Consider the following 457,979-nt stretch of genomic DNA (forward strand, 5'->3'; position numbering starts at 1 on the left):
ACGAACGGCTCGAGCTCGCCGGCGTCGAGGTACACCTCGGCGTCGAACACCGCGTCGTCGTCGGTCTTCAGGCTGTTCCAATAGGCGAGTGCGGCGTCCCAGTCCTCACCCTTCGGCGCGTGTTCGCGGCCCTTGAGGTAGGCGTAGGTCGTCTCATCCGGCGCCACCATGCCGGCGCGGGCGCCCGCCTCGATCGACATGTTGCAGATCGTCATCCGGCCCTCCATGGAGAGGGCTTCGATGGCGCTGCCACGGTATTCGATGATGTAGCCCTGGCCGCCGCCGGTGCCGATCTTGGCGATGATCGCGAGGATGATGTCCTTGGCCGTGACGCCGGGACGCAGCTGGCCGTCGACGGTGATGCCCATGGTCTTGAACGGCTTGAGCGGCAGCGTCTGGGTGGCGAGCACGTGCTCGACCTCGCTCGTGCCGATGCCGAACGCGATCGCGCCGAACGCGCCGTGCGTGGAGGTGTGGCTGTCCCCGCACACCACGGTGATGCCCGGCTGGGTCAGTCCCAGTTGCGGGCCGATGATGTGCACGATGCCCTGGTTCTTGTCGCCGAGGGAGTGCAGCCGGATGCCGAATTCCTTGGCGTTCTCCCGCAGCGTTTCAATTTGGATGCGGCTGGTGTCATCCGCGATCCGCTTGTCGATGTTGATCGTGGGGGTGTTGTGGTCTTCGGTGGCGATGGTGAGGTCGGGGCGGCGCACCTGGCGTCCGGCGAGCCGCAGGCCCTCGAACGCCTGCGGGCTGGTCACCTCATGGAGCAGATGCAGGTCGATGAAAAGGAGGTCGGGCGATCCATCGGTGCCCTTGACGACGACATGGTCGTCCCAAACCTTTTCCGCCAGCGTCTTACCCATGGCTATACCCTTCCCTGCCGGTGAAGCCTTCGAAAGCGGGCCCGTAGTTCTCAGCCGCGCGTGTCGCCATTCTACGTTGCGGCGGTGGGGACGGCTCTCAGAATTCGGCGGCCGTGTCACCTCGCCGCGCCTCGAAACGTGCGCGGATCAGGCTCGCGACGGTGGCGAGGGCCATGGTGCCCAGGATGACGAACAGGGAGGTCAACGTTCCGATTTCGGGTGCCCAGTCGATCGGCTGGCCGTTGTTGATGAACGGGAGTTCGTTGACGTGCATCGCATGCAGCACGAGTTTCACGCCGATGAACGCGAGGATGATGGCCACTCCGTGTTTGAGGTAGTGCAGTCGTTGCAGCAGACCGCCCAGGAGGAAGTAGAGCTGGCGCAGCCCCATCAACGCGAAAATGTTGGCGGTGAACACGATGAAGGGACTCTCGGTGATTCCGAAGATCGCCGGAATGGAGTCCAGGGCGAACAGCAGGTCGGTGGAACCGATCGCCAGGAACACGATGAGCATCGGGGTGAACACCCGGCGACCATCGACGACAGTGCGCAGCTTGCTGCCCTCGAACGTGTTGCTCAGCCTGACTCGACGGCGGATACTGCGGATGAAGAAGTTGTCCTCGCTCGCCCCCTCCTCCGGCTCGCCGGCGAACACCTGCCGGTACGCGGTGACCAGCAGGAACGCGCCGAACAGGTAGAAGATCCAGCTGAAGTTCTGGATCAGTTGCGCCCCGAGGAGGATGAAGACGCCGCGCAGCACCAGAGCGATGACGATACCGATCATCAGCACTTCCTGTTGCAGCTTCGCCGGCACCGAGAACCGGGCCATGATGATGACGAAAACGAACAGGTTGTCGATGCTGAGGCTGTATTCGGTGAGCCAGCCGGCGACGAACTGGCTGGCGTGTTCCGCATCCCCGATCACGAGCATCAGCACGGCGAAGACCAACGCCAGCCCGACGTAAAAGCCCACCCAGACGGCACACTCCCTGAGGCTGGGCACGTGCGGGCGGCGGATGACGAGCAACAGGTCCGCGGTCAGAATCAGCAGCAGGACGACCATCGAGCCGATTTCGAACCAGAACGGGAGAGCGAGGTGCATGGGAGCCTTTCAGGCGGAATCGGCGGGCGCGCGTGGAACCCGAAAGTCTCTCCCGCGGCGGCTCTGCTGGCCGTCGCCGTCGCATCCGGGGCACCGATGCTGCTGCCCGTCCTGACGGATGCGATGTGATGGGATACTCCCCTTCGCTTGCGCAATGTTACAGGATGAGAGCATGAGCGAATCGTGGACAGTAGTCGATGCCTATCTGAACGGTGTGCTGATCCCGGATGACCCTTCCGGGCAGTCCGCACTTGAGGCGAACGCCGCAGCCGGTTTGCCGGCAATCGACGTCACACCCACTCAGGGCAAGCTGTTGCAGCTGCTGGTACGGATCGGCGGCGCCCGTCGGGTGCTGGAGATCGGCACGCTCGGCGGTTACAGCACACTGTGGATTAGCCGGGGCCTGGGCGACGGTGGCCTGGTCACCTCCTTGGAAGTCAACGCGAAGCACGCCCGTGTGGCCCGCGCCAACCTGGACGCCGCCGGGGTCGGCGATCGGGTGACCATCCGCATCGGTCCGGCGTTGGAGAGCCTGGCGCGGCTGGTCGATGAGGGCGAGGAGCCGTTCGACTTCGTCTTCATCGACGCCGACAAGCGCAATAACGCCCGCTATCTTCGGTGGGCGCTGAAGCTGACTCGCTCCGGCAGCGTGATCGTCTGCGACAACGTCATCCGCGGCGGCGATGTCGCCGATCCGGATGTCACCGACCCGGATGTTGAGGGCACCCGGGAGTTCCTCGAGGCGGTCGGCTCCGAACCGCGCCTGGATGCGACGGCGTTGCAGACCGTCGGGGCGAAGGGCTGGGACGGCTTCGCGCTGGCCGTGGTGCGTTAGTCGCGTACGCAACCGAGGGAATACGGGCGACACGCCGGCTTTCTGGCCGGTTTTGCCGGTCGTGTCGCATTCCACCCTCGATGGTGTACCGCAACCACGACCAGCCTGGCTGCCGCCAGACGGCTCCATGCGAAAAGCCCGGTTGCCAACGAACGTTGGTAACCGGGCTAGCGTGACCCCAACCGGATTCGAACCGGTGTTACCGCCGTGAGAGGGCGGCGTACTAGGCCACTATACGATGGGGCCGTGAGTGGACAACTCATCGAGTATGCCACACCGCGGCGGGGCTCACCAAACGGCGCGGCTTCGGTGCTGGCGCCAACACGCGCAGCGCACCGGGAACGACCTCGACCTCGACCGGCAATGCCGACACTCGCTCGCCGTCGGCGTAGGCCACGACACCAGCCGCCTCGATGAGGATGCGACTGGCCCGGTGGATCGACACTCTGGGGTCGGTGACGTGGGTGCCCGCGAACACGCGGGGGAAGATTCGCAGGAACGCGATGCGGGACATCGGCTGCACCACGAACACGTCGAGCAGGCCGTCGTCCAGCCGCGCTTCCGGCGTGATCAGCATGCCGCCGCCGAACGAGGTGTTGTTCGCGACGGCCACCAGCAGCGCGTCCGTCACGGTGTCGACGCCGTCGAGCACAAGCCGGTAGCGGATCGGCTTCAGCACGGCGAGCTCGAGCAACAGTGCGAGGTTGTAGCGGCTACGGCCGCGCGGCCAGCGCATCCGGTTGGCGCGTTCGTTGACGATGGCGTCGAAACCCGCCGACAGCACCCCGGCGAACCACATGCGCTCCTTACCTTCCCGCACCACGGTGGCGGCATCGACCACCCGCGGTGGACGGCGGATCGCCTCGAGCAACGCGGCGACTGCTGCCGCGGGATCGCGGAGCGGGATGCCGAGGCCCCTGGCCATGTCGTTGCCGGAGCCGGACGGGACGATGCCCAGCGGAATCCCGGTGCCGGCCAGCGCATTGGCGGCAAGGCCCACCATGCCGTCTCCGCCGACCACGACCAGGGCATCCGGCTTCGGGATGATCGCCGCTTCGACAGCCGCGACGAGGTGTAGGTAGTCCGGCTCGGTCAGCGCGACGACGTCGTGGCCGGCTGCGCGCAGTTCCGCGATGACCATCGGCCCCACGGTGCGGCTCTTGCCGAAACACGCCTCGGGATTGACGGCGACGACAATGTGCAGCGTCTCCGTCGTCGTCATGACTCGATTATCCCGGTATTACGGCGCCCTCTTTCCCCCGCGCGCTATCCCGTCCCATCCCGCCCATCCCGTTTCAAGGAAAAACCGACACGTTCGGGCCTGGCCATCGGGGAATCCGGGGGTTGAGGACAGTAACTCCGTGAAATGGGATGGGCTGGGATGCGGGCGGATGCTCAACGAATGCCGAGCTTGACCCTCCGCAGCAGCTGCGCGTTGAGCGCCACCACGATCGTCGACAGCGACATCAGCACCGCGCCGACGGCGGGTGAGAGCAGGATGCCGGCCCCGGATGCGACGCCCGCCGCCAGCGGGATCGCGACCGCGTTGTAACCGGTCGCCCAGAACAGGTTCTGCTGCATCTTGCGGTAGGTGGCGCCCGATAGCGTGATGGCGTCGGCGACGCCGCGCGGGTCGTCCGACGCAAGGACGATGCCCGCCGACTCGATCGCCACATCCGTGCCCGCACCGATGGCGATGCCGAGGTCGGCCCCGGCCAGTGCCGGCGCGTCGTTCACGCCGTCGCCCACCATGGCCACCCGCGCGCCCTTCTGCTGCAGCCCGGCCACGACAGCGCCCTTGTCACCGGGGAGCACTTCGGCGAACACCTCGTCCAGCCCGAGCTGTGAGGCGACCCAGCTGCCCACCTCGTGGCTGTCGCCGGTGAGCATCGCCACCCGAATGCCGCGCCGCTTCAGGTTGTCGACCGCTTCTTTGGATTCGTCACGGATGACATCCGCCAGCGCGATGACGCCCAGCACGGTGTCCGCCTCGAGCAGGAACACGGTGGTTTTGCCCTCGGCAGCCTCCCGGCGCACCGCGTGCACCAGCTCGACATCGAGTCTGAGAGCGCGCTCGGTCACGACCCGCTGGCTGGCGACGGTGTACCTGCGACCGTCCACCTCCGCCTCCACGCCGCGGCCGGTGAGGGAGGTGAACTGGGTCGCACGCGCCACCGCGATGCCTCTGGATGCCGCCTCGCCGACGATCGCTTGAGCCAGCGGATGTTCCGAACTGGCCTCCACCGCTGCCGCGAGCGCGAGCACTTCGTCGGCGTCACGACCCTCGGCTGCGACGACATCCGACACGCCGAGGCGTCCGCGGGTGAGCGTGCCGGTCTTGTCGAACAGAACGACATCGACCCGGCGGGCCTCCTCCAGCGCGACCCGGCTGCGGATGAGCAGGCCGTGGCGCGCCGCGAGAGCGGTCGAGATCTGGGCCACGAGCGGGATGGCGAGACCGAGTGCGTGCGGGCAGGCGATGATAAGCACCGTCACGACGCGTTCGAGCACGAAGCCGGGATCATCCGGTCGGATCAGCCACCACGCGGCCAGCGTGAGTGCTGCCGCGGCCAGTGCCACGTAGAACAGCCACGCGGCCGCCCGATCGGCGAGGATCTGCGCCCCGGACTTGCTGGCCTGCGCTTCCGCAACCAGGCGCATGATTCCGGCGAGCGCGGTCTCGTCGCCGATCTTCGTCACTCGCACGGTCAGCGCACCGCTGCCGTTGATGCTGCCGCCGATGACGGTGGCCCCGCCAGACTTGGCCACTAGGGAGGACTCCCCGGTGAGCAACGCCTCATTCACCTCGGATTCGCCGTCGACGACTTCGCCGTCCACGGGTACGCTGGCTCCCGGCTTCACGAGCACGAGGTCGCCGACCGAGAGTGCGGACACCGCCACGGTCATGGTGTGGTCGCCGTGCAGTAGCTCGGCCTCATCCGGCAGCAGCTTGGCGAGCTCGCCCAGTGCATCCTGCGCGCCCATGATGGCGGACATTTCGATCCAGTGGCCGAGCAGCATGATGGTGATGAGGCTGGCCAGCTCCCACCAGAAGTCCATACCCTTGAGACCCAGGGTGACGGCGGCGCTGTAGCCGAACGCGACGACGATGGCGAGCGAGATCAGGGTCATCATCCCCGGCTGCTTGGCCCGCAGTTCCTGGATGCCGCCCTTCAGGAACACCGTGCCGCCGTAGAAGAAGATCGCAAGCCCGAACACCGCCGGAAGGTATTCACTGCCCGGGAACCGCGGTCCGCCGAGACCCAGGATGTCTTGCAGACCGTGCGAGAAGACCAGGGTGGGGATGGTGAGCAGAAGACTCAGCCAGAACTTACGCTTGAACGCGGCGGGGTCGTGGGCGGAATGGTCGTGCCCGGCGTGCTCGTGCCCGTGATCGTGCTCGGCGTGCTCGTGCTCGGCGTGCTCGTGCTCGGCGTGCTCGTGCGCGGCGGGGTCGTCTGGGGGCGCTTCCTCGGTAGCGCGGGCGTCGGTGTGCTCATGAGCCATGTGATCCATCCCCCCAATGTACCCCCAGGGGGTATGTTGAGACAAGCCTCCCGTCGTAGGCTCGCACCATGAAGATCACAAAGCACGAACACGCCTGTCTTCAGGTCGAGAGCGCTGGCAACACGCTGGTCATCGACCCTGGATCGATGACCACCGCGTTAGTCGGGTTGAAGAACGTGGTTGCCGTGGTGATCACCCATCAGCACGCCGACCACTGGACTCCCGAGCAACTTCATCGCATCTTGGAAGACAACAGTGCAGCGGTGATTTTCGGCCCTCCCGGCGTCGCAGCGGAGGCATCCGGATTCGACGTGACGGTGGTGAAGGACGGCGATGTGATCGATGTCGGCCCGTTCACGCTCCGGTTCTTCGGCGAAAAGCACGCGGTGATCCATTCCTCGATCCCGGTTGTCGACAATGTCGGCGTGCTGGTGAACGGTCAGTTGTACTATGCGGGCGACTCGTTCACCATCCCGGAGGGTGTCGCCGTCGACACGGTGGCAGTGCCAGCCGGCGCACCCTGGATGAAGATCGGCGAGGCGATGGACTACCTGCTTGCGCTGAAACCGCATCGCAGCTTCCCCACCCACGAGATGGTGCTTTCCGTGGCGGGCAAGGGACTGTCGAATCAGCGGCTGAAAGAAGTCACCGAGGTGAACGGCGGCGAGTACTTCCCGCTCGAGCCAAATGAGTCCCTCGACCTGTAGGCGATTTAGCCCGCGGTGTAACCTCCGTCGACGACGACCTCTGATCCGGTCATGAACGAGGACTCATCGCTGGCCAGGAACGCAATGACGTTCGCGACTTCTTCTGGTTCTCCGAGTCGGCCCATCGGGGTAGTGCTCGTCAGATAGTCACGGTCCGTGTCTCCGAGGATCGGCGTGTTGATGTAGCCGGGGTGAACGGAGTTCGCCCGCACGCCCTTCTTCGCCCAGCCGAGCGCGGTGTTCTTGGTGAGGATGCGCACGGCACCCTTCGCTGCCGCGTAGCTCGGGCCGCCGAGCCCGCCGACCAGGCCGTACATCGAGCTGATGTTCACCACCGACCCGTTGCCGGATGCTTGCAACGCTTCGCTGGCCGCCTTCATCCCGAGAAACGCGCTGGTCTGTGTGACGGCGATGACGTTGTCCCAACTGGCCAGCGAGGTCTCCTCGATCGGCAAAGTATCGCCAATTCCAGCGTTGTTGACCAGGGTCGTCAAACCGCCGTAGGTCTTGACGGCCTCGGCGACCGCGTTGTTCCAGTCGTTTTCGTTAGTGACGTCGAGGTGGATGTACGTTGCCGTGCCACCGCCGTCAACAATCTCCTGTACGACGGCCCGGCCGGTGTCGTCCTGAATGTCGGCAATCACCACATTGGCGCCACCGGCTGCCAGAAGCTTCGAGGCTGCCTTCCCAATTCCGCTTGCGCCTCCGGTGATGAGTGCAGTTTTTCCTGTGAAACGAGCCATTTTGGGTTCCTCTTTTACTCTCTGCGTTTTTACTCTCTGCGTTGTGCTTTCTTCACGATCCGAATGAATCGATTATCTATGCAAACGCATTGAAATGTGAAGGTATTCCCAACGCGACATCATGGGATGTCGCTCGGTCATGTGGAGAAGCGGGCACCGCCGAGAAGCGATCGGCTCGGCCTCGATGAGAATCAACGGTGAGCGACAGAACACGCTCAACCGCCGCGGACCATCCGAGACCTCCGTGGTGCGCACTGCCGCGTAAGGATCGCAACGCCTTCTCCAGTAATTTGCGGGGCTATACTCGCGCTTGTCGAGGTCGGCCATCGCTGACCGGGTGCTCGAAAAATGGGCACCAAGCCGAGCCACACGGTCGCCGCGAGACATATATACGGAATTTGTCCCGTCACTGTCTTGAAAGGCTTCTGCATGCCCACTGTTTCCGCTCACGTCGCCATCACCCTCGCTCGCCACGTCAACCATGTCTTCGGCGTGATTGGGAACGGCAACGCCTACTTCCTAGACGCGCTCGAACGCGAGACATCCGCCTCCTACACCGCAGTCAGGCACGAGGGCGGCGCAGTCGTCGCGGCCGACGCTTTCCACCGGGCCGGCGGGGGCCTCGCCGCGGCGACCGCCACCTACGGTGCGGGCTTCACCAACACCCTCACGGCCCTCGCCGAGGCCGTCCAGGCGCGGGTGCCCCTGGTGCTGGTTGTCGGCCACGAGCCGACATCAGGACCCCGACCCTGGGACGTCGACCAGATCGCCCTCGCCTCGGCGGTCGGCGCGCGCACATACACAGTCGGACGAGCGGATGCAGCGGCGACAACCGTCATCGCCATCGAGCATGCCCTCTCCTACCGGGTGCCCACGGTTCTCGCGATCCCCTACGACCTAGCTTCCCTCGACGCCGGCACCGTACCGTTTGTCCCCGAGCCGCAGGTAGGCATGCCTCTCACGGCGACCGGCGCTTCCGCCACGAGCGCCGTGAGCGAGGCAGCGGCTGCACTTGCAGGCGCCGACCGGCCGTTCCTGCTAGCCGGGCGGGGCGCTTGGCTATCCGGGGCGGGTGAGGCGCTGGGCGCCCTCGCCGAGGCCGCCGGCGCCATCACCGCGTCAACTGCTCTCGGCCGCGCCATCTTTCCCGATGCCCGCTACGATCTCGGCGTAACCGGCGGGTTCGGCGCTGAGGCCGCCATGGCACTCATCCACGAGGCCGATGTCGCGGTGGTGTTTGGCGCATCGCTGAACCAGTTCACGATGCGCTTCGGCGACCTTTTCTCCCCCGGCACACGCGTGATCCAGGTCGATGTCGCGCCAATGGCGACCCATGCCCATGTCGGTGGCTACATCCGCGGCGATGTCGCCGCCGTGGCCCACGCCCTCGTCGCCGAACTCGACGCTCGAGGGGCAACATCGAGCGGATGGCGCGAGTCGCTGGATCTCTCCACGATCCGCGATCGCGACCAGGGCAAGCCCCTTGCAGACGACGGCCGCCTCGACCCACGCTCGGCGGCGGGACGCATCGGCGAACTGCTGCCGCCCGACCGCGTGGTCGTCTCCGATGGCGGCCACTTCATCGGCTGGGCGAACATGTACTGGCCGGTCGCGTCGCCCGATCGCATGATGATGATCGGCACCGCATTCCAGTCGATCGGCCTCGGCTTTCCCAGTGTCGCGGGGGCAGCTATGGCAAAGCCCGAGGCAACGATAGTGCTGACCACCGGTGACGGCGGCGGCCTCATGGCGCTGGCCGACCTAGAGACAGCGGTGCGGGTCGCGGGCGGACGCGGGCTCGCCGTGGTCTGGAACGACGCTGGCTATAGCGCCGAGGTCACCTTGTACGGACTGAAAGGCCTCGCTGACGGGCCAATGCGCATTCCCGAGGTGAATTTCGCGGCGCTCGCCACTTCCGTCGGTGCCGAAGGTGTCATCGTGCGGGAGCTTGCCGACTTAGATGCGCTCGCCGAGTGGGCTAACCGTCCCGCCGCCGAACGTCCGTTCCTGCTGCTGGATCTGCGCGTCTCGGAAAGCGTCATCGCACCGTATCAGCACGAGATCATCCGCGTGAATAGCTGACGCCGGAACGGGCGTCGGCGAGTACCCTCCGGGATAGCCGCTTCACTCGACGCGCTCGTCGACGAGGAGCCTGCTCGTGGCACTGTGGGATCAGTTCGCCGGTTTGGGTCGCTCGCGCGGCGCCTGATCGACACGACCAATCAGCGATCTGCGGGCATATGGCGGGTGATATCCGATGGAGGGGCGCGCCGCGCATCGCTCGCTCCTCAATCGGATGGCAGGACTACAGGAACGGTGCGGATGCTGCGCGGCCCGTCCGACGTGGCTTGATTCGAAACGACATCGTCGCGGCTGTAACCTCCGAGTTTCTCGACCGCGAAGTCAAGCAGGGCGACGGCGCGCGATGTGAGGATCATGTCCTCGGGCCAGATCGCCACGACATGGGCGGACGTTGCGGGTGGGTCGAGAGGTCGAACAGCGATCGGCCGACCCTCGATGCTCACCGGCAGCACGTTGGGCCGCGACATGAGCAGCCCGTAGCCAGCACCGCGACCCACGAGCGCCTCGACGAGAATCACCTGAGTGACCCGAGCGTCAATCCTCGGCTTGAGGCCCCGCGCGGCGAATGCCTCGACTGTGTATGTGAGGATGTTCGGCAAATCGTAGTGGATGAGTGGCTCGTCGGCGAGATCGGCAAGGTCCACCGTGCCGCTAGCGGCAAGCGGATGGTCCGGATGCAAGTGCGCTTCAAGCTGGGCCGCGTAAATTTCGCGGCGCTGGTAGCCCTCGGGCAGGAACATATCGTATACGAAGACAACATCAAGGCGACCTGCCTGAAGTGCTGGGAATAAGTCTTCGTTGGTGCCAACCATGGTCTCGAGGTCCACTCCGGCGTGTCTCTGTGAGAAGCCTTCGAGCAGCTCCGGCACAACGCTCGACGCAAAGCTCGCAAAGCAGCCGAACCTCACGGGGCCCCGCAACTCCTCTCCCGCGCGAGCGTCCAGGACGAGCTCACGGGTGTCCGCAATGATTCGTCGGGCCCGCCGTGCAAAATGTTGGCCTGCTGGAGTCAGTGCCAGACCCCGTGCCTTGCGACGAACGCACAGCTGTTCTCCGACAGTTTTCTCGAGCCCCGTGACTGCCTGAGACAGCGCCGATTCAGAGATGTACAGGTGTGCCGCCGCTGCACTGAGCGTTGTGAAATCTGGCAGGGCAGCGAACAGTTCGAGTTGCCTCAGGCTCACATCAGCCATGCTTCACCTCAGTGTCTACAAAGCCTACTTAAGAAACACAGAACTACATTGGAGTACTTCTGAACTTTACCTTAAACATGGCCCACCTCATGATGGAAGCCAAGACCCGCGCTCGTGACAAGGACAACGTTGACCTCGACAGCCGCTAACCGCACCATCCCATCGCACAATCACCACCCAACAGTGTCGGGTTGCACGGGCGACTCTCATCGGCACCACGATCGAGTGGCACGACTTTCTTCCTCGCGGCCGCTCTCGTTGACCCGGCCGCGACGCTGTGCTTGGGTGACCCCCGCGGCACCCCGCTCGGCGCGGAACACCCGGCCGAGCAGGCAATTGACGCCAGGGTGTCCGGCTCAGGGAGCCTCCGCAGGGACATCACAGCGAACCGTTAGTGCAAGTGCTGCGCAAGATAGAAGGAGGAGCGATGGTAGATAAATCCACCAGGATAGCGGTCATCGGCGGGGGGATGGGCGGGCTCATGGCCGCGATTGCGCTGACGAGAATCGCCGGTGTCCAGGTCACGGTGTTTGAGCAGGCAAGAGTGCTGGGCGACGTGGGCGCGGGCGTCACTGTCGCCCCGAACGGCGCGCGCGTTCTCGACAAGCTCGGCATCCTCGAACCGGTCAAGCGCACAGGCGCGACCCCGGACGGACACGGCGTCTATCAGGACGCCATGGGCAATCTCGTGGCCGAAGCAGCGTGGGAAGACTCAGCGAAGCAGTATCAAAATATCGGCATGTACAGGCCCGACCTGGTCAACGTCCTTGCTTCGGAGGTCGCGGCCGACACGATCCGCCTTGGCCATCGGCTCACGTCGATTCACCCGCTGGATAAGGGGGTCCGGGTGGAATTCGAGAACGGCGTACAGGACAAGTTCGATGCGGTGGTGGGCGCAGACGGCATCCACTCGGTGGTGCGTGATTCGTTGATGCAACCCCCGGACCCGATCTACTCCGGATTCGTTGCATATCGTGGAGTACTCGACGCGACGCTCCTCCCCAAAGACTGGCCCATGATCAGTCAGGTATGGATGGGCGAGGGAAAGCACTTCATGTGCTACCCACTTCAGCAGCGCAAGCTGTTCAACTACATCGGCTTCGTACCGAGCGACAGACCGCTCAAGGAATCCTGGTCAGCTCCGGGGGACAAAAACGAACTCGCCGCCGAGTTTGAGGGTGAAAAGTGGGCACCGGAGCTACGCCATTTCATCCAACTCATCGACAAGACCTTCTGGTGGGGCCTCTACGACCACGAGCCCCTCACCAACTGGTCGCGAGGGCATGTGACGTTGCTCGGCGACGCAGCACACACCATGCTTCCGCACGCAGGCCAGGGTGTGAACCAGGCAATCGAAGACAGCATTACCCTTGCCTTCTTTCTCAGGGAGACCGAAGCCGTCGACGACATCGCGGAAGCCTTCAAACGCTATACCGCCGTTCGCATGCAACGCACGGCAATTCTGCAGAACAGCTCCCGCAGAAGCGGCTCCCAGTTCGACGCACAGAATGAATTCGAGGACATCAGGAAGCGTGATGCTGACTTGCGCGCAGGACGCGATTTCCGCCGAAGTGTGCTCTTCGATTTCGACGCGGTGGCAACCGCCGAACGGGCACTCAAACGATTCAGGAGGATCTAGTTCACATGACATCGATCAGCATCATTGGCTCCGGCAAGATGGGCTCGGCAATTGCCGAAGTATCGGCGCGAGCCGGAGCGAGTATCCAAATCATCAGGCGCAGGGCGGGGGCTGGCTCGTCCCCGGAGCGTTCGGATGCGAAGTATGGCGTGGTCGGCGATGAGCTTACAGGCGACATCGTTGTCCTAGCAGTTCCATATGCGGCGTACCCGGACCTACTCGACCACTATCGGGATCGACTCAGCGGCAAGGTCATCATCGACATCAGCAACCCCATCGATTTCACCACATACGATGAACTTCTGGTCCCGGCAGACTCCTCCGCCGCAGTCGAACTCGCCAAGCGCCTCCCTGTAGGCGCGACCGTCCTGAAGGCGTTCAACGTCAATCTCGGTGACACGCTCAGCTCCGGCACCAATGGCACAACGCGCACGACGGTTCTGTTCGCCGGAGACGATCCAGAAGCGAAAATCGCACTCACCGCCCTCATCGAGGCGGCAGGACTCCGGGCGGTCGACGCTGGCCCTCTTTCACGGGCGAGGGAGCTTGAGTCACTGGGCTTTCTTCAGATCATATTGGCAGCGATTGGGAAGACGCGCTATGAGTCAGGATTCGCTTTGCTGCCGTGAGCGCCAGCAGCTGTATCTCGGTGATCGGCATCGGAGGGGCTGTCTCGGGACTACAACTATCCAGCGAAGGATGAACTGAAGAACCAGATTTGGGAATTCATCGAAGCGAAGAAGGAGGTCCGCAACTCGTTAATCTCCATGGCATAGCGCACGACGAAGAAGTCCAATGTTGATCACTAAGTAAAAGAGGAACAGTTCATGAGAAAACGAGCCAGGCTCGGTGCGTTGTCGATCGCACTTGGGGCGTCTTTAGTGTTGGCAGCGTGTAGCGCGCAGGCAACATCACCAGGAAGTTCACCCGGAACGTCGTCCGGCAATGACCACTCGGAAATCACCATCGGCGTGATGACCTCACTCACCGGCGGATACAGCGTGCTCGGCGGCTTCGTCAAGAACACGATCGCCCTATTCGCCGAGCAGGCCAACGCTGCGGGCGGCATTGACGGACACAAGGTCAACGTGGAATACGTCGATGACCACACCGATCCAACCCAGGCGGTGACGGCGCTGCGCACCTTGCTGGCGAAGAAGCCGGTTGCCATTGTCGGCCCGATTCTGAGTTCGTCGTGCGGCGCCATCTTGGACGCCGTCGACCAGGCCAAGATCCCGATGATCACCACGTGCGCGACCGACTCCCAGGTCGAGCCGATCCACAAGTACACCTTCATGGCTACCCTGCCCACCCCTGGAATGGCCGAAGCACTGACGGACTATTTTAAGAGCATCAATAAGGAAAAGGTCGGGCTGCTTTATGACTCGGCTGACTTCGGTCAGTCTGGCTTCAAGGCGCTGAAGAAGCTAGGCACGGCAAACATCGTCGAGAGCGCGTCGTACCAAACGTCGTCCACGACTTTCCTGCCCCAGTTGACCAGCATCACGAAGAGTGATGCCGATGCCTTCGTCGTCTGGGGAGCCGGCCCGCCACTCGTGACGATTGCGAAGGAGTACTCGCAGCTCGGCTCGGATGTTCCCATCGCCTTCCCCGGATCGGCAGCAACACCGCTGTTCCTCGGTCCGGCCGGTGCGGCCGCGAACGGAGCGGTGATGGATTCGAGCATTGCAAACGTGATCGATCAGGTTCCGGACACCAACCCGAGCAAGGCCATCGTTCAAAAATTGGCGAAAGACTATAAGGCCAAGTACAAGTCGGATATGTCGCAGTTCACGGCTGATTCGTGTGGTGCCTGGTCGGTCATTGCCAACGGGATCAAGCTCGGTGGCACGGATCCGGTCAAGATCCGCGATGCTATCGAAAGCAACCCGACGGTCGGTTGCCATGGTACTTACAAGTACTCGGCCACGGACCATCGTGGGCTCACCGCGGCGGACGTCTGGGTTGTCACCGATCAGGACGGCAAACTGACGGCGACCGATTACAGCATCAACAAGGCGAAGTAGCGCCTGTGTCCAGCGATCAAGGCACGGAGCGTCGCACCTCGGTACTGAGGATTGAAGGTCTGACCCGGTCGTTCGCCGGTGTCGTCGCAGTGGACGGAGTCTCACTCGAGGTCACGGCGGGCAGCCTGGTTGGGATCCTGGGACCCAACGGTGCCGGAAAGTCGACGCTGTTTCATCTGATCGCTGGACATCTGCGTCCGGACGGAGGTCGGGTTTTCATCGGAAATCGCGATGTGACCCGCCTCCGTCCGTATCAACGCGCCGCCCTGGGAGTCGGTCTGGTCTTCCAGAAGCCGCGCCTGTTCGAGGGGATGACCGTCTTGCAGAACGTCATGGCAGGACGGTATCTGAAAGGCAATGCTGGGATGTTCGCATCCGCGTTGCGGTTGCCCCTGCATCTCCGTGACGAGGCGAACGCCGAGCGGGCGAGCCGGGAACAGCTCGCGAGGTTCGGCGTCGCCGACCATTACACCGATGATATTGTCGACGGCTTGCCGTTCGGGGTGCAGCGCCGGGTTGCCGTCGCCCAGGCGTTGGGGGTTGCCAGCAGTGTTCTGCTCCTCGACGAGCCCGCCGCCGGCCTGACGGGCAGCGAACGGGGCGAACTTGCCGGGTCGATTGCGGCGCTGAAGACTGAGGGAATGTCTGTTCTTCTGATCGAACATGATGTACGGTTCGTGGCGAGCATTGCGGACTCTCTGCTGGTGCTCGATCGCGGGTGTGTCATCGCCAAAGGCCCGGTGAGCGATGTTCTCGCAGACCCCAAGGTCATCGAGGCTTATAGCGGAGTCGGTGTCTGATGCTGAACGTCGAGAATGTTGTGGTTCGGTACGGGGCGCTGGAGGCGCTCCATGGTGTCAGCATCGATGTACCCTCAGGGGAGTTTGTGGCAATTCTCGGCAGAAACGGCGCGGGGAAGAGCTCGCTCGTCGGTGCCATCTCGGGGATGTTGCCATTGTCCGCCGGCTCGGTGCGCCACGACGGGGAAAGGATCGACGGCCGCGGTCCGACCCACGTGGTGCGCGACGGCATCGCAGTGGTCCCCGAGGGTCGCCAGCTTTTCGGCACGCTCACCGTGTCGGACAATCTGCGGCTCGGCGCCTATGGGAAGACGGCCCTTGGCCTGGGCGGCTTCGTGCGCTCCTTGCTCCCGAAGCAACCCGCGGTCGAGGCTTCCGTCATCCGAGTCTTGGACCTGCTTCCGGAGTTGAAGGAACTGCTCGCACGGGAAGCGGGAACGTTGTCCGGCGGCCAGCAGCAGATGGTTGCGGTCGGGCGGGCGCTGATGGCGGATCCGAGCGTGTTGCTGGTCGACGAACTCTCCCTTGGACTGGCACCGATAGTTGTACACCGACTCTTGGAACACTTGGAGTCGCTGAATGAGAAAGGGATGAGCATCGTACTCATTGAGCAAAACATCACCTTGGCCCTGCGCGCCTCGAGGACCGCTTACGTGCTTGAGGGCGGTGTCGTACGGTTCTACGGTCCGAGCGCGGAGTTGGCCCGTGACGGCAAAGTCCTGACCGCCTATCTCGGCGTCGAGGCAGCCGCATGATCAGCGGCCTGTTGCAATCGCTCTTCACCGGGCTGGCGCTCGGCGCACTGTATTCCATCGTCGGAATCGGCTTCGTGATCATCTATCGCGTCACGGGAGTTGCAAATCTGACTCAAGGCGCACTGGTCGCACTCGGGGCCTACGTCATGTCCAGCGTGACCGGAATCCTGCCGTGGGGAGCGGCCATCCTGGTCAGCTTACTGGTCACGGCCGTCGCGGCCGCTCTCGTCGGATTCGTGGTGCTGACGGGCCGTGCCTTGGGACACCACGCGCCTCTGATCATGACACTCGGGCTGGCGATCGCGTTCCAAGGCGTCTTCATTTTGCTCTGGGGCGACCTCCCGGTTTCGTACCCGCCGCTGATGTCCAAGGCGTTCAAGGTGGGCGGTGCCTTTGTGTTGCCTCAGCAGCTTCTCCTGCTTGGCGTTGTCCTGGTCTTGTTCATCCTTCTGCAATTGTTTTTCTCGAAGTCGTATCTCGGGAAGGCGCTCACGGCGGCATCCCTGAACCCGCACGCCGCACAACTCGTCGGAGTGGAACTCCTCAAGATGGGCACGATCGCATTCGCCGTCTCCGGCGCGGTCGCGGGCCTGGCGGGAGCGATATTCGGCGCGTTGGTACCGATGACGCCCGAAGCTCACATTGCGATCGCGATACCCGGGTTCGCAGCCGCGGTCATCGGCAACATGCATTCGCCCATCGGCGCCATGATCGGTGGACTCCTGCTCGGGCAGGTGACGAGTGCCGTTGCCGTTTTCGGGCTTCCGGAATACCAGCAGGTGGCTGCGCTCGGGGTCCTTATCCTCGTGCTACTTGTGAGAGCTGCGCTCGTGCGACGCGGAGGTGAACTCGCGTGAGCGATTCGAAGATGAAAATCGATCGTCGACGCGTCGAACTGTGGCGCGGCCCATTAGCCGTTCTCGTGATTATCGTCGTGGGCCCGCTCATTCTGCCGGAGGGACTGATCGGCGTCGGAGCCCTGTGCGCGCTCTACGTCATCGCGGGCGTCGGCCTTCAACAGATGATGGGCTACACCGCGCAGGTTTCGTTCGGTCAGGGCGCATTTTGGGCGATCGGCGCGTACGGGGTGGGCATTCTGACCGTCAAGGTGCATCTGCCGGTTGTGCCCGCGATCATCATCGGCGTACTCATCACCGGCTTCGTGGCGTTCGCGATCGGCTGGCCGCTCACTCAGCTGCGCGGACACTACCTGGCTGTAGCTACTCTGGCGCTGGCGATGATCGTAGCGGACCTCGCCAACAACCTCATCGATTTCACCGGAGGAAGCACCGGTCTTCCGGGTGTCCCCGCGCTCACCTGGTTCGGCGAGCCTCTTATCGGGACCTCGTTCTACGTGGTCTGTTGGGCGATCGCTCTAGTCGTATTGGTCGTGGCGTCGAATCTCTCGACGAGCCGGACCGGCCGGGCATTCCGCGCGGTGGGTCGCGACGACAGCGGAAGCCAGGCGCTGGGCATCCCATCGGCCGCCTACCGACTTCGGTCATTCATCTTCGCGGCGATGCTCGCCGGCGGCGGCGGAGCGCTGTATGCCACCTATCTCGGCTTCCTCTCCCCTGACGCGTTCAGCGTTCAGCTCTCGGTGCTCCTCCTCATCATCGTCGTCGTCGGTGGCCTGGCCTCACCGTACGGGGCGTTGCTCGGAGCGGTCGTGGTGACCGCATTGAGTCAATGGCTCAACGCCGTAGCAAGCGATCCGGCGGTACCGGTTGGCGTCGGCTCTGCCCTGGACCCCCTCTTGTACGGCGGTGCCGTGTTTCTCATTCTGCGGTTTCTACCCAACGGCCTGCAGCCGTTGTTGCGGCAGGTCACCGGCGCAGTAACGACGGGAGTGAGACGCCTACTGGGGCGGGGTACCGGACCCGACAATCACCATGACGGGAAGAGCGACGTCGGCTCCGTCGCCGAAGCCATCGTGGCCGAGGCCGACGCACCCGCGAGCATCGCGAAGGAGTGACCACGAAATGACACCCAGCCCGAGCACCAGCGACGCCAGGAACGCGGAGGACGTCATCCGGTTCCACACGAGCGGGGCCGGCGCGGTCGAGTTCGTGACGCTCGAGTCCACGCCAAGACCAAACCGCCGTCACGTCGGCCGGTTCCCTGGCAACACGGGACGGACTAAATGGACGTCGTAACGCAGCTGACCGAGGCCCTGCCCGGAAAGGTCGAGACCGCTCCGGCCACCCTCGAGCACTACCGCCGAGACCGATCGGGCCATGTCGCGGACGGGCTACCACTGGCCCTCGTCCGGGCAGCTTCCATTGACGACGTGCGAATCACCTGCCGCATCGCGTCGGCGACGGGAACACCGATCGTCAGTCGCGGTGCGGGGACGGGGCTCGCCGGCGGCGGAATTGCCGGGGCCGGAGAAATCATCCTCTCCACGGAAGGTATGACGCGCATCCTGGAAATCTCGCCAGCAAACCAATACGCGGTCGTGGAACCGGGAATACTCAATGGGGACCTGAACCGGGAACTCCGACAGCACGGACTGTGGTGGCCGCCGGATCCCGCGAGTAAGGACATCTCCACGGTCGGCGGGAATATCGCGATGAATGCCGGCGGCCTACTGTGCGCAAAGTACGGCGTGACACGGGAAGCCGTATTGGCGCTCAAAGTCGTCCTCGCCGACGGCCGCTTGATCTCGGTCGGCCACAAGTCGGTCAAGGGTGTGACCGGTTACGATCTGTGTGCGCTGATGATCGGCTCCGAGGGTACGCTCGGCGTGATCGTGGAATGCACGCTCAAGCTACGCCCGGTCGTGACGGGAACCGTGGTGACCATCGGCGCGTTCTTCGACTCGGTCGATCTCGCCGCAACGGCTGCGGCCCGTATCACGGCCGCCGGCCTGCAGCCGGCCATCATGGAAATCCTTGACCAGAGGACGCTCGACTGCGTCAGCCGATTCACCGGCAACGACCTGATCAGCAGGGGGAATTCCTACTTCCTCGTGCAATGCGATGGACACGCATCGGCCCAGGAGTCGAGCGCCGTCCTGGGCATCATCACCGACGCGGGAGGGACCGCTGAGGAGACGACGGACCCAATCGAGTCCGAGCGCCTGGTCGACGTGCGGCGGCAGGGGTTCCCGGCGTTGGAGGCGATGGGAACCATGCTGGTTGAGGATGTCGCAGTGCCGCGCGACCGAATGTCGGCCGTCTTCCGGAAGATCACCGAACTCGAGGGCAAGTACGCGATCACGATTCCCACCGCGTGCCATGCGGGGGACGGCAACCTCCATCCGTGTTTCGTGTTCCACGGCGATACCGTCCCGGAGGAGGTGTGGCACGCTGCCGAGGAGCTGTTTACGTTCGTACTCACGCTCGGCGGCACGCTATCTGGCGAACACGGTATCGGCGTGTTGAAGAGACGCTGGCTGCGGGATGAGCTCGGTGACGACCAACTCGAAATTCAGAAGCAGATCAAGGCCGTGTTCGACCCGCAAAACATCCTGAATCCCGGCAAAGTCTTCGACCCCGCGATGCCGGTCGCGAACGGCGTGGTCGACGCGACCGTCGGTGGGCTGAGGCGAGAACAAACCTTGTCGAGGCACGCACGGTTGTGAGAAGGCCGGTGCTTAGTCGAGGAAGGCCAGCGCCGCCTGTTTGAAGGATCGGGCACTCAGCGTGTTCACGTGGTTTCGGCCCGGGATGGACACGAATTGGGCGCCCAACACGGCGGCCAGGATCGCCGCGCCCCCGGCAGCGGTGTCGGCCTCACCGGCCACCACGAGAGCGCGCTGCGCCGGCGGGGTCGTCCTGAGGCCATGACCGCTCAGTCCTTCGACGCAGGAGAGCAGGGCCGCGGCATCGGCACCCGGCAAGGACATCGCACCGCTGAGAAGTCTCATCGCCAGCGGATCATCCACGGGCGTCCCGTCCTGGAGGAATGATCGAATGGAATCCACGTTCCAGCTCTGGAACAACTCCTCCGTGCCGATCCCGCCCAGTACCAGACGCGCCACGCGCTCGGGAGCCGACCGCGCGATGTCCAGTGCGATCCGGCTTCCCAGCGAATAGCCCACGACGTCGACGGTCGACAGGCCAACCATGTCCATGACGGCGACGACGTCGGCAGCCATGAGCTCCAGTGAGTAGGCGGCCGGTTCAGCGGGTTTGCCACTCATCCCATGGCCGCGGAGGTCCAACGTAAGAACGCCGCTCTGGGCCTCGGTCAGGGCGCGCACCCAGCCCGTGTCGACCCACGTCACCTGAGCATTGGAGCCGAATCCGTGCACCAGGACCACAGGACGAGGCCCGGCCGACCACTGAAAACGGATCGCGACGCCATCGGGACCGCTCGTATCCGGCATCGTCAGTCTTCTGGCGGCCGCAGGCGGACGCGATGCGCGGACTCTTTCTGAACCGGCACCGTGCCGACAATACCGGCTTGGTCATCATCGAATTCCAGCGTGATGAGCGGCTCGCCGACGTTCACGTGCCCGCCTGCCTCGGCATGAAACCGGGCCACCGTACCGGACTGGGGTGAGGGCAGCTCGACCGCGGACTTCGTGGTCTCGACCTCGACGAGCGCGTCGCCGCGTTCGACTTGATCGCCAACCGACACCAACCACTCCAACACGGTGGCGTCCAGAAGACCCTCGCCCAGGTCCGGCAGAATCAGTGTTATTTCAGCCACGTCGATACTCCAATACGCGTTGAACGGCCGTTAAGATCCGGTTGACGCTTGGTAAATACTGGTCTTCCAACGCTCCGGACGGGTAGGGCACGTCGTACCCGGCGACTCGTTGCACGGGCGCGCGCAACGAGTCGAAGCAGCGCTCGGTGATGATCGTGCTCACCTCGCCGCCGAGGCCACCGCTGAGTGGTGCCTCGTGCACGACTACGGCCCGTTTCGTACGGCTCACGGACTCCTCGAGGCCGGCCGCGTCGATCGGTTTCAACCAGCGCAGGTCGAGAACTTCGATCTCGACGCCGTCCTCCTCGGCGAGCTCGGCCGCCCGCAAACACTTCGCGACCATGGCCCCCCATCCGATGAGGGTGACGTGCTTGCCCGAGCGCACTACTCGGGACGTGCCGATGGGCAGATAATCGGAAATCGGCACGCCGGGTTCGAACGCGGCCTTGTTCCAATAGCGCGCCTTCGGCTCCATGAAAATAACCGGATCCGGATCCGCGATGCTCTGTCGGAGCAACTGGTACGCCTCGTTGGGAGTCGAGGGAGACACGACCTTCAGCCCGGGGACATGGGCCAGCAGCGATTCCAGGCTCTCACCATGGAATTCCGGCGCCCGGATGCCGCCGAAACTCGGCAGGCGCACCGTGATCGGCATGGGTGCGGCGCCGCGCGAGCGATAATTCATGCGTGCCATCTGAGTGATGATCTGGTTTATCGCCGGGTAGGCGAATCCGTCGAATTGGATTTCCGGGATGGGCCGGTATCCGTGCAGAGCGAGGCCGACCGCCATGCCGATGATGCTCGCCTCCGCCAATTGGGAGTCAAATACCCGCTCGATGCCGAACTTCGCTTGCAGGCCATCGGTCACGCGGAACACGCCGCCGAGTTTCGCGACGTCCTCCCCGAAGACGAGCGTGCGGTCGTCCTCGGCGAGCGCATGCTCCAACGCGAGATTCAGGGCGACCTGCATGCTCACGTCCGTCGATGGAGTCGTCGACACGGTGCTGTCCGACTCAGTCACGGGTACTCTCCTGCCACGCGTGCTTCTGCTCCTGCAGTACCGGCGTCGAATTCGCGAACACGAAATCGAACAGCTCCTCGCCCGGTCGACCGGTGAGCGCCACGAGGCCCGCACGGACGGTGTCGGCGGCACGCGCTGCTTCGGCTGCGGCGGCCGCGAAGAACTGCTCGTCGGCGATCCCCTCGGCGCTCAGCCGTTCGGCGAAGCCCGTGATCGGATCGCTGGCCAGCCACTTCTGTTCGTCATCGAGCGAACGATACCGGCCAGGGTCATCGGACGTCGAGTGTGGCCCGGCCCGATAGGTCATCGCCTCGATAACGGTCGGCCCGTCCCCGGCTCGGGCCCGATCCAGTGCCTCGCGGGTGGCTTGAAGCACGGCGACGACATCATTGCCATCGATCCGTACGCCCTCGATGCCGTATCCGGCGGCGCGTGCCGCGACAGAACCGCCGGCGATCTGGCGTTCGGCGGCAAGGGAAATCGCCCAGCCGTTGTTCTGGCAGAAGAACACGACGGGCAGCTTGTCGATTCCGGCGAGGTTCATCGCCTCGTGCACTTCGCCCTCCGAGCTCGCGCCGTCGCCAAAGTAACTGACGGCCACGCCACCGTCGCCCGAGAGCTGTGCGCCTTTGGCCCATCCCACGGAGTGCAGCACCGAGCCTGCCACCACCGCATTGATCGACCCGAAGCGCGAAGCCACCGGATTGTAGAGACCACCGTGCCAGATCCCGAGGTAGCTGGCCAGGTAGCCGACTAAGTCGACTCCCATCGCCACGGCGACCCCAAGTTCACGATATGTGGGAAAAGCGAAGTCTCGGGTCAGGTCGAGCGCGACGCCACTGCCGATCTGCGCCGCTTCTTGGCCCCGCAGCGGCGAATAAGCCAAGATGAGGCCCTCGCGCTGCATCGCGATTCCGCTCATGTCGATCTGCCGCGTGATGAGCATCTTCGTATAGAGATCTTTGAGCAGATCCGTGGACAGTCCTGCATCTCCGTCAAGCCGTGCCGACGCCTTTGTAGACAAACTTCTTACTCCTCACGCTCAGCTCCGAGGACCCGACCCCGGGGAGGTCATCACACCGGCAGAAGCCGGCCTTGCCACCATGTTCCGGCGAAATCGCGTTGCTCATGGGCTGTTCGGGAAGCGCGTCGGCTCACCCTCAGCGGCATCAATGTCCGGGACATCGCGGCTTGAAACGTGCTGAAGCTGTCCATTTCGGGCGTGGCCACTCCGGGGAGCGCACGCGCCGTGTCCGGCTGGCTCATCATGAAATATCGCCTCGCTTCGACCGTCACGTCAGCGTGAATCGGTCCATTGTTGGCGACTGTAGCAGACACACAACGGCGAAGCGAAACGTGCCGAGCTTACCTCACGGCGGAAGTCCCTCCCCCAACCCACCGCAATCAGGCATCCTCGCCGTCGGCGCCGCTCAACTCGTAACCACTGGTCGGAGACGGCGAACATGTCGTCAGGTCGGTGATGCGCTGCACCCTCTACCTTGACCAATCCCGAGGCGTGCTCGCCGTCCGGTGTCGAACGATCTGGACGATATACGATTTCGTATGTTATGGTTCAGAAAGACGGATTCGACAGCAAGGGGCGATAATGACCGCGGATATCTGGCGCGATGCGGCCTTGGCGCCGACGAAAATCATCGCGGTCCACATCAATTACCCATCTCGCGCGGCGCAGCGCGGCCGCACGCCCGCGTTGCCGTCGTACTTCCTCAAGCCGACGACGTCTGTGGCAGCCAGTGGCTCGAGCGTGGAGCGGCCGGCCGGGTGCGAACTGTTGGCGTTCGAAGGCGAGATCGCGCTGGTCATCGGCACGCGCGTCCGTCGCGTGAGTCTCGAGGATGCCTGGGATGCTGTCAGGTTCGTCACTGCCGCGAACGACTTCGGCGTGTATGACCTGCGCTACGCCGATAAGGGTTCGAACCTGCGCTCCAAGGGTGCCGACGGGTTCACACCGGTGGGGCCGATGTTGCTGCCTGCCGACGGGCTCGACCCCGCCGCGCTGCGCATCCGTACCTGGGTCAACGGCGAACTCGTACAGGAGGACACCACTGCCACACTGCTGTTCCCGTTCGCGCAACTGGTGGCAGACCTTTCCCAACTGATCACCCTGGAGGAAGGCGACATCATCCTCACCGGCACGCCGGCGGGTGCCTCGGTGGTGCAACCCGGGGATGTCGTCGAGGTCGAAGTCGACGGCGCCGGGCAAATGACAGGGAAACTGACAAGCACGATCACGCAGGGCACCGTGCCGCTGACCGGGGTGGGCGCGCTGCCGAAGGCTGACGATCAACAGCGGGCAGACGCGTACGGGACGGATCTCGACAAGCTCGATCAGCGCGGACGGTTCGCGCTCACCGACGAGCTCAAGCGAAAGATCAACAGCGTGGGCACCGCCACCCTGAGTTCCCAGCTGCGCAAGCACGGGCTGAACAACGTGAGCATCGACGGACTGACCTCCACGAAGCCGGGGATGCGTCTGGTCGGGTTGGCCCGCACGCTGCGTTTCGTGCCGAACCGGGAAGACCTTTTCGCCGCCCACGGCGGCGGCTACAACGCGCAGAAGCAGGCGTTCGACGCTCTGAATCCCGACGACGTGCTGGTCATGGACTGTCGCCAGGATCCCGGCGCCGGCACCCTCGGTGACGTCCTCGGCTTACGCGCGCAGGTGCGCGGCGCCGCGGGCATTGTCACCGATGGCGGGTTGCGCGATGTGGCGGCGGTCACGGCACTGGACATTCCCACCTACTTCGGCGGAGCGCATCCAGCGGTCTTGGGCCGCAAGCACGTGCCGTGGGACATCGACCAGACGGTCGCGTGCGGCGGGGCCACGGTGCAACCGGGTGATGTGATCGTCGGCGACGACGACGGCCTGCTGGTCATCCCGCCGTCGATGATCGAGGAGATCGTGGATGCCGCCATCGAGCAGGAACGCCAGGAAACCTTTATCGCACAGCAGGTCGGTCGCGGTGAAAAGGTGGATGGCCTCTACCCGATGAACGAGGCGTGGAAACAGAAGTACCAGGAGTGGGACGGGCAATGACCGACACCGCAACCCTCAGCAAGTCTCAACTGGCCTATCAATTTGTGAAGGCCAGGATCTCCGACGGCACCTACACTCCCGGTTACCGCTTGGTTCTCGGGCAGATCGCGGCCGAACTGGGCGTCAGCGTCGTGCCGGTGCGCGAAGCCATCCGCCGGTTGGAAGCCGAAGGTCTCGTCACCTTCGAGCGCAACGTGGGCGCCCAGGTCGCGATGCTCGACCCACGTGAGTACGAAATCACCATGCAGACCCTCAGCCTGGTCGAGGGTTTCGCCACCGCGGTCTCGCTCCCCTTCACGACGGCGACGGCGCTGCAGCGTGCCCGCGACCTCAACGACGAGATGGCGCAGAGCCTGCGGCACTTCGACCCCGCCGCCTTCACCCGGCTCAATCTTGAGTTCCACAGCGTGCTGTTCGAGAACTGCCCCAACCCGCACATCCTCGACCTCGTGCATCGAGGCTGGGCGCGGCTGCGGGTGCTGCGCGCCTCGACATTCAGCTTCGTTCCCGGCCGCGCGCAGGAGTCCGTGGCCGAGCACGCCACGATTCTGCGACTCATCGAGGACCATGCCGGCCCGCTCGAGGTGGAGTTGGCCGCCAGGAACCACCGGCTGGCCACGTTGAACGCATTCCTGGCGCACCAGGCCGGAAACGGTCATCAAGGTGACGCGGCGTGAGCAGAACAGGAGCCGCCCCTTCGAGACAGGCGCTAGAGCGCCTTCCTCAGGGAACGAACGCCCTCCGGCCCCTGAGGAGCCAGCGAGAGCGCCTTCCTCAGGGAACGAACGCCCTCCGGCCCCTGAGGAGCGAGCCGCTAGGCGAGCGTCTCGAAGGGCCCGCAGGCAACTGCCACTACAGCGCTACAGAAGGAGCACCCCATGAGATTTCGCAGTGACCCGCACCAGATCCGTGGCTCCATCGCCGCCCTGATGACCCCATTCGCTGCCGATGGGTCGGTGGACCACGAGAGCCTCACCAACCTGGTGAACTGGCAGCTCGCATCGGGCAGCCACGGCATCTCGATCGGCGGATCGACCGGGGAGCCCAGCTCCCAATCGATCGACGAACGCGCCGACGCCATCCGCACCGTCGCGGCCGCGGTGGGCGACCGGGTGCCGTTTCTGCCCGGGACCGGAACCACGAAGCTGGACGAGACGCTGGAGCTGACCGCGGCGGCTCGGGATGCCGGCGTCGACGCGGCCCTGATCATCACCCCGTACTATGCCCGGCCGACGCAGCAGGCCCTGTACGTCTGGTACAAGACCGTCGCTGACGAGTTCCCGGACCTGCCGATCGTGGCCTACAACGTGCCTAGCCGCACCGCGGTGGACATCGCCCCGGAGACGGTCGCCCGCCTGTTCCGGGACGTCGACAACTTCATCGGCGTCAAAGAGACCACCAAGGACTTCGAGCACTTCTCCCGCGTGCTGCACCTGTGCGGCAAGGACCTGATGGTTTGGTCCGGCATCGAGTTGTTGTGCCTGCCGCTGCTCGCTCTCGGCGGCGCGGGATTCGTGTCCGCGACGGCGAATATCGCGCCCGCCGCCAGCGCCCAGATGTTCGAGGCGTGGGAAGCCGGTGACCTTGAGCGGGCCCGCGAACTGCACTACGGCCTGCATCCACTGGTCGATCTGTTGTTCGTGGAGACGAACCCGGCACCGGGCAAGTGGGTGCTCGAGCAGCGCGGGCTGATCGCATCCGGGCACGTGAGGCCGCCGCTCATCTCGCCGACGGATGCCGGGCTTGTGAAGATCAAGAAGCTGATGGCCGAGGGCGAGCGGTATCTCACCCCGGCCGACGGATTCACTGTAGGAGGCAACTGATGCACTACATCCCCGAAGGGCTCCCGGAGAAGATCCAGCACTTCATCGGCGGCGCGTTCGTTGACAGCGTCGACGGAACCACGTTCGACGTGCTCGACCCGGTGTCCAACACCACCTACGTCACGGCGGCCGCCGGCAAGCAGGCCGACATCGACCGCGCCGTCGCCGCGGCGACCGACGCGTTCCGCAGCGGCCCGTGGCCGCGCATGAAGGCGCGCGCCCGCGCCCGCATCCTGAACAAAATCGCCGACCTGGTCGAGGAGCGCGATTCTCGGCTAGCCGAGCTGGAGACCTTCGACACAGGCCTGCCGATCACCCAGGCGCTCGGACAGGCACAGCGCGCCGCCGAGAACTTCCGCTTCTTCGCCGACCTCATCGTCGCGCAGGCCGACGACGCCTACAAGGTGCCCGGCGTGCAGGTCAACTACGTGAACCGCAAGCCGGTCGGCGTCGCCGGACTGATTACCCCGTGGAACACCCCGTTCATGCTGGAAAGTTGGAAGCTCGCCCCCGCGCTGGCCTCCGGATGCACGGTGGTGCTGAAACCGGCAGAGTTCACCCCGCTGTCGGCAAGCCTGTGGCCGGAGATCTTCCGCAAAGCCGGCGTGCCCGACGGCGTGTTCAACCTGGTCAACGGACTGGGCGAGGAGGCCGGAGACGCGCTGGTCAAACACCCAGGAGTGCCGCTGATCTCTTTCACCGGGGAGACCACGACCGGGCAGCTCATTTTCCGGAACGCCGCCGAGAAACTCAAGGGTCTGTCGATGGAGCTCGGCGGCAAATCGCCGGCGATCGTGTTCGCCGACGCCGACCTGGAGGCCGCCCTCGACTCGACCCTGTTCGGCGTGTTCTCCCTCAACGGCGAACGCTGCACCGCCGGCAGCCGCATCCTGGTGGAGCGCAGCATCTACGACGACTTCGTCACCCGCTACGCCGCCCGGGCGAAGAACATCGTGGTCGGTGATCCGCACGACCCAAAAACCGAGGTCGGCGCTTTGGTGCATCCGGAGCACTACGCGAAGGTGATGTCCTACGTCGAGCTGGGCAAATCCGAGGGCCGCCTGGTCGCCGGCGGCGGGCGGCCGGCGCAGCTGCCCGACGGCAACTACGTGCAGCCAACCGTGTTCGCCGATGTGACACCGGATGCCCGGATCTTCCAGGAGGAAATCTTCGGCCCGGTGGTGTGCATCACCCCATTCGACACCGAATCCGAAGCGTTGCAGCTGGCCAACGCGGTGAAGTACGGCCTGGCCGCATACCTGTGGACCAGCGACCTGCGCCGCGCGCACACCTTCGCGCAGAACATCGAGGCCGGCATGGTCTGGCTCAACTCGCACAACGTGCGAGACCTACGCACCCCGTTCGGCGGGGTGAAGGCCTCCGGACTCGGCCACGAGGGTGGCTACCGCTCGATCGACTTCTACACCGAACAACAGGCCGTGCACATCACCCTCGGCGACATCCACACCGCCCGATTCGGCAGCACGTCGGCTCCGCATGAAGCCCCGCACGTTACCGCGAACCCCTGACAGCAGGCCCAGCCACAACCGTTCCCGTTTCGGCTAACTGTTCCCGCCCGGCCGGGCACACTTAGCCGGTACGGGAACTAATAGGAAGGCACCAACATGACCACCCCGCCCGACATCATCCGCTCCGCCTACGCGGAGTACATCGTCACCGACCTGGCCGCGTCTCGCGCCTTCTACGTCGACGTGCTGGGCCTCGTCGTCAGCTACGAGGACGAGAACGCGCTGTACCTGCGGGCGTTCGAGGAATACCTGCACCACTCGATCATCCTGCGCAAGGGCCCCGTCGCCGCCCTGGCGGCACTGGCCTACCGGGTGCGCTCCCAGCAGGAGGTCGAGGTCGCCGCCGAGTACTTCCGCGAGCTGGGGTGTCGCGTGGAACGCCGCGCCGCCGGCGCCACCCGCGGCATCGGCGAGGCGGTGCGCGTCGTGGACCCACTCGGATTCCCGGTCGAGTTCTTCTACGAGGCCGAACATGTCGAACGCTTCACCCGCAGGTACGACGTGCAGGGCGCCGGCGCGATCTCCCGACTCGACCATTTCAACGTGATGACGCCCGACGTGCCACTCGCGCAAAAATACTATGAAGGGCTCGGCTTCCGGGCGTCCGAGGACATCCGCGACGAGGCTCAGACCGTGTACGCGTCCTGGCTGTTCCGCAAGGCCACCGTGCACGACATCGCGCTCACCGGAGCGGACGGCCCGCGGATGCACCACACCGCGTTCTCCACGCACGAACGCTCCCAGATCCTGCACATCTGCGACCACCTCGGCGCCATCCGGCAGTCCGACCGGATCGAACGCGGACCCGGCAGGCACGGCGTCTCCAACGCGTTCTATCTCTACCTGCGCGACCCCGATGGACACCGGATCGAGATCTACACGCATGACTACTACACCGGCGACCCGGACAACCCCATCGTCACCTGGGACGTACACGACAACCAGCGCCGCGACTGGTGGGGCAACCCGGTCGTCCCCAGCTGGTATGCCGAGGCCTCGCTCGTGCTGGACCTGGACGGGCAGCCACAACCGATAGTGGAACGCACCGACACCGAGGAGGCCGCGATCACGATCGGCGCCGACGGGTTCTCCTACACCCGGCCAGAGGAAGCCGGGTTCAAACTCGGCAGCCAGGTGTGAACGCGAACTAATGGTTCGACACGTCAGCGCCGCACTTGAAGCTACCGGCGGATGATCGCGCCAAGCCCCACCCTCGCATCTGCAACCACGGCTCAAGCGAACCGGTGTACCCGAACTACCTCGATTATTCCGAAACGGCACTCCCTACTGCGGACAAATTCGTTCACCTAGTCGGGCGTGCATCAGCAAAAGCTGCACCACGACCGGCCGAGCCTTGATTCGTTAGTCAGGCCCGGGCACGTTGCCTGCTCGCCGTTCTACTTCGTGCCAGTCACAGTGTTCAGATTCGCAATGACGTTGGTGGCGAACTACATACCAGAAAATCCGACGAACGGATTGTGACACTGGCGGACTGGGCGCTCGAGGTTCTAAACGCCGGGCGCTGAAACCGGCCAAAAACGATCTGCTTTCCCAAACGGGAAAAGGCACCCCGCTGAGGTTTAGCCCCATCCAGAGCACTCGCCAGACGAGTCTTACTTCGCCGGAAACTCGGGCCCTGACAAAGAAATACCCCTGGATTCCCGGGGCTAGTTCATTCGTAGAACATACTCACAAGCTGGGGTACCAGGATTCGAACCTAGAACAAAAGAGAGCCACCTGGCTCTCCCGAGCGAGGCACCGAATCGGCCGAATTCCCTGTAATCTCAGGGATCTCACGGCATCGAGTCTAACGCCGACTACCGACAACTACCCAGCGATTCGGGCTGATTCGTGCCTCTCAGGAGGGTTCCTGGTCACCAATCTGGTCACCGGACTTCTACGAGGTCGCGCTGTCAGAATCGGGCGAACTAGAGTAGCGCAAGGAGCGGGCGGTCGATCTCGCTATACCTGAGATCGACCGCCCTCGCCTGTTCCCGGTGCTACTTGCCGTTCTCCGTCACGCTGGTGTTCGGGTGGCGGGCGGCCGCAGGTCCCGAGATGTAGCGACCGGAGATTGCGGACCGGTGGTGGGCGCCACTGAATGCGTTGCTTCCGGATTCGGTGATGCTCGTCTTCGGGTGACGAGCGGCCGCGGCATTCGAGATGTACCGGCCGGAGATTGCAGAGCGATGAGCCATTCCGGCTCCTTCCTCATCAGTGTTCCCTTCGACATCATCGGAGGGCGTCGCCGTGTTTCGGCGGGCATCAGGGGTCTTGACGAGCGAGAGCTTGGGCTGCGGGTCGTCGATGCTCGCGAGCTGGCGGATGCGCTTTGGTGCCAGATGGAGTTCGGCAGCGATGTCCACGAGGCTGATGCCGACAGTATCAAGAAGCTCAATTGCGTTCTTGAGTAGTTCTGGCTGCCGTCGTAGTCGCGGATCGGCTGCGCACGGCGGGGCAGGCTGTTGAGTGTGATGTATCCGCGACGATACGTCGATTCGGAGACGAGATCCAGTTCGCGCAGCCTGTAAAGGAGTGAATGGACAGACACCCCCCACCACTGGCTCAGCTCCTCCAGCTTGTTGACGTTCATGCGCCTGGGCAGCTGGCTATTGATGACATCGCGCGGCGTAAGGAACTCAGCCGCGAACTCGTTAGCTTGACGCTCCATCTGACTATCGGCACCCTGCCTGCCGTGATGGAGTCTTCCCGGAACCGTAAGGCCCGAAGTAGAAGAAGTTCACCGGCTTCAGCGGGCGATGTCTGCACCGGATGCCGGGTCAAAGACGGGGGCCGCGCAGCCGAAGGTACTGAAGCATCGCCGCCGAACCGCCTTACGCTTTCGAGCCTGAGGGCTTGTTGCCGGCGCGCGCGTCGATGACAACGATGGATTTCTCGCCGCGGAGGTCCAGCTCCTTCAGCACCGCATCGACCTTCGCCACGTCCGCCTCCGTGTAGCAGACGATCATCTTCACCGAGGTGCGCGTGCCGTTCGCCTTCTCGTAAACCTCGACCTGGTTCTGGAGGTTCCGCTTCAATTGGCTGTTACTGGCGAGCTTGATCTCGATCAGCGACTTGTCGACGGCCCCCTTGCTTACCTTGAAGTCCACGGGACCACGCCCGTTGTTGACCTCGCGGTTCACATCGAACTCGCTGCCGAAGAAGATGAGGCCGAAGAAGAGCTGGACCTCCTTCTCCGTGGCGAGGGGGCGTTCCTGGCCGGGCTTGTTGAGGAGCCGATAGCCGTCCTGATTCTCGACGTACTGCTTGAAGCCGTTCGCGCGAGCCAGCGCCTCGTCGTAACTGTTGACCGGCGTCAGGTACAGCGAGGTGTTGGCGCGGATGTCTTCGACGACTTTCTGCACCATCTGCACGAGGATCTCGAAGACCTCCTGCCGCCGTCTCGCGCTGAGGCCGACCGCCTGCTCCCCGGTGTCCTCCTTCTGACGGATGTAGTAGTCGATGACCTCGGGGAACTGGAGGATCGCGGCAGCCGCCAGATCGGAGTACTCCTTCTTCGTCGGGTTCTCACTCAGCTTCTTGAAGAGGTAGTTGTCGACCTGCGCGCGAAGCTGATCATCCTCGATTGCATCGGGGATGCTACTGAACTCACGCACCAGGTCGGAGCGACTGATCCAGGTGTCGTCCTTGGTGAGCATGTCGGCTGGGGTAAGGAGAACGTAGTCCCCGCGGAGCGCGGGCAGTTCGTACTGGCGCGATTCCCAGGTCTCGGTCTCGTAGTTGAAGACCGCGCGGGCGACAGAGAACGCGTCGCGCCGGTCGGGGGACAGATGGGCCTGCGCGAACGCCTGGGTGTACTCCAGCAGATAGCCCTTGATGAGGTTCGTGGTGAAGTCGCTGATGTTGTCGCGCCCGACACCCTCCTTGATGAGCGCGAGCTTCTCCAGGTGGGCACCTTTGGTGATCGACTCCGACCCAAACCCTTTCAGGATCGAGCCGAGGGAGCTGTGGAGCGCGCGGGCGAAATCCTTGCCGAGTCCGCTCCCCGAGTTGCCGAGGACGGTGAACCCGAGCCAGTTCTGCTTCACCTCCTGGAACATGTACCAGGACTTGATGAGTCCCGGGTCGAGATCGGGAGTAGCCCGGTCACGGAGGAAGACGAGGTAGCGGATCATTCCGTCGTGGAGATCACGGTACTCCTGCTTCTTGCTGTTGAAGAGCAGGAAGGGGTCGACGAAGAGCGGCAGATCGGAGACGAGGCTGACATCGAACGCGCCGTAGTCCTCCAGCACCTTCGGCGATACCCGGAAGTGCTGAGAGAAATACAGCTCGATGACCATCGTCGCTACGCCCCCACGAGCTGGAGCAGCGAATCGTAGCTGTCGACGACGTCGTACTTCACGCCGTCGTTCGCGGTCGTGCCGTTGAGCGAGGCGAAGAACTTGCGGGCGCACTCAATCTTGGCGTTCTCGACGCCCTTGAGCTGGAGGGTCGACATCGAGCCCTTCGTCTCGGCGACGAAATAGACGTGCTTGATCTGCGTAACGTCGTCGCGGAAAGCGATGGCCCAGTCGGGGTTGTAGTCGCCGACCGGAGTCGGGATGAAGAACCCGCGCGGCAACTTTGAGTAGACGACGACCTCGTCGCTAACATCGAGCTTCTCGACGAACGACCGCTCAATTTTGGAGTCAGTAACGACGTACTCGTAGACGCTCTTCTTCAGCTTGTCGCCCGCCTTCGACAGGTCTTGCGCGGTCTGGTTCTCGGTGAAGATCGAGGAGTCGTATCGGTTATCGAGCGGGTCATAGCTCAGGTGCTCGACGATGACGGTGGCCTTCTGCTCGTTGATGAGCCGGGCGGCCTCGGTGATGAACTGCTCGGGATTTTGCTTGAACTTCGCGAACGTGCCCGGGTTGATGCCGGTGAGGATCGCGGCGCAAGTGCGGCGGGTGAGCTGTGTCTTCTCAGCAATTTCTCCGAGCAGGTCGTACTTGACGGTCGATCCCGCCGAAACGGCCGAGTGCTCGACCTTGGTCTCGGAGACCTTGAAGCCGGTGCCGGCTTCAAGCTGCTCGACTTCGAGGCCGACAACCTGCTTGCCTGCCTCGACTAGGTACTGCATGACGGTGACGTTCAGGGACGTGTCAAGCGCTCGGATGCAGTTGGCGATGAGTTCGGCGGAGTCGAACTCAACCTGGTACACGGCCTTGTGGTTGATGCGGCCCCACAGTTCCTGGAACTCGCGCCTCTTGAAGTTCGCCTCGTTAAACGGGATCTTCTTCGGCTTGCGGCCGTTGGTCGGCTTGGGCACGTCGAGGTAGAGCGCGTCGACCAGGGGCCATACGAAGTCGATAACCGACTTGAGCACGACGGCGGTCGGCGCGGCGAGCGTGCCGTCGGCGCGGGCAGCCATGTACTCCTGTGTGACCAGACCGTCGTCGTCGATGTAGTTGTTGCGGATGAGGTGGTTGTACAGCGCCTGAGCGACCGCCTTCTCTATAGCGCTCGTCGACCCGTCGCCGAGCGTGATGTGCTTGCCGACGAAGTAGTCGACGTTCGCCTTGCGCGGCCGGGCCGTCAGCGACTCGATGATCTCCTTTTGGAGGGCCGCGACGAACTCCGTGTACGACTCGTCGGTCACGACGGTCAGCTCGTTGATGTCGTGCACGGTGACGGGGTTATCCATCCGCTCGCCGTGCTGGTCGACCGACAGGCGCAGGCCGCGCCCGATCTCCTGTCGCCGTGTGGTGGTGTTGTCGCTCTTCTTGAGCATGCCCATCACGAAGACGTTCGGGTTGTCCCAGCCCTCGCGCAGGGCCGAGTGCGACCAGATGAACCGAACGGGTTCCTCGAAGGAGAGCAGCCGCTCCTTGTCCTTGAGGATCAGGTCGTAGGCGTCGACGTCATCCGACTGGCCTGCGAAGTCACCGCGCGCGGCGATCTTACCGTCGATCGACCGGCCGGTCTTCTTGTCAATCGAGAAGTACCCCTCGTGGGTCGAGCGCACCGGGATCGCCTCGACGTGCCTGCGGTATCGCTCCGCGGCCTCGTCGAGGTCAAGCTGGCTGAGGTAGTCGGCGAGCACCGCCTCGTACTCCTCCTCGAACACCCGGGCGTACTCGCCGAGAGCGTCCTCGCGGTCGTAGTCACGGTACTTGGCGACCTCGTCGATGAAGAACAGCGACAGGGTCTTGATTCCCTGCGCGAACAGCTCACGCTCCTTGTCGAGGTGGGCGCGGATGACCTCGCGAATCTGGATGCGCCGCTTCTGGTCCTCGGCCACGTCCTCGGTAACTTCACCGGCGCCGATGATGTCGCCGTTACTCAGCTCGATGATGTCCCGGTTCGCATCGACATCACGGATGAACAGGCCCCTGTACGCCTCGATTCCACCCGAAATATCGTGCAGGTTCATGCCCTGCGACAGGCGCTTGACCTGCCGCTTGATGCCCTGGGCCGTCTGCACCTCCAGCTCGACCCTGGCCTTCGGGAAGTCCGCGCCCTTGCCGACCTCCAGCGCGTCCACGTACAGGTAAGCGGTGCTGCCGGCCAGGTGCTTGACCGTGATGCCGCGCACCGCGATCTTCTTTACCAGCTTCTGGTTATAGGCGTCCACCGCGTCCAGCCGGTGCACCATGGTCCGCTTGATCTTGTGGGTTGCCGAGTACCGCAGCGCGAACAGGGAGTTGAAGCGGGCGAGCGCCTCAAGCGACTTTGACGGCTTCTTCGCGTCGCCCTCGATCTTCTGCGGCTCGTCGATGATGAGGATGGGGCGGTTCGCCGCAATCACGTCGATCGGCTTGCGGGACTGAAAGTCGTCGAGCACCTCGTAGATGCGACGGGCGTCCTTGCCTGTGGCGTTGAACGCCTGAACATTGATGATCATCACCTGCACGCCTGCGTCAGACGAGAACCGCTCGATCTCATGCAGCCGCGATGAGTTGTAGACGAACGTGCGTGGTTTCGTGCCGTAAAGCTGCTGGAAGTGCTCGGCGGTGATGTCGAACGATTTCTTCACACCCTCGCGGATCGCAACCGACGGCACAACCACGATGTACTTCGACCAGCCGTACCGCTTGTGCAGCTCCATGATCGTCTTGATGTAGACGTAGGTCTTGCCCGTACCGGTCTCCATCTCGATATCGAGGTTCAACGGTGCCGCGGACTTCTTGACCGGGTCCTTGAGGTCCTTCGACAGCTCCAGCCCCCGCGCTTGCTGCACGCCGTGCACGCTCGTCAGGAGCTGCGGTGGCGTCAACGCAATCTCGGCGTTGCGCAGGCCCGCGTCATCCAACAGGGTCGGTGCCGCATACTTTCCGGGATCGACGCGGTACTTCACCCCGTCGGCGTACGGCTGCCCAGTGAACACGTCGACCACGGCATCGACGGCCTCGGTCTGGTACTGCTGGACCTTGAACTGGAGCTTCATTGGATCAGATCGCCCTTACCTCTGTCTCGGGTGACACCTCGCGGAAAATCTGGTCGGCGTTGATCCGCGCGGCGTCACTGGCGAAGCCAGAATCTAGAAAAACGGCGCGAAGCGGATGCCGTCCGGCCATCTCCTGCACGACTGCCTCAGTGACCTCATCCGCAAAGCACGCGATCAAGGCGGCTTCGGCCACCGCTAGCACGCGACGCCCGGCAATCTCCTCCACCGTGATGCGCTCCGAAAGGTCGAGTCCCCAGTCGAGGAGCACCTGGAACAGCAGATCCTCGTCTTTGCGGTCAGGCTTCACACTCTCGATCACACCGGCAAGCGCAGACTGAACAGTCCTGTCAGGTGAGGTGGTGACGTCAACCATGTTTGTGGTATCGACCAGTAGAGATCGAAACCCAAGATCCATCGACGGGTCTTCCGCAGTCAGTTGAGAGGACTGCTCTTCCTCGATGCGGCCAGCGGCGAGAGCGACCCGACGGCGCGCAATGTCGGCGATCGATCTGTAGCCCGCCTTGTACGCTTCGGACGACTCCTCCGTCGGCTCCGCGATCTGAACAAGTACAAACCGTCGCTTGCCGCCATCGATGGCGTTCTGCGCAAGCACAGCGTGACCTGTGCTTCCTGAGCCTGCAAAGAAGTCAAGCACGATGTCGTCGGCCGATGTCACCTGTTCAATGAGCATCTGGAGCAAGGCGACAGGCTTCGGGAAGTCGAACACCTTGTCACCGAAGAGGTCACGCACTTCCCGAGTCCCCGCATAGTTGTAGCCAACCTCGTCGGCCAGCACCCACGTCGAGAGCCCAGTTACGCTGGATTGAAGCTCACGGAGGAACTTCTTTTCCCGCGGGCGTCCAGTCGGTGACGACGGCCAAAGGATGCGTTCCTCCGCAATCAGACGGTCCGTCGTCTCTTTCGCCTTGGCCCATCCCCTGCTCGGGCTAGGCGGGTAGCTGATTCCGGTTTCGGGGTTCACCAACGGGTAGTGAAGGTTGGGGCGCGCGCTCGGGTCGGCGAGCCCGGTCAGGTTCTCGCTTGTCCATGGGCCGCGGGGGTCGCCATCCGGATTCCGGTACTTCGACTCATCGATGCCACGCCCCTTTACCCGCGCCTCTTCGGTTCGCCCATACAGGAGCACGTACTCGTGGTCGGTCGATACGCGGCTGAAGTTGCGGCTATCCGCGGTCGGTCGCCGTCGCCACGTGAGCGTGCCGAGGAAGGCACCGACACCCAGCACCTCGTCGCACAACGCGCGAAGTCGCACGACCTCGTGATCATCGATCGAAACCGCGAGGATTCCATTGGACGTGAGGAGATTCTTCGCCAGCTTCAAGCGCGGGTACATCATGCTTAGCCAGTCGGAGTGGAAGCGGCCGTTTGCCTCCGAGTTGGCGACGAGGCGCTCACCGCTCTCGGCCTGCTGTCCTGAGCGCTCAAGGTAGATCGTCGTCGACTCGGCGAAGTCGTCGTCGTAGACGAAGTCGTTGCCCGTATTGTAGGGCGGGTCGATGTAGATGAGCTTGACCTTGCCGAGGTACGACTCCTGTAGCAGCTTGAGCGCCTCCAGGTTGTCACCCTCGATGAAGAGGTTCTTCGTCGTATCGAAGTCAACCGACTCCTCACGCATCGGACGCAGCGTCTTCGCTATCGGCGCGTTCGCCGCGAAGGCCGCGGCGCGCTTGCCTGGCCAGTCGAGCTGGTACCGCTCCTGCGGGCCCTCGACGACATGGTCGCAGAGTTCTTGGCGGAGCAGATCGAAGTCAATGGCGAGGGTCACATTGCCCTCGGCATCCCTCGACTCCGTGACGACCTGCGGAAACAACTCGGCGATCCGCTCGATGTTTCGAGCCGTCAGGTCGGGCGAGTGCAGTGCGCGCTTCTCCATTACGCACCACCGCCCAGAACAGCGAGGTCATACGGTCTTGACCTCCGTGCCCGGCGATAGCTCGCGGAAGAGCTGCTCGGCGTTGATACGATCCGCGTCCGTCTTGAAGGCCGAGTCGCGGAATACGGCGCGCAGCGGCTGACGCTTCGCGATCTCGGTGACCACATCAGCGAACACCTCCTCGCTGAAGCACGCGATGAGCGCGTCGTCGGCGACGCGGAAGTACATGGTGGGCGGCGCCGTCTCTCTCTCTCTCTCTCTCTCTACCTCTCGTTGGATGGGCAGGCTCAGGTCGAGGCCCCAGGCGAGGAGCACCTGGAAGAGCAGGTCTTCGTCTGTGCGGTCAGGCTTCACACTGTTGATCATGCCGTCCAACTCTCCTTGGCGCAGCTCGTCGACTGCCGCACTGACCTCGGCCATATTTGTCGTGTCGACACGCAAGGCACGGAAGCCGAAGTCACCACCGAGGGTTTCACCCGCACGCCGGATTCGGTCTCGCGCTAGATCAGCGATAGACCTGAAGCCACCTTCACTCGCAACGCTTTCGGCGGGCACGGGCTCGGCAACTTGGACCATGATGAAGCGCCGCTCGCTGCCGGTCGTTGAGTTGAGGTGGAGCACGGCATGAGCCGTAGACGCCGATCCTGCGAAAAAGTCCATTACCGTGTCGGAAGCGCCGGTCAGATAGTCGACCAGCCGCGCGATGTCCTTGAAGTTCTTCGGGTTGTCGAAGACCTTGCCGTTCATCAGCGCCTCGAAATCAAGGGCAGCCGTCTGGGCATAGCTGTAGTGGACGGAACTCATGACCAGCCCCTCGCTCTCGAAGAGGTACCGAATTGGTCGCGGCATCGTGGTCTCGTCGACGCCAAAGACAATGTGCCCGTCCGCGGCGAGCTCATCGAATCGAGCTTTGGTCGGGTACCTCCACCCACCTGGGGGCATCTTGCATGGCCTGCCAGTCGTCGGATGAAATACTTCGTACTTTGGTCCGCCACCACCGGGCCAAGCGATGTCGCCATCGTCGCGGAACGGCCCTCGGAGGCCGACCTTAGAGAATCGGCCCAGCTTGCGGCGTTCGTCGTCCTTCGGGAACGCAGCCGTCCACTTCCGCCATTCTGCCTGAGTCGTCGCCCAGTCCTCGCCGTTGCGATTCACCGCCGCGGCGAAAAACTCCCGGGCCTCTGTAATTCCCGCCTGCGGCTCGCGCAGGCGCGTGCCGCGCTCAGTCAGGATCGTCTTGTCGCGTGCGTAGACGAGCATGTACTCGTGCCCGACAGAGAAGAACCGCGCGTCGTTCTTGCGGTTGCGATCCCACACGAGCACCGCGAGCTTGTTTGAAGCCCCCATCACCTCGTCGAGCAGTAGCTCTATCGCCGAGAACTCGGCGTCGTCGATGCTGACGACGATGTAGCCGTCTTGCGTGAGAAGCGACTTCGCTAGCTTCAGCCGTGGGTAGATCATGTCGAGCCAGTCGGAATGGAACCTGCCGTTAGAGTCGGGGTTGGAGCGGAGCCGCTCACCGGCGTCGTTAACCTGTCCGGACCGCACGAGATGCTCGCCCGCTCCTTCGGAGTAGTCGTCTGGATAGACAAACCCGTCGTTGCCCGTGTTGTACGGCGGGTCGATATAGATGAGCTTGACTTTGCCGAGGTACGACTCCTGGAGCAGCTTCAAGGCGTCGAGGTTGTCGCCCTCGATGAAGAGGTTCTTGGTCGTGTCGAAGTCAACCGACTCCTCCCGCACCGGGCGCAGCGTCTTCGCAATGGGCGCGTTGGCGGCGAACGCGGCAGCCCGCTTGCCCGGCCAGTCGAGCTGGTACCGCTCCTGCGGCCCCTCGACCACATGATCCGCAAGTTCCTGGCGGAGCGCGTCGAAGTCGAGCGCGCGGACGGGGTTGCCGTCGGCGTCGAGGGTCTCGGTGACGACCGTGGGGAACAACTCGACGATGGCGTCGATGTTGCGCTGGGTAAGATCCGGCGAGTGCAGCTTGAGCTTGTCCACGGTCATCCCTTGTTGCTCGGTGCGGGTTCGGTCAGCTCGGTGAGCACTGCCGTACGTTCCTTGAGCTGCCTGCGGAGTTCGAATTTGCGGTTGAGCTGCGGTTCAGTGCGCAGCTTCTTCTCCAGCACGGCAATCTCGCGCTGGAGTTTTCGTGCCCGGTCCAGTCTTTCGGTCGCCTCCGAAACTGTCTCCCCGGCGCGCGTGCCCCCTGGCAAAAAAGCACTAAGGATCGCCTCGTAGAGACCTGACAGGTCAAGCGCAGTAGGCAGCGGACGGCGCGGGGCGTCGGCGGGCAGCCAGCCGGTGGTGATGTACGCGCCGACCGTCGGGGCTTTCCCGTGCAGCGACTTGTGGGTGGCGACGGCGCGCACCCGATCGCCGCTGGCGACCTCGAAGATGATTGGGTAGTGCACCGACTTGTCGATGGCGGTGAGCACGTCGTCTGAGACATCCGCGCCCTTCGTCTCGACGGTGAAGACCTGAATCTCGGGCACCGCTGCGCTGGCGCGCAGGCGGACGGTGTCGTCGGCGAGCTTGTAGGCCCAGGTGATGCGCTGGATGTCGCTCGTGAACTTCTCACGCAGGGCGGTGCGCACGTTGCCATGCTCGTAGAACTTCGACTTCGGCACGGTGCGGCCGAACGCGGCAGCCGAAGGCCAACGGAAGAGGACAGGGGTGGTTTCGACAGGCTCAGCCAACGGGAGGCGCTCAGGCATCTGTCGGCTTCTCGACGATGGCGAGGAAGGCGATCAGCTCGAAGTCGTCGAGCCCGGCGATGGTCTGCACGAGGGCGGTGGTGTGGCCCGGGCTGAAGAGGCTGTCGACGTCGCGCTCCTCGGTGACGTCGATCATGGAGCGGATCGCCTCGGTGAGCAGGTGGCTGTACTGGCCCATGTCGGCGCCGTCCCGGGTGACGGCATTGAAGACGCGGCACACCTCCCAGGCGGGCTCGTCGCGGTTGCGGCAGCCGGCACGGATCAGGTCGAGCAGGTGCTTGACCTCTGTGTGATCAGCGATCACCTGGTCCTCATCGTCGAGGTATACGAGGTAGTACGGGTGCAGGCGGTTGCCACTGTTGAGGTGCTCGTCGGCGTTGATGTTGCGCAGCACGAACAGTGCACCGGGTTTCAGTCCCTTGTCACGGTCGGCGGGCACGACGGCGTGCAGGCCCTTGGGGGTGCCTGCAAGGTCGCCGTATTCCTTGATGTAGCCAAGCAGGTCCATGCGGAAGTCGTTCAGTCCCAGGTCGGTGATCGATACGCCGGTACGGACGTCTTCGAGTTCGATGACCTCGTCCTGAAGCTTGCGGAGCTGTTCCTTGCGAAACGCGGCGTCACTGGCACCCGGGTCGAGGATGTTGTCGTCGCCGGTGCCGCCGAGATTAGCGGCGACCATGCGGTTCTCGACACGCTCCTTGAGGTTGATGTATTCGTCGAGGGAGATATCGGGCCAGAAGTTCACCAGCTGGATACGTTCGTTGGTCGAGCCGATGCGGTCGATGCGGCCGAAGCGCTGAATGATGCGGACCGGGTTCCAGTGGATGTCGTAGTTGACCAAGAAGTCGCAGTCCTGGAGGTTCTGGCCCTCACTGATGCAGTCGGTGCCGATCAGAAGGTCGATCTCCGAGGACTCCTTCGGCATGACGAGGTGTCGTTGCTTCGAACGCGGCGAAAACAGGGTGAGTGTCTGTTGGAAGCTGTAACCCTTGCCGACCGTCGTGGACGGGTTGCCCTGGCCGGTGACGAGCGCGCTGTCGTAGCCACGCCGTTTCAGTGCTGGGGCGAGGTTCTTGTAGAGATAGTCAGCGGTGTCAGCAAAGGCGGAGAAGATCAGCACCTTGCGGTTCCCGGGATTCAGTGGTTGCTGGAGCTTGCCCTCGATCAGGTCGCGCAACGCGCCGAGTTTGGAGTCATGCTCGGGAGTGATGCCACTGATCGACGCCAGGAGCTGCTGGATGACCTTGCCGTCGTTGACGAGGTCACGGTTCCAGGACTCTAAATCCATGTCTGCCAGGTCGATCTGCACTTTCCGGCCGACCGTACCGCGGGTGGGGAACTCGAAGTCGTCATCGTCGGCATCGAGGTCGGAGAACGCGGAGACGTCAGCGATGTTCGCCGCGTGGTCATCCACGGCCTCGATTGCCTCGGCGACCGTGTCCTCCAGCCGGTTCAAGGTGAGCCGGAACGCCTCGATGCTGCTCTCCAGCCGCTTGAGTAGGTTCACGGTCATGAGCTTGCGGATGCCCTGCTCGCGGCTGGCGGCACCGAGATTGGCATTTGAACCGCCCATGTAGTTCTGGCCGGCCGATGTGCCGTAGAGATCTTCGTACCTCTGCCGTCGGCTTGGGAATACGTACGCCAGCGGGGTGTAGACAGCGAGGGTGAGGAGCTGGAGTTGTTCGAAGATCTCGTTAAACGTCGGCGCGTCAGCAAGGTCAGTCAGTGGCGGGCGTAGCGAGGTGGGCTTGAGCCGCTCGGGGAACGCGCCGATGTCGGCGGTGTCGTAAAACGCCTGTATATGTTTGCGGCTGCGGGCTATGGTGACGGCGTCGAGCAGCTCGAAGAAGTCGAAGTCCAACCGGGCGAGGATTGCATCGGTCGTGCGATCCTCTGGCGGCAGGTCGGACCACTCATTGAACGTGCGTTGAGCCTGCCGGAATGCCTCCTCGACAGTGGTCGAGATGTTCAGCTTTGCGGAAAGCTGTGCTGAGTCGCCCTCATAGGCCAGGGCAAGTTGATTGCGCAAATCATTGAAACGGTTGTTCACCGGCGTCGCCGATAGCATGAGTACTTTGGTCTTCACGCCCTCGCGGATCACCTTTCGCATCAGGCGCTGGTAGCGGGTCTCGCGTTCCTGGACGTAGTCGGCGTTGCGGAAGTTGTGCGACTCGTCGACCACCACCAGGTCGTAGTTGCCCCAATTGATCAAGTCCAGGCGTTTGCCCAGTGACTCGCCGCCGTCCCGCGACAGGTCGGTGTGGGCGAGCACGTCGTAATTGAAGCGGTCCTTGGCGAAGACGTTCGTCGTGTAGTTGCTGTTGTAGTTCGTCCAGTTGTCCGCGAGCTTCTTCGGCGCGAGCACGAGCACAGTCTTGTTGCGCAGCTCGTAGTACTTAATGACCGCCAGCGCCGTGAATGTCTTCCCCAGGCCCACGCTGTCGGCGAGGATGCAGCCACTGTAGGTCTCGAGTTTGTTGATGATGCCGGTCGCGGCATCCTCCTGAAAGTTGTAGAGCGCCTTCCAGACTTCGGTGTCCTGGTACCCAGTCAGGTCGTTCGGTAAGACGTCCTCGTTGATGTCCTCGAGGAACTCGCTGAACAGGTTGTAGAGGATCAGGAAGTACACCCGCTGCGGCGAGTTCTCCGCGTACGCACTCGCGATGTGCTCGCGCACTGCCTCGGTCACGTCGTCGAGTTGGTTGGTGTTGTGCCAGATCTGGTCGAACAGCTGGATGTACTGCTGCGTGAACGGCGAGTCGTCGATCTTGTGGACCATGTTCGACACCGCAGGCCCTCGCTCATAGCCAAGGTCTGCCGTCGTGAATCCCTGGAGCGGGGCGTAGGCGACAGTGTCATCGACGACGGCGAACGACTGCATCGGTGCGCCGGTGTGGTTCGAGCGGAATGTGACCTTCTGCCGCACCCACTCCGCGCACTCGCGCGCGATCGCGCGCTGGGTCAGTTTGTTGCGCAGGCGGATCTCGAACTCGGTGCCGTACAGCGCGGCATCCCGATTCTTGTCGCTCGGGATAAAGAACTGCCGCTTCTCCGGCGCAGGCTTATCGGTCGCCTTGGCCGTCGTGAACGACGGCGCGGTGAAGACGAACTCCAGCTCCTTAATCGACTGCAACTCACGCTTCAGTGCCTCGAACGCAAAGATGGAGAACGTGCTCGCCGCGATGCGCAGCTTTGAGCCGGGCTTGATCGACGCCTTCAGATCGTCACCGAGGAACTCGTTGAGGTTGTCAATAATGCGCATTCGTCAGCTCACTCGGATATTCCCGCTGACGAAGTCCCGCCACCGCGCACCCACTCATCCACTTCGGAGACCTGGAACTTCCAGAGACGCCCCACCTTGTGCGCCGGCATGTGCTTGTCCGCGATCCAGACGTAGACCGTCTCCTTCGTGATGCCGAGATGCGCAGCGATGTCCTCGGCAGACAGCCAGGGCTCACTCACAAGAGCACCGCTTTGAGGGATTCAGCCGAGATCATAACTCAGATCCTATCGACAGGAGGCCAGTCTTTATCGGTTTCTCCCGGTTTACTGTCGTTCGGCTCTACTCCTGCGCCGGGGTCACTGCCTACGTCAGAGCCCCAGCGACTGCCCGTCACGGTACGGGGAGTGCCCTCGGTCCCGTTCATGCAGCGGAGCGTCGAGCTGTGCGGCGCGCGCTCCCGCTGCTTTGCGCGTTTCCTCGGCGGTGAGGCGCTGGGTCTCGGCGTGTGCTGCTCGCTCTCGGACGACTTGCGCGGCTTCCCGGGGCGAAAGTCCGTCAAGCTGTGCGAGATATCTGCGGTCTTGGGCGGTCTGCTTGCGGAGCTTCTCGACGCGAGCAGAGACCACGCTCGGCTGGCGGGCCCCGATGACACGCTGATACAGCGCCATGTACTCTCGCGTCTGGCGCGCTGAGATCATCTCGGCGTCCGCGTGGGCGCGCTTTGCCGCCTCGCGCGTGTCGGCCACCTCGGGCATCGCATCCGCCGCGCGCCGAGCGACGACCTCCGCCCAAGCGGACAGGCCGGCCTCGCTGTCCGGGAGGCTCTCCCAGCGCTCCCGTATCGCCTGCTCGGTCTCGGCACGGTGGGCATCGGCTTCTTTCGCGATTTGGGCGGCGGAGCGCTTGCGGAACCTGCCCACGGATGCCTGGGCTCGGTGCGCCGCGTACGCCTCTTCCTGCATGGCAATGAATGCGGCACCGTCCGCGGTCGCCTTCTGCACCCGCGGGGCAACAGACTCAGCGAGGAGCTCGGCGGCGCGCGCATCGGCGGCAGCTACCAGTTCGTTCTGCTGCTCGCGCTCGGCCTCGTGCCGCTCGAACTGGTCGTGCAGCCTGGTGAACGCCGATACCCAGTGGTCCCTTTCGCGTTCGCCTTCCTCGATCCGCTTGGTAATCCGCTCGCGTTCGGTGTTCACGATGGACATCGGGCCGTCGGCGACGAGTCCTGTGATGGCTTCGCGTGCGCGTTCGGTCGCATCGGCTAGGCCACGGTCGGCGCGGTCGCGGGCCAGCGCGTCGGTGAACTGCTGCTTCGCGTCGCTGAGGTCGGCGGCGACGATGTGAAGGGTGTTCCGCTCCCGTCCGCGGGTCATGCCGACGTAGACGCCTGCCGCGTCGAGCGCGCCGCTGAGCACCGTGTGCGACACGTCGAGCGTCGCGCCCTGGACTCCGTAGGCGGTGACTGCGTAGGACAGGTGCGCGTCTTCCGCCACGTACTCCGCGGGCAGGGTCACGGTGTGCTGCCGCTTTCGACCGTTGACTGTCTCGACGACACTTAGCGCGCCGTCGCTGGCTACGTGCTGGACGGTCCAAGTCTGGCGGTTCGCGATGCCGAGCGTGCTCTCGTTGCGGCGGGTCTGGATCACGTCCCCGGCACCGATAGGAAGCCCGTCGCTGCCGAACACTGTGCGAGCGTCATCGACATCGCCGCGGTCGACGCGCTCGGCGCGGATGCGCTCATTCAGTTGCCGTACCTCGTCGTTCGTCGCCGCGGTGATCGCATCCTCAGCGGTCGTGGTCTTCGCGACGGCCTCCTGCACGGCCTCGTCGGTGTCGTGCAGTTCGATCAGGCCGAGCGCGTTGAAGCGGTCGAAGATGATGCCCGGGTTGCGGCCGTACCGCAGCTCAAGAGTGAGCGCCGCGTAGGCGCCGTCGGCGAACCGATGCAGGCTCGTCATGTCCACAACGGTCGGGGTGAGGCGAGTGGCGATGTCGAGCACGCCGCCGCGCCCGACCGCGGGGAGCTGCGCACGGTCGCCGATGAGCGCGACCGTGGCCCCGGCCTCGTCCACAACCTGCAACAGCGCGAGAGCGGAGTCTTGGTCGAGCATCCCGGCTTCATCGACCACGATCCGCTCACCTCGTGCGAGTTTCGCTTCCTTCGTGGGGCCGCGGTAGATGCCGCCGGTCTCGGGGTCAACGTCGCCGGTGCGCAGGCGCGTCCAGACGCCGTCCGTGTTCCACCGGAAACCGTACTTGTACACGAGCGAAGCCACGGAGTCAGCGGGGACGCCGAGGTCCCGGGCGGCGACGTCAGCGCCCTTCTTCGTCGGCGTCACCACCCGCATCGACCGGCCATCCTCCGCAGCGGCTTTGATCGCCGTCTTGAGCATCGTGGTCTTGCCCGACCCGGCGGCACCTTCCACTACGACGACCGGGTTGCGAGATGCGACGACGGCGACCGCACGCTCCTGGTCATCATCGAGTCCGGCGCGCGCTGGGAGGCGATGCACGTCGGGGCTGCGCCGGTCGGACTTCTCGGTGCGTGCGGTGAGCAGGTCGCGCAATTCCGTCTCTGCTGCAAGGACGTGTAGCGACGTGAGGTGTGCGACGTGCTCGGGTGCGGGTGAGCTGGGCGAGAGCACGGAGAAGCAATCCTCCGTTGCGAGTTGCACGGCCAGTTGCACGAACTCCCGCAACTCCACCGGTTCGGCCTGCACGCAGTGCTCCGTCGTGATTCGGGTGACGTGCTCCCGCAGCGTATGCACCGTCCACGTCGATGCGCCTGCGGCGCACCGGTCGAGCGCACGTGATGCAACCTCCTCGATATGCAGCTCGTCCAGTGTGACCGGTACCGCACGCCGTGCGCGTGGCACGTCCGGGGTGTAACCGGCGGCTTCGAGTTCGGCGCGCCACCCGGCTTCGCTGCCGAGCACGGTGGGCTTCTTCCTCGACCGCTCGTGTTCCCACGCCTTCGCCTTCAGTCGCGAGCGCACGACCGGGCCGGGCTCTTCGCCCGGATGCGCGGCTTCCCATTCGGCCTCGAACCGGGCGAGGTTGCGTTCGACCTGCGCACCGCGCTTCGACATGACGGCGTTGTACGGCTCCAGCTCAGCAACCTCCCCGGTTACGGGGTCGAGCGTCAGGCCGTGCGCGTCGAGCACCTGCGCGAGTTGCGGGTGCGCGGCGATGACTGCGGTGCCGAGCGCGCGGATGGCGCCCTGCTGCTTGAACATCGCCGCGGTGTCCAGACCCCGCCATTTCCCGCCGGCGTAGACGCGGGTGCCGATCTGGAAGTGGATATGCCGGTGGGGATCGCCTGCACGGCTCGTCTTGTGCGCCACAGCGAGGGTCTGCAACTGCTGCACCGGGACCACCTCCCGCGCATTCCGCGGCCCGACCCGCGTCACCGAGTGCTGCGCAAGCCACCGACGAATCTCCGCGGCGGCGTCCTGCTGCGCCGCGTCGAGCGCGTCGGAGACCTCGACATGCAGCGCAGCAGCGATGGAAAGGGATTTCGGCGCGTTGATGACCATCTCTGCAAACCTCGGTGAGCTCCGCATGCGCTCACCCGCGCCGCGGGGCGTTCCCATCGAGGTGCCCGTGATCGGGTCGATCCAGTCCACCCAGGCCGCATACTCCTCGGGGTCGAGCGTCCGGGTGTCCAGAACTTCGCCGTGGTCATCGGTGACGGTGAACGCCGCAAGCGCCGTTCCAGCTTCGAGGTAGTACTCGTCCGCGGTCGACCGATCCGACTCCAGGTAACGACGCGCGGCCGTACCGGTACCGCGGAACAGGATAACGCCGCCTTTCACCCCGGGCCTCCTCATGAGTCGTCTCATGAGGAAGGTGCGCACACCCCACCAGCGGTGGCATACGTCCATTGATGTAGTGAGGTGAGCGGTGTACTGCGTTGATGGAACACGCTGCGTGGCGCTCGTTGAGGGCACGACGCAGCGTGCCCTTCGGCCGGATTGTGCTTGACAGTATCTGGTTGTGTCGAGCACAATAGAGAGATGGTGGACATCGGCATCGAGTGGGACGACCACGCTGTCGCGCACATGTTGGCATCCCACGGCGTCACGGTCACCGAGGCAGAGGAGGCACTCACCGACCTCGAACGCATTGCGCAGATTCCCGACCCAGCCAGCAGATCAGGCAACTCTGATCGCTACATCGGCTGGAGCACGAGCCGCAACGAGCTCCTCGTCGTCATCGTGGTCCACGACGGCGACATTCTCTACGGCGGAAACGCCTGGCCCGCCAACGCCAAGGCCCAACGCATCTACAACGAGAGAAAGGACACCTGATGAACAGCAAGATTCCCGCCCAAGTCAAGGCGGCGCTCGATGCCGAGATCGCTGCCGACACCGACGACGAAGCAGGCCAGGCGTATCGCGACGGCCTGCCCGAATCTGCGGAGTGGGTCAAGCCGGCTCGCGCCGGTCGCCCGTCACTTTCCGGCGGCTCCACGCGCTCGCCACAGATCGGCGTGCGCCTGCCCAGCGACCTCAAACAGCGCCTGGAGGAGCGCGCCGCCCACGAAGGTGTACGCGAGTCGGACGTGGTGCGCGAGGCACTCGAAGCGTTCCTGTCGGCGTGAGAACCTGCCAGCAACAGCACTTCAACGGCCACCGACTACGGTGGTGCCAACTGTGGCCCCACCGTCGGACCAGGGATTTTCTTGCGACACCGAGATATCAGGATCGATGACGGTGGTGCCGAAACCATCACCGGCAACCGGCATGGTTTCTGTTCAGCGGCGTGTCAGCTCCCCAGGATCGCATCGAGAATGTCGGCGGTGACGGCATCGACCTGTTCAGCGGTGATGACGTAGCTGTTGCGGGTGACCATCTCGTTCGCATGGCCGAGCAACCGCGATGCGATCGTGAGCCCCGCGACGCGCTCCACGAGGGTCGCGGTGGTGCGACGGTAGATGTGCGTCGAGTACTCGTCCACCTCCACACCGAGCCGAACAAGCGCATCACGGTTGTCGCCAATAAAGGAGCGCAGCAGCCGCTCGTAGTTGGACACGCTCATCGGCCTGCCGGTCTTCGTCGGAAACAACAGCGCCTCCGGCCCGCTCGCCGCCCGTGCGAGCCGTCGCCGCACTGCGTCCGCGGCAAGTGCAGGGAGGGCGACGCGGCGGCGCTGGCGAGTGCGCTTGGGCGCGTCCTTCCGTCGGATGCCCTGCGTCTTATTCTGGATGATGGTGCCGTTGATGAGGATCGTCGGTGGCGCAGTGGTCATGTCGACATCGCAGCGGCGCAGCCCGATGCACTCGCCCACGCGGGCGGACGTGCCGAGCATGATGTCCATGCCGTCCACGAGGGCACGCCAGTTCGGGCGCGGCCCCATGCCCTCCGTTTCGCGCCAGCGAGTCATGAGGCCGCGGGTCGCCTGGATCTGTTCCGGGCTGAGCATCGCGGTCTTCTTCTCCGGTGTCGGCAGCCGCGAGACGTCGCGCACAGGGTTGGTCGGGATCGCGTCATCGCGTACAGCGAACCCGCAGATCAGCGACAGCACCGACCGGGCCTTTCGCGCCGCGGAGAGGCCGCGCTCAGCCAGGAGGTTCTGAATGATCCGGTCGCACCGCCCGACCGTGAGCGCCTCCAGCTTCACGCCGCCGCAGACGGGCACGAGGGTCAGGCGAACGGTGCCTTCGTAGTTCTCGTACGTCGACCACGACAGCATTCCGTTCTGCGCGCGCAGCTTCACCGTCGGCAGCCAGGCCGCCGCGGCCTCGGCGGTGGTCGAGGAGCCGGTCACGATGGACTTCGTGTGCGTTGTCAGCGCCTTCGCCCGCGACAGCAACTCCTCGCGGGCGCTCACCTCGGTAGCGCCCTCGGCGCGGAGCTGCACCAGCTCGCCGGCATCGCTGCGCATCCGGGCACGTGCCCGCCACTTTCCGTTCGCGAGCTGCGTCACCTGCACCTGGCCGACCTCGCCCGCGGCGATCTTCGGCCTAGCCATGACGCTGCTCCCGCGCCCACGCGAGCACGTCATCCCCGTCGTACTTGACGTGCCTGCCGAGCTTCAGCCACGGCGGTCCGCACTTCGTCAGCCGCCATCCCTCCAGCGTGCGCTCGGGCACGCCCAGCAGGACAGCGACCTCGGCCTGGGTGAGGAACGCGGGCTCGACCTCGACGTGTGCATGAGCTTCCATGCTGGACAGGTGCGTAGCGTGTGCCAGCGCGAACCTGCGGGGACGAGTGCGTACCTCATCAGCGGAGACGACTGCGAAGTGTGCCCGTAGGGGGTTTCTGGTCACCAATCTGGTCACTAGACGCCAAATCGGGCTACTCGGGAGAACGAGGAGGGAGCCGAACTTGCTAGGGAACTCTAGCGATTCATGGCTGGGGTACCAGGATTCGAACCTAGAACAAAAGAATCAGAATCTTCCGTGTTGCCAGTTACACCATACCCCACCGAACCAGGCAGAAACCGGGCCGACAAACCACTCTAACGTACGTGCTGAGGCTCACCCAAATGCGCGGCCCGGCGCAGCGCACCCCGGATGCTCAGCGGCGCGGCACACCGATCATGTCGCGGTTGATCGTGGCCGCCACTCGCGCGCCCATGCCCGCGGCAACGATGAGCTGCTGTGGCCCCGGCGCCGTGCAGTCACCCGCCGCGTACAGGTTGGTCACGTTGGTGCGGCCATCGGCATCCGTGATCAGCAGTCCCCATCCGTCGACCGCCAGCGCCAACGCTGCCGCGAATTCCACTTGTGCGTGCCAGTGGGGTCTCACAAAACCGCCATCGATCGGGATGGTGACGCCGTCCGCGAGCAGCACGCCGGTCACGGTCAACCCTTCACCGACCACATCCGCGACCTGGCGGCGCTCCACGCGCACACCGTGCTCGCCGAGTAGCGCCTCCTGGGCAGGGCCGACTACCCTCGCACCGTTAGTGAACACCGTGAGGTCGGAGCTCCACTGGGCGATCTGGAGCGCGCGGGACGCCAGATCCGCGGTCTCCCCGATGAGAGCGAGCCGTCGATCGTTCTGCTCGTAGCCGTCGCACTCGATGCAGCTGAAGACACCTATGCCGTAGAAGTTGCTCATGCCCGGCAAGTCGGGCAGGGACTCGCTGAGTCCGGTGGCGATCAGCACGCTGTCCGCGGTGACGGCGCGATCCGGGTGACCGTTGAAGCCGGTCGCCTCGACCCTGAACGTTGTCTCTACACGGCTGACGCGTTGCACCACCGCAAGCTGATGCTGCGCGCCGGGGTAGGCCAGTAGTTCTTCGAGGCCGAGCCGCCGCAGTTCGTGGGGTGTGATTCCGTCCCGGGTGAGAAAACCATGCGCGAGGAGCGTGGCCGAGTTCCTCGGACGGTTGCTGTCCAGCACGAGCACACGCCGCCTGGCCCGCACGAGATTCAGCGCGGCGGAAAGTCCCGCCGGCCCCGCTCCGATGACGACACAGTCGTAGTGCTGCTGCGGGTCCCCGGCCGGCGTCACTGCGTCAGTCTCGCCGACAATCGTTCGATGCGCGCGATGGAACTTGTCTTGCCGAGGATCTCCATGGATTCGAACAGCGGAGGACTGACGCGCCGACCGGCGATCGCCGTGCGCAGCGGTCCGAACGCCTTGCGCGGTTTCAGCCCAAGCCCGTCGACGAGCACCGTGTTCAATGTCGAGTGGATGACGTCATACGTCCAGTCGTCCACGGATGTCAGTGCCGTCGCCGCCGCATCCAGCACGGCCACGGAGTCGGGCGTGAGTTCGGCCAGTACCGCGTCCTCGTAGTCGAGCGCGTCATCGGCGGTGAACAGGAACTCCAGCAGACCGCGCGCCTGGCCGAGCAGCTGCATCCGCTCCTGCACCAGCGGGGCGGCCGCATCCAGGATCGCTCGTTCGGCATTGGTCATCGGATCGGAGATCACGCCGTCGAGGTACGGGATCAGCCGCTGTGTGAACTCGGCCAGCGGCAGCATCCGGATGTGGTCGCCGTTGATGGACTCGGCCTTCTTGAGATCGAAGCGGGCCGGGTTCGGATTGACGTCGGTCACGTCGAACGCGGCGACCATCTCGTCGATGCTGAACACGTCGCGGTCGTGGGTGAGCGACCAGCCGAGCAGCGCCAGGTAGTTGATCAGGCCCTCGGGGATGAAACCGCGTTCGCGGTGATGGAACAGGCTCGAAGACGGATCACGCTTGGAGAGCTTCTTGTTGCCCTCACCCATCACATAGGGCAGGTGGCCGAAGCGCGGGATGGCCTTCGCGATGCCGATCTCGATCAGCGCGTGATACAAAGCGATTTGACGCGGGGTGCTGGAGAGCAGATCCTCGCCGCGCAGCACGTGGGTGACGCCCATCAGCGCGTCGTCGACCGGATTGACGAACGTGTAGAGCGGGATGCCGTTGGGCCGTACGACGACGAAGTCGACGAAACTGCCCGCGGGAAAGGTGATCTCGCCGCGCACGAGGTCCTCGAAGCTGAGGTCGGTGTCCGGAACGCGAAGTCGCAGTGCCGGCATCCGCCCTTCTGCGCGGTAGGCGGCGCGCTGCTCGTCGGTGAGGTCGCGTTCAAAGTTGTCGTAGCCCTGCTTGGGGTCGCGGCCGTTGGCGCGGTTGCGTGCCTCCATCTCCTCGGCGGTGACGAAGCTTTCGTAGAGCCGGCCGGATGCGCGGAGCTTTTCGATGACCTCGGCATAGATGTCCGCGCGCTGCGACTGCCGGTAGGGGCCGTGCGGTCCGCCGACGCCCTCGCCTTCGTCCCAGTCGATGTTGAGCCAGGCCAGCCCGTCGAGCAGCTGGAGGTAGCTCTCCTCGCTGTCGCGCGCCGCATCCGTGTCCTCGATGCGGAAGATGAGTTTGCCGCCGGTATGCCGAGCGTAGGCCCAGTTGAACAGGGCGGTGCGGATGAGGCCGACGTGTGGAGTACCGGTCGGGGACGGGCAGAAGCGCAGTCGAATATCGGAACCGGACGCGGTGGTGAAGGAGGCAGACATTGATTCCGATTCTACCGAGAGCCGCTCTCCTGCCGTCGGCCGCCTAATGCGCCCGTTCGTCACCATTGCGGCCGGGCGCCCGGCGGCATTCGTAACGGGCGGGCTCAGAAGGGCGTCTAGCGCCCGAGCGCCCGCCTCGTGCGACCCTGGGCCCGCCAGAGCAGCCAGATGCCGACGACGACGTTGACCAGAATCGTGAGCAGGAACATCCCGCGCATCCCAGGGAATCCTCCGGTTTGAAGATCGAGGGTGAGTGCGGTGATGAGGCCCGTCAGCGCCACCGCCGCGAACGGAGTGAGAGTCGCGACCCACTTTTCCCAGGCGCGCCAGCTCTTCGACAACCAGACCAGTGCGATGCCGACGATCCAGCCGATAATCGGAATGACCACACCGCCGAATGCGACCAGAAGGGCGGCCAGAACCACGTACCAGCGCGCATCACCGGATGCCGGCGGGGCGGGTTACGAGATCTCCGGCGCCGTCGCGTCGGCGGTACCTGGCACCGCGGCCTCCGCGCGCGCCTCCGCCGCGATGAACGCCGGATCGCCGAGCGCCTCGATCCGCGCCGCGGCATCCGGTGCCGAAAGCCCTCGGAGCTCCTCGGCGACCCCGGCGACGATATCGCGTCGGACATCATCCGACACGGCCGCGAGCGCCGCATCGAGTTGGGCCAGATACGCGCGCACCACTTGCGGCGAGGTTGAACTATCCATCGTCGTCCTCTGTGATCATGTCGGAAACCGTGCTCGTGAACGGCCCCCACTGCTGCCGGAAGCTGTTCAGGTGGTCGTTCCCGGCATCCGTGACCCGGTAGTACTTGCGGGATGGGCCGGCATCCGACGCCTGGTCGTAGCTGGAGACGAGGCCGCGGGCACGGAGTCGGCTCAGTACCGGATAAAGCGTGCCGATGCTGGCGATCATCCCGCGCGTCTGGAGTGCGTCGGAGAGCGCCCAGCCGTACATCGGCTCGTGGGAGAGCAGACCGAGCACGCAATACTCGACCACTCCCTTGCGCAATTGCGCACCGACATCCCCTGTCATGCATTGCACACTAGCTTGCTTGACAAGCTAGTGCAATCAAAATGCCTAGAGGTTCACGGCGACAAGCGCGAGCACCGCGATGAGCACCCAGGACAGCAGCCCGACCCCGAGCGCCCTGCCGCCGGTACGGACTAGCGTGCCGAAGCGCACCGCCGTGCCGAGGCCGAACAGGGCTGCCGCGAGCAGGACGGCCTGCGTAGCATCCGCGCCGGCGAGGGCCGCCGGCGGTAGCGGAACTAAGGAGCGCAGCAGCACGGATACGAGGAAGCCGGCGACGAACAGCGGCACGATGGGCGGTCGTGCTACCGCATCCAGCCCGACCGCGCCGAGCCGATCACGACGGCGCAGCACCATGCCGGCGCCGGCAACCATGGGAGCGAGCATCAGCACGCGGGTGAGCTTCACGACGACGGCGATCGCGAGCGCGGCCGAGCCGGCAGTCTGCGCCGTCGCCACGACCTGGCCGACGTCGTGCACGCTCGCCCCGACCCAGTGTCCGAACTGGATGCCGGTGAGTCCGAGTGGTGCCTGCAACAGCGGCAGCACGCCGATGGCCAGGGTGCCGCAGAGGGTGACCAGCGCGACCGGGGTCGCCTGCTCCTCCCGGCTGCTGCGCGTCACCGATCCCATCGCCCCGATCGCCGAGGCGCCGCAAATCGAGAATCCGGTCGCCACGAGCAGCGCCTGCGTGCTCGGCAGCCGGAAGAGCCGGCCCAGCCAGTACGTGCCCGCGAACGTCACCAGCACGATCCCAACGATCATGAGGATCGCCAGCACTCCCAGGTGGCCGATGTCAATGACACTCAGCTTGAGCCCCAGCAGCACAATCCCGGCACGCATCAGTGTTTTGGCGGCGAAGCGCAGACCCGGCGCCAATGGGCCATCGAGCCAGAATCGGATCGCCGGCAGCTGCGCCACGAGAATGCCGAGGCCCACGGATGCGGTCAGCACCGGAACCGCCGGCAGCGCGGCATGCAACGCCCAAGCAATCCCGACGGCGAGGACAGCAGCACCCAGACCCGGCAGGACCGGACTGGCGGCTACGGATAGGCGAGGTGCGGTGACGCGGCGCGGCGCGGTGTTGTGGCCGAGTGCTCTGTTTCGGTGGGATGCGGTATTGCGGCGGGGTGCGGGCACCGGACGAGACTACCCGAGGTGTCGCCGCCTGCGGCATCCTCGTCACACCGCATCCTGATCCCGTTTCACGGAGTTTCTGTCCTGGACCGCCATCCTGGCCGAAGCACAGGCACCGGAATGTCAGTTACTCCTTGAAACGGGTTCGCACGGCCCGAGTGGGCGTGGGTTGCGGGAGCCGGTGGTGGGAGCGGGTGGCGACGAAGCAGGGCTAGTCGCGGTTGCGGGCGGGGTTGCTGAGGGTACCGATGCCAGTGATGGTGACGTCCACGGTCTGACCGTCAGTGAATCCGCCAAGCCCCGCCGGCGTGCCGGTGAGAATGACGTCCCCCGGCAGCAGCGTCCACACATCGGAGGCGAACTCGATGATCTCCGGAATGCCGTGCAACATCTGGCCGGTGTTGCCCTGGCGACGCGGCTCCCCGTCCACGAAGGTCTGGATCTCCAGGTCACTCGTGTCCAGCTCGGTCTCGATCACCGGGCCGAGCGGACAGAACGTGTCATAGCCCTTGGCCCTGGCCCACTGACCGTCGGCGAACTGCTCGTCGCGCGCCGACACGTCGTTGCCGATCGTGTAACCGAAGATGTAGTCGGTGGCATCCGCTGCCTTCACCCGTTTGGCGATCCTGCCGATCACCACCGCGAGTTCACCCTCGTGCACGATGCGCCCGGACACCGGCGGCAGTTGAATCGTCTCGCCAGGGCCGATGACCGAGGTGTTCGGTTTGAGGAAGATGAGCGGGGTGTCCGGGCCGTTCGGAGCGAGCTCCGCCTTGTGCTCGGCATAGTTCATCCCGACGCAGACGATCTTGGATCGGGGAATGACCGGAGCGAGCAGCTTGACCGACGCGAGCGGGATGCGCTCTCCGGTCGTGTCGAAGCCGCTGAACAGCGGGTCCCCGACCAGGACGACTAGGTCCTCCTCGTCGACGATCCCAAACCTGGGGTCGCCACCATCCTGATTGAACCGGGCAATCTTCACGTAGGTGAGCCTATCCGTCCAGGCGGGTCAACCAGCCGTGCCGGTCTTCGGCGCGCCCAGATTGGATGTCGGTGAGCTCCTTGCGCAGTTCCATGGTCAGCGGTCCCGCCGCGGCATCGGCCGAGCCGGCTTCGAAGCCCTCACCCTTGAGCAGCGCGATTGGGGTGACCACTGCGGCGGTTCCGCAGGCGAAGATCTCGGCGATATCACCGGATGCGACGCCATCACGCCATTCGTCGATGCTGACGCGGCGCTCCTCGACGGTGTGCCCCTTGTCCCGAGCAAGCCTGAGCACCGAGTCGCGCGTGATGCCCTCCAGGATGCTGTCAGACGCCGGCGTGACCAAGGTGCCGTTCTTGTAGACCAGCACCACGTTCATCCCACCGAGTTCCTCGATGTACTTGCCCTCCGCCGCGTCGAGGAACAACACCTGGTCACAGCCTTGTTCATAGGCTTCGGCCTGCGGCAGCAGCGAAGCCGCGTAGTTGCCGCCGGTCTTCGCCGAGCCGGTGCCACCCTTGGCCGCGCGGGAGTATTTCGTCGACAACCAGATCGACACCGGGGCCACACCGTGCGAGAAGTACGCTCCGGCCGGGCTCGCGATGACAAAGAAGCTGACCTGGTGGGCCGAACGCACGCCGAGGAACGCCTCGGTGGAGATCATGAACGGACGCAGGTAGAGGCTGGTCTCGGGCGCAGACGGCACCCATGAACCATCCACGGCGATGATTTGCCGCAACGACTCGATGAAGTGCTCAACCGGCAGCGGCGGCAACGCCAACCTGGTGGCCGATCGCTGCATACGACGGGCGTTGGCCTCGGGCCGGAACGTCCAGATGGAACCGTCCTCGTGGCGGTATGCCTTCAGGCCCTCGAAGATCTCCTGTGCATAGTGCAGCACCGAGGTGGCGGGGTCCAATTGCAGTGGGCCGTAGGGACGCACCGTCGCGTCGTGCCAGCCGCCGCCCACCGTCCAGGTGATTTCCACCATGTGATCGGTGAAATGAACGCCGAATCCAGGGTTCGCCAGAATCGTCTCCCGCTCGGCGTCGGCCATCGCCGTGGTGGAAGTGGTCACGTCGAAGTCGAGAAGGCCGTCGAGTGTTGCGTGGGTGCCCATGGGAGAGTCCTCCGTTGTCGCGTCTGTCATCTATTGCTCGCTGAGATCAATTGTCGCCTGGGTTTCATTGTTGCAGCGTTCTGCACCACAGCGTTCATTGTCACAGCGTTCATTGTCACAGCGTTCGCAGTGCAGCCACCAGATCGTCACCGATCTGGGTGGTGGAGCGTGCCGCGGTACCGCGGTGCGCGAGGTCGTTCGTGACGACCTGCGTGACCTTGGCCGCAGCATCCGGAAAGCCCAGGTGGTCGAGCAGAAGCGCGACCGACAGCACGGCGGCGGTCGGGTCGGCGATGTGCTTCCCTGCGATGTCCGGCGCCGAGCCGTGCACCGGCTCGAACATGCTCGGGAAGGCGCCGTCGGGGTTGATGTTCCCGGATGCGGCGAGGCCGATTCCGCCGCTGATCGCGGCAGCGAGGTCGGTCAGTATGTCGCCGAACAGGTTGTCGGTGACCACGACGTCGAACCGGCTCGGGTTCGTGACCATGAAGATCGTCGCGGCGTCCACGTGCAGGTAGTCCACGGCGATGTCGGGATATTCCGCCGAGACCGCGTCGACGGTGCGCTGCCAGAGCGACCCGGCATTGACCAGCACGTTGGTCTTGTGCACGAGGGTGAGCTTCTTCGCCGGCCTGGATGCCGCGAGCCGGAAGGCGAATCGCACGACCCGTTCCACCCCATATGCCGTGTTGACGGAGACCTCCGTAGCGATCTCGTTCGGCGTGCCCGTGCGCAGGCTGCCACCGTTGCCGACATACATCCCCTCGGTGCCTTCGCGCACCACGACAAAATCGACGTCGCCGGGATCAGACAATGGCGAGGCGACACCCGGGAACAACGTGGTCGGCCGCAGGTTCACGTAGTGGTCGAAGCCAAAGCGCAGCTTGAGCAGCAAGCCCCGCTCGATGCTCACACCCTTGAGCCGTTCATCGCGCGGGTCGCCGCCGACCGCGCCGAGCAGGATGGCGTCGTGCTGCTTGATCGCCTGCAGGTCGCCGTCGGTGAGAACCTCCCCGGTAGCCAGATAGTGCGTGGCGCCGAACGGGAATTCGGTGGTTTCGAGGTCAGTGTCCTCCGGAATCACGGCGGTGAGCACCTTGAGTGCTTCCGCGATCACTTCCGGCCCGATTCCGTCGCCAGCGATGACGGCGAGCTTGATGTTACGGGTCACGGAACTCCTCAGACAAACCGGCAAATACGTGCTTTCAGCGTACCGTTTGCTGGGAACTTGCCAAAAAGCTTGCAATTTCCTGAACGCCGCCTACGGTGGGCCAGGACCGAAAGGACGACAACACCATGGGTATCGGAAGCGGTATTTTGCTTTTTGTTATTGGCGCGATCCTGACGTTTGCTTTGAATTTTCGAGTGGACTGGATCGACCTGGACCTGGTCGGCTACATCCTGATGATCGCCGGAGTCGTGATTTTCATCGTTTCGATGGTCTTCCTGTTCCGCCGCCGTTCGATGTCTTCGACGACGCACACCGCGGTGGACCCGGAGCGCCGGGAGCGGATCACTGAACGGAACACCACCGACGAGACGCTGTAACGTGACGGGCGGCGCGCGGCCGACTACTCCGTGATGTCGATCTCGCGGATCAAATCCGCGTCGATCTTCGCGCGCACTGATTCGAGCAGACCCTCCGGGGCGGGCGAGTCGATGGTCAAAACACTGAGCGCCTGACCGCCCGCCTCGCGACGGCTCACCTGCATGCCGGCGATGTTGATGCCGGCGTCGCCGAATTCCTTGCCGAAGATGGCCACAATGCCGGGGCGGTCGGTGTACACCATCACGATCAGATGGTGATTGACCGGAACCTCGACGTCATAGCCGTTGATTTCCACGATCTTCTCGATCTGCCTGGTCCCGGTGAGGGTGCCAGACACCGAGACCTGCGTGCCGTCGCTGAGGCCGCCCCGGATGGTGAGCAGATTGCGGTATTCGTCGCTGACGGCATCCTTGATCAGTCGCACCGGGATGCCACGTTGCGCTGCGATAAGCGGTGCGTTGACGTACGACACGGCCTCGCTGACGATGTTCGTGAACACGCCCTTGAGCGCGGCAAGTTCCAGCACGCTCACATCGAATTCGGCGATCTCGCCGCGCACCTCGACGTCGACGCTGGTGAGCGGGCCGTCTGCCAGGCCGCTGAACACCTGACCGAGCTTCTCCATGAGCGGGATCCCGGGCCGCACGGTGGTGTTGATCACGCCACCGGCCACGTTCACCGCATCCGGCACCAGTTCGCCGTCCAGGGCCAGCCGCACCGACCGGGCCACAGACACGCCGGCTTTTTCCTGCGCCTCGGCTGTGGAGGCGCCCAGGTGCGGCGTGAGACTGATGTTGTCCAGGCCGAGGAGCGGCGAATCCGTGGGCGGCTCGCTGACGAAGACATCCAGAGCCGCGCCGGCGATGCGCTGGGAGGACAGCGCCTGGAAGAGGGCATCCTCGTCGATGATTCCGCCGCGGCTGCAGTTGACGATGCGCAACGAAGGCTTGGCCAGCGCGAATTCGTCGGCACCGATCATCCCGATCGTCTCCGGCGTCTTCGGGATGTGGATGGTGATGAAATCGGACTGCTCCATCACTTCGCTCAGGCTGGCCAGTTGCACGCCGAGTTGTTGGGCTCGCATCGGGGTGACGTACGGGTCGAAGGCGATCAGCTTGACGTCGAAGCCGGCCAGCCGCTGGGCGACGAGGGTACCGATCCGGCCGAGGCCAACGATGCCGACCGTCTTGTCGAACAGTTCGGTGCCGGTGAACTTCGACCGCTTCCACTCCCCCGCCTTGGCGGAGTGGTTCGCATCCGGAATGTGCCGGGCCAGCGAGAGCAGGTGGCCAATGGCCAGTTCCGCCGCCGACACGATGTTGGAGGTCGGGGCGTTCACGACCATGACCCCCGCCGTGGTGGCCGACTTGACGTCGACATTGTCGAGGCCCACTCCGGCACGCGCGATGACCTTGAGTTTCTTACCGACGGCGATCGCCTCGGCGTCGAGCTTGGTGGCGGAGCGAATCAGGATGGCGCTGGCATCCGTCAGCGCGTCGAGGAGGGCGGGTCGATCGGTACCGTCGAGGTGCCGGATGTCGAAGTCGGGTCCGAGCGCGTCGACCGTCGCCGGGGAGAGTTCTTCTGCAATCAGCACGATCGGTTTCGCCACGAATCGAATCCTTCGTCAAAGGGGAATGGGATCGCCGCGACGCACGTGGGCGCGACACCAAGCCACTTTAGTCCAGAGCGGGCCCGCGCCTGACCGTATGACGCACGGCGTCGGGTGACCCGGTGCTGCTCAGCCGGCGAGCAGGCCGGCGAGAGTGCTCAGACTCAGGGTTGCCGCAGCCACGGTGGCCAAGCCGGCGAGGAACACGAGCGCCCTGCCGAGCAGCGGCAGGCGGCGGCCGAGCCACCAGGCCAGCGCGTAAACCACGGGCGGCAGCACCAGGCTCGCAATCAACGCGACCCAGGGCACGGCCACCGGTGCCAGGCCGACCGACAGTGCGTTCGCGTTGAACGCGGCGATCTGCGAGGTGACCCCCACGGTGTCGGACACGGCCTCGAATAGGTCGTATCCGTAAAGCACGGCGAACAGCGCGGCCACAGCGACTGCCTGCCACAGCCGCGGCGCAGATGTTGCGGTCGTCGTCGACATCGTCACCTCCCCACCACCATCGGCCACGGCACCAGCACGACCATGCCGACCAGCAGCCACAACACCCGCGTCAGTGGCCGACGCCCGCGGGTCAACAGCAGCACGGCGCCGAACCACAGCGCCGGAGCCACAATCGCGAGAAACTCACCGAACTGGTACATGACCTCCGGGATCAGCCCGGCCAAGGTCAGCGTGTTCCGGAGCACCGCTCCGAACCAACCGATCGTGTAAAGCAGGTACACCCCGGCGAACACGCCATAGCCGACGAGCAGCAGCGAACCGGTGCCCGCCGCGGGTCCCGGACGCCGCGCGACGGCCGGCGGTGAGTCCGGAGCGTCCACGTGGGTGGGGTCGGTCTCCGCGCCCCAGCTCAGCGCCTCGGCATCCGGATCGTCGTCCATGGTCTCCTTGAGAACTCGGCGCGCCAGGAACCCGCTCGTCGCGCCCGGAGTTTCGGGTGCGGCGAGCCGGGTTGCTGGTGCAGCGAACGGCTAGCGGGCGACTTCGCCGTCCACGTAGTCGTCGTCGTCGGCCTTGTTCCAGGCGAACAGCTTGCGCAGCTCACGGCCGGTGGCCTCGATCGGATGCTGCTCGCCCTTCTTACGCAACGCGAAGAACTCCGGGGCGCCGGCATCCTGGTCGGCGATGAACCGCTTGGCGAAGGTGCCGTCCTGGATATCGGCCAGCACCGCCTTCATGTTCTCCTTCACGTGCGGGTCGATGACGCGCGGTCCGGAGACGTAGTCGCCGTACTCGGCCGTGTCGGAGACGCTCCAGCGCTGCTTGGCGATGCCGCCCTCGTTGATCAGGTCGACGATGAGCTTGAGCTCGTGCAGTACCTCGAAGTAGGCGATCTGCGGCTGGTAACCAGCCTCGGTGAGTGTTTCGAAGCCGTACTGGATGAGCTGTGACACTCCGCCGCACAGCACGCTCTGCTCGCCGAACAGGTCGGTCTCGGTTTCCTCGGTGAAGGTGGTCTTGATCGCGCCGGCGCGCAGCCCGCCGATGCCCTTGGCGTAGGACCAGGCCAGCGGCCAGGCGCCTCCGGTGGCATCCTCTTCCACGGCGACGATGACCGGTACGCCGCGGCCGGCCTCGAACTCGCGGCGCACGATGTGTCCGGGTCCCTTCGGGGCGACCATGATCACGTCGACGCCCTCCGGCGCGGTGATGTAGCCGAACCGGATGTTGAAGCCGTGTCCGAACAGGATGGCGTTGCCCTTGGACAGGTGCGGCTGAATGTCCTCGGCATACAGGTGGCGCTGCACCTGGTCAGGAGCCAGGATCACGATGACATCGGCCCACTCGGTGGCCTCCGCCGACGACAACACGGTGAAGCCGGCCTCCTCGGCCTTCGCCTTCGACTTTGACCCCTCCTTGAGCCCGATGCGCACCTCGACGCCGGAGTCGCGCAGGTTTTGCGCGTGCGCGTGACCCTGCGATCCGTAGCCGATGACGGCGACCTTCTTGCCTTGGATGATCGCCAGATCGGCGTCGTTGTCGTAGAAAATCTCGGTCACTGTGGTTCTCCTTGATATCCGGTCCCTGAGGCTCTCGAAGGGACGGTTGCTGAATCGTACAGTCCCTTCGAGAGCCTCGGGGACCGTAAGGTGTTAGCCCTTGGACACGCGCTCGGTGATGCTCTTGCCGCCGCGCCCGATGGCGAGAAGCCCGGACTGGGCGATCTCCTTGATGCCGTACGGTTCGAGCACCCGCAGCAGCGCGTGCGTCTTGGCGCTGTCTCCGGTGACTTCGATCACGAGGGCATCGGAGGCGACATCCACCACCCTGGCGCGGAACAGGTTCGCCGCCTCCAGGATGGGACTGCGGGTGGTGTTGTCCACGCGCACCTTCACCAGCAGGTGCTCACGCTCGACGGTTTGCGACGGGTCGAGTTCGACGATCTTGATCACATTGACGAGCTTGTTCAGCTGCTTGGTGACTTGCTCGAGCGGACCTTCCTCCACATCCACCACCACGGTGATGCGGGACAGCCCGGGAATCTCGCTCTTGCCGACCGCGAGAGACTCGATGTTGAAACCGCGCCGGGCGAACAGCCCGGCGACCCGGGTGAGCAGGCCTGGTTTGTCTTCGACGATCAACGACAACACGTGCGGCACGGTCTACTCCTCATCCCACTCAGGGGCTCTGTCTCTGGCGTATTGCACGCTGGAGTTGCCCACACCTTGCGGGACCATCGGCCACACCATCGCGTCGCGGCTCACGACGAAGTCGATGACGACGGGTCGGTCGTTGGTGGAATTCGCCAGTTCGATCGCGGCATCCACTTCCTCTTTCTTGGTGACCCGGATGCCGAGCGCGCCGTACGCGTCGGCAAGCTTGACGAAATCGGGGATCATCGGTGTTTCGGTGTCGGGGTTCAGGTCGGTGAACGAATGCCGCCCGTCGTAGAACAGGGTCTGCCACTGCCGCACCATGCCGAGCGATGAGTTGTTGATGATCGCGACTTTGATCGGGATGTTGTTGATCGTGCAGGTGGCCAGTTCCTGGTTCGTCATCTGGAAGCATCCGTCGCCGTCGATCGCCCACACCGTGCGGTCCGGGTTGGCGACCTTGGCGCCCATCGCCGCCGGGACGCCGTAGCCCATCGTGCCGGCACCGCCCGAGTTCAGCCACGCGTTGGGCCGTTCGTACTTGATGAACTGGGCCGCCCACATCTGGTGCTGCCCGACTCCGGCGGCGTACACGCCCTCGGGGCCGGTGATCGCGCCGATCCGCTCGATGACGTACTGCGGGGACAGTGTGCCATCTTCCGGTTCGTCGTAGCCGAGTGGGTACCGGGTCCTCAAGTCGTTGAGCCGCACCCACCAATCGGAATAGTCGGGCTTCTGATGCTTTGTCGCATCCGCGAAGGCAACGGTTAAGTCGGCGATGACATCTTTGGCATCGCCAACGATCGGCACATCGGCCAGGCGGATCTTCGAGATCTCCGCCGGATCGATGTCAACATGCACGACCTTGGCGTCGGGGGCGAACAGGTTCGCCTTACCGGTGACACGGTCGTCGAACCGGGCGCCCAACGAGATGAGCAGGTCGGATTCCTGAAGGGCGAGCACCGCAGGCACAGCGCCGTGCATGCCGGGCATGCCCAGGTGCTGCTGGTGCGAGTCGGGGAACGCGCCGCGGGCCATCAGCGTGGTCACCACTGGCACACCGGTCAGTTCGGCCAGGGCGAGCAGCTCCGCGGATGCCTCGGCGCGGATCACGCCGCCGCCCACGTAGAAGATCGGTCGCTTGGCCTCGGCCAGCAGCCGTGCCGCTGCCTGGATCTGCTTGCCGTGCGCCTTGGTCACCGGCCGGTAACCGGGAAGGTCCAGTTTGGGCGGCCAGATGAAGGGTGCGCTCTTCTGCTGTGCATCCTTGGTGATGTCGACGACCACAGGGCCGGGGCGTCCGGTGGTGGCGATGTGCACCGCCGCCGCGATCGTGCCTGGCACGTCCTCGGGGCGGGTGACCAAGAACGAGTGCTTGGTGATCGGCATCGAAATGCCGACGATGTCGACTTCCTGGAACGCGTCCGTGCCCATCGACGTGGAGAACACCTGACCGGTGATCGCCAGGAGCGGCACCGAGTCCATATGCGCGTCGGCGATGGCCGTGACGAGGTTGGTGGCGCCAGGTCCGGACGTGGCGATGCACACGCCGAGCTTGCCGGTGGAGGACGCGTAGCCCTCGGCGGCGTGGCCGGCGCCCTGTTCGTGCCGCACCAGGATGTGCCGGATGGCGGTCGAGGACATCAGCTCGTCATAGAACGGCATGATCGCCCCACCGGGCAGGCCGAACACATCCTTGACCCCGAGCAACTCGAGCGAACGAAGAATGGCACCCGACCCGGTGAGTACCTCTGCCTTTGCAGAGTTGCCCGGCTTGGACGGCGCCTTGGCGGTGGGGACGGGTGAGGAGTGCATGGAATCTACGATCCTTGAGTTGACCTGAACGAATGGAACACTGTTCGCGGCGTCATCCGGTGATCGCGCCCTCCGCTGCGGAGTGCACGAGCTTGGAATACTTTGCGAGCACGCCACGGGTATAGCGCGGGGGAAGCGGCGCCCAGCCTTCGCGGCGGGCAGCGAGCTCAGCCGGGTCGACCAGTAGGTCGAGCGAGCGAGCAGCGATATCGACCCGTATCAGATCACCATCGCGCACGAAGGCGATCGGACCTGCGTCCACCGCTTCGGGTGCTATGTGGCCGATGCACAGGCCGGTTGTGCCGCCTGAGAATCGTCCGTCCGTCAAGAGTAGTACATCCTTGCCGAGGCCCGCTCCCTTGATGGCCGCGGTGATGGCGAGCATCTCGCGCATTCCCGGTCCTCCCTTGGGCCCCTCGTAACGGATGACGATGACGTCGCCCTTCTGGATGGCGCCTTCGGTGAGCGCATCCATCGCCGCCCGCTCGCGTTCGAACACGCGCGCAGGGCCTTCGAAGGAGGTGGCGTCGAATCCGGCCGTCTTCACAACGGCACCCTCCGGCGCGATACTGCCGTGCAGGATCGAGATGCCGCCGTGGGCGTGGATCGGGTTGTCGAAGTGGCGCACCACTTCGCCGTCGGGGGCAGGCGGGTTGATCGCCTCGAGGTTCTCCGCGACGGTCTTGCCGGTGACGGTGAGGCAGTCGCCGTGCAGCAGTCCGGCATCCAGCAGCGCCTTCATCACGACCGGCACTCCGCCGTGACGGTCGACGTCGTTCATGACGTACTTGCCGAACGGTTTGAGGTCGCCGAGGTGCGGCACCTTGTCGGCGATGCGGTTGAAGTCAGCCAGCTCCAAGTCGACGTCGGCTTCGTGGGCGATGGCCAGCAGATGCAGCACCGAGTTGGTGGATCCGCCGTACGCCATCACCACCGAGATCGCGTTCTCGAACGCGTCTTTGGTCATGATGTCGCGCGCGGTGATGCCCAAGCGCAGCAGGTTCACGACCGCTTCGCCCGAGCGGTGCGCGAAGTAGTCGCGACGGCGGTCGGCGCTGGGCGGAGCGGCCGATCCCGGCATGCTCATCCCGAGCGCTTCGGCGACGCTGGCCATGGTGTTCGCGGTGTACATGCCGCCGCAGGCACCTTCCCCGGGGGCGATGGCACGCTCGATGCAGTCCAGGTCGTCCAGGGTCATGGTGCCGGCTTTGCAGGCGCCGACCGCCTCGTAAGCGTCGATGATGGTGACGTTCTTCTCGGTGCCGTCGCTGAGCTTGACCCAGCCGGGAGCAATCGATCCGGCGTAGAGGAAGACGGATGCGAGGTCCAGCCGCGCGGCGGCCATCAACATCCCGGGCAGGGATTTGTCGCAACCGGCCAGGAGCACGGAACCGTCCAGCCGCTCGGCCATCATGACGGTCTCCACCGAGTCGGCGATCACCTCGCGGCTGACCAGCGAGAAGTGCATGCCTTCGTGACCCATGGCGATGCCGTCTGAGACGGAGACCGTGCCGAACTGCAGCGGATAACCGCCACCGGAGTGCACCCCCTCCTTCGCCGCCTGCGCGAGCCTGGCCAGAGACAGGTTGCAGGGCGTGATCTCGTTCCAGGAACTGGCGATGCCGATTTGTGGCTTGTCCCAGTCCTCATCGCCCATCCCGACAGCGCGGAGCATGCCCCGGGAAGCAGATTTTTCGATGCCGTCTGTAACGTCGCGACTCCGCGGCTTGATGTCTGGTGCAGTCATGGAACGAGTCTAGGACTTCCGGCGAAGTCGACTTCTCTCGTCGGCGAGCACGCCGAGGAGAGTCGCGAACTGCTCGCAGTCGCGCACCCGGAACGGTGCGATGGTCGACCCGGCACCCACCTTCACACCGACGTCGCCGGAACCCAGCACCGCGAACGCGTCTTCGTCGGTGACATCGTCACCGGCGTAGAACGTCGCCGTCGCGCCGGTGAGCTGCCGCAACCGCCCGATCGCGTGCCCCTTGGTGGCGGACCGTACCGAGAACTCGAGCACGTCTTTGCCGTCGCGCACGGTGAGGCCTGCGAAGCCGGCGGCGGCCTGTCTGGCTCGGCTCTGCGCCTCACCGGCGACATCGGGGGTGGCCAGCCTGGTGTGCACCGCGACGCCCGCGGGCTTGCGTTCCAGCCACACCTGCGGGCAACTGGTCGCGATCGTGGCCAGAACCTCGGTCAATTCGGCGAGGCGGGCTCGCTCGGATTCGTCGAGTTCCGGCCCGGAAGGATCGTCGCCTCCCAGTTCAACCTCGTTGCCGTGCGACCCGACCAGCAGTGTCCCGGCCGGCGGATCGGCCACCGCGCGAAGGCTCGCCAGCGCCCTGCCCGAGATGTAGGCGACACGTGTACCGTCTGCGTTCAACAGCCGGGCGGCGGCGGCCGCGGACTGTGGCAGCGCTCTGGCATCCTGGGGCCGATCCACGATCGGTGCCAGAGTGCCGTCGAAATCGAGCGCGACGAGCAGTCGTGACGTGCTCGCGAGCCGGTGCACCGCGGCCACGATGTCTTCCGGCAGCCCCACGGAATCCGTCACTGCCCGCCCTGGGAATTGAAGGTTGTGCGGTTCAACACCTTGCGATCTTCGAGTTCCCGGAGGAACAGCGACGACCATTTCGTCACGTCGTTCTCCATCACTCGTCTTCTCAGCGAACGCATCCGCGCGGCGCGTTCTCGCTTCGGCATGCTGATCGCCCGCAGGATGGTGTTCTTGAGTCCGTCGATATCGTGCGGGTTGATCAGCAGCGCCTTCGTCAGTTCGTCGGAGGCACCGGTGAATTCGCTGAGGACCAGTACCCCGTCTTCGTCGAATCTGGTCGCCGCATACTCCTTCGCGACAAGGTTCATGCCGTCGCGTAACGCGGTCACGAGCATGACGTCGGCCGCGAGGTACAGCGCCACCATCTCTTCCCGCGGGTAGTTGTGGTGGTGGTAGCTGACGGCGGTGTGGCTGATCGACGAGAACTCGCCGTTCAGCCGCCCCACGGTCAGTTCGACCTCGTCGCGCAGTTCCCGGTAGGTGCGAACACGTTCCCGGCTCGGGCTGGCCACTTGCACGAGCGTCACGTCCTCCACGGAGACCGTGCCGTCGGCGAGCATTTCGCCGAAGGCCTGCAGCCGATGGCCGATTCCCTTGGTGTAGTCCAGCCGATCGACTCCGAGCATGATGGTTGCCGGGTTGCCGAGCTCTTCGCGGATCTGTCTGGCCCGCTCCTGCACCTCGGGTCGCCGGGCCATCGTCTCGTAGCTTCGCGAATCGATGGAAATAGGGTACTTTTTGGCCACTACCGTCCGGAACGGCTTACCCCGCCGGATCGGCGCGTACACGCGCACCCCGGGCGACTCGTCCACGAGCGGCACCTCGATGAGGGGGTTTCGGGTGGCGTACCCCTTCAGCCGTCTGACGGCGCGGGAGAAATTGCTGGCATCCGCGGTGCGCTGGAAGCCGATGACATCGGCGCCGAGTAGCCCCTCGATGATCTGGGTGCGCCACGGCAGCTGGGAGTAGATACCGTATGGCGGGAACGGGATGTGGTTGAAGAACCCGATGGTCAGATCCGGGCGCAACTCGCGCAGCATCGTCGGCACCAGCTGAAGCTGGTAGTCGTGCACCCAGACCAGGGCGCCTTCGGCGCTCGATTCCGCAGCGGCCGCGGCGAAACGGCGGTTCACGGTGACGTAGGTCTCCCACCACTCGCGACGGTAAACCGGCGGGGCGATCACGTCGTGGTACAACGGCCACAGGGTCTCGTTGGAGAACCCTTCGTAGTACGCCTCGACCTCGTCCTGACTCAGCGGGACCGGTACCACCCAGACACCGTTGCTGTCGAACGGCTCGAAGGTGAGGTCGGCGACCCCGGCCCACCCGATCCACGCCCCATCGTGGGCCTGCATCACGGGTTTGAGGGCGGTCACCAAACCCCCAGGTGATTGCTGCCAATACGCCGCGTCATCCGACTCCACGACCCGGTCGACGGGAAGGCGATTGGAGACGACGACGAAGGTGTAGTCGCCGAACTTCTCGGATTTCGTACCCGTCTCGCCACCGCCTCTGTCGTGGTCGGTGTCGCACACCGCTGCCAGGAAAGCCGTGCCCAGGCTACCAGCCGCTCCTGTACGGCTAACATTGCGCGCATGCTCACTACCCGGCTTTACCGCGATGGGGTCATGGACGGGTCGGATGTCCCGTTCGCTGAGATCTCCGATCGATTGGCCGACGAATCGGTGTGTCTTTGGATCGACATCACCTCGCCGACGCAGGAGTTGCTCGCCGAGTTGGAAGAGGAGCTGGGTCTCCACCACCTCGCCGTCGAAGACGCGTTGCACCATCATCAGCGGCCCAAACTCGACCGGTACGACACCCACCTTTTCCTGGCGACCTACGCTGTGCAGCTGGACGAGAGGACGGGGCGGCTGCATTCCACGGAGGTCACGGCCTTCATCACGCCTCGTGCTCTGGTGACGGTGCATCCACCCGAGTTCGACATCGGCAAGGTGGTGCACCGCTTTGATGCCGACGAAGACCTGGCGAAACATGGAGTGGCGTTCTTGTTGTGGGGGCTCTTGGACGTCATCGTCGACGGGCACTTCGACACCGTGCAGCAGTTGGACGGCGCCATCGAAAGTTTGGAAGACGCCCTCTTCGATGACCGCCCGCGGGACAAGGAGGTGCAGCGCCGATCGTTTGAAATCCGCAAATCGCTCGTACTGCTGCGTCGCCTGGTCCTGCCGATGCGCGAGGTGATCAACACCGTGCTGCGGCGTGACGTCGGATCGTTCGACGCCGCGATGTCGCCATACTTCCAAGACGTCTATGACCATGTGCTGCGCGTGACCGAATGGACGGAGTCTCTCCGCGACCTGGTCTCGACCATCCTCGACACGAATCTGGGCATCCAGGGCAACCGGATGAACCTGGTGATGAAGAAGGTCACCAGTTGGGCCGCGATCATCGCCGTCCCCACCGCAGTGACTGGTTTCTACGGGCAGAACCTGCCGTACCCGGGCGCGGACACGCTGTGGGGATTTTGGTTCTCCACGGCCTTGATGGTCGTGCTGTCGATCGGGCTGTACGCCAGTTTCAAGGCCAGAGATTGGCTTTAGTCCGCCGTTCTCAGGCACGGTGCCTAGAATCGGACAAATGATTCGCATCGGCATGAGCACGTCTTGCGTGTACCCGCAACCCACAGAGCACACGTTTCGTCTGGCCAAACTTGCAGGATACGACGGTGTCGAAATCATGGTTACCAACGATGACGGCACGCGCGATCCGGATGCGTTGCTCGAGTTGTCGAAGCGGTATGACCTGCCGATTCTGTCCATTCACGCTCCGGTGCTCCTGCTGACGCAGTTCGTCTGGGGCCGCGATCCGCGGGTGAAGCTGGAGAAGTCAGCGGAACTAGCCAGCGCGGTCGGTGCGCACACGGTGGTCGTGCATCCGCCGTTTCGCTGGCAGGCACAGTACGCCCGCGACTTTCTGCGCATCGTCAGGGAAACCGCCACGGCGTCCGGAATCGACATCGCCGTCGAGAACATGTTTCCGTGGAAGGTGGGCGGACGGAACCTCAAGGCCTACTCCCCCGGCTCGGATCCCACGCAGATGGACTGCGATTCGATGACGCTCGACTTTTCGCACGCGTCCCTGGCCGGGCGGGATTCCTTGGAGCTCGCGATGGCGATGGGACCGCATCTGCGGCACGTGCACCTGTGCGACGGTTCCGGTTCGATGGACGAGGGGAAAGTCTTCGACGAGCATCTCCTCCCGGGCCGCGGAAACGAGCCGGTCGGCGAGGTGCTCGAGTACCTGGCGGCCCGCCACTGGGATGGCACGATCGTGGCCGAAGTGAACACCCGGAAGGCGAAAACCGAGCAGGAGCGGCTGGAGTTGCTGAGTGAGACGCTCGCCTTCGCGCACGGCAAGCTGGGCACCGCCACCAAACGGGATGTCGCCCGGTACACCGGGGCAGAATTCCCCGGGATGTTCCGGAGAGCGTCGCGGCGCGCACTGACTGCGCTCAGGCCCAGCCTGCGCTGATGCTTTTCGGCCAGGTGGCGTACGTGGTCGAGGGCGGATTGCGACACCCCGAGTAAGACGGGCCAAAAAATGCGGCGTGTCACCCGTTGGCCCTCGGTTACGTACGGGAACGTGCCCGAGCCGGTCGAGAACCCAGCCCGGCTCTAGGCCGGACTGGAGATGCTCGGCAGCACTCCGAGTAGTGGAGCACGTCGGCGCTTGACCACGATCCAGGACAACAGCCCGCTGACGGCGCCGAACGCCACGAGCGCCGCAGCTGCTGCCAGCACAGGCGCGGCCGAACCACCCGCAACGATCTCTTGCATCCCGGACACACCGTAGGTGAGAGGCAGCAGCGGGCTGATCCATTGGAACGGTGCCGACAACACCTGCAACGGATACAACCCACCGGTCGAGGTCACTTGCACGGCGAGCATGAGAATCGACACGACGAGTCCCGCTTTGCCGAACGCAGTACAGAGCAGGTGGTGGAACGCCGTGAACGCGAGCGCGGTGATCACCGCGAAAGGCAGCGTGGCCCCCACCGCGGACCAGGGCACCCCAACGGCGGTGTGAAGCAAAGCGACCAACAGTACTGCCTGCGCCAGAGCGACGGCCGCCGCTCGAGCCAGACCCGACCCGACCAGACGCCCATTGGCGGCGGTGGAAATCATCGCCTGCCGAGTCAGCGGACGTAGCACGAGGAAGACCGCGAGCGCCCCGACCCAGAGTCCGAGCGGAACGAAGAAGATCGCTGCCACCTGACCGATGTTGCTGACCTCGTGATCACGTACAACGGTGAGCCCCACCGGGTTCGCTGCGACCTTGGCGCTGGCGGCGGCCGTGTCGGCATTGCCGGAAGGCACCTTCTCGGCACCCGATTGCAGCCCTGCTGCAAGGTCCCCGACGCCTGCGGCCAGCTGACTGGCCCCTGACGAAGCAGTGGCGGCGCCCGAGCTGACCCCGGCGAGGCCGCCGGCGATCGAATGAGCTCCCGATCGCAGCCCTGCCGAGCCGGCCGACAGCTTCGCCGCACCGGAAGCGCTTTGCGCGATGGCGCCCTGGATGCCGCTCACGGCCTGGGCGGTTTGCTGGCGGAGGGTCGCGCCGCCGGCATTGACCAGGTCCAGCCCACCGACAAGGCCCTGGACCGCTTGGCTGACCGCGGCTATTGCTGCGTCGTCGCCTGGGTGCGCCTGCAGATTGGCAAGGGCACCGCGGATTGCCGGACCCTGCTGCGCGAGTCGTGACACGCCGTTGGTGAAGTCAGCCACCCCACCGCTCACACCGCTCAACCCTGCCGCGCCGCCGTGCAACCTGGCCAGCCCACCGCTGATCGAGTCGACGCCTCGCGTGTAGCTGTCCACTCCGCCGGCAAACGAGACTGCACCGCTTTGAGCGGATCCGATACCGCCGGAGAGCGCGGACAGCCCGCCGCTGAGGGACGCCGCCGCATCTGCGAGGGTCCCGGCGCCCGTCGCCGCGGTACCAAGGGAACCACCGAGCTCGCTGACCCCGGAGGTGATTCCGGATACATACCGTTCTGTGATGGTTTTACCGAAAGTGGCCACCATGCCCGAACCGACCGATTGCGCGACGACTCCGGTGAGATAGCTCTGCGCGTCGTCGGTGCGGATGGACAGGTCCGCCCGCCGTGGAGCGTCGGAGGACAACGACAGGATCGACTTCGAGAAGTCCCTCGGGATCGTCAAGACCGCGTCGACCTTACCGCTGCGGAGCGCGTCCCGGGCGTCGTCTGCGTTGCTCACGCTCCAGCTGAATCCGGAGCCCGCCTTGGTCAGTTCGGTGACCAGCTGTCGGCCGGCGAACACCGGCGTCTTCGTTCCGTCTGGGGCGTTCTGGTAGATCAACTGGTCCTGGTTGACGACGGCGGCGGGAATGGCATCTAGCGCGTCATCGCCGTGGGGCAGGGCACCGACGAACAGGCCGGCGAAGGCCATCGGAACCAGGATCACCGCGGCCACAGCGATGCGGCGCCAGGCTGTGCGCCGTTTCGCCGTGGCAGATGGGGATGTGCTCACGAGAGAGCTCCTTCCAAGTTGCTCGAATACGGCGATCGGGCCGTCTCATCGCCGTCGGCGACAAGGTTGACGACGACCACCGGCCGTTCGCCGTCCACGCCGTCCGGGGCAGCGTTCGTGGCGACGACAACGGTGATGTTCGCCGGCGCGAGACGGCTCACCGCACCGAGGAACGCGGCTTCCTCGCCGTCCGCGCCTGGTCCGTCCTGCTCGAGCATCAGAACGGCGGGTCCCTCGGCAATCCCGACGGCGGCCAGTGTCACGGCACGGTCGAGTGATCGGAGATGAGCGACCTCGGTGCTCGCATCCAGCACTCTCGCGTCGCCGGCGCCGCTGTGCGCCAGAGCGTCGTTCAGTCGCGAGACCCAGCGTCGCACGACGGCCCGTCTGGCGGAGACCCGATGCCACGGCACGGTGATCTGCAGTCGAGCGTCGAACATCTCGCCGACGGTCAGAGCGGAACTGACACTGTTGGCGCCGCTGGTTTGCGCCACGGCGACGATTCTGGCGACGCGCTCGGATTCCGACGGCAACGGATGCCCGCCGACCTGCGCGCGGCCGGCGATCGGAAGCAGTCTGCCCGCGAGCGTCCAGATGAACGCCCGGCGGTCGGCTCGGCGGCCGGTGACGAGCACCAGCGCGCCGGCGGGAATGTCCACGCTGATCGGAGCGGTGCGGTTCCCATCGCTGCCGACCACGAGGTTCTCCGCGCTGATGACGGATGTTGCCCGCTCCTGCGACCAGAGCACCGCCGCCCGGTGGTTGCGGAGATCTTCGCCCTCGATGTCCATGTTCGGAAGCATCCGGCCCAGCCAGCGCGGCATCCACCAGGCGGTACGTCCCAGCAGGGTCATGACGGCGGGGACGAGTGTCATCCGCACCAGGAACGCGTCGAACGCGATCCCGACGGCCAGTCCGAGGGCGATCGGTTTGATGGTTCCGGAGCCCTCCGGGACGAACGCGAAGAAGACGAAGAACATGATGAGCGCCGCCGCGGTCACCACGCGTGAGCCGTTCGCGAACCCGCGACTGACCGCGCGGCGGGCGTCGTGGGTCTTCACGAATTCCTCCCGCATCCCGGACACCAGGAACACCTCGTAATCCATCGCCAGGCCGAACAGCACGGCCATCAGCAGGATCGGCATGAAGCTGAGGATGGGGCCCGGATTCTCCACCCCCACAATGTCGGCCAGGAATCCCCACTGGAAGATCGCCACCACGACGCCGAACGAGGCGACCACCGACAGCAGGAATCCGAGTGCCGCCTTCACCGGCACCAGCACCGATCGGAACACCATCATGAGCAGCAGGATCGACAAGCCGACGACGATGAGGCCGAATGGCGCGAGTGCGGCGGTCAACCGGTTGGAGATGTCGATGCCCACGGCCGTTGCGCCGGTCACCCAGATCGGCGTGCCGTAAGTGCGCTTGATGTCCGGGGCAAGCTCACGGATGGAATTCACCAGCGACTTGGTCTCGATGGCGTTCGGGGCGCTCGAGGGAATCACCTGGATGATCGCGGTGTCCAGCCCCGGGTCGGGCAGTCCCTGGCTGACATAGCTGACATCATCCAGTGCTCGCAGTCTGTCGCCGATGCCGTCCAAGTCCTGTTGGATGTCGGTGGTCTGGGTGATGTCCACCGCGATCACGAGCGGACCGTTGTAGCCGGCACCGAAGCCCTCGGAGACGAGATCGTAGGCCTCCCGTTGGGTCGACCCGGAGGGTTCGGATCCACCGTCGGGCAGGTTGAGATCAAGACTGAGTGCGGGGATGGCGAGGGTGCCGAGGAGGGCAACGACCGCCAGGACAGCGATGATCGGTCGTTTCATGACGCCGGTGACCCAGCGCAGGCCCATGCTGGGTGTGCCTCCTTCGGCGTGGGCGATGGCGCGTCGGTGGGCCCGGGATCCGGGTTTCGGAGTGAGCCTGGTTCCGGCCAGGCCGAGCAGTGCCGGCAGCAGCGTAGTGGCCACCCCGATCGCCACCAGGACCGCGAACGCGGCGCCGACGCCCATCACGCTGAGGAACGGAATGCCTACCACGAGCAGACCGAGCAGGGCGATGATCACGGTGACGCCGGCGAACACTACAGCGCTTCCGGCCGTGCCTACGGCGATCGCGGCCGACTCTTGGGGCTGTTCGCCCTGGGCCAGTTGGGTCCGGTGCCGGGACAGGATGAACAGGGCGTAGTCGATGCCGACTGCCAGGCCGATCATCAGTGCCAGCAGCGGCGCGGTGCTCGACACCGTCGTGAACGCGGCGACGGAGGTGATGCCGCCCATCACGACCCCGACGCCGATGAGGGCGGACAGCAGCGGCAATCCGGCCGGAAGCAGCGCACCGAACGTGATGAGCAACACGATGCCGGCGAAGAGCACTCCGAAAATCTCGGTCGGTGTGATGCCGAAGGTGTGGTCTTGGAAAACCTGTCCGCCGTATTCGACCCGCAGCCCGGCATCCTCACCGATCGATGCGGTGTCCTTCAAGGCGGTGAGCATCCGTGGGGTCACCTCGGTGGACGGCCCGTCGAACTGAACTCGGGTGATCGCCATGTTCCCGGCGGACGTGATGGCCTTGCCCGCGTACTGCGAGAACGGGGTGACCACCGAGTCGACACCGTCGATTTTCTCGATGGAGGCCGCCATCCGGGTGATCGCGTCGGTGTATTTCTGGTCGTTGACCGTGGCGCCATCGGGGGCGACGGCGACCACTTCGGCGCTCGCGCCGGCGACCTGCGGGAAAACGGCATCGAGCCGGTCGAGGGCGTTCTGGGACTCCGTGCCGGGAATGGCGAAGGATTCCTGCAGCTGCCCGCCGAGCGCGACGCTGCCGCCGAGGATGCCGCAGAGCAGCAAGATCCACACGCCGATGACCTTCCAGGCGTTGCGAAACGAGAAACGTCCAAGGCGATAGAGCAGGGTGGCCACGGGAATGCCCTTCAGCGAGGTGGGTCAGCGGGTGGCGGGCACGGGCTGCGGCGAAACGTCGACCGGGGCGAGGAGCTCCGTGACAATGTTGATGAGAGCGGCTCTGGTCTCATCGACGGGTGAGGGTTCGATCTCGAACGTCTGGCTCGCCACGAGCATGTACGCGGCTCCCCCCAGCGCGACGCCGAAGCGCATCCGGTCTTCGGTGGAGGTTGTGGTGGTCGAGAAGTACCGGGCGAGTCGGCGCACCAGCTCGTTCGCGCGCTCGAAGACCGGGACGTCGACGAGTGACGGACCCTGGTTGATGAACATGTGCACTTCCAGGCGGTGTTCGAGCAGAAAATCGACGAAGTGCACGATGAATTCTCGACGCCGGGCGCCGGTCAGCGGACCGGTTTCGACCGCGCTGAGGATGTCGTCCATCGCATCCACAGCGGGGCCGACGGCGGCTCCCAGCAACACTTCTTTCGAGGCGAAGTGGTAGAGCACGCTGGATTTCGACAGTCCGGCGATGTCGGCGATACGGTGCAGCGAGGTACCGACGTAGCCTGCTGTGGCGAATTCCGTCAGGGCGATGGCGCGCAGGTCCTCGGCACTTGTCGACATGGCATCGATCATATCTGACCGATCGGTCAGAACTGGCCGATCGGTCAGTTTGTCAGCAAACTGACAGAATGGCACGACTGCCCAGTCGGAGTAGCCTGAACGGCACCAACCTGCGGAGGGAAAAATGCGAAAGTTTATCTTCAGCGGCACTGTGCTCAGCGCCGTTGTCGGCGGATGGAGCACGCTCCAGGCGACCCGCAAGGGACCCCGCGATTGGCGGACCGTCCTGATGTGGATCAGCTGGGGGCTCACCGTCGCCGTTGCCGTGGGCACCGTCAAGAAGAACGCAGAGACCCGCGAGTTGGAGCAATAACCCGGCGTCGAGCACGAGGCGGCAGAGTGCGTGAAATTTCGGCCGGGAGCCGCGCGGCGGCGACAATAGGGTATGGCCGAATCAAAAACCGACACCCGTAACACAAACCGCTCCACCACCCCGGTGTCCGAGACATTCAAGAAATACATCTCAGAAGACTGGGCGCCGCGCAGCGATGCCGTGCCGGAGCCGCGCGCATCAGCGGCGTTCGCGGCCCATCGTCGTCGGGAGCTCGGCGCGCTTTACCCGGGCAAGCGCATCGTGATCCCCGCCGGAGCCGCCAAGGTGCGCTCGAACGACACCGAGTACCCCTACCGCGCCCACTCCGGGTTCGCCCACCTCACCGGGTGGGGTTCGGACTGCGAACCTGGCGCCGTGCTCGTGATGGAGCCGGTGTCCGGTGGGGAACACGCGGCGACCGTGTACTTCCGCGAACGTGCGGACCGCAGCTCCGATGAGTTTTACGCGAATCCCGCCATCGGCGAGTTCTGGATCGGACCGCGCCCGTCTCTGGCCCAGGTGGCCGGAGACCTCGACATCCAGACCCGCGGCATCGCTGAATTCGACGCGGTGATCGATTCCGCGGATGCGAACACGCTTCTCGTGCGCGACGCGGACCGGGACATCACCGACCGCATCGACGGCGCCCGGTTGTTGTCCGCCGATTCGGCGGGAGTGAACCCCGACCAGGACCTGCAGTTGGCCCGGGATCTTTCCGAGTTGCGGCTGGTCAAGGATTCCTACGAGGTGGACCAGTTGCGTCTGGCTGTCGCGGCGACCAAGCAGGGGTTCGATGATGTGATCGCGGATCTGCCGACCGTGGTGGCGCACGCGAAGGGCGAGCGACTGGTCGAAGGCACTTTCAACCGCCGTGCCCGGGCAGAGGGCAACACCGTTGGCTACGATACGATCGCCGCGTCAGGGGAACACGCCTGCATCCTGCACTGGACCCGCAACGACGGTCCGGTCCGCGAGGGCGACTTGATTCTGCTCGACGCCGGGATCGAACTGGACAGCTACTACACCGCTGACATCACCCGCACCCTGCCGGTGAGCGGCACCTTCTCACCCACGCAGCGGCAGGTGTACGAGGCGGTGCGCGAGGCGGCGGACGCCGCGTTCGCGATCGTGAGGCCGGGCATCCGGTTTCGGGAGATCCACGCCGCGGCGATGGAGATCATCGCACACAAGACGGCGCAGTGGGGCATGCTTCCCGTGTCGGCAGAAGAGTCGATGAAGCCGGAGAACCAGTTCCATCGCCGCTACATGGTGCACGGCACGAGCCACCACCTGGGACTGGACGTGCACGACTGCGCGCAGGCCAGGCGCGACATGTACCTGGACGGCGTGCTTGAGGCGGGCATGGTGTTCACGATCGAGCCGGGACTGTATTTCCAGCCCGACGACCTCACCGTGCCCGAGGCGTTCCGCGGTATCGGCGTGCGCATCGAAGACAACATTCTCGTGACGACGGATGGCGCGGAGAACCTCTCCATCGGCATCCCACGCACTGCGGAAGATGTGGAGTCCTGGTTGGCTCGCTAGCCTCTGAACGCACTCGCCCCCGGTGGTCGAGCCCCGTCGAGACCCCGGTCACCTTCTGGGATCTCGACAAGTTCGATCACCGGGGGCCTACGGGACACGCAGACGCTTGTCTACTCCGCCAGCGGCCGCGAAAGCACCTCTTGTGCACGTATGGTCAGCGACGAGTCCACGATGATCTCATACCGGCCGGCGATCACCTGGTGGATCGACGTGAAGTCGCGGCGACGACGACCCATCGTGTAGGCGACGATCTGGAACAACATCCCGAAGCCCGCCCCGATGATCGCGGCGGCCCCCACGTACACGATCGCGTTGGGGGTCGACGAGAACATGAACATGAGCAGGCCGAAGAACAGGCCGATCCAGGCACCGCTTGCCGCGCCGCCGAGAGCCGCGCGGCCGTAAGTGAGCTTGCCGGTGACCCGCTCAACGGTCTTGAGATCGCTGCCGACGATCGACACCTGCTTGACCGGGAACTCCGCTTTCGCGAGCTTGTCCACCACCGCTTGCGCGTCGAGATAGGTATCGTAAGTGCCCAGCACGTCCCCGGTCGGCAGGGTCGGAAACACCTGACCACGCCGCCGAAAAGGGCTTTGATTGCTCACCGCGTTATTCTCCCATGCCCAGACTAGGGTTGTACCGTGAGCGCCACCAGAGTCTTCGCCGCCCGGCTGGCCGGGTGTTCCGTTTTCGACCCCGCCGGCGACAAGGTCGGCCGGGTCCGCGACGTTCTCGTCGTCTACCGGCGCAAGAACTCCCCCCGGGTGGTCGGGCTGGTTGTCGAGGTCCCTGGTCGGCGTCGGGTGTTTGTCTCGATCGGCCGCGTAACGAGCATCGGCTCGGGCCAGATCATCACCACGGGCCTGATCAATCTGCGCCGATTCGAGCAGCGCGGCGGCGAGGTGCGCATCATCGCCGAGATTCTCGGCCGCAAGGTTGCCCTGGTCGACGGCAGCGGCACCGCGACCATCGAAGACGTCGCCCTGGAGCAGGGGTCGACAGGAGAATGGGCGGTGACCGACCTGTTCGTGCGACGCCCGAAGTCGAGCCCGTCGCCGTTCGCCAAGGGCCATACGTTGTTCGTGCACTGGGGCGACGTGCGGGAGAACGCAGCGAAGGGCGAGGCGCAGTCCGCAAGCCAACTGCTGGCCACCTACGAAGACCTCCTGCCCGCCGACCTGGCCAACACTCTCCTCGACCTGCCCGAGCCCCGGATGCTGGAAGTGGCGGAGGAACTGTCCGACGAGCGGCTGGCCGACGTGCTCGAGGAGATGCCGGAAAGCGAGCAGGTGGGCATCATCAACCACCTGGGCGACGCGCGCGCGGCCGACGTGCTCGATCAGATGCAGCCGGATGACGCGGCCGATCTCATTGCGCAACTGCCGGATGACCGCGGTGAGGCGCTGCTGACCCTGATGCAGCCCGAGGAAGCCGACGACGTGCGGATGCTGCTGCTCTACGCGCCGGACACCGCCGGCGGTCTGATGACCACCGACCCGATCATCGTGTCGGCCGACGCGACGGTGGCCGAAGGCCTCGCCCTGATCCGCCGCTACGACCTGGCCCCCGCGCTCGGCGCCGCCGTGTGCGTCACCTTGCCGCCGTACGAGCCGCCCACCGGACGGTTCCTCGGCATGGCGCACTTCCAGCGGATGCTGCGCTACCCGCCCATGGAGCGACTCGGTACGCTGGTCGACCAGAAGCTCGAACCGGTGCAGGCCAGCGCCTCCGCTGCCGAAGTGGCCCGCATCCTGGCCGCATACGACCTCGTGTCCGTGCCCGTGGTCGACACCAACCACCGACTGGTCGGGGTGGTGACAATTGACGATGTCCTCGACTATCTACTGCCGGATGACTGGCGAAGTCACGACGAAGACGAACCGGCGAATCTGGTTCGCGCCGACACCAGCCCGCTGACCATAGCCGAAGCAACAGGAAGGAGGAACGTCAATGGCCCGTCGCACTGAAGTCAGGCTCGATTCGCCCAAGGGGCTGCGCACCTCTTTCGTTCCCCGCTTCGGGGAACCCAGTGACCGGTTCGGTCGCTTCACCGAAGGCGTCGCGCGCGCGATGGGCACGCCGTGGTTCCTGTTGTTCCTCACGGTGTTCTGTGCGCTCTGGCTCACCTACAACGTGTTGGCCCCCGGGCCGTGGCGGTTCGACTCCGCCGCCAACGGATTCACCGCCCTCACCCTGATGCTGTCGTTGCAGGCGTCCTACGCCGCGCCGCTCATCCTGCTCGCCCAAAACCGACAGGACGACCGGGACCGCGTGCAGATCGAACAGGACCGGCAGCGTTCGGAGCGTAATCTCGCCGACACCGAGTTCCTCGCCCGCGAGGTGGTCGCTCTGCGCGTTGCCGTGCGGGAGCTGGCGAGCCGCGACTTCATCCGAGCGGAGCTGAGAGCCTTGCTTGAGGAACTCGACAGGGATGAGGAGTCTGTGACGGAGTGATCCCGTCCCGCCCGCATCGATGAACCCACCGCACGAAGTGATCCCGCCCGGACTGGAGGGTCTCGAAGCCGATGTCTGGCGTGCGCTGAGCCAGGTCGTGGACCCCGAGATCCGCAAGCCGATCACCGGCCTGGACATGGTCAACGAGATCACGGTGACGGACGCCGGCGCAGCCACCGTGGGCGTCAAACTGACGATCGTCGGATGCCCGGCCTCGCGCAAGATCGAAACCGACGTCACCGCGGCCGTGGCGGCAGTGCCGGGCATCAGCTCGGTCACGGTGGACATCGCGGTGATGTCCCGTGCCGAACGCACCGCACTGACCGAGAAACTGCACGGCACGAAGCGGGGCACCCAATTCGGGCCGGACTCCCCCACCACGATCTACGCGATCACCAGCGGCAAGGGAGGCGTGGGCAAGTCGACGATCACCGCCAATCTCGCGGTCGCGCTGGCCGAGAAGGGTCTCGCGGTCGGCATCCTCGACGCGGACGTGTTCGGCTTCTCCATCCCCGGCATCCTAGGGCTGGTGCATGACGGCGTCGCCGCGAAACCGACGCGCGTCGGGGACATGATTCTGCCGCCGATCAGTTACGAGGTCAAGGTCATTTCGATCGGCATGTTCCTCGGTCCGTCGACCGGTTCAGGGAGCGGCGCCGCGGTCGCCTGGCGTGGGCCCATGCTGCACCGCACCATCTCGCAGTTCCTCACCGATGTCTACTTCGGCGAACTGGACATTCTGCTGCTCGACCTGCCGCCCGGAACCGGCGATATCGCGATCTCGGTCGGCCAGTTGCTACCGCACGCTCAGGTGATCGTCGTGACGACACCGCAGCCCGCTGCGGCCGATGTGGCCGAGCGCAGTGGAATCGTCGCCAGGCAGACCGGCCAGAGCGTGCTCGGCGTGGTGGAGAATATGGCCGGTCTCGTGCAGGCGGACGGAAGCGTGCTCGACCTGTTCGGCTCTGGCGGCGGGGCCGCGGCGGCGGAACGGCTCGGCGTTCCGGTCCTCGCGTCTGTGCCGCTCAGCGTGGCTCTGCGGGTGGGCGGGGATGCCGGGGCGCCGGTGGTGCTCACACAACCCGAGGACCCGGCATCGGTCGCCATCCGCGCGTTAGCGGACCGGCTCGCGACCCGCTAGCGGCGGGTGGGGACGCGACGGTAACCGTCGCGTCCGGCGACGGTGACGGTCCCAACGACCGAAGCGATAAGAACGATGAAAAGGCCGAGTGCCATGGTGCCTTGCTCCTTGCTGTCTCCTCCATTGCACCCGAGTTAACCAATAAGCACAATCGAATGTTTCTACACCAATCGTGTAGCTTTACTACATGGACGTGCGACGGTTGGAACTGCTGCGCGAGCTCGCAGAGCGCGGCAGTATCACCGCGGTTGCGCGGGCGACCTCCCGCACCGCATCCGCGGTCTCGCAACAGCTCAAACTGCTCGAACGGGAGGCAGGAACCCCGCTGACCGAGCGGTCCGGGCGCGGGGTCGTGCTCACCGTCGCGGGCCGGATGCTCGCCCAGACGGCGACGGACGTGGCAGTGGCGTTGGAGCGCGCCTCGGCGGTGTGGACGGAATTCACGCACGCACCCAGCGGCGAAGTCACGCTGGCGACCTTCCCCACCGCGGGGCAGATGTTCCTCCCCGGGTTGCTGACCGCTGTTGCCGCGATCCCTGGACTCGAGTTGGTGTGCACCGACCGCGACCCGGCGATGCTGGAATTCGCCGACCTCACCTCGGACTTCGATGTGGTGCTCGCGTACACGCTGGAAGGCCCGCGGAGCTGGAGCAAGCGGGCGCTCACCGCGGTGCCGCTGATGAGTGAACCACTGGACATTGCGTTGTCGCCGCACCACCGGCTGGCCGGCAAGACGAAACTCACCGCAGCGGACGTGGTTGACGAGGAATGGATCGGCGTTCCCGTGGGGTTTCCGTTCGACCGGGTCATGCTGGAGATCGAAAGTCTCACCGGGCGGCCCGCGAACGTGATTCAGCGCTTCAGCGACACCCGAGTCACCGAGGCGCTGGTCGCATCCGGCCACGGTCTCGCGCTGGTCCCCCGCTACACGGCTCACGGGGTGGGCGAGCGCCTGCTCGAGCTTCGTCCGCTGGTGGGAGTGCGAGCGGTGCGGGACATCGTCGCTCTCGTGCGTCCCGACCGCGCCGAGCGGCCGTCGGTGCGGGCGGTACTCACGGCGCTGCGCCGGCAGGCGGCCCTGGTCGCCGAGCGGCACGCCGAGAGTTTCCGTTCCGGCTGACTGTGCCTGTTGCGCCGGGCACACTTAGCCGGAACGGACACAATTGCTTAGGTTGCCTCGCTGTCGAAGGGCGCAGTCTGCCCGGCATCCTTCAGTTTGCGCAGCGCCGCCGAGGCGGACTCCGCCGCCTCGCGCTCCACGGCCTTGGGAAATGCCGGCCCGTCGTCGTCGTCCAGCAGTGCCTCACGGATGATCCGCCGTGGGTCGTACTGGCGCGGGTCGAGTTTCTTCCAATCGACCTCGTCGAAATCCGGGCCCATTTCCTCGCGCATCCGGCCCTTGGCATCCTCGGCCATCCGGCGCAGCGACTTCACGAAGCGCGCGAACTGGGCTGTGTAGTGCGGAAGACGCTCTGGCCCAAGCAGAAACACCGCGATCACGGCAATCACGAGAAGCTTGTCGAAGGTCAACCCGAACATCAGTTCAGACTAACCGTTGCAGCGCGCCACGGCGTCCTGTGCCGGCATCTCGCCTACGCTGGAGACGAGGAGACAGCGTGACATACAAGCAATTGAACTGGAAGTTCGCGGAAGAGTTCGTCGCCGAGCGGCCGGACATCGCGGGCGTTCGGCAGCACGCCCTCGAACTGGGAGTGGAAGCGATCTCCCCGGCGATGGGAGCACAGGTCGCGGTGCTCGCCGCGGCGACCGGCGCGTCGAACATCATCGAGATCGGTACCGGCCTCGGTGTGAGCGGGCTGTGGTTGTTCAGCGGTGCCCCGCACGCCATGCTCACCTCGATCGACACCGAGAACGATTATCAATCCAGCGCCCGACGTGCGTTCCTCACGGCGGGAATTCCGGCGAACCGAGTACGGTTGATCGCCGGACGCGCCCAGGATGTTCTGCCCAGGATGAACGAGCAGTCCTACGATCTCGTGCTCGTGGATGCCGACCCCGGGTCGGTCCTGGAATACGTCGAACACGGCATCCGGCTGGTCCGTCCCGGCGGCACCGTGCTGGTCGCACACGCGCTGTGGCGAGGGCGGGTAGCCGACCCCGCGCACCGAGACGACACGGTGGCGGTGTTTCGAACGCTCCTGGGCGAGATCGCGGACTCCGACGCCGTGATCAGTGCACTGTCCCCGGTGGGCGACGGACTGCTTCAGATCACCCGAGTGGCAGAGTGATCGATCGTTTCCAGGTCGTGCCTGCGGCCTACGTCATATTTCGCCGCAACTCCAAGGTGCTCCTGCAACTGCGCAAGAACACCGGCTACCGAGACGGACACTGGGCCGCGGGAGCCGCTGGACACGTCGAAGCCGATGAGTCGGTACTGGCGGCCGCCTGCCGTGAGGCGGCCGAAGAATTGGGCGTCGTCATCGCACCGGGCAATCTGACGCCGCTGACGACGATGCACCGCAGCCACGGCAATCATCAGCCGATCGACGAGCGTGTGGACTTTTTCTTCCAATGCACGACGTGGCAGGGCGAGCCGCGCTTGATGGAGTCGTCGAAGTCGGCGGCGCTCACCTGGTTCGATCTCCAGGCGCTACCCAACCCGGTCGTCCCGCACGAACTCGTCGTGTACGAATTGTTGCGAGACGGCACCGTCCCGCCGATTCTGACCTTCGGCTTCTAGAAGGCACCTTTCGGGTGCGTCCCTGGCGAGGCGCCTACTTCGTCGCCGCCGCTGCGACAACTCCGGCAAGAGCGTCGTGAAGTTCCTTCGCCTCGGCATCGTTGACCGAAACCACCAGACGACCGCCACCTTCCAGCGGCACGCGTACGATAATCAGGCGACCCTCCTTTACAGCCTCCATTGGGCCGTCACCGGTCCTCGGTTTCATGGCTGCCATGAGTAGTCCCCTTTCGTTGTCCTTCATCTATTATCCCGCATTTTTTCTGCTCTCGGGAATACCGACCGTTCCGTGCGATGTGGGTGAACCGCTAAGAAGTGCGTCACGCGCGCCGCAGACCCTAGTCGTTGCCTGACTTTTTGGCCGCGGATGACACTGGGAGCGCGGCAATAAAAAAGACCACAATTAAGAGCTCGCGCGAGGAGTCCTCGACTGGGATTAGGCGCTGAGCCAGGCCCGCAGCCCCCGTTCGCACCGCGTGATCTGCTCGATGTCGACGCGCTCGTCGTCGGCGTGGGCTTTGAGTGGGTCTCCAGGTCCGTAATTGACGGCCGGGATGCCGAGGGCCGCAAAGCGAGCGACATCCGTCCAACCGTATTTCGGGTTCGCCGTGCCGCCGACCGCCGCGACGAACTGCCTGGCGAGCGGCGCATCCAGTCCCGGTCGTGCGCCCTCGGCCACGTCGACCACGGTCGTCTCGAACCCGTCGAATACCTCGCGCACGTGGGCGATGGCCTCCTGTGCCGACCGGCTCGGGGCAAAACGATAGTTCACGTGGACGACGCACTGGTCGGGGATGACGTTGCCTGCGACGCCGCCGGAGATACGCACGGCGTTGAGTCCTTCTCGGTACACCAGGCCGTCCACCTCGACCTGCCGCGGCACATAGCCGGCCAGCGCGGTGAGGATCGGCGCCGCGGCGTGGATGGCATTGCGGCCCACCCAGGCCCGTGCGGAGTGCGCCCGCAGCCCGCGCGTCTGCACGTCGACGCGGAGGGTGCCGTTGCAACCACCCTCGACCTGGGAGTTGGTGGGCTCCCCGAGGATCGCAAAATCGCCGGTGAGCAGCTCGGGGCGGCTGGCCGCGATCCGCCCGAGCCCGTTGAGGTCAGAGGAAACCTCTTCATGGTCGTACCAGATCCAGGTGAGGTCCACCACCGGCGAGACCAATTCCGCGGCGAGCTTGAGCTGGACGGCGACCCCCGCCTTCATGTCGACGGTGCCGCGCCCCCACAGCCAATCCCGTCCGTCGTCGGTCTCGCGGCGCGTTGGCAGATTGCCGTTCACCGGCACGGTGTCCAGGTGCCCGGCGATGACCACGCGCTGCGGGCGGCCGAGCATGGTTCGGGCGACGATCGTGTCGCCGTCGCGCACCACGTTCAGGTGGTCGAGTTCGGACAGGGCCGTCTCAACGGCATCCGCCAGCGCCGTCTCATTGCCGGACACCGACTCGATGTCGCACAGTGCCCTGGTGAGCTCGACCGAGGATTCGGACAGGTCGAGGGCGCTCATCCGGTCAGCCTATCCGCACCGCGTGCCCGATCACGCGGTGCGCGCCGATAACCTGGACAGATGACGAACGCGTGGGGCTATGGGCTGGCAACGGTGGCGGGCAACGGTACCGTTTTGGACACCTGGTTCCCCTCCCCGGCGCTGGGCGCGATACCGCACGGCCGTGACCGGAACATCGCCCCGTCCGAGCTGGAAGCCATGCTCGGCGCCGATCCGCGTCGGAACGTGACCATCGACTTCGTCACCGTGGCGGTCGACACGGACGCGGCCCCGGTCTCGACCTCGGATGTCTACTTCAGGCTGCACCTGCTCAGCCACCTGCTGATGCGGCCGAATACGGTGAACCTGGACGGGATCTTCTCCCTGCTGCCGACCGTGGTGTGGACCAACGCCGGCCCGGTGCATCCGGAGGACTTCGCGAGGCTGCGGCGTCCTCTGCAACGGCAGGGCATCGCCGCCTATGGAGTGGACAAGTTCCCGCGTCTGCTCGACTACGTAAGCCCCGCGGGGGTGCGCATCGCGGATGCTGCACGGGTGCGGCTGGGCGCGCATCTCGCTCCAGGCACCACGGTCATGCACGAGGGTTTCGTGAACTTCAACGCGGGCACCCTCGGCGCCTCGATGGTCGAAGGGCGGATCTCGCAGGGCGTGGTGATCGGCAACGGCACCGACATCGGCGGCGGCGCCTCTATCATGGGCACGCTCAGCGGCGGCGGAACCCAGCGCATTGAGGTCGGGGAACGCGCGCTGCTCGGGGCAAACTCAGGCATCGGCATCTCGATCGGCGACGACACCGTGGTGGAGGCGGGCCTCTACGTGACCGCGGGCACCAAGGTGGTGCTGATCGACCCGACGGCAGATTCCGCCGAGGCCGGATCCGGCCGGCCCCAGCCAAGCCGGCCCACACCAGGCCAGCCCAGGGTCGTCAAGGCCGCCGAGTTGTCCGGGCTCGCCAACCTGTTGTTCCGCCGCAACTCGGTCACGGGAGCAGTCGAGGTGCTCCCGCGTTCCGGTGCCGGCATCGAGCTGAACGCTGCGCTGCACGCCTGACCCGCCGCCACCGATACCTTTTCGGACAAGGCGGCCCGCCGCGGCGGGCTCACTCGTCCGAAAAGGTATCGCTCGCGGGGTGGTGCCTAGCGCGGGAAGGTGCGCTCCGGGAAACCCGTATACAACTGCTGGGGACGACCGATCTTCATCGCCGGGTCCGCGTTCATCTCGCGCCAGTGCGCGATCCAGCCCGGCAGCCGGCCGATCGCGAACAGCACGGTGAACATCCGGGTCGGGAAGCCCATCGCCTTGTAGATGACTCCGGTGTAGAAGTCCACGTTCGGGTAGAGCTTGCGTTCGATGAAATAGTCGTCGGCGAGGGCGACGGATTCGAGCTCCTTCGCGATCTCCAACAGGTCGTCCTTCACTCCGAGTGCCTGGAGTACCTCGTCGGCGCTCTCCTTCACGAGGCGGGCGCGTGGGTCGAAGTTCTTGTAGACGCGATGCCCGAAGCCCATCAGCCGGACGCCCTGCTCCTTGTTCTTGACTCGCTCCACGTATTTCTCGACGCTCTGACCGGACTGCTTGATCTCGCCGAGCATGGTCAGCACCGCCTCGTTCGCGCCGCCGTGCAACGGCCCATAAAGCGCGTTGATCCCCGCGGAAATGGAGGCGAACATGTTGGCCTCGGTCGAGCCGACCAGGCGCACCGTTGAGGTGGACGCGTTCTGCTCGTGGTCTTCGTGCAGGATGAGCAGCCGCTCCAGCGCCCGGCTCAGCACCGGATTCACTTCGTACGGCTCGGCCATCGTGCCGAAGTTCAGCTTCAAGAAATTGTCGACGAAACTCAGGCTGTTGTCGGGGTACAGGAACGCCTGGCCGAGGCTCTTCTTGTGCGCGTACGCGGCGATGATCGGCAGTTTGGCCAGAAGCCGGATCGTGGACAGCTCAATCTGCTCCGGGTCGTGCACGCTGAGCGAGTCTTCGTAGAACGTCGACAGCGCCGACACGGCGCTGGAGAGGATCGGCATCGGATGCGCGTTGCTCGGAAGCGCGTCGAAGAACCGGCGCAGATCCTCGTGCAGCAGCGTGTGCCGCCGCACGCGCTCCTCGAAACCCTGGAGCTCGGCCGGGGTGGGCAGCTCGCCATAGATCAGAAGCCAGGCCACCTCGAGGTACGTGGACTTCGCCGCGAGGTCCTCGATTGCGTAGCCCCGATAGCGCAGGATGCCGGCGTCACCGTCGATGTAGGTGATCGCGCTGCGAGTCGGCGCGGTGTTGACGAACCCGTAATCCAGTGACGTGTATCCGGTCGCGTGTCTCAGCGATGAGATATTGATGCCCGAAGGACCATCCACACTTTGTTCGATCGGTAACTCGGTGCTTCCACCGGGATAGAGCAGAGTCGCCTTCTGGGCGTCGTGGTTGGCAGCATCGTTCACCCCTACAGCCTAATTGGCGCGGGGGTCGACCGTGACATCTGCCAAAACATCGCGACTTTTGTTGGCAAGTGTGCCCAATCGGCGGGTGGCCACGCCGATTCGCTCATCAGATGCGGTGAGTGCGACGCGCACGTGGCGAGAATTTTCCTCACCGTAGAAGGTCCCGGGCACGACGAGGATACCCAGCTCGGCCATGGCTGCCACGGTGTCCCAAGCGTCCTCGCCCCGGGTCGCCCACAGGTACAGTCCGGCTTCACTTTGGTCGATGCGGAAACCCGCCGCCTGCAGTGCCGGCGCCAGAAGCGCCCGCCGGCGCCGGTAGATCTCCTTTTGGGCGGCCACGTGATCGTCGTCCGACAGTGCCGCCACCATCGCCGCCTGCACTGGCGCCGGTGGGATCAATCCGAGGTTCCGTCGCACGCCGAGGATTTCGGCGATCAGTTCGTCTCCTCCGGCGACGATCCCGGCGCGGTAGCCCGCGAGGTTGGACTGCTTGCTCAGGGAGTAAACGGCGAGCACACCCCGACGGTCGGTTCCGGTGACCCGATCGTCGAGGATCGACACGGTGGAGTCGGCCTCCCAGGCCAGTTCGGCGTAGCACTCGTCGCTCACGATGACGGCTCCCAGCTCGCGGGCCCGCTCCACCGCCACGCGGAGTTGATCGATTCCCAGCACCCGTCCGTCGGGATTGCCAGGACTGTTGAGCCAGACCAGTGCGGTGTTCGGCGGCCAGTGGGCCGGATCATCGCCGGTGTGCACCGACGCCCCGGCGAGCGCGGCACCGACCGCGTAGGTGGGGTAGGCCAGTTCGGGCTGCACCACGACATCTCCCGGGCCCAGTCCCAGCCACAGCGCGAGCCCGGCGATCAGTTCCTTGGAACCGATGGTCGGCATCACCTCCGCCGCCGTCAGCCCGGGAACGCCGCGACGCCGCTGGAACCAGTCGACGATCGCCGCGCACAGCTGCGCGCTGCCCGCCGTCTGCGGATACGCGTGTGCATCCGCGGCGGCCGTCAGCGCATCACGGATGACCACCGGCGTCGGATCGATCGGCGAGCCGACGGACAGGTCGACGATTCCGTCAGGATGCGCCCGGGCGCGCACCGCGAAGGCGGACAGCGAATCCCAGGGAAAGCTCGGAAGTCCAAGCCCCGCCCGGGAACCCCGGTCAGTGCGCGCCGACAGGGTCAGACTCCTGCTGTTTGCGGCGGCAACACGGCCACGATCGGGTGGTCCTTGTGGATGATGCCCAGCTTCGATGCACCACCGGGCGATCCAAGGTCATCGAAGAACTCGACGTTGGCCTTGTAGTAGTCGGCCCACTGCGATGGAAGGTCGTCTTCGTAGTAGATCGCCTCGACCGGGCATACCGGCTCGCACGCGCCGCAGTCCACGCACTCGTCGGGGTGGATGTACAGCATCCGGTCGCCCTCGTAGATGCAATCCACCGGGCACTCATCGACACAGGCTCGGTCTTTCACATCGACACACGGAAGCGCGATGACGTAGGTCACGGTGGAGAATTCCCTTCGGATGCTGCTGCAGTCCCCACATTACCGTTGGATGCCTGCGTCGGGGCCGAAAAGCTCCTGCGCCAGGCGCCGGTGCGGACGGCCCGCGGCCAGCCCAGCACGATGAGCGCGATGATGGGCGCCCCGAAGCTCCAGCCGAAGCCCACCGGGTTCCCCGGCACGAGCACGGAACCGCCCGTCGACATCAGGGAGAGCAGCCCCACCGACGTCAGCACACCGAGCGCGGCCAACGACGGCAGCAGCCGGTTGCCGAAAACCAATCGGAGCCCCGCGAGCAACGCGGCGACCAGAACCAGCCCCGCGATGACTCCGGCCGGCACCTGTACACCCCACACCGGAACGGCCGCCTGATGGTTCACCGTGGCGAGCGCACCGACGGCGGCGCCGGTCACCAGAGCGAGGAGGCAACCCGCGATCTTCCCGCCGAGCCGCTGCTCCTCCCATACGCCGGGCACCGCGGCATCCGGAAAGACTCTGAAGTACCGTTCTTGCGAGGCGATCGGCAGACTGGGCCCGCTGGACAGCGCGTATCGGTCTCCCGCAACGGTGACCTGGCTCAGGTAGGCGCGAAGTGCCTCCGTCTTGCGCCCGGTTTGAGCTGACACGTCGACGGCGAGCCCGCCCCGATGGTGCGCGGTGGGCGGCTCGATCGCGTAAAACGGAACATCCATGGCCTCGGCGGCCCGCCGCGCGGCCTGGTGGGCGCGGACGTGATCGGGATGGCCGTAGCCGCCGGTGGCATCGTAGCTCACGACCACGTCGATGTCGGCTTGGACAATCACCGCGGCGATGTCCGCCACCACCTCGTCCAGTGCTGCCGCGCACAGCGTTCCCGCGCCGATGGTCTCCAACGCGACGGCACCATGCTCGCCCCACCTCATTCCGGAGTCCAGATACCGTCGCGGATCGCGATTTGCCCATCGGGCCGACGGATCACCGAGGAAACGATGGTCACTCACGCCGAGGATGTGCATGGCACGGTTCAGTTCCTCGGTACGGAACCGGGCCAGTTCGTCTCCGGAGCCTTCGAGGTGCTTGAACTCGTCGAGGATGACCTCTCCCAGTTCCCCGCGGGTACAGGTGAGCACCGTCACCACCGAACCGAGGTCGACGAGCTTGGCGATGGTGCCGCCGGTCGTGATCGTCTCGTCATCCGGGTGCGCATGGACGAACAGCACCCGCTGCGGCCGCTGGGAAAGTTGTTCCTGCACACTGGACAGACTAAGCGGCCAACGGTAACATTCTGAATGTAAGGGTAGCCTTACCAACTCCATTCTGCTTCCCCCCCGATTGGCTCCCGTGATCGCAAACCTCCTCATCGGCCTGCGCGAAGGTCTTGAGGCAGCACTCGTGATCGGCATCCTGGTCGCCTACGTGGTGAAAATTCGGCGTCGGGACGTACTGGGGCGGATCTGGCTCGGCGTCGGCCTCGCGGCGGTGATCTCCCTGGCCATCGGCGGCGTGCTGACCTTCGGTGCCTATGGCCTCAGCTTCCGCGCGCAGGAGCTCGTCGGCGGCAGCCTGTCCATCTTCGCGGCGGGCTTCGTCACCTGGATGATCTTCTGGATGCTGCAGACCTCCCGCACCCTCAGCCGACAGTTGCGCGGCGACATCGACCGCAACCTCGACGGCGCGGGCTGGGGGCTCGTCTTCGTCGCCTTCCTGGCAGTGGGTCGCGAGGGGATCGAGACCGCAGTGTTCATCTGGGCGGCCGTGCAAGCCACCGGGACATCCACCCTGCCGGTGCTCGGTGCCACGATCGGCATCGCCGCCGCGATCGTGCTCGGCTGGCTCATCTACCGAGGAATCGTGAGAATCGACCTCGGCAAATTCTTCGCCTACACCGGGATGTTCCTCATCGTCGTAGCCGGCGGCGTGCTGGCCTACGGCGTGCATGATCTGCAGGAGGCCGGCTTCCTGCCCGGCCTCCACGATCTGGCATTCAATGTCAGTGCCGCCGTGCCCCCGGACAGCTGGTACGGCACCGTGCTCAAGGGCACCGTCAACTTCTCCCCGGCGACCACCTGGCTTCAAGCCGTGGTGTGGGTCTGCTACGTCGTCCCGGTCACCGCCGTCTTCGTCTCCATCCTGCGCCGCCACAAGCCGGCTGCCGCAATCGAACCACCGGCGCCGGCGACGGCCGCGCCCGCCTCGGGAGCGACCAACCTCATCACCGGGAGAACACAATAATGCACACAGCACGCCGAGCCGTTTTCATCATGGCGGCTGGTGCGATGGTGGCTGTCGCGATGACGGGTTGTGTGCCGAACAATGTCGCTGACCCCGCAGAGGCGACAACCCTCACCGTGGACAGCAGTGCGGACGCCTGCGCCGTCTCCGGCGATACTGCGCCGAGCGGCACCGTGGTGTTCGCGGTGACCAACAGCGGCGACGCGGTCACCGAGTTCTACCTGCTCGCATCCGACGGGCAGCGCGTCGTGGGCGAGGTCGAGGACATCGGCCCGGGAACCACACGCAACCTCACCGTGCACGCGCAGCCCGGCGACTACTTCACAGTGTGCAAACCGGGCATGACCGGCGAGGGCATCGACCGCTCGCCGTTCACGGTGACCGACTAGGAGTCTGGCCGAGCGCTACGCGTTCTGCTTCTTGACCCGCGAGTTGGACCGCGCCCGAGAACTTGCATCCAATTCCACCTTGCGGATCCGGATGCGCTCCGGCGTCACCTCGACGCACTCATCCTCGCGGGCGAACTCCAGGCACTCCTCCAGCGTGAGTTGGCGCGGGGGTGTCATCCGCTCGAACTCGTCGCTGACCGACTGGCGCATGTTGGTGAGCTTTTTCTCCTTGGTGATGTTCACGTCCATGTCCTCGTTGCGCGAGTTCTCACCGATCACCATGCCTTCGTACACCTCTTGCGTCGGCTCGACGAAGAAGCTCATCCGCTCCTGCAGGGCCACGATGGCGAATGGGGTGACCACTCCGGAGCGGTCGGCGACGATAGACCCGTTGTTGCGGGTGACGATGTTCCCGGCCCATTCGTCGTATCCGTGGGAGATGGCGTTGGCGATTCCGGTGCCGCGGGTGATGGTGAGGAACTCGGTGCGGAAACCGATGAGTCCGCGCGCCGGGACGATGAACTCCATGCGCACCCAGCCGGTGCCATGGTTCGACATGCCGTCCATGCGACCCTTGCGCGCCGCCAGCAGTTGCGTCACCGCACCCAGATACTCTTCTGGCACGTCCACGGTAAGCCGCTCGTAGGGCTCGTGGGTCTTGCCGTTCACCTGTTTGGTGACCACCTGGGGTTTGCCGACGGTGAGCTCGTAACCCTCGCGACGCATCTGCTCGACCAGGATGGCCAGGGCGAGTTCTCCGCGACCCTGGATCTCCCAGGCATCCGGACGCCCGATGTCCACAAGTTTAATCGAGACGTTGCCGACGAGCTCCCGGTCGAGGCGGTCCTTGACCATGCGGGCGGTGAGTTTGTGCCCCTTGACCTTGCCGATCAACGGCGAGGTGTTGGTGCCGATCGTCATCGAGATCGCGGGGTCGTCGACCTTGATGATCGGCAGCGGGCGCACGTCATCGGGGTCGGCGAGTGTCTCACCGATGGTGATGTCGTCGATGCCGGCCACGGCGACGATGTCGCCGGGTCCGGCGGACTCGGTCGGGTACCGGTCTAGCGCACGGGTCTTCAGCAGCTCGGTGATCCGCACGTTCGTGACGCTGCCGTCGTGCCGCACCCAGGCCACGGTCTGGCCCTTGTGGATGGTGCCGTTGAACACTCTCAGCAGCGCAAGGCGGCCCAGGAACGGCGACGCGTCGAGGTTGGTGACGTGCGCCTGCAACGGATGCTCATCATCGTAGCGCGGCGCCGGGATGTGCGTGAGGATCGACTCGAACAGCGGCTCGAGGTCCGCATTGTCGGGAAGCGTTCCGTTCTCGGGCTTGTTGAGGCTCGCAGCGCCGTTGCGGCCGGATGCGTAGACCACCGGCACGTCGAGGATCTTGTCCAGGTCGAGGTCGGGCACGTCGTCGGCGAGGTCGCCGGCCAGCCCGAGCAGCAGGTCCTGGGACTCGGACACCACATCGTCGATGCGCGCGTCCGGGCGGTCGGTTTTGTTCACCAGCAGGATGACGGGGAGTTTGGCTTCCAGCGCCTTCCGCAGCACGAACCGGGTCTGCGGCAGCGGACCCTCGCTCGCATCGACCAGGAGTACGACGCCGTCGACCATGGACAGGCCGCGTTCGACCTCGCCTCCGAAGTCGGCGTGACCGGGCGTGTCGATCACGTTGATGGTGATCGGCCCGTCGGTGGCGTGGATGCCGCGGTAGGTGACCGCGGTGTTCTTGGCCAGGATCGTGATGCCTTTTTCGCGCTCGAGGTCGTTCGAGTCCATGGCACGGTCTTCGAGGTGTGCGTGTTCGGCGAACGAGTTGGTCTGCCGGAGCATCGCGTCGACGAGGGTCGTCTTGCCGTGGTCGACGTGGGCGACGATCGCCACATTGCGCAAATCGTTGCGGCTGGCAATAGCCATACGAATGGGTTCCTTGACTGCTGGGCGCTGCACCCGCCGGACTCGCTGCCCGAGAAACCAGGCAGGGCGGCAGCGGTCAAACGCTGATGTGATGGTGTGGATGGAGGCGAGCAGCATCTGTGGCTCTAGTGCCCCGAAGGGACATTCTACCGTGAATTCGGGGTCGTCCATTTCCATGCGTTCCAGAGGATGCCGGCGGCCCGCGCGGACGGGGTCAGGCCGTTGACGCCACCGCCGGTGGCGACCAGTTGCGGGAACTGATAGAGCGGCACACCGTAGGCGTCGCGGAACAGCTGCTCGTCGATGGCTTGTCGCAATTCGGCCTGCCGCGCCGGGTCGGCGGCGACGCCCAGTTCCGCCAGCAGCGCATCCGTCTTCTGGCTTGAGTAAAAGTTGTAATTCCGGGCGCCATCGGTGCCGAACACCGCCGCGGCACCACCGGTGGCCGAGTTGGACTCACTCCAGGCGAACAGTGCGGCATCGTAGGCACCCGCCGTGCCCAGCAGGTTTGCCCAGTCCGGGCTTGAGCAGTCGCTGACGACGAAACCGGCCCGCTGGGCATGGGCTTGCAACAAAGTGAATTCCTGCTTGCGACGTGGGTTGCCGCTGTCGAACAGCACGCACACGGAAGGATGTTCCACCGCGGCCTGCGCGAGAAGTCGCTGCGCTCCGACGACGTCGACGTCGTCGAACGCGTCGGAACCGTTGGCTGCCACGCTGGCCGAGTACTGCGCCGCGCCGGGCAGGAACAGCCAGGAGGAGCGCAGCGGCGCGTGAGGGTGCACTGGTGCCACGAGTTCCCGGAGAATCTCTCGACGCGGTACGACTTTGAGGAACGCTTCCCGCACCATGGGGTTATCGAAGCTTCCACTGCGGCTGCGGGCGAACTGCAGATCCACGTGTTCGTAGTCGTCGGCGAAGCCGGCCACCACGCGGGCACCCGGAATGGCGTGCAACGCCGCAGCGAGGTCCGCGCTGCCCGCCGCGGCGACGACGTCCACGGCGCGCTCGCGCAGTGCCTGGGCCTGACTCAGGGGGTCGGTGATGAACCGCACCGTGATCTTCTCGATGTGCGGCTTGTGGTGTCCGGCGTACTTCGGGTTGGCGGTCAGGGTGACGTGGTCACCGTCGCTGAAGTCGGTGACCGTGTACGGCCCCGTACTCAGCAGCTGATCCGTGCGGACCGGTGTGACGCCGCCGGGCTGCTCGGAAAGGTTGAATCCCGAGTTCCAGAACCGCGAGATGGCCGCGAGATCGTGAGTGGTGCGGTGCTGGATCGCCGTGATGAGCGCCGATTTGGCCGTGCTGGCATCCTTCGCCGCCAGCGCGTGCTCCGCCACGATGTGTGCGGGAAGACCCACCTCAAGCAAGAGCTGCCAGTCCGGAACGTAATTGTCGTACCTGAGAGTGATCGAGCGGGCGTCGTCGCTGACCTGGGGGATGGTGCTGACCTGGCTCAGGCCGGCGCTGGTTGCGCCGTCGAAGAAGACCACGTCTCTCGGGAAGTCCGCCGTGAACCGCCCGGTGCCGGCGTCGACGTACGGTGCCGGGTCGAAGTCCGGGGTGTTCAGCGCGCCGGAATTCGCGGCCCACGCGAGCAGCAGGTCGGCGGCATCCACCTTCGCACCGTCCGACCACCTCACCCCGTCGCGGATCGTGTAGCGCACGGTGAACGGATGCGTGGACAGTACGCGGTAGCTGCCGAACGAGCTGTCCGGCACCAGCGTGCCGTGCTCATCGTACGAGTTGAACGAGGATGCGGTGGCTTCCCGGATGGCGGTGTTCCCGGGTGAGTGGCCGTAGGACGTGGCGTCGTTATAGGAAAAGAACGGTGTGCCGGTGGCCACGACCACGGCGCTGTTCCGCTCGATGGTGTCCGTCTCGCCCCAGGGCCCCGTGCAGGCCGAGATCGCGAGCACGGGCACCAGCAGCAACGCCAGGGTCAGCGCCGCTCGGGCGGCACTGGGGCGCTTCGGCGGCGAGCCCGGGTTGGATGGACGCAGTTTAGACGCCGAGCGCAAGTCCGGCGCCGGGAATCGCGTTGAGCAAGTCCCTGGTGTAGTCCTGTTGCGGGTTGTCGAAGACGTCGTCGACGGTGGAGGCCTCCACGACACGACCGTGCTGCATAACGCAGACATGATCGGCGATCATCCGCACCACCGCGAGGTCGTGGGTGATGAACAGGTAGGTGAGCCCCATCTCCGATTGCAACTCGGCCAGCAGCGCGAGGATCTGACCCTGAACCAGCACGTCGAGCGCGGAAACCGCCTCATCGAGGATGACGATCTCCGGTTTGAGCGCGAGCGCCCTGGCCACCGCGACCCGCTGGCGCTGCCCTCCGGAGAGTTCTCCGGGGTACCGCGTGGCCAGGCTCGTTGGCAGCGCCACCTGGTCGAGAAGTTCGCTCACGCGCGCGCGCCGCGAGGCGGTGTCCCCCACCTTGTGCACCATCAACGGCTCCGCGATGGTGTTGCCGATGTTGCGCAGCGGGTCGAGCGAACCGTACGGGTCTTGGAACACCGGCTGCATCTTGCGACGCAGTGCCAGCAGCTTGCGACCCTTGAGCGGCGCGGTGTCGACGCCGTCGATGGTGATCTGCCCGCTCGTGACGTCTTCCAGTCGCAGCAACAGTTTGGCCACGGTGGATTTGCCGGAACCCGACTCACCGACCAGCGCCATGGTCGTGCCGCGCTCGATCGAGAAGGACACGTCGTCGACGGCCTTGAACTGTCGAGCGTCGCCCTTGACGCCGCGGATCTTGAACACCTTGGTCAGCGACTCAACCACGATCGCGTTGTCGTGAACCCCGGAGGCGGCCTGCTTCGCCGCACGATCCTCGGCGGCGTGTACCAGGTCCACGTCCGCCGCCGCCGCGGGTGCGGTGTAGTCGAGGTCGATGAGGCTCTTGCTCGAGGACTGAATCCGCCGGGACGCGAGGCTGGGTGCTGCGGCGACCAGGCGCTGCGAATACGGATGCTGCGGGTTCTCCAGGATTTCCCGGGACGGGCCGGACTCGACAACCTTGCCGTGGTACATCACCACGAGTTGCTCCGCGCGCTCTGCGGCGAGGCCGAGGTCATGCGTGATGAACAGCAGTGCGGTGCCCAGGTCGCGAGTCATGCTCTCGAGATGGTCGAGGATGACGCGCTGCACCGTCACATCCAGCGCCGAAGTCGGCTCGTCGGCGATGAGCAGCTTCGGGCGGGAGGAGAGCGCCATACCGATGAGCACCCGCTGCCGCATGCCGCCGGAGAACTGGTGCGGGAACTGGCGCAAGCGCTTGTCGGCGTCGGCGAGCCCGGCCTCCTTGAGTACCTGGATGGCGTGTTTCTTGACGTCCTTGCCGGTCGCGATCCCGTTGGCGCGGATCGTCTCCTCGACCTGGAAGCCTATGCTCCACACCGGGTTCAGGTTGGACATCGGGTCTTGCGGGACGAATCCGATCAGGCGCCCGCGTACCTCTTCCATCTGCTTCTCGTTTAGCTTGGACAGGTCCCTGCCCTCGAAGAGCACTTCGCCGCCGGTGATCTTCCCGGTGCCGGGAAGCAGGTTGATGATCGAGTGGGCGGTGGTGGACTTGCCCGATCCGGATTCACCGACGATGGCGACGGTGTGGCCGGGCATCAGGGTGAGGTCCACGCCTTGCAGGGCAGGAACCGAGCCGTGCTGGGTTTGGAACGCTACCTCGAGTCCTTTGATCTCGAGGAGCGGTCCGCCGGTGAGTCGATCGGGCGCGGGGAGGACCTGGGTCATCGCTGTGCCCTCGCCTTCGGGTCGAGCGCATCTCGCAGGACCTCGCCGAGCGAGACAAACGCGAACACGGTGATGGACAGGGCGATCGAGGGGTAGATCAGTGTCTGGGGGGCCGTTCGAAGGTCGACCTGGGCATGGTTGATGTCGTTGCCCCACGACATGATGTCACTACCCATGCCGACGCCGAGGAAGGACAAGCTCGCCTCGGCGACGATCGCGCCGGCGAGGGACAGTGTGGTGACCACAATCACCGGGGCGATCGAGTTCGGCAACACGTGCTTGAGCATGATCTTGAACCGCGACATCCCGAGCGCCGTGGACGCCATGACGAAGTCGGCGCTCTTGACCCGGAAGATCTCCGATCTCAGAACGCGGGCGGTTCCGGGCCAAGCAAACGCACCGATCGCCAGGGAGATGCTCCACACGCTGCGGTATTGAGACAGCACCGACATCACGACGACGGCGGCCAGGATGTAGGGGATCGAGAAGAAGATGTCGCCGACCCGGGAGAGCACCGAGTCGATCCAACCGCCGTAGAAGCCGGAGAATGCACCGAAGACAACGCCGAAGAAGGTGGTCATCACGATCACGATGACACCGACGCTGAGCGAGGTCGAAGTGCCGTGGATGATGCGCGAGTAGACGTCGCAGCCCAGTTTGGTGAAGCCGAGCGGATGTCCGGCGGTGGGCCCGGCGTTGCTGTTCGACAGGAAGCACTGATTGTTCGGTGGCACCTGGGTGAACAGGCCGGGGAACAGCGCGACCACGGTGATCAGCACAATCAACGCCGAGGAGATCCAGAAGACCGGACGGCGGCGCAGGTCACGCCAGGCGTCGAGCCACAGGTTGCTGCGCTCCTCGTCGACATTGACCGCGTCGATGGCACCGACCAGGGGCGCCCGTTCCACCGAGGCGACGAAGTGGGTCTGGGTGAGCCGGCCGCCCGTGGCCAGCTCGTCGCTGAAGTTACTTGACATAGCGGATCCTTGGGTCGAGCAGGCCGTAGAACAGGTCCACTATGAGATTGACGGCGAGGTAGAGCAGCACCATGATGGTCACGAACGAGACCACCGTGGGATTCTCGCCTCGGAGAATGGCCTGGAACAGGGTATTACCCACGCCAGGCACATTGAAGATACCTTCCGTGATGGTGGCACCCACCAGCAGCACGCCGAAATCCACGGCCAGGTACGTGACGACCGGTATCAGCGAGTTTCGCAGGATGTGCACCGGGATGATCCGCTTGCGGCTCAGGCCCTTGCTGTAGGCGGTACGGACAAAGTCCATTCCGGAGGTCTCGATCACCGATTCCCGGGTCAGTCGCATGATCTGGGCGAAGCTGGCCGAGGCCAGCACCAGCCCCGGCAGTATCAAGTCCTGGATCGGGGCGCCGACGCCCACTGTCGTCCTGGCCCAGCCCAGCCAGATTCCGAACACGTACTGGGCGACGAACGCGATCACGAAGATCGGCAGTGAAATCAGGATCAGGCCGACCGCCAGTGAGTTCGCGTCGAAGAGCTTGCCCTTCCGCAATCCCGCGACCAGCCCGACGAGGATGCCGAAGAATGCCTGGAAGACGACCGCGATGATCGCCAGCCGTGCCGTCACCGGGAAGGTGCGGGCGAGCACCTGAGAGATGGGCTCACCCGAGAAGGACATGCCGAAATCACCACGGAAGATGCCGCCGATGTAAATGAAGTACTGCACGATGAACGGCTGGTCAAGGTGGTACTGGGCGCGCAGCGCCTCCACCAGTGCCGGGTTAGGAGTCCGCTCTCCGAACATCCCGATGATCGGGTCACCGGGCATCACGAAGGTCATGTAGTAGATAAGCAGCGTGGTGCCGAAGAACACCGGCACGGCTTGAAGGAACCGTCGGAAGATATAACCGGCCATGGGGCTACATTGCCTTCGGAACGGGAGATCTGTACATAGGAAAGTGCGACCTATCTGTGTTGGAGCGAAACCCTCGTGGGGCCAGCACCGAGATTACACGCGCGCAAGGGGTAAAAGGCACCGCGCTCGCAGAGTCATGCCAAGGGCGACGACGCGTGCGTCGCCGCCCCTGGCAGTAACCGGCTACTACTACTAGTCCTTCTTGGTGATCTCGTAGTACAGCGGCACGGAGTTCCAGCCGAAGTGCACGTTCTGCACATCAGGGCCGAAGCCACCGGTCACGTTCGAGTACCACAGCGGGATCGCCGGCAGGTCCTTCAGCAGGATCTCCTGAGCCTGCTGGAAGTCCTTGTTCGCGGCATCCAGATCGGTTTCCGTCGAGCCCTTCTTCAAGAGCGCGTCGAAGTCCGGGTTGGAGTAGTCACCATCGTTGGATCCGGCGTTGGTGCCATACAACGGCCCGAGGAAGTTGAACAACCCCGGGTAGTCAGCCTGCCAACCGGTGCGGAACGCGGTCTGGATCGTGCGGTTCGTGATCAGAGTACGAGCCTCCTTGAACGTCGGGTACGGCGCACCCGACGCGTCGATGCCCAGTACGTTCTTGATGCTGTTCGTCACAGCGTCGACCCAGCCTTGGTGGCCGCCGTCGGCGTTGTAGGCGATCTGGAACTTACCGGTCCACGGGGAGATCTTGTCGGCCTGAGCCCACAGATCCTTCGCCTTCTTCTCGTTGAACTTGAGAACGTCGGCACCCTTGAGCTTGTTCGACCAGCCGTCGATGACCGGCGAGGTGAAGTCAGACGCCGGCGTACGAGTGTCCTGGAAGATCACCTTGGTGATCTCCGGGCGGTTGATCGCCATCGACAGAGCCTGGCGACGCAGTGTGCCTTCCTCTCCACTGAAGTGCGGAAGACGGGACGGGATGGTGAAGGACTGGAAAATCGCGGCCGGCTGGTTCACAGCGCGGTCACCGAGGTCCTTCTTGTAGGTCCCGAACGCGCTGTCCGGAATGGCATCCAGCACGTCAAGGTTGTTCCCGAGCAGATCGGAGTAGGCCGCGCCCTGGTTCGCGTAGAACGTGATCGTCAGTCCACCGTTGTGGGCCTTGCGTCCGCCGTCGTAACCGGGGTTCACCTTGAGGTCGATCTTCACGTTGTGCTGCCACGCCGTCGGGCTGGCGAACATGTACGGTCCGTTGCCGATCGGGTTTTGACCGAACGCCTCGAGGTCCTTCCATGCCGACTCCGGCAGCGGGAAGAACGCCGAGTAGCCAAGACGCAGCGGGAAGTCCGCCAGCGCCGAGGTCAGCGTCACCGTGAACGTGTTGTCGTCGACGACCTTCAGGCCGGTGAGGTCGGTGTCCGCGTCGTAGCTGAATCCTTCGATGTCCTCGAAGAAGTAGCTGGACAGCTGCTTGTTGCTCGCCAGAGCACCGTACTTCCAGGCCTTGACGAAGCTGTCCGCCGTGACGGGCTCACCATCGGTGAACTTCTGGCCAGGCTTGATCTTGATCGTGTAGGTCTTGTTGTCGCTGGTCTTGATCGACTCGGCAACGTCGTTGTGCGGAGCACCCTTCTCGTCGTAGTAGACGAGTCCCGCGAACATCGCGTCGAGGATCTTACCGCCGCCGGTTTCGTTGGTGTTGGTCGGGATCAGCGGGTTCTGCGGCTCGGAGCCGTTGGTCGTGATGACGGCCGTGGACGACGCTGAACTCGATGCCTTCGGGGCCGGCGCGGACGGTCCGCATCCCGTCAATATCATCGCGGTCGCGAGGCCGATGCCCGCGGCCGCTAAGGCGGTCCGATTGATCTTCAATTTTCCTCCTGGTGCAATGGCGTAACGGCTCGGAGCTTATGGCACCGTCCGTGTGGTGTATTAAAGAACCCTAAACACACAGGTTCCCCTCAGCCAAAATGGTAAACGTAAACGGTACCTAGTTGTGATCCACACGCCAGATCTTGCAGTTTTCCTACAAATTATTGCGCCGCCGGCCTGGGATGCGCACTAATCCAGCTATCCCGAGAGTTGATCGCTATTGTCCTTTTGGACGGCGAACGCTCGTCAGGGCTCGTCAGGGCTCGCCGGGGCTTGTCGGTTGCTCGTTCCTGCCGCTCCGGGGTCACGGTACGATCGAGCCGTGCCAGCCGAGCTCTCGCCCGTACCGCAGGATAAGGCGGCACCGCACCGCCGCATCCGGGTTGAGATCCTGCTGGTGCTCGGCCTGTCCCTCGGCGCTTCTGCGGTGTACTCCGTCGTCGCGATTCTGGCGAGGCTTACCCAGAAGACCCCGCTGTCGTCGCAGACTGCCACCCTGAACAACTCGCTCAGCAACCGGCCGGGGTTCGACCTGACCTATCAGTTGCTGTCGGTCTTGTTCGATCTGGTTCCGGTCGCCCTCGCCGCCTTTCTGCTGTGGCGGGTGACCCGGCCGCACCTGAGCAGGCTTGGCATTGACGGCAGTCGGCCGTGGCGGGATGCGCTCGCCGGGCTGGCTCTCGCCGTGGTCATCGGCGTTCCGGGACTTGCGCTCTATCTGCTGGGGCATGCGATCGGCATCACCGTGCGGGTGCAGCCGAACGCGTTAGACACCTACTGGTGGACGATTCCGGTGCTGCTACTGTCGGCGCTGCGTGCCGGCGTCGTGGAGGAAGTCCTCGTCGTCGGATACCTGTTCGCGCGCCTGGGGGACCTGGGCTGGAGGAAGTGGCCGATCATCCTCACCAGCGCCGTGCTGCGGGGCTCGTACCATCTCTACCAGGGGTTCGGATCGTTCGTCGGCAATGTCGCCATGGGCGTGCTGTTCGGTTGGCTGTACACCAAGTACGGGCGGGTGCTGCCGCTGGTGGTGGCTCACTTCCTGCTGGATGCGGTGAGCTTCGTCGGCTACCAGTGGGCTGTCGCTGCCCTGCCCGCCCTCTTTGCCTGACCCCTCCCCTCTCCGTCCCGTTTCCTGTCTCTGCCCCGTTTCCTGTCTCTGCCCCGTTTCCTGTCTCTGCCCCGTTTCAAGGAAAAACTGTCACCGACCGGCCTGGTGATGCCGGAATCTGGGGCCCGGAGACAGAAACTCCGTGAAACGGGACTAGGGCAGGCTACTGGAAGGCCTCCGGCGGCGGGCAGGCGCACACCAGGTGGCGGTCACCGTAGGCGTTGTCGATGCGGCGGACCGGAGGCCAGTACTTGTCCACTAGCAGCGAGCGCACCGGGTAGGCGGCAACCTCCCGGCTGTACGGATGCTGCCACTCCCCCTGGATCAGGCTCCGGGCGGTGTGCGGTGCGCCGTGCAGCGGATTGTCGTCGACCGGCCACTGCCCCGCCGCGACGGCATCCGCTTCGGCCTTGATGGCGACCATAGCTTCGACGAACCTGTCGAGCTCGGCGAGGTCCTCGCTCTCGGTCGGTTCTACCATGAGCGTGCCTGCGACGGGGAAACTCATCGTCGGCGCGTGGAAGCCGTAATCGATGAGGCGCTTGGCCACGTCGTCCACGCTTATCCCGGTCGCCTCGGTGAGCGGCCGCAGATCCAGGATGCACTCGTGCGCGACCAGTCCGTTCTTGCCGGCGTAGAGCACCGGGTAGCTGTCCCGCAGCCGCACGGCGAGGTAGTTCGCCGCCAGCACCGCCGCGCCGGTGGCCTGCTTCAGCCCCTCGGCACCCATCATCCGGATATACGCCCAACTGATCGGCAGAATGCCTGGGCTGCCGAACGGGGCCGCCGAGACCGCCCGGCCCCAGACCGGCGAGCGCTGATCCAGCGGATGGCCTGGCAGGTACGGGGCCAGGTGCGCCTTGGCGGCAACCGGGCCGACGCCCGGCCCGCCGCCGCCGTGCGGGATGCAGAACGTCTTGTGCAGGTTCAGGTGCGAGACGTCGCCGCCGAAATCCCCGAACCGGGCGAAGCCGAGCAGCGCGTTGAGATTGGCGCCGTCCACGTAGACCTGCCCACCCGCGGCGTGCACCTCGCGGCAGATCTCGGCCACATCCTGCTCGTACACCCCGTGCGTCGACGGGTAGGTGATCATCAGCGCAGCGAGGTCGGATGCGTGCTCCGCAATCCTCGCCCGCAGATCGCCCAGGTCCACGTTGCCGTGCTCGTCACACGCGACCACGACCACCCTCAGGCCGGCCAGCACCGCCGAGGCGGCGTTAGTGCCGTGCGCGCTGGAGGGGATGAGGCAGACGCGACGTTGCTCCTGGCCGTTGGCGCGATGGTAACCGCGGATCGCGAGCAATCCGGACAGTTCGCCTTGGCTACCGGCGTTGGGCTGCAGGCTCACCGCGTCGTATCCGGTCACCTCGGCCAGCCACCCCTCGAGCTGGCCGATCATCGCCAGGTATCCCTCGACATCCGCCTTCGGTGCGAACGGATGGATGTCCGCGAATTCCGGCCAACTGACGGCTTCCATTTCGGCAGCCGCGTTGAGCTTCATGGTGCAGGACCCCAGCGGGATCATCCCCCGGTCGAGGGCGTAGTCCTTGTCGGCAAGGTACCTGAGGTAGCGCATCATCGCGGTCTCGGAGTGGTGCGTGCTGAACACCGGATGCGTGAGATACGCGCTCTTGCGTAGCAAGCCGGCGGGGATCCAGCCGTCGATGTCGGTGCGCGCCACGGCCGCACCATCGAGCAATTCCCGCTCGGCGCCGAGCACCCTGGCGATCACGAGCAGATCGCCGTCGTCGATCGTCTCATCGACGGACAGCTGTACCGTGTTCTGGTCCACCTTGCGGATCAGGAAGCCGGCATCATAGGCATCCTCGACCAGGGCGTCGGCGCTGCGGTCGGTGTGCAGTGTGAGGGTGTCGAAGTAGTTGCCGTGCACGACGGTGTGACCGCCGTCGGTGGCGGCTTCGGCGAGAAACCTGGCGCGGCGCGTGACGGCCTCGGCGATGTCGCGCAAGCCCTGTGCGCCGTGATACACCGCGTACATCCCGGCCATCACGGCCAACAGCACCTGCGCGGTGCAAATGTTGCTGGTTGCCTTCTCGCGGCGGATGTGCTGCTCGCGCACCTGCAACGCGAGGCGGTACGCGGGGTGCCCGTCGGCGTCTTGGGAGACGCCCACCAGCCGACCGGGCAACTGGCGCTCCAGCCCCTTCCGTACGGCCATGTAGCCGGCGTGCGGACCGCCGAAGCCCATCGGAACGCCGAAGCGCTGCGTGGTGCCCACGGCGACATCGGCGCCCAGTTCCCCGGGGGAGGTGAGCAGTGTGAGGGCGAGCAGGTCGGCCGCCACCACCGTGAGTGCTCCGGATGCCTTCGCCTGCCGGATGACGCTCGTGGGGTCCCACACCCGGCCGGAGGCGCCTGGATACTGCACGAAGACGCCGAAGCAGGCATCGGGCAGCTGCCGGCCGTCGTTCGAGGACGCGGGGAGGAACGGCAGCTCGACTAGTTCGATGCCCACGGCGGCGGCCCGGTTCGCGAGCACGGCCTTGGTCTGTGGCAGGGTATCGGCGTCCACGACGAAGACGTTGGAGTCGGACTTGGAGGCGCGCCGGGCCAGCAGCATGCCTTCGACCACAGCGGTGCTTTCGTCGAGCATCGAGGAGTTGGCCGTGTCGAGGCCGGTGAGGTCGGCGACCATGGTCTGGAAGTTGATCAACGCTTCCAGCCGGCCCTGGGAGATTTCCGGCTGATAAGGCGTGTACGCGGTGTACCAGCTCGGGTTCTCCAGCACATTGCGTTTGATCACGGCCGGGGTGATGGTGCCGTAGTAGCCCAGTCCGATCATCGACCGGTTCACCCGGTTGCGGGCTGCGAAACCGCGCAGTTCGGCCAGCGTGTCGCGTTCGCTGGCCGCCGGAGGCAGGGTGCCAGACCGGGCGCCGGCCGGCCGCTGCTGGATCGAGTCGGGTACCGCTGCGGCGACCAGTTCCTCCACGCTGCGATAGCCCAGCGTGTCGAGCATCGCCCGCTGCGCCGCAGCGTCCGTTCCGATGTGACGACTTTCGAACGGACGGACGACGCCGATGGAGTCGACCATCACTCCCCTACCAACGCGGTGTAGCCGTCGTAGGTGAGGAAGGTCGGGCCGCCCAGGTCCGCCGGCCGGGAGGCGGTGATCTTCACCATCCACCCCTCACCGAACGGATCGGTGTTGATCAACTCCGGGGCGGCCGCTACCGCGTCGTTCGTCTCGGCCACGGTGCCGTCCACTGGGGAGAAGAGCTCGCCGACCGACTTCGTCGACTCGATCTCGCCGATCACCGCGCCGGCGCTCACACTCGTGCCGACGGCAGGGAGCTCGACGAACACGACGTCGCCGAGCTTCTCCGCGGCGTAGTCGGTGATGCCCACGGTGGCGGTGTCGCCGTCGATCTGAAGCCACTCGTGCTCCGGCGTGTACCTGAATTGTGTCTTGTCAGCCATTACTTGGCCTCTCGTGTATAGAAGGGAAGGGGAACGATCTGGGCGGGAATCCTGGTTCCCCGCACGTCGAGGCACAGCGCAGTTCCAGTCCCTGCCAGTGGAGAGTCGACGTACGCCATGGCGATCGGATGTCCGAGGGTCGGCGACAGGGCGCCGCTGGTGATGGTGCCAACCTCGTGCGCCTGGCTCTGGGCTCCGTCGAACACGGCGTATCCGGCTCGTCCGGCGCGCTTGCCTTCCGCGGCCAGGCCGACTAGAACGCGCGCGCCTGCGGCGGGGCCGGATTCGACGGCGGCGCGCCCCACGAAGTCGCCGGGTTTGTTCAGGGCAACCACGCGGCCAAGCCCGGCCTGGATCGGGAAGGTGTCCTCATTGAGTTCGTGGCCGTACAGCGGCATCCCGGCTTCCAGTCTCAGGGTGTCCCGGCTGGCGAGGCCTGCGGGCATGAGCTCGGTGCCGCCGGCCTCGGTGAGAGCGTGCCAGAGCTGCTGCGCGGCATCCGCTCGGACATACAGTTCGAAGCCGTCTTCGCCGGTGTAGCCGGTGCGGGCCACCAGCAGCGGCAGATCCCGGAACACCGCGTCGGTGCTGTGGTAATACCGCAGGTCAGCCAGCGGCACGCCGTACCGAGTGATGTCGGTTGCCGTCTCGACGACGGCCCGGGCCTTGGGTCCCTGCACGGCGATCAGCGCGTAGTCGTCGCTGCTGTCGGTGACGGTGACGTCGAATCCGGCGGCGCGTTCCGACAGCGCTGCGGCAGCCGCAAACCGGTTGCCGGCGTTGGCGACCACGAGAAAGGATCGCTCCGCCAGCCGGTAGACCACGACATCGTCGATGATGCCGCCGGTGTGGGCGAGCAGCAGACTGTATTTCGCCTGGTGGTTCGCGATGGTGGAGAGTCTGCCGGCAAGTGTGTAGTCGAGGAAGGCCGGCGCATCCGCGCCCTCGACCCGGATCTCGGCCATATGCGACAAGTCGAAAATACCGGCGCTGGTGCGCACCGCGTGGTGCTCGGCGAGGTCGCTTGTGTAGCGCACCGGCATTTGCCACCCGGCGAAGTCCGTGAAGCTGGCACCGGCAGCCTCGTGGATGGCATGCAGCGGTGAAAACCTCTGCGTGGGGACGGGTTCGGGCATGAGTTCTCCTGGCATGGGTCGCAAACAGAACTCCCCCTCTGTCATGAGCCTGAGAGCTTCATCGACCGTGGCCGATTTGCACCGTGGGCGGAACCGGACCGGTCCGAATTGAGCCCGATGATTTCGGCGAGCTCAATCCGAATCGCTTCGCGATTCGCTTTTCAGAGTGGCCAATTCGATGCGGTACGGAAGACCTGAGAGATTGGCGGGGAGGCTTGCTCCTTCGGTGTTCACCAGCGTGGGTGAACTCTCCCGCATCGTGTTGTGGCCCGATATTCGATTATCTGGCCAGTTTAGCTCCCGGTGGAGACGGAGTCTCCCCGCTTGACCGAACCCGTCCGGTGATCGAGCCGGAAACCTAGCGGGCCTGGTCGCTCTCGGCGCGCTGCCGCCACAGGTCGAGCGTGCCGTCCTCGATAGCGACCTTCGCAGCATCGACCTCCGCCGGAGTCACCAGCCCTTCAGCCACTGCGCCGTCGATGTCGGATGTCGAGAGCAGGATCGCTGCGGCGAGCACGTTCTTTGCCGTGACGTCCTCGGGCAGGGGGCCGCTCAAAATCGCCGATTCGGGACTGGCCGGCACGCTGGCGCAACCGGTCATTCCACCGCACACCAGCACACAGGCTAGTAAAGCGGCGGCGAGTCCCTTACTGTTACGCCACCGCCTCATCGACCAGAGTTCCCCTGACCGCCACCGCGGTTCGCTCGCGCGTTGTCGGCCTTCGCGTTGTGCTTATTGCCGTGCCCGCGCTCATTGGACTTCTGCTTCGTGCCGTCCGCGGACTCGGTACTGTCCGTTTGGCTGTCGCCACTGTCCGCCTCGTCGCCGGACTGGCTCTGGTCACTGGTCTGCCCGTCGTCACCGGTTTGACGCTCGAGCAGGTCCGCCGCCTTCGCGAGGCGCGCCTCGGCACGGGCACCCTGCTCCTGCAACTTCTGCAACGCGCTGTCTTGCTCTTCTTGCGGAAGCGCGGAGATGTCGCCGAGCTTTGCGGCCTGCCGTGCCTGCCACGCCTTGACGTGGTTCACCTGCATGTCGTACCGGAACTGATGTGCGCAGTCGTTCGCTCCGCCGGTCGCCGCCTCGCGGCACTGGACGAAGTCGGCCTTGATCTCATCGAACGCCGCGTGCCACTCCGCCGCGATGTCCTGCCACTGTCCGGTCTGGTCTTCGAGTTCGTCGTCCAGCACGCCGTCCGCCTCGTCGTCGGTGACCGCATCCGGATCGTCGATGTCGGACTGCGCGGTGTCCTGCACCTCGACCGAGATGAGTCCGGCGGCCACGGCGTCGTGGATGGCGCTGTTCAGCGCGTCGGCAAGACTGGCATCCTGCACCTCGACGCCGAGCCGGTCGAGCGCGGTGCTGGTGATCCAGGAGGCGACGTCGTCCTCGGTCGCAGCCTGGGCGGATGTCGCACCAAGCCCGACCATCCCCATCACGACGGCCGCAACGACGGCGGCACCCCCGAGTTTGCTGACGAATTTCATGTTTCCCCCAAACATGTCGTAATCGCTCAAGTTATACCGGCAATACGGCGCCGAACGCAAGAAAAACTTCCCGACAGCACAGCACCCGGCCTGCCACGCCCGCTAGCTCAATCGGAATTGCATCGCGATCCGCCTTTCCCAGCGGCCGATTCGAAGCAATCGATGACGCACCGTCACACGACGAGCGGCACCGGATGTACCTCGTCCGCCGGGTGCCCAGTGCGCTCGTGGATGCGCTTGACCGCCTCCGCGGACGGGGCTTCGGACAGGCAGAACACCATCCCGGATTCCGGGTCCGCCCAGGCCGTCTTGAAGTCAACGCCCTCCTCGTCCTGGATGGCGAGGTCCGCGTCGTGAGCCGCCCGCAAATCCTCGGCGGTGATACCTGCCATATGGTGGTGAACATCCATGAACTCGGGCATGATGGCGACCTCTCTAATTGGGTGCGGTAACGCTACTCGTGGGCACCACGGAGGTCAAGGGCTCGCGGTCGCGACCTGTTCCTACCGATTAAATGATCGATTCGGGTCTGGTCGACACACCTGGTCAAGTCAACTGGCTAGGCTCGACCAAAGGGTGACGGAGCCGGACCGGAGTGAAGTGTGAAACGCGCGTGGCACTGGTTTCATCACACGCGACGGGTGAGGATGAAGCCCTTCGACGAGTCGGCGCTCCCCACACCAAAGCCGCCCTCCGTCGCCGAAGCGACCTCGGACGGCCTGATGCTGGCCGAACACGCCGGACGGATGGCACTCAAAAACATCATCATCGTCGGGGCGTTGAGCGGATCGGGCTCGTACGACGCAGCCCAGTACCTTGACGCGGCAGCCGGCGTCCTGGAAGAGTTGGCGGACGAATTCGAGCAGGACGGCGAGCGGGTCGCCCGAGCGCTCCACTCGATCGAGTACCGCTCCGGCCGCGCCGTCCGGGCGCATGACTACCGGTTGGCCGACACCAAGAACCTGCGGGTGCGCCGTGCCGTTTTGGGATCTCTCGTCGACAGCCTGCGTGGGCTCCGTGACGACCGCGCCTACCTGGTGAACCTCGTTGAGAGCGCCCGCAAAGACGCGTGGGCCGACGTCTCACGGGAGGTGCAGGATGGCCTCGACCGCTCGGCCATCGTGGTGGATTCCTTCTACACGCGTGCCCGGCCAGGACGGATGCGACTTCTCGCCGCCGACCTGGACAGGCTGGCCGCGCAGAGGGATCGGGACGGCGAGCCGGGCGAGGCAGCTCGTCACCCTGAATCCCCAGCGCAGGCGTAGGTTCTGGAGCTATGGATGTCATCGCGCCCACATCGCTGGGTCCGGGGCGCCTCGTGCTGGATCCGGCGGACGCACCGGTAGCGGTGCTCTGGTCGGGCCACGGTGCCGGCGGCGGCATCGAGGCCAGGGACTTGACCGCGCTGGCCGCTCGGCTGCCGGGCCTTGGAATCACGGTCATCCGCCACGAACAGCCCTGGCGGGCCGCCGGACGGCGGGTTGCTCCCCGGCCGGCGGCGTTGGATGTGGCATGGCTGGACACCCTTTCTCAGGTTCGGGAACTGGCCGGCCAGCTGCCGCTCGTGGTAGGCGGCCGGAGCGCCGGTGCGCGCGTGGCCTGCCGAACCGCCGCGGCCACCGGAGCGGCCGCCGTCGTCTGCCTCGCCTTTCCGCTGCACCCGCCGAATAATCCGGCGCGATCGCGCTTGGCTGAGTTGCTGCTGCCTCGGGTGCCGACGCTGGTGTTGCAGGGTGAGCGAGACAGCTTCGGCACCGCGGCCGAGCTCACGGCCGAGCTCGCGCAGTACGTCCCCGGCACCGGACGCATCCGGGTGGTCGCGGTGCCCGACGCGGACCATGGGATGAAGGTTCGCGCTTCCTCAGCCCTCGGCTCCGACGGGGTGGCGGCGCTGCTGGCGTCATCCGTCGGTGACTTCATCCACGGGGTTGCGCTTGCCGGCTGATCCGGGCGCCGTGATCGGTGACGACTTCCGTCGACCAGAGTCACTCGCCACATCCGTCGACGGCTGACCAGCACGCCCTGTCCGTCGGGATCGCGCGGGGTTATGGTGAGCCCGTGAGCCCGGCGACGAGCAAGGCAGAGGTGCTGGAGATCGACGGCCGCGAGGTGCGAATCTCCCACCCCGACAAGGTGGTGTTCCCCGAGCCGGGCATCACGAAGCTTGAGCTGGTGCGGTACTACCTGGCCGTGGCAGACGGTGCGCTTCACGGGGTCGCGGGACGGCCGATGGTGCTGAAGCGGTTCGTGAAGGGCATCGGGGCCGAAGCGTTCTTCCAGAAACGCGCCCCGGATAATCGGCCGGAGTGGCTGGAGACCGCCACGCTCAGATACGCGTCGGGCAACTCGGCCGAAGAGGTCGTCGTCCGGGATGCCGCTGCCCTGGCCTGGGTGGTGAACCTCGGCTGCATCGACCTCAACCCGCATCCAGTCCGGGCCGAGGACCTGGACCATCCGGACGAGCTGCGGGTGGACCTCGACCCGATGCCGGGCGCCGACTGGCAGCAGATCGTCGACGTCGCGATGATCGCGCGCGACGTGCTGACCGATCACGGCCTGGTCGGTTGGCCGAAGACGTCTGGCTCCCGCGGCATCCACATCTACGCCAGGATTCAGCCGCGGTGGGACTACCGGGACGTGCGGCTCGCCGCCGAGACCCTCGCTCGGGAGGTCGAACGGAGAGCGCCCGGCATCGCCACCGCCAAATGGTGGAAAGAGGAACGCGGCGAGAGCGTGTTCGTCGACTTCAACCAGAACGCGAAAGACCGCACCGTCGCATCCGCCTACTCGGTGCGCCCGCTTCCGGATGCGCGCGTGTCGACGCCACTGAACTGGGCCGAGGTGCCGAGGTCCCGGCCGGAGGAGTTCACCGTGCGGTCGGTGCTCGAGCGGTTCGCCGAGCGTGGTGACCCGGCATCCGGTATCGATGACTCCGCAGGCAGCCTGGACCACCTGCTTGCCCTCGCCGAAGAGCTGGGGCCCGCCGAGAAACCGCCGAAGGCGTCGTCGGATGGCTCGGGGCGGCGCGCGTCGAGGATGCCGCTGATCGAGATCGCCCGGGCGAAGACGAAGTCTGAGGCGCTCGCGGGTCTGGAGCGCTGGAAGGAGAAGCATCCGGGGGTCGTGACGCTACTCGAGCCGGCCGACGTCTTAGTCGACGGGATGCGCGGCTCCAGCTCGCTCTGGTATCGCATCCGCGTGAACCTCCAGCACGTGCCCGAGAAGGAACGACCGAAGCAGGCGGAACTGGAGGTCGACTACGACCCATGGGCGGGGAAGAACCGGCCCGGGGCGTGAGCCCTGGGAATCGGTGCGTCGCCGTCACCGGCTGATGGCGGCCTCCTCATCGATCCGGCCGAGCTTGTCGGGATTCGCGATCGAAAAGATGCGCGTGATCCGTCCGCCGTCGATGGCCACGCCCAGGACCGCGAGCACTCGCCCGCCCATTTCCATCCGGATCCCCGGTTCCCCGTTGACCCTCGTCGCGACTGCGGCGACCGCGCCGCGCGTCTTCGCCATTCCGCCCAACACGTAGCGCGCCACTTTGTCGGCGCCCACGATCGGCCGCCGCGCTGCGCCCTGAACCTTCCCCCCGCCGTCGCCGACCGAGACCACGTCGGGCGCGAGCACATCCATGAGACCCTGAAGATCGCCGGTATTCATCGCCGCTACCAAACGGCCAACCACTTCCTCGAACTCGGAGCGAACGACGCGCACCCTGGGGCGGCGGGCCCAGACGTGGCGCTTCGCTCGATGGGCGATCTGCCGGACCGCCGCCGGGGTCTTATCAACGGCATCCGCGATCTCGTCGTATGGCACGTCGAAGACCTCGCGCAGCACGAAGACCGCGCGCTCGTCGGGCCCGAGTGTCTCCAGCACGGTGAGCATCGCGATGGAGAGACTCTCCGCGAGTTCGACGTCGTCCGCCACGTCGGGACTTATCAGCAGCGGTTCTGGAAGCCACTCGCCCACGTACTCCTCGCGGCGCCGGGCCACGGTGCGCAGCTGGTTGAGCGCCTGCCGAGTCACGAGGCGCACCAAGTACGCCCGCGGCTCGCGGATGTCGGACACGTCCACCGCCGCCCACCGGATCCAGGACTCCTGCAGCACGTCCTCGGCGTCCGCCGCTGAGCCCAGGAGCTCATACGCGACGGTGAACAGCAGCCCCCGGTGGACTACGAACGGATCCTCGTCGGCGCGCGCGAGACTACCCATGCCGGGAGCCTATGCCGCGCTGGAGGCGGCTGAGGGAACGGCAAGCGGGGGAAGGCCACAGGCATCCGCGAACTGCTCCGAGTGGATGCCGAGCGCTATGTTCATGCGCGCCGACATGTTGATGAACCCCACGCGTGCGGCGAGTTCGACCAGCGCCGCCGGGCCGAGTTCGGCCAGGAGCGCATCCGACAGCTCGTCGGTTACGGTGGGCGGTGTCTGGCTGGCGGCCTCCGCGTACTCCATGACCTTGCGCTCGGTAGCGGTGAAGACGGCGGAGTCTCGCCAGCGCGGTACCTCGCGGACCTTCGCCTCGTCGAGCCCATGATTGTGCGCCATGAAGTAGTTGAGATCGAGGCAGAAGCTGCAGCCGACCGTGGCGGCCGCAGCCATAGTTGCATACGACGCAAGGTTCTGGTCGAGTTCGCGCCAACTTTCGACCTTGCCGCCAATACCCATGGAGTCCTTCATGACAGCCTTGTGGTGCCACAGCACACCGACGGACTTGGGTACAAAGCCCAACTTCTTGCGGGCAGCGAATTTCACGAGCGCGCCGTACGCGCCGTTGATCTCGGTCAGGGGGATGCGGGTCTGAATGGTCAATGTCTTCTCCAATGTCGTCGACGAATCGTGTTCCTAGAGATGAGACACCGACCGACATCCGCCTGTGACATCCGCGAGGGCAATTCGATACGGCCACACCATCCTGTGATACTGCCCAAACCCCTTGACGCATGCCCGAGCCGGAGTATTTTGACCGCATGTTCAGTCGCATCGTCGCACGTACACTGTCCGCCACCGCGTTGGGTGCGCTCTTGCTGGCTACAGGAACACCCACCGCCCTTGCCGCACCGCAGGCGCCACCCGGCCACTTCCAGGATGTGATCGCGCTGCCCGACGCGTTCCAACCCGAGGGAATCGCGATCGGCCCCGGTGGCACCGGGTACGTCGGCTCACTGGTCGACGGAGACGTCTACGTGTTCGACGTGCGCACCGGCGAACAGATCACCACCCTTCAAGGCCCCGGCACGCCGTCGGTCGGTCTGAAGATCGACAACCGGGGCCGGCTGTTCATCGCGGGCGGGCCCACCGGCCAGGCGCGGGTCGTGGATGCCGCCACGGGTGCCCTGATCCAGAGTTACACCCTCACAACGGAGCCGTCGTTCATCAACGACGTCGTTCTCACACACGACGCCGCATGGTTCACGGACAGCTCGCAGGCCCAGCTCTACAAGCTTCCCCTCGGACCGGGCGGCGCCCTCCCCGACCCGGATGCAATCGAGGTCCTCCCGCTGACCGGCGACTGGGTGCAGCAGCCCGGCATCAACGCCAACGGCATCGCGGAAACACCGAATCATCAGGCGCTGCTGGTGATCCAGTCATCCACCGGCATCCTGTTCCGCGTCGATCCGGCGACCGGCGTCGCTACGACCGTCGACCTGGGCGGCGTGGTGCTCACCAACGGCGACGGTCTGCTCGTCGTCGGCCGCACACTGTATGTGGTGCAAAACCTGTCGAACACGGTCGCCGTCATCCGGCTCAATGCCGCAGGGACCAGTGGCGAACTCGTCGATCAGCGGACGGATGCGGACTTCCAGGTGCCAACGACCATAGCGAGGTTCGGCAACGCGCTCTACCTCCCGAACGCGCGGTTCGACACTCCGCCGACGCCCGACACTGAATACTCGGTGGTGCGCATCGAGCGGTGATTCACCGCCTGCTGGGTAGCGGCGGGCCGTGACTCGGGCTCAGGGCGTTACGACGGCAATACACCCGATTGCCGATGTCATTCGTAGTGGTAACGGGACTGTGCGATCAGCACCGAGTCTTCTGTCACCTTGTAGATGAGTCGGTGTTCGTCGGTGATCCGGCGAGACCAGAATCCGTGGAAGCCATGCTTCAACGCTTCGGGTTTGCCGATGCCATCGTTGCCGTTCCGCTGTATATCGGTGATCAGCGCGTTGATGCGCTTTAGAATCTTGCGATCTTGCATCTGCCAGTAGAGATAGTCTTCCCAGGCGTGTTCATCCCAAACAAGCTTCATTCGACAAGCTCGCGCTCAACTCCCTGGCCAGCCTCGAGCCGTTCGATGGATGCGAGCAGGCGCCGCGCGTTCGCCGGATTGCGGAGCAGGTAAGCAGTCTCCTTAAGAGACTCGTAATCATCGAGGGCGACAATCACCACTGAATCCTTGCCCGCACGTGTAATCACGACCTCTTCGCGGTCGTCGAGCACCGCGTCGAGCGTTGCCGCATAGTTCGCCCGGGATTCTGAGTATGACAGGGTGCGCATGTCGTCTCCTAAGTACAGGATATTGTACGTTAGGTCGATTCTGGACTCAAGGGCCGTGGGTGCCCAACGCCGTAGGCCAATAACGTTAGACGTTGAAGCGGAACTCGACGACGTCGCCGTCGCGCATCACGTAGTCCTTGCCCTCGATGCGGGCCTTGCCCTTGGCCCTGGCCTCGTGGATGGAGCCGGTGGCGACCAGGTCGTCGAAGGAGATCACCTCGGCCTTGATGAAGCCCTTCTCGAAGTCGGTGTGGATGACCCCGGCCGCCTGAGGGGCCTTCCAGCCTTTGTGGATGGTCCAGGCGCGCGATTCCTTGGGGCCGGCGGTGAGGTAAGTCTGCAGGCCGAGCGTGTCGAAGCCGATCCGGGCCAGCTGGTCGAGGCCGCTCTCGGCCTGCCCGGTGGAGGCCAGCAGCTCGGCGGCATCCTCGTCAGAGAGGTCGATCAGCTCTGACTCGAGCTTGGCGTCCAGGAAGATGGCCTTGGCCGGGGCCACCAGCGCGGCGAGCGCATCCCGGCGCGCCTGGTCACCGAGCACCGCCTCGTCCACGTTGAACACGTAGATGAACGGCTTGACGGTGAGCAGGCCGAGTTCCCGGATCGGCTCAAGGTCGATCGTCGAGGCGGACAGCGGCTTTCCGTCGTTCAGCCAGGTTGCGGCCTCCTGCGCGGTCTTCAGCACCTCGGGCGCGGTGCGCCGGGTGCGCACCTCCTTCTCATAGCGTTCGATCGCTTTCTCGAGGGTCTGCAGGTCGGCGAGGATCAGTTCGGTGTTGATCGTCTCCAGGTCATCGGCCGGGTCAACCGTCCCGGTGACGTGCACCACATCCGGGTCCGCAAAACCGCGGGAGACCACGGCGATGGCATCGGCCTCGCGGATATTGGCGAGGAACTTGTTGCCGAGACCCTCCCCGACCGAGGCGCCCTTGACGATGCCGGCGATGTCGACGAAGGACACCGGCGCGGGCAGGATGCGCTCGGAGTCGAAAAGCTCCGCGAGCACCTTCAGGCGGGCATCCGGCAGGTTGACGATGCCGATGTTGGGCTCGATCGTCGCGAACGGGTAGTTCGCCGCGAGCACCTGATTCTTGGTGAGGGCGTTGAACAGGGTCGACTTGCCCACGTTGGGAAGTCCGACGATTGCGATAGTGAGAGCCACGAGGGTCCATCGTACCGGGCTGCTTCGCCAGGGTCGCGGGGCGTCGCTACCGGGTCGGGTCGGATGCGCGTGAGACGATCGGCCCATGAGCCTGAACTTCACCGCGATCGACTTCGAAACTGCCAACTCGAACAGCGCGTCCGCGTGCTCGGTCGGGCTGGTCAAGGTGCGCGGCGGCGTCGTGGTGGACGAGGCCGGTTGGTTGATCCGACCGCCGGCCGGGTACGACTCGTTCAACGAGTGGAACACGCGCATCCACGGGATTATGGCGCCGGATGTCGAGGGGGCGCTGCTGTGGAGCGAGCAGCTTCCCGATCTGGTCGCCTTCGCCGACGGCGACGCGCTGGTGGCCCACAACGCCGGCTTCGACATGGGCGTGATCGCCGCCGCCTGCGCCGCTTCCTACGTCGACTGCCCGGCGTTCAGCTACCTCTGCAGCCTGCGCGTGGCCCGGAAGACCTACAACCTCGACTCCTATCGGCTACCGGTGGCGGCGATGGCCGCCGGATTCGAGGACTTCCACCACCACGACGCCCTGGACGACTCCCGGGCCTGCGCGGCGATCATGGTGCACGCCGCGGGACGCGCCGGCGTCGACTCGCTCGAGGAGCTCGGGAGCATCCTGGGCATCCCGTTGGGCGCGATCGGGGCCACCTCGGCGAGCGCCACTTTGTCATCGGCGCGCCCGCTCGAACAGGCGCGCCGGTAACAAAGTGGCGCCGCCAACCGCCTGACTGGGATCCCGGGCACTACGAGACCCAGCACGCCGGGCCGACGAGGCAGCAATGTCGGTGCCGCCTGCGACACTGGACGCATGGATCCTCTTGTTGCTCTACTCATCGGTCTCGCGGTAGGAATCGGGCTCGGCGCCGTCATCGGTGTGCTCAAGGCGAGGTCGCGCGTTGGCATGCCGGTGGGCGAGAATCCCGAGGTGCTACAGGCCCGGCACGAGGCCGCCATGAGCGAACTGCGCGCGCAGGAGCAGGAGGCGCGGACGGCGCTGTCCGCCGAGTTCGCCTCGGCGCAGGCGACCGCGCAGGCGCTGCGTGAGCAGGTGTCCGGGCTGCAGGAACAGCACCGGGAGCTGCTGGAGCGGCAGCGCGCCGAACAGGCGGCGCGCACCGAGCGGGAGCGCGCCGAAAGCAAGGTGTTGCAGTTGCTGACCCCGGTGCAGGAGAGCCTCCGAACGATGCAGCACAAGGTGACCGAGCTCGAAACGCAGCGCAGCCGCCAACACGGCGAGTTGAGCCAGCAACTCAGGTCGGCGACCGAATCCGAGGAGCGTCTGCGCCAGACGGCCGAGACGCTCGCGGCGGCGCTGAAAAGCAACAGCACTCGCGGCGTGTGGGGCGAAACCCAACTGCGCAACGTGGTGCAAGCCGCCGGACTCATCGAGCGGGTGGACTTCGATGTGCAGTCCAATATCAGCTCGGATGCCGGAGCCGGCCGGCCAGACATGGTCGTGCATCTGCCGGGCGGCAAGAACATCGCCGTGGACGCCAAGGTGCCGTTCAACGCGTACCTGGAGGCCAGTCAGATCCTCGTGACGGCCGTCGGCGAGGAAGGCGCGAAACGCGAGCACCTGCTCAAGCAGCACGTGAAGGCCTTGCGCGCACACATCGACACGCTGGCGAGCAAGACCTATTGGGAGGGCCTGGACGCTTCCCCCGAATTGGTCATCGCGTTCATCCCGAGTGAGTCGCTGGTCTCCAGCGCGCTCGAGGCGGACCCGTCGATCATGGACTATGCGTTCGGCAAGCGCGTGGCGCTGGCCTCGCCGGTCACTTTGTGGTCGGTGCTGAAGACGGTGGCATTCAGTTGGCAGCAAAACGTGCTGACCGAGGATGCCAAGATGCTGTTCGACCTGAGCCGGGAACTGTACGGCCGGCTTTCGAAGCTGTCGGACCACGTGGAGAAGCTGGGTCGTTCGATCGAGAGGAGCGTCAAGGACTACAACGCCTTCGTGGGCTCGTTGGAGCGTCAGGTACTGCCAAGCGCGCGCAAACTCAGTGCGCTGGACGAGTCGAAGGTGCTCGGTACGCTCTCCGGGATTGAAGAGTCGCCGCGCGAGTTGACCGCGTTCGAGCTGACCACCACGCCGGCACAGCAGGAACTAGACCCGGTGGGCGCAGGAGTTTCCCGCAGCAACGGCTGACAGCCGCGGGTGAGCTCAGGGCCGGGTGACGCTACCGGCGTGGTGACAGGAGCGGCTTAGAGCCATTTCGAGATTTGGTGCTCGGCCCGCACGCGCCGGATCGTGCCGGAACGGGAGCGCAGGATGATGCTTTCGGTGCGGATGATCGGGCCCTTACGCTGCACGCCCTCCACCAACCCGCCGTCGGTGACACCGGTTGCCACGAAGAAGGTGTTGTCTCCGCTGACCATGTCGTCGGCGTCCATCACCCGATCGAGGTCGAGCCCGGCATCCGCGCCCCGCTGCCGCTCCTCGTCGTTGCGCGGTGCCAACCGTGCCTGCATGAAGCCACCGAGTGCCTTGATTGCGCAGGCGGTCGTGATGCCCTCGGGGCTGCCACCGGTGCCGGCACACATGTCGATCCGGCTTTCGTACCGCGCGGCGTTGATGCCGCCGGCCACATCGCCGTCCAGCATGAGGCGGGTACCGGCGCCGGCCGCGCGGATGTCGTCGATCAGCTGGGCGTGCCGGGGCCGGTCGAGCACCGCCACGGTGATTTCGCCCACTTCTTTGTGCTTGGCCTTCGCGAGCGCCCGGATGTTCTCACCGATCGGTTTGCGCAGGTCGAGCACGCCGACACCTTCCGGGCCGGCAACGATTTTGTCCATATAGAAGACGGACGACGCGTCGAGCATGCTGCCGCGGTCGGAGACGGCGATCACCGACAGCGCGTTCTGCCGTCCCGCCGCGGTAAGCGAGGTGCCGTCGATCGGGTCGACCGCGATGTCGCAGGCCGGACCCTTGCCGGTACCGACGCGCTCACCGTTGAACAGCATCGGTGCGTGGTCTTTCTCACCCTCGCCGATAACGACGACACCGTCGAAATCCACGGTCCCGAGGAACTTGCGCATGGCATCCACTGCGGCACCGTCGGCCGCATTCTTGTCGCCGCGGCCGATAAACGGCCAGGCTCGAATCGCGGCCGCTTCCGTCGCACGGACCAGTTCCATGGCGAGGTTGCGATCGGGGTTGAGGACCGGGCCAGAGGCATCATTGTTCACTCTTCAACCCTACTGAGCGCCCACTGCGGACGTTTGTCACCGTCGGACGAAAGATCAGGGATTCTTAAGGCTTCGCGCGTTTTAACATCGGGAGGGAGAGCACCATCCCGAATCAATAGACTCGTGAAGTGAGGGCCCCGCACTCCGGGAGCCTCACCGTGTGAACCCCGCTGTGAAGGAGACACCAATGCCTGTTGCAACCCCCGATCAATACGCCGAAATGCTCGACGCCGCCAAGGCGGGCGGTTTCGCGTACCCCGCCTTCAACGTGTCGTCGTCCCAGACGGTCAACGCCGCCCTGCAGGGCCTGTCCGAGGTGGGCTCGGACGGCATTCTGCAGATCTCGACCGGCGGTGCGGACTACTTCGCCGGCCAGTCGGTGAAGGCACGCGCATCCGGGGCCCTCGCCTTCGCCGCGTTCGCCACCGAAGTCGCGAAGAACTATCCGATCAAGGTGGCCCTGCACACCGACCATTGCCCGGCGAATGCGCTAGACGGATTCGTGATGCCGCTCATCGAGGCATCCGAGGCCGAGGTGAAGGCCGGGCGCAATCCGATCTTCCAGTCCCACATGTGGGACGGATCCGCCGTGCCGCTGGCCGAGAACGTGCGCATCGCCTCCGAGCTGCTGCCCAAGATGAAGGCGATCCACGCCATCCTGGAGGTGGAGATCGGCGTGGTCGGCGGCGAGGAGGACGGCGTCAGCAACGAGGCCGGTGAGCACCTTTACACGACCCTGGACGACGCGGTGGCGATGGTGGAGGCGCTGGGCTTGGGCGAGAACGGTCGCTACATCACCGCGCTCACTTTCGGCAACGTGCACGGAGTGTACAAGCCCGGCAACGTGAAACTCCGTCCCGGGCTGCTCGGTGACATCCAGAAGGGTCTGGCCAGCCGGTACGGCACTGCGGATAAGCCACTCGACCTGGTCTTCCACGGCGGATCCGGTTCGTCGGATGCCGAGATCGCCGAAGCCGTGGCCAATGGCGTGATCAAGATGAACGTGGACACCGACCTGCAGTACGCCTTCACCCGGTCGATCGCGGGCTACATGTTCAAGAACTACGACGGCGTGCTGAAGGTGGACGGCGAGGTGGGCATCAAGAAGCAGTACGACCCGCGCGCGTGGGGCAAAGTTGCTGAGACCGACATGTCCAAGCGGGTCATCCTCGCGGCCCAGCAGCTGGGCTCGGCCGGCAAGTCGATCGGCTAACTGCCGTTCATCGCGGGTGAGAGGATGGCATCCGCCAGGACGGCGGACAGGTTCCTGCTGTGCGCCGCGGTGAGGTGCGACCTGTCGGCGAGTACCGGGGTGTCCCACACGAATGACGGGCAGCGGCCTTGGGGCCCACAAAACCACGACGCCGTGTCGACATAGTCCACGGGAAGTCCCGTCGCCGCCGCTCGCTCGGCCTTCTCTGTCAACTCGTCTTCCGGCGGACGCAACAGCAAGCACGCATCTGGTGTGCTTCGCAGGATAGCGCAAGTGTCGAATCCCTTGCCGGTGGGCGGGCTCTGCAACACCACGACTCGCTCGCTGGCCTCTGCTATCAACGCCAGTGACCTGTGCATACCGGTCTCCCACTCCGTTTCTGACGCAGCGCCCTTGGCACCGCTCACCAGACGAGTGATAGTGGACGCAGCATCCGAGGCCACGACAACTGCTGGGTGCAGGCTCTGGATATACGACAGCGCCCAATGCCGGAACCTAGAGCATTCCGGCACTGCGGAACCATCGCCTAAGTAGGTCTCCACGTCCGCGACCGGGCATTCTGCCATTGTCAGCACGACCACGCGATAGCCCCGCGGTTCAAGCGCTTTGCGTATTCCCGGAACCCAGCTGATGGCGACCGAGTCCCCCAGCACAACGGCTAACTTCTGCGCGGAAGGGCTCCCGTAATCGCAGCGCTTGGCGTTGGCAACCGGATTCGCGAGCGCTCCGGTTGAGTGCCCCAAACAGCCGTCACTCACCCACGCCGGAGCCTTGTCGTCGGCGCCGATGGTATCGATAGATGGCGTGAGTTTCGGCCATGCCTTCATCATCAACGCAGCGTCGATGCCTTTCCAGAGAGCACGGAGGGCAGGGCTCTGACCAGTGCGATACACCCGCCCCTGAGCGACGGCAACCGAAGTACGAGGAGCAATGTTGACGACGAGGACCGAGCAGCCGACAATACACAAGACCGCGAGTGCCGGCCTCACGATACGAACCTGATGGCGCGTTCGCCGGATCGGATTCTCCACCAGATGAAAAGTGGTGACGGCTAATGCTGCTGTCACGACGAGTGCAGCGGCTTGATAGCGTCGCGGCGTGCTGGCGAGAAAGAGACCGACAATGACGAAAGACGGCAGATGCCATAAGTACAGCGAATACGAGATATCTCCTACATAGTTGGCCGCGCGATTGGTGAGCAGCCAGGGCTGCGGTCGGCGTCTATCGACGCCGGCAGCAATGATCGCCGCAGTTCCGGCGATGGGCGCCAGGGCGAACGGGCCTGGAAATGGTGTTTCCGAGTTGATGAGCAGCGCGCTTGCCGCAATGACGCCGAGTCCGCCCCAGGCGAGGAACGGGCGAAATGCCTCCGACATCGCTGAAACACGAGGAGCAGAGATCGCCAGGAGAGCCCCGCTCGCCAGTTCCCAGATCCGCGAGAATGTTGAGAAATACGCCACAGTCGGATACACGGAGGTCTCCCAAACGGCAAACCCGAAGGACGCGATTCCGATGACGGCGATTGCCACTGCCGCCCTGCGGCGGTGCCGGGGCACGGCGATCGCGAGGGTCAACAGCAGGATGAGCGGCCAAACGAAATAGAACTGCTCCTCGATCGAGAGCGACCAGTAATGCTGGAGCGGGGAAACCGCATCACCGGCGTGCATGTAGTCAGTGCCGGTGATGATGAATCGCCAGTTAGCACCGAAGAGAGTCGCCCAAACGCCGTCGGTGAACAGCGCCGCCGATCGTGACCTGGTGAAGACGACAAACCCGACGGCGAGCGTTGTTACGGTAACAGCGAGCGCTGCCGGCAGGATGCGCCTGACTCGGCGCCGGTAAAACTCGGCCAATGAGATTGTGCCGGTGCGTTCGTGTTCGCGTAGAAGCAGCCCGGTGATGAGGTATCCGCTGATCACGAAGAAGACATCGACACCGATGAATCCGCCACTCGGCCAGCCGAGGAAGTGGTTCGCTATGACCAGCAGTACGGCTACGGCTCGAAGCCCCTGAATGTCCCGACGATGATTTTGCACATCGCGGAATCATAATCACCTATAGGGACTCGCGGCAGCCCCAGATTTGAGCCGGTGTTATGAGCCCATTTTGTCCAGATAAGTCATGAAAGCAGGGTCGGAGACCACGGCCACGGTCATGATGACCGCGATCGTGATGAACAGCAGCGTGGCCCCGACCAGCGGCAGCCACCACGATATCCGGTGCTTGCGGATCAACAAGGTACTCACGGCTGCGGTCGCGAGCCAGACCACGACACTGACCGCGATCGCGACGAGACCCAGTGACGAGGCCAGCGCACCGGACGTGTAGGTCCCGTAGCCGAGCTGGTCGTAGACACTCTGGATGGTCGTGCCCAGGTTCGCGTAACTGCCGATGCTCATGGCGATGTTGACGAGTCCCAAAGCGAGCAAGGTGACGGTGACGATCAGGTTGGTCTGTTCCCGTCGATGCGCAACGTCGTCAGAGCGTACGTTCCGGAGAGCCGGTGCCGGATGCCCGGTCGCCGGTGGCGTCAGCTGCTGCGGGATGCCGGGCGAGGCGGGTGCCGCTGCGGGCAGACCCATCGCTTCGGCTTGCGCTTGAGGGGTCGCGTACTCGCCGTACCGGGGACGCGGTCGTTGTTCGGTCATGCTGTCTCGGCTATGCTGCCCACGCGCCAATTGTAGGCTGAGGGATTCCACGGAACCTGGAAAGGACCACCATGACGATCGCGGATGCCCCGCCTACGGTGGACGCTCCGTGGCCGGTCGCGCTGCTGTCCTCGAAGATCAAGGGTTGGATCGACCGTCTGGGTTCGGTGTGGACCGAGGGTGAAATCACCCAGTGGGGCGTCTCCGGTGGGAACGTGTACGGCAAGCTCAAAGACCTCAGCGTCGATGCCACCGTGGGATTCACCATCTGGTCGTCGGTGCGCGGCAGACTCCCGAGCGACTTGCGGCAGGGCGACCGTGTTGTGGCGCTGGTCAAGCCCAACTACTGGGTCAAGGGCGGCACCCTCACCATGCAGGTCTTCGAGATGCGTCACGTCGGTCTCGGCGACCTCCTGGAACGGCTGGAGCGGTTGCGCACGAAGCTGGCGGCCGAGGGTCTGTTCGATCTGGCGCGCAAGAAGCGGATCCCATTTTTGCCGAGGTGCATCGGACTGGTCACCGGCAAGGATTCCGATGCCGAGAAGGACGTGCTGCGCAACGCGCAGTTGCGCTGGCCGGCGGTGAAATTCCGGATCGCGTACGCCGCCGTGCAGGGCGACCGGGCGGCCGGCGAGGTGACCGCCGCCCTGAAGCGGTTGGACGCGGACCCCGAGGTCGACGTGATCGTCGTGGCGCGCGGCGGCGGCGACTTCCAAAACCTGATGGTGTTCAGCGATGAGGGGCTGGTCCGGGCCGCCGCCGCATGCACCACCCCGATCATCAGTGCGATCGGCCACGAAGCCGACCGCCCACTGCTCGACGACGTGGCGGACCTGCGGGCATCCACCCCCACCGACGCCGCAAAACGCGTAGTGCCGGATGTCGCCGAGGAACTCAACCGGGTTCAGCAGGCACGCGCACGGCTGACGATGAGAGTCACCCGCCTCATCGGCATCGAAATCGACAAACTCCAACAGTTGCGCACCCGGCCGGTGCTCGCCTCCCCGGACTGGTTGGTCGATTCCAGGGCCGAGGAGCTCTCGCGCTACGTGGGGCGGGGGGCCGAACTGATGGACGTGCTCATCGATAAGTCGGTGGCACGGGTGAGGGACTTGCGCGCGCAGTTGCGGGCGCTGTCGCCACAGCGCACCCTCGACCGCGGATACGCCATCGCGCACCTGCCCGGCGGTGCGCTGGTGCGGGACTCGAAGGATGCGCCGGCGGGCACACCTCTCCTCCTCACGCTCGCCCGCGGTGCGCTGTCCACCACCGTGGACCGGGAAGAGGTCGGTCAAAACCCGCGCCGATAGAATGGCATCGTGGAGACGACATCGACAGACAGCGCTGCCAGGAACTCCGATGTGACTAATACCGACTCGACGAACACCGGTCCGACAAACACCGCGGCGCCGAACGACGAGGCGCTTGCGAACGGCGGTCTCAGTTACGAGCAGGCTCGCGACGAACTGGTCCGGGTCGTGTCCGAGCTGGAGCAGGGCACCGCGACGCTAGAGGACTCCATCGCCCTCTGGGAGCGTGGCGAGGCCCTGGCGCAGCGCTGCGAGCAGTGGTTGATCGGCGCAAAGGCCAGACTGGACGCCGCACGCTTGGATGCCGCGCAGCGTGATTCACAACAGAGGGACTCTCAACAGCGCGATTCTCAACAGCGGGACTCGCAGCAACGCACCGCGGGCAACTGAACGGCATGACTTCGGACCACGACCAGACGACCTCCGCGACCGACCAACACATCGTCGCGGAACTCGGCCGTGCGGAAACCGCGGAGGAAACCGCGCAGCGTAAGGCGGATGCCACACAGAAGCGCCGGTCGCGCCAGACCGCCACGAACTTGCTGCTGTCGCTGGCCGCCTGTCTCGCCGTCGTTTTCGCGGTGATCCTCGTCGCCGTGCGTCCCACCGCTCCGAACCTCCCCGAGGTGGACTACCTCGCCGTCGCGCGACAGGCTCAGTCGGGCATCGCCGCGCCGCTCGCCGCGCCGCACCTGGACGGTGGCTGGTCGGCCAACTCCGCGCAACTGAACTCCGAAAGCAGCGACGGGGTCGTGTCGTGGTATGTCGGCTTCCTCACTCCGGGCGATCAATTCATCGGTCTGAGACAGGGCATCCAGGGCGGCGACAGTTGGATCGCGAATCAGCTCTCCGGCAGCCGCGCGACCGGCACCACCGTCATCGCTGCGGTGCCCTGGAAGGTGTACGACCGGCGCGACGCGCGCGATCCTGGGAACCTCGCCTACGCGATGTCGACCACGCGTGGGTCCAGCGCATACGTACTGTTCGGCACCGCGAAAACCTCCGAATTCCACACGCTGGCGACCGCGCTAGCAAAGCAGTTTGAAACGACAGGAAAGGCATCACAGTGAGCACGTCCGCACTTCAGGGAACCGCCAGCCAGCCCGCCACCGAGGCGGGTGCCACCATGACGCTCACGCCGGCGCAGGCGTGGGAAGAGATGCGCGCCGGCAACGAGCGGTTCACGGCGGGAGTCCCCGAGCATCCGCACCAGGACGTGGAACGGCGCAGCGAACTGGCCGACGATCAGGCACCCCACGTGGTGCTGCTGGGCTGCAGCGACTCCCGGCTGTCGTCGGAAATCATCTTCGACAAGGGCCTCGGCGATCTGTTCGTCGTCCGCAACGCGGGTCATATCGTGTCCGACTCTGTCATCGGCTCGCTGGAATACGCGGTGGAGATCCTGCACGTTCCGCTGGTCGTCGTGCTCGGTCACGACACCTGTGGCGCGGTGCGGGCCGCGATCGACAGCCTCGGTTCCGAGTCGGCCACCCTGCCGCCGCACATTGCCAGCCTCATCGAACCGATCATCCCCGCCGCACGCAGGGTCAAGGATCAGCATCCACAGCTGGCTGAGCCGGATGCCGCGGAGGTCGGTCGCGAGCACGTGCGGGACACCGTGGCGGCTCTTGTGCGGGGTTCGGAGATCATCAGCGCCGCGATCGCCGCGGGTACGCTGGCCATTGTGGGCGCCAACTACCGGCTCCGCGAAGGCAACGTCGTTCCGCACACCGTCGTCGGGACCGTGTGACCCCGCCATCTTCCCCAGTTCACGAGTAACAGAAAGAGTCAACGCTGTGACCAACTCCCCGGAATTCCGCATCGAGCACGACACCATGGGCGAGGTGCGCGTGCCCGCCGCGGCGCTGTACGGCGCCCAAACCCAACGTGCGGTCGATAACTTCCCGATTTCCGGAGCCGGCCTTGAGCCAGCACAGATCGTGGCACTGGCCAGGATCAAGCGGGCCGCAGCGACGGTGAACGGCCGACTGGGCATCATCGACGCCACGATCGCCGACGCGATCGTGGCGGCGGCCGACGAGATCATCGACGGCCAGCACCTGGACCAGTTCCCGATCGACGTCTACCAAACCGGCAGCGGCACCTCGTCAAACATGAACATGAACGAGGTCCTCGCGACGCGGGCCACCGCCATCTCCGGCTCCCCCGTGCACCCCAACGATCACGTGAACGCGTCCCAGTCCTCGAACGACGTCTTTCCGACCTCGGTGCACGTCGCCGTCACGGGGGCCCTGCTGCACGACCTCATCCCGGCGCTGGAGCGCCTGGGCGACTCCCTGGCCGCCAAGGCGGACGAGTGGAAGACCGTGGTGAAATCGGGCCGCACGCACTTGATGGATGCGACCCCGGTGACTCTGGGCCAAGAGTTCGGCGGATTCGCGCGGCAGATGCGACTGGGCGTCGACCGGATCACCTCCGCCCTGCCGCGGGTCGCCGAAGTACCCCTCGGCGGCACCGCCACCGGCACCGGCATCAACACGCCACTCGGATTCCCGCAGAAGGTCATCGCGCTGCTCGCGGAGGACACCGGGTTGCCACTGACCGAGGCGTTAGATCATTTCGAAGCGCAGGGCGCCCGGGACGGCCTCGTCGAGGCATCCGGAGCGTTGCGTGTCATCGCCGTCAGCCTCACCAAGATCTGCAACGACGTGCGCTGGATGGGGTCAGGGCCCAACACCGGGCTCGGCGAGATCCACCTCCCCGACCTGCAGCCCGGCTCCTCGATCATGCCGGGCAAGGTCAACCCGGTCGTCCCTGAGGCGGTGCTCATGGTCTGCTCGCGGGTGATCGGCAACGACGCGACCATCGCCTGGTCTGGGGCATCCGGTGCGTTCGAGCTGAACGTGGCCATCCCGGTGATGGGCACCGCGCTGCTGGAGTCCATCAGGCTGTTGTCCACCTCCACCCGGCTGCTGGCGGACACCACCATCGACGGCATCGTCGCAAATGTGGAGCGCGCCCGCGCTCTGGCGGAATCGTCACCGTCCATCGTCACCCCGCTCAACCGGGTAATCGGCTACGAGGCAGCAGCGAAGGTAGTCAAGAACGCCATTGCGAAGAGCATCACTATCCGCGAGTCAGTCATCGACCTCGGGTTCGTGGAGCGCGGCGAAGTCACAACTGCGCAACTGGACACCGCACTCGATGTGCTCAGTATGACCCACCCCGGCTAAGCCGCGCTGTTCACCCCGTCGCGACCTGAACGCGCCTCACCGGCGCACCGTCGAGCTGGTGCACCTCCCGCGACCCGAGCGCGTCAGAGAGTTGCAACGGAACGAGCACCGAGGTTCCGGCGCGCTCGGCCGGTGTGGGATCGCAGTCGCGCACGTGCACGACGTTCGACCCGTCGGACGGGTTCGCCTGCCCGTAGAAGACACCCACCGTGACGACGTCCCCCTCCTCGTGCACCACGACCCGCTGCGGGAAGCATCGCCGGTCCCCGTTCACCTGAACGACCAGGTCAGCGGTGTCCAACGCCACCAGGCCAGGCGCCGGCGGAACCCCCACCAGACCGTTCGCTTCGACGGCGTCTTTCTGCCTGAACTCGGGCAGCGCGAACAGATAACTGGGCTGGCGCCGGATGCCGTCCACCGCCTGATAGCCGAGCAGCGGCTGATCGACCAGTCCGACGGGAGCCTCGTCCAGGGGCATGATGACCCGGTTGACCACCACAGGGGAAGGTGCTCCCCACATCCGCTGCACCGCGGTGTGCGGCTTCCCGGCGGTGGCGTCCCCGGTCGTCGGTTGGATGACGGCGATCCCCGTCGCGACGACGGCGACGATGCCGATCAACGCCACCAGCCGGTAGAGACCGAAGACCGCCGCGCTGGGCTCGTTGCGATAGGCGTCGCGGTAACTCCACCCGATCACGGTCCTCCACAGCAGCCGCGGTGCGAGAAGCGCACACACCAGCAGGGCGAGGAGGGTCGCCGCGACGATGAGGAGGAAGTTCACTACTCGACCCTAGACGCTCGCCGCTGAGGGCGAGCCGTCACGACATATCGCCCGACTCCAACATTTCCGTCACGAGCGCGGCGATCGCACTGCGTTCCGAACGCATCAGCGTGATGTGGCCGAACAGCTGGTGCCCCTTCAGCCTCTCGATGACGGCCGCAACACCGTCGTGGCGGCCCACTCGCAGGTTGTCGCGTTGTGCGACATCGTGCGTGAGCACCACGCGCGAGTTCTGCCCGATCCGGCTGAGCACCGTCAGCAGCACGTTGCGCTCCAACGACTGCGCCTCATCGACGATCACGAACGCGTCGTGCAGCGAACGGCCGCGGATGTGCGTCAACGGGAGCACCTCCAGCAGGCCGCGCTCCACGACCTCGTCGAGCACGTTCTGGGACACGACGGAACCGAGGGTGTCGAACACCGCCTGAGCCCACGGATTCATCTTTTCCGCGGCATCCCCTGGCAGGTATCCGAGTTCCTGCCCGCCCACGGCGTACAGCGGACGGAACACCATGATCTTGCGGTGTTGCTGTTTCTCGAGCACCGCTTCCAGGCCCGCGCAGAGTGCCAACGCCGACTTGCCGGTGCCGGCGCGCCCGCCGAGCGACACGATTCCGATCTCGGGGTCGAGCAACAGATCGATGGCCAGCCGCTGCTCGGCCGACCGGCCGTGCATACCGAAGATCTCCCGGTCGCCGCGCACGAGACGCATCTGCCCGCGGCTGGTGACCCGACCGAGCGCCGAGCCACGCTCCGAGTGCACGACGAGCCCCGTGTTGACTGGCAAATCGCCGAGCAGCCGGCTGCTGAGTTCTTCGGAGTCGTACAGGGCCGACATCTGTTCGGCAGAAAGGTCGATCTCGGCGACGCCGGTCCAGCCGGAATCGACGGCTTGCTCGGCTCGGTACTCCTCCGCGGCAAGACCGACAGAGGCCGCTTTCACCCGCAACGGCAGGTCCTTGGACACCACGGTGACCGCGAGGCCGTCATTGGCAAGATTCAGCGCCACCGCAAGGATGCGCGAGTCGTTGTCGCCCAACTGCAGCCCGGACGGCAGCACCGATTGGCCGGAATGGTTCAGTTCGACGCGCAGCGACCCGCCATGGCCGATGGCGATCGGGTAGTCGAGCCTGCCGTGCTTCATCCGCAACTCATCGAGGTTGCGCAACGCTTGCCTGGCGAAGTAGCCAATCTCCGGGTCGTTGCGTTTCGCCTCCAGTTCGCTGACCACGACCACGGGAAGAACGATGTCGTGTTCGGCGAAGCGGAAGATGGCACCGGGATCCGACAGCAGCACTGATGTGTCGAGAACGTAGGTGAGTTCGGCTTGCTGGTGGTGGGGTGTGCCGAATGGTGCGGCGTCGGTCTGAGGGGTCACGGTAGTCGGGGCCACGATGGTCTCCATCCGCGGATGCTCAGCATCCGGTTCCTTCTCACGAAGACGACCGTTGTCATCCGCGAAACGCTACTGATGTGGCCGCTTCGATCAGGCACCCTGCCCGATAACACAGACGCTACGACCCCGCCACAGAACCGGCAACCTCCGACACGCCAAGGCGGCCAAACTCAGATCTTGACCGCCGCGGCGTAGCCGGCGAAGCTGGCCCTCAGCATCTGGAAAGTCTCCTCGTCGGTGGTGACGTGAGCGCTGAGCCGCACGGTGCCCTGCCTGGTTGTGGCGCTGACGCCGTGATTGAACAGGGACGCGGTGAGCACGGTGAGCTGGTCGGCGGCCGGTTCGAGCACGACGATCCCGGCCCGCTCCGTGTCACTCCTCGGGGAGGAGACAGGGATGCCGAACTCATCCGCGATGGCCAGCAGCCGTTCGGTCTTGTCCCGCACCGAACTGGCGATCTGCTCCACCCCAACGCCGTAGATCTCCTCGAGAGCCGTGGCGAACCTCGCCTGCGCCATCGGGCTGGGATTGCTGATGCTGAATGCGGCGGCGCCGTGGCTCGGCGCGATCACCTCATCAAGCGGCAGGTCCTCGTCGGTCGCGTTGAAGCCGGAGAACACCGGAGTCAAGCGTTCCACTGCCCTGTCGCTCAGCGCCAAGAACCCGGTTCCCCACCCGGCGCGTGCCCACTTCTGCCCTCCGGATGCCACAACATCCGCCACCTGGTACGGTGCGTCCACCACGGAGAAGCCCTGGATCGCATCCACGATCAGAAGGCGATCGCCGATGACTTGCCGGATGCCGTCGAGGTCGGCGAGGTAGCCGGTGCGGAAGTCCACCAGGCTGACCGCGACCGCGGCGGTGGATGAGGTGATCTGATCGCGGACGGTGCCGGGCGTTACACGGCCGTAGTCGGTCTGCAGCCACACCGGGCTCAGCACACCGAGCGACTGGGAGGCCCGCACCGCGGCGAAGGTGGTACTGGGGAACTCGGCCGGCGAGAGAGCAACACCGCCGGTGATTCCGAACATCGCGTGCATCAGCCCGGTGCTGGTGTTGGGTTGGAACACCACCTGGTCAGGCCGGAATCCGGTGAGAGCGGACACGGCGTCGCGCACCCGTTGGTCCTGGTCGAGCAGGGTGTCCAAGCTGCCGAACCGTGCTCGGCGTAGCATCTCGGCCTGCGCCTGCTCCTCCTCGAGTACCGCGCGGCCGAGCGGGCCGACGCTGGCGAAGTTCAGGTAACCCGGATCCTCGTCGAACCCTGCCGCGAATTCCTCAATCGTGGTCACTGTCTTAACTCCCATACCGGCGCTGGCGCCGCGCGTAGTCACGCAGGGCGCGGAGAAAGTCCACTTCGCGCAGGTCGGGTCCCAGCGCCTCGACGAAGTAGAACTCGCTGTGGGCGCTCTGCCACAGCATGAAGTCGCTGAGCCGTTGCTCGCCCGAGGTGCGGATCACCAGATCCGGGTCGGGCTGGCCACCGGTGTAGAGATGGCTGGCGATCAGTTCCGGGGTCAACCGGTCAGCCAGGTCATCGAGGGTACCGCCTTCGCTGTCCAGCTCGCGTACGATGCTGCGCATCGCATCCGCGATCTCGCGTCGACCGCCGTAGCCAACCGCGAAATTGATGTGCAGACCGGTGTTGTCCTTGGTGCGGGCCTGCGCGGCCGCAAGAACCGCCACCAGCTCGTCGGGGAGGCCGTCCAGCGAGCCGACGTGCTGCACCCGCCAGTTGCGGAAGTGGGAGACATCTTCCGCAAGGTCTGCGATGATCTGGAACAGCTCATGCAACTCGCGTGGCGTGCGTCCGCTGAGGTTGTCTGTCGACAACAGGTACAGCGTCGTCACCCTGATCCCGAGGTCGTCGCACCAGATCAGGAATTCGCGGAACTTGGCGGCGCCCGCACGATGCCCGGATGCCGCAGTTTCGAAGGCGCGCGCCTTAGCCCAGCGTCGGTTGCCGTCGAGGATCATCGCCACGTGCTTCGGCAGATCCTGGCTCGCGAGCCACCGTCGAATCCGGCTCTGGTACAGCCCGTAGAGGATACCTTGCCCCAGTGGGACTTCCCGCTCTCGCACAGGCCTACGCTAGTCCCTCGCGGGCGGCCGCATTTGCACCGGGGCGCAGTTGGCGGCCCTAAGCTGATCTGGTGGCAGGTGAATCGGAGGACGACACGGGCCCGTCGGACGATGATGCGGAGCCGGTGAATCTACCGCTTCTCGACGCCGCGATCGCCGAGACGGAGGCCAGACCGACCTGGCGGGGCTGGATTCACGCGGCGACGTTTCCGGTGGCGGTGGTGCTCGGAATCGTGCTCATCGTCTCCGCGGTCACGCCCGCGGCGAGGGTCTCTTCGCTGGTGTTCGTGCTGTCGTCGCTGCTGTTGTTCGGCATCTCGGCCCTGTACCACCGGTTTGACTGGAAGCCGGGCACGAAGCGCCTTTTGAAACGCATCGACCACGCCAACATCTTCCTGCTGATCGCCGGGTCTTACACACCGATCACCGTGCTCGCCCTGCCGCACGACAAGGCGGTCCTGCTGCTGTGGTTGGTGTGGGTCGGGGCCGGCCTGGGGATCGCGTTCAACGTCTTCTGGATCGGCGCTCCGCGCTGGTTGTACGTGCCGCTGTACCTTCTGCTCGGCTACGCGTCGCTCGCGTTCATCGTCGACTTCTTCACGGCTAATGCCGCCATGATGACGCTCATCCTGGTCGGCGGTATCTTCTACACGATTGGGGCGGTGATCTACGCGCTGAAGCGACCGAATCCATTCCCTGGCCGATTCGGATTTCACGAGATCTTCCACGCGCTCACCCTGCTCGCGTTCCTGTGCCATTGGAGCGCGATCTTCCTGGTGGCGACGGTTCCGCCGGTGCTGGGTTAGGAGTCCCTGGGCTCTTCGCCGTTGGCGAGATGCTCGGCCTCGTCCGCGAGCCGTTCCGCTTCGAGTTTCTCGCGGATCTCCCCGCGGTAGCGTGCCCGGCGCACCCGCCTGGTCAGGTCGAACATCAGCAGGATGGTCGCGCCGGCGACCAGGAACGTGGCGAGGAACCCCACCCAGGTCGGGGTGACCGTGTTGGGGTCGAAATCCGGCTTGGGCGTCGCGAGCCACAGGTAATGCAGGACCGTCATCATTCCCCCTCGTGGCTGTCGGCAATCCCGGCGAAGAGATCGGTTTCCGGCACGGTCGATGCCACCGACGACTGCACCAATTGGAAATCCTCCCACGGCCATGCTTGCCGCTGCAGCTCGTTGGGCCAGAAGAAGAAGCTGCTGTCGGGTGCCACCTGGCTGGCGTGAGCCCGCAACGCGTCGTCGCGGCGCTCGAAGAAGTCGCCGCTGGGCACCTGGGTGGTGGCCAGGTAGGGACGTTCTTGCATCCACCGGCGGATCTTCGTCAAGTCGTCGAGCAGGGCGGAGTCCGGGTCGTGAGCCAGGAGCGCCGCGTGCATCGCGTTCATGCGCTTGGAGTTCATGATGCGGTCGTAGTACACCTTCGAAATCTGCCATGGCGCGCCGGCATCCGGGTACTGCAGCGGATCCGCGGCGGCCTCGAACGCGAGCATCGAGACCTCGTGCGCACGGATGTGGTCCGGATGCGGGTAGCCGCCGTTCTCGTCGTAGGTGATGAGCACCTGGGGTCGGAAGTCACGGATCAGTTTCACCAGCGGAGCGGCGGATATTTCCAGGGAAATCGCAGCGAAGCAACCGGCTGGGAGGCTCTCTCCCTCCGCGGGCATCCCGGAGTCCACATAGCCCAGCCAGCGGTGCTCGAACCCGATGATCGACTGGGCGTTGGCCATCTCGAGTCGACGCAGACCCGCCATGTCCCGCTGGGCCATCGCGCTGCCCTGCAACGCCTCGTTGAGGATGTCGCCGCGCTCACCGCCGGTGCAACTGACGACGACTACCTCGGCCCCGCGATCGACGTAGTAGGCGTACGTGGCGGCGCCCTTGCTCGACTCGTCGTCGGGATGGGCGTGGACCGCGAGCAGACGCTGTGTCACCGAACTCCTAGGGAAAAGCCAATAGCCTTGTCTCAAGAGTAATCGACAGCCGAGGATGAGGAACCGTGACCAACCCTGCCCTCGATGCACGCTACGGTCGCCGGAAGCCGCTGCCGCGCGGCGCCCGCTGGGCCGTCATCGGAGCCGTCGGCGCGCTGGTGCTCGCACTAGGGATCTGGCTCGTGGCGGGAAGCCTGGGCGGTTCAGCCCTGGAAACCAACGACCTCGGCCACCGGGTCATCGACCAGTACAGTGTCACCATCAACTTCGAACTCTCGGTGCCACCGGGGTCGGCCACCAGTTGCGCGCTTCAGGCCCAGAACGAACAACACGGGATCATCGGCTGGAAAATCGTCGACATCCCTGCCTCGGACCGCTTCACCCGATCGTTCACGCAGACCGTGCGCACGGCGGAGCGCGCGTTCACAGGCTTGATATACCGCTGCTGGCTCACGTAAGCTGGGGGGAATCGCATAAGAGACCGGCCCCTCGGCCGGTCTCATTTGTTTTGTTGCCGAACGCCCGGTCCGGCAGAGGTAAGGAGTGCACGATGACCGATATCGCTAACGCCAGCAACGTCACCTGGCTGACGCAGGAGGCCTTCGACCGGCTGACGGCCGAACTCGAAACGCTGAGCACTCAGGGTCGCGTCGAGATCGCCAAGAAGATCGAACTGGCGCGAGAAGAAGGCGACCTCAAGGAAAACGGCGGCTACCATGCCGCGAAAGAGGAGCAGGGCAAGATCGAGGCCCGGATCCGCCAACTCACGACTCTGCTGCGTACGGCCACCGTCGGTGATGCCCCCGCCGATGACGGCATCGTGGAGCCCGGCATGCTCGTCACGGCCAACATCGCCGGCGACAAGAGCATCTTCCTCGTCGGCAACCGGGAGATCGCCGGCGACAGCGATCTCAACGTCTACAGCGAGCAGAGCCCGCTCGGCATGGCGATCATCGGCCACAAGCAAGGCGAGACGGTGCGCTACACCGCGCCGACCGGCAAGGAGATCACGGTGAAGATCGTCAAAGTGGAGATCTTCGAGCCCTGATCCCCCGGGGCCGGGTCAGCTCACCCGCGGGTCGTAACCGTCCTCCCGCAACCGGTCCAACACCCGTTGGACGTGTTCCGGTCCACGCGTTTCCAGGCTCAACTCGAGTTCCACTTCGCTGATCAGCGCGCCGCGGCCGTGGCGCGTGTGCAGAACCTCGACGACGTTCGCGTTGACCTCCGAGATGAGGTTCGAGACTCGGGCGAGCTGTCCCGGACGATCCGGCAGCAGGAGCTTCAACTTGAGGTAGCGGTCCGAGGCGGCCAGGCCGAGCGCGATCACCCGTTCCATCACCAGCGGGTCGATGTTCCCGCCGCTGAGTACCGCGACGGTCGGGCCGGTGCTGGTCACCTGTCCGGTCAGAATCGCCGCGACCGCCACGGCCCCGGCCGGCTCGACGACAAGTTTGGCGCGCTCCATCAGCATCAGCAGCGCCCTGGCGATGTCATCGTCGCTGACCGTGACGACCTCGTCGACCAGGTCCCGGATAATTTGGAAGTTCAATTCCCCGGGCTTGCTCACCGCAATGCCGTCGGCGATGGTGGGCGAGATGGTGATCTCGGTCGGTTCGCCGTTTCTCAGCGAGACCGGATACGGCGCGGAGTTCTCCGCCTGCACGCCGATCACCCGGAAGGTGCGGGAGTCCCGAGTGCCCAGAAGTTTCAGCGCGCTGGCGATGCCGGAGATCAGCCCTCCCCCGCCGATCGGGACGATCACGCTCTCAAGATCTGGGACCTGGTCGAGAATCTCCAACCCCAGTGTTCCCTGGCCCGCGATGATGTCGACGTGGTCGAACGGCGGGATGAGCACCGCGCCGGTCTCCCTGGCGAACTCCGCAGCCGCCCGCAGCGGTTCGTCGACGGTGTGCCCGCGCAGCACGACGTCGGCGCCGTAACGCCGGGTGGCCTGGAGCTTGGGCAGAGCAACCCCGACAGGCATGAAAATGGTCGCCGCGATCCCCAACTCCCGGGCAGCCAGGGCCACCCCCTGGGCATGATTCCCGGCCGAGGCGGCGACCACGCCGCGGGCACGCTCGGCCGCTGACAGCTTCGCCATCCGGTTGTACGCGCCACGCACCTTATAGGATCCGGTGCGCTGCAGGTTCTCGCACTTGAGGTACACCGGGACCCCGAGGATCTCCGCGAGGAACCGTGAACTCTCCATCGGAGTGACGGAGGCGATTCCGGACACCACCTCCCGTGCCGCTTCAATGTCCGCCAGTGTAGGACCGACAAGGACACGTTCAGGCATCTACTGCCCCGTTCTTCCCGAAGGAATCGACGCTCAACGCACCGGGATCGGCGCGCCATCTTCCACTGGCGATAAACCGGATCATGACGTTCAAGACCGCCACGACGGGCACCGCGAACAGTGCGCCGGGGATGCCCGCCAGGAAGCTGCCTGCCGCAACTGCGAACACAACGGCGACCGGATGCACCTTGACGGCGCTTCCCATCACCAGCGGCTGCAGAACGTGTCCCTCGATCTGCTGGACCAGAAGCACGATGGCCAGCATGATCAAGGCGATCACCACGTCTTTGTAGATCAGCGCCACGAACACCGCGAGTGCTCCGGTGGCCACCGCACCGACGATGGGAATGAAGGATCCGAGGAACACCAGGGCGGCGATGGGAATAGCCAGCGGCAGGCCCAGAACGAGTGCGCCGACTCCGATTCCGATGGCGTCGATCGCGGCGACGAAGATCTGCACCCTGACGAACGACGTGAGTGTCGCCCAGCCGACCCGGCCGGACTTGTCAACGGCAACGCGGGCGCGTTTCGGGAACAGCCTCACCGTCCACTCCCACATGCCGCGACCGTCGATGAGGATGAACAGGGTCGTGAACAACGTGAGCAGCAGACCGGCCAGGAAGTGCCCGGCACTGGAACCCACCGACAACGCACCGCTCACCCAGACTTGGCTGTCCTGCTGCACGGAGTTCCAGACTTGGTCGGCGTACTGAGTGATCTGGGAATCAGTCAGATGCAGCGGCGACTCGAGCAGGAACTGCTTAAACTGCTCCCACGCCTGAACGCTCTGCACCTGCAGGTCCGGGAACCCGGCGCGCACCTGGGCGACGACGAGAAAGACCAACGCCGAGACCACGCCGATCAGCCCGAGTTCGGCGAGCGTCACGGCCAGCCACTTGGGCCACCGATGACGCCGCAGGAACTGCACGAACGGCACGAGCAGTGCCGCGAGCAGCGTGGACACGAGCAACGGGATGACGATCAGCCGGAGCTGGATGACGATGTAGATCAGCACGGCCAGCACCGCCAGGATCAACAGCAGCCGCCAGGACCACGCCGCGGCGATCCGGACGCCCTGCGGGACCGCTACGTCGTTCGCGGGCACGGCGGAGGATGCCGGGGGTGTGCGCTTGCGAAAGATCACCAGGCTAGTTTACGAGGAAGCATCCTGGGTCCCAGCTTCGCGGGCCGCTGTCCGGGCGGGCCGATAGGGTCAGTTCTGATGAGAGAGACAGTGTCGCCGGCGACGGCTCGACGAATTGCGCTGGCGGCGCAGGGTTTCGGCCGCAAGCCCGTCACCGCTGTCGGGACGCGCCAGTTGAATCTGCTGATCGAGCGGCTGGGACTGTTGCAGCTTGACTCGGTGAACGTGTTCGAGCGCAGCCACTACCTTCCGGCGCTCGCCCGGCTGGGCCCGTACGACAAGACGACGCTGGATGCCCTCGCGTTCCCCAGGAAGGGCCGGTACTTGGAGTACTGGGCGCATGAGGCTGCGATCATTCCCGTGGAGACTTGGCCGTTGTTGCGGTGGCGGATGGAGCGCTTCCGGCAGCGCTCGGCCGACGATCACACGGCATGGTCCCATGCGAACGGTCCCATGATCGCCTGGCTCAAGGCTGAGTTGGCCGACAAGGGCCCGCTGCCTGCCAGCGCAGTCGAACACGATGCCAATAAGCGGTCCGGTCCGTGGTGGGGCTGGTCGGACGTGAAGAGAGGGCTGGAAGTGCTGTTCCGTTGGGGTGAGCTGGTCAGCGCGGGTCGGCAGCGCTTCGAGCGCACCTACGCGCTGCCGGAGCAGATCTTGCCCTCGGAGCTGCTGGCGCGCGAGGTGTCCGAGCAGGAGTCTTTCAAACAGCTGCTCGCGCACGCCGCTCGGGCGCACGGAATCGGCACGGCATCCGACTTGGGCGACTATTTCCGGCTGAAGAGCAAAGACGTCATACCGGCGTTGCGGGCGCTCGAAGACGAGGGGCTGATTTCGCCGGTCACGGTTCCGGGCTGGAACCGTCCGGCGTGGCTGCACCGGGATGCGCGGATCCCGCGGCGGATCGACGCGACCGCGCTGTTGTCCCCGTTCGACCCGATTGTGTGGGATCGCCCGCGGGCGCAGCGGATGTTCGGATTCCACTACCGCATCGAGATCTACACGCCCAAGCCGAAGAGGGTGTTCGGATACTACGTGCTGCCGCTCCTGGTGGACGACGCGCTGGTCGGGCGGGTGGATCTCAAGAGCGACCGGCAGAACGGGGTGCTGCGGGTGCAGGCGGCGTGGCAGGAGCCGGATGCGCCGCAGCACACGGCGGCGCGGCTCGCGCCGTTGCTGCGGAGCACCGCGCAGTGGCAGGGTCTCGACTCGGTCGAGGTGATGAACAGGGGGAACCTGGCCGCGGCGGTGGCGGCGGAGTTGGGTCAGCGGGCGGTTACCCCCGCCGACTGATAGCCTTCCGGACGACATCGCCCGCCGCGGCGGGCACGCTCGACCGGAAACCTATCGCTGGGCGGGTTAGAACGTGCGACCGATCTTCTCCAGCCGGGCAATCCGATCCGGAATGGGCGGGTGCGTGCTGAACAGGCGGCTCATGAACCCGGGGTTCATCGGGTCGGAGATCCACAGGTGCGCCATGGTGGAGTTCTGCCGGCGCATCGGCTGCCCGTACTCGGCGAGCTTCTCCAGCGCGGTCGCGAGCGCGGGCGCGTTGCGTGTGGTCATGGCGCTGGTGGCATCCGCGAGATATTCGCGCTGCCGGGACACCGCAGCCTGCACCGCCGCCGCCACCAGGGGCGCGACGATCATCGCCGCAAGACCGAAGACGAGCACGATCGGATTGCCGCCGCCGTTGTTGCGGTTCCGGCCCCCGCCGTACAACCCGATGCGCAGGAACATGTCGGCGATGAACCCGACAGCCACCACGAGTCCGAAGACGATCATGGTGACGCGGATGTCGTAGTTCTGCACATGGCCCATCTCGTGGGCCATGACCGCCTCGAGCTCCTGGTCGTCCATGATGTCCAGCAGGCCAGTCGTGACGGCGACGCTTGCCGTCTTCGGATCCCGGCCCGTGGCGAACGCGTTCGGTGCCGGGTCGTCCACGATGTAGATCTTCGGTGTCGGCAACCCCGTCGTGATGGCGAGGTTCTCCACGATCCGGTAGACCCGCGGGTTATCTGACTTGCGGATTTCGTGGCCGCCGGCCATCGATACCGCAAGTGAGCTGGCCGCGAAGTACTGGATGACGGCATAGATCGTGGCGATCACCAGCACGGTGATCGTGATCGACAAGTCGTTGTACACCCACCCTGCGAGCAATCCGAGCGCGCCGATGACCAGGAGGAACAACAGGATGATGAAGACCGTGTTGCGCTTGTTGCGCGCAATGGCGGAGTACATGGAAGCGGTTCAGTTAGAACTGCACGCGGGGCGGCTCGGCGACGGCGGCCGAGTCGGGGACCTCGAAGAAGTCGCGCTCGGTGAAGCCCAGCGATCGCACGAATAGCGTGTTGGGGAACACTCGGATCTTCGTGTTGAGCTCGCGCACACCGCCGTTGTAGAAGCGTCGCGAGGCCTGAATTTTGTCTTCGGTATCGACCAACTCGCCCTGCAGCTGCAGGAAGTTCTGGCTGGCCTGCAGTTGCGGGTATGCCTCGGCGACGGCGAAGATGCTCTTCAAGGCGGCTTGCATGTGCCCCTCGGCAACTCCCGCTTCTGCCGGCCCTTGCGCGGACAGGGTCTCCGCGCGCGCACGAGTGACGCTTTCGAAGACGCCCTTCTCATGTGCGGCGTAGCCCTTGACCGATTCGATCAGGTTGGGGATCAGGTCAGCACGGCGTTTGAGTTGGACGGTGATGTCGCTCCAGGCCTCGTCGACTCGCACGTTGAATCGCACGAGCCCGTTGTACGTGGACCACAGATAGACGCCGAGAATCACAACGATCAGGACGATGATGCCTATGACGATAAGTGAATCCACTGCTGAGAGCTCCTCTGTGCGTTCCCCGTGCGTTCGTACCGTGCACCTCGGGTTGGATGCCGGCGCCACGGCCGCATTTCGAGATAACTATAGCCAAGCAAACTGACACTTCTCTGCTCTCTCACCAACCTCGAAGCCTGCCGGACGAACGCCCGGTCTAGGCTGGGGCCGTGAGCGAGGCAATTCGGCCGACCACCCGGCCGCGCGGCCGGCCGCACGCGGCCCGCGGAGCGCAGACCAAAGCTGACATCGTGCGGGCCGCGACGGAGGAGTTCGCCGAACGCGGTTATGAGGCCGCGTCGCTGCGCGCCATCGCCCACCGCGCCGGCGTTGACCCGGCACTGGTGCACTACTACTTCGACGACAAGGCGGATCTCTTCACCGCGCAACTGGAGACCCCGTTCCGCCCGGACAAACTGGTGGCCGAGGTGCTGGCTGGTCCGCGTGAGGAATTCGGCCACAACGTGGTGAGCCACCTGCTCGCAGCGCTAAGCACTCCCGCCGCGCAGCGCCGTGCCGCGAGCATCCTGCGAAACGTCGTCGGAAACCGCCTGGTCGGCGGTATCGTCAAAGAATTCCTGGTCCGCGAGGTGTTCTTGAAGATCGCTCGCGAACTGCACACCGATGACGCCGACCTGCGAGCGGCGCTGGCCGCCTCCCAGGTGCTGGGGCTCGTGATCACGCGGTACGTACTCAAGGTGGAACCGATCGCCTCGGCGCCGCCGGCCGAGATCGTGGCACGCGTCGGCCCGGTCATCCAGTGGCACCTTCTCGGTTACGGCAACGGGTCGGCGACCGGACCGGTTGCCGACGAACAAGGCTCTTGACAGGGTTCCTGTGCGAGTAAAGAATTCACTACATGATGAATTCCGATCCGGTGATCGTGATCGACAGCCTGCGCATCCGTCGGGATAAGCGCGAGGTGCTCCACGGCATCGACGTCGCCGTGACCCGGGGCGCGGTGGTCGGCCTACTCGGGCCCAGCGGATGCGGCAAAACCACCCTGATGCGCACCATCGTCGGCACGCAGAAGATCGACGCCGGCATCGTGACGGTGCTGGGCAAACCGGCAGGTCACCCGAGCCTGCGCCGCCGCATCGGCTACGACACCCAAGAAGCCAGCGTCTACGACGACCTCACCGTGCGGCAGAACTTCGCCTACTTCCGATCGATCCTCGGGGTGCCGCGCAGCGAAATCGACCGGGTTGCCCAGGCCACCGACCTCACCGGTCAACTGAACCAACTGGTCGCGTCCTTGTCCGGCGGGCAGCGCAGCCGAGTCTCGCTCGCCGTCGCGCTCCTCGGCTCCCCCGAACTGCTCGTGCTCGACGAACCCACGGTGGGCCTCGACCCCGTGCTGCGGGTGCAACTGTGGAATCTGTTCCGAGACCTGGCCGCGGCCGGCAGCACGCTGCTGGTCTCCAGTCATGTGATGGACGAGGCCACCCGGTGCGATCGGCTGCTCCTGATGCGCGACGGCGAGCTGCTCGCCGACACCACGCCGACCGGATTGCTTGAGGAGACCGAAACTAGAGACGCCGAGTCGGCGTTCCTCGCCCTCATCGCCCGGCATCCGAAGCACAAGGCGGCCTGATGAACGCCTCGCGGACCCTCGCCACCGCCGGCCGGGTGCTCACCCAGATCCGCCACGACCCGCGCACCGTTGGACTGCTGCTCGTGGTGCCGAGCCTGCTCATCGGGTTGATTGCCTGGCTGTTCGCCGACACTCCGGTGTTCGAGCTGATCGGACCGGCGATCCTGGCCCTGTTCCCGTTCATCATCATGTTCCTGATCACCAGCATCTCGACGTTGCGGGAGCGTCGCAGCGGCACCCTGGAGCGGCTGCTGACGATGCCGCTCAGCAAGTTCGACTACATCCTCGGCTACACCCTCGCCTTCGGGCTGCTGGCCATCGCGCAGGCGGCTGTTGCGGTCGCCTTCGCGGTGTGGGTGTGCGGGCTCACGATCGAGGGGTCGATCTGGATGCTGCTGGCGATCGCGCTGCTGGATGCCGTGCTCGGCACGACGCTGGGGCTGCTGGCGAGCGCCTTCGCGCGCACTGAGTTCCAGGTGGTGCAGTTCATGCCCGCTGTGATTTTCCCGCAGATCTTGCTCGGCGGCATCTTCCTGCCGCGCGACCAGCTGCCGGATGTGTTGCGCCAGATCTCGGACTGGCTGCCGCTCTCGCACGCGATCGACGCGCTGAACGCGGTGGCGGCCGACTCGCACGATGCCGAGTGGATCGGCCGCGAGTTGATCATCATCGGCGCGTTCGCGCTCGGCAGTATCATCGTGGGCGCACTCACCCTGCGCCGGCAGACGCCCTAGGCAGGGCTCGACGACCGGGGACCACCGGGGATGGGGGCCACCGGACCCACGGGTTACCGCGAACGCAGCAGCGATTGCAACCAGCGGTACGACGCCTTGGGCGTGCGGTCCTGGGTGTGTTCGTCGACGTGCACGATGCCGAACCGCTGGGTGAAGCCCGCCGCCCACTCCCAGTTGTCCAGCAGCGACCAGACGAAGTAGCCGCGCACGTCCACGCCGTCGGCGCCGCCGAACGCCGCGGCCAGGTGGTCGGCGAGGTACGCCGCGCGTCTCGGGTCATCGATGGAGCCGTCGTCTGCGACGGTGTCCGGAAAACTGGCGCCACCCTCGGTGATGTACACCGGCGGGAGGTCGTCCCCGTACCGTTCTGCCAGTTGCCGCAGCGTCACGGTGAGATACTCGGGGGCGATCGGCCAGCCGAAGCCCGTCCTGGCGAACTCCGGCCAGTCCACCAGTGAGAACGGCAGTTCCTTCATCGCGTCGGAGCGGCCGTCCGGGGTAGCGGAACTGGTCGGGGCACCGGCCCGGATGTGGGTGGGCAGGTAGTAGTTGAGCCCATAGAAATCCAGCGGGCGCGACATGACCTCCAGGTCGCTGGGTTCCACGGATTCAAGGAACGCGAACTTGTCGCGAATCTGGCCGGGCAGTTGATCCGGCAACTCCGGGTACCGCCCGAGCAGCACCGGATCGGCGTACATCCGGTTATGCAGCACGTCGAACAGGTCTGCATACATCGCATCCGCGGTCTTGTCCGAGGCCGGCTCAACGGGCGAGTGCACGTTGACGATCCCGATGCCGCCGGCCACGCCGGCCGCCCGCAACGCCTCCACCGCCAGACCGTGTCCGAGCAACTGGTGGTGGGCCGCCGGCAGCGCGTCGAACAGCAAGGTGGCCCCCGGCGCGTGCAGGCCCAGGGCATACCCGTTCAGCGTCACCGTGGCCGGTTCGTTGATGGTCGCCCAGCTGTCGACCCGGTCGCCGAACGCCTCCCCGGCCAGGTAGGCGTAGTCGGCCAGCCGGTACGCGGTGTCGCGGTTCAGCCAGCCGCCGGCATGCTGCAGTGGCTCGGGAGTGTCCCAGTGGTACAGCGTCGCCATCGGCCGGATGCCGGCGGCCAGAAGTTCGTCGAGCAACTGGTCGTAAAACGCCACCCCGGCGCGGTGGGCCGGCCCCTTGCCCTCCGGCTGCAGCCGGGTCCACGCGAGCGAGAACCGGTAGGCGTCCACACCGAGGTCCCGCAGCAGGGCCACATCTTCGCGGACTCGGTGGAAGTGGTCGGCCGCGACCGCGGCGGCCGAACCGTCCAGGATGCGTCCCGGCTGCGCCATGAACACGTCCCAATTCGATGCGCCCCGGCCACCCTCCCGCACGGCCCCCTCGATCTGGAAGGCCGAGGTCGCCACGCCCATCGTGAATCCAGCCGGCATCCGCCGCGCCAGGGCCGGTACATCGCGCCATTGGTCTGTCATGGTCCGAGCACCCTTTCGAGGTAACGGTTGGCGAACACGCGGTCCGGATCGAGCCGGTCGCGCACCGCGAGGAAGTCGTCGAATCGCGGATACGATTCGCGGAGGAACACCGCCTGCTGGAAGTGAATCTTGCCCCAGTGCGGACGGCCGCCGTGGTCTCGCATGATCGCCTCGACGGCTCTGAAGTACTGATGGTAGTCCTCGCGGAAGTAGCGGTGCACCGCGATGTACCCGGTGTCCCGGCCGTACGCCGTCGACAGCCACAGGTCGTCGGCGGCCGCCACCCGCACCTCGATCGGAAACGAGATCCGCCACTGCAAACGCTCGATGAGGGCGCGCACCGCCCGCAGCGCGTCGGGTACCGCCTGGCGCGGCAAGGCGTACTCCATCTCCCGGAAGCGCACGCTCCTACGGGTGGTGAACACGGCAGCGGAGGTATCCGTGAACTGCCGATGCCCGGTCAACCGGGTGGCCAGACGGTTGATCGCCGGCGTGGCCGCGGGTGCCAGTGTGCCGATGCCGCAGGCGAGCGACAACGCGGCGTTGGACACCAGCACGTCGTCTACCCAGCGCCGCACCTTCGGCAGCGGAGCGGCCGGCTCGCCGGCATCCAGTCTGGAGTTCGTCTTGGTGAGCGCAGTGTCGGTGTGCGGGAACCAGTAGAACTCGAAATGGTCAACGCCGCGGGCTGTCTCCTCAAAGTTCTCGAGGACCGCCTCCACCGGTTCCGGCCGCTCCAGCGCGTGCAGCAGAAACGCCGGCACACAGGCGATGGTGAGGTCGACGATCACGCCCAGGGCTCCGACTCCGAGTTTCACAGCGGGGAGCAAGTCGGGATGCTCAGTCTCGCTCACCGTCAGCACGGTGCCCTCCGCCGTCACGAGGGTGGCGGACACGATCTGGGCGGCCAGGCCCCGGAACGCCGAGCCGGTGCCGTGGGTGCCGGTGGCTGTGGCACCGCTGATCGTCTGCGCGTCGATGTCGCCGAGGTTTTCCATCGCCAGCTGGTGCGGTTGCAGCAGGGCGGGAATCTGCCGCAGCGTGGTGCCCGCGGCCAGGGTGGCCGTCATCGCGGCCCGGTCGACGGCGAGCAAGCCGGTCAGTGCCGTAAGGTCGAGCTGGATGCCCGTTGCCAGCGCGATGCCGGAGAAGCTGTGGCCGGCGCCGATCGGTTTCACCCGGAGCCCACGATCGCGGGCATAGCGCACGACCGCGATGACCTCCTCGACGCTGGTCGGCCGGGCCACCAGTTCCGGATGCACGCCCGCGCTGCGCCCCCAGTTCTGCCAGAGGCGACCCCGGTGAACCAGCGACGGAACGCCGGCGGTCACAGGAACACGCGGCCCTCGCCGCGATAGGTGGGGAGCGTGTCGACGATCCGGTTCCCGTCGATGACGGCGAATTGCGCCAGGTGCTCGCTCAGCTCCCCGGCCTTGGTGTGCCGGAACCAGACTCGGTCACCCACCCGAAGCGCTCGCGCTCCGCGGCCGCGAACCGGGGTCTGCACCTCACCGGCCCCCTCGCGGGGTATCAACGAGAGGTGTTGCGGCCACACCGGCTGCGGGAGCCGATCGGGGGCGGGCGAACCGGAAGCGACCCAGCCGCCACCGAGCAACGTTGCCATGTCCGGTGTCGGTTTGCGCACCACGCCGAGCGCGAACGCCGCGGCCGGCGCGGGCCGGAACCGGGAGTATCCGTCGAACAAGTGCGGCCCGAACAGCCCGCTGCCGGCCGCGATCTCGGTCACGGCCGGCTCGGCGCTGGTGGATTCCAGCGATCCGGTTCCGCCGCCGTTGACGAACTCGAGGTCGGCGATCTGGCGCACCGCGGCCACGGCGGCGGCACGTCGCCCGGCGAGTTCCCTGACCGACTTCCGTTGCATCCAGCGCATGGTGGCGCCGCGCAAGGCGTGGCCGGCCGGTCGGTCCAACACGCCGGCGATCTGGCCCTCGTAGGCCATCAATCCGACCAGGGTGAATCCGGGCCTGGCCGCGATCTGCTGTGCGAGCGCCGCCGCCTCTGCCACGCTGTGCACCGGCGACCGCCAGGTTCCGACGTGCCCGAGAAACCGGGAGTTCCAGGACGCGTCCAGCTCCAGGCATACCCGAATCCTCTCGCGCGCGCCCGGCGCGGTGACCGCGTCCACGATGTCGAGCTGGTCCAGCGAATCCACCATCAGCGTCACCCGGGAGGCGAGTGCCGGGTCGGCGGCCAGGGTTGCCAGGCTGCGGCGGTCGGTGGTCGGGTAGCCGACGACGACATCCGGAATGCCCTCGCGGTGATCGAAATCGCGCGCCAGCCACAGCGCCTCGGCGAGGGTGAACGCCAGCACGCCGCGAAACCCCGGCAGGGCCAGCACCGCGTCGATCACGCCGCGCACCCGCACCGACTTGCTGGCCACCCGGATGGTGGTGCCGGAGGCCCGTTGCAACATCGAGTAGGCGTTGTGGGCGAGGGCGGGCAGGCTGAGCACGCCAAACGGTGGCTCGAGTTCGGCGGTGGCGGTCTGAAGCGCCGGCCAATAGTCGCTCGGGTTTTGCCACGGGGTGTGCGACGAACGGGTCAGTTCCAGCACCATCAGCGCACCGATCTGATCGGGATGACGGTGAGCGCGCCGGCGATGGCGGCGGCCGCGGCCAGCAGGAACAGGCCGGTGAAGCCGCCGAAGGCGACGACGAGCAGCGCGCCGAGCAGCGGTGCGATGGCCTGTGGCACGGCGGTGGCGATGTTCATGATGCCGAGGTCCTTGCCGCGGTCCTCTGCGGCTGGCAGCACCTGGGTGGCCAGCGCCTGGTCGACCGAGAGAAAGCATCCGTAGCCCAGGCCGAGAACGCCCGCGGCCACCATCGCGACGACGAGGCTCGGCGCGATGGCCAGCATCAGCGCGGCGAGCGCCTGCAGCGCCGCGGCCACGAACACGAACACCTTGCGTCGGCTCAGCTTGTCGCTGAGTCTTCCGAGCAGCAGCGAGGCGAGGATCACGAACACCATGTAAATCAGGGTGAGCACGATCAGGCTCGTCTCGGCGGCATCCTCACCCAGTCCGAGCCCGAACCACAGGAAGTACAGCAGCATGGTCGTGCCGAACGCGTTACCGAAGTTCACCAGGATGCGGCTGAGCAGCGTCCAGCCGAAGTCCGGATACCGGCGGGGGCTGATCCACAATCCCTGAATCAAGACGGAAAAGCTGAGCGGCGTGCGGGCCTCGCGGGGCAGCACCGCGTCGGGGACCGCGAGCACGAACGGCAGCACCAGCACCAGCAGGAGTATCGCCATCACGGCGTAACCAAGGAATTGGCCGAGCGAGAGCGCCATCACCAGTACGAGCCCGAGAATGGTGCCGATGGCTTGCGGTGCGGAAATCCAACCGGAGACGTAGCCCCGCTGGCCAACCGGCACCTGGTCGGAGATCACGGCGGTCAGCGCGGCGGTGAGCATGCAGAACCCGGTCAGCGCGAGCGCCCAGCACAGCGCAATGCCGAAGATGCTTTCCTGGGCGCCGAGCGACAGCAGGGCGGCGGCGAAAACCAGGGCACCGCCCGCAATCCAGGGCCGTCGTCGGCCGAATCGGGACGTGGTGCGGTCGGACAGTGCGCCGGTGAGCGGGTATGCCACCAGCGCGCACAGTCCTGCGATGCCGGAGACGATGCCAAAGGCCAGGACGTTGTCCAGCCAGGACGTTGCGCGCAGTCGCGCCTCGATCTGAGCCGGCAGCAGCAGTTGTACCGGGGTCAGCTGCGCCATCCAGATGCCGAGCCACGCGGTCACGAAGAGGCCGATCCAGCGCCCGGAACCCGCCTGGTGGGCTCGGAGAACGGTGCGGGCGCCTGCTGCAGTGCCGTCACGCGCTGCGCCGCATCGTCGCCGCGATGGCGGGTTCGGCGAACGCTGCGAGCGCGTCGGCGGCGGCGTCCATGGCACGGCCGGCCGCCGCATCATCCCGATCCGCGAGCCAGCCGAGGGTGAGGCCGTCGGTGAACGTGACCACGAGCCTGGCGAGGTCATCCACCGGCCTGGTCCAGCGCACGCCGGTTCGCTCGGCGCCGAGCTTGAGGAGTTCCACGGCCGCGTCGCGGTAACTGCGGTACTGGGCGGCGGGCAGGTCGTCCAGTCCGACGGTGCGCAGTGCATAGTGCAGAAGCTCGAACATGGCCTGTTCCCGGGACGGATCGGCGACGACCAAGTCAAAATATGCCTGCAGCGCGCTGCGGACGGTGGCGCGGATGTCGCCGCCGTCTCTCACAGCATCCGATGCGACACGTCGCTCCTGGTCGACGACGACGCCGACGAGGTCCCGGAGCATGGCGTCGCGGGACTGGAAGACGTAGTGGAAGCTGCCGAGCGGCATTCCGGCTTCGGCGACAATCGCCCGAGTGGTCGCACCACGGACGCCCGCGCGGCTGATCACGCGCAGCGCAGCGTCAACGAGTGCGCGTCGACGCTGATCGGGTCGCAAACGAGTCATCGTGGCCTCCCTGCGCAGATGCGTACCGCCACGATCGGATCTCCACCATGTTGGTCAATCGTCCAAGTTTCTCGATGAGAAATGATCTCGCGCGTCACCGGGCTCGTCAAGGCGCCGCGCCCTCGCGGAGTTGACATCGAGTCATCCACCACGCTAAATGGAGGTACGGTGCAGCCCTTGGAACCGAACGACCGCCACGGTTCGTCTCGCCATCGCGTGACGAACCGTCTGGCGCGTCCGGATCGGCGCCTGTCGGTGCTGGCCGTTCTCGGCGTACTGGCGTCCGTGGGGCTGGTGGGGGTTTTCGACCCCACCGTCGGGACGGCCGTGGCGGAGGACGCGCCGATCGCTCCGGTTGCGTTCGGCATTACCGAGCCGCACGACGGCGCATTCCTCGGCAGTAACGCACCGTTCGAGATCCGCGGGACCAAGCCAGCCGGAAGCGGCGTCACGGTGAGCGGCGCCACCACTTGCGCGGTCGCTGCCAACGACCAGACGGTCTGGCAATGCACCGCGCCGGGATTGCCGAACGGCGCCGGAGCGAACATCGTCGCCACGCAGATCACGGATCAGCCGCTGAACGCCCCGGCGGGCACGGACGACTCGGCGTCCGGTCCCCAGGCTCCCAGCAGCAGCCCCCGCCCCACTGCCGTCGTCGAGGTGGCGATCACTGTCGACGTGCTCGGAGCGCCGGCACTGAACGGCCCAGCGGCATTGCTCACCAGCGGCATCGTGTCGGGTACTGCGATGCCCGGCGCCGGCGTGGTGACGAGCGTGTCCGGCTCGTCCGATCCCGGATGCGTGTCCAAGGCTCTGGACAGCGGCTATTGGTCGTGTTCGCTGGCGGTACCCTCCGGCACCTATCACGTCTCGGCGCGGCAGTCCAAGATCGGCATCGGCCAGCCCGGCGACCTCTCCGAGCCGTCCGGCGCCAAGACGGTCACGGTGGACAAGGTGGCGCCGCCCGCCCCCGTGGTCACCGCTCCGCGCGCCCGCACCCGTGTCGCGAAGCAGCCGGCCAGGTATGCCGGTACCGGCGAAACCCACGGCTGGGTAGACGTGTATGTCGACGGGCGGATCGTGTGCTCCGCCTCGGTCGTCGCCGGATCCTGGAGTTGCTCGGCAGCGGGCATCCGGTCGGGCACGCACTACGTGCAGGCGATCCAACGTGATTTGGCGGGCAACTACAGCCCACCAAGCCAGAAACTGCGGGTGTTCTATGGACCTCGAGCCGCTGCGGTGCCCCCGGTGGTCGTGCCGCCGGCACCGTCGCACAGCGCGTCCCCGTTCCCGACTCCCCCGGTGACTCCTGCGCCCGTTCCCATCACGCCTTTGCCCACCCTTCCCGATCCGGGGACGCCGCCGGCCGCCGGTTCGAATTGGGGCGCTCCGACAAGTTTCGGCGTCTCGCTGTCTACGCCGGCCGAATTGCTCGGCGGGAGCAACTGGCCTCTCGTCCCGCTGGCCGTGGCGTTGTTCATCGCGCTGATTGCGGTTCCGCTTCGGTTGCTGGCGACCGCGTCCCGCGGACGGATCCCGTTGCGTCCGCAGCTCTTCGGTCGCAATCGTCCTGCTCTCACCGAGGTGCGGGGGCGTTGGAGCCCCTCTCTCAGCGGGGCGTTGTCAGTTGCTGCCGCGGCGGGTCTGGTCGTGCTCGCGACCGGCGTCGGTGCCGACGTGCGTTACCTGCGGCTGACGGCAGCCGTCGTGCTCGCTCTGTCCGTACTCAACCTTGTCGGTGTCGCCGTGGCAACCCGCGCCACCTCCCGGTTACAACGGCTGACCGGTCAGGTCAGGTTCCTTCCGTTGCTGCTGATGGTGGCCGCGCTGGTGGCCGTCGTGTCACGGATGGCGGGATTCGAACCACCGTTGGTCGCCGGGGTGGTCATCGGTATGACCTTCGGTTCGCCTCTGGCGGCCCGGGCGCGGGCCATGGTCAACTTAGCGGAATTGGCCACGATCGCAGCCCTGTCGGTCACCGCCTGGGTCGCACACGGTGCGCTCGGGACGGTCACCGGATTCTGGGGCTCCTTCGCCAGCGAAGCCTTGGCGGCTCTGTGCCTGAGCGGAGCGGGTTCGCTGGTCGTCCTGAGCCTGCCGATCGGACGGTTCCCCGGGCGGGCCATCCTAGAATGGTCCACCCCGGCGTGGATCGCCACGATCGCCGGCAGCACCGCGTTGGCCTCCGGTGTCGCCCTCGGGGACGGCTTAGCGAACTTCCCGGCGATGAGTTGGCTATTGGCGGCGGCGGCGTTCGCCGCGATGAGTGTCGCAACCTGGGCATGGTTCCGTTTCGTCGAGGTCTCCGAGTAGCGGATGCTGCGGTCGATCAACCGGGAGGCCCCGGCAACCGGTCACAACCACGATGACGGAGCCGGTTGAGTAGACGAGCGCCAGCGCAACTGGTCAGCCGGTTGAATAGGCGAGCGCCAGCGCGACTGGTCAGCCGGTTGAGTAGGCGAGCGCCAGCGCGACTGGTCAGCCGGTTGAGTAGGCGAGCGCCAGCGCGACTGGTCAGCCGGTTGAGTAGGCGAGCGCCAGCGCGAGCCGTATCGAAACCGTGCCCGTACCGTGCTTCGATGCCAGCAGCCCCGCACGCGTGATGCCCCGCTCGACCCACGTACCCCCGGTGGGGTTCGAACCCACACTGGAACGATTTTAAGTCGTTTGCCTCTGCCGATTGGGCTACGGGGGCGTGGCCGTGCCCAGCCTACTTCCTGCTCCTACTGTTCGTTTTTCGCGTAGCCCTCCGCCAGGTATGCGAGTCTGCGCAGCGTCTCGGAATTGCGCGCGTGAGTGCCGGTCTCACGCACCGGACCGGGAATGAACCGCGCCGGACCTGAGACGATGTCTTCAATCATCCCGACGTTGCTCATGCCGCCGCGCTCCCGCACGTCGATCGTGACGTGAGCTTCCCCGATCGGCCAGCCGCGTGCCTTCATCATGGCGTGGCGCGGCGGGTCCCACTCGAGCATCGATGTGGTGTCGTTCAAAAGCATGGGCCAGACGCCGAACGAGTGGTGGATCGCGGTTCCCGGCTGCGGCCACCCCTCGTCCACGTCGCGCATTCGGGAGGCGCCGACGACCCAGCTCGGATACACCCAACCGTTGGCCAGAACCTCGAACACGTGCCGGGGATCGCACTGAATCACGCGATAGTTGACCGCCATGACGCCACCTTCCGTTGCGCTAGTCCGCGAGGTCAGGTGCCTGCCTGATCCCGTATTCGGTGCGAAGAGCGCTCAACGCGGCTTGCCACCCGCACAGGCCGTGCACGCCCGGTCCGGGTGGGGTCGACGATGAGCATAAATACACGCCGTGCAACGGAGTGTGCCACGGATCGCTGGAAAGAACAGGCCTGGCCAGAAGTTGCCGCATGGAGACCCGGCCGGCGGCGATGTCGCCACCCACGTAGTTGGGGTTCTCCTGCTCGACCTCGATGGCGGTGCGACTGGAAACGGCCAGGATCGTGTCGCGGAACCCTGGGGCATACCGTTCCAGTTGCCGGATTACTGTGTCGGATTGGTCGATCGTCGATCCACGCGGCACGTGAGTGTACGTCCAGAGAACGTGCTTGCCTTCCGGTGCCCGGGTTGGATCCAGAATGGTCGGCTGGGACACCAGCACATACGGATGCTCAGCATGTCTGCCGCGCGCGACCGTGTTTTCGGCGCGGGCCAGCTGGGCCCGCGTGCCGCCGACGTGCAGCGTTCCGGCGGAACATAGTTCGCGATGTTGCCACGGCACCGGGTCGGACAGTGCGAAGTCCACCTTCGCCACCGCGTTCCCGTAGCGGAACCCGCGCAGTTTTCGGGAGTAACCAGAGGGCAGGCGATCGCCGGCGAGCTGCAGCAGTGCCCGCGGTGTCAGATCGAGCATGACCAGACGCGCCTGTGGCAGGTCGTCGAGATCGGTGACGTCGACCCCGGTGCGGATTTCGCCCCCGTGGGCGATGATGTCGTCGGCGAGAGCTTTGACGATGGCGGCGCTTCCGCCGACCGGGATCGGCCAGCCCACCGTGTGGGCGTAGGTTGCTAGGACCAGTCCCGCGCCAGCCGTCGACAGGCTCGGCATCCCGCGGATGGTGTGGGCGAAGACACCGGTGAGCAACGCCGGGGCGGTTTCCTGCGCGAATCGGAGATTCCAGGCGGCGCTGCCCTGCTCGAGGGCTCGCAATCCGAACCGGCCGGCCGTGACCGGATCCCTCGGGACACGCAGCAGCTGGTTTCCGGTGAAGTCCGCCAGGCCGCGGCTGTGCTTCACGAGCGGTTTGAACAGTCGCCGCCAGGCCGGACCGTCGGCACCGAGGTTTTCGACGGTGCGGTCCAGGCTGCGGTAGGCGATTCCGGCGCCACCGCCGGGAAGCGGATGTCCGTAGGAGATCTCAGGGGTGACCAGTTCGATCCTTCCGTCAAGACGGAACCGCTGGAAGAACTCCGAGGCCAGCGCCATCGGGTGGACCGCCGAGCAGACGTCGTGCAGAAACCCGGGGAGGGTCAGCTCCTGGGTGCGGGCACCCCCGCCGATCATGTCGGCGCGCTCCAGCACGAGAACGGCCAGTCCGGCCCTAGCCAGGGTGACGGCGGCCGCCAACCCGTTCGGGCCGGATCCGACGACTACGGCATCGGGCGTGTTCACCCTCCGCTCCGCACCCGCATACCGCCGACGCTAGGCCACGCGGGCGGTACCGGCAAGTGCGATGGTCAGACCTTGGGCCGGGCGGCGAACTCCGCGAAGATCGCACGAGGCTCTTCGATGCGCTTCAGTGAGACGATGTCGCGGCGCAACAGCAAGTTGAGGAACCAGTTGCCGAACACGCGGGTCTTCCGTTCCCACATGGGCATGGCTAGTCCGTGGTAACCACGGTGCATCGTCCAGGCGATGACGCCCTTGATGGCCAGCCGCTTGGACTGGAAGACACCTTCGTACAGGCCGATGCCGGCGACCGCGCCCTGGTTCTTGTGGAAGTACTCCACCGGGGCGTCTCCGCGCAGCTGTGCGACGACGTTCTTGGCCATCAGCTTGCCTTGCCGAACGGCGTGCTGGGCGTTGGGCACGCAGAATCCGCCGACCCCGCCGCCGGTGAGGTCTGGAACGGCGCTCACGTCACCGGCGCCCCAGGCATCCGCCACCACGCCGTTGTCATCGATCACGCGCAGGTCCGCACCAACACGCAGGCGCCCGCGTTCGTCGCGCGGCAGGTCGGTGTTGCGCAGCACGGGGTTAGCCATGACGCCGGCGGTCCAGATGATGAGGTCGGAGTCGAAGGACTCCCCGGTGGACATCTCGACGTGACCATCGACGGCCGAGGTGAGCTGCGTTTCCAGGTGCACTTCTGCGCCCCGCTGGGCGAGGTTCTTGAGCACCCAGTGGCTGGTTTCGAGGGTAACCTCCGGCATGATCCGACCCATCGCCTCGATGAGGTGGAAATGGGTGTCGTCGAAGGTGAGTGTCGGATAGTACTTCAGTAGCGAACTGGCGAAGCTGCGCAGTTCCCCGAAGATCTCGATGCCGGCGAATCCGCCGCCGATGACCGTGAAGGTGAGCAGTCGGTCGCGCTCGGGACCGGCGGGAAGGTTCGCCGCCTCCTCGAAATTCGTGAGCAGCTTGTCGCGTACCGCGACGGCCTCTTCGATGTTCTTCATTCCGATGGCCTCGTCGGCCACGCCGGGGATCGGGAAGGTGCGGGACACCGATCCGGCGGTCACGATGACGACGTCGTACGACAGCTCCCACGGTTCGCCCACCTGGGGCGCGATGGTCGCGGTCTTGTTGGCGTGATCGATCGCGGTGACCTTGGCGGTGATCACCGTGGTGGACTTCAGGTGTCTTCGGAGCGATACCACGGCGTGCCGAGGTTCGATGGATCCGGCTGCCACCTCCGGAAGGAACGGCTGGTAGGTCATGTAGGGCAGCGGGTCGACGACCGTGACGTCTGCCTCACCGACACGGAGTCGCTTTTCGAGCTTCAGAGCAGTGTAGAAACCGGCGTATCCGCCACCGACGATCAGGATTTTTGGCACTGACTCAATCTACTACCTGCCTCGGGGGTGCCTGGTTCGGCGGTAGAATACGCGGATCAGCAACGCGAGAAGCGTGCCGAATACCGCGAAGACGAGAAGCGGGATCCCGGTGTCGCGCAATGATGCGACGGTCGGCAGGATGGTGCCGAGCGGATTGGTGGCTTTCGCCGACGGGACCGGGGACGGTGTGGTGCGTGGCGGCGGAACTTCGGCCCTCGGGGAGGGCGGCGGGGTGGATGGCGCGCGCCGATAGACGCGGATCCACTCCTTGAGGTCGCCCATAGGGTTCGCGGTGACTGGGTTGACCCGAGCGGTCACCGCCGCGGCCGCGTCGATCAGCCCGTACCCGTAGATCGGGCTGGGCAGTTGGCCGCCGACCGGGTTGGCGGTGGCGATGATGCGGTTGATCACGTTCGCGGCATCCAGGTGAGGGTAGGCGGAACGCACCAGCGCCACCAGTCCGGAGACGATGGGGGTGGCACCGCTGGTGCCCGCCCAGTTGTAATAGCCGCCACCGGGCGCCGCCCCGACGAGGTCTTCGCTCGGCGCCGCGACCGAGATGGTGATGCCCTGTGAGGAGGCGTCGAAGCTGGCCTTGCCGTTCTGGTCGACTCCGGCCACGGTGAGCACTCCGGGCATGGTGGCCGGCGCGCCCACCTCTGTGGTGCCGCTACCGCGGTTGCCGGCGGCGGCCACGATCACGACGTCGTGGTTCATGGCGTAGAGGAACGCGTCGTCCCAGCTTTCTGGCCATTCCAGCGTGTTGCGGGTCAGTGACATGTTGATGACGTCGGCGCCGTGGTCCACCGACCAGCGCACCGCATCCGCGATCTGGGCATCCGATCCCTCGGTGCCGACGCCGAAACCGACCGACACGGACAGCAGCCGGGCGGAGGGGGCGACCCCGATGATCCCGGAGTCGCCGTCGTGCCCTTGTCCGGCAATGAGGGAGGCGACCATCGTGCCGTGCTCCTTGTTGGCACCCACCGGCCGCTGACCGTTGGCGGCCCCCAAACCGGAGATGTCGGTTCCGCCGACGACGCTGCCGACAAGATCCGGGTGGCTGCTGTCGATGCCCGTGTCGATCACAGCGACGGTCACGCCGGCGCCCTTGGTGGTGAGCCAGGCCTGGGAGAATCCGTACGAGGCCAGCCAGTATTCGCGGTCACGAATGAGGTCGCCGGCGGACGCCGACTGCGTCGCCACGAGCGCCGATGCGAGAATGCCGAGCGCGGCGACCGCGGCGAGGACTCGTCTCACTGCGTTCGCTCCGCCTCTGGAGCGCACTCGCAGACATTGATTGACCAGGTGGTTTCGGCCAGCGCCAGATCACCGATCGGGTTGACGCCGGGCCCGGCGGCCAGGGAGTGGCCCGCCAGGGCATGCAGGCACTTCACCCTGGTCGGCATGCCGCCGGCGGAAATGCCCTCGATCTCGGGGACCGCTTCGATGCTGGCACGGTCGGCCAGGTAGGCGGCGTGGGCCTGCGCGTAGCGAGCCCGAAGGGCAGGGTCGTCGGCGAGCTGCGCCTGCCAGCCGGCCATCGCCCCGGCCGCTTCGAGGGTCGACATGGCCGCGACGGCCGACGGCAGGCTCAGGTAGTACAGCGTGGGGAACGGTGTGCCGTCCCGAAGTCTGGGACTGGTGACCAGCACTGCGGGCGCGCCGCAGGCGCATCGCGCGGCGATGCCGAGAACCCCGCGGGCCGGACGCCCGAGTTGCCGCGTCGCCACCCGAAGGTCCTCTTCGCTGGGCGCCCCGAATTGCGGTGTCCGTGCCGGGGGTGTCACTGTGACCCACCGAGCACCGGCGCGACGATCTGGTTCGGCGTGGCATCCGTCAGTCCGGCGGTCAAGACCGAGGACAGCAGGGCTTGCACCCAGTCGACCCGCGTGGTCTGGATGCTGGAGCTGATCGGCAGACCCTCCTTGGTGGTGGCGGTTGCCCCGTCGTCCATCACGAGATAGCTGTACTCGCCCGGGTACACATAGTTGAGCCGTTCGCGGGCCTGCGCCTCGATGTAGCTGGGGTCCTCCCAGCGCGCGTGCTCACCTTTCAGATCGGCAACGCCCTGCTTTTGTGCCGCCACGTTGGCTTCCAGCTGCGCCAGTTGTGTGCGCTGTTCGACCAGGGTGCGCAGCGACGGCGCGAGGATCACGACCATGAGCACCACGACGCACAGCGCGGCGATGGTGAACCCGGACAAGCGGATACTGCGCAGCCACCGCGCCGCGGGTCCTTCCGGCTGGGGCAGCCGGACGGGTACGCGGGTGGTGCGGGGCCGCCTGGTCATGGATCGAGCCTACGTTGCCTCTGCCGGTGACCGTGGCACCGAAACCCGGCGGATGCGCTCAGAGGCGAAACCGCGGGAAGGCGCTGCGTCCGGCGTAGGTCGCGGCGTCGCCGAGCTCCTCTTCGATGCGCAACAGCTGGTTGTATTTCGCGACCCGCTCCGATCGCGCCGGCGCGCCGGTCTTGATCTGCCCGGCATCCGTCGCCACTGCGAGGTCCGCGATGGTGGTGTCTTCGGTCTCGCCGGAGCGGTGCGAGATCACCGCGGTGTAGCCGCTGCGCTGCGCCAGGGCGACGGCATCGAAGGTCTCGGTGAGCGTACCGATCTGGTTGACCTTGACCAGGATGGAGTTGCCGGTGTGCCGGGAGATGCCATCGGCAAGGCGCTTCGGGTTGGTGACGAACAGGTCGTCCCCGACGATCTGCACCTTGTCGCCGAGTTCGGCGGTGAGGTGCGCCCAGCCCTCCCAGTCGTCTTCCTGCAGCGGGTCTTCCATGGTGACCAGTGGATACTCTGCCACCAGGCCGGCGTAGTACTCGGTCAGCTTCTCGGCGGAGATCTTGCCCCCTTCGAAGGAATACGACCCACCGTTGAAGAACTCACTTGCGGCCGCGTCGATGCCGAGCGCGACGTCGGTGCCTGGGGTGAAGCCGGCCGCGGTGATCGCCTCGACGAGCAGGTCGAGGGCGGCCCGGTTGCTGCTGAGGTCCGGCGCGAATCCGCCCTCGTCGCCGAGGCCGGTGTTCAGACCCTTGCCGTGCAGCAGGGTTTTGAGCGCGTGGTAGGTCTCCACTCCCCAGCGCAGCCCTTCGCTGAAGCTGGCAGCGCCGATGGGCAGGATCATGAACTCCTGGATGTCGACGTTGTTGTCGGCGTGCGCGCCCCCGTTGATCACGTTGAGCATCGGCACCGGGAGGGTGTGCGCGTTCGGACCGCCCAGGTACCGGAACAGCGGCAGGTCGGCCGAGTCGGCGGCAGCCTTGGCGGCGGCCAGGGACGCACCGAGGATGGCGTTGGCACCCAGGCGCTTCTTGTTGTCCGTGCCGTCCAGTTCGATCATGGTCTGATCAATGAGCCGCTGATCGGCAGCGTCGAAGCCCTCGATGGCCGGGCCGATCTCGTCGATGACCGCATCCACGGCCTTCAGCACGCCCTTGCCCTGGTAGCGGTCCTTGTCGCCGTCGCGCAACTCGTAGGCCTCGAAGGCTCCGGTCGACGCGCCGGAGGGTACCGCCGCACGGGAAACAATGCCGTCATCGAGCAGCAGCTCGACCTCGACTGTCGGGTTTCCCCGGGAGTCCAGAATTTCGCGGGCGCTTACTGCTTCGATCAATGCCACGGTTCTCCTAGTGGGTTGAATGCCGATAATCCGCTCGTCATCCTACTCGGCGGGCACTGGCCGGGACGCTGGTGCGCGGTAGGCTCGCCTCCGGCGCACGGCACGCTGCCGAGCCTCGAGGAGCGGAAGAATGTTTCAGCGTTACGTCGCGATCGGCGACAGCTTCACCGAAGGCGTCGGCGACGACCTGCCGGACGGGCAGGTGCGCGGCTGGGCCGATCTCGTCGCAGTCGGATTGGCCCAGGCCTCCGCAGCGCCGGTGTCGTATGCGAATCTGGCCATCCGGGGCAAGCTCCTGGGGCCGATCGTTCGGGAGCAACTGGATCCCGCGCTCGCGCTGAAACCGGATCTGCTCACCGTGTCCGGTGGCGGCAACGACCTGATGCGCCCGCGCGTGGAGATCGGCTACATCATCGATCTGCTACAGCAGGTCGTCGATCGGGCACAGCGGCGCGGTGCGCATGTGGTGCTGGTCAGCGGCGGCAATCCGTCGCGGCACCTGCCGATGGGCGCGCTCATGCAGCGCCGCGGCGACGCACTGGCGACCCAGTGGTACTCGGCGTTCACGAGGGACGACATCACCCTGGTGGACAACTGGAGCGACGCGGAGCTGATGCAGGCGCGGTTCTGGTCACGGGACAAGTTGCATTTGAATGCCCTTGGACACACCAAGGTCGCCACACGGGTGCTCGGTGCGCTCGGCGTCCCGGCGCCGCAGGAGTGGGCGGATGCCGCCGGCCGCGCGCCCGGCGCCCAGCGGGTGCAGGGCACCGTGGCCTACTACCGGGAATTCGTGTTGCCCTGGATCGGCCGCCGACTGACCGGCCGCTCCTCCGGCGACGGCCGGCCACCGAAGCGCCCGGAGTTGGAGCCGGTCGAGCGCCCCTGAGATTTCAGGACTTACGGAGGGTGAGGATCTGTTCCGCGCGGCCGAACGGACCGGTGAGATCGTGCAGCACCGTGGAGGTGAGGCCGATCCCCTCGGCACCGAAGCTCACCGAGTTCTGCAGGCCCAGCCACTCTCCGCGCGGTTCGCGGTACAGGTGGATCTGCAGGTCGACGTTGGGGAACAGGTAGCTGCCTGCCCCCGGGCGCACCCGCGTCGCGACGCCGTTGCTGGTGTCGATGAGTCCGATCAGCCGCACGAACGCGGGCGAGCTGACCGAGTCGACCAGCGGATGTTCGGTGCGGATCCAGGCCCGGCCGAGGCCCGGGCGGTGGCCGTCGATCACGCGTACCTCGACCGATTGGATGTAGCCGCCGGGCCAGTCATCCAGGGACACCGGCCCGGACGCCTCCTGAGGACCGGGCATCGGCGCATCCTCGACGGCCGCGACCGCACTGGTGTCGGAGCGTTGCAGGCGCCAGGCTGTCGCCCGCACCGCGGTGCGGCCACCGGCGACCAGTTCGGCCTGGATCAGTTCGATGGTGCGGCCGGGTCTGAGCATCGACGTGACGACGGTGAACTCGCCGTCGGGGATCAGGCCGAGGATGTCGAAGCTGAGCCTGGCCATCCGCAACTCTGGCCGGGGCTGAAACAATTCCAGGCAGTGCGCGAGGATGCCGGAAACCGGCGCCATGTGCTGCTCATGCGGGTTCCAGGCGCCCTGGGTGTGCACCGTGGAGGCGTACCGGTTATCGCCGAGCCAGCGATAGTACGGCTCGATGGCGGGCCGGGTCACTTCAGGTTCCGAAACTCGAGGTCCTCCACCGTCACGGTGGACGCGGAGACGGTGGCCACCCGGTGGTACCCGGATGCCGTCAGTTCGGCAAACAGCGCGCCGGCGTTCTTGCGGAGGCGTTCCAGGCGAACGCGCCGGCCGCCCGCGACGAGCCCGGTTTTCAGGGCGATGAGCTGCGCGGGGGCCACGGTGTCGTCGTAGAGCAGTGCGCAAGCATCCTCGGCGTCGTCATCGGTCAGGTTCACCAGGTCGAGGATTCGTTCGAAGCCGATCGAGAATCCGGTCGCCGGCACGTCGCGGCCGAGGAAGCGGCCGATCATGCCGTCGTAGCGGCCGCCGCCGCCCAGCGAACTGCTGGAGCTCGGATGGGCAATTTCGAAGATCGCGCCCGTGTAGTACCCCATGCCGCGCACCAGGTTGGGCGAGAAGACCAGTGGCACTTCGGGCAATGCGCTGCGGATCTGCATCAGCTGGTCATAGGCTGTCAGGTCCAGCCAGGGCGGCGGAGCATCCTGAAGCGACCACCCGCCGTCGGAGAGCGCCGCGAGTTCTTTCAGGGTGCTGGCGACCTCCTTGACATCGATCGTGACGAACTCGGCAAGTTCGGCAGCGACGGCGTCGGCACCGATCTTGTCTTCCTTGTCGAGGGTGATGAGTGCGCGGTCGCGGAAGTCGGCGTCGATGCCCCACCAATCCAGCAGCGAGTGCAGGATCCTGCGGTCGTTGAGTCGGATGTGCCATTCGGTGAGACCGAGCGCCCGCACCGTGGCGGCGGTGGCGGTGAGCAGTTCGATTTCGGCCAGCGGGCCGGCCTCGCCGATGATGTCGATGTCGCACTGCAGGAACTGGCGGTATCGACCCTTCTGCGGTCGCTCGGCACGCCACACCGGGGCGAGCTGGATGGCGCGGAACACGGTGGGTAGCTCGGCGTGGTGCGTCGCGTAGAACCGGGCTAGTGGCACCGTGAGGTCGAAGCGCAGCCCGAGGTCGACGAGGTCGAGCGGCTCGGTGGCTGCGTGGAGGTCCGCTGTGTCGAGTCCCCGCCGCAGCACTCCGAAGGCGAGTTTCTCGTTGTCGCCGCCGAGGCCGGCGTGCAGCCGTGAGCTGTCTTCCATGACCGGGGTTTCGATCTCGTCGAAGCCGTGCGCGCGGTAGGTACCACGGATGACGGTCAGCGCCGCTTCGCGCCTGGCCTTCTCGTCTGGAAGGAAATCGCGCATGCCGCGCGGCGGGTTGACCGATGTTGCCATGTGTCGATTCTGGCATCTCGGCGGCGTACCACCGGGCGGCGGCGAGGCTAGACGCTCTCGCCGAGCAGCTGTTCGACGCGGTGGCGGTGCAGCGCCACGGCCCGCGAAAACGCCGCCGTCGCCTTTGCCTCGTCGCCGTTGACGACGAGGTCGAACTGGATGCCGTAAAACGTATCGACGACCAGTCGGGACTCGTCCTCGGCCTCCTCCTCGCCGATTCCGAACGAGATCAGAGCGTCGTAGCCGATCTTCTGCCAACGGGCGAAGAGCGTGCGCACGAAGGTGTGCTCCTCGGGATACAACGCCTCGATCATCGACGCCTCGAATTCCAGTCGCTGCAATTGCCGGTTGCGTGGTTCCAGTGTCCACTCCCAGGACCGCTCGAGGCCGTCGAAGTAGGCGTCGAGCGACGCCGGATCGACGACGAGATTCTCGTTGACACCGGCCTCCCGCGCGGAGATCGCTGCCACGACATCGCGCAGCATCTCGGCACGTGTGCCGAAATGGTAGACCAACGTGAACGTGCTCACACCCAGCGCCAAGGCCAGTTTGCGGAAGGTCAGACCGGACAGCGGTTTGTCCAGCAGGTACTCCAGAATGCTCGCGACCAATTCCGGCTTGCGCTCGAGGTCAGGAAGACGTGACATACCCTTACCATAACGGTTGTTTGCACTAACGATCGCTGTCCCGATAAACTTGACGCGTTGCTGTTCTTCCGACGCCGGTCGGCGAAGGCCGGGACAGTCGGAAAGCATCTAAACCGAACCAGGAATCGGGAAATTGCTGGTTCGTGTTCGGCGCAGGAGCCCGCGCGAGCGAGGCGCAAATGCGTCCGGACAGGTGCCCCTTTCATTCGGGTTGAAAGGGGCACCGCTCATCGGACTAATAGCGGGCCGCGTCGTGTTCCCGCGAGTCCGCTTCGACCAGCCGGATGTCATCCTGCAGGCGGCGGAGAGTGCCGCGCAAGGCGCGTTCCGGGTCCCATCCCTGCGCTTTCGCCGAGACGACGATTCCGAGCAATTGCTCGCCCAGTTCGGCCTCGGTCGTCACCGCAACCGCACCGTCGGCTTCCGAAACGGTGACGCCGGCCTTGGCGGCTCGGCCCACCAGCTTGTCGGCCAGCGCCAAAGCGGGCATCGCCTGAGGGATGCCGTCGAGCACGCTGGTGCGATCCGGCTTCTCGGCTGCCTTGAGGTTGTCCCAGATCGCGACCACGTCGTCCGCGGTCGTGGCCACCGTATCGCCGAAGACGTGCGGATGGCGGCCCACCATCTTGCGGGCCATGTGCTCGGCGACATCCTGGATGTCGAATTCCTCGCCGGGGGTGTGCGAGGCGATGTCAGCGTGGAAGACCACCTGATAAAGCACATCGCCAAGCTCTTCGAGCAGTTCATCCCGGTTGCCGCGCTCAATGGCGTCGATGAGCTCGTAGGTCTCCTCAAGCAGGTAACGCACCAGCGACTCGTGCGTCTGTTCGCGGTCCCAGGCGCATCCGCCCGGCGCGCGCAGCCGGCCCATGATCGCGATCAGGTCGTCGAGCTTGTCCATGCGATCCATCCTCGCACCGCGCAGTATCACCCGACCACCAGGAGAAGAGAGGTACACAACCGAGGCAATCCGACCGACACGCCGTATCCCTGGCCGGTTTTTCACGGCGTGTGGCACTTCGCCCTCGGCTGTGTACCGCCGCTCGGCCGGAGGAGGCGCTACTGCGCGGCCTCGCCGGACGGTGACGCCGGCGCGAGCACCTCGGCGCCGAAGATCGAGACCAGCAACTGGCTGGTCCATTCGAGCAGAGCCGAGTCTTCGGTGTCTGCGAGGCTCGGCATCGGAGCCATCACCGCCTTCGCGGCGCGCAGGTAGCGGGCGCCAGGGTACATCCGTTGCAGGCGCACCTGCACCGAGTCGAGCAGCTCGGCACCGACTACGCGGAGGTTCGAGCCGACCACGACCACCTCGGAAAGGCCCGCCTTCTGGGCCATCCGGCGCAGTGTAGAGACGGCGATCAGGTTCTGCACCTGCGCGGGCGGCTCGCCATAGCGGTCGGTGAGTTCCTCGAGGACCTGGCCGATCTGGCCCGGCATGGAGGTCGGCGAGCTGGCGGAGGACAGCTTCTGGTATGCCTCGAGCCGCAGCCGCTCGCTCTCGACGTAGTCCTCGGGAATGTGTGCGTCCACCGGCAATTCCAGTCGCAGCTCGGTCTGCCCCTCGGCCACCTCGCCGCGGAACGCGCCGACGGCCTCGCCGATCATCCGCAGGTAGAGGTCGAAGCCCACACCGGCGATGTGGCCGGACTGCTCCCCGCCGAGCAGGTTGCCGGCGCCGCGGATCTCGAGGTCCTTGAGGGCGACCTGCATACCAGCGCCCAGTTCGTTGTTCGCGGCGATGGTGGACAGCCGGTCGTGCGCGGTCTCGCTGAGCGGCTTGTTCTCGTCGTAGAGGAAATAGGCGTAGGCGCGCTCGCGTCCCCGCCCGACCCTGCCGCGCAGCTGGTGCAGTTGGCTGAGGCCGTACTTGTCGGCCCGGTCGATGATCAGCGTGTTCGCGTTGGCGACATCCAGGCCGGTTTCGATGATGGTCGTCGAGACCAGCACGTCGAATTTGCGCTCCCAGAAGTCGACCATCACCTTCTCGAGCACCGCCTCGGGCAGCTGACCGTGCGCGACGGCAATGCGCGCCTCCGGCACCAGTTCGGCCAGTTGTGCAGCGACCCGGTTGATCGACTTCACCCGGTTGTGCACGAAGAACACCTGACCCTCGCGCAGCAGTTCGCGACGGATGGCAGCGCCGACCTGCTTGTCGTTGTACGGTCCGACGTAGGTGAGAATCGGATGCCGGTCCTCCGGCGGCGTCGCCAGCGTCGACATCTCGCGGATGCCGGTCACCGCCATCTCGAGGGTGCGGGGAATCGGGGTGGCGCTCATCGCCAGGATGTCCACGTTCGTCTTCAGCTTCTTCAGCGCATCCTTGTGCTCCACACCGAAGCGCTGCTCCTCGTCGATGACGACAAGGCCGAGGTCCTTGAACACGATGCTGCCGGACAGCAGTCGGTGCGTGCCGATGACGATGTCAACGCTGCCGTCGGCCAGTCCGTCGATGGTCTCCTTCGATTCCTTTTCGGTCTGGAACCGGCTGAGCGCGCGCAAGTGGATCGGAAACCCGGCGAAGCGTTCGGCGAAGGTTTCCATGTGCTGCCGCACCAGCAGCGTCGTCGGCACCAGCATGACGACCTGCTTGCCGTCCTGGACGGCCTTGAAGGCGGCGCGGACGGCGATCTCCGTCTTGCCGTAACCGACGTCGCCGGAGATGAGCCGGTCCATCGGGATGGGCCGTTCCATGTCGGCCTTGACCTCGTCGATGGTGGTGAGTTGGTCGGGTGTCTCCATAAACGGGAACGCCTCTTCCAGCTCGCGCTGCCACGGGGTGTCCGGTGGGAACGCGTGGCCCTTGCTGGCCATCCTAGCGGAGTAGAGCTTGACCAGTTCGACGGCGATGTCGCGCACGGCGCGGCGGGCGCGACCCTTGGCCGCGGCCCAGTCGCTGCCGCCCATCTTGCTCAGCGGCGGTGATTCCCCGCCGATGTACCGGGTGAGCAGGTCGAGTTGGTCGGTGGGCACGTAGAGCTTGTCTCCGGGGTAGCCGCGTTTGCTCGGCGCGTACTCGAGCAGCAGGTATTCCCGGTTGTTCTTGACCGGATTCCTGCCCCCGGTGCTGACCTCACGCTGGACAAGTTCTACGAAGCGTCCAACGCCGTGAGTCTGGTGCACCACGTAGTCGCCGGCCTTCAACTGCAGTGGGTCGACGACGTTCTTGCGGCGGCTGGCGAGTTTCTTGACCTGCCGCGCGTCATATCCAGCGGCTCTGCCGTAGAACTCGCTCTCGCTGAGCACGGCCAGTTTTAATTCGGGCACTTCGAAACCGTGCTCGACGGATGCCTTGAGCAGATACGCGACGCCGGTGTCCAATTCCGCGGGCAGATCCTCCACCACGCGCGCCGCGCATCCGCGTTCAGCCAGCACATCGGCCGCGCGCTCCACCAGGCCCACTCCCTGCGCGACCACTACGACACTCCACGAATCGGCCAGTAGCTGGCCAACGTGCTCGAGCGCGCCGTTCACCTGACCGGCGAAGCTTGGCACCGACGCGGCCTCCACCCGAACGTATCGGTCGTCGTTCTCGACGCTCTCCCCGACGCGGATAACCGAGCCGACCTCGGTGGTCGAGCCACCCCCGGTGGTCGAGCCTGTCGAGACCCCGGTGTCCACTTCTGCGTTGACGGCCGCCCCCGAGTCGAAACCGCTGAACGTCCACCAGGGTCGATCTCTGGCGGCCGCGCGCAGCTGCGTCATCGAGAGGAACCCGCCGGCATCCAGGTCGATCGGCTCTTCGGCGCCGGCGGTGGCGGCGTGCCAGGCAGCGGAGAGGAACTCGCGGTTCGTTTCGGCGAGGCTGATCGCACGCGAGGCGACGCGCTCCGGCGAGAACACGGCGATCGCGGAGTCGTTCGGTAGGTAATGGATGAGCGGCACGAGCCGTGGCAGCAGGGCCGGTGCCAGTGACTCCATTCCGTCGACCGGGATGCCTTCGGAGATCTTGACCAGCATCCCGGCCAGACTCGGGAACTCGTGCTCCATCTCTCGCGCCCGTTGGCGCACCTCGGGTCCGAGCAGCAGTTCCCGGCTGGCCAGCAGTTCCACCTCAGTCAGTTTCTCGCCGGCGGAGCGCTGATCCGACACCGCGAACTGGCGGATCTGCTCGACCTCGTCGCCAAAGAATTCGACGCGCACCGGATGCTCGTCGGTCGGCGCGAACACGTCCAGGATGCCGCCGCGCACCGCGAACTCGCCGCGCCGGGTGACCATATCCACCCGCGAGTATGCGAGGTCGACCAGTTGCTCGGCCAGACTGGTGAGGTTGTAACCGCGCCCACCCGCGACGAGCCGCACCGGTTCCAGGCTGGTGAGGTTGTCAGCCAGCGGTTGCAGCGCGGCGCGCACCGAGGCCACGATGACGATGTCGGAGACGGCGCTGGGGTCCGCCGCGGCGTCCTCCTGCCAGCGTTGCAGCGTGCGCAGTGCGCGGATGCGTTTGCCCACGGTTTCGGCGCTCGGGCTCAGTCGTTCGTGTGGCAGCGTTTCCCAGGCCGGGAATTCGACGACGGTGGCGTGCGGGGCGATGCTGGCCAGCGCCTCCCGCAGCGACTCGGAATCCCGGCCGGTCGCCACGATGGCCAGCAGCGCGCGGGGCGGCCGCCTGGCGCCGAGGAGTCCGGCGACGAGGGGGGCACGAAGGCCGTCGACGACCGAGAAATCAGCGCTGCGGCCGGACTGGGCCAGCGCCTCCTCGAACGTGCGGGCGCGCGAGAGCGCAGAGATCAAGCCCTCGAGTATCACCGGATAAGTCTACGCATCCGCCCCACGGCCCCGCCGCTGCCGGCCCGGCACCGCCCCGCAGCCCTCCCCCACCAGCACGCCGCGTCGCCACCGGACCGGTCCGCCGCTGACCCGTCTCAAGGAGTTTTTGTCCTCAAGCCCGGGTTTGACTGATATCCAGGCATCCGAAAGTCAAAAACTCCGTGAAACGGGTTGGCTAGGCGGCGGCCAGCGCCTCGGCGACGACCTGCACGCCTTCCCTCAGCAGATCGTCGGAGATCGCGAGCGGCGGTAGGAATCGGATGACGTTGCCATAGGTCCCGCAGGTCAGCACGATGACTCCGGCGGCGTGAGTGGCCGCCGCGACTCGGGACGCGAGCGCGGCATCCGGATTGCCCGTTTCGGGGTCGACGAATTCGATCGCCATCATCGCGCCGCGGCCGCGCACCTCGGCAACGCGAGGGTCGGCGGCCAGGACGCCAAGCACCTCGGTGAGGAGCCGGCCGATGTCCTGCGCCCGCTGGACGAGACCGTCTTCCTCATAGCAGCGGATGGCCGCCAACGCCGCCGCGCAGGCGATCGGGTTGCCGGTGTAGGTGCCGCCCAGCCCGCCGACCTGCGGCGCATCCATGATCTCGGCCCGGCCGGTGACCGCCGACAGCGGCAGTCCGCCGGCGATCCCCTTGGCGGTGACGATCAGGTCGGGCAGGATGCCCTCGTGCTCGCTCGCGAACATCGAGCCGGTGCGGGCGAATCCGGTTTGCACCTCATCGGCGATGAAGACCACCCGGTTCACGTGGCACCAGTCGAGCAGCGCCGCCAGATAGCCGGGTGCGGGGACGATGAATCCGCCTTCACCCTGGATCGGTTCGATGATCATGGCGGCGATGTTGTCGGCCCCGACCTGCTTCTCGACGTAGTCGATCGTGCGGCGGGCTGCCGCGGCGCCGTCGAGTCCGCCATCGCGCAAAGGATACGACAGCGGCGCGCGGTAGATCTCCGGCGCGAACGGACCGAAGCCGTTCTTGTATGGCTGGTTCTTCGCGGTCAGCGCCATCGCCAGGTTGGTGCGGCCGTGGAAGGCGTGATCGAAGGCGATAATCGCCTGTTTCCCGGTGTAGCTACGCGCGATTTTCACCGCGTTCTCCACCGCCTCGGCGCCGGAGTTGAACAGGGCGCTGCGTTTGAGGTGGTCGCCGGGAGTGAGCCGGTTGAGCGCCTCGGCGACCTCCACGTACGAGGCATACGGCGTCACCCCGAAGGCGGTGTGAGTGAACCGCGCCGCCTGCGCCTGCACGGCATCGACCACTCGCGGTGCGCTGTTGCCGACGCCGGTGACGGCGATGCCCGATCCCAGGTCGATCAGGGAGTTGCCGTCGACGTCGACGAGAACGCCGCCGCCGGCCGCTGCGGCGAACACCGGCATGGTGATGCCGACTCCGGCAGCCACCGCCTCCGCCTTGCGCGCCAGCCACTCACTCGACCTCGGCCCGGGGATCGAGGTGACCAGCCGCCGCACCTGCGGAAGTGACGGACCGCCGACGAGTGTATCCAGCGAATCGGGCATGAGAGTCATGGTGGTGCTCCTGCACTGGGACGAGGAGGCCCGAGCGGGATGCCGTCGGTGCCGTTGGCGCCATCGTAGAAGCATCCGACCGAACCTGCCGTAGACGCCGTGTACATTTGCTTCAAACGGACTGTACATACCGTCCAGTGATGTCGGAGAGCGAGGCAACCATGCCGGCCACGGTGCGGCGCTTGCTCGACCACGCCGAACTGCGGCTCGCCCTGCTCACCCCCGAATCCGCGCTGCCCGCCGGGTCGCTGGAGGCGATCGTACCGTGGGTGCACAGCTCCGACCTGCCCGATCCCACCCCGTTCCTCTCCGCGGGCATGGTGCTGTTGACCACCGGTACCCAGTTCGGTCCGGACGCGACCGAGGCGACCGTGGCGCCCTATGTCTCCCGCCTGCGCGAGCACGACGTGACCGCGCTCGGCTTCGGCACCGATGTCGTACGGGAAGGAACCCCGGATGCTCTGATCGGCGCGTGCCAAACGTACGGCTTGCCGCTGTTCGAAGTGCCCTACCGCACGCCGTTCATCGCCATCGCCCGGCTCGTCGCCGACATCGCCGCCGCGGATGCCGCCGCCAGGAACAGTTGGGCTCTCGCGGCACAGCGGGCCATCGCACTGGCGGCACTGCGCTCGGACGGCCTGTCGGCCACGCTCGCCGAGCTGTCCCGCCAGTTGCACCACTGGGTGGCGTTGTTCGACGCGGCCGGGTCGATTGACCGCGTGTTTCCGCGGGATGCTCTGTCCGGACCAGCGCTGGAGGAGGTCAGCCGCCAGGCGGCGCTGTTGCTGGGCAGGGCGCGGCGGTCGAGCGCCACGGTGGTCGCCGGCGGCGAGTCGATCACGCTTCAGACGCTGGGCGGGCGTGGCAGACTCCGCGGGATCTTGGCGTTCGGCGAAGTCCACGGTCGCGACCAGGCCAGCGAGCAGGTGGTCACCAGCGTGGTCGCACTGGCGGGCCTCGCCCTGGAGCAGAATCACACCCTCGATCGTGTGCGCGGCAATCTCCGCACGGGGATGTGGCGGCTACTGCTCGCCGGCGACGTCGCGCTGGTCGATGAGATCTCCCGGGAGACCTGGGGACCCCTGCCGGCCGAACCGTTCGTCGTGGTGCTGGCGGATGCGCCGACGGACCGCCTCGAACAGGTCATCGAGTACATCGAACTGCGCGCCGAGAGCGCCCGACACGGCCTCTTCTATGCCGTGACCGGCGACTCGATCGTGTTCTGCGCGGATCCGGCCCACCCGATCTTCGACGACCTGACCTCGAAGTTCTCGCTCCCGCTCGGTCGGTCGGCGCCGACCGCATATGCCGACCTGCACCACGCGCTGCGGCAGGCCGAACTCGCGCACGAGCGAGCGCTGCAGTCGAGCGGCGCCGCGGTGGATTTCCACACCGTGTCCGGCCAGGGAGTACTCGCCCTCATGGTCGGCGCCGCGGCTGCGGAGGTCGGCCGCTCGGTCCTCGAGCCGCTCACCGCGCACGATGCGGCACACGGCACTGACCTGGTGACCGCCGTGCGCACCTGGCTGGAGGCCAACGGTGAGTTCGAATCGGCGAGCCGGACCCTGGGCGTTCACCGGCACACGCTGCGGGCCAGGATCGCGCTCGTCGAAGAGCTCTTGGGTCAGGATCTGGGCGCGTTCCGGGCGCGCGCGGATCTCTGGACGGCGCTGCTGGCGGTCGAGAGCGCTCGGGAGGGCTGACCGGCGGCGGGCGTCACTGCGCCGGCGAGTGGGTGTGGAACAGCAGTTGCGCGGCCGCCAGCGAATCGCGGGCGATTTTCTCGACGGCATCCGCGGCATCCACGAGCACGTTCGGAAGCACCGCGCGCTCCGTGGATGTGAAGTCGTGCAAGACGAAATCGGCGGCGCTCTGACGCCCGGGTGGCCGCCCGATGCCCACCCGCACTCTGAGAAAATCGCTGGAACCGATCGCCGCAATGATGTCGCGGAGGCCGTTGTGGCCGCCGTGGCCACCACCCAGCTTTAGCCGAAGCGTGTCGAAGGGGATGTCGAGGTCGTCGTGAACGACGATCAGGTGCCCCGGGTCGATCTTGTAGTAGTGCAGCAGCGCGGCCACCGGACCGCCCGACACGTTCATGAAGCTTCCGGGTTTGGCCAGGATCAGCCTCGGCCCTTCCAGGCCGCTTCTGCCCTCCGCGACCATGGCGTTGGTCTTGTGGCTCTTGAAGGTCGCGGACATCCGGTCAGCAAGTTCGGCCAGCACCATCTGTCCCACGTTGTGGCGGTTGCTGGCATAGTCGGGCCCGGGATTCCCGAGCCCGACTACGAGCCACTGGTTGGTATCCAGCGGATGCCTCTCTTCAGCTTTCGCAAACTCCGTCGTGATGATGCTGCTTATTCTGCCGCTTCTTCGGCCGCAGGCGCAGCCTCCTCGGTCGCTGCTGCCTCAGGCTCGGCACCGAGGTCCTGCTCGACCGGGACGCTGATCGCGACGACCAGGACGTCGGGCTCGGTGATGAGGGTGCAGCCTGCCGGCAGCACGACATCCTTGGCCAGAATCTGGGCACCGGCCTCGAGACCCTCGACGTTCGCCTCCAGACGCTCCGGGATGCTCGTGGCGAGCGACTCGATGAGCAGGACCTTGGCGTCCAGGTCCACTTCCAGGCCGGGAGCCGGCTCGCCGACGACGTGCACGGCGACGTCGACCTGCACCTTTTCGCCGGCCTTGACGATGATCAGATCGAGGTGCTCGATGATCTGGCGCACCGGGTCCTTCTGCACGTCCTTGACCAGCGCGAGCTGGTGCTCGCCCTCGATGTCGAGGTCGATGATCGCGTTGGCGCGACGGATGATGAGCGCCGTCTCGTGGCCGGGCAGGCTCACGTGCCGGGGGTCGGTGCCGTGACCGTAGAGCACCGCGGGGATCTTGCCGACCGCCCGCAGCTTGCGCGCTGCCCCCTTGCCGAACTGGGTACGCACCTCAGCACTGATGCCGTTGTCGGCACCCTCGGCGATCTTCTTCTCTTTCGTGGCCTCAGCCATTGGTAACTCCCTCGCAGGCGGTCAGGCCCGTCGTCTCTGTAGTGTCGTGTGATGTCAACTCGAACGCATGTCAGCGTGAGGAAAGACTGTGTCGTGCCGCAAGAATCCACAGCACCGCGCCTGATCCACCGCGTCGATAACGGATGTCCACCGGCTGGTCTCCCCGCCGACCGACGATCCCTCGCCGAAGTACAGTGTTCGAGTTTATCAGGGTCGCGACGCCGAGCGTGAACCGGCCTGCTCGCCTGCCTGGGCCGCCGCAGCGAGGAAGGCCCGCGCACGCTCTCGCAGCGTGTCAAGGTCGCCGCCGGAGGCGGCATCCTTGACCAGCGGGCTGCCGATCCCCACGGCGACGGCCCCGCGCGCCCAGTACTCTTTTGCGGCCGGCAGGTCCACTCCGCCGACGGGCACGAACGGCGTGGTGGGCAGCGGATCGCGCAGTGCCGACAGGAACGCTGGTCCGCCGCTGGATGCCGGGAACAGTTTGACCGCGGTGGCACCGACCTGCATTGCCGAGTATGCCTCGGTCGGGGTCATCGCGCCGGCGATAACGGGAACCCCCCGCCGCACCGACTCGGCGACGCTGGGCGCGAGTGCCGGTGTGACGAGAAACGAACTGCCGGCGTCACGCGCGTGCGTCACATCGGACACCGACAGCACGGTTCCGGCGCCAACCATCGCACTGCCCGAGCGCTGCGCCACCGTTTCTATGACGCGCAACGCGTCATCGGTGCCCAGCGAAATCTCCAGAAATTGAAACCCCTCATCGATGAGGGCGAGTGCCGTCGCGATGGCGGCATCCGCCTGTGACCCGCGGATGATGGCAAGCAATCGCGCGCTGGTCAGGCTGCGCAGGAAGTCGGCCGGGGCCACCAGGCTAGTGTCGTCGCGAATCATCCGTTCCTCGTCTCCTTTGGCGTTCACCACTCCGCAAACGACCCGTCGGGGTGCCGCCACACCGGCGAACGCCAGGCGTGGCCGTGTTTGTCGGCGGTGCGGACGGCGGCCTCGTCGACTTCGATGCCCAGGCCGGGTCCGGTGAGCCGCTCGATGCATCCGTCGACGAAGGCCAGCGGTGTCTTATCAAGCACGTAATCGAGCACTTCGGCGCCGCGGTTGTAGTGGATGCCGATGCTCTGCTCCTGGATCAGGAAGTTGGGCGTGGCGAACCCGACTTGCAGGCACGCGGCGAGCGCGATCGGTCCCAGCGGGCAGTGCGGCGCGAGTTGCACGTCGAAGACTTCCGCGAGCGAGGCGATCTTGCGCACCTCGGTGATGCCGCCGGCGTGCGAGAGGTCCGGCTGCGCGATCGCGATGCCCGCCTCCAACACCGGCAAGAACTCCTGCCGGGAGAACAGCCGCTCACCCGTCGCCACCGGGATCGACGTGGACTTCGCGAGCCTGCCGATGAGGTGTGAGTTCTCAGGGACGACGGGCTCCTCGAGGAAGAACGGATGCAACGGCTCAAGCAGTGGTGCCACGCGCCTGGCGTCGGCCAGGGTGAAGCGCCCGTGAAAGTCCACTGCCACGTCGCGGTTGTCCCCGAGCACCGCCCGGGCGGCCGCGACCCGCTGCACCACCCCGTCGATCTGCGCGACGCTCGCGATGGCGCCCATCCGGCCACTCGCGTTCATCTTGACTGCCGTGAGGCCCACCGACAGCTGCGCGGAAATGCCGTCAGCCACCTCGGAAGGCTCGTCGCCGCCCACCCAGCCGTACATCCTGATGCGGTCGCGCACGTGCCCTCCGAGCAGTTGATGCACCGGTACGCCGAGCGATTTTCCTGCGATGTCCCAGAGCGCCTGATCCAGGCCCGACACGGCGCTGGAGAGGATGGGACCGCCGCGGTAGAACGACCCCTTGGTCATCACCTGCCAGTGATCCTCGATCCGCAACGGATCCTCGCCGATGAGCAGCTCGGACAGCTGCTCCACCGCGGTACGCACGGTCTCCGAGCGTCCTTCTACGACGGGTTCGCCCCAGCCGACGAGGCCGGTGTCGGTTTCTACCCGCACGAACAACCATCGTGGGGGTACCAGGAACGTTTCGATCCGGCTGATTTTCATTTCTCGGCTGGCCTCCGGGTGAGAAACTCCGCGATGCGCTCCACGATCTGCGCCGGCGTCTGCCCGATGTCGACGGTGATGCCCGGCTCGTCCGAGTCGCGTTCCTCGAGTGTGTCGAACTGCGACTGCAGCAAGGAGGTTGGCATGTAGTCGTGGTGCCTTCCCGAAATCCGCGTCCTGATGAGTTGTATGTCCCCTTTGGCATATATCGTGGCCATGTCGGGTGCGTGCTCTCGTAATAGGTCGCGGTAGCTGCGTTTAAGTGCGGAACAGGCCACCACCACTCCGCGATCGCCCGCGCCGGCGAGCCGCTCGCCCACTGCCTGCAGCCAGGGCAGGCGCTCCTCGTCGGTCAACGCGTGCCCGGACGCCATCAGTCGGATGTTTTCAGCGGAGTGAAGGCTGTCACCGTCCACGAACGGCACGTCGAGCTTTCTTGCCAACGCGGTGCCGATCGTGCTCTTGCCGGAGCCCTGCACCCCCATCACGATCATGGGAGGCAGCGAATGAAAGCCCATCAATCAACCCTTCGTAGCGCCCGCGGTGAGACCGGAGACGATGTATTTCTGCGTGAACAAAGCGATCACCATGATCGGTATGGTGACCACGACGGCCGCCGCCATCAGGCCGCCCCAGTCGATGCTGGCGTACGACACGAAGTTGAAGATGGCTACCGGCAGCGTCTTCGTGTTGGCGCCCGCGAGCACGAGGGCGAACATGAAGTTGTTCCAGGAGAAGATGAAGGAGAGAATTCCCGAGGTGGCGATGCCCGCCACCGACAGTGGCAAGGTGATGCGCCGGAAGGCGCCGATCGGGGTGAGCCCGTCCACTTGTGCGGCTTCTTCCAGTTCCATCGACATCGAATCGAAGAACGACATCATGATGTAGACGATGAGCGGCAGGGCCACGAACATGTGCGACAGGATGAGCACCGCGAAGCCGCCGACCATCCGCAGGTTGGCGAAGATGAAGTACCACGGCACGAGCAGGCTCACTCCGGGGATGATGCGGGCCATCAGCACCACCATCGCGGAGCGGTGCATGGTGAATCGGCTCATGGCGTAGGCCGCTGGAACCCCGAGGATCAGCGAGAACACGGTCGCCCACAGCGCTACCCAGAAACTGTTGAAGATGAAGCCGAAGTAGTTGTTGCGCCCGAGCACGTTGTCGTAGTTCTCGAGCGTGGGTGTGAAGAGAATCGTCTTGCTCGCGTCGTAGATGTCCACGTTGGTTTTGAAGGAGGCGATGAGCATCCAGACCAGCGGAGCGACGAAGACGATGACGATGAGGATCAGCACAATGGCGCGGAACCACTTGTACGCCCTGGTGCGCAGTGGCTTTTTGCGCGACGGACGGGCCGGTCGTGATTGCTGGTCGGTGCTGGTCGGCTCCGTGAGTGTCGAGGTCATGATTCGCGGTCCTTCCTGCGGAATGTGAGCACCCACATGCAGGCGATGATGATCAAGAAGAACAGGATCAGCACGGTGGAGGCGATGCCGTAGTCGCTGTAGTCGAAGCTGACCCCGAACACGTAGACGTTCAGTGTCTCGACCTCGTGGAATGAGCCGCCACCCTTGCCCTTGGTGGCGTACAGGATGTCGAAGGTCTTGAGCGCGTCGATCGAGCGCAGCAGCACTGCCACGATGACGGTGGCCTTGAGCAGCGGGAGCGTGACATACCAGAAGCGTTGCCAGGCGCTCGCACCGTCGATGCGCGCCGCTTCGTCGGGTTCGTCGGATAGCGACGTCAGCCCGGCGAGCAGAATCAGCACGATCATCGGGGTCCATTGCCAGATGTCCACAAAGATGAGGGTGGGCAGGGCGGTGGATTGGCCGGACAGCCACGGCTGCGACGGGATTCCGAACCAGTTCAGCACCTGGTTGGCGAATCCGATGTTCGGGTCGAAGATCAGTCGCCACATCATGCCGACGGCGACGGGAGTGGCCACCAGCGGAAGCAGGATCGCCACCCGCACCCATTTCTCGCCCCGGAATGGCCGCCACAGCAGGAGGGCGATGCCCATCCCGAACACAAGCTCAACCACTAGCGCGCCGATGGTGAAGATGAAGGTGCGCCCCACGGCTGGCCAGAACCTGGCGGTGTCCGTGAGCACCTGGAGGTAGTTCTCAATTCCGACGAAGTCGGAGGGGTTGCGCACCGATCCCTGCGCATCCGTGAAGCTCAGATATAGCGTCCAGCCCAGCGGGATGGCGATGAGCAGCGCCACGAAAATCATGGCGGGTGCGGCGAACAGCCACTTCCGGTGCTTATTGGCCCAGTTCGAGAAGTTTTTCGACGGCGTCGCCGATCGAGCGCGCAATGCTACTTGGGTCATCGTTCACCTCGCAGAGGAATAGGGGATGCATTGAATCTAGGGGTTTGACGAGCACGCGGCCGATGCCAGAGTGTGCCTGGCATCGGCCGCGTGGCGGTCGGGTGTTACTTCTCGTCGTCCAGGAGTGCCTGGAACGCCTTGTTGGCTTCATCCGCGGCGGCATCCGAGTCGCCTCCGGTGATCGCCGTCACGATAGGCGTACCGACGATCTCACGGGCCTCGGGAACCTTGATCACCAGTGGGCGGTCGTGGCCAACACCGGTCTTGGTGCTGGTCGCGATGGCCGCGGCGAGGTCCTTCGGGTAGGTCGCGGTACCTTCCGGATCGGCCCAGACGGAGTCGCGCGCACCGGGCACGCCCTCCTTCTGGATGGCGAGGGTCATGTCAGCGCTGGTTGCCCATTGGATGAACTTCCACGCGGCGGACTTGTTGGTGGATGCGTCGTTGATGCCGAGCGCCCATGACGGCACGTTGTACGGGTTGGAACCGGCGCTGCCCTTGGGCAACTGCGCGAACCCGACGGTGTCGGACACCTTCGACTTGGCCGGGTCGGTGGCGTTCTTGTAGAGGCTGTCGGCCTCGGTGTAGAACGCCGCGTTGCCCTGCGTGAAGATGGCCATTGCTTCCGGCCAGCTCATGTCGGTGCTGACGTGGTCGGGACCGTACTTGTTGATCAGTCCGCCGTAGAACGCGTATGCCTTCTTGGCCTCCGGGCTGTTCACCGCCGCCTTGCCGTTCTTGTCGATGAACTCACCACCGAAGCTGTACAGGAAGCTGGAGAACTGGGTCACCGCAGCCGACTTGTCGGTACGGGCGACGAAGCCTGCAATGCCGGGGTTCTGCTCCTTGATGGTCTTGGCCGCGGCCTGCAGTTCGTCCATCGTCTTCGGAACCTGAAGGCCGGCCTTCTCGAGCAGGTCCTTGCGGTAGTAGAGAACTTCCTGCTCGGTGATGATCGGAACCCCGACCACTTTGTCCTTGAACGTGGTCGACTTAACCGGTCCGCTCTGGAAGTCGCTCCAGTTCCAGTCCTTGTCGCTCTTGACATCCTTGCTGAGGTCGGAAAGGTAACCGTTCTGCGCGAACAGTTTGCCCTCCTGCAGCGGACGGTACATCATCACGTCGATCTCGTTGGTACCGGCGTTGAGCTTCACGTTGTACTGGTCGGAGAGCTGGTCTTCGCCGTACTGGCTCACCTCGACCTTAACGCCGGTCTTCTTCTCGAATTCCGGAAGTTTCTGCTTGATGATGTCTGTCCAGACATGGTTCGCGAGAGTCACCCGCAACGTAGCCGGGGTCTTGGCATTGTCGGCGTTGCCGCCGTTGTCGCCTCCAGCGCTGCAGGAACTCAGCACTCCGGCAGTGAGGAGCGCCGCGGTGGCGATTCCTACTACCTTCACGATCGATTGACGCTTCACTGTGTCTCCATTCTCATGAGAGCGCGCTTTTGTGAGCGAACCCTCGAAGGTTTTTCGTTTTACATCTGTCCTAAGACAACAAGCTAACCAATAGATCATACATATTCAACACCGTAACCAAAGCGATATGATTTGTTTCGTGAGCACTGTCCCGGTCAGCGCAACTGAGCCGCTGGCACCCTTGACACCCCTGACGGGTTTGCATGCTCAGGTGTTGGATCTACTAGGGCTCGCCGTCACCGAGGGCGAGTTGGCGAGCGGATCCGTCATCCGTATCGAGGAACTCGAGGCGCGGCACGGGGTCTCTCGGTCGGTCATCCGCGAGGCGTTGCGTGTGCTCGCGTCGATGGGGATGGTCACGTCCCGCCGCCGCGTCGGTGTGCAGATCCTGCCGTCGAGCGAGTGGAATCTGTACGACCCGCAGGTGATCAGATGGCGCCTGGCGTCATCCGGCCGCATCGCGCAGTTGCGCTCGCTGACCGAACTGCGCACCGCGGTGGAACCTGAGGCGGCGAGGCTGGCTGCGGTACGGGCACCGCTCGCGAGTGCGAGCGATCTGATGGGCCTCGCCGGCAAGCTGTGGGCGGCCGGTCAGTTGGGCGATGCGGAACGCTTCCTCGAACTCGACATCACGTTTCACCGGTTGGTGCTCTCCAGTTCCGGAAATGAGATGTTCGGCAAGCTCAACACTCTGGTGGCAGAAGTGCTCACCGGCCGCACGCACTACGGAATGATGCCGCAGCATCCGCACGACGAGGCATTGCAGATGCACGTGGACGTGGCCAGCGCCATCCAGCGCGGCAACGGCGAGGAAGCGCACAAGGCGATGCTGCGTATCATGCAGCGCACCCTGGAAGAGATGAGTTCTCTGTGGGACCAGGGTCCGGGCGACGACGAAGCAGGGTCGGTCGATCTGAAAGGGTAGGACCATGGCAACACCGATCAAGACCGGCATCATCGGCTTCGGACTTTCCGGCCGTGTGTTCCACGCGCCGTTCTTGTCCGCCAACCCAGACTTCCGCCTTGAGCTGATCGCGACGAGCGATCCGCAGCGACGGGCACTCGCATCCGCCCGATATCCGGATGCGCAGGTGGTCGACTCCCCCGCCGACCTTCTCGAGCGGGCAGGTGACCTCGATCTCGTCGTGCTGGCCTCGCCCGCGCACACGCACCTGGAGCAGGGACTGGCGGCGCTGAAATCTGGTGCGGCCGTCGTCGTCGACAAACCGTTCGCCCCCTCCGTCGCCGCTGCCGAGGTCCTGATCGCCGCGGCCGCCTCGGTGCGGAAACCGCTCATCGTGTTCCAGAACCGTCGCTGGGACGGCGATTTTCTCACGGTCGCAAAGCTGATCGGCTCGGGCGCGCTCGGCACCATCGCCCGCTTCGAGTCGACCTTCGAACGCTGGGCCGGGCCACTGCGCGAGCGGTGGCAGGACACCACCACCCCTGCCGAGGGTGCGGGAATCACCTTCGACATCGGCAGCCACCTCATCGATCAGGCGCTGCAACTGTTCGGGCCGGTAGTGCAGTTGCACGCGGAACTTCGAATTCAGCGGCCCGGTGGGGCCAGCGATGACGACGCGTTCGTGTCCCTGCTGCACGCCGGCGGAGTGCGCTCGCACCTCACCATGAGCAGCGTGGCCGCGTTGTCTGGGCCCAGATTCCGCGTGCTTGGTTCCTCTGGTACCTACTGCGTGACCGGGCTAGACCCACAAGAGGCCTCGGTGGACTCCGGCATGCTGCCGACCGACGAGGACTACGGCCTCAGCACACCCGACGCCTTCGGCGCGGCCAGCGATGGACGCACCCGTTCCGTGGTACCCACCGAGCGGGGCGATTACCCGGCCTTCTACACCGGCGTTGCCGCTGCCATCCGTGGCGACGGCCCGGTGCCGGTGGACCCGCTCGACGCCCTCGAAGTGGTGCGGATCATCGAGCGGATCCATCGCGAGTTCCCCGCGGTCTGACCCGGCAGTGCTCGTCGCCTAATCGCCACACCCGGTCTGGATGCCGTTTGTCGTCTGACGGGACGGGACCAGGTCGTTACAGATCGCGCTGTTCTCGAGAAGCCACGAGACCCCGCCCCTGTCATTGAGGTAGTTCCCCGCACTTCCGGGCAAGGACGCCTGCTGGGCAACAATTGACCCCGGCGTTCCGAAGCCCCAGGCGGCCTCGTCAATTCCGATGCTGGGCAACCACACCCAGTTGCCGGATATCACAGGTGCGGTGCACGACATATTGCACTCCGGGGCCGGTCGGCTGAGATTGACACAGTCATCTGCGAGCGCGGGACCGGCGATCATCATCAATGCGGCCGTCGCTCCAGCCACGGCAAGTACCTTCTTGAACATTGTTACTCCATCGTTGGTGTGAATGAATCTGACAATTGCTTGTATTGATTTCTTGCACCTGTCGACAGAGCTCTTGTGCGACAACCCTGTCTTCAGCCCCCAACGGCGCGGACATTACGCGAGCGAAAATAATGAGGTCAACGGGTTGTGAAGTACTGTTCCCGAGGGCTATAAATTGTCGGTTAGGCCACTCGACCGGAGGCGCGCAGCGCGCTCCAGCCCTCGCCATCCGGATAGGTCCACTTCGCCACAGACTCCGGCAGCATTTCCGCCCCGATCCCTGGCGCGGTCGGCGCCTGGTAGTGGCCCGCGGTGAGCGTGACCGGCGCGACGAAATGCTGGTGCAAGTGGTCGACGTACTCGATGACCCTGTCCTGTTTGGTGCGGGCGACGACCGCATAGTCGAAGAACGAGTAGTGCTGCACAAGTTCGCACAGACCGACCCCGCCAGCGTGCGGGCACACCGGCACACCGAACTTCGCGGCAAGCAGCAGGTTGGCGACGTTCTCACCCGGGCCGGCGACGCGTGTCGAGTCAATCTGCATGACGTCGATAGCTCCGGCCTGCAGCAGTTGCTTGAATACGATCCGGTTCTGCACCGCCTCACCGGTGGCGACCCGGATCGGCGCGATCTCGCTTCGGATCCTGGCGTGTCCCAGGATGTCATCCGGGCTCGTGGGTTCCTCCACCCACCAGAGGTTGAACTCCTGCAACTGGTTGATCCACGGCCCAGCCTCGTCCACTTCCCAGCGCTGGTTCGCGTCGACGGCGATCCGGATGTCGGGCCCGACCGCATCGCGCACCAGCCGCATCCGCCGCTTGTCGTCTTCGACGTTGCCGGCGACCTTCATCTTGATCAGCGTGAAGCCCTCGGCCACGGCCTCCCGGGCCAGACGCTGCATCTTCTCGTCGCTGTAGCCGAGCCAGCCTGGAGCGGTCGTGTAACCGGGAAAACCGTACGCCTCGAGCTCGGCGATCCGCTCGGCCTTGCCCTCCTGCCCGTCGCGCAGCATCTGCAGCGCCTCGGATTCGGTGAGCGCGTCGCGAATGTGGCTGAAGTCCACCACGGACACCAGCTCCTCTGGGGACATTGACGCCATCAGCTTCCACAGCGGCAGACCGGCGCGCTTCGCCTTGATGTCCCACAGGGCGCTGAGCACGGCACCGGCAGCCATGTGGCTGACGCCCTTTTCCGGCCCGATCCAGCGGAATTGCGAGTCGTGCACCAGCAGCCGCGACACCTCGCCCAGGCGGGAGAGCATCTCCTCCACGTCCCAGTCCGGCAGGAACTTCACCACCGAGGCGATCGCCGCGCACATCACCTCGTTGCCGCGGCCGCCGGTGAAGGTGAAGCCATAACCGACCGGCCACGTCGAGTCGTCCACCGTCAATTGCAGATACGCCGCGGAGTGGTCGGGGTCGACATTCACCGCATCCGAGCCGTCCAATTCCAGCGAAGTTGGGTACCTGACGTCGAGGATCTCGATGTTGGCGATTGCGGGCATGGCTCTATCCGTTCGATAGGTGGGGCGCGGCAACGAGGCCGCGCACGGCGGAAAGCTGCGAGACGACGGCGGCCTTGAAGGCATCCGATTCTCTAAGCGGGAGGGGGAAGATGTCGCGCAGCGCGAAGACCCGCTCGATCACTGCGGCAGGGTCCTGACCGGTCAGCGTGTGCGTGTGGGTGACCCGACCGCCAAGGCGATTGCCACAGCGTCTATGACGGCAGAAGGTTCGCAACTGATATCAACAGTCACTCCCCGCTCATCAAGAGCGCGTGGTTCAAGTATCGCGTACTGAGAACTGAGTAGCGTCGCCGGCATGTACTCGTGCTGGCGGATACTGATCCGTGCCGCGATCAGCTCGATTGGTCCTTCTGGGTGGACGATGAAGAGGTCGGGGGCTGAATCCCGAATCAAGTCGCGATACCTCCGCTTCAACGCTGAGCACGCGACGATGATGCCGCTGTGACGCTCAGTGGCCAGAATGTTGCCGATCTGGGCGAGCCACGGCATCCGATCAGCATCGTCGAGCGGGATGCCCGCAGCCATTTTGGCAACGTTCTCCGGCGAATGCAGCGAGTCGCCGTCAAGGAACGTGATTCCCAGCTTCTCCGCAAGCATCATGCCTATGGTCGACTTGCCTGAGCCCTGAACTCCCATCACCAGGATGGGCGGAATGGAGCGTGACATCTGGTTTACCAATCGTGGACGGTTCCGTCGGCGAGCCTGTTGTATGGCAGGTAGGCGGTCTCATACGGGTACTTGCCGGCCTCGTCCTGGTTGAGCTCGACCCCTAGCCCAGGCTGGTCTCCGGGGTGGAGCATGCCATCGGCCCAGCTGAACGACTGCTCGAACACGGCGTCCGTCTTCGCGCCGTGCTTCATGTACTCCTGGATGCCGAAATTGTGGATGGCGAGCCCGAGGTGCAGGGCTGCGGCCATCCCGACTGGGGAGATGTCGGTAGGCCCGTGCATGCCGGACTTGATCTGGTACTGCGCGGCGTACTCAAGCACCTTTTTCAGGTGGCTGATCCCGCCGGTATGGGTCACTGCGGACCGCACGTAGTCGATCAACTGCTCGCGGATGATCTGCTGGTAGTCCCACACCGTGTTGAAGATCTCGCCGATCGCCAACGGGATGGTGGTGTGCTGGCGCACCAGTCGGAGTGCCTCCGGGTTCTCCGCCGGGGTGCAGTCCTCTAACCAGAACAAGTCGAACGGCTCCAGTGACTTGCCCAACTGGGCCGCCTGGATCGGCGTCATCCGGTGGTGTCCGTCGTGCAGCAACGGCAACTCCGGGCCGAACTCGTTGCGGACAGCTTCGAATACCGTCGGCACATGCCGCAAATAGGAGCGGGTGTCCCAATCCTCCTCGGCCGGGAACGTGCCTCGCTGCGCCGGTTCGTGGTCATACCGCACCCCGGTATTCGCCTCGAATGTGGCGTTGGAGGCGATGCCGTAGATCGACTTGAGGCCGGGCACGCCGGTCTGGATCCGGATCGCCTTATAGCCCTGCTCCTGGTGCGCCCGCACGCTGTCGAAAAGCTCGGGGAGCGACTTGCCGGATGCGTGGCCGTAGGCGAGCAGGCCGGTGCGGCTCGCGCCGCCGAGCAGTTGATAGACGGGCATCCCCGCGGCCTTGCCCTTGATGTCCCACAGCGCCATGTCCACCGCAGCGATGGCCGCCATCGTGATGGGACCGCGGCGCCAGTAGGCGCTCCGGTACAGGAATTGCCAGGTGTCCTCGATCCGATGGGCATCCCGGCCGACCAGGAGTTGCACGACGTGGTCGCGCAGGTAGCTCACGACGGCAAGCTCCCTGCCATTGACGGTTGCGTCACCCAGCCCGGTGAGCCCATCGTCCGTCGTGAGCTTCAGCGTGACGAAGTTGCGGTCGGGGCTGGTGACGATGACGTCCGCTGCGGTGATTTTGCTCAATTACTTCCTCCGGGTTATTGCGTGCTCGCGAATCACCACGGCGGAGCCATCGGGGTCGCGGAACAACAGTGATTTGTCTAGTTTTGCATCGACACTCGCCGCATTCTGCTCGCCAGTGAACCCGAGGTTCGCCAGCCGGGCGCCGCCGTCGTCGAGGTCCGGAACGGTGACCACAATGCGGCCGATAACTCCAGACAGTTCCGGCTTCGTCGTGCTCTCAACTCGAAGGCGGTCGTTCCCGAGGCTGAAGTAGCCGCCGGAAGCGTCGCTTACCGCTCTCATCCCCAGAAGGGCACCATAGAACTTGGAGGAGGATGCGGGGTCATCGGTATAGACGGAATAGTGCTCGACGCATCCGTAGGCAGTGCCCGTCGGTTGGGCACGGAAGTCGGTGTCGCGCTCAAGCAGCTCGATTCTAGTTCCTGACCGATCCAGAACGAAAGCAGTGAATCCGACGCCGGTTCCTGCCGGAGAAGGCGCCAGCCAGGGTTCAGCGCCACCCTCAATCATGCGGCGAAAGTCGGCGTCGATGTCATCGCTCATGAAGCCGAGGTGATGTGGGCCGTAGCCGCCGAAATCCGCAGTGGCGCGGAGCCCTCCGATCAGTTCGACCAGGCCGTCGCCCAGTCGCACGTAGACGATCTCGGCGGAGCGGTCCAGGCGTTGCTTTCGAAACACGATCGTGCCGCCGAGGCCGACACAGTAGAACGCCAGCGACCGTTCAAGATCTTCGGCGAGGATGCCTGCATGATTGAGCTCGTAGATCACAGCGCGTCCTCATAGCTTTGGCAATCGGTTTCTGACGGATGGCATTCCATCGCGTGGGCATGGAGAGCCACAAGCTCCCTGCATGCAACTAAATCATAGGGGCGTGCACTTGACAAGCGGTTGCCAATACTGAAGTCTCAAACTATTACACACACTTTCGGAGGAGCTCCCACCATGCGCATTGCGATCGCGGGAATCAACACCGAGTCGAGCACATTCGCGCTGCACATGACCGAGGCGAAGGACTTCGAGGTGTTGAGGGGCACGGAGCTCGTCAAGCACTACGACCTTCGGGCTCGACTCGGCGAGGTGGCAAGTCGAGTCGACTGGGTTCCCATCCTGCGGGCCGTTGCACCACCGGGCGGCCCCACCAACCCCGAGGTCTACGACGCGTTCGAGAAGGAGACCATGGAACGTCTTGCCGAGGCGGTCGCCGAGGGGCCGCTGGACGGTGTCTACCTCGACATCCACGGCGCGATGACGGTCCTCGGTCGGGAGTCCATGGAGGAGCGATACGTCCGCCTCATCCGCGACCTCGTCGGCAAGGATGCCATCATCTCGGTATCGATGGATCCGCACGGCAATCTCTCGGAAGAACTCGTCACGCTCATCGATCTGGCGACCAGCCACCGCCACGCCCCGCATATCGACCTACTGTCGACCCGGGACCGCGCCATTCACCTGCTGATCCAGACGATCGAGAAGGGCGCGCGGCCGTTCAAGGTTTGGGTCCCCATCCCGATGTTGCTTGCCGGTGAGCGCACGAGCACGCTAGCCGAACCCGGGCACAGCATCTGCGTGGACCTGGTTGCAACGTGCCTCGACTCGTTCGAGGTGGTGGACACCTCAATCTGGATCGGTCGCGCATGGGCGGATGAAGCACGCTGCTCGGCCGCGGTCATGGCACTGGGTTACGATCGGGCAGCAGCAGAAGCGTGCGCCGACCGGCTGGCCAAGGCATACTGGGGCGCGCGACGCGACTTCCGGATCATCGCCGAGCACTCCGGCACCTGGGACGAAGCTCTCGATTTCGTGCTGGACGGAGCGTCGACTCCCGTCGTACTGAGCGACTCAGGGGACAACGTGACGGCCGGCGCCTCGGGCGACATCACCTACGCAATTCGCGCGACCCAAGACCGGCCAGACGTGGCGAAATCCGGGAAGACGTTTCTGTTCGCGGGACTCGTTGACGCTCCCAGCCTGGCCGCCGCGGTGGAAGCCGGCGTTGGCTCCACCCTCGACCGAGCAATCGGTGCGACTCGGGACAGGCGATTCGGCGACGCGGTCGCCGGCCCGTGGTCGGTCGAGGAAATCATCGCCGACGGCATCGGGAAGCCAGTGGGAGCGCGACTGCGTCACGGCACCATCTCGGTCATCGTTCAGTCCGGGCATGCGCCGTTCGTACGGGAGGACGATCCCGCCTTCGCGCCGGGGATGCTTCCAGATGTCGCATTCTCCGACGCGGCCCTGGATCACGATGTCGTGGTGGTCAAGAACGGCTATCTGTTCCCGAGCCAAACGGCACTGGCGTCCAGCGCATTCCTTGCCGTTACGCCCGGCGGAACCGACCTGGACTTCGGCCGGCTGGATTACCGCACGCGCCGGCGTCCCATGTTCCCGCTCGACCAGGATTTCGAGCCGGACCTCACTCCGCGAGTGATTCCAACCTGGCATTGAACCAGGCGCGGGGTGCTCGTGTGAGTGCGGCCGAGAGCGAGAAGCCAACACCGGGCGGAATCCGTCATGGCGACAGGATGCCTCCCGATGCCGGCTTGTGGCAGCGGCTAAGCGTTAGAGCTGAGCGAAGCGCAGTGCCTCCTTCGCCCAGTCGTACGACTCCTTCAACGAGTCATAGCGGCTGTCGATGCTCGGAACGTCGACCTCGATCATGTAGTCGCCTGCATAGTCGGCAGGCATCGCGGCGATGATAGCCGCGAAGTCGACGACGCCCTTACCCGGCTCCGCCCACAGGCGCTTGGTTCCCGCCGTCTCGGCGTAGCTGAGATTCGGATTGCGGTTCGTGCCCAGGTGGTCCGGGAACACATCCTTGATGTGAATGGCGCCGACGCGATCCGCGTAGTCGCGAATGAGTGCCGCCGGGTCGGCGCCCGCCCAAGTCTGGTGCCCGGTGTCCGGTCCGTAACCGATTACGTCGGCTCCGAGCGTGTCGAGCACACGACGAATTTCTTCCTCAGTTTCCACCCATCCTCCGACGTGTCCGTGCAGTAGTGGGTAGACGCCCTCAGAGTTGATGGCCTGCGCGACGGTTGCAATGTCCTCCAGAACGTTCTGGAATCGCCCCTCATCGAACTCCGCCCCGACAGACGGCGACTTCAATCGCTCCGGAACGAAGATCGGGCACAGCATCGTGGCGGTGAGCCCGAGGGACAACTGCTGCGCGGCGAACTGTTTCGCCGCCTCAACATCCTCCGCGATGGGGGTGGAGCGGTCGAACTGCGAGTTGTACAGGCTAACCGCGGGGGCAAGGTTGTAGCTGGCGACCCAATCGCGGTACTCCTGAACGCTCATGCCCTCCGGAACATCGGCCTTCACCGCGCTGAATCCGATCTGGGAGAGGTCCTTGAACGCGACCTCGAGGTTCTCCTTGCTCTTATTCGACACCGTTCCGGTGAGCCAATAGGGAATGGGGTTGGCCGCTACGCGAATTGCCATGGTTGTTTCTCCTTGAGTTTCTACTGGATTTCAGATGGATGCCGCAGTCACGAGCGAGCGGCGCTGGCAGCGCGACGGCAGGTTTCGACCGCGAGATCGACCTGCCCGTCGAAGTCGGTCCAGAAGGCCTCTATCGAGCAGTTGCCGCGATAGCCTGCCTGGTTCAGGGTCGAGAAGAATTCACCGAATGGGTAGTCCCCCGTGCCAGGAGCATCCCGGCCCGTGTCGGCGACGTGAGCATGGATGATGAGATCGCCGTACTCGGCAATGGTCGACAGCGGCTCGCTCTCCAGCATCATGTGGTAGAGATCGGCGAGCAGGAACACCTGGTTCAGGCCGCGCTCTCGCACAAAATCTCCGCACTCGCGCAGGGAATTGAACACGTTGGTCTCACCGCGGTTTAAGTGCTCGAGCGTGAACCTCACACCGTGGTCATGAGCCACAGTGGCGGTGCGCTCGAGAAAATCGGCCAACTGGTCGAGCGCCCGCTTCCGATCGAACCCCTCTGGGATGGCGCGCGCGTCGGCACTGCCAAGGGTGGCGACGACGCCGCCTCCGCTCAATGACTGAATTCGATCGAACATCTCCCGGACGTAGGCATCCTGCCGCGCAACGTCGATGTCGGGCCCGCAAATCTTGAGTTCCGCGGGCAGCAGTCCGCTGAATGCTCGCGGCGGGGTGCGCCACGACGCGGCATCGGCACGAAACGCCTCGAACGTGTCCCGGTCGCCTGCCATGACCGTGCGCGTGACGAACAACTCCGCGTAGTCCGCTCCGGCCTCTGCGAGCGCAGCGACTCGCTCGGGGGTGATGAATGAACCTATTTCCATGGATATGCCCCTTCGGCCGTCCACTTAGCCTAGAGAACTATCGAAAGCAACGCAACCGGTTGCCAAACCGGTACCTCTCCATGCACTCAACGTCACCGATTGCATTCCGCTCCCCGCTCGCCCATAGAGCCACTCCTCGACACCGCACGGCCGGTCCTTGCGGCTTCGTAGATGGCCTCTATCACCGCAAGAGTCCGTACCGCCTCGGCGACGGGAACCCTGGTTTGCCGCCCATCGCGAATGCCGCGGGCGAAGTCCGCATATTGCCGAGCGTGACTGTCTCCCATTGCGACGCCGGTGAAACCCTTGTAGCGTGCCATCTCCGTCTCGGCGAGATTCTCACCACCGCTCGAATCGTGCCGTGAGCCGGTGCGGTCTTCCGTGGACGTGTGAAAATAGCCAAGCCGATAATCGTCAATCACAGCGGAACCGCGAGCCCCGTGAACCTGCAGTCGCGCTGACAACTCGGGGTACGCCGCCGTCGTCGCCAGAACGCTCCCGATCGCGCCGGATTCAAAGAGCAGCGTCGCACCGAGAGTGTCCTCCACTTCAATGCCAGAATGAGCGAGCGTCGCCGCCTGGGCCTGAATGGTGGCGACCGGTCCCATCATCCACAGCATGAGGTCGAGCAGGTGGATTCCCTGGTTCATCAGCGCACCGCCGCCGTCGTGCTGCCACGTGCCCCGCCAGCTCGCGGTGTCGTAGTAAGCCTGACTCCGCCACCACGCGAGGTTTGCCACTCCTGACGTCAGGCGCCCGAGGCGACCGTCCTGCACCGCGTTGAACAGCACCTCGCAACTCGGGTCGTACCGATGTTGACTCACGACAGTAGTGATGACATCCGGGCGGTCCGCCGCCGCACGCTGAATTCGCAATGCCCTTTCCAGCGACACATCGATCGGCTTCTCGATCATGGTGTGCTTTCCCGCCATGATCGATTGCAATCCGAGTTCCCCGTGCGCACCGCTCGGAGTGCAAATGGACACCGCATCGCACCACTCGAACGCGTCGCCAACATCTGTCAGGACCATCGGCCGTGGAGATCCGGAGCTCTCAACCCTTGTCGCTAGTTCTTCCGCCTTGGGCAGGCTGCGGTTGACGACGGCCGTGACGGCGAAGTCATCGCTTCTGGACAGCACGTCGGCATGGAGCTCTCCGATGACGCCAGTGCCGATGATGGCGATGCGAATGGGTTGCGTGGTCACCGTCGGCGACTCCAATCCGAGAGCGAAACGCAGCTAGGTTTCGACAAGTCTAGGCGAGTTCACAGCCGGCTGACAACCGATTGCCAATTCTCGCAATCCACAGTACTGTTGGCGCAGGCACGCGAGTGCTGCTGACCGATTCCCAATCCAGAAATCACGAGGAGAGCCATGTCAGACGCCACCGAGAACAGGATCCTGTTTGCCGGGCAAGACGACTGTCGGATCGAGCCGTTCACGGTGCCGGCGGTTCTGCAGCCGACTCAGGTGCTGGTGAGAAATGAGGCCTCGCTGGTGAGCGCGGGCACCGAGCTTGCAGTACTGCGCAGGCGGCACCGGGCATTCGCCTCCGGCGGAGCTGCAGCGCTTCAGTTTAAGTACCCGTTCTACCCCGGCTATGCCGCGGTAGGACGCATCGAAGCCATCGGTCGTGAGGTCACGGGGTTCGCAATCGGTGACCGAGTGTGGCACCCGAGTGCCCACGCAACTGTGTCGACGCCCGAGGCTAACCTTTGCCTGCCAGTCCCGGACGGAATCGAGCCTCGCGACGCGGTTTTCTTCAGCTTGGTGCAGATCGCCATGACCGCCGTGCGCCGTGCCCCAACTGAACTGGGCCAGACCGTTCTGGTCAGTGGTCTCGGCCTGGTCGGGATTCTCGTCGGCCAGTTGTACCGCATCTCCGGAGCCTCGGTCATCGCGGCCGACCTCTCCAAGGGACGGCTGCGCCGGGGCACCTCCCTGGGATTCGCCCCCGTCATCGACCTTGGGGAAACTAGCCTGGTTCACTGGTTCGCCGCCAACCCCGCCTCAGCACCGGATGTCAGCATCGAGGCCGCAGGCATCGAGAGCAATATCGATGCCTGCCTGAAGGTAACCAGAGCTGGTGGCCGCGTGGTTTTGCAGGGAAGCCCACGCAACACGATGGAGATCGATCCGTACACGGACATCCACAAGAAGGGCCTGACCATCATTGGCGCCCACGACAGCACGGTTAGCCCCCAGGTGCGCCAGCGGGACGTTCCCTACCTCTTCGGGTTGTGCGGAGGGGCATTGCACTTGAGCGAAATCCGAACCCATGAACTTCCGTACACGGAGGCTCCCGTACTGTACGACCGCCTCGAGGATAGTCTCGACGAGTATCTCGCCGTCGTGCTGACCTACTAGCGGATGCGCCCAGCGCGGTCGGCGTGCACGATGGGAGTCATCAACGCCGGTCAATCGCTCCGGAGGAGCCTCGCACGATCAGGTCGACTGACAGGGTGCGGGTCGCCTTCGGGACGGACGGCTCGATGATCTCCGTGATTAACATGTCGATGGCTTCTTTGCCCAATTGGCGATGCGGAACGGCCAGCGTCGTGAGCGCGGGCGACACCAGCGTTGCCGCCGGAATATCGTCGAACCCGATTATGGAGACGTCGCCAGGGACAGCGATGCCGCGGCTGGTCATGCGGCTCAGAACGCCAAGGGCGATCAGGTCATTGAAGCACACAACGGCAGTGGCGCCGCTGGCGATTGCCCGATCTGCAGCGGCCACCCCGCCAGCGAATACCGGCGCGAAATGGCCCATTTCGAGGATCTCGATTCCCGGAAGTTCGGCCTCTGCCCCACGCAAGCCGCGGGTCCTCGCCTTGTCCGACCAGGAGTCGCGCGGACCGGACACGTAAGCAACACACGTATGACCGAGTGCATGCAAGTGCATGAGCGCCTGGCGCATCCCGTCGACATTATCCACCGTCAGTGCGTGCATCCCCTCGGACTCGCGATTGACAAGCACGATGGGGATCCTGGATGCGTGCTGGTGGAGCGCCTCATCGGACATCCGGGAAGAGAACAGCACAAGACCGTCCACCTGTTGCGCCAGGTAGGAAACGAACTCGGACTCCAGGCGCGCGTCTTCCTCGGTGTCTGCGATGAAGACGGCGTAGTCGTTTCTTCGGGCCCGGCTCTGCGCGCCCTTCACGACGGCGGCAAAAACCGGGTTCTCAATGTCGGGAACGACCAGGCCGATATTGCCGGTCTTCCCGGTGATGAGACCGCGCGCGGCAAGGTTGGGTTGATATCCAAGTTCGGCGGCAACCCGCTGGATGTGCTCCCGCTTTGCCGGTGCGACCTTGTCCGGGTGTGTGAGCGCCCGCGAAACAGTGGATGTCGAGACCCCAGTCATCCTGGCCAGATCACGGACGGTTACCATCGTTCACTTCACTTTTTCTCTAGATTATCGCCGCATCCACACCTGAGGACGATGAAGCGGCGGCGGCGCACTTTTCCGGGGCTTCCCTTCTGCCCTATGAATGCAGTGAAACGGGCTGACCGGTCCTCGTCGACTCGTATATCGCGAGGATAACGGCTAATGCCGCGCGGGACTCCGCAAGACCCACTCTCACTTTCTCGATGCCGGCCACCGCGGCCAGGAAGTTCGCATACTGGTAGTGGTGCGCATCGGACAGTGCTCCGGGGTCCCTGCTGCCGGTCACCCCGGCGCCTCGCCGGGGTACGGCGTGCTGGAACTCCTCCAGCTGATTGGTACCAGCGCCGCCACCCAGGTCGGACAATGAGCGACCATCATGCGCATGGATGTACACCAGCTGGTCGTCGTCGATAACAGCGGAGCCCTTGTCACCGTGCACCTGAAGCCGCGCGCTCAGGCCCGGATATGCCGCAGTGGTCCCGTGAATGACCCCCAGTGCTCCGCTTTCGAATTTCACCACCGCGACCGCGGTGTCTTCCACTTCGATTCCACTGTGCGCGAGAGTGTCACCATACGCGAAGACCTCGACCGGGCGGCCCATGGCAGCGAGGAGCAGATCGATGGTGTGCACGCTCTGATTCATCAGGGCGCCGCCACCGTCAAGTTCCCAGGTACCGCGCCAATCGCCTGAGTCGTAGTAGTCCTGGGATCGCCACCACGCACAGCTCGCGATTCCGGACGTGAGCCGACCGAGCCTGCCGTCGGCGATAGCCTTGAAGACCACCTCCGTCGATGGGTCGAAGCGGTGCTGGCTGATGACAGTGAGAACCGTGCCTGCCCTGCGGTGTGCGTCCGCCAACTGGTCGACCTTAGCGAGGTCGATGTCGACCGGCTTCTCCACCACCACGTGCTTGCCGGCGTCCAGTGCCTCGATCGCGATCTCGCCGTGGATGCCGCTCGGAACGCACACGGCTACCGCGTCGAACTCCACGTGCTCCAGCGCCTCCGCGAGCGAGGTGAATGCGCTACCACCCCGCGCCTTTGCCAGTGCCGAAGCGCGCTCCGGCACCGTGTCAATGACCGCGACCAGCGCGGCGCCGTCGATCTCGCTCATGACGAGTCCATGCCACCTGCCGATGACTCCGGCGCCGACAATCGCGAACTTGACTGGTGTGGTGCTCATGAAATGTCAATCCCCTCTTTTGTGACAAGTGAGGTGAAAGCCCCCCACGCGTCGCTGAACAGCTCTGGACCCGAGAAACCGCCGAAGCCGGTGGAACGACCCAGGTGCGGCTCCAACGAGAAGAACCCGTCGAAACCGTCGAAATGCAACGCACGAATCGTCTGGGCGACCTGCGCGTCACCCCGGCCCGCGGCGACAACGGCCCCGGTCGCTGCGACGGCATCCTTTATCTGGAGATACTCCACAAAGGGCCGAAGAAGGGCGTAGCCGTCGTCGAATGGGGCAACGCCGGAGTGGACGAAGTTTGCCGGGTCCCAGGTAAGCCGCAAGTGCGGAGAATCGACGCTCGTCACTAGATCATGGCAACGCTGCGGAATGTCCCCGTAGATGCCGACCTCGTTTTCGTGCAGGAGCACGAGCCCATGAGTTTCGGCGATCTGTGCAAGGGCAGAAAGTCGGCGAATCACCTCGGTGCGATAGTTCGCAGGATCCGCCCCTTCGGGCAGATAGAACGAGAAGATCCGTATGTACCGTGTGCCCAGCTCTCCGGCGATCCTCGCCGCAGTTCTCATTTGCTCGAGCACCGGCTCGAAATCTCCCTCGATCGAGGACTTCCCCACCGGCGATCCGATGCAGGACACCGTGAGCTGGTGGCGCTGAAGCGTCTGCTTGACCGTGGCGAGTTGATCGTCCGACAGCGCCAGCACGTTGGTGTCCCACGCGCTGCGGAACTCTAGATAGCTCATGCCAAGACCACGAATGTGGCTGCATTGCTCCTCGAAGTCCGCCGCGATCTCATCCGAGAACCCTGACAAGTTCCACACGGGTCTGACCTCCTTGTTGGCGTTCGAACCGCCTCTGCCTGGATACGCGCGTTGTGGTGAGCCCGCTGACGTGCCCCCATATAACCACACTGAGACAAGTGATACAAACGATTTCATCAATTAGTCAGAAAAGCGTGCCCATATGCCTCCTCCGCCCCGTATGAGCAGCCCCGGATGACTATTTGAGATCGCGTCCGCGCTGGGTGTCTATGGCGGATTTATCGATAACATCGCCTTAAGCCGATGATTTCAGTCGGACTCTTGCGATTACCTTGACATCGTGTGCAAGACCTTGCAAGCTGGAGCGATCTGAAGCGGCGCGAAGCGCCGACTGCACGAGGAGGCGCAGGCGTGGATCGTTCGTTTCCGGCATTCGCTTCTAGTCCGCCTACAGATTCTTCAGGCAGCTAGGCACACCAAATCACAGTCATGAAAGGAATAGACATGCGCTTTACCCGAACAACGTTGATCGTTGCCGCCGCAACAGCCGTTACCCTTCTCGCCGCCGGGTGTGCTCCGCCCAGCAAAGAAGTGCCGGATGAGCCGGCAATGTCCGTGCCGGACAAGCCATCGGCTCCCGTCACCCTCAACATCCTGGACGGCGGTGGCAAGATCGCCGTCGAGCAGATGATCGACGCGTTCATCAAGGAGCACCCGGATGTCATCTCCAGCGTCACGTGGGAGTCGGCCTCAGAGGGCGATATTGTCAGCGCGCTCAAGCCCCAGGTGGACACGGGCAACATCAAGACCGATCTAGTGATCACGGGAACCTCCGGGCTCGCCGCCGGGATGAAGAATAATATCTGGGCTCCGATCGCCACCGACTACGCGGACCGGCTGAGCAACATCGATAACCTGATCGAGCCGGCACAAGAGCTTCAGGCCCTGACCGAGGGATACGGCGTCAACGTCGTCTGGTGCTACTGCGGTCCCATCCTGACCTATAACCCGAAGGTGGTCACCGAACTGCCGCACTCCGCGCAAGAAGTGCTCGAATGGGCAAAGGCTAACCCCGGCAAGTTCGGCTATTCACGGCCGGCGAACTCCGGCGTTGGGCGCACATTCCTTCTCGCACTGCCGTACATCCTCGGGGACAAGGACCCCAACGACCCCGTGAACGGCTGGGAGAAGACCTGGACCTACCTCGAGGAACTCGGCAAGTACATCGAGAACTACCCGACCTCAACGGGCCAATCGATGACCAACCTGGCCGATGGCACCTGGACCCTGATGCCGTCGAGTGCCGGATGGGATGTCGGGCCACGCGCTCGCGGACAGGTTCCGGAGTACATGGAAACCTACCCCATGGACAACACCACGTGGATGATGGACCCGAACTATGCCCTCGTGACCCGTGGTGCCTCTGCGGACAAGATGTCGGCGATGCTCATGCTCATCCAGTACATGCTCAAGCCGGAGATCAACGCGATGACGGCAAACGGCGGACAGTATGTTCCAGGACCCGTCGTTGAGGGTGCAACCCTCGACATGGCTCCACAGGCAACCCAGGATCTACTGAACAAGTTCAACAGAGACTGGTACGCGGAAGCGACCGCCTCGGCTAAGTTCGTCGCACCGCCGACCCAGGAGGTCGTCGTCAAGGCACTCGACATCTGGGACCGCAGAATCGGCGCCGGAAACTAGTCAGCAGGATCTAGTAGGGAAAAGAAAATGGTTATCAAGTCGACACAATTCACCAGTCTTGAGTTGCAGGATTTGGGCAGGAGTTTTGGTGGGTCACGCGCCCTGTCAGACTTGAACCTGACGATCCGGGCGGGCGAGTTCATCGCCCTGCTCGGACCGTCAGGGTGCGGCAAGTCAACAGCGCTCAATTGCCTTGCCGGACTTCTTCCGCTCACGAGCGGGCGAATCATGATCGACGGGGCGCGCGTGGACACGTTGCCCCCCGAGAAGCGCGACTTCGGGATGGTGTTCCAGAACTATGCGCTCTTCCCCCACCTCTCCGTCGCGCGGAACATCGCGTTCGGCCTCGAGATGCGCAAGGTTCCGAAAGCCGACATTCGGCGTCGCGTCGACAAAGCGCTCGCCCTCGTCAAACTCGAGGCTCACGCGAGCAAGCTGCCGGGGCAGCTATCCGGTGGCCAGCAGCAGCGAGTCGCGATTGCCAGAGCGGTGATCCTCGAACCGCGGCTCGTTCTCATGGACGAGCCGCTCTCCAACCTGGATGCCAAGCTCCGGCTGGAAATGCGCGCCGAGATCAGAAAGCTTCATGAGTCGCTTGGCCTCACAACGGTCTATGTGACCCATGACCAGGAAGAGGCGCTGTCGATGGCCGACCGCTTGGTCGTGCTCAACGAGGGCAGAGTGCAGCAGGTGGGAACCCCGGAAGAGGTGCATCGCACGCCCAGAAATTGGTACGTCGCGGACTTCATGGGCTACCGCAACTTGATCGACGCCGTCGTCGAGTCCGTCGCCGGCCGCGCGGTCGTCGTGTCCGGCGGTGGCATGCGCATCAACGCGACAGCACAGCAAGCAGTGCGCGTCGGCGATACGGTGCGACTCGCGATCCGACCTGAGGATTTTGCGGACGTCGAACAGCGCGGCGTCGCACTCGACGGCAACAGGATCGACGCCAAAGTGTCACTACTGGAATACCAGGGCAGCGGCTACGCCGTGGAAGTCACGACAGCCACCAGCGACACGCTTCACGTGCACTACAAGGAGGTGCCCCCGACATCCGGCTCCGTCACGCTCACGGTTGCCGCGGGACGGGCGTTGGTGTTCAGCGTCGACCTCAGCGATCCGTCCACGATGCTCGAGGAGGATCCCCTGGTCGCGTATGAGGTGGGCAGCTAATGGCTGCAGCGTCGACGAAGCAGGCACAGCCTGGCGTTGCTAGCGCAACCCACCGCCTCGCGGAGCGTGGGATCGACAAGGGCCTATTGCTTCTGGTGCCCGCGCTGTTGTTCGCAATCGCTCTGTTCGTCTATCCCTTCACCTACGGAATCGGCCTGACGGTGCAGCCCACCGCCGACATGCAGGAGCAGTGGGGCGGTGGCTTCCTTGCGAACTACGTGGCGTTCTTCACCGACCCTTTCATCTTCGACACAGTCTGGATCACCCTGCGGCTCGCGCTGCCGGCCGCGCTGATTAACGTCCTGGTATCGGTTCCCATTGCGTTCAAGTTGCGCGGGTCGTTCGCCGGAAAGCGGTTCCTGCTGACGATGCTCGTGCTGCCGATCACCCTTGGCGCCGTTCTCACGTCACAGGGACTCCTGATCTTTGCCGGACCTGGGGGATGGCTCAATCGCACGCTTCTGGAATCCGGGATCATCAGCGCGCCGCTTCAGCTGACGATGAATTACACCGGCGTTCTGTTGTCGTTGATCATCAGCGGTTTCCCGTTCGCGTTCCTCCTCGTGTCGTCATACCTGTCTGGGATCGACCCCAGCCTCGAGTCTGCCGCCAGAACCCTTGGAGCCGGTTGGCGTCAGCGTTTCCTGCGCGTCATCCTTCCCCTGCTCGCACCCGGTCTCGCCACCACCTTCATCCTCACCTTCGTCCTGGCATTCAGTGTGTTCCCGTCGGCACGGTTAGTTGGTGACGCGCTCGGCGAAACCCGTGTGATCTCGCTCGTTGCCTTCCGCGCATTCGGAGAGCAGAACGATTACCCCATGGCCTCGACGATCGCGCTCATGCTTGGAGTCGTCGAACTCGTTGTCGTGGCGGTCGTGCTGCTCGGGCGATCCATGCTCTACAAGGGCCCAACCGGAGGGAAAGGCTGATGGCCATCGCAACCTCGTCTCGAAAGCGCCTCGGAAAGCCGAGCAGCCGCTTGCCTGGCGAGCGCAGTCTCGTCGCCTCCCCCACCACCTGGGTGGTCTGGTTCGCGGTCGCTGCGTTCTTCATCCTGCTGTTCGGCATCCTGTTCGGCGTGCTGACGGACTCGTTCGCCAAGCAGTGGTTCGGCACCTGGTTACCAGAGGGCTACACGACCGATTGGTACAACAACTCATGGGAGCGTTTCGACCTGGGGCACGTCGTGATCGTAACGGTCGTCGTCGCTCTGACCGTCGTCATCGTCTCGGCGCTGATCGGGGTTCCCGCCGCCTACCAGCTGGCACGGCGCAACTTTCCGGGCAAACGATTGATCTCGGTGCTCTTCTTGCTGCCCATCCTGATGCCACCGCTGACTTACGGAATCCCGCTTGCCACGGTCATGTACAACCTGGGGCTGGGACGAACGCTTCTCGGGGTGATCCTAGTGAACATCGTGCCAGCCGTTCCCTTCGTGATCCTCACCATGACGCCGTTCATCGAACAGATCAGCCCTAACATCGAAAACGCGGCCCGCATGAGCGGAGCCAACACGCGCGCGCTCTTCCTGCGCATCCTGATGCCCCTCTTGATTCCTGGCCTGTTGGCGGCATCCGTTCTGGTGCTGGTCCGGACGGTCGGGCTTTTCGAACTCACCTTCCTCGTCTCCGGGCCCGACACGGACACCCTGGTCGTGACCCTCTATCGGGCGATGACCGCAGCGGGGGGAACGGTTTCGCGCCAGGCGGTCTCCGCGATGTCGGTCGTGTACTCGCTCACTATGATGATCATCCTGATCATCGCCCTGCGAGTGGTGAACCCGACGCAGCTCGTGGCCAGAGTGGACGCCGGCCGGAAAGAGTAACCGACCTACTGGTGTGCTGGCCCAGTCGATCCCCGAATGATCAAGCGCGTGACAAGGGCGTCTGACAATGGGACATCGAAGGATGCTTTGCCGTCGAGGTCATTCAGCAGCTGAGCGAAGGCCAATGCTCCTGCGTCGCGCAATGGCGACATGATGGTGGTGAGCGGCGGCGTGGTGAAGTCGGAGCCGAAGATGTTGTCGAAGCCCACGATGCTGAGATCCGTGGGGATGGAAAGTCCGGCCTCGATGACCTCCTGCATGAGTCCGATGGCCATCAGGTCGTTGTAGGCGATCGCAGCCGTCACACCAGACGCCAGAACGTCGGTGGCCGCGGCTCGACCGCCGTCAACGGTTGGCACCCCTGCCTCGATCCGGATGGCGCTCACGTTCGACCATTCGCAGCGCTGTTCAATGCTCTTCCATCGCCGCTCGGACATCCAGGATCGTGTCGGCCCGGCGATGTAGGCGATAGAACGGTGGCCGAGGCTGACGAGATGGCGTATGACTTCTGCGATGCCGTAGTCGACGTCGGCGACCACGCCAGGGACGCCTGCCACTTCGCGATTCACCACGACCACTGGTTTCTGCTCCGCGAGTCGCACGATCGCCTCATCATCCAGTCGGGAGGTCACGAGCATGATTCCGTCGGCGACTCGCATGAGCCGCGCCGCCGCCCGCAGCTCGTTGTCCGCGGATTCTGCGGACTCGGCCAGCAGCAGAGTGAAGTCCTTGTCGACCGCGGCTCGCTCGACGCCCCGGACGACGTCGAAGAACATGGGGTTCGTGATGTCGGCGACGATCAGGGCGATGGTGTTCGTTCTTCCGGTTGGCAGTGCCCGCGCCATGGGATTCACCTGATAGTTAAGCTTCGCCGCCGCATCGCGGATGCGTTCCTCGGTCTTGGCGCTGATTCTGCCCGGCTTGCCCAGCGCACGGGAAACGGTTGACGGATTCACCCCCGCAACTCGCGCGATGTCGTAAATGGTGGGCGCGAGCCTCTCCGATCTCCTCGGCTTGCCCTCGCGCGCGGTCACTGATACGGACTTCTCGCTATCGGCCCCAGTTGACACCGCACTACCCACTTCCGCTCATCGCAAATCGTTGCGGCATCTGACGATGTGACGATACCCACACCTCGGGCTGAGTCAAGGATACCCATCTACAACCGCCCCTTTCGGGTGCAGACTCCGTCGGCTCACCGGAACAACGCAACTATACCGACTGATCTGGCAACCGGTTGCACGAACTCACCGCGGAGCGCACCAATTCGAGAAAGCCGACATCCATTGCCAAGGTCTCGCTCAGGAGCCCAAGCAGGCTCTGGACCACCTCGTCGGGACGCAAGGCAAGCGCTCTGGCGATTTTGGCGGAGTCCAGATCAACAAGGTCGCGTCCACCGATGAGCAGGGCAATCCATGCGCCTATCGCGCGCGCGCACCCTTCGGCGCTCCGGCCTGCCTGCCGTTCTGCGATCGCGATCGGAGCGACCCTGATCCGCAGTTTCGCCACACCCTGAATGGCGATCTGAGAGAGTCGGTGTTCGATCCTGACGTTCTCAAAGCGATCCAGAAGTGCGACGCAGTATGCGTCCAATTCTGCCGCGGCGATCGGGAGCTGCCGACGTGCCTCCTGCCAGAACTCCGTCACCCACTCCCTGCAGCGCTCGTCCGCGATCGCGGATGCGACGGTCAGGTGGCCAAGAGCAATTCCCGCATAGGCCAGCAGGCTGTGCGCACCATTGAGAAGCCAGAGTTTCCGTTGCTCGAACGGTTCGACATCCTCGACGAACAGGGCTCCGCCGTTCTCCCACTGCGGCCGTCCGGCCGGAAACGTGCCGCTCAGCACCCAGTCCCTGAACGGCTCTGTGACGACGGGAGCTCCATCGATCCATCCGGTGGCTGCCGTCACCAGCTCGAGGTCGGCCGGGGTCGTCGCAGGTGTGATCCGGTCGACTGAGGTCGACACGAATGAGACGTTGGCACGGATCCAGCGCGCTGTCGTCACGCTCGCTCGGTCTGCCAGCGCGAGGAGACCTGATTCAACGAGGTGTCCGTTTCTAGGCATGTTGTCGCACGGCACGATCGCGATCGGGCCGGACTCATTTCTCCGGCGAGCCTCAAGCCCCAGCAGCAGCCGACCGAGCGGGGTAGTTGGCCCGTCGTCGGAGTACTCCAGTTTTGCGGCGGTCAGCCGGGCATCCAGCCAGGCGACGTCCCGCGCCATGACCTCGTCATTCTGGTCTGGAGTTCCGTCCGCAGTCAGGCGGTAGCCGGCCTCGGTGATCGTCATGGTGACGATTGCCGTCAACTTTGCGGCGATCAGGGGAATGAGCCTGTCCAGCCGGCCGCCGTCCCACGCTTCGACGATGCTCCGGACCACGGTGATCCGATCACCAGTCGCTGACCGCTCCACCAGGTGAAAGAGCCCGTCCTGAGGAGCGAGCAACTCTGCCACCCGCGGGCTTCTGCCCGTGAATGCAGCGATTCCCCATTCGGCATTCGGATCGCATTGATCGGTGAACCACGCCTGATGCGCGCGGTGGAATGCACCGAGCCCGAGGTGCACGATGCGGATTGGCGCCCGACGTCCCGCCTGGCCATCGCGGTTCTGAAGAGCCGACCATGACAGCGGAATCGCGACGGTCGTGTTCGAAGTCATAGTTTGAACACTCTCCGCGGGATTGCGTCGACCAGGTCGACGATGATCCGCTCCGCCTGAGCGCGCCCGACGCGGCCCTCTCCAACCAGTCGCGCCAGAAATGCGGAGTCTGCCCTGCGCGCCATGTCATGGCGTGCAGGAATTGACAGGAACGCACGTGTGTCGTCAATAAATCCTGAGCCGCGGTAGAACCCCGCCGTCTCCGTCACAGCCGCGCGGAAGCGCTGGATCGAATCGGGAGCGTCGAGGAACCACCATGGCGCGCCGACGAAAACGCTCGGGTAGAACCCCGCCAACGGCGCGACTTCCCGCGAATACACTGTCTCGTCCACACTGAACAGCACCAAATGAAGGTTTGTGTTCAACCCGAATTCCTCGAGCAGCGGCCTGAGATTCTGGGTGTACTCGACGCCGATCGGAATGTCGTGGCCGGTGTCCGGACCGAGCCGATCGAAAGTGGAGCTCGAGTGATTCCGGTAGACGCCCGGATGAACCGTCATGACCAGCCCATCGTTCGTGCTCATTCTGGCCATCTGGAACAACATGTGGCCGGCGAATACACGCGAATCCGCCGGCGTCAGGCGACCGGCCACGGCACCTTGGAACAGCCGTGCCGCATCCAGCTCGTCGAGGTCGACCGTGAACGGTTGGCGCACGCCGTGATCCGCCGAGACCGCACCTCGTTCGATGAAGTAGGCGCGGCGACCCTCGAGCGCGCGCAGGTAGCCGCTGAAGTCGTCCGGCTTCTCCCCCGCCCACTCCATGAGACGCGAAATCCGCCCAGCGAACCCCGCTGCGGAAGGATCGAGATACGCGTCCGGACGAAACGTCGGCAGGACTCGCCCACGAAACGTCGGATCGGTTGCCAACGCCGAGTGCGCCGCCAGATCGTCCATGGGGTCGTCCGTCGTTGCCAGCACGTCGATTCTGAACCGATCGAAAAGGGAACGAGGACGGTAGTCGTCGAGCGCGAGCTGCGACGCTATCGCGTCGTATAGGGCGTCGGCCGTCTCGGCAGATGGCTCGAGCTCGATGTCGAAGAGCGTTGCGAATTCGTGGGTAAGCCAGTAGCCGGACGAGGTGCCTGCAAACAGGTCCCAATTGGATGAGAGCACACGCCACGCCGCCCGCGGGTCAACGAGAACACCGGATCCCGCGCCCAGCGAGCCGAGATCCGCCCCAGCCGCGTGAAGCAGTCGCGTTATGTAGTGATCGTGCGACACGAACAGTTCTGCTGGGTTGGAGAATTGCCGGTTCTCCAACAGTAGCGACGCGTCGACGTGCCCATGCGGCGAGATGATCGGCAGTTCTGCGACGCGGGAATAGAGAGATCGCGCGATCTCCCGGCAAGCAGGGTCGACAGGAAAGAGTCGGTCAGGATTCAACTCGAGTTTCGTTGGCACCCCTTCATTGAATCGGGGCGCGATAGAATTGTCAATCGGTTGCCAAACCTTGGGATTGGATATCGCCTTTGGGAGACGCGTCAGCCTGTCAGTACGGCCAGCGGGGGAAACAATCAAGGAGAAACTGTGGTGCACCACAGCACGGCACAGGCAACATCCGTTGTTGTCAGCCTGGGGATGATCGACCAGATTCCACCGTGTGCGAGTCCGGTGACATCATCGTCGCCGCGGCCTACGACGCGCTGCAACGCTGGAGAGCTCGCGTCCCACCCGATCGAGGTATTGGCGCAGGACTGGCTGCGTGCCGACCGGCTCTCGGGCACTCTGGTCCAGAGAGAGCTTGACCTCTTCGCGCGCGCACGTACCGGCGCGTCGATGCTGAGGGAACGTTCCACGCTTCGCGAAGCGGCGCTCGCAGCGAGATCGAAGGGGACGTCACTCGCTGGATTCAATCTGCTAAGTCGTCAATCATGACCTTTCCCCGCGCGCTGCCGGCGCCGCCATATCTCGATCCTCGGGAGGCACCGTCGCTGCGGTGGGGCATCCTTGGCCCCGGTCTCATCGCGGCGGACTTCGTTGCAGCCCTTCTCGCGCACACAAATCAGGAGGTCGTTGCCGTCGGCTCCCGGAGCCTGGATCGGGCACGGTCGTTCGCCGGGCGATTCGGCCTCGACCGAGCGCATGCCTCTTACGCCGACCTCGTGATGGACCCCGAAGTCGATGCGATCTATGTCGCGACGCCGATGAGCGAGCATTACGACCAGACACTGCTCTGCATCGAGGCGGGCAAAGCGACTCTGGTCGAGAAATCTTTCATGCGCACGGCGACCGAAGCGCGCGAGGTGCAGCGAAAGGCGACGGATGCGGGAGTCTTCGTCATGGAAGCCATGAAGACGCGATACCTCCCGCAGCTTCAGATTATCGACCAGCTGATATGTGACGGCGTGCTCGGGGACATCGACAGCGTCGTGGCGCAGTACTGCGTTGTCACGCCGTATCAACCACTCCATCGCCTGTTCAATCCGCTGTTGGGTGGCGGCGTTGTTCTCGACATCGGGGTGTACCCCCTCTCACTTGCCGCCATGCTTCTCGGAGAGTTCTCCAGCGTGCAGGCCTCTGGCACACTGGCGCCGTCAGGTGTCGAGGATTCTGTATCCGCAGTACTCACGACATCGTCGGGGTCACGCGCCATGCTCAATGCCAGCTGGCGAGGCGAGGCTGCGATCCGGGCGGACATCAATGGAAGCCTGAACCGAATCGAGCTGGGAGAGCCTTTTCACAATCCGGCACCACTGCGCCTTGTCTCCCCCGACGGTCGGCAGTGTCTTGAATGGAACGACCAGCGGTTCCCCGGCCGTGAAGGCATGGTGTTCCAGGCCGCGGCGATGGCCCGATATCTCGACGCCGGGCTAACCGAGTCCCCACTCCAGAGCCTCACCGACAGTGTGATGGTGATGACAGTGCTGGATGAACTTCGCCGTCAAGTCGGTGCTCAGTTCGATGATGAACTGTGATTCAACTGGGGAAAGCCGTATCACCACCATCCGCCAGGTTGCGACTGCCGCCGAGTCTCAGTCGGCAAGGCTTCAACCGATCGGCTACCCGACGCTCATTACCGAGCAGCTGATCGACTACGTGCGCAGCGCCGTCCCCCACTCAGAACGACGCTCGACTTCTGGGTCACGCTGCGCGGATTCACGGTTTGCTACGACAGGCCGAAGGAGGGCTTCGCTATCTCACGCTCGGAACAGCGCACGTCATGCTCGAGCAGATTGGCGTTGGCCGGAACTGGATTCCCGACGTCCTCGAGAAGCCGCTCGGCCGCGGAGTGAACTTCGAAATCACTGTGCCGCCGCCCTGCACCTGGACATCGCGATCAACAACTTCGGTATCCAGGAGTACATGAAGCACTCCAACGACACCCTTGAGGTATTCCGCACCAGCTATACGTTTGAGGCCGGGCTGCTCCACCCCGGCGACAACCCCGGCCTCGGCGTCGAGTACGACGAAGAGCTGGCGGCCTCGTTCAAGTACACGCCCGCCTACCTGCCGGTCAACCGCCTGCTCATCGACGGCTCCATGCGCGACTGGTAGGTCCGCCGGCTTCTCGGTTGTCTCTGCGCGCCCGCTCGTCACGACCGCGCCTGCTCGCCCGTATGCGGTCGTGACAAACGGGCGCGGCCGGCACCCGGCACTGGGTTACACTGTGATGTAACCGGTTTCATTGCGACAGGGGCGGTGACATGACGACGATCCGGCAGGTGGCCGCGGCCGCCGGCGTATCTGTCGCCACCGCATCCCGGGCGCTCAGCGGATCGCCCTCGGTGATCGAACCGACCAGGCAGCGCGTGCTCGACGTCGCTGCCGAACTCGACTTCACGGTGAGCCGCCTGGCCCGGAGCCTTGTCACCGGGTCGACCGGCAACGTGGGAGTGATCCTCCCCGACGTGACGAATCCGTTCTACTCGTCATTCCTCGCTGAATTGGAGTCTGGGCTCGACGTCCGTGACATCGGTCTCCTGGTGGGCGACTCCCACGAAGACCCGGCACGGGAACTCGGTATCGTTCGGCGGATGACGAGCCAGGTAGACGCGCTTGTCCTGGCCTCAAGCCGGCTCGACGACGACAGCATCATCGCGGCAGCGGCACGGATGCCGGTCGTGCTCGCCAATTGCGCGCTCGCACCCCAGACGCCGCTGCCCGAGAAGCTGCACCAGGTGGTGGTGGACATCGACCGAGGCTTCACCGACGCCGTACGACACCTGCACTCACTGGGCCATACCAGCCTGGTCTACCTGGATGGCCCCGTCCGCTCGTGGTCCGGCCGGCACAAGCGGGCGGTCCTCGATCGAGCATGCCAGTCGATGGGGATGCGCGTGACCACCGTCGGCACTGACACGCCGGACTTCGCCGCAGGCTGGCAGGCGGCATCCGGTATCGACACGCGAGTGGTGACCGCGGTCATCGCGTTCAACGACGAGGTCGCCCTCGGGGCGCTCTGCGCACTGCGCGAGTCGGGCATCGACGTGCCGCGACAGGTCAGCGTCATCGGATGCGACGACTCGCTGCCCGACGGTCTGGCGTGGCCGAGCCTCACCACCGTGGACAGTTCGTCGCGCGCACTCGGCGCCCTGGCCGCCGCCGCGATCCTCGGCACGGCACCCAGCCGCACCGCACACGTTCCCACCCACCTCGTCGTACGACACTCGACATCCGTCGCGCGACATCCATCACCGAAGGAGCCGACTCCATGACCGACAGCACACGAAGCGAACCATCCCAGGCACTGTTACAGACACCGCTGATCGCGGTGCTCCGCGCGGCACGGGCCGAGGACTACGACCAGGTGGTGGCGGTGCTCGGCCAGAACGGGGTCCGCTGCGTGGAACTCACCCTCAGTACTCCGGGAACGATCGAGCATCTACCGGACCTCATCGAACACACCGGAACTGAAGTGGAAATCGGAGTGGGCACGATCACCACCGTGGCTCAGGCGCAACGCGCGATCGACGCGGGCGCGAAATACCTGGTCACCCCGGTCACCGACCTGGACATCATCGCCCTCGCGCTCAAGCATCGGCTTCCGGTGTTCCCCGGCGGGCTCACCCCGACCGAGCTGCACTCCGCCTGGCGGGCCGGAGCCACCGCCGTCAAGATTTTCCCCGCCCAAACCGTGGGTGCGAAGTATGGATCGCATCTGCGCGGTCCGTTCCCGTACCTGAAGTTCGTGCCGTCCGGCGGAGTCGCACTGGACGATATCCCGGCATGGTTGCACGCCGGCGCTACCGCGGTGAGCCTGGGCGGTCCGCTGATCGGCGACGCCCTCAAGGGTGGCTCGCTGCAGGGGCTGGCCGAGCGGACCAAGCGGGCGGTCGAGATCGTCCGCGAGGCAACCCGATGACATCGTCCGCGCACCGTGGTGGTGTCGTCACGCTCGGCGAGACCATGGCGCTTGTCGCATCTACGTCGTTCGGACCGCTGCAGCACTCCCACACGATGCATCTGGGCATCGGCGGATCCGAGAGCAACGTGGCTATTGCGCTGAGCCGGCTCGGCACCGAAGTGACCTGGATCGGGAAGGTCGGCGCCGACTCCCTGGGCGACCTCGTGGTGCGGGAGATCGGCGCAGAAGGAGTACACGTTGTCGCACCACGGGACCCGGATGCGCCCACCGCACTGATGGTTAAGGAATACCGCACCAGCGTCGACACGCACGTCTGGTACTACCGGAAGAACAACGCCGGTTCCCGGCTGCGCGCCGACGAGGTCGACCCAGACATCATCCGGAACGCGGCGCTGCTGCACGTGACAGGCATCTCGCCCGGCCTGTCAGAAACCATGGCTCACACCGTGGATGAGGCGATCCGCATTGCGAAGGACGCGGGCACGATCGTGTCGTTCGACCTCAATTTCCGTGGAAAGGTGTGGTCCCGCCAGGCCGCCCATGAGGCGTACCTGCGCATCATCCCCCAGGCCGATATCGTGTTCGCCGGCGACGACGAAGCGGCCATCGCCGTGGGGAACGCCGAGACTCCGCTTCAACTCGCGCACCGGCTGGTCGATGCCGGCGCCGGACAGGCGATCGTCAAGCTGGGGGCCCGCGGCGCGGTTGCTGTCGTGGACGGCATCGATTACGAGAGGGCGGCCGTCAAGGTTCCGGTGGTCGACACCGTCGGCGCCGGTGACGCGTTCGTCGCCGGCTATCTCGCCGACTTACTACTCGGCGAGGATGTGCCGGCCCGGCTGACCACCGCCGTGACGGTAGGCGCCTACGCCTGCCTCACCAACGGCGACTGGGAGGGTACCCCGCGCCGGCATGAACTCGCTCTGCTCGGCGGCGTCGAACCGGTGAGCCGATAGGTACGGCACTTGACAGCCCCGGCTGACCTATATCAGCTGGTTCGTCGTCGTCGTTTAAGGTGCGGGTAGCGACGAGCTCGACCACCGAGGCGGCACGACCACCGGGGCGGGTCGACCACCGGGGCCGCTCGAGGACCGGGCGGCTGGACCGAGAGGCAGCCTACCGCCACCAAGTGTCGTAGAGGGTGGCCGGAGCGCGACGCTTGTGCTCCGTCATCAGATAGCGCGCCTCGATAGCCTCGGCAACCTCGACCGGCACATCCTGGCCCTCGAGATAGTCGTCGATGTCCTCGTACCTCATCCCCAGGTTCTCCTCGTCGGTCTGGCCCGGGATGCCGTCGAGCAGATCGGCGGTCGGCACCTTGAGATAGAGCCGTTCGGGGGCATCCAGTTCCTGCAGGAGCGCCCGTCCCTGACGTTTGGAGAGCCCCGTGAGCGGGGTGAGGTCGACCCCGCCATCGCCGAACTTCGTATAGAAGCCAGTCACTGCTTCGGCAGCGTGGTCCGTGCCGACCACAAGCAGTCGGCGCTGGCCGGCGATCGCGTACTGGGCGATCATCCGTGCCCTGGCCTTGACGTTCCCCTTATTGAAGTCGCTCAGTGCAGCCCCGACGCCATCCAGATATTCGGCGGTGAAGCCGTCGACGGCACGTTTGATATTGAACGTCACTTCGCGCTGCGGTCGAATGAACGACAGCGCCAGCCGGGCGTCATCCTCGTCGTGCTGCCGTGAGTAGGGCAGTCGCATGGCGACGAACTCGGCGTGGGTGCCCTCAGCCTCCAGCCGTTCGACCGCGAGCTGGCAGAGCCGGCCGGCCAGCGAGGAGTCCTGGCCGCCACTAATGCCGAGTACAAATCCCTTTGCGCCGGTTCTCTGGGCGTATTCGGCAAGGAATTCGACCCGTAATTCGATCTCTTCCCGAGGGTTGATGTTCGCCCTGACATGCAAGTCGCGGATGATCTTTGCTTGCAATTGACGCATGACAGCACCCTACTGCTGCTAAGGGTCGACACGGGAGAGAGAGAATCGATCCGCAACGCGGAGATTGCCAGATCGACAACCGCCACAGGCTCAAGGCTTATGTCAACCCTGACACCGTGCTCATCAGGAGCCAGCGGCTCGAGGATAGCGTATTGCGATTTGAGAAGTGCTGGCGGCATGAACTCGTGCTGTCGGAGACTAATCCGGGCAGCAACCAGTTCAATCGGGCCCTCCGGGTCGACGATGAAAAGATCGGGAACCGAATCGCGAAGAAGATCCCGGTACTTCCGCTTCAGGGCGGAGCATTCAACGATAATCCGTCCTGCTCTACCAGTATCAACTTGCCATTGCCCTACGCTGGAAGAGGCCAAAATCTCGCCGCTGGAGGAATACGTGTCAGATCCCGTGCAAAGCCCTGCAAACATCGGTGTGGTCGGGATGGCCGTGATGGGCTCGAACCTCGCCAGGAATCTGGCGAGCCGGTCCGGCAACACGGTGGCGGTGTACAACCGGTCGCCGCAGAAGACCCGGGATTTGGTAGCGGAGCATCCGGAAGCAGGATTCGTCGCGAGCGAGAGCATCGAGGACTTTGTCGCCTCACTGGCCAAACCTCGCACGGCGATCATCATGGTGAAGGCCGGAGCGGGCACCGACGCCGTGATCGAGCAGCTGTCTGAACTGTTCGAGCCCGGCGACATCATCGTGGACGGCGGCAACGCCAACTTCCACGACACCATGCGCCGCGAGAAGGAGCAGCGCGACAAGGGCATCCATTTCGTGGGTGTCGGCATCTCCGGCGGTGAGGTGGGAGCGCTCGAAGGACCCTCGATCATGCCGGGCGGGTCCGTGGAGTCGTACCGAACCCTCGGCCCGATCCTGGAGTCGATCGCCGCGGTGGCCGAGGGCGAGCCGTGCGTCACCCACATCGGCACGGATGGCGCCGGCCACTTCGTGAAGATGGTGCACAACGGCATCGAATACGCCGATATGCAGCTCATCGCCGAGTCCTATGACCTACTGCGGCACGCCGCCGGCCTCTCCCCCGCCGAGATCGCCGACGTGTTCTCGCAGTGGAACAAGGGCGAACTCGACAGCTACCTGATCGAGATCACCGCCGAGGTGCTTCGGCACACGGATGCCGAGACCGGGAAGCCGTTCGTCGACATCGTGCTCGACGCGGCCGGCAGCAAAGGTACCGGCGTCTGGACCGTTCAGAACGCGCTCGACCTTGGAGTTCCAGTGTCCGGAATCGCCGAGGCCGTGTTCGCGCGCGCTCTGTCGTCCAAGCCCGAGCAACGCGCCGCGGCGGCCAACCTCCCCGGTCCGAGCACGCCGTGGCAGGTCTCCGACCGTGATGCGTTCATCGAGGACGTGCGACACGCGCTCTATGCGTCGAAGATCATCGCCTACTCGCAAGGCTTCGACACCATCGTCGCCGGCGCGCAGAAGTACGGCTGGGACATCAAGAAGGGCGACGTGGCGAAGATCTGGCGCGGCGGCTGCATCATCCGCGCCGTGTTCCTGAACCGCATCACCGAGGCGTACGCCGACAATCCGGATCTCGTCGCGCTCGTCACGGCGCCATATTTCACGGATGCCGTCGCCAAGGCCCAGGAATCCTGGCGCCGTGTCGTGGCGGGAGCCGCCCAAGCCGGCATCCCAACACCGGGCTTTTCCTCGTCGCTCGCCTACTACGACGGCCTCCGGGCCAAGCGTCTGCCCGCCGCCCTCGTGCAGGGCCAGCGCGACTTTTTCGGGGCGCACACCTACCAACGCGTGGATAAGGACGGCGTCTTCCACACACTCTGGAGCGGCGACGGCAGCGAATTCCAGACCGCGGCATCTTGACCCTCGCCGACGCCTCGCGGTATTCTCGGGGATACTAAGGGTCCCGAACAAACAAAGGCGTCGGCTATGGGCTTCATGGATCAGGTGGTACCAGGGCAGAGCATGACGATCGGATCGCTCGTCGGCGATGAGGAGTGGACCGATCATGCTGGATCCTTTGACGTCGTCGACCCGGGTCGTCTGAGCGATATCGTCGGCACCGTCGCCACCGCCTCGGCGTCCGACATTGACCGCGTTGTCAGTGTCGCGGCACGCGCTCAAACCGGCTGGCGGGCGCAGAACGTGGCGGAGCGCTCCGCGCTCTTGGTGCGCGCCGCGAGCGAACTCGAGGAGAACAGCGAGCAACTGGCGATCCTCCTCACCCGCGAGAATGGATCGGTTCTGCCCATCTCGAGGCGGGAGATCCTCTCGGCGGCGCAGATGCTGCGCTTCGCGGCGGATGCGGGGCTGGAGCTTCTCGGTGACGGGGAGCTCTTCACCGACCCTGAGAGTTGGGTGCGCATCAGGCGTCAACCGTTCGGAGTCGTCGGTTGCATCGTCCCGTGGAACGCACCGGTTATTCTCACGGCACAGAAGATCGGCCACGCCCTGGTCGCGGGCAACACCGTGATCGTGAAACCGTCACCCTTCGCTCCACTAACGGTGTCGCTCATCCTCAGACGGCTGGCGAGTTTCTTCCCGCCAGGGGTCATCAACGTCGTGCACGGCGATGGCGACGTCGGTTCCGCCCTGGTCGCACATCGCGACGTTCGTAAGATCTCGTTTACCGGCGGCGGGGCGACCGCCAAGCTCATCATGCGGTCGGCGGCAGACTCGCTCACCAAGATCCACTTCGAACTCGGCGGAAACGATCCCGCCATGGTTCTCGACGACGCCGATGTCGAATTCGCGGCAGATCGGATCACCGCCCAGGCGTTCCGACGCTCAGGTCAGGTGTGCTTCGCCATCAAACGCGTCTACGTGCCGCGCGCTATGGCCGGCGACCTCGGCGAGGCGATCCTCGAACGAGTTGGCCGCATCGCCGTGGGGCACGGCCTCGACCCGGAGGCAACCATGGGTCCGCTCAACAATCAGCAGCAGTTCGAAAAAATCCGCGGGATCAACGACCGGCTGACGGCCGCCGGCGCGAAGATCACGACGACCGGTCGGGCGCTCCACCCCGAGGAGTGGGAGAACGGTCACTACCTCCGCCCGGCAGTGGTTCTGGATGCCGACCCCACGGATCAAATAGTCACGGAAGAGCAATTCGGCCCAATCCTCCCCATCGTCAGCTACGACACCGAGGACGAGGCAGTCGCCATGGCGAACGGGACCGAGTACGGACTCGGTTCATCCGTCTGGTCGTCGGACCCCGAGCGGGCGGTCGCGTTCGCGTCACGCATCCAGGCCGGGATGACCTTCATCAACGAGCACGGCCTGTCCGCGCTCGGCCAGAAGCACGTGCCGTTCGGCGGAATCAAACAGAGCGGCATGGGCTGGGAGAACTCCCCGTCGGGTCTCGCGGAGTACCTCGAGTTCCACAGCATCACTTTCCACAATGTTGACTCTCACGGCAAAGTTGACTCTCACAGCGCCGACGGCGTGAAGTGAGCGGGGCCGCCGAGGACACCACCTCGGACGCCTTGATCGCCGCGCTCGCCCAGGCCGGTGTCTCGATTATTTTCGGCAACCTGGGAAGCGACCATCCTGGCGTGATCGAAGCGCTGGCTAGGGCCAGGTCTCGTGGCGAGGAGGTGCCAGCCGTCGTTATCTGCCCGCACGAGACCACCGCCATGAGCGCCGCGCACGGGTACGCCCTGGCCACCGGGGAAGCCCAGGCGGTCTTCGTGCACACCGATGTTGGCACGGCGAATCTCGGGGGAAGCGTGCACAACGCGGCGCGCTCCCGTATGCCGGTCTTCGTTTTCGCCGGACTCACCCCGTACTCGCTGGAGGGTGAGCTGCCGGGAACCCGCAACAGCCACGTCAACCATCTTCAAGACGTCCACGACCAACACGGGCTCGTGCGGCCGTATGTCAAGTGGAGCTACGACATCCACACCGGCACCAACGTCAAGCAGCTCGTGTTCCGCGCCCTGCAGATTGCGAACAGCGCACCACGCGGGCCGGTCTACCTCACCGGCGCCCGCGAGGTGCTCGCCCAGCCGGTGCAGACTCGAGAACTCGCCGCCGAGCGCTGGCAGCCGATTTCACCAATTCCGGCGCCGGCCGGTTTCACCACTGAGCTCATCGAGGCGATCGCCGCGGCCCGCTTCCCGCTCCTGATCACCTCCCATCTCGGCAGCAACCCGAGTGCGGTGAGCAAACTCGTCAGCTTCGCGGAGGCGATGGGTGTCGGCATCGTGGAGACTACCCCGTCGGCCATGAACTTCCCGGCCAACCATCCGCTGCACCTCGGCTATGTCGTCGACGAGCTGATCAGTGAAGCCGATGTCATTGTGGCCGTCGACACCGACAGTCCCTGGATCATCTCGCGGTGCGCACCCGCGGAGGGGGCCCGTGTGTTCTTCATCGATCCCGACCCGCTCAAGGAGGATTTGCCGCTGTGGTACATGGAGTCCGACCGCTTCATCCGTGCGGACAGTGAGGCGCTGCTCGACCAGCTCATCGAATTGCTGCCATCGGCGGACCGCGCCGGCGGCACGGTGCGGACTGAGCGGTTCACCGCGATCCACAACGAGCAGCGCTCCGCTTGGGAAGCGCACCGCGCATCCGCCGCCACCACGCTCAGCACCGAAGCAGTGTGCGCGGTGCTCGGCCGGCTCATCGATGACGACACGGTGGTACTCAACGAGGCGATCACTAATTCGGGCATCATCGCACGCTTCCTGCCCAGGGTGAAACCCGGGACGATGTTCGCCAACGCCGGCACCTCGCTCGGCTGGAGCGGAGGGGCCGCCGTCGGCATCAAGCTGGCAAGACCGGACAGCACGGTTGTCAGCCTCGTGGGTGACGGAACCTATTTCCTCACCGTGCCATCATCCACGTACTGGGTTGCACAGCACTATTCGGCGCCCGTTCTCACCATCATCCTCGACAACGGCGGCTGGAACGCCACGAAGCAGAATCTGATCAAGCAACACCCGACGGGGACCGCAAACAGCGACGACCGATATTGGGTCAATCTCGCCCAGTCCGCCGATCTGCCCGGAATCGCACGTGCGGCCGGCGGCGCCTTCGCCGCGACGGTGCGCACCATCGCCGAACTCGAGCCGACGCTCATTGAGGCGCTCGCGCAGGTGCGCAGCGGACAGGCTGCCGTCGTGAGCATCCGGCTGCCCGCCATTTCGAGCCAACCCGACGAGGCGGCAGGACCTCGGCAGCGTTGAGTCACTGCCGCGAGCCGGCTACTTGCCCAGGGCCCAGTCGGGACGCGAGGCCACCAGGTTGATCAGTCCGCCCATGGCGAGCATGTCCAGCAGGAACGGATCCGCCGGTGTCGCATGGCGAACCTCGCCGGTAGTCAGGTTCGAGAACAAGCCCTCCGCGATGTCGATGACGAGCTGATCGCCGTCACTGACGAGATCGGTGATGCCCTCGAACTCGAACGGGGGCAGCCCCACCTCGAAGCAGTTGCGATAAAAGGTGCGGGCAAAGGTGTCGGCGGCGACGCAGCCGATTCCCGTGGCCTTCAGCGCCTTGGTGGCAATGGCACGACCCGACGATTGGCCGAAGTGCTTGCCTGCCACCACGATGTCACCCGGCTGCACCTCAAGCGGGAACGCCGGGTTCAGGTCCTCGAGGACGTGCCGGACGATCTCCTCCATCGGGTCGAAGACGTACTGCGTCTTCACCAGCCGGTCGGTGGGGATGTTGTCGCCGAACTTCCAGCACCTTCCCTCGAACCGGGTCTGTCCATCGGTCGTTTTCGACGTGTTCACGATAGTCACCCTCTCGCCGTTGACATGAATTGACGTGGATCGGCGATGTGGCCGTCCACGGCGGCCGCGGCCACCGTGAGCGCCGACGCGAGGTACATCGAGGCCTTGGGGCTTCCGTTTCGGCCGGGGAAGTTCCGGGCGTGGGTGGAGATCATCGCCTCGCCCGCGGCCATCGCCCCCATATTCGCGGCCTGGTTCGATCCGGTGCTCGCCGGGAACCAGGTGGCGCCGGCCTCATGCAGCTCCTGAACCAATCCGGCACGCAGTGCCTCGGTGAACACCTCCCGGCTAGACGGCACGATGTTGAACAGCACATCCGGGTGCACGCGACGTCCGCGCAACACCTCCGCCGCCATCCGGATGTCCTCCATCCGTCCGCCGCCGTGGCCGCCGAGTTCGGCCCACTGGATCGGGGTGCCGACGATCGAGTCGATCGGTTTCGTGTTGCCGACGGTCGGCGGGCATGCGACTTGGGGATCCAGTTGCGACAAATCGAACTCGCGGACGGTCACCGCCTCGCCGGCGTCGCTGAACTCCATCAGGTCCAGGTCGCCTCCCGGCAGGGTCTTGACGAACGCCCTCGTGGTGTCGTCGGGTTCCACGAACCCGCACTTGGCGCCCAGGTCGACGCACAGCAACGGAAAGAGCCACCGGTCCCAGAATGAGAGACCCTTGATGTAGGGTCCGCTGAACTCGAGGGCCTTATAGATGAGGGACCCCTCGCCCAGTTGGTTGACCAACCACAGGGCCACATCCCGTGCCGTGGTTCCCGCCGGGGGTACGCCGTTCAGCACGATGCGCACGGTCTCCGGCACCTTGAACCACGCCTTGCCGTAGGGCAGCACGGTGCCGGCGTGGGAGTCGTTGCCGAGCGCCACGGCCAGTGCGCCCACCGACCCGTGCACCGGCGTGTGGCTATCGGAGCCGACGACGATCATGCCCGGCTGAATCATGCCGCGGCGCATGGCGACGTGGTGGATGTTCCCGCTGCCGCAGTCGAACAGGCTGATGCCGTGCTTACGCGCCCAGGATCGATTGTGCTGGAGCACCTCGGCCTGGTGTTCGGTGGGCGGGGAAAAGTGGTGGTCGAAGACCAGCACGACCCGCTTGGGGTCGGGGATGGGCAGCCCGACTTTCTCCTCGTAGACCTTCGAGGTGAGGTATCCGCTCAGGTCGTGCATGATGAGGCGGTCGACCTTGGCGACGACGACCTCGCCGGGCTCCACCTTCTGCCTGCCACTCGCGCGCGCGAGGATCTTCTCCACCAGGTTCATTTCCGGCCTCCGATGTTGACACTGACTCTCACTGCGCCCACCCTCACTCCAGGACCAGACCTGGATTGGTGATGACACCACGAATGGCTGACACCGCTGCCGTGGCGGGACTGCTCAGGTAGATGCTGGATTGGTAGCTGCCCATGCGGCCCCGGAAGTTGCGGTTGGCGGTGGAGAGGGTGACCTCGCCGTCCGCCATCGCGCCACCGTTGCCGGCGCACGCGCCGCAGCCTGGGTTGGTGATCATGGCGCCGGCCTCGATGAGCGTCGTGATGATGCCGTCCGCGGCCGCCTTCGCCATCACCTTGGCCGACGCGGGGGTGACGACAAGCCGAACTCCTTTGGCAACCTTGTGTCCGGCAAGGTACTTGGCCGCGATCGCGAGGTCGTCATACTTGGCGTTCGCGCACGAGCCGATGAACACCTGGTCGAGCTTCATGCCGGCGACCTCGTCGACCGACACCACATTGTCGACTGTGTGGGGAACGGCAATCTGCGGCGCGAGCGAGCGCCCGTCCACAGTGACCACCTGTCGGTACTGCGCGTCGGCATCCGGCAACAGCGGGTCGATGCTGGCAAGGTCGACGCCGGCCTCCGCGAGATACCGTTCCGTTTCCCGGTCGGTGGGCACGTAGGCGTTCTTCGCGCCCATCTCCATGGCGAGGTTGCACAGCGTCATCCGCTCCGACACGGTCAATTGTTCGACATACGACCCGTGGAACTCCACCGAGCAGTAGGTCGCGCCGTCGGCGGTGAGGTCGCCGATCAGCTTGAGCATCACATCCTTCGGATAGGTGCCGGCCGGGAGCGGGCCGTCGATCACGATCTTGATCGACTCCGGCACCCGCAGCCAGAGCTTGCCGGTCACCCAGGCCGCCGTGATCTCGCTGAAGCCCACCCCGGTGCCGAAGGCGCCGAGTGCGCCGTAGATGGTCGAGTGGGAGTCGGTGCCGATGATCAGCTCGCCGGGACGGACGAGGCCATTCTCCATGAGCACGATATGGGCGATACCGGCGTTCACGTCGTAGAAGTTCTTGATGCCCATTTTGTCGGCGAAGTCGCGGGACAGTTGGTGGTCGGCGGCCGTCTTCGCCGTTTGTGCGGGCGAGACATGATCCATCACCATCGCGATCCGATCGGGATCGAACAGCTTCTCGACACCCATGCGCTCCAGAGTCCTGATGCACCGCCAGCTGGCGGTGTGGCTCATGTAAAGGTCGGGGTAGGCATCCACGATCTGACCGGGGACGACGTCCTTCACTCCCGAGGCACGCTCCAGCGCTTTGACTGCGAATGTCTTGCTCATCGACCGGTCTCCTTTGCAATGCTGGCCATCAACTGCGGGATCAGCCCGCCGCTCTCGAGGATGTCTCGGAGCATCGGCGGATAGGGGGCGAACGGAAACTCCCGGTCCCCCACGCTCACGATCCCCGCGTGGTAGTCGACCCAGACGTCCTGACCGTCCTCGATGGCATCCACCGCGTCCGGGCATTCGACCGCCACGAGGCCGGTGTTGATGGCGTTTCGGAAGAACACCCTGGAATACGAGCGGGCCACCACCGCCGTCACGCCCGCGCCAATGAGACACGTCGAGGCCTGTTCCCTGGCGCTTCCGCAGCCGAAGTTGCTGCCGCCGACGACGACGCGGCTCGCGAAGAGGCGCTGCTGCACCTCCTCGCCGAGCGGCTCGAAGGCGTGCTTGCCCAATTCCACCGGGTCGATGCTCACCAGATACCTGCCCGGGATGATGACGTCCGTGTTGACGTTGTCTCCGAACACAATGCTTGGTCCGCCAAGGCGTGGCGTGGATGTCATGTCATTCCTTTCCTTCGTGGCTGGGCTGGTCGTCACGGAGTGGTGTCCTCCAGGAACCAATCCGTCGGAACGACGTGCCCGAGGTCGAGCTTCTCCGCGAGTTCGAGAACCCGTGCACCGACGGCCCCGAACTGGATGCCCATGCCGGTGTTGTTTGCGAAGACGGTGATCTCCTCGGGGCTCTGACGGACGGGCGCCGGATCGATGAGCACGTCTCCGAGTTCGCGGATCTGCTCCCAGGTCAACCTGCCGCGCTCGACCGGCCCCAAGATGTCGAATTGCTTGTCGTGGTGCACCTGCTCGCGGGAGAACACGACGATGTGATCGGCCCTGTCGAACGTCGTGTCGTCGAGTTCGCGACGCGTGGCCGTCCCGTCCGGAGAGGTGATGCACGTCACGTGCGTGCCCGGTTCCAGCCAGGTGCCATCGAAGCACGGCTCCATGGCGGCGGTGGCGGCCGTGACGATCTGGCAGCCGGCCACGGCATCCTGCGGCTGGCTCACCGCGACAACCTTGCGGCCGCTGCGCGTGCTCCACTGCGTGGCGAACTTCTCTCGGTTGGCGGCGGTCGGGCTGTAGACGCGGATCTCCTCGATGCCGGGACGCACCAGCAGCAGGTGCTCCAGGTGTGCGGCAGCCTGCCAGCCCGACCCGAACATGCCCGCCACCCGGGCGTCGGGATTGCTGAGTTCACGGATGCCCAGCGCGGAGGTGGCACCAACCCGCATCTTTTGAATGAAGCTGTCGTGGATCATCGCGAGGGGCTCGAGGGTGGTGAGGCTGAACAGGGTCACCAGTCCCACATAACGGTTCCCGGGCGCGGCCGGGATCAGTCGCCGCCGCTGCTCACCGGTGGGGAGCGTCTCGACACCGGCGATGTCCGAGGTGATGCGGGTCCCCCAGACGCCGCTGGAGACGTTGCCGCCCTCCTGGGACTTGAAGCGGAACCGGAATCCCGGGTACCGGGCATCCTCGATGGGGAAGTAGGTGTGGTTCCGGGGGCGATTCGCGCCCTTTCCTTCCGCCAGTTCCCGGTAGGCGACTTCCAGGACGGCCTGGGTTTCCTCCGCCGTGAGCACCTGTTCAACGTCGGCGTTCGATAAGACTCTCATGCTTGGCTAACTCCCTGTGTATGGATGGGTCGTGTGTGTCTGCACGAGCGTCCCCTAGTCGGACGACGTCGTGAGCAGCTCGGCACCGGTTGCGGTGATGAGGACCGTTTCGGCGACAACCGAGCGGGCGTTTCCGGAGTGCAGCACCTCCAGCGACAGCACCACAACCTCGCCAGCTTCGGGCGTGCGACGGTGGTGTTCGGCCGACAGCAGTTCGCCGTTCGTTGCCATGTCGGCCTGATTGACACACCGCAGTTCCCAGACGGCGTCATCGGGAAGGTTGACGAGTTCGCGCTCGGCGGCCGCGGTGAGACTGTCCCAGGAGGCGCCGGGGCGCACCGAGCGAATGACAGCGTCGAGCGCCGTCGGCATCACTCGCAGCAGTGGCGTCTGGCCGCCGGTTGCCACCAGTCGACTTGCGTGCGGCCACCCGTGCCGGTATTCCCCGGTCGCCTGGAGACAGAGCAGTCCGTCGTCGGTCAGGTCGGTCTGGATTGCCACGTCGGTGAAGCCACCACCACGGATGTCCCGCTCGAGCAGCGCGATCCGCTCGGTCGTCGACAGCCCGGGTGCCGACGCGGTGTCCAGGGCGTCGCTGAGGATCGCGGCGCCTGTCCGTAAGAGCGCGGTTTCGGCCGGCGAGGGAAAGGCCCGCTGATCGCGCACGAGGGACCCGAGCATCCGCAGGTCCCATCCCGGGAGGGCCTCACGAACCTCGTCCACGATCGAAGCGGGCCACAGCTCAGCGTCAACGAGGCCGAGCGCTCCCGTCGCACCTTCGGCTACCAGCCCGGTCACCAGTTCACCGAACGTCTTACCGGAGCGCAGGTCGGTCATGGTCGAGGTCAGTCGCATCCAGCTGTGCACCCGCTGCGAGAGCTTGGTCAGCAAGAGAGCTGGGCCCTGCGCTGGGACCGCGACGACGCCCTCGTTCCAATAGATGCAGAGGTTGGTGAGATAGCCGATGTCGTCGGAGCGGAACACGTCGCCATAGACAAGGGCGAAATCGAGTCCCTGCTCCGCCATGACCGACTGAATCGCAGCGATCCGCCCGTCCCACTCCGCATCGGCGATCTCCGACCGGTCCCGCACCACGAGTCCGCGTTTCACGACTCACATCCCTTCGTCAGTAGAGAAGAGCTTTCGCTCCGTCTCGATCAGCACCTCGTACCCCGTCGCCGTGACGACGACGGGATCGCCCAACACGTGGTACCCGGCCAACGGCGTATAGGTGTTCGGGTGAATGATGAACACCGCCCCTTCAGGCAACACCGTGTGGTTGCCTTCGATGATCGGACTCTCATCCAGGTGCAGACCGTGCCCGTGACCGCGAACGCGTGTCCACTTGCTCGAGCAGTACTCGCCGTAACCACGACGTCGAAAGACGTCATTCTCAGCCATCGCCACCTCGTGTGCCGTCACGCCGGGCTTGACTACCGACATCCCGGCCTCGACCGCCTCGTTGAAGAGGTCGAACGACCGGCGCTGCCCATCGCTGGGGGTGCCGACCACCGCGGACCGGCAGATCTGCAGCCAGTAGCCGTCCATCCGAGGCGTCAACTCGGTGCGGACCATGTCGCCACGCTGCAGGCGCCTCCTGCTCGGCGGGGTCATCCCCAACACTTCGTCACCGCCGGAGGCGATCAGCATGAAGTTGTCCTCCGCGCCGAGCTTCTTCAGCTCGCTCTCCACGTGGGCAATGATGTGGAACTCCGAGAGGCCGGGTTCGAGAACCTCCACGAACCTCTTCCAGCCGGCGGCGCAGACCTCGCCGCTGCGACGCATCCGTGCCAGCTCCCACGAGCTCTTCACCATGCGCGCGTTGTCCATCAGGCGGGTGGCGGAGACGAACTCAGCGGTGGGGAGCGCGGCCCGCAGCGCGCTCGAAAACGCGAACGGCAGGAGCTCGAGGTGCGCGATCCCCACCCGCTTCGGCTTCGACTCTCGCAACCGATCGACCATCGGCATGATGTCGGACAGCCGGATGCGGTGCGCGTCCTGGATCCACCCCGCACCTTCGATGACGGCGATGTCAGCCTGCCTCGTGGAGTATGCGCTGGGACGACCGTCGGCGGCCAGGAGCGCGAACGAGGCGCTGCCCACAACTTCCGCATCGCTGAGATACCTGACGTTTTCCCGTCGCCACCCCGGAGCGTAGGCGAGCAGCACATCGAGGTCTTGCTCCGCCATCGCGGCACGCAGCTTGCGGTGGCGCAACGCCCGTTCCTCGCCGGCCGCGTCTGAAGATGCCGCGGGCCTGGTCAGCGTGGATGAAACTCCGCTCATGATGCCTCCTCCTCCATGCGCATGAAGTCGCGCGTCACGTTCTTTTCGATCTCGAACAGCGCGTCGTCCTCTGGGGCTCGAGGATGCGGAACGTCCAGCGGCAGATCAAGAAACATTTGGGCCGGCCGCGCGCTGATGACGAGCATCCGGGTGGAAAGGAAGACGGCCTCGCGGATGTTGTGGGTGACGAAGAGAATGGTGCGTCCCGTCGTCGCCCAGATTCTGACAAACTCCTGCCGCAGCTTGCGGGCGGAGATTTCATCGAGCGCGGAAAACGGCTCGTCCGCCAAGAGCAGATCCGGCTCGATGGCCAGGCCGCGGGCCAACGACACACGTTGCTGCATGCCACCGGATAGTTGCAAGGGGTAATAGTCCATGAATTCGCCGAGGCCGACCAGGGTCAGGTATTTTTCGACCCGCTGGGCAGCCTCCTCCTTGGGGATCCCTAGTTCATTGAGCGGGATCCGGACGTTGTCCCGGACGGTGCGCCAGTTCAGCAGTCGAGGCTGTTGGAAGACCACGCCGATCCGAACCTGCGACCGCGTCTTGATCCCGACTTCCTTGCCGTTGACCACGACTCGGCCCGATGTTGCGCTATCGAGTCCGTTGATGATGTTCAGCAGGGTGGACTTGCCGCACCCGGACGGGCCGAGGATCGACAGCAATGCGCCCTCTTCGACGCTGACGTCGAGGCCCGAAATCACTTTGAGCGGCCGCTCCCCCGGACGAGGGAACTCCTTGTGAAGGTCTTCGATGATGAGGTACGGGCTGGACATGGCTAGGCACCTTCCTGGTTGTGCGTGCGTGGGCGCCACTTGGTCAATCGCTTCTCAACGGGTTTGAGAATGAAGTTTTCGATGAGCAGGAGCGTGATGGTGAAGAGCAGGGTCCAGGCCAGGACCTGCGTCATGTTGAAGTTGCCGAACCACCAATTCAGCATGTAGCCGACACCGCTGGAGAGACCGATCAGCTCCACGACGGTGACGATCTTCCACGAAATCGCCAAGGCGTATCGGAACGCGGCCAGAACGTACGGGACGAGCTGGGGCACGATGAGCTTGGTCATGATCGACCGCCGGGAAAAGTGGAACGCCTTCCCCATATGAACGAGGTCGTGGTCGATCGCCTTGGTGCCCTGCCAGATGTTGATCGCGATCGCCGGCGTCGCGGCCACCCCGACGGCGAGGATGGCGGCCGTGTCGTTGAGGCCGAACCAAAGGATGAACAGGATGCCGAAGACAACGGCGGGGATGGAGAACCCGACCAGGATCCAGTTGACGAAAAGGTCTTCGCCGAGGTCGCTGAGCCCCATGATCAGGCCGATGATCACACCGGCCACCATGGCGATCGTCATTCCCCCGAGCACCCGCACCATCGTGATGTAAAGCTGGTAATAGGTGTCTCCCTCCAGGAGGTTGTCGAACAATGCCTTCCCCACCGGCACCGGCCCGGGGAGGACCTGGATGCTGAGGAACAGGGATCCGACCTGCCACAGGACGATCACCGCGAGCAGGGAGGCTGCTCGTCGAAGCGGACGCTTGAGCGATCGGCGACGGCCGAGTGCTAGCGGCGGCTCGAGCCCCGATGCGACATCCGGGGCCAATTGGTTTCCTACTCGAAGCGTTGACAACTCTGTACCAGCTCTCTTTCTGGGAATTCTTGTGGAGGTGGGGGGAGTCCGTCCCTCGGGCGGACTCACCCCGTCGCTCGCGGTCTACTGGCTATTTGGCGGCCACGTAGTCCAGGCTGAAGAGGCCCTTGGGCGATTCCTTGACGAAGTCCTCGGCGCCCAGGATCGGAATGAGCGACTCGATCAGCTTGACCATGCCGTCAACCTGCTTCTGATCCCAGGCGGTGCGGAAGTTCTCGCCGAGAAGCGCCTGCAGTGCCTTGGGCGCCTTGGGGTCAGTCAATTTCAGGGACTGGGCGTATCGGTCCCAGGCCTTGTCATCGCCTTGGACGTAGGCCACTCCATCGCGCATGGCGTTGGAGAAGGCGACGAGTTCGCTGCAGTGGTCGGCGGCATAAGTCTCCGTCGAGGCCAGCGCGAGGTGCACGGGGATAGTTCCCGTCGCCTCGATGTACTCGGTGGACAAGTCACCGATCTTCTTGTATTTGCCGGTGAGCTCGGTCACGACGGTCGCAGTGGATCCGGTCAGCACCGCGTCGAGTTCACCCTGGTCCATCAGGCCGAGAACTGCGGCATCCGGCGCGACGGTGAGCGAGGCGACGGCATCCTCCAACTTGGGGATACCGAACGACTCGTTGGCGATCGCCGACAACACCGCGAAGGTGGCGCTGTTGTTGGCGGAGAACGATCCGAGACGCTTGCCCTTCAGGTCGCCGATGTTCTTGATGGCAGAGTCCTTCGGGACGAAGACACCGTTCGATGGACTGGCCAACGCGCCGAAGAGAAACACGTCTGACCCCTGCGAACGGGCGACCGCCATGCTGGTCGTGCCGCCGAAGCCGATGTCCACTGACCGCTGGGTGACGGCGGTGGCCGAGGCGGGCGGGTTCAAGAAGCTCTTGATGTCCAGATCAAGGTTGTACTTCTTGTCCAGGCCCTGGTCTTTGATCGCGGATGTGACGAGGTCTTGAGCGCCAGGGTTCACGCCGAGCGTGACCTTGGTCATTTCCTTGAGGGGTCCGCACTCTGACGCCGCTGCTGACGCGTCTGGTTCGGTGATGGCGTCGGATTTCGGAGTAGAGCAGGAGGTGATGGCCAGTGCGATGGCGCAGGCAACGGTGACAGCAGCAACTTTCTTGACTCGCATTCCAGTCTCTTTTCTTGTTTTCTCGGTGTTTTCTCGGTGTGTTTTCTCGGTGCAACCAACGCCCGCGATGAGCGCCGGTGAATCAGGGCTTAGCGTTGAGGTGATCGGTGAAGTATCGTGTCGCTGCGTCGTAGAGGACCCCCAGCGAATCGGTCAGTTCGGCTCGCTTTTCGGCGGACAGCTCTCGGGTCAAGGTGTCGATGACCTCGCGCAGCGCTAGGTCGCCGGCTGCAGCCGCGGCAGCACCCAGTTCGGTGACGCTCAAGACGATGGCACGTCGATCGACCTCGCTCGGCCGTGTCTCGATGAGTCCTCGACGTGCCAGCCCGTCGACCGTCTCCGACACAGTCGGGAGGGTCAAGTTGCCCCTGACGGTCAACTGCCTCAGTGAGGTGTCACCACCCAGCACGCGCGTGAGGGTGCGGTATTGCCGGAAGGTGAGCGGGACAGCCAGGTGGCCGAGGACGATCGTGTTCAAGCGACGCAAGCGAGCGGCTACGGTGACCAGCAGTTCCTGGTCCGGGTCCAGCGCGGTCGCCCGTTCCGGAGCCATCACCTCGCCGACCTCTGGCTCGAATGCCACATCAACACCTTTGTTTGTTCGGTACCCTAAGTAGTTCTGGAAAGAACATACAGTTAGGGTCCCTAAGTAGTCAAGCGGCGAGCTCAGATTGCCCGGAATAGAGAAAAATGGGCGCGATCGATCGACTGGACGCACTCATCCGGGGTTCGCGAGAGACGTGCTTGGCCGCTATACGTAGCCCTCGCGGCGTAACAGCGCCTGGGTGCCGCCGGCAGCGATCGTCTCCAGCAGCATGTCGGGCATGGCCGCGCCGGTAGCGGTGGCGCCGGTCGTGCGATTGACGAACGTCCCGTGTTCGATGTTGACGGCCACTTCGTCGCCTTCGCTGACGAGGTCGAGCACTCCGGGACATTCCAGCACGGGAATCGCGTAGCTTACGCAGTTGCGGAAAAAGATTTCGCCAACCGACTCGGCGACGATCGCGGCGATGCCCAGTCGGCCGAGGTAAAGGGGCGCCGGCCGGCTCGACCCCGAGCCGAATCCTCGTCCCACGACGAGGATGTCGCCAGCGGCCACCAGGGTCGCCCAGCCGGGGCGGATAGTGGCGAGCACAAGCGGTCCCTGCTCCTTCTCCGGCAGTTCGAATCCCGCCCGCGGCATGATCGCATCCGTGTTCACGTATTCGTCCGGGATCACCCAGGCCTTGCCGACCCGTGTCCAGGTGTCCGCCGGCGGCGTCACGTGCGATCCGCCAACGCCGCAAGGTAGGGCATCGGATCGGCGATGTGACCCTCGATCGCCGATGCGGCCACCGTCGCCGAAGATCCCATGTAGATCTCGGCATCGGGACTTCCCATCCGGCCCCTGAAGTTGCGCGTGCTCGAGGTGATGCACACCTCTCCCGGTCCCAGTACGCCCATGTGCCCTCCGGCGCAGGCCCCACAGGTGGAGTTCGTCACCAGCGCACCGGCGACGATGAGCGTCTCGATGTAGCCGAGACGGAGCGCCTCGAGGTAGATCGCCTGCGATCCCGGCGTCACGATGAACCGCACCCCGTCCGCGACCCGTCGGCCGCGGACGATCTCGGCGGCGACCCGCAGGTCGGACAGCTTGCCGTTGGCGCACGATCCAATGAACGCCTGATCGACTTTCACTCGCTCCTCGCCGATCGAGCTCGCCGAACGCACGTTGCGATTCATCGAGTTCGGCATCGCTATCCCGGGCTCGAGTTCACCCAGGTCGAGCACGTAGACCGCCGCATACTCCGCGTCCGGATCGCTCTCGACGGCCTCAAACGGCGCGTTCGTCACGGAGGCCACATGCTCCCGGACCAGGCGGTCGGCGGGCATCATGACGAAGTTCGCGTTGAGCTCTGTGCACATCGTCGAGAGGGTCGCCCTGTCGTCCAGCGGCATCGACTCGAGCCCCGGACCTTCGAACTCGATGTCGTGCCCCTCTTGGCTGCCATACCGTTGGGCGATGGCGAGAAAGACGTCCTTTCCGTACACGCCGAACGGAAGGGATCCCTCCAGACGGAACTTCACCGTCGGTGACACCTTGTACCAGGTCTTCCCCGTGCAAACGAGCTGAAAGATGTCGGCCAACCCGAGCCCCCGGGCGGCACAGTTCAACACCCCGGCAGCGCTCGTGTGAGAGTCGTTCGACGCAACGAGCTGGCCGGGAAGAGCGAGGCATTCCTCGAAGATCAGCTGATGCTCGATTCCGCCCCGTCCGACATCGGCAATGCGTCGGAAGCCGAGCCGGGCCGCGTGCTCGCGTGCTCGCCGGTGAGCGTTCGCCACCCTGATGGTGGGCGCGGGAACGGCATGGTCCATGAGCACCGCCACCCGCTCCGGGTGGGCCACCTTCTTCAGGTCGTCCGGTAGGCAATCGGGGGTTTGGCTGAAGACGGTGTCTGCCATCACGATCAGGTCGACGTCGGTGACCACGATCTGTCCTGGAGCGACCTCGGCAAGTCCGCTGCGGGCGGCCAGGACCTTGTGCGCCATGGTCATGCCCATGGCGACCCGCGTCCCCCGATGCACGCCGTTCCCGGCTGGTGGGCGGCTCGGGGACACACCTCGTGAAGAAGATCGGACATCAGGACCTCGGGGTCAGACGATCGGTCAAGTATTCGGTGGCGGCGTCATAGATGACCTGCAGCGAGTCGGCCAGGGCTGTGCGTTGCGCGTACGTCAGTTTTCCGGTGAGAGCTCCGATGACCTCACGCAGCGCCGAATCACCAGCCGCTACTGCCGCGGTACCGGCCTCGGTGGCGTAGAGGACGACGGATCGACGGTCTGCTTCACTCTGCCGCGTTTCAATGAGGCCACGGCGAACGAGCCCGTTGACGGTCTCGGACACCGTCGGGAGCGTCACTCCGGCTTGGGCAGAGAGCTCGCCCAACGACGCGCAACCGCCCACGATCCGCCCTAGGGTACGATACTGGCCGAAGGTAAGCGACACCTCGAGATGGCCCAGAACAATCATGTTGAGGCGGCGAAGTCTGGCGGCGACCACGACCAGCAGCTCGTGGTCTCGCTCGAGCGATGTCGTTCCGCCGGGCGCAAGCGATTCGAGTTCTTCCGCGTTAGTAGCCACGGTCAACGCCTCTCTGCTTATTTAGGGACCGCTCGTTAGGGACCCTAAGTACTTTCCTCATGACACTACGTCTACGTCACCGGGTAGTCAACAATGGCAGCCACGCTGATCGAAGGCGCAAAGAAGCTCTTCTACCCGGCGCCACGGGGACGTCGGGCGTGGCAGACTTGTGCCGCCATGGATGAACACGAGGACGAGCCGGAACTCGCCGGCTACGTGCCACACGATGAACGCCCGCTGCGCAGCAGACGCCGCACCGTGATCTTCCGATTCGTCGTGATCGTGGGCGTGCTCTCGCTGGTCCTCCCTGGGTTGGTCACCAGTGCCGCGGTCGCCTCGGCCACGGCGAACCGTTCCTGCGCGATCTGGGTGCACTACGCTGCGCCGGATGCGGCCGGGTCCGAGGCCCGCTTCGAGGTGTTCGGCCCGGGCGGAATCGGTTGGGAATGCTACTCGGTGGGCGCCTTCGGCGGTGACCACCACGTCGTTTCGCTCGGGCTGATCCCCGGAGAGCCAAGGCTGCCGGCGCACACGCTCGACGCCTAGCTCCACCGAACGCGCGGTGGCTATGCGCCCGCGGCGTCATCCTGCGCGTGCTGCGCGGCAAGCTTCTGCAAGGCCTGCTCGCGCAGGCCGGCCCGGGTGGGCACCAAGCCGAACCGCAGCCGGGTGTCGGCGTCGTAGCCGATCCGCACCTTGTTCACCTTCATGAGGAACAAGATCGCTGCCGTCGCGGCGGCCAGAGAGACCAGACCGCCGAACAGGATGGTCCATCGCGGACCCCAGGCCTCACCGATCCAGCCGACGATCGGTGCCCCGATCGGCGTCGTGCCCATGAAGATCGCCATGTACAGCGCCATCACGCGACCCCTCATCGCCGGCGCGACCGTCATCTGCACCGTCGCATTCGCCGTGGTCAGCAGGGTGAGGGCGCTGAGCCCGACCGGGATCAGCGCTATCGCGAAGGTCCAGTAGGTCGGCATCAGCGCCGCGATCGTGGCGAACCCGCCGAAGACGAACGCGGAGCCCACCACCAGGCGCGTGCTCGGATGGTCCCGGCGAGCGGCGAGCAGCGCACCGCCGAGGGAACCAATCGCCATGATCGAGCCGAGAAGTCCGTACTCCGCAGCGCCCTTGTCAAACACCAACCGCGCGATGATGGCCGTGGTCATCTGGAAGTTCATCCCGAACGCGCCCACCAACCCGATGACCACGAGGATCAGGATGATATCCGGCCGCGCGCTGACATAGCGCATGCCGTCGCGCATGGCGCCCTTGGTGCGCTTGGGGCCGTCGCTCGTCGCCAAAATGGAAATGCGCATCCGAGTCAGCGAGAAAACAACGGCCAAGAAGGTCGCGGCGTTGATGATGAACACCCAGCCGATACCGATGCCGGCGATGAGCAGGCCGGCGACTCCGGGGCCGATCAGCCGCGCCGCATTGAATGAGGCGCTGTTGAGGCCTACCGCGTTGGGCAGGTCCTCGAGCGGAACCATCTCGGTCACGAACGTCTGGCGCGACGGCGAGTCGACCGCCGCGACGATGCCGGACAACAGGGCCAGCACGTAGACGTGCCACAGTTGAGCGTGCCCGCCGAGGATAAGCAGGCCCAATGCCAGGCTGATGATGCCGGCGGACGTCTGGGTGATCATCAGCACGATCCGCTTGTTGAAGCGGTCCGAAATCACCCCGGCCAGCGGCGCGAGCACGAGGATCGGGCCGAACTGCAGCCCGGTCGTGATGCCCACTGCAATCGCGGAGTTGGTGGTGAGCACGGTAAGCACGAGCCAGTCCTGGGCCACCCGCTGCATCCAGGTCCCGGTATTGGAGATGATGGCCCCCGCGGCCCACACCCGGTAGTTGAAGAAGCGGAGGGAGCGGAAGGTGTGTTTCACTGGGCGGCGTTCATGATCGCGAAGATGCGCGCCGCCTCGGCAAGGGTGGCCCGCTGCTCCGGCTCGAGCTTCGACAGCCTCCGCGACAGCCACGCGCTCCGGCGATGCCGCGTCTCCTTCACAATCCCTAGCCCTGCCTCGGTGAGCTCGATGAGCACCTGCCGACGATCGGTCGGATGTTGCGTTTTGGCCACATAACCCTTGTCGGCCAGGGCGGTGAGTGTGCGCGTCATCGATGGTGGCTGGATTTGCTCGTGATCGGCGAGCTTGCGCGGTGTCATCGGCCCGTGGTGGTCGAGTACGCCGAGCACGGCGAACTGGGACAGAGTGATCGCATCGTCGCTGCGCTCTTGCCGGATGCGCCGGGCCAACTGCAGCACCGCGCTGCGCAGTTCGATGGACAGGCTGGGCGCCCGGCGCGCGGGTGCCACCACCTCAGCGGCGGTCAGGATGCTCGGCTCGGACATGCATCCAGTCTAAACCCAGATCGTTAGCCATGCTAATTAGCCCGGCTCACGAGCTCCCTCCAACCCGTCGCTTTAAACCCGTTTCACGGAGTTTTTGACTTCCGGATGCCTGGTGTAGCGGATCCGAGGCCGTCGGCGACAAAAACTCCTTGAGACGGGTTGCTACGGAGGCTACGCGGCGCCGTCGAACAGGGAGGTAACGGAACCGTCACCGAAGACTTCGCGGATGGCGCGGGCGAGCAGCGGTGCGATGGGCAGCACGGTGAGTGCCGGGAACCGCTTCTCTGGCGGGACCGGGAGGGTATCGGTGACCACGACGGAGGTGATGAACTCGGACTGCAGGATTTCCGGTGCCGGGTCGGAGAAGATGGCGTGGGTGGCGGCAACCACGACGCCAATCGCGCCGGCGTCGCGCAACGCCTTGGCAGCGAGCACGATCGTGCGGCCGGTGTCGATCATGTCGTCGACGATGAGGCACACCCGACCGCGCACGTCGCCGACGATGTCATGCACGGTGACCCGGTTCGGTACCAGGGGATCACGACGCTTGTGGATGATGGCCAGCGGTGAGCTGAGCTTGTCGCTCCAGATGTCCGCGACGCGAACCCGGCCCATGTCCGGGGATACCACGGTGAGGTTGGTGCAGTCGAGTTGGTGGCGGAAGTGTTCGAGCAGCACCGGCATGGCGAAGAGATGGTCCACTGGGCCATCGAAGAAGCCCTGGATCTGGGCGGCATGCAGGTCGACGGACATGATCCGGTCGGCGCCGGCGACCTTGAACAGGTCAGCGACTAGCCGCGCCGAGATCGGCTCGCGGCCGCGGCCCTTCTTGTCCTGCCTGGCGTACGGGTAGAACGGCGCGACGACGGTGATGCGCTTGGCGGAGGCCCGCTTGAGCGCATCGACCATCACGAGCTGCTCCATGAGCCACTCGTTGATCGGCGTCGTGTGGGACTGGATGACGAAGGCGTCGCAGCCGCGCACGCTCTCGTCGTACCTGGCGTAGATCTCGCCGTTGGCGAAGGTGCGCGCATCCGTCGGTACGAGCTCCGAACCCAATTCCTTGGCGATGTCCAGTGCCAGTTGGGGGTGTGCCCGCCCCGAAACGAGAACGAGCTTTTTGTGACCGGTGATCTCGATGCCGGACAAGTCCCCTGCTCTCTGCCGGCGAACCGACGATTGTGACCTAGTCCGCCCGCTCGCCCGAGGCTGCCGCTGCCGTCGCTGCCGCAGAGCCCGGACGGTGTGATTCGACCCAGCCGACTATGTTTCGCTGCGGAGCCACATTGATGGCCAACGCGCCGGCCGGAACGTCCTTGCGGACTACGGTGCCGGCGCCCGTGTAGGCTCCATCGCCAATTCTAACGGGGGCGACGAACACGTTGTGTGCGCCGGTGCGCACGTGGGATCCGACGGCAGTTTTGTGCTTGTTGACGCCGTCGTAGTTGGCGATGATGGTGCCCGCGCCCACGTTGGATCCCTCGCCGACTTCGGCATCGCCGATATAGCTGAGGTGCGGCACCTTCGTGCCGTCGCCGATGTGCGAGTTCTTCACCTCGACGAAGGTGCCGATCTTGCCGTCGGCCCCCAGGTAGGAGCCCGGCCGCAGATAGGCGAACGGGCCGACGGATGCTCCGGCGCCGATCACGGCGAGGGTGGCGTCGGTGCGCTTGACGACGGCATTTTCTCCGATCTCGCAATCCACGAGAGTGGTGTCCGGACCGATTGTGGCGCCGCGCTCGATGGCCGTCGCGCCCTTGATCTGGGTTCCCGGCAGGATTTCGACGTCTTCGGCGAGGGTCGCATCCAGGTCGATCCAGGTGGTGGACGGGTCCTGCACGGTCACTCCGGCCAGCTGCCAGCCGCGCACGATCCGCGCGTTGAGCTCGCGGGCCGCGGCGCTCAGCTGGGCGCGGTCGTTGATGCCGGTGACCAGCCACGGGTCGGACACCGGAACGGCCTCGATGCGCCCGCCGCCGCTGCGGATCTGCTCCGCGGCATCCGTGAGGTACTTCTCGTTTTGCGCGTTGTGGGTCGTGATCTGCGGCAACGCCGTGCGGAGCTCCGTCGCGTCGAACACGTACACCCCGGCGTTGATCTCGGTGATCGTTAGTTGAGTGTCGTCCGCGTCACGGTGCTCGATGATGGCCTGGAAGCCGCCGTCGGCGCCGCGAAGGATGCGACCGGCGCCGGTCGGGTCGTCGAAGAAGGCACTGAGCAGGGTGAGGGCGTTTCCGGCCCGCTCGTGCGCGTCCAGGAGGGCGTCGACGGTCGCCGCATCCAGCAGCGGCACGTCGGCGCTGAGCACGACCACCGAGCCGGTGAAGTCCTCGGGGAGGGCAGACAGCGCCACCTCGACCGCGCGGCCGGTGCCGGGCACGTCGTCTTGATCCACGATGATCGTGTTCGGCGACTGCTGGGAAATCACCTTCGCGATCGCGTCCCGTTCGTGCCGCAGCACCGCGATCACCTGGCCGGCTCCGAGCGCATCGGCGGTGGCGAGTACGTGGCCGATGAGCGGAAGTCCAGCAAGCGGATGCAACACCTTCGGTGTCGAGGACTTCATCCGCGTTCCCGCTCCGGCAGCCAAGATGACCACTGCCACCTGCGATGTTCTCGTCATCCGTGCTCTTTTCCGCGCTCGAGGAGGGGCTCCGCCTCCAGGATTCGAACCTAGACTTAACAGCTCCAAAGGCTGTCGTGCTGCCATTACACCAAGGCGGATCGCCGGGCGACTGCCTCACCGCCCGCGGTAGACAATTCTGCCAGATCGGGCAGGCCTGCACGCAACGCGGATAATAGGAGGATGCCTCCTCGCGACGAAGTCGACCGGATCGTCGACGCCTGGCTCCGCGAGCGGCCGGATCTGGACTTCTCCCCCTTGCAGGTACTGTCGCGGGTGGGACGACTGGCCAAGCACCTGGATCGGGCCCGCCGGGCGGCCTTCACCGCATCCGGGCTCGACTCCTGGGAGTTCGATGTGCTCTCGGCGCTGCGGCGCGCCGGTTCGCCCTATCAGCTAAGCCCGAAAGCCCTGCTGCAGCAGACGCTGGTCTCCTCCGGAACCATGACGAATCGCATCGACAGGCTGGTGGAACGCGGGCTCGTCGAGCGGCGCGGCGACCCGAACGACGGCCGCGGGATCCTGGTGACGATGACCGCCACCGGTCAGACCCGAGTGGATGCGGCGATCAGCCAACTGCTGGAGGCCGAGGCCGAACTGCTGAACAATCTTTCAGTGCCCGACCGGGAGCGCATCGCGACGTTGCTGCGCAAGCTGAGCCTCGACTTCGACTGAGCGGCGCCAGCCCACATCGGATCAAGCACAGTTGATGCAGGTGCGCGCGGCGGGCCGCGCTTCCAGCCTGGCGGTGCCGATGGGCTGACCGCACACCTCGCAGGTTCCGTAGGTTCCGACATCCAACCGCGCCAATGCCGCGTCGATCTGTGCGAGGCGATTGGTCGACTGGACGATGAGCGCCTCGGTCTGGGACCGCTCGAATGCCAGGGTGACGCCTTCCGTGTCGTGCTCGTCGTCGGTGCTGACCGAACGCCTGGCCGCGACGATTGACTCGACGTCCCGCCCCAGGTCCGCCATCAGCCCCTGGGTGCCGGCGCGGTCTGCGATCAGAAGGTCTCGAAAATGCTGCGTGTTCATGCGGGAAAGTGTGGCACGAATCCGGTCGATTGTCCCGGGTCGGTCAGGTGTCTGAGTTGGTCAGGACTCCAGTACTTGGCTCAATTCCAGCCACCGCGACTCGAGCGCACCGAGCGATTCTTCGAGCAACCGCAATTCTTCGGAGAGTGCCCCGAGTCCCTCGTAGTCGCTTTGGTCGAACGCGGCGAACCGCGCGTGCAGGGCATCGATGCGGCCTGTGGTCTTCTCCATTTTGCGGGTGACCGACGCGAGCTCTTTCTGGGCGTTCCGAAGCTCCGCCCCCTGCAATCCGGATGCCGTTGGTGCGGCGGGTGCCGCAGTGCGTGCCGCGTCGGCATCCTGCTTCCTGCGCAGCTCCAGGTACTGCTCCACACCGCGGGGCAGGTGCCGGAATCCGCCGTCCATCACCGCGTACTGCTGGTCGGTGACCCGCTCGATGAGGTACCTGTCGTGTGAGACCACCAGGAGGGTGCCGGCGAAGGAGTCCAGCAGGTCCTCGATCGCGGCGAGGATGTCGGTGTCCAGGTCGTTGGTGGGCTCGTCGAGGATCAGGACGTTGGGTTCGGAGAGCAAAATGAGCAGCAGTTGCAGGCGGCGCTGCTGCCCGCCGGACAGATCCTTCACCGGGGTGGAGAGTTGGGCGCTGGAGAACCCGACCCGTTCCAGCAACTGGGTTGGCGTCATCTCCTTGCCGCCGGTGACATAGCTGCTCTTAAGCCGCCCGATCACCTCGCTCACCCGGTCCTCCCAGACGTCCTCGAGTTCGCCGAGCTGCTGGGTCAGGGTGGCGACCTTGATGGTCTTGCCTCGTTTCACCTTCCCCGAGGTCGGGCTGAGCTCGCCGGAAATGAGGCTGAGGAGCGTGCTTTTCCCCGCCCCGTTGACACCAAGCACGCCGGTGCGCTCGCCCGGCGCGATCCGCCAGGTGATGTTCTTCAGCACCTCGGTCTTCTCGGGCCCCTCCCCGTACGACACGGAGACGTTCTCGAGGTCGACGACATCCTTGCCGAGCCGTTGCATGGCCATCGAGGCGAGCGAGACGGTGTCGCGTGGTGGTGGCTCATTCTCGATCAGTTCGTAGGCCGCATCCATCCTGAATTTCGGTTTCGCCGTGCGCGCCGGGGCACCCCGGCGCAGCCAGGCGAGTTCCTTTCGCATCAGGTTCTGCCGTTTCGACTCGGATGCCGCCGCCATCCTGTCCCGCTCGACGCGCTGCAGGATGTACGCGGCGTAGCCGCCCTCGAACGGTTCGACCTGCCGATCGTGCACTTCCCAGGTGTCGGTGCAGATCTCATCCAGGAACCATCGATCGTGGGTGACGACGGCGAGCGCACCGGAGTTCGTGGACCACCGGTGTTTCAGGTGCTCGGCGAGCCAGGCGATGCCCTCGATGTCAAGGTGGTTGGTGGGTTCGTCGAGGAAGATCATGTCCCAGTCGCCGACCAGCACCCTGGCGAGCGCCACCCGGCGTCGCTGCCCGCCGGACAGGTCGCCGATGACCGCCTCCCAGGGGATGTCGGACACCAGCCCGGCCAGCACGTCGCGGATTTTCGGGTCGGACGCCCAAACGTGCTCGGCGGTCTCGCCGAGGATCGCGCGCTGCACCGTTGCGGCATCGTCCAGCGTGTCGGATTGGTCGAGCATCGCGAGGGTCACCCCGCCCCGGCGGGTGACGCGCCCGGCGTCGGGTTCCAGGCAGCCGGCGAGCATCCGCAGCAGGCTGGATTTGCCGTCGCCGTTGCGGCCGACGATGCCGATCCGGTCGCCCTCGTCGAGTCCGAGGGTGAGACGATCGAAGACCACGCGCGTCGGATATTCGAGGTGGAGCGATTCCGCTCCGAGAAGATGGGCCATTACCTCTAGTTGACCACACCGCCGGGAGCACCGGCGACGCGGCGGGTCAGTCGCCGACCAGGCGGGCTCCGTGTACCGGACCGGTGGCCCGGACCACGTTGATGCGCGCCGCGCTGAGCGCGATCTGCAGTTCCAGCGCGTTGTCGATGTCCGCGGCCAGGAATGCGACCGTGGGCCCGGAGCCGGAGATCATCCCAGCGAGTGCGCCGTTCTCCTCCCCCAACTCGATGATGGTGGCCAGCCCCGGTTCCAGGTGCAGGGCCGGGGCCTGCAGGTCGTTGTGCAACGATTCCGCGAGCATGTGCGGGTCACCGGCGCGGAGCGCCTGGAGCACGTTCGCGTCGACCCGCGGCTGCACCTGAGCGGGGAAGATGTCCTGCGAGTGCCGGTCCCGGTGCCGATCGAGTTCTTCGAACACCTCGGGGGTGCGCATGTCGAAGTCTGCGAAGGCGAGCACCCACTGGAAATGCCCCATCGCCAGTGCCGGGCTGATCTGGTCGCCACGCCCGGTGCCGATCGCCGTGCCGCCGATGAACGCGAACGGCACGTCGGGGCCGAGTTGCACCGCCAGCCCCAGCAGCTCCTCGCGGGGAAGTTCGGTGCCCCACAGCGCATCGCAGGCGAGCAACGTGGCCGCCGCATCCGCAGAGCCGCCGCCCATCCCGCCCGCGACGGGTACGTTCTTGCCGATTTCAAGTCGCACTCCGCCGCGGTAGCCGGTCTTGTGGGCGAGCATGGTGGCGGCACGGATCGCGAGGTTCGAGCCGTCCCTGGCCAGTCCCGCCGTGTCGATCGGCCCGAAAAAGTTGACCGAGAAGTCGTCAGCCGGATACGCGTGCACCTCTTCGCACAGCGACACCGCCTGGTACGCGGTGGCTACCTCGTGCATCCCGTCACTCAGTTGCGCGCCGACCTTGAGGAAGACGTTGATCTTCCCCGGCGCTCGGGCGTGCGCCACCTTGGCGGTGGCCGCTGTGGTCATAGACCCAACCTACTCGAACGCTTTGTCTGCTTTTTACGCGGTGCCGCGTGCCGCCCTGGCGATGTCGAGAAAGTCGTGGACGCTCAGTTGCTCCCCGCGCTGGGTGGGCTCGACGCCTGCGCTCTCGAGCAGGTCGGAGGCCGCGTGGCTGCCCCCAAGCACGCCGGCGAGCGATTGCCGGAGCATCTTGCGTCGCTGACCGAACGCCGCATCCACCAGGGCGAAGGTCTCGGTCCGCTCGCCCTCATCGCCCAGCCCGCTCTCCCGCACCGCGAACGACACGAGGATCGAGTCCACGTTGGGCACCGGCCAGAACACCTGCCGGCTCACCTGTCCCGCCGTGGTGAAGTGGCCGTACCAGGCCGCCTTGACGCTCGGGGATCCGTAGATCTTCGACCCCGGCGTGGCGGCAAGACGCTGGCCGACCTCGGATTGCACCATGATCAGCCCCGTGGTGATGCCTCTGAAGTGTTCGAGCAGGTGCAGCAGCACGGGCACCGAGACGTTGTACGGCAGGTTGGCGACCAGGGTGGTCGGCTCGCCGGGCAGTTCGGTGATCGTCATGGCGTCGGCGGTGACGACGGTGAGCCTCGCGTCAGGTTGCAACAGGTGCACGGTGATCGGAAGTTGCTGCGCTAGCCTCCGGTCGATCTCCACGGCGACCACGCGCGCGCCCACCTCGGTCAGGCCGAGCGTCAGCGAGCCGAGCCCCGGCCCGATTTCGACGACGGTGCGCTCGGCGCTTACTCCGGCTGTCTTGACGATGCGCCGCACGGTATTCGCGTCGATGACGAAGTTCTGGCCGAGCTTCTTCGTAGGGCGAAGATCCAAGGATGCGGCCAGGTCCCGCACCTCGGCCGGTCCCAGCAGTCTCGCCGCGCCACTGTTCGTCATTCAGGACCTCGTGGTGCCGGGGTGGCGGATGTCATGTACCGAATTCTCGCAGGCCTCACCAGTAGACAGCCGTCCCACCATGTCCTGAATGATGAAAGGGCACTAGGCATGATGAAAGGGCACTAGGCGAGGTCGTGTGATGGGGCGGCCGGGTCGTATGGCACAGTGCCGGCCGCAGCATCCAGGTCCGTGGTCCAGCTGCCGTAGACCAGCTCGGTGTTCGAGCTGATCTGCGCGGCGAGCATCGAAACATCGGTGTCCAGGTGCGCGGCCATCGCCCGCAGGGTGTGCGGGATCAGATACGGCGAGTTCGGCCGACCGCGGAACGGTGTGGGGGTGAGGAAGGGGCTGTCGGTTTCGACGAGGATCTGGCTGCGCGGAATCACCTCGAGGGCCTCCCGGAGGTTCCCGGCGTTCTTGAACGTGACCGTGCCGGCGAAGGACAGGTACCAGCCGTGGTCGGCACAGAGTTTCGCCATTTCAGCGTCGCCGGAGAAGCAGTGGAACACCGTGCGCTCCGGCGCGCCGACCCGCAGCAGCGTGGCGATGACCTCGGTGTGCGCGTCCCGGTCGTGAATTTGCATCGCGATGCCGTGCTTCTTCGCAATGGCGATGTGCGCCTCGAACGACCTCAGCTGCGCGGCCCTGCCCTCGACGCCGGTGCGGAAGAAGTCGAGCCCGGTCTCCCCGATCGCGCGTACCCGTGGCCGGGCAGCCAGTTCGTCGATCTGGGCGAACGCCGCATCCAGGGTTCCCTCGGCCTCGTAGCGGGGCGCTTCGTTCGGGTGGATGGCCACGGCGGCGAGCATCCGCGGTTCCCGGGACGCCATGTCGGCGGACCATCTCGAGGTTTCCAGGTCGCCGCCCACTTGCACGACGCCGCGGATGCCGACGCTGCTGGCTCGGTCGAGTTGCTCGCGGTAGTCCAGGCCGGCGCCGGAGTCGCTGTCCGGGCCGTCGGCGATCTCCAGGTGGGCGTGGTTGTCGTAAACGCCGACGACCAGCGCTTCCGGCAGCGGTGGGTAGCTGAGGTCGCGGGTGTGGCCGTGTTCGGTCTGTGGGTCGCGGTGCCGGATGTATGCGGAGTCGGTCATGGTGCGGCCTAGCTGGCGGAGGCTTCCGCGGCGCCGTCGACGTGCTCGATGCGCGGGAACAGCGCGTCCAGGGCACTGACCTGGATGCCGGCCGGCAACTGGCCCCACGCGCCCGCGTTCCGGATCGGCTGGTCGGTGAGTGCGCCGAGCGCCTGCCGCGCGCCGAGGGCGTCCCACAGTTTGGCGGTGGCCTGCGGGATCACCGGCGACAGCAGCACCGCGAGCGCGCGCAGTCCCTCCAGGGTGGTGTACAGCACCGTGCCGAGCCGCTGCCGGTTGGCTTCGGTCTTGGCGAGCACCCATGGCTCCTGGATGGTGATGTAGCCGTTCAACTCGTCGACGACGGTCCAGATCGCGGCAATCGCGTCGTGGATCGCCAACTCCTCGATGGCCGCGTCCGCCGCCGTGGCCGCCCGGGCGAGCGTGGTTTGGATGCCGAGATCGGCGTCCAGGTACTGGTCCGGAGTGGGCACCGTGCCGCCGAAGTAGCGGGACACCATGGCAATGACGCGGGATGCCAGGTTGCCGAAGCCGTTGGCGAGTTCCGATTGGTAGCGGGCAGCCAGATCCTCCCAGCTGAACGAGCCGTCCTGGCCGAAGTGGATCGCGCGCATGAAGTAGTAGCGGAACGCGTCGGAACCGAACGTGTCGGTGATGTCGCTGGGGGCGATGCCGGTGAGCTTGGACTTGGACATCTTCTCGCCGCCCACCAGCAGCCAGCCATGGCCGAACACCTTCTTCGGCGGTTCCAGGCCTGCGGCCATGAGCATGGCCGGCCAGATCACGGCGTGGAACCGGGCGATGTCCTTGCCGACCAGTTGCACGGCGGGCCAGCGGCGCTGGAAGTTCGCCTCGTCGGTACCGTAGCCGATCGCGGTCACGTAGTTGAGCAACGCCTCGAACCAGACGTAGACGACGTGGCTGTGGTCCCACGGGATGGTGATGCCCCAGTCGAAGCTGGACCGCGATACCGACAGGTCGTCGAGGCCTTGTTTCACGAACTGGATGATCTCGTGGCGCACGCTGGCCGGTTGGATAAAGTCGGGACGCGCCTCGTAGAGGTCGAGCAGACGCTGTTGGAAGTCGCTCATCCGGAAGAAATAGTTACGCTCCTTGAGCACCTCGACCGGGCGGCCGTGGATCTTGCAGACCAGCTCGCCGTCCGCTTCCATGAGGTCGTCGGCCTGTTTGTACTCCTCGCAGCCGACGCAGTAATAGCCCTGATATTCGCCGGAGTAGATGTAGCCGTCGTCGTACAGTTTCTGCAAGAACAGGGTGACGGCCGACTCGTGCCGCTCATCGGTGGTGCGGATGAAGTCGTCGTTGGCGATGTCGACGGTCTTCAGCAACGGCTGCCAGGCATCCACGACGAGCTTGTCGGCCCATTGTTTCGGTGTGGTGTCGTTGGCCACGGCAGTGCGCAAGATCTTCTGGCCGTGCTCGTCGGTGCCGGTGAGCAACCAGGTGTCGTCGCCGGCCTGCCGATGCCAGCGGGCGAGCACATCGGCCGCCACCTCCGTGTAGGCGTGACCGATGTGGGGCACGTCGTTGACATAGAAGATTGGCGTCGCAATGTAAAAGGAATCGTCAGCGGCCATGCTGAACATCCTAATTGCCGCAGGTCTCGGCACCCGATCTCGTGACGCCGGCGACCGCCGCACGGTGGACCCGTTCCTCAACTGGCGCCGCTCTTAAACTGACACCGCTCTTAAGCTGACACCGCTCTTAAGCTGACACAGTGAGAACACGAACCTTGGGAACCCGTACCGTCAGCGCCATCGGACTCGGCGGCATGCCGCTGTCTATCGAAGGGCGGCCAGATCGATCCCGCGCCATCGCGACGGTGCACGCTGCGCTGGACGCGGGTGTCACCTTCATCGACACCGCCGACGCCTACACCATGGATGCCGACGGGCCCGGCCACAACGAGACTCTCATCGCCGAGGCGCTCGCGTCGTACCCCGGCGACACGTCTGGTGTCCTCGTGGCCACCAAGGGCGGACTGCTCCACCTCGACGGGCACCGCTGGCCGAACGACGGCAGCCCGGATCACCTGCGGGAGGCGGCCCTCGCGTCCCGGCAGCGGCTCGGCGTCGACGCGATCGACCTGTACCAGTATCACCAGCCGGATCCGAAGTGGGACTTCGCCGAATCGATGCGCGCGATCCGCGAGCTGCTCGACGACGGGGTGGTGCTGCAGGTCGGGATCTCCAACGTCACGGTGGAGCAGATCGAGATCGCGCAGGATGTGCTCGGCGGCCGGCTTGTCTCCGTGCAGAACAGGTTCTCACCGGTGTACCGCAAGTCCATGCCAGAACTGGAATATTGCGGTGCGCACGGCATCGCGTTCTTGCCATGGAGCCCGCTGGGCGGCATCGGCAACGGGGAAGCGGTGTACGCCGAGCAGCACCTGTACGCCGACGTGGCCGCGGAGCTCGGCGTCAGTCCCCAGCAGGTCACCCTCGCGTGGGAACTCGCGCTCGGCGATCACATCATCCCGATACCGGGATGTTCCAGGCCGGCCTCGATCATCGACTCGGCGCGCGCCGCGGAACTTGAGTTGAGCTCGGAGCAACTGGCCCTGCTGTCGGCGACCGTCCCGGCAACCTCCGCGCTCCCCTAACCTCCTCCCAGCACCCGGAACTTCATGCGCGGCAGGCCGTTACGGGTGGGGCAACGGTCAGGGTGTGGCCCGCGCGGCCAATGCTCCCTCATAAAGTTCACGCCGGCTCAGCCCGGTGCCCTCGGCGACCTGGCCGCAGGCATCCTTCAACCGGATGCCGTCCGCCACAAGCTCCAGCACCTGCTCGATGCCCGCCGGCAGGTCCGCCTCCGGCTCAGCGGCACCCTCCACCACCAGGCAGATCTCGCCCTTCACCCCGTCGGCGGCCCAGGCGGCCAGTTCGGCTGCGGTGCCGCGCTTGATCTCCTCGAACAGTTTGGTCAGCTCCCGGCATACGACGACCCGCCGGTCGTCGCCGAAGGCGGCCGCGACCTCCGCCAGGCTTGCCGCGAGCCGGTTGGGCGATTCGAAGAAGACCATGGTGCGCCGCTCCCGCGCGAGCGCCGCCAGCGACTTGCGGCGGTCGCCGCCCTTGCGGGGCAGGAACCCCTCGAAGCAGAACCGGTCGGTGGGCAGCCCGGACACGGCGAGCGCGGTAAGCACCGCCGACGGCCCCGGCAGCATCGTCACCCGCACTCCGGCGGCCGCCGCGGCCGCCACGAGCGGGAAGCCGGGATCGCTGATCGCCGGCATGCCCGCATCCGTCATCACCAGCACGTCCCGCTCGCGAGCCAGTTCCACGATCTCGCCGGCCTTGGCATCCTCGTTGTGCTCATGCAGCGCGATCAGCCGCGGATGATTCTCGATACCGAGCGCACGGAGCAGGTGAATGGCGGTGCGGGTGTCTTCTGCGGCGATCACCTCGGCGCTGCCCAGTGACTCGATCAGCCGCCGGGAGGCATCGCCGAGGTTTCCGATCGGCGTGGCGGCGAGAATGATCATGGCCTCAGTCTGACAGGCGACGCAACCGCCTAGCATTGCCTGTGTGACCAGCGCATCCGATCGCGACTTTCAGAGCGTGATCGTGGGACCTGACACGACGCTCGCGCGGCCGGAGCCGACCGGTTCACGACTGGACGCCTGGTGGGGCCGGATGCTGTCGACTCCGGCCCGGCAACGGGCCTGGGCATGGGGCGGGCCCCTGGCGGTTACCGTGCTGGCGGCCGTGCTGCGCCTGTGGAATCTGGGCTACCCGCACTCCCTGGTGTTCGACGAAACCTACTACGTCAAAGACGCGTACACGCTGGCGCACTTCGGTTACGAGGCGGCCTGGCCGACCGATGCCGACAAGCAGTTCAACGCCGGCGACGTGGCCGTCTTCACGGGCTCGCCGGCGTTCGTGGTGCATCCGCCGCTCGGCAAGTGGATGATCTCGCTCGGCCTTGCCGTGTTCGGCGCGGAGTCCAGCGTCGGCTGGCGCATCACGACCGCCATCATCGGCATCCTCGCGGTCGCCCTACTGTGTGTGATCGCCAAGTCGCTGTTCTCCTCCACCCTGCTGGCAACCATCGCCGGAGGGCTGATGGCAATCGACGGCAACGCGATCGTGATGTCCCGCGTGGCCCTGCTGGACAACTCGGTGATGTTCTTCGTGCTGCTCGGCTTCGGTGCCGTGCTGCTGGATCGCAGGCAGAGCGCCACGCGGCTGGCGCGGTGGCTGGCGCGACGCGCGGATGCCGGCCGATCCATCGACTGGGGGCCCAGCCTGTGGTGGCGGCCCTGGCTGGTCGCGGCCGGCGTCGCGTTTGGCGCCGCCACGGCGGTGAAGTGGAACGGCTCGTACTTCCTGGCCGGATTCGCCATTTATACGCTCGTTGTGGATGCTGTCGCCCGACGCCGCGCCGGGGTCACGTTCTGGGGCACCGGCACGCTGGTGAAACAGGGTCCGGCCAGTTTCCTGCTCACCGTCCCCGTTGCGTTGGCCGTGTTCCTGACCGGCTGGACCGGCTGGTTCGTCACCGACGGCGGCTATTACCGGCACTGGGCGGAACAGGCCGGTAACGCGCTCACTGGGGCGCTGTCCTGGGTGCCGCTGTCCTGGCAGAGTTTCTGGCACTACCAGGCCAGTGCGTATTCGTACAACGTGGGGTTGCATCAGCCGCACTCCTACCAGGCCAATCCCTTGAGCTGGCTCTTCCTGGTGCGCCCGACGGCGATGTATTACGCGGGTGAGAAGTGCCCGTCGGGCTCCTGCGGCGAATTCATCACAGAACTGGCGAATCCGCTGATCTGGTGGGCGGCCACGGCGGCGTTGTTCTACCTGATCTATCGGTTGATCCGGTACCGGGAATGGCGGGTCGGGCTGATTCTCGCCGGGGTCGCCGCCGGCTACCTGCCGTGGCTGTTGTACCTGAACCGCACCGTGTTCCAGTTCTACACGATCGCGTTCGAGCCCTACCTGATCCTCGGTCTGGTCTACGTGATGGGTTTAGCGCTCGGCTCGCGAGAAGATGCGACCTGGCGGCGCATCGGCGGCATCCGCGTCGTCGCGGCCTTCCTCGGCCTCGCCGTGCTGCTCAGCGCGTTCTTCTACCCGGTGTGGACCGGCATGCGGGTGCCGGTCGAGTTCCTCACCCTGCACTACTGGTTGCCCACCTGGCGGTAGCGCGTGTTACGGCATGTAACGCTGGAGGTTTCACCCGCGGCGCGGCGGGCGGTACCGTCGTTGCATGGCAGACAGGGAATACGGGTTCCGCACGCGCGCGATCCATGCCGGCAACATCCCCGACGCGGTGACGGGCGCCAGAGCGCTACCGATCTACCAGTCCACGGCGTTCGTGTTCGACGACACCGCGGATGCCGCCGCCCGCTTCGCGCTGCAGAAGTACGGCAACATCTACTCCCGGGTCGCCAACCCGACGGTGGCGGCGTTCGAGGAGCGCATCGCGAGCCTCGAGGGCGGCATCGGCGCGGTCGCGACCTCCAGCGGGCTGTCGGCCCAGTACATCCTCTTCGCCTCGCTGTGCGGCACCGGCGACCACATCGTGGCCTCGGCGGGCCTGTACGGCGGCACGGTGACCCAACTCGACGTCACGCTGCGCCGGTTCGGGGTGGAGACCACCTTCGTGCCCGGCACCGACCCGGCCGACTACGCCGCGGCGATCACCGACAAGACGAAGCTGATCTTCGCCGAGTCGATCTCGAACCCGTCCGGTGAGATCGCCGACATCGAGGGTCTCGCCGAGGTAGCGCACGCTGCGGGCCTGCCGCTGATCATCGACTCGACGTTCGCGACACCGTACCTCAACCGCCCGTTCGACTGGGGCGCGGACGTGATCATCCACTCGGCCACCAAATTCCTGGGCGGCCACGGCACCACCATGGGCGGGGTGATCGTGGAGTCGGGGCGGTTCAACTGGAACAGCACGCGGTTCCCCTTGTTCGACGTGCCGGTGCACACCTACGGCGGTCTCAACTGGGCGGACAACTTCGGCGAGTACGCCTTCCTCACCCGGCTGCGCGCGGAGCAATTGCGCGACATCGGCCCCAACCTCGCCCCGCATTCCGCGTTCCTGCTCGCTCAGGGGATCGAGACGCTGCCGGTGCGCATGGAGGCGCACGTCGCCAACGCGCGCATCGTCGCCGAGTGGCTGGAAGCGGACCCGCGCATCGAGTTCGTCAACTGGGCCGGGTTGCCGTCGCACGTGCACTACGAGCGCGCCAAGAAATACCTACCGAAGGGCCCGGGCTCCATCTTCAGTTTCGGAGTCAACGGCGGCCGGGACGTCGGCCGCGCCTTCATCGAGTCGGTGGAGTTGGCCAGCCATGTGGCGAATGTGGGCGACACGAAGACGCTCGTCATCCACCCCGCATCGACCACCCATGGGCAACTCACCGAGGAGCAGCTGGCCGCCGCCGGTGCCATTCCCGGGCTTGTGCGCATCAGTGTAGGAATAGAAGACCCTGAGGACATTGTTTACGATCTTGACCAGGCGCTGACGCTGGCCACGAAGGGAAAATGATGGGCACCGCAGCCGCTGATACGACGACCGTCACGACGCAGCTGGCCAACGGCCTCAGTTGCGAGATTCCGGCGACATCGCCGCTGGCCAAACTCCTGAAGTCGCAACGCACCTGGTTTGGCCCCGGTGCCAAGGAGCGCCTGCGCATCCTGCAGGAGGCGAAGTCCGTGGCGATCGTCGGAGCCTCGCCGAAGCCGTCGCGGGCGAGCTACTTCGTCGGCACCTACCTGCTGCAGTCCAGCGACTACCGGGTCTACTTTGTGAACCCGAACGCGGACACGATCCTCGGCCATAAGGTGTATCCGGACCTGGCGTCGCTGCCAGAAGTGCCCGACATCGTCGACGTTTTCCGCAAGGCCAGCGACATCCCGTCCGTCATCGACGACGTCGTCGCGATCGGCTCCCCCACCGTGTGGGTGCAGCTGGGCATCTGGAACCAGGATGCCGCGATCTACGGCGAGAGCAAGGGACTGAAAGTGGTCATGGACCGCTGCATCAAGGTGGAGCACGCCCGCTTCCACGGCGGGCTCTACCTGCTCGGCTTCGACACCGGGGTAATCTCGGCCCGCAAGACCGCGCGCTGACCGCGCTCACCGCCGAGCTCACCGCCGAGCGATAGGTTTCCGGACGAGAGTGTGCGCCGCGGCGGTCACAGTGGTCCGGAAGACCATCGCTCGGTTCGACTCAGCCTGCCGCGAGCTCGGTGGCAAGCGCATCCGGGTCCGTCAACGGCAGGCGGCAGACGAAGTCGCGGCAGAGGTATGCAGTGGGCGCACCGCCCTGCGCCGTGCGACCCTCGAACAGTTCGAACCCGGCCGCAGCGAATGCCCGAGCCTGGTCGGTGGTGAGCACCGAGGTGATACCGACGTCGTCTCGGCGTCGCGCGACGGAGGCCACGGCGGAATCCTGGATCTCGCCGACCACCACGAGTTGGCTGGATGGCCTGGTCAGCCGGCACATTTGCGCCAGTGCTGCCCCGAAGGAAATCGGCCGCCCGATGGCCGTGGAGGCGAACGCGGCCATGGTGCGGATCGCCGCGTCACGGTAGGGGGCGTGTCCGGTGAGCAGGTAGAGGCGCTGCGCGGCGGCGGACATCGCAGTGAGCCCGGACGGGTAGGCACCTTCGGAGAGGTCGGCCGGCAACACCATGCCCTGGCCGGCGAGCACCGGGTCGGCGCCGCCGGGCACGGCGAACGGAAAGGGGCCAGACTCCCCCGCGGCCATGGCCGCGTCCACCAGCGTGCTGGCGATGCTGGCGTAATGGGCATCGCCGGTGACCGCGGCCAGCCGCAGCAGGCCGGCTGACAGCAGTCCGTAGTCCTCCAGGGTTGCGGATGCCGTGGAAACCCTTTGTCCGATGGAGGCGCGGGCGAGCCTGGCGTCCGCGAGCAGGTGATGGGCGATGAGATAGTCGGCCGCACCCCTCGCCGCATCCATCCATTCCGCCCGGTCGTGCACGAAGCCGGCCAGCGCCAACGCGTCGATGGCCAGTCCGTTCCAGCCGGTAAGCACCTTCTCGTCGATGGCCGGAGGCGCTTGCGCTGACCTGGCCAGCGCATCCAACTTGTAGTAGCCGCCTTCGACACGCTGCCCGTCGACCGTGCTCTCGCTGTCTTGGGCGGATGCGAATCCGCCGTCGGACAGCCGCAGCGTGGTGAGGAGGTAGCCGGCGATGCCCTCGATGATGGGCGCGAGCGTGTCGGCACGCTCAGGCATCCGCACGCTCAGCCTCACGTAGGCGGTGAGCAGCTGTGCGTTGTCGTAGAGCATGCGCTCGTAGTGTGGGTCGGTCCAGTCGCGCTGGGTCGAGTAACGGAAGAACCCGCCTTCGACATCGTCACGCAGCCGGGACGCCGCCATGGCGGTGAGGGAGCGATCCGCCAACGCCAGCGCATCCGGATGCCCGGAGGCGAGCAGGAAGTCGAGCACCGGCACCATGGGGAACTTGGGGGCGGTGCCGAAACCGCCGTATTCCGGGTCCTCGGAGGAGATCAGTTGGCCGATCGCGGTGCCGATGGCCGCGGCATCCGGAAGCTCACTGCCCGCGTGGTGACCGGACTTCGCGAGCGCCTCGGTGACCGAGGCGGCATTCGATTCGACCGCCTCGCGTCGGTCGTGCCACGCGTTCAGCACCGCCTGAAGAATTTGGCGGAACGCCGGATGCCCGCCGCTGGGCTGCGGAGGCCAGTACGTGCCGGCGAAAAACGCCCGGCCCTCGGGCGTCACGAAGACGTTCAGCGGCCAGCCGAGGTTGTCGGTGAACGCCCCGGCAGCCGCCAGGTAGCTGGAGTCCACATCCGGGTACTCTTCGCGGTCGACCTTGATGGCCACGAAATTCTCGTTCATGAACTTGGCAAGTTCCGGGTCGCTGAAGCTCTCCCTGGCCATGACGTGGCACCAGTGGCAGGTCGAGTAGCCGATGGAGACCAGCACCGGAACCTGCCGTTGCTTCGCCTCGGCGAACGGCTCCGCTCCCCACTGCCACCAATCAACGGGATTGTCCGCGTGCGAACGCAGGTAGGGGCTGACGGCATCGACCAGGCGATTCGGCATGCCTCAAGCGTAGACGCGCCGCCGGCTCCCGTCTCCAGTGTTTCGCGGCATGCGATCTCACCGATCCCCCACCCATCCCGTTTCAAGGAGTTTCTGACCTGTTTGGGCCCGGCTATGGGGAGCAGGGGCCTCCAGGACAGAAACTCCGTGAGACGGGATTAAGAGACTCCGTGAGACGGGATTAAGAGACTCCGTGAGACGGATTGAAGGACGGTGCCGGATGCCGTGATGCCGGCGCGGGCTAGTTCATCTCGTCGGGGTGGCTGCCGACGCGCCCGCCGCGCTCCAGCGCGGTGATGGATGCCTGCTCGTCCGCACTCAACTCGAAGTCGAAGATGTCGAAGTTCTCCGCCATCCGCTCCCGGTGGTTGGACTTCGGGAAGACGATGTGACCTTGCTGCAGATGCCAGCGCAGCACTACCTGAGCCGCCGTCTTGCCGTGCGCGGCGGCGATCGAGGTGATCTCCGGCAGCTCCAGCAGGGGATACTTGCCCTGACCGAGTGGACCCCAGGCTTCGATCCGGATGTCGTGATACCCGGCGAAGGCGGTCACCTCCGGCTGCTGATGATAGGGGTGCAGTTCGATCTGGTCGACCGCCGGCACCACGCCCGTCTCCGTGAGCAAGCGCTCCAGGTGCGGTACCAAGAAGTTCGACACCCCGATGGACCGCGCCCTCCCGGTCGCCAGAATCCGCTCGAACACCTGCCATGTCTCCACGTACAGGTTCCGCTTGGGCGTCGGCCAGTGGATGAGATACAGGTCGACGTAGTCGAGTCCGAGCCGTTCCAGGCTGGCATCGAACGCGGCCTGCGCGGTGTCCTTGCCCTGGTCGGGGTTCCGCAGCTTGGTGGTGACGAACAACTCGTCGCGCGCGAGTCCGCTAGAGGCGATGGCCCGCCCAACACCTTCCTCGTTCTCGTACCCGGCGGCGGTGTCGATGTGCCGGTAGCCGACCTCCAGCGCGTCCGAGACGATGTGTTCGGCCTGGCCAGGGTCGACCAGGAACACACCGAAGCCCAGTTGCGGGATGCGGTGTCCGTCGTTCAGGGCGATGGTGGGGACTGTCATCACAAATGCCTTTCGTCGACTCCGTTATACGCGCTGAGAGGCCGAATGAGGGAGTTGGACGCCATCTGTTCCATAATGTGCGCGGTCCACCCGGTGATGCGGCTGGCCACAAACAAAGGTGTGAAGGTCTCCGTGTCGAAGCCCATCAGGTGATATGCGGGTCCCGAAGGGTAATCCAGGTTGGGCTTGATGCCCTTCCGTTGCGCCATCGCCGACTCCAACGCGTCGTACAGCTCACCCATCTCAGGGGCGTTCTTCTCCGCGATCAAGGTGTCGAGCGCCGCCTTCATGGTCGGCACCCGGGAGTCGCCGTTCTTGTACACGCGGTGTCCGAAGCCCATGATCTTGCGCTTGTCCGCGAGCGCGGCGTCCAGCCACTGCTCCGCCTCGTCGGCCGTGCCGATCTCGTCGAAGGTGTGCATGACCGCCTCGTTCGCCCCGCCGTGCAGCGCACCCTTGAGCGCACCGATCGCGCCGGTGACGGCGGAATACAGGTCGGAGGTCGTGCTCGTGATGACGCGGGCCGTGAACGTGGAGGCGTTGAAGGAGTGCTCGGCGTAAAGGATCATCGACACGTCGAAGGCGTTGACCACGGCGAGTTCCGGGACCTCACCGAACGCCATGAACAGGAAGTTCGCGGAATAGGACAGGTCGTCTCGCGGTTCGATCAGATCCTGGTCGTGGCGGCGGCGCTGGTCGTAGGCAATGATCGACGGCAGTTGGGCGAGCAGATAGATGGCCCTGCCCTCGTTAAGCGCGCGATCGGTGAGACCGTTGGCCTGGTTGAGGGTCGGGTCGGTGGCGCCGATCACGCTGACGGCGGTGCGCACGACATCCATCGGATGCGCGGTGAGCGGCAGCTCGTCGATCACCCGCTTGGTCCGCGGATCCAGCGGCCGCAGCGACCGTTCCAACGCCTGGAATTCCTCCAGTTGCACCGGAGTCGGCAGTTCGCCGTGCCAGAGCAGGTACGCGACCTCCTCGAAGGTGCACTTGTCGCAGAGCTGCTGCACCGGATAACCGCGGTAGAGCAGCGAGTTCGTCTCGGGGTTCACCTTGGAAATGGCGGTCACGTCGACGACGACGCCGGCGAGGCCCTTGTGGATTTCCGGTTCGGTCATGGATGCGCTCACTTTCCTGCGCCCGCGTTGGTTTCGAGCGTGAAGTTGTAGACGGACGAGTCGAACGAGTTGTACGCCTGGTAGTCAAGCAGTTCATAGAGCCGAGCGCGCGTTTGCATCTGGCCGACCACCGATTGCTGGCTGCCCTCGGTGCGGATGGCGTCGAGGGTGCGTTCGGCCGCGCCCATCGCGCTGCGCAGCAGGGTGACCGGATAGATGACGATGTTGATCCCCACGCCGGCCAGTTGCGCCGTGGTGAACAGTTCGCTCTTGCCGAACTCGGTCATGTTCGCCAGCACCGGCACGTCGACGGCGCTGCGCACCGCCTCGAATTCCGCCAGCGTGCCCATCGCCTCGGGGAAGATCGCATCCGCCCCGGCGTCCACCAGCGCTTTGGCCCGGTCGATTGCGGCATCGAGACCGTCGATGGCCCGGATGTCGGTGCGCGCCATGATGAGCAGGTTCGGGTCGCGGCGCGCGTCGACGGCGGCGCGGATGCGTCCGGTGGCGGTGGCGACGTCCACCACCACCTTGCCGTCCAGGTGGCCGCAGCGTTTCGGATTCACCTGGTCTTCGATGTGCAGTCCGGTAACGCCGGCCTCCTCGAGACTCTGCACGGTGCGGGCCACGTTCATTGGCTCACCGAACCCGGTGTCCACGTCCACCAGGGTCGGCAGATCGGTCATCCTGGCGATCTGCTGGGCCCGTTGCGACACCTCGGTGAGAGTGGTCAGGCCGATATCGGGCAGCCCCAGCTCGGCCGAAAGCACCGCACCGGAGATGTAGACACCGTCGAAACCCTTGTCCTGGATGAGCTTGGCGGACAGCGGGTTGAACGCGCCGGGGAATCCGAGCAGCTCGCCGGAGGCCAAGCGTTCGCGCAGCAGTTGCCGCTTGGTGGCGGGAGTGACCGTCGAATACAACATCAGAAAAGTCCCTTCGGCGCAGTGACAGACTCGAGTAACCCGGGCCTCGCCACCACAGTAAGCCCACCGAGCTCCTCGGCGGAAAGATCAGGCACGCGCTGCGCCAGTTCCAGGAATCTCTCGATCTCCTGCGGCTCCAGCACGCCGTCCGCCAGCGCGCGGAACTTGTCGATGTACTGCGTCCTGGCGAACGGCCTGGCGCCGAGCGGATGCGCGTCAGCGACGGCGATCTCGTCGGCGATCTGAGTGCCGTCGGTGAGGGTGATCTCCACCCGCCCGCCGAACGCCTTATCCTGAGGGTCGAGCGAGTGGTAGCGACGGGTCCACTCGGGGTCTTCCTCGGTGACAACCTTCCGCCACAGCTCCACCGTGTCCGGTCGCTTCGCCCGCTCCGGGGCGTAGGAGCGCACATGGTCCCAGGTTCCGTCCTGCAGCGCGACGGTGAAGATGTACGGGATCGAGTGATCGAGCGTCTCCCGGCTCGCGGTCGGGTCGTACTTCTGGGGGTCGTTCGCCCCGGAGCCGATCACGTAGTGGGTGTGGTGAGAACTGCGAATGATGACGCTGCTGATCTTGTCCGCGGCGGCGGCTTCGCGGAGGAACGGATGCTGCGCCCCGAGCCTTCTGGCCAGGTCGATCCAGGCCTGCGCCTGGTATTCGGCCGAGTGCTCCTTCGTGTAGCTGTCGAGAATCGCCCGCTTCGCCTCGCCCGCCTGGGGTAGGGACACCTGGTAGCGCGCATCCGGCCCACCCAGCAGCCAGGCGATGACGCCGTCTTCGCCCTCGTAGATCGGCGTCGGGCTGGTCTGCCCGCGCATCGCCCGATCGACGGCTTCGATGGCCATCTTCCCGGCGAAGGCCGGCGCGTACGCCTTCCAACTGGAGATCTCACCCTTCCGCGACTGACGGGTCGCGGTCGTCACGTGCAGGGCCTGCCCGATGGACTGGAAGATCGTTTCGACGGGCAGCCCGAGCATGGTGCCGAGTCCTGCGGCCACGGAGGGCCCGAGGTGGGCGACGTGGTCGATCTTGTGCTCATGCAGGCTGATCGCCTTGGCCAAGTCGATCTGGATCTCGTACCCGGTGACGATGCCGCGGATCAGCTCCGCGCCGCTGCGTCCGGCGTGCTGGGCGACGGCGACCATCGGCGGGATGTTGTCTCCGGGATGCGCGTACTCCGCGGCGAGGAAGGTGTCGTGGTAGTCGAGCTCGCGGACGGCCACTCCGTTCGCCCAGGCCGCCCATTCCGGGCTGACACGGTGGTCCGGAACTTCGCCGAACACCGTGGCGCCGGCCCGGGGCGCACTGTGCGCACCCGCCTGCGCCCGCGCGGCGACCGCCGAGGCCCGCATTAGCGACGCGGTCGCAACTGCGGCGTTGTCGATGATCCGGTTGATGGCCATCTCCTGTGCTTCGTCGGTCACCGCGACCGGATCGGCGGCGACTTCGGCAATTTTGAAGGCGAGCTGGTTGGCGCGCGAGAGGTTCTCGTCGCTGCGGTGCACACGAACGGTGGTGGATTTCACTGCGGTCCCTTCGAGGGAGGTTAGGCCGAGCGCGAGGTGCGCTCGGTGTCGGAGGTGGGGGTTGAAGTCGAGGTCGCCAGGGCGTTGCGCAGTGCCCGGTGCAGGTGCACGTGGGTGGCATGGGCAGCCAATTCGGCGTCGCGGGCGATGATCGCCTGCACGATCGTGAGGTGCTCAGCAGCGGCGCCACGCAGCCGGCTTGGATCGTCCTTGGCGTGTCGGCGGATGCGCACCAGATGGGTGCGCAGGCCGCGCAACGCGCCCACGAGGTACGGGTTGGCGACGGCATCGTCCAGCGCCTCATCGAACCGGCGAACGAGGTCGTAATAGGCGTGGCGTGCCGGATCGTCATCCCCCAGCAGGTCGGAAACCGCGAGCAGTTCTTGCTCGAGCACCTGGAAGATCTCGGGGTCACCACGCTGGGCCGCCAACCTGGCAGCCTGTTCTTCGAGGGCACGGCGTACTTCGAACAGTTCCCGGATGTTCTCGAGCGAGACATCCGTGACGACCAGCCCTCGGCCGGCTTGCGGAGCGACCAGGCCGTCGGCGGTGAGGCGTGCAAGAGCAGCACGAAGCGGGGTTCGCGAGACACCGAGCCGTTGCGACTGCTCGACCTCGGCAAGAACGGTGCCAGGCGGCAGTTCCCAGTCGACGATTTCGTCGCGGAGGCTGCGATACGCCCGATCACTGGCACGCACGACGTGACCGCCCCTCTGTGTATACACCGAATCGCAAACATCCACTATTCGTGGGCGCTATTCGCACAACCGTTGACTCATTGTATACACGAACGCGGTTTCAAACGTCTCGACTGATCCGGCGGGCCTCATGGCTGCCTGCCACACCACATCACCCCGAATTCGGCACTCGCGTTCTGTGTTTCTGCTAGCGGAACGTCAATATGACGCATCAGCCCTTTGCAATCGGTAACAAACCAGGCACAGTTTCTTTACATTCATTGCATTCTCGCAAAAACGCTTGACCGGTGCGCTGCCACTGTGCCACCCTCAAGTACCAACGATGTTTCGCTGACGAGAACGGTCAACCGGACGACCCGACGCCGACGCGATGAGCTGAGTAGCCGCGGGCTTCGCGCGCTGCCGCCCGAAAGGAGCAATTCACGTGATAGGTAAGAGGCCACTCGCAGCGTGCGCCATGGTGGTGGGGTTGACGTTGACCCTCGCCGCCTGCTCAGGCAGCCCTGAAACGCCATCGGAAAGCGCACACAAGGATCCGATCAAGATCGGCTTCCTCGGCACCCTCACAGGAGGATCGGCCGATGTTGGCCAGACCGGCCTCGACGGAGCCCACATCGCGATCGAGGAGATCAATGAGAAGGGTGGGATCGACGGACACCTCCTTGAGATCGTCACGAAGGACGAACAACTTTCACCGACCCAGACCGTGAAGGCGATGCGCGAGCTGGCGCAGGAGGGTGTCAAGTACGTCACCGGATTCACCAGCAGCGCAGATGTCATTGCCGCCATCCCGATCGCTGAACAAAACGGCATGGTCATTATCACCGCTGGCGCCACCAGTACCGCGTTGACCACGACGAACTTCAGTGAGAATCTGTTCGAGGTCGCGTCCAACACCTCAATGATGAACGCCGCAGCGGCGCACCTAGTCGCTACGGAGTGGAAGAACGTGAAGGAGTGGCAGAACGTCGGGTTCGACTACGTCACCGGTCACGGATCGTGGGACGAATTCCAGGCACTGGCGAAGAAGGCAAACCCGTCCATCACGTTCGGACAGGCGGTCTTCTACCCGTTGGCGGGAGGCCAACTGAGCGCGTACATCACCTCGCTCATCGGCACCAACCCCAGCAAAACCGACACTGGAATGTTCGTGACCACCTTCGGTGGCGGCGCAGTGACGTTCGCCAAGCAGGCTGAACCGTACAAACTCTTTGACAAGTACGCCGTCGTGGCCAACGTCGGCGGCGGTGAAGAACTTGCCGCGGCCCTAGGTGCGGACAGCCCTCGCATCTACTACGTGCACGATTACTTCTACGGCGCCTACGACAACGAGATCAACAAGAACTTGATTGCCAAGTGGAAAGAGCGCCCGAAGGTCGGCCCCAAGACGCACGGACCACACTCCTGGCTCTACGAGGGATACACGGCCACGATGGCCTTCGCCAACGCCATGAAGCAGGCTAAGTCAACCGATGCCAAGAAGGTGCTCGAAGTACTGCCGGGCATGAAATTCGACACGGCGATGGGTGAGGCGTACTTCAGAGCGGAGGACCACATCCTGTTCGCCCCCGTCACCGCCGTCGAGTGCTTCGGCGATGCTGATTCGGAGTTCGGTTACAAGTGCGAGAACGCCACGTCGGTTCCGGCGAAGGACGTCGTTCCCAAACCAAACCCCACCAAGAAGTAGAACGCTCATCCGAACCAGGATGCACGATCGAAACGCGTCAGGGACCTCGGCGTTAACCCGCCGAGGTCCCGGACAACGGGAAGGGCACTGAACCGATGAACGTACTGCCTTCGATCGTCTCCGGACTCGGCGACGGCATGCTGCTCTTCCTCATCGCGAGCGGCCTCAGCGTGATCTTCGGGGCGATGCGTTTTCTGAACTTCGCCCACGGCGCCTTCTTCGCCATCGGCGGCTACCTGACGTTCAACTTCCTGAACACGCTCCAGCTGACACCGGTATTTCTCATCGGCGGCGCCCTTCTGGCAGGACTCGGAGTCGCCGCCCTCGCCTATGCCAGCGAGGTCGTGGTCTTCCGTCGGCTGTACAAGCTGCCACCAATCGACTCACTGCTGGGCACCTACGCGCTCTTGCTGCTGCTCGAAGGCGCGATCCTCGTGGTCTGGGGGCCGAACTCGCTGTCGGTCCCCTACCCCGAGGGGCTCAACAGCACCGTACGGGTCGGTTCGGTCGACGTACCGCAGTACAGCCTTCTGCTGATCGCCGTGGGCGCCGTGGTGGTCGTGGCGATGTCCTTCCTGCTCTATAAGACATCCCTGGGACTGGAGGTCCGTGCCCTTGCCGAAGACCGGACAATGACGCAATTGCTCGGGGTGAACATTTCCGGGGTGTCCGCGAAAGTGATGCTCATCGGTGGATTTCTCGCCGGAATCGGAGGGGCGCTCGCTACGCCGACCATCGCGTTGACGCCCGACCTGGCGACGTCGTTCATCATCCAGGCGTTCGCCGTCGTCGTGGTGGGCGGACTCGGCAGCTTCTACGGCGCCCTGATTGCGGCGGTGGTGCTCGGTGTGACGCAGAGCATCGTCGTCACCTATGTGCCGAGCGTGTCGGGGATCGCCTTCTACGCGACGATGTTCGCCATCCTTCTGTTCCGGCCGCAGGGCATTCTCGGAAAATCGAGCTTGGACATCTCATGAACGGAGCACAACAGCCATGAGCCGCAAGCTCACGAACGCGCCGGCGACCGGCGGCCCCCGATCTTGGCCGCGGTGGCTCGGTGCCGAGCGCAGATGGGTGAAGGCACTGTGGCTCGCGGCCGCGATCATCGGCATTGCCTACGTGGTCACCCAGGCGACGTCCGAGACACCACCCAGCTTCTTCGTCGAGATCGTGCTCGTCCAAGTGCTGTACGCGATGAGTGTGAACATCCTCATCGGCTATGCCCACCTGCCCTCCTTTGGTCAGGCGGCATTTTTCGGCACGGGAGCGTATGCGGCGGCCCTGACCATTCAAGGGGTGCCGCTGTATGCGTCGTTGTTCCTCGCCGTGGCCCTGGCCGGAATCCTTGCTCTCCTGCTGGGGCTCCTGGCCGTCAGAACCAGCGGCATCACGTTCGCGAATGTCACGCTGGCCTTCGGCCAGATGCTCTACCTCATCGCCGCCAACACGGACCTGGTCGGCGGCGAGAACGGCTTGCTGGCGACACTGCCCAGTGAAGTGTCGCCGCAGAGCTTCTGGCTGGTCATCGTCGCGTGCGTGGCTGCCGGATGCGCGGTGATCTGGTGGATGTTCCGCACCCCAGCTGGCGAGACGATCCTGGCCATCCGCGACAACCCTGAACGGGCAAGCTCGCTGGGGATCTCGACCTTCCGCTACCGGCTCACCGCCTTCGTTGTCGCCGGTTCGCTTGCCGGACTGGCCGGGGCGCTGTACGCCTTCGCCACGGGCATCGTCACCGCCGACACACTGTATTGGACCCGGTCGGGCGAACCCATCATCATGTGCCTGCTGGGCGGGTCGAAGAAGTTCTTCGGCCCGGTCATCGGCGCCATCGCCTTGACCACACTGCTGCAACAGGTTGGCCAAGGCTCAACCAGTTACCTCATCTATGTGGGTGGAATCCTGTTGGTGGTTCTCATCCTGCTGCCGCAGGGCCTCCTCAGCATCCCCGCGCGGATCCGGCAGGTCGCATCACGGTGGAACACCTCCGGATCGCGCGATGCCAAGAAAGCCGCTGCCCTATGAATGAGCCAATGCCGGTGCTCGGCCTCGAGGGCATCAGTAAACGTTACGGCGGCAACCTGGCCGTGAACAACGTCAGTTTCACCGTGCCGCAATCCAGCATTTACGCGGTGATCGGTCCGAACGGCGCCGGCAAAAGCACTCTCTTCGGCGTCATCGCCGGACAATATCCGGCGGACGGCGGCAAGATCCTGTTGAACGGGCGCGATGTCACCAAACACAAGGCGAGGACCAGGGCCCGGGAAGGCATCTCGCGCGCATTCCAGGTTGCCCACGTGTTCACCTCGCGGACCGTGGAGGAGAACGTGCGCGTCGCCCTCCTGGCAGCACGGCGTCAATCCCACGTCTTTTGGGCATCGGCGTCGCAACAAGTGTCGCCGGACGACGTTGCAGTACTGCTTGATCAGGTCAACCTCGGCGGGCTCAAAAACCGGGCGGCGGGCGAACTGGCGCAAGGCGACCGGAAGAAGCTGGAGATTGCCATGGGCTTGGCGTCGCACCCGACGTTGCTGCTGCTCGACGAACCGACGGCGGGCATGACTCCAGAAGAGACGGTGACAGTCATCGATCTCGTGGGAAGCGTTCAACAGTCGACCGGATGCTCCGTCCTGATCACCGAACACGACATGAAGGTGGTGTTCGGTCTTGCCGAACAGATAGTGGTACTGGCCGGCGGAGCAGTTCTCGTGCAGGGAACACCGGAGGAAATCCGCAACAACGGTGAAGTCAAGGCGGTGTACCTCGGTGGCCGATGAAGGAATGACCCTCGCCGACGGCTCCGCAGAACAACTTCCGGCGCTCGGCTCGTCCCACCCGCGACGCGGCAAGCGGCAGAAGCCGACGACCTCGGGCTCCTCGGCTCTGAGCATCCGCGGGCTGCACGCGTACTACGGCACGGCTCACGTGTTGCACGGTGTGGACTTCGAGGCGGACGCGGGTTCGGCGGTCGCGGTGCTGGGCCGCAACGGCGCCGGCAAATCCACCATGCTCAAGTCGATTGCCGGCACCGGAGACGTGGCCAGAACCGGAGTGGTGCAGATCGGCGACACGGAATTGCAGGGCATGCGCGCCGACCAAGTAGCGCGCTGTGGCGTGCAACTGGTTCCAGAAGATCGTAGGGTTTTCGCCGGACTCTCGGTTCGGGAAAACCTCGAGCTGGCCGCGCGAGGGGCACACGTTGCGCGCGGAGTCGACTACGTCGGGCGAATCCTCAGCGTCTTTCCCGAGATCGAGGCCTTCCTGGGTTCCGGCGGAGGTGAACTTAGCGGCGGTCAACAGCAAATGGTCGCAGTGGCCAGGGCCCTCGTCGGCGAACCACGACTTCTGCTCCTGGACGAGCCGTCCACCGGACTGGCCCCGGTCGTCGTCGATCGACTGTTGGAATCCCTGCAGAAGCTGCGCTCCTTCGGCGCCACCATGCTCGTCGCAGAACAGAACGTGAACTTCGCGCTCGAGGTCTGCGACGAAGTGGTGATCTTGGAAAAAGGGATGCCTGTCTTCCGCGGCACCAAGGCGGAAGTCAACAACAATCCCGACCTCAAAAAATCGTATTTGGAAGTCTGAACCACACCAGCTAAAGGAGACAACTCATGATGCAGAGCGCGGAAATCGACATCGTCGACGACTACTTGAAGTTGTGCGAAGAGCGCAGGCTCGACCAGGCGGCCAAGTATCTCGCCGAGGATGCACGACTCACCTTTCCCGGTGGCACCGTGTTCGACGACCTGCCGAGCATGGTGGCCGACGCCGCGACGCGATACCGCGCTGTCCGGAAGCACCGCACGGAATTCCTGGTCGGCAACCGGGCCAGCGATGGCGCAACAATGTGTATCTCGACGGGGACTCTGGACGGAACCACCCTGTGGGGAACCACATTCACGGGAGTGCGTTACCTCGATCTGTTCATCATCCGGGATGGGCTCATCCACGAACAGTATGTCTGGAACGACCTCGCCGAGACCGGGGTGGCACCGCTGCTCACGCAGCGCACGTCCACCGCGTCCGGATCCTGAACCCGCCGGTTATGTACAGCCCCGATCTCGAAACCGAATACGTCCTGACGGGCGCGCACGTCGTCGCCGACGAGGAGCTGCGGCTACTGAGCCCCGGATACCTGCACATCAGGGACGGCATGATCGTTGACGTCGGCGAGGGCACCCCGCCAAGTCAGAGAGACGGTGACCCGGTTCGGGTGTACAACCTGCGGGGACACCTCATCATGCCCGGGCTGATCAACTGCCACACCCACATCGGTGACACCGTGGTCAAAGAACTAGGCTACGGGGTTCCCTCCGACGTCAACCTCCTCTGGCAGCCGGACGGCTTGCGCCATGTCCGAATGGGCGCGCTGGACCGGGAAGAGCGAGTGGTCGGGATCCGGCGCGCCCTGCGGCGTGCGTTGGCAACGGGAACCGTCGCGCTCGCAGATTTCAGGGAGGGCGGGGTCGACGGGGTGCTGGAGCTCCGCGAAGCCGCAGCCGACCTGCCGATCCGGTGCCTCGCGTTCGCCAGACTCACCACATTCCCGCTGCACGACGACGCCAGCCTGCAGCGCAACACTGTGGGACTGTCGGATGCGCAATTGGCGGAGGTCGACGCCGGTCTGGAGGTGGCAGAGGGCTTCTCCCCGCTGTGGGCCAACGACACGACGGATCTCGGTCTCACCCAGATCGCACAGCGCGTGCGCGCCCGCGGCAAGCTGCTGGCCACGCACGCCGGCGAAACACCACAATACCGAGAGCTGTCCGCTTCGAGGACCGGGCAAGGAGACGTGCAGAGAATCGTGCAATTCCTTTCTCCCGACTTCGTCGTCCACATGACATCGGCAACCGATGACGAACTCGAGCTCGCAGCAGCCGCGGGGATCCCTCTCGTCATGTGCGCCCGCACGCAGGCAGCCCTCGGCTACGGCATTCCGCCGTTCGTGCGCGCCACCCAGCGCGGCGCAATCGTAGGCCTGGGAACCGATAACGCGATGATCTCCAGCCCCGACCTCCTGGCAGAACTGGAGTTCATGTCGCGGTCGCTGCGCTCCGCGACCGGGGACCCTGCTGCCATCGACGCGAGGGCGTTGCTGGCATCGGTGACAATCGATGCCGCGCGCACGCTGAAATTGGACAACGAACTCGGATCACTCTCGATCGGTAAATCGGCGAGCCTCGTAGTCATCGACATGGAGTCGGACAACCTTGCGGGATCGGTCAACCCAATCGCCAGTCTTGTGGACAGGGCAAGTCCGACAGACCTGAAAACGGTTTTGGTGGACGGTAAGCTCGCGTACGGCGACCTGCCGGTACAGACGGGCTGAGACCGCGAAAGGGCAACAGTAATGAGCGGCGCCACAGAAAGCGCAAAGACGATTTCGACGGGCACGGAAGCAGCCGAACGCGTGGCCGACGTGCTCCTGACGCTGTCCCGCGGCGAATCTGCCATCGGCGTGAGCGCCATCGCCCGCCAGCTGAAACTCAGCAAGGCCGTGGTCTACCGCATCTTGCAATCGCTCGCGTCGCGTGACTTGGTGCGGATCGACCCCGTCTCCCGCGAATATAGCCTTGGCCCCAGCGCGACCGCACTCGGTGCACGGGCGCTCCGGCAACTCGATTTGAGAGTCGTCGCCCGCGACGACCTCGTCGCATTGCGGAACGAGACGCGGGAGACGACAACCCTGTCCCTCCTGGTCGTCGACAAACGCACCTACGTTGACCAGTACGAAAGTCCGCAAGAAATCAAGATGACAGTGGAACCAGGGCGACTGTATCCCCTCTACGCCGGCGCATCCAGTCGGGCGATTCTCGCATTCCTCCCGGATGTCGACGTTGCCAGAGTGCTAGGTTCCGGCCTGGAGCCGCTCACCGACGAAACGATCCGGGACCTCGACGTGCTGAAAGAGCGACTAGTGCAGGTCCGCGCGAACGGCTTCGCGACGTCCCGCGGGGAGCGGCAGTCCGGGGCGGGTTCTGTCGCGGCTCCGGTCTTTCGTGGTGACGGACGGGTGGTCGGATCCATTAGCGTCTGTGGGCCGCTGGTGCGATTCGATGCCGCAGCGGTGGAAAGATACATCCCCCTGGTCACCTCGGCTGCGGCGCGGATCTCCGCCCGGCTCGGCTGGAACACACCGCACGAACAGCAGATCACCGGCACGGTCCGGTAACGCGGCCGCTTCGGCCGCGCCGCACCGGCGCGGAGGCTGGCGCACGTTGTCTTGGCGTTTCACTAAGCGGAACAATTTCGCATAATGCGCAAAACTAGGCTCGACTGAATTGGCACTATTGGCCCAATGAGCATATATAACAGTGGTAATACTGACGGAACTCGGATAGAGTTCACATTCGTAGATGTTTCTCACACCGGAACACAACTGGGAGGCCTTCGGTCATGATGGCGCTGGAGGGCGTGCGGGTGGTGGATGCGTCGACGATCCTCGCCGGCCCCCTGTGCTGCCAGATTCTCGGCGATTTCGGCGCCGACGTGATCAAGATCGAACATCCCGTGTACGGCGACAGCATGCGCGGCCATGGGGGCCAGAAAGACGGTGTTTCGCTGTGGTGGAAGGAGGTTAGCCGCAATAAGCGGACAATGGGCCTCAATCTCGGTACCGCCGACGGCGCCGCTGCCTTCTTGCGTCTGGCAACGACGGTGGACGTCGTCGTCGAAAACTTCAGACCTGGGACTCTCGAACGGTGGGGCATAGGGCCAACGGAACTGCACGAGGCTAATCCCGGCCTCATTCTCGTGCGCCTCACCGGATTCGGGCAGACCGGGCCGTATTCCTCCAGACCCGGTTTCGGGACGCTGGCCGAGGCGATGAGCGGCTTCGCCTACCTCACCGGCTCGGCTGATGGGCCGCCCACCCTGCCCGCGTTCGGGCTCGCCGACAGCATTTGCGGCATCGCGGCGTCCACCGCGACGATGATGGCTCTCCGGCATCGCGATTCCAACGACGGGGGCGGGCAGGTCATCGACCTGAGCATTCTGGAGCCGATGATGACCGCTGTCGGCCCAGGGCCGACCATCTACGACCAACTCGGCACCGTGGAAGAGCGCCATGGCAACCGTTCCACCAACAACGCGCCGAGGAATACGTACCGAACACGCGATGGCGCCTGGGTCGCCGTCTCCAGTAGCGCACAAAGCGTCGCCGAGCGAATCATGACCACTGTCGGACACGCGGAACTCCTGAGCGAGCCCTGGTTTGCCAGCGGTAGGGGGCGAGCCGAGCACGCCGATGTCATCGACCGTTACGTCGCCGCGTGGATCGGCGAACGCGATCGACTCGAAGTACTTGAGGTGTTCGAGAAAGACGGGGGTGCGGTCGCGCCGGTCTACAGCGCCAAGGACATCGTGGAGGACCCTCATATCCGCCAAACGAACATGCTCGTCGAAGTGGAGGACCCCGATCTGGGAACCGTGCTCATGCACAACGTGATGTGGCGCATGTCCGCCTCGCCCGGCGCCATCCGGTTCACTGGGCGACCCCTCGGGGCCGACACCGAAGAGATCCTCGCAGACGAATTGGGCTACAGCGCACAGGAGATCGCGACGATGAGAGAAGAAGGAGCGATCAGATGAGCGATGCTCTTCTCGACGTGATACGCGGTGGCGTTCGCGTCTATGACCTGGGCCGACCGCTGTTTGCCGGGATGCCCCAGTCCCCCAACCATCCGAAGTACACTCACGCCCTCCCTCGCCGCCACGGTGACACCGTGCGACCCGATGGTGGTTCCGCCGCCAGCGATCTCCTGGTGATGGGAACCCACGTCGGCACTCACATCGACGCACTGGCCCACGTTTCCCATCTCGGGAAGCTCCACGGCGGGTCGGATGCGGGCGAGGTCAGGAACGGCGGGTACCCGGATCACGGTGTCAACACCATCGCGCCCATGGTACGGCGCGGCGTGCTGCTCGACATTCCGAAGGCCCTCGGCCTGGAGGTCTGCCGTGCGGCGTACGAGATTACGCCGACCGACCTGACCACGGCGCTCCAGCAGCAGGGGGTCCAGCTGGGTGACGGAGACGTGGCACTGATCCGAAGCGGATGGGGCCGGAGGTTCGCGGCAGGGACGGATTCCTATCTCGGCAAGGAGACCGGCGTGCCGGGCGTCGGCGAGGCGGGCGCACACTGGCTTGCCGACCGCGGCGTCTTGGCCGCCGGAGCGGACACGATTGCCTTCGAACAGCTGCCCGCAGGGGCGGGGCATGCCGTGCTGCCTGCCCACCGGGTGCTTCTCGTCGACAACGGCATCTACATCATCGAAGCGCTGGATCTCGAAGAACTCGCGGAGTCGGAAACCTACGAGTTCACGTTCGTGCTCGTGCCCTTGAACCTCATCGGTGCCACGGGATCTCCGGTGCGGCCGCTTGCGGTGGTCGCGCATGCCTGAAGCGACGCTGGCAAGGCAGTTGGCCGGCTTTGCTGCGGCCACGGCATACGGCAACCTTCCCCCTGACGTGATCGACAGTGTGCGGAAACGGGTTCTCGACTGTCTCGGTATCTGCATCGCAGCGACACCGCTGGAAACCAGCCGCGCCGCGATGGCGTGGGTGGTCGCTCAGGGCGGAACGGGCCAGTCCACGGCCATCGGAATCCCCGAGCCCGTGTCCGCGCCCCACGCCGCGTTCGTGAACGGCGTCCTGGCACACTCGCTCGACTACGATGACACGCACCTGCCGTCCGTGCTTCATCCGAGCGCCTCAGTGATTCCCGCCGCTCTCGCGGCGGCTCAGGCATCCGGGGCGGACGGCCGGTCCACGATCGCCGCCATCGCTGTCGGGCTCGAGGTGTGCGTTCGCCTAGGGATGGCCGGCTACGACCGTGCCGCCCGGACGTCAACGTTCTTCGAGCATGGGCAACACGCAACATCCATCTGCGGCGCGCTTGGCGCAGCAGTGGCAGCCGGAATGCTGCTCGGACTCGATGCCGACGCACTCGCCGACGTGCTCGGGGTCGCGGCGTCGATGGGCTCCGGCATCATCGAGTCAAACCGCACAGGCGGGACGGTCAAACGGATGCACTGCGGATGGGCAGCGCAGTCCGGCGTTTCCGCAGCACAGCTGGTGGCCTTGGGCTTCACCGGCCCGCCGACGGTGCTCGAAGGACGGTTCGGATTCTTCCAAGCCTGGCTCCACGGGCATTTCAACCCGGACGAACTCACCCAGGGTCTTGGAACCCAGTGGGCTGTGCCCGGCATCTTCTTTAAACCGTATCCCGCCAACCACTTCACTCACGCGGCGATCGACGCGGCGTTGGCGCTCCGAGCCCAGGGCCTGCGCCCCGAGGACGTCGAATCCATCACGGTTGGCGTGGCCACCTCAACTGTCCGCACCGTCGGTGAGCCGATCGAGGTCAAGCGGGCCCCGACCACCGGATACATGGCGCAGTTCAGCGCACCCTTCGTCGTCGCGGCGGCGCTCATCGGCGGGAGGGGACTCGGGCTCGGACTCGACGACTTCACCGACGCCACCGCGACAGAACCGGCACACCGCGCTCTGATGGGGAAGGTGAGCGTCGCCGCGGACGCCGAGTGTGATGAGATCTTCCCCCAGCAATTTCCGGCGGTGCTACGGGTGCGGACCACCGATGGCCGCGACCTGGTGGAACGCGTGCTCTCCAATCGCGGCGGCCCCCAGCGCCCGCTGAGCTTCGAAGAACTTGGCACCAAGTTCCGAGACAACGCCTCAAGGGTTCTTGACGCCGATTCAGTGGACCGCGTCCGTCACGGTGTCGCCCGGCTCGAAGATCTCGGCGATCTCACCGCACTGCTCGAGCCCTTGGGGCATTTACCACCAGCTGCGAGGGCCCCTCAGCCAGACGCCACGCACAAGAACACGGAGGACATCGATGCCTGAATTCGACCTACTGGTCAAGAACGTCCACGTCGTACGACCGGATACCAGCGAGGTGGCCGACCTCGATATCGCGGTGACAGCGGGCACCATCGCTGCGTTGGGACACCGGATCGCTCCGGAACGTTCGGCGAAAGTTGTCGACGGCGGAGGGAAGCTGGCGTTTCCCGGAGTAGTCGACGCCCACCAGCATTGGGGTATCTATAATCCGCTGGAGGGGGACGCCGTGACCGAGAGCCGGGCCGCGGCTCAAGGCGGCGTCACCACGGGGATCACCTACATCCGCACCGGCCAGTACTACATGAACCAGGGTGGACCTTATGCCGAATTCCTCCCCAAAGTGTTGGCTGCCTGCGCAGGGCGGTCGTTCATCGACTATGCCCTTCACGTGGCGCCGATGATGAGCCAGCACATCGACGAACTACCGACGATCGTGAAGGACTTCGGCATCACGTCGTTCAAGATCTTCATGTTCTACGGCGGCTTCGGCCTGCATGGGGCGTCCTCGAGTCAGCGCGAGTTCCTCATGATCCCGGAGGACGAGTCGTACGACTACGCACACTTCGAATTCGTCATGCGTGGCATCCAGCGGCTGCGCGAGCAGCTGCCAGAGATCGCGGACGACATTTCGCTTTCCCTGCACTGCGAGACCGCAGAGATCATGCGCGCGTACACGAACATCGTGCAGAAGGAGGGGAAGCTGTCCGGATTGGAAGCGTACAGTGCCGCGCGTCCGCCGCACTCCGAGGGTTTGGCGATCGCCATCGCCTCGTACCTGGCCCACGCAACTGAACTGCCAACAATCAACCTGCTGCACCTGTCTTCCGCGAAGGCGCTCGAGGCGGCGCTCACCATGGCATCCGCGTTCCCGCACATCGATTTCCGCCGGGAGGTGACAATCGGTCATCTGCTGGCCGACTTCACCACCGCGTCCGGACTGGGCGGCAAGGTCAATCCGCCATTGCGTTCGCACGACGACGTCGAGGCGCTCTGGAAGCACTTGTTGGCCGGCGACATTGACTGGGTGGTCAGCGACCACGCCTGCTGCCAAGAGGACCTCAAGTTCGGCACGCCCGCGGATGACGTCTTCGCCGCCAAATCAGGGTTCGGCGGAACCGAATACCTGCTGCCTGGTCTCATCAGTGAGGGCAACAAGCGCGGCCTGCCGTACAACGAGGTGGCCCGACTCACCGCCTGGAATCCCGCGCAGCGGTACGGCCTGCACAACAAGGGAACGATTGCCGAGGGCTACGACGCGGACTTCGCACTCGTCGACCCGAACAGCCCCCACGTCATCCACGCCTCAGATTTCGAATCCTCCCAGGAATACACGCCATTTGAGGGCTTCGAATTGACGGCAAAAGTGACCGACACCTTCGTCCGCGGACACCAGGTGCTCGACAACGGCGTCGTAGTCGGGGAGCCACGGGGCGAATACCTGCGTCGCCCCACGGGGCGCGGCTGATGTCAGCCGGTGTGATGGTCAGCGTCGGTTTGTTGGGGAGCGCGGGAGAGCAGTTCCCTCGCCGAACGGACCACGGCGACGTCCACCATCCGACCGTCTTCGTCGGTGATCACGCCTGACCCGGCCCGGTCTGCCGCGTCGAACGCAGCGACCAGTCGCTCGGCGCGCTCGACCGCATCGGCCGACGGCGTGAACACGGCGTTGATCGTCTCCAGCTGAGCCGGGTGAATGGCGCTACGGCCGCGGAAGCCGAGATTCAAGAGCCGCTGGGTGGAGTCGCGCAGTGCCCCCAGGTCGTGGAAGTCGGTTGAAGTCGGAGCGACCGGGGCTGCGATACCGGCGGCGGCGGAAGCCACGACGATCTGGAGCAGCAGAGGCCGGAATTCGTCGCCTTCCGGGTCAACCCCCAGCCCTAATTCGCCGGCCAGGTCGGCGCGACCGATGGCGAGGCGAAGCACTCGCGGCATCCGCGCCTGCTCCACCGCCGCGAGCAACCCCCGCGCCGTCTCGATCAGAGGAATCACCCGCACCGTGCCCGGGCGCAACTGGAGACTGTGTTCCCTGTCGCTAAGCAGCTGGTCGATCTTCTGCAGCAGCTCGGGCTCGGCCTTGGGGATCATGACGCCGGTCACCCCTGCCAGCACAACCGCCGCAATGTCGGGCTCCGGGGAAGTGGAGTTGATCCGCACCCACAACTCGCCGGACGGTGCCGATCGATGAGCGAGCCAGCCGGCGACCAGTTCCCGTGCACCCGCCTTGTTCTGCATCGGCACAGAGTCTTCGAGATCGAGGATCAGTGCATCCGCGCCCCGGCCGGAAGCACCGCTGAGTCTGCCCTCCTGGTCGCCGGGGACGTACAAGTAACTGCGCGGTGAACGAGACCGCGGGGCTGATTCCACCGTGCCAGTTTAGGGCGGACGAGCACGCGACCGCCCCTTGACCTGTTACTTGTTTTTGCAAGCAGATCAATCCGACTTCACCGATGAGGCGACTTCTTTGCGACCTTCACCGACAAGCCCGCCGTCGACCCCGCAACGGCCGCCCAGGGCGCGGTGAGCCCGCAGGCGGCTACGCCGTCGTCGCCGGTGCCGCCTGATACTGGGCCACCAGTGTGCGCTTGAGCACCTTGCCGCTGGGGCCGGTCGGGAAGGAGTCGACCAGCTCGATGCGGCGCGGGAACTTGTACGCAGCCAGGTGCTCCGTAGCGAAGGCGATGAGTTCCTCCCCCGTGGCGGTAGCGCCGGCACTGAGAATGACCGCGGCCATGACCTCTTGGCCGTGGGTCTCGTGGGCGACACCGAACACGGCCACCTGCGCGACGGACGGATGCCGGGCCAGCACCTCCTCGACCTCCCGCGGGTACACGTTATATCCGTTGCGCAAGATCATGTCCTTCGTGCGGTCCACGATCGTGATGTATCCGCCGTCGTCCTTCGTGCCCAGGTCGCCGGAGCGGAACCATCCGTCGACCACCGCTTTGGCAGTCTCCTCCGGCTTGTTCAGATAGCCCTTGAACAGCAGATGGCCGCGGATCACGATTTCTCCCAGTTCGCCGTGCGGCAGCAGCACGGTCCGATCCTGCACCAGAGGATCGGCGACTTCGACGTCCACGCCCCAGATCGGTTGGCCGACCGTGCCGGCTCGCGGGGTCACCCCGATGTGGTTGAACGTGGCGACCGGCGAGGTCTCGGTGAGCCCGTAGCCCTCGTAGATCTCGGCACCGAAGACCTCACGGAAACGGTCGATCACCGCGACCGGGATCGCCGATCCGCCCGAGCATCCGTAACGCAGCGGCGGGCGCTCCGGGTTGCGGGACGCGGCATCCAGCAGCGCCATGTACATGGTGGGCACGCCCATGAAAATGGTGATGTTTTGCTCATTCATGACGCGCAGCGCCTCATCGCCGGTGAACTTGGGAACCATGACGACGGTGGCGCCGGCACGGAACGCGACGTTCATCGTGCAGGTCTGCCCGAAGGTGTGGAACAGCGGCAGGCAGCCGAGCACACGGTCGTCCGCACCCAGGTCGAAGGTGTTCAACAGGAGCACATTGACCTGCTCCACCAGTGCCAGATGGCATCCCTCGGCCCCCTTGGGCTGGCCGGTCGTGCCGCTGGTGTAGAGGATCGTGGCCGTGTCGAACGGACCCCGCGGCACATACGACGTGATCGGCTGGGCTGCGGCCGCCTCGTCCTCGAGCCGCGGCGGCAGGTCGGCGGATGCGCTCGGCAACAGCACCGAGAGAGTGTCGACGCCGGCGAGCGCCGCGCCCTTGGCTCCCTCGCCGAGCAGCGGTGCCGCGCACACCAGAAGCCGGGCACCGCTGTCGCGCAACACGTAATCGATCTCTTCGGCCTTGAGCAACGCGTGGATCGGCACGACGATGCCGCCGAGCGCGAGGATCGCGAAGTAGATCCTGGGGAAGTCCGCGACATTGGGGATCAGCATGGCGACGGGTGTGCCCTCGCCAACGCCGCGCGCCCGAAGAGCGCCGGCATAGGCCCGGGACTGGTACCACAGGTCTGCGTAGCTGATCTGCTCATCGCCGACGACGATGGCCACGTTGTCGGGCATCCGCTGCGCCGTCTCGGCCAAGATCGCCGCCACCGAGACTGTGGCGAAACCTGCACTACCCATGGAAAGAACCTCCGTCATCTTTGACACTTTTTCGTTGCTTGACCGAATCATACGACTGCGGCTTCGCAGGAATGCAAGGGAATGTGGCCGGCACGCAATCGGCGCACCACCTCGCCTCCGTGCCCAGGAGGATTCATCCAACGGGCGCTTCGCGAAGGGCCACGCGGTCCAGTCGTAGGCTGGCCTACGTTGCATTTTCGTGGGCAGGACCGGCGCCATAAGCTGGAGGGCTATGTTTGAGCCCGCCGACTCCGCCGTGTCGACCGATGCTGTGTCGACCAATGCTGTGTCGATCACATACCCGCCCGAGCTGCCGGTCAGCCAGCGGCGGGAGGAGATCGCGCGCGCCATCCGCGACCACCAGGTCGTCATCCTCGCGGGCGAGACCGGGTCGGGCAAGACCACCCAGCTACCCAAGATCTGCCTCGAACTGGGACGGACATCGATCGGCCACACTCAGCCGCGGCGTCTGGCCGCCCGCACCATCGCCGAACGGATCGCGGAGGAGCTCGGCGAGGAGGTCGGCGGGCTGGTCGGCTACCAGGTGCGCTTCACCGACCACGTCGGTCCGCGCACCAAGATCAAACTGATGACCGATGGCATCCTGCTCAATGAGATCAACCGCGACAGGATGCTGCGTAAGTACGACACGATCATTATCGACGAGGCGCACGAGCGCAGCCTCACAATCGACTTCCTGCTCGGCTACCTGAAGCAGCTGCTGCCGAAGCGTCCCGACCTCAAATTGATCATCACCTCGGCAACGATCGACCCGGACAGCTTCTCCCGCCACTTCGGAAATGCGCCCATCGTCGAGGTGAGCGGGCGCACCTTCCCGGTCGAGATTCGGTATCGGCCCCTCGTGGCGGAAGTGGAGCTGGACGACGATGACGCCGAGCCGGTGCCGACCGATCCGCTCGACGCGATCAACGCGGCCCTGGACGAGCTCGCCCGTGAGGGCCCGGGGGACGTGCTCGTTTTTCTGAGCGGCGAGAGTGAGATCCGGGACACCGAAGACGCGATCAAGGCGCGGATCTCGAATGGCTCGATCGGCAGCAGCACCGAGGTGCTGCCGTTGTACGGGCGGCTCAGTTCCGCCGATCAACACCGGGTGTTCCGGCCCAGCACGGTACCCGGCATCCGGCGCCGCATCGTCCTGTCCACCAACGTCGCCGAGACCAGCCTCACCGTGCCCGGCATCAAGTACGTGGTCGACGCCGGCACCGCGCGCATTTCCCGCTACAGCGTGCGGTCGAAGATCCAGCGGCTGCCGATCGAGCCGATCTCGCAGGCCTCGGCCAACCAGCGGTCCGGCCGCAGCGGCCGCACCAGCGATGGCATCGCCATCCGTCTGTACTCCGAGGAGGATTTTCGCAGCCGCCCCGAATACACCGAACCGGAGATCCTGCGCACCAATCTGGCCGCGGTCATCCTGCAGATGATCTCGCTCGGCCTCGGTGACATCGCCAGCTTCCCGTTCCTGCAGCCACCGGACTCGCGCGGCATCAAGGACGGATTGGACCTGCTGGCCGAACTGGGGGCGGTGTCTGGACGATCGGCACGGGCGCCGAAACCGATCATCACCAAAATCGGCAAGCAGCTCGCCCAGTTGCCCATCGATCCGCGGCTGGCTCGCATGGTGATCGAATCCGGCAAGCACGGCGTCACCCGCGAGGTGATCGCGATCGTGGCGGCGCTGAGCATCCAGGACCCGCGAGAACGTCCGCTCGAGAAGCGCCCGCAAGCCGACACCGCTCACGCGCGGTTCACCGATCCCACCAGCGACTTTCTTACCCTGCTGAACCTCTGGAACTACCTGAAGAAAAAAGAGAAGGAGCTCAGCGGAAACCAATTCCGGCGATTGTGCCGTAACGAGTACCTCAACTTTCTGCGGGTGCGGGAGTGGGCGGATGTCTACCGGCAGTTGAAACGGATGACGAAGCCGCTCGGATTGACCGTGGGCGAGGCCAGTGCCAACGGCGTCGGGATCCACCGGTCGCTGCTGGCCGGACTGCTCAGCCAGATCGGCATCAAGGACCTCGCCAAAGACAACAAGGACAAGAAAAAGCAAGGCGACTACATCGGCGCCCGGCAGATCCGGTTCACCGTCTTCCCGGGGTCGGCTCTGGCCAAGAAGCAACCGAACGAGATCATGACCTCCGAACTGGTGGAGACCAGCCGGCTGTTCGCCAGAATGAATGCGGCGATCGATCTGGCTTGGGCCGAGCCGCTGGCCGGCGACCTGGCCAAGCACAGCTACGGCGAACCGCACTGGGAAAAGAACCAGGGCTCGGTGGTGGCCTACGAGCGGGTCACCCTGTACGGTGTTCCGATCGTGGCCCGCCGGCGGGTGCAGTACGCGAGGGTCGACCCCGAGCAGGCGCGCGAGCTGTTCATCCGCCACGCCCTGGTCGACGGTGACTGGGATCTGAGCCGAATCGACCAGCGGGCGTCGGCGTTCGACCGTGCCAACCGTGCATTGCGCAAGCAGCTGGTCGAGGTTGAGGAGCGCACCCGCCGGCGGGACATCCTTTACGACGACGAGGTCGTCTTCGAGTTCTACGACCGGCGCATCCCCACCGACGTGAACACACAGCGCGGATTCGAGAAGTGGTGGAAGCAGGCACTGGCACAGACGCCGGACTGGCTCACCATGACGAGGGAAAACCTCATCGAGGGCAGCGAGGCGCCCACCGACGAGGTGCCCGACAATGCCTACCCGGAGATCTGGCGGCAGGACGACCAGCAACTGAACCTGCACTACCGGTTCGAACCGGGTGCGCAGGACGACGGCGTCACCGCGATCGTCCCTATCGCCCTGCTTGCCCGGCTGCGACCCGACGGCTTCGACTGGCAGGTCCCCGGCTTCCGCGAGGAGCTGGTGACGGCGCTGATCAAGTCGCTGCCGAAGGCGATCCGACGCAACGTGGTACCGGCCGCAGACTGGGCCCGTCGGTTGCTGAAGGACGTGCCCGAGAACCCGTCGTCGGACTCTGGCGAGAACCAGCCGAGCCTGTGCGAGTACCTCGCCGCCGAAATCCAGCGTCAGACACACACGCCGGTGACGGCCGAGGACTTCGACCTGGACCGGATTCCGAACCATCTGCGAGTCACCTTCGGCGTCGTCGACGAACGCGGACGGCAGGTGGCCGCATCCAAAGATCTCGAGAGTCTGCAGCACAAACTGAAGACCCGAGCCCGGGCATCCGTCGCGCACGTGCATGTGCGCACCCCGAACGCTCTGGAGCGGGACGGCCTCACCTCCTGGGATCTCGACGCGCTTCCGCCGATCCTCGACACGAAGCAGGCCGGCAACACGGTGCGTGCCTATCCCGCGCTCGTCGACCGGGGCGGGTCGGTGTCGATCCGGCTGATGAGCACCCGAGCCGATCAGGCGCGTGAGCACCATGCCGGGGTGCGGCGGATGCTGCTGCTCGCGACCCCATCCCCCGTCGCGTACGTGCAGCAGCACCTCACCGGCGCCGAAAAACTGTCGCTTGCCGGCAGCCCGTACCGGACGACGGGCCAGCTGTTCGAGGACTGCCTGGTCGCGTGCGTCGACGCCGCCCTGGGCGACGACGAGGTGTGGACGAAACAGCAGTTCGAACAGGTGCGGGACCTCGTCTCAGCCTCCATCGTCCAGGACCTGTTCACCACCGTGAGCCTGGTGGCAACCGTTCTCGCCGAATCCCGCGCGGCGCAGAAGGCGATCAGCGCGGCATCCAGCATGGCGCTGATCGCCCCGTTGGCAGACTCCCGTGAGCAACTGGACTCGCTGGTGTTCCCCGGATTCGTCTCCCGCACCGGATTGCCCCAGCTACGGCGCCTGCCGGTGTACCTGCGGGGAATCAGCCACCGGGTGGCCAAGCTCGCCGAGCATCCCGCGCGAGACCGCGCCTGGCTGACCGAGGTGCAGACCGCGACCGAACGGTACCGCGCCGCGGGTGGGACGCTTCCGCAGACACCGGATGCTCCGCCCCAGCTGGTCCACGCACGCTGGCTGCTCGAAGAGCTACGGCTGAGCCTGTTCGCGCAGCACCTCGGCACAGCCGAATCGGTATCCCTGCAACGCATCACCAAGGTTCTCGGCAGCCGGTGACGGTGGCACGCCCGAGCGGTCACCGGTGGTCGCCGCACAGATCCTCAGTACAGTGGGGCCTGTGGCCCGACCATCCGAATCACTCGCCGATCAGGCGCCGGTCTTTCCGCCGGCGAACTATCTGATCGCAACGAGCCGACTGCACCCTGGGTTGGACGGCGGTCAGACGGTAGCGCTGCTGCGGCGAGCCAGGCATTTCCGCCACGTCGGGGGCGCCAGCCCGCTGCTCGTGAGTTTCGACTTCACGGCAGAGCGCCCCGAGGACCTCGCCGAGTTCCAGAGAATGGGACTGGCCGATGAGCGCACCGTTGTCCGCAACCTTTATCAGGACGCCAGAAACGACCCGACCTGGTTGCACGAGGCCGCCCGCCCGCTGCAACAGCCGGCAACGGATGCCGGCGCCCTGGTCGCGAGCACCGATCTCGACTCCGAGGGCGTGCCCTGGCGCACGGTATGGCGGGCCCTCGCATCGCCGACGGGCACCGCCGTGTACACGGACTATCTCGACCGACGGGGCCGCCCCCTCTTGCGCACCCCGTACCTGTCCCGCCAGGACTGGCACCACTCCACCGAGGCGATCACGGTGTTCCGCGACGGAATGCCGGCCGGCCACTTCCGCGGCTTCGGCGAACTGTATCGAGCCTGGCTTTCGGTTGTCATCGCCTCCGGAGACCCCCGGCTGCCCACCTTCATCATCTGCGAGTCGCGACAGATCGGCGAGCTGATCACACCGCTGAGCACGACGTCGGTGAAGATCATCCACACCGTCCACAACGCCCACACCCGTCCGCCGTATCGCTGGAATTCCGACATGGAGCCGCAGTGGCAGTCGTGGTTCGAGAAGCTGGGCGAGTTCGATGCCGTGGTCTGGCTCACCGCGAAGCAGGAAGCGGATGTGATTCGGCGGTTCGGCCGGCCGACCCGTTTTGCCGTCATCCCTCATCCTGTGGACGCGGCGCCGCCGCGCACTAGGGCCGACCGGGACGTCAACCGGGCCGTGATGATCGCCCGGCTCGCGCCGCAGAAGCGGGTGGACAGTGCGATCCGAGCGTTCCTGCTGGTGCGGGAGTCGAATCCCAGGGCCCGGTTCGACATCTTCGGCGACGGCCCGGCGGCGCAGAGCCTCACCGAGCTGATCGTGAGCCTGGGACTGCGCGATGCCGTGCGGCTGCGCGGCTATCGGCCGGATGCCGCGGTCGAGCTGGAGAACGCCGCACTGTTGACGGTGTCCAGCGGGTACGAGGGGCAGTCATTGGCCATCACCGAAGCCTTTGCCCGCGGATGTCCCGTCGTGGCCTACGACGTCAATTACGGCCCTGGCGAAATGGTGGTCTCGGGACGCAACGGCTTCCTGGTTCCGGCTGGCGACATCCGGGCGCTGGCGGACGCCATGACGAAGGTTCTCGGCGACAGCGCCCTGATCGCGACGTTGTCCGCAGGAGCGCGAGCCACGGCGGCGCAGATGAGCGTCGAGCGTGCGATGTCGTCGTGGTCACGACTGTTCCGCACCCTGCTGACCACCGAGCGATAGCCTTCCGGTCGAAACCGGCCGCCGCGGACGCATCGGTCGTCCGGAACCCATCGCTCGGGCGTCCGGCTCTGTTAGAGCACCTTCGACAAGAACGCTTTGGTGCGTTGGTGCTGCGGGTTGCCCAGCACCTCGTGCGGATCGCCCGATTCCACCACAACGCCGCCGTCCATGAACACCAGAGAGTCGGCCACTTCCCGCGCGAAACCCATCTCGTGGGTCACCACGATCATGGTCATTCCGCTCGCGGCCAGCGCCTTCATCACATCCAGTACCTCGCCGACCAACTCAGGGTCCAGAGCGGAGGTGGGCTCGTCGAACAGCATGAGCTTGGGATCCATCGCGAGCGCCCGGGCGATGGCGACGCGCTGCTGCTGTCCGCCGGAGAGGTGCGCAGGATACGAACCCGCCTTTTCGCCGAGGCCGACGCGTTCCAACAGCTCGCGGGCGCGCGTCATCGCGGATGCTTTGCTCACGCCCTTGACCCGAATCGGCGCCTCGATGATGTTCTCCATCGCGGTCATGTGCGGGAACAGGTTGAACCGCTGGAAGACCATGCCGATGTCGCGGCGCTGCCGGGCGGCCTCTTTGGGGCGCAGTTCGTAGAGTTTGTCGCCCCGTTCCTCGTATCCGACGAGCACGCCGTCGACGGTGAGACGCCCGGCATCCACGCGTTCCAAGTGGTTGATGCAGCGCAGGAAGGTCGACTTGCCCGACCCGCTCGGACCGACCATGCAGAGCACTTCGCCGCGATTGACGGACAGCGAAATGCTCTTCAAGACCTCGTTGGAGCCGAAGCTCTTGGACACGCTGACCGCTTGCACCATGGGGACGTCGGTCATTTTGTGTGCTCCGAACCGTGTGCATCGGCGCGGATCGCTGCGATATTCGTCGAGATAGGGCCGGTTTCAGGAGTGCTCTTCTTCTCCGGCCGGGCCTGGCCAATCCCGCGGGAGAACCGCTTCTCCAGGAAGTATTGGCCGATCATGAGGATCGAGGTGAACAGCAGGTACCACGCGGAGGCCACGAGCAGCAGCGGGATGGGGTCGAAAATGACCACCGAGATGTCGCGTGCCCGTCCGTAGAGGTCGAAGCTGTATGGCACGGCCGTCACCAGCGACGTCGTCTTCAGCATCGAGATCACCTCGTTGCCGGTGGGCGGGATGATGATCCGCATCGCCTGCGGAATGATCACCCGGTTCATCGTCTGGAGCCACGACATCCCGAGGGCGGTCGCGGCCTCATCCTGGCCGCGGTCAACGGACAGGATGCCGGCGCGGACGATCTCGGCCATGTAAGCGGCCTCGTTGAGCGACAGGCCGATGACTGCCAGCCAGAACACGTCGATGACGGCTTTGGTCTGAAACACCATCCAGGGCGCGGTGAACGGGATGCCGATGTCGATCGTTGCGTAAATGGTGGAGATGAGGCCCCAGAACACGAGCTGCACGTACACAGGGGTGCCCCGGAAGACCCAGAGGTAGAGCCACGCGACGCCCTTGACGACGGGGTTCTCGGAGAGCCGCATCACGGCGAGGGTAATGCCGAGGATGATGGCGATGACCATCGAATAGACGGTCAGAAGCAGGGTGTTGAGCGCCGCCTGCGAAATGCGCCGGTCGAAGATGTACTTGCTGAAGTTCTCCCAGCCATAGGCCGGGCGCTGGGCGGCGTCGATGATGAAAAGGGCCAGCGCCAAGACCAGCACGACCGCAAAGACAATGCGCCATGGATGATGGAGGCGAATCGCCTTGATCGGCTGGGGGTGACCGCCGCCGGCCGGCGACGAGGTTGCCCCCGTCGCCGGCCCAGTGGTTGGGGAACTCATGGATTAGCCCTTGGACGCCGCGTTGATCGTGATCTTGTCGATCGCGCCGTTCTCCACGCCCCACTTTTGAAGGATCTTCGTGTAGCTGCCGTCATCGACCATCGACTGCAGCGCGGCCTGAAGAGCCTTGGTCAGGTCCGAGCCCTTCTTCACCGCGATGCCGTAGGGGGCATCCTCGAAGGACTTGCCGGCCGGCTCGATTTTGTCCTTCAGCTTGGAGATCGCGTACAGGGTGATCGGCGAGTCGGCGCTCATGGCGTCGGCACGGCCGGTCGCCACGGCCGTCGTCGCGTCGTCCTGCTTGTCGAACTTCAGGATGGTGATCGCCGCCTTTCCGGCGTCGGTGCACTCCTTGGACTTGGCCGGCAGTTCATCGGTCTCCTCATAGGTTGTCGCCTGCACGGACACGGTCAAGCCACAGGCGTTGGCGGGGTCGACGGTCTTACCGATCGGCTGGGCCCACTGCACGCCGGCGGTGAAGTAGTTGACGAAGTCGACGGCCTTCTCGCGCTCGACATTGTCAGTGAAGGAGGACACGCCGATGTCGTAGGTGCCACCGGTGATGCTCGGGATGATCTTGTCGAAGCTGGACGCCTGGTAGTCGGTCTTCAGGCCCAGCTTCGCGGCCATCGCGTCGGCGAGTTCGACGTCCCAACCGACCGGGTTGCCGGCGTCGTCCTTGAACTCGTTCGGCGCGTAGGCCGGGTCGATGCCGATGATCAGCTTGCCGTTCTTCTTGATGTCGGCAGGCAAGAGCGCCACGGCCGCTGCATCCACGGCCGTCGATCCCGGCGTGTCCGAGCCGGAAGCGGCGGGTGTCGTCGAGTTGTTGACGCAGCCGGTGAGGCTGAGTGCGGCGGCCAGCGCAATGGCCGGCAATGCATATCTGGAACGCATTCTGATTTCCTTACTGTCTCTGATCGGAACTATCTCTTTGGTGCGGTGCAGGGTCACAAAAGACGTGGGCGGGAAGACGCCGAGGCGGGGTGCGACGCGGTGGGACATCCGCGGGACGTGCGTGAGACGGCGAAATAGTGCCTGGTCTGGCGAACATATGACGTGGAATCCCCATATCAAGTACACACGACGGCACATCGTTGTGACAGCCGTATTGGGAGCCTACTCCACCGAGTAGCACGGGATTTGCCGTCAGCGTACCGTTTCGATGACAAGAGTTGAAATGCGTCGGCGGGCCGCCCTTGCTGCTCACTGACGCAGTTGGACGTATATGTCACAGTTCGGTAACGGTCTTCGAATGTGCGTCCGGTGCACCCACTTTCTCTGCTCCGTGCCACTCGAATGTCAGTGGTGGGTGGCAAGTTGGGGTTATGAACCAGCCGTTGCAGTCACTGATGGACGACCTGACGTCGTTGCATGCTGTCTGGTCTGGTGGCCGGCCCGCGTTCGCCGGTCGGTCCCCTGAAGTTGGCGACACCGGCAACGTGGCGGATGCCGTCCAGGTCGATCTGGAATCGATGAGTGATGCCGGGCTGGTGGCCACCATGGATGCCATCGGGCGCCTAGCCCGGGAGGTGAACGGGCTGCTGGCCCGTGGTGCGGCCGAGGTTGCCAGGCGTTCTCCGGCCGAGGCGGGCAGCCAGGGCCTGGCCAAGCGGCAAGGGTTCCAGAACCCGTCCCACCTGATCGCCTCCGTCACCGGCGGCAGCGTATCGGGCGCTTCCCGATTCGTGTTGGTCGGGCAGGCCACCGCCGCCCGCAGGTCGCTGACCGGGCAACCGTTACCGCCCGCACACCCACACGTGGCGCAGGCACTGTCCAAAGGCGTGATCAGTGTGGAGGCGGCCGGGGCGATCACCACCATGTTGGATCGGGTTGGCCGCCGGGCGAACCCGGCTCAGGCGGACGCCTACGAACAGGTACTGGCCCAGCGAGCCGGGGATATTCCGTTGGAAACGTTGTTCCGAGCGATCAAGGAGGCCGAGGCCCGGCTTGATCAGGACGGCATCGAACCGAGAGAGGAGGAACTGCGGGAGGACCGGGCCGTGTACCTGCGGCAGGACAGCAACGGAATGCTCCACCTGAGCGCCCATCTGGATCCCGAGTCCGCGGCGCCGGTGAAAGCGGCGATCGAAGCGATCGTCACCCACAACATCCGGGCACGACGCGATGCTGAGACCGACAATTCCCACGGTGGACTCTCCGGCGTCCATCCGGACGGCCCGCTGTTCGAAGACACCCGCACCATTCCGCAGTTGCAGGCCGACGCGCTGGCCATGATCGCCGGCCACGCTCTGGGCTGCAACCGGGTACCGGCAGCCCCGTCTACCACCCTGGTAGTCCGCACCAGCCTGGAGACGCTGGTGGACGGCGTCGGGCACGGCACAATCGACGGACTGAACCAACCCGCCTCCGCCGGCACCATCCGGAAACTGGCCGCCACCGCCGGCATCATTCCCGCCGTCCTCGGTGGCGACAGCCTCCCTCTGGACCTCGGACGCGCCGCCCGACTGTTCACCCCCGCCCAACGCATCGCCCTGGCAGAACGCGACGGCGGATGCGCCGGATGCGGACTCGACCTGCCCTACACGCAGGCACACCACATCAATTGGTGGAACCGCGACACCGGGCCGACCGACCTGACCAATGGGGTCTTACTCTGCCCGCCCTGCCACACCCGAATTCACAACGACGGCTGGACCATCCGCATCGACCAACACGGCCAGGTCTGGTTCATCCCACCACCTCACATGGACCTCGCCCAAACCCCCCGCCTCGGCGGCAAAGCCCGCTACGCACTACCCCAACTCATCGGGTGAAATGTGAACTTATTCTCCGGTGGCGACAGGGCGCTCGGGATGGTTGGACCACTGCGACCACGAGCCCGGATACAAGGCCGGCCAGAAACCGGCGACCATCAGGGCGAGCGCATCGTGCGCCGCGGTGACGCCAGACCCGCAGTACACGCCCACCGGGGTGTCCGGCCGAACACCGAGCTGCTCGTAGCGCGCCGCCAGTTCGGCCGGCGACCGGAACGTGCCGTCGGTACCAAGGTTCCCCGACGCCGGTGCGCTGACCGCGCCGGGGATGTGGCCCGCGCGCGGATCGACCGGTTCCACCTCACCGCGGAAACGCTCGGCCGCGCGGGCATCCAGAAGGATGCCGTGCTCGGGCAGGTTGCCGGCCTCCTCCATGGACAGCGTGGGCAGGTGGCCATAGTCGAGGTGGATCGTGCCCGGGGCGACGGAGGTCGCGCCGGACTGCAGCGGCAAGCCGGCGCCCCGCCACGCGGCCAGCGCGCCATCCAGGAGCCGCACATCCACCACTCCCGCGTACCGCAGCAGCCACCAGGCCCGCGCCGCCGAGTGTCCGCCCAGGTCGTCGTAGACGACCACCGTATCTGAGGGGTTGATCCCCCAACGCCGCGCCGCGGCCTGCAGTGCGGCGAGCTCCGGCAGCGGATGCCGGCCCTCGGTGAGCACCGGTGTTCCAGCCAGTTCCGTCTCGAGATCCACGTAGACGGCACCCGGAATGTGCCCTTCGGCGTGAAGCGGCCCGCCGGCCGGTCCGCCCAGGCTCCAACGCACATCCAGGATGCGGACGTCGTCGCGCTCGTGCTGTAGTGCGGCGAGTTCGTGCGGGGTGATCAGGTGGCGCGGGCGCGGGGGCCCGACCACCGGAGGCTGGACCACCGGATCCGGCCTACTCTGGCTTAGCCGCAACGGCCGCCTTCGCGTTCGCCTCGTAGGAGGTGTTGGTCGACTCGAAGAAGTTGACCAACTCGTACGTGTCGTTCGCGGTGGCCATCCACTTTGCCGGGTTGGACACCTTGTACTCGGCCTCGAAGCCCAGTTCTTCCAGCCGCCGGTCGGCGAGGTACTTCACGTATTGGTTGATGTAGCCGGCGTTGAGTCCGAGAATGCCGCCGGGCAGCAGGTCGCGGTTGTATTCCTCTTCCATCGTGACGGCATCCAGGATCATTTGCTTGATCTCCGCGGCGAACTCCGGCGTCTGCAGGTCGGGGTTCTCCTCCAGCACGGTGAGAATCAGGTTGATGCCGAACTTCAGGTGCAGCGACTCGTCGCGGATGACCCAGTCCATCAGGGAGCCGAAGTTGCGCAACAGGTTCCGCTGCCGGAAGCTCAGGGCGACCATGAATCCGGAGTAGAACCAGATGCCCTCGAGGATGATGTTGTACGCGATGAGGTTGCGCACGAAGTCGCGCTTGCCCTCGGTGGTGGAGATGTCGAGGGTCTCCTCCGTCATCCGGCGGATGAACTTGAACTGAAACTCTTCCTTGCGCGCCATGGACGGCACCTCGACGTGCGAGCTGTACGCGGCCTTCCGGTCGATCGGGAAGGTCTCCAGCACGTACTCGAAGCTCATGCAGTGGTTGGCTTCCTCCCACATCTGCTTCGCGAGGTAGAGGTGGCACTCTGCGGCGTTGACATACGGGTAGACGCCGAACGCGAGCGCCTTGTTCACCAGGAGCTCATTCGGGTTGAAGTAACTCATCAGGAACGTGATCGCGTGACGTTCCTCGTCCGTCATCTTCTTGAAGTCGGCAATGTCCTGGTCGAGCTGGATCTCATTGGGGAACCAGGTGTTGGAGACCGCCTGATCGTAGAGGTCCATTGCCCACTGGTACTTCACCGGCTTGAGGAGAAGGCCTTCATGCACACCGGTTCCGAGGATTGCCATGGTTAGTTCGTCTTCTTTCTGATTCGGATCGTTGTTCAGCGGCCTACTGGCAACTGTCGCACTGCAACTCGTCCATCGGGTCTTCCGGGACGAAGTAGTCGTCGTTCATCAGTTGCCTTTCGGGGTGAGTCCGGAGAAGCCGAATCCGCGGCGTGTTGGCGCGGCGGCGGGAGCCGGTGTTGTCGAGTCGGCCACGGAGGCGACCTTGATCTTGCGCGCGTCGCGATCTTCGGACTTGTTCACCCGCACTGTGGTCTGCTCGGCCTGGTGGCGCGGCTTGGAATGCAGGTAGTAGGTGGTCTTCACGCCCCGTTCCCAGGCGGCGTAGTAGATGTCCATCATTTCGCCGAGGTCCCGGGTCTCCAGGTACATGTTGCGGCTGATGGCCTGGTCGATCCACTTCTGCGCCCGGGCGGCGATCTCCAGGAACGCGTACGGCGACAGCTGGAAGCTGGTCTTGTAGACGGCCTTGAGGTCATCGGGGATCGCGGCGATGGGCTGGATGTCACCCTGGCTGCGCAGGATCGACTCGCGCACCGTGGTCCACAGCCCCAGCTTCCGCAGGTCGCGCACCAGGTTGCGGTTCACCTCGAGGAACTTGCCGGAGGAGGTGGACCGGCTGAAGATCTGCGTGAACTGCGGGTCGAAGCCGGGCGTGGTGCCCGCGACCAGGCCGATGGATGCGGTGGGTGCGATGGCCATCAGCGTGGCGTTGCGCATTCCGCCCTTCACCTTGGCACGCAGCGCGTCCCAATCCAGCCGGGTCGTGCGGTTCACCTTGATCGGCACGCCGCGGTCCTCTTCGGTGAGCGCGATGCTGTCAATCGGGACGAGGCCCTGCGACCAGCGGGAGCCCTCGAAGTTCGCGTAAGCGCCCCGCTCGGCGGCCAGGTTGGCCGACTCGTCGATGGCCGCATAGGAGACGTGCTCCATGATCTCGTCGACGAGGTCGTACGACTCCTCGCTCTCGTAGCTGAAGCCGAGCTTCTCCACGACATCGGTGAAGCCCATCACGCCGAGCCCGACCGCGCGGTTCTGGTGGTTGGAGAAGTCCGCCTCGGGCACGGAGGAGCGGGTGATGTCGATCAGGTTGTCGAGCTGCCGCACCGCGAGTCGAGCGCTCTCCTCGATCTTGGCGAAGTCGATCGTCGGCCGCTCTTCGCCCGCCGCTTGCCCTGAGCCTGCCGAAGGGTGGTAGGTCAGGTGCCGCGACAGGTTGATCGAAGCGAGGTTGCACACCGCGACGTTGTCGACATCCTGCGGCAGCGCGATCTCGGTGCACAGGTTCGACAGGTGGATGGTGCCCGTGTTGTTGTTGAGGGCGCGGTTGTTGATCGTGTCCTTCCAGGTGAGCCAGGGATGCGAGGAGGTCTGCAGCGAGATCAGGATCGCCTTGAACTGCTCGCGCGCCTTCATCTTCTTGAACATGCGCAGATGGCCGGCCTCGGCTTCCGCGACGTAGTGCGCGTACCGCTCGGAGAACGCCTTGCCGTACAGTTCGTTGAGCTCGGAGACCTCAAGCGGGTCGAACAGGTACCAGTCGTCGTCGTTCTGCACCCGCTTCATGAACTCGTCGCTGATCCACACGGCGGTGTTCGCGGTGCGGGTGCGGCGGTAGGGGTCGCCGGAGTTCTGGCGCAGGTCGAGGAACTCGGGGAAGTCCAGGTGCCAGTTCTCCATGTAGAAGCACAGCGCGCCGAACTTCTTGCCGCCGCGGCTGACCGCGCGCAGGATCGAGTCGATCGTGTGCATGAACGGGATCGGCCCTGTGGAGGTGGTGTTGTTGCTGCGAATCGGCGATCCCTGGGCACGGAGTTTGGTGACCGACAGCCCGATGCCGCCGGTGCCCTTGGTGAGCCACATCACATCGCGGGTGGTCTTCGCGATGTGCTCGATGTCATCCTGCATCTCCATGACGAAGCAGTTCGCCAGCTGCGGATACACCGTGCCGGCGTTGACAAGGGTGGAGCCGGCGGCCAGGTACTCCAGGCTGCTCATCTTCTCGTAGAACTTGATCGCCTGGCTCGTCGGGTCGGCCTCGTTGAGCGACAGACCCATCGCGATGCGCATCCAGAAGAACTGTGGCACCTCCAGCGGGTCGCCGTTGCGGCCTTTGATGCCGTAGCGGTTGTTGAGCGTGACCACGCCGATGTACTTGAGCAGTTCATCCTTGGCCGGCTCGAGCACCGCGGCGAGCGCATCCAGGTCGAACAGCTCCTGCAGCCGGGAGTCCAACAGCTTCTCTTCGACACCGCGCTGCACGTAGCCAACGAAGTGGCCGGCGTGCAGTGCCTTGAGTTCTTCGGCGGTCTCGTAGTCGCCGAGCACGTGCTTATAGATCGTCTTGAGCAGCAGGCGCGCGGCGACCGTGTCGAACGCCGGGTCGTCCTTGACGTTCTGCAGCGCCACCTGAATGACCGCTTCGTCGAGCTGCTGGGTGGTGATGCCGTCGAAGAGGGTTAGCTCCAGTTCGCTGGCGATCTGGGTCACCCAGGTGATGTTCTCGTTCAGGCCGGCGCTCGCACGCTCGATGGCGATGTTGATCTTGTTCGCGTCGTACGGCTCCCGCTGTCCGTCGCGCTTGACTACCGTTATCGCCATTGTCTTTGCTCCCCAGATCGACTTCACAAGACCGTGCCCTCCGGGCAGTGCAATCACTATATAGCGGGTATCCGACATTTTGCGAACCCAATATGTAGTGGGCGTGTCATCCACAGATGTGCATAAGTTGTCCGAGTTTTGCACAGCCTGTTGACGGATTTTCGGCTCATGCCACCACTAGAATTGACCCCTTGTGGATAGCTACCTGAGCCTGCTGAAGACGCGCGGCGTAGCGCGCATCATGGCGGCTCAGCTTCTGGCTCGGTTTCCGTTCGGGATGCTGTCGTTGGCGCTCCTGCTGCACGTCGAACGCACTCACCACTCCTATGCCGCCGCGGGATTAGTGCTGGCCGCGACCAGCATCGGCCAGGCGATCGCCGGCCCCCTCACCAGCCGGTGGATGGGCGTGTGGGGGATGCGCCGGGTGCTCAGCCTGACCACGGTGGTGTGCGGGGCCGGACTTGTGGCGATCGCGTTGATGCCGGTGCCCGTGCCGATGATCATGGCCATCGGCTTTCTCGCCGGGCTCAGTACACCGCCGGTGCAGCCGGCGGTGCGCACCATCTACCCGAAGATGGTGAACTCCACCCAGCTGACGCCGCTGTATTCGCTGGATGCGTCCGCGCAGGAGATCATCTGGGTGGTCGGTCCCGTGATCACCACGTTCGTCGCGATCCAGATCAGCACCATGTTGGCGATTCTGCTGGCCGTCGGCTTTCTGGTGGGCGGGGGCGTGTGGTTCATGTCGTCGCCCGAGGTGGGCCGCGTCCGGATCCCGCGCAGCAAACGCTCGCTCGGCACGGTGCTCGTGCGGCCGACGGTGCTGCTCGCGACCGTGGTTGGATTCCTGCTGGTGGGCGCTTGCGCCGCCATCGAGGCCGGCGTCGTCGCCACCTTCGGCGACGACGGCCCAGAGTCCGGCGTCATCCTGTCGCTGTTCGCCATCGGTTCGCTCACCGGTGGGCTGGCGCTCGGCCACGTGCCGATCGGGCCGTGGGCGATGGCGAAACGGTTGCTCATCGTGTTCGTCGGCATGTCGCTGGCGGCGGTGTCGCTCAATTTCTGGTGGATCGGCGCGACGCTGTTCCTCGCCGGTCTCGGCATCGCGCCGGCCTTCGCGGTGATGTACACCATCGTGTCGGCGAGCGTGAAGTTCAGCGAGACAGCTGAGGCCTACGGCTGGGTCGGCACGGGGCAGTTGATCGGCGCGGCCCTCGGTTCGGCGGTGGCCGGGTTCATGATCGACAGCTTCTCCGCTCCGGGAGGGTACTGGGTCGCCGTGATCTTCGCGCTGTTGAGCGTTCTGGTGCCAACCCTGTTCATCCGCTGGTATCCGGATCTTCGGGGCAAGGACATCAGCCCGATCCCGGACACGGCTCCGATCAGCACGGTGCGCTGAGCGGCGCGCACGGCCCGCAGGATGCTCCTATCCTGGGGTGCATGATCGTTCCCTCACTACAGTTCAACGACGGGCACAGCATTCCCCAGCTCGGCCTTGGCGTGTACAAGGTCAAGAACTCCCTCGCCACGGATGTCGTGCTGACAGCGCTCGAGTCCGGCTACCGGCACATCGATACGGCCGCCCTGTACGGCAACGAACGCGGCGTCGGTATCGCGGTGCGCACCTGCGGACTGGCCAGAGACGACATCTTCGTCACCACGAAGGTGTGGAACGACGACCACGGCTACGACCAGACCCTGCGCGCGTTCGACACCAGCCTGCGCAAGCTCGGCCTGGACCGAGTGGACCTTTACCTGATCCACTGGCCGGCGCCGACCCAGGACCGCTACCTCGACACCTGGCGGGCGCTGGAGAAACTGCGGGAGGACGGCCGAGCCACCTCCATCGGAGTCTCGAACTTTCACACGCAGCACCTGGACCGGTTGCTCGCCGCCTCCTCGGTGGTGCCCGTGCTCAATCAGGTGGAACTGCACCCCTGGTTGCCGCAGCACGCCGTGCGTGAGTATGGCACCGCACACGGGATGCTCACCGAGGCCTGGTCTCCGCTGGCGCGCGGCCGGCTGCTGGAGGACCCGGTGCTTGCACGCGTTGCGACAAAGCACGGCAAATCACCGGCTCAGGTGGTCATCCGGTGGCACCTGCAGCTCGGCAACGTGGTGATCCCGAAGTCGGTGACGCCGGCACGGATCCGGGAGAACATCGACGTGTTCGACTTCGAGCTGGATGCCGACGATCTCGCCGCCATCGCCGGTCTCGAGTCGGGTCAGCGCACCGGGATGGACCCGAACGACAACGGCTAGCCTGGCTGTTACCAGCGCTGGTGCACGGCGGCGCGGAAATAGCGGTCGTAAAGATCCGTCACCGCGCGGTTGAACCCGGCACCGAGCCGGGGAGCCGATCCCGCCACCGCGTTCGCGCGGGCCTGTTGCGGCGTGCGGGCACCAGGGATCACCGTGCTGACGCCGTCCAGCTGGGCGATCCAGGCCAGAGCGGCCTGGGTGGGTGAGAGCTGTGCGGTGCTGGGCTGTTCTGCCACGAGCGCGGCGAACTCGCGGGCCGCGGCGACCCCGCGCTCGTAATCGACACCGGAGAAGGTCTCCCCGACGTCGAAGGCGGAGCCATCCCGATTGAAGTTGCGGTGGTCGTTCGGGGCGAACACGGTGCTCTCGGTGTACTTCCCGGTCAGCAGCCCGGAGGCCAGTGGCACGCGGGCGACGATGCCGACACCGGCCGCGCGTGCGGCGGGCAGAACCGCGTCCAGCGGCTTCAGCCGGAACGCGTTGAGGATGATCTGCACCGTTGCCACACCGGGACGGGCGATCGCCGCGAGGGCCTGGTCGCAGGTCTCGACGCTGACTCCGTAGTGGGCGATGGCACCGTCTTCGACCAGGCTGTCCAGTGCGTCGAACACCCTCTGGCTGGAGTAGACCTCCTCGGGCGGACAGTGCAGCTGCACGAGGTCGAGGGTGTCGGTGCGCAGGTTGCGCCGGGATCGGTCCGTCCAGTCGCGGAAGTTCTCCCAGGTGAAGCCCTCCGGGTGCTGTTCGATCCGGCGGCCCATTTTCGTGGCCACGGTGATGGCGAGCTCTGGTCTGCCGGCGAGGTACTCGCCGATGAACGACTCACTCCGGCCGTCGCCGTAGACATCCGCGGTGTCGAAGAAGGTGATGCCAGACTCCACGGCGGCATCGAGCACCGCCCGCGCGGCATCCGGGGAGACCTCGCCCCAATCGGCACCGAGCTGCCAGGTGCCCAAACCGATGATCGAGACCGTCTTGCCGGTGCGGCCGAGAGTTCGCGTTTCCATGTCTTGACGCTACCCGATCACTTTCGCCACCGCTTTGGCCAGACGGTTGCGGATGACGTGGTCGTTCGCGCCCACGCGACGCACCGTGACGTGCCTCATTTGCTCCACGATGCGCAGGCCAGCAGGGACCAGGAACGGGTCCAGCACGCCGTAGACGATGTCCACGCCGACCCGCACCGCGGCGATGTCGCTGATGGTGGTCTGCGACTCGATGCAATTTTCCATCGACAGCACGAAGGCACGCCAATTGATCTCGGTGATCTCGAACGCATCCTTGATCGGCATCAGCTTGGCGATCACCGCCGCGTTGCGGAGGGTGAAGGCCTTGTTCTCGCGCAGGTACTCGTACGCCTTGAGGTAAGCCCCGGCGAGGGCGCGCATCCGCGGGTCGCCGATCTCGTTCGGCGCCAGATAGATCGGCGGACTGACCAACACGAGTCGGGACACCTTTCCGGGATACTGGGCGGCGTAACGGCTGGCCAGCAGCGCACCCAGGGAGTGGCCGACCAGGATGAACGGCGCCTTCGGCCGCAGGGAGGTGATGGTGGCCCGCAGCCAGGCGACGTGCTCCTCCACCGTGTAGGTCGCATCCTCCGGCACCGGGGAACCACCGAAGCCGAGCAGGTCGATGGCGATTACCCGGTACTTGGCCGTCAGCAGCGGGATGAGCCGATCGAACACCGCCGAGGAGGAGGCGACACCGTGCACCAGAATGATCAACGGCCCCTCACCGGCGTCGCTGGCAATATGCAGGGTGTCGGGCTGCGCCCTGCGGAACACGCCTCGCGAGCCCCAGGAACTCCCCATCCCCGAATTATCACACTCCGTGCCGACCAGCGCAGCGTGGCATCACCGACGCGCGAATCGTGCGAAACGTTGGGTGGTGGCACCGGTTCAGGCTCGTTAGCCTCAAGGCATGAGACGACTTCTGATCACTTCGGTCCTGGCGTTGTCGGCCCTGTCGCTGGTCGGCTGCACCGCGGGCGGCCTGTCGGGCGCCTCAACCAGCGGGCAGCCGGACTCAAAGACGACCGATTCAACGATGCCGGGCGGGGCGCTCACCGAGCAGGCGCCGGCTGCGGCGGGCGCCCCTGTGGCGCGAGACTCGGCCGGCGCTACGGTGGCGGTGGGTGGCGAACGGGACGTGATCACCACCGGCCACCTCTCACTCACCGTGCCGAGCCCCGGGCAAGCGGCCGACGACGCCACAGGCATCGTTGAGCAGGCCGGTGGCCGGGTGGATGCGCGCACCGAGAACCCCCGCCCGCAGCCGGTGGACCATGGGCCGGATTCCGCGACCTCGGGGGCAACCCAGTCATCACAGACCGACAGCGCCCAGCTGACGCTGCGCATCCCGTCGACGATCCTCAGCAGCACGCTGGCGAAGCTGAAGAAACTGGGCACCGTGCAGGACAGCTCGCTCACCTCTCAGGATGTGACCGCCCAGTCCCAGGATCTCGACGCCCGGGTGATCGCGCTGCGTACCTCCGTCGATCGGCTGGTGGCACTGATGGCGAAGGCCGACAGCACCGCCGATCTCATCGCCATCGAGTCGGCCCTGTCCGAGCGTCAGGCCAACCTCGAAGGTCTCGAAGCCCAAAAGCGGGTTCTCGACTCCCAGGTGCAATTGGCCACGATCACCCTGGACCTGCACTCCGTAGCGGATGCGCCGGTGAAGACTCCGGACACCTTTTTGAGCGGGCTGGCTGCCGGGTGGAACTCCTTCGTGGCATTCTTCGCCGGCGTGGTCGTCGTACTCGGGGTGCTGGTGCCCTGGATCGTGTTGGCGACGCTGATCGCGGCCGGGACGCTGACGATACTGCGCATCCGGCGCAGGGCCGGCAAGGCCGCAACCGGCTGACCGGCCGCAGCCGCGAAGATGGGTGCATGAACTCTTCTAACTGGGCCGGCAACTACCAGTACCGAGCGCGGCAGGTGCACGTGCCGCACACGCTCGAGGAGGTTCAAGATCTCGTCGCAGCCGCGCACCGCATCAAGGCGGTCGGCAGCAGGCACTCGTTCAACGACATCGCCGACTCCCCCGGCGACCAGCTCAACCTGGCCGCGTTGCCCGCAGAACTCGACATCGACCGGGCACGGAACACCGTCACCGTGAGCGGCGGCATCCGCTACGGCGACTTCATCGAGCAGCTGCACGGCGAGGGTTTCGCCATCCACAACCTCGCCTCGCTGCCGCACATCTCCGTCGCCGGGGCGGTCGCCACCGCCACCCACGGCTCCGGCGTGGGCAACGGCAACCTCGCCTCGGCGGTGGCGGGCCTGGAATTGGTCACCGGGACCGGCGAGGTACTGCGCGTCACCCGGGGCTCGGACAACTTTGCCGGCATGGTCGTCGCCCTGGGCGCTCTGGGGATCGTCACCAGGGTCACCCTGGACATCCAGCCGAGCTTTCAGGTGCGCCAAGACGTTTACGACACCCTGTCCTGGGCCGATGTCACCGACAACTTCGATGCCATCACCAGTGCCGCATACAGTGTGAGCCTGTTCACCTCCTGGGGTACCGAAGGAGTCAGCCAGGTCTGGCTGAAGAGCCGCACCGATGCGGATGCGACGTTCCCGCCCGTTTTCTTCGGCGGCGACTACGCCCGCGAGGCGCGGCATCCGCTGCCCGGAGTCTCCCCGGTCAGCACCACAGAACAGGTGGGAGCGCCCGGGCCATGGTGGAACCGGCTTGCACATTTCAAGCTGGACTTCACACCCAGCCACGGCGACGAGGTGCAAACCGAATACCTGTTGCCGCGCGACAACGCCCTGGCGGCGATCGACGCGCTGCGCGCCCTCGGCCCGCACATCGCCCCGCACCTGTTCATCGCCGAGCTGCGCACCGTGGCAGCGGACGAACTGTGGCTGAGCACCGCGTACCACCAGCACAGCGTCGGGTTCCATTTCACCTGGAAGAAGCATGCCGAGGCACTCGCCGCCCTGCTGCCCGACATCGATGCGGCGTTGGCACCACTGGGCGGCCGGCCGCACTGGGGCAAGGTGTTCATCACCGACCCCGATCGGTTCGAGGCGCTGTACCCGCAACTGCCGGCGTTCCGGCAACTGGCCGAAACGCTCGACCCGGAACACAAGTTCCGCAACGACTACCTGGATCGCACCGTGTTCGCCGAGGCGCGTCGACCGACCAGCCTGGCCAACTGACCGTGTGGCAAACACCGTGGACTGGCGCGGCCGCCCCAGCCCCCGTTTCAACGAGAACCGTTTCAAGGAGAAACTGTGTCTGACCGGTCACACTCCAGGCAAGTAGGGCTACCAGAGACAGAAACTCCGTGAGACGGGTTTAAGCTGCCCGGTTTCTGGGGGGCTGGCAAGCTGTTCCGAAGGCGGTTGCCTCGATCATGCCGGGTCTTGACCCCAGGTCGGCCGTGTCGGCCGCTGCCTCCCCGCCGCGTCGTACGGGCTGATCGCCTTCGGCGCATCCGGTTCGTCGGCGATATCGCGCAGCCTGGCAATGGTGTCCCGCGCCTCGTCGACAACGGTGAGCAGCGCGGGAATGAGGGCCAGCAGGCGTCCGACGCGCTCGGTGTCGGTGGAACCGTCGCCGTCATAGATGATGCCCATGGCATTGTCGCGCAGGGCGGCGGCCCGCTCGAAGATCTGGTCCGGGGTACTGCCGATGCGGGCGATTTCAGTGGATGCGAGCGCCTGGATCTCCACTTCCAGCCGACTCAGCGCGTCGCCGGGAGTCTCGTCGTCCGATGGCGCGTTGTTCGTTTCCACTCTTCGATTATCCTCGACTGGCGTACGGCAGAGGGTGTAGACCGGGGAGAACCAGAGATTGGATGCCACCATGACCGATTCGCGCCCGCCGTTGCCACCGTTCACCAGGGAAAGCGCCACTGAGAAGGTGCGACTTGCGGAAAACGCCTGGAACACGCGGGACCCGGAGCGAGTTGCCGGCGGATACGCCGAGGACAGTTGGTGGCGCAACCGCGAGCAGTTCGTGCAGGGCCGCGAAGAGATCATCGAGTTCCTGCGCGGCAAATGGGACCGCGAGCTGGAATACCGCCTGATCAAGGAGATGTGGGCGTTCGACGGCAACCGCATCGCAGTCCGGTTCGCCTACGAATCGCACGACGAGACCGGGCAGTGGTTCCGCTCGTTCGGCAACGAGTACTGGGAGTTCAATCCGGATGGACGGATGGCGACCAGGCACGCGAGCATCAACGACGTGCCGATCACCGAGTCCGAGCGCAAGTACCACTGGGATCTCAGCGGACCCCGCCCGGCGGACCATCCCGAACTGCGGGACCTAGGCCTGTAGACCGGCGCTACGGCAGCGCTGGCTCTGCCGCCTCACCGCTGGCGACGGCGATGTCGCGCCGCACGTTCTCGAAGAAGTGCACTTCCTTCTCGATGCTGGCGGCCACCTGAGGCAGATACGCAGCGGCGCCCATTTCGGAGGAGATGGCCGCGTACGCCGACACGTAGGCATCCACCGCGTCGTAGAAGCGCCGGCGGCGCGGCTCGTGCTTCTTCACCATCTCGGCGTTGCCGGGGTTGCGGGCGCAGAAGTAGTTGACGTAATCGCGGGCGATCTTGGGCGGGTTCACCGGCTCGCACGTCTCACGGATGACCGCAATCGCCGTCTCGAGGGCCCTGCGCCGTGTGCCCAAATCTTCCATGGCATCCACGCTACTCCGTGCCTCGGGCGGGTCGGTCAGCGAGCGCGGTACTCGGATTCGTACCGGACGAGCGGGTCGGGCGGGGCTCCAGCAAAGCGCCCCATCCAACTCACCTCACCTACTACGAGGGTGTGCGTGGCTACCGGATGCGCGGCGACGGTGCGCAGTTCGAACCACGCCAGCGCGTCGGCGATGATGGCCGGGCTACCGGCTTCCCGCCGAAAATGCGGCACGTTGTCGAGCAGCGCGACCAGCGGCGCACCCGCTTCGCTCAACGCATCCGCGATCGGTCTCTGCGCTCCGGTGAGCAGGCTGAGCGTCCAGATGCCGGATGCGTCGACTGCCTCGGCAATGCGAGAGAGCGAGTACAGACTCACCAGCATGGTCGGCGGGTCGTAGGACACGGAGAGAAAGTCGGTTACCGTCGCCGCGTAGTCGTGCCCGCGGTGCACGCAGGAGATGATGCCGACCCCCTTGGCGGTACGGCCGTTGAGCCACTGGTACAGTGCGCGATCGGTGTCGTCGAGCTGTCCGGCATCCACTCGGTGCGGGTTCAGTCCGTTGCTCTCGGCGTCCATGCTGCCATCTTCCCGCAGGATTCCGCCGGGTGGGGACGACTACAGCGCCGGCACGATGTTGTGGTTGCCGCGGAAGAAGTTGGTCGGATCGTAACGCTGTTTGATCGCGGCCAGCCGGTCCCAGGTGGCCGGCGGATACACGTCGTGCACCCGCGCCGCATCCGCCTCGCCGACGAAGTTCACGTAGGCGGCGTTGTCGCCGTCGCGCAGCGCATCGGCGAGCTCGGACGCCCACGCTTGGTGCGCGCTGGCACCATCCGGGCCGAACGTGAGGGCCGCCACGTTGGCCAAGATCCGGCGGTCCCGGTGGGCGAACGCCGTTTCATCGGTCGCGACCCGGCCGATGGCGCCGCCGAGCGCGCGGAGGTTGACGGCGGCCATCGCGGCGTCCGAGGCGGTGAGTTGATCGATGATGACGGCGGCCGCGTCCTCGTCGACGTGGTCGAGGAACATGGTGCAGGTGGCGGCGACCGGATGCATGGCCTCCGGCTCCGGCGGGAACAGCTCCGGGTAGGTGCTCGGGTGCACCATGTCGACCAGCGGCGGGGCGATAGCACGCAGGGGAGCGATGGCGCGCTCGCCAGCCGCGCTGTCTCCGGCATAACAGACGATGGCCATCACGATGAGCTTGCCGTGCACCTCCGGTGGCAGGAACGGCATCGGCGGGGCGACCATGACGTTGACGATCAGCGACAGCTCGTCGGGCGCGGCCTGGGCGTGCGCCATGACGGCGGCGATGACAGCCGGGGTGGCCGGGAGGATGAGGATCCCACCGAGCACCGAGGGCAGTTGATGCAGGCGGTACTGGAGGCGGGTGACCACGCCGAAGTTGCCGCCCCCGCCGCGGATGGCCCAATACAGGTCGGGGTTCGAGTCGACGTCCGCGCGCAGGAGTTCGCCGTCGGCCGTGACGACATCCGCGGCGAGCACATTGTCGATGGTGAGGCCGTGCAACCGGCTGAGGTATCCGATGCCGCCGCCCAGGGTGATTCCGGCAATTCCGACCGAGCCGCTGTCGCCGAAGCCGACGACCAGGCCCTGTTCGCTCACTGCGGCCAAGAGCTCTGCGGCGGTGAGTCCCGCCTCGGCCCAGGCTGTGCGATGCCGGGCGTCGATGTCTACCGCCTTCATGGCCGACAGGTCGAGCACGATACCACCGTCGCTCGCGCTGTGGTGAGCCAGGCTGTGCCCGCCGCCGCGCACGGCGAGCCGCGCGCCGGCGTCGCGGACGAGCGCGATGGTCGTCGCGACATCGACCACCGTCGCGGCCCGCACGATGGCCGCCGGACGCCGGTCGACACCGCCGTAGAATCCGGTACGCACGGCGTCATAGTCGGGATGGTCGGCTGTGAGGAGCTTGTCGCCGAACCGTTCGAGAAGTTGAGTGACGAGGTCGCGGGTAGCAGTCATGGACCCATAGCGTAGACACCACACCCGACACACCGAAAGGGGCAGTCGTCGGCACGGTGGTATTACGAGGGAATATCGACGCGGCATCCGGCGCTGAAGCCAGAGTGAAACGAATCGGATTCCTCTCCTTCGGCCATTGGCAGCCGATCCCCGGGTCGCAGACCCGCAGTGCGGCGGATGCCCTCCTCCAGACGATCGAACTGGCCGTCGCCGCGGAGGAACTCGGGGTGGACGGCGCTTACGTGCGCGTGCACCATTTCGCACCGCAACTCGCGTCACCGTTTCCGCTGCTAGCGGCGATCGGCGCGCGCACGAGCCGCATTGAAATGGGTACCGCGGTCATCGACATGCGGTACGAGAATCCGCTGTACATGGCGGAGGATGCCGCCGCGGCCGATTTGATCAGCGGCGGACGACTGCAGTTGGGCGTCAGCCGTGGCTCACCCGAACCAGCGTTGCACGGCTACGAGTCGTTCGGTCACGTTCCGGCCGATGAGATGTCGGATGCCGACATGGCCCGCACGCACACCGAACTGTTCCGCGCCGCGATCGCCGGGGCCGGCCTGGCGCGGGCGAATCCGCAGATGACGGGCGGAGCATCCGGCGCACTGATGATTCAGCCACAATCGCCCGGTCTTTCGGAGCGGATCTGGTGGGGCTCGGGCACCCGCAAGACCGCGGTGTGGGCCGCCGAGCAGGGCATGAACCTGATGAGCTCGACCCTATTGACCGAGGACACCGGGGTGCCGTTCGACCAGCTGCAGGCCGAGCAGATCGACCAGTACCGGGCGGCGTGGGCCGCGGCGGGCTGGGAGCGGGAGCCGCGTGTGTCGGTAAGTCGCAGCATCATGCCCATCACCAACGACCTGGACCGCCGCTACTTCGGCGGTCGGGCCGCCGGGGATCGCTCGGATCAAGTGGGGTACCTGGACGGTGGGCTGGCGCGGTTCGGCAAGAGTTACGTGGGTGAGCCCGACGAGATCGTGGCGGAACTGGTGCAGGATGCGGCGGTGCAGTCGGCCGACACGATCCTGCTGACGGTGCCGAACCAGCTTGGGGTGGACTACAACGCGCACCTGCTGGAGACAGTGGCCCAGCACATCGCCCCCGCTATCGGATGGACCCCGAACCTGCCGTAGTGCGCGACGGTCTCCCAATGGTCGAGCTCGTCGAGATCCCACCGGTCCGCACGCTCCCGTTTGTCACGACGGCGCCCGGTCGAACAGGCGCGCTCGTGACAAACGGGAGCACCAGGGTGGAGCCGCGCTACGCGACCGCGTTGTATGCGCCGCGCAACCCCTCGATGTCGATCTTGCCCATTTCCATCATCGCCCGCATCACTGCGCCGGCTTTGTCAGCATCCGGGTCCGCGAGCAGTTCCCCCAGCAGCGGCGGCACGATTTGCCAGGACAGCCCGTACTTGTCCTTGAGCCAGCCGCACGGCCCCGGCTCACCGCCGTCGGTGAGCTTCTCCCACAGGTCGTCGATCTCGTCCTGCGTTTCGGCCTTGACGAAGAACGAAATCGCTTCGGTGAAGCGGAACTGCGGCCCGCCGTTGAGCGCCTGGAACTCGACTCCGTCCAGCACGAAGCTCACGCCCATCACGGTGCCGGCTGGGAACGGTGACCCCTCGGTGTAGTGCGAGACGCTGACGACTTCCGAGTTCTTGAAGATCGAGACGTAGAAGTTCGCCGCTTCCTCGGCTTGGTTGTCGAACCAGAGGAACGGGCTGATCGTTTGCATCGGCTACTCCTTCGGGAAACCCCGTGAACGGATTTGCGACTCAGTGTAATCAGCGCGGCCGTACGCAGACAGAGGTGGGAGGACAGCGGATGCGCCGCCCTCCCACGATTCTCAGTCCTTCTTGGTGGCGAAGTAGCTCACGCAATCTCCCTGGTTGCGGAACACCGGGAGCGTGCTCGTGGCCCAGCCGCCAGCCTTGCACTCGTTCTTGCCATCGAGAATGTGGGCAAAGGTGTAGTGCGTTCCCGCGAAGTTGATCGCGTTCAGTACGCCATCACCGAGCACACCGGAGCCCAAGGAGAAGCCGAAGGCCTGGACCTCAGCCTCCGGGAACACGGCGCGCCACTGATCGAGGGTGCCGTGATTGCTGCTGCCGGAGCCAGTCTCATGCGACGGCGCAGCGTCCTTCGCGAACTTCGCTGCACCATTACTCAACCACCAATCATTGCCATACACCGTCTCGCCGACGAGGATGCCATCCGCAACTCCATCACCGTCGAAATCGACGACGAGTTGGAAGCCGGGAGGAGTGGCACCGTCGGTGGCCGTGTAGTCGAGGCTCGGCTCTCCAACGTCGGCCAGGGGAATGTCGGTCGCCACGTACTCGGCGACCTTGTCCGTACCGGTAGCTCCCTCTGTCCAAATATGGAGCCCGGTGCCGGCAACCTCGTAATGGCCGGTAGCGCGGGTGTCGGAGAGGCCCGCTACGAAGTCGCTCGGAACGTAAATGGTCGCCTCAGCGGGCGCACCCGCCGCATCCGTTGTCGCAGCTTGAGCCGGGCCTGCAAGAGTGAGCGCCAGCCCGACGGCCAATACGGCACCGATGCCACATGTCTTCTTCAACACGAAATATCATCCTTTCTTCGCCACTCGAGGGCAGCCAGCGTCGGGGGACGCTGACCGAAGTGGATTTGATTGCGACTCTATGCTTGCCGTGTGACATCGCACCAGAGCTCGCCCGGGATGAAGCGCGTGGTGCTCACGTCAGAGGTGTGACGCTCGCGAGCGCGCCGCGTGCGAAGCGGATCACCGGCAGCAGCCGCAGGGCCTTGGCCTGGTACGCGCCGAACGCCGGTGCGACCCGAACGAAACGCGCGAAGGCGACCTCCCGCTCCTCGCCGACGAGTTCGTTCGCGTGAACCGGGATGCGGCCAATCTCCCCGTCTACCACCGCTTCGATCACAACATCCGGGTGTGCGCGCAAGTTGACCGCCCAAGCCGGATCCCGCGGCGCACCCATCGCGGAGCCGACGACCAGCCAGGCGTCGCCGTCTCGCAGCGACATCGCCGGGTTCACCCGCTCGACGCCGGTGCGGGAACCGCGGTGGTGGATGAGCACAAGGTTCGTGCCCCAGTCACCGACCCGTCCACCACTGGCGCGGAACTCGGCGATCACGCGCTCATTGAACGGCGTCATCATTGGATGCCGGCGAGGGTCGGATAGTCGGTGTAACCGTGGTGGTCGCCGCCGTAGGCCTTGCTCAGGTCAGGGAGGGCGAGGTCCGCGTGCGCGGCGAGCCGGGCGACCAGGTCGGGATTGGCGATGAACAGGCGCGCGAACGACACGAGGTCTGCCGCGCCGTCGGCGACGAGTTGCAGGCGGCCCGGGTGATCCAACGGGTTGGGGGTTGCGGCGTTGAGGATGAGCGCCCCACTCCAGGCCTGACGGATTGCGGGCGTGAGCCCCGGGTCACCCGACTCGACCAGGTGCAGGTAGGCCAGACCGAGCGAGTCAAGTTCGGCGACGAGTAGCGGGTAGAGCTCCGCGTAGTCGGCCTCGACGGTATCCCCCAGTCCGTTGTTCGGAGAGATCCGCAACCCGGTGCGGTCGCCGCCGATCGCATCCGCCACCGCCTTCGCAACCTCGACGGTGAGCCGGATGCGATTCTGCCGGCTTCCGCCCCACCGGTCGGTGCGCAGGTTGGCGTTGGTGGTCAGGAACTGATGCAGGAGATACCCGTTCGCGCCGTGCACCTCGACGCCGTCGAAGCCGGCGGCCACCGCGTTTCGGGCCGCCGCCGCGAAGTCCGCGACGGTCGCCCAGATGCCGTCTTCGCTGAGTTCAGCGGGGACGACATAGTCCTGCGGGCCGGTGGGCGTGAAGATCCGCCCACCGGCCCGCACCGGTGATGGACCAACCGGGGTCAGCGAACCGTTGCCGACCGCTTCCGTTGTGCTGGGGTGGCCGATCCGACCGGTGTGCATCAGTTGTGCCACGATCGTGCCGCCCGCCTCGTGCACCGCGTTGGTCACCGTCCGCCAGGAACCGACCTGCTCCTGCGAGTGCAAGCCTGGCGTTGCCGGGTAGCCCTGCCCGATCGCACTGGGCTGGGTGCCCTCCGTGATGATCAGGCCGGCGCCGGTCCGCTGGGCGTAGTAGGTGGCCATCTCCTCGGTGGCACGGGTGTCGAAGGCCCGACTGCGGGTCATCGGGGCCATGACGATCCGATTGCGCAGTTGTAAGCGCCCGATGGTGATCGGGTCGAACGCCGTCCTTGTCGCCTCGATAGTCGTCTGCTCGGTCATAGGTGTGCTCCTGTTCTTGAGGGGCGGTCGCCCTCTGTACTTGTTCGAACAACTAGATTTGTCAACTCATTCCTTGTTCGGACAACTTATTTCGGAACGCGTGATGAGGCACTTGCCCCATGTCAGGGTCACGCTCATGTCCCTACCCTCGGTACCTCGGCAGCAGTTGCTGCCAATCAAGGAGATGAGCATCATGGTCACGCCTCAGCCGCAGGATGCCGCGGTGGCCGCCGCCTCGGCTGCCCTTGACCCGTCTGATCCAGCCGAGAACTTCTTCGGCTACGCGGTGATGGGCGTGCCGTTCGCGTCCGGCCACTATCTCGCCTTCCGGCATTTTCCGGCCAGTTCCATCGGTCCGGGCTATCGGGCAGTCTGGATGCGCGAGCCGGACGGTGACTGGACAATTTTCGCCGACGCACCGCCCGAGGTCAGCTGCCTGCGCTATTTTGGGCGGCAATAGCTCACTCGGTCACGGGACTGGTGGACCTGGCCTGGCTCGGGCCATCCACCGCACGGGTGCGCGTGCCAGGGACTCTCGACTGGCAAATCGAGATCCGCGGCACGCCGTCGACCTTGCTGGCCGGATTCTTCGCCCGCCTGGTCCCGACAACGCTGTGGCAGAACGATTCGTTCCTGGCTGTGATGGGCGCCATGATGAACCCGCTGCTTAGAAGCGGCCGGATGCGCCTAGCCGGGCGGGTGCCCAACGGGCAGACGTTTCGGATTCGTCCGCTGCGAGTGTGGTCCGTCGCCGACAGCAGCGCCACCGTGTTCGGCCGGGACGCCGGTCGGCCGCGGAGACTTCCGCGCCAGGAGCACCTGGCGGATATGTGGCTGCCGCAGCGCGGGCTGTTCGTGGCCGACGTCATGGCCCGCTACCCATCGACGGCGCCCGCGGAGACCCGCCTGGTCGGCTTGCGATAGGTATTGATGACCCCCTTGCCCAGACCCAGCCGATACCCCAGAGCTAATCACCCTCGCCAGCGCGGGCGAGATTGGCCTCCAAGTCGGCGAGCGCGTCCAGAATTTCGGCCTGACGAGCGGCGGGCAACCCGGCAACGGTGAGCCGCTCGAGTTCCACCCAGGCCCGCTCGACCTTCGTGCGAAGCGACAGGCTGGCGTCCGTCGCCTCCACGATCGTCGCCCGTCGGTCATCCGGCGAAGGGCGACGGCTGACCAGGCCCGCCTTTTCCAAGCGGGAGATGCTGCGAGTCATGGTGGGGGCATCCGAGTCGAGAGTCTGCACCAGGTCGACGAGTCGCTGCGGGCCGCTTTGCCACAGCGTCATCAGCACCAACTCCTGCCCGGGACGCAGGTGGGCCTCGCGCAGCAGCCGTCCCGCCATCGCCTTGTGAAGGCGGGCCGCCCGGAAGATGGCCTGGCTGAGCGGACCGGCGTTCAGGCTCATCGGATTACTCACCGACTCAGCGTAGGCCAGACGAGGTTGTCCGAGCAAGGAACTATGGGGCGTGGTTTTCAGGGGTGCCTATTCTCGGGCTTTGGCCAGTCCTTCGACGACCTCGACCCCGGGCAACTTGGCCAGTTCCGCGGGATTAAGGCGCAGCTTGCTGGTGCGGTTGCCGCCGCCCATAATCACTTCGCTTTGCTGCATGACGGCACTGTCGACATAGATGGGCAGTCCCTGCGTGCCAATGGCCGTGACGCCGCCGATCAGCATGCCCGTGAGCCGGATCGTCGTCTCGGCGTCGGCGAAGGACAGCCGCTTCACCCCCAGCTTCTCGCGGACCGTCCTGTTGACATCCAGCCGCGTCGTTCCGAGCACGACGCACACCGCATACTTCGGCGGTTCCACCTTGCGCGAGGCCACCAGGATCGTGTTGGCGGCCTGCTCCAGCGACACGCCATAGTGTTCGCAGAATGCGGCCGTGTCGGCAAGCTCCGCATCGCAGGCGAGCACCTCGTAGTCGATCCCGTACTTGTCGAGCGCCGCCGCGACCGTCGGGTGCAGCGCCGTGCCGTTCAGGATGCCTCCGGGTGCCATTCCTTCAGGCTACCGACTCGAGCGCAGGCCGAGGTGGCATCATCCGCGCGCGGCCCCTCCTCGTCGAGTGCCCGTTCCGGCCAACTGTGCCCCGCGCAACAGCAACATTCGACCGCAACGGGAACAGATAGGGCACCTCGAAGTGTTGGAGTCCGCCGGGCTCGTGCACAGCGAGCGCCGAGGCCGCTACAAAATCCACACCATCGATACCCGTCCGCTCGCGCAGATACCGGCCCGCTGGCCCGTCCGGCCCACACAGGAGAACCCATCATGAAGATCACCCTCTGCAGCGTGTTCGTTGACGACCAGGACCGAGCACTCGACTTTTACACCGAGAAACTGGGTCTCTCGGTGTCTGACGACGTTCCTCCGGAAAGCATCGCTGGCTCACCCTGGTATCTCCCGAAGCACCGGATGGCACTCAATTGCTGTTGGAACCGGCCGAGCATCCGGCAGTCGGGCCGTTCCGTGACGCCCTCGTGGCCGACGGCATCCCGTTCACCTCGTTCGGGGTGGACGATGTGCAGGCCGAGTATGAGCGCCTGCTCGGGCTCGGCGTGCAATTCACGCAGCCGCCCGTCGCGGCCGGACCGGCGACGACGGCGGTGCTGGACGACACGGTCGGCAACCTGATTCAAATCGCCAGCCTCAACGAGTGACCCAACGACCCGACGGCCGCAACGGGGGAATTAAAGGGTGGAGCTAAGGGGATTCGAACCCCTGACCTCTTCGATGCGAACGAAGCGCGCTACCAACTGCGCCATAGCCCCAGACTGCCTAGGTAGGTTATCACCTCGCAGTGGCTCGGAGTGCCACGTCGGTCCACCTCGACAGGGCCACCAGCGCGATGTGCCAGGGGACGTGCGGAGCGTTAGACCGCGCGACGACGGCGGAGCACCGCGTCGAGGTCCGTCACACTCGCATCCAGCTCGTCGACCATACCCATCCGAGCGAAGCGGCTGGGCGCGGGCTCGTCGATGTCTGCGCGGATGATCGGGGTGACGTTCGCGGCGATCTGTGCCTCACGAAGCGCCTGCTCAGCCTTCGCGGTGGCCTCACGCAGTTCGAGGAGTTCGCGTTCACGCCCTTCGAGACCACCCTCGGGGGCCTCCACCGAAAGCGCGCCGGCCGGGTGGGCCGAGGCCGGAGCGGAGAGGTACAGCGGCTTGGGTAGCGGTACCGGAGTCCAGCCGGTGTGCGCGGGGGCCTCCTGCCGAGGTTTCTCGATGTGGCTCTCCCGAGCGTGGACGACCGGCGTCACAGCCAGGGACCTGGCCAACTCACGGCGAGAACGCGCGACCCGGGCCATCTGATCCAGCAACGCGAGCGATGCGAGGGCCACAACGACCCCGGTGACGAGCAGACCGGCACTGCCGGACAGAGCGGGCCCGATCCCGGAGACCGCGGCCACCAGTGCCCCCAACAACACCAGCGACGTCGCTGCGCGAGAACGACGCAGCCGGCGGGCAGCATCCGGTGACGTGCGAGCCGCCGCCGTGATCAGCGGCCGGGCTTGGGCGAGTCGGTGTGCCGCGGCCCGTGCGGCCAGCTGTTCCTGCGCCTTGGTGATGACGTTTTCCACCTGCTGCTCCTTCCTCAAGATCCGCTGTTGGGCTGCCACGGCGCGGGCCGTGGACTCCGCGTGCACTTCCTGCGGCATCTGCGCGGTTTCCGCCATGATCCGCAGCGTCTGCTGCAGCCGCACGGCGTTGCGCTCGGTGGCCAAATACTCGCGGCGGCGCAGCCAGGTCGGGATGAGATAGACGAACCACAGCACGGCGGCGAGCACCAAGACGGCGCTGGAGCCGAGCGGGTTGACGTTCATGGTCTAACGGTACGAGAGTGCAGGCGAAAACCGGCCGATTACACCGGGTGTGTTCCGGGCGTCGCGGCGGCGGCGATCGCTTCGGGCGGCACCACTCCGGCGCCGGCCGGCACCTTCCTATCCATCCAGCGGCGCAATACGCCGACCGGCAACTCGTCAGAGACCAAGGCGAAACAGAAGTGGTCGCGCCAGTCCCCATTGATGTGGATGTATCGACGGCGCAATCCCTCGTACCGGAAGCCCAGCTTTTCCACCACCCGCAGGCTGGCGGCGTTCTCCGGCCGAATGCAGATCTCCATCCGGTGCAGCCCCACCTGAAAGAAGCAGTAGTCCGCGGCCAACGCGACCGCCGTGGGGGTGATCGACTTTCCCGCGAACCGCTCCGCCACCCAGTAGCCGATCGCTGCGGACGACAGCGACCCGTACGCGATCGACGACACGTTGAGTTGCCCGGCAAGCTCCCCGTCGTACTCCACCAGGAACGGCAGCCCTGCCCCGGCCCGCGCGTTCGTCTGCAGACTGCGGATGCTCGCCCGCACGTCGAAGCTCACCGGCCCGTTCGGGTTGGTCGCCTCCCATTTACGCAGCCAGCCGCGGTTGTCCAGCAATGCCCGTTCCAACTGCCTGGAATCGCGTAGCCGGATCGGCCGGATGGTCACCAACCCTTCCCGCAGGGTCGGAATCGTCGTCGCCATGGTCTACTCCAGGGTGGTGACGAAGCTCTTGAGCCACGGACGCAAGTCAGGTCCGAGATCCTCGCGCTCGACGGCGAGCTGGACGATCGCCTTGATGTAATCGAGGCGATCGCCGGTATCGTAGCGACGCCCGCGGAACACCACGCCGAACACGCCACCGGTCTGCTCGGGGGTACGTGCCATCTCCTGCAGTGCATCCGTCAGCTGAATCTCGCCGCCCATGCCGGGTTCGGTGTGGTGCAGGATGTCGAACACCTCGGGGCGCAGCACGTAACGCCCGATGATGGCGAGGTTGGATGAAGTGGAGCCCGTGGTGGGCTTTTCGACCAGCCCAGTGACACGCACCACATCATCGGTGTCCGTGGCCTCCACGGTAGCGACGCCATAGAGATGCACGAGTGCCGGATCGACCTCCAGGAGTGCAACGATGCTGGCGTTACGACGAGCTTGCTCCTCGATCATCCTCGAGAGTAGGACGTCCCGGCTGTCGATCAGGTCGTCGCCGAGAAGCACGGCGAACGGCTGGTTGCCCACGTGCATTTTCGCGCGCAAGATGGCATGGCCCAATCCGAGCGGATCGCCCTGGCGCAGATAGTGCACTTCGGCGAGATCCGTCGAATAATTCACTTTGCTGAGGCGGTCGGTGTCGCCCTTCTTGAGAAGTGCAGCCTCCAACTCACCCACCTTGTCGAAGTGGTTCTCAAGCGCACCTTTATTGCGCCCCGTGATCATCAGCACGTCGGTCAGCCCGGCAGCGACGGCTTCCTCCACGACGTATTGGATCGCAGGCTTGTCAACGACGGGCAGCATCTCCTTCGGCATCGCCTTGGTCGCAGGAAGGAATCGAGTGCCGAGTCCGGCAGCGGGGATAACCGCTTTAGTGATCTGGAACGTCATGCCGCCAAGGTTACCGGCACTTTCGGCCTAAACTGGAGGATATGACCGGCGATGTAGGCCACCAGAAGCGGGCACTGCGCGCCGAGCTACGCGGACGCAGACGCAACTTGACCTCCTCCGAGCGCGAGTCGGCAACGAAGCGTCTGTCGGAAAATCTCATCGAATTGGTGCAACGTTCCGGTGCCCGATCCGTGGCCGCCTACTTGCCTGCGAGCGACGAGCCGAACATCCGTCCCTTCATCGACTGGGCGGAAGAACAGAAGATCCGATTGTTGCTGCCCATCTCCCGGGACGACGGCCTGCTGGATTGGGCGGTGCTCAGCGGCAGCGAAACCAAGGGCATCAATGGGATGCCGGAGCCGGTCGGCGAATTGCTCGGCCCGATCGCGATCAACGACGTGGATCTCATCATCGTGCCAGCGGCATCCATTGACCGCACCGGAATGCGCCTGGGGTGGGGTCGGGGTTATTTCGACCGCACGCTGGGGTCGATGGAGAAGTGCCCGCCGGTGTATGCGGTCGTCTTCGATAGCGAGTTCGTCGACAGTTTGCCCAGCGAGTTGCACGACCGGCGGGTTAACGGTGTGGTAACACCGGGCGGTATTGTCAATCTGTAGCTTTATATAAGCACGAAGGATTGTATGCCCACTTATTCATATCGCTGTTCCGAGTGCGACAACGCATTCGACATCCAGCAGGCCTTCACCGACAGTTCGCTGACGGTGTGCCCGGTCTGCGGCGGAAAGCTTCGCAAAGTCTTCGGTGTGGTCGGAGTGACCTTCAACGGGCCCGGCTTCTACCGCACCGATTCGCGGTCCACCGACAGTAAACACGGCACCAAGCACCACGCCAAGCTTGACGCGTCCAAGCCAGAGCCGGCCAAATCCGACTCGGCCAGGTCCGACTCCGCGAAAACGCCGGCCACGGCATCCGCACCCTCCAGCTCCTCGTCGTCCACCAGCTCATCCAGCACAGGCAAGTCGGGAACCATCACGAAATAAAGGAGCGCGCAACATGATCAAGGGATTCAAAGAGTTCATCCTCCGCGGCAATGTGATTGATCTGGCAGTCGCCTTCGTTATCGGCGTCGCGTTCGCCGCGGTCGTCACGGCGTTCGTCGAGAAGATCATCAATCCCCTGATCGGTGCCCTGTTCAGCGCGGACAGCCTGGACAATTCGCTGGTCCTCCACGTCGGCAGCGCGAGTCTTCAGTTCGGCGCTCTCATCGGCGCGATCATCCAGTTCTTGTTGATCGCCCTCGTGGTGTATTTCGCCCTGGTAGTTCCGATGAACTATCTGAGGCGGCTGTCGTTCCGCAGGCGCGGCGCCCAGCCGGAGGCGGACACCCCGCCATCGGAGTTGGATCTGCTCACCCAGATCCGCGACCTGCTGGCCACGCCGGCCGGCGCTGACGCCGGGAACTCCCGGCACGCCGCCGACGTCTGACCACCGGCACCGGGTCCCTACCCCTGCAACCGGTCACCCTGCCCGCCTCCCGCCCAGCCCATCTCAAGGACTTTTTGTTGCGAATGCCCCCGGATTGGCATGTCCAGGCATCCGGAGTACAAAAACTCCGTGAAACGGGATGCGCGGGACCGGATGCGACGGGGCGGATGCTCAGAGGTGGTTGCTCCAAGACGGATGCTCAGAGGTGGTTGCCCCAGTGCGGCGGCTTGTCCGCACGCAGGCGGGCGTCGTTCTCGTTCTCCGCATGACGGCGGGGTTCCTGCGGCGGCCTCGGGTCGGAGCCGGGTACCGGCGCCGTCTGCACGCGCCGGTGCGGGCGCCTGCGGCTGGATTCGTCTCCGGGAACCTGTTCTGTCATCCCTACGATGGTACGCCGGGGGCGACGGGGATCGGTTCGGTGGCCGGATCCTTGCGGGCGCCGAGCAGGTCGACGACGCGGTCGGCCACGGCATCCGGGTCGCTGAACAGTTCGAAGGCGTGCACCCTGAGGTAGTGCCAGCCCAGCCGGCGTAGCAAGTCCGGCCGCAGCCGCAGCGACTCGCGCAAACTCATCTCGTGCAGCACCATGTCGGTTTCGATGGTGAGGCACTTCCCCCAGAACGACGTCACCAGGCCCAACTTGCCGCGGTGCCCCAGGGCAACCCGCAGGCCGCGGCTTTCGAGGCGCCTGGCCAGGTCAACGAGCATCGGGTCGCTGTCGTCGGGTACCGCCTCGGCGCGGGTGCGCGCGGTGACATCGCCCAGGATGCCGGCGAGCGCGAGGGCACCGTGGTGCATCCGGTCTTCGTCTAGGTCGTCCGGGGTGAAGCAGGTCACGATCACCATGGCGCGACGGGCGCAGGTCATCGCGACCGCGAGCAGCCGTTCTCCGCCGGGCTTGCCGAGCGCGCCGAAGTCGGAGAGCACCCGGCCGTGCGGTGTGCGGCCGAACCCGATCGAGAAGATCACCCGGTCGCGGCTTTGCGCGACGGAACGTTCAATCGTGGTGACGGTGAACGGTTCGGCGCGGTCGCCCAAAATGAAGTCGTGCAGCAGCGGCCGGGTCGCGAGCGCCGCGAGCACCGCCTGCTCGACCCGCACGGCGTGGAATTCGGTGGCGGTGATCACCATCAGGGACTCGTGCGGCCGGCGTGAGGCGTGGTCGAGCACCAGTTCGACGACCCTGTCCACTTCCGCGTCGACACTTTCCACGGCACCGGACTCCTCGTCCGGCATCCCGAATCCGTCCTCGACATAGTCCAAGCGGATGCTGCCGTGCCCCAGAAAGCTGCCCGCCCACGGGAACGACTCGATCTTTCCCGCGTAGAAGCGCCGGTTGACCAGTTCCGCGAGGTCCTCGCCGCCGGCCCGGTAGCTGCGCGTCAGGGCGAGGGTGGGGAGCAGTGTGCCCAGGCGCGCGAGGACAGAGTCGGCGTGCACCTCGTCGAGCGATGTCGTCGCCCGGTCCCCGGCATCCTCCCGGCCGCTGATGGCGATCTCGAAGGTGGAGGGAGTCTGGGTGACCGGATCTCCGAACGCGACGGTCTGCTTGCCCCGACGGATCGCGCCGACACTTTCGGCGAGGCTGATCGCACCGGCATCCACCAGAATGACGGTGTCAAACCGTAGCGTGTCGGTGATGGTGTGCACCTCGTACGGGGAGGCCAGCCACACCGGGGCGACGGTCCGCGACAGGTGCGGCGCAGCCGCCTGCAGTTCGGCGGTGCTCAGCTTCGGCGCGCGCAGGATGCGTTTGAGTGCGGCGGCCTCGTCGGGCCAGTCCACCAGAGAGATCTTCCAGTTTTCCGCCAGCTGCCAGCCGAGCAGGCCCGCGCTTCCGGCGGCGTGGGCCTCGTCGACGAGCTTGAAGTCGGCCTCCAGCCGGTCTAGCACCGAGGTGTTGGCCCCGAGCAGCGCACGATCGGATTCGAGCAGTGATTCCAGCGCGGAACGCCACCAGGCCAGTTCCAGCTCGGCGGCCACCTGCTCTTCCGGCACGTGCCGTGACGCCAGGTCGGCCAGCAGGATTTCCAACCCCAGGTCGCGAAGCATGGACCGCAGTTGCGCGCGCTCCTGCAGGTTCTGTAGCACGTCGGAGTCCGCGGCCAGGCCTTCCAGACGCTGCTGCAGATCGGGAATGGGTAACCGGGCGAGGATGCCGACACCATCCAACGGTTCATCGAGGGCGGCAAGGTCCTGCGACACCTGCTGGTGCGCGACCTGCACGTCGGCGATCCCGGTCGGCACCTCCGGCGTCACGCCAGCAGCAACGAATCGCTGCCAGAGCACCCGCTGCTGGATATCCACGAGGGCGCCGTGCAGATCGGTGACGTGCACGCCCGGTCGGACGTACTCGCCGGCCAGCCGGCGCAGTCTGCGCCGGTTCGAACCCGACATCTCCGCGGAATCCTTGCGCGAGGCGGTAGCCAAAATCAGGTCACTGAGCGAACGGTCGAACACCACCGGCAAGAACTTGTCGAGCGTGTCACGGATGTCGGTGAGCAGGCGCAGATAGACGCCCAGTTCCGCGATCGACTCGAACGGGCGCATCCGAGTGCCGTCGATGAGTTCCCCTGCGCGTTCGAGCAGCCGAGGCAGTTCGGTGTGGTGCAACTGCTTGGCAATGCCGTGGGCGCGCACCGCCTGTTCGCTCGAATCGAAGTTGGCGCCGTACCAGGGGGAATCACCTGGCCCGTAGCGGAACTCACCGAGCGCAGCCGCCTTGAGCATCGCATCCGCGGCCCGGTGCCGGTCTTGCGACAACATCACGACCGAGGACCGCTCCAGCCGGGCGGATGTCGCGGGTGGGTTCGGCAGCAGCGCGAGACGGGACAGCTCGGCGACGCAGTCGAGCACCGAGACCCCGAACCCCGGATCGCGGCGCGCGATGGCTACCCGGTAGTCGAGCAGCACCTTGCGCAACCGCACCAGGGCATCGTCGACCTCGGCCAGCTTCGGCGGTTTCGCCTTCTCGTTGCGGCTGATCGAGCGGATCAGGTCCCGGCGCAGCGACCCCGGCGACACCGCGATGCCGGCAAGCCCGACGTCACCGAGTCGTTGCGCGATGCCGGTGAGGGAGGAACGGCGCGGTCCGACCACGAGCACCCGCTTGTTCGCCGCGACCAGCGCGCCGATGGCGTTGACGATGGTTTGGGTGCCGCCGGTGCCCGGCAGGGTCTTCACTACGAGCGAGTTTCCTGCGTTGATCTGCGCGACCACGTTCTCTTGCTCGGCATCGGCGTCGAGCAGCAGGGTGTCCAGCTCGGGCGCGCGCTGATCGCAGGCGGGCACCTCCACGGGAGCATAGCTTTCTTCGACAGCCCATTTGGCGGACGGGTTGCCGGCCAGCGCATCAAGCACGGGATGTTCCAGGTCCGCCGCATCCGCCCGCATGGACGTGCCGACGTCGGCGAACGACGAGACCACCAGGCGCGGGGACACGTTGAACCACTCCAGGTGCATGGTGAGGCCGCGAAGCCGGTCGATGACCGGGTTGGGTTTGAACGTGCCGTCCTGCTCGGCCAGCGCCGCGAACGCGTCGGCATCCAACCGGATGCGGAACTGTTCGTCCAACACGCGCGCGAGCTCAGGATTCAAGTAGGGATTGCCGAGCAGGCGCAACTCGAAGTCGCTGCCGTAGCGGCGGATCGCCAGGGGCCGCAACAGCACCGGAGCACAGTAGTCGGCGTTCTCGAACTGCCACTGCGCCATCCCGATGCCCAGATGGATGGAGTCGATTCCGCGCACGGTGGCCAGTTCCAGACCTTTCGCGGCAATCTCGCTGGCAGCCAGCTTCGCGGTGCGAAGTGCGAGGTCGTCCCGGATCAAACTGGACAACAACGTCGTTCTTCCGGTGATGAACGTCGCGAGTCCGCCGGGGTGGGTGACACCCAGCTCGATCCTGGTGCGCGGACCATCTTCGAAGTGCAGAAGCGGCGATCGACCGCCAACCGCAGCCAGCTCGGTACGCCACTGCTGCCAGGTCGGCTCGGCGACGTTGATGGCCGCGTAGTTGGGATCCCCCAGACTCAATGCAAAAGGAGCCGTAACCTGGCGCGCCGGCTCATTCAACTCCGAGCGCGCGGGCTCGTGCAGATCCTCGGACAGGTCTGGGTCATCATGTCTTCTATCAGCACGCCACACATGGCAACCTTAAGCGGGCACACCCCCAATTCCAGGGAGGCGTGGCGGGTTTCGCCCAGACTGCGCACCGTAAGATACCGGCCATGACTCGTGATCTTTCGAGCATTGCGCAGGCAACGCAGGCCGTCGACTGGGTACGGGCCGCCTCGATCGCCACGGTGACGGCGATCGTGCTCTTCGCAGCGCTGGTCGCCATCGGCTTCACGTTGCTGCTCGTACGTCGACGGCGGGGCGCAGCCGGCGGCGGCGACCTTGACCGGCAGCAAGAAGCCAACATCCTGCTCGTGCGTGTCGACGACTCCATCAAGTCCAGCGAGGACGAACTCGGTTTCGCCATCGCCCAGTTCGGCGAGGAGAAGACCAAGGGCTTCGCGGCGGCGATCGCCGCGGCGCAGCAGCAGTTGACTGAGGCGTTCGCGTTGCAGCAGCGGCTGGATGACTCCACACCGGACACCGCGACGCAGAAGAAGGAGTGGAACGCCAGAATCATCCAGCTGTGCCGGAGCGCTCAGTCGAGTCTGGCGGCGCAGCAGGAGCAATTCGACCGGATGCGTCGCCTTGAGAAGAACGCACCGACCGACCTCGCCACCGTGCGCGACTCGATCGCTGCCCTGCGCACGCGACTCTCGGCGGCAGATCAAACGGCGGCAACCCTGCACGCGAAGTATGCGACATCCGCTATCGCAACCGTCGCCGAGAACCTCGACGACGCCCGCCAGCACCTCACCGGGGCGGCAGCGGCGGCGAATGCGGCTGCCGCACGCCTCGCCGCGCAGAAAGGCGCTGCGGCCGCGGATGCGATCCGTGATGCCGAAGACGACGTGCTGCGCGCGGAGCACTTGCTCGATGCCATTGATTCGGCGGCGACGACACTGGGCACCGCCGCCGACGCGGTCACGGAATTGGTTGCCTCGACCCGGGCGAACGCGCAGGAGGCCCGCGCCACTCGGGATGCACCCGCCGACGCCGACGCCGCCGAGGCCGTGGGCCGCGCGCTCACGCTCGTCGATCAGGTTCTCGGGGAGATTTCCGCACCCCGGCAGCGCACCGATCCGGTCGCCGACCTGAACCGGCTTCGGGAGGCCAACGCGGCGCTCGATTCGGCGATGGCCAGTGCCCGCAACCAGCAGCGCCGGCTGGACGGTGCGCGCACTGCGCTCACTGGCGCATTGGTTGCCGCGCGCAGCCAGATTTCCACGGCGTCGGATTTCATCGACACTCGGCGAGGTGCAATCGGATCGGAGGCTCGCACCCGGCTGGCCGAGGCGCGTCGCCTGCTCACCTTGGCCGAGACCGAGGCGGACCCGGTGACGGCGTTGGACACGGCGCGCCGGTCGGCGACCTACTCGCGTGATGCCGACGCCCTCGCGCGCTACGACGTCCTGGGCCACCCGCTCGGGTAGTGGGTGCGCCAGCGCGAGCATTTCGACGCCGCGTCAGCGCGGCGGGCGTTCCCTACGGTGCCGCAGGCTCAAGAGCATCCGCGGCTTGGGGATGCGAAATTCCAGGCCGGTGGGCAGAATCCAGCCGTAGCGCCGGGCGAGCAACGACAGCAGGGCGCCGGTGAGGATGGCGACGGCGGAGCCGATGGCCTGGTACCCGAGCAGGCTCAGCACCACCATTTCGACGCTGGCGACCAGCGCGCTCGTCGCGTAGAGGGTGTTCCCGCCGAAAATCGTCGGCACCTTCAGCAGCATGATGTCCCGCACCATCCCGCCGCCGACCGCGGTGATCACTCCGAGCATCACGGCCGGCAGCCACCACAACCCGGCATCGAGGGTCTTCTGCGCGCCGGCGGCCGCCCAGCACCCCACCGCGAGCGCATCCAGCAACACCAGCGAACGGCGCGACAGCGTACCCCTGAGCGGGATGAAGAACGCCACCGCTCCGCCGGCGAACGCGCAGATCAGGTAGGCCGGATCGGTGAGGGCGACCGGGGTACCGTGTTGCAGCAGAGTGTCCCTGATCATGCCGCCGCCCAGCCCGGACATGATGGCCAGGATCAAGAAGCCGACAATGTCCAAACGGGCCGACCGGGCAGCGATCCCACCGAGGATCGCGTTGGCGAGCACCCCGGCGAGGTCGACGAAGCGGATGATTTCCGTCAGCGAATCGGCGCTCAGCGTCACGAAAGTTCCTCTCCCTCCTTTACCACACGCGGCGGGGCGTTATGCAGCCAGCTTTCAGAGACCATCAAGGTTCCCGTTCTAGCGTGAATTAGATGTCAACCCCAGACGTCCTTTCTCGCTCACATGCTAGCGGTCGCCTTACCGCTCTCGATGGGCTGCGCGGAGTGGCGGCTTTGGTCGTTCTGTTGCATCACACCTTCCTCCTGAATCCGCAGTTTCCGGGCAGCCCACCCGGTGAGAACTACACCGGCGGCACACTGTTCTCGTGGATGAGCTTCAGCCCGCTCAAAATCTTCACCGCCGGCACCGAGTCGGTCATCGTGTTCTTTGTGCTGAGCGGACTCGTGGTGTCGATCCCGGCGCTCAAGCACGGTTTCGACTGGTTCGCCTACTTCCCGCGCCGTGTCGCCCGCCTGATGCTTCCGGTCGTCGGCTCGGTGCTGATTGCCGCCGCGTTCGTCGCCGCGATCCCGCAGAACAGCACGCAAGATCCCGGAACGTGGCTGTCCCGCTCCAGCACACCCGCGTTCTCGTGGGAGCACATCCTCAGTGCCATGGACCTCTTCGGCGGCGACGCCCAGATCAACAACCCGTTGTGGTCACTGCGCTGGGAAATCGTCTTCTCGTTGCTCCTACCGGTCTTCGTGATTCTCGCCGCGTTGGTGAAACGCTGGTGGTACGCCGGCATCGCGTCAGCCGTGATGCTGACCTGGGCCGGCATCTCCACCGGCGCGGATTCGCTGAGCTACCTGCCAGCGTTCTTCGTCGGCGCGATGATCGCCGTCGGGATGGACGGGGTGCGCAGATTCGCGGATGCGATCAACCGCCGTTCCGCGCACCATCTCATCTGGCTCGGGATCACGCTGGGCGGCGCGATGCTGCTTATCGCCTCCTGGCTCACCGGCCCGTTGCCTGAGGAGGCCACCGGCATCACCCATGCCCTGAAGGCCCTGGCACCTCTCGCGGCCGCGATCATCGTGGTGGCGTGCATCGGTTGGACCGCGCTGGACCGGGTGCTGTCGTGGACCCCGGTGCAGTTCGCCGGCAAGGTCTCGTTCAGCCTGTACCTCACCCACGTGCCGATCTTGATCTTCAGCAGTTACCTCTTCGCCGACGCGCCGCTGTTCGTAGCCCAGATTTTCGGTGTCAGTCTCGCCCTGGCCGTGTCGGTGGCGTTCTGGTGGATTCTCGAATCCCGCAGCCACGAGTGGTCGAAGCGTATCGGGGCTCGAGCCACTGTCGGGTACGCCACGGTGGCCAACGCGACACGACAACAGCGCGAACGTCGTGAGCGCGCGGACGAGGCGGTAGGACTCCGTCGACAGGGGTAAACAGGTCATATGCCTGTGGACAAGATCGCCGGGACCCCCTTCCCCGCTGAGCCGACCCTCAACACGATAAGCATCACAGACGACACGATGAGCGCCGTTGACGACACCATCGGCAGCGTGGTCAACGGTCGATACAAAGTCAGCAGTCTGATCGGCCGAGGCGGGATGGCTTCTGTCTATCGGGCACAGGACCTGGAGTTGCCGCGGGAAGTCGCGCTCAAACTGATGCCGCCAGGTTCTGCCAACCTCGAGGAGGTGCTGCGGCAGCGCAACGAGATCGCCACTCTCGCATCACTGAACCATCCCGCCCTCGTGACACTGCTCGACGCCGGTACGGAGAAGCTGCCAGCCGGCGAACGAACGTTCCTCGTCATGGAGTTCGTGGATGGGCCCAACCTGCGGCAACTGTTGGCGCGGCCACTGCCGCGCGACCAGATCGCGTACATCGCCGCCGACATCGCCGAGGCGCTGCACTACATGCACGGCCTTGGCATCGTGCACCGCGACCTGAAACCAGCGAACATCCTGCTCGCATCCTGTGACCTGCCCGAACGTTCATATCGGGCGAAACTGGCCGACCTGGGGATTGCCAGGCTGATCGATTCCGGCCACCTCACCTCCACCGGCGTCATCGTCGGCAGCGCGAACTACCTCAGCCCGGAACAAGCCAGCGGCGGCGCCGTGGGGCCGGCATCGGATGTCTACTCCCTCGGCCTTGTCCTCGTGGAGGCACTCACCGGTCGTAAAGCGTTCCCTGGCACCGGCATGGAGACGATCGCCGCTCGACTCAGCGCTCCGCCACCCGTTCCGACCTCGGTCGGCAGCGGCTGGGCAAGGTTGCTGACGGCGATGACGGCACTTGATCCCGACCAGCGGCCACTCCCCATCGACGTGGCGCAGACCGCCCGTGAATTGGTCAGCGCCGGCTCCATCGCTGGCCAGACGGAGCCGGTCACCACCGAGGAGCTCCCTGACACGTCGGTGCTACCCTCCGCCACAGCCACGTCGCCACCGCCGGCCCCGCAGCGCTTAGAACGCTCGGGCCGGCGGCGTGCCACGCTGATGGCGGCCGCCGGGATCATCACCATGGGATTAGCGGCCGGGGTGATGTCGTGGGCGACCGCCGCGGCACCGCAGCCCAGCCCCACAGTGTCGTATCCAACCGTGTCCGGATCGCTCGGTGTGCACCTGAAGGAACTGCAGAGGAACGTGATTCCATGACCGGCCGGCTGATGCTTCGGACCCTGGCCATCGGCGCCGTGGCGCTGGGGCTGTTGAGCGGATGCGCCACGGATTCCCCAGACATGACCGTCGCCGCCGGAAAGCAGCTCCAGGCGGCCGTGGCGGCGGTGAGCCAAGCGGCCGCGGGTGGAGACATCGCCACTGCCATCACCAACCTCGACGCGCTTGAGCGACGGCTGAGAGAGGCAACCGCATCCGGGAACATCAGCGCCGACCGCAGCGCCAAGATCGATGCCTCGATCTCGCTTGTGCGCGCCGACCTCACGGCCGCGCTGCCGCCGCCACCTCCGCCATCCCCGACTCCGACTCCGACCGTTACCGTGCAGATCCCGGCACCGGGCGGCAATACCGGTTCAGACAATTCAGACGACAACGGAAAGGACAAAGGCGGCGGCAAGGACGCGGGTCCCGGCGGCAAGGGCGGCAAGTAGCGCTGCCGTCGCCAAGCGATATCATTTCGCGCTTATTCGATGCCCGCCATCGTTGCCAGCAAGATCGGTGTGACGATCGCGAGGAACACGACAATGAGAAAACCGGCGGTCAGTACGGGGTGACGCTCCCAGCGATCCAGATTGCGTCCGTACTGCCGCCGCAGCTGCCGCCATGACAGCTCCTCGTCGAGGTAGTGGACCGGCACTTCGTAGAAGCCCACAATCTGCGCCAGGTCGGCCGGATGCCACAATTGCCCGCGCAAGCGCAGCACCGTTCTCCCCGCGTGGTCGACGACGAAATACTGCCTGGAGAACCGATCGCTGTACGGGTCGCGCAATTTCACCACGATCACCGACGCTATGTCGCTCGCGGGCGTGAACACCAGCGGTCCAAGGTACTCCCGCTCGCGGATGCCGTCTTTTGCCAACAAGACCCCAGCCTTGTGCAGCCTCCCGGCCACCGCGGCGAACGCCACCATCAGAATCACGTGGGCCAACAGGAACGGCACCCAGCGATTCTGCGGGATGGTCAACAAATACAACGCCGCGAAAACCGGGGTGCTGAAGGCGATCCAAATTCGCCAGGCATTCCGCCAAAGGTTCCCCTGCGGCCGATAGCGCTGCGACCAATCGCGCAGCTCAGCCGGTCGTCGGCTCATGCACTCTCCCCCTCGCCCCCGCCAACCCTATCGGTGAGGATTTCGGCGGGGCAATCCACGCGGGGCTAGAGAGGGCAGACTACCTGACGTATCCGTCGGCGACGGTGAGCGCTGCCTCGATGATGGCGAGGCCGCGGCGCAGTTCGTCTTCGGTGATGACCAACGGCGGTGCAATGTGAAGGCCGTTGAAGTGGACGAACGGCCACAATCCGGCCGACTTGCACGCAGCGGTCACGTCCGACATGGGCTTCGCATCGGCTCCGGTCGCATTGAACGGCACCAGCGGCTCACGCGTTTCCCGGTTTCGTACCAGTTCCAACGCCCAGAACAGTCCCCGGCCGCGAATGTTGCCGATCGATGGATGCCGGGCAGCCCAGGTAGCCAATTCCGGCTCGATGACCCGTTCGCCGAGGTCACGGACGCGTTCCAGGACGCCGTCCCGCTCGAAGACCTCGAAGGTGGCCACGCCTGCGGCACACGCGAGCGGGTGCCCGGAGTAGGTCAGTCCTCCTGGGAAGACCACGTCATCGAAGTGGCCGGCGATCTTCGCGGAAATGACCACACCGCCAAGGGGAACATAACCGGAATTGACCCCCTTGGCGAAGGTGATCAAATCGGGGACCACGTCGAATGCGTTGACCGAAAACCACTCGCCGATTCGGCCGAAACCGACCATCACCTCATCGGCGATGTACACGATGTCGTACTTATCGCACAGTTCCCGTACTCCGGCCAGGTAGCCGGGCGGTGGAACCAGGACCCCGTTGGTCCCCACGATGGTTTCGATGATGATCGCCGCGATGGTGCTGGCCCCCTCGAGCACGATGACCTGCTCGAGGTGTTCCAATGCGCGCTGCGATTCTTCCGCCTCGGTGCTGGAGTGGAACGCAGACCGGTACAGATACGGTCCGAAGAAGTGCGCCACCGAGCCGTCGCTCGGTTCGTTCGCCCAGCGACGCGGGTCGCCGGTCAGGGAGATCGCGGTGGAGGTTGCCCCGTGATAGCTGCGGTACATGGCCAGCACCTTGCGTCGCCCGGTGACCTGGCGAGCCATCCGTACGGCATTTTCGTTGGCATCCGCGCCGCCGTTGGTGAAGAACACCTTGTTCAGGTCGCCCGGAGCCACGCCGGCGATCCGACGGGCCAACTCTCCACGGACATCGTTCGCAATTCCTGGCTGGATCGCACAGAGGCGACCGGCTTGGGCCTGGATGGCGGCAATAAGGTCCGGATGCTGATGTCCGAGGTTCAGATTGACCAACTGCGATGAGAAGTCAAGGTAGGGCTTGCCTTGATAATCCCAGAATGTCGAACCGTGTCCGGCGGCAATCGGTAGCGGGTCGATCTTTGCCTGGGCGCTCCACGAATGAAACACATGCGCGCGGTCATCGCTTCGCACCTGTTGTTCGGCGACTTGATCGCCGAACGCATGCACGGCACCATGTCGGTCGGTGTAGCTTGCCAGGTCTGTCGCTTGGATGGTCATGTGCGTTCCTTAGTGATTGCTCGGAAAGCCGAGGTTGATCTGCGATTCGGATGGGTGGGGCCAGCGCGAGGTGACCACCTTGTTGCGTGTGTAGAAATGAATCGAGTCAGGGCCGTAAATGTGCGAGTCACCGAACAGGGAGTTCTTCCAGCCACCGAATGAGTAAGAGGCGATGGGTACCGGGATGGGCACGTTGACGCCGACCATGCCCACTTCGACGTCAAACTCGAATTCGCGCACCGCTCGCCCATCCCGCGTGAAGATGGCCACGCCGTTGCCGTACTGATTGGCGTTGATCAGTGCGACGGCCTCGCCATAGGAATCGACCCGCACCACGGAGAGCACCGGTCCGAAGATCTCGTCGTGATACACCTTCATGTCGGGTGTCACGTTATCCAGCAAACTGAGCCCGATGAAGAAGCCGTCGCCGTCGAACTTTTGGTCCCGGCCATCAACAACCACCGTTGCCCCTTCTGCCGGAGCACCCGCGATATAGGATGCCACCTTGTCGTGATGCTCGCGTGTAATGAGCGGGCCCATCTCGCTGGACGAGCGTGTGCCATCACCGATGACCAATCCGGCCATCCGCGACTTGACCCGGTCGACCAGGTCGTCAGCGATCGGGCCGACAGCAACCAACACGCTGACTGCCATGCACCGTTCTCCCGCTGATCCGTACGCGGCGGAGATGGCGGCGTCGGCAGCGGCATCGAGGTCGGCGTCAGGCATCACCACCATGTGATTCTTGGCGCCCCCGAGAGCCTGAACACGCTTACCGTTGTCGGAAGCGTGCCGGTAAATCGACTTCGCGATCGGTGTCGAGCCGACGAAACTGACGGCAGCTATATCCGGGCTGTCAATGATGGCATCGACCGCCACCTTGTCGCCGTGCACCACGTTGAGCACACCGTCGGGCAGGCCGGCTTCCTGAAACAGCTTCGCCAGAAAGACGGATGCCGATGGGTCCTTCTCGCTGGGCTTGAGCACCACAGTGTTGCCGCACGCGATGGCGGAGGCGACCATCCACAACGGCACCATGACCGGGAAGTTGAACGGTGTGATGCATCCGACGACGCCGACCGGCTGTCTCACTGAATGCACGTCGATGCCGGTCGAGACCTGCTCGGAGTGATCGCCCTTGAGAAGATGCACAAGGCCCGCCGCGAATTCGACATTCTCCAGGCCGCGGGACACTTCACCCGCCGCGTCGGAGAGCACCTTGCCGTGTTCACTGGTGACAATGGCGGCGAGCTCATCGCCGCGCTCCTTGAGCAGGTGACGCAGCCGAAAGAAGACGTCCGTGCGCTTGGTGAGGCTCGTGGAACGCCAGGCCGGCAAAGCGTGCTTGGCAGCCGCGATGGCGGTCTCGACATCCGCGACGGACGCATAGACCAACTCATGCTGTTGCCGACCAGTCGCCGGATTGTAGACCGGACCGGTCCTCTCCGGCTGGCCGGCATCCTGCCCATTGATGAAGTGACGTACCAGAGCCATCGTCATTCCTTCTGTCGATATCTGCGGAATGAACCGGCGCGTCATCACGCCGCGTCCATCGTACTGCTGACACATTCGGACACTCTGACTGGGTGCGCGAGTATCGTTACACTGCAATGGTTGCAGAAGAATAAAGGAGACTCGAGTGGCAGACCGTCTCAATTCCGTCGCGGAAAAGACAGATCGTACGGGAACTAGAAATGTCTGGTCTGTGCTGCCGACCGTGCAGGATGTGCTGCGGCTTCCGGTTGTCATCGATGCGCTTCCTGAGGTGCTCGCGGGGAGCGATTCGCTTGATTCTCCAGTGCGGTGGGTGCACGTCAGTGAGAGCCTGGCCGTCGCCAAGCTACTCGACGGCGGCGAGTTGCTGCTGACCACCGGAGCGGGGTGGTCAACCGACGATGCCGAGCTCACCCGGTACATCGACGACCTGGTGCAGGTTGGTGTCTCTGGACTGGTGCTGGAATTGGTGCAGCGATATCGGACGGTTCCCGGCGCGGTCTTGGATGCCTGCGTGCGTCACGGCTTTCCGCTGATCGTGGTTCACCGCGAGGTGAAGTTCGTTGCAATCACCGAGGCCGTGCACAGCGGGATCATTTCGGTCCAGACCGGAGCGTTGCGTGCTCGCGACGAGCTGCGGGAATTGTTCACGGACCTGAGTTTGCGCGGCAGCCCGGCCGACTTCATCGTGAAGCAGCTGAGTCAGGTGCTCCACTCCACGGTCGTCTTGGAAAATCTCTCACACGAGGTGATCGCCATCGAAGGAGAGGGCCTGGATGCGCACGAGGTTCTGCGTCATTGGGAACAGAAGTCGCGCGCGGCGCACCGGACAGCCGACCAGGCGATGGTGACCGGGGAAGATTGCGCGGACGGATGGATCGTCGTTCCGGTCGAGGCACGTGGCACCCGGTGGGGATCGCTTCTCGCCTTGCCTGGAGAGCCCCATCCGGCCGGCCGTGCCGCCGTACTCGTACAAGGCGCGATTGCACTCGCGTTGGGACGCCTGGCCGATCAGGATGCGGACGAATGGCTGCGCCTCAGTCATCAACGTCTACTTGACATGCTGCTTGACGGTCGCTACACCAATGCGAGCTCGGCTACCGCGAGGCTTGAATCCGCCGGGCTACCCCTGGCCCACAGACGAACGTTGATCGGTCTCACCATCGTGGGCGAAGAGGGCGCGTCAGGATCGGTGGCTGAGGCCATGACATCGGCGGCAGCCAGCATCGGCGCACACGCTGTGGCCGGTGCGGTTGCCGACTGGCCGGCGACAGCCGAGCTCAGGTCGCTTCACAACGCACCGCTGCAACTGGTGGTTTGCCTTTCCCTGCCCGCCGACACCCCCCTCGGAGACCGGCAACTTGAGCGACTTGCTCGACAGTTCGCGGCGTCGGCAGGGATTTCGGCGGACAAGTTGACGATGGGGGTGGGATCGAAGGGGTCGGATGTCTCCGGGCTGCTGGTCTCGCTGCACGAGTCGATACGACTGCTGGAAGAAACATCTCGTCCGCACCGTGGCTTGGTGATTCAGCACGTGGCCGACCGACCGCTGTTGCGTCTGATCACCGCCCTGCGTGACGATCCGCGCGTGCAGGAGCACGCCGAACGAATGCTGCGCCGCCTGATCGACTATGACCTCGACCGGAACGGCGACTTGTTGAACGTCCTGGCGGCGACGCTGACGCACCCGACCAACCGGACCGCCGCCGCTGCCGCGAGTCACCTGTCGCGCTCGGTGTTCTACCAGCGTCTGGCGCTGATATCGAACCTGCTTGATGTCGACCTCGACGACGGTGAGACTCTGGCGTCACTGCAGGTGGCTATGTTCGCTCGCTGAGGCGCTCACGCCTTCGCGGCGATGTGTCCGGCCAGCGCCGGGATCACGGTCTCGCCGTAAACCCTGAGTGTTTCTTCCTTGTTGTCGTGTTGCAGGTAGCCGGCAAACTGATCGACGCCGAGTTCCGCCAGCACCTTCAGCTTCTCGACGTGTTGCTCCGCCGGGCCGAGTAGGCAAAACCGCTCGACGATGTCGTCGGGCACGAACTCGGTGTGCGGATTGCCGACTATGCCGTGCTCGTTGTAGTCGTACCCCTCCCGCCCTTTGATGTAGTCGGTCAATGCCCGAGGAACGGAGGACTCCGCGCCATATTTCGCGACGATGTCGGCGACGTGGTTACCCACCATTCCGCCGAACCAACGGCACTGGTCCCGCATGTGCCGCATGTCCGAGCCCACGTACATCGGCGCCGCTACACAGAATTTGACGGCAGCTGGATCGCGGCCCGCAGCTGCTGCGGCGTCACGAACCTTCGCGATCATCCATTCGGCGATGTCGACGTCGGCCAGCTGCAAGATGAAACCGTCGCCGACCTCACCGGCCAGCTTCAACGCCAGTGGGCCGTAGGCCGCCACCCATACTTCCAGTTCTGAACCGCGACTCCACGGGAACTGCAGTGTGGCCCCGTTGTATTCGACAGCTCGACTGTTGGCCAACTCCCTGATGACGTGGATGGCTTCGCGGAGCGTTTTCAGAGTGGTGGGTGCGCCGTTGGTGACCCGGACCGCGGAATCGCCGCGCCCGATGCCGCACACGGTTCGATTGCCGTACATCTCGTTCAACGTGGCGAACACCGACGCGGTGACGGTCCAGTCCCTCGTCGCCGGGTTCGTGACCATCGGTCCGACCACGATCCGGTGTGTTTCGGCAAGGATCTGACTGTGGATCACGTACGGCTCCTGCCACAGCAAATGCGAGTCAAAGGTCCAGACGTGACTGAATCCGTGTTGTTCCGCAAGTTTGGCCAGCGCGACGGTGCGCGAGGCCGGCGGGTTGGTCTGCAGGACTGCTCCGAATTGCATCGTTCGTGCCTCTTTAAGTCAGTGCCTCTTCAGCTCAGATACTGCGAAAGACCGCGTTTGAAGTACCTACCATCACCCTTGGTGCCGAGATATTCATGGTGATCCACGATGACCTTCCCCCGCGACAGCACCGTGTCGACGTGACCGTCGACCTCGTACCCTTCCCACGCCGAATAATCCATGTTCATGTGGTGGCTGGCCAGACCGATCGAGGTGTGCCCGTTGGGGTCGTAGACGACCACATCGGCATCGGCGCCGGGTTGGATCACCCCCTTCTTGCCGTACATCCCGAACATCCGGGCGGGTGTCGTCGACGTGACCTCCACCCAACGTTCGAGCGAGATGCGGCCGTCGACGACGCCCTGAAACAGCAGGTCCATCCTGTGCTCGACCGAGCCGATCCCGTTGGGGATCTTGGAAAAATTGCCAACGCCCATGTCCTTTTGATCTTTCATGCAGAACGGGCAGTGGTCGGTGGCCACCATCTGGATGTCATTGGTGCGCAGTGCTTGCCAGAGGTGGTGCTGGTGCCCTTCCGCACGTGAGCGTAACGGTGTCGAGCACACCCATTTCGCCCCTTCGAAGCCGGGGGCGCCGAGGTTCTCCTCCAGGGAGAGGTAGAGGTACTGCGGGCAGGTTTCACCGAACACGTTCTGGCCCAGCCCCCGGGCATGCGCGATCTGTTCGACGGCTTGCTTGGCCGAGACGTGGACCACGTACAGCGGCGCCCCGGTGATGTCCGCGAGCATGATGGCGCGGTGAGTGGCTTCCTCCTCGGTCTGCCATGGACGGGTGATGCCGTGATAATACGGTGCGGTGTTGCCTGCTGCGAGCGCCTGCTGAACCAATAGGTCGATTACACTGCCGTTCTCGGCATGCATCATGATCATGCTGCCGTTAGTCGCGGCCCGCTGCATGGCCTTGACGATCTGCCCGTCGTCAGAAAGGAAGACTCCCTTGTAGGCCATGAACAGCTTGAAGCTGGAGACTCCCTCGGCGACCAGCTCGTCCATCGCCGTCAGCGAGGAATCCTGCACATCACTCAGGATCTGGTGGAAGCCGTAGTCGATCGCGCAGTTTCCCGCCGCCTTCTGGTGCCACAGCGCGAACTGGTCGAGCACGTTTTCACCCGCGTACTGCACGACGAAGTCGACGATGCTCGTGGTGCCACCCCACGCCGCTGCACGGGTGCCGGTCTCGAACGTGTCTGAGGCCTTCGTGCCGCCGAACGGCATCTCCATGTGGGTGTGCGCGTCGACGCCGCCCGGGATCACATACCGATCCTTCGCATCGATGACCGTGTCTACGTTGTGTTCGAGATCGAACCCGAGCAGTGTCGAACCCGGCGCCAATACAGCCGCGATCGTCTCCCCGTCAATGACGACGTCGGCGACTGCGGTGCCCGTGGCGCTGACAACAGTTCCGTTTTTGATCAGTGTCTTCACGGTCTCCCCTTGCTTGTCGACGGTGCTATGCCTTCGCGATCGCAGTGTAAGAGTCTGGTCGGCGGTCCCGATAGAACTGCCAGTTGTTGCGCACCTGACGAACCATGTCCAGATCGAGGTCGCGAATGACCACTTCCTCGTTCTCGGAGCTCCCCAGCTCCCCGATGTGGTTGCCCGTCGGGTCGACAAACTGGCTGGAACCGTAGAAGTCCACGGCGAGTTCGCCGTACTCGTTGTCCTCCCGTCCGACGCGGTTCGGGGCCGCGACGAAATAACCGTTCGCCGCCGCTGCCGCCGGCTGCTCGATCTCCCAGAGTCGGTTGGACAGCCCGGGCTTTGTGGCATTCGGATTGAACACGATCTGGGCTCCGGCCAACCCGAGTTCACGCCAACCCTCCGGGAAGTGGCGGTCATAACAGATATAGACGCCGATCGGCCCGACGGCCGTGTCGAACACCGGGTAGCCGAGGTTTCCCGGCCGGAAGTAGAACTTCTCCCAGAACTTGTCGAGGTGAGGGATGTGGTGCTTTCGGTATTTGCCCATTACCGTGCCGTCGGCATCCACCACAACGGCCGTGTTGTAGTACACGCCCGGCATTTCCTCCTCGTAAATCGGAAGGACCATCACCAGGTGCAGCTCCCGTGCGAGAGCCGCGAACCGCTGCACGATCGGCCCGTCGGCCGGTTCGGCGAAACTGTAGTACTTCGCGTCCTCGGTGATGCCGAAATAGGGGCCGTAGAACAACTCCTGGAAGCAGATCACCTGCGCCCCGGCGGCGGCCGCGTCACGAGCGAACCGCTCGTGCTTCGCGATCATGGATTCTTTGTCCCCAGTCCACGTGGTCTGAGTAATAGCCGCTCTGATTACCGTCATTGGTAGTGCCCTTCACGTTTTTCACCGAACGCTTCATCGCGTCACGCGCCACCACGATCCTTTCGCCAATTCAGTCCCCGAGGCAAGCTCTTGTGGCTCCGCATGGCAAACAATCTGTCCTGAACCACCTCACAATCAGGATGCTTCGTCGTTGACAGCCTCCGCCGGAATCCGAAATTCTAAGGACACAGAAGATGGCTCATGCTCGAGAAGCGACGCAGACATCGCCCCTCTGCAGACGAGTCAACCGCCTCGACACAGTTCTCGGAGTCAACGATGACAGAGATCCCCGCCGGCTATAGCAGCCGGCTCTATAACGACGACATCGCGCCCCGCGCTGAAGCGGGCAAGTGGCGGACCTGGGAGCTTTTCGCCTGGTGGATGTCGGCGTGGCACAGCCTGGCCGGTTACGCGATGGCCGTCGGCCTCATGGTCCTCGGCCTCACCGGCTGGCAGATGGCTATCGCACTGGTCGCTGGAATCGCCATCATCTTTTTTGCCAGCAATTTGATGGGCGTTGCCGGCCAGAAGGTAGGGGTCCCGTTCCCGGTCTTCGCCCGCGCGAGCTTTGGCGTTTTCGGGGCGAACATCCCGGCGCTGCTGCGAGCCGTGGTCGCTGTGGCCTGGTACGGCATCAACACCTATCTCGCCTCGGCGGTTGTCATGATTCTCACCCTCAAGATCTGGCCGGAGGCGGAATCGCTCACCCACGACTCCTTCCTCGGACTGTCTTCCCTCGGGTGGATCTGCTTCCTGGTTTTGTGGGTGGCGCAACTGATCGTGCTGCACCGCGGAATGGAGACGGTGCGGAAGGTATCGAACTTCGCCGGCCCGGCCATCTGGGTGGCGATGGCTGCCCTGGCGGTGTGGACCTTGAACCGAGCGGGCTGGAGTCTCGACTGGAACTACCATCTCGGAAGCGTTCCGCTCAGCACTGGAGCGGCGATCGTCGCCACGCTCGCCGCGGTGTTCATCACCGTCGCCTTCATGGGTGGCCCGATGCTCAATTTCGCCGACTTCACCCGTTTGTCGCCCAATCCGAAGGCCGTGATCAAGGGCAACGGGCTTGGCCTCCTGCTGAACGGTGTCGCGTTCTGCTTGGTCTCGGTGATCATCGCGCTCGCTTCAGTCAAGGTCTACGGAAAGGCCATCCAGGATCCCCTCGAACTGATGCGGGATATTGACGACCCCACTCTGCTGCTCTTGACGATCATCGTCGTCATGGTTGCCACCGCGGGAATCAACGTCATATTGAACTTCGTGTCGCCGTCCTACGACTTCTCGAATGTGTTGCCCAAGCACGTCAGCTTCAGGACAGGCGGTCTGATCACCGCCGTCCTCGCCGTCGTCGTGACGCCGTGGAACCTCTACTCGAATCCTGTACTCGTCAACCAGTTCATCGGTGGCACCGGCGCCTTGGTCGGTCCGTTGTTCGGGATCATCATGGTCGATTACTTCCTGATCAGAAAGGCGCAGCTTCACGTGGAGAGCCTCTACAGCGATGCCCCCAACGGACGCTATTTCTACAGCCGCGGGGCCAATCTCAACTCCGTGATCGCGCTGTTGATCTCGGGGGCGATCACGCTTGCGGTGACCCTGGTGCCCATGTTCGCCGCCTTGGCTCCGTTCTCCTGGCCTATCGGCGTGATCTTCGGCGGGCTGATGTGCGTGGTCGTCAATCGTCTACGCCCGAACCTGCACGCTCGGGCTGCAGACCTCACTCAGCAAGCCGAGGAAGCCGCGCAGGCCGGCGTTCGGTAAGCCTCGGCTGCCTACTTGGCCTGCTGGAGGGTGCCGTCGACGAGCCCCACGATGATGGAGCAGTCCTTCTTGGCCTGCCCTGCGTCGATCGCACGCTGGAACAGCTGCTCCACGTGCTCGCCGATTTCCAGCGGGGTGTTCGTCGCGTGGGCCGCCGCGATTGCCAGCCCGATGTCCTTCTTGGCCAGTTCGGTGGTGAACGTCGGGGCAAAGTCTCTGTTGGCTGCTGCCGTCGGAACGATCCCCTTGACCGGGTACCAGGTGCGCAGCGCCCAACTGTCGCCGGAGGACACCGACGCGATGTCCCAGAACACCTTCGGATCCAGCCCGAGTCGGTCGGCCAGCACCGCACCTTCGGACACCCCGGCAAGGTCGATGAACAACATCAGGTTGTTGCAAATCTTGGCCGCCTGACCGGTGGTGGCGCCTCCGGTGGGAATGATGTTGCCGGCCATCGGCTCGATGAACGCGCTGGCGTCGCGCACCGCGCCGGCCTCTCCGCCGATCATGAAGGTGAGCGTTCCCGCTTCGGCGCCGCTGATGCCACCGGACACCGGTGCGTCCACAAAGCGGAAACCGGCAGCGCCTGCCGCATCGTGAAGCGCCTGAGCGGACTCGATGTCGATCGTGGAGGAGCCGACCAAAAGGGTGCTCGTACTGGCGTGAGCCAGGACGCCGTCCTCCGAAAGGTACACAGCCCGCGCGTGCTCGCCCTTAGGCAACATCGTGAACACGACATCCGCACCATCGACGGCCTCCGCGATGCTGCCGACGACGTGCACCCCAGCCTTCTTCGCGGCATCCAGTGCCACCGGACTCAGATCGAAACCGCGAACGTCATGCCCGGCCTTGACCATGTTCGCCGACATGGGGCCGCCCATGTTTCCCAACCCGATCCATCCGACAACAGCCATCTCAGAAGCTCCTTCGCTCGAATAGTGCCGCCCGTTGTGCGGCACGCCTGATACAAGGTCAAACGTCCCACCCCGATATAGTGCAGTCAAGAAGAAAACCCACAGAGCCTATGTGCATTCATGCACCCAGACCAAGGGGAGCGCATGGTCGACTTCAAGCGACTACCCAGTCCGAACGACCTGCTCATCCTTCTCACCGTGGCGAGGCTCGGCCGGTTCAATGCCGTCGCCGAAGCCCTCGGCACCACCCACACCACCATCTCCCGCCGGATCCTGGCATTGGACAAGGAACTTGGCGGTCGCACCCTGGAGCGCAGCCCGCACGGGTGGGAACTGACCCAATTGGGCATCCAGGCGGTCAGCGCTGCGGAAGCCATCGAAGACAAACTGGCGGTGTTGCGGAATGCCATCAGCCACGACGAGGGTTCGCTTTCCGGGTTGGTGCGGATCAGCACGGTGGACGGGTTCGGGGCGACGTTCGTCACGCCGGCTCTTGTGCGACTGCAGCAACGGCATCCGAAGGTCGATGTCGAGCTGTTCAGCGCCACCCGCAAGGTCAACCAGAACCGCTCCGGGGTCGACGTCGAAATCGTCGCCGGCTGGACGGAAACGGTCAGTGCACAGCGCATCCACCTCACCGACTATTTCCTCAGGCTCTACGCCAGCCGCGCGTACCTGGATGCCCACGGCATGCCGGCGACGCTGGACGACGTGAAGCACCACGGCTTCGTCTCGTACGTGGAGTCGGCATTGCAGGTGGCCGAACTGGGGCAGCGATCGCTCAAACTGCCGATGCTCAGCACCAGCTTTCAGGCGACGAGTATTTTTGCTCAGAACGAGGCCGTGCGCCGCGGTGCCGGAATCGGGCTTCTGGCGAATTTCATGGTGAACCGGGATCCGGACTTCGTGCCAGTGCTGCCGCAGGAGTTCCATCGGCAACTGCCGATGTGGGCGGTGGCCAGGCCTGAGTCGTTGCGGTCTACCGTGGTGGAGGCGGTGATCAGGTCCATCCGGCGTGAGGTGACGGAACGCCAGGATGAACTGTCCGGATAGCGGCGCGGTATTCTGCTCGCAGAACAGCGACGGCGAGACGGAAGGTCACCACAATGAAGATCAGGGGCGCAGTACTAGAAGAAATCGGCCGGGAGCGCCCGTACCGGGACAGCCACCCGATCACGATCAGCGAGCTCGAACTGGATGCGCCGGGACCGGGCGAAGTGCTGGTCCGCATCGAGGCGGCTGGCATCTGCCACTCAGACCTCAGCGTCGTCAACGGCAGTCGGGTGCGTCCGGTACCCATGTTGCTCGGGCACGAGGCGTCTGGCCGAGTCGAAAAGCTCGGAGCCGGCGTCGATGACCTCACGATCGGACAACGGGTCGTCATGACGTTCCTGCCCCGCTGCGGCAAGTGCGCGGGCTGCCAGACCGACGGTCGGCTGCCCTGCAGCGTCGGGTCGGCGTCCAACAACGCCGGTGTGATGATGAGCGGCGGCATCCGGTTGCACCGCGATGGCCGCGACATTCTGCACCACCTCGGCGTCTCGGGATTCGCTACCCACGCGGTCATCGACCGGCACTCCATCGTGCCGATCGAGGATCACATCCCAGCGGACATCGCCGCGGTCCTCGGCTGCGCCGTGCTTACCGGTGGCGGTGCGGTGATGAACGCGGGTAACCCGGGCACGGGCGACTCGATCGCCATCGTGGGGCTGGGCGGAGTCGGCATGGCCGCACTGATCACGGCGGTGAGCCTGGCCAAGGGCAGCGTCATCGGAATCGACGCGGTACCGGCGAAGCTGGCCAAGGCGAAAGAACTCGGGGTGACCGCTGTCTACTCGCCGCAGGAGGCGGTCGAGGCGGGAATCAAGGCGTCGGTGGTGGTGGAGGCGGCGGGCAATGTGCGGGCGTTCGAGACCGCGGTGGCCGTGACGGCGCCCGGCGGTCGCACCGTGACGGTAGGACTTCCCGCCCCGGATGCCCGCGCGAGCCTCTCCCCGCTCGGCCTGGTCGCGGAGGCACGCTCCATCGTCGGCAGTTATCTCGGATCCGCGGTGCCGTCCAGGGACATCCCGCGATACGCGCAGCTGTGGCGAGACGGCACGCTGCCGGTGGACCAGCTGATCTCCCGGCGTGTGGGGTTGGACGATGTCAACGAGGCTATGGACGAACTGTCGGACGGCAAGGCGATCCGCCAGGTGATCATCTTCGACTGACCCGCCGCATTCGACAAAGTGCAAAAATGCGCACCGGACGCTCATAACCGGTGCTTTTCTTTGACGCTTGTTCGTAGAAAAATGGCGATACGAATACCCCAACGGAGGGGCAACGAGGGAGCAATTTTTACATGATCTCTGCCGACATAGCCAAGAACGAACTTGGCATATCCTTCGCAGAACACATCATCGGCGGTGAACTCACCGGGTCGGCCGACGACCAGACACTCGACGTGATCGCGCCACGTGACCGGGAGGTCATGGGCACCGCCGCACAGGGCGGGACGCGGGACGTCGACGCCGCCGTGGCGGCCGCACGACGGGCGTTCCCCGCCTGGCGGGACACGGCGCCCAGGGCGCGCGGGCGCATTCTGGCCCAAATCGCCGACCGGCTCGAGGAAAACACGGATCGGATCGCGAAGATCCTGTCGCTGGAGAACGGTAACGCGATCCGCACGCAGTCCCGCGGGGAACTGGCCTTCGCAGTCGACACCTTCCGCTACTTCGGCGGGTTGGCCAGCGAGGTGAAGGGCGAGCAGATTCCGCTGTCGATCGACAAGCTGGACTACTCGCGGCGCGAACCGTACGGCGTTGTCGGCGCCATCATCCCGTGGAACGCGCCCGTGCAGCTCGGCACCATGAAGATCGCCCCGGCCATCGCCGCCGGCAACACCTTGGTTCTCAAGACCGCGGAGGACGCACCCTTCGCGATCCTCGAGATTGCGAAGATCTGCCAGGAGTTCCTGCCGCCGGGGGTGCTTAACGTCGTCCACGGGGTGGGCGCGGTCACCGGCGAAGCCTTGATCAACAATCCGGATGTCGACAAGCTGTCATTCACAGGGTCGACGGCCGTGGGCAGCCGCATCCTTTCCGCAGCAGCGTCGCGGATCATCCCGGTGTCCCTGGAGCTCGGCGGCAAGAATCCGCAGATCGTGTTTCCGGATGCGGACGACGACTGGGCGGTGGACGCCGCGATCATGGGAATGCGATTCTTCCGTCAGGGGCAGTCCTGCACCGCTGGATCGCGATTGTTCGTGCACAAGTCGATCTTCGACTCGTTCATGTCGAAGTTTGCTGCCAAGGTCGCGGCGATGAAGGTCGGCGACCCGCTGGACGAGGCTTCCGACCTCGGTGCGATCGTCAACAAGAAGCAATTCGATCGCGTCTGCGGGTTCATCGACGAGGGCATGAAGGTGGAGGGCGGCACTGTGCTCACCGGAGGGATGCCGCCGACCGAAGGACCGCTGTCCCGCGGCTACTTCGCTACGCCCACGGTGTTCTCGCACATCGACAACGGCTTCAACATCAACCGGCAGGAGATCTTCGGACCGGTGGTGGTTGCCATCCCCTGGGAGAACGAGGACGAGGTCATCGCCATGGCCAATGACACGCACTACGGACTCTCGGCGTTCGTGCACACCAAGAACATCGGTGCCGCGATCCGCACCGCGCACCGCATCGACGCCGGGTGGGTGCAGGTGAACCACGGCGGCGGCCAGGTTCTCGGGCAGTCATACGGTGGCTACAAGACCTCCGGCATGGGCCGCGAGTTCTCGCTCGAGGGAATGCTCGAGTCGTACACGCACCGCAAACACATATCGATCAACCTAAACGTGTGAGGCACAGTCAGCGGTACAATTCCGGACGAGGAAGCCCGCCCAGGCGCGGACAGTCGTCAGAAAACCTCTCGCTCGCCACCTACGGCGTGTTGCTTGACAATCACCAACCGGAAAACTAAACCCTTATCGGTACTCCCCTGAGAAAGAAATGGAAAGAGAGACAACGATGTCAAATACTGGGACGGCGCTAACCGACCACGAAAGACGCAGCCAAGTGCGCAAAGCGGCGGTCGCCAGCACCATCGGCACCACCATCGAGTGGTACGACTACTTCCTCTACGGCGCCGCAGCCGCACTGGTGTTCCCACACGTGTTCTTCCCGGAGATGACCCCCTACCTGGCCCTGCTGGCGTCATTCGCCACCTACTTCGTAGGCTTCCTGGCCCGGCCGGTCGGAGCCGCGATCTTCGGACACTGGGGTGACCGCATCGGCCGCAAGGCGATGCTGATCACGACCCTGGTGATGATGGGAGTCTCCACCGCGCTGATCGGTGTGCTTCCCGGCCAAGACTCCTGGGGCTACGCGGCACCGGTGATCCTGATCCTGCTGCGTGTCTTCCAGGGCATCGCAGTCGGCGGCGAGTGGGGCGGTTCCATCCTGCTGTCAATGGAGTGGGGCAACCAGAAGCGCCGCGGCTTGATGGCCAGCTGGCCGCAATTGGGCGTTGCCATCGGCATCATCCTGTCCACCGGACTGATGGCATTGTTCAACGGAGCCATGGGCACGGATGCCTTTATTGCCTGGGGCTGGCGGATTCCATTCCTGCTCAGCCTGGTACTGGTGGCGGTCGGCCTCTACATCCGGATCCGGATCGAAGAGACCCCGATGTTCAAGAAGGTGCTCGAGACCAAGACGGCCCGCAAGTCGCCGGTGCTTGAGGTGCTCCGCAAGTACCCGAAGCAGGTCGTACTCTCCGCACTGCTGCGCATGTCAGAGCAGATGCCGTTCTACATCGTGACCGCGTTCGTGCTGTCCTACCTCACCGACGACACCCACAAGTACTCGTACAACTTCGTACTGATCGGCACCATGATCGCGGCGGCATTCGAACTGTTCCTGGTACCGTACTTCGGGCACCTTTCCGACACGGTCGGTCGCAAGAAGATCTACCTCATCGGCGCCGGAATCACCGGTGTGTGGGGCTTCCTTTACTTCGCCATGCTGGACAGTGGCATCGCGTGGGTGGTGTTCATCGCGTTGATCGTTGCGCTGATCCCCCACGCCATGCAGTACGGTCCCCAGGCATCCATCATTGCCGAAAACTTCCCGACCAACCTGCGCTACACCGGTTCGGGTCTCGGCTACCAGCTGTCGTCGATCATCGCCGGCGGCCCCGCGGCGTTGATTGCAACCTGGCTGTTGCACACGTTCGGGACCGGCTACGCGGTGGCCGTGTACATGCTGGTCGCAGCATTGATCACGATCGCGGCGGCGTTCGGTTTGAAGGACTACTCCAAGTCGGACATCTCCTCGGCCGACACGTACGAGCCGAGGGCAGACCGCGCGGAGCGGGTCGCTAAGTAAGTAGCACCACAGCACCTCTGCAGCGTGTCGGAGCACATCCTGGCACGCTGCAGAGGTGCTTCTTATATTTAGACGTGCCGCGTACTGACAAGGAGCGCCGAGAACTATGCAAGAAACAGACAACGAGATCACCGTCGCGTTGGCCGACCAACTGCAGCGGGAGGCGGAACGCGCCTACTCGGCCGGAGACCTTGAAGCGATCCTGGCGAGCTTCGATCCGGACATCACGATCCTCTACGCGGACTTTCCCGCCATCCACGGTTTGTCCGAAGCCCGGAAATTCATCGGGAGCCGGCTTGCACGCCAGAAGAACTACCGGCTGAAGAAAGAACTCCGCGCGATCACGGGCAATGTCATTGCCGGCGCGTGGACGGGAAGCTGGGTCGATGCGCAGACCCAAGCACTGATGCACGGCCGCGGCTGCGAGTTCTGGACCATGAAGAACGGCCGCATTGCTTTTTGGGAAGCGACATTCAACGTGTGGGCGGACGGCGAGCAAGGCAAAACGCCGATCGTCTAGAACGCGACGCACTCGCCTCGAGGCACATGTCGCGACTCATCACAAAGTGCCCCTGGAGGGATTCGAACCCCCAACCGTTTCCTTAGGACGGAACTGCTCTTCCGTTGAGCTACAGAGGCTGGCCTCCCCGAGTTTACCGAAGCCAGCTCGCGAATGCCGAAGTGGTCAGTGCGCAGTGTTCTTTCAGTGCGCAGTGTTCTTTCAGTGCGCAGTGTTCTTTCGGTGCAGGAAGCCATCCACCCGCTTGGGAAACTCGCCTGGGTCCGAGACCGCGCCGACCACCCGGTCGCGAGCCGGCTGCTCCAGCGGAGCCAGCCCGAGGTTGACGGCCGCCTTCGCCGCGCGCAGCGCTGCGGCCGACTGCGTACCCCACCGCTCCAGCAGGCGCGCCAATTCGGTGTCCAATTGCCCGTCCGCCACCACCGTGGTCACCAACCCGATGGCGGCCGCCTGCTCCGCCTGAAGCAGCACTCCCCCGAACAGTAGATCTTTCGTTCTGGACGGCCCGATCCGCAGCGACAACCGATTCGCAAACGACGGCGGAACCAAGATACCCAGCTGCGCCGTCGGCATTCCGAGTCTGGCGGAGCGGGCCACCAGCTGTAGATCACACGAAAGCAGCAGCTGGCAGCCGCCTCCCGCCGCAACCCCCTCAACGACCGCCACGGTCGGCATCGGGAGGTTCTCCACCGCCTGCAGCGCCGCCTCTATCTCCGCGAAACTCGCATCCACCTCGGCGGAGGTAGCGCCGTTCCAGTCATTGAGGTTCGAACCGGCGGAAAACCGACCACCTCCGCCACGGACCACCACCGCTTCGAGCGACTCGTCGTCAGCCAAGGCCGTCGCGATGCCTTCCAGGGCCCGCCACTCCGCCCGGCCCATCGCGTTGAAGCGTTCGCCGGTCCCGATCGTGATCGTCGCCACGGCGCCCGACCGGCTGACCTCGGCAGCCCCCGGCGCCGATGCGCTGGTCACTGCACTACTCCGGTCGCGTGCAGTGACGTGATGGCGTCGCCGTCGAAGCCAAGTTCTCCGAGTACCTCGTCGGTGTGCTGCCCCAGCAGCGGCGGCGCGGTACGCACCGCCACCGGCGTGCGGGTGAGCCGGATCGGGCAGCTAACGGTCTTGACCATGCCCGCAGTGGGGTGCTCCACCTCGGAGACCATGCCGCGCGCCAGCACCTGCGGATCGGCCAACGCCTCATCCACGGTCTGGATCGGCCCGACCGGCACGCCGTGCTCATCCAGCGCCCGAACCCACTGTGCGGTAGGGCGACTCGCGAGAATGTCGGCAATCAGCGGCACCAGCACCTCCCGATGCTTCACCCGCAGTGAGTTCGTAGTGAACCGCTCATCGGCCGCCAAATCGTCCCGCTCGATCGCCTTAGTGAAGCGCTGCCACAGACTGTCATTGCCCACCGCGACCATCACGAAGCCATCCGAAGACGCGAACGCCTGGTACGGCACGATGGTCGGATGCGCCGAACCGTAGCGACGCGGCACGTTGCCGCTGGCGAAGTAGCCGCTGGAGACATAGGTAAGCCAGGCCACCGACCCGTCCAGCAGGCTGATATCCACCCATTGACCGTGCCCCGTGCGCTGCTTTTCATGCAGCGCCGCCAGGATGCCGATGGTCGCCCACATCCCGGCAGCGATATCGGCGCTACTCACCCCGACTCGCACCGGCGGGCCGTCGGTCTCCCCGGTGACGCTCATGATGCCGCTGCGCGCCTGCGCAATCGCGTCATACCCAGGTCGCTGCGATTCCGGGCCGGTCTGGCCGTATCCGCTGATCGACGCATAGACGAGCCCGGGGTTGCCCTTCGACAGTTCGTCGAAGCCGAACCCCAGGTGAGCTGCGGTCCCCGGCCGGAAGTTCTCCACCAGCACGTCGGCCTTCATCGCGAGCTTCCACACCGCGGCGCGGCCCTCCGACGACTTCAGATCCACCGCGATACTGCGCTTGTTCCGGTTCACCGCTAAGAAGTACGCCGCCGCATCGCCCTGGAACGGCGGACCCCAGGCCCTGGTGTCATCCCCGGTGCCCGGCTGTTCGACCTTGACGACATCCGCACCCAAGTCGGCGAGCGTCATCGTGGCGAACGGCCCGGACAGGATCCGCGTCAGATCCAGGACCAAGAGATCCTGCAGGGCGCCGGTCCGTACTGTCATATCCACTCCGTTTGCGTTGATCTATCTTGATTTGATGTGTCACCGTCGCGGACTTGACGCCCGCGCAGTATCTGAAAAGTCTGTCCCGTCTAGAATCCACCGGCTAGCAACGCGCCAGCATTCGATATCGCAGGCCGGTGGCCGAGAGCGTGGAGAATTTCGAACGCTGTTGCGGTGGCGGCGGTGACCACGGGCAGCCCCAGCTCGTCTTCCACCGTTTGCACGGCCTCCAGGGACGGCATCTGCACGCACGCCGAAAGCACGATCGCATCGACGCCGTCACGCTTCAACCTCCGTGCGATCCCCGGCAACTCCCGCTGATCCAGCCGGCCCACGAGCAGGTTGTCGGACACCTCGAGACCGATGACGTCATGGACGGCAATCCCGGCCCCGACGATGTAATCGCTGACCAGCGCGGTCAGCTCTGGAACATAGGGCGTGACCATGGCCACTTTCTTGGCGTCCAGCAGCTTCAGAGTGCGCACCAGCGCACCGGCACTGCTCGTTACGGCGGCTGGATGGCCATTGTCTTTCGCCGCCGAGGCGAGTACCGCCTCGGAACCGGTGTGCGCCCCCGGCCCCTGGGCCATCACCGCGACCAGGCACGCATAGGCGATCACATCGACATCCGCATCGGAGACCGCGACGGCGCAGTCCGCAGCCTTGTCCACCATGGCCGCCAGCTCGTCCCTGGTGACACTGTGCAGCGTGGCTCGCGCCGAATGGAAGGTGTATCGGTGGCCCGTCACCGCGGTCTGCCGCCGGAACAGTTCGGGTAACTCGGTTTCCATCGTGGTATTCGAACTGGGGACGATCAGGCCAACCTTGGAGATCGCCGTGCGCGTCTTGTGGTCTTCCGCTGTCCCCGTTGCGCCCACGATCGGCCTCTCCGCAGTTATGATGGAACTCAGTACGTGGGTTCCTAACCCAGCTTGTGAGTTTTGTCTCCGAGTGTCAAGTCTTCACGCTATCTTTTTGACGAGAGACTTCGGAGCACCATGGTGCTCGTCGAGCACCCATCGCGAGAAGAGCGGCAGCGTGGCAAAGACACCGGGTTCGGGATCCGCCCCAATCCTGCTGCTGCGAAAAATCACCGAAATCCTCAACTGTTTTTCGCTCGAATCCCCGGACCCGACGCTGCAAGAGATCACCCGGCAGACGCGTCTTCCCGCCAGCACGTGCCAACGCCTGGTTCAGAACATGGTGCGCGAGGGCTACCTCGACCGGGACCGCGACCGTTACCGCATCGGACTCCGGCTGGTGCAGTGGTCGATGCCCGGTACCTTCGCACTGGATATCGTGAGTTTGACCAAGCCGATCCTGCAGGAACTGCGGGACCAGACCGAGGAGTCGGCATGCTTGTACGTCCGGGATGGTGCGTTCCGCACCGTCGTCGGCGTCGCCGAAACCCGCCACGTGATCATGCGCCCATTCCGGGTCGGGCAGGTGCTGCCCATTCACGCCGGCGCGCCGGGCAAGATCTTCCTGGCGTTCGACCCGGATGCCCGCGAAGCGCTCCTCGGCACCGATCTGACCGTCTTCACCCCGTCCACCCCGACGAGCATGGAGCAGTTGGACGCGCAAAGCGCCGTGGCACGGGAACAGGGCTTCTACGCGGCCTTCGGCGAACGCAACATCGACGTCGGCTCTATCAGCGGGCCGGTGTTCGGCCACACCGGGGACCTGGTCGCCGTTCTGGGCATCGGGTTCCCGACCCAGCGCGTGGGGCCTGACGACGTGGAGCGCCTCGGCCCGGCCGTGTCCGCCGCGGCGCGAGCGGCAAGCGTGGCGCTCGGACATCCGTCCGGGCTGGAACCAGCAGCAACCGAGGAGAAGAAATCATGACCAGTGCGGTGCGCATCCGTAGCTTCGGCGGCCCCGAGGTGCTCGAAGTCGTCGAGGTCCCGGACCCCGTTGCCCCGGAAGACGGCGTCGTCATCGACGTGCGTGCCGCCGGCGTCAATCCGATTGACTGGAAGATCCGCGAGGGACGCACCGCCAGCGGCCCCCTCACGGAGCCGATCGGGTTGGGTTCCGACGCGTGCGGCGTGGTCACCTCGGTTGGAGCCGATCCCGGCCGGTTCGCCGTGGGCGACGCCGTCATCGCGCGCGGATTGACCGGCGCGTACGCGAGTCGGGTGGCTGCACCGTCGACACGACTCACGAGCAAGCCCCCGTCGCTGAGCTTCGAGGAAGGAGCCGCGCTCGGGATGCCCGCCGGCACCGCGTATCAGTCGCTCAAGTCCCTGGGAGTGCGCGCCGGAGAAACGCTACTGGTGCACGCCGGCAGCGGAGCCGTCGGCCTGGCCGCCGTGCAGTTCGCCCACCAGTGGGGACTGACCGTCATCGCCACAGCGAGCCCGGCGCATCACGCCCGGCTCGCCGAACTCGGCGCGATCCCGGTCGCCTACGGGGACGGCCTACTCGAGCGGCTTCGCGCCGCCGCACCGGGCGGCATCGACGTGGCGCTCGACATCGCCGGCACCGACGAGGCCCTGCATACGTCACTCGACCTCGTTGCCGACCGGTCCAGGATCGCGACGCTGGTGGCCTTCCAGGCCGCAGCGGACCTCGGCATCCGCTTGTTCAGCGAACACTTCGGCGGAGGACTCGGTTCGGAGGGCAGGGCGTTACGGGTGGAGGGCGTGGCCGTCGCCGCCGACCTTGCCGAACGCGGGCTGTTCGAGATCGACATCGCCGCCATCTATCCGCTGGAGCGGGTGGCCGACGCACACCGGCAAAGCCAGACCGGTCACGTGAACGGGAAGATCGTGCTGGTGCCCACTCCGTGACCTGGTTAGAGGCCTTGCTGCTGTTCGTGGCCGGGACGACGGCGGGGACGATCAACACCGTCGTCGGCTCCGGCTCCCTGGTGACCTTCCCCACGCTGCTGGCGCTCGGATACCCGCCGGTGCTGGCCAACGTGACCAACAACATCGGAGTGCTGCCCGGCTCGGTGAGCGGCGCGATCGCCTACCGGCACGAGCTGAAGGGAGAGGCCCGCGGAGTGCTGCCTCTTGCGGCGTGCTCGTTGGTCGGCGGTGCCGCCGGGGCACTACTGCTGCTGGTACTGCCCGCCTCCGCGTTCGATGCGATCGTGCCGGTGCTCATCATCGCTGCGTGCGTTCTCGTCGTGGCAGCGCCATCGCTGAAACGCTGGGCGTTCCGACGGGCCACGGCGACTCGGCCGGGCGGATCGGCCCGAGCAACGACGCTCCTCACGACCACCGGGCTCACCGGCGTGTACGGCGGCTACTTCGGAGCCGCGCAGGGAGTCATTCTGCTCGCGCTCCTGTCGATCATGCTGCCCGGCGACATGCAGAAGGCCAATGCCTACAAGAACGTGCTCGCGGCGGTCGCCAATGGGGCTGCGGCCCTGGTCTTCGTGTTCACCACCAGCGTGGCTTGGTTCGCCGGCGGCATCATCGCCCTTGGCGCTATTCTCGGCGGCCAACTGGGTGCCAGGGTCGGCCGGCGCCTGCCGCCGGTGATCTACCGGATCGTCATCGTGCTGATCGGTATCGCCGCTGTGGTGTACTTCTACACGAAGTGAACGTTCTCAGGCGTCGTACAGCACCACACTGCCGCCCACGCACACCCGCATCGTGCTGCCCGGCAGGAACTCCGGCGATCGGTAGCGGGGCAGTCGGAGGGTGAGGGCGATCGGCTCGGGATCCCCGTCGATGGTCAGGTCGATCTCGATGTGGGAGCCGTGGGAGCGCACGGACTCCACCCGAGCGGGCGACCCGGCGCCGGAGGCGGCGACGGACAGTTGCTCCGGCCGGATCAGCGCGCATGCCGCCCCGTCTCGGTCGCCGTGATCATGCCGCACCGGGAGCACCCCGAGCGCCGATACCGCCTGCCCCTGGCGACGTCGAACCGGCACGAAGATCGCGGCACCGAGGAATTGCGCGGTCAGCGGGGTCGACGGATCGCCGAACACATCATCCGGCGGGCCGTACTGGATCAACCGACCGTCCTCCAGAACGCCGATCTCGTGGCCGAATCGCATGGCCTCGTCCTGGTCGTGGGTGACCAGGATGGTGGTGACCTCGGCGCGATCGAGGGCGTCGATCACCGACTGTCTGGTGTGCGCGCGCAGCCCGGTGTCCAGCGCGCTGAACGGCTCATCGAGCAGGATGACCCCCGGCGCCGGTGCGAGCGCGCGCGCCAGGGCGACGCGTTGTTGCTGACCGCCGGACAACTCGTGCGGGAAGCGGCGCAGGAACCTGGTCTCGAGGTTGACCAGTTCGCACACCTCGAGCACTCGCTGTTTTTTCGCGGTCCGGTCGCGCAGACCGAAGCCGATGTTGGATTCCACGGTGAGGTGCGGGAACAGCGCACCGTCCTGCGCAACGTAGCCAACGCCACGGCGATGCGCCGGCACGAAGTCAGCCGGTCCGCACACGGGTTGTCCGTCAAGCACGATGGTGCCGGCATCCGTCCGCTCGAACCCCGCGATCAGCCGCAGCAGCGTGCTCTTCCCACTGCCGGAGGATCCGACGATCGCCGCTCGGGTGCCGGAGCGCACGCTCAGCGAGATGCCGTGCAGCACCTCGACACCGCCGAGAGACTTCGATACGCCATCCAGCTTCAGCGACGTCATCCGCGGGAGGCCTTTCGAGATTGGGCAAACATGATCGCCACGGCGGGGATGGACAGCAGGATGAGCAGGGCTGCGTAGGGGGCAGCGTCAGAGTAGCGTAACGCCGCCGTCGCCGACCAGAATCCTGTGGCCAAGGTGCTGGTGCCGTTGGGGGCCAGCAGCAGGGTCGCTGTGAGTTCGTTGGCGGCTCCGAGCGCGACCAGCGCGGTGCCGGCGGCAATGGATGGCAGCAGCAGCGGCAGGGTCACCAGCACCCTGGCCTGCAACGGGGAACGACCGAGGGCACGCGCTGCCTCCTCCAAGCCGATGGGGGCCTGGGCAATACCGGCGCGCACGCTCACCAGCGCGCGCGGCAGAAAGATCAGCGCATAGGCCAACAGCACCGTGAACGCGGTCTGGTACAGCGACGGCACCAACCGGATGGCCACCGTCACGAGGGCCAACGCGATGACGATGGCCGGCAAGCTGCTGGCGACATAGGTGGCACCCTCGATCGCCCGGTTGATCCGACTGGGATGGCGCACCGAGAGCCAGGCCACCGGAAGCGCCATGAGCACCGTCAGCACCGCACCGCCGCCGGCCAGAAACGCGGTTTGCGCGAGGGCCGCGGCGAGCGCCGGCTGTGCCCATGGATCACCATAGCTGAGCCAGCGGATCACGCTGGTGACCGGTACTCCCACGGCGAGGATGATCAGAAGGCCCAGACAGAGCAGCGTCGGGACACTCCACCGCCGCAGGGCGAACACTGTGGCGGCGTGCGGCACGCCGGAGCCGACCCTGGCGTACCGGGCCCGGCCGCGCGTGGCGGATTCGAGCACCAGCAGCATCAGGCACAGGGTCGCCAGCACCGCCCCCAGCGCACTGGCTGCCGGCCCGGCGAACGACGACTGGAACTGCACCATGATGGCCGTGGTGAAGGTGTCGAAGCGCAGCAGCGCGAACGCGCCGTATTCCGCCAACAGGTGTAAGGCAACGATCAGCGCTCCGCCCCACACCGCCAGACGCAACTGGGGCAGCACGACCCGGACGAAGACCGCCCAGGAACTGTAGCCGAGGGAACGAGCGCTCTCTTCGAGCGCCGGGTCAAGACCTCGGATCGCCGCGGCCGCCGGCAGATATACCAACGGATAGTAGGCCAGGGTGGCCACGAAAAGCCCGCCACCCAGTCCCGCCATGGATGACACGGCGCTCACCCAGGCGTAACCGCTGACGAAGGCGGGGATGGCCAACGGTGCGGCGAGCAGTATCGCCCACACACGGCGCCCCGGCACGCTGGTGCGTTCCACCAGCCAGGCGCCGCCGACACCCAGCACCACGCACAACGGCGTGGCGATCAACACCAGCAGCACCGTGTTGACCAGCAGCTCGCCCACCTTGGGCCGGAAGATCAATGGAGCCAGCGTGCTCCAGCCGATCTGCAGCCCAATCGACACGACGTATCCGATCGGGATCAGCGTCACCAGGGTGATCACGACGACCAGCGCGATAAAACCGGCGCTCGGCCCGGATCCGCCGCCGACCTTGCGGCCCGCGCGGATGCCCAGCGGTTCTCTCGTGGTTCGGGTCAGGACCATGGTGTGCCGGCCTGTGGGCTGCACTGCATGGCTAGATGAGCCCGGCCCGCGTCATCAGATCGGCGACCTCGGGGCTGTTGAGCTTCGTGGGGTCGATGGCGGGCGCTTCCAGTGAGTCGAGCGCAGGCAACGCCGGGTTCGCGGCGACATCGCTGGCGACCGGGTATTCGAAGCTGGTGCCGGTCTGCAGGACCTTTTGCCCGGCCTCGCCCACGATGAACTTCAGGAAGGCCTGCGCTGCGGCCTGATGCTTGGACGAGGCCAGCACACCGCCCCCGGAGACGCTGACGAAGGCGCCGGGGTCCTCGTTCTTGAAGTAGTACAGCTTGGTGTTGGAGCTGTTCTCCTTCGTTCCGGACTGATCGGCGAACCAGTAGTAGTGGTAGATCACGCCTGCAGGGATGTCGCCGGCGTTGACCGCCTTCATCACCGTGCTGTTGCCCTTGTACGCCGAGAAGTTCTTCTTCATGCCGGTCAGCCACTCCAGGGTCGCATCGGGGCCTTTCAGCTCCAGAAGTGCGGACACGATGGCCTGGAAGTCGGCCCCGCCGGGCGATGCCGCCCAGCGGCCCTGCCACTGTGGTCCGGCGAGATCGAGCAGCGACTTGGGCAGCTGGTCCTCTTCGAGCAATGTCGGGTTGTACACGAACACGGTGGAGCGAGCGGCGATGCCGGTCCACTTGTCGGTCGACGGCCGGAACTGGGCCGGCACCGCCTGCAGAGTGGCGGCATTCACCGGAGCGAGCAGCTTCTTGTTCTCAACCAATGCGATGGCCGGCGAGTTCTCGGTGAGGAACACGTCGGCCGGAGAGGCGGCGCCCTCCTGCACGATCTGGTTGGCGAGTTCCGATTCGTTGGCATTGCGCAGGACGACCTTGACGCCGCTCTCGGCGGTGAAGGCATCCGCCCAGGCCTGGGTGAGTTCCTCGTGCTGGCCGTTGTAGACCGTGATCTGGGTGCCGGCCAGGGAGTCGGATTTCGCCGGCGTCGCGCTGGGGGCGTTGGAGGCGCACCCGGTGAGAGTGAGCGCAAGAACCGCGGAGACCGCGAGGAACGTGGTGGTTGTGGTGTGGGCTCGCATGGCGCTTTCTGGCTGGCTGCGGGAGGGAAACAAGGTAAGCCTAGCCTAAGAATGTGGGGGTCTGCGCGACGAAACATTCCACCGAGCCGCGGGGCTCGATGGTACTTTGCAAGAGTGAGTGCACTGAACACGTCAGATTTGCCTGCGGGCTCGTCGCCCGCCTCCATTCCGGTCCTCGACCTGAGCACGGCCCGGCGCGCCGACGGCTCGTTCAACCCGGACTTCATCGACTCGCTGCGCGCGGCGGCCCATCACATCGGCTTCTTCCAGTTGATCGGATACGGTCCGGCCGAGGCCCAGGTCGATGACATCTTCGAGGTCACCCGCCAGCTGTTCGACCTTCCGCTCGAGGAGCGATTGAAGCTGGACAATCGCACTTCCCCACATTTCCGTGGTTACACCAGGCTCGGACACGAACTCACACGCGGGCGGCCGGATGCGCGGGAGCAGTTGGACTTCGGCCCGGATCGGCCGGCTGTGGAGCACTACCCGTCGAACCAGCCGTACTGGCTCGTGCAGGGACCGAACCTGTGGCCGGATGCCGCGTTACCCCGGCTGCGGCAGGTCGCGATGGCGTGGGCGGAGTCGCTCTCGCAGGTGGGCGCGGAATTGCTCAGCGCCATCGCCGTCGCCCTGGGCCAGCCGGCGGACCATTTCGACGACGCCTTCGCCGGCACCCCCGCCTGGATGGCCAAACTCGTGCACTACGTAGGCAACGTGGTGCAGGAAGCCGGAGATCAGGGCGTCGGCACGCACGCCGACTACGGGTTCGTCACCCTGCTGTTGCAAGACAGCGTCGGCGGGCTGGAAGTTCTTCCGCCGGGCAGCCAGACCTGGATCCCGGTGGAACCGATCCCGGGCGCGCTCGTCGTCAATCTGGGCGAAATGCTGGAAGTGGCTACCAGCGGCTACCTTTCCGCCACCATCCACAGGGTGCAGGCGCCGCCTCCCGGAGTGGACCGCTATTCGATCCCGTTCTTCTGGTCCCCGCGCCTGGACGCGGTCATCGCGCCGGTGCAGCTTCCACCGGATCTGGCAAGTCAGTCGCGCGGCATCTCGGACGACCCGAAGAACCCGATGCTGGCCGCATACGGGGCCAACGTGCTCAAGGGCTGGGTTCGATCGCATCCGGACGTGGTCAGGCTGCACCACCCGGAACTGATCGCCTCGGATACCGGCGCGGCCGCGTCGCAGTAGGCTGCACCACCAGCGGCTCGATCACCGATACAGGTCAGGCGGCCGGTGCCAGGAACTCCTGCCACTGCGGTTGCTCCCGGTCGATGCCGCGCACCAACCATGCCGTGCCGTGCGGTTCGCGCGGCCTGATGCGCAGCGTCCAGTGCATCTCCGCGGGAGTACGGTCACCCTTCAGGTTGTTGCAGTGCAGGCAGCACGCCACCAGGTTTTCCCAGCTGTCGGCGCCGCCGCGCGAGCGGGGTAGAACGTGGTCGATGGTCGTCGCCGATTTCGCACAGTATGCGCATCGCTGGCCGTCGCGGCGTAGCACGCCCCTGCGGCTGACCGGAACCAAGCGCCGGTGCGGGATGCGAACGTAGTGGCGGAGCAGAATCACCGACGGGCGATCCCAGGTGCCGGACGTGCCGAACACCGGATGCTCAGGGTCGATCGCGACGACCGTCGCCTTCTCGTTCATCACCAACACCAGCGCCCGCTTGAAGGACACCACGGCCAAGGGCTCGAAGCCCGCGTTGAGCACTAGCGTGCGCATTCTCATCCCATCGACCAGTCCCTGGACGGCTTCCAGGGATCCGACTCACCTCATCGTTCGCTCGGCAGGAGCAGCGGCCGGTCCGGTGCGCAAACAATCACAAGACCCAAACAAAAAGACACCGTCGAAACGACAGTGCCTAGGTGTGAGACGTGCAGAAACACGCCCGGCTACATTGCCGAGTCCGAAGCGCGCACGCATCCACGGTTTGGATGATGCACTGCCCCGTCATCGGCTCTCCCGAAAACATCCTTCACGAACTATGAGGACTCTAGATTAACGCACAAACTGGCTGTGCAACCACTGGGCTCGCCGCAGATCGACCGGCATCGGCGCATCAGATGCCCACGTAGACGTGCTGGGCCACCTCGTTGGGCAGCTCAAGCGTCTCGTCCTGGCCCTCCACTTGCACGACGACGTAGCCGCCGGTGCCCGAGAAGCTCGCCTTGACGCCGGGCAGCACGCCGGCGGCGCGGAACTGCTGGAGCAGATCCGGTTCATACTGCACCGGCTCGCCCAGGCGGCGGATGACACCCTTGACCGGGCCGACTGCACCGAGCACGAAGTTCACGATATTCACAACACCCTGGCTGAACTTCTCCGCGGGATGGTCACCCAACTCGTCCAAACCCGGGATCGGGTTGCCGTACGGCGAGTGCAGCGGATGTTCGAGCAACGTCACGATACGACGCTCGACCGTCTCGCTCATCACGTGCTCCCAGCGACAGGCTTCCTCGTGCACCAGCGCCCAATCCAGGCCGATCACGTCGGCGAGCAGCCGCTCCGCGAGGCGATGCTTGCGCATCACGCCGACAGCCTTGCGGCGGCCGTCTGCGGTCAACACCAGGTGGCGGTCGCCCTCGACGACGACCAAGCCGTCCCGCTCCATCCGCCCCACCGTCTGGGACACCGTCGGGCCGGAATGGCCGATGCGTTCGCTGATGCGCGCCCGCAACGGAATGATGTTCTCTTCTTCGAGCTCATAGATCGTGCGCAGATACATCTCAGTGGTGTCAATGAGATCCGTCATCGATGCATCCTCCGATCGCTCACCCAGAGGTAAGCCTAACCTCTGTCACGAAAGTCCCCGCATTCGCCGGTTCCTCTAGAATCTGTTCATGGCCGATCTGACGATTCCCGCTGACTTGTTACCCGCCGACGGACGCTTCGGCTGCGGACCGTCGAAGGTGCGCCCCGAGCAGCTGGCCTACCTCACCGGCGCCGGCGTGCTCGGCACTTCCCACCGCAAGAACCCGGTGAAACACGTGGTGGCGCGGGTGCAGGAGGGTCTCGGCAACCTGTTCCGCATTCCCGACGGCTACGAGGTGGTGCTCGGAAACGGCGGATCGACGGCGTTTTGGGATGCGGCCGCCTACTCCCTGATCAAGAACCGCAGCGAGAATCTCACCTTCGGTGAATTCGGGGCTAAGTTCGCCAAGGCCGCGTCAGCTCCGTTCCTGCTGACCCCGCACGTGGTCGATGCGCCGGTCGGGTCGCGCAGCGAGGTCGAACCCCTCGCCGGCGTGGACGTCTACGCCTGGCCGCACAACGAGACCTCCACCGGCGTGATGGCGCCGGTGTCGCGGGTCGTCGCCGACCCGGGAGCACTCACGGTGGTGGATGCCACCAGCGCTGCGGGCGGCATCGACTTCGACGCGAGCCAAGCGGATGTCTACTACTTCGCCCCGCAGAAGAACTTCGCCTCGGACGGGGGCCTGTGGCTCGCACTGTTCTCCCCCGCTGCCATCGAACGCGTCGAGCAGATCGCGGCCAGCGGCCGTTACATTCCGCAGTTCCTCAGTCTGAAGAACGCCATCGACAACTCGCGGCTCAATCAGACGCTCAACACCCCCGCGATCGCGACCCTGCTGATGCTGGAGAACCAGATCGAGTGGATCAACGGCAACGGTGGGCTGGCGTGGGCCAACGCGCGCACCCTGGAGTCGTCATCCCTTCTCTACGACTGGGCGAGAGCCTCCGAGTTCGCCACACCGTTCGTCGCCAATCCCGACCATCGCTCGCAGGTGGTCGTCACCATCGACTTCGACGAAACCATCGACGCTGCGGCGGTCGCGGCGGTGCTGCGGGCCAACGGTGTCGTGGACACCGAGCCGTACCGCAAGCTCGGCCGGAACCAATTGCGGATCGCCACGTTCGTGGCCGTCGAGCCGGACGACGTGCGCCGGCTGATCGGCTCGATCGACTATGTGGTACCGAACCTGTAACGCGGGCCGCTAGTTCGGCGTCGGCCTCAGGCGGGTAGCCTGGGCGCATGCGACTGTGGTTGAAGGACTCCGAGCGTCACCCGGACCCCGCGCCCGCGGTCACCGACGACCGCACACCGCTGATCACCGGAGCGATCCTCTGGCTGGTCGTGTTGGGCGCCGTGCTCATCGCATCCGGACCGGCCGGACCCACCGGCGACGGCACCTGGACCTGGGCCTGCATCATCGGCGCGGTACTCGGTGCGCTCGGGCTGGCCTTCGTGTATCGGCAGCGCCACGCGGCGAACGCCGGTGAACGACTGAACCGCTAGCGCTCGGCCCGGCTGATACCCGGACTGTCGAGGTCGACCTCGTCGATGTCCACCCCATCAAGGTCCCCGGCGTGCAACAGGTCGCTCTCCTCGACCTCGTCGTCGTCCTCGTCGTCCTCGTCGTCGTCCTCGTCGTCGTCGATCTCGTCGTCATCATCTACGTCGTCATCATCGTCGTCGTCGGGGTCGACGTTGTCACCGTCCTCGGCGAACGCGCCGGCCGCCTGAGCGGCTTGATATTCGGCCAGCCGATCCACCCACGGCACCCAGTCCGGGGCCAGCAGGGCATCGTCTCCCGGGGTGAGCTCGGTTTCGAGCACGCTTGCGTCACCACCGTCGAGGTGTGCGACGCTCACCGTCCACCGCCAGCCGGGGTATCCGGGCAGATTGGTGCTGAAGTAGACCGAGACTACGCCATCGCCCTCGTCGATCGAGCCGGCCGGGTCGCCGATGGTGTCAGCCGAGGTGATTTCCAGCAGCGCGTGACGGGCGAGTTCGACGTCGGCCGCAGTCGCGCCGCGAGTTGCAGCGCCCAGTTTCTGGGATTCGGCGCTAGGCATCCAGTTCGTCCGCAACCTTGCGCAGCATCGCGGCGATCTTCTTGCCATGGCTGCTTTCGGGGTACCGGCCGCGCTTGAGGTTGGAACCGAGTCCGTCCAGCACCTTGACCAGGTCCTCAATGATGATCGCCATGTCGTCCGCGGGTTTGCGGCTCATCTTCGCCAGGCTCGGCGGCGCCTCGACGAGACGCACCGACAACGCCTGTGCGCCGCGCTTCCCATCGGCGATACCGAACTCCAGTTTGGTGCCAGCCTTCACCGAGGTGATGCCGGCGGGAAGCGCGGAGGCGTGCAAAAAGACCTCTTGGCCTTCATCCGAACTGATGAAGCCAAAGCCCTTCTCGTCATCGAAAAACTTGACTCTGCCGGTGGGCATGCCACTACCTCTTTCCCGTACTTCCTTGATGCTCAAGCATACGGGCAGTTGCGGCTGAGTATCCTTGACCTGTGGCAAAGGATACCCAGGCTGACACAGACGCCCTCGAACGTCGCGAGCGCATCGTGGCATACACCATCGTGGTTGCCGTGGCACTGTCAGTGCTGTCGTTCCTGGCGATCATCGTCGGCACCTGGTCGGGAATGAACGCCGCAGACTTCGGAACGGGGCTGTGGCCAGCGGTGGCCTGGACGCCGTATCTCGGGCTGCCCCTGGCGATCATCCTGATCATCTGGCTGGTGCTGTCTAGTGCCCGCCGCCGGCGCCGCTTATCGCGCGGGGACGGCAAGCCCTAGCGCTGAGTGAGAATCAGAGCACAATGGAACCGTCGGTGTTCAGGCGCATAACCCGGGCCTGACGGGACGGGACCCGAATGAGCAACACCCTTTCGTTGGCACGAAGACTGCGCACCATGACCGATGCGCAGCTTCGGCACGCGATGGTGGGACGTGAGATCCGCGCATCCGGGATCAACGATCTTTTCGATCTGGCCGAGGCGTTCCTCGACCGCTCAGCGGTGCGGCGGGCACTGACCAGACTGGACCGGACCACCCTGGCGGTGATCGGCGCGGTAGGTCGCATCACCGGCGGCGCCTCCGACCCCGACGAGCGCGCCAGCATCGGCGATGTGGTCTCCCAATTGTCCGAATACTCCGATCGGCCCTGGGACACGGCGGTGATCGCGCGCCGCGCGGACCACGCCTCTGCGCTGCTGCTGCTGGAGCCGCGCGGAACCGGCTACGGCTCGTACAGCTGCGTCGATGAGCACTTCGACACCACGTCAAGCAGCCCGGTCCCCAGTTTGGAGGATCTCGCCGGGTCGCCGCCGCCCGCCGTGACCGGCCGCGTCCTCAAAATCGACCAGCGCGCGATCGACCGGCTCGCCGCGGATCGGGCGTTCTCCGCGACCACGGCGACCGCGGAACTTCTCATGGAACTTGAGCGCGATCCGGCGCGAGAGCTGGCCAAGGGCGGGGTGTCCCTGCCGGACACCAAACGCCTGGCCCACGTCATGGCGGTGGACCCCGGCACGGTCGCCGTCTTCCTCTCACTCGCCTGCCGCGCCGGTCTGGTTGCTCTCGAAAACGGGTCGTGGCTGATCACCGAGGCAGGCGCATCCTGGCTGCAGCAGTCCTCCGGCCGACGTTGGGCGGAGGTCGCCGGCGCCTGGGTTGCGGCGCTGCCGTTCGGTGTGCGCCGCGTTCTGGGCTCCCGATCGCACGCCATCTGGGGTGACGAGTTGCGCACCTACACACGCTGGTACTACCCGGCAGGCGGCGAGTGGATGGCCAGCCGAGTCGCCGAATGTGCACGCGATGCCGAGTTGCTCGGCGTCACCGCGAACGGAACGTCCAGCACACCGGGCACCCTGCTGCTGGCCGAGGACGACACGGCCGAAAAGGTGATGACCAGCCGGTTTCCGCCAGCAGTCGAGACGGTGTACCTGCAGCACGACCTCTCCATCGTGGCGCCAGGACCGCTCGCGCCGCACGTGGATGCCCGCCTGCGCGCTCTTGCGGACCCCGACAGCCGCACCCTGGCCTCGAGCTACCGCATCTCCACGGCAAGCGTCAACCGCGCCCTGGCCCATGGGGAAAGCGCGGAGTCGATCCTCGCCTTCCTGACAAAGATCGCCCCGACCGGCATCCCGCAGCCGGTGCGCTATTTGATCGGTGAGGCCGCTGCCCGGTATGGGTTGCTGAGAGTCGGTCCGCTGCACGATGCCGACTCCGCCGGCGCTGCCGCCCGCAGCTACCTGCGCACCGACCATCCGAACCTGCTGGACATGATCCGAGTCGACCAAAGTTTGTCCGGACTTGCCCTGACCAGGATCGCACCGGATCGGATGATCAGCCGGCTGGAACCCGACTTGCTGTTCTGGGCGCTGACCGATGCCAGGTACCCGGTAGCCGCCGAAAACGAGCGGCGCGAGATCATTGCGCTGCACCGCAACCGCATGGCCAAGGCCAAGCGATCCGGCGAGAACGACGCGCTGCTGGCGCTGATCGCCCGGTTGCGGCGGCAAGCCGCAGAAGCGCCGAGCGACACCGGCCAGGCCTGGCTCTCCCGACGGCTCGAAGTGGCCATCCGAGAAAGGGCCACCCTGTCGGTGAGTGTTGCGATGCCGGGCGGCGCCGTGGTCGATTACCTGCTGGTGCCCGCCAGTGTGGGCAACGGCCGATTGCGCGCGCACGACCGCAAGTCCGCGATCGAGCGCACCCTCCCGCTGAGCAGCATCGTCTCGCTGAGCCCGGCCGCCGCATCCTGACCCAGGTGGCAACCGTAGACTGGCCAGCGTGAATGGCCAGCCCGAATCCGTGTCCGGCCCCCTGATCGTCCAAAGCGACCGCACCGTGCTGCTGGAGGTCGCGCACCCGGACGCCGAGGATGCCAGGCACGACCTGGCGGTGTTCGCAGAACTCGAACGGGCGCCCGAGCACATGCACACCTACCGCATCACCCGCCTCGGCCTGTGGAACGCGTGTGCCGCCGGGCACACCGCGGACAGCATGATCGCCACCCTGGAGCGCTACTCACGGTTCCCGGTGCCGCGCAGCGTGGCCGTGGACATCGCGGACACGGTGGCGAGGTACGGCCGACTGGTCATCGAACGGGATGCCGACGGCGTCTTGTCGCTGCACTCCACCGATCCCGCGGTGCTGGCGGAGATCGTCAGGGCGAAACGGGTCGCTCCGCTGATCACCGGCACCCTTCCAGACGGGGCGCGCACGATCGAACCCTGGGTTCGGGGTCAGCTCAAACAGGAGTTGGTCAAACTGGGCTGGCCTGCGGAAGACCGCGCCGGCTACACCCCTGGCACGCCGCATCCGATCGCCCTGGACGAAAGCAACTGGCACCTGCGCCCGTACCAGGTGCACGCGGTGGACAACTTCTTCTCTGGGGGCTCCGGCGTGATCGTGCTCCCCTGCGGCGCCGGCAAGACCCTCGTCGGTGCCGGAGCCATGGCCACGGCCCAGACCAACACACTGGTGCTGGTGACCAACACCGTCGCGGCGCGGCAGTGGCGTAGCGAGCTGCTGCGACGCACCACGCTCACCGAGGCGGAGATTGGTGAGTATTCCGGCCAGGTCAAAGAGGTGCGGCCGGTCACGATCGCCACCTACCAGATCCTCACCGCAAAGCGGAAGGGCAAGTACGCCCACCTCGCGCTGCTCGATGCCATGGACTGGGGCTTGGTCATTTACGACGAGGTGCACCTGCTGCCGGCGCCGGTGTTCAAGCTCACCGCCGAACTGCAAGCCCGCCGTCGGCTCGGCCTCACCGCGACGCTGGTGCGCGAGGACGGGCGGGAGGGTGACGTGTTCAGCTTGATCGGCCCGAAGCGGTTCGACGCTCCCTGGAAGGAGATCGAGGCGCAGGGCTTCATCTCACCGGCCTCCTGCTACGAGGTGCGAATCGACCTGCCAGGGTCCGACCGGCTCGAGTACGCCGCCTCCGCCGACGACGAACGGTACCGGCTTGCGGCCACCGCCCCGGCGAAGCTGAGTGTGGTGCGACAGCTGGTCGACAAGCACCGCGGCGAACGCATCCTCGTGATCGGGCAGTACCTCGACCAGATCGACGAACTGGCCGAGGCGCTGGGTGCCCCGAAGCTCACCGGCGCCACCGCGGTGGACGAGCGTGAACGGCTTTACCAGGAGTTCCGTGACGGGGTGACCAAGGTGCTCGTGGTGAGCAAGGTGGCCAATTTCTCCGTCGACCTGCCCGAGGCGACCGTGGCCATTCAAGTGTCCGGGTCGTTCGGCTCGCGGCAGGAGGAGGCGCAGCGCCTCGGCCGGCTGCTGCGTCCGAAGGAGTCCGGTCTGCCGGCCAACTTTTACACCCTCGTCGCCCGCGACACCGTCGATCAGGACTTCGCCCAGAACCGGCAGCGGTTCCTCGCCGAGCAGGGTTACAGCTACACCATCCTCGACGCACGCAACCTCGACGCGGCCGCCTAGCACCCGTTTCAAGGAAAAACTGTCACCCGCCGACCCCGGCCCGGGGATCCGGGGGCCTGTCGAACAGAAACTCCGTGAAACGGGGTTAAGACGACGGGGTGCGGGATGTGCGCAGGTAGCGCAGCAGGAGGGTGCCATCGGAGACCAGCACCTGCTCCAGGGTCAGCCCGAGCGGGGCCGGCAGGTCGCCCTTGACGATCCGGCCGGCCGTTCCGGACTCGAGTAGCGGACTCACCGTCAAGCACAGCTCGTCGACGCGATCCGCCGCCAGGATGGCACCGAACAGCGTCGGCCCGCCCTCGCACAACACCTGCCCTAGGCCGCGGGCTGCGAGCTCTTCGACCATGACATTCACGTCGAGCGCGTCGTGGCCGCACACGATCACATCGGCCACTGCCGCAAGCGCCTCCCGTTTGGCCCTGGGCGACGAGCCGATCGTCACCACGATTGCCCGCACCGGCGCCTGGGTGAAGATCTCGGATGCCGGGTCCAGGTTGAGCGACGCGGACACGATGGCGAACACCGGTTGCTCCGGACGGCCGGAGGCGCGCCGCCACTGCGCGTCATCCGCGTCGACCCGCATCGGTCCGTACCCCTCGTCCCGCACGGTGCCGGCACCCACCAGCACGACGTCGCAGAGTCGCCGGAACAGGGTGAACACGCGTTTGTCCGCGACACCGGACAGCCCGGCGGACAAACCGCCTGCCGACACCGCACCGTCGACGCTAGAGACGAAGTTCACCCGCAGCCACTGCCCGGGGGCGGACCGGTAGCTCGACAGTAACTGCTCGTCGTCGAGGTCCTGCAGGCCCGGCTGCGGCCAAATCCGGTCGATGGTGGTCGAGTCTGAAGTCATCCCGCCATGTTATGCCGCGTGTACACGGGTTTGCGGAACCCCAGAATCGCCTCGGTCATGCGCACAGCGTCGACGGCGGCGGGAACATCGTGCATCCGAACGATGCGCGCACCCTTCATGATGCACAAAACCGCAGCGGCGAGAGATCCGTTTTGTCGGAACCCCTGCTCCCGATCCAGGCTCTCACCGATGAAGTCCTTGTTGGACACCGCGACCAGCGTCGGCAGCCCGATCGCAACGATCTCCTCCAACCGGCGGGTGATCTCGAGGGTGTGCAGTGTGTTCTTGTTGAGGTCGTGACCCGGGTCGACGATGAGGCGGTCCAGCGGGACGCCGGCCGCGACCGCCCGGTCCACTCGGTCGCACAGGAACGCGACCACCTCGCCCACGACATCGTCGTAGTGCGGGCTCGGCGGTTCGCTGCGCGGCGGGTTCAGGCTGTGCGTGAGCACGAGCGTCGCGGCGCTGTCGGCGACGACCCTGGCCATGTCCGGGTCCCAGAGCCCGCTGGTGTCGTTGATCACGGCGGCACCGGCCTGGATGCTGCGCCTGGCCACCTGCGCGTTGAACGTGTCGACCGAGATCACCACGTCAGAACTGGCGTGGATAGCCTGCACGAGCGGCACGATGCGGTCGATTTCCTCGTCAAGGCCGACCACCGGGCCGGTCCCGAACGGCACCCCGCCGACGTCGACCCAATCGGCGCCGTCGGTGACGGCGGTCTGCGCCGCCGTCACCGCCGCATCCAACGCGAAGGTCGACCCCTTATCGAAGAACGAATCCGGAGTGCGGTTGATGATCGCCATCACCGCGACTTGCCTGTCGAAGTCGAAGGTGCGGGACCCGATCAGCCGCCCCACCTTAGAGGCTGCCCAGCGGGACGCTCTCATCGGCCAGCTTCGCAGGATCCACCGTGTTCCCCCGGCGGATGATGCCTTGCACGTCCTCGTTCACATCCCAGACGTTCACGTTCATGCCTGCGACCACCTTGCCGTCGGCGACCCAGAACACGATGAACTCGTGACTTTCCGGGTTGCCGCGGTACACCAGTTTCGCGCCCTTGGTCATCGGGCCGAACCCGGAGTACTCCATGCCGATGTCGAACTGGTCGGTGTAGAAGTACGGGATGTCGTCGTAGGAGACGCTCTGCCCGAGCATCGCCTTCGCCGCGACCGGCCCGCCCTTCAGCGCGTTGGCCCAGTGCTCGCTGCGCAACCGCATCTTCGCGATCGGATGGTAGGCGCTCGCCACGTCGCCGGCGGCGTAAATGTCCGGGTCGCTGGTGCGCAGCGACTCGTCCGTCACGATCCCGTTGTCCACCTCGAGCCCGGCGGTCTTCGCCAGCTCGACGTTCGGGACCGCGCCGATGCCCACGAGCACCAGGTCGGCCGGCACCACTTCGCCGCCGTCGATGCGCACACCGGCAACCCGGCCCTCGGCGCCGACGATGGATGCCACAGTGAGCGACATGCGCATGATGACGCCCTGTTCCTCGTGCACGCCCTGGAACATCCGTCCCAAGTCGTCACCGAGCGCCACGGCCAGCGGAATCGGGTCCCGTTCGAGGATCGTCACATCGTTGCCCAGCGTCTTGGCCGTTGCGGCGACCTCCATGCCGATCCAGCCAGAGCCGATCAGCACGAGTCGCTTGCCACCGGCTTCGAGGATGCTGTGCAGTGCCTTGGAGTCGTCGAGGGTGCGCAGGTAATATACGCCGTCGAGATCGGTGCCGGGAAGCGGCAGTCGCCGTGGTGATGATCCGGTCGCCAGCAGCAGTTTGTCGTAGTGAATCGACTCACCGTCCGACAGGGTGACGGTGTGCGCCGCCGCATCGACGGATGACGCCGTGGTCCCGGTTCTCAGGTTGACGTTGTTCTTCGTGTACCAATCCTCGGGATGGACGAACGCCTTCTCCAACTCGTCCTTGCCGCTGAGGTACTCCTTGGACAGCGGCGGACGGATGTACGGACGATACGGCTCAGCGCCGATCAGGTCGATGCTGCCATCGAAGCCCTCCGACCGCAGCGTCTCTGCCGCGGATGCGCCGGCCAGGCCAGCTCCGACGATGACGAACTTCTCATTCTGTGACACGTGTTGCCTCCATTACGGGGTTTGCTATCAATACTGGTGGTTGCGGGGCCGGATGCGGCACCCAGTTAAGCGAACTGCTGGCGCAGCGAGGCGTTCTCGGCGAGGACGCCGAGGAAGGTCGACGTCTTCGTGTGCGCTCCGCCGGCGCGCACGCCGCGCATCGACATGCACAGGTGCTCCGCTTCAAGCACGACGCCAACGCCGCGCGCGTTGAGCTTTTCTTCCACATAGTCGGCGATCTGCTTGGTGAGCCGCTCCTGCACCTGGAGGTCTTTGGCGAACAACTCCACCACCCTGGCGAGCTTGGACAAGCCGACCAGCCGGTCACCGGGTACGTAGCCGACATGGGCCACGCCACGAAACGGCAGCAGATGATGCTCGCACAGCGAATCGAACGGGATGTCGCGGACGAGCACGAGCTCGGAGTACTCCTCCTCGTTCGGGAACGTGGTCATCGTGAACTCGCGCGGGGTGAGCAGCTCGCGAAGGCTCGCGGCGACCCGACGCGGGGTGTCCGCCAAGTGCTCGTTCGTCACGTCGCGACCCAAGGCGGTGAGCAACTCGGCAACCGCGGCCTCGGCCCGCTTGACGTTGACCCGGTGGTCGTCGTCGACGACGGTAAGCCGTGGCCCGGGCCGCAGGTCGAGTTGGCTCTCCAGAATCGAACTCATGCGCGCTTGACCCGAGGACGTGAGTACACGAAGGACAGCCGGAACAGTGCCAGCGCGGCCACCAGCAGACCGAAGTCCCGCAGTGCGACATCGTAGCCACTACCGAGAATCAGCAGGTTCAGGATGATGCCGGCCAGCCAAGCTGCGACAAGCACCGAGCCGAAGCGCGGGAACAGGAACACGCAGATGGCCGCGACGATCTCGATCACACCAACGACGTACATGAACTGTTGGGGGGTGACGGGAATGACGTCCGTCACAATCGGGGCAAGGTAGACAGGCCATTTGACCATCAGGTTGAAGAACTTGTCTATACCGAAGAGGAGCGGGGCAACGATGAACACGGTGCGGAGCATCATGAACACCTGCCAACCGGCCTCTCGTTTGAACAGTGGGGTTGTGTTGTTCGCGCCGTCGCGAACAGTGTCCGTTGTAGTCATGGGAATCCCTTTCGATAAAACTGATGCTCCTGACTTTAGAAGACTTTCATTTCTTTTGTCAAGATTTACGTTTTTAGAGTTACGATGGGGACATGGAGAAGCAATCTCAGGCAGAGAAGGTAGCGGTCGTCGCCTCCATCAACGACCCCATCCGACGTTCGCTGTTCGAATTCGTCTCCCATAGCGCCCAGCCGGTCGGGCGGGATGCCGCGGCGGAGGCGCTCGGGATGGCGCGCAGCACAGCCGCGTTCCACCTCGACAAACTCGTTGACGAAGGCGCACTAGCGGTCGAGTTCAAACGTCTCAGCGGCAAGACGGGTCCCGGTTCGGGCCGCCCCGCGAAGCTCTACTGCCTGCGCGCCGAAGAAATCGTCGTCTCGATCCCGGAGCGCCACTACGAACTGGTCGGCACCGTCCTCGCGGCCGCGATCGGGGAGTCCGACCGCACCGGTGAGCCGATCGGTGAAGTGCTCAGTCGCGTCTCGAGCGACACGGGCCGGCAGCTGGGCAAACAAGCCGGCACCTTCGAGGCGGTCCTCGACCAGACCGGATACGACCCGCAGCCAGACGGCGAAGGCGGACTGATACTGCTCAACTGCCCCTTCCACCGCCTGGTGGACAATCATCCCGACGTCGTCTGCGCCGCAAACCTCGGGCTGCTGCAGGGCGCGGCAGAGGGATCCTGCGACTGCACCCACGACATCGTGTTCGACCCGGGCGAGGGGCACTGCTGCGTCCGAATCGCCGCGCGAAACGCACAGGAACCGCACAGCTAACGCGCAGATACTAGGCGGATGACTGACGGACCGAAGATTCTTGTCGTCGACGACGAACCCAACATCCGGGACCTCTTGACAACCAGCCTGCGTTTCGCCGGCTTCGCGGTGCGCGCCGTAGGGAACGGCGCCCAGGCCATCTCCGCCGTACTGGAGGAAGAGCCCGACCTGATCATCCTCGACGTGATGCTGCCCGACATGAACGGATTCGGTGTGACCAAGCGGCTGCGCTCCTCCGGCTACACCTCCCCCATCCTGTTCCTCACCGCCAAAGACGACACCGAAGATAAGATCACCGGCCTGACCGTGGGCGGCGACGACTACGTGACCAAGCCGTTCAGCCTCGACGAGATCGTGGCGCGGATCAAGGCCATCCTGCGGCGCACCATGCAGGACGAAGAGGATGCCATCATCCGCGCGGGCGAGTTGACCATGGATCAGGACACCCACGAGGTCACCATCGGCAGCGAGCAGATCGAGTTGAGCCCGACCGAATTCAAGCTGCTGCGCTATCTGATGCTCAACCCGAACCGGGTGCTCAGCAAGGCTCAGATCCTCGACCACGTCTGGGAATACGACTTCAACGGCGACGCGGGGATCGTCGAGTCCTACATCTCCTATCTGCGCCGCAAGGTCGATCAGTTTACCGAGGAACCGGTCATCCAGACCAAACGAGGCTTTGGTTACATGCTCAAGGTCGCCAAGGTCTAACCGGCCGCCACCGGCGCGGACTCGGTGAGAAAACGTTGGATCCCACGCTCGTGCTGAGCTGCGGGAAGGTGTCCGCCGCGGCCACGCACAACCCGCGCGTAACGATCTGTCACATCCGACACAGCATGCGATGAGCATCCAGGGATTAGCCTGAAGTCCTGATGCATGATCAAGCCACGCAGTGGTGGAGTGGGGTTTCCCTCCGCACGAAGATCACGGGAGTGACCGTGCTGCTGCTGACGATCGGGTTGCTGGTCGCCGGCGTCGGCACGATGACGGTGCTGCGCGGCTACTTGCTCGATGAGGTGGATCGCAAGATCAGCGAAGCGGCCCTGAATTTCGGCAACATCCCGCCGATGGGCGAGACGCTGTGCGAGCGCTCCGCCGGCCCCGGCAGCTTGTTCGTGGCCGTGCTGGATGAGGACGGCGACCTGGTGTGCCGCAACCGCGCCGCGGATTCCGCCCAACCGGTCCTCGGCGGACTCAGCCTGCCGACGGTGACCAAGCTCGAGCACGAGCCCTTCACCAGGTGGGACCGTACCCGCACCACGCAGTGGCGCGTGGTAGCGGTGCCATACAGCATGGACGGCACCTCCACCTTTGTCAGCGTCGTGGTGGCGGTCAATCTCACCGACACGAACAGCATCATCGGCCGCTACGTCGCCATCTTCTTGGGGTTCGGCCTGTCCGTCGTGATACTCGGGGCGGCGCTGACGCGGCTTCTGGTCACGTCGACATTCGTTCCGCTGCGCGAAGTGGAACGGATGGCGGCCGCGATCGCGGACGGTGACTTCAGCAAAAGACTCCCAGGAGCGACTCCGAACACCGAGGTCGGCCGGCTGAACCGATCGATGAACACCATGCTGGGGCGCATCGACCGCGCGTTCGCCGACCGCGCGAGAACCATCGACCAGATGCGCCGGTTCGTCGGCGACGCCAGCCACGAACTGCGCACACCGCTGGTCTCGGTGCGCGGTTACGCGGAACTGTATCGCATGGGCGCCCTCCAGAAGCCGGAAGACGTCGCGCAAGCGATGGACCGCATCGAGAAGGAAGCCATCCGGATGGGCGCCCTGGTGGAGGACCTGCTCGAACTCGCCAGAATCGACGAGGCGCGCCCGCTACAGCTGCGGCCAGTCGACCTTGTTCCGATCGCCAGGGACGCGGCGCTGGATGCGATGGCGTCTTCCCCCGATCGCGTCGTGTCGGTCGTCGTGGTCGAGCCGCATCCGCAGCCTGACCATGCCGGCGAGGCACCGCCGCCGCCGCCCCAGCCGGCGGGGGCGCATCCGCTGACTGCTCCAACAGGACCGATCGCCTTCGCCGGCGCCACCCTGGCCCGCTTACGGTCCCGGCGCGCTCGGTCGGTGAAGGTCGTCGACACGATCGACATGCCGCAGGGCCCCGCCCTCACCGTGCCGGCGGTGGTACTGGCCGAAGAGAACAAGATCCGGCAGGTCGTGACCAACCTGATGGGCAACGCCATGAGGTTCACGGCCGACGACAGCCCGATCGAACTGGCCATCGAGGTGGATGCTGCGCGCCGGGTGGCGATGCTGGACATCGTCGACCACGGCGAGGGCATCCCGCCGCAGATCAGGGAAAAGATCTTCCAACGGTTCTGGCGTGCCGACAGCTCCAGGGCGAGGGAGACCGGCGGCAGCGGTTTGGGCCTGGCCATCGTCTCGGGCATCATCGCGTCCCACAAGGGCACCGTAGAGGTGCTAGAGACCCCTGGTGGCGGCGCGACGTTCCGGATCACGCTTCCTCTCCTCCCCAAGGGCTACAGGCCACCGGCGCCCGCCGCTTAGTCGCTGCGATCCCGGCCGGAGGCCGCCTGCCCGCTACCGTGGCCGTTGCCCGGAGCGTCCGGCGCAGATCAGGAGGGCGAGACCATGACCCGCTATCAGGTCGACAGTGAAGCAGTGTTCAGCGCGACAGCATCCATGCGCACGTCGATGAGTCGAATCCAAGGCGAGGTGGCCGGCCTGCACGGTCAGCTCCAGGGCCTGCAGAGTTCCTGGTCGGGGCAGGCCGCGGATGCGTTTCAGGCCGTGGTGAACGACTGGAAGGCCACGCAGCAGCGTGTGGAAGAAAGCCTCGCGGCGATCAATCAGGCCCTATCGCGGGCCGGTGAACAGTACGCCGAGATCGAAACCGCCAACGCCCGCCTCTTCACCCCATAACCCGTTTCAAGGAAAAACTGTTCTCTCCGAACCAGTCCACAGGCATCCGGGCCGGTCGGAGACAAAAACTCCGTGAAACGGGACGAAGCAATGGAGGGTGGCGGGATGCAGAACGGGCGGCTCCGAAGAGCCGCCCGTCTTGGTGATACTGGAACTGCAGGGACTGTTAGAAGTCCATGCCGCCCGTCGGGTCTCCACCGGCGGGGGCGGAGGCCTTCTCGGGCTTGTCGGCGACGACGACCTCGGTGGTCAGGAACAGCCCGGCGATCGACGCGGCGTTGAGCAGCGCGGAGCGGGTGACCTTGACCGGGTCGTTGATGCCGGCGGCGAGCATGTCGACGTACTCACCGGTCTGGGCGTTGAGTCCCTGGCCGGCGGGCAGGTTGCGCACCTTCTCGGCGACAACACCGGGCTCGAGGCCCGCGTTGGCGGCGATCTGCTTGAGCGGGGCATCCACGGCCACGCGCACGATGTTCGCGCCAGTCGCCTCGTCTCCGGTCAGGCTCGTCATGGCCTCGGTCGCGAACGCGTCCTTGCCCGCCTGGATCAGTGCGACGCCGCCACCGGCGACGATGCCCTCTTCGACGGCAGCCTTCGCGTTGCGGACGGCGTCTTCGATGCGGTGCTTGCGCTCCTTGAGCTCGACCTCGGTGGCAGCGCCGGCCTTGATGACGGCAACCCCGCCGGCCAGCTTCGCGAGCCGCTCCTGCAGCTTCTCACGGTCGTAGTCGCTGTCGGTGTTCTCGATCTCGGCGCGGATCTGCTTGACCCGACCGGCGATCTGCTCGGCGTCGCCGCCGCCGTCCACGATCGTGGTCTCGTCCTTCGTGACGACGATCTTGCGCGCACGACCCAGCAGGTCGAGGGTGGCGTTCTCCAGCTTGAGACCGACCTCCTCGGCGATGACCTGGCCGCCGGTGAGGATCGCGATGTCCTGCAACTGCGCCTTACGACGGTCGCCGAAGCCCGGTGCCTTGACGGCGACGGACTTGAAGATGCCGCGGATCTTGTTGACCACCAGGGTGGCCAGAGCCTCGCCGTCGATGTCCTCGGCGATGATGAGCAGCTGCTTGCCGCTCTGGATCACCTTGTCGACGATGGGCAGCAGGTCCTTGATGTTCGAGATCTTGGAGTTCGCGATCAGGATGTAGGCGTCTTCGAAGACCGCCTCCTGACGCTCCGGGTCGGTGACGAAGTAGGGGTTGATGAACCCCTTGTCGAACCGCATGCCCTCGGTGAGCTCCAGCTCGGTGCCGAACGTGTTCGACTCCTCAACCGTGACAACGCCTTCCTTGCCCACCTTGTCGATGGCCTCGGCGATCAGCGCGCCGATTTCCTCGTCAGCGGCGGAGATGGATGCGGTGGCCGCGATCTCTTCCTTGGTCTCGATGGGCTTCGCCTTGGCGACCAGCGCCTCGGTGACGGCGGCGACGGCCTTCTCGATGCCGCGCTTGAGGCTGATCGGGTCCGCACCGGCTGCGACGTTGCGCAGGCCCTCGCGCACCAGCGCCTGGGCGAGCACCGTCGCGGTGGTCGTTCCGTCGCCGGCGACGTCATCCGTCTTCTTGGCGACTTCCTTGACCAGCTCGGCGCCGATCTTCTCGTACGGGTCGTCGAGTTCGATCTCCTTGGCGATCGACACACCGTCGTTCGTGATTGTGGGCGCGCCCCACTTCTTTTCCAGCACGACGTTACGGCCGCGCGGGCCAAGCGTCACCTTGACAGTGTCGGCCAGAGTATTAAGGCCGCGCTCGAGGCCGCGTCTGGCCTCTTCGTTGAAAGCAATGATCTTTGCCATGTGTGTTTCTCGTCCCTCCCGGACGTCGTAAAACTTACAACACCTTTGGCACTCTCAGTGAGAGAGTGCTAAATGATTCTGGCACTCCACCCAAGAGAGTGCAAGTGAGCGCATCGGTCGCTACGGTGCGGTGAACTGCACACTGCCCGCGGTGGGAATCATTTCGATCCAGGTGTTGCCGGCGGACAGGCGCACGGCGACGCCGTTGTCGTCCACGATGGCGATCGGGGCGGTGGCGGATGCCTTCGACCAGGTGGCGTGCACGGTGCCACCGCCGGTGCTGACCCAGGCCTCGCCGCTGCCGATCAGCAGGGTCTTGGGGACGCCGAGGGAGTTGTCGACGCCGACCCGCAGCACGACGACATTGGTGGCGGTGAGTTGATGCCCGGCGTTGTCCAGATCGGCGTGCCCGTTCTGCGCACGCAGGAACAGCTTGGTGGCGGCGTCATAAGTCCAGCTGCCGTTGCTGATGCCGGCGAAACTGTAGTTGACGGCGGCGGTCGGACTGCCGTCCTTGGCTGCGGTCGCCGATGCGACATCTGCGGCGTAGGCGAACTGCTGCGGTGGCGCGGGCAAAGATGCGTGCTGGGCGAGCACCTCTTTCGCCTTCACCAAGACGTTGTGGGGCGCCCTCTTCTCCTTGGTGCGGTAGAACGTCGACGCGGTATCGGGTTGGCCGTGGATCGCGTTGTAGACCGGAGTGTGCCGCATGAGATCGACGAACCGCTGCTGGCCACCGGAGTAGCACACGACGCCTGCGAACGGGGACAGGATGTCCGGGTCCATGGGCCGGATCGACCGCACCGGACCGAGCAGGTCGGGAATGTCCGACTGCCACAGCGCCACGTACCGAGTCAGGCCGCCCTCGACCAGTTCCTCGAACACGATGTCGGTGCGCTCCAAACCGACCTGCGGCCGCGCATCCGGGTGGTTGTCGATCTTGGCCGCGATCGACGCGTGCGCGAGCGAGCCGGCCGGCACCGTCGTTCCGCGCAACGGCGCCACTTCGGTCGGCGGGGGCGCCTCGTAGGTGGAACTCGGCGTTGGGCTCGGGCTCGGCGCCCGGCTGGGCGGGGGCGCGATGGCACCCGCGGTGCATCCCGACAACACCAGCGCTACCGCCAGGGCGCACGCAGCACCGATCAGTCCGCGGGCGCGTAGGCGCGGTGTAGTCAGCCGATTCCCCATGGGGGACAGACTAGTGCCGGCGGATGGCCCCGGCGGCACGCGATCAGGCGTGGCTGGGGAAAAGATGGCGCCGGCCGATTCAGGCCAGGCGCACGGACTCCGCCTGCGGTCCCTTGTTGCCGGTTCCTACCTCGAAAACGACGCGCTGCCCTTCCTCAAGAACCTTGTAGCCGGACATATCGATCGCGGAGTAGTGGACGAAGACATCCTGTCCCTCCCCCTCGACGGTGATAAAGCCGTAGCCCTTTTCAGCGTTGAACCATTTCACGGTCCCATTCGCCATGTGACACTCCCTTGTACAACGTGCCGCTGGTGAAGCGGTTGACCCAGATAATAACGTGCCTGGGACCCGCTCAGGGACACTGGTGGACCAAAAGGGCTGCGGATGTCGCTATCGCTACGCGCCCGGCTTGTAATCGGAGCCGAGAAGAACCGTGATCGGCGACGCGGGGAAGTCGTTCGACAGTCGCACTTCGCCCACTTTCAACGAGGCGACGATGGCCCGGGCGGCGCCTTCGTTGACCGGGTCCGAGTAGTAGACCACCGTCTTTTCCACGTTCTGTGCGGATGCGTTGAGCCGACTGCCGGTGCCTTCCTCTGCGCCGTTCCAGCCCTCGGCGACCAGCTTGTCGCCCACCTGATTGGCCAGCTGCGGCGTGGTCGTGCCGTTGAGGATGGTGATCGGGATGTCAGGATCCAGCTTGGGTTCGGCGGTAGGGGTGCTCGAGGCAGTGGCGCTCGAGGCGGCACTGGGGGTGTTCACGTACTGGCTGCTGAACGGATTGCCGCGGTTGGTGATCAGCGAGAGCACGGTCAACCCGCCGACGATGAGCACGATCGTCGCCACGACCGCCCACAGCAGCCCGATCCATCCGCGTCCCTTCCGCGGCGGGGCGCGGTGGGCTCCGCGTCGCAACAGGTCGTCGGGGAGGTCGTCAAAGCGGTCGTGGGGGTAGATAACCATAGTTCTCTCGCTTGGTCCTGCGTTCGAGCGGTGCGCTGATCAGCAGCCCGAGCCGGACCCGGATTCCCTCCTGAGGTTGGTCCCGTCCAACCGAGCGGTGAGCCGGGCGGCGCGCAGCCGCTGCAATCGCTTCACCAGCATCGGGTCGTGCACCGCTGCGATCGGGGAGTCGATGACCGCGTTCAGCATTTGATAGTACCGGGCCGCAGAGACGTCGAATTCTCCTCGGATAGCCTGTTCCTTGGCGTCAGCGCGGCGCCACCAGCGGCGCTCGAACTCGAGGATGTCCAGTTGCTGTTGGGAGAGGGAATCGGTGGAGGGCTCGGACGGTGCGGCATCGTCCGGCTCCAACTCCACGGTCATCCCTTCGCCAGGAGATCATCCTGATCGGCACATTTCTTCGGCCCGGTGCCATCCTAAACGCGGCGCGCTGGGAGGCTCGTTTGGCGCGGCCGTTCAGCCGGCACACTCAGGCGCCGGCGAGCCAGTGGATGCTGTGTCCATGCGGCGCCGCATAGGCGACGGGCTCCGCGTTTTCGGCCAGGACGAACATTCCGTCGTCCGGTGGCGCCGGCAAGCGCGCCTGCACCTCGGCCAGCACCGCAGGCCCTTCCAGCGATATCCAGTGGGCGCCGGTGCAGCGGACCGCCGTGACGAATCGGGCCCGGTCGACTCGGCTGAGGTAGACCAGGGTTCCGCAGCTGACCACGACCAGCCTCGCCTCGGCGGGCGCTTGTGCGGCCACCGTCGCCAGCGCATCCACCGCGTCACCGGGCACGATCCGGGGCGAATGGGCGGACACGATATCGATGGCGAGGCGGATGCGGGCAAGACGTGCGTGCTGTTCCGGCCAGATCAGGGTCTCCAGCCAGTTGCGGTCATCCTGGTTACGCACGTCGAGGGGCGCGAGGTCGATTCCGGCGCGCCAGACGATGGTGGGAAGAGTCGTCGGGATAGGGACGCTTCCGCGCGTCTCGCATTCCAACAACACCGTGCTCGGGCCGGCGGCCGGATCCAGGGGGGCCGCCGCGTCGTAGCGGTAGCTGTACCGGTCCGGGTAGAGGCACAGTCCGGCGCTGGCTCCCACTTCCAGCAGGGCGAGCGGGCCGGGGAGGCGTGCCAGCAGCGGCAGCACGGCGGCGCAGCGTCCTGGTTCGTTGGTCTGCGTTGAGCGACGCAGCGCCTCCTGGCGCACCGCCGGCCAGTGCGCGACCAGCCAGTCCCGGAACGGTCCGTACTCGCCCTCGGGCGCCCCGAGCAGGCGCGACACGGCGAAGATCAGGTTCGGCTGCCGCCTGGCCAGCGGCAGCTCGTGCAGCAGCCGCAACACCGGCTCATCCCCGGCGACCCCGGTCGCCCACCCCTCGTACACCAGCGACCGGCCGTGAGCCTCGCCGGAGAAATTGCTGTACCAGTTCGAGGTGCGCCCCATCCGGTCATCCTCTCACCGTCTCAGTTGTGCGTCGTATCGTGACCGGCGCGGAACAATTCGGAGCGAACCCGGGTTTAATGGCTATGCGACCGATCGGTGCGCCACTGGGTGCACGAGGGAGAAGACATGAACTACAAGGTGACTAAGAGCGAGCAGGAATGGCTCGAGGAACTGGGTCCCCAGAAGTACGCGACACTGCGTGAGGCAGCGACCGAACGTCCCTGGACCGGGGAACTGCTCGACGAGAAGCGCGAGGGCATCTTCACCTGTGGGGCCTGCGGTGCCGAGCTGTTCAAGAGCGGCACGAAGTTCGACTCGTCGTGTGGATGGCCGAGCTTCTACGAGTCGGTGCGTCCGGAAGCCGTCGAACTCATCGAAGACATGAGCCTGGGTATGAGCCGTACCGAGGTGCGGTGCGCGAACTGCGGATCCCATCTGGGCCACGTGTTCCCCGACGGATTCGGCACTCCCACGGGAAACCGGTACTGCATGAACTCGGTAGCGCTGAACTTTCAGGAGTCCGCTGCCGACGAGGACGCCAAATAGCGAACGCACGGCGCACGCTGCTGGACGCGATGGCGCGCCGTCGTTCCTACCCGGCGGTGACCGCCGACGCGCCCAGCCATGAGCAACTGCTTCCGCTGCTGGCGGTGGCCGGGCGGGTGGCCGACCACGGGTCATTGAGACCGTGGCGTCTGCTGGAGGTGAGGGGCAACGCTCGGGACCGCCTCGGTGGGGCGTTGGCGCAGGCCTGGGCTGATGCCCACCAGGGCGCACCAGAGGACCGCGAACGCCACGCCGGCAGAATGGCAGTCAAACCGCTGCGAGCACCGCTTCTGATCGCGATCGTGGCGGTTCACCGGATCAGCCAGAAGGTGACCTTCTGGGAGCAGGACGCCGCCGCGGCTGGCGTTGCGCACCTGCTCAGTCTCGCCTTGGACGACGCCGGGTGGGGCGTCATGTGGCGCACAGGCTCGTTCACCGACTCACCGCAGGTCCGGGCCATGCACGGCCTGGACGAGACGGAACACCTGCTCGGTTGGCTCTACGTCGGCGGACGCCCGCCAGGCGCACTCCAGCACAAAAGTCCTCTTGACCCGGCCGACTTCCTGACGGTGTTATAGCCCAGGACGACGCGCGGCCAATGTCGGCCGCTCAAGTAATATGGGGTGTTCCATCCGCCCCCTTAGCTCAGTTGGCCAGAGCACCGCTCTTGTAAAGCGGGGGTCGTCGGTTCGAATCCGACAGGGGGCTCATCATGCTCAGCGGGGTCTCGAGGTTTCGACACTTCGACAAGCTCGGTGGAGTCCAGGCTCAACCACCGGTACGGCCACCGGGTGGGGCCGGGCTACTACGGGGTCGGTGACACCGACGGCGACGGCGACGGCGACGGCTCCTGGGTGTAGTTGTCGCCGGCCACCTTCAGCAAGAAGTTCGAGAACTCCTCCGGATTGAACGCACCGGACGCATCCGTCGTGTATTTGTAGTTCTGCCCGTTGACGAGCACGGTGGGAGTGCCCGCCACCTTCTCAATGTCGGAGTTCGGGATGGGCCCCGACAGCGCGCGGGCGGTAGATGCGGCCACCCAATTCTTGAACTTGGCATCGTTGATGCACTTGGCGATGGAACTCTGCCCCGTCACCTTCGCCTGCTTGGCAAGGTCGATGAGCTTCTGGTTGGTGAGTCCTTCTGTGGATTCCTCCGGCTGGTTCTTGAACAGGATCGCGCTGTAGTCGAACGCGCTGTCCGGGGAGTAGTTCGTCACGCAGGCCATCGCGTTCGCTGCCCTGGTGGAGTACTGGGTGCCCATCGAAGCCCGGTCCAGAATGGCGATGGGATGGATCTCGAGTGTGGCCACCCCCGATTCCACCAGTTTCTTGATCTGCGGCGCGTTGGCCGCTTCGAAGGCACCACAGATGGGGCAGAGGTAATCGATGTAGACCCGGATGTCGAACACGTCGCCGGAACTGTCGCTCGCAGTGGGGGCCGGCGACGCTCCCGCCTTCAGTGCCGGAGTGCGCACGGTGTCGAGGGCCTTGGTGATGACGACACCGTCACTGGCCATGTTCTGCGGCCCGGAGGCGGGGGGCCGCACGGTGGAGGTGATGACTATCACGACGACGGCGATGATGGCGAGTACTGCCACCGCGATCCCACCCTGGAGCAGGAACTTGTTGCGGCGGTCCTTCTTCTTTTGTGCTTCGCGCAGGGCCCTTGCTTTTTCCCGTGCCGCCTCACGACGCATGTTCTTGCTGGGCCGGCTGCCGCCGGGGCCACTGATGCTCATTGAACCTCACTCTTCTTGCTTAGTGGCCGGATGGCGACCCCGTAACTCGACAGCTTCGGATGCTAGACACCGAGACTGAGAACTTACGGGGCGCTTGCTGAAACAGCCTAGCGGGCTGATGTAGGAGGTACCTGCGCAGCAGTGCCATAATGGCCAGAAAGAGTGCAGCCGGTCCCCACCGGTTGCGGCCCTCTCGCATGTGCATTCACAACGGATCGTTCGGCACGTACCTGCCGGTGAAGGAGCAATAAATTGGCCACTGTAACTTTCGATGAGGCAACCCGTGTTTACCCGGGTTCGACGCTTCCCGCAGTCGACAAACTGGACCTGTCGGTGGCCCACGGCGAGTTCCTCGTCCTGGTCGGCCCGTCCGGCTCCGGCAAGTCCACCGCGCTGCGGATGCTCGCGGGCCTGGAAGAAGTGAACGAGGGAAACATCTTCATCGGCGAGCGCAATGTCACCGATGTTCCGCCGAAAGACCGCGACATCGCCATGGTGTTCCAGAACTACGCGCTGTACCCGCACATGACCGTTGCCGAGAACATGGGCTTCGCCCTGAAGATCGCCGGCGTGCACAAGGAGGAGCGCGCCAAGCGTGTCCTCGAAGCGGCCAAGTTGCTCGATCTCGAGGCATACCTCGGCCGCAAGCCCAAGGCACTCTCCGGCGGCCAGCGTCAGCGCGTCGCCATGGGCCGCGCGATCGTGCGTTCCCCCCAGGTGTTCCTCATGGACGAGCCGCTGTCGAACCTCGACGCCAAGCTGCGCGTGCAAACCCGCACCCAGATCGCGTCGCTGCAGCGCCGCCTGGGCGTCACGACCGTGTACGTCACCCACGACCAAACGGAGGCGTTGACCATGGGCGACCGGATCGCGGTGCTCAAGGACGGCGTGCTGCAGCAGGTTGGAACGCCGCGCGATCTCTACGAGCAGCCCGTGAACGTCTTCGTGGCCGGATTCATCGGCTCGCCGGCGATGAACCTGTTCGATGCGGACGTGGTCGACGGCGGCCTGAAGTTCGGCACCGCCGTTGCGCCGGTGGACCGGGAGACGCTGGGATCCGCCACGGCGAAGACGGTCACCATCGGCATCCGCCCGGAAGACGTGCAGGTGTCCTCCTCCGGCGAGGGCCTGCCGGTGGAGGTGGATGTCGTCGAGGAGCTCGGCGCCGACGGCTACCTGTACGGCCACACCGACATCAACGACCGCCGGGTCGACATCGTCGCGCGAGTCGACGGCCGGTCGCATCCGAACGCCGGCGACAAGGTCTTCATCTTGCCGGAGCCGCATCACGTGCACGTGTACGACACCGAATCGGGTCTCCGCCTCAGCAAGAAGGCTGTCATCGCGAGCAAGTAGCGAGTCTCAGAACGTCGAGCCCATCGTCCCTCACCGGATGGTGGGCTCGAGTTCTTCGCGCAGTTAGGCTGGTGGGCGATGAGCGGATCTCTGAACATCACCTCCGCGACGGTCGACCCCGCCCTTCTCGACCTGCCATGGAACCTTCCGCTGGACAGCTGGCCGGCCGAGACGATCGCGGCGCTGCCCAAGGGCATTTCCCGGCATCTGGTGCGGTTCGTCAGGCTGAGCGGCTACATCATCGCCGTCAAGGAGACCTCCGGGGAGCTGGCAAGGCGCGAGTACGACCTCCTGCGCACGTTGCAGAAGCTCGAGGTGCCGTGCGTGGACCCGGTCGCGGTGATCACGAACCGAACGGATGACGGCGGGCACAGGCTCGAGTCCGCTCTGGTGACCCGGCACCTCAAGTTCTCGCTGCCCTACCGGGCGCTGTACTCACAGAAGCTGCGACCGGACACCGCGACCAGGCTCATCGACGCGCTCGCGGTGCTGCTGGTGCGCCTGCACATCATCGGTTTCTTCTGGGGTGACGTCTCGTTGTCCAACACGCTGTTCCGACGGGACGCCGGCTCGTTCGCCGCGTACCTCGTCGATGCGGAGACGGGGCAGTTGCACAACAGTCTCTCGGCCGGTCAGCGGGAGCACGACCTGGAGATCGGCCGGATCAACATCGCCGGAGAACTGCTCGACCTCGCCGCCGGCGACCGCCTCGACGACGAGATCGACCCGGTGACGGTCAGCGAGGGGATCATCGCCGCCTACCGCAGCCTCTGGAGCGAACTGACCGGCCCAGAGTCCTTCGCGTCCACCGAACGGTGGCGCATCAACGAACGTGTCGAGCGGCTGAACAACCTCGGGTTCGACATCGAGGAATTGGCCATCACCACGGATGCGGCGGGCGCGAAGGTGCGCATCCAGCCGAAGGTCGTCGATGCCGGCCACCACCAGCGCCGACTGTTGAGGCTCACCGGGCTGGACACCGGCGAGAACCAAGCCCGGCGCCTGCTCAACGATCTGGACTCCTACGCTGCGGCCGCGCATCCGGGCAACGCCGACGAGGAGATGGTCGCCCACGAGTGGCTCGCCAAGGTGTTCGAGCCCGTGGTGAGGGCGATCCCCCGGGAGCTGAAGGGCCGGTTGGAGCCGGCTGAAGTGTTCCATCAGTTGCTTGAACACCGCTGGTACCTGTCCGAGAACGAGAACCGCGATATGCCGCTGGCCGAAGCGCTCACCTCGTACATCGACAACGTGCTGCGCCATCGCAGGGACGAGGCGACACTGCTGAACCCGCCCACCGGGGCGTTCACCATGCCGTCCCCCGTCATCGACGACACCGCGGACGAGAGTGACTGGCGCAGCAAGGTCTGAGGTGCTCAGCCGAGCAGGCGTTCCATCCCGCGACCTACTGCGTGGTCGAAGATGAGATTGGTCTCGGTGTGCGCCACGGCCGGATGCCCGGCCAGGTTCTCCAACACGAAGTCGCGCAGGTCGGCGGCGTTGCGCGCCGCGACGTGGAGCAAGAAGTCGTCCACGCCCGCCATCTGGAACAGCGCGAGAACGCCAGGCCATCCCGGTGCGGTGCGGCGGAACTTCTCGACCTCTTCCCGCATGATCGACACCAGGCGGATGGAGATCAGCGCCTGCAGCGTGATCCCGAGCGCCGCCACGTCGATGTCGGCGTGATAGCCGCGCAGATAGCCTGCGGCGTGCAGCCGGCGCATCCGCAGCGACACCGTGGATTCCGCAACGCCGATCCGCGACGCGAGCGCCGCCCCTGACACGCGCGCGTTGGCCGACAACGCCCGCAGGATGCCCTTGTCGATGTCGTCCAGTGAAGCGATCTTCGATTCCACTGTCTGCCGCCGCCTTCTTCTCGCAGATCCTAGCGTTACCAGCACGATTGTCTCATATTCTGCGAGTCAACTTGCATCTGACGCTAGATTCTGTTTCGGTCTAGGTATGCTGCCAACTGATTCCCGTCTCGAAACCCGCGCCGTCCACGCCGGAATGGAGGGGCTGAAGGAGTCAGGCCTTCACGTTCCGTCGATCGACCTGTCGACGACCAACCCGCTGCCCAGCGTCGAGCTGGGCGGCGACTCGTACGAACAACTCGCTGGCGGCGGCGACCTGTTGCCTGGCCAGTCGGCGGTGTACCAGCGGCTGTGGCAGCCCGGCGTCGCCCGATTCGAAGACGCACTGGCGGCGCTCGAGGGTGCCGACGGAGCGGTCGCGTACTCCACCGGCATGGCCGCGCTCACCGCATGCCTCCTCGCGTCGGTCACCGCCGGCAAACCGCACATCGTGGCGCTGCGGCCGATCTACGGCGGAACCGACCATGTGCTGGACAGTGGACTGCTCGGCACGACGGTGACCTGGACCGACGTCGACGGCGTAGCGGGGGCGATCCGTCCGGACACCGGCCTCGTGATCATCGAGTCCCCGGCCAACCCGACGCTCGAGCTGACGGACATCGCCCGCGTGGTGAAGGGAGCAGGATCCGTTCCGGTAATGGTGGACAACACCTTCGCCACCCCGATCCTGCAGCGGCCGATCGAGCTCGGTGCCACCCTCGTGCTGCACAGCGCCACCAAGTACCTCGGCGGACACGGCGACGTCATGGGCGGCGTCGTGGCGGGCAACCAGGACTGGGTCCGGCGGCTGCGTCACGTGCGCGCTCTGACCGGAGGCCTGCTGCACCCGTTCGCCGGCTACCTGCTGCACCGCGGACTGCGCACCCTGCCGGTGCGTGTGCGCGCCCAGCAGGCGACCGCCGGGGAACTGGCTAGGCGGATGCAGGGCCATCGGGCGCTGGCCAGGGTGCTCTACCCTGCACTGCCAGGATGCGACCCGGACGGGTTGCTGGGCACCCAGCTGGACGGGCCAGGGTCAATGATCGCCATCGAGCTGGCCGGCGGCTATGACGCCGCCGTCACCTTCATCCAGTCGTTGCGACTGGTGACCAACGCGGTGTCCCTCGGTGGTGTGGACACCCTTGCGCAGCATCCGGCGTCGCTGACTCATCGCCCTGTCGCCCCGGCGGCACGGCCGGGAGGTGGTGTCGTGCGCATGTCGATCGGCCTCGAGCATGTCGACGATTTGAGCGCGGACATCCTGGCCGCTCTGGAAGTGGTGGACTCTGCTGCCGAAATGCCGCGTGGTGCTGCGGGTGTGCTCGCCGCGCACTAGTCACGGCTGGCATCTCGCGAGAAGCTAATGGAACGCCATCGTCTCGACTGACTTGGCGTCGGCGGCGAAGGTGAACGTCGCACGGACAAAGGTGCCGGCCAGCGCACGGGGGAGCCAGTGCTTCGCGTCGTCCCACATGTCGGCCAATGGAAGCCGGTCGATCGGAAACCACTCTGGGGCGAGTTCGTTGGACTCGACCGGCTCGCCCGACCACTGGCGACAGAGGAACGCCCAGGATTTCTGGCTGAACTCGGGGCGATGCGGAAACGGGTAGGTGAGTTCTCCGATCGGCGTGAACGCGTCGGGGCGCACGGTGAGGCCGACCTCTTCCAGCGTCTCGCGCACGGCGGCATCCACCGGCGACTCGCCCGGCTCGAGCTTGCCGCCAGGGGCGACCATGGTGCCCAGCCCGAAACCCTTCTTCTTGCGACCCAGCAGCACCTCGGGGGAGCCGGAGCTGCCCCGGCTATCGGATGCCTCCCTCACGAAATAGCAGACGCACACCTCGGGAAGGACCATGCGGCAAGCGTAATTCACCCGAGGCCGGCGCGGTCAGAAGGCCCGGTCAGAAGGAGCGCGGTCAGAAGCGATAGTCGTCTTGGGCGATCCAGCGCACGCCGTGCCGGTGGCTGAGCAGGATGGCGCGCATCGTCACGCCGGCTTGCTCCAACTCGGTGTGGATGGCCAGCGCCCATTCCCGGTCGGCGCTGGTGAGCCCCGCGTCCGCGTACCGCTCGAGAACGACGATGACGGCCGAGGCACCCTCGACACCCATTGCCTCGCGCAGGTTCGCGGCGACGGTGCCGAGGAAGGCGTCTGGCCGGTTGGGCAGCTCACCCATCGGGATGACCAGCGGAAGCTGCACCTGCTGGTCGTCCACGAAGAGGAACCAGAGCTGATGCTGGATGGCCCGGCCGATGAGGTCCGCGACTCGCTCCTGCACGAGGGCATCGGTCGCCAGCGGTTGCAACCGGGTTTCTTCATAGTTGGGAGGTTTCATCCGGCCATTGTGCGGCGCGGCGGCGTGGTGGCCGGCGGGGAGCATCCATTCGGTGCGAAATCATCCATACCGTTCCCTGTGAAGGAGAGGATGGGCCGTAAAGGAGAGGATCGGCTGCGAAGAAGAGGACGCGGCGGGGAACGAGAAGGCGCGGCGGTGGCCTCAGCCGCCGATGCCGAACAGGCCGATGATGAGCGCCATCACGACGTAGGTGACCAGTTCGTGGGAGATGTTGAGCACCGTCAGCGCCGGCGGCCGGTTCTCGAACGCGTCGTGGGTGACGAAGCGAGCGGCGGTGAATCCGGCCCAGAGGATCACGGCAGTGACCAGGCTGTTGATCAGGAAGCTGCCGCCGTAGAACTCCTGCGCGATCGCCGCGGCCCCGGCGAGCACCCACGCGCTCAGAAAACTGACGACCACCGTGATGACGATCGCCCGCACGGCATTGGCGGGATTCTCCACCCGCGCGGCCTTCTGCCACCAGGTGCCGAAGACCTTCGGCGTGTACCAGATGGAGCCGACGACCATGGTGGACACCGTGGCGACCAGCACCGCCCAAACATTGATCTCGGGAATCACAGGAACCTCTCCGTCGAAGTTCTCGCAGCTTAGCGCCCACCATCCGGCGAGATGGGCACCGCCACTCCTCCACAGCCGATCGCCCTCCACGGCTGTCAGGAGAACTCGGGCGCGCACAGGATGGCGTGCCGGGCGGCTGGCAAGCTAGAGCCGTGCCCGAATCATCGCCTCTCACAAAGGCCGACACCGGCTCCCTGGCGATCGGCATCCTCCGCACCCTGGTCGGCCGCGACGATGCGCAATTCCACGACGGGCAATTCGAGGCGATCGAGGTGCTCGTCGACCAGCGCCGCCGCGCCCTGGTGGTGCAACGCACCGGATGGGGCAAGTCCGCCGTCTATTTCGTGGCCACCCTGCTGCTGCGCGGCAGAGGGGCCGGCCCCACGATCCTGGTGTCGCCGCTGCTCGCGCTGATGCGCGACCAGATCGCCGCGGCCGCCCGCGCCGGCGTACGGGCAGTGGCCATCAATTCGGCCAACCAGCACGAGTGGGACGACGTGCGCGCAAGGCTGGACGACGACACCGTCGATGTACTGTTGGTCTCCCCGGAGCGGCTCAACAACCCGACCTTCCGGGACCAGCAGCTGCCCGACCTGATCGCCAGGGCCGGGATGCTCGTTGTCGACGAGGCGCATTGCATCTCCGACTGGGGCCACGACTTCCGCCCGGACTACCGCCGCCTTCGTGAACTGATCGGCCGGCTGCCAGCCGGTATCCCGGTGCTGGCCACCACCGCAACGGCGAACAGCCGGGTGGTGACGGATGTCGCCGAGCAACTAGCCGGTACCGCACCAATTGTTCCCGTTTCGGGCAATAGTGCCCGGCGCAACGGGAACATTCAGCCGGAACGGCAACTCGTGACGGCGGGTACCGGCGGCAACGGCGTCGTCACCATCCGCGGGCCGCTGGCGCGGGCTTCGTTGCGCCTCGGAGTGCTCCGGCTGCCGGATGCCCGCAGCCGGCTCGGCTGGCTGCTGGAACACCTCGGGGAGCTGCCGGGCAGCGGCATCATTTATACCCTCACCGTGGCCGCAGCACAGGACACCGCGCGGCTGCTGCGGGAGGCCGGCCACAACGTGCGCGCCTACACGGGCCAGACCGACACCGCCGAGCGCCAAGAATCCGAGAACCTGCTCAAGGACAACCGGGTGAAGGCGCTCGTGGCCACCAGTGCTCTGGGCATGGGTTTCGACAAACCGGATCTGGGCTTCGTGCTGCACCTGGGCGCCCCGTCCTCCCCGGTCGCCTACTATCAGCAGGTCGGACGGGCCGGTCGCGCCACCGCGAACGCCGACGTGCTGCTGCTGCCCGGCGAGGAAGACGAGGCGATCTGGAAGTACTTCGCCACCGCGTCCATGCCCGACCAAGTGCGCGCCGAGGCGGTCATCGCGGCGCTGGCCGATGCATCCGGGCCGCTGTCGACTCCCGCGCTGGAGGCGCGGGTAAACCTCAAGCGCACACCGCTGGAGCTCCTGCTCAAGGTGCTTGACGTCGACGGCGCGGTGCATCGGGTTCGCGGCGGCTGGGTCGGCACCGGCAAGGCCTGGAGCTACGACGCCGAACGCTATGCTCGCATCACCACGGCGCGCACCGCCGAACAGCGCAACATGCTCGAATACGAGCGGACCAGCGGATGCCGGATGGAATACCTGCAGCGCGCCCTCGATGACGACACGGCGGTGCCCTGCGGGCGGTGCGACAACTGCTCGGGGGCGTGGTATCCGACCAGCGTGGCAACGGATGCCGCGGCATCGGCCGCCTCGGGCCTAGACCGCGTCGGCACGGTGCTCGACCCGCGCGCACTGTGGCCCCAGGGTGCCGACCGGCTCGGCGTGCCGGTGCGCGGGAAGATCACCGCCGAGGAACGGATGCTGGAGGGCCGCGCCCTAGCCAGGCTCACCGACCTCGGCTGGGGCAACACCCTCCGCGAGTTGTTCGCACCGTCCGCGACGGATGCGCCGGCATCGGCAGCCGTGCTGGCCGCGTGCATCCGCGTGCTCGCGGAGTGGAAGTGGGACGAGCGGCCCGCTGCCGTGGTCTCGGTGCCGTCCCGGCGGCATCCGCTGCTGGTGGACTCCATCGCCCGCGGGCTGGCCGAGGCCGGCCGGCTGCCGTACCTGGGAGCGCTCAGCCTCGCCGGCGGCGGGCGGGCCGGCACACCGGGCGGCAACAGCGCCTACCGGTTGGCGAGTGTGTGGTCGGCGTTCGTGGTCGACTCGAATCTCACCGACCTGCTCGCGGCCACCAACGGCCCCGTGCTGCTGGTGGACGACCTGGCGGATAGCCGGTGGACGCTCACCGTCGCCGCGCGGCTATTGCGTGGCGCCGGTGCTGCTGCGGTGCTCCCGTTTGCGCTGGCTCTGCGCGGGTAGCCGCGGCACGACTACTTCGCGGCGCGCTGCTTCGCGATCTCGTAGAGTGCGACCGACACGGCAATGCCGGCGTTGAGTGACTCGGTCGAGGCGCTGATCGGAATGGAGACCACCGCATCACAGGTCTCGGTGACCAGACGGGACAGGCCCTTGCCCTCGCTGCCGACGACAACCACCAGCGGTTCCTTCGACCAGGTCAGGCCGGGCAGCGGCACGTCGCCGCCGCCATCCAGGCCGAGCACGAAAAGCCCACGCTCCTTGAGGTCTTTGAGTCCCCTGGTGAGGTTGCCGGCCATGGCCACCGGGGTGCGCGCCGCGGCTCCGGCCGAGGTCTTCCAGGCCGCCGCGGTCATCCCCACGGAGCGCCGCTGCGGCAGGATGACCCCCTGTCCGCCGAACGCGGCCACGGAGCGGATGATGGCGCCCAGGTTGCGGGGGTCGGTCACGCCGTCCAGCGCGACGAACAGGGGTACCTGGCCGCGCGAGACCACCTTGTCGAGCAGTTCCAACGGGTGCGAGTACTCGTACGGCGGCACCTTGAGCGCCAGACCCTGGTGCACGGAATCGAATCCGGCCATCCGGTCAAGCTCCGGGCGCATCACCTCCAGGATCGGCAGGCCGCGTTTGGTGGCCAGCGACATGACCTCTTTGACCCTGTCGTCGTATTCGATCCTGGTCGCAACATACAGCGCGGTGGCCGGGATGCGCGCCCGTAGCGCCTCGAGCACGGAGTTGCGGCCGGTGACGACCTCGGATTCATCGCCGCTCCTCGGCCGGCGGCCGCCCTGCTGGCGCGCCGCCGGACGTTGGTCGCGCCCCGACGCACGTTGATCCCGTCCGTAACCGCGGTCCGTCCGTTCCCCGCTGCGACCGTCGCCGCTGCGTTTGCTGCCGCCGGCGGCCTCATAGCGTTCTTTGGCCGCCTTGCGTTTGCCGGCCGGGTGGTACGGCCGATCCTCGGCCTTCGGCGTGGGTCCGTGACCTTCGAGGGCCTGGCGTCCCTGGCCGCCGGAGCCGACCTGGGGGCCCTTGCGGGTCTTGCGCACCGCGCCGGCGCGCGGCTTGTTGCCCGGGTTCTTCATGACTCAAGACTCCAATGCGACCCCGTCGGGGTGTCCTCGATCTGCACGCCGGCGGCGGCCAACTCGGCGCGGATCCGGTCGGCGGCGGCGAAGTCGCGACTCTCGCGCGCCGTGTCCCGATCCTGGATGAGTGATTCGACCAGCGCCGTGAGTGCAAGGCTAGCCGGTTCCGCGGATGCGCCGTGCCACGAGGGGTCGAGCGGGTTGATGCCCAGAACATCCGTCATGGCGAACACCTGGCCGCGCAGCGTCGCGGCGGCGCCGAGATCCTCGGCATCCAGGGCGGCGTTGCCGGCACGGATGTGCTCGTGCAGCACGGCGAGCGCCTGCGGCACGGCGAGGTCGTCGTCCATCGCCTCGGCGAACTCGTCGGGAACGACCATCACCCCGCTCCCGGCGAATCGGGTGTCAGCCAACCGCCGATCGGCACGGGTGAGGAACACTTCGATCCGCTCGAGGGCCGCCTCGGCCTCGACGAGGGCACCGTCGTGGTAGTCGATGGTGGAACGGTAGTGCGCCGCGCCGAGGTAGTAGCGAACCACGAGGGGCCGCGCCTGGTCGAGGAACTCCGAGGCGAAGATCGAATTGCCGAGCGACTTGCTCATCTTCTGCCCCGACACGGTGACGAGCCCGTTGTGCACCCAATACCGTGCGAACGGGTCACCGGCCGCGTTCGACTGCGCCAGTTCGTTCTCGTGGTGCGGGAACCGCAGATCCAGTCCTCCGCCGTGGATGTCGAAGCTGGGCCCGAGATATCTGGCGGACATCGCCGAGCACTCGATGTGCCAGCCGGGCCGGCCGGCGCCCCATGGTGACGGCCAACTGGCCGACGCCGGTTCGCCTGCCTTGTGGCCTTTCCACAGCGCAAAGTCGCGCGGATCGCGCTTGCCCCGCATGTCGGCATCCGTCGCCTGCGACATGTCGTCCAGGCTCTGCCTGGTCAGTTCCCCGTAGGCCGGCCACGTCTGGGTGTCGAAGTACACGTCGCCGGAGTCGTCCTCGGCTGGATAGGCGTGACCCTGCTCGATCAGCCGGGCGATAAGCGCCTGCATTTCGCTGATGCTGGCCGTCGCGCGTGGCTCGTAGGTGGGGGCCAGGATGCCAAGCGCCTGGTATCCGGCGGTGAACTCCAACTCGTAGCGGTAGGCCAGCGCCCACCATTCCTCGGGGTGTGCCGAGTCGGCGAGTTTGCCGGCTGACGCGAGGATCTTGTCGTCAATGTCGGTGACGTTGCGCACCAGGGTGACCCGGTAACCGCGGTAGGCGAGCCAGCGCCGCCACTGGTCGTACACCAGCGCGGACCGGAGATGGCCGATGTGCGGGGACGACTGCACGGTAGGGCCGCAGACGTAGATCCCGATCTCTCCTTCGACAAGGGGAGTGAGGTCAGTCAGCGTCTGGGACTTGGAGTCGAAGAGGCGCACGGTCACGAGGTCAAGCTTAACTACCCCAAGGACGGCTCAGTCACAGAAGGCGACCCGACCCCATCACCGGCTGACCCGGAGCGCCATGCGCGAGCTGACTAGGAGGCCAGCACCTCGTCGAGCACGGTGGAGGCTTGGGTCTCGTCGGTCTTCTCGGCGAGCGCCAACTCCGAGATGAGAATCTGACGGGCCTTGGCCAGCATCCGCTTCTCTCCCGCGGAAAGTCCACGATCCTGATCCCGGCGCCACAGATCGCGGACCACCTCGGAAACCTTGATCACATCACCCGACGCCAACTTCTCCAGGTTGGCCTTGTACCGACGGGACCAATTGGTCGGTTCCTCGGTGAACGGTGCGCGAAGCACTTCAAAGACCTTGTCCAGGCCGTCTTGGCCGATGACGTCGCGAACGCCGACCAGGTCCACGTTTTCGGCCGGCACCTCAATGGTCAAATCGCCTTGCGTGACCCGCAGTTTGAGGTAAAGCTTTTCTTCGCCTTTCACCATTCTGGTCTTGACTTCAGAAATTGTGGCCGCGCCATGGTGAGGATAGACGACGGTTTCCCCGACTTCGAAAAGCATGGATAGGACTCCTATCGTTACCTTTAGTTTACCACAGCGCCTTTTTCACGCGGCCGGGCCCACTTCGGTCGCGGAGCACGGAACCGGTAGGCTACAGTCGCAGCAACTTTGAGCCGGATGCTCGGCTGCGAAGCGAATTCGGTCTTTGTTCTGGAGGATTTTGTGAGAGCACGCGGCGCCGCAATCGCGCTTCTGGCGGCAGTAGTGCTGGTGGGCACATCGGCGTGCACGTATATGACCCCGCAGGGCACCGTGAAGATCAGCGATGTCTCCGAGGGCATCAATGCCACGGTCGGCGCGATCGAGGTCCGCAATGCGGTGCTGCTCAGCGAAGACGGCGAAAGCGGAAGTCTTCTGGTCAACCTGGTGAACACCAGCGACAACGGAATCAGCGTCAAGCTGCAGTACGAGGACGCGAGCAGTACCAAGGTCAACAAGAGCGTGTTCGTCAACCCCGGGCAGGTCACGAGCCTTGGCGGCACGGATGCGAAGCAACTTGTCCTCCAGAACCTGGACACGGCACCCGGCCAGTTGTTCCCGGTGTTCGTGCAGTACGACGACGTGACCGGCGTGCAACTTCAGGTGCCCGTGCTGAACGAATCCTTCGACTTCTACAAGGGTCTGCTGCCCAGCCCGTCGACCAGCAGCAAGCCCTAACCGGCCGCCGGCTCGGGCTCGAATCGGTAGCCTAGGCCACGTATGGTCACCAGCATGACTGGATGTTTCGGTGACCGCTCGATGCGAGACCGAATCCGCTTCACGTGCACGTCCAGGGTCTTCGTGTCGCCGAAGTAATCCGGTCCCCACACCCGGTCGATCAGCTGCCCGCGGGTGAGCACCCGTCCAGAGTTGCGCATCAGCACCTCGAGCAGTTCGAACTCCTTGAGCGGTATCGCCGTTTCCGCTCCCCGCACGGTGAGCGTGTGTCGCTCCAGGTCCAGGCGCACATCGCCGGACTCCAGCACGGCGTCGTCGACGTCCTCCGTGTCGGTGCGGCGCCTGAGCACTGCCCGGATTCGTGCCAGCAGTTCGCGCGTCTTGTACGGCTTGGTCACGTAGTCGTCGGCGCCCAGTTCCAAGCCGACCACGATGTCGACCTCGCTGTCCTTGGCGGTGAGCATGATGATCGGTACCTGCGACTGCTGCCGGATGGTGCGGCACACCTCGATGCCGGAAACCCGGGGAAGCATGAGGTCGAGCAGGATGATGTCCGCGCCGTGACGCTGGAATCGGGCGATGGCCTCTTCCCCGTCGGCGGCGACGTGGGTCTGGTAGCCCTCCCGGGAGAGTAGGAACGCCAGCGGTTCGCTCAGCGAGCGTTCGTCTTCGACGATGAGAACGCGTGTCATGCCCGTTTGCCCAGCGTCGCGTCGCCGAGCGACACCGCGACAGAGGGCGACGCCTCCGGCAGCCGGATGGTGAACGTGGATCCGCTGTGCGGCTGCGACCACACCCGCACGTCACCACCGTGGTTCTGCACGACGTGCTTGACGATGCTCAGGCCAAGGCCCGATCCTCCGGTGTGCCGGGAGCGGGCGGGATCGATCCGATAGAACCGTTCGAAGACCCGCTCCAGGTCCTCATCCGGAATGCCGATCCCCTGGTCGGTGACGGCGATCTCGACGATGCCGTCGCCCTGACTGACGCCGATCCCCACGCGGGAACCCTTCGGTGAGTAGACGACGGCGTTGGAGATCAGGTTGTGCACGGCCACGATGAGCAGCGCCTCGTCGCCGTACACCTCGGCGCCCGCGTCACCGCCGCTCACGATCGTGATGTGTCGGGCCTCGGCGGCAACCCGATTCTGGTCGATGGCCACCGCGACGACGTGGTCGATGTCGACGACATCCGGTTTGGCCAGTGCGTCAGCGGCCTGCAGCCGGGACAATTCGATGATCTCCTGGGTGATCCTGGCCAACCGCTCCGACTCTTTGGTGAGCCGTTTGGCGAAGCGCCGCACCTGGTCCGGTTCGTTCGACGCGGCCTTGAGCGCCTCAGCGAGCAGGCCCACCGCACCGATCGGGGTTTTCAGTTCGTGGCTGATGTTCTCCACGAAGTCCCGCCGCACGGCATCCAGTCGGTACGACTCGGTGCGGTCTTCGGCCAGCAGCAGCACATAGCGCGCGCCCAGCCGGGCGACCCGCACGAACAGGAAGATGTTGGCGTCGCCGAATGGACCCCGCGCCAGTTCGAGTTCCTCGGTGATCGGCTCGCCGTCGCGGCGCACCCGGTCCACGAGCGCCACCAGCTCGGGATGCACCAGCGTCTGCCCCAGCACCAGGCCGAAGGCCAGGGCGCCGGGTGAGGCCTTCACGACGTTGTTCGACGGGTCGAGTACAACGCCGGCCGATTCCAGGGCCTCGACCACCTGGTCGACCCCGTCCGGAACCGCCGGGTTCACCACGTGCACCGCACGCTCGCCGCGCCGTGCGGCGAAGTGAAGAATGCTGACCAGGCCGGCGCCCACGAGAACGCCGAAGGCCAACGACACGGGCACCAACCAAGCGGAGTCCATAGCCACTAGATTAGTTACATCTCGCGGCTCCGCCTGCTGCTCGGCGCCCGGATCGGCTGCGGTTTGGAGTTTGTTCAGACCGCGAACACCCAATGTTCATCTGGAACGACGAACATGGTCGGGAACGCACCGGCACGCATCGTGTCGGCGGCGGAAAGGGACTAAACGATGCGCGAAGTTTTCCAGCAGGAGTTACGCGAAGTGCAGCAGCGCCTCGTCGAGATCTCCACGCTCGTGGCGACCTCCATTGAAAATGCGACCAGGGCCTTCAACGAGTCCAATGTGTCTTTGGCCGAGACTGTCATCGCCGATGACGACAAGATCGACGAGCTCACCGTCAGCCTCGACGAACTGGCCATCAACATCCTGGCGCGTCAACAGCCGGTGGCGCGCGACTTGCGGATCGTGGTGAGCGCGCTGCGCATCAGCGCATCGCTCGAGCGGATGGGCGATATGAGCGAGCACATCGCGCAGCTGGCCAGGTACCGTTTCCCCGAAAAGGTCGTGCCGAAGACCCTTCGCGGCACCTTCGCCGAAATGGGCAAACTCGACGTCGAGGTGGCGCGCAAGCTCACGGAGCTTCTCAAGACCGAAGATGTGCGGTTGGCGGAGGAGATCCGCAGCGACGACGACAAGATCGACGACCTGCACCTGAGCGTGTTCGACAAGGTGCTCGGCGAAACCTGGAAGGGCGGCGCGGAAGACACAGTGGACGCGACGCTCGCCTCCCGCTACCACGAGCGGTTCGCCGACCATGCCGTTTCGATCGCCAAGAAAGTGCACTACCTGGCAACCGGTGACTGGCAGGTTCCGAGCACCTGAGTCGCGACCGCAGTCGAGGTGATTCGGGCGACACGCCGTTTTTCGCGCCGCGACACGCCGAGGAACTGCAGGATGTCCTCGGTTATGTGCGGCTGTCGCTAGACGGTCGCCGGCATGAACATGTTCAGCGGTGGCGTGCGGTCGGCGAATTCGGTGTTCTCGGTGATCCACTTCTGCATGCGCGGCTGAACCCAGAACGCATAGATGCCGACGGTGATCACGGTGAGCAGGAGCCATTTGATCCAGTGCCCGAACAGCCCGACGGCTGAACCGGTGAAGACGAGGCGCTGCCCGTCGATCGCGGTGTGTTTGCACCGCCACCGTTGCATGAGCACGAGCGCGAACGGGTAGCAGATGCCCAGCGTGCATACGGTCACGATAAACCCGAGAATCGCCGTGCCGACGTAGGTTCCGGCTCCGCCGTCGAACGTGAATCGGGTCTGTTTGGCCATACCTCAGGTTTATCGCCGGCCTGGGCCTGCGATAAGTCCCAGACCGGGGGTAGAACCCGTTAGCGCGCTGCTGCGCCCCAGTTTTGTGACTGCCCTGCAGGGTTGCGATGTTGGGGCACGTTCCACGGGTTGTCGTCGCGCAGCGGCTCAGGCAGCAGCTCCTGCGGGGCACCCTGGTAGGCGACCGGGCGCAGGAACCGGCTGATCGCGGCGGTCCCGACCGAGGTGCCGGAGTCGTTCGTGGTCGCCGGCCACGGGCCGCCGTGCTGCATGGCCGGAGTCACCGCGACGCCGGTCGGCCAGCCGCCAAACAGCACCCGGCCGGCGTGCTGCGCAATCCACGGCACCAGCGCCCGCAGGGTCGGCGTCTGCTCCCCGGATGCCGCGTGCACGGTGCCGGTGAGGTTGCCCTGGAACAGGTCGTCGGCCACCTTGGCGAGGTCGGCATCCGTGTCGTATTCGACGAGGATCGACAGCGGCCCGAACGCCTCGTCCAGCAGCGTGTCCCGGTGCTGCTGGAGGGTCGCCACCGGCACGCTGACGATCGTCGGCGTCGCCCAGCCCTGACCGTCGTCGTCGATCCGCAGCGAGCCCTCCGCGATGACCGTGACGCCGGGCGTGGCGAGGATAGCGTCCCGGCGCACCTGGTAGCCGGCGGCGATGCCCGGGTTCAGCAGCCGGTGCTCGTCGACCACGGTGACCAGTTGGGCGACCCGGGCTGCCAGCGGATGCACGGTGTCGGAGCTCACGGCCGGCACGAACAGGAAGCCCGGCTTGGTGCACAGTTGCCCGGCGGATCCGGCGACGCTGGTGACATACCCGTCGGCGATCCCGTCCGTGTTCTGGGCCAGCGCGGCCGGAGTGACGAAGGTAGGGTTCACACTGCCCAACTCGCCGTAGAACGGGATCGGGGTGGGCCGGGCGGCGGCGATGTCGGCCAGCAACCGGCCGGCGCGGATCGACCCGGTGAAGCTGCCCGCAGCAATCCGACGGTCCTTCAGCATCGCGACCCCGGCCTGCTGCCCGGCAATCAACTGGAACGTGCCATCCGGAGCACCCGCAGCGGTCAACGCCGCGATCACGATGGCGGCCGTCTGCTCGGAGAGCTTCGGATGCCCGGAGTGCGCCTTGAGGACCACCGGGCAGCCGGCGGCCAGCGCCGACGCGGTGTCCCCGCCGGCGACGGAGAAGGCGAACGGGAAGTTGCTGGCTGCGAAATTGAGCACAGGCCCGATCGGGATCCGGTAACGGCGAACATCCGGACGCACCCCGAGGGCGAACTGCGGGTCGGCGTCGTCGATGCGCACATCGAGATACCCGCCGTCGAGCACGACATCGGCGAACAACCGCAACTGCACGGCCGTGCGCTTCAACTCACCACGCAGCCGGGCCTCGGCCAAACCGGTTTCCGCCATCGCGGTGGCCACCAGATCGTCGGCGGAAACCTCCAACGCGTCCGCGACCGCCACCAGGGCCGCGGCACGGCCCTTCGGCGCGGTCGCCGCCCACAACGGCGCCGCCACCGCAGCACGCGCCGCGATCGACTCGAGTTCAACCGCTGTAGTGTCAGTCATGGATGCTCCTTCGGTGGTTCAAGTATTACCGGGAATGCCCTTCGAGACGGTCGCAGAGCGACCTCCTCAGGGAACGCACACAACGCCCCTTCGAGACGGTCGCAGAGCGACCTCCTCAGGGAACGCACACAACGCCCCTTCGAGACGGTCGCAGAGCGACCTCCTCAGGGAACGCACGCCGGTCCCTGAGGAGCGAGCCGCCAGGCGAGCGTCTCGAAGGCCGGTCCCTGAGGAGCGAGCCGCCAGGCGAGCGTCTCGAAGGGGACACCGTGTCAAAACTGAAAACCGGTCGGGAACGGATCGCTCGGGTCGAGCAGGTACTGCCCGATCCCGGTCACCCAGGCCCGACCGGTGATTGTCGGGGTCACGGCCGGGATGCCGGCCACCGTGGTCTCGGCCAGGAGGCGACCGGTAAACCGGCTGCCGATGAACGACTCGTTGACGAAGTCCTCGTTCAGGCCCAACTGCCTACGGGAGTACAACTCGGCCATCCGAGCGCAGGTTCCCGTGCCGCACGGCGACCGGTCGAACCAGCCGGGATAGATGGCCATTGCGTGCCGCGAGTGCTGCGCGGTCGAGCCCGGGGCGATGAACTCGACGTGGTGGCAGTGGTCGATGCCGTCGATCTCGGGGTGGTGCGGCGGGTCGGTCCGGTTGATCGCATCCATGATGGCCAGGCCCGCGGCGAGGATCTCCTGCTGGTGGGCGCGGTCGTAATCCAAACCCACGGCATCCAGGTCCACCAGGGCGTAGAAGTTCCCACCGAACGCCAGGCTGTACGGCACGGTGCCGTAACCGGGCACCTCCACGGAATCGTCGAGGCGCACGGTGAAGGATGGCACGTTCTCGATGGTCACCGAGTCGGCGTGGCCGCCCGAGACCGCGACACGGCAGACCACCAAGCCCGCTGGGGTGTCCAGCCGGATCGTGGTCACCGGCTCGGTCACCGGCACCATGCCGGTCTCCACCAGCACCGTGGCCACGCCGATGGTGCCGTGCCCGCACATGGGCAGGCATCCGGACACTTCGATGTAGACGACGCCCCAGTCGGCATCCGGCCGGGTCGGGGCCTGTAGGATCGCGCCGCTCATCGCCGCGTGGCCGCGCGGCTCGTTCATCAGCAGCAGCCGGATGTCATCCAGGTGCTCCATGAAAAAGAGCCGCTTCTCGTTCATCGTGTTGCCGGGGATCACGCCGACACCGCCGGTGATCACCCGCGTGGGCATCCCCTCGGTGTGGGAATCCACCGCGGTGAACATCCGTGTGGAGCGCATGGCGCAATCCTTTCACGTTGCGTGAGGTCGAACCTGGACCGGTGGTCGGCTCGATCAGCGGGATGCGAGGTAGTCCAACGCCTTCTTCGTTTCGGCGCGCACGCGCGCCTCGTTCTCGGGGCTCAGCGGTCCGCGCGGCGGGCGGGTCGGGCCGCCGTAGCTGCCGCCCGCGATGTCAATGGAGAGCTTGATGGCCTGCACGAACTCGACCTTGGAGTCCCAGCGGAACACGGTCACCAGGTTGGTGTACAACTCGCGGGCGTCGTCGATCTTGCCCGCCTTGACGAGGTTGTAAATCTCCACCGACTCCTTCGGGAAGGCGTTCGGGTAGCCGGCGAACCAGCCGTCCGCTCCGGCGACGAGCGACTCGAACAGCAGGTCGTCGGCGCCGGCGATCACGTCGATGTCGCAGAGTTCCTTGATCTCCAGCACGCGGCGGATGTCCCCCGAGAACTCCTTCACGGCCACCACGCCGGGGATCTTGGCCAGCTTGGCGATCAGCGGTGGCGTGAGGTCCACCTTGGTGTCCTGCGGGTTGTTGTACAGCATCACCGGCAGTCCGACCTCCGCGACGCGCGTGTAGTGCTCAATGATTTCGGACTCGTTCGCGTGGTACACGATCGGAGGCAGGCACAGCACACCGTCGGCGCCGTCTTCCTTCGCGTATTGCGCCCACTGAGCGGCCTGGTGCCAGCCGACGCCGTGCACGCCGGCGACAACCAGGCCCCGTCCTCCCACCGCCTTCACGGCGACCTGGATGACCTTGCGCCGCTCCTCCTCGGTGAGCGAGGAGTACTCGCCCAGCGATCCGTTCGGGCCGACGCCGCGGCATCCGTTGGTGATCAGCCAGTCGCAGTGCGCCGCGAATTTGTCGTAGTCGACGGCGAGGCCTGCGGGGGCGGATGCGTCCGGTTTGAAGGCCAGTGCGGTGGCGACGACGACGCCGCCGAGGTCGAATTTCTGGTCAGTCATGGGTGGTCCTTTCGTGGGTGGAACGTGTCTGGTCGGTGGTCTGCTGCTGGGGGGTCTGCTGGTCGGGGGTCTGCCGGTCGGTGCTGTGGGCGAGGCTCGCGAGTTCTCCGATGCGCAGCGGGGCGGCGATGGGCCGGCGGTCGCTGAGGGTGCCGTCGGTGAGCGCGCCGCCGGGGGCGGATGCGGCGAGGAGCTCCTCGACGCTGCGGCCGCAGATACGTCCCTGGCATATTCCCAATCCGGCACGTGTTGCGAGTTTGAGTGTGCGCAGGGACTGGGAGCCGGTGCCCGTAGCGCTGCGGCAGAGGCTGCCGTATCCCACTTCTTCGCAGCGGCAGACGATGGTGTCGTCGGTGAGCCAGTCCCGCCATCCGGCGCGGATGCCGTGGGCCGCCTCGATCCGGGCGGCAAAGCCTTGGAAGACGCGGCGGCGGCGCATGGTCGCACGGCGCTCCGGATCGGAAGCTCGTCCGCCGGCGGCGGCGTGGCCGGCGATCTGCCCTTCGGCCAGTGCCAGGTCGACGCCGCCGATGCCGGTGATCTCCCCCGCCGCATATACGCCGGCGATGCTCGTGAGCTGACTCGCGTCGACGCGGACGAAGCGGTCGGCGGTGAGGTCGCATCCGGCGGCGATCGCGAGCTCCAGCCGCGGGGTGAAGCCGTGGCTGACGCAGACCGCGTCCACCGCGATGGCGCGCTCGGTTCCCGGGATGGGCGACCAGGAGGCGGTGAGTGCGGCGACGGTGACCGATTCGACCCGATCGGTGCCGTGCGCGGCGATCACGGCGCGGCCGGGCCGGTACGGGATGCGGTGGCGCAGCTGCCCGGCAGCGTAGCCGGCGAGTTCGACCGCCTTAGCCGCAGCGGGGATCAACCGCCACGGTTTCGGCAGCCAGCCGCGCAGCAGTGCGGCGGCGCTGTTGGCCTCGAAGACGCCGAGAACGTGCGCGCCCACGCCGGCCAGCGACGCGGCGACCGGCAGCAGGAAGGGACCGGCACCGGCGACCACGACGCGGCGGCCCACCGCGATGCGCTCCCCCTTGGCAAGCGCCTGCGCCGCTCCGCCGGTGAACACGCCGGGCAGGTCCCAGCCGGGAAACGGCAGGGTGCGGTCGTGGGCGCCGGTGGCCAGGACAACGGCGTCCGGGACGAAGTTCAGGTTCTCCCGGCCGGCACCGTCCGGCGAGCCGACCACGACGTGCACGGTCACCGCCGCGCCGCCGTCGGCAACTTCCCGCGGTTCGATCGCCCAGACCTGCGCACGGCGGATGATGCGGCATCCGGCATCGGCGACGAGGACGTCCCGCAGCGTGGTGAAGGTGTCCCAGCCGTGGTGCAGCAGGTGTTCCCGGGCGGCGGGTCGGGACATTGGCAGGTGCCGCCAGAACTGGCCGCCGAGCTGGTCGGACGAGTCGAGAATGGTGACGCTCACGCCGCGACGGCGGGCCGCGGCCGCGGCGGCGAGACCGGCCGGTCCGGCACCGATCACGAGGATCATGGCCGCGACTCCGCAGGAATCGGCAGCGGGTCATGCTGGGTCACCACGACATCGCCATCGACCGCACGACGTTGGCAGGCGCGCACGTCGCGCAGCCCGTTGACCTCGACGAGGCAGTCGTAGCAGACGCCGATGCCGCAGAAGACGCCGCGGGGCCGGTCGCCGTGCGAGGTGCGGCGCAATCCGAGCGCGCCGGCGGCGAGGATGACCCCGGCCAGGCTCTGCCCGACGAGGCCGGTGACCGCGACGCCGTCGACGGTTATGGTCAGCGGCGCCGGTTCGGCAGGCTGGATCGGGTCGTCACGCCACGGCAGCAGCCGGGGCGCCATCAGGCAGCCTCGACCAGGAACGGCGCGAGGGAGGCGCGGGCGGGTGAGAACGGTGTGGCGTCGATCCGGGGCGCCGTGCCGAGCATCAGGTCGCGGATCAGCTCGGCGGTGGCCAGGCTCAGTCCGATTCCGGCGCCTTCGTGTCCGGTGGCGAGCCAGAGGCCGGGCATCCGCGGGTCGGCGCCGATCGCGGGGAGGTGGTCGGGCATGAACGGTCGGAAGCCGCCGTAGCTGCGCATCACCGAGGCTTCGGCCAGGAACGGGAACAGCCGGATGGCCTTGGCCGCGACCTCGGCCAGCACGTCGACCCGCAGCCGGGTCTGAAAGCCGAGCTGTTGCCGCGAGGACCCGATCAAGACGGTGCCGGAGGCCGTGGATTCGACGACGCTGGAGGTTTGCAGCGCGTCGTCGTTGGACTCGACAGCGCCGACGTAGTCGGCGTCGTACACCTTGTGGAACACTCGGTGGCGCATCCGCGTGGTGACCAACAGCTCCCCGCGCCGCGGTCGCACGGGCAACGGCAGGCCGAGCAGGGCGGCAACCTCCCCTGACCACGGTCCGGCGGCGATGAGCACCCGGTGAGCGCGCAGCTCGCCGATCGGAGTCACGACGCCGGCCAATGCACCGTTGCGATCGCGTATGGCGGCGATGACCGGGGTGTTCTCGAGCACGGTCGCGCCATGACGCCGGGCGGAAGCGATCAGTGCCATGGCGGCGATCGTCGGCTGCACCTGGGCGTCCTGCGGGTAGTGCACGGCAACCCGCGTCTCGGGCGACAGGTCCGGCTCGAGCCCCAGAGTCTGGATCGAGTCGAGCACGCGCGCATCGACCCCAGCACCCCGCTGTGCGGCCGCGAACGCCAGAAGTGCGGCCGCTCCCGCGTCGGTGGTGGCGACGACCAGGCCGCCTTTCGCGTCGAACTCGACAGACGGGACGTCCTCCCCGAGTTGTTCGGCCAGTTCGCTCGCCGCGCCGCGCCAGAGCATCGTGGCGTATTGAGCGAGCATCAGTTCGTCGCCGGGACCCTTGTCGGAGACCAGCAGGTTGCCCTCGCACGCCGAGGACGTGCCGCTGGCGACGGTCCCCCGATCGACCACGGTGACGTCCATCCCGGATGCGGCCAGCGCGCGGGCGCACGCCGCGCCGATGATGCCGGCGCCGATGATGATCGCATCGCTGGTCATCCGTCACCGCCCTAGATCAATACTATGTTACATACTATAGCGAGCTCGGGGCATCTCCCCGCGTCGCGTCTGTCGGCAATTGTTGCCGTTCCGGTCAACTGTTCCCGGCGCAACGGGAACAGTCAGCCGGAACGGGAACATTTGTGGCGCACCGGTTCGAGCACCGCGGTCAGGCACCCAGGTACGCGTCGATGATGCGCGGATCGGCGATGAGATCGGCGGCGTTGCCCTCGATCGTCGTCACGCCGTTGTCGATCACGTAGGCCCGGTCGGTCACCTTCAGCGCCGCCCGCGCGTTTTGCTCGACCAGCAGCACGGTGGTGCCCTGGTCGCGGATGGCGCTGATCACCTGCATCACCTGCGCGACGATGAGCGGCGCCAGGCCCATCGACGGTTCGTCGAGCATGAGCATCTTCGGCCCGGCGACGAGGCCTCGGCCGATGGCGAGCATCTGCTGCTCGCCGCCGGAGAGGGTGCCGCCCTGCTGAGTGCGCCGCTCGGCCAGCAGCGGCAGCAGCTCGTAGACGTGCTCGATGCGTTCGGCCGCGACCCCGCGGTCCTTGACCAGGTATCCGCCAAGCTGCAGGTTTTCCAGAACGCTCAGGGTGCTGAAGATCCGCCGACCCTCCGGCACGTGGATGAGCCCGGAGCCGACGACCTCCCACGGGTGCGCCTTGGTGATGTCCTTGCCGTTGAACGCGACAGTGCCGGAGTGCGCCTTGACCAGCGCGGATGCTGTGGACAGCGTCGTGGTCTTGCCGGCGCCGTTGTTGCCGAGCAGGGCGACGATCTCCCCCTCCTCGACCCGGAGGTTGATGCCGCGCAGCGCCTGGATCTTCCCATAGAACACTTCGACGTTGTCGAATTCGAGCATGGCCATCAGCTCACCTCCTCTTCCTTGCCGAGGTAGGCCTCGATCACGGCGGGGTTGGCCTTCACCTGCGCCGGGGTGCCTTCGGCGATCTCCTTGCCGAAGTTCATCACCACGATCCGCTCGGACAGCTCCATGACCAGGCCCATGTCGTGTTCGATGAGCACCACCGCGGTGCCGAGGTCCCGGATGCGACGGCACAGCTGGAGCAGCCGGTTCTTCTCGGAGTGGTTGAGCCCCGCCGCCGGCTCGTCGAGCAGCAACAGGTCGGCCTTGCGCGCCAGGGCCCTGGACAGCTCGACGAGCTTCTGCTGCCCGTAGGAGAGGTTCCGCACCGGCACGCCCCGCGCCCCGGTATACCCGACGAAGTCGAGCCAGCGGTGCGCCTCGTCGGTGTAGTGGCGTTCGCTGCGCCGGAATCTCGGAGTGTGGAACATCGCGTCGAAGGCGTTCTGTCCACCGTAGAGGTGCATCCCGGCTCGCACGTTGTCGAGCACACTGAGGTCGGGGAACAGGCGCAGGTTCTGGAACGTGCGGGTGACGCCGGCCGCGGCGATGGTCGCCGGTCGCTGGCCGGTGATCGCGGCGCCGTTCAGCAGCACCGAGCCGGAGGTGGGCTTGTAGAAACCGGTGATGCAGTTGAACGCGGAGGTCTTGCCTGCTCCGTTCGGACCGATCACCGCCACGATCTCCTGCCGGTTCACCGAGAAGCTGAGTCCGTCGACGGCCTTCACGCCGCCGAAGGCGATCTGCAGGTCTTTCACGGCGAGCACCGGGCTGGTGGTGGTCGCCGGGCTGGGCGCCTGGAGCGTCATCGCGTGCCGCCCTTCGTCGATGCCCGTTTCTTCAGTACCGGATCGACCTTCGTTCCGTCCACCCGCTCGGGTTCGAGGCCGCGGGCCGGCCACAGGCCCTGCGGCCGGAACACCATCACCACCACAAGCAGGATGCCGAACGCGAGGTATCGATAGACGGATGCTTCGCGTAACAGTTCCGGTAGCAGGCTGATGACGATGGCGCCGATCACCACGCCGCGCATGTTTCCCATGCCGCCGAGCACCACGGCCATCAGCACGAGCGCGGATTGCAAGAACACGAAGCTCTGCGGCGAGACCGCGGACAGGTGGGAGGCAAACAGCACTCCGCCGAAGCCGCCCCAAATGGCGCCGAAGATGTAGGCGAGCAACTTCACCTTGTAGGTGTGGATGCCCATCGCCTCGGCGGCATCCTCGTCCTCGCGCACGTAGCGCCAGGCGCGTCCCAGCCGGGAACCGCGCAGCCGGGCCGAGGCGAGCACGAACGCGGACACCACCAGGATCGTCACGTAGTAGAAGATCGCCGGCTGCTGCAGGTCGAGGTCGCCGATGTGCAGCAGGCCGGGCACGCCGAAGATCCCGGACGGGCCGCCGGTGACGCTGAGGTTGTTCGCCGTGATGCGAGTGATCTCGCCGAATCCGAGGGTGACAATGGCCAGATAGTCACTGCGCAGCCGCAGCGTTGGAGCGCCGATGATGAGCCCGGCGAGCACGGTCATCACCAGCACGGCCGGGATCGTGAAGATCAGCGGCAGGTTGAAGCTTTTCGACACGATGCCCGCGGTATAGGCCCCGACCGCCATGAAGGCGATGTAGCCGAGATCCAGCAGTCCGCAGTAGCCAACCACGATGTTGAGCCCGGAGGCGAGCATCACGAAGATCGCTGCGGTCGTCATCACGTTGAGGGCATACGGGGTGGCCGTCACGAACGGCGCGAGCAGCGCGATCCCGAACGCCACCCAGCCGAGGTGCTTGTTCTCCAAGATCCTGGACAGCAGCGAGGTGGGCGGACCCACTTTCAGGGGCGCGAGGGTCGTATCGACGTTGTCGCTCATTCAGACACGCTCCGTGACGCGCTCGCCCAGGATGCCGGTGGGACGCAGGGTGAGGAAGAGGATCAGCACGCCGAACGCGAAGACATCCCGCCACTGTCCGCCGAACAGGTCGGAGCCGAACGCCTCGACCAGGCCGAGGACGAGTCCCCCGAGCATCGCTCCCTTGATGTTGCCGATCCCGCCGATCACGGCCGCAGTGAACGCCTTGAGCCCGATGATGAACCCCATCAGGAAGTCGATCTTGCCGTAATAGGCGCCGGCCATCACCCCGGCGGCGCCCGCGAGGGCCGAGCCGATGAAGAACGTGCGAGTGATCACGGCGTCAACGTTGATACCCATCAGCAGCGACCCCTTCATGTCCAGGGCGATGGAACGCATCGCCCTGCCGGTCGAGGTCTTCTGGATGTAGGCGTTCAACCCGAACATGAGCACTGCGGCGATGAGCATCAGGATGATCTGCGGCAGAGAGATCCGGGCGCCGAGCACGCCGAAGACACCGCCCTCCAGCCGGACCGGGAAGGATCGTGGGTTCGGACCGGCGATCGCGCTGACGCCGTACTCCAGCGAGAAGGAGGCGCCGACCGCGGTGATCAACACCGCGAGCCGCGGCGCGCTGCGTAGCGGTCGATAGGCGAGGCGTTCAATGGCCACGCCCGCGACGCCGGTGAGCAGCATGCTCAGCAGCATCACGATGAGGAGGGCGAACAGGGACATCGAGGCGGAGATGCCGCCCACCGAGGTCAGCGCGGCGAAGCCGACGAACGCGCCGAGCATGTAGACGTCACCGTGCGCGAAGTTCAGCAGCTTGATGATGCCGTAGACCATGCTGTAGCCGAGGGCGATCAACGCGTAGAACGAGCCGACGAACAGCCCGTCCCAAATTACCTGTGTCATATGAGGTGCTCCGTCCCGAAAGTGGGACGGATGCCACGGGCGCCCGCACTGGGCAACCCGCGGCATCCGTCAGCGAATCAGGACAGCGCATCCTTCAGCACGAACTTGCCATCCTTGACTTCGAGGATGACGAATCCACCGCTGGAGAGCGTGTGCTCCGGGGTGAACTTCAGCGGGCCGGAGAACATCTCGAAGCCGTCGATGGCCTCGAGCGCCTTGATGATGTCGTCTCCGTTGGTGTTGCCGGCCTTCTTGATCGCCTCGGCGGCGACCCGCACGGCGTCGTATGACTGGGTCGAGTACGGACCGGGGTCGGCGCTGAACTTCGCCTTGTAGGCTTCGATCCACTTCTGGGCGTCTGCACCCTCGAGCGTGTCGGGCGTTTGCGTCATCGTGGCGAAGACACCCTCGGATCCGGCGCCGGCGATCTTCGGCAGGGACGGGTCGACACTGCCGTCGGCCACCATGATGGCGCCGGCGTATCCGGCCTGCTTGAGCTGGTTGATGACCAGCCCGCCTTCCTGGTAGTACGCGGTCCAGTAGACGAGCGCCGGGTTCTTGCTCATGATGTCGCGCACCACGGCGGAGTAGTCGCTCTCGCCCGCGGTCACCGACGTGTTGAGCACGACCTTGACGGCACCATCCGCCTCGATCTGAGCCTGCGTCTCGGTGGTGATGTCCTTCGAGTAGCTCGTGTTGTCATCGACCAGGGCGACGGTGGCGTAGTTCTGCTTCTTGATGAAGTCCAGCGCAGCGGTCGACTGCTGCTTGCCGGTGCCGTTGATCAGGAACACGTTCTTCAGCCCCTGCTTGACCAGGTCCTGCGAGTTGGCCGCCGGGATGATCATCGGCACGTCGGCCTTCTGGAAGATCGGCAGCGTGGGCAGCGTGGCGCCGGAGCAGTAGCCACCGACCGAGACCGTGACCCCGCTGGAGACGAGCTTGTTCGCCGCCGCGACCGCTTGCTGCGCATCGCAGGCGCCGTCTTCGACGAGCAGTTCAAGCTGGCGACCGTCAACACCGCCCGCCTTGTTGATCTCGTCGACGGCAAGCTGAGCGCCGTTCTTCATGTACGCGCCGGTCGGCGCGCTGCTGCCGGAGGTCGGTGCGACCATTCCCAGCTTGATGGGGCCCTTGTCGCCGCTGTCACCGTTGTCGTTGCCGCCACCGAGCAAGCCGCCGCTGCAGCCGGATGTGACAAGCAGTACCGCCGTGGCGATACCGAGCAGTGCTGTGCTGCGTTTTCCGAATTTCATTGTCTGCCTCTCCATTGATGTTGACAATCGGAGTGTTCCGCGCCGGGGATGATGCGAACGAACTCGTGATTGCGATCCGCGTCAGTACAATATGACACCCTATAGCCGGGTGCGTCAATCTGGCTCGCCCTGCAGCTGATCCCGGCCCCACCAGTCCACGACGTGTGCCAGGTGCGTACGGGTGAGTGTCTCCAGTTCCGCACCATCGCCGTCGGCCAGAAGCTCCAGCATCCGATGATGCTCCTCGGCGACCTCCGCGAGTTCGCGGCTGCGCGTCATCTGCACCAGATTCACCATGCGGGTCTGGGACCGCAGCTCGCCGACCAGTCCGACAAGCCGCTTGTTGCCGCGCAGCGCGAGCAGGCCGAGGTGGAATTCCCGGTCACTCTCGATGAACTCGGCCAACTCCGCCTTGCGGGCGTGCTCGGAGATCTCGTCGGCGAGCTTGCGCCAGCGCGGCATCGTGTCGGCGGGGAAGTCGCGGGCCAGATCCCGCATGGCGGGGGCTTCGAGCAGCTGTCTGAGCTCCACGATCTCGCGCAGGTCCTCGGCACTGACGGCAGTCACCCGGAAACCCTTGTTGCGCACCGAGGAGACGAAGCCGCGTTGCTTCAGATCCAGCAAGGCTTCCCGCACCGGCGTCGCCGACACGGCGAACTGCTGGGCCAAGGTCGGCACCGTCACCAAAGCCCCAGGTGCCAGCTCCCCCGACATGATCGCGGCGGCAAGGGATTTGCCGATGCGGTCTCGTAAGCTCGCATGGTGCTCGACTTCGCGAATGGCAGAAGCTGTCACAGGAGTCCTCACTGTCCCCGCGGGTGCGGCGTCACCGCCGTGCCCTCTCGTTCGCACTTATCCAGCATGCTCGATAGCATCCTAATATGTGCCATATTACGGACGGCATCCGGGCGGTCGATTTTCACACCGCCGGCGAACCGTTCCGCATCGTCGCCGACGGGGTAACGGTGCCGGATGCGCCGACCGTGGCGGCGCGGCGGGTGCTGGCGCAGCGTTCCGTCGAGTTGGAGCGCGTCCGCGAACTTCTGTGCCGCGAGCCGCGCGGGCACGCGGACATGTATGGATGCTTCGTGGTGCCGCCCGACGATGACGGCGCCGATTTCGGGGTGCTGTTCTGGCACAACCACGGCTACTCGACCGCGTGCGGGCACGGCACGATCGCGCTCGGAGTGTGGGCGGTGCAGTCGGGTCGGGTCGCCTCTGACCCGGATGGCGACACCGAGGTGAGAATCGACGTGCCTTCCGGCCGCGTGGTCGCGACGGTGCGCCGTGTCGGTGGCATGATCGCCGGAGTGACGTTCCGCAATGTGCCGTCGTTCGTGATCGCCACGGCGCTGCCGTTGGAGACCTCGCGCGGCGCGGTGCCCGTCGATCTCAGCTACAGCGGTGCGATCTATGCGTCGGTGTCGGCGGTCGACCTCGGACTCGCCGTGGATCCGGAGCACTATGCGGACCTCATCGCGATCGGCCGGGAGATCAAGTGGGCGCTGAACGAGTCGAGCTGGGCGCAGCATCCGGCCGATGCCAGGCTCAGCGGCGTGTACGGCACGATCATCTATGACGAGCTGGGCGATGACGCGCAGGGGCCCCGCCAACGCAACGTGACGGTCTTCGCCGACGGCGAGGTGGACCGCTCCCCGTGCGGCTCGGGAACCGGCGCCCGCGTCGCGCTGCTCGCCGCCGCCGGGCGGCTCACGGCCGACCAGGTGTTCACACATGATTCGATCATCGGGACGCGGTTCACCGCGCGCGCCCTCCCGCATCCGAACGGCGTCGTTCCCGAGGTGGAGGGGATGGCCTACAAGACCGGGGAGCACGTCTTTTACCACGACGCCGCAGACCCGATCGGGACGGGATTTCTGCTGCGATGACGGCCACCGTGAATATTTCCGCCGACGAGGTGTTCTCCCGGGTCGGTTTTGGTCAGGCCGTGCGTGCCGTGCAGGCGGCGTTCGACGCCGGACTGGACCCGGCTGCCGACTTCGAGCGCAGCGTGCTCGACGTCGATCACGGTCAGTTGCTGCTCATGCCGTCGGCGTCGCCGCGGTTCGTCGGAGTGAAGGTCGCCACCGTCGCCCCGGGTAATCCGGCACGCGGCCTGGAGCGCATCCAGGGCGTATATCTGCTGATGGATGCCGAGACGCTCGGCGTCGTCGCCACAATCGACGGGACGGCGCTCACCACGCTGCGCACGCCGGCGCTTTCGGCCGCGGCGGCGGACCACCTGGCTCCGGAACGGGTCGATCACCTGGCCGTGTTCGGTTCCGGACCGCAGGCTTGGGGTCATCTCCAGGCCCTGGCCACGATCCGCACGCTCGGCAGGGTCAGCATCGTGGGGCGGGACCAGCAGCGCGCCGCCGCCCTGGCTGAACGGATTTCCGGGCTCGGTCTTCGGGCATCCGTGGGCGACGCCGACTCCGTGCGCGATGCGCAGTTGATCGTCTGCGCGACGACCGCGCGGCAGCCGCTTTTCGACGGGCGCCTCGTGCCGGACGACTCGTGCACCATCGCTGTGGGTTCCCACGAGCCCGACGCCAGGGAATTCGACTCCGTGCTGGCAGCCCGCGCCCAACTGGTTGTGGAGGAGCGGTCGAGTGCGTTGCGGGAGGCCGGCGACGTGATTGTGCCGGTCGCCGAAGGCGTGATCGATCCGGCATCCCTGGTGCCGTTGCGCCGGATCCTCACCGGCCAGACCCCGCCGGACCGGAAGCGACCTCGCATCTTCAAAAGCGTAGGGATGTCCTGGGAAGACCTGGTCATCGCCAGCGCCGTCTACGACAGCCCAGCACCCCAGGAAAGGCTCCGATGAAGATCACCTCGGTCGACGTGTTCGGCTACGACGTCCGCTACGCACACGGCGAATACGTCATGTCGAAGGGCCGGGCGGCCACTCACGAACTCGGCACGCTCGTGCGCCTGCGCACCGATGAGGGCCTCGATGGGTGGGGCGAAATCACCCCGCTGGGCGGAACCTACCTGCCTACCTTCACCGCCGGCATCCGAAGCGCGCTCGAAATTCTGGGACACGCGGTGTTCGGGCAGGACCCGACGAACCTGTCGCGCGTCGCTCGGGCGATGGATGCGGCGCTGCTCGGCCAGAACTATGCGAAGAGCGCCATCGACATCGCCTGTTGGGATCTGCTCGGCAAGGCCACCGGAAAGCCGGTGTCTGTGCTGCTCGGCGGCGTGCTGAACGACGACTTCCCGCTCTACGAGGCGGTGCCGCTCGGCGCGCCGGGAGCGATGGCCGACTTCGTTGCACAGCGGGCCGAGGCGGGCATCCGCCGGTTCCAACTCAAGGTTGGCAACGACCCTCTGGATGATGTGGCACGCGCCAAGGCGACCCGCGCCGTCGCCAGCGACGACACCATCATCATCGCCGACTCCAACGGCGGCTGGAGCATCCTCGACGCGCAGATCGCGCTGCACCAGCTCGACGACGTTGCGGTGTACATCGAACAACCGTGCCGCACCACCGACGATTGCATGATCGCGATGCGGGGGTCTCGACTGCCGCTGGTGCTCGACGAGTCGATCGTGACGGCCACGGACGTCTTCCACGCGAAGCACGATGCCCATGCCGCGTCGATCAACATCAAGATCAGTCGGGTCGGCGGCTTGACCAGGGCGGCGCGGATGCGCGACCTCATGCAGGACTTGAACCTGAAGGTGTCGATCGAGGACATGTGGGGCGGCGACATCATCACCGCAGCGGTCAGCCACATTGCCGCAAGTACCCGCCAGGAGAGCCTGCTGATGGTCTCGTTCTTCAACGACTGGACCGACGGCCATGTGGCCGGTTACGAGCCCCGTTCCCTAGACGGCCGCGGGTCGGCGCCGACGGCCCCCGGGCTCGGCATCACCGTGGACGCCGCAGCCCTCGGAGCACCGCTGTTCTCGGTCTAGCCCCTTCCGCGTCGCCTCCCAGCCCCCCCTCCCAGCCCCCGTTTCAAGGAGTTTCTGTACTTCGGGCACCTGGCTTCGGGCATCCGGGGGCCTCGGTGACAGAATCTCCGTGAGATGGGTTCTGCGAAAAGGGGTCTGCCTACTTGGTGGCGCCCTGGGACGCTACGGCGGCAGCACCGGCAGCGGCAGCCTCCGGGTCGAGGTACTCCCCCGGCTTCGTCGGCCGGAACTCGTCATCCAGTTCGTAGACCAGCGGGATACCGGTGGGAATGTTGAGACCCGTGATGTCAGCATCCGAGATGCCGTCCAGGTGCTTCACGAGGGCACGCAGCGAGTTGCCGTGCGCGGTGACGAGCACCGTCTTACCGGCGCCGAGGTCGTCGGTGATGTCCGATTCCCAGTACGGCAGCATGCGCTCGATGACGTCTTTGAGGCATTCCGTGCGGGGCAGCGCGTTGCCGAGGCCGGCGTAGCGGGGGTCGTGGGACTGCGAGAATTCGCTGTCGTCGTCCAGCGGCGGCGGCGGAACGTCGAAGGACCGCCGCCAGGTCATGAACTGCTCCTGGCCGTATTCGGCCAGGGTCTGGGCCTTGTTCCTGCCCTGCAGTGCCCCGTAGTGCCGTTCATTGAGACGCCAGCTGCGCTTCACGTCGATCCAGTCGCGGTCCGCGGCATCCAGCGCGATGTTCGCGGTCTGGATCGCGCGCTTCAGCACGCTCGTGTAGAGGATGTCGGGCAACAGTCCGGCGGAGACGAGCAGCTCACCGGCGCGTTTCGCTTCGGCTCGACCGCCCTCGCTCAGCGGAACGTCGACCCAGCCGGTGAACAGGTTCTCCTTGTTCCAGGTGGACTGTCCGTGCCGCAGGAGGATGAGCGTGTGGGTCATGCTGTCAGCCTACCGAGGTAGGCGGGGGCGTTCCCTGCCGTTTCACCGCACCCAGGCGCGGCATCCGCGGCACCGCGGCGGTCGCTCCGGCATCCGGCGGCACGATGAGCTCCTGTGCCGCGGCGAGTGCCGTGCCGCCGGAGTCCACGGTGAGGACCGCCTCAGGATCGGTCGTGCGTTTGACCACCGCGAGGGCAATCGGGCCGAGCTCGTAGTGCAACCCGGCCGAGGTGACCCGGCCGACAACCTTGTCGCCGAGAAGCACGTCGTCGCCGCCGGACGGCAGTACCCCCTCCGATCCGTCCAGGTTGAGCATCACTAGTCGGCGCGGCGGATGCCCGAGGTTGTGCACCTTGGCCACCGTCTCCTGTCCGCGATAACAGCCCTTGTTCAGGTGCACGGCCGACCTGAGCCAATCCAGCTCATGGGGAAGGGTCTTCGCGTCCACCTCCGCACCGAAGCTTGGTCGCCACGCCGCGATGCGCAACGCGTCATAGGCCAGCAGCCCGGCTGCCTTCAGCCGTCCGGATGCGACCTCGCCGGCGAGCGCGGGCAGGTCACCGCGTTCCACGAGACTCTCGCCCCAGTGCCACGCCTGGCCAGGATGCGGGTCTTGCCGGGCGTACTGATAGCCGCCGGGTGTCACTCGGGACCACGGATCCCGCCAGACCAACTCCATCCCGGCGTGGATGGTCGCCGGCGCCGACTGTCCGAACCTGCCGATCGTCGCGAACTGCTCGCTGCGGTCGGCCACGTCGACCTTCAACAGGAACTTCATCGAATTCAGCCAGGCCAGCAGATCCGGTGCCTGCTCCCGCTCGAGCAGCAGCCACGTGGTAGCGCCGTCATCCAGCACGCGGGCGGCGTACTGGATGTGCCCCTTCGGGTCGAGCACCAGGGTCTCCGTGGATGCACCGGGGCGGAGCTCGGCGAGGCTTTGGCTCGTGACCGAGTGCAACCAGCTGAGACGGTCACTTCCGGTGACCGACAGCACCGCGCGGTGCGAGAGGTCGACGACCGCGCCTTCTTCGGCCAGCGCCCGCTGCTCGCGAAGCGGATTGCCGTAGTGGCCGGCGACACCGGCGCCTGCGGCGTCACCGCCGACCGCGCCGGGCAGCGCCAGAAGACCGGGTAGCCGGTCAGTCGACACGAGCGAGCCTTGCGGAAGCGTGGGTGGCCAGCGGCTGCCCCAGTGCGGCAATGTCCCATGCCCAGAGGAGGTGTCTCTCGACCAGTCCGTACATCCGTGTCGAGGCGGCGTGCTCCTTCGCCGTGGCCGTGCGCACCACGGCATCCGTGGACAGGTCGATGCGCGGATCTTTCACCTGGCCGAGATACAACTCGCTGACGCCGATCGGATGCACGATCGATACCTCGATGTCGAACCCGCCCGCGGCGTTGCGCAGCACCTCGACGGCCTGAGCAGTGCCGAACGGGGCGGGACCGACGCCGGGAAGCAGCCCAGGGCCCGGATCCCCCTCCGTCTTGGGGCGGCTCAGCCGCCAGTATCCGCTCTCCGCGGCGAAGACGCCTCGTTCGGCATCCGCCGCATCCTCGGGATCCAGCAGCCAGGTGGAACTCGAGTAGTTGAGGAAGGGCAGTCCGTCGTGGCTGAAGCTCACCCGCTGCCCGAACTCGTGAGTGCGCGTGTCGTCGCCCACGTCGTAATTGACGACCCCGGTGCCCTCCCAGACACCCAGCAACCAGGACAGGGGGACGATCTCCGCCGGAAGATCAGCGCCCAAGCCGTGAGCACCGATTTCGATCATGGGAAACCTTGTCTTTAGCGTGCGCCCCGGAACAGGTTGTACAGCACGACCACGGAGACGTACCCGATCGCCAGCGTTGCCAGCACGAGAAGGCCAACAAAGGTGAGTTCGAGCGCGAGAATCATGTGTCGATTCTAGCCTGCCGCCAGGGCGATCGTGCCGAGGACGGCGGTGGCGATGACGAGAATCACGACGCTGCCGCCCACGCTGACCATCACCCGGGTGACCAAGCCCGCGCGGCGTACGATCCCGAGCTGGATGCTGAAGGTGAGCAGCACGGCCGCACCCAGCACGATGGGCAGCCAGGTGAGGTACTCGGCGGGGACGGCGAGCAGCCCGACGAGGACAGCGCCGACGACGACCAGCACCCACACGGGCAGCGCCGTCCTTAACATGGCCACGGCTCAATTGTGCCTCATCGCCGTGGAATCCGGCTGGCCGGGATCGCCGGACGCGCTTGTAGACTGTTGCCCTGACGAACCAGGAGGTGCCCGTGGCACAGCTGTTGGTACTGTCCTCCGCGCCTGAGGGCCAAGTACTGCCGGCCCTCGCTCTCCTGGGCCACCAGTGCCGGCAGATTCCCGCGGAACCGGCCAGCCTGGTCAACGCCCCCAGCTGTGAACTCATCCTCGTCGATGCCCGCACCGACCTGCTCGCCGCCCGGTCGCTCTGCGCGATCCTGCACACCACCGGGATCAACGTGCCGCTGGTTGCCGTGCTCACCGAGGGCGGACTCGCGGCGATCTCCACCGACTGGGGCGTTGACGACGTGTTGCTGAGCACGGCCGGTCCGGCCGAAGTGGATGCGCGCATCCGCCTTGTGCTCGGCCGACGCGCGCGGGAGCACGAGAGTCGCACGATCAACGCCTCGGGCGTCATCATCAACGAGGCGAATTACTCCGCAAAGGTGAAGGGCCGGCCACTGGACCTCACCTACAAGGAATTCGAGCTGCTGCGCTTTTTGGCCACGCACGCCTCCCGCGTGTTCACCCGCGAACAGTTACTCAGCGAGGTGTGGGGCTACGACTACTTCGGCGGCACGCGCACCGTCGATGTGCACGTGCGGCGGCTGCGGGCCAAACTCGGGGACCTGGAATCGGTGATCGGCACCGTGCGCAACGTCGGCTACCGCTTCAACGTGTATGACGAGGACACCGAGCGTCGTGCCCAGCCCGTCGGTTCCTGACTGGGTCGCGGCGTTGGCCGACCGGGCCGCCCGCGCCGACGGGCAGCCGCCGTTCTCCGACCAGTCGCTGATCGATCTGGCCGACCGGCGTCGTGACCTGATCGCCCTGGGAACGGATGCGGCGGCGATCATCAGCCCGGACGCGACGGATGCCGAATTCGTCGTCGACCCGGACGCCCGGCGACGGGGCCTGGGTGAGCGCATGCTGACCACTCTGCTGGAACGCTCGGGCGGCAATCTGCACGTGTGGGCCCACGGCGACCACCCGGCGGCGCGCATCCTCGCCGGTCGGCACGGACTCACGCCGGTGCGCACGCTGCTGCAGCTGAGGGCCGAGGTGCCCCTTCGAGACGCTCGCCTAGCGGCTCCCTCCTCAGGGACCGACCTTCGAGACACTCGCCTAACGGCTCCCTCCTCAGGGACCGACCTTCCAGACACTCGCCTAACGGCTCCCCCCTCAGGGACCGACCTTCCAGACGCTCGCCTAACGGCTCCCTCCTCAGGGACCGACCTTCCAGACACTCGCCTAGCGGCTCCCTCCTCAGGGACCGACCTTCGAGACGCTCGCCTAGCGGCTCCCTCCTCAGGGACCGACCTTCCAGACGCTCGCCTAGCGGCTCCCTCCTCAGGGACCGACGTTCCAGACGGAGAGTCACCAGGGACTACCGTGTCGGCTTTTCGGCCTGGAATCGACGACGCCGCCTGGCTCGCGGTCAATGCTGCAGCCTTCGCCTCGCATCCGGAGCAGGGCAAACTCACTCAGAGCGACCTGAACGCCCGCAAGGCCGAGGACTGGTTCGACAAGCACGACTTCTTGCTGCTCTGGGACCGGGGTGCGCTTATCGGATTCTGCTGGCTCAAGGTCGACGGTGACGTCGGCGAGTTCTACGCCGTGGGCATCGCACCTCACCGGCAGGGCGAAGGGCTCGGCCGTGTGCTCGTCGAGGCGGGCTTCGCGCGATTGGCCGAGCGCGGCATCCGCACGTCGAACCTCTACGTGGAAGCCGACAACGAACCCGCGCTGCGGCTCTACCGTTCGTACGGCTTCCGGGACTACACAGTCGACGTGCAGTACGCAAGCGGTGGAATCCTCGGGACAACCGGCTAGTCTGTTGCGATGGGAACGCTTCTCAACATCCTGCACGTCGTGACCGCGGTGTTCATCGTCGGCCCGATGGCCATCCTGCCGATGACCGGCATGCGTGCCATCCGGGCGGGGAATGCCGGGCAGGTGCTGACCCTGGCGAAGTCGACGTTCGTGCTCAGCCTCGCGTCGCTGGCCGTGGTGATCTTCGGATTCGGCGCGATGAGCCTCGCCGACGAACGCTTCAACCTGTCGGTGACGACGCCGTGGATCCTCATCTCGATCGTGCTGTACATCATCGCGTTGATCGTGAGTCTGGCCATGGTGGTGCCCATCATGCGGCGCGCCGGTCGCCGGCTGCAGGAAGCGGAGACGTCGGTGAGTGGCAGTTCCGCGAGCGCCGCGGACGGCGGGCCCGCCACCGCCCGGTCCGCGGGCAGCTCGATGAGTGAATACTCGTTGATCGGGATGAGTTCCGGGATCTCGGCGGTGCTGCTTCTCGTCGTCGTCATTCTGATGGTCTGGAAGCCGTAAGAACTCTGGACGGGCGCCCACCCAGGGGTGCCATGATGAAGCCATGGACAGCGAGACCTTCCTCGACGACACCGGGCTGGTCACCGACACACTCGACGACGACTACGACTCGACCTGGATCGACGACGGAAGCCTGCCACCGGACCGATTCCTCGATCGCGAGCTGAGCTGGCTGGCGTTCAACACCAGGGTGCTCGAGCTGGCCGAGGATCCGCACCTTCCTGTGCTCGAGCGGGCCAACTTCCTGGCTATTTTCGCCAGCAATCTCGACGAGTTCTTCATGGTGCGCGTCGCCGGGCTGAAGCGGCGCATTCTCACCGGCCTCGCGGTGCCCACCAACGTGGGCACGGCACCGGCCGACGCGCTCGCCGACATCAGCGAGATGGCGCACGTGCTGCAGGAGCGGCACGCCGCCGTCTTTCAGAAGCTCGTGAAGCCGGCCCTGGATGAGGTCGGTATCCGCATCGACGCGTGGGTGGACCTTGCCGCAGCGGACCGGCTGGCGCTCGACGAGATCTTCTCCACTCAGATTTTTCCGGTACTGATGCCGCTCGCGGTGGACCCCGCGCATCCGTTCCCCTACATCTCCGGTCTGTCGCTGAACCTCTCCGTGCGGGTGCGCAGCCCCAAGACCGGCAAGGAGGAGTTCGCGAGGCTCAAGGTGCCGTCGGTGCTGCCACGGTTCATCCAGCTGCCGGACGATGCCAGCGGTCAGCTTCGCTTCATCCCTCTGGAAGACCTCATCTCGCACCACCTGGACGAATTGTTCCCCGGCATGAACGTGCTCGAGCACCATGAGTTCCGCATCACCAGGAACGAGGATGTCGAAGTTGAGGAGGACGAGTCCGAGAACCTCATCCAGACCCTCGAACGCGAACTGCTGCAGCGCCGGTTCGGGCCGCCGGTCCGGCTTGAGATCACCGACGACATGGACGATCTGACCCTCGGGCTGCTGGTGCGAGAGCTGGACATCACCGAGCAGGAAGTGTACCGCCTGCCCGCCCCGCTCGACCTCGGCGGCCTGTACGAGGTGGTCAAGACCGACCGGCCGATGCTGAAGTACCCCAAGCATGTGCCGACCACGAGCGTCAACCTCCTGCCGGTCGAGCCGAACGCGCTTCCCGATATCTTCGCGTCGATCGCGCGGCATCCCATCTTGCTGCACCACCCGTACGAATCGTTCGCCACGAGCGTGCAAGCGTTCCTGGAGCAGGCCGCGTGCGACCCCGCAGTGCTCGCCATCAAGCAGACGCTGTACCGCACCAGCGGGGACAGCCCGATCGTTGAAGCCCTGATCCAGGCGGCCGAGGCCGGCAAGGCGGTGCTGGCGCTGGTGGAGATCAAGGCGCGCTTCGACGAATCGGCGAACATCAACTGGGCGCGCAAGCTTGAAAAGGCCGGCGTGCACGTGGTCTACGGTCTGGTCGGGCTCAAGACCCACTGCAAGCTGGCGCTCGTGGTGCGGCGGGAAAACGGGGTGCTGCGGCACTACAGCCACATCGGCACGGGCAATTACAATCCGAAGACCTCCCGTCTGTATGAAGACCTGGGGTTGTTGACGGCGGACGACCAGGTCGGCAAGGACCTGACCCGCCTGTTCAACGAGCTGTCCGGTTACGCGATCGAGAAGAAGTTCAAGCGGCTGCTGGTGGCACCGCTGCACCTGCGCAAGGGGCTGCTCAAGCGCATCAACGCCGAAGCCGAGAACGCCCGAAACGGAATCGCCGGCGGCATCCGGATGAAGGTCAACTCGATGGTCGACGAGCAGATGATCGACGCGCTGTACCGGGCCAGCCAAGCCGGGGTGCCCATCGACCTGCTGGTCAGGGGCATTTGCTCGCTGAAGCCCGGTGTGCCGGGACTCAGCGACACCATCCGGGTGCGGTCGGTGCTGGGCCGATACCTGGAGCACTCCCGAATCTTCTCGTTCCAGAACGCGGGAGACCTCCAGGTCTTCATCGGCAGCGCCGACCTGATGCACCGCAATCTTGACCGCAGGGTCGAGGCCCTGGTGCGCCTGGACAGCCCAGCACACCTGCGCCAACTGGAGGAGCTCATGGATCTGGCCATGTCCGACCAAACCTCGTCGTGGTGGCTGGATGGATCCGGACACTGGACCCGCAATTCTCGGGCCGAAGATGGGACGCCGCTGCGCGACATGCAGAATGTTCTTATGCGCCAAATTTCAGCTCGCAAACGCGCCGGGGTTTTTCGGTGAAAACGCTCTCCCCCTCGATCGTCGTCGCAGCTGGGGCGATCTGCTGGCGACTCACGGATGGGAAGCTGCGCATTCTGCTCGTCCACCGGGCCGCGCACGCGGACATCTCACTGCCCAAAGGCAAGGTGGATCCCGGCGAAACGCCGCCGCAGACCGCGGTGCGTGAGATCGAGGAAGAGACCGGGCTCCGGGTCGCTCTCGGTGCGCCGCTGACCACCATCGGCTACACCCTGGCGGACGGCCGGGAGAAGGTCGTGCACTACTGGGCCGCTGCGGTGGACGACGACATGCGCGCCGCATCCACGTTCCGCTCCAACGCGGAGATCGGCGCCCTGGAGTGGGTGAGCCTGTCCGCGGCACGCAAGAAGCTCAGCTACGAACGAGACCGGGACGTGGTCGACCGGTTCGAGGAACTGGTCGAGGCCGGCACGCTGAAAACCTTCGCCGTGATCGTGCTGCGCCACGCGAAGGCGGTGCCGCCGGCATCCTGGGACGGACCGGATGCGACCCGCCCGCTGCTGCACCGCGGTCTGGACCAGGCGGCGAGCGTCGCACCGGCCATCGCGGCCTGGCAGCCGACCCGGTTGCTCAGCAGTCCGGCAACAAGGTGCCTGGCCACCGTGGAACCGCTCGCGGAACTCACCGGTCTCGAGGTGAAACAGGTCGCGGCCATCAGCCAGGACGCCTACGAAGACGGCAAGGCCAACGTGGCGAAGGTCATCGCGAAACGCGTCGGTAAGAGGGAAACAGTGGTGCTGTGCTCGCACGGTCCGTTGTTGCCGGAGCTCCTGCAGAGCGTGGCGAAGGCGGCTGGTACGAAGATGGATGACCCGCTCAAGCGCGCCGCGATGCTCTCCACCGGCGAGTACACCGTGCTGCACCTGTCGGAGGACGACCCGGAATCGGGTCTCGTGGCATTCGAGACGCACGGGCCGCTGCGCGACTAACCTGCACGACGCGTTCGGCATTCACCTCTTCGGTCGTTCCCACGAAGCGATCGGCCCATCGATCACCGTGAAGATGGGGTTGACCTCTGGCACCGAAACGTGGCGCCACATGGCGGCCACCGCGGGGCTGCGCTGTTCGAGTTTGGCCAGCAGGTGAGTCCACTCATAGATCAGTTGGCCAGTGGTGACCGGTATCGGCTCGAGCGGTCCCGCCACCCCACTAATCTTGCCCCGATCGAAATGGTAACCACGCGCGTCCGCATCGTCGACAACCGCACGCAGGAACCCGCCGATTGCTTCCAGGGGAGCGCCGTGGCTGCGAAACCGTTGCAGCTGCGGATGTGCCCGGTATCCGCTGGTGAGCCCGGTGAGCACGGCCTGAGCCAGCAAACCTTCGCGCCAGCATGCGGTCAGTGCTTGCCGGTCGAAATAGTGCGGATGAACCGACCACAACCTCACGCTGCCAAGGCTAACAACGCGCAGATGCCCGCGCCGAGGGCCCGGGCGATACTCCGCCTGACGGCGCGCCCTCCGGGTCCGTTAATCTCCCGTTCACCAACCGAGGGCAGTCTGGTAATGCAGTGCGCTGAACCAGCGACTCACCATCACCGGTGGATCAACTTCGGAAGGGAATCTGTGACCATCCGTTCCGGGGCCACTCGCCTCAGCAGAACCTTCACAGTCGCCGCGGCCGCGTTCGCCGTGCTCGTTCTCTCCTCCTGCGCCGCCAACGAGATGGGCCTTCCGCCGGCCGGCCCCGACGCGCTGTCCGGCACCCTGAACGGATCGGGGGCCTCCTCGCAGAGCAGCGCGTCCGATGCCTGGGTCGCGTCGTTCCAGACCGACAACCCGGATGCCACGGTGAACTACTCGCCGGACGGATCGGGCGCCGGCCGCAAAGCCTTCATTAGCGGCGGCGTGCAATACGCCGGGAGCGACTCGGCACTGAGCGAGAGAGAGCTTTCCGAAACGTTCTCTGGCTGCGCGGCCGGGGGCAGGGGCATCGACCTGCCGGTGTACGTCTCGCCGATCGCTGTGATTTTCAACATCAAGGGTGTCGAGAACCTGAACCTGGACGCTGCGACCATCGCGGGAATCTTCAAAGGCACCATCACTCGGTGGAACGACCCAGCAGTGGCGGCACTCAATCCGGGCACGCCACTGCCGGCTGGCACGATCACCGCCGTGCACCGCTCCGACGACTCCGGCACCACGAGGAACTTCACCGACTATCTCGGCCAGGTCGCCCCCCAGGTGTGGGACGAGCCGCCGGACGACAGTTTTCCCTATCAGAACGGTGAGGCCGCGCAGGGCACCTCGGGTGTGGTCGAGGCCGTCGGTGGCGGGGTGAACACCATCGGCTACTCGGATGCCTCGCGGGCCGGCCACCTCGGAATCGCGAAGCTCAACGTCGGCGGCAGCTTCGTCACGCTGAGCACGAAGGCAGCTGCGGCAGTGGTGGCGGGCTCACCGCTGGTAGAGGGTCGCGAGAGCAATGACATCGCCGTCGAGTTGGACCGGAAAACCACCGACTCCAGCCACTACCCGCTCGTACTAGTCAGCTACATGATCGCCTGTGACCACTACCAGGACGCCGCGACGGCGAAGCTGGTCAAGGCCTACCTCCACCACGTTGTCAGCTCCCGCGGCCAGGCGGAAGCAGCGAAGTCGGCGGGATCAGCACCGCTGTCGCCCGAGTTGGCAAGCCGCATCACCGCGGCGATCGACAGCATCCGGTAGCGGGACGACCATGGCGAGAAAGCAGGAGATGACCACACAAGGCGTTCCGGGCACGATGCCGGCCAGGGTGCGGCAGCGCCGCGGCGACCGGTTGTTCTCCGGCGGAGCTCTGCTGGCCGGCGCGCTCATCCTCGTCGCGCTCGGCGCAGTCGCCGTGTTCTTGGTGGTGCAGAGCATCCCCGCGCTGGTGGCCGACCCGAAGGAACTGGCCGGGTCGCCGTCAAGCTTTTGGGAGTACGTGGCCCCGCTGGCGTTCGGCACCGTGTGGGCCGCGGTGCTGGCGATGGCGATGGCGCTGCCGGTGTCCATCGGTATCGCCCTGTTCATCTCGCACTATGCACCCCGGCGGATCGCCCAGGCGCTCGGCTACATCATCGACCTGCTGGCCGCGGTGCCGTCGGTGGTCTTCGGGCTCTGGGGCATCAAGGTGCTCGCGCCGTTCGTGCAGCCGTTTTACGGCTGGCTCGTGGACAACTTCGGCTGGTTCCCGCTGTTCGCACCTCCCGTGTCCGGCACCGGGCGTACCGTCCTCACCGTGGCCATCGTGCTCGCGGTGATGGTGCTGCCCATCATCACCGCCGTCTGCCGCGAGGTATTCCTGCAGACACCGCGGCTGCACGAGGAGGCCGCGCTGGCCCTCGGGGCGACGCGCTGGGAGATGATCCAGACCGCCGTGCTGCCGTTCGGCACCCCGGGAATCATCTCGGCGGCAATGCTCGGGCTCGGCCGTGCACTGGGCGAGACCATGGTGGTCGCCATGGTGCTCTCCCCCGCGCTGGTCATCAATTTCATCCTCACCGGATCGGTGAATCCCGGCACCATCGCCGGAAACATCGCGTTGAACTTCCCCGAGGCGCACGGCGTCGCCGTCAACGCGCTCATCGCTACCGGGCTCATCCTGTTCATCATCACCCTGCTGGTGAACCTGGCGGCCCGAGTCGCCATCAACCGCCGCAAGGCGTTCTCGGGGGCGAACTGATGACACTCTCCACCACCGCGGGCAGCGAAAACGACACAGGCAACGGCATCGTCAACGCGCTCACCACTGGCCGACTGCCGCGCTGGGCTCCGTGGGCGCTGCTGGCCGGCAGCTGGTTCGTCTTCGCCGTGGCGTTCGCCTTCATCCAGGCAACCAGCGACCAAGGCGGCTACAACATCACCGGCGTTGTCTTCTTCGGGACGGTGCTGTTCGATGTGCTGATCTTTGCCGTGTCCTATCTCGTGGAAGGCATCCGCAAGGCCAAGGACCGGCTGGTGACCTCCCTCGTCTCGACGGCGTTCATCATCGCACTGCTTCCGTTGATTTCGCTGCTCTTCACCGTCGTCGTGGACGGCTGGAAACGCTTCGACCTGACCTTCTTCACCAACTCGATGCGCAACATCGTCGGCGACGGCGGCGGCGCGCTGCACGCGATCGTCGGCACGGTGGAGATCACCGGGATGGCGATCATAATCTCGGTGCCGGTCGGGCTGCTCGCGGCGGTGTACCTCGTCGAGTACGGTCGCGGACACCTGGCGAGGGCGATTACGTTCTTCGTGGATGTGATGACCGGTATCCCGTCGATCGTGGCCGGCCTGTTTGCGTTCGCGCTGCTTGCGCTCCTGCTCGGTGATCCGGGCATCCGTTCCGGCTTCGGCGGCGCGATCGCGCTGTCGCTGCTCATGATCCCCACTGTCGTGCGTTCCTCTGAGGAGATGCTCAAGCTCGTGCCGAACGAGCTGCGCGAGGCATCCTTCGCCCTCGGGGTGCCGAAGTGGCTGACGATCCTCAAGGTCGTCATCCCCACCTCGCTGGCGGGCATCACCACCGGCATCACGCTGGCCATCGCCCGGGTGATCGGGGAGACGGCGCCGCTGCTGATCATCGCAGGGTTCACGCAGAGCATGAATTACGACCTGTTCCACGGGCGGATGATGGCGCTGCCGCTGTTCGCGTACATCCAGTACGCCAATCCGGGAACGGATGTCGCAGCCTACCTTGACCGGGCGTGGACTGCGGCCCTCGTGCTCATCCTGATGGTGATGTTGCTCAACTTGATCGCCCGGCTGGTCACCCGCGTCTTCTCCCCCAAGCTCGGCCGCTAACAAAGGACACCAGTGTCAAAGCGCATCGAAGTGAACGATCTGAACGTGTACTACGGCAAGTTCAAGGCCGTCGAAGGCGTCAGCCTGACGATCGAACCGCGCACCGTCACGGCGTTCATCGGGCCGAGCGGATGCGGCAAGTCCACGTTCTTGCGCACCCTGAACCGGATGCACGAGGTGATCCCGGGTGCCTGGGTGGACGGCGAGGTGCTCATCGACGGCAACAACCTCTACGCGGAAGGAGTCGATCCGGTGCTCGTGCGGCGCCAGGTCGGCATGGTGTTCCAGCGGCCGAACCCATTCCCCACCATGTCGATCCGGGACAACGTACTCGCCGGGGTGAAGCTCAACAACCGTAAAATCAGCAAGTCGGATGCCGACGATCTGGTCGAGCGGGCCCTGATCGGCGCGAACCTGTGGAACGAGGTGAAGGACCGGCTTGCGCTGCCCGGATCCGGGATCTCCGGAGGACAGCAGCAGCGGCTGTGCATCGCGCGGGCGATCGCGGTGCAGCCGGACGTGCTGCTGATGGACGAGCCCTGTTCGGCGCTCGACCCGATCTCCACGCTCGCGATCGAGGACCTCATCGAGGAACTCAAGCAGGACTACACGATCGTGATCGTCACGCACAACATGCAGCAGGCATCCAGGGTCAGCGACCGTACCGCGTTCTTCAACATCGCCGGCACCGGCAAGCCAGGCAAACTCATCGAGTACAACGACACCAACACGATCTTCTCGCGGCCGTCGGTACAGGCCACTGAGGACTACGTTTCGGGCAAATTCGGCTGATCCGCACGCTCGAGGGGCTGGAGGCGTATGGGCCGGGTCGCAGAACGCCTCTCGGCGCGAGGCCGCTCGAAGCGGCGAATATTGGAGCCCGGGGTTACTGCGACCCGACCAACGACCCTGACGGGCCTGGCTCAGTCTAAAGCATCCGCTCGCCAGAGCCGGGCACACGCAGCGAACTCGGAGGCCGTCTGCGAAAGCCGCAGCGCGCGCCGGGTGAAGTCGGTCGCCCGTTCGGGAGCCAGCGGTTCGGCATCGTCGGCGAAGCTCGCCGCACCGGTGGAAGTGACCCGGCAAAACGCTGCGGCACGGTCGAGGGCGACGGCGAAGTCACCCGTGAACAGCCCGCGCAGAATCTGGTCGGCAAGCGCCATGATCTCGCCAGGCCCGGTCGGCGAGGGCACACCGGCGACGACGGGATCGATGGTCGCCAGCACCTCGCTGCCACGCTGGTAAAGCAGGCTGATACCCTCGGCATCCTGGCGGATCAGGATGCGCATGAGGTAGATGCGCCACAGCGCGCCGGGAAGGCTGCGGGCGCTGGCACACGCCCACAGTTCCGCGATGGTGTCGACGCCGTGTTCGTCGGTGAGCGACACGAGTCGGTCCACGACGGCGGAATCCGGATCGTCGCGCACCCTGCTGAGCAGCGCATTCGCCGTCTCGTGCGCCACCCGGCTGATCTGTGCCGGGTCTTGGCCGCCCTCAAACGCCTCGAACCTGTCGCCCGAGAACTGGGTCGGCTTATGGAACTCGTCGCTCATCTGATCCAGCCTAGGCGAATCCCGCGTGAGTGCCCCCCCTGGGTTTCGATCCCAGTACCCGCGGATTAAAAGTCCACTGCTCTTCCGAGTGAGCTAGAGGGGCTACGCCGCTATTCTGCCATGTTCGGGCGCGCGGACGTTCACTTGCAGCTTGTTGTTGTTCCGGGCGCTGGAACAACAACAAGGTGCAAGTGACGGCGGGCGGGGCCAGATAGGGTCTGGGTATGACCGAGATTGCGGCCATCGCCGCCTGCACGATACTGGCGGCACTGGCCGTCTTCCAGGCGACACTCATTGCGGGAGTTCCGATCGGCCGCTTCGCGTGGGGCGGACAACACGAGGTACTGCCGCCCAGACTGCGCGTCGGCAGCGCGGTGTCGATCGTGCTGTATGCCGCCTTCGCGTTCGTGATCGCCGAGCGGGTGGGCTGGGTCACACTGTTCGGCAGCGCGGGGTTCGTGCAGGTAGCGTGCTGGGTGCTGTTCGGTTACTTCACACTGGGAATCGTGATGAACGGCCTCTCCCGCAGCAAGCCCGAACGAGGCACGATGACACCGGTGTCGTTGGTGCTGGCCGCGCTGGTGCTCGTGGTCGCACTCGGGTAGCGGGGCGAAGGCAGCGGCAGGTAACCGGCGCTCGCTACTCATCCGGCGAAGTCGCTCACGCGGGCTCCGTGGTGTCCAGCGGCCACTCGATGAGGTCCACCTCGACAATGGGCTCCGCCGCAGCGTACGGGACACGGAAGGTGCGCACCTGGTAGGCGCCGAAATCCGCCTCGATGGTGCGCCCGATCAGCGGGATGTCAAGGTGAGCCTTGGCCGGACGGCCAAGGGTTTCCACGGCGCGCACGATGAGATCCGAGCTGCTGAGGTCCGAGCTGCCGGGGTCCTCGCTGCCCTTGATCGCGGTGATCATCACCTGCCCGGCGCCATCGTCCACGAAGCTGTGCTGCGGCGGCATCGTCCCGGTGTGAAAGCTCTCCAGCATCGCGCGTGGCGGCGCACCGAGCACGGCCGCACCACGAGTGAGCTCGGCGCCCCGCCAATCCCCGTCGTGCGGCACCAGCAGGTACCTGAAGTGCTGCACCCCCTGGTCCTGGTAGGAGTAGAAACCGTCGGGGTCGAGTTGCCGCGGATCGTGCCACGCGTACACGGGACTGCGCACCGCTGTAATGCCGATGCTGGGCGACACCGCCTGACCTCCGCTGTCCCCCGCAGGCGACACGTCGTATCCGTGCTTCGCATCGTTCAGCACGGCCAGGCCCGCGCGTCGGGATCCGCCGCCCGGCACGGCGCCGGTCACATCGACCCAGGACTGGCCAGGCTGCTCCGCGCCGTCCAGCGGGCGTTCGATGGTGCCGTAGGGAATCTCGTATGTGCCGATCGGGTTCTCCAGCGCTACCGGGAAGCGCAGCTTCAGCAGGTGCGCCTGCTCGCGCCAGTCGAGCGTGACGCGCACCTCCACCCGGTTGCTGCGATGGCCCAGGATGAACTCCTCGGTCAGCGTGGAGCGGCCCCAGCTGCGTTCCACCCGCAGCCGGGCGCGTACCGGGCCGCTCTCACGCAACACGATTCGGTCGGTGTGCATCGCGTCGCCGGGCCAGTTGTAGGAGACCACTCCGTGCCCCCAGGTGTCGGTGGGGTCTTGGCAAATGTGGGTGTGCTCTCCAAGCGCACCGGCGAGGAGATCCACGCCTGTGCGCTTGTCGAGCAGCGAGCACAGCCAGCCGGTCCGGGGATCGAGCTGAACACGCAGAAACTCGTTCTCCAACACATTCTCTGATGCCTTCAGCGTGCCGAGGCCCTCACCGCTGAACGGTGTGGTCGCCGGCGTGTCGCCGTTGTGCAGACGGTACAGCCGATAGCCGAACGCGGGCAATTCCACCTCGAAGGCGATCGCACCGCGGCCGGTGTCACTCATCGTGGCCTGGGTCTGGATGCGCTGGCTGGGAGTTTGTCTCCCCTCCGCGTCAAGCACGTGCACGCTGAGCGCACGCGCGTTGTACTGCAGTTCCACCTCGGTCGTGATTGGCCACGGGTGCGGGTTGAAGACCAGCACCGGTTGCGTGTCGACATCCAGCGGTACGTTCACCTGCCGGGCGATCACGTTGTGGGCCTGCGTGATGATGCGCTTGCAGATGGCGATCGCCTCGCCGAGTTGATCACGAGCGTCGTCGTACGCGGACTCGATGGCCGACCCTGGCAACACGTCGTGAAACTGATTGAACAGTACCTGCTTCCAGGCCCTCTCCAGGTCTGCGCGGGGATAGCGAATCCCGTCCCGCACGGCCGCCACGGCGGCCCACCGCTCGGCGCGCAGCAGCGCGGCCTGCGCCTTGCGCTGCCACTGCTTGATGCCGGAGTGCGCGGAGTAGCAGCCGGGTGCGTGGTGCTGCAGGTCATCCCGCCAGACCGGCAATTGCGCCATGCCACCCGGCCCGCGGTGCCGCGCCAGCTCGTCAAAGTAGTGGCGGGGTGAGGACATGGTCACCTGCCCGTAGGTGCCCATCCGATCGAATCGGTAGATCGACTCGATGTTGGCTTTGGTCGGCCCGCCGCCGTGGTTGCCGACGCCGTAGAACACCATGATCTGAGACAGCGCGTGATCGGCCTGCGCGATCGCCTTTTCGGTCTGGAAGGCCAGCCCCCCGGCGGAACTGCCGTACTCGAACGGGATGCGGTAGGCCAGCACCCGGCTGCCGTCCGGTGACTCCCACCAGAACGCGGTATCGGCCATCGCCGTTTCGTGCGCGCCAGGTCGCAGGAAGCAGTAACTGTCTATCCCCTGCAGGCGAAGAATCTGCGGCAGCATGGCGTTGTGGCCGAAGGGGTCGGCGTTCATTCCCACCGTTGCCGGGATCCCGAAGCGGGAGCGGAGGAATCGCTGGCCGTATAGGCCTTGCCTGGCGAAAGATTCCCCCGAAGGCATATTGCAGTCCGGTTCAACCCACCAGCCTCCGACGTTGACCCAGCGTCCCTCCTTGACGCGCTGCGTGATCCGGTCGAACAGTTCGGGGTCGGATTCCTCCACCCAGCTGAGTAGCACGATCTGGTCGCAGGTGAAGATGAAGTCCGGGTATTCGTCCATCCGGTGGATGGCGGACCAGAACGTCGCGCGGGCCTCCTGGTACCCCTCCTGCCATGGCCACAGCCACACCGGGTCGAGGTGCGCGTTTCCGATCATGTGCACCGATCGCCGCGACGAGGCGCCCGGTCGCCACCGCGACTCCTGCGCCCTCGGATCGAAACCGGCGGGTGCGTTGGACATCGGGGCCCCGTCCGAGTGCTCCCGCGTCACTTCGGCTCCCCCGCTGCCCAGGCGTCGATCTGTTCGCTGATCAGATGCAGCATGAGTGTGTGAGCCTCCTGGATGCGCGGCGTCTGGGTCGACGGCGACAGCAACAGATGGTCGGCCCACTGCCTCGCAGGCCCGCCGTTTCCGCCGCCGAACAGCACCGTGGTCGATCCGGTGGTGCGCGCGGCTTTCAGACCAGCGACGATGTTCGGTGATCGGCCGCTGGTGCTGAACGCAGCCACGACGTCCGCTGGGCCGGCGAGCGCTTCGACCTGTCTGGCGAACACGGTGTCGAAGGAATAGTCGTTGGCGATGCAGGTGATCACCGTGGTGTCGGTGCTCAGAGTCATCGCCGGAAGCGGTCTGCGGTCGCGCCGGTAGTGGCCGATGACTTCACCGCAGAAGTGCTGCGCATCCGCCGCGCTGCCGCCGTTGCCGAAGGTGTACAGCCGGCCACCCGCTTCGAAGGCCGCACACAACACGTCGGCCACCGCCCGCACCGCCGGAAGCAACGGCCCCAGCGCAAGGCCGACGGCCACGTGGTCGGCTACCTGCGCTGCCATCCAATCGGAGTCTCGGTCCGACATGGTTTCTCCCTTGGCGTTGTTGATTCAGGCGAGCTGCGGATGCCGGGGTTCCGGCTGGAGTTCATCCAGCGCCAGGGCCCCCGCCCCGACGACACAGACGGTATCCCCGAGGGCCGTGAGCGCGATGCGAACTGCGGCGCGGGCCGGTCCCATCGCGTTCGAGGCGACGATGCGGGCCACGGGGTCGATGAGCAGGTCTCCTGCCCGAGCCACGCCGCCACCGAAGACCACCAGATCCGGTTCGAATACGTTCACCAGATCGGTCACGGCGATGCCCAGCAGTTCGGTCGTCTCGTCCCAGACTTCCCTGGCGAGGCTGTCGGTGGATCCGGCTGCCGCGACGTCCCGTGCCGTGATCGTGCTCAATGACGCGAGGCTGGAGGGCCGTCCGGCGGACACCGCCGCCGCGGCCCGTTCGGCTATGGCCGTTCCTGAGGCGTAGGCCTCGATGCACCCGCGCCGGCCGCAGGTGCAGAGCCGATCGCCCGGATGCACCATAAGATGCCCCAATTCGCCCCCGTTCCCCGCTGCGCCGCGGTGCAGCCGGCCGTCCAGCACTGCGCCGCCGCCCATGCCGGTGGACAGCGTGAGATAGACGAGGGAGTGGGTGCCGCGTCCGACGCCGAACCGGTACTCACCCCACGCACCCGCCGTGGCATCGTTGGCGAGCACGGCGGGCGCGTGGAACTCCGCGGCGGCCAACGGGCCCACCGGGACCCCGATCCAGCCGGGCAGGTGCGGCGGGCACAGCAGCACGCCGGAGCGCGAATCCAGGGGACCGCCGCAGGAGATGCCAACCGCGCCGATGCCGCCCGGGTCGAGGCCGGCCTCCGCTACCGCACGGTGGCCCATGCCGAAAAGTCGACGCAGCACCGGTGCCGGCCCCTGCTCCCGGTGCGTCGGCTCGACGATGAAGCTGCGCAGCGTGCCGTCCGGTGCGAGAACTCCGACGGCGAGTTTGGTGCCGCCGATGTCGAGTGCGAGGACAGGTTTCCGCTCGGTCTGCACACTGTCCTCCACGGTCGGGCGCCGCGGCCGGATAACGACCTGGCAACGTTCCCACACTCAGGATATGGTCACTGTTCCGAGCCGGTCAACCTCAAGGCCGACGCTACGGTTTCGGAGCGGCCGTGGATCCGCGCGCCTGCAGTTCCGCCTTCATGACCAGGGTGCGCACCGCCGCATCCGGGTCATCGAGCCGCATCAGAAGGCGATCAACGGCCGCCTCACCCAGCGCGACGGTGTCTTGGGCCACCGCGGTCAGTCCGGGCAACACCATGCTCATCCACGGCGCGTCATCGAACGAGACGATGCTGAGATCCTGCGGCACGCGCAGTCCGAGTTCGCCGGCCGCCCGCCACACGCCTTCCGCGATCAGATTGTTGGCGGAGAACAGCGCCGTCGGGCGATCGCGCCGGGAAAGGAGATCGATTGCCACCTCGCGGGCGCGTGCGGCATCCCAGCCTGCCGAGACCAGAAGCCTCGGATCGAACTGGATCCCGGATTCTTCCAGACATTGTCGGTATCCGGCGACTCGGTCGCTGCCTGTGGTCCAATGCGCCTCGTCGACCAGCATCGCAATGCGGCGATGACCCAGCGCAACGAGGTGGTCCGTCAGTCTGCGCGAGGCGCCGACATTGTCGACCAGCACGCAATCGCATCCGCCGTTCGAGAAGGTGCGGTCGACCTCGACAACCGGGGTGTGTTGGCGCAGGAGATAGCTCGACGGCGCGGCGGAGACGGGCGTCACCACGACACCGGCCACCCGCATGCCGACGAACGCCTTGACGGCATCCCGCTCGGCTTCCACCGATCCCCGGTCATCGACGAGCACCATGGTATAGCGGTGTTCGTTGGCGCGACGCCCGATTCCCGCGGCGAGGTCGGCATAAAACGCGTTGCGCAGGTCCGAAACGATCACCCCGATGGAACGGCTCTGCTGCTTGCGCAGGTTGCTGGCCATCGCGTGCGGCACATACCCCACGCCGTCGGCGATGGCGCGCACCCTCTCCCGCACCTCGGCCGCGACGTATCCCTCGCCGCTCAGCGCCCGAGCGGTGGTGGAGATGGAGACTCCGGCGAGCTGGGCAACATCCTTGATCGTCGCCCGATGCAGAGGACGCGCGCGGATGCCGTCCGCCATCCCTGAGTCCTCCCGAGCGTCAGACCAGGCCGCCCTGGCGCATTCCTCACGCGAGCGTATCTTGATGTTCTGTAGTCGCCGCCTGTATGGTAACGATGCCATACATGTTACTCCGCACCAAGGAGGCATGGACCATGGCTGTTCTCACCGATGTCGCCTCATCCTCGGCCCCGGCTGTCCCGGACCGCATCAAGCGCACCAGGTTCAGCAAACGCGAGGCCATCGCCGGCTACCTCTTCATCTCACCGTGGATTATCGGATTTCTGGTTTTCACGCTCGGAGCCATGATTTACAGCTTGGTACTCTCGTTCACCAACTACGACCTCGCCACCAACACCGCGGATCCGGTGGGCTTCGCCAACTACACGCGGTTGATCGAGGACCCCAAGGTCATGCTGTCGCTCGGCAACACGCTCTTCTATGCGGTGATGGCGGTGCCGCTGGAGATCATCTTCGCGCTGTTTCTCGCCTCGCTGCTGGACAGGGCGACCAGAGGCGCCGGAGCGTTCCGCGTCATCTATTACCTGCCGAAGATGACGCCGTCGGTGGCGACCGCGTCCATCTTCCTGCTCCTGCTCAACGGCAACCAGGGTGCCATCAACAAGTTCTTGGGAATCTTCGGAATCCAAGGCCCGCAGTGGCTGATCGACCCGAACTGGGTCAAACCGTCGATCGTGCTGATGGCAATGTGGACGGTGAGCGGCACCATGCTGATCTTCCTGGCCGCGCTCAAGAACGTGCCGACCGACCTGTACGAGGCGGCGGCGATCGACGGCGCCGGCAGCATCCGCAAGTTCTTCCGGATCACCCTGCCGATGATTTCCAACGCGATGTTCTTCTGCGTCATCGTGCTGACCATCGCGGCACTGCAGGTGTTCGACCAGGCTTACCTGCTCTACTTCCGCGACACCGCGCAGGCCTCGCCGGATGCCGCGCTCTTCATCGGCGTCTATCTCTTCCAGCAGGCGTTCCAGCAATTCAACATGGGGTTCGCCGCCGCCATCGCCTGGCTGCTGTTCGCCATCATCATGATCGTCACCGTCGTTCAGGTGAAATTCGGCAACAAGTTCGTGTACTACGAGGGTGACTAGACCGATGACTACCATCAACGTCGCTCCGCAGGCCGCCGTCGAATCCAACCCCACCGTCGAATCGGCCGCATCGGCCTCCCGGCGGCACTGGTACAAGCCGCGCACGATTATCGGCAAGGTGATCCTCTGGATCGTGCTCATCGGATTCGCCCTCGCCTTCTTGTATCCGTTCGCCTGGCTGCTCGCGGCCACCTTCAAGCCGCGCGCAGATGTGCTGGACAACCTGCTCATCCCGGAGCACTTCACCTGGGACAACTACGGCGAGGTGTGGCAAAAGCTGCCGCTTCTCAGCTGGCTGGGGAACAGCATCTACATCGCCCTGCTCGCCGCCGGTTTCGTCACCATCTCAAGTTCGCTGGTCGCGTTCGGTTTCGCCTACTTCCGTTTCCCGTTCCGGAACACGCTCTTCGGCCTGGTACTGGGCACGATGATGCTACCCGGCGCCGTGACGATGGTTCCGATGTACCTGATCTGGAAAGACCTCGGGGTGCTCGGCACGACGATTCCGCTGTGGGGAGCCAATCTGTTCGGTTCGGCCTTCTACATCTTCTTGCAACGCCAATTCTTCATGGGACTGCCTCGGGAATTGTTCGAGGCAGCGCGGATCGACGGATGCAGCTACTTCGGGCTGTTCAGAAGGATCGCCGTTCCGCTGTCGATCCCGTCGTTCATCATCGTGTTCATCTTCGAGTTCCAGGCCAGTTGGAACAACCTGCAGGCACCGCTGATCTACCTGAACTTCGGCAGCCCTGAGCAGTTCACGGTGCCGCTCGGTATCTCCTACGCGATGACCTTGTTCAGCCCTACTGCCGGCGGACAGGGCGACTACCAGTGGGTGGTCACCGCTGCACTGATCGTGACCCTGCCGATGTTGATCATCTTCACGGCCGGGCAACGATACTTCATCGAGGGGATCGCGACCCAGGGCCGAAAGGGCTGAGGGCCCGACCCGGCTACTTCTTGATCGTCTGGTTGTACGCGAGCATCGCCGCGGCCTGCGCATCACCAAGGGCATCCTTGATCGACTTCTTCCCCGTCATTGCCGGCACGATCGCGTTCTGCAGTTCGGTGTTGATCTGCAAACCCGCGGGCGACGACCCCAAAGAGGCTGGGTTCGACAGCTCCTCGTAGTATGCGTTGATCGCCTCGTCGAAGCCCTTGTTGCCCGTCGGCTTCAGGTACTTGTCCTTGATGATCTTGTCGGCCGTGGATGAGCCGGTGAACAGGCCGGTGAACAGCTTGCCCGGTGTCTTCTTGACGGTCTCCAGTCGCGCTTGCGCGGCCGCGATCCAGGCGTCATCCGAGGTGTCAGCAATCGCCCACTTGCACGCGGCCGCCGGATTCTTCGCCTTCGCCGGAATCACATACGCCGATCCGCCCGCCGCGGCGATCGGCTTGCCGTCTGTGCCACGCATCGGAACGCCGGACAGCGTGGTGTCGGCGGCAAAATCGGCGAGGACGTTGGGGTACCACTGCGCGTAAAGTCCGGCTCCGACCTGGTCGGTGGTGAACTGGTTCTTCGCGCCGAAGAAGTCCCAGGTCTGTCCGAAGCTGTACGCCTTCTCGTATCCGCCCTGTGCCTCGTAGACGCTCTGCAACCACTCCAGCGCTTTGATGTTCGCGGGGTTGGCAAGGTCCGGCTTGCCGTCCTTGTCCACCACCTTCCCGCCGAAGGCGAGGAACCACATATTGGCCGAGTTCGGCAGCTGGGCGTCGAACCCGAGAACCGTGGGTTTGCCGTCCGCTTCCTTGTACATCTTCTTCGCGGCGGCGAGGATCTGATCAGGCTTCGAGGTGTCCATGTCTGCAGCTGTCACTCCTGCAGCATCCATCACGCGCGTGTTGAGCAAGATGGCTTGCGGCTGCCAGAACTGTGGGATGCCGTAGATGTCTCCCTTGTACTTGACATCGTCAAGCAGCGACGAGTAGTAGTGCTTCTCCGGATCGACCTTCTGCGCCGAGTAACACTGGTCCAGAGGAACGATGAGCCCCTTGGATGCGTAGGTGGCGACGTACTGGCGATCCATGAGCACGAGGTCGGGCAGGTTACCGCTGGCGGCCTGTGCCGCGAACTTCTGCGCGTCGAAGTTGCCCTGATTGATCGTCACCTTGGCGTTGTCCTTCTTCAACTGCGCCTCGGCGTAGTCTGCGCGGGAGGTGGCAACCTCGTCCCCGAGAGTGAAACCGCCTGCGGTCATTGATCCGGAGATCTTTGCGGTGAAGTCCGGCCCCTTGGCATTGTCCTGAGTGCCGGAACCTCCTGAGCATCCTGTCATCAGCACGGCCGCAGAAGTTGCCATTGCAAGGGCGACGGCTACCTGTCTTGTCTTCATGCTCAGTCCCTTCGAAAGATGCCGAGGCGCGACATCGCCGCCGCGCAGGCAGGAACCCACGGAAGTACCCGCATGGGCTCCTTCCCGCCACGCACAGTAATCACAGCGTGCGGTTCGCACAAGCCCGTAATGAGGAAAATTGGATAACGGACGCATATCGGTGCGGGGTGGCTCGGAGCAAGGACACTTCACGGGATGAAAGAAGCGGCGTAACGTGATTCACCACGGCTGGTGGCCCCGACCCAACCACAGGAGAAGCCATGAACCTCGGAGTATTCCAGGCAGGACTTGCCGCATCCGATGCTGTTGATTGGGTGAGCGCCGTCCTGCTGTGGATACTCGAGGCGGCGGGCATCGTGTTTCTGGCCGCGGCCACCCGCTTCGTGCTCGCTAAGACCCGAGAACTGGCCAAGCACGACTCGACCAAACCGGGTGCCGTCGCCGGCCCATCTTCGACCATCGCTCCGAACCACAAGAGTGCCTCTCCGGTACCGCCGGAAAACCCGCACGCTCCGCCCACACCGGCGTACGGCAACCCGCGCGTGAGAACGCCGGGAACGTAGCCGATCAGATCACCTGGACCAGTGCTTCCGCGTGCTGGCCGAGCATCAGGCCGCCGATGGTCACGTCGATCGCCACCCTGGCGCGAGGGCGCGGCGCTCCGCCCACGGTGAGGCGCACCGGCACCTCGCGTTCTTCGCCCGCATCCAGCCAGAGAGTCGTTTCAGCATCCCCGGCGAAGCCTTCCGGCAGCACCGGCCTCAGCGTCACCAGACTCTTGTCGGAGAACGGATTGCGTACCGTCACAGTCAAGGCGAGCGGGTCGCCCGTGGTGACCCGAGAACGGTACGGAGTCAGCCGGGCCAGCACTCCATCCGCGCCGAGATCCAGCTCGTCCAGGGGCAACAGCGCCTCGTGCATCTCAATGAGATCGTTGCCTGCATCCAGCAGGTAGTCGAGGTAGCCCTCGTCCACCCACCGCGGCTCCCAATGGCCGCTCAACATGAGGCCCGGTGCGACCCTGCGGTACAGTTCCGCGCTGGCCTTGTAGTCGGCGATGCGGAAGCGGTTGCGGTACTGGTAATTGAGGATCTCGTGCCGTTCCCCCGGAATTCCAAGGTTCTCCTGCTGGTCTCCGGTGAACAGCACCGTCACGCCGTCCACTTGCACCTCGTACGCCGCCGCGAACAGCGTGTGCCCGGGTTGCCGATGCACGGCGATCGTGTACTCGTTCCACGTGAATGATTCGCCCAGCGGCAGCACCCGGTCCGAGTGGATCGGTTCGAACCACTGGCAGGGCAGGTCGTGCATCCAGGGGTCGTCGAGGATCGGCGCGACATTGGACGGCGTCCAGATCTGGGTGCCCTCCACCTCCCGCAGCAGCGGCAGGCCCGCGACGTGGTCGTCGTGGTAGTGCGTCGTCAGGGCCACGCTGATCCGGCTGACGCCGAACTGTTCCTTCAACGCGGGCAGCGAAGCGAGCCATGGGCGCCGGGCGGCCCGCTCGGAGCCGGTGGGCAGTCCCGTGGTCACGTCATAGCCGTAATCGATCAGCAGCGCTTCTCCGGTGTCCGAAAGCAGGATGTAGCAGCAGGACAGGCTGGACCGATTGAGCAGCAAATGGTCGGTCAACGGCACGTAGGGGTTGCGCAGCCGGTCGGCGAGATCCCACGGGTGCCAGCGCCGCGAATCCACGTGGTACTGCATCCGGGAGCCGAGCAGTTCCAGAGCCTGGTCGGGGTCGCGCATCGGGTGCCCGTGCGAGGGCAGCATCACATCCAGCGCCTCGTCGCGCAGCAGCAGGCAGGTGAGCACCGTCATGGCGGGGCCCTCGTGCCCGGTGTATGACCATTGGCTGGCGGCGAGCGACCAGACCTTGCCGGGTGCGTAGATGAGGTCGCCGGTGAACCCGATCCTCTCCCCGTCGCGCTCGAGAATGTAGCTCACCGAACCGATCGTGTGTCCCGGAGTCGGCAGCACCCGCACGGTGACGCCGCCGTAGTGCGCGGTACGGTACTCGGGCACGGTGGAGGACACGGCGATGGGCTCGAGCAGGGAGAACCGATCTTGCCTGAGGTTGTAGTCGTTGTCGAGCTGCCGTCGCTTCCACATCTCGTCGACGTGGGCGAACAGGTCCACCTCGACCGGGGGCACGTGAATGCGTGCGCCGTGCTCGATCGCGAGCGGCAGGCCCTGCCCCTGGTCGCGGTGATGGTGCGTCATGAGCACATCCGTGATGCGCTGGATGCCGAGCTGGGCCAAGTAGCCCAGGGCGAGTCCGGAGCCGAAGTCGATGGCGATGGCGGTGGTGATGCTCTCCGGATGCTCATCGGAGACGACGAGATAGACATTGCAGGTGTCGCGGATGCGGAAGACCCCGCGGGCCACTTCGACGACGACGTCGGTGGTGGTCGCGGTGGTGTCAGTCATGGCAGCGACGCCCGGTAGGTGTTCCAACTGGCCGCGACCCGTTCCAAGTCCTGGGGTCGAATCGGCTCTCTAGACCGGTCGATCGATTCGGCGTAGTAGAGGGACGGCACCCCGAGCCGGGTTTGCAGTTCCGCGTAGGCGAGCCACTCGGCTCGGCGTTGAATCGGCCACTGGTCCGTGTCGATGGCATGATTCGGTAGCGTAGTCGTCGCTATCTTCTGACGGAAGATCAGTTGATCCGCCGCGGGGACCCGGCGGTCGTGGATGTCCCGCTTGAGGATGTCGTTCAGCCGCACCATGTCGCTGGTGTCGCCGAAGGATGGATGCACGGCATGGGTGATCACGAGCGCGTCGGGTTTGGCCGCCTTCGCCGCCCGATACAGGGTCCGCAAGAGCAGGTGCAGTGCGGCGATGCCCCAGGCGCCACCCGCGGCGACGAGGTCCTGGCCGCTCGGCGCGCGCTGGGTGAAGTCCACCTTCACGCCGTCGGCGTCCAGGCCTTCTGCGGAGAGCAGACTGTGCATGATCTGCCGCAGTCGCCGCCGGTAAGCCGCATTGGCCGGGTCGACGGCGATGGGATGTCCGTCCCGGTCGCGCACGCATTCCTCCACGGGCAGCCCGCCCGGATCCCAGGCCTTCCACCACAGCAGCACCTTCTGCCGCTGTTCGTGCCGGCTGGCGATCCAGCGGCGGAGGTCCGGCCAGTGCGCGAGGTCGACGGTGGCGGTGCCATAGTCCTGTTGCCAGCGGTCGTCGATGACGATCGTGCCCGGGTGCAGTCCACTCGCGGACAGCCTCGCCAGGAACTGGTCGTAGACCTCCTGCGTGGCGAAATCGGATGCATGCCGGACATCGCCGCCCGACGCCGCTGGTTCGTCGTCGGTGCCGTCGTCCTCATCGAAGTCGGGGACGGGACTCACCACTCGCGCGCACTGCGCACCCCAACCGCAGAACATCGGCTCGGACCACCAGCGCTCCAGCACCGGTCCGGCTGACGGGGCCATGCCGTGCCGTACCAGGTCGTGACGGTAGTCGTCGAGCACTCCCCAGCCGGTGGCCGACGGCCGCAACACGAAGGTGGGCGAGCGCCAGGTTCCGTCCACCGTGGTGTGTCCGTCGTAGTCGGCGCGCAGCAGGAACCCGGAATCGAGCGGCTCGTACCGCAGCGTCGTGAAGGTGAGCTCGCTGATCTCTGCCCGAACGGACAGGCCCAGCCACGGGCCGTCCGGCATCTCCGTGGCGCCGCCAACGGGTTCCCGGCCGAATCCCAGTGCCAACGGCGGGGGCGAGAATATGCCGTTCAGGCGGCCCGGCCCGGCATCGCCGACGACACCCAGCGCCGCGGACGAGCGGGCGGGGCGCACGAATTGCACCGGCTCGGTGGGCGCGGGCACGAAGACGCTTGCGAAGTCGATGGAGGAGCGGAAGGTACCGCAGGCGCCGCCCGGCAGGTTGGCCACACCGCCGAAGAGCAGAAGATCGGTGAGCCGACCTCGTCCGGCGACCTCGACCGTCACCTCGAGCGTGGTGGGAGTGCAGCGCAGGCGCAGGATGTGCTGCTGCCACGCGGAGCTGCGCGAGGTCACGACCACGAGCACGTCGTCGGCGTCCTCGAACACGTCCACGGATTCCACCCGCCGGGTCTCGTCAGGTACGCCGACGCGATGCACCGAGCTGAGCAGACTGAGTGCGCTCCACCTGGTGTGGTGCTCGTCGGTGAGCAGCGCGTACGGGCTCCTACCGACACCGGAGACGATGTCGCGGATGACCAGCAGATAACCGGCCCCACTGATGACGATTTTACCGCCAGTCTTCGCCAGTCTGGACAGCCCGGCGGCGCTCACGGTCATGCCCTCATCGTATCTGGTAACGATGTCACACGGCGAGGATGCCCCTGCCAGGGCGGGCATCCTGAGCTTACGATCGACGGATGAGGCGGGTCGACTTCAAAGACATCCGAGTAGGGCCGTTGCATGGCCGCGCCTATTCCACCGTGCGGCAGCACGGCTGGCCGACGTTCGTGCTGTTGCACGGCATCGGGATGTCGCACCGGTACTTCCGGCAGTTGTACGCCGCCCTGGACACCGTGGGGAACACCGCCGCGCTGGACCTGCCCGGCTTCGGCGCCACACAGGACCCCGATCGGGCACTGTCCGTCGGCGAGTACGCGCAATTCACGGGAAAGATGCTCGACGCGCTCGACATCGGCACCTGTGTGGTGATCGGCCATTCCATGGGGGTGCAGTTCGCGGTGGACCTTGCCCTGCAACGACCATCGCTGGTGTCGCACCTCGTGCTGATCGGGCCGGTGGTCGACTCCGGACGGCGAACGGTCCTGCAACAGGGCCTGGCGCTCGCCCGCGACACCCTGCGTGAGCGGCCGTCGACCAACGCCATCGTCTTCAGCGACTACCTGCGATGCGGTCCGCGCCGCTATCTTGCCGAACTCGGCGCCATGATGGCATACCCGACCGATGAACGAATCCGCTCGGTGCTGGCGCCCACTCTGGTGATCCGAGGAGCACGCGATCCCATTGCGCGCAGCCGATGGTGCCACGTGCTGGCGGACCGGGCCCGGGATGCGCGGCTGATCGAAGTGCCCGGTGGCCCTCACGTCGTACAGGAAAGCGCACCGCAGGCAGTGTTCGATGCGATTTCACGCTTCGTGGCGGTCGGCCTCGATGCGCGCGACCAGACCGCGTGAGCGTGACGGCCCGGCTCCGCTGGCTGGCGCAGGATTACGCCTACGTCGCCGCCTGGCAAGCCCGCAGTTTCATCTCGGCGGCGCACCCGGCCGACTTTCGCACCGGTGACGGTCGCGACGTGATTGTGCTCCCCGGGATCTACGAGAACTGGCGATTCATGCAGCCGCTCATTCGTGCCGTGCACGATGCCGGGCATCCGGTTCACGTGCTGCCGGCGCTCGGTTACAACCGCAGGCCGGTGGAACAGGCGGCACAGCTGGTGAGCGTGTATCTTGCCGAGCACCACCTGCGGGATACCGTCATCGTCGCGCACAGCAAGGGCGGGCTGATCGGCAAGTACGCGATGTTGAGGACTCCCGCGCAGGGTCGGGTCGCCCGACTGGTCGCTATCTGCTCGCCGTTTTCGGGATCCCGCTACGCCCGCTACGCGCTGGCGCCCAGTCTGCGGGCGTTCTCACCGAACCACGCGACGACCAGACTGCTCACGAGGGAACGCGAGGTGAATCGGCACATCACCTCCGTGTACGGCACGTTCGATCCGATGATCCCCGCCGGCAGCGAGCTGTTCGGCGCCCGCAACATCCGTTTGAACGTCGCAGGGCATTTCCGCATTCTGGACGATCCGGCGACGATCGAGACGGTGCTGCTCGAAGTTGCCGGCGCTACCCGACAATCCCAGCCAGGAGCAGACCCAGCAGGTAGGTGACCGCGGCGGCGCCGTACCCGATGGCGAGCTGCCGCAGCGCGCGCCGCAGCGGCGGGCCGCCGGAGAGGAGTCCGACGACGGCGCCGGTGCCGAGCAGCGCCAAGCCGACGATCAGCGCTGACACCAGGACCGCGGCGACACCCTGCATGCCGAAGAGGTAGGGCAGCACGGGTATGAGCGCACCGGATGCGAAGAAGGCAAAACTCGAAAACGCCGCGGCCCGCGCGGAGCCGATCTCCTCGTGCTGGTCGATGACCGGCACCTCATCGGTGCGATCGAGCCGCAGGTTGCGCATCACCCGAAGCGCCTTGGCTTCAGCGTCGGCCACCGACATCCCTCTGGCGCGGTACACCAGCGCGAGTTCGTTCGCGTCGACGTCGAGGTGGGAGAGGGCGGCACTCGCATCCGGGTTCGGGTTGGATGCTTCGAGCAATTCACGCTGGGACCGGATCGACACGTACTCCCCGGCGGCCATCGACAACGCACCGGCGAGCAGGCCGGCCAGGCCGGTGGCCAGGATGACGGCGGTGGACACTCCGGTCGCGCCGATGCCCATCACCAGGGCGAGGTTCGAGACCAGACCGTCGTTGGCGCCGAAGATCGCGGCGCGAAAGGTTCCGGACAGCCGATTTCGGCCCCGGGCGGCAAGGCCCCGGACGACCTCTTCGTGGATGCGCTCGTCCGCGGCCATCGACCTGGTGGCATCCGTGTCGGCCTCGTACGGCGAGCGCGCTTCGGCCCGTTGGGCGAGCGCCAGCACGAAGACCGAGCCGAACCGCCGCGCCAGCAACCCGAGCGCCCTGGTGCGCAGGTCGCCGCGGCGGGGTGTGCCCACATCATCGCCCAGCAACTCGCGCCAGTGCGCCTCGTGGCGACCTTCCGCGTCGGCGAGCGCCAGCAGGATCGCGCGCTCCTCGCCACTGCGACGCTGGGCGAGATCACGGTAGACCGCCGCCTCGGCACGTTCGTCGGCGAGGTACTGCCGCCAGCGCCGGATCTCCTGGGGAGTGGGCACGCTACGCGCCGGCTTCGCCGTACGTGACGCCCCAGCTGGCGCTCCACGATTGGTCAGGCCCCAGCCAGCGCACACCGTCGCCGCTGTTGAACGCGTTCGCCGGCGCCGTCATCGGCTCGATCGCGATGGCCAGCTCCCGGCCGGGGAAGGTTCGAGTGGTGAACGCCTGCACGTAGCCGAACGAGAGGTCCTGCCAGAGGGTGAGCATCCGGCCGTCCGGCGAGCGCAGCGTGTGCCTGGCGACGCCGTCGTGGAACTCGACCCCGCCGAATCCGTCGTCCAGGCGCAGTTCGTCGACCAGGCGGCCGCCGCGGAAGTCGTACTCTGTACCCTCCACCGGCACCTCACGAATGGGGTTGAGTCGTGCATCCACCTCAAAATGGGTGGCCGCGGCGATGCTGAGTGTGAGTTCCGCGGTCGGGACATCGTCGATTCTGAAATACGGATGCGCCCCGATGGCAACCGGCGCCGGTTCGGCCGAGATGTTGGTGATGTCGTGGGTGACGGTGATGCCGTCGTCCTCCAACTGGTAGCGCACCACTGTGTCCAGCTGGAACGGGTAGCCGTGCTGCGGGAAGACCGTCGCCGCCAGGCTGATCGCATCAGCGCTTTGTTCCTGCACGGTGTAGGCGGTGTGCCGCAGCAACCCGTGGATCGCGTTGTGCTTGTCCGGCTCGCTCAGGTCCAACTGCTGCCGCACTCCGTTCCACCGCCAGACGCCGTCTTCGACCCGGTTCGGCCACGGCACCAGCACGCTGCCGGCCCCCAGCGGCGGCGTATCGGATTCGGAAAACGTCTCGACGAGTTGCACATCGCCAACGCTCAAGAACCTGAGTCCCCCACCCACCTCGGTTAGGATGGCCCGGGACAGGCCGTGGCCACTCGTCCTGGTCAGTTCAAACTGTTTTCCTGTTGCCGAGCGCATGCTGCCAGCCTAAATGACCAGGACAACCGGGCCGCGGAGCCCCGCGGCGAAGTTCTTTCGGCACCAGATCGGTAGGAGCACCCCCCATGACGGACCTTCGGGACGACACCAGAGCCGGCTTCGCCGAGCTCTACGGCTACGCGTCCACCGGTGTGTGGTCGGCGCCTGGCCGGGTCAACCTCATCGGCGAGCACACAGACTACAACTTCGGCTTCGTGCTGCCGTTCGCCATCGACCTGCGCACCGTCGTTGCCGTGGCGCCTCGGACCGACGGCCGGATGCGGGTGGCCAGTTCCCTCGCGCACGAGGCCGTGGACGTTGAGCTCGCACAGCTGTCACCGGATCGACTGGACGGCTGGTCGGCTTATCCGCTGGGAGTGGCGTGGGCGCTGGGACGCTTCGGCGTCGCACTGGACAGCGCGCACGGGTTCGACCTGTTCATCGACTCCAACGTGCCCGTCGGGGCCGGCCTGTCGTCATCCGCCGCCATCGAATGCGCCGTCGCGCTCGCGCTCAACGAGCTGTGGGAACTCGGCCTGGACCGGCCGACGCTGGCGAAGGTGGGGCAGCTGGCCGAGAACGAGGCGGTCGGAGCACCCACCGGCATCATGGACCAGTCGGCGTCGCTGCTCGGCGAGCCGGATTGTGCGGTGTTTCTGGACTGTCGCAGCACAGACTCCGAGATCATCCACCTGGGTTTGAAAGACGCGGGGCTCGAAATCCTCGTCATCGACACCGGCCAGCCGCACGAGCACGCCACCAACGGGTACGCGCAGCGCCGTGAGTCCTGCGAGCGGGGCGCCAAGGAGCTCGAAGTGGACTCGCTGCGCGACGTGGACATCGAGGATCTGCCGCGGGCACGCGCGCTGCTGGACCCGATGACGTTTCGGCGGGTGCGCCACGTGGTGACTGAGAATCAGCGGGTACTCGACACGGTGCGTGCGCTCCGCGAAGAAGGAGCTGGCGATATCGGGCGGTTCCTCGACGGATCGCATCGGTCGATGAGCAGCGACTTCGATATCTCCACTCCCGAACTGGATCTCGCGGTGGAGACCGCCTGCTCCCACGGCGCGTTGGGAGCCAGGATGACCGGCGGCGGCTTCGGCGGGTCGGCCATCGCGTTGATCCCGATACAGTCGCGCTCCCTCGTGCAGGGTGCCATCGACGGCGCCTTCGCGGAGCACGGTTACGGGCAGCCTGATACCTTCGTGGTGAACGCGGCTGCCGGGGCGACCCGAGAGCCATAGTCGGCACTCGAGCGGAGGCATTGGTGCGAGGGTCCTTACCACACGCCCGTCTGAGCGTTGTGGGTGGTGCGGCCGCGTGCGCGATCCTGTGCACGCTCCTGCTGGCCGGATGCGCAACCGCTGCGCCGGCGACACCGAAGACGACGACTACCCCAACACCGGCCACCGCATCACCACAGCCTCCCAGTGCAACACCCGAGGACCCGTCGGACGTGCTGTTCACGATTAACGCGACGGCGCGCGCCACCGATGGCAGCCGGGTGGGTGTCACCCTCACCGCGCATCTCCCGGTGGCCTACACCGACCCCGCGGTGCGGGAGCTCAGCGGCGAATTCCTCGACGGATGCCCGACCGACGCCTCGGGCCGCCCCATCACCGAGGAGACCCTGGTTGACACCGGCAGCGCCCTGATGCCGCTCACGTTGACCAGCAACCGGCCGGGACAGACGTTCGTGGCGCCGATCCAGCTGTTCCTCGGCGGCCCGTACACCACGCAGACGGTCTCCGGCGCGGGGATTGTGCCCCCGGCAGAGGGATGCACGGGCATCTACACCTGGATGAAGTCTGGCGAGGCGCACGCGCTGATCGACTTTCAGACCAACGCGTCGGTGCCGGACGTGACGATGTGGCGCTACGGCCACTACGGCTTCGTGGTGGCTCCCGAGTCTGGTGCCACGATCGAATCCTGCAGCGTGACGATGACCGCGCTCGGGGAACAGGCCGGCGTCAGCGACATCCACGGGTGGGATCCCGCGACGGCCGCCACCGGAACCTCCTGCGGAATCGGATACAGCGGCGAGTAGCCTCCTGGACTACAGGCGCTCGGCGGCCTCGATCACGTTGGACAGCAGCATGGCCCTGGTCATAAGACCGACACCACCGGGAACCGGGGAGAGATAGCCGGCCACCTCGGACACCGCGGGATCGACGTCGCCGGACAGTTTGGCCCTCCCGGAGTCGGTGGTGCCAACCCGGCTGACTCCGACGTCCACGACGGCAGCACCGGGCTTCACCCAGTCCGGCTTGACCAGATGCGGGACGCCCACCGCTGCGACCACGATGTCCGCGCGGCGCACTTCGGCCGCGAGGTCGACCGTGCGCGAATGCGTGAGCGTCACGGTGGCATCCAAGCCCTTGCGGGTGAGCAGGAGGCCGAGTGGACGGCCGACCGTGATTCCTCGTCCGATCACGACGACGTGCTTGCCGCTGATCGGCACGTCGTACCGCTGCAGTAGTTCGACGACGCCGGCCGGGGTGCACGGCAACGGCGACTTCAGGTCCCCGGCGACGCCAAGCACGAGCCGGCCCAGGTTGGTGGGATGCAAGCCGTCCGCGTCCTTGGCCGGGTCCACGAGTTCGAGCATCGCGTTATCGTCGAGGCCGTCGGGCAGGGGAAGCTGCACGATGAATCCGGTGACCGCGGCGCTGGAGTTCAGTTCCGCGATCGCGGCACGCACGTCGGCGGCGGAGGCGGTGGACGGTAGGTCGATCCGGATCGACTCGATACCCACTTCGGCGCAGTCGCGGTGTTTGCCGGCGACATAGGAGTGCGACCCGGGATCGTCGCCAACGAGCAGGGTGCCCAGACCTGGGTGGATGCCCCGCTCGCGTAAGAGCTTCACGCGCACTGCCAGTTCGGCCTTCAGGACGGTCGCGGTGGCGACGCCGTCCATCCGGATAGCGCTCACCACTGCTCCAGTCCCGGGTACAGCGGGAAGGCATCCGACAGTGCGGTCACCCGCGTGCGCAGCTCCGAGACATCCGCCCCAGGCTTGAGCGCCGTGGCAATGATGTCGGCCACTTCGGTGAACTCGGTGTCGCCGAATCCGCGAGTGGCCAGGGCCGGAGTGCCGATCCTCAGTCCGGAGGTGACCATCGGCGGGCGCGGATCGAACGGCACCGCGTTGCGGTTCACGGTGATGTTCACGTCGTGCAGCAGGTCTTCGGCCTGCTTGCCGTCCATGGGCGAGTCCCGCAGGTCGGCGAGCACGAGGTGCACATCGGTGCCGCCGGTGAGCACGTCGACGCCGGCATCCTTCATGTCTGCGGAGACCAGCCGGTCCGCGAGGATCTTCGCGCCGCGCACGGTGCGCTGCTGCCGGTCCCGGAACTCGTCAGTGGCCGCGAGCAGGAACGCCGTGGCCTTGGCGGCGATAACGTGCATGAGCGGACCGCCCTGCTGCCCGGGGAACACGGCGGAGTTGAGCTTCCGGCCCAGGTCGGGATCGCGGCTGAGGATGAAGCCGCTGCGCGGTCCGGCGAGGGTCTTGTGCACGGTGCTGGAGACGACATCCGCGTAGGGGACCGGGCTCGGGTGCAAGCCGGTGGCCACCAGGCCGGCGAAATGAGCCATGTCCACCCACAGCTTGGCGCCTACCTCGTCGGCGATGGCGCGGAAAGCGGCGAAGTCGAGCTGGCGAGGATAGGCGGACCAGCCGGCGATGAGCACCGTCGGCCGGTACTCCAGCGCCTTGTCGCGCACGATATCCATGTCCACGAGGAATGTCTTCGGGTCGACCCCGTAGGCGGTGGCGTTGTACAGCTTGCCGGAGAAGTTCAGCTTCATGCCATGGGTGAGGTGCCCGCCGTGGGCGAGTTCCATACCGAGGATGGTGTCGCCGGGAGTAGCCAGCGCCGCGAGCACCGCGGCGTTGGCACTGGCACCGGAGTGCGGCTGTACGTTGGCGAATGCGGCGCCGAACAAGGACTTGGCCCGGTCGATCGCGAGCTGCTCCGCGACATCCACGTACTCGCATCCGCCGTAGTAGCGGCGCCCGGGGTAACCTTCCGCGTACTTGTTGGTGAGCACGGAGCCTTGCGCCTCGAGCACGGCGCGGGGAACGAAGTTCTCACTGGCGATCATCTCGAGGTAGTCGCGCTGGCGGCCAAGCTCGCCCTTCAGCACGGCGGCGATCTCCGGGTCGACGCTCTCGAGCGGGTCGGTGAAGGTGGACGGAAGTCTGCTGGTGGAAAGTGCGGTGTTCAACTGGAGCTCCTCGACGACATCGGATGACTAATACGGTATCCGCTTCGGCCCAGGCGAACGGCCAAATCGTTGTCAGTCGCTCCCCGATGGTGCCCCATCCGAACGCCAGTTGCGACTTTCTTAGTTTAGCCGAGCCCGATCCCTCATCTTCAATCCCTTCTTTGACCTCGCCTCTAGTCCCGTTTCACGGAGTTTCTGTCCCAAACAGGCCCGGATCGCCGGTAACCGGGGCTGCGGTGACAGTTTTTCCTTGAAACGGGTCCTTGAAACGGGTGCTTGGGCCGGGTGGTGGAACGGGTTCTGGAAGCGGTCAGGGGTGGATGGTGGTGGCGGCGGTCAGGGATGCGGCGGCGGCCAGGGCGAGCCGAAGAGCCCAGATGGCAGCGTCCACCGGGCACAGTGTCGGCGGCGTGCCGGTGTCCACACAGTGCAGAAAGTACTCAGCCTGCCGGGCATACGGGTTCTCGTCGGCGATCGAGGTGGGCGACGCATCCGAAAAGCGGTAGTGGGCCAACCCGTCACTGCCGACCAGTTCGATCGAGCTGGTGAACGGGGTACCCGGCGGCATGGACAGGTGGGTGAGCACCTGCCCGATCCCGCCGTCCGCGTATTCGACGGTCGTCTCGATCGGGCCGTCGTGCCAGGCCCGCACCGCGGTCACCGCGACGGGAGTGCCGAGATAGAGGTTCAGCTGATCGAAGTCATGGATGCCGAAATCCACCAGAATGCCGCCCGACTGCGACTCGTCGCGCATCCAGGGCGCCTGTTCCCCCGGGGCACTGATCCGCCGCGCCCGCACGGCCAGGATCCGCCCGAGTTGCCCGGCCTCAGCCTTGTGTCGAAGGGCGCGATACCCGGCGAAGAAGCGCACGACGTGCGCCACCATGAGTACGGTGCCCCTGGCCTCGGCGGCGATCGCCAGGGCCTGCCCCACCGTTAGTGCGATGGGTTTTTCGAGCAGCACATTCTTGCCGGCGCGAAGCGCCCGGATGGCAATGTCCTCGTGCGTGGGCGTTGGTGTGCAGATTGAGACGATGTCCACCTCGGGGTCCGCCAGCACGACGTCGAGATCGGTCACGAACCGGGCGGATGCCGCGTGCTCCCTGGCCCGTTCGGGGCCCGGCGCACAGATGTACCGGACCTCCTGCCCCAACTCGGACCAGGCCCTGGCATGCTCCCGGCCCATCCGGCCCTGCCCGATGACGCCCACCGTGTGCGGGGATGAGGCCCGTGTCGCGGTTGGCGGCGTCACTTATTGGTGCCCTGCGAGACAGATCCCTGCAGCTGGCGTTGGAAGATGAGGTAGACGATGAAGACCGGGATCACCGTGATCACCACGGCGGCGAACAGCGCACCGAAGTCCACGGAGTAGCCCGCCTGGGACGCGAACTGCGCCATGCCTTGCGTCAGCACGTACTTCTCGGGGTCGGTGTTCAGCGCGATGGGCAGCAGGAACTGGTTCCACAGTCCGACGAAGTTCAGGATGGCCACGGTCGCCAGTCCGGGCTTGGCCATCGGCAGCATCACCTGAAAGAAGGTGCGCCACTCCCCCGCTCCGTCGATCGCCGCAGCCTCGGCGATCGAGTTCGACAGCGACTTGAAAAAGGAGAACAGGAAGAACACCGTGAACGGGTAGGCGAACGCCGCGTAGGTGACGATCAGCCCGGGAAGGGTGTTGAGCAGCCCGAAATTCTGCAGCACGAAGAACAACGGCACGATGGCCAGGAAGATCGGGAAGGTCAGCCCGGCGAGCATCAGGTAGTAGAGGACGCGGGACCCGGGGAACTGGAACCGAGCCAGCACGTAGGCGGTCATCGATCCGAACAGCATTGTCAGAATCAACGCGCCGAACACCACGACCAGGGTGTTGAAGAAGAAGCTTCCGATGTGCGCGGTGGTCCAGGCGCTGACGTAGTTGTCGAAGTTCCACTTCGAAGGCAGCGAAAACGGCGAGGCGAAGATCTCCGAATTGTTCTTGAACGACGACAGCACCGTCCAGATCAACGGGAGGATGATGACGATCGCCCAGATGACCAGGACGGTGTGGGAGATGCCGCCGACGACTCGGTCGCCGGTGGTCGGTTTGCCGGAACGCGCGGCAACCGGCGTGGCTCGGTCGCTGCCGGCCGCGGCGGGGGGCGCATCCAGAGTTGTGTGTGTCATTCGGCTACGTCATTACTTCCGCCGGTGAGCCGGTTCACGAGGAAGACGACCCCGGCGAACAGGAGCGTCACCAGGGCCAGGACGACGCCCATGGCGGAGGCGTAGCCGAACTGGCCCTTGGTGAACGCGGTGGTGAACAGTTGCTGGGATATCACCAGGGTCGAGTTGGCTGGCCCCCCGCCGGACTCCAGGGCGGCCATGTACACGAAGGCGTCCAGCGCGAGGATGCCCATGTAGATGTAGGCGGTCTGCACGTTGTCCCGGATCAGCGGGAGCGTGATCGTGGTGGCCGTGCGGAAGCGTCCGGCGCCGTCGATCCTGGCTGCCTCGTAAATCTCGGCCGGCACGCCCTTGATCGCGGCGATGAACAAGACCATGTAGAAGCCGATCAGTCCCCACACGATGACGAACATCACCGCGGGCATCGCCGTCTTGATTTCGCCGAGCCAGGCGAAGGATTCGAATTGGTCAAGGCCGAACAGCGTGAGGATGCCGTTCAGGATGCCGGTGTTGGGGTCGTACACCTGCTGCCAGATCAGCCCGATCACGATGGCCGGGATGACGTAGGGGAAGAACGAGATGACCCGATAGAAGCTGGAATTCTTGAGTCCTCGGATGGCGCCGTGGCTGGGCCCGCCGATCGTGACGAGGGTGGCGAAGATGAAGGCGATGCCGAGGGTGACGATGGGCAGCACGACCGCCAGGGTGACGCTGTTGCCGACCGACTTCATGAACGTGGCGTCGTTGAACAGCTTCACGTAGTTGGACAAGCCGATGAAGTTCATCCCGGCCGTGAACCCCGACCAGTCGGTGAGGGAATAGTAGGCGGCCTGGATGAACGGCGACACCACGAAAATGACGTAGCCGATGAACGGGACCACCAAGAAGACAAGCAGGAAGCTGACCTTGTCGAAGGTCAAATCCTTGCGCCGGATGCGCCGGGCGGCGGTAGTCTTACCGCCGTCCGGCTGTGCAACCGGGGTTGCTACGGTCACTTGACGGTAACCTTCTTCACCGATGGATCGTTGGCCACCTTGTCCGTGATCGCCTGCAGCGAGGAGGTCAGCTTGGCCACGTCGGAACCGCCCTGCAGGAAGGTGTTCCACACCACCAGCTGGTCGACGTTGGTGCCGTAGAGGTCGACGAAGTTCCAGGAGAAGATGTTCTCTCCCGCGTCCTTGAGCAGCTTGACCTGGGACACCAGCGCCGTCGAACCGAACCCGTCCTCGGGAATCGTGTCCTTGACGACGGTCGAGGCAAGCTTCGTCTTCGCGAAGTTGACCGCGGCCTCGCGGGACAGCATGGCGCGCAGGAACTCTTTGCCTCCCGCCGGGTTCTTCGACTTCGACGGCACGATGTAGCCCTCGCCGGCCGTGGAGTGCAGCGCTTCCCAGGGCATCTTGGAGCCACTGGTGACGGTGGGCTCCGGGGCACCGGTCATCTTGAAACCTTCCTTGGTGTCCTTCTTCATCTCGTTCTCGATCCAGCCACCGGATGGGTACAGGATGAAGTCCTCGGCGTTGCTCCATTGTGCCTGCGCCGCCGTGAACTGGGTACCCGCACCGCCGGGCTTGACGTATCCGGCGTCGATGATCTTCTTCAGACCCGTGAAGACCGCCTGCACCGCCGGAAGCGACCAGCAATCCGGCTTCAGGTTCTCCAGCGCCAGACGGACCTCGTCGCCGCCCTCCTTGATCGCGGATGCGATCGCCATGGTCTGGTAGTAGGTCGCCGCTTCCTTGCCCCAACCGAGCAGGTACTTGCCCTTCTCCTTGGCCTTGGCGCCGAGCGCAAGCATTTCGTCGTAGGTCTTGGGCACGGTCCATCCGTTTTCCTCGAACAACGAGGCCGAGTACCACAGCGCGTAGACGGTGAGCGCGTAGTTCAGTACCACGAACTTGCCGTCGAACGTGCCGGGCTCGACGACCCCGGAGTACAGCGTGTCCTTGATCACCTTGCCCTCGTAGTTGTTGGCGCCTATGACATCGTCGAGAGTCTCGAGTTGGTCGCGGATGGTGTTGATGCCGATCAGGTTCGCGCCGCTGTTGTCGATCACGTCCGGCGGGTTGCCCGCCACGAAGCGCGGCTGCAGGGTCTGCGCGATGTTGGTCTGCGGTGAGACCTTGACCGTGGTGCCCTTCTGGTGGGACTCGACTTGCTTGCCAGCGAACTCGGCGTAGTCGATGCCGTAGCCGCCGTTGAAGATCACGGCGTCAACGGTGGAGGTGGCGGCGAGCCCGAACGGGTTCTTTTCGCTCTTCTTGCCGCCGGGGGAATTATTCGTGGTGGTGCCCCCGCCGGTGGCGCAGGACGCCAGAGTGATTCCCAACGGGATCGTCAACGCTGTGGCGAAGGCACCGCGGAGGAAATCGCGCCGCTCAAGCGGCTTGTCCTGGATTTTCATGGTGTATTACCTTTCATTCTTGGTGTGTTGGTCGTCACTGGCCAGGTAAGAGTCATGCGCTGCGCCGGATTTTGTCCTTGTAAAGGGCTTCGAGCGCGTGATTGTGCTCGTCGCCACCGGGAATGTTCGCCGAGATGTAGAGCGGCGGCGTCTTGCCGGCCTGCGAGATGCGGTTCGCCGTGCCGATGGTCAAGATCTGCGCGATGAACGCGGCGGTGATGGACGACACCGCGCCTACCGGGATTCCGCCGGGAAACTCGAGCGTCGAATCACCGAACGGTGCCCTGTTGTCCAGCACGACATCCGCGACTTCGTACAGCCGCTTGCCGCTCGGATGCTTCGGCGCCACACGCTTGGTGTGCTCGAGGCTGGTCACGGCGATGAGCTTGTGCCCGGTTTCCTTGGCCTTGAGCGCCAGTCCGACGATGGACCCGTTCACCCCGGAGTTCGACGCGATGATGAACACGTCGTCCGCCCCGATCGGAGAAATCTCGAAGAGTTCGTCGACCACTGACGCGCTGCGCTCCAACGCCGAGCCGGTCAGGTCGCCGAGGTCCCGGCTGCCGCGCAACACCACATCGCGCAGCGCGATCTTGGTGGTGGGGATCAGCCCGCCCGCCCGCCCGGCGATCTCCATCGCGAATGCTTCGGAGTGACCAGTGCCGAACGCCTGGATCACACCGCCGGCCTCGATGGCGTTCACCATCAGGTCGATGGCCGCGTCGAATCCACCGGCGGCGGCGTCCGCCGCCAGTGCCTCGATGCGCAAGTTGACTTCGCCAGCGTACTTGCGGACCAGTTCGGACAGGTCGGTGGATTGGGGCACGTGTTCTCCTACATCTGTTTCAGGGCGATGGGCATGGGATGCTTCGTCGTGCGCGGCCTCGACGGGGACCGCAGCGGCAGGCGGTGCGCGGAGACCGCGAGCGCAGAAGTCGAGAGATTTTGGGTCGACCGGGCGAAGTTCTCCTGGGCGATCAGGAGGTACAGCAGGTCGAGCACCAGCAACTGCGCGTGTTTGGCGGTGAGATCGTCTGGTTGCAGGAACCGCTCGTACACGGACGTGATGATGTTGAGGTCCGCCGCCTCGGCCAGGGGCGATTTCGGGTTGTTGCAGACGGCGATCGCCAGGGCTCCGGCACGCCTGGCCTGCTCGAGCATTTCAATGGTCTCGGTGGTGCGGCCGGTATTCGAAATGCCGATCGCGACGCAGTCCGAATTCTGGATGGCGGCGCTGGTGAGGCCGGCATGCACCTCGGACCAGTGGTGGGTGTTGATCCCGATCCGGTAGAGGCGGCTCTGCATCTCGCCCGCGAGCGCCGCGCTGCCACCGATGCCGTAAATGTCCACGTGGCTGCACCCGGCGATGCGGCGGGAGATGTCCTTCATGAGCGGCAGGTCCATGATCGACGCGGTCTCGCGCAGCGAGCGGGTGTGCGCGTTGAGCAGGGTGCTGAGCACGTCGGCCGGAGAATCGTCGGGACCGAAGGCCCGCCCGATGTCGGCCTTCCAGGATTCGCGGGCGGCGCTGCGGCCGAGATCGGTCGCGATGCTCACCCGGAACGGCACGTAACCGGCGAATCCGATCAACCGACAAAAGCGAGTCACCGTGGCCGCGGAAGTTCCGGCGCGACGCGCAAGATCACCGATCGACATTTTCAACGGTGCCTGCGGATGCTCAAGCAGAAAGGAGGCGATCTTCTGCATCGTCCCCGACATTTCAGGGAACTGCGACTGAATACGGCTCAGGACGCCGATCGCCGGTTCAGCGGCGGAAGATTCGGGCGTCGATGCCATCCTGGGATTCCGTTTCTTGAACGTCGGCAGTGATAAGAGTTATTCTTACCACGAGGGATGCTCCTGTCAAGCATCCTCGGCCCCGCTCAGCGACGAAACGGTAACGATGCTCTCAGTCCTAGCCATCGATGCGGGAGGCACCTCCACGCGCGCGATCATCGTCGATGAATGCGGCAATTGCCTCGGCTTCGGCGCCGCCGGCGGCGGAAATCCGATCTCAGCCGGTTTCGAACCGGCGCTCGCCTCACTGGCTGCGGCGACCAGCGCGGCGCTGAAATCCAGCCCCGGCACCGAGGTCATCTCCTCAGCCCTCATCGCGATGGCGGGAGCCACCTCCCGGATGCCGAGGCAGGAGTTGACGCGACGATTCACCGCGCTCGGCGTGCGAGGAGAACTCGCCCTGGAGTCCGACCTGCTCGCGATGTTCCGCTCCGGAACGCTGTCCGACAGCGGGTACGCCCTGATCGCCGGAACCGGCTCGGTGGCCGCCCGGGTCCAAGCGGGCGTCTTGAGCACGGTGTCCGGGGGTGCCGGCTGGCTCCTGGGCGATGGCGGTTCCGGATTCTGGATCGGCCACCGGGTGGCGCGGGCGGTCGTGGCCGTTCTCGATGGCCGCGGCCCTGATACGGCACTGACCACGGCGCTGTTGTCCGCCGTTGGTCTCACTGCGACCGGCGAGCGTGCCCATGGCCGCGCGCGCGTGCTCTTGGACCTCATCGACGTGCTCTATGCCTTGCCGCCGGTCGAGCTCTCCCGGTTCGCACCGCTGGCGTTCCAGGCGCGAGATGATGCCGTCGCCCTCGAAATTCTGACGACAGCCGCGATCGAGCTGGTCGACACGCTGGCCGCCATCCGGCCCGCGCACGCGACCGGTCCGGTGGTGCTCGGTGGCAGCATCCTGGGCACGATGCCGGGCGGCAATCCCGTGGCACAGTCGCTGGCGAGCGCCCTCGGGCCGGCGGAGCTGATCCAGGCGCGGGACGGCCTCGTCGGCGCTGCGGTGCTCGGCCTGACCCGCGCGGGGGTGAGTGTGGACGCGGCGATGCAGGATCGGATCGGCAGCGGCGTCGCCCGCTTTCGCCAGAGCGCGACGACGGGATCGACACCGTGACCGAATCCTCCAGCCTGCGGGTTGAGCAGCGGACCTTGGCCATCGCCTGGCTCGGCGACCAGAACCCGCTGCCGATGGTCGGGCCGCCGCAGGAGACGTACCGGATCACCGGGGCGGTGCCCGCGGAGATCATCGAAGGCTCCCGCTACGGCAACCCGCCGAATCTGTACCCGTACCAGGAGCAGGCGGGGTACACCCGGGAGTTGCACGAGCGCGACGTGCGCTGCGTGGTGCTGGAGAACGAGCACCTGCGCGCAGTCTTCCTGCCCGAGCTGGGCGGCCGGCTGTGGGAACTGTTCGACAAGGATGCGCAGAAGCATTTGGTGCATACCGGTCCGGCCATCCAGTTCGCCAACCTGGCGCTGCGGAACGCCTGGTTCGCCGGCGGAATCGAATGGAACATCGGCACCCGCGGCCACTCGCCGACGACCTGCGCACCGCTGCACGCGGCCGTGGTGCGCACGAGTGACGGGCACGAGGCGCTGCGGATGTGGGAGTTCGACCGGTTGCGCGAGGTCGTCTTCCAGGTGGACGCCTGGTTGCCGGACGACTCGCGCCTGCTCTTCGTGGCAATCCGCATCCGGAACCCCAATCCGGTCACGGTGCCGATGTACTGGTGGAGCAACGCCGCCGTACCCCAGACGCCGCAGACCAGAATCATCGCGCCGAGCAATTCCGCCTTCGCCAGCGACGAGACTGACGGCCTCGCCCGGGTGGTGCCCACCGATGAGGACGGTGTCGACTGCAGCTGGCCGACCCGCAATCGCCGGGCACGGGACTTCTTCCTCGACCTCGCGCCTGAGACGCCGCGATGGATCCTCGCCGCCGACGCTGACGGCGACGGGCTCGCCATGCTCTCCACGCACAGACTCCGCGGTCGAAAGCTGTTCGTCTGGGGCGAGGGCGCCGGAGGCCGCCGCTGGCAGGAGTGGCTGAGCCCGGCCGGCGGCAGGTATGCCGAGATCCAGGCCGGGCTGGCACAGACCCAGTTCCAACATCTGCCGATGCCGGCCGGTGCGCAGTGGTCGTGGGTGGAGGCGTACGGCAACGGGCGCGTCGACCCGGCTCTGGCGCACTCGCCCGACTGGAGCACCGCCGTCGCGCACTGCCAGGAGCGCATCGACAGCCTGCTCGCCGCCGACATCCTTGAGACGGCGCTGGCGCGGTCGCGGGCGGATACGCTACCCGAACGTCCACTGTGCGCAGGCAGCGGCTGGGGTGCGTTGGAGGCGCTGCGGAGGCAGCGGTCCGGCATGGGATGGATCGACGAGACCGGCACGCCTTTCGACCCGGGCACTCTTACCGCCGAACAGGAGCCGTGGCGGCAACTGCTCACCGGATCCGGCTCAGGGGTGTCGCACTCCCCCGGCACGGTGAGTTTTGTCCGCGGCGAGGACTGGGAGGCTCTCCTGGAAGGCGAAAGAGTGAGCGGGCCGGTGCTCTGGCGCCTTGCCGTCATGAAGCACGCGCGAGGTGACCTCGAGGCCGCCCGCAAGCTTTATCTGGAGACGCTGGCGATCGTCCCCGAGGACGTCATACTTGCCGCCGCGGCCCACCGGGGACTGGCACTAATCGCCCGCTCCCGTGGACGAACCGCGGACGCGATCAAGCGCTACCGCACCGCGTGCGCGCTGGACCGGGCGAATAAGGCTCTGCTGATCGAGGCGGTCACCGCGCTCCTCGCGCTCGATGTGGCCGGTAGCGCCCTCTCGCTGATCGAGCTGTCGACTGCACCGGCGAGCGGCAGGGTGCGTTTTCTGCGGGCTCAAGCGCTCGCTCACAGCGGGCACCAGAAGGCCGCCGCAGACATCCTGAGGCGAGGGCTCGAAATACCGGACCTGCGCGAAGGCGAGAACTCCCTCGCGGAACTGTGGCGCCGGGTGGTGTCGGAGACGGATGTCCCGCCCGCGTATCAGTTCGACATGTCGTAATATGATTATTAGGCCATGGTTTCGATCATTAGCGATCACATTTCTGGTCGCGAGGAAGAGGGAGTGCAACTCATGACCACCACCGAACACGCGCCGGCCGGGGCGCACATGGAGGAAGAACTGCGATCGCAACCGGATTCGTGGGCACACGCGGTGGCGTTGGGACCGCAGGCCGCGCTGCCGGCGGACGGGACGCGGGTCGCCGTGGTCGGCTGCGGAACCTCCTGGTTCATGGCGCAAAGCTATGCCGCGTTGCGGGAGCAGACCGGGCACGGGGAAACCGACGCGTTCACCGCATCCGAGTCCTTCCCGGATCGTCCGTATGACGCGGTCATCGCGCTGTCCCGGTCCGGCACCACGACAGAGGTGCTCGAATTGCTGCAGGGTATCCGCGGACGGGTGCGTACCACCGGGATCGTGGGAGATCCGAACACACCCCTTGTCGACGCCGTCGACGATGTGATCGCATTGCCGTTCGCCGATGAGGTCTCGGTCGTGCAGACCCGTTTCGCCACGACGACGCTGGCGCTGCTGCGCTCGTCGCTCGGGGAGAACCTCGACCAGGTGATCGCCGACGGCCGGTCGGCGGTCGCCGCGCCGCTGGATGAAAGCCTGGTCACGGCCGAGCAGTACACCTTTCTCGGCACTGGATTCTCGGTCGGCCTCGCAAACGAGGCTGCGCTGAAGATGCGGGAGGCATCCCAATCCTGGACGGAGTCGTACCCGGCCAAGGAATACCGCCACGGGCCGATCAGCATCGCCGTCGGCGGCCGGGTCGTGTGGATGTTCGGTGCGGCCCCGGCGGGCCTCGCCGCCGCCGCCGACGCGACCGGCGCGCGCTTTGAGCAGCGCGACCGCGACCCGATGGCCGATCTCATCCGGGCGCAGCGCGTCGCACTGGAGCGGGCGCGCCGCGCCAACCTCGACCCCGACGCACCGCGGAACCTCACCCGATCGGTTGTTCTGAGCTGATGACGGCGTTGCGCAGTGGCGCCACCCCAGGTCTCGGCGCCGGCAGCGCCGTTCTGGCGTTCGACGTGGGCGGAACGGACACCAAGGCCGCGCTCATCGACGACGACGGCCGGGTGCGTGACATCGTCCGTGTCACGACACCGCTGCGGGAGACCGGAACCGAAGACGCCGTCTTGGACCAGGTCGCCTCCCTGGCCGCCGGCTTTCGCGACCGACACCCGTCGGTGTCGCCGCGGGCCGCGGGACTGCTCGTCCCCGGCTACGTCGACGAGGAGTCCGGAATCGGAATTTTCTCGGAGAACTTGGGTTGGGCCAACGTGCCGTTCCGCGACCGGGCGAGCGCGCTACTGGCGGTACCGGTGGCGTTCGGCCACGACGTTCGCGGCGCGGGCGAAGCGGAGTACCGGCTCGGCGCCGCTGCGCCGTTTCAGAACGTGGTCGTGATGGCGATCGGCACCGGCATCGCCGGGGCGATCTTCATTGACGGCAAGACGTACCTCGGCGGCGGTCTGGCCGGCGAAATGGGGCACTCCATCGTGGCCGACGGCCCGGAGTGCGCATGCGGCGGCCGCGGCTGCCTCGAGGCGGTCGCCTCCGCCGGCGCGATCGCGCGGCGATTCAACCAGCTGACCGGCCGGAATCTGCCCGGCGCCAAGGAAGTGCTGGCCGCGGCGCACGCCGGCGACACGGACGCCCGGATGATCTGGGAGAGCGCCCTGGACGCCCTCGCCCTCGACCTCTCGCACACCGTGGCGCTGCTCGCGCCGGAGGCGATCGTGATCGGTGGCGGCCTGGCCGGCGCCGGCCCGGCGCTGTTCGAGCCGCTGCGCGAGAGATTGGATGCGCTGCTCACCTTTCACCGGCGGCCGGTGCTGCTGCCGGCGAGTATCGGCGAGAACGCCGGCGTGATCGGCGCGGCGCTCAAGGCGCGGGATCTCGCGGGAGCCGCCGGGTGATCCTCACCGTCACTGCGAATCCGGCCATCGACCTCACCTTCCGCGTCGACGGCCTGCTCGTCGGGGAGAGCAATCGGGTGCCCACCGCGCGCTCGCGGTCCGGCGGCAAGGGTCTCAACGTGGCGAGGGTCGCGCATCAGCTCGGCCACGATGTGCTGGCACTGGCGACCGTCGGCGGCGACACCGGGGTCGAATTCGCGCGCGGGCTGGTGGGGCGCCCCCTGCCGCACCTGCTGGTGCCGGTCTCGGCGGCCACGCGGCGCAGCATCGCGTTGGTGGACTCCGGCAACGAGGCGACCACAGTGCTGAACGAGACCGGGAGTCCGCTAGCAGAGAGGGAGTGGCAGGCGTTGACCGCTGCGGTGCGCGCCCAGGTCGGCGCGGCAACCTGCCTGGTCGGCTCTGGCAGCCTGCCGCCCGGCGCGCCGGATGGGTTCTACGCCGAACTGGTCCAGATCGCGCACGGGGCCGGGGTTCCGGCCATCATCGACGCGACCGGCGACGTGCTGCTGGCTGCCGTGCGGGCCGGCGCGGATCTCGTGAAGCCAAACCGGCGGGAACTGGTCGAGACGACCGGCCAGGCGGATCCGCTCGCCGCAGCGCTCAGCCTGCTCGACGCCGGCGCGCGGATGGTGCTGGTCTCCCTCGGCGAAGACGGGATGTTCGCGGTGAGTACCGGCGACCGCACGCCGCTGTTCGCGCGGCTGCCCCGGTGCGCCGGCAACCCGACCGGGGCCGGCGATGCAGCCGTTGCGGCGGCCGCGGTGTGCCTGACCGCCGGGGACGATGACCCCGAGGCGATCCTGCGCCGGGCCTGCGCGTGGTCGGCCGCGGCGGTGCTGGCGCCACTCGCCGGCGAGGTGGCCGGCGACGTGCGCGCGCTTGAAGCGGCCGTCACCCTGAGCCGGTCGACCGCCTCCCCTCCCGTCGGATAGCTCACTTGATGCCGGTGAACGCGAGGCCCTCGATCACCCGGCGTTGCAGCACGATGAACAGGATGAGGATCGGCGCCATCGTGAGCACGCTCGCCGCCATGAGCACTGGGTAGTTCACTGTCGGCACGCCGGCGAGCGAGGCGAGACCGACGGACAGCGGCGCGGCATCCGATCTCGTGGAGACCACCAGGGGCCAGAGCAGCTCGTTCCAGGAGAACAGCACGACGAGGATGGCGAGCGCGCTCACGGCGGGGCCGGTGAGCGGAAGCATGACCTTCCAGAAGATCTGGAACGGGTTGGCTCCGTCGAGCCGCGCCGCCTCCTCGAGCTCGACCGGGATCCCCATGAAGAACTGCCTCATGAGGAACGTCCCGAACGCGCTGAACAGGCCGGGCGCGACGATGCCCGCCACGGTGTCGAGCAGTCCGAGGTTCTGTACGATCTGGTACTGCGACAGCAGGTACACCTGCGAGGGGACCATGAGGATCGCGAGCACGAGTGCGAGCATGATCCCCCTGCCCCGGAATCTCATGCGTGCGAAGGCGTAGCCGGCGAAGGTGCACAGGATGATCTGCACCACCACCCGGATGACCGTGATCCAGATCGACACCCCGAGCTGTGAGAAGAACGGCATGACGTCGAACACCGCGAGGTAGTTGTCGAAGCGCAACTCACTGGGAACGAAGGTCGGCGGCACGCTCGTGACCTCGGCGTTCGAGGAGAGCGACATGATGAGCTGCCAGAGGAACGGCAGCGCCATGGCGAGCCCGCCCAGCACGAGGACGATGTGGGCGAACAGGTGCGAACCGTAGCGTTTCGTTTCGGAGCTTCGCCCGCGTGATCGTCGCGCGCCTGTGATCCGGAGCGTGGGACTAGTCATAGTTCACCCACCTCTTCTGGAGCCTGAACTGAAGGAATGTGACGATCCCGATGATGACCAGGATGGCGAGCGCGATCGTCGCCGCGAAACCCTTGTCGTTCCTGATGAAGCCGGTCTCGTAGAAGTAGAAGACGAGCGACTGAGTCGCCGGCATGACGGGATTGTTCGGTCCGAGCATGGCGTAGAGCGCATCGAACAGTTGGAAGCTGCCGATGATGGTGATGATGGTGATGAAGAAGATGCTCGGCGACAGCAGCGGCACTGTCACGGACCGGAATCGTCGCCACGGGCTCGCGCCGTCGAGTTCTGCGGCCTCGTAGAGCTCAGTCGGGATGTTCTTCAGACCTGCGCCGAGGATGAGGATGGCCAGGCCGAACGAGCCCCAGAATCCGACGAGGGAGACGGATATCAGCGCGAGGCCGGGGGTCGAGAGCCAATGCGGTCCGTCGATGCCGACGACGGAGAGCACGTAATTGATGATGCCGAAGTCGCCGTTGAACATCATGCGCCAGACGAGGGAGATGGCGACCGGCATGGCGATGTATGGCAGGAAGAACAGCACGCGATAGAGGGAGGAGAACTTCAGGCCAGGCCGGTTGATGAGGCTCGCGAGGAACACCGCCACCGGGATGCCGAGGAGCACGATCCCCGAGTAGATGAGGGTGTTCAGGATGGCGCGGTAGAAGTCGGGGTCCTGGAACAACCGGACCCAGTTGTCTGCCCCGATCCAGGTCTGCCCGCCGAAGACCCCGAACTTCGTGAACGAGAAGTAGATCGTCTGCAGGATCGGCCAGAGGTAGAAGACGCAGACGCCGAGGAAGAGGGGGGCAACGAACGCCCAGGGCCACCATCCGTCCGTCCGGGCCAGGCCGCCCGGACGCCGGCGGTCAGGCATGCTGACCGCCGGCGCCCGAGAGGTGCGGTGGGACAAGGTCACTCGGCGTCCAGTGCCGCTTGAACCTTCGTCGCGAGGTCCGCGTTGGCCTGGTCGACCGGAACATCGCCGTTGAACGCCGGGAGCAGCAACTCCGCCTCCAGCCCGGCCCAGGCCGAGGTGTTCTTCGAGACCGGGTAGGGGTAGGAGTAGGCGATCGCATCGAGGAACACCTGCAGGTCGTACTGCGGGATCGAGTCCACGAACGCCTTCTGGGTCCCGTTGAACGCGGGGATCACCGCGCCCATCTCACCCTGCTGCTGCTGCGCCGCCTTGCTCGCGAGGTACACCTGCAGTGCCTGCGCGGCCGGCTTGTTCGCACTCTTGGCCGAGACGACGTTGGCGACTCCGTGGATGACGGTGGCCTGCCGCTCACCCTTGGGCAATTCGACGACCTGAACGTCATCCTTCACGTCGGACTGCACCATGGCGTTGCGCTGCCAGCTTCCACCCTGGAACATCGCGGCCTTGCCGGAGGTGAACCAGGTGAGTGCGGGGGTGTCGCTGAGCTGCTGGATGTTCGGCGAGGCGCCGCTCGTGATGAGCTCGGTCCAGAACTGAATGCCGGCCGCCGCCTCCGGGGTGCCGTACCCCGTCTTCTTGCCGTCGGCGGAGATCACGTCACCGCCCGCCTGCAGGATGGTGTCGTAGTAGCCGGACTGCCCGTCCGTGGCTGCGGCGATGCCGTAGATCCCTTCGCCGGACAGCGCGCCGGAGATGGCCTTGGCCTTCTCCTGCAGGTCGTCCCAGGTCCAGCCCGCCTTCGGCTCCTCGACCCCGGCCTTCGCGAACAACGCCTTGTTGTACCAGAGCGCGATCGTGTCGAAGTCCTTCGGCACCCCATAGCTCACGCCATCCAGGGTGTAGAGGTCGATGAGGGCCTTCGGATAGTCGCCAGGCGTGATGTGGCCGCCGTCGACCTCCGAGGTGATCGGCTCGAACATCCCGTTGGAGGCGTACAACTGGAAGTTGGGCCCGTTCATCCAGAACAGGTCGGGGAGGGTCGCGCTCGACCCCTGCGTCTGGAGTTTCGTCCAGTAGTCGCCCCACGGGGTGACGTTCACATTGACCTTGATGTTGGGATACTCCTTGTTGAAGCCCTCGATGTTGGCTTCGATCGCCTCGACCTGGGTCTGGTCCCAGACGCCATAGGTGATTTCGGCCTTGAGATCCTTGGCCGGGGGCGTGTAGCCGTCCGCGGCCGGCGAGTCCGTTCCAGCGGAGGTGGAGCATCCGGCCAGCAGTGCCGCGACGCCCGCGATGGCGAGCGCGGTGGTCAGGCGCCTTCTGGTTCGAGAGTGGGAGCCTGGCAGGGTTGGTGCTGTGCGTCGCATGAGTCGAGCCTTTCTTTACTGTTGGGAGGAGCGGTGGATGGTGGAGCGTTCCAGGTAGGAGACCAGGTCGGCCGGCAGTGGGGGAACGTCGATGGGGACGGAGCCGTTGCGCAGCGACTGTGCCGCGAGCGCGCCGACGGCCGCCGCATAGCGTGCGGCGACCGGCGAGGTGGCGGTGGACGCACCGGTGCGCAGAAGGTCGATGAACTCGGTGACGGTGAGCCGGTCCGCGTCGACGTGGCCCGCGGCGAGGCCGCCGACGGTGTATTCGGCATCGCCGGATGCGGCAAAGTCATGCCGCCGATTCCACACCTTCACGATGCTGCCGACGGTGTCGCCGAAGTTCTCCACGCGGCCCTCGGTACCGATCACCGTGTAGTTGCGCCAGTAGTCCGGGGCGAAGTGGCACTGCTGATAGCTCGCGGTGACGCCGTTATCCAGTTCGAGCAGCAACATCGAGACGTCTTCGACGTCGACCACCGGGTTGAGTCCGGTCTGCGCCAGCGGCGGCCAGTTGTCCATCGAGAACCAGTCGGTCATCCGTTGGCCGGAGCGGTCCGCACGGTCGGTGATCGAGCCGTAGAGCGCGAGCGCGCCCATGGCCACGACGCGACGGCCGTACCCGCCGGCGAGGTAATGGATCACGTCGAGATCGTGGCTGCCCTTCTGAAGCAGCAGCGAGTTCGTCGCCCGGCGGTCGGCGTGCCAGTCCTTGAAGTAGTAGTCGCCGCCGTTGCCGACGAAGTGCCGGCACCAGATGGCCTTCACCTCGCCGATCTCGCCCCGCCGGATGATGTCGCGCAGCAGCGTCACCACGGGCGCGTGCCGGAAGTTGTGACCGACGTAGAGCACGGTTCCGGTCTCCATAGCGGCGGCAAGCACCGCGTCGCAGTCCGCCACGGTGATCGCGAGTGGCTTCTCCAGATACACCGCGATCCCGGCGCGGAGCAGGTCGATCGCGATGCGCGCGTGCGTGGCGTCCGGAGTCAGCACGAAGGCGGCGTCTACTCCGCCCGCGGCGATCAGGTCGGTATGCGAGGCGTGGATCGCCACGTCCCGGCCGAACAGGGTCCGGGCAGTCTCCCTCCCGAGCGGTGAGCTGTCTGCGACGGCCAGCACCGCGACACCGCCGTCAGAGCCGTCCGTCGCGTGGTGGAGGATTGCGGCACGCTGCCCAACGCCGATGACGGCGAGCCGAAGTTGCGGCTGTGCGGAACGATCCATGCCAACACCCTTGTTTGCTTGATAATGAACGATTATGCCCTATATCGATCACTACTTGTCAAGTGGTTGGCGTGAAGTGGGGACAGTTGGCTCACCCCGAGCGTGAACGGACCGGCCACGAGCGCGCCGGCGCTGCCACCGGAGTCGTCAGGCGGCGACGATGACCTCGACGCCGGCGAGGTCGAATGTCTCGCGCATGGCGTCGCCGAGCGGCGCATCCGTCACGAGCGTGTCGATCTTCTCCAGGTCGCAAATCCGGGCGAAGGTGGCCTTGCCCACCTTGGAGGCGTCGGCGACGATGATCACCCGCCCCGCAACGGAAGCGAGTTGGCGGCTGACGTCGGCTTCCCCCTCGTGGATGGTCGTGGCGCCGAATTGAACGCTCAAGCCGTCCACACCGAGGATCGCGACATCCAACGACAGCGACTTGATGGTGTCCCCGACGAGCGGACCGACGAGTTCGTACGACTGACGCCTGGCGACACCGCCGGTGACCACTATTTTCACGTGCGACCGGATGGAGAGCTCGAAGGCGATGTTGAGGGCATTGGTGACGATCGTCACGCCGGGTTCGTCACCCGAGCCGATGAGCTTCTCGGCTCGCCCGATGGCCCGAGACACCTCGCTCGTGGTGGTTCCGCCGTTGAGGCCGATCACGTCGCCGAAGTTCACCATGTCGGCGACCGCCGCGGCGATGGCGGCTTTGGCCTCGGCATTACGCGGTGCCTTGTACTGTAGCGGGAGTTCGTAGCCGGACCCGAGTGCCATGGCGCCGCCATGCGTTCGCGTCACCAGTCGCTGGTCGGCGAGGCCGTTGAGATCGCGCCGCGCCGTTGCCGCGGAAATATGCAGTTCATCGACTATTTCCTGGATCGACACGGATCCGCGCACGATGACGAGCTCGAGCACCGCGTTCAATCTGTGCTGCTGAGACAACCGCTGCCCTCCACCTTCGTGCGTCCGTCACGCCAGACGCGTCGCACCATCAAATCACAAAGCCTTCCCCGTCTTGGATCTCTCGTCGCGGATCGCTCGTCCTTGGTTACCGTGACACGACCGAGCACAGCCGGGCGACGGTCTCGGTGATGGCCGCCCGCCCATCCCGCAGGTAGATGCGCGGGTCGCTCGAGGTCGTCGCATCCAACCGCCTGCGAACCGCGGAGGTGAACGCGACGCCCAGCGCCGTTCCGATGTTGATCTTTCTCATCCCGGCGGCGACGGCCTGTCTGATGGTCTCATCCGGGACTCCCGACGAGCCGTGGAGTACGAGCGGAACCGGGACGCGCTCCGCGAGCCTGCCGATCAGGGCGATGTCGAGTGTCGCGGTTTTGGCCGTCATCGCGTGGGAACTCCCCACCGCGACGGCGAGCCCGTCCACGCCGGTGTCGCCCACGAATTCGGCTGCCTCGTCGGGATCGGTGCGGACTCCCGGCGCATGGGCGCCGTCCTTGCCACCGACCTCGCCGAGTTCGGCTTCGATCCAGAGCCCGATATCGTGCGCCACCCGGGACAGTGCCGCGGTGCGCTCGACGTTGAGTGCGTAGGGCAGATGCGCCGCATCGACCATGAGCGAGCTGACACCGGTCACCGAGGCGGCCGCGATTCCCGCGTCGATAAGGGCCACGTCCTGGAAATGGTCCAGGTGGATCGCGACAGGTATCGAAGCCGCTTTGGCCAGCTCGGTACAGGCAGCGAGAATCGGCACCATGTTGCCGTCGTGGAAACGCACGGTGTTTTCACTCAGCTGGAGCAGTAGTGCAGCACCCGCGGTTTCGCCGCCGCTGACGATCGCTTCCGCATGCTCCAGGGTGATCACGTTGAACGCTGCGACCGCGCTGTCTTCCCGGACCGCAGCGGCTACCAGGTCACGCGTGAGTGCAAGTGTCATGAATCGATCATCCACGGGACAGGCCCCGGCACGCAAGGTTGTGATCGACAATCCGGGATACCGAGCAACATCGAGCGTCATGCCCGGAAGTGGCGGCTGGCTATCCTGAGGACACGGTAGAAACAAGTGAGGGGAGCATCAGTGTCCGGTCGAACACTCATCCACTCCGCCCGGCTGGTCACCTCGGGGCGGATCGTCGAGGGCGGCTGGGTGCTCTTCGAGGGCGGCCAGATCGCCGGGGTGGGCGAAGGCGACCGGTGGCCGGGCGCCGACGCGGTGACCGATGCCCGAGGCCGCTGGCTCACGCCAGGATTCATCGACATTCACGGGCACGGTGGCGGCGGTACCTCATTCGATTCGGGTACCGACGGCATCCTTTCCGCGCTCGCACTGCACCGCAGTCACGGCACCACCCGCTCGGTGCTGTCGCTCGTGACCGCGGCGCTGCCCGACCTGGAACGGCAACTCGGCATCATCGCGGATGCCGCCGGCGCCGACCCGCTGATCCTCGGCTCCCACTTGGAAGGTCCATTCCTCGACGACGCCCACCGAGGCGCCCATGACCCGGCGCTGCTCCGGCCGGCGGACCGGACCAGCGTCGACCGGCTGCTCGCCGCGGCGGACGACACCCTGGTGCAGATCACGTTGGCGCCTGAAATGCCCGGCGGAATGGATGCACTGCGGCAGTTCGTGGATGCCTCGGTCGTGGTGGCGGTTGGTCACTGCGCCGCGGACTACGACATCGCGATGGCGGCGTTCGACGCCGGTGCCAGCATCCTGACGCACGCGTTCAACGCGATGCCAGGCATCCACCACCGCGCCCCCGGTCCCGTGGCGGCCGCGATGGACTCCGCCGGGGTGACGCTGGAGGTCATCAACGACGGCGTGCACGTGCATCCAGCGGTGGTGCGGCTCGCGTTCGAGGGTGCCGCGGGCAGAATCGCGCTGATCACCGATGCCATGGCCGCCACCGGCTCCGCCGACGGCCACTACCGGCTCGGCACCCTGGATGTGACAGTGACCGACGGCGTGGCGAGGCTGGCGGACGGCGGGTCCATCGCCGGCTCCACGCTCACCCTGGACACCGCGTTGCGGCTCGCAGTCAGCTCGGTCGGTCTGCCCGTTGAGGTCGCCGTCCGAGCGCTCACCGAGACCCCGGCCCGGGCGATCGGCCGCGAAAAAGACCTCGGACAGCTGGCACTGGGCTTCGCCGCCGACGCCGTGCTGCTGGACGCCGACTTCACCGTGCAGGGCGTGTGGGGCGCGGGACGCCCGCTGACTTAACGGGCGACCACGATACCCAGGCACTACGCTGTGCCGGGAAAGGACCACCGCCGATGCGCCTTCCTGGCTTCTCCGCCAAGCTACTGCGGCCGGCCACTGGTGAGGTGTCCGACCGGGTCACCTTCACCGAGCTCTTCTTCGACCTCGTGTTCGTCTTCGCAGTCACCCAGGTGTCCCATGTTCTGATCGAACACCACTCGTTCGCCGCACTGGCGCACACCGTGATCCTCGGGCTGATCGTGTGGTGGGTGTGGGTGGACACCGTGTGGGTGACGAATTGGCTCAACCCCGAGCTGCCGTCGGTGCGCGGCATGCTGATCGGGCTCATGCTGCTAGGGCTGCTGATGGCCAGTGCCATGCCGGAGGCCTTCGGACACAAGGCGGTGCTGTTCGCGGTGTGTCTCGTGGCGCTGCAGGTCGGCCGGAGCCTGTTCACGATGCTCGCGTTCGCGCGGCACCGACCCGGCCACGCGACGAATTTCCTGCGCATCAGCATCTGGCTGTCGGCATCCGGGGCGTTCTGGATCGGCGGCGCGTTCGCTGCCGAGGAGATTCGGCCCTGGATCTGGGTCGCGGCGTTGATGATCGACTACACGGGCCCGCGGGCACGGTTCCGGGTGCCGGGACTGGGTGCTTCCGATCCGAAAACCTGGGACGTCACCGGGGAACACATGGCAGAACGCGTCAGCTTGTTCATCATCATCGCACTGGGAGAGTCAATCATCGTCGCGGGTACGACGTTCAGTGCACTGGGCCTCGACTGGGTGAAAGTCATCGCTTTCTCTGCCGCATTTGCCAGCACTGTGCTGCTCTGGCTGTTGTACTTCAGCCACAACCAGCGCGGCGGGCGGGACTACATCAGCCAGGCGGATGAAAGCGGCTTGATCGCGCAGGTGGCCTATACCTATGTTCCAGTCCCAATGGTGTTCGGCATCATCGTGGTGGCGGTGGCGGACAACATCGTGCTGCAGCATCCGCTGGATGGCGACACCTGGGCGGCTGCGTTGATTTGCGGCGGTCCCGTCGTCTACCTGCTCGGGAACGCCTTCTTCACCAGAGCCATTGGCGGGCCGTGGCTGCTCAGTCACTTCGCGGGCATCGTTACGCTGTCTGGGATCTTTCTGGCGCACGATTCGCTGACTTCGCTAACGACGTACTGGATCGGGAACGCGGTGCTGGGCGCCGTTCTCGTCGCCGACGAATGGAAGCTCAGGCGCCGGAGGCGGCACACCGAGGACGCCGTAGTCTGAGCCGGACGTAGTTCGAGCCGGCCGTAGTTTGATGACGCTGCCGATGCGAGGGGTTACCGTTTCCGCCGGGCAAGCGCCTCGTCGACGTCTGGGTCGCCCAGGTTGCCCAACCAGGTGAGCAGGTCGGGATAGGCCTTGGGGTTCGATGCGATGGCCGCGCGCGCCTCCGGCACCGTAGAGGCGATTTCGCGCAGCCGCACCGCCGAGGTTCTGCGGTTCGCCGCCTCGGCACGAATCGCCTCGAGCGCCTTCTGGTCGCTGGATGCCGCGCGGTCCTTTCCTGGGCGTTCCGGACCGGCAAGGTGCTCGGTGAGGTCGGGAAGCACCGCGGTGGCTGCCGTCGTGTCCGTTGCTGCATCCGGCATCGCCTCCGTCGCCAGTTCGGACTCGATGAAGTCGACGTCGTCCGTGGCAGGTTCCGGCCGGCGAGCGTCCGCGGGCTGGGCGGTCAAGTCGTCTTCGCGCAGTTTCCGCACCGGTTCCCGGCGCTGCCTCGGCGTGCGGGCGATGCCGGTGAAGCTGTACCGGCCGAGCCCATCGTCCGGCAGCGCGTGGAAATACTCCCGTGCCGCGGGGGTGCCCCACAGAATCACCAACAGCGCCGCCGGGAACGCGAACGCGAGAAGCAACGTCAGCGGTGCGATGCTGCCCAAGCCGAGCACCGACCAGATGACCACGAGCGCCAGACCCAGCACGAAAAGCAGTCCGGCATACGCGGTGGCCAGCCGGTGACCCTGACGCGGATCTTTCGGGCCGGTGAGCCGCACGACGATGCCGCCGGCCGCGCCGAGGAGGCCGAAAATCAGCGCCAGCACGAACGGCACCGGGCTGACCGCGTCGAGGACGTAGTCTCCTGGGCTGGTCAGCCGGATGATCGCCACGATTGAGACGATCGCCATCAGCGCGTTCACGCCGATTGCCAGATCGAGCACCGGGCGCAGCGCCGGCAGCCAGGACACCGACTCACCGCCGTGGCGGGTCATCAGGCGCGCGACGGAGGGCGCGGCCACCGCAGCCCCGAACGCCATCCAGAACGCCAGCGAGAAGGAGGGGAACACGGCCGTCGTGGTCATCTTCGTCAACACGAACTGAGGGCTCAGGCTGAGCAGTCCGAACACCGCACCGACGATGCCGATCCCGATGCCAACCAGCCGCCAGGGGTTCGACCCGCGCACGACTCCGACGGCGACCACGGCCAGCAGTGCGGCGTTGCCCAGTGCCAGCAGGGCGATCATGACCATGGAGCCGGCGTCGAAATGGGTCGCCGCTTCGATGATCTGGATCAGTGTCAGCACGACGACCAGCCCGGCGATGGCGAGCACGGCGACGACCCAGCGCCGGTCCCGCACGACGTCGCCGTCGGCCAGTTCGGATCGGCGCGGCTGTGCGGCGAGGACCGCTCCGGCCAGTCCGAACGCCATCGCCGGCCCGAGTCCCAGACGCACCACGATCTCGATCACCAGGTAGACGACCACGAGCAGAAAGTACGGAGTGTTGGCGAGGAGACGGACATCCTGAGTCCTCGCGTAACCCCACGTCGGCCCGAAGACACCGGCGCGCCAAAGGTACGGGATGCTCAGCGAGGCAAGACTGAGCAGGGTGATCACCACGACGTCGGGATGCGTGGCCGCGAGGTCGCCGGCGAAGCGGCCGGTTCCGGCGCCGCCGGCGTGCCACACCATGAACAGCGAGATGATCAGCGCGAACGCGGCCAGACCATCGCGCACGTAATCCACGACCGGGACAGCACGGGTGCCCACCGGTGCCTGGCCGGCTGGCTGACCCTCCGTGCCGACCGCTGTGCCGCAGTTGCTGCAGAACTTTGCTCCCGGTTGAAGTTTGCTACCGCAGTTGGTGCAGTACGACATGGTCGGTCTCCTTTGTGCTTTCGCTTAGCGGGGCGCCATCCGGATCGCGCCGTCGAGGCGGATCGTTTCGCCGTTGAGCATAGGGTTCTCCACAATGTGCCGCACCAGTGCAGCGTATTCGGAGGGTTTTCCCAGACGCGACGGGTGCGGCACCTGAGCGCCGAGGGACTCACGTGCCGCCTCGGGAAGCCCCGCCAGCATCGGCGTGTCGAAGGTACCGGGAGCGATCGTCATGACGCGGATGAGGTGCGCCGCGAGTTCCCGCGCGATCGGCAGCGTCATGCCGACCACTCCGCCCTTGGATGCCGAGTATGCCGCCTGCCCGATCTGACCGTCGAAGGCGGCGACCGATGCTGTGCTGACGATGACACCACGCTCGCCGTCCACGGGGTCGGTGCCTGCGATGGCCTTGGCAGCCAGACGGATGACGTTGAAGGTGCCCAGCAGATTCACCCGCACCACCCGTTCGAAGCTGTCCAGGGCAAGCGGCCCGTCCCGGCCGAGCGTCTTGCCCGGTGTGCCGATTCCCGCGCAGTTCACCACGATCCGCAGCGGCGCCCTGGCGGCATCCACCGCGGCTTGCACCTGCGCTTCGTCCGTGACGTCCGCTGGCACGAACGTGACACCATCGACGTTGTCACCGCCGGAGGCGGGCAGGTCGACGATGATCACGTGGGCGCCCGCGGCGCGCAACTCAAGGGCGGTGGCCAGGCCCAGGCCGGAGGCGCCCCCGGTGACCAGCGCAGAGCATCCGCTGATCTGCATGGTCACATCCTCTCGATCACGGTGGCGTTGGCCATGCCGCCGCCCTCGCACATGGTTTGCAGGCCGTATCGCCCGCCGCTGGACTCGAGGTAGTTGACCAGGGTGGCCAGCAGCCGCGTGCCGGAGGAGCCGAGCGCATGACCGAGCGCGATCGCGCCGCCCCACGGGTTGAGCCGGTCAGGATCGGCGTCCAGGTCGTGCTGCCAGGCCAGCGGCACGGAGGCGAACGCCTCGTTCACCTCGTACGCGTCCATGTCGTCGATGGTCAGCGACGCCCGCTCGAGCACCTTACGGGTGGCGGGGATGACTCCGGTGAGCATGAAAATCGGGTCGCTGCCGGTGACGGCGAAACTGAGGAACCGGGCGCGGGGGGTGAGTTTCAGGGCGGCGGCGCGTTCGGCGCTCATGATCAGGGCGCCCGAGGCGCCGTCGGTCAGCGGCGATGAGTTGCCGGCCGTGATCCGCCAGTCCAGTTGCGGGAACCGCGCGGCGAGTTCGTCGGTGCGGAACGCCGGGTTCAGGCCGGCGAGGCCGTCGACGGTCGTCGTGTCCCGGATGGTTTCATCGCGGAGCACCTCGCCGACGGGGACGATCTCGTGCATGAAGTCGCCGCGCTCGGTGGCGTCAGCGGCGAGTCGGTGCGACCGGTAAGAGAAGGCGTCCAAGGTGTGCCGGTCCAGGCCCCACTTCTGGGCGATGAGTTCGGCTGACACACCCTGGCTGACCAGACCGTCCGGGTACCGGGCGGCCATCCGTTCGCCGTAGGGGTTCCTGCTGCCGGAGGACGATCCGAGTGGCACCCGGCTCATCGATTCGACGCCGCAGGCGATGGCGATGTCGTATTGGCCGGTCATGATGCCCTGCGCCGCGAAGGTGGCGGCCTGCTGGCTCGAGCCGCACTGCCTGTCGATGGTGGTTCCGGGGACGGAGTCCGGGAAACCGGCGCCCAGCAGTGCACTCCTGGTGATGTTGAAGGTCTGTTCGCCGGCCTGCGACACACAGCCGCCGATCACGTCGTCGACCATGGCCGGATCCAGGTCGTTGCGGGTGACGAGCGCTTCGAGCACTCCCGCCAGCAGATCGGCAGGGTGCACCCCGGAGAGGGCCCCTCCGGGCTTTCCGCGGCCGGACGGCGTTCTCACCACATCGACAATCACTGCTTCTGGCATTGTTATTGCCTCCTGTCGGTCAGCCTACGCGTCCTCTGCCGTGTCGAGACAGTCTCAGCACGGGTCGTTGCGGCGCTATGTCAACGATGCCAGTAGCATCCGCACTATGCGCTCGACGCGGTGGGGGAAGCTCTCCAGCGCACCCAGGGTTTGCGACACCGACAGCGCACCGAAGAAAGCCGACACCATGAGCCAGGCGCACTCCGCGGAGTCGATGCCGGCCCGGATGTCGCCGTCCTGCTTGGCCTCGTCCAGCATGACCTCGACGTGCCCCATCCACCCGACGTAGGGGGTGGGCAGGGCGCCGTCGATCTGGCTCTTCTCGGCCAGCAGCCGCACCGTGGCCCGCGCAGGGACATCCGACTGGAACTGCTCCGCGACGAATCGGGTGTTGGCGATGATCGCCGCGATGCCGCGCGGCGCGATTTCGACGCTCGGCGCCAGAAATGCACCCCGGGCGAACGACGCCTGAATCAGCTCCGTGGCGATCGTGGATTTGGTTCGGAAGTGGTACTGCACGTGCCCCTTGACCGTGCCGGCGCGGGCGGCGATCGAGGCGATGGAGGTACCGGCGTAGCCGTGTTCGTCGAACTCGACGGCCGCCGCGGCGAGGATCGCCTCCCGCGCGTGGGCGGATCGGGGCTGCGTTGTAACCACAAACCGATGTTACGGATGTTTCACTTCAGGCACCTAGTACGGTCGTCCTAGATGGCGCTAGGCTGTGGGCGGGGTGTCTCCGACGGTGCAGGACTCCACGCCTCAACCGTGCGACCGCACCGGCAAACGACGCGGTCGACCCGACACGTCTGCGGCGACTGTGGCTGGACGAGACACCCCGACCACGCAGGATCAAATGAGCGCCCACAGCGCGACGGCGCTGGCAGCAGCCACGTTGAGCGAATCGATGCCGTGCGCCATGGGGATGCGGATGACGGTGTCTGCGGCGCCGATCGCCGCAGCGGTGAGGCCGTCGCCTTCGGCGCCGAGCACGATCGCAAGTTTTGCCGGCGCTGTGGCAGCGAAGTCCCGCAGCGACACGGCATCCGTGGCCAGCGCAAGGGCGGCGATGTGGAACCCGGATGCCGCGAGCAGCGCGCGCGTGGACGTCCAGTCGCCGACCCTGGTCCAGGGCACCTGCAGCACGGTGCCCATGCTGACCCGGATCGCGCGCCGGTAGAACGGGTCGGAACAGCGCGGGGTGACCAGCACGGCATCCGCCCCGATGGCGGCGACTGAGCGGAAGATGGCACCGACGTTGGTGGGGTCGGCGACGTTTTCGAGCACGACGATGCGGCGGGCATGCTCGAGTAGCGCCGTAGGGTCCGGCAGCGCCGGCCGGTTCATGGCGGCGATCACGCCGCGGTGCAGCACGTAGCCGGTGAGGCCGGCCAGCACCTCGCCCGGCCCGGTGAAGACGGGAACGTCGCCGCCGACCATCGCGCGCGCCGCATCCACCCACCCGGGCAGCGCGAGTACCGAGCGTGGTTCATGGCCGGCACCCAGCGCGCGCTCCAGCACCAGCGTGGACTCGGCGATGTAGAGGCCGTGCTCGGTGCCGCGGGCCTTGCGCAGTGCCACATCGGTGGCGCGCGCGTAATCCGCGAGCCGCGGGTGGATCAGGTGCAGGCGCGCAGCATCCGCGAGCGTTGTCGCATCCGGGATCTCGACGACAGCCATCCGCTACGGCCTTTCATTATTCAGGAGGCGGTGTGATGCGAATGGCTGGTGAGGCAGGGCGACAGCATCCCGGCATGCGCGAGCCACTTCTGCCACGTACCCTCCTGAATGATGAAAGGGTCCGGTCAGGCGTTCGGGTTCGGAGTCATCGTGTACTTGGTCGCCAAGTACTCGTGGATGCCCTCGAAGCCGCCCTCACGGCCGAGCCCCGACTGCTTCACGCCGCCGAACGGCGCCGCGGCGTTGGAGACCACGCCGATGTTCAGCCCCATCATCCCGGTGTCGATCGACTCGATGAGGCGTTGCCCGCGGGCCAGGTCCTTGGTGAAGACGTAGCCAATCAGGCCGAATTCGGTGTCGTTGGCCAGCCGCACGGCCTCGGCCTCGTCCTTGAACCGAATGATGGACAGCACCGGTCCGAAAATCTCCTCGCTCAGGATGTCGCTGCCGGCCTGCACGTCGTCGATCACCGTGGGCTGGAAGAACGTGCCCTTGCCATCAATGGCGGAACCGCCGGTGAGCACCGAGGCGCCACGGCCCACCGCGTCGGTGACCAGAGCGCCGACCTTCTCGATCGCATCCTGGTCGATGAGCGGGCCGATGCCCACGCCGGGCTCGGTGCCGCGGCCCACCTTGAACTCCTTCACCCGCGCGGTCACCCGGGCCGCGAATTCGTCCGCGATGGACTCGTGCACGATGAACCGGTTACCGGCGGTGCAGGCCTGGCCGATGTTGCGGAACTTCGCCATCATCGCCCCATCCACGGCTTGGTCCAGGTCGGCGTCGTCGAACACGACGAACGGCGCGTTGCCGCCCAGTTCCATCGAGGTGCGCAGCACTCCGTTCGCGGCCTGCTTGAGCAGCGCCACGCCCACCGAGGTGGAGCCGGTGAAACTGAGCTTGCGCAGCCGCCGGTCGGCGAAGATGGGTTCGGAGACGGCACCGGAGTGCGAGGTGGTGAGCACGTTCACCACACCGGCAGGCAGGCCCGCTTCCTCCAGCACCTTGACGAACAGCAAGGTGGTGAGCGGGGTGAGCGAGGCTGGCTTGACAATCACGGTGCAGCCGGCGGCGAGCGCCGGGGCGATCTTGCGGGTCGCCATGGCCAGCGGGAAGTTCCACGGGGTGATCAGGTAGCACGGTCCCACCGGGTGCTGGCTGACGATCATCCGCCCGGTGCCCTCCGGGTTGATGCCGTACCGGCCGGTGATCCGCACCGCCTCCTCGCTGAACCAGCGCAGGAATTCGGCGCCGTAGGTCACCTCGCCGCGGGACTCCGCCAACGGCTTGCCCATCTCCAACGTCATCAGCAGGGCGAAGTCGTCGGCGCGGGCAATCACTGCCTCGAAGGCACGGCGCAGCAGTTCACCTCGCTGTCGCGGGGCGGTCGCCGCCCAGGTTGCGGATGCCGCGGCGGCAGCATCCATCGCCGCTTTCGCGTCGTCAACCGACGCATCCGCGATCGTCTTGATCGTCTCGCCAGTGGCCGGATCCTGCACCGTCATGGTTGCCCCGCCCGTCGCGGGACGCCACTCACCCCCGATGAAAAGCCCATCCGGGACGTCGGTAAGCAGGTCTTTTTCGGTTATCGCGGTCATGGTTGCCTCTTCTGGTGAACGGTTTCGACCAGTTTAGAAGGCACGAGCGATGGTGGCCACGACGATGGGCGGTAGCCGACCGCCGTGGCCGTACCTGCTACCTGTCGCGAGCGGGAAGTGCTGCCAGTTTGTGAAGCAATTCGACCGTGGGAAGCACGTCGGCGTACTTCTGTCCCATGTCAAACAGGTTGGCCTTGTGGGCCGTCTCCGACCGGTCGAAGGCGGCGTCGCTGGGGACCGCCACGTGGTAGTTGTACGAGAACGCGTCCACAACGCTGCCCCGCACACAGCCGCTGGTGGTGCATCCCGTCACGATCAAGGTGTCGATCTCGAGGTTCACCAGGTAGCTCGCCAACGGCGTCCCGAAGAACGCGCTCGGGTGCCGTTTGGGCAGCAGGACATCTCCCTCGCGAGGTGCGACGGCGTCGACGAAACGGTACCCGGCCTCGGGGATTTGCATGATGGTCGGTACTTTGGCTCCCAATCGACCCGCGTCGAAGACTTCCTTCGGCGCCACGTGCGGGTAGAGCACCGGCCAATTCTTCTCACGGAACAGCGCCAGGATGTCGGCGATCTTATCGACCGCTGCCCATCCGACATCGCCGCAACTTGTGCGGTAGTCCTCCAATGACTCATAGAACGGTTTGGGGGAATTGCCGATGGTGCGGTACTGCACATCGATGATGAGCAGCCCCGGCCTGGTGCCCAGCCCACCGGGACGCCCGAATCCGGCGGCCTCGTAGCGACGCTCATCGTCTTCGGTGATCACTCCGGCCCACGGGCGGTGCATTTCTGCGGCGTTGGTCATTGCTTCCT

At 65.6% G+C, this 457,979-nt stretch carries 429 protein-coding genes, 8 tRNA genes, 4 pseudogenes and 2 riboswitches (1 of these 443 only partly in view); of the genes and pseudogenes, 167 read left to right on the top strand and 274 right to left on the bottom strand.

Annotated features, from left to right (window positions below; genetic code table 11):
* Both leuC and ABFX56_RS03965 read right to left on the bottom strand, forming a co-directional pair.
* Positions 1-866 carry the 5' portion of a 3-isopropylmalate dehydratase large subunit gene (leuC, locus tag ABFX56_RS03960; protein WP_346231970.1) on the bottom strand. 640 nt of this gene lie to the left of the window's left edge, so 866 of the gene's 1,506 nt are visible here — the first part of the coding sequence; the start codon lies at positions 864-866; the stop codon falls past the left edge of the window.
* A gap of 97 nt (positions 867-963) precedes the next feature.
* Complete coding sequence (locus ABFX56_RS03965) at positions 964-1,968, bottom strand: TerC family protein (protein WP_346231971.1); 1,005 nt, start codon at positions 1,966-1,968, stop codon at positions 964-966.
* On the opposite strand from ABFX56_RS03965, the gene ABFX56_RS03970 reads away from it, so the two are divergent.
* Positions 1,963-2,097, top strand: coding sequence for a hypothetical protein (locus tag ABFX56_RS03970; RefSeq protein WP_346231972.1), 135 nt, complete (start codon positions 1,963-1,965; stop codon positions 2,095-2,097). The genes ABFX56_RS03965 and ABFX56_RS03970 overlap by 6 nt on opposite strands.
* Positions 2,098-2,140: 43 nt before the next feature.
* Positions 2,141-2,803 (top strand): O-methyltransferase, encoded by a 663-nt coding sequence (locus ABFX56_RS03975; RefSeq protein WP_346231973.1) that lies wholly within the window; start codon positions 2,141-2,143, stop codon positions 2,801-2,803.
* Between the two features lie 173 nt (positions 2,804-2,976).
* Here the strand turns inward: ABFX56_RS03975 and ABFX56_RS03980 are convergent.
* From ABFX56_RS03980 to ABFX56_RS03990, 3 genes are all read right to left on the bottom strand, one after another.
* Positions 2,977-3,049, bottom strand: a tRNA-Glu gene (locus tag ABFX56_RS03980).
* A gap of 13 nt (positions 3,050-3,062) precedes the next feature.
* The gene (locus ABFX56_RS03985; protein WP_346231974.1) at positions 3,063-4,025 is read right to left on the bottom strand and encodes a diacylglycerol kinase family protein; all 963 of its coding nucleotides are present in this window, start codon (positions 4,023-4,025) and stop codon (positions 3,063-3,065) included.
* A 173-nt stretch (positions 4,026-4,198) separates the two neighbouring features.
* Positions 4,199-6,319 (bottom strand): heavy metal translocating P-type ATPase, encoded by a 2,121-nt coding sequence (locus ABFX56_RS03990; protein WP_346231975.1) that lies wholly within the window; start codon positions 6,317-6,319, stop codon positions 4,199-4,201.
* A gap of 59 nt (positions 6,320-6,378) precedes the next feature.
* On the opposite strand from ABFX56_RS03990, the gene ABFX56_RS03995 reads away from it, so the two are divergent.
* Positions 6,379-7,017, top strand: coding sequence for an MBL fold metallo-hydrolase (locus tag ABFX56_RS03995; protein WP_346231976.1), 639 nt, complete (start codon positions 6,379-6,381; stop codon positions 7,015-7,017).
* Between the two features lie 5 nt (positions 7,018-7,022).
* Here ABFX56_RS03995 and ABFX56_RS04000 read toward each other — a convergent pair whose 3' ends face one another.
* Entirely contained in the window at positions 7,023-7,760 is a 738-nt protein-coding gene (locus ABFX56_RS04000) for an SDR family NAD(P)-dependent oxidoreductase (RefSeq protein WP_346231977.1), read from the bottom strand.
* A gap of 429 nt (positions 7,761-8,189) precedes the next feature.
* On the opposite strand from ABFX56_RS04000, the gene ABFX56_RS04005 reads away from it, so the two are divergent.
* The gene (locus ABFX56_RS04005) at positions 8,190-9,842 is read left to right on the top strand and encodes a thiamine pyrophosphate-binding protein (RefSeq protein WP_346231978.1); all 1,653 of its coding nucleotides are present in this window, start codon (positions 8,190-8,192) and stop codon (positions 9,840-9,842) included.
* A 206-nt stretch (positions 9,843-10,048) separates the two neighbouring features.
* Here ABFX56_RS04005 and ABFX56_RS04010 read toward each other — a convergent pair whose 3' ends face one another.
* Positions 10,049-11,035 carry a LysR substrate-binding domain-containing protein gene (locus tag ABFX56_RS04010; protein WP_346231979.1) on the bottom strand — a complete coding sequence of 329 codons (987 nt, stop codon included), beginning with the start codon at positions 11,033-11,035 and terminating at the stop codon, positions 10,049-10,051.
* Between the two features lie 427 nt (positions 11,036-11,462).
* Here ABFX56_RS04010 and ABFX56_RS04015 point away from each other — a divergent pair, with 427 nt between their 5' ends.
* The 9 genes from ABFX56_RS04015 (at position 11,463) to ABFX56_RS04055 (ending at position 19,842) form a co-directional block, all read left to right on the top strand.
* A complete protein-coding gene (locus tag ABFX56_RS04015) occupies positions 11,463-12,674 on the top strand; it encodes an FAD-dependent monooxygenase (protein WP_346231980.1) in 1,212 nt (403 codons plus the stop codon).
* 5 nt (positions 12,675-12,679) lie between these two features.
* Positions 12,680-13,303 (top strand): NADPH-dependent F420 reductase, encoded by a 624-nt coding sequence (locus ABFX56_RS04020; protein WP_346231981.1) that lies wholly within the window; start codon positions 12,680-12,682, stop codon positions 13,301-13,303.
* A gap of 198 nt (positions 13,304-13,501) precedes the next feature.
* Positions 13,502-14,701 carry an ABC transporter substrate-binding protein gene (locus ABFX56_RS04025; protein WP_346231982.1) on the top strand — a complete coding sequence of 400 codons (1,200 nt, stop codon included), beginning with the start codon at positions 13,502-13,504 and terminating at the stop codon, positions 14,699-14,701.
* A gap of 5 nt (positions 14,702-14,706) precedes the next feature.
* On the top strand, positions 14,707-15,501 hold the full coding sequence (locus tag ABFX56_RS04030; RefSeq protein WP_346231983.1) for an ABC transporter ATP-binding protein: 795 nt from the start codon (positions 14,707-14,709) through the stop codon (positions 15,499-15,501).
* Positions 15,501-16,256 carry an ABC transporter ATP-binding protein gene (locus ABFX56_RS04035; RefSeq protein WP_346231984.1) on the top strand — a complete coding sequence of 252 codons (756 nt, stop codon included), beginning with the start codon at positions 15,501-15,503 and terminating at the stop codon, positions 16,254-16,256. Before ABFX56_RS04030 ends, ABFX56_RS04035 begins: the two co-directional genes overlap by 1 nt.
* The gene (locus ABFX56_RS04040) at positions 16,253-17,113 is read left to right on the top strand and encodes a branched-chain amino acid ABC transporter permease (RefSeq protein WP_346231985.1); all 861 of its coding nucleotides are present in this window, start codon (positions 16,253-16,255) and stop codon (positions 17,111-17,113) included. Before ABFX56_RS04035 ends, ABFX56_RS04040 begins: the two co-directional genes overlap by 4 nt.
* Positions 17,110-18,231, top strand: a complete 1,122-nt coding sequence (locus ABFX56_RS04045; protein WP_346231986.1) for a branched-chain amino acid ABC transporter permease — start codon at positions 17,110-17,112, stop codon at positions 18,229-18,231. Before ABFX56_RS04040 ends, ABFX56_RS04045 begins: the two co-directional genes overlap by 4 nt.
* Positions 18,232-18,238: 7 nt before the next feature.
* A complete protein-coding gene (locus ABFX56_RS04050) occupies positions 18,239-18,412 on the top strand; it encodes a hypothetical protein (RefSeq protein ID WP_346231987.1) in 174 nt (57 codons plus the stop codon).
* Positions 18,400-19,842, top strand: coding sequence for an FAD-binding oxidoreductase (locus ABFX56_RS04055; RefSeq protein WP_346231988.1), 1,443 nt, complete (start codon positions 18,400-18,402; stop codon positions 19,840-19,842). The genes ABFX56_RS04050 and ABFX56_RS04055 overlap by 13 nt, the downstream gene beginning before the upstream one ends.
* 12 nt (positions 19,843-19,854) lie before the next feature.
* On the opposite strand, the gene ABFX56_RS04060 is transcribed toward ABFX56_RS04055, so the two are convergent.
* The 4 genes from ABFX56_RS04060 to ABFX56_RS04075 are packed head-to-tail and all read right to left on the bottom strand — an operon-like array spanning position 19,855 to position 22,960.
* Positions 19,855-20,589 carry an alpha/beta fold hydrolase gene (locus ABFX56_RS04060; RefSeq protein ID WP_346231989.1) on the bottom strand — a complete coding sequence of 245 codons (735 nt, stop codon included), beginning with the start codon at positions 20,587-20,589 and terminating at the stop codon, positions 19,855-19,857.
* A 2-nt stretch (positions 20,590-20,591) separates the two neighbouring features.
* A complete protein-coding gene (locus tag ABFX56_RS04065) occupies positions 20,592-20,915 on the bottom strand; it encodes a biotin/lipoyl-containing protein (RefSeq protein WP_346231990.1) in 324 nt (107 codons plus the stop codon).
* Complete coding sequence (locus ABFX56_RS04070; RefSeq protein WP_346233143.1) at positions 20,908-21,885, bottom strand: alpha-ketoacid dehydrogenase subunit beta; 978 nt, start codon at positions 21,883-21,885, stop codon at positions 20,908-20,910. The genes ABFX56_RS04065 and ABFX56_RS04070 overlap by 8 nt, the downstream gene beginning before the upstream one ends.
* Positions 21,886-21,928: 43 nt before the next feature.
* On the bottom strand, positions 21,929-22,960 hold the full coding sequence (locus ABFX56_RS04075) for a thiamine pyrophosphate-dependent enzyme (RefSeq protein WP_346231991.1): 1,032 nt from the start codon (positions 22,958-22,960) through the stop codon (positions 21,929-21,931).
* A gap of 582 nt (positions 22,961-23,542) precedes the next feature.
* On the opposite strand from ABFX56_RS04075, the gene ABFX56_RS04080 reads away from it, so the two are divergent.
* The 5 genes from ABFX56_RS04080 (at position 23,543) to hpaD (ending at position 29,486) form a co-directional block, all read left to right on the top strand.
* Positions 23,543-24,994 (top strand): fumarylacetoacetate hydrolase family protein, encoded by a 1,452-nt coding sequence (locus tag ABFX56_RS04080; RefSeq protein WP_346231992.1) that lies wholly within the window; start codon positions 23,543-23,545, stop codon positions 24,992-24,994.
* Complete coding sequence (locus ABFX56_RS04085) at positions 24,991-25,671, top strand: GntR family transcriptional regulator (protein WP_346231993.1); 681 nt, start codon at positions 24,991-24,993, stop codon at positions 25,669-25,671. The genes ABFX56_RS04080 and ABFX56_RS04085 overlap by 4 nt, the downstream gene beginning before the upstream one ends.
* A gap of 201 nt (positions 25,672-25,872) precedes the next feature.
* On the top strand, positions 25,873-26,817 hold the full coding sequence (gene dapA / locus ABFX56_RS04090) for a 4-hydroxy-tetrahydrodipicolinate synthase (RefSeq protein ID WP_346231994.1): 945 nt from the start codon (positions 25,873-25,875) through the stop codon (positions 26,815-26,817).
* Positions 26,817-28,346: a 5-carboxymethyl-2-hydroxymuconate semialdehyde dehydrogenase gene (gene hpaE / locus ABFX56_RS04095; protein WP_346231995.1), complete on the top strand. Its 1,530-nt coding sequence runs from the start codon at positions 26,817-26,819 to the stop codon at positions 28,344-28,346. The genes dapA and hpaE overlap by 1 nt, the downstream gene beginning before the upstream one ends.
* A 96-nt stretch (positions 28,347-28,442) precedes the next feature.
* Entirely contained in the window at positions 28,443-29,486 is a 1,044-nt protein-coding gene (gene hpaD, locus ABFX56_RS04100) for a 3,4-dihydroxyphenylacetate 2,3-dioxygenase (protein ID WP_346231996.1), read from the top strand.
* An 860-nt stretch (positions 29,487-30,346) separates the two neighbouring features.
* Here the strand turns inward: hpaD and ABFX56_RS04105 are convergent.
* Positions 30,347-30,544, bottom strand: coding sequence for a hypothetical protein (locus ABFX56_RS04105; protein WP_346231997.1), 198 nt, complete (start codon positions 30,542-30,544; stop codon positions 30,347-30,349).
* Between ABFX56_RS04105 and ABFX56_RS04110 the strand changes: the two genes are divergently transcribed.
* Positions 30,536-30,760 (top strand): hypothetical protein, encoded by a 225-nt coding sequence (locus ABFX56_RS04110; protein ID WP_346231998.1) that lies wholly within the window; start codon positions 30,536-30,538, stop codon positions 30,758-30,760. The two genes, ABFX56_RS04105 and ABFX56_RS04110, sit on opposite strands and share 9 nt — an antisense overlap.
* A 119-nt stretch (positions 30,761-30,879) precedes the next feature.
* On the opposite strand, the pseudogene ABFX56_RS16285 reads toward ABFX56_RS04110, so the two are convergent.
* The 9 genes and pseudogenes from ABFX56_RS16285 to mobF form a co-directional block, all read right to left on the bottom strand.
* Positions 30,880-31,020, bottom strand: a pseudogene (locus ABFX56_RS16285) (ImmA/IrrE family metallo-endopeptidase); the annotation flags it as partial.
* Between the two features lie 160 nt (positions 31,021-31,180).
* On the bottom strand, positions 31,181-32,647 hold the full coding sequence (locus ABFX56_RS04115; RefSeq protein ID WP_346231999.1) for a hypothetical protein: 1,467 nt from the start codon (positions 32,645-32,647) through the stop codon (positions 31,181-31,183).
* A 5-nt stretch (positions 32,648-32,652) separates the two neighbouring features.
* Entirely contained in the window at positions 32,653-35,736 is a 3,084-nt protein-coding gene (locus ABFX56_RS04120) for a type III restriction-modification system endonuclease (protein WP_346232000.1), read from the bottom strand.
* Positions 35,737-35,740: 4 nt separating this feature from the next.
* Positions 35,741-37,369 carry a site-specific DNA-methyltransferase gene (locus ABFX56_RS04125; protein ID WP_346232001.1) on the bottom strand — a complete coding sequence of 543 codons (1,629 nt, stop codon included), beginning with the start codon at positions 37,367-37,369 and terminating at the stop codon, positions 35,741-35,743.
* 285 nt (positions 37,370-37,654) lie between these two features.
* Positions 37,655-39,634 carry a site-specific DNA-methyltransferase gene (locus tag ABFX56_RS04130; protein WP_346232002.1) on the bottom strand — a complete coding sequence of 660 codons (1,980 nt, stop codon included), beginning with the start codon at positions 39,632-39,634 and terminating at the stop codon, positions 37,655-37,657.
* Positions 39,631-40,344 carry a DUF4391 domain-containing protein gene (locus tag ABFX56_RS04135; RefSeq protein ID WP_346232003.1) on the bottom strand — a complete coding sequence of 238 codons (714 nt, stop codon included), beginning with the start codon at positions 40,342-40,344 and terminating at the stop codon, positions 39,631-39,633. The genes ABFX56_RS04130 and ABFX56_RS04135 overlap by 4 nt, the downstream gene beginning before the upstream one ends.
* Positions 40,337-43,606, bottom strand: a complete 3,270-nt coding sequence (locus ABFX56_RS04140; RefSeq protein WP_346232004.1) for a helicase-related protein — start codon at positions 43,604-43,606, stop codon at positions 40,337-40,339. The genes ABFX56_RS04135 and ABFX56_RS04140 overlap by 8 nt, the downstream gene beginning before the upstream one ends.
* A gap of 8 nt (positions 43,607-43,614) precedes the next feature.
* Positions 43,615-43,806: a helix-turn-helix domain-containing protein gene (locus tag ABFX56_RS04145; protein WP_346232005.1), complete on the bottom strand. Its 192-nt coding sequence runs from the start codon at positions 43,804-43,806 to the stop codon at positions 43,615-43,617.
* Between the two features lie 129 nt (positions 43,807-43,935).
* The gene (mobF, locus tag ABFX56_RS04150; protein ID WP_346232006.1) at positions 43,936-47,382 is read right to left on the bottom strand and encodes a MobF family relaxase; all 3,447 of its coding nucleotides are present in this window, start codon (positions 47,380-47,382) and stop codon (positions 43,936-43,938) included.
* Positions 47,383-47,583: 201 nt separating this feature from the next.
* Here mobF and ABFX56_RS04155 point away from each other — a divergent pair, with 201 nt between their 5' ends.
* Complete coding sequence (locus tag ABFX56_RS04155; protein ID WP_346232007.1) at positions 47,584-47,877, top strand: BrnT family toxin; 294 nt, start codon at positions 47,584-47,586, stop codon at positions 47,875-47,877.
* Positions 47,877-48,170 (top strand): ribbon-helix-helix protein, CopG family, encoded by a 294-nt coding sequence (locus ABFX56_RS04160; protein WP_346232008.1) that lies wholly within the window; start codon positions 47,877-47,879, stop codon positions 48,168-48,170. Before ABFX56_RS04155 ends, ABFX56_RS04160 begins: the two co-directional genes overlap by 1 nt.
* A gap of 164 nt (positions 48,171-48,334) precedes the next feature.
* On the opposite strand, the gene ABFX56_RS04165 is transcribed toward ABFX56_RS04160, so the two are convergent.
* The 12 genes from ABFX56_RS04165 to ABFX56_RS04220 form a co-directional block, all read right to left on the bottom strand.
* Entirely contained in the window at positions 48,335-49,540 is a 1,206-nt protein-coding gene (locus ABFX56_RS04165; protein WP_346232009.1) for a tyrosine-type recombinase/integrase, read from the bottom strand.
* Positions 49,533-49,838, bottom strand: coding sequence for a helix-turn-helix domain-containing protein (locus ABFX56_RS04170; RefSeq protein ID WP_346232010.1), 306 nt, complete (start codon positions 49,836-49,838; stop codon positions 49,533-49,535). The genes ABFX56_RS04165 and ABFX56_RS04170 overlap by 8 nt, the downstream gene beginning before the upstream one ends.
* Positions 49,839-49,920: 82 nt before the next feature.
* Positions 49,921-49,995 (bottom strand) — tRNA-Gln (locus ABFX56_RS04175).
* 93 nt (positions 49,996-50,088) lie between these two features.
* Complete coding sequence (locus tag ABFX56_RS04180) at positions 50,089-51,030, bottom strand: NAD(P)/FAD-dependent oxidoreductase (protein ID WP_346232011.1); 942 nt, start codon at positions 51,028-51,030, stop codon at positions 50,089-50,091.
* Positions 51,027-52,523, bottom strand: a complete 1,497-nt coding sequence (gltX, locus tag ABFX56_RS04185) for a glutamate--tRNA ligase (protein WP_346232012.1) — start codon at positions 52,521-52,523, stop codon at positions 51,027-51,029. The genes ABFX56_RS04180 and gltX overlap by 4 nt, the downstream gene beginning before the upstream one ends.
* Positions 52,524-52,639: 116 nt before the next feature.
* A complete protein-coding gene (locus ABFX56_RS04190) occupies positions 52,640-52,948 on the bottom strand; it encodes a hypothetical protein (protein WP_346232013.1) in 309 nt (102 codons plus the stop codon).
* Positions 52,949-52,984: 36 nt separating this feature from the next.
* Positions 52,985-53,236 carry an HAAS signaling domain-containing protein gene (locus ABFX56_RS04195; RefSeq protein ID WP_346232014.1) on the bottom strand — a complete coding sequence of 84 codons (252 nt, stop codon included), beginning with the start codon at positions 53,234-53,236 and terminating at the stop codon, positions 52,985-52,987.
* The gene (locus ABFX56_RS04200; protein WP_346232015.1) at positions 53,229-53,564 is read right to left on the bottom strand and encodes a PadR family transcriptional regulator; all 336 of its coding nucleotides are present in this window, start codon (positions 53,562-53,564) and stop codon (positions 53,229-53,231) included. The genes ABFX56_RS04195 and ABFX56_RS04200 overlap by 8 nt, the downstream gene beginning before the upstream one ends.
* A 45-nt stretch (positions 53,565-53,609) precedes the next feature.
* Positions 53,610-54,590 carry a YeiH family protein gene (locus ABFX56_RS04205; protein WP_346233144.1) on the bottom strand — a complete coding sequence of 327 codons (981 nt, stop codon included), beginning with the start codon at positions 54,588-54,590 and terminating at the stop codon, positions 53,610-53,612.
* A gap of 319 nt (positions 54,591-54,909) precedes the next feature.
* The gene (locus tag ABFX56_RS04210) at positions 54,910-55,680 is read right to left on the bottom strand and encodes a fumarylacetoacetate hydrolase family protein (protein ID WP_346232016.1); all 771 of its coding nucleotides are present in this window, start codon (positions 55,678-55,680) and stop codon (positions 54,910-54,912) included.
* Between the two features lie 10 nt (positions 55,681-55,690).
* Positions 55,691-56,830, bottom strand: coding sequence for a branched-chain amino acid aminotransferase (locus ABFX56_RS04215; protein WP_346232017.1), 1,140 nt, complete (start codon positions 56,828-56,830; stop codon positions 55,691-55,693).
* An 85-nt stretch (positions 56,831-56,915) separates the two neighbouring features.
* The gene (locus ABFX56_RS04220) at positions 56,916-57,971 is read right to left on the bottom strand and encodes a 3-isopropylmalate dehydrogenase (protein WP_346232018.1); all 1,056 of its coding nucleotides are present in this window, start codon (positions 57,969-57,971) and stop codon (positions 56,916-56,918) included.
* A 125-nt stretch (positions 57,972-58,096) separates the two neighbouring features.
* Between ABFX56_RS04220 and ABFX56_RS04225 the strand changes: the two genes are divergently transcribed.
* Positions 58,097-58,348 (top strand): DUF6458 family protein, encoded by a 252-nt coding sequence (locus tag ABFX56_RS04225; protein WP_346232019.1) that lies wholly within the window; start codon positions 58,097-58,099, stop codon positions 58,346-58,348.
* A 23-nt stretch (positions 58,349-58,371) separates the two neighbouring features.
* On the opposite strand, the gene serA is transcribed toward ABFX56_RS04225, so the two are convergent.
* From serA to ABFX56_RS04270, 9 genes are all read right to left on the bottom strand, one after another.
* Positions 58,372-59,961 carry a phosphoglycerate dehydrogenase gene (gene serA, locus ABFX56_RS04230; RefSeq protein ID WP_346232020.1) on the bottom strand — a complete coding sequence of 530 codons (1,590 nt, stop codon included), beginning with the start codon at positions 59,959-59,961 and terminating at the stop codon, positions 58,372-58,374.
* A gap of 129 nt (positions 59,962-60,090) precedes the next feature.
* Positions 60,091-60,450 carry a hypothetical protein gene (locus ABFX56_RS04235; RefSeq protein WP_346232021.1) on the bottom strand — a complete coding sequence of 120 codons (360 nt, stop codon included), beginning with the start codon at positions 60,448-60,450 and terminating at the stop codon, positions 60,091-60,093.
* A 2-nt stretch (positions 60,451-60,452) separates the two neighbouring features.
* On the bottom strand, positions 60,453-60,851 hold the full coding sequence (locus ABFX56_RS04240) for a hypothetical protein (RefSeq protein WP_346232022.1): 399 nt from the start codon (positions 60,849-60,851) through the stop codon (positions 60,453-60,455).
* A 90-nt stretch (positions 60,852-60,941) separates the two neighbouring features.
* Entirely contained in the window at positions 60,942-61,970 is a 1,029-nt protein-coding gene (gene ilvC, locus ABFX56_RS04245; protein WP_346232023.1) for a ketol-acid reductoisomerase, read from the bottom strand.
* A 93-nt stretch (positions 61,971-62,063) separates the two neighbouring features.
* A complete protein-coding gene (gene ilvN / locus ABFX56_RS04250) occupies positions 62,064-62,570 on the bottom strand; it encodes an acetolactate synthase small subunit (protein WP_346232024.1) in 507 nt (168 codons plus the stop codon).
* Positions 62,571-62,573: 3 nt separating this feature from the next.
* The gene (locus tag ABFX56_RS04255; RefSeq protein ID WP_428834397.1) at positions 62,574-64,379 is read right to left on the bottom strand and encodes an acetolactate synthase large subunit; all 1,806 of its coding nucleotides are present in this window, start codon (positions 64,377-64,379) and stop codon (positions 62,574-62,576) included.
* Positions 64,380-64,431: 52 nt separating this feature from the next.
* The gene (gene ilvD, locus ABFX56_RS04260) at positions 64,432-66,126 is read right to left on the bottom strand and encodes a dihydroxy-acid dehydratase (RefSeq protein ID WP_346232026.1); all 1,695 of its coding nucleotides are present in this window, start codon (positions 66,124-66,126) and stop codon (positions 64,432-64,434) included.
* A gap of 9 nt (positions 66,127-66,135) precedes the next feature.
* Positions 66,136-66,933 (bottom strand): trehalose-phosphatase, encoded by a 798-nt coding sequence (gene otsB / locus ABFX56_RS04265; protein ID WP_346232027.1) that lies wholly within the window; start codon positions 66,931-66,933, stop codon positions 66,136-66,138.
* The gene (locus tag ABFX56_RS04270) at positions 66,930-68,471 is read right to left on the bottom strand and encodes an alpha,alpha-trehalose-phosphate synthase (UDP-forming) (protein WP_428834398.1); all 1,542 of its coding nucleotides are present in this window, start codon (positions 68,469-68,471) and stop codon (positions 66,930-66,932) included. Before ABFX56_RS04270 ends, otsB begins: the two co-directional genes overlap by 4 nt.
* Before the next feature lie 60 nt (positions 68,472-68,531).
* Between ABFX56_RS04270 and ABFX56_RS04275 the strand changes: the two genes are divergently transcribed.
* Together ABFX56_RS04275 and ABFX56_RS04280 are read left to right on the top strand one after the other, a co-directional pair.
* A complete protein-coding gene (locus ABFX56_RS04275) occupies positions 68,532-69,500 on the top strand; it encodes a magnesium transporter CorA family protein (protein WP_346232028.1) in 969 nt (322 codons plus the stop codon).
* Between the two features lie 37 nt (positions 69,501-69,537).
* The gene (locus tag ABFX56_RS04280; protein ID WP_346232029.1) at positions 69,538-70,431 is read left to right on the top strand and encodes a sugar phosphate isomerase/epimerase family protein; all 894 of its coding nucleotides are present in this window, start codon (positions 69,538-69,540) and stop codon (positions 70,429-70,431) included.
* 143 nt (positions 70,432-70,574) lie between these two features.
* Here ABFX56_RS04280 and ABFX56_RS04285 read toward each other — a convergent pair whose 3' ends face one another.
* Genes ABFX56_RS04285 through ABFX56_RS04295 form a run of 3 tightly spaced genes read right to left on the bottom strand, consistent with a single transcriptional unit; the run spans position 70,575 to position 75,985 of the window.
* Positions 70,575-72,452 (bottom strand): YhgE/Pip family protein, encoded by a 1,878-nt coding sequence (locus ABFX56_RS04285; protein ID WP_346232030.1) that lies wholly within the window; start codon positions 72,450-72,452, stop codon positions 70,575-70,577.
* Entirely contained in the window at positions 72,449-75,379 is a 2,931-nt protein-coding gene (locus ABFX56_RS04290) for an MMPL family transporter (protein ID WP_346232031.1), read from the bottom strand. Before ABFX56_RS04290 ends, ABFX56_RS04285 begins: the two co-directional genes overlap by 4 nt.
* Positions 75,380-75,403: 24 nt before the next feature.
* Complete coding sequence (locus ABFX56_RS04295) at positions 75,404-75,985, bottom strand: TetR/AcrR family transcriptional regulator (protein ID WP_346232032.1); 582 nt, start codon at positions 75,983-75,985, stop codon at positions 75,404-75,406.
* A 124-nt stretch (positions 75,986-76,109) separates the two neighbouring features.
* Here ABFX56_RS04295 and ABFX56_RS04300 point away from each other — a divergent pair, with 124 nt between their 5' ends.
* Both ABFX56_RS04300 and ABFX56_RS04305 read left to right on the top strand, forming a co-directional pair.
* Positions 76,110-76,298, top strand: coding sequence for a hypothetical protein (locus ABFX56_RS04300; RefSeq protein WP_346232033.1), 189 nt, complete (start codon positions 76,110-76,112; stop codon positions 76,296-76,298).
* Between the two features lie 72 nt (positions 76,299-76,370).
* Positions 76,371-77,843 (top strand): aminopeptidase P family protein, encoded by a 1,473-nt coding sequence (locus tag ABFX56_RS04305; protein WP_346232034.1) that lies wholly within the window; start codon positions 76,371-76,373, stop codon positions 77,841-77,843.
* A gap of 110 nt (positions 77,844-77,953) precedes the next feature.
* On the opposite strand, the gene ABFX56_RS04310 is transcribed toward ABFX56_RS04305, so the two are convergent.
* Positions 77,954-78,448: a YflT domain-containing protein gene (locus ABFX56_RS04310; protein WP_346232035.1), complete on the bottom strand. Its 495-nt coding sequence runs from the start codon at positions 78,446-78,448 to the stop codon at positions 77,954-77,956.
* 36 nt (positions 78,449-78,484) lie between these two features.
* On the opposite strand from ABFX56_RS04310, the gene ABFX56_RS04315 reads away from it, so the two are divergent.
* The 4 genes from ABFX56_RS04315 to ABFX56_RS04330 all read left to right on the top strand — a co-directional run bounded on the left by ABFX56_RS04315 (position 78,485) and on the right by ABFX56_RS04330 (position 82,558).
* The gene (locus tag ABFX56_RS04315) at positions 78,485-79,810 is read left to right on the top strand and encodes a magnesium transporter MgtE N-terminal domain-containing protein (protein WP_346232036.1); all 1,326 of its coding nucleotides are present in this window, start codon (positions 78,485-78,487) and stop codon (positions 79,808-79,810) included.
* Positions 79,794-80,297 carry a DUF1003 domain-containing protein gene (locus ABFX56_RS04320; RefSeq protein WP_346232037.1) on the top strand — a complete coding sequence of 168 codons (504 nt, stop codon included), beginning with the start codon at positions 79,794-79,796 and terminating at the stop codon, positions 80,295-80,297. Before ABFX56_RS04315 ends, ABFX56_RS04320 begins: the two co-directional genes overlap by 17 nt.
* Positions 80,298-80,316: 19 nt before the next feature.
* Positions 80,317-81,438 (top strand): P-loop NTPase, encoded by a 1,122-nt coding sequence (locus ABFX56_RS04325; RefSeq protein WP_346232038.1) that lies wholly within the window; start codon positions 80,317-80,319, stop codon positions 81,436-81,438.
* A gap of 187 nt (positions 81,439-81,625) precedes the next feature.
* Positions 81,626-82,558, top strand: a complete 933-nt coding sequence (locus ABFX56_RS04330; RefSeq protein ID WP_346232039.1) for a LysR family transcriptional regulator — start codon at positions 81,626-81,628, stop codon at positions 82,556-82,558.
* Positions 82,559-82,605: 47 nt separating this feature from the next.
* Here the strand turns inward: ABFX56_RS04330 and ABFX56_RS04335 are convergent, their stop codons facing one another.
* Positions 82,606-82,977 (bottom strand): twin-arginine translocase TatA/TatE family subunit, encoded by a 372-nt coding sequence (locus tag ABFX56_RS04335; protein ID WP_346232040.1) that lies wholly within the window; start codon positions 82,975-82,977, stop codon positions 82,606-82,608.
* A 77-nt stretch (positions 82,978-83,054) separates the two neighbouring features.
* Between ABFX56_RS04335 and ABFX56_RS04340 the strand changes: the two genes are divergently transcribed.
* A complete protein-coding gene (locus ABFX56_RS04340) occupies positions 83,055-83,687 on the top strand; it encodes an O-methyltransferase (RefSeq protein WP_346232041.1) in 633 nt (210 codons plus the stop codon).
* Complete coding sequence (locus tag ABFX56_RS04345) at positions 83,684-84,139, top strand: NUDIX domain-containing protein (protein ID WP_346232042.1); 456 nt, start codon at positions 83,684-83,686, stop codon at positions 84,137-84,139. The genes ABFX56_RS04340 and ABFX56_RS04345 overlap by 4 nt, the downstream gene beginning before the upstream one ends.
* Before the next feature lie 34 nt (positions 84,140-84,173).
* On the opposite strand, the gene ABFX56_RS04350 is transcribed toward ABFX56_RS04345, so the two are convergent.
* Entirely contained in the window at positions 84,174-84,356 is a 183-nt protein-coding gene (locus tag ABFX56_RS04350) for a DUF3117 domain-containing protein (RefSeq protein WP_346232043.1), read from the bottom strand.
* A gap of 219 nt (positions 84,357-84,575) precedes the next feature.
* A complete protein-coding gene (gene dapE / locus ABFX56_RS04355; protein ID WP_346232044.1) occupies positions 84,576-85,649 on the bottom strand; it encodes a succinyl-diaminopimelate desuccinylase in 1,074 nt (357 codons plus the stop codon).
* 60 nt (positions 85,650-85,709) lie between these two features.
* Here dapE and dapD point away from each other — a divergent pair, with 60 nt between their 5' ends.
* Positions 85,710-86,699 (top strand): 2,3,4,5-tetrahydropyridine-2,6-dicarboxylate N-succinyltransferase, encoded by a 990-nt coding sequence (gene dapD / locus ABFX56_RS04360; RefSeq protein ID WP_346232045.1) that lies wholly within the window; start codon positions 85,710-85,712, stop codon positions 86,697-86,699.
* 86 nt (positions 86,700-86,785) lie between these two features.
* On the opposite strand, the gene ABFX56_RS04365 is transcribed toward dapD, so the two are convergent.
* The 4 genes from ABFX56_RS04365 to ABFX56_RS04380 are packed head-to-tail and all read right to left on the bottom strand — an operon-like array spanning position 86,786 to position 90,824.
* The gene (locus ABFX56_RS04365; protein ID WP_346232046.1) at positions 86,786-88,081 is read right to left on the bottom strand and encodes a citrate synthase; all 1,296 of its coding nucleotides are present in this window, start codon (positions 88,079-88,081) and stop codon (positions 86,786-86,788) included.
* A 9-nt stretch (positions 88,082-88,090) separates the two neighbouring features.
* Positions 88,091-89,266, bottom strand: coding sequence for a succinyldiaminopimelate transaminase (gene dapC / locus ABFX56_RS04370; RefSeq protein WP_346233146.1), 1,176 nt, complete (start codon positions 89,264-89,266; stop codon positions 88,091-88,093).
* Positions 89,267-89,268: 2 nt separating this feature from the next.
* Complete coding sequence (fdxA, locus tag ABFX56_RS04375; protein WP_346232047.1) at positions 89,269-89,595, bottom strand: ferredoxin; 327 nt, start codon at positions 89,593-89,595, stop codon at positions 89,269-89,271.
* A complete protein-coding gene (locus ABFX56_RS04380; RefSeq protein WP_346232048.1) occupies positions 89,592-90,824 on the bottom strand; it encodes a PIG-L family deacetylase in 1,233 nt (410 codons plus the stop codon). The genes fdxA and ABFX56_RS04380 overlap by 4 nt, the downstream gene beginning before the upstream one ends.
* Before the next feature lie 88 nt (positions 90,825-90,912).
* Between ABFX56_RS04380 and efeU the strand changes: the two genes are divergently transcribed.
* The gene (gene efeU, locus ABFX56_RS04385; protein ID WP_346232049.1) at positions 90,913-91,803 is read left to right on the top strand and encodes an iron uptake transporter permease EfeU; all 891 of its coding nucleotides are present in this window, start codon (positions 90,913-90,915) and stop codon (positions 91,801-91,803) included.
* Positions 91,803-92,186 (top strand): annotated as a pseudogene (locus tag ABFX56_RS04390) (cupredoxin domain-containing protein); the annotation flags it as partial. The gene efeU and the pseudogene ABFX56_RS04390, both read left to right, overlap by 1 nt.
* 21 nt (positions 92,187-92,207) lie before the next feature.
* Here ABFX56_RS04390 and typA read toward each other — a convergent pair.
* The 6 genes from typA to ABFX56_RS04420 all read right to left on the bottom strand — a co-directional run bounded on the left by typA (position 92,208) and on the right by ABFX56_RS04420 (position 101,579).
* Positions 92,208-94,115 (bottom strand): translational GTPase TypA, encoded by a 1,908-nt coding sequence (gene typA / locus ABFX56_RS04395; protein ID WP_346232050.1) that lies wholly within the window; start codon positions 94,113-94,115, stop codon positions 92,208-92,210.
* A 146-nt stretch (positions 94,116-94,261) separates the two neighbouring features.
* Positions 94,262-96,136 carry an ABC transporter substrate-binding protein gene (locus ABFX56_RS04400; protein WP_346232051.1) on the bottom strand — a complete coding sequence of 625 codons (1,875 nt, stop codon included), beginning with the start codon at positions 96,134-96,136 and terminating at the stop codon, positions 94,262-94,264.
* Positions 96,120-97,868 (bottom strand): dipeptide ABC transporter ATP-binding protein, encoded by a 1,749-nt coding sequence (locus tag ABFX56_RS04405; protein ID WP_346232052.1) that lies wholly within the window; start codon positions 97,866-97,868, stop codon positions 96,120-96,122. The genes ABFX56_RS04400 and ABFX56_RS04405 overlap by 17 nt, the downstream gene beginning before the upstream one ends.
* The gene (locus tag ABFX56_RS04410) at positions 97,865-98,845 is read right to left on the bottom strand and encodes an ABC transporter permease (protein WP_346232053.1); all 981 of its coding nucleotides are present in this window, start codon (positions 98,843-98,845) and stop codon (positions 97,865-97,867) included. Before ABFX56_RS04410 ends, ABFX56_RS04405 begins: the two co-directional genes overlap by 4 nt.
* Positions 98,835-99,764, bottom strand: a complete 930-nt coding sequence (locus tag ABFX56_RS04415; RefSeq protein ID WP_346232054.1) for an ABC transporter permease — start codon at positions 99,762-99,764, stop codon at positions 98,835-98,837. The genes ABFX56_RS04410 and ABFX56_RS04415 overlap by 11 nt, the downstream gene beginning before the upstream one ends.
* A gap of 192 nt (positions 99,765-99,956) precedes the next feature.
* Positions 99,957-101,579, bottom strand: coding sequence for a peptide ABC transporter substrate-binding protein (locus tag ABFX56_RS04420; RefSeq protein ID WP_428834399.1), 1,623 nt, complete (start codon positions 101,577-101,579; stop codon positions 99,957-99,959).
* 322 nt (positions 101,580-101,901) lie between these two features.
* Here ABFX56_RS04420 and ABFX56_RS04425 point away from each other — a divergent pair, with 322 nt between their 5' ends.
* Positions 101,902-102,690, top strand: a complete 789-nt coding sequence (locus ABFX56_RS04425) for a CPBP family intramembrane glutamic endopeptidase (protein ID WP_346232055.1) — start codon at positions 101,902-101,904, stop codon at positions 102,688-102,690.
* 163 nt (positions 102,691-102,853) lie between these two features.
* Here ABFX56_RS04425 and gcvP read toward each other — a convergent pair whose 3' ends face one another.
* The 6 genes from gcvP to ABFX56_RS04455 all read right to left on the bottom strand — a co-directional run bounded on the left by gcvP (position 102,854) and on the right by ABFX56_RS04455 (position 109,177).
* Complete coding sequence (gcvP, locus tag ABFX56_RS04430) at positions 102,854-105,745, bottom strand: aminomethyl-transferring glycine dehydrogenase (RefSeq protein WP_346232056.1); 2,892 nt, start codon at positions 105,743-105,745, stop codon at positions 102,854-102,856.
* A complete protein-coding gene (gcvH, locus tag ABFX56_RS04435; protein ID WP_346232057.1) occupies positions 105,745-106,131 on the bottom strand; it encodes a glycine cleavage system protein GcvH in 387 nt (128 codons plus the stop codon). Before gcvH ends, gcvP begins: the two co-directional genes overlap by 1 nt.
* On the bottom strand, positions 106,131-107,267 hold the full coding sequence (gene gcvT, locus ABFX56_RS04440) for a glycine cleavage system aminomethyltransferase GcvT (protein WP_346232058.1): 1,137 nt from the start codon (positions 107,265-107,267) through the stop codon (positions 106,131-106,133). Before gcvT ends, gcvH begins: the two co-directional genes overlap by 1 nt.
* Before the next feature lie 171 nt (positions 107,268-107,438).
* Positions 107,439-107,532, bottom strand: a riboswitch (glycine riboswitch).
* Between the two features lie 93 nt (positions 107,533-107,625).
* The gene (locus ABFX56_RS04445) at positions 107,626-107,868 is read right to left on the bottom strand and encodes a hypothetical protein (protein ID WP_346232059.1); all 243 of its coding nucleotides are present in this window, start codon (positions 107,866-107,868) and stop codon (positions 107,626-107,628) included.
* Positions 107,869-107,933: 65 nt separating this feature from the next.
* Positions 107,934-108,755, bottom strand: coding sequence for a hypothetical protein (locus ABFX56_RS04450; protein ID WP_346232060.1), 822 nt, complete (start codon positions 108,753-108,755; stop codon positions 107,934-107,936).
* 173 nt (positions 108,756-108,928) lie between these two features.
* A complete protein-coding gene (locus ABFX56_RS04455) occupies positions 108,929-109,177 on the bottom strand; it encodes an SCO4226 family nickel-binding protein (protein ID WP_346232061.1) in 249 nt (82 codons plus the stop codon).
* 219 nt (positions 109,178-109,396) lie between these two features.
* Between ABFX56_RS04455 and ABFX56_RS04460 the strand changes: the two genes are divergently transcribed.
* From ABFX56_RS04460 to ligD, 3 genes are all read left to right on the top strand, one after another.
* The gene (locus ABFX56_RS04460) at positions 109,397-110,020 is read left to right on the top strand and encodes a hypothetical protein (RefSeq protein ID WP_346232062.1); all 624 of its coding nucleotides are present in this window, start codon (positions 109,397-109,399) and stop codon (positions 110,018-110,020) included.
* 11 nt (positions 110,021-110,031) lie between these two features.
* On the top strand, positions 110,032-110,700 hold the full coding sequence (locus ABFX56_RS04465) for an alpha/beta hydrolase family protein (protein ID WP_346232063.1): 669 nt from the start codon (positions 110,032-110,034) through the stop codon (positions 110,698-110,700).
* A gap of 113 nt (positions 110,701-110,813) precedes the next feature.
* Complete coding sequence (gene ligD / locus ABFX56_RS04470; protein WP_346232064.1) at positions 110,814-112,052, top strand: non-homologous end-joining DNA ligase; 1,239 nt, start codon at positions 110,814-110,816, stop codon at positions 112,050-112,052.
* A 24-nt stretch (positions 112,053-112,076) separates the two neighbouring features.
* On the opposite strand, the gene ABFX56_RS04475 is transcribed toward ligD, so the two are convergent.
* Together ABFX56_RS04475 and ABFX56_RS04480 are read right to left on the bottom strand one after the other, a co-directional pair.
* The gene (locus tag ABFX56_RS04475) at positions 112,077-112,970 is read right to left on the bottom strand and encodes an RNA polymerase sigma-70 factor (protein ID WP_346232065.1); all 894 of its coding nucleotides are present in this window, start codon (positions 112,968-112,970) and stop codon (positions 112,077-112,079) included.
* Positions 112,971-112,979: 9 nt separating this feature from the next.
* Positions 112,980-113,570: a carboxymuconolactone decarboxylase family protein gene (locus ABFX56_RS04480; RefSeq protein WP_346232066.1), complete on the bottom strand. Its 591-nt coding sequence runs from the start codon at positions 113,568-113,570 to the stop codon at positions 112,980-112,982.
* Positions 113,571-113,728: 158 nt separating this feature from the next.
* On the opposite strand from ABFX56_RS04480, the gene ABFX56_RS04485 reads away from it, so the two are divergent.
* Positions 113,729-114,676, top strand: coding sequence for an NHL repeat-containing protein (locus ABFX56_RS04485; protein WP_346232067.1), 948 nt, complete (start codon positions 113,729-113,731; stop codon positions 114,674-114,676).
* Positions 114,677-114,753: 77 nt separating this feature from the next.
* On the opposite strand, the gene ABFX56_RS04490 is transcribed toward ABFX56_RS04485, so the two are convergent.
* The 3 genes from ABFX56_RS04490 to ychF form a co-directional block, all read right to left on the bottom strand.
* On the bottom strand, positions 114,754-115,011 hold the full coding sequence (locus ABFX56_RS04490) for a Txe/YoeB family addiction module toxin (protein ID WP_346232068.1): 258 nt from the start codon (positions 115,009-115,011) through the stop codon (positions 114,754-114,756).
* The gene (locus ABFX56_RS04495) at positions 115,008-115,259 is read right to left on the bottom strand and encodes a type II toxin-antitoxin system Phd/YefM family antitoxin (protein WP_346232069.1); all 252 of its coding nucleotides are present in this window, start codon (positions 115,257-115,259) and stop codon (positions 115,008-115,010) included. The genes ABFX56_RS04490 and ABFX56_RS04495 overlap by 4 nt, the downstream gene beginning before the upstream one ends.
* A gap of 85 nt (positions 115,260-115,344) precedes the next feature.
* Positions 115,345-116,418, bottom strand: coding sequence for a redox-regulated ATPase YchF (gene ychF / locus ABFX56_RS04500; RefSeq protein ID WP_346232070.1), 1,074 nt, complete (start codon positions 116,416-116,418; stop codon positions 115,345-115,347).
* A gap of 85 nt (positions 116,419-116,503) precedes the next feature.
* Here ychF and ABFX56_RS04505 point away from each other — a divergent pair, with 85 nt between their 5' ends.
* On the top strand, positions 116,504-117,127 hold the full coding sequence (locus tag ABFX56_RS04505) for a 3'-5' exonuclease (RefSeq protein ID WP_346232071.1): 624 nt from the start codon (positions 116,504-116,506) through the stop codon (positions 117,125-117,127).
* Positions 117,128-117,232: 105 nt separating this feature from the next.
* Positions 117,233-118,573: a DNA recombination protein RmuC gene (locus ABFX56_RS04510; RefSeq protein WP_346232072.1), complete on the top strand. Its 1,341-nt coding sequence runs from the start codon at positions 117,233-117,235 to the stop codon at positions 118,571-118,573.
* Positions 118,574-118,629: 56 nt separating this feature from the next.
* Here the strand turns inward: ABFX56_RS04510 and glpX are convergent, their stop codons facing one another.
* Positions 118,630-119,562 carry a class II fructose-bisphosphatase gene (gene glpX, locus ABFX56_RS04515; RefSeq protein ID WP_346233148.1) on the bottom strand — a complete coding sequence of 311 codons (933 nt, stop codon included), beginning with the start codon at positions 119,560-119,562 and terminating at the stop codon, positions 118,630-118,632.
* A 238-nt stretch (positions 119,563-119,800) separates the two neighbouring features.
* Between glpX and fbaA the strand changes: the two genes are divergently transcribed.
* Complete coding sequence (gene fbaA / locus ABFX56_RS04520; RefSeq protein ID WP_346232073.1) at positions 119,801-120,826, top strand: class II fructose-bisphosphate aldolase; 1,026 nt, start codon at positions 119,801-119,803, stop codon at positions 120,824-120,826.
* On the opposite strand, the gene ABFX56_RS04525 is transcribed toward fbaA, so the two are convergent.
* Both ABFX56_RS04525 and ABFX56_RS04530 read right to left on the bottom strand, forming a co-directional pair.
* Positions 120,823-122,862 (bottom strand): acyltransferase family protein, encoded by a 2,040-nt coding sequence (locus tag ABFX56_RS04525; protein ID WP_346232074.1) that lies wholly within the window; start codon positions 122,860-122,862, stop codon positions 120,823-120,825. The genes fbaA and ABFX56_RS04525 overlap by 4 nt on opposite strands.
* 57 nt (positions 122,863-122,919) lie before the next feature.
* Positions 122,920-123,474: a DUF6264 family protein gene (locus ABFX56_RS04530; protein ID WP_346232075.1), complete on the bottom strand. Its 555-nt coding sequence runs from the start codon at positions 123,472-123,474 to the stop codon at positions 122,920-122,922.
* A gap of 71 nt (positions 123,475-123,545) precedes the next feature.
* On the opposite strand from ABFX56_RS04530, the gene xseA reads away from it, so the two are divergent.
* The 5 genes from xseA to ABFX56_RS04555 are packed head-to-tail and all read left to right on the top strand — an operon-like array spanning position 123,546 to position 127,978.
* A complete protein-coding gene (gene xseA, locus ABFX56_RS04535; RefSeq protein ID WP_346232076.1) occupies positions 123,546-124,784 on the top strand; it encodes an exodeoxyribonuclease VII large subunit in 1,239 nt (412 codons plus the stop codon).
* A gap of 51 nt (positions 124,785-124,835) precedes the next feature.
* On the top strand, positions 124,836-125,174 hold the full coding sequence (locus tag ABFX56_RS04540) for an exodeoxyribonuclease VII small subunit (protein WP_346233149.1): 339 nt from the start codon (positions 124,836-124,838) through the stop codon (positions 125,172-125,174).
* 5 nt (positions 125,175-125,179) lie between these two features.
* The gene (locus tag ABFX56_RS04545) at positions 125,180-125,854 is read left to right on the top strand and encodes a DUF4245 domain-containing protein (RefSeq protein ID WP_346232077.1); all 675 of its coding nucleotides are present in this window, start codon (positions 125,180-125,182) and stop codon (positions 125,852-125,854) included.
* Between the two features lie 56 nt (positions 125,855-125,910).
* Positions 125,911-126,534 (top strand): carbonic anhydrase, encoded by a 624-nt coding sequence (locus tag ABFX56_RS04550; RefSeq protein WP_346233150.1) that lies wholly within the window; start codon positions 125,911-125,913, stop codon positions 126,532-126,534.
* Between the two features lie 46 nt (positions 126,535-126,580).
* A complete protein-coding gene (locus ABFX56_RS04555; protein WP_346232078.1) occupies positions 126,581-127,978 on the top strand; it encodes a class II fumarate hydratase in 1,398 nt (465 codons plus the stop codon).
* A 10-nt stretch (positions 127,979-127,988) separates the two neighbouring features.
* On the opposite strand, the gene ABFX56_RS04560 is transcribed toward ABFX56_RS04555, so the two are convergent.
* The 4 genes from ABFX56_RS04560 to ABFX56_RS04575 all read right to left on the bottom strand — a co-directional run bounded on the left by ABFX56_RS04560 (position 127,989) and on the right by ABFX56_RS04575 (position 132,237).
* On the bottom strand, positions 127,989-128,759 hold the full coding sequence (locus ABFX56_RS04560) for a DUF6199 family natural product biosynthesis protein (protein ID WP_346232079.1): 771 nt from the start codon (positions 128,757-128,759) through the stop codon (positions 127,989-127,991).
* A 37-nt stretch (positions 128,760-128,796) separates the two neighbouring features.
* Positions 128,797-130,164: an RNA 5'-3' helicase PhoH2 gene (gene phoH2, locus ABFX56_RS04565; protein WP_346232080.1), complete on the bottom strand. Its 1,368-nt coding sequence runs from the start codon at positions 130,162-130,164 to the stop codon at positions 128,797-128,799.
* 161 nt (positions 130,165-130,325) lie between these two features.
* Positions 130,326-131,447, bottom strand: coding sequence for an aminotransferase class V-fold PLP-dependent enzyme (locus ABFX56_RS04570; protein ID WP_346232081.1), 1,122 nt, complete (start codon positions 131,445-131,447; stop codon positions 130,326-130,328).
* Positions 131,448-131,451: 4 nt separating this feature from the next.
* On the bottom strand, positions 131,452-132,237 hold the full coding sequence (locus tag ABFX56_RS04575; protein WP_346232082.1) for an isoprenyl transferase: 786 nt from the start codon (positions 132,235-132,237) through the stop codon (positions 131,452-131,454).
* Positions 132,238-132,308: 71 nt separating this feature from the next.
* On the opposite strand from ABFX56_RS04575, the gene trhA reads away from it, so the two are divergent.
* Positions 132,309-133,043 (top strand): PAQR family membrane homeostasis protein TrhA, encoded by a 735-nt coding sequence (trhA, locus tag ABFX56_RS04580; protein WP_346232083.1) that lies wholly within the window; start codon positions 132,309-132,311, stop codon positions 133,041-133,043.
* Here the strand turns inward: trhA and ABFX56_RS04585 are convergent.
* Together ABFX56_RS04585 and mca are read right to left on the bottom strand one after the other, a co-directional pair.
* On the bottom strand, positions 133,040-133,291 hold the full coding sequence (locus tag ABFX56_RS04585) for a hypothetical protein (protein WP_346232084.1): 252 nt from the start codon (positions 133,289-133,291) through the stop codon (positions 133,040-133,042). The genes trhA and ABFX56_RS04585 overlap by 4 nt on opposite strands.
* Positions 133,291-134,166, bottom strand: coding sequence for a mycothiol conjugate amidase Mca (mca, locus tag ABFX56_RS04590; RefSeq protein WP_346232085.1), 876 nt, complete (start codon positions 134,164-134,166; stop codon positions 133,291-133,293). The genes ABFX56_RS04585 and mca overlap by 1 nt, the downstream gene beginning before the upstream one ends.
* Before the next feature lie 65 nt (positions 134,167-134,231).
* Between mca and ABFX56_RS04595 the strand changes: the two genes are divergently transcribed.
* Together ABFX56_RS04595 and greA are read left to right on the top strand one after the other, a co-directional pair.
* A complete protein-coding gene (locus ABFX56_RS04595) occupies positions 134,232-134,624 on the top strand; it encodes a DUF4307 domain-containing protein (RefSeq protein ID WP_346232086.1) in 393 nt (130 codons plus the stop codon).
* A 92-nt stretch (positions 134,625-134,716) separates the two neighbouring features.
* The gene (gene greA / locus ABFX56_RS04600) at positions 134,717-135,214 is read left to right on the top strand and encodes a transcription elongation factor GreA (RefSeq protein WP_346232087.1); all 498 of its coding nucleotides are present in this window, start codon (positions 134,717-134,719) and stop codon (positions 135,212-135,214) included.
* Between the two features lie 15 nt (positions 135,215-135,229).
* Here greA and ilvA read toward each other — a convergent pair whose 3' ends face one another.
* Together ilvA and ABFX56_RS04610 are read right to left on the bottom strand one after the other, a co-directional pair.
* Complete coding sequence (ilvA, locus tag ABFX56_RS04605; protein ID WP_346232088.1) at positions 135,230-136,465, bottom strand: threonine ammonia-lyase; 1,236 nt, start codon at positions 136,463-136,465, stop codon at positions 135,230-135,232.
* Positions 136,458-137,609: an AI-2E family transporter gene (locus ABFX56_RS04610; protein WP_346232089.1), complete on the bottom strand. Its 1,152-nt coding sequence runs from the start codon at positions 137,607-137,609 to the stop codon at positions 136,458-136,460. The genes ilvA and ABFX56_RS04610 overlap by 8 nt, the downstream gene beginning before the upstream one ends.
* A gap of 78 nt (positions 137,610-137,687) precedes the next feature.
* Between ABFX56_RS04610 and ABFX56_RS04615 the strand changes: the two genes are divergently transcribed.
* Entirely contained in the window at positions 137,688-138,902 is a 1,215-nt protein-coding gene (locus tag ABFX56_RS04615) for a winged helix-turn-helix domain-containing protein (protein WP_346232090.1), read from the top strand.
* Positions 138,903-138,968: 66 nt separating this feature from the next.
* Here the strand turns inward: ABFX56_RS04615 and ABFX56_RS04620 are convergent, their stop codons facing one another.
* Both ABFX56_RS04620 and ABFX56_RS04625 read right to left on the bottom strand, forming a co-directional pair.
* Positions 138,969-139,853, bottom strand: a complete 885-nt coding sequence (locus ABFX56_RS04620) for a M48 family metalloprotease (protein ID WP_346232091.1) — start codon at positions 139,851-139,853, stop codon at positions 138,969-138,971.
* 13 nt (positions 139,854-139,866) lie between these two features.
* Complete coding sequence (locus ABFX56_RS04625; RefSeq protein ID WP_346232092.1) at positions 139,867-140,433, bottom strand: LemA family protein; 567 nt, start codon at positions 140,431-140,433, stop codon at positions 139,867-139,869.
* 170 nt (positions 140,434-140,603) lie between these two features.
* Here ABFX56_RS04625 and ABFX56_RS04630 point away from each other — a divergent pair, with 170 nt between their 5' ends.
* The 3 genes from ABFX56_RS04630 to ABFX56_RS04640 are packed head-to-tail and all read left to right on the top strand — an operon-like array spanning position 140,604 to position 142,761.
* Positions 140,604-141,260: a TetR/AcrR family transcriptional regulator gene (locus ABFX56_RS04630; RefSeq protein WP_346232093.1), complete on the top strand. Its 657-nt coding sequence runs from the start codon at positions 140,604-140,606 to the stop codon at positions 141,258-141,260.
* Positions 141,261-141,292: 32 nt separating this feature from the next.
* Positions 141,293-142,027 (top strand): ABC transporter ATP-binding protein, encoded by a 735-nt coding sequence (locus ABFX56_RS04635; protein ID WP_346232094.1) that lies wholly within the window; start codon positions 141,293-141,295, stop codon positions 142,025-142,027.
* Positions 142,027-142,761 (top strand): ABC transporter permease, encoded by a 735-nt coding sequence (locus tag ABFX56_RS04640; protein ID WP_346232095.1) that lies wholly within the window; start codon positions 142,027-142,029, stop codon positions 142,759-142,761. The genes ABFX56_RS04635 and ABFX56_RS04640 overlap by 1 nt, the downstream gene beginning before the upstream one ends.
* A gap of 53 nt (positions 142,762-142,814) precedes the next feature.
* On the opposite strand, the gene ABFX56_RS04645 is transcribed toward ABFX56_RS04640, so the two are convergent.
* The 5 genes from ABFX56_RS04645 to ABFX56_RS04665 form a co-directional block, all read right to left on the bottom strand.
* The gene (locus ABFX56_RS04645) at positions 142,815-144,230 is read right to left on the bottom strand and encodes a GH1 family beta-glucosidase (RefSeq protein WP_346232096.1); all 1,416 of its coding nucleotides are present in this window, start codon (positions 144,228-144,230) and stop codon (positions 142,815-142,817) included.
* Entirely contained in the window at positions 144,227-145,540 is a 1,314-nt protein-coding gene (locus ABFX56_RS04650; protein WP_428834422.1) for a D-arabinono-1,4-lactone oxidase, read from the bottom strand. Before ABFX56_RS04650 ends, ABFX56_RS04645 begins: the two co-directional genes overlap by 4 nt.
* A gap of 17 nt (positions 145,541-145,557) precedes the next feature.
* On the bottom strand, positions 145,558-146,808 hold the full coding sequence (locus tag ABFX56_RS04655) for an alanine racemase (protein ID WP_346232098.1): 1,251 nt from the start codon (positions 146,806-146,808) through the stop codon (positions 145,558-145,560).
* Complete coding sequence (locus tag ABFX56_RS04660; RefSeq protein ID WP_346232099.1) at positions 146,808-147,998, bottom strand: MFS transporter; 1,191 nt, start codon at positions 147,996-147,998, stop codon at positions 146,808-146,810. The genes ABFX56_RS04655 and ABFX56_RS04660 overlap by 1 nt, the downstream gene beginning before the upstream one ends.
* A 73-nt stretch (positions 147,999-148,071) precedes the next feature.
* Positions 148,072-148,695 carry a TetR/AcrR family transcriptional regulator gene (locus tag ABFX56_RS04665; RefSeq protein WP_346232100.1) on the bottom strand — a complete coding sequence of 208 codons (624 nt, stop codon included), beginning with the start codon at positions 148,693-148,695 and terminating at the stop codon, positions 148,072-148,074.
* Positions 148,696-148,911: 216 nt separating this feature from the next.
* Here ABFX56_RS04665 and ABFX56_RS04670 point away from each other — a divergent pair, with 216 nt between their 5' ends.
* Positions 148,912-151,008: a hypothetical protein gene (locus ABFX56_RS04670; protein ID WP_346232101.1), complete on the top strand. Its 2,097-nt coding sequence runs from the start codon at positions 148,912-148,914 to the stop codon at positions 151,006-151,008.
* A 308-nt stretch (positions 151,009-151,316) separates the two neighbouring features.
* Here ABFX56_RS04670 and ABFX56_RS04675 read toward each other — a convergent pair.
* From ABFX56_RS04675 to eno, 8 genes are all read right to left on the bottom strand, one after another.
* Positions 151,317-151,390, bottom strand: a tRNA-Leu gene (locus tag ABFX56_RS04675).
* A gap of 28 nt (positions 151,391-151,418) precedes the next feature.
* Entirely contained in the window at positions 151,419-151,865 is a 447-nt protein-coding gene (locus ABFX56_RS04680; protein WP_346232102.1) for an SRPBCC family protein, read from the bottom strand.
* A gap of 19 nt (positions 151,866-151,884) precedes the next feature.
* Entirely contained in the window at positions 151,885-153,333 is a 1,449-nt protein-coding gene (locus ABFX56_RS04685; RefSeq protein WP_346232103.1) for a phytoene desaturase family protein, read from the bottom strand.
* Between the two features lie 65 nt (positions 153,334-153,398).
* A complete protein-coding gene (locus tag ABFX56_RS04690) occupies positions 153,399-154,718 on the bottom strand; it encodes an NAD(P)/FAD-dependent oxidoreductase (RefSeq protein WP_346232104.1) in 1,320 nt (439 codons plus the stop codon).
* Positions 154,719-154,730: 12 nt separating this feature from the next.
* The gene (locus tag ABFX56_RS04695) at positions 154,731-155,978 is read right to left on the bottom strand and encodes a S8 family peptidase (protein WP_346232105.1); all 1,248 of its coding nucleotides are present in this window, start codon (positions 155,976-155,978) and stop codon (positions 154,731-154,733) included.
* The gene (locus ABFX56_RS04700) at positions 155,975-156,508 is read right to left on the bottom strand and encodes a DUF501 domain-containing protein (RefSeq protein WP_346232106.1); all 534 of its coding nucleotides are present in this window, start codon (positions 156,506-156,508) and stop codon (positions 155,975-155,977) included. The genes ABFX56_RS04695 and ABFX56_RS04700 overlap by 4 nt, the downstream gene beginning before the upstream one ends.
* Positions 156,505-157,011, bottom strand: coding sequence for an FtsB family cell division protein (locus ABFX56_RS04705; RefSeq protein ID WP_346232107.1), 507 nt, complete (start codon positions 157,009-157,011; stop codon positions 156,505-156,507). Before ABFX56_RS04705 ends, ABFX56_RS04700 begins: the two co-directional genes overlap by 4 nt.
* 58 nt (positions 157,012-157,069) lie before the next feature.
* Positions 157,070-158,350, bottom strand: coding sequence for a phosphopyruvate hydratase (eno, locus tag ABFX56_RS04710; RefSeq protein WP_346232108.1), 1,281 nt, complete (start codon positions 158,348-158,350; stop codon positions 157,070-157,072).
* 130 nt (positions 158,351-158,480) lie between these two features.
* On the opposite strand from eno, the gene ABFX56_RS04715 reads away from it, so the two are divergent.
* Positions 158,481-159,239 carry an SGNH/GDSL hydrolase family protein gene (locus tag ABFX56_RS04715; RefSeq protein WP_346232109.1) on the top strand — a complete coding sequence of 253 codons (759 nt, stop codon included), beginning with the start codon at positions 158,481-158,483 and terminating at the stop codon, positions 159,237-159,239.
* A gap of 4 nt (positions 159,240-159,243) precedes the next feature.
* Here ABFX56_RS04715 and ABFX56_RS04720 read toward each other — a convergent pair whose 3' ends face one another.
* The 6 genes from ABFX56_RS04720 to gabT all read right to left on the bottom strand — a co-directional run bounded on the left by ABFX56_RS04720 (position 159,244) and on the right by gabT (position 168,221).
* Positions 159,244-160,032: a thioesterase family protein gene (locus tag ABFX56_RS04720; protein WP_346232110.1), complete on the bottom strand. Its 789-nt coding sequence runs from the start codon at positions 160,030-160,032 to the stop codon at positions 159,244-159,246.
* Positions 160,029-161,282: a histidine--tRNA ligase gene (gene hisS / locus ABFX56_RS04725; RefSeq protein WP_346232111.1), complete on the bottom strand. Its 1,254-nt coding sequence runs from the start codon at positions 161,280-161,282 to the stop codon at positions 160,029-160,031. The genes ABFX56_RS04720 and hisS overlap by 4 nt, the downstream gene beginning before the upstream one ends.
* A gap of 47 nt (positions 161,283-161,329) precedes the next feature.
* A complete protein-coding gene (locus tag ABFX56_RS04730; protein ID WP_346232112.1) occupies positions 161,330-161,929 on the bottom strand; it encodes a TetR/AcrR family transcriptional regulator in 600 nt (199 codons plus the stop codon).
* A gap of 235 nt (positions 161,930-162,164) precedes the next feature.
* The gene (locus ABFX56_RS04735; protein ID WP_346232113.1) at positions 162,165-162,830 is read right to left on the bottom strand and encodes a nucleoside triphosphate pyrophosphohydrolase; all 666 of its coding nucleotides are present in this window, start codon (positions 162,828-162,830) and stop codon (positions 162,165-162,167) included.
* A 158-nt stretch (positions 162,831-162,988) separates the two neighbouring features.
* Entirely contained in the window at positions 162,989-166,675 is a 3,687-nt protein-coding gene (mfd, locus tag ABFX56_RS04740) for a transcription-repair coupling factor (RefSeq protein WP_346232114.1), read from the bottom strand.
* A gap of 196 nt (positions 166,676-166,871) precedes the next feature.
* Positions 166,872-168,221 (bottom strand): 4-aminobutyrate--2-oxoglutarate transaminase, encoded by a 1,350-nt coding sequence (gene gabT / locus ABFX56_RS04745; protein WP_428834423.1) that lies wholly within the window; start codon positions 168,219-168,221, stop codon positions 166,872-166,874.
* Positions 168,222-168,370: 149 nt separating this feature from the next.
* Between gabT and ABFX56_RS04750 the strand changes: the two genes are divergently transcribed.
* The gene (locus ABFX56_RS04750) at positions 168,371-169,933 is read left to right on the top strand and encodes a PucR family transcriptional regulator (RefSeq protein WP_346232116.1); all 1,563 of its coding nucleotides are present in this window, start codon (positions 168,371-168,373) and stop codon (positions 169,931-169,933) included.
* 13 nt (positions 169,934-169,946) lie between these two features.
* On the opposite strand, the gene pth is transcribed toward ABFX56_RS04750, so the two are convergent.
* From pth to ABFX56_RS04790, 8 genes are all read right to left on the bottom strand, one after another.
* Positions 169,947-170,540 carry an aminoacyl-tRNA hydrolase gene (pth, locus tag ABFX56_RS04755; RefSeq protein ID WP_346233151.1) on the bottom strand — a complete coding sequence of 198 codons (594 nt, stop codon included), beginning with the start codon at positions 170,538-170,540 and terminating at the stop codon, positions 169,947-169,949.
* Positions 170,541-170,587: 47 nt separating this feature from the next.
* A complete protein-coding gene (locus tag ABFX56_RS04760; RefSeq protein WP_346232117.1) occupies positions 170,588-171,235 on the bottom strand; it encodes a 50S ribosomal protein L25/general stress protein Ctc in 648 nt (215 codons plus the stop codon).
* A gap of 207 nt (positions 171,236-171,442) precedes the next feature.
* On the bottom strand, positions 171,443-172,132 hold the full coding sequence (locus tag ABFX56_RS04765; RefSeq protein ID WP_346232118.1) for a bifunctional 4-hydroxy-2-oxoglutarate aldolase/2-dehydro-3-deoxy-phosphogluconate aldolase: 690 nt from the start codon (positions 172,130-172,132) through the stop codon (positions 171,443-171,445).
* A 23-nt stretch (positions 172,133-172,155) separates the two neighbouring features.
* The gene (gene dgoD / locus ABFX56_RS04770) at positions 172,156-173,301 is read right to left on the bottom strand and encodes a galactonate dehydratase (protein ID WP_346232119.1); all 1,146 of its coding nucleotides are present in this window, start codon (positions 173,299-173,301) and stop codon (positions 172,156-172,158) included.
* Positions 173,298-173,795, bottom strand: coding sequence for a gluconokinase (locus ABFX56_RS04775; RefSeq protein ID WP_346232120.1), 498 nt, complete (start codon positions 173,793-173,795; stop codon positions 173,298-173,300). Before ABFX56_RS04775 ends, dgoD begins: the two co-directional genes overlap by 4 nt.
* Before the next feature lie 27 nt (positions 173,796-173,822).
* The gene (locus ABFX56_RS04780) at positions 173,823-174,710 is read right to left on the bottom strand and encodes a carbohydrate ABC transporter permease (RefSeq protein ID WP_346232121.1); all 888 of its coding nucleotides are present in this window, start codon (positions 174,708-174,710) and stop codon (positions 173,823-173,825) included.
* Positions 174,707-175,636: a carbohydrate ABC transporter permease gene (locus ABFX56_RS04785; RefSeq protein ID WP_346232122.1), complete on the bottom strand. Its 930-nt coding sequence runs from the start codon at positions 175,634-175,636 to the stop codon at positions 174,707-174,709. Before ABFX56_RS04785 ends, ABFX56_RS04780 begins: the two co-directional genes overlap by 4 nt.
* A 104-nt stretch (positions 175,637-175,740) precedes the next feature.
* A complete protein-coding gene (locus ABFX56_RS04790) occupies positions 175,741-177,054 on the bottom strand; it encodes an ABC transporter substrate-binding protein (RefSeq protein WP_346232123.1) in 1,314 nt (437 codons plus the stop codon).
* A gap of 211 nt (positions 177,055-177,265) precedes the next feature.
* Here ABFX56_RS04790 and ABFX56_RS04795 point away from each other — a divergent pair, with 211 nt between their 5' ends.
* Positions 177,266-177,979, top strand: coding sequence for a FadR/GntR family transcriptional regulator (locus ABFX56_RS04795; RefSeq protein ID WP_346232124.1), 714 nt, complete (start codon positions 177,266-177,268; stop codon positions 177,977-177,979).
* Between the two features lie 4 nt (positions 177,980-177,983).
* Positions 177,984-179,021 carry a Gfo/Idh/MocA family protein gene (locus tag ABFX56_RS04800; RefSeq protein WP_346232125.1) on the top strand — a complete coding sequence of 346 codons (1,038 nt, stop codon included), beginning with the start codon at positions 177,984-177,986 and terminating at the stop codon, positions 179,019-179,021.
* Between the two features lie 18 nt (positions 179,022-179,039).
* Here the strand turns inward: ABFX56_RS04800 and ABFX56_RS04805 are convergent, their stop codons facing one another.
* The 6 genes from ABFX56_RS04805 to ABFX56_RS04830 all read right to left on the bottom strand — a co-directional run bounded on the left by ABFX56_RS04805 (position 179,040) and on the right by ABFX56_RS04830 (position 183,612).
* Positions 179,040-179,405 carry a hypothetical protein gene (locus ABFX56_RS04805; RefSeq protein WP_346232126.1) on the bottom strand — a complete coding sequence of 122 codons (366 nt, stop codon included), beginning with the start codon at positions 179,403-179,405 and terminating at the stop codon, positions 179,040-179,042.
* 182 nt (positions 179,406-179,587) lie between these two features.
* Positions 179,588-180,910 carry an enolase C-terminal domain-like protein gene (locus ABFX56_RS04810; RefSeq protein ID WP_346232127.1) on the bottom strand — a complete coding sequence of 441 codons (1,323 nt, stop codon included), beginning with the start codon at positions 180,908-180,910 and terminating at the stop codon, positions 179,588-179,590.
* A 4-nt stretch (positions 180,911-180,914) separates the two neighbouring features.
* A complete protein-coding gene (locus tag ABFX56_RS04815; RefSeq protein WP_346232128.1) occupies positions 180,915-181,052 on the bottom strand; it encodes a hypothetical protein in 138 nt (45 codons plus the stop codon).
* Positions 181,053-181,072: 20 nt separating this feature from the next.
* Positions 181,073-181,609: a gluconokinase gene (locus ABFX56_RS04820; protein WP_346232129.1), complete on the bottom strand. Its 537-nt coding sequence runs from the start codon at positions 181,607-181,609 to the stop codon at positions 181,073-181,075.
* Entirely contained in the window at positions 181,603-182,844 is a 1,242-nt protein-coding gene (gene manD, locus ABFX56_RS04825) for a D-mannonate dehydratase ManD (RefSeq protein ID WP_346232130.1), read from the bottom strand. The genes ABFX56_RS04820 and manD overlap by 7 nt, the downstream gene beginning before the upstream one ends.
* Positions 182,845-183,612 carry a VOC family protein gene (locus ABFX56_RS04830; RefSeq protein ID WP_346232131.1) on the bottom strand — a complete coding sequence of 256 codons (768 nt, stop codon included), beginning with the start codon at positions 183,610-183,612 and terminating at the stop codon, positions 182,845-182,847.
* A gap of 174 nt (positions 183,613-183,786) precedes the next feature.
* Between ABFX56_RS04830 and ABFX56_RS04835 the strand changes: the two genes are divergently transcribed.
* A complete protein-coding gene (locus ABFX56_RS04835; RefSeq protein ID WP_346232132.1) occupies positions 183,787-185,289 on the top strand; it encodes a M81 family metallopeptidase in 1,503 nt (500 codons plus the stop codon).
* Positions 185,290-185,403: 114 nt separating this feature from the next.
* Here ABFX56_RS04835 and ABFX56_RS04840 read toward each other — a convergent pair whose 3' ends face one another.
* The 3 genes from ABFX56_RS04840 to ABFX56_RS04850 form a co-directional block, all read right to left on the bottom strand.
* Positions 185,404-186,285 (bottom strand): sugar phosphate isomerase/epimerase family protein, encoded by an 882-nt coding sequence (locus ABFX56_RS04840; protein WP_346232133.1) that lies wholly within the window; start codon positions 186,283-186,285, stop codon positions 185,404-185,406.
* A gap of 47 nt (positions 186,286-186,332) precedes the next feature.
* Positions 186,333-187,115 (bottom strand): sugar phosphate isomerase/epimerase family protein, encoded by a 783-nt coding sequence (locus tag ABFX56_RS04845; RefSeq protein WP_346232134.1) that lies wholly within the window; start codon positions 187,113-187,115, stop codon positions 186,333-186,335.
* A gap of 92 nt (positions 187,116-187,207) precedes the next feature.
* Positions 187,208-188,320, bottom strand: a complete 1,113-nt coding sequence (locus tag ABFX56_RS04850) for a Gfo/Idh/MocA family protein (RefSeq protein WP_346232135.1) — start codon at positions 188,318-188,320, stop codon at positions 187,208-187,210.
* A gap of 168 nt (positions 188,321-188,488) precedes the next feature.
* Between ABFX56_RS04850 and ABFX56_RS04855 the strand changes: the two genes are divergently transcribed.
* Complete coding sequence (locus ABFX56_RS04855) at positions 188,489-189,481, top strand: zinc-binding dehydrogenase (RefSeq protein WP_346232136.1); 993 nt, start codon at positions 188,489-188,491, stop codon at positions 189,479-189,481.
* 40 nt (positions 189,482-189,521) lie between these two features.
* Here ABFX56_RS04855 and ABFX56_RS04860 read toward each other — a convergent pair whose 3' ends face one another.
* The 3 genes from ABFX56_RS04860 to ABFX56_RS04870 form a co-directional block, all read right to left on the bottom strand.
* Complete coding sequence (locus ABFX56_RS04860; protein WP_346232137.1) at positions 189,522-190,508, bottom strand: LacI family DNA-binding transcriptional regulator; 987 nt, start codon at positions 190,506-190,508, stop codon at positions 189,522-189,524.
* Positions 190,509-190,602: 94 nt separating this feature from the next.
* Positions 190,603-191,688, bottom strand: coding sequence for a Gfo/Idh/MocA family protein (locus ABFX56_RS04865; RefSeq protein ID WP_346232138.1), 1,086 nt, complete (start codon positions 191,686-191,688; stop codon positions 190,603-190,605).
* On the bottom strand, positions 191,685-192,512 hold the full coding sequence (locus tag ABFX56_RS04870; protein ID WP_346232139.1) for a sugar phosphate isomerase/epimerase family protein: 828 nt from the start codon (positions 192,510-192,512) through the stop codon (positions 191,685-191,687). Before ABFX56_RS04870 ends, ABFX56_RS04865 begins: the two co-directional genes overlap by 4 nt.
* 444 nt (positions 192,513-192,956) lie before the next feature.
* Here ABFX56_RS04870 and ABFX56_RS04875 point away from each other — a divergent pair, with 444 nt between their 5' ends.
* From ABFX56_RS04875 to ABFX56_RS04890, 4 genes are read left to right on the top strand one after another with little or no spacing between them, the layout of a single operon-like run.
* Positions 192,957-194,156, top strand: a complete 1,200-nt coding sequence (locus tag ABFX56_RS04875; protein WP_346232140.1) for an extracellular solute-binding protein — start codon at positions 192,957-192,959, stop codon at positions 194,154-194,156.
* 27 nt (positions 194,157-194,183) lie between these two features.
* A complete protein-coding gene (locus ABFX56_RS04880) occupies positions 194,184-195,329 on the top strand; it encodes an ABC transporter ATP-binding protein (RefSeq protein ID WP_346232141.1) in 1,146 nt (381 codons plus the stop codon).
* Complete coding sequence (locus tag ABFX56_RS04885) at positions 195,329-196,258, top strand: ABC transporter permease (protein ID WP_346232142.1); 930 nt, start codon at positions 195,329-195,331, stop codon at positions 196,256-196,258. Before ABFX56_RS04880 ends, ABFX56_RS04885 begins: the two co-directional genes overlap by 1 nt.
* Positions 196,258-197,154, top strand: a complete 897-nt coding sequence (locus ABFX56_RS04890) for an ABC transporter permease (protein WP_346232143.1) — start codon at positions 196,258-196,260, stop codon at positions 197,152-197,154. The genes ABFX56_RS04885 and ABFX56_RS04890 overlap by 1 nt, the downstream gene beginning before the upstream one ends.
* A 5-nt stretch (positions 197,155-197,159) precedes the next feature.
* Here the strand turns inward: ABFX56_RS04890 and ABFX56_RS04895 are convergent, their stop codons facing one another.
* The 3 genes from ABFX56_RS04895 to uxaC all read right to left on the bottom strand — a co-directional run bounded on the left by ABFX56_RS04895 (position 197,160) and on the right by uxaC (position 201,215).
* The gene (locus tag ABFX56_RS04895) at positions 197,160-198,236 is read right to left on the bottom strand and encodes a LacI family DNA-binding transcriptional regulator (protein ID WP_428834400.1); all 1,077 of its coding nucleotides are present in this window, start codon (positions 198,234-198,236) and stop codon (positions 197,160-197,162) included.
* Between the two features lie 130 nt (positions 198,237-198,366).
* Positions 198,367-199,812 carry a mannitol dehydrogenase family protein gene (locus ABFX56_RS04900; RefSeq protein WP_346232145.1) on the bottom strand — a complete coding sequence of 482 codons (1,446 nt, stop codon included), beginning with the start codon at positions 199,810-199,812 and terminating at the stop codon, positions 198,367-198,369.
* Positions 199,809-201,215 (bottom strand): glucuronate isomerase, encoded by a 1,407-nt coding sequence (gene uxaC, locus ABFX56_RS04905; protein WP_346233152.1) that lies wholly within the window; start codon positions 201,213-201,215, stop codon positions 199,809-199,811. The genes ABFX56_RS04900 and uxaC overlap by 4 nt, the downstream gene beginning before the upstream one ends.
* A 470-nt stretch (positions 201,216-201,685) precedes the next feature.
* Between uxaC and ABFX56_RS04910 the strand changes: the two genes are divergently transcribed.
* The 5 genes and pseudogenes from ABFX56_RS04910 (at position 201,686) to ABFX56_RS04930 (ending at position 206,075) form a co-directional block, all read left to right on the top strand.
* Entirely contained in the window at positions 201,686-202,729 is a 1,044-nt protein-coding gene (locus tag ABFX56_RS04910; protein WP_346232146.1) for a Gfo/Idh/MocA family protein, read from the top strand.
* 331 nt (positions 202,730-203,060) lie between these two features.
* Positions 203,061-203,309, top strand: a pseudogene (locus ABFX56_RS04915) (enolase C-terminal domain-like protein); the annotation flags it as partial.
* Positions 203,310-203,458: 149 nt separating this feature from the next.
* A complete protein-coding gene (locus ABFX56_RS04920; protein ID WP_346232147.1) occupies positions 203,459-204,469 on the top strand; it encodes a LacI family DNA-binding transcriptional regulator in 1,011 nt (336 codons plus the stop codon).
* Entirely contained in the window at positions 204,466-205,116 is a 651-nt protein-coding gene (locus ABFX56_RS04925; RefSeq protein ID WP_346232148.1) for a bifunctional 4-hydroxy-2-oxoglutarate aldolase/2-dehydro-3-deoxy-phosphogluconate aldolase, read from the top strand. The genes ABFX56_RS04920 and ABFX56_RS04925 overlap by 4 nt, the downstream gene beginning before the upstream one ends.
* Positions 205,113-206,075, top strand: a complete 963-nt coding sequence (locus ABFX56_RS04930) for a sugar kinase (RefSeq protein WP_346232149.1) — start codon at positions 205,113-205,115, stop codon at positions 206,073-206,075. The genes ABFX56_RS04925 and ABFX56_RS04930 overlap by 4 nt, the downstream gene beginning before the upstream one ends.
* 160 nt (positions 206,076-206,235) lie before the next feature.
* Here the strand turns inward: ABFX56_RS04930 and nadE are convergent, their stop codons facing one another.
* Positions 206,236-207,057: an ammonia-dependent NAD(+) synthetase gene (gene nadE / locus ABFX56_RS04935; protein ID WP_346232150.1), complete on the bottom strand. Its 822-nt coding sequence runs from the start codon at positions 207,055-207,057 to the stop codon at positions 206,236-206,238.
* Positions 207,058-207,450: 393 nt separating this feature from the next.
* Here nadE and gndA point away from each other — a divergent pair, with 393 nt between their 5' ends.
* The 3 genes from gndA (at position 207,451) to ABFX56_RS04950 (ending at position 212,234) form a co-directional block, all read left to right on the top strand.
* Positions 207,451-208,905, top strand: coding sequence for an NADP-dependent phosphogluconate dehydrogenase (gene gndA / locus ABFX56_RS04940; RefSeq protein ID WP_346232151.1), 1,455 nt, complete (start codon positions 207,451-207,453; stop codon positions 208,903-208,905).
* Between the two features lie 66 nt (positions 208,906-208,971).
* A complete protein-coding gene (locus ABFX56_RS04945; protein WP_346232152.1) occupies positions 208,972-210,495 on the top strand; it encodes an aldehyde dehydrogenase family protein in 1,524 nt (507 codons plus the stop codon).
* A complete protein-coding gene (locus ABFX56_RS04950) occupies positions 210,492-212,234 on the top strand; it encodes a thiamine pyrophosphate-requiring protein (protein WP_346232153.1) in 1,743 nt (580 codons plus the stop codon). Before ABFX56_RS04945 ends, ABFX56_RS04950 begins: the two co-directional genes overlap by 4 nt.
* Positions 212,235-212,252: 18 nt before the next feature.
* Here the strand turns inward: ABFX56_RS04950 and ABFX56_RS04955 are convergent, their stop codons facing one another.
* The 14 genes from ABFX56_RS04955 to ABFX56_RS05020 form a co-directional block, all read right to left on the bottom strand.
* A complete protein-coding gene (locus ABFX56_RS04955) occupies positions 212,253-212,786 on the bottom strand; it encodes a LeuD/DmdB family oxidoreductase small subunit (protein WP_346232154.1) in 534 nt (177 codons plus the stop codon).
* A gap of 5 nt (positions 212,787-212,791) precedes the next feature.
* Positions 212,792-214,060, bottom strand: coding sequence for a 3-isopropylmalate dehydratase large subunit (locus tag ABFX56_RS04960; RefSeq protein WP_346232155.1), 1,269 nt, complete (start codon positions 214,058-214,060; stop codon positions 212,792-212,794).
* Positions 214,061-214,103: 43 nt separating this feature from the next.
* On the bottom strand, positions 214,104-215,366 hold the full coding sequence (locus ABFX56_RS04965; RefSeq protein ID WP_346232156.1) for an aconitase/3-isopropylmalate dehydratase large subunit family protein: 1,263 nt from the start codon (positions 215,364-215,366) through the stop codon (positions 214,104-214,106).
* The gene (locus tag ABFX56_RS04970) at positions 215,363-215,875 is read right to left on the bottom strand and encodes a LeuD/DmdB family oxidoreductase small subunit (protein WP_346232157.1); all 513 of its coding nucleotides are present in this window, start codon (positions 215,873-215,875) and stop codon (positions 215,363-215,365) included. Before ABFX56_RS04970 ends, ABFX56_RS04965 begins: the two co-directional genes overlap by 4 nt.
* 32 nt (positions 215,876-215,907) lie before the next feature.
* Positions 215,908-216,987: an ornithine cyclodeaminase family protein gene (locus ABFX56_RS04975; protein WP_346232158.1), complete on the bottom strand. Its 1,080-nt coding sequence runs from the start codon at positions 216,985-216,987 to the stop codon at positions 215,908-215,910.
* A 54-nt stretch (positions 216,988-217,041) separates the two neighbouring features.
* Positions 217,042-218,097, bottom strand: a complete 1,056-nt coding sequence (locus ABFX56_RS04980; protein WP_346232159.1) for an aminopeptidase P family N-terminal domain-containing protein — start codon at positions 218,095-218,097, stop codon at positions 217,042-217,044.
* 3 nt (positions 218,098-218,100) lie between these two features.
* Entirely contained in the window at positions 218,101-219,273 is a 1,173-nt protein-coding gene (locus ABFX56_RS04985) for a M24 family metallopeptidase (RefSeq protein WP_346232160.1), read from the bottom strand.
* Positions 219,270-220,049 (bottom strand): ABC transporter ATP-binding protein, encoded by a 780-nt coding sequence (locus ABFX56_RS04990; RefSeq protein WP_346232161.1) that lies wholly within the window; start codon positions 220,047-220,049, stop codon positions 219,270-219,272. Before ABFX56_RS04990 ends, ABFX56_RS04985 begins: the two co-directional genes overlap by 4 nt.
* Positions 220,050-220,051: 2 nt before the next feature.
* The gene (locus ABFX56_RS04995) at positions 220,052-220,876 is read right to left on the bottom strand and encodes an ABC transporter permease (RefSeq protein WP_346232162.1); all 825 of its coding nucleotides are present in this window, start codon (positions 220,874-220,876) and stop codon (positions 220,052-220,054) included.
* A 118-nt stretch (positions 220,877-220,994) separates the two neighbouring features.
* Positions 220,995-222,050 (bottom strand): ABC transporter substrate-binding protein, encoded by a 1,056-nt coding sequence (locus ABFX56_RS05000; RefSeq protein ID WP_346232163.1) that lies wholly within the window; start codon positions 222,048-222,050, stop codon positions 220,995-220,997.
* An 82-nt stretch (positions 222,051-222,132) separates the two neighbouring features.
* A complete protein-coding gene (locus tag ABFX56_RS05005) occupies positions 222,133-222,633 on the bottom strand; it encodes a MarR family winged helix-turn-helix transcriptional regulator (protein ID WP_346232164.1) in 501 nt (166 codons plus the stop codon).
* A 168-nt stretch (positions 222,634-222,801) separates the two neighbouring features.
* Positions 222,802-223,314, bottom strand: coding sequence for a 3-isopropylmalate dehydratase small subunit (locus ABFX56_RS05010; protein WP_346232165.1), 513 nt, complete (start codon positions 223,312-223,314; stop codon positions 222,802-222,804).
* A complete protein-coding gene (locus tag ABFX56_RS05015; RefSeq protein WP_346232166.1) occupies positions 223,311-224,618 on the bottom strand; it encodes an aconitase/3-isopropylmalate dehydratase large subunit family protein in 1,308 nt (435 codons plus the stop codon). The genes ABFX56_RS05010 and ABFX56_RS05015 overlap by 4 nt, the downstream gene beginning before the upstream one ends.
* A gap of 55 nt (positions 224,619-224,673) precedes the next feature.
* Entirely contained in the window at positions 224,674-225,174 is a 501-nt protein-coding gene (locus ABFX56_RS05020) for a MarR family winged helix-turn-helix transcriptional regulator (RefSeq protein WP_346232167.1), read from the bottom strand.
* 93 nt (positions 225,175-225,267) lie between these two features.
* On the opposite strand from ABFX56_RS05020, the gene ABFX56_RS05025 reads away from it, so the two are divergent.
* Positions 225,268-225,720 carry a hypothetical protein gene (locus tag ABFX56_RS05025; protein ID WP_346232168.1) on the top strand — a complete coding sequence of 151 codons (453 nt, stop codon included), beginning with the start codon at positions 225,268-225,270 and terminating at the stop codon, positions 225,718-225,720.
* Between the two features lie 20 nt (positions 225,721-225,740).
* Here ABFX56_RS05025 and ABFX56_RS05030 read toward each other — a convergent pair whose 3' ends face one another.
* From ABFX56_RS05030 to ABFX56_RS05050, 5 genes are all read right to left on the bottom strand, one after another.
* Positions 225,741-227,069 (bottom strand): MFS transporter, encoded by a 1,329-nt coding sequence (locus ABFX56_RS05030; RefSeq protein WP_346232169.1) that lies wholly within the window; start codon positions 227,067-227,069, stop codon positions 225,741-225,743.
* A complete protein-coding gene (locus ABFX56_RS05035) occupies positions 227,066-227,536 on the bottom strand; it encodes a MarR family winged helix-turn-helix transcriptional regulator (protein ID WP_346232170.1) in 471 nt (156 codons plus the stop codon). Before ABFX56_RS05035 ends, ABFX56_RS05030 begins: the two co-directional genes overlap by 4 nt.
* A gap of 171 nt (positions 227,537-227,707) precedes the next feature.
* Entirely contained in the window at positions 227,708-228,685 is a 978-nt protein-coding gene (locus ABFX56_RS05040) for a ribose-phosphate diphosphokinase (RefSeq protein WP_346232171.1), read from the bottom strand.
* Positions 228,686-228,722: 37 nt separating this feature from the next.
* Positions 228,723-230,159, bottom strand: coding sequence for a bifunctional UDP-N-acetylglucosamine diphosphorylase/glucosamine-1-phosphate N-acetyltransferase GlmU (gene glmU, locus ABFX56_RS05045; protein WP_346232172.1), 1,437 nt, complete (start codon positions 230,157-230,159; stop codon positions 228,723-228,725).
* Positions 230,160-230,188: 29 nt separating this feature from the next.
* Positions 230,189-230,260: transfer RNA gene (locus ABFX56_RS05050), tRNA-Gln, on the bottom strand.
* An 82-nt stretch (positions 230,261-230,342) separates the two neighbouring features.
* On the opposite strand from ABFX56_RS05050, the gene ABFX56_RS05055 reads away from it, so the two are divergent.
* A complete protein-coding gene (locus ABFX56_RS05055) occupies positions 230,343-230,834 on the top strand; it encodes a MarR family winged helix-turn-helix transcriptional regulator (RefSeq protein ID WP_346232173.1) in 492 nt (163 codons plus the stop codon).
* A 21-nt stretch (positions 230,835-230,855) separates the two neighbouring features.
* Here the strand turns inward: ABFX56_RS05055 and ABFX56_RS05060 are convergent, their stop codons facing one another.
* From ABFX56_RS05060 to metG, 6 genes are all read right to left on the bottom strand, one after another.
* Positions 230,856-231,194 carry a TraR/DksA family transcriptional regulator gene (locus tag ABFX56_RS05060; protein WP_346232174.1) on the bottom strand — a complete coding sequence of 113 codons (339 nt, stop codon included), beginning with the start codon at positions 231,192-231,194 and terminating at the stop codon, positions 230,856-230,858.
* A 60-nt stretch (positions 231,195-231,254) separates the two neighbouring features.
* Positions 231,255-233,048: an ABC-F family ATP-binding cassette domain-containing protein gene (locus ABFX56_RS05065; protein ID WP_346232175.1), complete on the bottom strand. Its 1,794-nt coding sequence runs from the start codon at positions 233,046-233,048 to the stop codon at positions 231,255-231,257.
* Between the two features lie 46 nt (positions 233,049-233,094).
* Entirely contained in the window at positions 233,095-234,030 is a 936-nt protein-coding gene (locus ABFX56_RS05070; RefSeq protein WP_346232176.1) for a 4-(cytidine 5'-diphospho)-2-C-methyl-D-erythritol kinase, read from the bottom strand.
* A 33-nt stretch (positions 234,031-234,063) separates the two neighbouring features.
* Positions 234,064-234,924: a 16S rRNA (adenine(1518)-N(6)/adenine(1519)-N(6))-dimethyltransferase RsmA gene (gene rsmA, locus ABFX56_RS05075; protein WP_346232177.1), complete on the bottom strand. Its 861-nt coding sequence runs from the start codon at positions 234,922-234,924 to the stop codon at positions 234,064-234,066.
* A 122-nt stretch (positions 234,925-235,046) separates the two neighbouring features.
* Positions 235,047-236,018, bottom strand: a complete 972-nt coding sequence (locus ABFX56_RS05080) for a TatD family hydrolase (protein WP_346232178.1) — start codon at positions 236,016-236,018, stop codon at positions 235,047-235,049.
* 8 nt (positions 236,019-236,026) lie between these two features.
* Positions 236,027-237,616, bottom strand: a complete 1,590-nt coding sequence (gene metG / locus ABFX56_RS05085; protein ID WP_346232179.1) for a methionine--tRNA ligase — start codon at positions 237,614-237,616, stop codon at positions 236,027-236,029.
* A gap of 140 nt (positions 237,617-237,756) precedes the next feature.
* Between metG and ABFX56_RS05090 the strand changes: the two genes are divergently transcribed.
* A complete protein-coding gene (locus ABFX56_RS05090; protein ID WP_346232180.1) occupies positions 237,757-238,641 on the top strand; it encodes an aldo/keto reductase in 885 nt (294 codons plus the stop codon).
* Between the two features lie 57 nt (positions 238,642-238,698).
* Here the strand turns inward: ABFX56_RS05090 and rsmI are convergent, their stop codons facing one another.
* A complete protein-coding gene (gene rsmI, locus ABFX56_RS05095; RefSeq protein WP_346232181.1) occupies positions 238,699-239,523 on the bottom strand; it encodes a 16S rRNA (cytidine(1402)-2'-O)-methyltransferase in 825 nt (274 codons plus the stop codon).
* 43 nt (positions 239,524-239,566) lie between these two features.
* Between rsmI and ABFX56_RS05100 the strand changes: the two genes are divergently transcribed.
* From ABFX56_RS05100 to ABFX56_RS05110, 3 genes are all read left to right on the top strand, one after another.
* Entirely contained in the window at positions 239,567-241,186 is a 1,620-nt protein-coding gene (locus tag ABFX56_RS05100; protein WP_346232182.1) for a dolichyl-phosphate-mannose--protein mannosyltransferase, read from the top strand.
* Positions 241,187-241,250: 64 nt separating this feature from the next.
* Positions 241,251-242,543 (top strand): O-acetylhomoserine aminocarboxypropyltransferase/cysteine synthase family protein, encoded by a 1,293-nt coding sequence (locus ABFX56_RS05105; protein ID WP_346232183.1) that lies wholly within the window; start codon positions 241,251-241,253, stop codon positions 242,541-242,543.
* Positions 242,540-243,127: a CoA-binding protein gene (locus ABFX56_RS05110; RefSeq protein WP_346232184.1), complete on the top strand. Its 588-nt coding sequence runs from the start codon at positions 242,540-242,542 to the stop codon at positions 243,125-243,127. The genes ABFX56_RS05105 and ABFX56_RS05110 overlap by 4 nt, the downstream gene beginning before the upstream one ends.
* A 100-nt stretch (positions 243,128-243,227) precedes the next feature.
* Here ABFX56_RS05110 and ABFX56_RS05115 read toward each other — a convergent pair whose 3' ends face one another.
* From ABFX56_RS05115 to ABFX56_RS05140, 6 genes are all read right to left on the bottom strand, one after another.
* Positions 243,228-245,096 carry a thioredoxin domain-containing protein gene (locus tag ABFX56_RS05115; RefSeq protein WP_346232185.1) on the bottom strand — a complete coding sequence of 623 codons (1,869 nt, stop codon included), beginning with the start codon at positions 245,094-245,096 and terminating at the stop codon, positions 243,228-243,230.
* 241 nt (positions 245,097-245,337) lie between these two features.
* Positions 245,338-246,165, bottom strand: coding sequence for an aldo/keto reductase (locus tag ABFX56_RS05120; protein ID WP_346232186.1), 828 nt, complete (start codon positions 246,163-246,165; stop codon positions 245,338-245,340).
* Positions 246,165-247,286, bottom strand: a complete 1,122-nt coding sequence (locus ABFX56_RS05125) for a bifunctional 2-methylcitrate synthase/citrate synthase (protein ID WP_346232187.1) — start codon at positions 247,284-247,286, stop codon at positions 246,165-246,167. Before ABFX56_RS05125 ends, ABFX56_RS05120 begins: the two co-directional genes overlap by 1 nt.
* An 8-nt stretch (positions 247,287-247,294) precedes the next feature.
* The gene (gene prpB / locus ABFX56_RS05130) at positions 247,295-248,212 is read right to left on the bottom strand and encodes a methylisocitrate lyase (protein ID WP_346232188.1); all 918 of its coding nucleotides are present in this window, start codon (positions 248,210-248,212) and stop codon (positions 247,295-247,297) included.
* On the bottom strand, positions 248,212-249,738 hold the full coding sequence (locus ABFX56_RS05135; protein WP_346232189.1) for an MmgE/PrpD family protein: 1,527 nt from the start codon (positions 249,736-249,738) through the stop codon (positions 248,212-248,214). The genes prpB and ABFX56_RS05135 overlap by 1 nt, the downstream gene beginning before the upstream one ends.
* Before the next feature lie 20 nt (positions 249,739-249,758).
* On the bottom strand, positions 249,759-250,436 hold the full coding sequence (locus tag ABFX56_RS05140) for a GntR family transcriptional regulator (protein WP_346232190.1): 678 nt from the start codon (positions 250,434-250,436) through the stop codon (positions 249,759-249,761).
* A 424-nt stretch (positions 250,437-250,860) separates the two neighbouring features.
* On the opposite strand from ABFX56_RS05140, the gene ABFX56_RS05145 reads away from it, so the two are divergent.
* From ABFX56_RS05145 to ABFX56_RS05200, 12 genes are all read left to right on the top strand, one after another.
* Positions 250,861-252,123: an ABC transporter substrate-binding protein gene (locus tag ABFX56_RS05145; protein WP_346232191.1), complete on the top strand. Its 1,263-nt coding sequence runs from the start codon at positions 250,861-250,863 to the stop codon at positions 252,121-252,123.
* Between the two features lie 95 nt (positions 252,124-252,218).
* Entirely contained in the window at positions 252,219-253,100 is an 882-nt protein-coding gene (locus ABFX56_RS05150) for a branched-chain amino acid ABC transporter permease (protein WP_346232192.1), read from the top strand.
* 16 nt (positions 253,101-253,116) lie between these two features.
* Entirely contained in the window at positions 253,117-254,148 is a 1,032-nt protein-coding gene (locus ABFX56_RS05155) for a branched-chain amino acid ABC transporter permease (RefSeq protein ID WP_346232193.1), read from the top strand.
* On the top strand, positions 254,100-254,900 hold the full coding sequence (locus ABFX56_RS05160; RefSeq protein ID WP_346232194.1) for an ABC transporter ATP-binding protein: 801 nt from the start codon (positions 254,100-254,102) through the stop codon (positions 254,898-254,900). The genes ABFX56_RS05155 and ABFX56_RS05160 overlap by 49 nt, the downstream gene beginning before the upstream one ends.
* Entirely contained in the window at positions 254,890-255,708 is an 819-nt protein-coding gene (locus ABFX56_RS05165; RefSeq protein ID WP_346232195.1) for an ABC transporter ATP-binding protein, read from the top strand. The genes ABFX56_RS05160 and ABFX56_RS05165 overlap by 11 nt, the downstream gene beginning before the upstream one ends.
* Positions 255,709-255,734: 26 nt before the next feature.
* Positions 255,735-256,157 carry a nuclear transport factor 2 family protein gene (locus tag ABFX56_RS05170; protein ID WP_346232196.1) on the top strand — a complete coding sequence of 141 codons (423 nt, stop codon included), beginning with the start codon at positions 255,735-255,737 and terminating at the stop codon, positions 256,155-256,157.
* Between the two features lie 11 nt (positions 256,158-256,168).
* Entirely contained in the window at positions 256,169-257,452 is a 1,284-nt protein-coding gene (locus ABFX56_RS05175; protein WP_346232197.1) for an amidohydrolase family protein, read from the top strand.
* A gap of 21 nt (positions 257,453-257,473) precedes the next feature.
* Positions 257,474-258,295, top strand: a complete 822-nt coding sequence (locus ABFX56_RS05180; protein ID WP_346232198.1) for an IclR family transcriptional regulator — start codon at positions 257,474-257,476, stop codon at positions 258,293-258,295.
* Between the two features lie 224 nt (positions 258,296-258,519).
* On the top strand, positions 258,520-259,713 hold the full coding sequence (locus tag ABFX56_RS05185; RefSeq protein ID WP_346232199.1) for a CaiB/BaiF CoA transferase family protein: 1,194 nt from the start codon (positions 258,520-258,522) through the stop codon (positions 259,711-259,713).
* Positions 259,710-260,525: a cyclase family protein gene (locus ABFX56_RS05190; protein WP_346232200.1), complete on the top strand. Its 816-nt coding sequence runs from the start codon at positions 259,710-259,712 to the stop codon at positions 260,523-260,525. The genes ABFX56_RS05185 and ABFX56_RS05190 overlap by 4 nt, the downstream gene beginning before the upstream one ends.
* Positions 260,518-261,990: an MmgE/PrpD family protein gene (locus ABFX56_RS05195; protein ID WP_346232201.1), complete on the top strand. Its 1,473-nt coding sequence runs from the start codon at positions 260,518-260,520 to the stop codon at positions 261,988-261,990. Before ABFX56_RS05190 ends, ABFX56_RS05195 begins: the two co-directional genes overlap by 8 nt.
* A complete protein-coding gene (locus ABFX56_RS05200) occupies positions 261,983-263,452 on the top strand; it encodes a dihydroorotase (RefSeq protein WP_346232202.1) in 1,470 nt (489 codons plus the stop codon). The genes ABFX56_RS05195 and ABFX56_RS05200 overlap by 8 nt, the downstream gene beginning before the upstream one ends.
* Before the next feature lie 2 nt (positions 263,453-263,454).
* Here the strand turns inward: ABFX56_RS05200 and ABFX56_RS05205 are convergent, their stop codons facing one another.
* Positions 263,455-264,351: an HpcH/HpaI aldolase/citrate lyase family protein gene (locus ABFX56_RS05205; RefSeq protein WP_346232203.1), complete on the bottom strand. Its 897-nt coding sequence runs from the start codon at positions 264,349-264,351 to the stop codon at positions 263,455-263,457.
* A 169-nt stretch (positions 264,352-264,520) separates the two neighbouring features.
* Positions 264,521-266,089: a long-chain-fatty-acid--CoA ligase gene (locus tag ABFX56_RS05210; protein ID WP_346232204.1), complete on the bottom strand. Its 1,569-nt coding sequence runs from the start codon at positions 266,087-266,089 to the stop codon at positions 264,521-264,523.
* Between the two features lie 232 nt (positions 266,090-266,321).
* Between ABFX56_RS05210 and hrpA the strand changes: the two genes are divergently transcribed.
* Both hrpA and ABFX56_RS05220 read left to right on the top strand, forming a co-directional pair.
* On the top strand, positions 266,322-270,188 hold the full coding sequence (gene hrpA, locus ABFX56_RS05215; RefSeq protein ID WP_346232205.1) for an ATP-dependent RNA helicase HrpA: 3,867 nt from the start codon (positions 266,322-266,324) through the stop codon (positions 270,186-270,188).
* Positions 270,189-270,249: 61 nt separating this feature from the next.
* On the top strand, positions 270,250-271,719 hold the full coding sequence (locus tag ABFX56_RS05220; RefSeq protein WP_346232206.1) for a glycosyltransferase: 1,470 nt from the start codon (positions 270,250-270,252) through the stop codon (positions 271,717-271,719).
* A 71-nt stretch (positions 271,720-271,790) separates the two neighbouring features.
* Here the strand turns inward: ABFX56_RS05220 and ABFX56_RS05225 are convergent, their stop codons facing one another.
* The 3 genes from ABFX56_RS05225 to ABFX56_RS05235 are packed head-to-tail and all read right to left on the bottom strand — an operon-like array spanning position 271,791 to position 274,441.
* On the bottom strand, positions 271,791-272,558 hold the full coding sequence (locus tag ABFX56_RS05225; protein WP_346232207.1) for an amino acid ABC transporter ATP-binding protein: 768 nt from the start codon (positions 272,556-272,558) through the stop codon (positions 271,791-271,793).
* Positions 272,555-273,544, bottom strand: coding sequence for an amino acid ABC transporter permease (locus ABFX56_RS05230; RefSeq protein WP_346232208.1), 990 nt, complete (start codon positions 273,542-273,544; stop codon positions 272,555-272,557). Before ABFX56_RS05230 ends, ABFX56_RS05225 begins: the two co-directional genes overlap by 4 nt.
* A 3-nt stretch (positions 273,545-273,547) precedes the next feature.
* On the bottom strand, positions 273,548-274,441 hold the full coding sequence (locus tag ABFX56_RS05235; protein WP_346232209.1) for an ABC transporter substrate-binding protein: 894 nt from the start codon (positions 274,439-274,441) through the stop codon (positions 273,548-273,550).
* Between the two features lie 431 nt (positions 274,442-274,872).
* Between ABFX56_RS05235 and ABFX56_RS05240 the strand changes: the two genes are divergently transcribed.
* Positions 274,873-276,321, top strand: a complete 1,449-nt coding sequence (locus tag ABFX56_RS05240; RefSeq protein ID WP_346232210.1) for an HNH endonuclease signature motif containing protein — start codon at positions 274,873-274,875, stop codon at positions 276,319-276,321.
* A 9-nt stretch (positions 276,322-276,330) separates the two neighbouring features.
* Here ABFX56_RS05240 and ABFX56_RS05245 read toward each other — a convergent pair whose 3' ends face one another.
* The 3 genes from ABFX56_RS05245 to ABFX56_RS05255 form a co-directional block, all read right to left on the bottom strand.
* A complete protein-coding gene (locus tag ABFX56_RS05245) occupies positions 276,331-277,194 on the bottom strand; it encodes a sulfurtransferase (RefSeq protein ID WP_428834401.1) in 864 nt (287 codons plus the stop codon).
* A 10-nt stretch (positions 277,195-277,204) separates the two neighbouring features.
* Positions 277,205-278,203 (bottom strand): ribonucleotide-diphosphate reductase subunit beta, encoded by a 999-nt coding sequence (locus ABFX56_RS05250; protein WP_346232211.1) that lies wholly within the window; start codon positions 278,201-278,203, stop codon positions 277,205-277,207.
* Between the two features lie 108 nt (positions 278,204-278,311).
* Complete coding sequence (locus tag ABFX56_RS05255) at positions 278,312-280,804, bottom strand: ribonucleoside-diphosphate reductase subunit alpha (protein ID WP_346232212.1); 2,493 nt, start codon at positions 280,802-280,804, stop codon at positions 278,312-278,314.
* 193 nt (positions 280,805-280,997) lie between these two features.
* On the opposite strand from ABFX56_RS05255, the gene ABFX56_RS05260 reads away from it, so the two are divergent.
* Together ABFX56_RS05260 and ABFX56_RS05265 are read left to right on the top strand one after the other, a co-directional pair.
* A complete protein-coding gene (locus ABFX56_RS05260; RefSeq protein ID WP_346232213.1) occupies positions 280,998-282,203 on the top strand; it encodes an MFS transporter in 1,206 nt (401 codons plus the stop codon).
* Positions 282,204-282,244: 41 nt separating this feature from the next.
* Positions 282,245-283,066 (top strand): aldo/keto reductase, encoded by an 822-nt coding sequence (locus ABFX56_RS05265; RefSeq protein ID WP_346232214.1) that lies wholly within the window; start codon positions 282,245-282,247, stop codon positions 283,064-283,066.
* 8 nt (positions 283,067-283,074) lie between these two features.
* Here the strand turns inward: ABFX56_RS05265 and ABFX56_RS05270 are convergent, their stop codons facing one another.
* Together ABFX56_RS05270 and ABFX56_RS05275 are read right to left on the bottom strand one after the other, a co-directional pair.
* Positions 283,075-284,073, bottom strand: coding sequence for an aldo/keto reductase (locus ABFX56_RS05270; RefSeq protein WP_346232215.1), 999 nt, complete (start codon positions 284,071-284,073; stop codon positions 283,075-283,077).
* A gap of 9 nt (positions 284,074-284,082) precedes the next feature.
* A complete protein-coding gene (locus ABFX56_RS05275) occupies positions 284,083-284,880 on the bottom strand; it encodes an alpha/beta fold hydrolase (RefSeq protein ID WP_346232216.1) in 798 nt (265 codons plus the stop codon).
* A 109-nt stretch (positions 284,881-284,989) separates the two neighbouring features.
* On the opposite strand from ABFX56_RS05275, the gene ABFX56_RS05280 reads away from it, so the two are divergent.
* Entirely contained in the window at positions 284,990-285,934 is a 945-nt protein-coding gene (locus ABFX56_RS05280; RefSeq protein WP_346232217.1) for a DUF4349 domain-containing protein, read from the top strand.
* A 26-nt stretch (positions 285,935-285,960) separates the two neighbouring features.
* Positions 285,961-287,238, top strand: coding sequence for a D-arabinono-1,4-lactone oxidase (locus ABFX56_RS05285; RefSeq protein WP_346232218.1), 1,278 nt, complete (start codon positions 285,961-285,963; stop codon positions 287,236-287,238).
* A 195-nt stretch (positions 287,239-287,433) separates the two neighbouring features.
* On the opposite strand, the gene ABFX56_RS05290 is transcribed toward ABFX56_RS05285, so the two are convergent.
* Positions 287,434-287,817 carry a hypothetical protein gene (locus ABFX56_RS05290; RefSeq protein ID WP_346232219.1) on the bottom strand — a complete coding sequence of 128 codons (384 nt, stop codon included), beginning with the start codon at positions 287,815-287,817 and terminating at the stop codon, positions 287,434-287,436.
* 70 nt (positions 287,818-287,887) lie between these two features.
* Here ABFX56_RS05290 and ABFX56_RS05295 point away from each other — a divergent pair, with 70 nt between their 5' ends.
* The gene (locus ABFX56_RS05295; RefSeq protein ID WP_346232220.1) at positions 287,888-288,361 is read left to right on the top strand and encodes a nuclear transport factor 2 family protein; all 474 of its coding nucleotides are present in this window, start codon (positions 287,888-287,890) and stop codon (positions 288,359-288,361) included.
* A gap of 7 nt (positions 288,362-288,368) precedes the next feature.
* On the opposite strand, the gene ABFX56_RS05300 is transcribed toward ABFX56_RS05295, so the two are convergent.
* Genes ABFX56_RS05300 through ABFX56_RS05310 form a run of 3 tightly spaced genes read right to left on the bottom strand, consistent with a single transcriptional unit; the run spans position 288,369 to position 290,710 of the window.
* Entirely contained in the window at positions 288,369-288,722 is a 354-nt protein-coding gene (locus ABFX56_RS05300; RefSeq protein ID WP_346232221.1) for a hypothetical protein, read from the bottom strand.
* A gap of 35 nt (positions 288,723-288,757) precedes the next feature.
* Complete coding sequence (locus tag ABFX56_RS05305; protein ID WP_346232222.1) at positions 288,758-289,300, bottom strand: flavin reductase family protein; 543 nt, start codon at positions 289,298-289,300, stop codon at positions 288,758-288,760.
* A 39-nt stretch (positions 289,301-289,339) separates the two neighbouring features.
* Positions 289,340-290,710, bottom strand: a complete 1,371-nt coding sequence (locus ABFX56_RS05310; protein WP_346232223.1) for an FAD-binding oxidoreductase — start codon at positions 290,708-290,710, stop codon at positions 289,340-289,342.
* A 104-nt stretch (positions 290,711-290,814) separates the two neighbouring features.
* Here ABFX56_RS05310 and ABFX56_RS05315 point away from each other — a divergent pair, with 104 nt between their 5' ends.
* Positions 290,815-291,849 (top strand): LLM class flavin-dependent oxidoreductase, encoded by a 1,035-nt coding sequence (locus ABFX56_RS05315; protein WP_346232224.1) that lies wholly within the window; start codon positions 290,815-290,817, stop codon positions 291,847-291,849.
* A gap of 127 nt (positions 291,850-291,976) precedes the next feature.
* On the opposite strand, the gene ABFX56_RS05320 is transcribed toward ABFX56_RS05315, so the two are convergent.
* From ABFX56_RS05320 to ABFX56_RS05335, 4 genes are all read right to left on the bottom strand, one after another.
* Complete coding sequence (locus tag ABFX56_RS05320) at positions 291,977-292,453, bottom strand: VOC family protein (protein WP_346232225.1); 477 nt, start codon at positions 292,451-292,453, stop codon at positions 291,977-291,979.
* 111 nt (positions 292,454-292,564) lie between these two features.
* Positions 292,565-293,299 (bottom strand): hypothetical protein, encoded by a 735-nt coding sequence (locus ABFX56_RS05325; protein WP_346232226.1) that lies wholly within the window; start codon positions 293,297-293,299, stop codon positions 292,565-292,567.
* A gap of 133 nt (positions 293,300-293,432) precedes the next feature.
* Positions 293,433-293,870, bottom strand: a complete 438-nt coding sequence (locus tag ABFX56_RS05330; RefSeq protein WP_346232227.1) for a nitroreductase/quinone reductase family protein — start codon at positions 293,868-293,870, stop codon at positions 293,433-293,435.
* Complete coding sequence (locus tag ABFX56_RS05335; protein WP_346232228.1) at positions 293,870-294,979, bottom strand: alkene reductase; 1,110 nt, start codon at positions 294,977-294,979, stop codon at positions 293,870-293,872. The genes ABFX56_RS05330 and ABFX56_RS05335 overlap by 1 nt, the downstream gene beginning before the upstream one ends.
* A 136-nt stretch (positions 294,980-295,115) precedes the next feature.
* On the opposite strand from ABFX56_RS05335, the gene ABFX56_RS05340 reads away from it, so the two are divergent.
* Both ABFX56_RS05340 and ABFX56_RS05345 read left to right on the top strand, forming a co-directional pair.
* Positions 295,116-295,439 carry a hypothetical protein gene (locus ABFX56_RS05340; RefSeq protein WP_346232229.1) on the top strand — a complete coding sequence of 108 codons (324 nt, stop codon included), beginning with the start codon at positions 295,116-295,118 and terminating at the stop codon, positions 295,437-295,439.
* Positions 295,440-295,459: 20 nt separating this feature from the next.
* Entirely contained in the window at positions 295,460-295,903 is a 444-nt protein-coding gene (locus ABFX56_RS05345) for a hypothetical protein (protein WP_346232230.1), read from the top strand.
* A gap of 43 nt (positions 295,904-295,946) precedes the next feature.
* Here the strand turns inward: ABFX56_RS05345 and ABFX56_RS05350 are convergent, their stop codons facing one another.
* Both ABFX56_RS05350 and ABFX56_RS05355 read right to left on the bottom strand, forming a co-directional pair.
* Positions 295,947-296,399 carry a MarR family winged helix-turn-helix transcriptional regulator gene (locus ABFX56_RS05350; protein WP_346232231.1) on the bottom strand — a complete coding sequence of 151 codons (453 nt, stop codon included), beginning with the start codon at positions 296,397-296,399 and terminating at the stop codon, positions 295,947-295,949.
* 66 nt (positions 296,400-296,465) lie between these two features.
* Positions 296,466-296,981 carry a YbaK/EbsC family protein gene (locus ABFX56_RS05355; RefSeq protein WP_346232232.1) on the bottom strand — a complete coding sequence of 172 codons (516 nt, stop codon included), beginning with the start codon at positions 296,979-296,981 and terminating at the stop codon, positions 296,466-296,468.
* A gap of 270 nt (positions 296,982-297,251) precedes the next feature.
* Here ABFX56_RS05355 and ABFX56_RS05360 point away from each other — a divergent pair.
* Positions 297,252-297,640, top strand: a pseudogene (locus ABFX56_RS05360) (VOC family protein).
* Positions 297,641-297,678: 38 nt separating this feature from the next.
* On the opposite strand, the gene ABFX56_RS05365 reads toward ABFX56_RS05360, so the two are convergent.
* The 4 genes from ABFX56_RS05365 to ABFX56_RS05380 form a co-directional block, all read right to left on the bottom strand.
* Positions 297,679-297,751: transfer RNA gene (locus ABFX56_RS05365), tRNA-Ala, on the bottom strand.
* Between the two features lie 101 nt (positions 297,752-297,852).
* Entirely contained in the window at positions 297,853-298,806 is a 954-nt protein-coding gene (locus ABFX56_RS05370; protein ID WP_346232233.1) for a hypothetical protein, read from the bottom strand.
* A gap of 38 nt (positions 298,807-298,844) precedes the next feature.
* On the bottom strand, positions 298,845-299,501 hold the full coding sequence (locus ABFX56_RS05375) for a GNAT family N-acetyltransferase (protein ID WP_346232234.1): 657 nt from the start codon (positions 299,499-299,501) through the stop codon (positions 298,845-298,847).
* A gap of 3 nt (positions 299,502-299,504) precedes the next feature.
* Complete coding sequence (locus ABFX56_RS05380) at positions 299,505-300,398, bottom strand: UTP--glucose-1-phosphate uridylyltransferase (protein ID WP_346232235.1); 894 nt, start codon at positions 300,396-300,398, stop codon at positions 299,505-299,507.
* A 41-nt stretch (positions 300,399-300,439) separates the two neighbouring features.
* On the opposite strand from ABFX56_RS05380, the gene ABFX56_RS05385 reads away from it, so the two are divergent.
* From ABFX56_RS05385 to mscL, 3 genes are read left to right on the top strand one after another with little or no spacing between them, the layout of a single operon-like run.
* The gene (locus ABFX56_RS05385; RefSeq protein ID WP_346232236.1) at positions 300,440-301,015 is read left to right on the top strand and encodes a 5-formyltetrahydrofolate cyclo-ligase; all 576 of its coding nucleotides are present in this window, start codon (positions 300,440-300,442) and stop codon (positions 301,013-301,015) included.
* A gap of 24 nt (positions 301,016-301,039) precedes the next feature.
* Positions 301,040-301,399, top strand: coding sequence for an FmdB family zinc ribbon protein (locus ABFX56_RS05390; RefSeq protein ID WP_346232237.1), 360 nt, complete (start codon positions 301,040-301,042; stop codon positions 301,397-301,399).
* A 13-nt stretch (positions 301,400-301,412) separates the two neighbouring features.
* Complete coding sequence (gene mscL, locus ABFX56_RS05395; RefSeq protein ID WP_346232238.1) at positions 301,413-301,844, top strand: large conductance mechanosensitive channel protein MscL; 432 nt, start codon at positions 301,413-301,415, stop codon at positions 301,842-301,844.
* A gap of 199 nt (positions 301,845-302,043) precedes the next feature.
* On the opposite strand, the gene ABFX56_RS05400 is transcribed toward mscL, so the two are convergent.
* Together ABFX56_RS05400 and ABFX56_RS05405 are read right to left on the bottom strand one after the other, a co-directional pair.
* Positions 302,044-302,223: a hypothetical protein gene (locus ABFX56_RS05400; RefSeq protein WP_346232239.1), complete on the bottom strand. Its 180-nt coding sequence runs from the start codon at positions 302,221-302,223 to the stop codon at positions 302,044-302,046.
* A gap of 2 nt (positions 302,224-302,225) precedes the next feature.
* Positions 302,226-305,987: a DEAD/DEAH box helicase gene (locus tag ABFX56_RS05405; protein WP_428834402.1), complete on the bottom strand. Its 3,762-nt coding sequence runs from the start codon at positions 305,985-305,987 to the stop codon at positions 302,226-302,228.
* An 83-nt stretch (positions 305,988-306,070) separates the two neighbouring features.
* On the opposite strand from ABFX56_RS05405, the gene ABFX56_RS05410 reads away from it, so the two are divergent.
* Positions 306,071-307,390: a hypothetical protein gene (locus ABFX56_RS05410; RefSeq protein ID WP_346232241.1), complete on the top strand. Its 1,320-nt coding sequence runs from the start codon at positions 306,071-306,073 to the stop codon at positions 307,388-307,390.
* Between the two features lie 33 nt (positions 307,391-307,423).
* On the opposite strand, the gene ABFX56_RS05415 is transcribed toward ABFX56_RS05410, so the two are convergent.
* Complete coding sequence (locus tag ABFX56_RS05415; protein WP_346232242.1) at positions 307,424-308,116, bottom strand: trimeric intracellular cation channel family protein; 693 nt, start codon at positions 308,114-308,116, stop codon at positions 307,424-307,426.
* A gap of 92 nt (positions 308,117-308,208) precedes the next feature.
* Between ABFX56_RS05415 and ABFX56_RS05420 the strand changes: the two genes are divergently transcribed.
* Genes ABFX56_RS05420 through ABFX56_RS05430 form a run of 3 tightly spaced genes read left to right on the top strand, consistent with a single transcriptional unit; the run spans position 308,209 to position 311,120 of the window.
* Positions 308,209-309,447: an acyltransferase family protein gene (locus tag ABFX56_RS05420; protein WP_346232243.1), complete on the top strand. Its 1,239-nt coding sequence runs from the start codon at positions 308,209-308,211 to the stop codon at positions 309,445-309,447.
* Between the two features lie 9 nt (positions 309,448-309,456).
* Positions 309,457-310,668, top strand: a complete 1,212-nt coding sequence (locus ABFX56_RS05425) for a serine/threonine-protein kinase (protein WP_346232244.1) — start codon at positions 309,457-309,459, stop codon at positions 310,666-310,668.
* Positions 310,665-311,120: a hypothetical protein gene (locus ABFX56_RS05430; RefSeq protein ID WP_346232245.1), complete on the top strand. Its 456-nt coding sequence runs from the start codon at positions 310,665-310,667 to the stop codon at positions 311,118-311,120. Before ABFX56_RS05425 ends, ABFX56_RS05430 begins: the two co-directional genes overlap by 4 nt.
* A 32-nt stretch (positions 311,121-311,152) precedes the next feature.
* On the opposite strand, the gene ABFX56_RS05435 is transcribed toward ABFX56_RS05430, so the two are convergent.
* From ABFX56_RS05435 to ABFX56_RS05445, 3 genes are all read right to left on the bottom strand, one after another.
* Complete coding sequence (locus ABFX56_RS05435; RefSeq protein ID WP_346232246.1) at positions 311,153-311,779, bottom strand: hypothetical protein; 627 nt, start codon at positions 311,777-311,779, stop codon at positions 311,153-311,155.
* 79 nt (positions 311,780-311,858) lie between these two features.
* A complete protein-coding gene (locus ABFX56_RS05440) occupies positions 311,859-313,265 on the bottom strand; it encodes an aspartate aminotransferase family protein (RefSeq protein WP_346232247.1) in 1,407 nt (468 codons plus the stop codon).
* A 9-nt stretch (positions 313,266-313,274) separates the two neighbouring features.
* Positions 313,275-314,759, bottom strand: coding sequence for a CoA-acylating methylmalonate-semialdehyde dehydrogenase (locus ABFX56_RS05445; protein WP_346232248.1), 1,485 nt, complete (start codon positions 314,757-314,759; stop codon positions 313,275-313,277).
* 145 nt (positions 314,760-314,904) lie between these two features.
* On the opposite strand from ABFX56_RS05445, the gene ABFX56_RS05450 reads away from it, so the two are divergent.
* Positions 314,905-316,596, top strand: coding sequence for a PucR family transcriptional regulator (locus ABFX56_RS05450; RefSeq protein ID WP_346232249.1), 1,692 nt, complete (start codon positions 314,905-314,907; stop codon positions 316,594-316,596).
* A gap of 5 nt (positions 316,597-316,601) precedes the next feature.
* Here ABFX56_RS05450 and ABFX56_RS05455 read toward each other — a convergent pair whose 3' ends face one another.
* Genes ABFX56_RS05455 through ABFX56_RS05465 form a run of 3 tightly spaced genes read right to left on the bottom strand, consistent with a single transcriptional unit; the run spans position 316,602 to position 319,937 of the window.
* Complete coding sequence (locus ABFX56_RS05455; protein WP_346232250.1) at positions 316,602-317,618, bottom strand: TIGR03842 family LLM class F420-dependent oxidoreductase; 1,017 nt, start codon at positions 317,616-317,618, stop codon at positions 316,602-316,604.
* A 29-nt stretch (positions 317,619-317,647) separates the two neighbouring features.
* Positions 317,648-319,063, bottom strand: coding sequence for a dihydropyrimidinase (hydA, locus tag ABFX56_RS05460; RefSeq protein ID WP_346232251.1), 1,416 nt, complete (start codon positions 319,061-319,063; stop codon positions 317,648-317,650).
* Positions 319,064-319,088: 25 nt separating this feature from the next.
* Positions 319,089-319,937, bottom strand: coding sequence for a nitrilase-related carbon-nitrogen hydrolase (locus ABFX56_RS05465; protein WP_346232252.1), 849 nt, complete (start codon positions 319,935-319,937; stop codon positions 319,089-319,091).
* A gap of 276 nt (positions 319,938-320,213) precedes the next feature.
* On the opposite strand from ABFX56_RS05465, the gene ABFX56_RS05470 reads away from it, so the two are divergent.
* Positions 320,214-321,698 carry an NCS1 family nucleobase:cation symporter-1 gene (locus tag ABFX56_RS05470; RefSeq protein ID WP_346232253.1) on the top strand — a complete coding sequence of 495 codons (1,485 nt, stop codon included), beginning with the start codon at positions 320,214-320,216 and terminating at the stop codon, positions 321,696-321,698.
* Positions 321,699-321,709: 11 nt separating this feature from the next.
* On the opposite strand, the gene mmsB is transcribed toward ABFX56_RS05470, so the two are convergent.
* A complete protein-coding gene (gene mmsB, locus ABFX56_RS05475; protein WP_346232254.1) occupies positions 321,710-322,612 on the bottom strand; it encodes a 3-hydroxyisobutyrate dehydrogenase in 903 nt (300 codons plus the stop codon).
* A 144-nt stretch (positions 322,613-322,756) separates the two neighbouring features.
* On the opposite strand from mmsB, the gene ABFX56_RS05480 reads away from it, so the two are divergent.
* The 5 genes from ABFX56_RS05480 (at position 322,757) to ABFX56_RS05500 (ending at position 328,489) form a co-directional block, all read left to right on the top strand.
* Positions 322,757-323,665, top strand: coding sequence for a LysR family transcriptional regulator (locus tag ABFX56_RS05480; RefSeq protein ID WP_346232255.1), 909 nt, complete (start codon positions 322,757-322,759; stop codon positions 323,663-323,665).
* Between the two features lie 53 nt (positions 323,666-323,718).
* The gene (locus tag ABFX56_RS05485) at positions 323,719-324,825 is read left to right on the top strand and encodes an alcohol dehydrogenase catalytic domain-containing protein (protein WP_346232256.1); all 1,107 of its coding nucleotides are present in this window, start codon (positions 323,719-323,721) and stop codon (positions 324,823-324,825) included.
* 131 nt (positions 324,826-324,956) lie between these two features.
* Positions 324,957-326,444 carry an aldehyde dehydrogenase family protein gene (locus ABFX56_RS05490; protein WP_346232257.1) on the top strand — a complete coding sequence of 496 codons (1,488 nt, stop codon included), beginning with the start codon at positions 324,957-324,959 and terminating at the stop codon, positions 326,442-326,444.
* A gap of 166 nt (positions 326,445-326,610) precedes the next feature.
* Positions 326,611-327,969, top strand: coding sequence for an MFS transporter (locus ABFX56_RS05495; protein WP_346232258.1), 1,359 nt, complete (start codon positions 326,611-326,613; stop codon positions 327,967-327,969).
* Between the two features lie 106 nt (positions 327,970-328,075).
* On the top strand, positions 328,076-328,489 hold the full coding sequence (locus ABFX56_RS05500) for a nuclear transport factor 2 family protein (RefSeq protein ID WP_346232259.1): 414 nt from the start codon (positions 328,076-328,078) through the stop codon (positions 328,487-328,489).
* 47 nt (positions 328,490-328,536) lie between these two features.
* Here the strand turns inward: ABFX56_RS05500 and ABFX56_RS05505 are convergent.
* The 4 genes from ABFX56_RS05505 to ABFX56_RS05520 form a co-directional block, all read right to left on the bottom strand.
* A tRNA-Arg gene (locus ABFX56_RS05505) sits at positions 328,537-328,608 on the bottom strand.
* Between the two features lie 82 nt (positions 328,609-328,690).
* Positions 328,691-329,464, bottom strand: a complete 774-nt coding sequence (locus tag ABFX56_RS05510) for an enoyl-CoA hydratase/isomerase family protein (RefSeq protein WP_346232260.1) — start codon at positions 329,462-329,464, stop codon at positions 328,691-328,693.
* Entirely contained in the window at positions 329,461-330,660 is a 1,200-nt protein-coding gene (locus tag ABFX56_RS05515) for a CaiB/BaiF CoA transferase family protein (protein WP_346232261.1), read from the bottom strand. The genes ABFX56_RS05510 and ABFX56_RS05515 overlap by 4 nt, the downstream gene beginning before the upstream one ends.
* Before the next feature lie 89 nt (positions 330,661-330,749).
* On the bottom strand, positions 330,750-331,538 hold the full coding sequence (locus tag ABFX56_RS05520; RefSeq protein ID WP_346232262.1) for a maleate cis-trans isomerase family protein: 789 nt from the start codon (positions 331,536-331,538) through the stop codon (positions 330,750-330,752).
* Between the two features lie 160 nt (positions 331,539-331,698).
* Here ABFX56_RS05520 and ABFX56_RS05525 point away from each other — a divergent pair, with 160 nt between their 5' ends.
* Genes ABFX56_RS05525 through ABFX56_RS05535 form a run of 3 tightly spaced genes read left to right on the top strand, consistent with a single transcriptional unit; the run spans position 331,699 to position 334,213 of the window.
* Positions 331,699-332,505, top strand: a complete 807-nt coding sequence (locus tag ABFX56_RS05525; protein ID WP_346232263.1) for an IclR family transcriptional regulator — start codon at positions 331,699-331,701, stop codon at positions 332,503-332,505.
* On the top strand, positions 332,502-333,452 hold the full coding sequence (locus tag ABFX56_RS05530; RefSeq protein ID WP_346232264.1) for an NADP-dependent oxidoreductase: 951 nt from the start codon (positions 332,502-332,504) through the stop codon (positions 333,450-333,452). Before ABFX56_RS05525 ends, ABFX56_RS05530 begins: the two co-directional genes overlap by 4 nt.
* Positions 333,449-334,213 (top strand): sulfite exporter TauE/SafE family protein, encoded by a 765-nt coding sequence (locus ABFX56_RS05535; protein ID WP_346232265.1) that lies wholly within the window; start codon positions 333,449-333,451, stop codon positions 334,211-334,213. Before ABFX56_RS05530 ends, ABFX56_RS05535 begins: the two co-directional genes overlap by 4 nt.
* A gap of 6 nt (positions 334,214-334,219) precedes the next feature.
* Here the strand turns inward: ABFX56_RS05535 and ABFX56_RS05540 are convergent, their stop codons facing one another.
* Genes ABFX56_RS05540 through ABFX56_RS05550 form a run of 3 tightly spaced genes read right to left on the bottom strand, consistent with a single transcriptional unit; the run spans position 334,220 to position 337,921 of the window.
* Positions 334,220-335,266 (bottom strand): ABC transporter ATP-binding protein, encoded by a 1,047-nt coding sequence (locus ABFX56_RS05540; protein WP_346232266.1) that lies wholly within the window; start codon positions 335,264-335,266, stop codon positions 334,220-334,222.
* Complete coding sequence (locus tag ABFX56_RS05545) at positions 335,263-336,840, bottom strand: ABC transporter permease (protein WP_346232267.1); 1,578 nt, start codon at positions 336,838-336,840, stop codon at positions 335,263-335,265. The genes ABFX56_RS05540 and ABFX56_RS05545 overlap by 4 nt, the downstream gene beginning before the upstream one ends.
* Positions 336,841-336,871: 31 nt before the next feature.
* A complete protein-coding gene (locus ABFX56_RS05550; RefSeq protein WP_346232268.1) occupies positions 336,872-337,921 on the bottom strand; it encodes an iron ABC transporter substrate-binding protein in 1,050 nt (349 codons plus the stop codon).
* Positions 337,922-338,035: 114 nt separating this feature from the next.
* Between ABFX56_RS05550 and ABFX56_RS05555 the strand changes: the two genes are divergently transcribed.
* The gene (locus tag ABFX56_RS05555; RefSeq protein WP_346232269.1) at positions 338,036-339,118 is read left to right on the top strand and encodes an isopenicillin N synthase family dioxygenase; all 1,083 of its coding nucleotides are present in this window, start codon (positions 338,036-338,038) and stop codon (positions 339,116-339,118) included.
* A gap of 34 nt (positions 339,119-339,152) precedes the next feature.
* Here ABFX56_RS05555 and ABFX56_RS05560 read toward each other — a convergent pair whose 3' ends face one another.
* A complete protein-coding gene (locus ABFX56_RS05560; protein WP_346233154.1) occupies positions 339,153-339,650 on the bottom strand; it encodes an HNH endonuclease in 498 nt (165 codons plus the stop codon).
* Between the two features lie 337 nt (positions 339,651-339,987).
* Entirely contained in the window at positions 339,988-340,680 is a 693-nt protein-coding gene (locus tag ABFX56_RS05565; RefSeq protein ID WP_346232270.1) for an iron-dependent transcriptional repressor DtxR, read from the bottom strand.
* An 88-nt stretch (positions 340,681-340,768) separates the two neighbouring features.
* On the opposite strand from ABFX56_RS05565, the gene serC reads away from it, so the two are divergent.
* Together serC and ABFX56_RS05575 are read left to right on the top strand one after the other, a co-directional pair.
* On the top strand, positions 340,769-341,875 hold the full coding sequence (gene serC, locus ABFX56_RS05570; protein WP_346232271.1) for a phosphoserine transaminase: 1,107 nt from the start codon (positions 340,769-340,771) through the stop codon (positions 341,873-341,875).
* 47 nt (positions 341,876-341,922) lie between these two features.
* On the top strand, positions 341,923-342,186 hold the full coding sequence (locus ABFX56_RS05575) for a DUF2530 domain-containing protein (protein ID WP_346232272.1): 264 nt from the start codon (positions 341,923-341,925) through the stop codon (positions 342,184-342,186).
* Here the strand turns inward: ABFX56_RS05575 and ABFX56_RS05580 are convergent.
* Both ABFX56_RS05580 and ABFX56_RS05585 read right to left on the bottom strand, forming a co-directional pair.
* On the bottom strand, positions 342,183-342,746 hold the full coding sequence (locus tag ABFX56_RS05580) for a DUF3027 domain-containing protein (RefSeq protein ID WP_346232273.1): 564 nt from the start codon (positions 342,744-342,746) through the stop codon (positions 342,183-342,185). The two genes, ABFX56_RS05575 and ABFX56_RS05580, sit on opposite strands and share 4 nt — an antisense overlap.
* Complete coding sequence (locus ABFX56_RS05585) at positions 342,739-343,122, bottom strand: cold-shock protein (RefSeq protein ID WP_346232274.1); 384 nt, start codon at positions 343,120-343,122, stop codon at positions 342,739-342,741. The genes ABFX56_RS05580 and ABFX56_RS05585 overlap by 8 nt, the downstream gene beginning before the upstream one ends.
* Before the next feature lie 71 nt (positions 343,123-343,193).
* Between ABFX56_RS05585 and ABFX56_RS05590 the strand changes: the two genes are divergently transcribed.
* The 3 genes from ABFX56_RS05590 (at position 343,194) to ABFX56_RS05600 (ending at position 347,144) form a co-directional block, all read left to right on the top strand.
* Positions 343,194-343,478: a multidrug ABC transporter ATPase gene (locus ABFX56_RS05590; RefSeq protein ID WP_346232275.1), complete on the top strand. Its 285-nt coding sequence runs from the start codon at positions 343,194-343,196 to the stop codon at positions 343,476-343,478.
* A gap of 116 nt (positions 343,479-343,594) precedes the next feature.
* Positions 343,595-345,451: a helicase-associated domain-containing protein gene (locus tag ABFX56_RS05595; protein ID WP_346232276.1), complete on the top strand. Its 1,857-nt coding sequence runs from the start codon at positions 343,595-343,597 to the stop codon at positions 345,449-345,451.
* Between the two features lie 28 nt (positions 345,452-345,479).
* Entirely contained in the window at positions 345,480-347,144 is a 1,665-nt protein-coding gene (locus ABFX56_RS05600; protein WP_346232277.1) for a DNA repair helicase XPB, read from the top strand.
* Between the two features lie 85 nt (positions 347,145-347,229).
* On the opposite strand, the gene ABFX56_RS05605 is transcribed toward ABFX56_RS05600, so the two are convergent.
* The 5 genes from ABFX56_RS05605 to ABFX56_RS05625 all read right to left on the bottom strand — a co-directional run bounded on the left by ABFX56_RS05605 (position 347,230) and on the right by ABFX56_RS05625 (position 351,202).
* On the bottom strand, positions 347,230-348,000 hold the full coding sequence (locus ABFX56_RS05605) for a pyrimidine reductase family protein (RefSeq protein ID WP_346232278.1): 771 nt from the start codon (positions 347,998-348,000) through the stop codon (positions 347,230-347,232).
* Complete coding sequence (gene folP / locus ABFX56_RS05610; protein WP_346232279.1) at positions 347,997-348,890, bottom strand: dihydropteroate synthase; 894 nt, start codon at positions 348,888-348,890, stop codon at positions 347,997-347,999. Before folP ends, ABFX56_RS05605 begins: the two co-directional genes overlap by 4 nt.
* Positions 348,862-350,091, bottom strand: coding sequence for an NAD(P)/FAD-dependent oxidoreductase (locus tag ABFX56_RS05615; protein ID WP_346232280.1), 1,230 nt, complete (start codon positions 350,089-350,091; stop codon positions 348,862-348,864). Before ABFX56_RS05615 ends, folP begins: the two co-directional genes overlap by 29 nt.
* Before the next feature lie 65 nt (positions 350,092-350,156).
* A complete protein-coding gene (gene folE / locus ABFX56_RS05620; protein ID WP_346232281.1) occupies positions 350,157-350,762 on the bottom strand; it encodes a GTP cyclohydrolase I FolE in 606 nt (201 codons plus the stop codon).
* On the bottom strand, positions 350,759-351,202 hold the full coding sequence (locus ABFX56_RS05625) for a hypothetical protein (protein ID WP_346232282.1): 444 nt from the start codon (positions 351,200-351,202) through the stop codon (positions 350,759-350,761). Before ABFX56_RS05625 ends, folE begins: the two co-directional genes overlap by 4 nt.
* Before the next feature lie 92 nt (positions 351,203-351,294).
* Between ABFX56_RS05625 and ABFX56_RS05630 the strand changes: the two genes are divergently transcribed.
* From ABFX56_RS05630 to ABFX56_RS05645, 4 genes are all read left to right on the top strand, one after another.
* Positions 351,295-351,978 carry a helix-turn-helix transcriptional regulator gene (locus tag ABFX56_RS05630; protein ID WP_346232283.1) on the top strand — a complete coding sequence of 228 codons (684 nt, stop codon included), beginning with the start codon at positions 351,295-351,297 and terminating at the stop codon, positions 351,976-351,978.
* A gap of 18 nt (positions 351,979-351,996) precedes the next feature.
* Positions 351,997-352,689: a response regulator transcription factor gene (locus tag ABFX56_RS05635; protein WP_346232284.1), complete on the top strand. Its 693-nt coding sequence runs from the start codon at positions 351,997-351,999 to the stop codon at positions 352,687-352,689.
* 161 nt (positions 352,690-352,850) lie between these two features.
* Positions 352,851-354,500: a sensor histidine kinase gene (locus ABFX56_RS05640; protein WP_346232285.1), complete on the top strand. Its 1,650-nt coding sequence runs from the start codon at positions 352,851-352,853 to the stop codon at positions 354,498-354,500.
* Positions 354,501-354,584: 84 nt separating this feature from the next.
* Entirely contained in the window at positions 354,585-354,875 is a 291-nt protein-coding gene (locus ABFX56_RS05645) for a WXG100 family type VII secretion target (RefSeq protein ID WP_346232286.1), read from the top strand.
* A 166-nt stretch (positions 354,876-355,041) separates the two neighbouring features.
* Here the strand turns inward: ABFX56_RS05645 and groL are convergent, their stop codons facing one another.
* From groL to ABFX56_RS05675, 6 genes are all read right to left on the bottom strand, one after another.
* Positions 355,042-356,673 (bottom strand): chaperonin GroEL, encoded by a 1,632-nt coding sequence (gene groL, locus ABFX56_RS05650; protein ID WP_346232287.1) that lies wholly within the window; start codon positions 356,671-356,673, stop codon positions 355,042-355,044.
* A gap of 120 nt (positions 356,674-356,793) precedes the next feature.
* On the bottom strand, positions 356,794-357,861 hold the full coding sequence (locus tag ABFX56_RS05655; protein ID WP_346232288.1) for a DUF3048 domain-containing protein: 1,068 nt from the start codon (positions 357,859-357,861) through the stop codon (positions 356,794-356,796).
* Positions 357,862-357,940: 79 nt separating this feature from the next.
* Positions 357,941-358,144 (bottom strand): cold-shock protein, encoded by a 204-nt coding sequence (locus tag ABFX56_RS05660; RefSeq protein ID WP_346232289.1) that lies wholly within the window; start codon positions 358,142-358,144, stop codon positions 357,941-357,943.
* 114 nt (positions 358,145-358,258) lie between these two features.
* The gene (locus ABFX56_RS05665) at positions 358,259-358,825 is read right to left on the bottom strand and encodes a LytR C-terminal domain-containing protein (RefSeq protein ID WP_346232290.1); all 567 of its coding nucleotides are present in this window, start codon (positions 358,823-358,825) and stop codon (positions 358,259-358,261) included.
* A gap of 39 nt (positions 358,826-358,864) precedes the next feature.
* Positions 358,865-359,188, bottom strand: coding sequence for a DUF3263 domain-containing protein (locus ABFX56_RS05670; RefSeq protein WP_346232291.1), 324 nt, complete (start codon positions 359,186-359,188; stop codon positions 358,865-358,867).
* 106 nt (positions 359,189-359,294) lie between these two features.
* Positions 359,295-360,257 carry a DUF2332 domain-containing protein gene (locus ABFX56_RS05675; RefSeq protein WP_346232292.1) on the bottom strand — a complete coding sequence of 321 codons (963 nt, stop codon included), beginning with the start codon at positions 360,255-360,257 and terminating at the stop codon, positions 359,295-359,297.
* A 126-nt stretch (positions 360,258-360,383) separates the two neighbouring features.
* Between ABFX56_RS05675 and msrB the strand changes: the two genes are divergently transcribed.
* The 3 genes from msrB to ABFX56_RS05690 all read left to right on the top strand — a co-directional run bounded on the left by msrB (position 360,384) and on the right by ABFX56_RS05690 (position 361,511).
* On the top strand, positions 360,384-360,803 hold the full coding sequence (gene msrB, locus ABFX56_RS05680) for a peptide-methionine (R)-S-oxide reductase MsrB (RefSeq protein ID WP_346232293.1): 420 nt from the start codon (positions 360,384-360,386) through the stop codon (positions 360,801-360,803).
* 29 nt (positions 360,804-360,832) lie between these two features.
* Positions 360,833-361,381, top strand: coding sequence for a nitroreductase family protein (locus ABFX56_RS05685; RefSeq protein WP_346232294.1), 549 nt, complete (start codon positions 360,833-360,835; stop codon positions 361,379-361,381).
* 56 nt (positions 361,382-361,437) lie between these two features.
* Positions 361,438-361,511 (top strand) — tRNA-Thr (locus ABFX56_RS05690).
* A gap of 97 nt (positions 361,512-361,608) precedes the next feature.
* On the opposite strand, the gene ABFX56_RS05695 is transcribed toward ABFX56_RS05690, so the two are convergent.
* Positions 361,609-362,544, bottom strand: coding sequence for a DsbA family protein (locus tag ABFX56_RS05695; protein ID WP_346232295.1), 936 nt, complete (start codon positions 362,542-362,544; stop codon positions 361,609-361,611).
* Between the two features lie 252 nt (positions 362,545-362,796).
* On the opposite strand from ABFX56_RS05695, the gene ABFX56_RS05700 reads away from it, so the two are divergent.
* Both ABFX56_RS05700 and ABFX56_RS05705 read left to right on the top strand, forming a co-directional pair.
* On the top strand, positions 362,797-363,900 hold the full coding sequence (locus tag ABFX56_RS05700) for an ABC transporter ATP-binding protein (RefSeq protein ID WP_346232296.1): 1,104 nt from the start codon (positions 362,797-362,799) through the stop codon (positions 363,898-363,900).
* A gap of 78 nt (positions 363,901-363,978) precedes the next feature.
* Positions 363,979-365,268 carry a DUF4032 domain-containing protein gene (locus ABFX56_RS05705; RefSeq protein ID WP_346232297.1) on the top strand — a complete coding sequence of 430 codons (1,290 nt, stop codon included), beginning with the start codon at positions 363,979-363,981 and terminating at the stop codon, positions 365,266-365,268.
* 5 nt (positions 365,269-365,273) lie between these two features.
* Here the strand turns inward: ABFX56_RS05705 and ABFX56_RS05710 are convergent, their stop codons facing one another.
* The gene (locus ABFX56_RS05710) at positions 365,274-365,753 is read right to left on the bottom strand and encodes an Lrp/AsnC family transcriptional regulator (RefSeq protein ID WP_346232298.1); all 480 of its coding nucleotides are present in this window, start codon (positions 365,751-365,753) and stop codon (positions 365,274-365,276) included.
* Between the two features lie 106 nt (positions 365,754-365,859).
* Here ABFX56_RS05710 and ABFX56_RS05715 point away from each other — a divergent pair, with 106 nt between their 5' ends.
* Positions 365,860-367,086, top strand: a complete 1,227-nt coding sequence (locus ABFX56_RS05715) for a trans-sulfuration enzyme family protein (protein ID WP_346232299.1) — start codon at positions 365,860-365,862, stop codon at positions 367,084-367,086.
* A 24-nt stretch (positions 367,087-367,110) separates the two neighbouring features.
* Here ABFX56_RS05715 and ABFX56_RS05720 read toward each other — a convergent pair whose 3' ends face one another.
* The 3 genes from ABFX56_RS05720 to ABFX56_RS05730 form a co-directional block, all read right to left on the bottom strand.
* Complete coding sequence (locus ABFX56_RS05720) at positions 367,111-367,605, bottom strand: 8-oxo-dGTP diphosphatase (RefSeq protein ID WP_346232300.1); 495 nt, start codon at positions 367,603-367,605, stop codon at positions 367,111-367,113.
* Between the two features lie 61 nt (positions 367,606-367,666).
* The gene (locus ABFX56_RS05725) at positions 367,667-368,086 is read right to left on the bottom strand and encodes a hypothetical protein (protein WP_346232301.1); all 420 of its coding nucleotides are present in this window, start codon (positions 368,084-368,086) and stop codon (positions 367,667-367,669) included.
* Between the two features lie 162 nt (positions 368,087-368,248).
* The gene (locus ABFX56_RS05730) at positions 368,249-368,665 is read right to left on the bottom strand and encodes a DUF1761 domain-containing protein (protein WP_346232302.1); all 417 of its coding nucleotides are present in this window, start codon (positions 368,663-368,665) and stop codon (positions 368,249-368,251) included.
* A 152-nt stretch (positions 368,666-368,817) separates the two neighbouring features.
* On the opposite strand from ABFX56_RS05730, the gene ABFX56_RS05735 reads away from it, so the two are divergent.
* Positions 368,818-371,037, top strand: coding sequence for a RecQ family ATP-dependent DNA helicase (locus ABFX56_RS05735; RefSeq protein WP_346232303.1), 2,220 nt, complete (start codon positions 368,818-368,820; stop codon positions 371,035-371,037).
* Between the two features lie 11 nt (positions 371,038-371,048).
* Here the strand turns inward: ABFX56_RS05735 and rlmB are convergent, their stop codons facing one another.
* The 3 genes from rlmB to ABFX56_RS05750 form a co-directional block, all read right to left on the bottom strand.
* On the bottom strand, positions 371,049-372,119 hold the full coding sequence (gene rlmB / locus ABFX56_RS05740; RefSeq protein ID WP_346232304.1) for a 23S rRNA (guanosine(2251)-2'-O)-methyltransferase RlmB: 1,071 nt from the start codon (positions 372,117-372,119) through the stop codon (positions 371,049-371,051).
* The gene (gene cysS / locus ABFX56_RS05745; protein WP_346232305.1) at positions 372,116-373,549 is read right to left on the bottom strand and encodes a cysteine--tRNA ligase; all 1,434 of its coding nucleotides are present in this window, start codon (positions 373,547-373,549) and stop codon (positions 372,116-372,118) included. The genes rlmB and cysS overlap by 4 nt, the downstream gene beginning before the upstream one ends.
* Positions 373,550-373,641: 92 nt before the next feature.
* The gene (locus ABFX56_RS05750; protein WP_346232306.1) at positions 373,642-374,124 is read right to left on the bottom strand and encodes a CarD family transcriptional regulator; all 483 of its coding nucleotides are present in this window, start codon (positions 374,122-374,124) and stop codon (positions 373,642-373,644) included.
* A gap of 162 nt (positions 374,125-374,286) precedes the next feature.
* Between ABFX56_RS05750 and ABFX56_RS05755 the strand changes: the two genes are divergently transcribed.
* Positions 374,287-374,781 carry a hypothetical protein gene (locus ABFX56_RS05755; protein ID WP_346232307.1) on the top strand — a complete coding sequence of 165 codons (495 nt, stop codon included), beginning with the start codon at positions 374,287-374,289 and terminating at the stop codon, positions 374,779-374,781.
* Here ABFX56_RS05755 and ABFX56_RS05760 read toward each other — a convergent pair.
* Together ABFX56_RS05760 and ABFX56_RS05765 are read right to left on the bottom strand one after the other, a co-directional pair.
* Positions 374,778-375,473 (bottom strand): response regulator, encoded by a 696-nt coding sequence (locus ABFX56_RS05760; RefSeq protein ID WP_346232308.1) that lies wholly within the window; start codon positions 375,471-375,473, stop codon positions 374,778-374,780. The genes ABFX56_RS05755 and ABFX56_RS05760 overlap by 4 nt on opposite strands.
* Positions 375,470-376,639: a sensor histidine kinase gene (locus ABFX56_RS05765; RefSeq protein WP_346232309.1), complete on the bottom strand. Its 1,170-nt coding sequence runs from the start codon at positions 376,637-376,639 to the stop codon at positions 375,470-375,472. Before ABFX56_RS05765 ends, ABFX56_RS05760 begins: the two co-directional genes overlap by 4 nt.
* A gap of 168 nt (positions 376,640-376,807) precedes the next feature.
* Here ABFX56_RS05765 and phoU point away from each other — a divergent pair, with 168 nt between their 5' ends.
* Positions 376,808-377,461, top strand: coding sequence for a phosphate signaling complex protein PhoU (gene phoU / locus ABFX56_RS05770; protein WP_346232310.1), 654 nt, complete (start codon positions 376,808-376,810; stop codon positions 377,459-377,461).
* A gap of 98 nt (positions 377,462-377,559) precedes the next feature.
* Here phoU and ABFX56_RS05775 read toward each other — a convergent pair whose 3' ends face one another.
* From ABFX56_RS05775 to ABFX56_RS05835, 13 genes are all read right to left on the bottom strand, one after another.
* Entirely contained in the window at positions 377,560-377,913 is a 354-nt protein-coding gene (locus tag ABFX56_RS05775) for a DUF898 family protein (RefSeq protein ID WP_346232311.1), read from the bottom strand.
* A 59-nt stretch (positions 377,914-377,972) separates the two neighbouring features.
* Positions 377,973-379,487, bottom strand: a complete 1,515-nt coding sequence (locus tag ABFX56_RS05780) for an aldehyde dehydrogenase (NADP(+)) (protein ID WP_346232312.1) — start codon at positions 379,485-379,487, stop codon at positions 377,973-377,975.
* Positions 379,488-379,759: 272 nt separating this feature from the next.
* Positions 379,760-380,761, bottom strand: coding sequence for a proline racemase family protein (locus ABFX56_RS05785; RefSeq protein ID WP_346232313.1), 1,002 nt, complete (start codon positions 380,759-380,761; stop codon positions 379,760-379,762).
* 54 nt (positions 380,762-380,815) lie between these two features.
* The gene (locus ABFX56_RS05790) at positions 380,816-381,733 is read right to left on the bottom strand and encodes a dihydrodipicolinate synthase family protein (protein ID WP_346232314.1); all 918 of its coding nucleotides are present in this window, start codon (positions 381,731-381,733) and stop codon (positions 380,816-380,818) included.
* Positions 381,726-383,231: an FAD-dependent oxidoreductase gene (locus ABFX56_RS05795; RefSeq protein WP_346232315.1), complete on the bottom strand. Its 1,506-nt coding sequence runs from the start codon at positions 383,229-383,231 to the stop codon at positions 381,726-381,728. Before ABFX56_RS05795 ends, ABFX56_RS05790 begins: the two co-directional genes overlap by 8 nt.
* Complete coding sequence (locus ABFX56_RS05800; protein WP_346232316.1) at positions 383,228-383,560, bottom strand: (2Fe-2S)-binding protein; 333 nt, start codon at positions 383,558-383,560, stop codon at positions 383,228-383,230. The genes ABFX56_RS05795 and ABFX56_RS05800 overlap by 4 nt, the downstream gene beginning before the upstream one ends.
* The gene (locus ABFX56_RS05805) at positions 383,560-384,744 is read right to left on the bottom strand and encodes an NAD(P)/FAD-dependent oxidoreductase (RefSeq protein WP_346232317.1); all 1,185 of its coding nucleotides are present in this window, start codon (positions 384,742-384,744) and stop codon (positions 383,560-383,562) included. Before ABFX56_RS05805 ends, ABFX56_RS05800 begins: the two co-directional genes overlap by 1 nt.
* A gap of 169 nt (positions 384,745-384,913) precedes the next feature.
* Positions 384,914-385,624 carry an ABC transporter ATP-binding protein gene (locus ABFX56_RS05810; RefSeq protein WP_428834403.1) on the bottom strand — a complete coding sequence of 237 codons (711 nt, stop codon included), beginning with the start codon at positions 385,622-385,624 and terminating at the stop codon, positions 384,914-384,916.
* On the bottom strand, positions 385,624-386,430 hold the full coding sequence (locus ABFX56_RS05815) for an ABC transporter ATP-binding protein (protein WP_346232318.1): 807 nt from the start codon (positions 386,428-386,430) through the stop codon (positions 385,624-385,626). Before ABFX56_RS05815 ends, ABFX56_RS05810 begins: the two co-directional genes overlap by 1 nt.
* Positions 386,427-387,485, bottom strand: a complete 1,059-nt coding sequence (locus ABFX56_RS05820) for a branched-chain amino acid ABC transporter permease (RefSeq protein ID WP_346232319.1) — start codon at positions 387,483-387,485, stop codon at positions 386,427-386,429. The genes ABFX56_RS05815 and ABFX56_RS05820 overlap by 4 nt, the downstream gene beginning before the upstream one ends.
* On the bottom strand, positions 387,486-388,379 hold the full coding sequence (locus ABFX56_RS05825) for a branched-chain amino acid ABC transporter permease (RefSeq protein ID WP_346232320.1): 894 nt from the start codon (positions 388,377-388,379) through the stop codon (positions 387,486-387,488). It abuts the gene before it with no gap.
* Between the two features lie 77 nt (positions 388,380-388,456).
* Positions 388,457-389,635, bottom strand: a complete 1,179-nt coding sequence (locus ABFX56_RS05830) for a branched-chain amino acid ABC transporter substrate-binding protein (RefSeq protein ID WP_346232321.1) — start codon at positions 389,633-389,635, stop codon at positions 388,457-388,459.
* A 114-nt stretch (positions 389,636-389,749) separates the two neighbouring features.
* On the bottom strand, positions 389,750-390,430 hold the full coding sequence (locus ABFX56_RS05835) for a GntR family transcriptional regulator (RefSeq protein WP_346232322.1): 681 nt from the start codon (positions 390,428-390,430) through the stop codon (positions 389,750-389,752).
* An 86-nt stretch (positions 390,431-390,516) separates the two neighbouring features.
* Between ABFX56_RS05835 and ABFX56_RS05840 the strand changes: the two genes are divergently transcribed.
* From ABFX56_RS05840 to ABFX56_RS05850, 3 genes are read left to right on the top strand one after another with little or no spacing between them, the layout of a single operon-like run.
* On the top strand, positions 390,517-391,524 hold the full coding sequence (locus ABFX56_RS05840; RefSeq protein ID WP_346232323.1) for a proline racemase family protein: 1,008 nt from the start codon (positions 390,517-390,519) through the stop codon (positions 391,522-391,524).
* Positions 391,521-392,462, top strand: a complete 942-nt coding sequence (locus tag ABFX56_RS05845) for an ornithine cyclodeaminase family protein (RefSeq protein WP_346232324.1) — start codon at positions 391,521-391,523, stop codon at positions 392,460-392,462. The genes ABFX56_RS05840 and ABFX56_RS05845 overlap by 4 nt, the downstream gene beginning before the upstream one ends.
* Positions 392,459-393,559 (top strand): mandelate racemase/muconate lactonizing enzyme family protein, encoded by a 1,101-nt coding sequence (locus ABFX56_RS05850; RefSeq protein WP_346232325.1) that lies wholly within the window; start codon positions 392,459-392,461, stop codon positions 393,557-393,559. The genes ABFX56_RS05845 and ABFX56_RS05850 overlap by 4 nt, the downstream gene beginning before the upstream one ends.
* A 139-nt stretch (positions 393,560-393,698) precedes the next feature.
* Here the strand turns inward: ABFX56_RS05850 and ABFX56_RS05855 are convergent, their stop codons facing one another.
* The 4 genes from ABFX56_RS05855 to ABFX56_RS05870 all read right to left on the bottom strand — a co-directional run bounded on the left by ABFX56_RS05855 (position 393,699) and on the right by ABFX56_RS05870 (position 396,615).
* The gene (locus ABFX56_RS05855; RefSeq protein WP_346232326.1) at positions 393,699-394,445 is read right to left on the bottom strand and encodes a phosphoglyceromutase; all 747 of its coding nucleotides are present in this window, start codon (positions 394,443-394,445) and stop codon (positions 393,699-393,701) included.
* 4 nt (positions 394,446-394,449) lie between these two features.
* Entirely contained in the window at positions 394,450-395,595 is a 1,146-nt protein-coding gene (ygfZ, locus tag ABFX56_RS05860) for a CAF17-like 4Fe-4S cluster assembly/insertion protein YgfZ (protein ID WP_428834404.1), read from the bottom strand.
* Positions 395,585-396,214, bottom strand: a complete 630-nt coding sequence (locus ABFX56_RS05865; RefSeq protein WP_346232327.1) for a nitrobindin family protein — start codon at positions 396,212-396,214, stop codon at positions 395,585-395,587. Before ABFX56_RS05865 ends, ygfZ begins: the two co-directional genes overlap by 11 nt.
* A gap of 134 nt (positions 396,215-396,348) precedes the next feature.
* Entirely contained in the window at positions 396,349-396,615 is a 267-nt protein-coding gene (locus ABFX56_RS05870) for a hypothetical protein (RefSeq protein ID WP_346232328.1), read from the bottom strand.
* 92 nt (positions 396,616-396,707) lie between these two features.
* On the opposite strand from ABFX56_RS05870, the gene ABFX56_RS05875 reads away from it, so the two are divergent.
* From ABFX56_RS05875 to ABFX56_RS05895, 5 genes are read left to right on the top strand one after another with little or no spacing between them, the layout of a single operon-like run.
* A complete protein-coding gene (locus ABFX56_RS05875; RefSeq protein ID WP_346232329.1) occupies positions 396,708-397,400 on the top strand; it encodes a winged helix-turn-helix transcriptional regulator in 693 nt (230 codons plus the stop codon).
* Complete coding sequence (gene mshD, locus ABFX56_RS05880) at positions 397,378-398,508, top strand: mycothiol synthase (RefSeq protein ID WP_346232330.1); 1,131 nt, start codon at positions 397,378-397,380, stop codon at positions 398,506-398,508. Before ABFX56_RS05875 ends, mshD begins: the two co-directional genes overlap by 23 nt.
* A gap of 9 nt (positions 398,509-398,517) precedes the next feature.
* Complete coding sequence (locus ABFX56_RS05885) at positions 398,518-399,018, top strand: DUF2269 family protein (RefSeq protein ID WP_346232331.1); 501 nt, start codon at positions 398,518-398,520, stop codon at positions 399,016-399,018.
* A gap of 43 nt (positions 399,019-399,061) precedes the next feature.
* Positions 399,062-401,236: an RNA degradosome polyphosphate kinase gene (locus ABFX56_RS05890; protein ID WP_346232332.1), complete on the top strand. Its 2,175-nt coding sequence runs from the start codon at positions 399,062-399,064 to the stop codon at positions 401,234-401,236.
* The gene (locus tag ABFX56_RS05895) at positions 401,233-402,183 is read left to right on the top strand and encodes an NUDIX hydrolase (protein WP_346232333.1); all 951 of its coding nucleotides are present in this window, start codon (positions 401,233-401,235) and stop codon (positions 402,181-402,183) included. The genes ABFX56_RS05890 and ABFX56_RS05895 overlap by 4 nt, the downstream gene beginning before the upstream one ends.
* A 21-nt stretch (positions 402,184-402,204) precedes the next feature.
* Here the strand turns inward: ABFX56_RS05895 and ABFX56_RS05900 are convergent, their stop codons facing one another.
* The gene (locus tag ABFX56_RS05900; RefSeq protein ID WP_346232334.1) at positions 402,205-402,642 is read right to left on the bottom strand and encodes a pyrimidine dimer DNA glycosylase/endonuclease V; all 438 of its coding nucleotides are present in this window, start codon (positions 402,640-402,642) and stop codon (positions 402,205-402,207) included.
* Positions 402,643-402,819: 177 nt separating this feature from the next.
* Between ABFX56_RS05900 and pstS the strand changes: the two genes are divergently transcribed.
* From pstS to pstB, 4 genes are read left to right on the top strand one after another with little or no spacing between them, the layout of a single operon-like run.
* The gene (gene pstS, locus ABFX56_RS05905; RefSeq protein ID WP_428834405.1) at positions 402,820-403,923 is read left to right on the top strand and encodes a phosphate ABC transporter substrate-binding protein PstS; all 1,104 of its coding nucleotides are present in this window, start codon (positions 402,820-402,822) and stop codon (positions 403,921-403,923) included.
* Between the two features lie 28 nt (positions 403,924-403,951).
* Positions 403,952-404,902 carry a phosphate ABC transporter permease subunit PstC gene (gene pstC, locus ABFX56_RS05910; RefSeq protein WP_346232335.1) on the top strand — a complete coding sequence of 317 codons (951 nt, stop codon included), beginning with the start codon at positions 403,952-403,954 and terminating at the stop codon, positions 404,900-404,902.
* Positions 404,902-406,008: a phosphate ABC transporter permease PstA gene (gene pstA / locus ABFX56_RS05915; protein ID WP_346232336.1), complete on the top strand. Its 1,107-nt coding sequence runs from the start codon at positions 404,902-404,904 to the stop codon at positions 406,006-406,008. The genes pstC and pstA overlap by 1 nt, the downstream gene beginning before the upstream one ends.
* Positions 406,009-406,020: 12 nt before the next feature.
* Positions 406,021-406,800, top strand: coding sequence for a phosphate ABC transporter ATP-binding protein PstB (gene pstB, locus ABFX56_RS05920; protein ID WP_346232337.1), 780 nt, complete (start codon positions 406,021-406,023; stop codon positions 406,798-406,800).
* Positions 406,801-406,931: 131 nt separating this feature from the next.
* On the opposite strand, the gene ABFX56_RS05925 is transcribed toward pstB, so the two are convergent.
* Positions 406,932-407,561, bottom strand: a complete 630-nt coding sequence (locus ABFX56_RS05925; RefSeq protein WP_346232338.1) for a DNA-directed RNA polymerase subunit beta — start codon at positions 407,559-407,561, stop codon at positions 406,932-406,934.
* Positions 407,562-407,591: 30 nt separating this feature from the next.
* Positions 407,592-407,664: transfer RNA gene (locus ABFX56_RS05930), tRNA-Lys, on the bottom strand.
* A 121-nt stretch (positions 407,665-407,785) separates the two neighbouring features.
* Here ABFX56_RS05930 and ABFX56_RS05935 point away from each other — a divergent pair.
* Positions 407,786-408,166, top strand: a complete 381-nt coding sequence (locus tag ABFX56_RS05935) for a hypothetical protein (RefSeq protein WP_346232339.1) — start codon at positions 407,786-407,788, stop codon at positions 408,164-408,166.
* Positions 408,167-408,221: 55 nt separating this feature from the next.
* Here ABFX56_RS05935 and ABFX56_RS05940 read toward each other — a convergent pair whose 3' ends face one another.
* The 4 genes from ABFX56_RS05940 to ABFX56_RS05955 all read right to left on the bottom strand — a co-directional run bounded on the left by ABFX56_RS05940 (position 408,222) and on the right by ABFX56_RS05955 (position 413,585).
* Positions 408,222-410,828, bottom strand: coding sequence for an alpha-mannosidase (locus tag ABFX56_RS05940; RefSeq protein ID WP_346232340.1), 2,607 nt, complete (start codon positions 410,826-410,828; stop codon positions 408,222-408,224).
* Between the two features lie 26 nt (positions 410,829-410,854).
* Complete coding sequence (locus tag ABFX56_RS05945) at positions 410,855-411,442, bottom strand: D-sedoheptulose-7-phosphate isomerase (RefSeq protein WP_346232341.1); 588 nt, start codon at positions 411,440-411,442, stop codon at positions 410,855-410,857.
* A 24-nt stretch (positions 411,443-411,466) separates the two neighbouring features.
* Positions 411,467-412,450 carry an ROK family protein gene (locus tag ABFX56_RS05950; RefSeq protein WP_346232342.1) on the bottom strand — a complete coding sequence of 328 codons (984 nt, stop codon included), beginning with the start codon at positions 412,448-412,450 and terminating at the stop codon, positions 411,467-411,469.
* Positions 412,451-412,553: 103 nt separating this feature from the next.
* The gene (locus ABFX56_RS05955; protein ID WP_346232343.1) at positions 412,554-413,585 is read right to left on the bottom strand and encodes a LacI family DNA-binding transcriptional regulator; all 1,032 of its coding nucleotides are present in this window, start codon (positions 413,583-413,585) and stop codon (positions 412,554-412,556) included.
* A gap of 134 nt (positions 413,586-413,719) precedes the next feature.
* Between ABFX56_RS05955 and ABFX56_RS05960 the strand changes: the two genes are divergently transcribed.
* Positions 413,720-414,676, top strand: coding sequence for a carbohydrate ABC transporter permease (locus ABFX56_RS05960; protein ID WP_346232344.1), 957 nt, complete (start codon positions 413,720-413,722; stop codon positions 414,674-414,676).
* A 4-nt stretch (positions 414,677-414,680) separates the two neighbouring features.
* Entirely contained in the window at positions 414,681-415,616 is a 936-nt protein-coding gene (locus ABFX56_RS05965; protein ID WP_346232345.1) for a carbohydrate ABC transporter permease, read from the top strand.
* 13 nt (positions 415,617-415,629) lie between these two features.
* On the opposite strand, the gene ABFX56_RS05970 is transcribed toward ABFX56_RS05965, so the two are convergent.
* The gene (locus ABFX56_RS05970) at positions 415,630-417,009 is read right to left on the bottom strand and encodes an ABC transporter substrate-binding protein (RefSeq protein WP_346232346.1); all 1,380 of its coding nucleotides are present in this window, start codon (positions 417,007-417,009) and stop codon (positions 415,630-415,632) included.
* Positions 417,010-417,269: 260 nt separating this feature from the next.
* Between ABFX56_RS05970 and ABFX56_RS05975 the strand changes: the two genes are divergently transcribed.
* The gene (locus ABFX56_RS05975) at positions 417,270-417,572 is read left to right on the top strand and encodes a hypothetical protein (RefSeq protein WP_346232347.1); all 303 of its coding nucleotides are present in this window, start codon (positions 417,270-417,272) and stop codon (positions 417,570-417,572) included.
* A 4-nt stretch (positions 417,573-417,576) separates the two neighbouring features.
* On the opposite strand, the gene ABFX56_RS05980 is transcribed toward ABFX56_RS05975, so the two are convergent.
* Both ABFX56_RS05980 and ABFX56_RS05985 read right to left on the bottom strand, forming a co-directional pair.
* Positions 417,577-419,439: an MBL fold metallo-hydrolase gene (locus tag ABFX56_RS05980; protein WP_346232348.1), complete on the bottom strand. Its 1,863-nt coding sequence runs from the start codon at positions 419,437-419,439 to the stop codon at positions 417,577-417,579.
* On the bottom strand, positions 419,436-421,289 hold the full coding sequence (locus ABFX56_RS05985; RefSeq protein WP_346232349.1) for an alpha-amylase family protein: 1,854 nt from the start codon (positions 421,287-421,289) through the stop codon (positions 419,436-419,438). Before ABFX56_RS05985 ends, ABFX56_RS05980 begins: the two co-directional genes overlap by 4 nt.
* 80 nt (positions 421,290-421,369) lie before the next feature.
* Here ABFX56_RS05985 and ABFX56_RS05990 point away from each other — a divergent pair, with 80 nt between their 5' ends.
* Together ABFX56_RS05990 and ABFX56_RS05995 are read left to right on the top strand one after the other, a co-directional pair.
* Complete coding sequence (locus tag ABFX56_RS05990; protein WP_346232350.1) at positions 421,370-422,143, top strand: alpha/beta fold hydrolase; 774 nt, start codon at positions 421,370-421,372, stop codon at positions 422,141-422,143.
* A complete protein-coding gene (locus ABFX56_RS05995; protein ID WP_346232351.1) occupies positions 422,140-422,850 on the top strand; it encodes an esterase/lipase family protein in 711 nt (236 codons plus the stop codon). The genes ABFX56_RS05990 and ABFX56_RS05995 overlap by 4 nt, the downstream gene beginning before the upstream one ends.
* On the opposite strand, the gene ABFX56_RS06000 is transcribed toward ABFX56_RS05995, so the two are convergent.
* Both ABFX56_RS06000 and ABFX56_RS06005 read right to left on the bottom strand, forming a co-directional pair.
* The gene (locus ABFX56_RS06000; protein WP_346232352.1) at positions 422,807-423,865 is read right to left on the bottom strand and encodes a VIT1/CCC1 transporter family protein; all 1,059 of its coding nucleotides are present in this window, start codon (positions 423,863-423,865) and stop codon (positions 422,807-422,809) included. The two genes, ABFX56_RS05995 and ABFX56_RS06000, sit on opposite strands and share 44 nt — an antisense overlap.
* A 1-nt stretch (position 423,866) precedes the next feature.
* A complete protein-coding gene (locus ABFX56_RS06005) occupies positions 423,867-424,790 on the bottom strand; it encodes an aldose 1-epimerase family protein (RefSeq protein WP_346232353.1) in 924 nt (307 codons plus the stop codon).
* Positions 424,791-424,876: 86 nt separating this feature from the next.
* Here ABFX56_RS06005 and galK point away from each other — a divergent pair, with 86 nt between their 5' ends.
* Both galK and ABFX56_RS06015 read left to right on the top strand, forming a co-directional pair.
* On the top strand, positions 424,877-426,037 hold the full coding sequence (galK, locus tag ABFX56_RS06010) for a galactokinase (protein ID WP_346232354.1): 1,161 nt from the start codon (positions 424,877-424,879) through the stop codon (positions 426,035-426,037).
* Between the two features lie 212 nt (positions 426,038-426,249).
* Positions 426,250-426,840 carry a hypothetical protein gene (locus ABFX56_RS06015; protein WP_346232355.1) on the top strand — a complete coding sequence of 197 codons (591 nt, stop codon included), beginning with the start codon at positions 426,250-426,252 and terminating at the stop codon, positions 426,838-426,840.
* Between the two features lie 9 nt (positions 426,841-426,849).
* Here ABFX56_RS06015 and ABFX56_RS06020 read toward each other — a convergent pair whose 3' ends face one another.
* The 8 genes from ABFX56_RS06020 to ABFX56_RS06055 all read right to left on the bottom strand — a co-directional run bounded on the left by ABFX56_RS06020 (position 426,850) and on the right by ABFX56_RS06055 (position 435,387).
* A complete protein-coding gene (locus ABFX56_RS06020; RefSeq protein ID WP_428834424.1) occupies positions 426,850-427,710 on the bottom strand; it encodes a bifunctional methylenetetrahydrofolate dehydrogenase/methenyltetrahydrofolate cyclohydrolase in 861 nt (286 codons plus the stop codon).
* Between the two features lie 11 nt (positions 427,711-427,721).
* On the bottom strand, positions 427,722-429,023 hold the full coding sequence (glyA, locus tag ABFX56_RS06025; RefSeq protein WP_346232357.1) for a serine hydroxymethyltransferase: 1,302 nt from the start codon (positions 429,021-429,023) through the stop codon (positions 427,722-427,724).
* Positions 429,024-429,063: 40 nt separating this feature from the next.
* Positions 429,064-429,146: riboswitch (ZMP/ZTP riboswitch) on the bottom strand.
* Between the two features lie 187 nt (positions 429,147-429,333).
* Positions 429,334-430,275 (bottom strand): Gfo/Idh/MocA family protein, encoded by a 942-nt coding sequence (locus ABFX56_RS06030; RefSeq protein WP_346232358.1) that lies wholly within the window; start codon positions 430,273-430,275, stop codon positions 429,334-429,336.
* Positions 430,272-431,186: a carbohydrate ABC transporter permease gene (locus ABFX56_RS06035; RefSeq protein ID WP_346232359.1), complete on the bottom strand. Its 915-nt coding sequence runs from the start codon at positions 431,184-431,186 to the stop codon at positions 430,272-430,274. The genes ABFX56_RS06030 and ABFX56_RS06035 overlap by 4 nt, the downstream gene beginning before the upstream one ends.
* Positions 431,183-432,181 (bottom strand): carbohydrate ABC transporter permease, encoded by a 999-nt coding sequence (locus tag ABFX56_RS06040; protein WP_346232360.1) that lies wholly within the window; start codon positions 432,179-432,181, stop codon positions 431,183-431,185. Before ABFX56_RS06040 ends, ABFX56_RS06035 begins: the two co-directional genes overlap by 4 nt.
* Positions 432,178-433,590, bottom strand: coding sequence for an N-acetylglucosamine/diacetylchitobiose ABC transporter substrate-binding protein (gene ngcE / locus ABFX56_RS06045; RefSeq protein ID WP_346232361.1), 1,413 nt, complete (start codon positions 433,588-433,590; stop codon positions 432,178-432,180). The genes ABFX56_RS06040 and ngcE overlap by 4 nt, the downstream gene beginning before the upstream one ends.
* A gap of 52 nt (positions 433,591-433,642) precedes the next feature.
* A complete protein-coding gene (locus tag ABFX56_RS06050; RefSeq protein ID WP_346232362.1) occupies positions 433,643-434,416 on the bottom strand; it encodes a sugar isomerase domain-containing protein in 774 nt (257 codons plus the stop codon).
* Between the two features lie 8 nt (positions 434,417-434,424).
* Positions 434,425-435,387, bottom strand: a complete 963-nt coding sequence (locus ABFX56_RS06055; protein WP_346232363.1) for a MurR/RpiR family transcriptional regulator — start codon at positions 435,385-435,387, stop codon at positions 434,425-434,427.
* A gap of 106 nt (positions 435,388-435,493) precedes the next feature.
* On the opposite strand from ABFX56_RS06055, the gene ABFX56_RS06060 reads away from it, so the two are divergent.
* The 5 genes from ABFX56_RS06060 to ABFX56_RS06080 all read left to right on the top strand — a co-directional run bounded on the left by ABFX56_RS06060 (position 435,494) and on the right by ABFX56_RS06080 (position 441,292).
* Entirely contained in the window at positions 435,494-436,498 is a 1,005-nt protein-coding gene (locus ABFX56_RS06060; RefSeq protein WP_346232364.1) for an N-acetylglucosamine kinase, read from the top strand.
* Positions 436,495-438,429 carry a DUF5107 domain-containing protein gene (locus ABFX56_RS06065; protein ID WP_346232365.1) on the top strand — a complete coding sequence of 645 codons (1,935 nt, stop codon included), beginning with the start codon at positions 436,495-436,497 and terminating at the stop codon, positions 438,427-438,429. The genes ABFX56_RS06060 and ABFX56_RS06065 overlap by 4 nt, the downstream gene beginning before the upstream one ends.
* 72 nt (positions 438,430-438,501) lie before the next feature.
* Complete coding sequence (locus ABFX56_RS06070) at positions 438,502-439,401, top strand: SIS domain-containing protein (RefSeq protein WP_346232366.1); 900 nt, start codon at positions 438,502-438,504, stop codon at positions 439,399-439,401.
* The gene (locus tag ABFX56_RS06075; protein ID WP_346232367.1) at positions 439,401-440,357 is read left to right on the top strand and encodes an ROK family protein; all 957 of its coding nucleotides are present in this window, start codon (positions 439,401-439,403) and stop codon (positions 440,355-440,357) included. Before ABFX56_RS06070 ends, ABFX56_RS06075 begins: the two co-directional genes overlap by 1 nt.
* Complete coding sequence (locus ABFX56_RS06080; protein WP_346232368.1) at positions 440,354-441,292, top strand: 1-phosphofructokinase family hexose kinase; 939 nt, start codon at positions 440,354-440,356, stop codon at positions 441,290-441,292. Before ABFX56_RS06075 ends, ABFX56_RS06080 begins: the two co-directional genes overlap by 4 nt.
* Position 441,293: 1 nt before the next feature.
* Here the strand turns inward: ABFX56_RS06080 and ABFX56_RS06085 are convergent, their stop codons facing one another.
* From ABFX56_RS06085 to ABFX56_RS06110, 6 genes are all read right to left on the bottom strand, one after another.
* Positions 441,294-442,172: a carbohydrate ABC transporter permease gene (locus tag ABFX56_RS06085; RefSeq protein WP_346232369.1), complete on the bottom strand. Its 879-nt coding sequence runs from the start codon at positions 442,170-442,172 to the stop codon at positions 441,294-441,296.
* Complete coding sequence (locus ABFX56_RS06090) at positions 442,165-443,067, bottom strand: carbohydrate ABC transporter permease (RefSeq protein ID WP_346232370.1); 903 nt, start codon at positions 443,065-443,067, stop codon at positions 442,165-442,167. The genes ABFX56_RS06085 and ABFX56_RS06090 overlap by 8 nt, the downstream gene beginning before the upstream one ends.
* 38 nt (positions 443,068-443,105) lie before the next feature.
* The gene (locus ABFX56_RS06095; RefSeq protein WP_346232371.1) at positions 443,106-444,440 is read right to left on the bottom strand and encodes an ABC transporter substrate-binding protein; all 1,335 of its coding nucleotides are present in this window, start codon (positions 444,438-444,440) and stop codon (positions 443,106-443,108) included.
* 15 nt (positions 444,441-444,455) lie between these two features.
* Positions 444,456-445,664 carry a Gfo/Idh/MocA family protein gene (locus ABFX56_RS06100; protein ID WP_346232372.1) on the bottom strand — a complete coding sequence of 403 codons (1,209 nt, stop codon included), beginning with the start codon at positions 445,662-445,664 and terminating at the stop codon, positions 444,456-444,458.
* Positions 445,665-445,811: 147 nt separating this feature from the next.
* Positions 445,812-446,573, bottom strand: a complete 762-nt coding sequence (locus ABFX56_RS06105) for a DeoR/GlpR family DNA-binding transcription regulator (protein ID WP_346232373.1) — start codon at positions 446,571-446,573, stop codon at positions 445,812-445,814.
* Between the two features lie 133 nt (positions 446,574-446,706).
* Positions 446,707-447,552 (bottom strand): class II fructose-bisphosphate aldolase, encoded by an 846-nt coding sequence (locus tag ABFX56_RS06110; RefSeq protein ID WP_346232374.1) that lies wholly within the window; start codon positions 447,550-447,552, stop codon positions 446,707-446,709.
* Positions 447,553-447,693: 141 nt separating this feature from the next.
* Between ABFX56_RS06110 and nagA the strand changes: the two genes are divergently transcribed.
* Both nagA and ABFX56_RS06120 read left to right on the top strand, forming a co-directional pair.
* Positions 447,694-448,836 carry an N-acetylglucosamine-6-phosphate deacetylase gene (nagA, locus tag ABFX56_RS06115; RefSeq protein WP_346232375.1) on the top strand — a complete coding sequence of 381 codons (1,143 nt, stop codon included), beginning with the start codon at positions 447,694-447,696 and terminating at the stop codon, positions 448,834-448,836.
* Positions 448,837-448,889: 53 nt separating this feature from the next.
* Positions 448,890-450,086 (top strand): low temperature requirement protein A, encoded by a 1,197-nt coding sequence (locus tag ABFX56_RS06120; protein ID WP_346232376.1) that lies wholly within the window; start codon positions 448,890-448,892, stop codon positions 450,084-450,086.
* Positions 450,087-450,139: 53 nt separating this feature from the next.
* Here ABFX56_RS06120 and ABFX56_RS06125 read toward each other — a convergent pair whose 3' ends face one another.
* The 7 genes from ABFX56_RS06125 to ABFX56_RS06155 form a co-directional block, all read right to left on the bottom strand.
* Entirely contained in the window at positions 450,140-451,954 is a 1,815-nt protein-coding gene (locus tag ABFX56_RS06125; RefSeq protein WP_346232377.1) for a DUF7937 domain-containing protein, read from the bottom strand.
* 24 nt (positions 451,955-451,978) lie between these two features.
* A complete protein-coding gene (locus ABFX56_RS06130; protein WP_346233158.1) occupies positions 451,979-452,719 on the bottom strand; it encodes an SDR family NAD(P)-dependent oxidoreductase in 741 nt (246 codons plus the stop codon).
* 2 nt (positions 452,720-452,721) lie between these two features.
* On the bottom strand, positions 452,722-453,888 hold the full coding sequence (locus tag ABFX56_RS06135) for a thiolase family protein (protein ID WP_346232378.1): 1,167 nt from the start codon (positions 453,886-453,888) through the stop codon (positions 452,722-452,724).
* A gap of 75 nt (positions 453,889-453,963) precedes the next feature.
* Entirely contained in the window at positions 453,964-454,545 is a 582-nt protein-coding gene (locus ABFX56_RS06140; protein WP_346232379.1) for a TetR family transcriptional regulator, read from the bottom strand.
* Positions 454,546-454,737: 192 nt separating this feature from the next.
* Positions 454,738-455,565, bottom strand: a complete 828-nt coding sequence (locus ABFX56_RS06145; protein ID WP_346232380.1) for a TrmH family RNA methyltransferase — start codon at positions 455,563-455,565, stop codon at positions 454,738-454,740.
* A 125-nt stretch (positions 455,566-455,690) separates the two neighbouring features.
* The gene (locus tag ABFX56_RS06150) at positions 455,691-457,163 is read right to left on the bottom strand and encodes an NAD-dependent succinate-semialdehyde dehydrogenase (RefSeq protein WP_346232381.1); all 1,473 of its coding nucleotides are present in this window, start codon (positions 457,161-457,163) and stop codon (positions 455,691-455,693) included.
* A 97-nt stretch (positions 457,164-457,260) separates the two neighbouring features.
* Positions 457,261-457,971 (bottom strand): isochorismatase family protein, encoded by a 711-nt coding sequence (locus tag ABFX56_RS06155; RefSeq protein WP_346232382.1) that lies wholly within the window; start codon positions 457,969-457,971, stop codon positions 457,261-457,263.
* Positions 457,972-457,979 lie beyond the last annotated feature (8 nt).

The organism is Parafrigoribacterium mesophilum, from assembly GCF_039652555.1.
GTDB lineage: Bacteria > Actinomycetota > Actinomycetes > Actinomycetales > Microbacteriaceae > Parafrigoribacterium > Parafrigoribacterium mesophilum.

Excerpts from the sequence above, each read along its gene's own strand:
- ABFX56_RS06085 (WP_346232369.1), bottom strand. The coding sequence starts at position 442,172 with ATGACTAGTCCCACGCTCCGGATCACAGGCGCGCGACGATCACGCGGG.
- ABFX56_RS05765 (WP_346232309.1), bottom strand. The coding sequence starts at position 376,639 with ATGGACTCCGCTTGGTTGGTGCCCGTGTCGTTGGCCTTCGGCGTTCTC.
- ABFX56_RS05310 (WP_346232223.1), bottom strand. The coding sequence starts at position 290,710 with ATGACTGCTACCCGCGACCTCGTCACTCAACTTCTCGAACGGTTCGGC.
- ABFX56_RS06070 (WP_346232366.1), top strand. The coding sequence starts at position 438,502 with ATGACCACCACCGAACACGCGCCGGCCGGGGCGCACATGGAGGAAGAA.
- ABFX56_RS04620 (WP_346232091.1), bottom strand. The coding sequence starts at position 139,853 with ATGTACTCCGCCATTGCGCGCAACAAGCGCAACACGGTCTTCATCATC.
- ABFX56_RS05055 (WP_346232173.1), top strand. The coding sequence starts at position 230,343 with ATGCCTCCTCGCGACGAAGTCGACCGGATCGTCGACGCCTGGCTCCGC.
- ABFX56_RS04545 (WP_346232077.1), top strand. The coding sequence starts at position 125,180 with ATGACTTCGGACCACGACCAGACGACCTCCGCGACCGACCAACACATC.
- ABFX56_RS05975 (WP_346232347.1), top strand. The coding sequence starts at position 417,270 with ATGAACCTCGGAGTATTCCAGGCAGGACTTGCCGCATCCGATGCTGTT.
- ABFX56_RS05155 (WP_346232193.1), top strand. The coding sequence starts at position 253,117 with ATGAGCCGCAAGCTCACGAACGCGCCGGCGACCGGCGGCCCCCGATCT.
- ABFX56_RS05250 (WP_346232211.1), bottom strand. The coding sequence starts at position 278,203 with ATGGCAATCCTCGGAACCGGTGTGCATGAAGGCCTTCTCCTCAAGCCG.
- ABFX56_RS05775 (WP_346232311.1), bottom strand. The coding sequence starts at position 377,913 with ATGGCCAAACAGACCCGATTCACGTTCGACGGCGGAGCCGGAACCTAC.
- ABFX56_RS04155 (WP_346232007.1), top strand. The coding sequence starts at position 47,584 with ATGGTGGACATCGGCATCGAGTGGGACGACCACGCTGTCGCGCACATG.
- ABFX56_RS05120 (WP_346232186.1), bottom strand. The coding sequence starts at position 246,165 with ATGACAGTCCCCACCATCGCCCTGAACGACGGACACCGCATCCCGCAA.
- ABFX56_RS04125 (WP_346232001.1), bottom strand. The coding sequence starts at position 37,369 with ATGCGTGAGGAGTCGGTTGACTTCGATACGACGAAGAACCTCTTCATC.
- ABFX56_RS05105 (WP_346232183.1), top strand. The coding sequence starts at position 241,251 with ATGGCAGACAGGGAATACGGGTTCCGCACGCGCGCGATCCATGCCGGC.
- ABFX56_RS04705 (WP_346232107.1), bottom strand. The coding sequence starts at position 157,011 with ATGACCAGGCGGCCCCGCACCACCCGCGTACCCGTCCGGCTGCCCCAG.
- folE (WP_346232281.1), bottom strand. The coding sequence starts at position 350,762 with ATGAGTTCGATTCTGGAGAGCCAACTCGACCTGCGGCCCGGGCCACGG.
- ABFX56_RS04845 (WP_346232134.1), bottom strand. The coding sequence starts at position 187,115 with ATGGAAATAGGTTCATTCATCACCCCCGAGCGAGTCGCTGCGCTCGCA.
- msrB (WP_346232293.1), top strand. The coding sequence starts at position 360,384 with ATGAACTACAAGGTGACTAAGAGCGAGCAGGAATGGCTCGAGGAACTG.
- ABFX56_RS06090 (WP_346232370.1), bottom strand. The coding sequence starts at position 443,067 with ATGCCTGACCGCCGGCGTCCGGGCGGCCTGGCCCGGACGGACGGATGG.
- ABFX56_RS04785 (WP_346232122.1), bottom strand. The coding sequence starts at position 175,636 with ATGACCCAAGTAGCATTGCGCGCTCGATCGGCGACGCCGTCGAAAAAC.
- ABFX56_RS05595 (WP_346232276.1), top strand. The coding sequence starts at position 343,595 with ATGACCGATGCGCAGCTTCGGCACGCGATGGTGGGACGTGAGATCCGC.
- ABFX56_RS04025 (WP_346231982.1), top strand. The coding sequence starts at position 13,502 with ATGAGAAAACGAGCCAGGCTCGGTGCGTTGTCGATCGCACTTGGGGCG.
- ABFX56_RS04115 (WP_346231999.1), bottom strand. The coding sequence starts at position 32,647 with ATGGTCATCGAGCTGTATTTCTCTCAGCACTTCCGGGTATCGCCGAAG.
- ABFX56_RS04495 (WP_346232069.1), bottom strand. The coding sequence starts at position 115,259 with ATGCGCACCCTGTCATACTCAGAATCCCGGGCGAACTATGCGGCAACG.
- gcvH (WP_346232057.1), bottom strand. The coding sequence starts at position 106,131 with ATGGCTGACAAGACACAATTCAGGTACACGCCGGAGCACGAGTGGCTT.
- ABFX56_RS05685 (WP_346232294.1), top strand. The coding sequence starts at position 360,833 with ATGGCGCGCCGTCGTTCCTACCCGGCGGTGACCGCCGACGCGCCCAGC.
- ABFX56_RS04780 (WP_346232121.1), bottom strand. The coding sequence starts at position 174,710 with ATGACCTCGACACTCACGGAGCCGACCAGCACCGACCAGCAATCACGA.
- ABFX56_RS06110 (WP_346232374.1), bottom strand. The coding sequence starts at position 447,552 with ATGACACTTGCACTCACGCGTGACCTGGTAGCCGCTGCGGTCCGGGAA.
- ABFX56_RS04165 (WP_346232009.1), bottom strand. The coding sequence starts at position 49,540 with ATGGCTAGGCCGAAGATCGCCGCGGGCGAGGTCGGCCAGGTGCAGGTG.
- ABFX56_RS05355 (WP_346232232.1), bottom strand. The coding sequence starts at position 296,981 with ATGGCACCCGGAGGCATCCTGAACGGCACGGCGCTGCACCCGACGGTC.
- ABFX56_RS03965 (WP_346231971.1), bottom strand. The coding sequence starts at position 1,968 with ATGCACCTCGCTCTCCCGTTCTGGTTCGAAATCGGCTCGATGGTCGTC.
- ABFX56_RS04680 (WP_346232102.1), bottom strand. The coding sequence starts at position 151,865 with ATGGCGGTCAACTATCGCGTGATTCAGTGCGATCCCCGGCACGTGTTC.
- ABFX56_RS05225 (WP_346232207.1), bottom strand. The coding sequence starts at position 272,558 with ATGACCGACGTCCCCATGGTGCAAGCGGTCAGCGTGTCCAAGAGCTTC.
- ABFX56_RS05380 (WP_346232235.1), bottom strand. The coding sequence starts at position 300,398 with ATGACGTTCCAGATCACTAAAGCGGTTATCCCCGCTGCCGGACTCGGC.
- ABFX56_RS05480 (WP_346232255.1), top strand. The coding sequence starts at position 322,757 with ATGGTCGACTTCAAGCGACTACCCAGTCCGAACGACCTGCTCATCCTT.
- ABFX56_RS05495 (WP_346232258.1), top strand. The coding sequence starts at position 326,611 with ATGTCAAATACTGGGACGGCGCTAACCGACCACGAAAGACGCAGCCAA.
- ABFX56_RS04645 (WP_346232096.1), bottom strand. The coding sequence starts at position 144,230 with ATGACAGACCAATGGCGCGATGTACCGGCCCTGGCGCGGCGGATGCCG.
- ABFX56_RS04880 (WP_346232141.1), top strand. The coding sequence starts at position 194,184 with ATGGTTATCAAGTCGACACAATTCACCAGTCTTGAGTTGCAGGATTTG.
- dapD (WP_346232045.1), top strand. The coding sequence starts at position 85,710 with ATGACGAACGCGTGGGGCTATGGGCTGGCAACGGTGGCGGGCAACGGT.
- ABFX56_RS05490 (WP_346232257.1), top strand. The coding sequence starts at position 324,957 with ATGATCTCTGCCGACATAGCCAAGAACGAACTTGGCATATCCTTCGCA.
- glmU (WP_346232172.1), bottom strand. The coding sequence starts at position 230,159 with ATGACGAGAACATCGCAGGTGGCAGTGGTCATCTTGGCTGCCGGAGCG.
- gcvP (WP_346232056.1), bottom strand. The coding sequence starts at position 105,745 with ATGGTCGACTCCATCGGCGTCGTCCGTCCGTTCGAAAGTCGTCACATC.
- typA (WP_346232050.1), bottom strand. The coding sequence starts at position 94,115 with ATGGCTATTGCCAGCCGCAACGATTTGCGCAATGTGGCGATCGTCGCC.
- ABFX56_RS04635 (WP_346232094.1), top strand. The coding sequence starts at position 141,293 with ATGATGAATTCCGATCCGGTGATCGTGATCGACAGCCTGCGCATCCGT.
- ABFX56_RS05630 (WP_346232283.1), top strand. The coding sequence starts at position 351,295 with ATGGAGAAGCAATCTCAGGCAGAGAAGGTAGCGGTCGTCGCCTCCATC.
- gabT (WP_428834423.1), bottom strand. The coding sequence starts at position 168,221 with ATGCCCGATTCGCTGGATACACTCGTCGGCGGTCCGTCACTTCCGCAG.
- ABFX56_RS05375 (WP_346232234.1), bottom strand. The coding sequence starts at position 299,501 with ATGGCGACGACGATTCCGACCCTGCGGGAAGGGTTGGTGACCATCCGG.
- ABFX56_RS04200 (WP_346232015.1), bottom strand. The coding sequence starts at position 53,564 with ATGACAGGGGATGTCGGTGCGCAATTGCGCAAGGGAGTGGTCGAGTAT.
- ABFX56_RS04865 (WP_346232138.1), bottom strand. The coding sequence starts at position 191,688 with ATGAGCACCACACCAGTCAAGTTCGCGATTGTCGGCGCCGGAGTCATC.
- ABFX56_RS05825 (WP_346232320.1), bottom strand. The coding sequence starts at position 388,379 with ATGACACAGGTAATTTGGGACGGGCTGTTCGTCGGCTCGTTCTACGCG.
- ABFX56_RS04805 (WP_346232126.1), bottom strand. The coding sequence starts at position 179,405 with ATGTTCAAGAAGGTACTTGCCGTGGCTGGAGCGACGGCCGCATTGATG.
- ABFX56_RS05035 (WP_346232170.1), bottom strand. The coding sequence starts at position 227,536 with ATGTCCGAGCCGAGCATCCTGACCGCCGCTGAGGTGGTGGCACCCGCG.
- ABFX56_RS05985 (WP_346232349.1), bottom strand. The coding sequence starts at position 421,289 with ATGACCGTGAGCGCCGCCGGGCTGTCCAGACTGGCGAAGACTGGCGGT.
- ABFX56_RS05560 (WP_346233154.1), bottom strand. The coding sequence starts at position 339,650 with ATGCGCACGCTAGTGCTCAACGCGGGCTTCGAGCCCTTGGCCGTGGTG.
- ABFX56_RS05840 (WP_346232323.1), top strand. The coding sequence starts at position 390,517 with ATGTGCCATATTACGGACGGCATCCGGGCGGTCGATTTTCACACCGCC.
- ABFX56_RS05890 (WP_346232332.1), top strand. The coding sequence starts at position 399,062 with ATGGACAGCGAGACCTTCCTCGACGACACCGGGCTGGTCACCGACACA.
- ABFX56_RS05470 (WP_346232253.1), top strand. The coding sequence starts at position 320,214 with ATGACAGAGATCCCCGCCGGCTATAGCAGCCGGCTCTATAACGACGAC.
- hpaD (WP_346231996.1), top strand. The coding sequence starts at position 28,443 with ATGACCACCCCGCCCGACATCATCCGCTCCGCCTACGCGGAGTACATC.
- ABFX56_RS04910 (WP_346232146.1), top strand. The coding sequence starts at position 201,686 with ATGACCTTTCCCCGCGCGCTGCCGGCGCCGCCATATCTCGATCCTCGG.
- ABFX56_RS04900 (WP_346232145.1), bottom strand. The coding sequence starts at position 199,812 with ATGACTTCGAACACGACCGTCGCGATTCCGCTGTCATGGTCGGCTCTT.
- ABFX56_RS04655 (WP_346232098.1), bottom strand. The coding sequence starts at position 146,808 with ATGGTGCTGGAACTGACCCGTTCGTCGCACACCCCGTGGCAAAACCCG.
- ABFX56_RS04130 (WP_346232002.1), bottom strand. The coding sequence starts at position 39,634 with ATGACCGTGGACAAGCTCAAGCTGCACTCGCCGGATCTTACCCAGCGC.
- ABFX56_RS05275 (WP_346232216.1), bottom strand. The coding sequence starts at position 284,880 with ATGGGGAGTTCCTGGGGCTCGCGAGGCGTGTTCCGCAGGGCGCAGCCC.
- ABFX56_RS05270 (WP_346232215.1), bottom strand. The coding sequence starts at position 284,073 with ATGGAAACGCGAACTCTCGGCCGCACCGGCAAGACGGTCTCGATCATC.
- xseA (WP_346232076.1), top strand. The coding sequence starts at position 123,546 with ATGACGATCGCGGATGCCCCGCCTACGGTGGACGCTCCGTGGCCGGTC.
- ABFX56_RS06145 (WP_346232380.1), bottom strand. The coding sequence starts at position 455,565 with ATGGCTGTCGTCGAGATCCCGGATGCGACAACGCTCGCGGATGCTGCG.
- ABFX56_RS05335 (WP_346232228.1), bottom strand. The coding sequence starts at position 294,979 with ATGACCGAGCAGACGACTATCGAGGCGACAAGGACGGCGTTCGACCCG.
- ABFX56_RS05940 (WP_346232340.1), bottom strand. The coding sequence starts at position 410,828 with ATGTCCAACGCACCCGCCGGTTTCGATCCGAGGGCGCAGGAGTCGCGG.
- dgoD (WP_346232119.1), bottom strand. The coding sequence starts at position 173,301 with ATGAAAATCAGCCGGATCGAAACGTTCCTGGTACCCCCACGATGGTTG.
- ABFX56_RS05320 (WP_346232225.1), bottom strand. The coding sequence starts at position 292,453 with ATGCAAACGATCAGCCCGTTCCTCTGGTTCGACAACCAAGCCGAGGAA.
- ABFX56_RS05240 (WP_346232210.1), top strand. The coding sequence starts at position 274,873 with ATGAACCAGCCGTTGCAGTCACTGATGGACGACCTGACGTCGTTGCAT.
- ABFX56_RS05170 (WP_346232196.1), top strand. The coding sequence starts at position 255,735 with ATGATGCAGAGCGCGGAAATCGACATCGTCGACGACTACTTGAAGTTG.
- ABFX56_RS04765 (WP_346232118.1), bottom strand. The coding sequence starts at position 172,132 with ATGATTCGCGACGACACTAGCCTGGTGGCCCCGGCCGACTTCCTGCGC.
- ABFX56_RS05960 (WP_346232344.1), top strand. The coding sequence starts at position 413,720 with ATGGCTGTTCTCACCGATGTCGCCTCATCCTCGGCCCCGGCTGTCCCG.
- ilvD (WP_346232026.1), bottom strand. The coding sequence starts at position 66,126 with ATGACTGCACCAGACATCAAGCCGCGGAGTCGCGACGTTACAGACGGC.
- ABFX56_RS05195 (WP_346232201.1), top strand. The coding sequence starts at position 260,518 with ATGCCTGAAGCGACGCTGGCAAGGCAGTTGGCCGGCTTTGCTGCGGCC.
- ABFX56_RS04965 (WP_346232156.1), bottom strand. The coding sequence starts at position 215,366 with ATGAGCAAGACATTCGCAGTCAAAGCGCTGGAGCGTGCCTCGGGAGTG.
- ABFX56_RS04255 (WP_428834397.1), bottom strand. The coding sequence starts at position 64,379 with ATGCACTCCTCACCCGTCCCCACCGCCAAGGCGCCGTCCAAGCCGGGC.
- ABFX56_RS05455 (WP_346232250.1), bottom strand. The coding sequence starts at position 317,618 with ATGCAATTCGGAGCAGTCCTGCAGACCAACCCGCCGGCCTCGCGCACC.
- ABFX56_RS03985 (WP_346231974.1), bottom strand. The coding sequence starts at position 4,025 with ATGACGACGACGGAGACGCTGCACATTGTCGTCGCCGTCAATCCCGAG.
- ABFX56_RS05715 (WP_346232299.1), top strand. The coding sequence starts at position 365,860 with ATGCTGCCAACTGATTCCCGTCTCGAAACCCGCGCCGTCCACGCCGGA.
- ABFX56_RS05065 (WP_346232175.1), bottom strand. The coding sequence starts at position 233,048 with ATGGCCCATCTTCTCGGAGCGGAATCGCTCCACCTCGAATATCCGACG.
- ABFX56_RS04485 (WP_346232067.1), top strand. The coding sequence starts at position 113,729 with ATGTTCAGTCGCATCGTCGCACGTACACTGTCCGCCACCGCGTTGGGT.
- ABFX56_RS05955 (WP_346232343.1), bottom strand. The coding sequence starts at position 413,585 with ATGGCGGACGGCATCCGCGCGCGTCCTCTGCATCGGGCGACGATCAAG.
- pstA (WP_346232336.1), top strand. The coding sequence starts at position 404,902 with ATGACACTCTCCACCACCGCGGGCAGCGAAAACGACACAGGCAACGGC.
- ABFX56_RS04510 (WP_346232072.1), top strand. The coding sequence starts at position 117,233 with ATGGATCCTCTTGTTGCTCTACTCATCGGTCTCGCGGTAGGAATCGGG.
- ABFX56_RS05885 (WP_346232331.1), top strand. The coding sequence starts at position 398,518 with ATGGGAACGCTTCTCAACATCCTGCACGTCGTGACCGCGGTGTTCATC.
- ABFX56_RS05115 (WP_346232185.1), bottom strand. The coding sequence starts at position 245,096 with ATGCCGAATCGCCTGGTCGATGCCGTCAGCCCCTACCTGCGTTCGCAC.
- ABFX56_RS06075 (WP_346232367.1), top strand. The coding sequence starts at position 439,401 with ATGACGGCGTTGCGCAGTGGCGCCACCCCAGGTCTCGGCGCCGGCAGC.
- ABFX56_RS05720 (WP_346232300.1), bottom strand. The coding sequence starts at position 367,605 with ATGGTCCTTCCCGAGGTGTGCGTCTGCTATTTCGTGAGGGAGGCATCC.
- ABFX56_RS06150 (WP_346232381.1), bottom strand. The coding sequence starts at position 457,163 with ATGACCGCGATAACCGAAAAAGACCTGCTTACCGACGTCCCGGATGGG.
- ABFX56_RS04990 (WP_346232161.1), bottom strand. The coding sequence starts at position 220,049 with ATGTCCAGCCCGTACCTCATCATCGAAGACCTTCACAAGGAGTTCCCT.
- ABFX56_RS04080 (WP_346231992.1), top strand. The coding sequence starts at position 23,543 with ATGACCGCGGATATCTGGCGCGATGCGGCCTTGGCGCCGACGAAAATC.
- ABFX56_RS04715 (WP_346232109.1), top strand. The coding sequence starts at position 158,481 with ATGTTTCAGCGTTACGTCGCGATCGGCGACAGCTTCACCGAAGGCGTC.
- ABFX56_RS04530 (WP_346232075.1), bottom strand. The coding sequence starts at position 123,474 with ATGACCGAACAACGACCGCGTCCCCGGTACGGCGAGTACGCGACCCCT.
- ABFX56_RS05640 (WP_346232285.1), top strand. The coding sequence starts at position 352,851 with ATGCATGATCAAGCCACGCAGTGGTGGAGTGGGGTTTCCCTCCGCACG.
- ABFX56_RS05655 (WP_346232288.1), bottom strand. The coding sequence starts at position 357,861 with ATGGGGAATCGGCTGACTACACCGCGCCTACGCGCCCGCGGACTGATC.
- ABFX56_RS04835 (WP_346232132.1), top strand. The coding sequence starts at position 183,787 with ATGCGCATTGCGATCGCGGGAATCAACACCGAGTCGAGCACATTCGCG.
- ABFX56_RS05110 (WP_346232184.1), top strand. The coding sequence starts at position 242,540 with ATGATGGGCACCGCAGCCGCTGATACGACGACCGTCACGACGCAGCTG.
- ABFX56_RS05265 (WP_346232214.1), top strand. The coding sequence starts at position 282,245 with ATGATCGTTCCCTCACTACAGTTCAACGACGGGCACAGCATTCCCCAG.
- hisS (WP_346232111.1), bottom strand. The coding sequence starts at position 161,282 with ATGGCAACATCGGTCAACCCGCCGCGCGGCATGCGCGATTTCCTTCCA.
- ABFX56_RS04730 (WP_346232112.1), bottom strand. The coding sequence starts at position 161,929 with ATGTCACGTCTTCCTGACCTCGAGCGCAAGCCGGAATTGGTCGCGAGC.
- ABFX56_RS05800 (WP_346232316.1), bottom strand. The coding sequence starts at position 383,560 with ATGGCGCCCCGGCTGCTGCCGTGGCGTGACGACCCGATCCAGCCTGCC.
- ABFX56_RS05500 (WP_346232259.1), top strand. The coding sequence starts at position 328,076 with ATGCAAGAAACAGACAACGAGATCACCGTCGCGTTGGCCGACCAACTG.
- ABFX56_RS05440 (WP_346232247.1), bottom strand. The coding sequence starts at position 313,265 with ATGACCATCCAAGCGACAGACCTGGCAAGCTACACCGACCGACATGGT.
- ABFX56_RS05605 (WP_346232278.1), bottom strand. The coding sequence starts at position 348,000 with ATGACTTCAGACTCGACCACCATCGACCGGATTTGGCCGCAGCCGGGC.
- ABFX56_RS05675 (WP_346232292.1), bottom strand. The coding sequence starts at position 360,257 with ATGGGGCGCACCTCGAACTGGTACAGCAATTTCTCCGGCGAGGCTCAC.
- ABFX56_RS06005 (WP_346232353.1), bottom strand. The coding sequence starts at position 424,790 with ATGCGCTCGGCAACAGGAAAACAGTTTGAACTGACCAGGACGAGTGGC.
- ABFX56_RS04085 (WP_346231993.1), top strand. The coding sequence starts at position 24,991 with ATGACCGACACCGCAACCCTCAGCAAGTCTCAACTGGCCTATCAATTT.
- ngcE (WP_346232361.1), bottom strand. The coding sequence starts at position 433,590 with ATGAAAATCCAGGACAAGCCGCTTGAGCGGCGCGATTTCCTCCGCGGT.
- ABFX56_RS05190 (WP_346232200.1), top strand. The coding sequence starts at position 259,710 with ATGAGCGATGCTCTTCTCGACGTGATACGCGGTGGCGTTCGCGTCTAT.
- ABFX56_RS05865 (WP_346232327.1), bottom strand. The coding sequence starts at position 396,214 with ATGATCGAAATCGGTGCTCACGGCTTGGGCGCTGATCTTCCGGCGGAG.
- ABFX56_RS05725 (WP_346232301.1), bottom strand. The coding sequence starts at position 368,086 with ATGAAACCTCCCAACTATGAAGAAACCCGGTTGCAACCGCTGGCGACC.
- ABFX56_RS05790 (WP_346232314.1), bottom strand. The coding sequence starts at position 381,733 with ATGACTGACCAGAAATTCGACCTCGGCGGCGTCGTCGTCGCCACCGCA.
- ABFX56_RS05670 (WP_346232291.1), bottom strand. The coding sequence starts at position 359,188 with ATGACCGTGGAGTTGGAGCCGGACGATGCCGCACCGTCCGAGCCCTCC.
- ABFX56_RS05580 (WP_346232273.1), bottom strand. The coding sequence starts at position 342,746 with ATGCCTAGCGCCGAATCCCAGAAACTGGGCGCTGCAACTCGCGGCGCG.
- ABFX56_RS04015 (WP_346231980.1), top strand. The coding sequence starts at position 11,463 with ATGGTAGATAAATCCACCAGGATAGCGGTCATCGGCGGGGGGATGGGC.
- ABFX56_RS04450 (WP_346232060.1), bottom strand. The coding sequence starts at position 108,755 with ATGAAATTCGTCAGCAAACTCGGGGGTGCCGCCGTCGTTGCGGCCGTC.
- ABFX56_RS04550 (WP_346233150.1), top strand. The coding sequence starts at position 125,911 with ATGACGCTCACGCCGGCGCAGGCGTGGGAAGAGATGCGCGCCGGCAAC.
- ABFX56_RS05280 (WP_346232217.1), top strand. The coding sequence starts at position 284,990 with ATGAGACGACTTCTGATCACTTCGGTCCTGGCGTTGTCGGCCCTGTCG.
- ABFX56_RS05635 (WP_346232284.1), top strand. The coding sequence starts at position 351,997 with ATGACTGACGGACCGAAGATTCTTGTCGTCGACGACGAACCCAACATC.
- ABFX56_RS05815 (WP_346232318.1), bottom strand. The coding sequence starts at position 386,430 with ATGACGCTCCAGGCGCCCAGCCCGGCGACCACCACCAGCCCGGTGCTC.
- ABFX56_RS05235 (WP_346232209.1), bottom strand. The coding sequence starts at position 274,441 with ATGCGTTCCAGATATGCATTGCCGGCCATTGCGCTGGCCGCCGCACTC.
- ABFX56_RS04320 (WP_346232037.1), top strand. The coding sequence starts at position 79,794 with ATGGCCCGTCGCACTGAAGTCAGGCTCGATTCGCCCAAGGGGCTGCGC.
- ABFX56_RS05070 (WP_346232176.1), bottom strand. The coding sequence starts at position 234,030 with ATGACCACAGCGGCCACCGCCAAGGTGGCGCACGCCCGAGCGCCGGGG.
- ABFX56_RS04195 (WP_346232014.1), bottom strand. The coding sequence starts at position 53,236 with ATGGATAGTTCAACCTCGCCGCAAGTGGTGCGCGCGTATCTGGCCCAA.
- ABFX56_RS05175 (WP_346232197.1), top strand. The coding sequence starts at position 256,169 with ATGTACAGCCCCGATCTCGAAACCGAATACGTCCTGACGGGCGCGCAC.
- ABFX56_RS05785 (WP_346232313.1), bottom strand. The coding sequence starts at position 380,761 with ATGCGCTCCACACGGATGTTCACCGCGGTGGATTCCCACACCGAGGGG.
- ABFX56_RS05385 (WP_346232236.1), top strand. The coding sequence starts at position 300,440 with ATGACCGGCGATGTAGGCCACCAGAAGCGGGCACTGCGCGCCGAGCTA.
- ABFX56_RS05945 (WP_346232341.1), bottom strand. The coding sequence starts at position 411,442 with ATGTCGGACCGAGACTCCGATTGGATGGCAGCGCAGGTAGCCGACCAC.
- ABFX56_RS04070 (WP_346233143.1), bottom strand. The coding sequence starts at position 21,885 with ATGCAGGTCGCCCTGAATCTCGCGTTGGAGCATGCGCTCGCCGAGGAC.
- ABFX56_RS04775 (WP_346232120.1), bottom strand. The coding sequence starts at position 173,795 with ATGATCGTGATGGGGGTGCAGGGCTCCGGCAAGAGCACGATCGGCACC.
- ABFX56_RS05540 (WP_346232266.1), bottom strand. The coding sequence starts at position 335,266 with ATGACGTCGCTGAAGCTGGATGGCGTATCGAAGTCTCTCGGCGGTGTC.
- pstC (WP_346232335.1), top strand. The coding sequence starts at position 403,952 with ATGACCACACAAGGCGTTCCGGGCACGATGCCGGCCAGGGTGCGGCAG.
- ABFX56_RS05965 (WP_346232345.1), top strand. The coding sequence starts at position 414,681 with ATGACTACCATCAACGTCGCTCCGCAGGCCGCCGTCGAATCCAACCCC.
- ABFX56_RS04930 (WP_346232149.1), top strand. The coding sequence starts at position 205,113 with ATGACATCGTCCGCGCACCGTGGTGGTGTCGTCACGCTCGGCGAGACC.
- ABFX56_RS05575 (WP_346232272.1), top strand. The coding sequence starts at position 341,923 with ATGCGACTGTGGTTGAAGGACTCCGAGCGTCACCCGGACCCCGCGCCC.
- ABFX56_RS05980 (WP_346232348.1), bottom strand. The coding sequence starts at position 419,439 with ATGACTGACACCACCGCGACCACCACCGACGTCGTCGTCGAAGTGGCC.
- ABFX56_RS05420 (WP_346232243.1), top strand. The coding sequence starts at position 308,209 with ATGTCAACCCCAGACGTCCTTTCTCGCTCACATGCTAGCGGTCGCCTT.
- ABFX56_RS04875 (WP_346232140.1), top strand. The coding sequence starts at position 192,957 with ATGCGCTTTACCCGAACAACGTTGATCGTTGCCGCCGCAACAGCCGTT.
- ABFX56_RS04640 (WP_346232095.1), top strand. The coding sequence starts at position 142,027 with ATGAACGCCTCGCGGACCCTCGCCACCGCCGGCCGGGTGCTCACCCAG.
- ABFX56_RS04455 (WP_346232061.1), bottom strand. The coding sequence starts at position 109,177 with ATGCCCGAGTTCATGGATGTTCACCACCATATGGCAGGTATCACCGCC.
- ABFX56_RS05150 (WP_346232192.1), top strand. The coding sequence starts at position 252,219 with ATGAACGTACTGCCTTCGATCGTCTCCGGACTCGGCGACGGCATGCTG.
- dapE (WP_346232044.1), bottom strand. The coding sequence starts at position 85,649 with ATGAGCGCCCTCGACCTGTCCGAATCCTCGGTCGAGCTCACCAGGGCA.
- nadE (WP_346232150.1), bottom strand. The coding sequence starts at position 207,057 with ATGCGTCAATTGCAAGCAAAGATCATCCGCGACTTGCATGTCAGGGCG.
- ABFX56_RS05425 (WP_346232244.1), top strand. The coding sequence starts at position 309,457 with ATGCCTGTGGACAAGATCGCCGGGACCCCCTTCCCCGCTGAGCCGACC.
- ABFX56_RS05285 (WP_346232218.1), top strand. The coding sequence starts at position 285,961 with ATGAACTCTTCTAACTGGGCCGGCAACTACCAGTACCGAGCGCGGCAG.
- serC (WP_346232271.1), top strand. The coding sequence starts at position 340,769 with ATGGCCGATCTGACGATTCCCGCTGACTTGTTACCCGCCGACGGACGC.
- ABFX56_RS05935 (WP_346232339.1), top strand. The coding sequence starts at position 407,786 with ATGACCGAGATTGCGGCCATCGCCGCCTGCACGATACTGGCGGCACTG.
- ABFX56_RS04760 (WP_346232117.1), bottom strand. The coding sequence starts at position 171,235 with ATGGCTGAGGCCACGAAAGAGAAGAAGATCGCCGAGGGTGCCGACAAC.
- ABFX56_RS06130 (WP_346233158.1), bottom strand. The coding sequence starts at position 452,719 with ATGCAGATCAGCGGATGCTCTGCGCTGGTCACCGGGGGCGCCTCCGGC.
- ABFX56_RS04840 (WP_346232133.1), bottom strand. The coding sequence starts at position 186,285 with ATGGCAATTCGCGTAGCGGCCAACCCCATTCCCTATTGGCTCACCGGA.
- ABFX56_RS03990 (WP_346231975.1), bottom strand. The coding sequence starts at position 6,319 with ATGGATCACATGGCTCATGAGCACACCGACGCCCGCGCTACCGAGGAA.
- ABFX56_RS04490 (WP_346232068.1), bottom strand. The coding sequence starts at position 115,011 with ATGAAGCTTGTTTGGGATGAACACGCCTGGGAAGACTATCTCTACTGG.
- mscL (WP_346232238.1), top strand. The coding sequence starts at position 301,413 with ATGATCAAGGGATTCAAAGAGTTCATCCTCCGCGGCAATGTGATTGAT.
- glpX (WP_346233148.1), bottom strand. The coding sequence starts at position 119,562 with ATGGAACTGGTCCGTGCGACGGAAGCGGCCGCGATTCGAGCCTGGCCG.
- ABFX56_RS04960 (WP_346232155.1), bottom strand. The coding sequence starts at position 214,060 with ATGAACCTGGTGGAGAAGATCCTCGCGCGCGCGAGTGGCAGGCAGAAG.
- phoU (WP_346232310.1), top strand. The coding sequence starts at position 376,808 with ATGCGCGAAGTTTTCCAGCAGGAGTTACGCGAAGTGCAGCAGCGCCTC.
- ABFX56_RS04060 (WP_346231989.1), bottom strand. The coding sequence starts at position 20,589 with ATGCCGGATACGAGCGGTCCCGATGGCGTCGCGATCCGTTTTCAGTGG.
- ABFX56_RS04405 (WP_346232052.1), bottom strand. The coding sequence starts at position 97,868 with ATGACCCAGGTCCTCCCCGCGCCCGATCGACTCACCGGCGGACCGCTC.
- ABFX56_RS05565 (WP_346232270.1), bottom strand. The coding sequence starts at position 340,680 with ATGACGGATCTCATTGACACCACTGAGATGTATCTGCGCACGATCTAT.
- ABFX56_RS05585 (WP_346232274.1), bottom strand. The coding sequence starts at position 343,122 with ATGCCCACCGGCAGAGTCAAGTTTTTCGATGACGAGAAGGGCTTTGGC.
- ABFX56_RS05515 (WP_346232261.1), bottom strand. The coding sequence starts at position 330,660 with ATGACAGTACGGACCGGCGCCCTGCAGGATCTCTTGGTCCTGGATCTG.
- ABFX56_RS05810 (WP_428834403.1), bottom strand. The coding sequence starts at position 385,624 with ATGGCCATGCTCGAATTCGACAACGTCGAAGTGTTCTATGGGAAGATC.
- ABFX56_RS04040 (WP_346231985.1), top strand. The coding sequence starts at position 16,253 with ATGATCAGCGGCCTGTTGCAATCGCTCTTCACCGGGCTGGCGCTCGGC.
- ABFX56_RS05080 (WP_346232178.1), bottom strand. The coding sequence starts at position 236,018 with ATGACCGACTCCGCATACATCCGGCACCGCGACCCACAGACCGAACAC.
- ABFX56_RS04240 (WP_346232022.1), bottom strand. The coding sequence starts at position 60,851 with ATGGACGACGATCCGGATGCCGAGGCGCTGAGCTGGGGCGCGGAGACC.
- ABFX56_RS05370 (WP_346232233.1), bottom strand. The coding sequence starts at position 298,806 with ATGAACGTCAACCCGCTCGGCTCCAGCGCCGTCTTGGTGCTCGCCGCC.
- ABFX56_RS04445 (WP_346232059.1), bottom strand. The coding sequence starts at position 107,868 with ATGACCGGTTGCGCCAGCGTGCCGGCCAGTCCCGAATCGGCGATTTTG.
- ABFX56_RS05750 (WP_346232306.1), bottom strand. The coding sequence starts at position 374,124 with ATGCTTTTCGAAGTCGGGGAAACCGTCGTCTATCCTCACCATGGCGCG.
- ABFX56_RS04665 (WP_346232100.1), bottom strand. The coding sequence starts at position 148,695 with ATGACTCGTTTGCGACCCGATCAGCGTCGACGCGCACTCGTTGACGCT.
- ABFX56_RS04295 (WP_346232032.1), bottom strand. The coding sequence starts at position 75,985 with ATGTCGACAAGTGCCGAGGACCTGCGCGCCATCGCCCTGACGGAATTC.
- ilvA (WP_346232088.1), bottom strand. The coding sequence starts at position 136,465 with ATGCCTGAACGTGTCCTTGTCGGTCCTACACTGGCGGACATTGAAGCG.
- ABFX56_RS06035 (WP_346232359.1), bottom strand. The coding sequence starts at position 431,186 with ATGACACACACAACTCTGGATGCGCCCCCCGCCGCGGCCGGCAGCGAC.
- ABFX56_RS05530 (WP_346232264.1), top strand. The coding sequence starts at position 332,502 with ATGACCAGTGCGGTGCGCATCCGTAGCTTCGGCGGCCCCGAGGTGCTC.
- ABFX56_RS05060 (WP_346232174.1), bottom strand. The coding sequence starts at position 231,194 with ATGAACACGCAGCATTTTCGAGACCTTCTGATCGCAGACCGCGCCGGC.
- ABFX56_RS05390 (WP_346232237.1), top strand. The coding sequence starts at position 301,040 with ATGCCCACTTATTCATATCGCTGTTCCGAGTGCGACAACGCATTCGAC.
- ABFX56_RS05645 (WP_346232286.1), top strand. The coding sequence starts at position 354,585 with ATGACCCGCTATCAGGTCGACAGTGAAGCAGTGTTCAGCGCGACAGCA.
- fbaA (WP_346232073.1), top strand. The coding sequence starts at position 119,801 with ATGCCTGTTGCAACCCCCGATCAATACGCCGAAATGCTCGACGCCGCC.
- ABFX56_RS05305 (WP_346232222.1), bottom strand. The coding sequence starts at position 289,300 with ATGGACGCCGAGAGCAACGGACTGAACCCGCACCGAGTGGATGCCGGA.
- ABFX56_RS05855 (WP_346232326.1), bottom strand. The coding sequence starts at position 394,445 with ATGACCCACACGCTCATCCTCCTGCGGCACGGACAGTCCACCTGGAAC.
- ABFX56_RS04585 (WP_346232084.1), bottom strand. The coding sequence starts at position 133,291 with ATGACGGTCCTGCATTACCTGTGGCTCGCGACGCCCAAGCCGGATTTC.
- ABFX56_RS04415 (WP_346232054.1), bottom strand. The coding sequence starts at position 99,764 with ATGGCCGGTTATATCTTCCGACGGTTCCTTCAAGCCGTGCCGGTGTTC.
- greA (WP_346232087.1), top strand. The coding sequence starts at position 134,717 with ATGACCGATATCGCTAACGCCAGCAACGTCACCTGGCTGACGCAGGAG.
- ABFX56_RS05545 (WP_346232267.1), bottom strand. The coding sequence starts at position 336,840 with ATGGTCCTGACCCGAACCACGAGAGAACCGCTGGGCATCCGCGCGGGC.
- ABFX56_RS05990 (WP_346232350.1), top strand. The coding sequence starts at position 421,370 with ATGAGGCGGGTCGACTTCAAAGACATCCGAGTAGGGCCGTTGCATGGC.
- ABFX56_RS05465 (WP_346232252.1), bottom strand. The coding sequence starts at position 319,937 with ATGACGGTAATCAGAGCGGCTATTACTCAGACCACGTGGACTGGGGAC.
- ABFX56_RS04925 (WP_346232148.1), top strand. The coding sequence starts at position 204,466 with ATGACCGACAGCACACGAAGCGAACCATCCCAGGCACTGTTACAGACA.
- ABFX56_RS03975 (WP_346231973.1), top strand. The coding sequence starts at position 2,141 with ATGAGCGAATCGTGGACAGTAGTCGATGCCTATCTGAACGGTGTGCTG.
- ABFX56_RS04160 (WP_346232008.1), top strand. The coding sequence starts at position 47,877 with ATGAACAGCAAGATTCCCGCCCAAGTCAAGGCGGCGCTCGATGCCGAG.
- ABFX56_RS04135 (WP_346232003.1), bottom strand. The coding sequence starts at position 40,344 with ATGCCTGAGCGCCTCCCGTTGGCTGAGCCTGTCGAAACCACCCCTGTC.
- ABFX56_RS05200 (WP_346232202.1), top strand. The coding sequence starts at position 261,983 with ATGCCTGAATTCGACCTACTGGTCAAGAACGTCCACGTCGTACGACCG.
- galK (WP_346232354.1), top strand. The coding sequence starts at position 424,877 with ATGACGGACCTTCGGGACGACACCAGAGCCGGCTTCGCCGAGCTCTAC.
- ABFX56_RS04735 (WP_346232113.1), bottom strand. The coding sequence starts at position 162,830 with ATGGACAAGCTCGACGACCTGATCGCGATCATGGGCCGGCTGCGCGCG.
- hrpA (WP_346232205.1), top strand. The coding sequence starts at position 266,322 with ATGTTTGAGCCCGCCGACTCCGCCGTGTCGACCGATGCTGTGTCGACC.
- ABFX56_RS04810 (WP_346232127.1), bottom strand. The coding sequence starts at position 180,910 with ATGCCCGCAATCGCCAACATCGAGATCCTCGACGTCAGGTACCCAACT.
- rlmB (WP_346232304.1), bottom strand. The coding sequence starts at position 372,119 with ATGAAGAACCCGGGCAACAAGCCGCGCGCCGGCGCGGTGCGCAAGACC.
- dapA (WP_346231994.1), top strand. The coding sequence starts at position 25,873 with ATGAGATTTCGCAGTGACCCGCACCAGATCCGTGGCTCCATCGCCGCC.
- ABFX56_RS03995 (WP_346231976.1), top strand. The coding sequence starts at position 6,379 with ATGAAGATCACAAAGCACGAACACGCCTGTCTTCAGGTCGAGAGCGCT.
- ABFX56_RS05760 (WP_346232308.1), bottom strand. The coding sequence starts at position 375,473 with ATGACACGCGTTCTCATCGTCGAAGACGAACGCTCGCTGAGCGAACCG.
- ABFX56_RS05550 (WP_346232268.1), bottom strand. The coding sequence starts at position 337,921 with ATGCGAGCCCACACCACAACCACCACGTTCCTCGCGGTCTCCGCGGTT.
- ABFX56_RS05340 (WP_346232229.1), top strand. The coding sequence starts at position 295,116 with ATGTCCCTACCCTCGGTACCTCGGCAGCAGTTGCTGCCAATCAAGGAG.
- rsmA (WP_346232177.1), bottom strand. The coding sequence starts at position 234,924 with ATGACGAACAGTGGCGCGGCGAGACTGCTGGGACCGGCCGAGGTGCGG.
- ABFX56_RS05485 (WP_346232256.1), top strand. The coding sequence starts at position 323,719 with ATGAAGATCAGGGGCGCAGTACTAGAAGAAATCGGCCGGGAGCGCCCG.
- ABFX56_RS05330 (WP_346232227.1), bottom strand. The coding sequence starts at position 293,870 with ATGACGCCGTTCAATGAGCGCGTGATCGCCGAGTTCCGCGCCAGTGGT.
- ABFX56_RS05210 (WP_346232204.1), bottom strand. The coding sequence starts at position 266,089 with ATGGGTAGTGCAGGTTTCGCCACAGTCTCGGTGGCGGCGATCTTGGCC.
- ABFX56_RS05255 (WP_346232212.1), bottom strand. The coding sequence starts at position 280,804 with ATGGCGATAACGGTAGTCAAGCGCGACGGACAGCGGGAGCCGTACGAC.
- ABFX56_RS05795 (WP_346232315.1), bottom strand. The coding sequence starts at position 383,231 with ATGATCCTCGTGATCGGTGCCGGACCGGCCGGTCTCGCCGCCGCGGCC.
- metG (WP_346232179.1), bottom strand. The coding sequence starts at position 237,616 with ATGGCCGCTGACGATTCCTTTTACATTGCGACGCCAATCTTCTATGTC.
- ABFX56_RS04300 (WP_346232033.1), top strand. The coding sequence starts at position 76,110 with ATGCGAAAGTTTATCTTCAGCGGCACTGTGCTCAGCGCCGTTGTCGGC.
- ABFX56_RS04885 (WP_346232142.1), top strand. The coding sequence starts at position 195,329 with ATGGCTGCAGCGTCGACGAAGCAGGCACAGCCTGGCGTTGCTAGCGCA.
- ABFX56_RS05410 (WP_346232241.1), top strand. The coding sequence starts at position 306,071 with ATGACTCGTGATCTTTCGAGCATTGCGCAGGCAACGCAGGCCGTCGAC.
- ABFX56_RS04615 (WP_346232090.1), top strand. The coding sequence starts at position 137,688 with ATGAGAGAGACAGTGTCGCCGGCGACGGCTCGACGAATTGCGCTGGCG.
- ABFX56_RS05230 (WP_346232208.1), bottom strand. The coding sequence starts at position 273,544 with ATGAGTTCCCCAACCACTGGGCCGGCGACGGGGGCAACCTCGTCGCCG.
- ABFX56_RS04215 (WP_346232017.1), bottom strand. The coding sequence starts at position 56,830 with ATGACAGACGCGACAACGGAGGACTCTCCCATGGGCACCCACGCAACA.
- ABFX56_RS05625 (WP_346232282.1), bottom strand. The coding sequence starts at position 351,202 with ATGACTACAACGGACACTGTTCGCGACGGCGCGAACAACACAACCCCA.
- ABFX56_RS04050 (WP_346231987.1), top strand. The coding sequence starts at position 18,239 with ATGACACCCAGCCCGAGCACCAGCGACGCCAGGAACGCGGAGGACGTC.
- ABFX56_RS05295 (WP_346232220.1), top strand. The coding sequence starts at position 287,888 with ATGACCGATTCGCGCCCGCCGTTGCCACCGTTCACCAGGGAAAGCGCC.
- ABFX56_RS05435 (WP_346232246.1), bottom strand. The coding sequence starts at position 311,779 with ATGAGCCGACGACCGGCTGAGCTGCGCGATTGGTCGCAGCGCTATCGG.
- ABFX56_RS05925 (WP_346232338.1), bottom strand. The coding sequence starts at position 407,561 with ATGAGCGACGAGTTCCATAAGCCGACCCAGTTCTCGGGCGACAGGTTC.
- ABFX56_RS04055 (WP_346231988.1), top strand. The coding sequence starts at position 18,400 with ATGGACGTCGTAACGCAGCTGACCGAGGCCCTGCCCGGAAAGGTCGAG.
- ABFX56_RS04140 (WP_346232004.1), bottom strand. The coding sequence starts at position 43,606 with ATGCGCATTATTGACAACCTCAACGAGTTCCTCGGTGACGATCTGAAG.
- gcvT (WP_346232058.1), bottom strand. The coding sequence starts at position 107,267 with ATGCCCGAACCCGTCCCCACGCAGAGGTTTTCACCGCTGCATGCCATC.
- ABFX56_RS05705 (WP_346232297.1), top strand. The coding sequence starts at position 363,979 with ATGAGCGGATCTCTGAACATCACCTCCGCGACGGTCGACCCCGCCCTT.
- ABFX56_RS04465 (WP_346232063.1), top strand. The coding sequence starts at position 110,032 with ATGGATGTCATCGCGCCCACATCGCTGGGTCCGGGGCGCCTCGTGCTG.
- ABFX56_RS06125 (WP_346232377.1), bottom strand. The coding sequence starts at position 451,954 with ATGTCGTACTGCACCAACTGCGGTAGCAAACTTCAACCGGGAGCAAAG.
- ABFX56_RS04335 (WP_346232040.1), bottom strand. The coding sequence starts at position 82,977 with ATGTTCGGGTTGACCTTCGACAAGCTTCTCGTGATTGCCGTGATCGCG.
- ABFX56_RS05125 (WP_346232187.1), bottom strand. The coding sequence starts at position 247,286 with ATGACCGAACCGGAAATCCACAAGGGCCTCGCCGGCGTCGTCGTCGAC.
- ABFX56_RS04890 (WP_346232143.1), top strand. The coding sequence starts at position 196,258 with ATGGCCATCGCAACCTCGTCTCGAAAGCGCCTCGGAAAGCCGAGCAGC.
- ABFX56_RS04275 (WP_346232028.1), top strand. The coding sequence starts at position 68,532 with ATGCTCACTACCCGGCTTTACCGCGATGGGGTCATGGACGGGTCGGAT.
- ABFX56_RS04750 (WP_346232116.1), top strand. The coding sequence starts at position 168,371 with ATGTCGGAGAGCGAGGCAACCATGCCGGCCACGGTGCGGCGCTTGCTC.
- ABFX56_RS05660 (WP_346232289.1), bottom strand. The coding sequence starts at position 358,144 with ATGGCGAATGGGACCGTGAAATGGTTCAACGCTGAAAAGGGCTACGGC.
- ABFX56_RS04000 (WP_346231977.1), bottom strand. The coding sequence starts at position 7,760 with ATGGCTCGTTTCACAGGAAAAACTGCACTCATCACCGGAGGCGCAAGC.
- ABFX56_RS04970 (WP_346232157.1), bottom strand. The coding sequence starts at position 215,875 with ATGACATCCACGCCACGCCTTGGCGGACCAAGCATTGTGTTCGGAGAC.
- ABFX56_RS04855 (WP_346232136.1), top strand. The coding sequence starts at position 188,489 with ATGTCAGACGCCACCGAGAACAGGATCCTGTTTGCCGGGCAAGACGAC.
- ABFX56_RS04305 (WP_346232034.1), top strand. The coding sequence starts at position 76,371 with ATGGCCGAATCAAAAACCGACACCCGTAACACAAACCGCTCCACCACC.
- mmsB (WP_346232254.1), bottom strand. The coding sequence starts at position 322,612 with ATGGCTGTTGTCGGATGGATCGGGTTGGGAAACATGGGCGGCCCCATG.
- ABFX56_RS06095 (WP_346232371.1), bottom strand. The coding sequence starts at position 444,440 with ATGCGACGCACAGCACCAACCCTGCCAGGCTCCCACTCTCGAACCAGA.
- ABFX56_RS06135 (WP_346232378.1), bottom strand. The coding sequence starts at position 453,888 with ATGCCAGAAGCAGTGATTGTCGATGTGGTGAGAACGCCGTCCGGCCGC.
- ABFX56_RS04020 (WP_346231981.1), top strand. The coding sequence starts at position 12,680 with ATGACATCGATCAGCATCATTGGCTCCGGCAAGATGGGCTCGGCAATT.
- prpB (WP_346232188.1), bottom strand. The coding sequence starts at position 248,212 with ATGTTGTATTCGACGGTCACTCCCGCCACCAAGCGGCAACTGCTGCGC.
- ABFX56_RS04985 (WP_346232160.1), bottom strand. The coding sequence starts at position 219,273 with ATGAGCGGAGTTTCATCCACGCTGACCAGGCCCGCGGCATCTTCAGAC.
- ABFX56_RS04800 (WP_346232125.1), top strand. The coding sequence starts at position 177,984 with ATGGCAACACCGATCAAGACCGGCATCATCGGCTTCGGACTTTCCGGC.
- ABFX56_RS06120 (WP_346232376.1), top strand. The coding sequence starts at position 448,890 with ATGCGCCTTCCTGGCTTCTCCGCCAAGCTACTGCGGCCGGCCACTGGT.
- ABFX56_RS05180 (WP_346232198.1), top strand. The coding sequence starts at position 257,474 with ATGAGCGGCGCCACAGAAAGCGCAAAGACGATTTCGACGGGCACGGAA.
- ABFX56_RS06020 (WP_428834424.1), bottom strand. The coding sequence starts at position 427,710 with ATGGACGGCGTCGCCACCGCGACCGTCCTGAAGGCCGAACTGGCAGTG.
- ABFX56_RS05430 (WP_346232245.1), top strand. The coding sequence starts at position 310,665 with ATGACCGGCCGGCTGATGCTTCGGACCCTGGCCATCGGCGCCGTGGCG.
- ABFX56_RS04035 (WP_346231984.1), top strand. The coding sequence starts at position 15,501 with ATGCTGAACGTCGAGAATGTTGTGGTTCGGTACGGGGCGCTGGAGGCG.
- ABFX56_RS05445 (WP_346232248.1), bottom strand. The coding sequence starts at position 314,759 with ATGGCTCTGGTACGTCACTTCATCAATGGGCAGGATGCCGGCCAGCCG.
- rsmI (WP_346232181.1), bottom strand. The coding sequence starts at position 239,523 with ATGATCATTCTCGCCGCCACGCCGATCGGAAACCTCGGCGATGCCTCC.
- ABFX56_RS04860 (WP_346232137.1), bottom strand. The coding sequence starts at position 190,508 with ATGGTAACCGTCCGTGATCTGGCCAGGATGACTGGGGTCTCGACATCC.
- ABFX56_RS06155 (WP_346232382.1), bottom strand. The coding sequence starts at position 457,971 with ATGACCAACGCCGCAGAAATGCACCGCCCGTGGGCCGGAGTGATCACC.
- ABFX56_RS04105 (WP_346231997.1), bottom strand. The coding sequence starts at position 30,544 with ATGGCTCATCGCTCTGCAATCTCCGGCCGGTACATCTCGAATGCCGCG.
- ABFX56_RS06055 (WP_346232363.1), bottom strand. The coding sequence starts at position 435,387 with ATGGCATCGACGCCCGAATCTTCCGCCGCTGAACCGGCGATCGGCGTC.
- ABFX56_RS05780 (WP_346232312.1), bottom strand. The coding sequence starts at position 379,487 with ATGACTGACACTACAGCGGTTGAACTCGAGTCGATCGCGGCGCGTGCT.
- ABFX56_RS04475 (WP_346232065.1), bottom strand. The coding sequence starts at position 112,970 with ATGGGTAGTCTCGCGCGCGCCGACGAGGATCCGTTCGTAGTCCACCGG.
- ABFX56_RS05025 (WP_346232168.1), top strand. The coding sequence starts at position 225,268 with ATGGCAGCCACGCTGATCGAAGGCGCAAAGAAGCTCTTCTACCCGGCG.
- ABFX56_RS04110 (WP_346231998.1), top strand. The coding sequence starts at position 30,536 with ATGAGCCATTCCGGCTCCTTCCTCATCAGTGTTCCCTTCGACATCATC.
- ABFX56_RS06100 (WP_346232372.1), bottom strand. The coding sequence starts at position 445,664 with ATGGATCGTTCCGCACAGCCGCAACTTCGGCTCGCCGTCATCGGCGTT.
- phoH2 (WP_346232080.1), bottom strand. The coding sequence starts at position 130,164 with ATGGAGACCATCGTGGCCCCGACTACCGTGACCCCTCAGACCGACGCC.
- ABFX56_RS05665 (WP_346232290.1), bottom strand. The coding sequence starts at position 358,825 with ATGGTTATCTACCCCCACGACCGCTTTGACGACCTCCCCGACGACCTG.
- ABFX56_RS05850 (WP_346232325.1), top strand. The coding sequence starts at position 392,459 with ATGAAGATCACCTCGGTCGACGTGTTCGGCTACGACGTCCGCTACGCA.
- ABFX56_RS05000 (WP_346232163.1), bottom strand. The coding sequence starts at position 222,050 with ATGCGAGTCAAGAAAGTTGCTGCTGTCACCGTTGCCTGCGCCATCGCA.
- ABFX56_RS04330 (WP_346232039.1), top strand. The coding sequence starts at position 81,626 with ATGGACGTGCGACGGTTGGAACTGCTGCGCGAGCTCGCAGAGCGCGGC.
- ABFX56_RS05830 (WP_346232321.1), bottom strand. The coding sequence starts at position 389,635 with ATGAAATTCGGAAAACGCAGCACAGCACTGCTCGGTATCGCCACGGCG.
- ABFX56_RS05300 (WP_346232221.1), bottom strand. The coding sequence starts at position 288,722 with ATGGAAGATTTGGGCACACGGCGCAGGGCCCTCGAGACGGCGATTGCG.
- ABFX56_RS04280 (WP_346232029.1), top strand. The coding sequence starts at position 69,538 with ATGATTCGCATCGGCATGAGCACGTCTTGCGTGTACCCGCAACCCACA.
- ABFX56_RS04005 (WP_346231978.1), top strand. The coding sequence starts at position 8,190 with ATGCCCACTGTTTCCGCTCACGTCGCCATCACCCTCGCTCGCCACGTC.
- ABFX56_RS05185 (WP_346232199.1), top strand. The coding sequence starts at position 258,520 with ATGATGGCGCTGGAGGGCGTGCGGGTGGTGGATGCGTCGACGATCCTC.
- ABFX56_RS04350 (WP_346232043.1), bottom strand. The coding sequence starts at position 84,356 with ATGGCAGCCATGAAACCGAGGACCGGTGACGGCCCAATGGAGGCTGTA.
- ABFX56_RS04410 (WP_346232053.1), bottom strand. The coding sequence starts at position 98,845 with ATGTCAAGTAACTTCAGCGACGAGCTGGCCACGGGCGGCCGGCTCACC.
- ABFX56_RS05970 (WP_346232346.1), bottom strand. The coding sequence starts at position 417,009 with ATGAAGACAAGACAGGTAGCCGTCGCCCTTGCAATGGCAACTTCTGCG.
- ABFX56_RS05400 (WP_346232239.1), bottom strand. The coding sequence starts at position 302,223 with ATGACAGAACAGGTTCCCGGAGACGAATCCAGCCGCAGGCGCCCGCAC.
- groL (WP_346232287.1), bottom strand. The coding sequence starts at position 356,673 with ATGGCAAAGATCATTGCTTTCAACGAAGAGGCCAGACGCGGCCTCGAG.
- ABFX56_RS05845 (WP_346232324.1), top strand. The coding sequence starts at position 391,521 with ATGACGGCCACCGTGAATATTTCCGCCGACGAGGTGTTCTCCCGGGTC.
- ABFX56_RS04010 (WP_346231979.1), bottom strand. The coding sequence starts at position 11,035 with ATGGCTGATGTGAGCCTGAGGCAACTCGAACTGTTCGCTGCCCTGCCA.
- ABFX56_RS06060 (WP_346232364.1), top strand. The coding sequence starts at position 435,494 with ATGCTCTCAGTCCTAGCCATCGATGCGGGAGGCACCTCCACGCGCGCG.
- gltX (WP_346232012.1), bottom strand. The coding sequence starts at position 52,523 with ATGTCTGCCTCCTTCACCACCGCGTCCGGTTCCGATATTCGACTGCGC.
- ABFX56_RS04120 (WP_346232000.1), bottom strand. The coding sequence starts at position 35,736 with ATGAAGCTCCAGTTCAAGGTCCAGCAGTACCAGACCGAGGCCGTCGAT.
- ABFX56_RS04505 (WP_346232071.1), top strand. The coding sequence starts at position 116,504 with ATGAGCCTGAACTTCACCGCGATCGACTTCGAAACTGCCAACTCGAAC.
- ABFX56_RS04325 (WP_346232038.1), top strand. The coding sequence starts at position 80,317 with ATGAACCCACCGCACGAAGTGATCCCGCCCGGACTGGAGGGTCTCGAA.
- ABFX56_RS05820 (WP_346232319.1), bottom strand. The coding sequence starts at position 387,485 with ATGAGCGACAACGTCGATACGACCCTCGCGCCCCTGAAAGTGGGTCCG.
- ABFX56_RS04945 (WP_346232152.1), top strand. The coding sequence starts at position 208,972 with ATGGGCTTCATGGATCAGGTGGTACCAGGGCAGAGCATGACGATCGGA.
- hpaE (WP_346231995.1), top strand. The coding sequence starts at position 26,817 with ATGCACTACATCCCCGAAGGGCTCCCGGAGAAGATCCAGCACTTCATC.
- ABFX56_RS04225 (WP_346232019.1), top strand. The coding sequence starts at position 58,097 with ATGGGTATCGGAAGCGGTATTTTGCTTTTTGTTATTGGCGCGATCCTG.
- ABFX56_RS05805 (WP_346232317.1), bottom strand. The coding sequence starts at position 384,744 with ATGACCAGCGATGCGATCATCATCGGCGCCGGCATCATCGGCGCGGCG.
- folP (WP_346232279.1), bottom strand. The coding sequence starts at position 348,890 with ATGAGAGCGTCCCGCTGGGCAGCCTCTAAGGTGGGGCGGCTGATCGGG.
- ABFX56_RS04975 (WP_346232158.1), bottom strand. The coding sequence starts at position 216,987 with ATGAGAGTCTTATCGAACGCCGACGTTGAACAGGTGCTCACGGCGGAG.
- ABFX56_RS04235 (WP_346232021.1), bottom strand. The coding sequence starts at position 60,450 with ATGTCGACGACGACCGCAACATCTGCGCCGCGGCTGTGGCAGGCAGTC.
- ABFX56_RS05695 (WP_346232295.1), bottom strand. The coding sequence starts at position 362,544 with ATGAGCATCAGTGGCCCCGGCGGCAGCCGGCCCAGCAAGAACATGCGT.
- ABFX56_RS04920 (WP_346232147.1), top strand. The coding sequence starts at position 203,459 with ATGACGACGATCCGGCAGGTGGCCGCGGCCGCCGGCGTATCTGTCGCC.